Raw genomic sequence first — 390,811 nt, 5'->3', positions numbered from 1 at the left:
TCTTGATATCGTTTCATTGGAATGCTCCTATCTTGTTTTATTAATTATGGCACAACTGTTCAGAAATTTATGTACCAAATACTAGGATAGGAGCATTTCCTGGTACAGTACCAAGCCAAGTAGGAAGAAAGTAATCAATAAAATATAAAACACCCAATACTAAAAAACACAAAATAGGTCCAGTTAATGCACTCATTTTTTTTCCTCCTGATAATTTTCAATGATTTTTTTGGCCAAATGAAGTGAAAGCTCATCGTTAATGACCATCTCCATTATTTTAGTTTCGAACGAGCTTTCTTTTTGTTGTTCTATCAAACTTATACGTTGAATAATTTTATCTAAACGTACACGTACAGTTGGATAGCTAACTTTATATATTTTTGCTAATTCTTTAAGTGAACCAGAAGACTTAACTAATTGTTTAATGAATTCTTGATCTTCACGTTCTAACTCCAAAAACCAATCCATAACCGCTCCTTAATATAAATAATGTTTAATTAATATTAACATTATTAAAACATATATGCAAATATATTTAACATTATGTGTTTAAAAACATAAGCGGGAAATGTTTTATGACTTGACATTAACAAAACTTTTATTTAGGAACACTGTGCTGTTAGAGAAATTTACTTTAAAATGTTTTGCAATTTTCTAATTACAATATTTGATACTTTCTCTGATTACTGTTTAAGCGTTGATCTTGATAAAGCTGTTTCTTCTGAAACCAGTAACGCCAGTAATGTAATAAGGCATATTTAAGCGTCGTTTCAAAAGGTAAATCATCAATTTTCAAGACTTTATCGAGCTTATAAACGGTAAATAGTGAGATGACCAGTAAAGCAAAACCAAAGGTTAGTCGGCCATTTTGAATCTGATACAGTTGAAAAATAAAAATAATAGCGACATCAATCACAGTAGTGATTGTTAGTAGCCCAGCTACCCGCGAATCAATAAAGACTGGCAATTTTAAATCACCATAAATCGTTCGAAATTTAGCGGAGTTGGTATAGACCCGTCGGTAATTGTACATTTTCTATCCCCCTAACCCTTGAATGAAGTTTAATACTGAATTCATTAAGCCTGAGAAAGCATTTAATGTATTGGCTGGTCCATTAACGAAGAAGTAAATTAAACCACCAATTAAAATGGTGACCCACATATCTTTGTTTTCGTTTTTACCATAGTGTTGAATTGATCGACCACCGGCAATAATGACAACTAAACCTAATAATACTGGTTTTAAAGCGTTATAAATATCCATTTGATTCTCCTTTCTATGCTTGCACAAACTTAGTGACGAAATAAGTTGATGCTTGTTGCTTCAAATAAAGACGGATTGTTTGTACTTGAGTTATATCTGTATCATGAACTTTGACAGTTATGGTAGCCGTCACAATCGGACGTTTCGACGTGCCAGATATTTTGATGGTACTCTCATCAAGAGAGACAAAGTCAACTGCGCCATCTAGTCCAACTGGATTGGCCATCAGAAACGACATATCTTTAGTAGATGATGATACATACTTTTGAGCAAATTGTTGCGTAAATTTGGTAACTTTAGCTGTGGTTTGTTCACTGTTAAGCGTTTTACCAGTGCTGGCTAACCTCGCATGTCTCACATGACTGACACTATTAATCGGATTCGCGACATAAGGTAAACCAATCACGGTTAGCTTTTCATTAGCTTGTGCATACGGAATATTCACGGTGAGATGACTGTGTTTCTTATTGGCTTCAACTACTAAATTGTATTGTGCTGTTTTAACCCCATCAATGGTAAAAATACCCGTTAAGGTTGAGGAACTTAATTTTAAATTCGTCTTTTTATCACTTTCTGGTAATGTTAAATTACTGGCTAAATACTGACTTAGTTGTTGCGTACGCTTATCAGAATCACTACTAGAGGATGAATAGTATAAGTTTAAGAAATTGGTTAGATATTCACCAACTAATGGATTATAACTAGTTGTCCCAGCCCTTTCTTGATTCATTTTGATACTTAAATTTGTGACAGTATTTTGTAACACTTTATTTTTGTGAGCCGTTGCATTGGCAAGGACTAAGACATAACTAAAGTAAATAAAAAGCCCTATTAAGATTAATAGGACAATTGAACGAACCCGACCTAAGTTCAAGGTATGCGCTTTAGGAATTTTGATCGGTTTTTCTTTTTTCTTTTTTTCGTACTCAAAATTAATTTTGAGTTTTGGAATTCTGAGCATCCATACTCCTTTCTAACATTTAAAAATCACTTATCTTTATTTACTGCTAATAATTTTGAAAATTGGTCTTTATCTAACATGACTTTTATTTCATCATCGTTTCCAAGGTAATTTAAAACTGTAAAATGGGTTTCATCAACATCATATTCTGAAATATATGTTTTGTTAAAGAAAATATTAGAATATGTTATCTTGAAATGTCGGTTTTCTTTTATAATTAATTCGTCATTTGCTCCACTAATACCTATTAGTGTTTGAATTTCTTGACCAGGTGCGATCGGAAGATCCTTAATAGAAGAAAAACTATTTGGATCAAAATCTGATAAACTAATATTGCCATTATTATGAAATAACGGTTGGATGCTTATTTCTTTAACTTGTGCGGTGGTTTTCCCATAATTTTTCAGAACTAAAACTTCTCGAAAAAAATCATTTTTTCTAAAACGCTTATAAGTTATAAAAACGTTAGGTCTTAGCTCTTCGTTCCTTTTTTTAGCATCAGAATAAGATTTAACGATAAAAGTTAACATACCGCCAATAATAGGAAGTGAAATACCAACGAGGCTAATCCAATTATCAATAGACAAATTATTCATTCAAAACTCCTATAAAGTACATTTTTTATATTGTAATAATACTACATCAAAAGTTTCAAATAAATTATTTTTGACTTAAAATGTTTATTCAATATATGTTATCTATTTTCAATGTTACTCTCATTTCTACCTGATTTTTTTGCATGGAATAATTTGTTAAATGTGTTAACATAATTCTTCTCTTAAAAAAATACATCTGATTAAAATGTATTTTTTAGTGTTTTTTAATTTATTTTTTGTTTTCTAAAAAATGATAGGTATATTAAATGATCTGTTGTGGTGAAAATACGAAGTATGATAAATTTTGAAACCAGTAACGCGGAAGTAAATTAGTTGATTGACTACAAATCTTCCACAACACTTTTATAAGTTCTTTTCCATTTTGTTGAATTCTCAGAGTGATAATTATTTTTCCATTCTATTAAGTAATCAATTCTAGGAAATAGCCAATCATCCAAATATTCAATTAATGTTTTTCTAATTTCTTCCCCTTGATCCCATATCTTTGATATTGTTACAGTTGGACGCATATCATGACTAAACTCATCTCCCAATTTAGAGCTTAAAACAGAAAATAGCTCTTTGGAATCAAGTTGCGATTTTTCAGAATCATCAATATCTTGTTGGAAGTCAATATTCAAGAGTCTGAATAACATTATATGACAGTGTAGAAAAGTTCCTCCGATTATTGATAGATGAAATCTTATAGTAACTAAGTCAGTATCTGTTTCTTTAGCAAAGATAAATTCTGAAAAAATGTATTTTATAAATTCTTCTTTCGAAACTTCATTTTGTGCTTGAATTACATTATCAAAAATTGGGATTATCAGATTATGAATAGTTCTGTCCTTTTGAAGATGAAATAGCGTATTGACAAAGTTTTTATTAAAAGCTAATATAGAACTTTCACTTTGCGACCAACTAAGTAACAATTTTTTCTGAATAGTGTCGGGTAATTTAGTCACATAAAACGCAGCAAAAAATTCTTGAAATGATCTGTGAGAAAACTTAATTTTTGTTCCATCTTGGATGAATAAACAAACAGAATGTATAGCGTCATGTATAAAATTTGTTCCACTTACAGTCAATGAATGATCATTTGAATACTTGTTTACAAACGAAATGATTTCTTCTTCAGAAAATTCAATATTTTGAGTAAAGAAAGTTTTCATTCCGACGTAACCCAAAATATTTTTAAATTCTTCAACTGATATTTTCGACTTAAGTTGCCGTTTGTATCCAGATTTGGACGCATCATGACGCTGATATAAAGTATAGAATGCTTGGTTGTAGAATTCTGTTAAGTTATTCGGAATAATACCATTAGATTCATAAGTAAGTAGCATCATTGTCAATAAGAGAGGTATAGAAGCAAAAGATTCGTTGTCTTCGTAAAGACTGTTTTTTAGTTCGCGTAAAAATCTAGTAGTAACATTTTTATCAAAATCAATTTTTTTCACCAACGAGACAGCTTGTTGTTTTGATAATGGATCTATGTTAAATTGGGTAAATGTTTCCCATCCAATAAATTGGTCACTTGGTCGTGAAGATATTACTACGTTATTTAAATGATATTTATCTGTAAATCTTTTAATTAATATAGTTGCATGTTGAACAATCTCTGTATTTATTTCATCAAATCCATCTAAAATGACAGTGTATCTACCTTTTTCAAGTGTATAGATAAATTGCTCCAAAGAAAATTTTAAGCCTTGACTATATACCTCATCTAATAATACTTCTTCAAATTTTTCGCCAGTATTCTCTAAATCGTTTAATTGCTTTAATTCAAAAAAAATGGGTATTGATGAATTAGTGTAACACTGATTAATGAGTATATGTTTCATCATCATTGATTTTCCAATACCACCAGTTCCTGAAATAATAATATGCTTGGATTGAGTGAATATTTCGTTCGAATCTCTTGTCGGTATATGTTTCACCGTGTTATTTGAAATGTCTAAGTTTTCATAAAAGTCATATAAGAATTTAGGTTCGGACTTATATAATAAGGTTTTAATAGTACTATGTTTTTTAAATGTCCTATTTAAATAATCAAAATAAAGCAGTTGCAAATCCTCATATGTTCTAAATTGATATTTTTTTAAACTTTTACCAGCAAAGCTTAAAATAGTTTGAGCTTCCTTTAGCCCGAACTTTTTGAATGCCTCTGCAAATAAAGGATCTATCATAGCGATTCCTCACTTTTTTTCTTAGCTAACAATTAGTATACATTTTATTGTATACCTTATTCTTGATTATGACAGGAATTATATAGAATTTTTTTGCAACTAAACTTATATTTTTGCTTCAACGTAGTTTGTCGTAAAAAATGTTAATTGGCTTTCTCATCCTTTTTGATTTGACTAGCATTTTGTTTAATTTTATTAGTATTATCCCCTAATACCAAGGTATCAGCATACACTGTCCAATCAGTGGCATTATTCCCAACAAAGGCAAACTTCAGTCCTTGTGGCGCCAATTTTGCCCCAGGTTTTAAATCTACCTGCAACCTCTCACTTTCGGTTGGATCAATTAGGATACGAATAAAAGTGTCATCATCGTTAACCTCTCCTGACTTACTTTGTTGCATGAAATTGAATTGATAATTTGAAATGATTGGTTCTTCATTATCATCACGAACTGGATTATTTTGATTGTCGGTTTGATAGTTTGGTGAGACACTAAATAAAATCAAATCGTGGCTATCAAAAGCATCAGCGGAACGCACTCGTCCAACTGGTGTTTTGTCTTTTCCAGAAACAAATACAGCATCATATTCTGATTCTGGTATATCATCAGTCTGTGAATCAGACATCGACAATAATGTACCAGACTTTGTGGCAACTCGTGCGCCGCCACGTCGATTACTTCGAGCTTCACCTCCGGTTATTGAAGCATTGATTAATTTCAATTCAGTACCAAAAGATTTAGCAAAATCAAATCCTGCCTGTGGTGTAATGTTTTCAGTATTTAGGGTGTCGTTAATGTTGAGTACAGCGACCGAAATATCCCCGTTGGTTCCAACTTTGTTACGACCTACATAGGTCAGTTTTCCCAAACTTTTCCCTTGTAGTGATAATTTATTAAATTTGTTAACCATTTTTATATTCTCCTTATATTTACTTTAAATAATTAATATGTTCATTAAAAAAACAGCTACTAGGCTGTTCTTTTTGTTACTTATTAAGTTAATTATTCCGATTTTGACATTTTTTCAATTATTTGTTGAAATTTTCCTTCTAAAATAAATTGTAAGTTTTCTTGCTTTTTATTACTCATTTTACTCATTAGGTCAAATACATCTAGTAGTGTAAATGTATCTTTTATTACTTCGGAAGATTTTATCTCCTCTTTCAAACGATCAGTGAATCCACGTTCAATCTTTAAGTGTCCAACAATTGTAGTTAATTTTAACACTTGGTCATCAGATTTAGTTAGTTTTTTATCCCATTCAATTGTTTTCAGAACCGCTATAATATCTTTTCTGTAGTCAGTGAAATTATTCAAATGAGAAAGACTGGTATTTATTTTTTCGACATTAGCATTATGAACTATCTTTGTTAATTCTTGCGCAAGTACACGAATACTCTTACCTTGCTTATTATGGATAGTATAAAACATTTTAAATATCGCAGCTCCATCACCAAGCTCACTGTTTGAAACCTTAATTCCAGTACTTATACTAATATTTTTTGAAATATTAACCGTGCCAACTTCAGAAAAAAACAAATTGATTTTAGAATCTGTTACAATCATGTTTGAGATACGAAAAGAAGATTTTACTTGTTTAGCAAATTCATTAATTTTAACTAATGCAATATAAAATACAATCGCATTATCATAATTTTTGTACCCTTCAGAACCTACTAGTCCACGTAAATACGTTTTATTTTCTTTGTCATCATCTATAAATCGAAATTTAACTTCTTTATTGGCAACAGATGGCCTTTGCCTTAATGTTGAAATATCGCTAAGAATTAACTCTTTAGAATCATGATGCAAAGCAAAGTCACCATACTTTGCCATTGAAAAATATAAATCTAGGAATTTTTTCTTTGAATCATAATACGATAAAGCGCTCGGTATTAATATTTTTTTCGTTTCCTCATCTATAACATTAAACTGCAGTAAATATGACTCGTCAGAGTTATAAGAAGACTCTCTTATAAAATCAATACTATCAATATTATTTAAGGATAAAATATAATCATATTTTTTGTTAGATATATTTAAAAAGCACCTTATCGCTTCACGTGAACCAGTAATTTTCAATTCTGAATCAGATATTTTGAAAACTCTACAAATGTCTTGTTTAGAAACGAGATTGCCTTTCTCAGAATTGGTTACCTCTGTTATTTGATCAAGTAGAGATAAAACTTCATTATTTGAAGCAATATGACCATCACCATGTTCTACATATTTCTCTTCTTTTATAGGTTTCATTGAACTTCTCTCTTTTCAAACACATTATAACACCATATTTTCAAATAAAAAAGGTATTCGATTTACTTTCTAAAAAAGCTTCATAAATATTTATGAAGTTTTTAGGAGTCTGCTATGGATAAAATTATTCGATATAATATTTATTATTTGCTAAAGCAAAATTTTGGATAAAATTATTTTCTTTTAAGTATTTTAGTATGTGCTTGTTAGCTTCATTATTTGTAAATTTACTGGTCAAAGAGCGTTTGTCTTTTTTTAAAATATTTACAAACTTATAATTATCTTTATTAAATTGATTCACTGGGAAACTGGCTAGCAATTGTTTGATTTTGTCAGTGTAACCATTAAATAATGATAGATTTTTGGCTAAAATTAAAAATGTGTCTGCTGTTTTTTCTTGTATGAGTAATAACAATGTATCAACACTTATAACATTACTTTCAAAATCGTGTGAAATTAGTGCCTTAATCACTACCTGAGTCTCAAAGTAGTCTAGTACGTCTTTATTATTCTGAAGTAAAAATAAGAATACTTTTTCGTCTAAAACTACTAATTTAAAGCTTAATAACATGAAGAAATCTTTAGATTCAATTTTATCTAACCATGCTGATGTATAATACTGATAATTTGCAGAATCATACTGACTAAATATTTTTTCCTTGAGCTTATTATCCATAGTATTAGAGCACAAAACCGAATCAAATAACTTTTCTGGAATGATTTCATCACTTTGAGTCAATTCATCAATATTTTTCTTACAAAAATTGTTAATTGTTTCATTGAAAACAAAATATTCACCATCATGTTCTTGCTTTTTAAAATATTCTAGAATAGCGTCAATAGTTGGATAAACTTTGTTATTGTCGAAATAAACGTTTATTAAATCCTTATCAACCTTATCAATTATTTCTTCTACGTTGTATTTTTTTGGCAAGTTTTGAATTATTGCTTCTTTTAATGCAATATAAACATCTCCGCTAATAATTTGCTGACTGTATTTTTCAAATATATTATTTCTTTGAAGATATAGAACTATATATTCCATATTAATGTCATTACAATCATAAAAATTACCAAATATTATTTCTTTAAACACATTTTCTTGTGTGATTTTTGAAATATCAAAATGTAGTTTATTATTTAAAGAGACAATATTGTGAATGTCCTTTGGGTAATAAGTTAAATATTCTTCAAGAAAAAAATTTGGATACTTCTGAGCAGTATCTATCATTAATGATGCTTTTTCTTCATTATCTGATTTAATGTAAAAATTGAACAGAGTGAAGTTTAAAATCTGTTTTTTATGATGATCTGAATAATTTAAATCCTTCACTAGGTGAGACATATCTGTTAATTTCAATTGGAAATCAAAATTCTCTTGTTGTGAAATTAATGATTTTTTAAATTGGTGGTTATTAACATCACCATAATACTTATTTATAACATCTAAGTAGTGTTCGTCAACAAATCCGTTAACAATCAATGCAAACATTAAATCATCTATTTCGATACTTGATTCTTTTAAATCTGATCGTTCAATATCTTTTAGCTTTTTTTCATCAATATTTGTTATTTGGCTTTGTAAGTCATTTAGACGTTTATCAAAATATTCTGGACTAGTAGCTAATAGAACTCTTTCTTTAAAATATTTAGTTTCTGAATATTCTTCGTAAGTTTGATTTTTTGAATTACCCAATTCGTACGGTAAAAATTCATTGTTGTTATAGCCTCTTCCCGATTTATAGTTATTCAAATTATTAATAGAAGAACGTCGATCATTTCTCATAAAATCTAGAACTAAAATTTCATCTTCACTTTCGGCAATATTTTCTTTATGTTTTTTTATTAAATTTTGAACCTCGTTTTGTAGACTATTTTTTTTCTGATAGTTGATTGCTGAAAATTTATTTATTAATTCATTTAGTGACCCCTTTCCATTTTGAAGGTCATCAAATTTCTTAGGATATTTATTTTTATACCCAATCAAAGCAAGTAATTGATTCAGATCACTAGAATCTAAATGAGCCTTAAAAACTTGGTATTCGTTTCTTATATTAACTAATAATCTGTAGTCATCGATATAATTACTGAAGATATCTATTAGTCTCGGCTTTATTTTTTCATTCGAAAAAAGTTCGTTTAATTTTGAATATGAATTATTAGTAGTAATAAATGGAATTACTGGGATAATAATATCGAAAAACTTGACCCGACTTTCAGCATTATTAAAAATATCATCTTTAACCAAATAGATAAATTGCCACTTTGTCGGCATATTTGAACTACTATTTAACTTGACGTTTAACTCACGTAGTTTTTCAAATATATCTAATTCATCAAATCGATCAATATCCTCTAAAATCAATATTTTCTTTTCAGACTGTTTAAAAATATAAACAATCTCGTCAATATATTTTTCAAATAAATCATCATTTGGTAAATCAATTTCTGCACCCACTGATTTAAATGATATTTTAAATTGTTTTATCTGGAAGTGACTGAGAAAAGACCATATATTCCAACTAATAAATGGCAAAAGTATGGCTACCTTATACTGTATTAGCAATGTAAGCAACATATTAATTGACCAATACATGTAAGATTCAGAAGATAAAAATAATTCAGCAAGTCTTAAAAGCCCTTGTAAAAAATTAGTCAAAATATTAGGATTGCTAGGAAAGAAAATTATAATAAGAAAAATAATTTCTAAACTATATAATACCTTTTTTGTTTTTGACAGTGGTTGTTTTACTTTAAAATTTGTTAAAGGAATTTTAGACGGATCAATTTGATACAATATTTGATTGATAATACTTTGCTCAATTTTTCTACTACTATTATAATCACTATTGTTTTTATTTTTTATAATGAAAGTACGATTTGTTTTAGATTTGTTTTTATTATCCAGATTATTATCGCTATTTTTATTTTCACTTTGCTTGCTCTTATTTTTATCTTTAAATGAAGCAAAAGAAACTTTAAGAAAGTCCGCTTTTTTTCGATTTTCAAAGTAGGAATCCACAATCGAGCTTTTTCCGCTTCCATACTTACCTGTAATAGCAATATTTTGAATATCAGGATTTTTAATCACATTATTTAAATAACGTTCATATTGTTTGAATGATTTACCTTGTAAATTTTTTTTTGAATTTAGAGGTAATAATTCTGAACTTTTTATATTATCAGCCAATTGGTACTTCTCCCATAATTCTATTATTAATAGTATTATACAAAATAATAAACTCTATTATAGGAAAACTTAAAAAATAGCACGCTTCATAACTTTTTTCACGAAGCAAATCTCTTGCTAATTTTGCTTTTTCACATTAGTTATGTTGTGACATAATCCTTAGGCGCACTTATATGCCACGATACGTGCTCATCTCATCGGTCTTATGATTTTCTTCAACACAGTACCAGACATTTCTCTCTGTACCTGTAATTGAAAGTTTGTGAAATGCGCTTTTTTGTTCTCTTTCAATCTCTATACATTTTAGTATATAGTCTTCTTGAACGAACCTTCAGTTCTTATACTAACTACATCTCTATTTAATAATTTCGGTAGGATCCACTTATTCGGATTTTTAATATTTAGCACCAGAATGCCTATTATAATTAAAATAATGCATTGAATAACTGGAGGATAAACGGTGGCAGCACTAAAATGAATTATTTTATAATCTGTATCCATACCATTCAGTATGGTCACAAAGTAGTTATTGAAGAAGTGCAAGAACATAGCAATCAATAAACTACCAGTTCTGACATATAGGCAGCCAAATAAAAATCCCATACCAAATACTGCCACCATTTGAAGAATTGTTGCCTCCAAATTTTGACTGAGAATGTTACCCATATGGTATAAAGAAAATAATCCTGCCGAGATTACCAAACTCAATACAACACCTTTTTTATTTTTATTAAAAATGGTGAGTAAATATCCTAAACTGATCCCTCTAAATATATATTCCTCAGGAATAGATGCCACAACACCAATAAATAAGGCTTCCCAGAAATTAGAACTATTAAATACTGCCAGTAATATTGTGATTAATACCATAAGCGTCAACCAAATCACGGTTTTTCTACCAAAGATAATTTTGAAATATTTTGGAACTGGCAAAATATGGCTTAAAATGAATGCTAATATCAACTCAATCACTTTAAAAAAAGTATCATTTAAAATGACTTCAATCTTTGAACTATGAAGTGGAAATTTGGTGATGAATTCTCCAACCCAATCGCCAACAAAATATTCAATTATATTTAAGATTACGAAAAATGATATTAAACTTACAAAACGGTGTTTATGAAAGATAATCATTGTATTCTCCTATATGTCAATTTATAACAAAAATAATTATCTTTGGCTTTGCAATAGGCAGTTAATAGATTAATTTTAGACCAATATCACCAAATAAATTAGTTATATTCGTTAATAAACTTTATGCTTTGCTAAAATCCGGTTTCACTTAACTGTGCTAACTATTCTTAAATAATTTAAAACCACCTGTTACTCAGATCATTTAAGTGACACATTTAGGCTCTATCCGTCTTTTACGAAATACAATCTAGCACTATACATCTCCGCCATGTTGATTCCTTGATATTGGAGCAACAATTATGACTAACTCAATTGTTCTGGACGTTTCTTCCTCACTGTGTAAAGTACCCGAATTGAACACAGTCTAGCATTTAAGGTAATATTTTATGCTATCATTTAATAGATTTGCCCAATCGGTAACATCAAACTTATAAACATGCTTGAAAGCTGACTGAAAAATTGATTAACTAATTGATTTTGATCGGTAAACATCCATGGATTAAACCTTATAATTTTTGGTTTATTTATTTCATCTTTGCTTAACTCTAATAGGTATTATACTGTCATATTTAAAACAGAGGTTTTACCAGATCCCCATTTACCATAGAGATCAATGTTAAAATTATCACTCTGATCAAAGTCTATAATTGATCTAGCTAATTACTTAGCAAACTTATTTCTGCCTAGTAAATCATCACAGGACGATTGGATTGGAACATCAGGATTGAACATTTTTCCGCCACTTAATAATCAAATCGTTGTAACAATTATATCTTGAATTAACTACCAATATCATTGATAGTTGCCATAAAGCTTACTGGTTTCAAATCAATATTCCCCATTTGACCGCCACTTATTTTAAAGAACTTAACATCATTCATTTCTACTAGCTTACTGAAATTATATACTCTATATAGGAAGTAATTATCAGGATGATTTTCAGCAAAATTCACTTCGTTGTTACTCATATAAAATGGTGCATTTTTACCTTGGATAGTGGTCTTAACTTCAATAAAAATCTTATTACCTTGCTTATCAAAAGAAAGTATATCATACCCTAAGCCGTCCCCTTTAGTTTGAGAAACATGTTCAATTTGTTGTGCTAAATTGAGGTCATCACTTAATTTATCCTTTTCGTATTTCAAAACAATTCGTTCACCCAAAAATCCAATCATTGAGTTTTGCTTCTGAAGCGTATCGTAATCAATTTTACGACCTTTTTTATCTGATTCTTTTTCTACTGAATCAGTTTCCGTCAGTTCAATGTTTGGTAATTTTTTGGCTATTTTTTTAATGTTATTGTTGTTCAACAATGGGTTCAAATTTAAATCTAATGACAGTATATAGTCAATATTTTGCTGAAGATCTTTTTCATTAATTAAATCAGCTTTAATTTCATTTAAACAAAACAACATATCTTTTAAGTCAGTTAGTAGTTGATCGTTATTTGGTAGATTGTCACTATTATATTTAATACTAAAAATATTTCCTAATTCATAACCTGATACTAAGCTATTCTTATTTTGTAAAGAACTAGTTAGATCAATTGGTTTAGTGGTCATACGGTCTGTTCGATTAGCTAATGTATTTTGCCAATATGCTGAAACCTTGCCAATGTTGTTTTTTGCATTTCTACCGTAGATATCATTAAAAAATGTCCACCCCTGATTCAGTGATAAATAAACACTATTCATATCTGGTGAGAACAAGTAAACAATATAAAATCCTTTTGTTGCGGAATTAGATATAGCTGTATCAAATATGCCAATCCACGGAACTGTTGCCCAATTCCCTTTTCCTACTGATCCCTCTGTTGTGATATTTCCAGCTATAAAATCATCACTTACCGCCTTTTTTAATCCACTTCTCAAAAGTTTGGCAAATTCGTTGTTTTTTAAAGTTTTGTTTTTTTCTTGTAAATAGTTATTTAGAACTTTCTCTAATATGTCACGTATTGTCATCTATTTTCCCCATAATATATTTTATGAATATTGTAGAACAATATGCTCTGTAATAATAGAGGCATTCAAATAAATAGCACGTATCCTATCACTTTTTTTATTGGCTAAATCACTTTTTATTTTTTAGTTTTTCACTCTTTTATGATACTTCACGACATAAGCCTTAGGCGCAACTTATATGCCACTATAAGTGCTCATCTCATCGGTCTTATGATTTTCTTCAACACAGTGCCAGACTTTTCTCTCTGTACCTGCGCTTGCTTGATAGTTGATAATCATATAAAATTGAGTTATTGAAAATAACTTTAAATTTTGATTCTCATTAATAACGTTGTCGAAGGCATTATTTTATCAATCAAGAGTATATTTAGTTTTCAATGTACTGAAACACAGCTAATAAATCTAGTTGTGTTTTTTTGTGCTGATTTTAATGTTAATACTTTCTTAATGAATATTCGTATTTGACAAAAAGAATAAGCACAAGGAATGTTACAGAAACTTTTCAACTTCTGTTTCACACCTTATGCTTATAAGTTTATACTTTAAGTGCAAGTCATTTACCAGATGTTTAATCAATCGGTAAAATTCCGGAAATGTTTTTGTAATTTCACTGGTTGTTTTTTTATTTGTCAGACACTTCTTATTCTATTGTACCAATGTCATACATCAATGTTAAATCACTGTCCACGGTTTCTAAAGCTTATTTTAAGGTGTTTTAACACAATCAATCCGCAATTGCTTTTCAATGCAATGACACAAAAAAGATACTACAAATGAAGTCTATTATTGTAGTATCTTTTTTTGCTAAGTTTAGTTGGTATTAACGGTCAACCCAGTTGCTTGGTGGATTTGTTTAGCTAATTCTGGGAGCCGTGTACGGTATTGGTCGTCTAAGCGAGCGATTTGCTGAGAATGTGTGGCGTGGCCAATTCGATAATATTCAAAAAAGACGTTAACTTGTTTAGCATATGTTTGATTGACCAGTCTGACTTCATAGATTGTATTTGGCTTTTTGGTAAATAATTTATTGATCATTAAGATCATATCATCAATTTCTGTCATATGGTTACACCTAATTTTTATTTTTTGTTTGGTTATTTGTATGTGTCATCATGAGTGATCATTGACTATCACGGTTCTAATCGTTTCAAACGGGATCAATTCTTGATTAATGTACACACCTAAATCAGAAAAACCGTTAACTAATCCAGTGACATTCGGCACGAATTGTCGCTTGGTGTTGATAATATTTTGTTGTACAGTCACACTATCATAATTGACAAAGGCTTGTCTTAATTTATTTTGTGCGACATCCAGTGAGATGGCTGGTAATTTTTCTGTATTAGTATGACGTATCTGGTCATCTTTTTTTAGTGTCGCTGTATGATCAGACAGAAAAAAACCGTTCCATTTCATTTTGCCTCGTTCACGATAATCATTCTGAAAATAATGATTAATCAGCTGACTAAACTCACTATCATTCATAGCTATTACCCCCATTATGGCCACCGACAAGATTGGCTCGGCTAATTGCTGTGCCTCCTTCTGCTTGTGACATCGCGCGCATGACCGCAGTTGTTCCAAATTTTTGCCGGATTTGATCGATGACCTGATCAATTTGATTGGCTTTCAGGGTTTGCTCAGCTGGTTCAAAAAGATCAAGTTGCACACCAATATCATCTACTAAGCCACCGTAATCAATGCCTATGTTTCTAATGACCTCACCATGCCAATGTTTTTCAAACAGTGTCATCATAGTCGTCATCAATGTTCTCGTGTCATTAGTTGGGTCAATGCGCAGTTGCTTTCTAAACCCATGACTGCCTTGCTTGTGACTTTCAGAAAATGAAAAGCCAATAAAGAGACTCACTAAGCAAGTTTGCTTTTTGTGTGCACGTATTCGAGTCGCCACTTGATCAGCCATTTCTCGTATGACGACTTCAATGTCAGTTTTTTTACTGTAATCACGTGGCAAAACTTGGGAATTACTATAGGACTTGCTTTTTGGTTTAACCACTTCACTCATATCAGAACGATCAATGCCCCAAGACAAGGCAAATAGTTGTTCACCCATTAGCCCCATTTGAGATCGAAACATATACGGATCTTGATGGGCTAAATCACGCATTGAATGAATCCCCATTATTTCAAGTTTGTGTGCGGTCCGTGACCCAATACTCCAGATGTTATCCAGTTGCGTCACTGGCCATAGTTTAGTCGGCACATCTTCATAATGCCACACACCCGTTAAGTTGTTGGCATGTTTCGCTTCAAGATCTAAAGCTAACTTAGCTAGTACCGGCGTATCACCAATGCCTACGGTGAGATAAATGCCAGTTTCTTTACGGACACGTTTCTGAATTTGCCGTGCAACAGCTTCTGGAGAGTCACCAAAGAAAGACCAGGTCTCGGTGACATCTAATATTGATTCGTCAATTGAATACGGTAATAAATTTTGTTCTGTCGTATAGTCACGGTAAATCGTGTTAATACGTAAGTTTTCTTGAATATAAAGATTCATTCTGGGATTAGCAATAATGAGTTCGTTGCATATGGGTATATCACGTTGCCGAGTAACATTACTAATACCCAGCTTTTTCTTAGCCATTGGTGAAGCTGCTAAGACCAAACCACCATTTGTATTTTCCTGTTCCGACATCACAACAAGGAGTGCCTTTAAGGGATTAAAGCCACGTTCGATACTTTCAACGCTCGCATAAAAGCTTTTAGAGTCAATCATGAAGATGACCCGACGTTTTTCTTGCGTATAATCATATTCAGTTTTTTGTTGGTTGACCATATGCACGCTCCAAAACAAGGCTGTATAATTCATTATACGAACAAATGTTCTGTTTGGCAAGAGGCAAAACATTAAAATAAGTTAATTATGATTTAGTTGACTATTTTTATTAAATTGAGCTCGAATAAAAATACCTTCAACACTAATTGTTCAAAGGTATTTTTATGGTGTTTTGATTAAGTTGTTAAATAGTGAATAAATAACATCAGGTTGATCTATCATGATATTGTGACCAGCAGAAGAAAGTAATGTTATATCGGCATTTTCTTTTTGTACAAATAATGCAAGTTGCTGTTTATAGCCTACAACATGATCATATCTTCCCAATACGACTTGAATTTTTGTTTCACTACCAAAGTGATCTAATTCTTGTTCAAAAGATAACTCATAATTATTTTTTTGCAATTTTTCTATAAATACCTGATTAGCCTTTTGTAGTCCAGGTAAAATGAGTTCTTGATAGGCTAACCAACTTGTCTTATTGATCAAAACATTCATTGCTTCGAAATCAGGAAAAAAGGAAGCGTTAGTGGTCATTTTTATTTCACCGCTATATTCATTTTTGTGCTTTTCAGTTATTCTTGAATTGTCGTCAGCAATTACTACGGGACAAGTTAAAAACATTGCGCTGACCTGATTTTGATAGTGATGACTAATTGCTTGAGCCAAATAAGCACCATACGAGTGTCCATATATGATAAATGACTTTTCTCCGATGATATGATCGATGAATGCTACTAGTTTCTTAAATATAGCGTTAGAAGAATGATCTTCAATTTTCTCCGAGTTACCCATACCTGGAAGATCCAAATATATACGTTTGAAATTACTGAGTTGTGAGTCTTTTTCAAAAAATACTTGTGTAGAATTTTTATCTAAAAATAAACCATGCAGAAATAAGATTGGCTCCCCTGCACCTAAAGTATGGTATTGAATACCGTTGTATTGTTGAGTTATCATAAATTCTCCCTATCTATCATAGAAATAATAAGCTGTCCTTAATTTTATAGACCTTTTGATTAAAGTTCAACGGACTTAATTAGATATGAAAATAGTATAGGATTTCTTAACATATGCTAGTTCAAATGTTTATTATGATCGCTGTATTATTTCCCTAACTTTGATATTATGGCTATTGTTAATAGACGGTAATCAGTATTTATGACTTTCTTTGTTTTCTTTTTTCATAAGCCCTGCGGTATCTTTGCATCGTCTTATACTCTTTATCAAACAAATCAATTGGACTCTTACCATTTAAAGCAATTCGCATTGGCATCGCGTTCATCTTATCAGCGACTTCATCGAGCTGTTGTTGTCTTACTGGTTTAAAACTCGTTCCTTTAGGGAACCAATCACGGAGTTTACCGTTACGATTTTCATTAGATCCTCGTTGATGTGGTGATGACGGTGTACAGTAATAGAGTTTAATTTTCAGTTCTTTTTGAACATATTCTAAGAAGTCCCAAGAAATAAATTCAGAGCCATTATCGGCGGTAATCGTCCGGACAGCTTTGCCATAGCGTTCATAAAACAACTTGAATGCTTCAATCATATCTTTAGATTGCTTACTTTTGACTTTGACTAACGCATAAAATCGTGTTTTGCGTTCAACGACCGTCATAATAGCCGAGTGGTCTTGATATTGGCCATTATTGTGTTTCATCGGTAACACTAAATCAATCTCCCAATGTCCAAATTGTTTGCGCTTTGCCACTACTGGTGAACGATCATAGATAGAATGGCGGACTAACTCACCACTCTTTTGTAGATTGGAGCGTAGTCGGGCAATCTCTCGTTGGCGATCGCGCTGTGTTCTGGCTATTTCTCGTTCTTTTGGTGAACCATCTTGGCGGTGATACTTATGGGTACGAATGTCAATTAAGCCTCTTTTGGACCAATCTCTAATGGTTGAGGACGATACTGCCACATCTTGCACGTTACCGGCAATTTGTTCTGGTGTCCAATGTTCCACATTAATCCAGTGTTCAATCAGTTCTTTTAATTCTGGGGTCAGTAAAAGCCCTTGCCCCATTCGAAATCGTTTTTTAGTCGCAATGTACTGACCACGTTGAGCCGAATATTTAATGCGTGCGTGAATATTCATTCTTAACAGACTGTGACGGTCTAGATTAGAGAAGTCTAGTACATTACCACGGTCTAATTCACGACTAATCACTGATGGATCATAACCTAATTGTCGGCCAATATCGCTTTGTGAGAGTTGTTCATTATTCCACAAATGTTCAATTAAGTAACGTTGGTTTTCGTTTAATCGTGGTTGCCGTTTCCTTTTCTTTGGTTATTCTTCTACCATATTATTCTTTCTTTTCTTTTGCTCAATGATATACAATTTCAGCGTAACAAACGTTTATTATCTTAGTGTTATAAACGTTTTAAAAATTTATAGCCTTATATTACTTATCGTGAGGCTTCAGCAAGCTGTTTTTTCGCTTGTTTTAGTTGGGCTTCAATCAGATTGATGCCACTTTCACTATTCACATCATGACCATTTAGTAAGTTGGTTAAGTCACGGTATTCAAAGGTTAAGGCAATGCTTGTTTCAACGAGATTTTGTATTTGTTTATCCAACTCTTTACCAAAAATCAGGACATCACCAAAGGTCTGGGATTGTACAGTCCTGATGTCATGATGTAACTTCATTGACATCTGGAGTGTGTTTTGAAAGTTTGGTGCGCCAGGCTTGAACTTGAAATTTTGACGATCAGATGCTAAAACAGTTAATAATGATTGATAAGTGTTTCTGAAACCTTGTAGTTGAGAAATATAATTTTCTAGTTGGTCTGGATTTAACCATATTTTTTGTGTCATGATATTCTCCTTTTAAATTTCTTGATAACGTTTTTTAGGTTTCTCAAAATTAATATTTAAATGCTTACTTGCTTGTGTAATCGCATTCATCATGGTGGACTTAATCAATTTTTGTTGTTCAGCGGATAATTCAGCACTATTCATAGCCTCAATCACTTCTGCCCAATGACCAGTTTTCTTTAAGACTGTTAGACTAGGCACCACTGAATCTAAAACCCATTTTTCAATACGCTCTACACTCTGTTCTTTGGGTTGACGAATAAATTTCATTTTATGACCTAAAGCGGTTAGTAATGACCACGCAGGCATCGGTTCAACTGAATTTTCAATCGTATCACGGACTTTATCAGTTTTTAGTAGCTTTTCCTCAATAGGTTTATCAGTAAACCAAAGATGCGTATACAAAATATCAAAGGTGATCTCAGTTAATGTTTTATTGTTTTCCTGATCGAACCACCCATCAATCACATATTCTGCTTTATCTTGATGCAGTTCTAGTTCCACACGGTTTTGTACGTCCGTGTCAAAGCCTTTACTGGCTTGTTCCTTGTGTTTGTCGTAAGCACGGATAACAAACGGCGACTTACCAAAGTTAACTGTCCAGCCATCATCAACGTTGCCATGAACGGCATAAGACTTTGATTTACTCCAAAATCGTTTTTCTTGTACCGCCTTGACCAATTCATTCATATCCAGCAGACCCCACTTATCATTAATGGCAATATCTAAACGAGTGAGATGCCCTCGATATTGTCTCGCTTTTTCAAAAAAATCATGCCAGGTCATATTCTGTTCCAGTAGCGCCTTTTCAAATAATCGTGTCCCCTTACCAGTTAAATACAGCGTTGTGCCAAATTTCTGCTCAACTATTTGCGTTTCAGGGTTTTTAATTGGTGCAAAGTCTTGTATATAGATATTCTTTTCGCCAGCAAACGCCATTTCACGCGTATAAAAGTTTTGTGATGTTGGACGTTCTAAAAATAAATCAGGTTGAATGCTTAGTACATCATTGATAACTTGCTTTGACGTTAAATCTGGGAATGTCAAAGAAACCCAATCAAATTGCACCTCAATAGCTTCAGCTAGCCGTGGATAGACCGTGATTAGTTTGTTAATAAATTTGTCTGATATTTTCTGTTCACCTGTCTCAAAACGATTAACTGTTTTTCTGTTAATACCCATTGCAGTAGCTAATTCCTGTTGTGTGACCCCAAGTAGTTGGCGTAGCAATATTAAATTATTTTTTGATAATTCTGGTACATTTAATGCTTGTGTCATAGTATTTTGTCCTTTCAACAGTTGATATCGACCAACATTCTTTAAATCAATTAAACTTTCTAATTCAGTTGAAACAGTGTTTTGTAATTGTTTATCAGATTTTCTAATTTTTGCTTTAAAACCCGATAGCTCACTGCCAGTAATTTCATCAATTGCAATCTTGCTACCGATGTTAGGCAATTGTCCTAACGCAATAGCCGAAACGGTTACGTTATAAGTCCCAATCATTTCATCATTTAATTTCATACCGACCATGATAAGAATTTCCAACGATAATCGCAAGCTATGTTGGGTTGTTCCTAGAAAAATAGGGGTGTACGCTTTTGGTTCATGGTTAATCGTTATCATGTTAGGTTTTCTTTCTCAAAATGTCCCATTTGGTACTTTCAGAGGGACATTTTTGTTTTTTTATCTAAATCGCTTCATCTCGGTGTTTGTTCCCCATATTGGGTTGACGCTTTCAGCGTTTTTACTGGTTTAACCCCCCTGTTAGTAACTGGGGGTTAAAGACTTTTTTGTGGTTGCTTGAGCTGAGTGCGTGCCAGTCGCTGACACTCATGGTCATTCGTGTTTAACCGCGACCACGCACCCTGCCCTCTTACGCTTCGCTAAGGGCAGGGCGTGGCACTGGCTCTCCCGGTCGGTCGAACCACTCGGCTCAAGCCAGCACTATGTACAAAAAACAAGTTGACTATCTAGACATTAGACCATCAACTTGTTTGCGTTACCTATTTACTTGATCCGTGAGAGTTGATCCATAAGCGAATTTAACTCTTTATCACGATTAATCGCATGCGTGCGAATCGACTTATAGTTGCCCAATAAGAAGCCAATATTTTTCCGAATTTCTGTAATGTATGGTGGTAACATCGGACTAATTTCTTCTAAATTGCCATCAGCAAGCACTCGTTTTAATTCATCACTTAGTTGTGAGAGATGTTCCAAATCTCCTAGTTTTTCAATTGTCTTTAAATCAGCAATCGATTGTTCCGACAATGATTGTACTTTTTTAACGTCAAAAGCCATATTTTCCTCTTTTCTTTCTTAAACGACAAATACAAATTAATAAAAAAACCAAACACGGATACTAAGGCTTGGACTTCTTGCATGATACTTCATATTTTTGGTTCCTTTCTATTTTTAAAAATATGCTATACTTGGCAAATAAATAACTTACTAAGGAAATATGCAATGACAAAACTTATACCAATGGCATTTAATGAGTTTCAGAAATATATATCATTTGCAGTAAACGAATATGCAAAAGAAAAAATTGAAGATGGTACTTGGCAAAAAGGTAATGCTCTAGAAAACGCGGAACAGACATACAATCGTTTATTACCAAATGGTCTAGAAACATCTGGCAACTATTTTTATTCGATTTATGAGAACGCTAATATAATAGGTTATATTTGGTTCGGCACTGATAATGAAAATGAATTAAATGCCTTTATCTTTGATTTTGAAATTTATGATCAACACCAAAACAATGGTTTTGGATCAAAAGCTATTAAACTAGCTGAAAATGAAGCTAAAAAAATGGGATTTAGTACTATTGGCTTACATGTTTTTGGTAGCAACGAACGTGCCATTCATGTATATCAAAAAAGTGGTTACAATATTACAGATATAAAAATGCAAAAAGGACTTTAAATTTTAGAGTCCTTTTGTATTTATTTGAGCTAGACCAATCAAGGTTTACATAAGTTCTGATATAAAAAGTAGCGCTATATCAACGTTTATAAGCACTAAAAAATAGGTCATTTTCAAAACCTTTCACAAAGTCTTTAAAACGCCTATTTCATCACGTCACTTTTCAAATTTCACAAACAAATTATTTTTATATCAATTCTAAATTATTCTTATGGTATACTCATTTTATTACTATGAACTATTTAAATTATATTGATAAGATCTTTTTCACACTTTAACACTAGATAATATATTAAAAAATAGTTCAGAATTAATATTATTTTATTTAACTAATTTAGAGGAGACTTTTAATGGATATTTGGAAAAAACTGTATAATGAAGCTAAAGTACTTTACAATCCACATGAAGTTTCACCTTTTGTATACGCTGAACATGTTGTATGCGCCTTGGAAGCTGAAGACGGACAAGTATTTACAGGATATTGTTTTGAAGCGACATGCGGAGTTTTTCATCTTTGCGCTGAACGTGCTGCTGCGTTTAACATGTATCAGCAAAGTAAACAAACAAAAATTAAACGCATCATAGCTTTTCGGGACGAATCACCTTCTGATGTTGGTGGAATGCCATGTGGTGCTTGTCGAGAATTTTTGATGCAATTAAATGTTGAAAACGCTGACACAGAGATAATGGTTGATTACAACATGCGGAAAACTATTACTTTAAATGAATTAATGCCAAATTGGTGGGGAAAAGCAAGAATTTAAATTAAAAATATCAAAAGTCGTGATCAGTTACGACTTTTTATTTTTGAAAAAATATTAATTACTTTTTTCTCTACTTACTATATTTTCACGCATATATTCATGTAAGTTAAAGTCTTTTAGTACTTCTGGTGCAAAGAACGACCGTACTTGACTGTCCCTCATCTTAATAAAGCCCCACCCTTTCAAACTAGATGACAAAGGGCGCAACTGCTTCTCATTATCAGGGAACACCATTTTTTCAATTTTTGGTGTTGGCACACCCATGTTAACACGCATATTCAATTGGTTACGTACTGCCATTGGCAAAGAACCCGCATCAGGTCTCTGCTACCAATCAAGATAAACACCCAAGTTCACGTCCCAACATTGCAACCTCATTCACATTAGACATTGCCGTGTCATAACTCGCTTTAATTGGGTCATCGTAGGCTAACCTATCGTTCATTTCAAACCTGTAATTAATCGAACGATTTTGATTAATGCGGAACGTTCACTAGCATATCTGGGATATACCTTAATTTCTGCTTTCGGATTAGAAGGAGCCCACCTATTTGGTTTCCAAAAAAGTTTTGAAATTTTTAATCATCAGCAATCTTACTATTATTTATTACCAGCAATGGATTTACCAGAATTCGTAGAGACCGGTAAGCAATATAGTGTAATGGAAACAAATTTGAGCCAATTTTTTTCGCCTTCAAATCTCAACAATCAATTTGCATTTCAGTATGACTTCGGAGATAATTGGAAAATTTCTTTAAACGTTGAATCAATAGAAACAAAAGAAATATTATTGCATGACATTCCTACACTCATTGGAGGATCTGGCTATGGATTAATCGAAGATATCGGTGGCAATCCTGGATTACATTATTATATAGAGGCATTTGGCAGTGGTGATCTTGATCATTATTATCAAATTTTTGGTAATCAACTACCCACCTTCGTCTTTTCTCGTTGACAATTGCCAATGAGAAGTTGAAACCCGAAATCAGCATATTGAAGCGCCAATACGAAGATGATGAGTAGATGGAAAAAACCTAATTATTATTTTTCGTGAGGTTGTATAATATGATATAGTAATGTTTAATTTAGAGAATTTACTGGAGTGTGAGATGAAAAAAACGATAACTATTATTTCAGTGTTGGTATTGTTTGGTTTACTATTTTTAAATCCTACCCTAGCTTTCGTTGGATTGGTAATTTTTGGATTATTCATGAAATTCGTTAGCAAAAAATAATACATACAGTGAGTGTGACTATAATGAAGTTTAGGCGAAAAAGTAGCAGAATTAAAACATGGCTTATCCTGGTCTTGTTAGTAGTGATTTTAATTGTCGGTCTGATTGCTGGTTTTAAATTAAATAGTCTTTTCAATAATCAAGATGCCGGGATACAAACCAGTCAGTCAACTACAGCTACAATGGTTAAAAATCTTGAAAAAGTTGATGAACATGTTTTTTTGAATGTCGGTATACAAGATATCGAAACAAGACAAAATAATCTTAAAATACCATGGACTCACATAGGGGTACCACTAACAGAGAAAAAAGCGATAATTATTTTAAACTATGACGCTAAGTTAGGGATAAAAAAGCCTGTTAAGATTAAATATAATGATAAGAATCAAGTTGATATTACAGTACCTAAATTTGACGTTATTGGTGTTGAATTAGATAAGAATAATCCTTACCAAATGTATGATGACAGTGGCAATATTTTGAGTGCTTCAACAAAAACCGTAGATACGGGACAACTTGTTTCTCAAGCACTTTCAAGTAGTAAACAGAAGCATTACTTAAAAATATACAAAGACATGATTCAAGATTCAGCCAAGGACTATTACACCACACTTTTCAAGTCTACTGACAAAGAAACAAGTGTGAAAGTTAATTTTGAGTAATCTTATATTGCTTAATTATGGTTAATTTAAAAATTTTCATGGTTTGTATTCAATGCAAAAGAGCAACGATTTTCTGATCGGAATGTATTTAAATTGTAGTTAGTGAAATATTTATATTTTACGTAATGTACAGTAGGAGATCTGAATTTTGTTTTTTTAAGTTCAAAATTATTTTAGTCGATATCTTGTTTCGTAAGTATGCAGAAACTTTTCGGTAATTACAATAGCACTTTAATTTTGACCATCAAAAAAATGTTTGTTAATCAGTAGCTTCACGTAATTGTCGCTTTACTTGGTACAACTGTCTTTCAATTTTATGAATCAATAAAAAACCAGTCACGATGAAGACAATGACTGGTAATGTTTTAGTTATTATAATTTTTATAAGCAACCCAGATGGTTTATCTTGATATGTTGTTTCGCTCTAGCAACAGTGTTAATTGATTAGATTAACTTTTATAGCAAGAACACTGTATTTTTGTTCTTGTTTAATCGTCAGTTTCTTGATCTAAAACCTGACCACTTTTAGCATCAATCTTGATAGAGACATTACCATTGCTAGCTTTTAAGGCTATTTCCCATTGTGTAGTCCCATCTTCTTTATCTAGTGACCACCCCTCAACTGAACTGTCTCCTGCGGAGTTTTCAGCCTTAGATATGGCATCTTTTAATGAAATGATTTCATCAAAGTTAATTGCTTTTTGTTGTTTCTCAACGCCATTTGCTTCGTCAGTATCCAGTGTTTCTTTGTTATGACTAATCACTTTTCCCGTGTCAGCATTAATTTTCAAAGTGTATTCAGTATCGTCATCTACACCCGTTATTTCATAATACTTCGAAAATAAAGTCTTCTCATATTCAATTGATGTAATAGATGTACCATTGTATCTTTGATAAAAAATACTCTTAATTTTGTCCAAGCTGAGCAAATTACCGTCTGTCTCACTGCTACTTGAACTATTAGAAGAGGAAGTAGATTGAGCTAGTGAAGAGGAAGAGCTTGGGGCCGAGTTACTGTCGTTCTGCTGGCCACTATAAAGTAAATATGCAATTATAATCAGTAATAAGCTTATGGTAATTAGCAATGCTGCGGTTATCCATTTTTTTAACATATTAACTTCCTCACTTTTATTTCATAGTTAGAATGAAATTTCCCTTTATAGGATAAATTGTACCATGAATGCACAGTCTCACAACAAAAAAGGTCTTAGAAAAAATGATTTATTTATGAACTGATTGAACTATTACAAGAGCTACTGGCAAAAGTTATTGCTATGTTTTGCACGAGATTGACTAAGTTCACCATATTATGTTGGATACCCTTTCAAATGACTTCATAATTTCACAAAAGAATAGCTTGAATTATCAATATCTTTGTTCTTTAGTCGCAAATTTTCCAGTAACTAAACTTTCAGATACGAATCATAAATCAATCAATAATTTTATTATCACTAATAAGCATAAATCGGTAGCTACATTTTCAATTAATCCGACTATGCTTTTTTGATCTCATGGTTATGATTCAATTCATTACGCTGTATTTATAATGGCTCTTGCATCCAGATCTTGTAATCATTCATAGAGAAAAATATAGTTGACAAGAAAAGATAACGGTGTTATCTTTTGAATATGTTGTTTAAATAATTAATTGTAAGGGGGAACATATGAAAAATACTAAGTCTCTGATTTTGGATGCCACTACGCAGTGGATTCGCGAAAAAGATTATCGTGAAATATCTCTTAGAACCCTGACTAATTCAATCGGTATCACTACTGGTGCTTTTTATAAACATTTCAATAGTAAGGAGGACCTATATTATCAGGTTTCAATATTATTATCGCAAGAATTAACAGAACGACTAAACATTGATATTACTGCTGAACCAACTAGTGAATTATTAAAAGTAGCCGAGCAGATCTGTTTGTTGTTTAAAAATGAACCCTATTTAATGGAATTTATTATGTTGAACCAATCTAATAACCTTGATACGCAAAATTTTATGTTTTTAGATGCGATTAACAAGTTGATACAACAAGTTAATCCAACTGAAAATGAACAAAGCAACAAAGCATTATTTATTCAACTATGGTCTTTTATACAAGGATATGGTGCATTAATTAAAAATAAAATAACTAATTATGACCATGAACTAGTTAAAAATACACTATACAAATTTTTGGAGAAATAAAAACATGCACACACTTATTATATATTGCCACCCTTACCAGCATAGTTTTAACCATGCCATATTAAATGCAGTACAACAAAATCTTGAACAATCCAAATTGACATATCAGACTATTGATTTGCACACCGATAATTTTTCGCCAGTTTATTCTATTGAGGAACTAAAACTTTATCATAGCGGTCAGACAACTGACCCGTTGGTTGAAAAGTACCTAAAGCTATTAAAGACAGCACATACTATCATAATCATTTCCCCCGTTTGGTGGAATAGTGTACCAGGGATGCTAAAAGGATTTATTGACAAAGTGATGAAAGAAGGAGAAAATCTATCACATACGGTTACCAAATTAGGTGTCCAGGGTGAGCTACAGAATATAAAAAAATGTTATTTACTAACAACGTCCTCCTCGCCTACATTTTATATTCGCTTTTTCAATGGCAATGGCATTAAAAAAATATTTTTAAATCAAACATTGAAGCAATTAGGATTTCAAGGACGTTCTTGGACTAACTTTGGCATGATTTCGACTACAACTGCTGAGAAGCGAAGAAGGTACCTTAAAAGCATCCAATTAAAAAGATTTGACTAACCCAACTAGAATGTCAAACAAACTTGATATTTCTAAAAATTTTAGCATTTATTACAGATAATTCATTTTCATCATAAATACTTTTGAGATAACTCTTCGCAGTTTCATTACCCTCAAATGCTGATAATTCTTTTATTATTTTCGAAAATTAGTAGCCAAATTAATACTTTTTTGTAGGTTAGATCGTCAACAGGCAATTTTTCGTTGACGATCGCACTGTATTTTGGCTAATTCGCGTTCTTTTTGTGAACCATCTTGGTGGTGATAGTTATGGGTTCTAATCTTAATTAAGCCTCTGTTTGACCAGTCTCGAATGATTGAAGAAGATACTGCCACATCTTCCACGTTACCGGCAATCTGTTCTGGTTTTAACCCCATTTTTTGTGTCGTTGTTTTCTTATTGCATTTTCCAAATAAAAAACACTTATTAAGTGTAAATAAGTGTCTTAGTATGTTCTTTTATTTTTAATATTTTTTCTATCAAACATGATGCTAAAACCAATTGTGATTATTATTAGACATAATGTCACCCCCCAATTGATTTTAATACTGGTTTCTAGATTTCCCGGTAAAAGGTTGATTGTTGTGGAACCAATGGCTGTACCACTAGCAATTGCAATATTTTGTATCATTCTTTGTAGAGAGCCCATACTACCTTGGTTTCCTTTTTCACCCACTTGCATGATAGCCGCAATATTAGCTGGTTGAAATAGTCCCCCACCTATACCATAAACAAATAGAAAAAATGTCATGAATAATGCTGGCCACTGCTTATTGAATGCTAGTAAGCCGATTAAAGATATGCCAATAGTGGTTAATCCCCAAAAACTAAACTGTGAATTTCTATAACCATCATTGTGCTTACCTGATATTCTAGAAAAAATGACTAATCCAGCTGGTGCACCTAAAACTAATAAACCAGTTATACCTACATTGAGGTGCATTATTTTTTCAAATACAAAAGGCGGTAACAGGAAAATCATAGCAGATGCAAACCCAAATATCATTGTCTGTAATAAATAAAGCCAGCTTTTAGGATTTTTATTTAACATTTGAAAACTAATTAATGGTGCCTTGCTGTGCAGTTCGATAACATATAGCCTTCTAGCAACAAATACGCCAAATATAATTAGTAAAAAGCCAAGAATGAGATAATTGCGATCACTTAATAAGGAAAAACCAACTAATATAGATATCACAGTGAAAGCACAAAATAATGCACCTACAATATCAAATGATCCGGAATGTTTTTGTTCGTTAATGTCTTTCATCAAAATATAGTTGCAAATCAAGCCAACACCAGCAAAAGGAACATTTATCCAAAATATTAGTCGCCAAAGATTCATAGATAAAAATAATCCGCCAATAGAAGGTCCTAATACCGGCCCGAGGCCAATCATGATTCCCAAAATACCTAAAGCACTAGCCACATTTTTTTTATCTACTAGAGTCGTTATTAAAGCGGCTGATGTTGCTTGAAGTGCAGCGGCTCCGACACCCTGTATAATTCTAAAAATAATTAAAGATACAATACTATTAGCTAGTCCACAAAGAATGGAGCCTAATCCAAACAGTATTAACCCAAACAACGACATCTTTAATTTACCATAGCGATCGCTCAAATAACCGAAAGGTAAAATAAATATCGCCAAGCTCATGGTATACCCAATAACACTGAGAGCAGTTAAACTTGTGGACGTCTGAAATTCTTTTTCTAAAAAAGGTAAGGCAACATTAATAATACCCGTATCTAAAGTAGACAACAGCATACCCATACCTGAAATGGTAATAATCAGATTGTTTTTTAATTTGTTATTCATGTCAATTCCTTCTTCACACGTTTACTACTTTTAATGATAGAATATACTTGTTAGTTATTCAAACGATTTCAGAATTTTAGAATCATGAGGTGATTTTATGGCAGTTCATATTAAATTTGGTGATTATGCGCTTCAAAATAATGAGACGCTTATTCAGCGTGTTCAGTTTGTTTATTCTCCTTTAAATGAGCTTTTTCGGAGCTTACATGTTTTGTTAAACCCCCGTCACCATGGTATGAATATAGATTGGGCATTGACAGCGCAACGACATTTATCGAATAATTTTTTTAATGATTTACATTACTTTTCACTAATATATGAATTAGGCGTACCACCAGTTTTATTTAATAATTTTGAAAATTTAAATGCTAATTTAGATACAGAAGTTTCACAATTAAAAGAATATCTTATTCAAACTGATCCGCAAGTTATTTTGACCACTCTAAAAAAAGTTGCATCAGATCGTGAAAATCAATTTATTCCGACATTAGCTAAAAGTTTAGAGTGGCATGGATTCCAATTAGATGATCATCAAAATCTATTAACAGACTTGGCGGATAATCCAAAATCAGTGTATCAGCACTTATTTAGATTTATTGAAGCATATCGAAAACAGTTCTTTGATAAAACTTGGAAGGATAAATCACTGGAACATTTTTTACTAACTGAAATTAAAAAACAATCCAATTACTTAAGACAATATGGATTTGTAAGTTTAATCAACCATCTACAAGTTGATCGTATCTTTTGGCGGCAACAACAATTAATAATTGTCAAACCTTTTGAAGAACGCATTGATTTGTCAGACCAAGATACCGTTTTATTGTTACCTAGTTACTTTATTTGGCCGCATCTGTTTGTTGACCACTTTAAATATGGTATTGTATTGTGCTATGATGCCTTGAATAAACTGAAGGTTAAAATAAGCCCTGATCGTCTTGCTATAGTGTTTAATGCTCTAAGTGATACTGTTAGATTGAAAGTCATGAAATATATATCTGATCAAGCTTACACTACACAGGCTTTAGGACAAATTTTGATGATGAGTGATTCTACTATTTCACACCATCTTAAAATATTAAAAGATGCTGGATTAGTTGTAACTAAGAAAAAAGGTAAGTTTGTATTATACACACCTACAGAAGTTGTAAGTGATATTGTACCTGGCTTCTATAATTTTTTAGAAAGTAGTGAGATACAATAATATTAAGGAGGAAGTTACAGTGACGTTAGAAGATAGCTTGTTATCTATTTTAAGTTGTCAACGATTTTTAACTGTTCACGAGTTGTCCAGTCTGAGCCAACAAGAAGACTACCCTTGTCAACGTGAGTTAATGCAGCTCGAAAACCAAAATTTAATTTATAAACGATACTTTGCTGGCCGATATTACTTTAGAATTCGAAAAATATCAATATTAACAGATTTTGGAAAGAAAGCAAACACTTATTTAGATCACCGACCACAAGCACTTAAATTATGTCAAGCACGTACTTGTTATGACCATCTAGCTGGGAAAATTGGGATCAATCTTTTTCAAATATTATTAGACATGGACCTAGTCGAAGCTAAAAGTACGGATATCTATTATCTAACAGAACAAGGCCAGAAAACTTTAAGCAAACTACTAAGCTATTCAATTAATCAACAACAACAGTTAAAAACATGTATTGATTTTTCAGAAAGGATTCCTCATTTATCTGGTGAGTTGGGACGCTTATTCTTAGCAACACTCTTAAAAAAAAAGTTTTTGAAAACAACAGATAATAGAAGAATTATTGAGCTAAAACTAATCAAGAGTTTTTTTGCGAAGATTATTTGACCGACAAAAATATTTCATTAGTCCTACCCATTATACGGGTCATTAGGTTGTTTAAATAAGTTAGCACACTAAAATCAAATTTACAAAAACAGACGACACAAATTAATAAGTGTATCGTCTGTTTTTCATAATGTATGATAATTAAAATATAATCATCTTTATCCAAGTAAGGTAATAGTTTAGCAAATCTTAGTTTTCATAACTTTTAAGTAATTACTTAATTTACTATTATAATTTTACTTCATTGTACAGAAACAGCAGTACCACTTGCGGTAACAATGATCAACATAATGTCTGAATTTACGAATTGATTATAATCTACAACTGTGCCGACAATTGCATTAGCACCAATTTTTTCGGCTTCCTTTTGCAAATCGTTAATAGCTAGTTCCCGACCCTTAGCGTATTCTTCAGAATAACTGTTCGATTTGCCTCCAAAAATACCTTTTATACCACTAATTGCATCTTTAACAACATTAACTGAAAGCACCTGTTCACTAAAAATAGCTTCTTTAATTTCAGTAATGTTCCGATCACTAATTGTTTCAGTAGTTACAATTTTCATTTTAAATTCTCCCATGTCATAAAATACCATTTTTTGTTATTAATAATTTTGCCTGAAAGCATACTACTCTGCACTATCTGCGTACGAAAGTCATTTTTTTGATATAAATCAATCGCACTTGTGTTGTTTGCAGCGACATACAATGTCACTTTTTTTGTGGTTGCAATATCTTTACATTTTTGTATAAGTTGCGTTCCCACCCCTCTTCTTCTATGCTGATCTGAAACGACCAGAAATTCAACATATGTCTCATTTTTAACAGGTCGATGTTCCAGTACTAAAAAAAATAGAAACACTTTAATTTTCATAAAACCAGAATACTCTTTTTTAATCAGTTCATAAAGCGAATGATCTTGATCATCAGAGTAAAATAAACATCCACAAATTTCATCATCTTGACGAGCTATTATCAACTGTTCCTTTTTACTTGAACTTACATATTTTGCCAGTAAATAAGCAATATCCTTGGCAGTACTATCTTTAAAAAGTTTGGCAGTGAATTTATTCTTAAACCCATTAAATATCAATTCGCTTAACTGTTCTGGAACGTTACTTAAATATATCATCTGTTTGTCCCTCGTTGTAAGCTAAGGATTTAAAAATGTTTTCATAGCAAAACAACTCACTATTTCCAGATATCAATTTACTTTGTATAAAGTTGTCGTTTGAAAACATTTCAATTTGTCTATTAAGACTCTTTTCATCTTTAACTAAAACATCTTTGCAGGCGTAAGTACCTGATGACAACTTATAATCGTACTTGTCTGATTGACCAGCAATACACAATACATAGCTACTGTTTTTGTTAATAATGTAATAGATATTTTCAAGTTGAACCAACTCAGTTTTAGTTGCTTCCAATAAATTTACGTATCCCTTGTCCAATAAGTTTTCTGGTATTTTTGTCAGAAATCTGTCTTCTTTTTCACAAAAATAAATTTCATTAAGCTGAGTATTTGTTTGTGCTTGAATAATGTCTTGAATTGAGTGCTTGATTTGTATTAACTCATCAATTTGATCCTGAATTTTTTGCTCAGCAATCTTAAAAGTATTAGCATGATTATTTTGTATCAACAGTTCTTTTATAGACTTAATAGAGTAGCCAATTTTCCTAAATGAGATCACTTGATATAATTTGTAAAGATCTGTTTCAGAAAATATATAATAGCCACTGGCTTCGTCTTTCAGTGGCATTAATAATTGTTTATCCACATAATGTCTGATAGCGAATTTCGTGATTTTGAAAATTCTAGCCAACTCCGAAGCTGAATAAGTTTGCATTATTTTTCCTTTCAATATTGATTAATTCTATTCTATACTATGTGGCTACCACGCAGTCAAGCAATTTGATAAAGATATAAATTTCAATATTTTTCATTCCCATACTTTTTGAATTGAAATAAGCTGATTGACTTGTCTTATATTTATTCTTTTAATAATACTCAATGGCATTATACATCAGTCTAGATCCTCTTTTTGTGGTTATTATATGTTTTACGTTGATTATCAAAATGAACATTGTTGGATTTTAAAGTATTGTATCTCTTACGTGGTGTTTCATAATAAATTTATTTTTTAAAAATATTGAATGGATCTATTTCTTATGATAAAATTTACTTTTATGCATAAATATTTACAATGTCTTTCAAGCATTAGATGTAATCAGAACTAAAGGAATCAGAATTATGAAAATTAAGCAATTAACAATATCTGACGCACAAGAGCTACAAGAAATCAGTATTGAAACATTTACAAATACATATGGTAGCCAAAGTGCTATGAATGATTTAAATCAGTATTTAAAAGAAAGTTATTCAATTAAGAAGCTAAAGAAAGAGATTGAAAATACTAATTCTTCTTTTTATATTTTTTATGATGATAATAATGAAAAAATGGCTTACTTAAAGTTAAATATCGACAGTGCCCAGTCTGAGGATGATTTTGAGAATGCTCTAGAAATTGAACGCATATATATTCAAAAGCAACATCAAAAAAAAGGATTAGGTCGTCAAATGTTTAGTTTGGCTATCAAAAAGGCTTATGAACTAAATAAAAAACAAATTTGGCTCGGCGTATAGGAATATAATGAAAATGCTAAATTATTTTATAAACATCTAGGTTTCCATGCTGTTGGTGAACATACTTTTAATTTAGGTAATGATGCTCAAACTGATTTATTGATGTCTAAAAAAATCTGATATACCAATCAAGATTAATATAATGCATGTCTATACAAAGTAACGCTATACCAACACTTTTAAGGACAAAAAATAAGCTGCAGATCCTCTATGGTTAATTTTAGACAATTACCATTAAAGTATCTGCAGCCTTTTTGTGCAAGGTGTTCAGTTTAATTCATGCATTAAAAAGGTTTGTGTATTTGTTATCACCGGCATTATCATTGTCAAAAGCAGAACCACGCAAATCTCACCATTTTTATTTTCCTCTTTAATTATATAAACAAATTGAGAATGTTATTTATTTTTTGGATTGAAATTAACTTAGAAAGTCACTGATTTTATCGAAAGCAATTTGCTTATTACCAACTTGACAGTGCCTTTCGCCACCACTTGACTGGTCAAATAAATAAGTTGTGACAGATTTAGCATTTATCAATGAATTTGCTACTAAGTCGATCGTTTTAGTTGGCACATACATATCATGATCACCTGCTAGCAACAAGACCTCTTGGGTAATCTTGTCCTCGATGCCAGACATGGTAAATTTTGAAATGGATTTGATTAAGTTCGAGGGTTTGTCCGTTTTCATGACTTCATTTCCTTTACGAATTTTGAATGCCATATCAACGTTAGTTTTAGTTGTAGCTAAAATTTTACGATTAACAAGTGCTGCAATGACTGGATTATTGATTTTGTGAACCGTTGACGCAGCCTTCGCTGGCAACTTCATGGTCAATGAATCCATCATGCTGTAATACACATCAAACGCGATAACCTTTTCAATTCTAGGTTCAAATGCTGCTGCTCGCATTGACAAGTAACCACCCAACGACATCCCAATTAAATCAGCCTTCTCGATGTTATAATAATCAAGTATAGCCTTTACGGGGAGCTCCCACTGATAGGTCATTGGCAAGCCGGATTTCAGTGACATACCTTGTCCAGGTCCCTCAAACAATACAAAATTATAATCTTTCAAGACACCCACACAGTGTGTTAACACCAAACGAATTAATTCTTCCAAGTAAGAATCAAAACCACCATGAAAAACCAAAGTTTTTTTGGCACCGTCTTGTCGGATAATTGCCACCGGAATTTTACCATTTTCGTAATGAATTTGGTCAAATTCAATGCCAGAATCGTCAATTGATTTGTAATAATTTGACTTGAATAGTTGGTAAGTTTCTTCCTTCATTGGATGATCTTCACCAATGAAGAAATCTGCTAATTGATAGTAGGCGGATGAGAGCGCGTAATGATGAGCAAGAACAGCCTTTTTTCCTAAATCAATCCAAACCGAAATCCAACTTTCAACATCGTTAATACGCCTCGAAGCAGCATACACTTCTGCTTGAACTTCTTCATCTTGATAGAAAGGTTCAATAAACCTGTTGATTTGGAAGTTGAATTGTTCATCCATATGATATTTTTGATACATGTTGTATTCTCCTTTTCCTACATATTACGATAACGTATTATTTAGGTGGAAACGAGTTACAATCACGGCCAAAATGTTACATTATAATCAAATATTGCAAGGAAAATTATTTGTTATGACAGATAAATTTGAGATTACTAATCAAGAAATTCAACAAGCATTTTTAATGTTAATAGGATCTACTAAATTCTCTAAGCTAACTATCAATCAAATTTGTAGCGCAGCTAATATTAGTCGCATCACGTTTTATCGACATTACGCGGACAAATTTGATTTGCTGGAGACCATCAATAATGCCAAAATTGTGATTCTGAAAAACTACATTCAATGTCGGTTAGATGAACAAGATATCTCAAATACATTATTACGAATGACAAAATTTCTTAAACAAGATGCAGCTAACATAGAGTCATTGTTTAAAATTACAAAAATTGGAAATCAAGACAGTTTAGAACACAAAATCAAGGAGCTACTCTATGATGAATTCTCTAACTATATGTTTAAAGAACTTCAGGCCGATGTAATTAAAGGTATTCCAGTTAGTTATTTTGCAGAATTATATGCCGCTAATGCAACCATTTTTATCAAACATAGTCTTGAAAGTGGAACAAACCCACAACTTATCACATCCTTGAACAAAATTCAGAAATTTGTATTTGATTTTTTAAAGTCAAAATAAAAATCTTATTCAGCAATATACTCAATGATGTCGCTAGGTTAGAAATTTGAAAATCTTTTATAAGGTATCAAAGCGAATCTCTTAGCTTTGCCCTTCTTTAAAATAGATAAGTTAACTGGTATAATATTTATTTCTGCTGTTAATACTTTAGAAGACTTACTTTTCTGAAGTATTATTAACTCCAAGTGTTTTTTAATCATAGCCGCCTGCTTAAAATATTACACAAAACTATCAGAGTTTTTTTGTAACTATTAATTCAAGTCATTAAACATTGCCTTATATGATACAATTAGAATTTGTGAAATTTAAAAAAAGGTTGTTTTTTATGAATAAAAATACACGTAATATTAATCAATTTCAAGATGGTGTCAAAGATGCATTACCCACAGTATTCGGATTTTTGAGTATTGGTGCAGCATTTGGCATTATTGCGGCATCAGAAGGATTTACAATCTGGCAAATTTTTCTTTTATCTGCTGTATTGTATGCAGGTTCAGCACAATTCATTATTATCGGCATGTTGCTCGCTGACAGTTCTATTACCAGTATCGTATCAATGGTTTTTTTAGTGAATTTCAGAATGTTTTTACAATCTCTTGCAGTTGCCAATTTTTTTGATAAGCAATCATTAGTTTCAAAAATTTTGATGGGTAGTTTGGTGACAGACGAATCATTTGGTATTTTTTCATTAAATTCTGTTACAAAAAAAAGTATCAGTATTAACTGGATGCATGGATTAAATATTGCTTCATGGATAACGTGGTGGCTGTCTTCTATTGTTTTCGCCTTATTTGGTAAATCGATAGCTAACCCTCAAAATTTTGGATTGGATTTTGCATTAATTGCAATGTTTGCTGGATTATGGATTTTAACAACAATTTCCTTTATAAAAGATCCGCATGAAAATAATCGTAACGCTATACTGGCGATATTTATGACTGTTATTGTGTTATTAGTTTCTATGATGGTATTCAGTAAAGTAATCTCTGTTTTATTTGCTTCCATACTAGGAAGTCTGTTCATCTCTTTGTTAAAAAAGGAATCTTATAATGATAACTAGTCAACCATTTTATACTGTATTGATATTTGCTACTGGTGTAACTTTGCTTATTCGTATTTTGCCTTTTTTTCTGGTCAACATTATAAAATTTCCAAAATGGTTAGAGCTGTTTCTGCATTACTTACCTTTGACAATGATGACTGCATTGTTTTTTGATAATTTATTTGATAAAACAAGCGCTAGTATATTCCCTATATTAAATTTTGAGAATTTTTTTGCAATTGTACCAGCATTAATTATTGGATACTTAAAAAAATCGTTGATACTAGTTGTTTTAGTTGGTATTGTTTGTATGGCTGGTATTAGATTTTTTTGGTAAAAATCACGTTATTGAAGCTATGGAAATATGGGGAACTCACTACACGCAAATGATGAAGTGATCTTTTTAATCAGAACAATTAATGTGATTTTGGATAGTAGAAATAGAAAATTTTAAATGATAAAACGCACAGCTGTTGAAGCTATGCGTTTTTTTACATTTTATATAATATATTGCGTTTTATTTTAAAAGCTATACTTATTATCACTATTTTCTTTAATATATGTTGATGTTAAGCCCTCAGCTTCAAGAAATTCACGGAATGGCACTAATTCTTGTGCCTCGTATCTTTCTTTATAAGCATTAACAACGTCTTCACTGTACAAGCTTTGATCCAACTTCAGTGTTTCTACGGGTATTGGACGATCCTTAGTGATTTTTGCATCAATAACAACAACACGTCCTTGGTTGTAGTAATCGACTGCTTCCTTCATCACACGATCAATATCTTCAATACGGCTGACTGTCAAGCCAACAGCACCTTGTGCTTCGGCAATTTTAGCATAATCCACATCAGTAAAGTCAACGCCAAAGTTATACGTGTTTGTGTCTTCGTACTTATTCTTGATGAAACCATATTCAGTATTTGTGAAGACAACGTTGATCACAGGCAAGTCATACCGAACATTTGTGACAACATCTGGATACGTCATGGAAAAGGCGCCATCACCCATTAAATTCCAAACTTGACGATCTGGGTAAGTATTCTTAGCGCCAATACCTCCTGGCAACCCAATACCCATTGTTGCAAACAATGGTGATGTGCGCCACATATTTTTGGGTGTCATGTGCAAATGACGAATTGACATTTGTGTCACGTTACCAACATCAGTTGAGAAGATAGCATCTTCCGCTGCGTACTTATTAATAGCATTGTAAACTTGATAAGCTTGCAGATCTCCTTCGGTCTTTTGTTCGAGCTTGTTCATGTATTCACGCCAGTTTTGTACGTTTTTAACGTTAGCGTTCCACCATGCTGATTCCGTAGTTGGAGAAACTTTAGCAAGTATCTCAGTTATTGCTTCACCAGCATCACCCAGAATAGCAACATCATTTTGGTGACGCTTACCTAACATTGCTGGATTATTGTCAATTTGAATGAACTTATCAATGTTACGGAATGTACCTTCAACCTCTGAGAATGGGAAATTTGTGCCGACGAACAATACAGTGTCTGCTTCGAGAACAGCTTCATTCGCCGGTTTCCAACCGACTCGGAATGTCGATCCGGTGAAGGCTTCGAAATCCCATTCAAAAGTTTCAAAATTCTTACCAGTTGTGATGATCGGTGCCTTAATCTTGTGTGCCAGCTCTTGGACTACTGGACCGTGACCCATCGTGCCGACACCGGCATAAATGACTGGGCGCTTTGCTTGGTTCAACAACGCAACAGCTTCATCGATATCTGTTGCGTCAACAGGCGCTGACTTATATTCTTTATACTTCAAACCTGACGAATATAAGGGTGATGAATAAATTGAATCGGCATCAATTTCTGAAAATCCAAAATCAGCAGGTACTTCAAGAACAGCAACACCACGCTTTGCAATCGCTGTACGGATGGCATCATCAACCAAGTGAGGTAATTGTTCTGCGGTAGCCACACGACGATTATAAACAGCAATACTTTCATACATTGGGTTCTGGTTCAATTCTTGGAACGAATCCATATTCAACTCTCGAACTGGCTTTGATCCTAAAATAGCCAATACCGGTGTGTTATCCATTGCTGCATCATACAGACCATTAATCAAATGCGTGGCACCAGGTCCACCAGATCCAACGGCAACACCCAATTTACCGCCAAACTTCCATTGCATGACAGCAGCCATAGCAGCGACTTCTTCATGTTTCACTTGTAAGAACTTGATGTTATTTTCAGGATGTCCCATCGCATTCATCAAACCACTCAATGTTCCGGAAGGAATACCATATATTGTGTGGACACCCCATCCTTCCATGACTTTCAAAGCCGCTAAACCAGCTGATATTTTTTTATCTGACATCTGATATCTCCTCCTAAATGAGAAAGCGTTGTTATTGAAAGCGCTTTCATAACGGTAAGTAAAATTATATCTCAACCAATACAGAAAATCAAGTAACCCAACTCATTATTTTCATTTAATATGATTTAAGTTACATAAGACCCATTAATTTCGCAAATGTTGGCACAATGAGATCAACAATTAACCCAATAACCACCATTGAGATAGACGCCATAGCACCCTCTACTTCACCAATTTTTATCGCTTTTGCTGAACCAATAGCATGTCCAGCGGTACCAAATGCCAATCCTAATCCCATCGGATCTTTATCTAATCTAAACCATTTTACCAGTTGATTTCCTAAAGCATAGATTACAACGGCATTGATAATGACTGCCATCGCTGTAATTGATGAAGCAGTTGCACCTAATTGACCGCCTCCAGCAATGACAGAAGAAATTGGTAAAGCTATTGCTGTTGTTGCTGCCTGAGGTAGCATAGCAATTGTTGCGATTTTTGATAACCCAAACAAGTGAGAAATGGTAAAAATAATGAATAACGCCACGCTTAATCCAACAAATAAAGAAGTAAAGATTCGTAACCAATAACGTTTTACCAAATCACGACGTTTGTATAGTGGCACTGCAAAAGCCATAGTTGCTGGACTTAAAAACCAAAAAATCAAATCGCCACCAATTTTATACTGTTTATATACTGACACGATAGGTTGATGCAATAGACTTGATAAACCAATCAAGACTAAAATACCTAGTACCATACCAATGAGCAAAGGTTGAAATATAAAAATCGGAAATTTCTTGAACAGTTGTTGACCAATCCAATAAACGAAAATCGTTAAAAAGATGCCCCAAAACGGTGTGCTTAAAAAAGATAACATATTCTTACTCCTCTCCACCTATGATTTATGGTGTAATTTATCACTAATTTTAGCCACTAGTTGTGATGTGTAAGCAATTGACAACAAAAGGACAACAGTTGAGATAATAACAACCACAATGATTTTAATGCCCTCTTGTTTAAATAAATCCAGCGAACTAGCAAGTGAAATACCAGAAGGTACAAATAACAACCCAATTAAACCAATTAAATTGGTTGATAGGCTTTCTACTTGTTCTAATTTAACAAGTCCACTGACAAGCGCCATGAACAACAATATCAAACCAATTAATGGCGTAGGCACTGGAAATTCAGACCATATTAATGAAATTCCGGTTGATAAGATATTAGCTACTAATAAAATAGTGCTAAAAATCAGGAATTGCGTTAATATTGGCGCAGCTTTTTTTTCATGATTATTTTCCATAGCAAGAAACCCCTTTTTCATAATTGTAAGCGTTTACATTACACCTTAATTTTACACCATCCCTCATACATTGCAAACTAGTTTTTTTCATTAAAATAAATCTACTCTTGAAATTATCGCATAGATAAACTAAATCATTTATCGTTAACTATGCCAAAAAAGCCCAGTAGCTTGGACGGATTTTTTACGCTGTCCAAGCTACTGGGCTCTCTTCAGGATGGTCGTATGTTATTTCTTATAACGATAAAGTAATTTAATAAGTTTATCCTATTATAATTAACTACTTTACTGTCTTTAAATTCATTCTTTGAAAAAAGTACATCGTTATACCAAAAAGAATACCTTCAATAACGTACACTATCATTATGTGCCATGATGTCAACTCACTAAAACCTGGCGACGTGATGCCATTAAAAATAAAGGTCAATGTGCCAAAACATACACCTTGTCTAATGGATATATCCACTAAACGTTTCTTTTGGCTTTGAATATCTTTTGCTGCCACTTCATTTTCAATTAGATGTCTTCGCTTGGTTGTAATAATAATATATCCACTGATGCCGAACACGACAAATAATAGATTTGCCATAATATACCAGATAATTACGTCCTCTGAATGTTTATAGTTATCGAGACCAAGAATTAATAAAACAATACAATTACTCAATAACATATAGCAAAACATTGCTATAAACCCAGTATTACCAATCTTATAAAGTTCTTGCCGCCTATATTCGTCTAATACCCCTTGAACGCCATAAAAGCGTTTTATCATTTTTGTTGCAAATGTTTCCTTAGTTTTCATTATTTTCCTCCCAGAAAAGTGCATTCAAATCAGTATCAAGCACGTGAGCTAATTTTAAGCAAAGCGATAATGATGGATTATACTTATCATTTTCAATCAAGTTAATAGTCTGTCTAGCCACCCCAACTGCTTGTGACAATTCGTACTGTGACATCTTTTTTGCTTTGCGATACTCTTTAATATGATTCATACTGAACTCCAATGTCATTTATATATGACTAACACTAGTATAAAATAAACGTCCTTTTATGTCAAATATATATGACATATTGATTTTTTTGATCTGTGATCCTGTTTTCAACCTGTATTCTACGAATTATCGCCATAATTCGTTCCCTCTTGAACAAATTGAATGATCTAATCATCATTTGAATTCTAAAAAAAAGCCCAATATAATAATTTTTATGACTTTTATCAAGTACTTTCTCGTTCATCTATTTTAAATGGAATATACATATAATTAGAGACAGCATTTTCGTCAGCAAACAGCATGTTCAATGCTGTCTCTCCCATTGTGAAAAATGATTGTGTGACACTTGTCACACGTGGGCTCACGATATCAACTAAATAGGTTCCGTCAATACTAACAACCGCCAATTGATTGGGAACATTAATATTTAATTGCTTTGCTGCATTAATGATGCCTATGGCTACCAAATCACTTGCCCCAATCACTGCTGTAATATCGGTATTTTCTTTGTAATGTTGCATAGCAGAAAAGCCACTTTCATACGAATAATCCCCTTCAACAATCCAATCATTACTATGTGGCAGATGATAATCATTTAAAGCTGCCAAATACCCAGATACACGTTGCCTGCCAATAAAACTGTTCTTTTCTAAACTCGATAACCCTATTTTTTTATGTCCCTTTTCAATCAAAAATTTAGTCGCCTCGTACCCAATTTTAAAATCATCTGATGAGACAAACTGAGATTCTTTGTCGATTGCTGTTGAAACAAATACATGTGGAATATCACTGTTCTTCAACAGATTTACAGCATCACCAAATAATTCTACTGAAATAAGCAGGATACCATTAACTGGCCTTTCAATCACATTATTCAGCGCCTTGATCTGCATTTTTTCATCATTATCGCCAACAAATAGAATAATGACATTTAAGTTTTTCATGTCAGCACCCTTTTGAATGCTGTCAATAATTTTCATGGCAAAATTGGTCTTGGGTGTGGGTACCAAAACTGCAATAACATTACTATGCATCGTCACTAATTCTACGGCAGCGGTGTTTTTTTTATAACCTAATTCTCGAATAGCTTTTTTTACTTTTCTTTCAGTTGATGAAGAATAGGCTTCTTTTTTTCCTGCTAACACGCGAGAAACAGTTGCTATTGATACATTTGCATTTTTAGCAACATCTTTAATTGTTACCGACATAAGTAACCCCTTTTTTATTTAGTAACTCATTTAATTATATATCAACGCTCTTTATTCACAAAAATTAAATAAATTCTTAGATTTTTGTTACAATCACCGCCATTTTAAGTTTCTGTTTACGTAAACGTTTACTTTCTTTACTTGTAGGCATTGTAAACGTTTACGCAAAGTGTTATTCTGTACTCATAAATATAAAAGGAGAATTTGCTAATGACAAAGCAGTGGTTTAAGGACTCAGTAGTTTATCAAATATATCCTATGAGTTTTCAGGATAGTAATAATGATGGTATCGGTGATTTGAATGGTATTAAACAACGTTTACAATATATTCATAATTTAGGTGCAGATGTAATTTGGTTAAATCCCATTTATGTTTCACCAAATAAAGATAATGGTTATGACATTGCGGATTACAAAAACATTAATCCAAACTATGGTACGATGCAAGATTTTGAAGAATTATTGCAACAAGCTCACCAACTTAATCTTAAAATTATGATGGATTTAGTTGTCAATCATACATCTGATCAGCATGCATGGTTTAAAGAAAGCCGTACCAGTCAAGATAATCAATATGCAGATTACTATATTTGGAGAGATCCTGTTGACGGTCATGAACCAAACAATTGGCTAGCAGCATTCGGTGGCTCAGCCTGGACTTATGTTCCTGAACGAAAACAGTACTATTTGCACATTTTTGCCGAAAGCCAACCAGATCTTAATTGGGAAAATCCAGAAGTGCGCGAAGCCGTGTTTGATATTGAACGTTTCTGGTTAAACAAAGGTGTTGACGGCTTCCGTATGGATGTTATCAACTTAATCTCAAAGCCTGAAGGCTTACCAGATGTTCCTGCACCCGTAACATCTGGCACAACAATGGATTTTGTTGCCGATGGTCATCGCTTAAATGAATTCTTACGACAGATGAATGATGAAGTCTTATCTAAGTATGACACCATTACCGTTGGTGAGATGCCTGGTGCTACACCCGATGATGCGATTAAATATACTGGTTTGAATAGCCATGAATTAAATATGGTCTTCCAATTTGAACATGTCGCACTAAGTCCTAATCCGGATGTTCGCATGGGTAAATGGAATGATGAACCTGTTAAATTAGTTGAATTAAAACAGTCGTTAAATCGCTGGCAAACAAGTCTTGATGGTAAAGGTTGGAACAGTCTCTATTGGAATAATCATGACCAACCTCGTGCAGTATCCCGCTTTGGAAACGATTCAAATGAATTTAGAGATGTGTCAGCAAAAATGTTAGCTACTACCTTGCACATGATGCAAGGTACGCCTTATATTTATGAAGGTGAAGAATTAGGCATGACCAATGGCCATTTTACTAAGTTGGAGCAATATGAAGATATTGAATCAATTAATTTCTATGATGAGCTAGTCAATCAAAAACACATCGTCGATTCAGAGCTCATGCTAAAATATTTAACCATTATGTCGCGTGATAACGCTAGAACACCCATGCAATGGAATGAAGAAATCAACGCTGGTTTCTCAACAGCAACACCTTGGTACGCGCCAAATAATAATTACACCGAAATCAATGCTGAAAAATCTCTATCTGATAAAACTTCTGTATTTTATCACTATCAAAAGCTAATTCAGCTTCGTCATGATTCAGAAATAATTAGATACGGTACGTTTGAACCAATTGACTTTGATGATGACCAAGTTTATGCTTATCGCCGTCACTATGAAGGTCAAACAATACTTGTTTTAAGTAACTTTACCGATAAAACCATTACACGTGATTATCAACAATTAGACGCAGACGAATTATTGATTAGTAATTATACTGATGACCAAGGAAAAACTTTACGTCCATATGAAAGTAAAGTATATCTTTTTAAAAAATAAACAATAAAATCAATCATATTTGACAAAAATAAATAAAAAAAGAAGGTGTTATCATTGAGTGAAAAAAATCCCCACTCAAAAGTTTTTATCTTAGCTATCCTGTCAGTTTCTATTATGATAACAACAGGTACTGCAGTATCTTCCGCATTACCTGAAATGGCTAAAAGTTTCCCCAATATTTCTGTTGAACAAATTGATATGATTGCAACTATACAGCAATTCTCAGTTATGGTAACTTTGCTGCTATCAGGTATTATTTCTAAAAAAATAGGCATCAAAAAGACTATTACTATTGGTTTAATATTAACTGGTGTTGCAGGTGTATTTCCATTCTTTTCTCACAGTTTTGTTTTAATATTAATTTCCAGATTAATTGTCGGTTGCGGTATTGGTTTGTTCAATTCATTGGCAATCACAATTATTGATTTATTTTATGAGGATCCTACCCGTTCTCAAATGCTTGGATTCCGTTCCGCAACAGAACAAATTGGTGTTTCAATTCTTAACATAATCGTTGGTGCACTAGTTCTAATTAATTGGCATGCTTCATTTCTAATTTATCTTTTGGCCTTTCCACTATTGGCCTTTTTCTTAAAAGTCGTACCAGAACCATCAATTCCTGCAGGTAGGAGTGATAAAAAGCAAAAAATTAATTTTCCAGTTATTATTATGGCCATTTTGATGACACTAATGGTCGCATGCTCGACCTCGGTTATTATTCAAATTCCAAACATCATAGTGACCGACCTATCTAAATCAAGCGCTGTTGCCAGTTTAATCATTTCTGTCAATACATTGATGGGTATGGTTACAGGAATATTCTTCGGACGAATATATGGCTTTGCTAAAAAATTTGTCTTACCTTTAGGCATAATATTTATGGCGTTTGGCGCATTAGTTATTGTATCTTATCATAATGTCTTAGGTGTCACACTAGGTGCAATTATTTGTGGTATTTCTTATCCACTGATTGGTTCATATATTTTCTCGTTAGTCAGTGTGATTGCCCCGGAGGGTTCAGAAACCTTAGCTAACTCAACAATATTAATTGGTGCAAATTTGGGCTCCTTCGCCACACCTTTTTTCCTCAGTGGACTAGGTAAACTCAATTCATTATCAACAAAATCTGGACCATTTTTAAGTATGTTTTGGCTACTAATTGTTTTGACAATAATTGTATTCGTTTATCAAATATTTTTCCAAAGAAAAACAAGTAAAAAATGGTCAGCTAAGCATGATTACCAGCAGTAATATAACTAAATAGTTGAAAAATTGACATGTCATCAACTATTTATCTATAGTATCTTTACTGGCTATTAACCAAATAACAAAAAAATACAGATACTTCAAATTGACAGTTTGAGTATCTGCATTTTTATTGACTTAAATTTAGAATATGTCGTACTGTTTCTAAAGTAACTTTTTGATAAACATTTCAAATTGATCATCTATTTGTTTTTCTTTTAATTCACCTGTTAATGCCAAAATACTCATACCCTCAATAATAAACATAAAGTTATCAGCAATTATTTTTATATCATGAGAATCAATTTTACCCTGTTTAACACCAAGATCCAAAATTGATCTCACTGTTGCTTTAGTCGCATTCACCTGTTTTTGTTTCAAACTTCTGTCACGATCTGAATGATGTGTAAATGAATATTCGTACATTGCTCGCAGTAATGAACAACCGTTAGCCATATGATTTAGGAGACGATTTTTGTGTTCCAAAAGATAATCATTTAATATTTGTTCAAAGCTTGGTTGTTTTATCACAGCTTCACGAATTTTATCAAATTGATGAACTGAACGTTGTGTCATTGTTTCAAAAAAAATGTCATCAACAGAAGTAAAGTATAAATAAATACCACCGCGACTAATACCACAAGCTTCAATAATATCTTGCATCGTAACGGCTGAAAACCCTTTTTTAGAAAAAACTTTTCGAGCGTTGTTCAAAATTGCTAATTTTTTGATTTCACTTTTCTTAGTTAACGTTTTGTCACTCATAAAAGCCTCCTCCTCATGAAATTATAATATGACATTAATGTCATATTATAGTATAATTCACTTTATGAAATGACACAAGTGTCATTATTGGGAAAGGAGTTTAAAATTCATGAAATTAGACATACATAAGGTTACAGGCATTGCGGTTTTGATTGCAATTAACAATATTTTAGGTAAAGTCAGTATTGGTCCATCATTTGCTAGTGTCAACTTTGGGTTCATCGCATTAGTTATAGCAGGTTATCTATATGGTCCTAAATTAACGATGTTGGCAGCAATATTATCTAATATATTAGCATTTACGATAATGGGAAATGGTGCATTTTCATTTTGGTTTTTGATACCTTCTCTTTTAGCTGGGGCAACATATGGCTTATTAACTAGACCAACTTTATTTCGTATAATTATGGTCAATATTATTGTGGTTATTGGCATTAGCTTTTTATTTAATACAAGTCTAATTGCCTTTGTTTATAATCTGAACTATGAGTCATTATTGGCAACTAGAGTATTGAAAATGATCGCTAGCTTAACTGTTCAAATTATAATAACGCATATCCTTCTAACACACACAGCTATTAAGAATTTGAAGTACAAAATAATACCCATAAAACGCGGGGTTTAATAATATAAATTTTGTTTGGTTACTTCAATGACTTTTGATAGTGATTTTACCTTTAAGGCTATTTAGAGCAACACCATTCTGGCACGAACTTAATTATTAAATCTCAGAATCAGAGCTATTTATATGATTGTATCTTGGTATAAAAATGACCATGTTGTAATCTTATTTTCTTTCATAGTAAAAGTTTCTTTTTTTGTGATTGAAAATCCATTTTTTATATAAAATTTGGCATTAACATTTGAATTAGTAATCAATCTCAAATTAAACTGCTTTGATTTATTCTGAATCATCTTTTTAATTTGGGTGATTATTTGTGATCCAAAACCGCTTCCTTGTTTTTGTGGACTAATGACCAGCGTATCTAAATACCAGTACTTTGGCTTATATTCGTTTAAAATGCTATCTGCCTTAATAATATTTTTAAGTATTTTACTAGTGGTCAACATAATAATTTTAAATAACGACACAACGGCACCAGCTTTCAAGTAATCAAAAATGGTCACAGAACTATTTTGTAGATTTATCAAATTAAATGTTCCAATTAAATCACCATCTTCGAAGCACACATAACAACTTTTTTCATTAATATAGGCTATCGTATTCAATTTAAATATTTCTTGCAGCGCGTTTATTTTTGATGAATGATTACTTGGTATATTGAAAAGTTCATAATTTTTAAATGCCTTATAAACCAATTCAGAGATTTTATCACTGTCTTCCAATTCTGCTTTTCTAATATCCATTTTTTGTCTCCTCTCGTTTGTGTTCACTGCTAGTTTACAAGCAAACATCCATGTCCGAAAATACTACTAATCCATAAAAAGCAGTTAACCAATCATATCATTTCAAATAAATAAAAAACACTTCTTATACAGAAATGCTTTTTACTGACCGTTGGCTTTATCTAGTGCTGCTTGGGCTAGAATATTCAAATAGTTTAATGGTCGATCAAACCATGGTTGGAATAACATATCGACAAAAGCTAAATCGGTAATCGTCATGCGATTTTGAATAGCAATGGAAGCTGCATTTGCCGACTGTGCAATATCATACTTACTCTGCAGTTGCACGCCAAGAATACGTTGTGTTTTGCGATCCCATGTAATACTCATCAAAACTGGTTCAGTCGATGACATGAATTCGGGTCTAAAATTATCAGTCATTGTCAAGGAATCAACATCCATCCCAAGCTCACGCGCATGCGCAGCTGTCAAGCCAGAAGATGCCATAGTTAAGTCATATAATTTTAATCCAGACGTTGATTGTGTCCCCATATACTTAATTTTTGGTGCCATTAAATTATAACCAATGAGTGTTCCCTGCCGTACAGCATTTGTTGCTAAAGGTATATAAGTGTTTTCACCGGTTGGATTATAATGCACAGCTACTGAATCTCCTGCTGCAAAGATATCAGGATCACTAGTTTGCATATAGTCATTAACTATCAATGCGCCATTAGGCGTAGTCTTTAGTTTGCCACTAAAAAGACTCGTGCTTGGTCGGAAACCAACTGACATCACAACTAAATCTGCTGCAAAACTGCCATCATTTGTTTGTACAACAACTGCATCATCTTGACTTTCGAAGCGTTGAACAGTTTTGTCAGTTTCAACAGCAACCCCATGTGATAGAAAGAGTTCATGGACATTTTTCGTAAACGCTTCATCAAAATAGCGATTCAGAACAGTAGGCTGATTATCAATTAAAGTAACCTCTTTACCTTTAACATTGAAAGCTTCAACTAATTCTGTCCCAATATATCCGCCACCCACAATGATTACACGATTTATACGATCATCATTAGCATAGTTAATTAATTCTTGAGCGTGGGTATAGTTTTTAGACAATACAATTCGGTTATCTTCAATACCTGGAATACCTGGAATAATAGGCCAAGATCCTGTGGCTGCTACGAGTTTATCATAGTGTTGAACAGACGTCTTACCTGTCACTAGGTTAGTAACTGTAACTGTTTTTTTAACATTGTCAACAGCGGTTACCTCGTGATTCATGTGAATGTTAGCACCTAAATCTTTTAATATTTCAGGTGATGAATAAAACAGGTCTTTTATTTCTTTAACCTCACCTTGAACAGTCAAAGCAATACCACATGAAAGAAAAGATACGTTGTCATTTCTTTCATATACATCCACTTCAACTTCGCTGTGTTGTTTCAAAATAGACTTTATTGTAGCTGTCCCCGCATGCGTTGAACCAATAATAATTACCTTCATGATTAACCTCCAATATTTCATAGACTAAGTTTATATTTCTATTGTATAATTTAATCAGTAATTAAAAATTGACTTACGTCAAGAAAGAGTGAAATATGTCACATTCTGAATTTGCATGTGTGAAATCTGCTCCTATTTTTTCTGATTTAGCTGATGAAATAATTGCCCAATTAGTCACTATTTCAACTCACCAAAAAGAATATATGTCTGGCAGTTATATCTATCATCCGGATGATGATTTAGCGGGACTTTTTTTAGTTGACTCTGGCCAGGTTGATATTTTGAGTGTTAATGACAACGGTCAGGAAATATTACTATATTCTTTACATAGTCATCAAATGAATGTGGAAGCTTCTTTATTTACCGATGAAAAACATCATCATTTTGCGCGCGCAAAGACAGACGCAAAAATTTGCATGATTCGGAGAAAAAACTTTCAAGATCTATTACATCAACATCCAGAATTAGCTATCAAGATTTTAAATGCCTATGGTAAACGAATTACTGAATTAGAAAATTTGCAAATTAGTCTGTCGTTACAAAGTGCAGATGAACGTTTAATGCTATATTTAAACAAAATGTCCAATATCAACATGCAAAAAACATTTCGTCTGAATGGTACAAAAAAGGAATTAGCTGCATCACTGAATATCGCACCCGAAACACTCAGTCGCCTATTTAACAAACTGAGTCATGATGGGAAAATAAAACTAAATAAGCGAGATATTACAGTGTTATAGTCCACCACACTCAGAAGCCATACGATAATAAAGACATAGAAAGAGCCGTAGTTAGCGCTACGGCTCTTTCTATGCTATCGAATTATAATCATGAAAAACTAAATCCAGCCCTGACAACAATTTTACAGCAACAGGCTGAATATTCCCTGAATTCGAAAAAACCTTGGTTGTCTTGTCACTTATATTCTCAACATTTGTTACATTATAATTATTAATCATCATTTAAAACCATTATACATAATAAACGTACCATCAGACAAAATTGGTTGACTTGCATATGAACAATTTGAAAATATTACTACAATAGCCCCATGCTGTTTAAGATTAATATATTTTTATATCATCATTTAGAATAGTAATTACTTGTTTATTATCAATTGGAACCAAGTTTATCTGACACTTGTATACTTCAAATATTTCTTTAACAGGTTCAATGAATGGCTTTTCGATGTAATGTGGCAATGGAAAAAAATCTATGACATTAAGAGATGCATCATTTTCTAGATCAGGAGCCAAAGATTTATCGTCCATCGTCTCACAGTATCGAATATTTTTTGAAAGAATAATGCCACCTGCTGATTCACCAATATATAAGCAATCTTTCAAAATTTTATGACGTAGTAATGTTAATAAGCTTTTTTGTTTAATTGCTTGAAGTAAGTAGAATGTGTTTCCACCCGCTACACAAATTATTTTTGCTGTTTCTATTTTTTGATAACATGTCAATTCATTTTCTGCGGTAATATCTAGAAAATCTAACTTGTATCCTAGATTTTGCAACATTTTTATGCCATCAGCCATATATTTCGTATAGGATTCAACATTTGCAGCAGTTGTTATAAATAAAATTTGGTCTTGAACATTATCAGTCTTCGACATGAATTCTAATAGTTTTTGTTGCGTACCAGCCAAATAAGATGTAATAAAAATTTTTGCCATTTCATCCCTCTTAAATATTCTCAAAATTAAAGTGATAATTGATTATATCATAAGGGCATAGTGCTTCATAACTTGAGGAAAATTTGTCTTTTCAGGTAATTAAATGAAACAAGAGGTAGTTTGTTAGTTATTTAACTAGCAAGCTACCTCTTTTAAAAATTATTGTATTTTAATTTAATTGCTATTGTTTTAACACATCTGTTGTTGGTTCAACAAAATGGGCTGCCAACAGTCGACTTGCCATAAAAATAATTAGCCCAACAATAATGCTGGATACCGTGACGTCACTCAACCAATGGGCACCAATTCGGACACGGCTCATTGCTGTTAATATGCCCATAGCGATGCCAAATATTGTCATCTTTTTTTGCAAGCTAACATGACCACGTGGCACAAAAAATGTTAAATATAAGAATAACCAACCGGACATTGTGTGCCCAGATGGAAATGAGTTATGCCCGTTGATACCATTCAAGTGATACCAAGGCGTGAATTCACTCATAACTTGACCTGAAACAGTTGTCATTTCATAAGGGCGAAATCGTCCCCATAAGGATTTCATATCTCCAATTGTTGTTTGTGCTACAAAAACTACTACAATGCCGACTAATGCAGCCGTTACTAGATAGCTCACATTGGCTTCGCTCTTGCTCTGTATCCAATTGTAACATATGGTAGACAACAGAATTGTTAAGACAACTGCTAGCCCCCAACGTAATATTTCAGGATAATTCTTTTCAGCGGTTGTGTTATTTGCTACACCCATTGGTATCCCTTTGGACAAGTTATTGAACATTGAATAGGTATAACTCAGCATATCTTGTAAAATAGCTAGCATTTGATTCAATGCAAAGGCTAATGCACCAGCTGTTACTACGTAACGTAACACATTTTCTTGAACACGACGCCAAATAGTCCATGCAATAATTTCAAAGGCAACAAAGGATACAATGCCTGCCCCTTGATCCGCATAATTTTGAAAAACATTACCAAAAATCGAGTTTTGATCCATCACAGTGGTTGTTACATTTTTGTCAAAAAACGTTGCCACAGCGAGGCTCAATACACCAATACCTAGTAAAATTATCAATACATTTCTTTCACCAATCGTCGTTTGAAAGCCCTTTTTAGGCGTTTCAAGCGTTGTCATATTCACACCGTTACCTGTCAGTTGCATAGGTCCATCTCCTCATAGTTGATACCTTTAGTATAAAATACCTATGTATTAGCTCTGTAAGCTTTTTGTAAAATTTTGCTCTGAAGGTGTTTAGTCATCGATAATGGCTAATAAAAATACCCTGATAATAATCTACTGAATAATAGTTCAGATACTTAGTACCAACGTATTTTTAGAATATATTGGCATAAATGATTCCTCATATTGTTAACTCACCATATTAATTCAGGGTTACTGCCACAAAAATTTTCCCACTAGACGATTAACATTGTTATTTTCATGTAATTTACTATGTTGACCCATGACCCCATGAATTTCGATTTCGCGGTAACTATGGTATCTATCTTGTAAAATATATTTTAATGATCTAGAAGAAACATTTGAAACACGACCATCTGAATTCGTACCATCATCAAGATTACCGTAAATATTTAAGATATCTACTTGTTTTTTAGGATAATTATTGCGGTGTTGGTATAAATCACGAAAACTATCGTTTTGATAACGTGGCGCACCAGTCTTTAAAAAATAATTACGATTAACCTTATCATCAAGTCCAATTATACCGTCAAAATGTCCAGCAAGATTTACTTGTTTCTCAAGTTTTGGTAATTTATCATTACTGCCATGATTCATTTGATAATACATTGTTATTAAATTTCCCATCGAATGTGAAACAGTATTAAATTTCTTAACATGATAGGTACTTTGTAATTTGGTTAAAATATTTTTAAACCACTTTTGAGTTACATTATAATTACCATTTTTATTATCTTGTAGGACAATTTGAATGATTGGTCGATTGATTTTTTTAGTCCATTTACCCTGGAATTTGACATCACCTTTTTTTGATACGATTACTGTTAATACTTGATCAGCATTATAATTTTTCTCGGCATAATCAATCATACTGTTAGTAGAACGAGCGCCAGCACCCCATCCGTGAATATAAAGTGTTGGAATATATTGAGATTGATCAACATTGACCGCTTGGTCACTTTTACCAACACTATGCCTATACCATAAAATAGTTACAATAATCACGATTACTACAACTATCACAATTTTGAAATATCGTTTTTTTAACATTAATAGCTTTCCTGTTTAATTATTCAAAGCTGAAGTTTTTGTCGCTTAAATCGTTTGGATGTGTCATATTTAAAAAGCACCGCGATCTTTTATATTGTATTGATTGACAACATAGATTAATGGCCTCGATGTTTTGCTTTCTTCTTCTCTTGTTTTATCTCGAATTTTCGCTGCTTTAGAACTTCATTATGAGCAGTGTTCGAAGACTTCCTTTTCATTTTTCGTTCGTTTAATTGCTCTTTTAAAGCGACTTGAGCACCTGTACCAACTCCTTGATTAATTTGCTTTTTTGCTACACATTGTAATCGTTTTGGATTAATCTTGTTTTTCTCTATTTTATTTTCTAATTCTTTGGTAAAAAAATGAATTTTTGACCAATTTTCTAAAATAAAATTTTGAATTAAAGGCAGTTTAGGTTCGGATGTACCTAAATTTATTTCTGCTACTGCATATGATTTAGCCTTACTAACTTCAAAGATTCCTTTATAATAGGGCGGATCAAAAATAATTGTTAAAGAACTTGTTACCGTGCACATGTTGACACCTCCATAAAAGTAAAATAGTTCAGAAGATGGACAACCATGGAGGCCGGTTACTGCTAGATATAATCTACATCCGGACTACCTACCGGATTGTGTTTTTTCTTCTGTGAATAGAATAACATTAATATTTTTTGTTTTCAATAATATTCATTTGATGCTATTAAATTAAGCTCACCGATTAGTATGGCAATATATTTATCTGCTAAGTTGCTTTTGAATCAATCAACGCTACCGTTATATATCAAATTTTGGAAAACATTCTAAATAGTTTATTATTGTAATCCCATTAATTGTTATTGAAATGATTATTTTTATAGCAATAAAAAAATCCCTTTTCTTAATCACATTTTTAGTGACTAATGCCAGAGAATATCTTTGTTACATCACAATCATTACTCGTCATAATAAAATTTTATACGTAATTAATACCACCATCAACCAAAATTGATTGACCAGTAATATAATTTGATTTTTCATCAGCCAAGAATGACACTAAGTTTGCAACATCGGCTGGTTCTTCACCACGCCCTAAAGCGATGCCATCAATGTATTCTTGTTTTGTTTCACCCAATGGTCGATCATAGATTTTCGCCATTGCTGCATCAATTTGATCCCACATTGGTGTCAATACGATACCAGGGCAATACGCATTAACTGTAATTTTGTCTTTTGCTAATTCCTTCGCAGCTGCTTGGGTAATACCACGCACTGCAAACTTTGTAGCTGAATAAATTCCTAACAACTCAACTGCTTGGTGTCCAGCAATAGAACAAGCATTTATAATTTTGCCACCCTTACCTTGCTTTTTAAACTGTTGAGCAGCAGCTTGTACACCATATATCGTGCCGTTGACGTTAATATTAAAAATCTTGGTAATTTCTTCAGGCTTTGCATCTATAATGGCAGCAATTTGTGCAATTCCTGCATTATTAACAAAAACATCTAGTTTCCCAAAATCTTTGACAACATCATCAACTAGTTTGAACATGTCATCATGATTTGAAATATCAACATAATACCCTTTTGAACCGTTACCAACAGATTCAGCAACCTTAGTTGCATTATCTTTATTCAAATCCGCAACAGCAACACTAAAACCATCTGAAGCGAGTTGTTTGACAATACCCTCGCCAATACCTTGTCCGCCACCAGTAACAACAGCAACTTTAACCATGTGAATTTCCTCCTTTTTAATGACAACTATATTATAGTCTTGTAACCCCTTACATTCAAGTGTTGATTATTATTTGTGATTAAAACTTCTTTCATAATGTATGACATTAGTACTATCAATCTATATAGAAATCTATTCACCCGTATTCTTGCTGTGCAGGTTTCAAGTAAAAACACTATTGTCACGATATCTAATAATTTAATCTATGATGTCTACTGTTTATTCAAATAATGTTGGACATTTTTGTTTAAAGTGTCCATTTTAAAATACCTTTTCCTATTATTTCCATGTTAAAATGATAAACGTAAATGATACATATCTAGGAGAACTAATTTATGAAAAAAAAATTACTAATCGTTATGGGCATAATTCCTCTAATTTTCCCATCACTTACAATGCGTATTTCGATAGGTATCTTAAATGATAGCAGAGAATTTTTAGGTAGCATAAGATTCCCAATTTATGAGTTGCCATTTATTATAGTATACATTTTACTTATAAAGCTGGTTTGGCAATTTAATTTTGGATTCACAATCAAAAAATGGGCAATTCCTGTTGTTGCAACTACCTCAATGTTAGCAACAGTTGTTGGTAATATTGTTGCTTCAAAATCTTTAGATACCATTTTTCATCAACTACCTATTGGTCAAATATTTGTAGCTTTAATTGTTTCATTAGTGTCATCGCTTATTATCGGATTATTTGAAGAAACTATATTTCGTGGTGTAATATTCAACTATTTTTCTCACGTATTTAGAAAAAGTAATTATCAATTCTTATACTCTGCATTATTATCTAGTTTAATTTTTGGACTTATTCATTTAGGTAACACGTTATATGGTGGACAAAACTTAGCATATACTTTGTATCAAGTCATATACGCTGCTGCAATGGGATTTCTTTTTGCAGCTGTGTACGTCAAAACAAAATCGATCATTGTTCCAATAATACTACATGCGCTTATTGATTGGTCAGATCTTTTCTTTAATTTATCTGGGGAACCCGATATGTCAGGGGCTAATTGGCTCCCAATTTCTGTCACTCTGACACTAACAGTTTTGTATATTGCATCCGATATTATAATTTACCGAAGCGTTAAAAATGAAAAACTAGGCTCAATTGGATTTAAATAAACATTCTGTCATTAGATAAATAAGCCTATATTTTAATCAATAGCTTCGCTCAATTAAAATAAAAAGACAGTAATAAACATGAACTGAACCCGATAACTTGGACAAAATAAAATGTCCAGAAAGTTATCGGGTTTTAATATGGCTCAATATATAAATGAATTCAAATTAAAAGTTGTCAAAACATGTTTATCAGAGATTGCCAGTCAAAAATTACTAGATCAACAAATCATACCTTATCAAGAACGTAACATGTTAAAATTCAAACAAAAAAAAGTGCGTGTTTGAACAGCGCACCAATGGCAAGTTATTTAGTTTAGTGACACGTGAATTCAAATGGTGGATTGAGTTTGAATCAACTCTAATATTTAAGAAAAATTCCACAAATCATCTGTCACTAGTCAGCAATGTAAGAATTTGACGTAAATTAAAAAAAATACAGACTCATTAATCTAAAAAATGATCAAACATCCCACTTTTCTTCTTGATAAGCCATTTCCCAAAAGAGTACCTCATAGCGTAATGCATTTTTAAAAATAGTCGTTAAGTGCACGCGTTGGGTTGATGTCTGTTGCGCTGTTATGGTATCAAATTTTTGCATTAACCACTCAGTTAGACTACCAAAATCAGATGAGCTATACATTGCAATCCACTCACCATACAATGCATGTTTGGCACCCGGTGAATGGACTAAACTTTTCCCAATCGCCTCATATCCCCACATGCAAGGTAATAATGCAGCTAAAAGTTCTGCCTGCCCACCACTTTGGGCAACTGATAGCAAATAATTTGTGTATGCTAAAGTTGTTGGTGCCGGTTCTGCCGATGACAACGCCTCTTCACTAATGTTGAATCGCGCAGCATACTGACGATGCAATGCCATTTCTTCAGTTAAAGTTGCATGCAGGATTTTTGAAAACTGCGTTATGGTTGCCAAATCAGTACTTTTGAGAGCACCTAGGGCAAACATTTTAGCATAATCTTTAAGATACACATAATCTTGTATCATATAATATTTGAATTTTTTGACCGGCAAAGTACCAGCACCAATTTCTTGCACGAATGGATGGTTCAAATTAGCTTGCCAAATGTTGTCAATTTCTGTGATGATTTCATGACTAAATCCCATATCTACTCCTTTTTAGTATGTGTCCACGCGACAATAAACTGTGCCAAGGATTTACTATATTGCACCAAACGCGCAACTGAAATGCTTTCATCAACTGCGTGCGCATTGCGTAAATCGCCAGGTCCGTAAATAGCAGCAGGAATATGTGCATCACCAAACCAACCACCATCCGTTACACTTGTGGAAACAGAAAGTTTGGTTTTCTCACCAAAAGCACCTAGGTGGGCGTCTAACAATGTTTGAACTGCAGCATGCTTTTCATCTACTTCTAGGGATGGAAAAATTTCACCTCGATCTTCAATCATTGAACTGCCGCCCCACTCAAAAGTAGGTAAATGATCTCGTAACCATGGATCTGCTTGTGCTAAGCGCGTCACAAATGATTCGACTTCCGATGTGACAGATTGATAAGTTTCATTTGGATAAAAATGAACCGTTATCCATAAACGTGCTTCATCTGCAATAAATGCTGCATTTCTACCCCCCTCGACCACTGCTGGATTAATCGTGTTCGTCCCAGCAGGAAAACCCGGATAGGTTTTGTTAATCGCCCAATCACGTTCTAATTCTTGCAAACCAATGATTAACTTTGCCATTTTTTCAATAGCACTTGCCGCTCTTAAACCACCGCCAGCATGAATCATTTCACGACGTAAGCCATCATGGTAGGTTTGGTCACTTTTAATCGTCACCCACCCTGTAATAACACCCCCTTGCCCTCGAATTTCTAAATCACTTGAATCTATTACAAGCGCAAAGTCTGCTGTATAACCATGATCAATTGTTGATTTCGTACCGGCTTCGCCAACTTCTTCACCAATCACTGATTCAAAAAGAATTTTACCCGGTAAGACAATGTTTTGATCATGCAAAATTTTTAATGCAAATAACGCAGCCGCCAGGCCGCCTTTCATATCTGATACACCGCGCCCAATGACTCGGCCATCATGAATCACAGCCTCAAACGGTGAAAATGTCCATTTTTCATCAGGATTTAACGCTGCAACGTCCATATGTCCGTTAATAATCAAACTCTGACATGTCGGATCGCCAGCTTTGGTACCAACCACGATATCATCATTTTCATACAATGCCCATTGATCAATATCAAAACCTAAAGGCCGTAAAAAATCAGCAACAAAATTCTGAGCCTCTCGCGTATTTCGTGCTGGTGGTGCTGGTGTTTCGAATGCAACTAGACGCGCCACTAAATCTAATAACTCACCTTGTCGTGTCTCAATTTGTCGATTAACCTCTGTTAAATCCATGCTTTACCTCCACGAAAAAAGCACCCATGCCAGCGGACAAAAGTGCTCTAAAAATTGAGTTAAATATGCATTGCTAACAAGTTAATGTTGCATCACAAATCACTTTCCTCCGCTGGTATTATCCATCTCAGGTTCAAAGGGTACTTCTCAGCCAATTGGCGCCCCTAGTTTTAATGAGTATAGCCTATTTTAACGGCTTTGTCAAAGCAAACCGCCTTTTTCTGATTACTATTATGATGATAGTAATTATCTGTGTCCACATCGTCACATCGAGTCACTAAAAAAAGCAATCTCTACATTGATTGCTTTTTCTATATCTATAGCATTTTACTTATTGTGCCAAATAGCCGCCATCAACAACGAATTCAGCACCTGTTGCAAACTTTGATTCTTCACTAGCTAAATAGACTGCCATATATGCAATATCATTAGGTTCACCAATATGTCCCATAGGTGTTTGAGTTCTTTGTGATTGGGCTTCTTCTGCACCATCAATACCATCAACCAATGGTGTTTTGATATATCCTGGGTGAATCGTGTTGACACGTAAGTTATAGTCATTCAATGCTGCATGTAGTGCAGCTGACTTACTCAAAATGCGGACACCACCTTTTGAATGATTATAAGCAGCTAAGTTAGGATCACCAACAAATCCTTCAATAGATGACATATTAATAATTGAGGCACCACCAGCTTGGTTTTTCATATATTGCATACCGTACTTAGTTCCTAAGAAAACGCCATCAGAGTTGATTGATTGCAAAAATTTCCAGTCTTCATATGTTGTCTCTTCAATGTTTTTAGCAATTGCAACACCGGCATTATTGACAACCGTATCGACATGACCAAACCATTTAATCGTATTTTCAAATAAATCAATCCAGCCTTTTTCATCAGATGCATCATGTTGAACAAATCGTGCTACTGATTCATCACCAATTGTCTTTAGCGCTTCTGCACCAACATTAGCACGACGCCCAGTAATGACAACTTTAGCGCCTTCTTCTACAAACTTTTGAGCCATTGCTAAGCCAATACCAAGTGTACCACCAGTGATAATAGCAACTTTATTCTTTAACCGATCTGTCATAATTAAAACTCCTTTTCTCTTTACATGTTCATTATATCACATAAAAAGGTGATGAATCAAACATAAATAAGTAAAATGATTGATAATCGTTTATATATTAATGTTTTTTATTGTGATAAATGTTTTTTATTTTGTTATATAATTCATTATTTAAAAAAGTTATGATAATGATCCGTATAATCCTAATTTTTAAAGTTACTCACTAATATATTACAAAATAAAAAAAGGACCCATACTGGGCTCTTTTTGTTATTCCTGCTGTTTACTGCGTTTCGTCAAGAACTTTAGGCAATATTTGTTCATACACATTATGCGTCGATATATAATAATCTTAACTTTTTTGAATCGATTTGGTATTTGTTTCTTGATAATTTGTATATTAAACCGTCTTCTTCAAATTTTTTGTAAGTATAAAGGAGATGCCTGTAACTTACGCCAAGATATTCCATAACTAAACGATGTGGCTCACTATATCTATCTTCATATGAATCATCAAGAATAAATGTTGCCAAGCGATATTTGAAGGCATAAGATTTATGAACAATCATCCAGTTTGTTCTTTTGAGCACCTTATTGGCTAAATAGTGATTGATATTTTGCAAATACACAACATTATTTAATAAATATTTTTGCACAAGTGACTGTGGGATACCAATACATCGTGTTTTTCCTATTGAAATAACTTGTTTTGAATGTGTTGTTACGCCATTCAGTTCAAGCTCCCCTATCCAGTCTTTAGGATAAAAGAACTGTATTAAACTCATCGTACCCTCCTGTGATAGGAAGGTCACTTTAGCGTGACCTTCTACAAGATAATACAATGTTGCTGAATTTTTAATTTGTTCTGAAGTCATTATTATTTCTGTATTTTCAAAATAACATATATGACTACCGACAAGTACCTCTTGTGGGAGAAAAGATAATTTATATTTATCTATCATCAAATCGTCAATCATAACATCTCCAAGATATGTGATATAGCATATTATAATTTTACCATATCAATTATACTAGTTTAAGTAAAGTGCTTTTTAACTACAAAAATAGAGGAACAACTGATGATTAAAAATATTATATTTGATTTAGACGATACACTTTTAGACTTTAAACGTGGCGAATATGAAGGTGTGCGAGAAATATTAAAAAAGCAAGGTGCCATTGATTTAGATAGAGCTTTCACCAATTATAATGAAATTAATGATTCTATTTGGCAGAAAATTGAAAAAGGTTACGACAGGCAACCACTTTTAGATAATAGATTTTCGGATACATTGGCGTTAATGGGTATATCAACCGATGGCCGAGAATTAGAAAAAGAATATCGAAAGAAGTTAGATCAAAATTACTATGTGATACCCGGGGCAATTGCTTTATTAAAAGAACTGACAGAGCTTGGATTCACACTTTTTGTAGGTACTAATGGTGTTGCTAATACACAACATTCTCGCCTTTTAGGATCTGGAATCAATCAATATTTTGATATGATTTTCATTTCTGAAGAGATTGGATTCAGAAAACCAGATCCAAAATTTTTTTCATTTATAATTAACACAAATCCGGAAATTAATGTGGACAATACACTAATGATTGGTGACAGATTATCCGCAGATATCCAAGGTGCTTCATCTATTGCGATGAAGAATATTTGGTTTAATCCCAACAATGAACCAAGAAAAGAAGACATAAAGCCAACATATACTGCAGGTAGCTATGACGATATTCTACATTTTTTAAGAGGATTTAGTTAATAAACCCCAATCATTTATTTAGCGTCTCTCATGAACAAACAAATATAGAGATACCCTACTAAATCATACTAATTTTCTTTCTTAAATAGACGGCGAACAGTATTTTTTGATCGTAATAAAAATAAATATAATCGTCTTGATCGCTTAATTTTTCGATAACGTTGCGTATTTTTTTTATAAAAATTCTGATGAAAATTTTCCGCAGGCCAAAACACCGTTGCAGATTTAATTTCGACCACAATTGGTCGTGAAAAAAGTTCAGTATCAATAAGCGCTTGTTTTGATTGCTCAGCAATTTGACGTTGTTGGTCATTATTTACAAAAATAATTGGTCGATAATTCTCGCCCCTATCATCGATTTGGCCTAAATTATCTGTTGGGTCAATTAATTGCCAATAAACATCTACTAGCTGTTGATACGTTATGATACGACTATCAAATAGGATTTCTACAGCCTCCACATGACCAGTATTTTGACTGAACACCTGATCATAAGTTGGTTGTTGTAATGCACCACCTGTATAACCTGAAATAACTGCTTTAATGCCAGGTCGTGTATCAAACGGCTCTACCATACACCAGAAACAGCCACCTGCAAAAATAGCACGTTCCTGATATGGTGGGTCCTTTTCATCATGTAACTTGACTTGATCATATGAATCTGGTTGTGACTGGCCAGTTATTTTGAGATAAAAATCCATGACATCAGGCGTTAAATTATTTCGAATAGCTAATGGTTGCAAATCAGATTTTAATGTATCGATTTGCGAATTAAAAGTAACACTAGCACGCTTATCTTTGGCCTGCACCATTATCTCTCGTTCCCATTCCCTTGTTGCTGGATTCAAAATCAAATTATAAATATCTTGTTGCATTTCATCAGGATTTAAAGCCATACTGTCATTCTCCTAAGTTTTCTTAAAGTGCCTATGTGACACTTATCAGTAACTAATATGCCTTACGCTCACTTTAAAGAACTTGACATATCAAGCAACTTTTTTCTAATATTTTCAACAAAACTTAGCGTGTCATTATCAATGCCGTGTTCAAAAGTCCAATTTAGCGTGTCAAAAACTATACTAGCCCCAAATTTAGCTATTAATTCATTATGTCTACTGTTTGATTTGTTAATCAAATATTTTAACCAGTATTGATAAAGTATATGTTCAAATTTATTTTTTAAATTGTATCCAGGTTCATCAATTGAAAACAATGTTTGAATGATTAATTGCCTATCGGTCAGCTCATTATAAAACTGCACAATTGTCTCTTCAAAGTGTCCTGAAATTAATCCATCAAGTCGTTTTTTGACAATTTGTTCGAACACTAGAATTTGTGTATCAACTACTTGGGCTAATAAATCGTATTTATCTAAATAATGTAAATAAAATGTAGAACGGCTCGTTAACGCTTTTTTACAAATGTTTTCAACAGTAATTGCATGCAATTCTTTTTCATTTAGTAAGTTAATAAATGCGTTTTCAATATTTTGCTTTGTTTTAGTTGGTCTGATATCTGTCATACAGAACTATCCTTTTCTGTCCATAAATAGACATTTCAAAATATAATGTCCATTTATGGACATTATCAATAGCTTTGCTAATTGTTGTCCCTCACTCTTTTCATTATAATAAAATTATTAAATAAAGAAAGAGGTCTGAACATGTTTTACGAATATGTCAAAAATAATCAACAATGGAATTTACAAATCAATCGACAACTTGAAGAAATCAAGGAAAACCAGCAAGTTAAAGATGATTTACAAATAGCTATTCCAAAATTAACAAATGCGGATTCTTGGTACCAAACTTGGTTTACATTAGGAGAAACCAGAGAACAAAATGGTGATTTTACACTTGCTTGCGCCTATTTTGGACTGGCACAATTCTATTTAAGTCAGTATGATACTAATAAAAAAGAAGTTGTCCATCGTTATTTAGATAATTTCTATCGTTCTCATACGGAAATCAATTATGAAAATTATGAAGTGCCTTATGAAGGTAAGTATCTACCAGCAATAAAAGTCAATATTAAAGCTAACGCTAGCAAAACATTAATTATCATCAATGGTTTTGACAGTTTTATGGAAGAACTTTTAATTGCGATTAATTTCTTTCAAGGTTTAGACTATAATATTATTTTCTTTGATGGTCCTGGCCAAGGACGTGCATTAATTGATAATGATATTAAATTTATATCTAACTTTGAGAAGCCCGTAAGTGCCGTAATTGATTACTTTGCTTTAGATCAAGTCGATGTCATGGGTGTTTCATGGGGTGGCTATTTCGCTGTTCGAGCTGCAGCCTATGAAAAACGAATCAAAAATGTTATTTGTTTTGATTTTTTCTACGATGGATTAAACACTTTCCTAAAAGATTTTTCTCAAAATGATCAGACAACTATTCGCCAATTATTAAAAGAAAATAACAACGTCAAATTAAACCAATTAATTACGCCTTTAGTTGAAGTTAATTCTAACCTTAACTTCCTGTTCACAAAAGGATATGAAAATACCGGCACAAACACGCCCTACGCGCTATTACAAGAAATTGAAAAGCACACCATCAAAGGTATTGGACATTTAGTTAATCAAAACGTGTTATTACTTGCTGGAAAAGATGATCAATATGTACCATTTAAAGATTTAAAGTGCGAGCAGCAAGAATTAATAAATGCAAAATCACTCGAAACTAAAATCTTTACCAAAGAAACTGGTGGCGAACAACATTGTCAAGCTGGGCGATATGATTTAGCATTAAAAGCTATTCAAAAATTTTTATTGGCTCACACTGATTAAAGACTTAACCGCCATCTGAATCATCCTTTTAAAACAGTGATTGACACATCATTCTTTTTTTCGACATCGAGTGATACTTCACCACCTAATGGGAAGGTAAATATAGGTTGAGTATGTCCAAAATCAATATCATAAACAACAGGAATACTTTTCAGTATTGGAAACTTGTCTAATATAAATTTAATATCAGATGCAGACATTTTATTTTCAGTTGGAAATCTACCAATGATTAACCCCTTTATATCCGCATGTATTTGTAAAATCTGGGCAAGTTCTCTAGAAAATTCAAGTGCTTCGCCACCCTCAGATTGCTCTACGAAAATGATTGGATTTTTAATTTCAGGGAAGAATACTGTACCTGATTGCAGACAATATGTTTGTATATTCCCTCCAGTTGTCACGCCCCTTGTGTGTCCATGATTGTATATTTTCCACTTATTTGGCATAAGATGCCGTGGTAAATTGGGGTTAAACCACTTATCACTAGTCCATAAATGACTTGCACGTAATTCATAGTTTGATTCAGTCATTGCTCTTAACCATTCTTTGGTTTGAAAATCCTGTAACTCATCCATCTTAAATGATGAGTAGCTTGGACCATAGTAGGTAACTAGTCCTGTTTTAGCTCTAATAGCATTATGCAAACTAGTAGTATCAGAATAACCAACAAAAACTTTAGGATTATGTCGTATAATGTCCCAATCAATATATGGTAACAGCTCATTAGCATTTAAGCCACCGATTGTTGTCATTACTATGGCTACATTTTTATCACAAAACGCTTCATGTAAATCAGCAACTCGCGATTGGATGGAACTTGACTGAAATTGATCAGTTTCTAAAATATGCTTACCAAATGTCACTTTAAATCTCTGATTTTCCAACCGCTTTTTAGCCAATAAGTTCTCATCAAAACCACCAACCCGATCAATTGAAGAACTGGGTGAAATGATACGTATTTCATCACCACGTTTGATTTTTTTAGGAAAAATATAAGTCATCTTTTTACCTTTCACAGTCATTTTGTCAAAATTTTAACACAATTCATCAACTTAGTAAACATGATATTTTTATAATAAATCATTATATAGCCATTATTTAATCTGGATTCATTTATAATAACTTTATTACTTTTAATAATTGTTGTTTTTCTAATGTGGTATGATGATTATAAATTTCTACATTACTTTAGAGGCTAAAATGACATTTAGAGAATCACAATTATCAGATGAAACGATTTTCAATAACTGGATTAAATATTGGTGTCGCTATTGGATTGATTTATAGTGATAAATTTCGAATTATAACGTAAAGAATGCTTTAAAGTAACTTATCCGAACAAAAAAGCAACACACATCATAGGTGTGTTGCTTTTTAATAATTACAGGAATTCAAACTATTCTATTTAACGCTGTCGAGCGTAGGTACAGCGCCATTTAAGCCACCCATTTGATGTAATGCACCACCCACTTCAATATCAAGTGCTGATTCATCAACCGTGCCGACTAACTTTGGCGCAAAGCCAGCGTTAGTGATAAGTTCGCTGACCTTGTCGATAGCTTTTGACGTATCGGCAGCGAAATACAAAATAACTTGACTATCTTGGTAGTCCCCACCAGCTATAAGTGTCTTAGCATCTAAAGAACCAAATGCTTTTGCATATAAAGTATCTGCTAATAAAAGTTTTTTAATTTCAGAACCTGCCGAAACCCCATCGGGTAACGTACGACTCATTGTGCCAGTTGCATCAAACGAAATCGGATTTGATGGGTCGATCACTAACTTACCTGCAAGTTGTTGCTGGTATTTTTCAATCAATTGTTTTTCGTCAGCGAAGAAAATTGCCAATATGATGGTATCTGCTTGATCAATAGCTTCTTCGACCGTCACGACAGTAGCATTGTCGCCAATTTCATCAGCTAAATGCTTGGCTTTACTTACTGTACGATTTGCGAGTAAAAACTGCTGCCCATGTTTTGATAAATTGGTTGCAATCGCGCGACCAATATTTCCTGCACCAATAATTGCAATTGTCATTTTGTTCTCCTTTTACAATAGTCTCTTTTCTAAACTTCTAATTATACGATATCAAAACTATGTTACCACTTACATCTTAAACATAACACCAATAATATAAGCTGGCAAATAATTTGCTTTCAGCAATAATTAACATTAAACTTGGCATCTAACTATTGTCGCCTATCATTAGTATCTTTGATATCATACATTAACTGGAATAAGTCTAGATTGATAGCCTGTTAGTACCTTATGACTCATTTTTCTGAGTAACTTGCCGATAATATGTTTTGGAGGTTTGTAAATAAATGAAGTAATAAATAATAATTACTGCAATAACTGTTAAAACAGTTGTTGTGTAAACCACAGTCCCAATGGTTACTCCAAATAATTGCAAAATTTTATGAATCATAGGCATTGCAATTACATTGATGATAACTTACCATAAACACACTAAAAAAGAGTATTTTATCTAAAAATACTCTTTTGATTTATTATTACACCATAACAAAACATATAGTCATATTCTGGTGCCTATTGACAGTCATTAGTTCGTCATAAACAAGGTAATTAAAGCAATTAAAGCTGGTAGCCCTTGAACAAAAATAATTTTTCTGGCAGCTGTCAAACTGCCATACACCGCTGCAATTAGAATGAACAACATTTCCATCTGCAACATTAAAATTTGTTGTGGACCAGTCAACATTAACATTGTACTAATAATTAACACACCTAATAAACCGTTGTAAATGCCTTGGTTAGCTAATAACGTCTTCACTTCTGGCATTTCTACAAATGACTTATCTAATTCAAAAGATTTTGCTTGCATTGCCGATGAACCAAACATCTCAATGACCATGATTCCAATAGCCTCAACGGCTACCACAGTTGTAATAATATACGCAATCATTTATTTCCCCTCTTCTACTGTTTCTTGTTCTTGTAACATTTTTTTCAACACTGAATTTAGTGCTTTGTTTATTTCAAGTACATCTGCAATTGATCGACCGCTTTGACGTATTAATTCATCACGCATAATAGTCACTTCAGACAATATTTTTTCAAATAAAACTGTCTTGTTTTCAGCTATCTCAAGTACTTTGCTGCGCCGATCTGTAGTATTTTGTGTCTTGACAACCCATAACTTGTTAACAAGCTTATCAATCACCGGCGTTAAGGTGTTACTAGACAACTCCAGTTCAACACCAATGTCCATCAATTTGACTGACTGACGCTTATGAATAATAAGTAAACACATATATTGTAAATATGATAAGTCATATTTGTCTAAAACGTACTCATACAAATGGTGAAAATACCGATTGGTATTATATACTGATAAGCATAACTCATCATATAGATGTTCATCTTGAACCATATATGATTACCTCCTAAAATATTATATCGTGTACGACATATAATGTAAACCATATCACTATGACGTAAAAAATATGAATATGTTGAATCGTATCAATTATTTTTAAATCATACCCCCACAGCAATGACTCTTTCTTATGACACAAAGTGATTACTCAGATTACTAATCACCCAATTACAAGCCACTTCTCTACTTGATATCTTTAAAAAATTTCCGATATTGGTCAACTAGTTCATATATTAGCGTTATGCTGAGCTAATATATCGTCAACAATGGATTTTATAGTTATTTTTTTCATTTCATCATGCGCTGTTGTTTCAATATCACTATAAATGACATCTAATGTACTTTGAATATTCGCGCCGACAATACAGTCTGGATTTGTTTTGGGATCAATATGTAGTAAATTGTGATCCATCGTAATCGCCATATAAACATCATAAACGCTAATATCAGCAATATCTTGCGCTAATTGTGGTGAAGCAGTCCCTTGCCGGGTTATTATTAATGATGCTGTTCGTAAATCACTCATTAAATTACGTACAACACTAGCATTTGAACCAATACTATCAGCTATTCTTTGACTAGAAAGATCATCATTTTCATAGATGCTTAGGAACGCCAATATATGTATTGCATCACTCAACTTATAAGAAAACCGCATGTCTACCTCTTTTCTTGATTTGTTCACTTTATAATACTTGACAGTATATTATAACTTTTAGTTATACAAAAAGACATAACTTATAGCTATGTCTTTTACTTGCTTTCAAATAATCACATTAAATGATAAATTTATTTTTCTAAAATCTCTTGAATAGCATCAGGTAAACGCTTGAGATTATGTCCCAATACATCAACTAAATCTGTACTACTTGTTTCCAGTGAGCCATCATCAATAGGTTTTTGAAACGAAGTAAACAAGACGGCAGTATCATGATCTAATCCTGTTTTCTCTAACTGCGCGGTATAGTCGCTAGCTGGCATTTTAACAATTTTAACATTCTGATTAATAGCCACTTTCAATGCCTCGCCTAAATCATTAAAGTTTTTCGCCGGACCCGAAAATTCATATACTTCTTTATTTTCTATCTGCGTAAGCACTTTAATAGCACCTTCCGCATATTCACGTTCAAGCGCCCAACCAGCATGGTTATCCGCCCAATACGCTGCAATGTGATTAGCAACACCACTACTCAAGAAGCCAATTTCATTTTCAATATACCAATTATTTCTTAAAAATGCATGAGGGATACCTGCTGCCTTGATAGCATTTTCTGTTGCTTTATGATCGCTAGCTAAAAAGCTAGAAGATGTCTCAGCTTTTGGAAAACTTGTGTAGGCAACAAACTTCACATTGCTAGCAGATAAAGCTTTAACCATATTGAGATGTTGGTCAACGCGTTCAACTCTTCCGCCAGGTTGAGAGGAAATAAATAACACACGGTCAATCCCTTCCAAAGCAGTGATCATTTGATCCACATTATCATATGATGCTTCGCGTACTTCAACATTACCAAAAATTTTTTTTGCTTTATCTAAATCACGAGCAATTAGGACAATCTCCTCATGAGGTACTGTCTTAAGTAGATGAGTAACAGCAGCTTGACCAAATTTACCAGTGGCAGCAGTGATAGCATATTTCATAATTTAAAAATCCCTTTCTATAACTAACTTGTTGTTTTTAAATATACATGTATTATAACATATCCTCCTAGAAACATGTCAAACAGTTAGATTTAGTACAAGTCTTACAAGCTATGACGTTATTTCAACCACAAAAAAAGCGACTGACATATTAGACCACTTAATATATCAGTTGCTATTTCTATTAGAAATACTTAAATATGTTGTGCTAGTACTTGCGCTAACTCTTCAACTTCATTTTTATCAATTTCAGTAAAGCGATCTAACTCTGGTGAATCAATATCAATAACGCCATAAACTCGTTCATTCTTATATATTGGAATAACTAATTCAGCATTACTTTCTGCATCACAGACAATGTGTCCCGTAAACTCATGAACATTTGCAACCATCATACTTTTTTTATGAGCAAAAGCTGCCCCAACAACACCGGTTCCAGGTTGAATATGCATGCATGCTACTTTACCTTGGAAAGGACCCAAATCCAAGACTTGCGTTTCGGTATTATAAATATAAAACCCTGCCCAATTGATATTTTCATAATTTTGAAATATCAAGGCAGCTGCGTTAGATAGATTTGATACCGTGTTGTTTTCATTTTCCAGCAATGCTTCCAACTGTTGACTAACCAAACTTTGAATATCACTCATAACTTTATATCTCACTTTCCAAAATGACAATATACTTATTATTTATAAGTATATTAACATACATTGTATGTTAAGTAAATTAATCGTTAATTACCCATTTTCAAAAGTTAGTACTCTTTATCTTGCTATTCCAGGTAAATGCCTGTGATTAGTTCTAATTAGCTATACCTGGCTCAATTGACCTGTTTCTCTGAGATCGTGTTTTATTCTCACTATTTAATTGGTTCTGCATTTTTATCCATAATATTGAGTATCAAAACAACACCCAAAATAATCAGCACGATTAAAAAAACATTGTGCAAACCTGATAAAATGACACCATTCAACAAGCTAATATGTTCTGACTTATAACTACTGCTGATATAGCTATTTACCATTGAAATATTAATTACTTTTACATTGCTTAATTGATGATTAATCGTCAAATTGAAGGTCAGGCCAAAAATACCGGTAGCTAGGGTTTGCCCTAGCGTCCTTCCTAAAGTCAGCATAGCAGAAGCCGTTCCCAAAAGCGACTGATCTACGACGCGTTGTGAAATCAAAGTATTCATGGTAATAATAATACCCAGTGATGCACCTGTGATACCAGAAATTACGTAGAAAATTGATTGTGTCACTGTTGATTCTATAAATGTTAACGGTAGATAAAATAGAACCATTATTAAAATGAGAGCGATTGAAATATATTTAGGTGCCCATTTCTTCATTAAAACACCAACAAAAAAAGATGATATCAGCCAAAGAACTGGACTAGGCGTAACAGTTAATCCTGCAATGGCAGCACTAGCTTTATAAATAGCTTGTAGCCACATTGGAAAATAGGTCTGAAAGCCTATCTGAATAGCACTTAGTAATAACGCAGTCAAAATTTGTATCGTAAAAATATTATTTTTGAATAATGCTAAAGGAATGATTGGATCATTGGCGTATTTCTCTATTCTGACAAATAGTACAGCAAATCCGATGAGTAAAAATACCATTATCCATATAACCGACTTATTTAAATTAGTTTCGCCTAAGCCTTGAAACAGCAATAATGTCGTTATTAGTAATCCTGATAATGCTATAATCCCCTTGTAATCAATGGATTTTTTAACAAAAACTTGCTTATCTTCTTTGTAATTAAATAAAATAATGACAAAAACTAATATACCCAAAGGTATATTTATAAAAAATACCCAATGCCAACTCAATTGATCAACAATGTAACCACCAATTAATGGCCCTAATAAAGCAGAAATTCCCCACGCCGTATTATTTAATGCTAACATGGTAGTCCTTTTTTCGTAAGGAAACAAGTCAGCAATAATAGTAAAAGTGATGGGTATGATCGCTCCAGCACCAATACCTTGCAGCCCTCTAAAAAATATCAACATAATCATCTGATTAGATAACCCGGAAAAAAATGAACCCACGACAAATATGATGATACCAATTAGAAAAACACTTTTTCTACCTATCCGATCTGCTAATTTTCCATAAATAGGTGTTGACAATGCAGTGGTTAATAGATAAGTTGCAAAAACCCAACTTTGCATTGATAGGCCATCTAGCTGACTTACAATTCGTGGTAAAGCGGTTGTAATAATAGTCGTTTCGACAGATGTCATAAATGTAGCCATTAAGACCGCCACAATAATAAACATTATATTATTTTTTTCTTTCAAAATATCCCCCAATTATCATTCGATTGTTTCACAACAATCGAACTAAAACCTAAAAATAAAAGACTCATAAAGAGTCTAAAAACCCAGGTAAATATTTATTAAAATTTTGATAATTAAGAGATAGGTATTTACTCTGAGCCGACCTCCTTGTATGAGTCAACCCAACAGCACGCAACATTTTAAAATGATATGACACTGTTGATTTACTGATATCTAGTTGCTGACCTATCTCCCCACAGGTCATTTCACGATTAGCAATATACAAAGTTCTAATAATACTTAATCGATTAACATCTGAAAGCGTCTTAAAAATTTCTGCTCTTTTTAAATCTTCTTGTTCTATCATCATAGAACTAGCATAACTCTCAAAGTCACATTTTGTCAATAATTCATATTGTGTTAATTATTCCTAAATAAACAAAATATTAGTTTTTTGACTAAATTCAACCAATAATATATTTTAAAATGCTATCAATTGACACCACTTTATTTTAGAGAATATAGTACATTTATTTTTTCGGTTAGATCATCATCTTTAGCATCAACAAAATATTGACATTGCCATGCTTGTGTTTTCTGAGCACTTGAATTCAAATCTTTGATCCACGATGGATAGACTCGCATAGCCATTTTACCTACCTTATTGGTATCTGTCAAAACATGACGTTTGCGTAACTCATCCTTTGGTATGATAAATTGCCCTTTTTGTTGATCGTCATCAATGACTATAATTAATTTATCAGGGCTATTATTAAATAGAAAAGCGATATTTTGATTATTAGCGTCTTTTTCCCAGAAAGCAACAAAATATCCTTTCTTTTTTGGAGTCAATTTTGCTAATCGACTTCTAAACATTGTCTCACCAATCTGAAAAGTACAACCTTCATAATCTGCGTTCTGAAGTTCATAGTTAAGATTTTTGAGGGACTTTGTTCCCACCAATTGCGTTATCTGATCTAGCGACTTCATGTTATTTTAGTTCCTTTTTTCTTAAATTTAATAGCTTGCATGGTAAGAAATTTCATTAGTGAATATTGCTTATTTTTAATTATCAGTAAGCATCACATTAAGATATATTACCATGTAACTTAGTATCTCTCAACTTTTTGTGATAAAATAAAATTATAAAAATATCTGGGGTGCCTTGAGCTGAGATCATACCCATTGAACCTGATTGAGTTAGCACTCACGAAGGAAGATAGTTATAGAACAAATTTTAAAATAACAGTGTTCTTTTAAAATGGTGGTCCATTTCTACTTTTAGGTAAACCCAGCTCTAAATGAGCTGGGTTTTTAGATTATTTTTACAAAAAAAACGGAGAAAAAACTATGAAATTCAGTGAATTAGCGCATGAAAAAACAAAAACACTTTGGCAGTCCAGCAAAGAACATCCATTTATTAAAGGCATAGAAACTGGGGAATTACCATTATCTGCTTTCAAAGCCTATTTACTGCAAGATAATTTTTATGTTCAGAACTATCTTGCAATCTACAATAAAATATTGTCAACCACAAAAGATAATCAAATTATTGAGGAATTAAATTCAGGTATTTTGACAATTAACGATTACGATGTTGAGCAGCAACGTAATATTTACCAGTTACTTAGCATCACAAAGCAAGATATTCAAAAAACAACCATTTTGCCAACAACATATCACTATATCTGTCATATGCATCACGCCTTCAATGAATATAATGAAATCCATGCCTTATCCGCCCTCTTACCTTGCCCATGGTTATATTTAGAAATATTTGAAGACATGCTAGAAAGAAAAGACTATTTACAAGGGAAAGAGCAAATTTATATTGACTTTGTGGAGTCTTATGCGGATCCAGATTTTAAAAATTATGTTCACAAAATGATCGATTTATTGGATGATTTGGTTGAAAGACGACCTAAAGAAATAAAAATTGATGTTTTACTACAACAATTTTTATTTAGTAGTGCAGAAGAGCTACGTTTTTGGCAAATGACCCTTTTGCCAGAAGAGTGGGATAAATATGCAGTCGTACAATCAAAATTATCATAGCATGCCTTCATGTTTTAATATTTTATTTATGCAGTTCTACAAAGAAGCTATCACCTCTTTCTCAAATCAAGGATGCTTTTTGATCCAAATATTCTTTATTTGTGAAGGATGAATTAGTGTAAAATATTAAGTTTAATAGGAATTATAAGTATGCACGACATCTATTATTTTGGTACCACATCACAAATGCAAATAATATACTTGAACATAATGTACTTTTTTCCTCGAGCTTGACCGATACTTAAAATCTTTGTGCTTTTGACTACCAAAAATAAGGACTCTAATCCGAATTTTAACTACCCACTATCCACCCCTTTTTCATCAACTATTGATATCTTTTTTTCGATAGATTACTGTACCGTTAATAATTAAATTATTACTGTTAAAAACATTTTCTAATTAAATAGATACATTAAATAACAAAATACAATCCAACACTGAAAAAGCTACAAATACCTCAATACAGATTGTCAAAAACAATCATTAAGGATTTGCAGCTTTTATTTTAGTATCAAGTTAGTACTAATAGTACTAACTTGATGACATCCATACAAATATAGATGAAGGCTAATAAGTCCATATTGACTAAGCAATCAACCAAATTCCTCGTACTCTTTTGGATCTTGATCGTCAATACGACCGTCTACACGTTCTAAGTTAGTTATTTGACTTACTTCATCCTCAGTCAATGTGAAATCAAAAATATCTAAATTATTACGTTGGTGCTGGGGTGAAATTGTTCTAACTACAGGTAAAATATGTCGTTGTATGTGCCATTTTAAAATAATTTGACCAGTATCTTTACCATATTTTTCTGCTAAATTTACAATTACTGGTTCTGACAACTCACTACTACCTCTACCCAAGGGACTCCATGCCTCTGTCACAATACCATATTCTTGGTTCGTAGCAACCAAGGATTCTTGCGGCCAATAAGGATGGATCTCATTTTGGTTAACAGCGGGCGTAACACCTGTTATTGCAATTATTTTATCAAGATGTTCCTTTTCAAAATTAGATACACCAATAGAACGCACCAAGCCTCGTTTCTTAGCCTCAATTAATGCTTGCCAAGCTTCTACATAAGTATCACGTTTGGGTAACGGCCAGTGAATCAAATATAGATCCAGGTAGTCCAATCCTAACCGTAATAGTGATTCTTCAATGATTTGTAAAGCGTCATCGAAATGATGATATTGTCCAGGAAGTTTTGTTGTGACATAGAATTCAGATCTTGGCACACCTGAACGACGAATAGCCTCCCCTACGGCCCCCTCACTATCATAATTTGTAGATGTATCGAGTAGACGGTAACCACTTTGAATTGCACTCAAAATTTGGTCAACACCTTGATAACCACGAATTTGGTAGGTTCCCAAACCAATTTTAGGTAACAAGTGTCCATCATTTAACTCATACAATCTATCGAGATTCATTAAAAATTCCTCCTCATCCATTTTAAAACTATTGATAAAAGGTTTAACTTGTCTCTGGACAAACTAAACCTTTAATAAAGCATATACACTAGTTAAACATCAATCAGCTTTTTTATAATCAGCATTCTTTTCATTGTGGTCAAAGACATCTTCCTTATCAGTTGACTTGGGATCGTCTTTTTTATTTTGCTTTCTAACATCAATCTTTTCATTTTCTTTGTCTGTCATTGTATATTTCTCCTACGACTTCTATATAAAATGTTTGTCAGTGATGGTCATTTAGTAACTAGAAATGTACTCGACTCGTGGCTCGCTGCCTAATCCAACCTAGTGGTTCAGCACGACTTGTAACTGCACCAACGGCGGTACCCAGAATGGCACCTACAACTAATGTCCAAATCATAACATTCCCTCGCTTCCTTTTTTTACAAACTACTTCATCTAATTTGTTAACCACACTATAACACTAAACGAAAGCGGTTACTCAAATAATGCTCACTTATAAATTATGCACTTTCACTCCTCGTGATCATTTTTAAAACAAAATAATTTAAAAACACTCCATTAACTGGATCTAACGAATCCACATTAGCTCGTAATGGTACGGCATGGAAAAAATGGTCGCTTATAATATTTCCAATTTACTTATGTTAGATGATGATAGTGTAGTTGGCATTACTATTCACGATGTGCTGAAATAAATAGACTAACTACAGTGGCTATCATAAGCACAAAAAAACACCTTACCAGATGGTAAGGTATTTTTGTATTAAACCCTAAACAAACTAGGTCGTATATATTTCAAAAATTCAATAACAATCGTAGGCATTAAGGACAAAATAGCAATTATTGCCCAATGACCTAATGAAATCATAGTTAAGCCAAATAATGGCTGCGTCACTGGTAATAGTGTAATGACCAGCGTTATAATGGCTGCTAACAATGCCATATTAACTAATGACGGATTAGCACTATATTTAATACTAAATAATGTTTTTTCTGATCGAATATTGAGAACGTGAATGATAGAAGTTAATGACAAAACAGTAAATGCCATTGTTTGACCAATTTGTTCGTTAGGATTGAGCCCACCAATAACAGCATTTTGACCGACCCAAATTGCGACTAACGTTACAATCGCAAACAATCCAGCGTTCAAACCAATTTGACGTCCCAATCCCTGAGCAAATAACTTAACATGTTTTGCCATTGGCGGTTGATTCATGACGTTAGTCAACATAGGTTCACGGCTCAGCGCAAAACCTGGTAATCCATCTGATACCAAATTAATAAATAGCAAATGCACCGCCAATAATGGCGATCCCCATCCCAAAAGCATAGCAATAAATATAACCAATATTTCTGAGATATTAGCGCTTAATAAGAAATTAATGGTCTTTCTGACCTTAATATAAACACCACGTCCTTCAGAAATAGCGTTAATAATTGTTGCGAAGTTGTCATCTGTCAAAATAATATCTGAGGCTTCACGCGCAACATCAGTTCCGGTCTCACCCATTGAAATACCGACATCTGCTGCTTTTAAGGCTGGTGCATCATTGACACCATCACCGGTCATCGCAATTGTTGCATCTTGACGTTGCCATGATTTAATGATTCTGATTTTATCAGTAGGGGTCACACGTGCATATACAGTATAATCTTTGATATGTTTATCAAGCTCCTGATCCGATAATTTAGCTAATTCAGATCCGGTAATTGTTAGGTCTCCAGAACGTAAAATACCAATTTCACGTGCAATAGCACTAGCTGTTTCGACGTGATCACCCGTGATCATGATTGTCTTAACCCCTGCTAAACGTGCTTTTTCAACGGCTGGAGCCGACTCTGGACGTGGTGGATCAATGATACCAACTAGCCCAACCAAAGTCAGATCTTGTTCATAAAATTCCTGTGTAGGTGATTCCGGCATGACATCAAATGTTCGTTTAGCAATAGCTAGAACACGAAGCGCGCGTCTACCAAAAGACGTATTAACTTCTTCAGCGCGCTCAGAATTACCATGCTTGATCATTGGTAACAAAACATCAAATGCACCTTTAGTAATCGCAATATAACCGCCATCAGGCAGTTCGTGGACAGTTGTCATACGTTTTTTTGTTGAATTAAAAGGAATTTGTTCGACTAATGGATATTGTCTAAGTAATTCTTCGCGTGAAGTAATTGTCTCAATGGCGCGTACTAACGCTACCTCAGTTGGTAGACCTGCATAAGTCTTTTTTTCATCACTAATATTGACTTCTACATTAGTTGAAATAGCCGCCAAAGATAAAACATCTACAGCAGGTTCATCTAAATTTTCATCAACATCACTAAGATGATTCTGCTCATCATGCCATACTTGTCTGACTGTCATAACATTTTGAGTCAAGGTACCCGTTTTATCGGAAGCAATAACATTGGTGGTTCCTAATGTTTCTACAGCAGGCAATCTACGAATAATAGCATGCTTTTTCGCTATTGTTTGTACACTAAGTGCCAATGTCATAGTTACTATGACAGCCAATGTTTCTGGCACAACAGCAACAGCTAACGAAATAGCTATTAGGAAAATATGCTTCAAATCCATTCCCTGTATAACACCCAGACCCATAACAAATATGGCTGAGATAATGGCTACCCAAGAAATATTTTTCCCTAATTGGACTAAACGTCTTTGTAAGGGTGTTAGGGTATTCTGTGCTTCACTGTTAAGCAAGCCAGCTATCGTACCCATTTCTGTTTGCATACCAATAGCGGTAACAATTGCTCGAGCATGCCCATTTACAATGGTTGTGCCACGATACACCATTGTAATACGTTCTCCTAAGCTAACGTCATCATCAGATTCAAAAGTTGCTTTCTCATTTTTTTCAACTGGTAAGCTTTCACCTGTCAAAGCAGATTCTTCAGCTTGTAATTCGACCGCTTCAATCAACCGCCCATCGGCAGGGATTGCAGCCCCATTTTCAATGACGAGTAAATCACCAACAACCACATCATCAGCATCGATGAGTACTTTTTCCCCATCACGTAGTACTTTAGCTTGCATGCGATTCAGATTTTGTAAACTGGCTAATGAATCTTCTGCTCGACCTTCTTGAACAATTGATAGTATTGAGTTAATAATCACAATCCCAATAATGAGCAAACTTTCAAAATAGTGTCCAGTACCTTCTATGTACGTCGATACAAATGAAATCACTGCTGCAATTAATAATATGATTGTAGCAACATCCTGCAAACTAATCAGAATCTTGCGCCACAATGGTACCCTCTTGTCTGCCACAAAAACATTGCTACCAAATTCTTCACGGCTTTTAATCACCTGTTCCGAACTTAAGCCGGTTTCTATATTAACTTGATGCGCTTCTATTGTTTCTTCAATACCTTCTCGGTATACTGCCATGCAATTTCCTCCTTAGTTTTGTAAACGGTGCATCATTTTTTAAAATACGAGTTAACTAGCCCTCACTTAGGTGACTTGAAACGATGGATTGAATTAAACAATAAATTGAACTGCCCTTTAAAAGACATTGCTTGTTCAAATATATCTTCTCCATCGTTTAACATCTTTACAGTGACCCAACCCAGAGATTCAGTAATAGACACGGCCACAGAAGCATTAATAGCTGCGCCAGAAACTGTTCCAACAACAGGCACAAATTTAATAATGTTTCCCACTGCGCTGCGTCCAAGACTCACTACAACTAACTCTTTTGACAAGTTCTTACCTAAATTTTCTGACCATGATTGACCAAATAATTTATGTAAACGTGACATCATTGTCAGTTGAACAGGGACCAGTAAAAAAGCATCCGAAAATGGAATTGGTGAGCACCCAATAACTGCAGCACTTAACGCGGCAACATGAATAATACGATGACACTTCTTACGTGTTTCATCGTCAACACCCATCAAAAAAGTATCAGCCACCTGGTCGAATTTGCTCTGACTTTTAAGGCGGACTTTATCAGCTTGCCGTCTGGTTGTTTGATATGTACTTTTGATAATTTTAGCTGTTTTAACCGGTAATTTACTCAGTACTTCAGCAAAAAAAGAGTCAAATTCTTCATCCGACGTCGCATAATTTTCTTGGTGTTTTTTTCTCATAGCCATTCCCCCTTATCATTTTCATTTTAATCGTATCAGTAAATGATGCAAACATTATAACGTTCACTGGATCTAACACAAAAAGGACCTGCATTATACAAGTATTTATGTGATAAATCTAAACAATAACATTATATTTCAAGAATAACATATTTATCGTTGTTTCATCATAATAATGACTCGAACAGAACTAATTGAAAGTAGAACTATGAATATTTTTTGACCAACCTGACTTTTTTTGCAATAAACTAATTTGATTTAGCATTTCTTGTCTGAAATTTTCCAATCCGTGTGTCTGATTATCAGCTATTTCACCCGCAATGTTAAGATAACTAATTGCTATAGAGCTCGCCTCCCAAGCTGCTGCACCAGCACCTATCAAGGTTGCCATAATAGCACCAAGCATATCTCCTGTTCCTACAAACCGATCTAATGCTGCTACACCATTGCATAACAATGCGGAGCGTTCACCCTGTACGACAATATCACGCCTTCCCGTAGCTACAAACACTGTTTTAGGGTAGCGTTTACACAGTTCTTTGAGTGCATGATTAAGTTCTTGTAAGGCAAAATCACTTTGATCTGAGACGTCACCATCAATGCCTTTAGCAATTGTTGGCAAGCCCACCAATCTTCTCATTTCGGAAATATTACCTTTAACGATTGTAGGTTGATGATTGATAAGTTCGTCACCTAATTTTCGACGTTGCTCTGTCATACCATAGCCAACTAAATCAACGACAACTGGCTTATGACTAATAACCGCAAAATGGCTAGCCTCTCTTAAGCTAGCCTCATGATTGACAGTCAATCGTCCCATATTGAGCAATAAAGCATCAGTTGTTTTAAACAGATCAGCAAATTCACGAACATCACTACTCATAATCGGCTTGCCACCTAAATACAAAATTGTATTAGCTAATGTTTCTAAGGTAATATCATTAGTAATACAATGAATTAACGGCACATTGTTCAAAGGTATTATTTCTGCCAATTTTTTTGTCATTAGACGCTCGATTTCATAAATATTTGCTGCACATCCTGATAAATTTTGATTTTTGTTAGGTTAAGCAAAATAAAGTAGGCAATTACCGCACCAATTAACGTAGCACCAATAAAGCGTGGTGTATAAATCATCCAATATAACCCTTGATGCGTTCCAGTAAACCAAACCATGACTGGATATGATATTAAAGACCCAATAAGACCTGTCCCTACAAATTCACCAAACATCGCCCAATACATTGTACGTCCATACTTATAAAATAGACTTGACAACAAGGCCCCGAATACTGCACCAGTTAGCGCTAATGGTGGAATTCCCATGATGACTATTCTAATAATGCCAGTAATTAGCGCCATAACAACTGTGTAAAATGGACCAAGAGTCACCCCGGCAATAATGTTCATAACACTAGACATTGGTGCCATGCCTTCAATTCTAAAAATTGGTGACAACACAACGTCCAATGCAATCATAACCGTGACAATAGTAATTTTTTTGATTTTTATATTCATAGTATTCTCCATATCTTTTAGTAAGGATTCATCAAAAGTGTGCTCTTGTACAAATAAAAAGGCACTTTTATCATTAACACTTACTGTGTGATAACGCTATTGTTGGTTTTCAGTAACGCAATCAGCTTAAACCAGTCTTCAATATCGTCATAGTCGGTTACAACGTCTCTAATGATGCTTATTCATTTTTAAATTAATCCTTTCATACATTATTTGTTCAAACAAAAAGCGCTTTTCTCTAATTTGAGAAAAGCGCCATCTAAAAACAATCAGTATGGCACTTTCCTACGCTGGTGTTAACCAGATCAGGTTCAAAGGGTGCTTCTCAGCCACGCATAGTGGCGCCCCTAGTACAAAAGTATTATAGCATAAAAGTATCAAAAAGTCGTGAGAAATATTTGTAACAAGACATTCAGAAAATTGACAATATGTTAATTTAAAAAATTCATTAGTTACTGTGCCAAGTTTTCTGATATACAATAAATACAACAGACCAGCTCATAAACGTAAACAGTAGTATTGGGTAAAGAAACCAATCATGTTGGTAATAAACCACAAGTTGATTTGGCCCCTTCTTTTGTGTAATGATAGGCGTATTGATCGCACTAAATTGAGTCATATGTTTAGATATTGATGTGTGATTTAAAATCATCACAGTATTTTTATATTTAATAATTGGTAACTGAACCTTTTTCTGGTAATCACCATACCAGTTAAGGAATAATTTATGATCTTTAACTGATTTACGAAAGTTTTGTTGATTGTTTAAAATTAATGATTGGTATAGTTCATACTTACTTTTTTTGTTATTACTATCAATGGGCAAATAATCTGGTGTTGACTTTACAATGTACTGCAATGCCTTACTCTTATCTTTTTTAAAAAAAGATTGTTTTACTTGAGAATTATCGTCAGAATTGATACGGGTATGAACTTGTCCATTCAAATACTTTGTAGAACGGTGCCATACATTCAAAGTATTATTCGATGACATCATTGTTTGACATAACGACGCTGCCATCACAATAATGATCACACTATAAAACGACCAAGAAATGTATGCATTATTTTGTAACATTAAGCCAACCGCTAAAAGCAATAGTACCGTAAAAGGAATAAAAAATCTAAATGGAAATTGAATGAAGCTAAACACACTGTTACTAAATAAACGCCATGGAAAAATATTCGTCGATAATGTGAAACATATAAAAGCAGTTATCTCGGTTACTCGCAACAAAAGCGCTGATTTATGCCACATTTTAGTCATTTGCCAAACGAAAAATACAATAGCTAATATTAATACTGGCGGATAAACTAACCAATAACTACTACCAGTAAAAACTGTCATCCGCCACATATATTTATTAGTAAATGGCTGAGCAATATCGTTATAACCGTCAACAGCAATAAAACAATAAATGAGATTAGCAACTAAGGCAGTACAAACTAAAACTGACATACCGACTTGCTTAATTAGTTTTAATTTAATCATGCGACTTTGATTAAAAAAAATAGAAGAAAAAAAACAAATATATACAAAAACCAACAAAAAAGCTGATAGCATATGTACCTGAGCCATTGCTGCGACTGCCACTGCCGTTTTAATTGTGCTTAGTTTCTTATTCTCAACTAGATCTATCAGTGGTATAAAGCATACTGGCATTAATGCAGCACCCCAACTAGAGAAACCTTGCCGTATTGTCCAATATTGAATTGAATAACACGTCATATAAAAAATACTTAATGGCAAGCTATATTGATCACCGATTCTAGCTTTTTTTAATAGTAAATATAATGACAAACCTGCGCAAAAATATAATATGGCATTTGATAGCATCTGATATACAAACCAAGATGGACTCAAAAGAACCAGCAATCCTTGAGCATATGCCATTAAAGGGCCATACAAAGCGTTAACAATTCTACCAGACGATTGAAAACCATAAATTGAAATAAAATATTGAAAATCACAATGTTTTATTTGCATAGCGGTGTCATAAAAACGATTAAAATGGAAAATCGCATCTGAGCCAATAATCATGGCGTGATTAAATAAAAATGGTGTTATTAGTAATGTTGAGGCTAATAGCAAAATAAGTATACTAAAACTTTTTTTAATGTCATATGCCATTATTAACATTTTATCCCTTACGATAACAAAAAACAATTCACTAGCATAGTTAATTTTCTAGTTACAAAAAGCTTCAGATATCTTAGATAGATGTCTGAAGCCTAACACTGACGTGATTTTTGTAGTTCAACAGGTAGTACTTAACTCACTGCAAAGTAAAATATTAAATTAGGAGTACCCGGGAAGATAATTGACTACCACCAGTTGAACAAGTTAATTATATCACATTGTAAATCGTTTAACAAATACTAAACTAACTAAAGAAAAAATATTCGAATTTTATATAGTTAAGCATGTCACACTATAATTTTTATATTGTAGGTTCTAATTTTGATAATATCATCAAGTCATTGTTAACCCACCATCAACAAATAAACATTGTCCGGTGACATTACTGGAAAGTGCGGTTGCTAGATATACTGCTGTCCCCGCAACGTCTTCCGGTGTAGTTAACCGACCTGTTGGTGTTTGGTCAATAAGTTTTTCTCGCACGTCACGATGTGTCAATTGACTTGAGTCTGTTGGTACAGTTAGGCCTGGCGCAATCGCATTCACACGAATACCAAAAGCTCCTAATTCAATTGCCATGGTACGTGTTAATCCAAGAACAGCTGACTTACCGACAATATAGTCATGATACGGGATTGCTGGTGACTGAATTAAATTACTCGTGATATTAATAATGCTGCTCTCATTATTTTGCTTTAGTTTTGGTAAAACAAAATCAACTACATTCAAAACAGCCTTTAAACTACCATCTATTTGTGCTTGATAGTCAGACCATTGTAAATCACCTAATAATTTTCTATTTTTAGGGTCAAACTGATACTGACTCAGTGCATTATTAACAACAATATGAATTGTACCAAAATTATCCAAGATATTTTGCAGCATATTATGGACTTCCTGCTGATCTCGTATATCGCATTGCATCGCAACAGCTTGTCCACCTTGTGAAATGATACTTTGAACAATGGTCTGAGCATGTTGAGTATTATGCAAGTAATTAACAATAACTATTGCACCTTCTTTAGCATACATTTTTGCAATAGCTGCACCGATACCTCGACTAGCTCCAGTGACCAGTGCGACCTTATTTTTTAAAAGCATATTTTCTCCTCATTCAACATCAGCATCAAAATACTCACTTTCAACTTCTAGACTATTCTCAATATCTGTCACACGAACTAAATCCAGCAAATTGAAGTGACCATCATGATGCCACGCACTAGATACGTGATTCATTTGACCCACTGCACTCATTCGACTAACTCCCAACTTACCCAAAACATTTGCGAGAGTAAATAACCGCTTTGGTGCGATTGCAACGCCAGCTGTCTGTAAGTATGACTGATATGGTTTCAAGATTGGTTGTAGTTGCAGAAAATCATCTATAGAAAAGACATGAACAGATCGATTCAAAGGTGAGGCACTAAACCCCAAGTGATCATGAAAAGCAACTGTCCAGGATGTACTATCCTCACTAGCAAATAGTAATGTTCTGCTATTTTCAATAGATTCTATATCTGTTGCTTGCCTCATTTTTTCAATTGCCAATTTTTCAGATTCTTGTAAGATAGCGCGAGAATATTTAATTTGGTAATTATTTAATTCAGTAGCTAGTAATGCAGAAAATTCATCTGTAGTGATTGCACCACCACGCTCTACAAAAATTGATTGTGGGGCTAGACAACTTTGTTGATCATAAATACTAATATCCTCAGCTATCTTTTTAATTGTTTGGGGATAATATTCCGGTGTCAATGCCTCTCTACCAACAATAACAAATCCTATTTTATAGCCGTAACTCAATACTTTTTTATCCAAAGGCACTTGCGCTTTAATTTTTTTAACTGCTATTTCACCACCACACACAACCACGGTATCAGCAACTTCGATACCAGCTTTTTCCAGTTCTTGACCACTATGCCAAGGCAATATAGCAATTGAGTCAGCTAATCTTGAATCTATTTCAGCTAATGTTTGCACAAATAATGCTGGCATAATTGGTTCGGAAAAAGATAATTTCCCTAATGTTGGCGATTTGACGAGTAGCCCCATTATAAGGGTCCACAACTGTATCCCTGGTACATTACCAGAAAATATTTGAAAAATCAGATCAGGCCCAAAAAACTTTGAGAAACCACCGGCTAGATTCGGTTGAAAATCATCCAACATAGCGCCCGCATGCCCTATTTCAGAATTCACAAATCGCTTTAACTCCTTCTTTCGGAATAAGCGAATAAAACGCTTAAGCTCCAGTTTTACTTGGTCAGCATTATAACCCGTTGTAATAGGTATTACTGTCTCAGCTACTTGGCGTAAATAGTAGGTTGGATCCGTCCATTTTTCAGCAACTTGTGAAATAACATCAATAATTTGCGATGTAGTCAGTTGGTCTAAGTAATCGTGTTGATTCGTTTGAAGTACATTAGCTATATGCTTTATCTCAGTAACAGATATCTCAGGATAACGTAAAACCACAGTATGTGACTCATTCTCTATAATTGTTTCAGTTAGCGTATTCAACGTAATATTTGTTGGTATATGAAAAATATCAATTGTTGTTTGTTTACTAGTCATATGCTATTCCTCTTAACGCACTTTTAAAAGCTCATCAACAGCAATAGAACAGCCTTTAGCTTCTGATCCCTTCGCTCGTCCAATAATCGTAAAACCATGTTCATTTTGAATGGCAATATCTTCGGTTAAAATAGCCAAACATGTATCCCAATTGGCCAAATCATAATAAGCCAAAAGACCCCGTTTCCCCTGTTCAATAGGTTGTAACGTTTCCACATCTAAAATTTGAATTTTTACCCAAGCAGGTGGCATTTTATCAAAGTAAGTTGACTGATTTTGTGATAAATCTATTAGATTACGATCATAACATTGCGAACTAATTTCTGTCATACCGTACATATTAATAATCTGTTCACGGGATACATTAAATACTTGACCTAAATTTTTGTACAAAGTAGACATACTGACTTCTTGAGACTGACCTTTAAAACCACCCGTATCAAAAATAATACTGCCTTCTGCTAAATCAAATGTTTGTGGATGCTGATCGAAATAAGCTAATAAGTGCACATATGAAAAAGAAGCACCTAAAACTAATACCTGCTCATGATTAGCTTGTGCTTGTTTCAGAGCTGATATCAAATTAACATAATCTAACTGATTATGTTTAAAAAACACCTGACTATTTTCTGTCCCAAATACCTGCATAGCTGTTGTAATATAGCGAGATAGTGACGAATTAGGATGACTTGACATATCTGGAAATAGAGAAAATATCGTTATTTTTTCTTTGGTAGGGATAACATATTGCTTAAATCCCGCTATCATTGATTGCTCCCAAACCCTTAAGTCGGAAATATAATGTCGACTTTTTTGTTGTGCATTCGTTGTCCCACTTGAATAAAAAACATCTTCAGCTTGCGTAGTGTCTCGGGTAGATAATGTTAATTGTTTATAGGCTTCAATTGGTATCAAAGGCAAATCCTGCCAATTTTTGACAGTTAATGGATTTTTATGCTTTAATTGCGCAAATTTTTTGTAGGGTAAGTTATTTTGGAATTGATAATCAAATACACTCATGGCTAATTGATTAAAATCAACTTCATATTCACTTGATTTCCCCTCTTTATACTGTTGTATAAACTTTACAAGACGTGCTTGAATAACGTCAGATTCATCAGACATGTTATCTCCTTAATTTATTTATCATTTGTGGTAAATTCACAAGAACAAACTGTAATGTGATGGCAGATATTGCGCCTATTAAGATTGTATTAGACAAAAGTTGACCCACTGCACCATGCCACCCAGTAGCATAATTTGGTAGAGCAATAGCCAACACAATCGATAACCCAATAATCATATTATTTGCATTTGTTGATGGTGCCTTTTTCAGAATATTAAATCCTGTCATAATTAAAGTCGTTGCTGCTGGCAGAAAGATACCACCAATCACTGGGCTTGGGGTAATTGCTAAAAATGCCCCAATTTTTGGCACAAATCCCAATATCACAAACAAAACACCTGCAATAACTACAGGAATTCTTGAGACATTACCAGTTAATTTTAAAATACCAACATTTTGTGCAAAAGCAGTTGTTGGAAAACCACCAAATAGCGATGATAATATTGAACCAGCCGATTCACCAATCAAACCATTTTGAATACGGCGTGGTGAAATATCTTCTTTCATCACGTCACTAGCAGCTTCATACACGCCAACTGCTTCTACCACAGCAACAAGATAGGCAACAAAAAAAGTCAGAAACATCGTCCAATTAAAATTTAACGCACCATATGGTAATAAGTGAGGTAAGCCAAACCACGATTTAGCCGCTAATACACTGTAATCAACACGCCCCATTGCAACTGATAAAACATCGCCTACAACTAATGCAATCAAAAAGGAAAAACGTTTCCAAAAACCTTTACCAAATATTGAAAGTAAAATAACAATGGCTGATGTTGAAATTGATAATACAAGTGTCGTCGGTGAAGAGAAATGTTTATCTCCAGGATAACCACCTAAAAATTCAGATAATGTAAAACTGGATAAAGAAACGCCGACCAGAAAGATAAGTGTTCCAGTAATAGCCGGTGTTAGCAGGCGAACTAATTTATTAATTAATCCTGTTACAGATAGCAAAAAAATAATCAGTGCACTGGCTAAAATGGAGCCACTTGCTGAGGCCAACTGGCCAGCTCTACCAGCATTAATCATCAAGGCATCAAAGGCAGCAGATGGCCCTTGAATAATTGGTAGTCGTGCTAAACGTGTCACTTGAGTCAGTGTGACCAACCCTGAAACAATAAAAATAGTATTTACCAAATTAGTTGATAAATTTAACGATAACCCTGCTGCCGCTGCAACATAGATTGGATCTAGCCATACATTAGAAACAAAAACATGTTGTAAACCAGCTAAACCATGGTCTACTATGCGGTTATTATGTGTCGCCATAGTCAAAACAATTCCTTCCATCTCAAAAAGGGTCCTTATGTGACATACAAAAGGACCCTAGTGCGCGGTAACATCACAGGATGTTACACAATTTTGGTCACTTTCCTACGCTAGTATAAACTAGATCAGGTTCCAAGGGACCGATATATCATCTCAGTCATTACGACGCCCCTAGTGAGCTTTATTCATTTTTATATTGTTCCTTTCGTACCATATTCTGTGCAAATAAAAAATACCCTTCTCTAACATGAGAAAAGCACCATCTAAAATAATCAGTATGACACTTTCCTACGCTGGTATAATCCAGTTCAGGTTCAAAGGGTTCTTCTCAGCCACATAGTAGCGCCCCTAGCACAATGATTATTGTATCACATAATAGTTCAACTATTAAAATGATTTTCACGATATTCATTCATCAAACTAATCTGTTGGCAAACAACTGGTACCTCGTAAATATGATCTCGGTCAATAAAATGTTTACCATTTGGCATTAAAATAAATTGACATTTTAAATGACGTGCTAATGTTTCCGAATAATGATAAGGCACAATATCATCATCTAATGCAGAAATAACAACTGCCTGATCAATTTTAGGTATGATTGTTTGATAATTTAATGAGGTATCTGTAAATGAATGTAGTTGTGGTAATGTGTTAAGCACTTCATCAAAACCAGATACTAGTATCATTTTGATATTTTTAATTTTATGCTGTGACACAAAACGAAGTGCCTGTATGCAACCTAAACTGTGTCCAACGATTGTTAGTTCATGATTCGTGTCAATGAGACGATCACATAATTCATCCCATTCCAGTAGTTTCGGATTATCCGCATTTGGCATTTCTAAAATGGTAGTAGGTATATTCAATTGCTCTTCTACCTGTCTTTTTAACCATGGAAACCAATTGTCTGTTGGTGTAGCAGTGTACCCGTGTATCACATAAACATGTTTATCAGTCATAAATACGCCCTTATTTTTTCTAGAATAGATAGGCTCATTCAGACATAATAAAACCTGATAACCTTCTGCATAATTATTTTACCAAAGTTATCAGGTTTTTTCTAACAGCTAATGCTATGATTTTATCAAAAATTTATAAAATCACAGTTACATTATTTCACACGCTCGTCACTATCACTGGTTGCCTGTGAAACTGTATTTTTAACTGTATTCACACCATCAGACGTCTTATCCTTAATAGTATCTCCGGCATCAGACATGCGATCTTGTAAGGTCACTTGCGCATCATTAAACTCTCTTTGTGTTTGAATATCAATAACTTCAACATTCAATTCCACTAACTTTAAGCTCGTTGTCTCATCAATTTTTTTGGCAATAACTGTTGTGAGTGCTTTATAAATATCATGTGCATTATGACCAAATTCCATAATAATATTAAGATCAACAGCTACTTGTTCTTTCCCGACTTCAACTTCAATGCCTTCGACAGGATTGTCACTGTTGACGATCTTATTTTTAATGTTGGCAATGAACCCACCATCAACACCTAACAAACCTGAGACGTTTTCAATGGCATAACCAACAACTTTCTGAATCACTTTATCGTTGAACGTCAGTTCACCTTTTGGTGCTGTTTGTTCGGTAGTATTTACACTTGTATTTTCTCTAACCATGATCATATTCTCCATATTCTTTTATCGTTGATTTTCTCGCGTAACAAGCTCAGAAATACGTGAAAAGTCAATTTCATACTTCTCAGCTAAGTAACCTAAAACCGCAGCAATGAGTGTCACGATAGCTATAAAAATAGTATTCAGCAAACCAACTGTCACTATCAAGATGGCTAACACAAAACCCACACCACCGCCAATAAGCATATTCTTTGTCTTCTGTCTTTGCATCATTCATACTCCTGACTGTTAAATCACACGCGTGGTTTTTCGATTGCCCTTAGTTGCCTGATTAATTTGCATATCGACCTTAATCGGTGCTCGGTCAACACCAGCCAATAAATCTGTCAGTTTCATTGTTAAAGTATTGGTTATACGTGGCAACTCCTCTATTGTATAACTACGATAAACAGAATCAGCAACAATATAGAATTTCTTATGACGACGCGTATTTTTAACTGTCACTTTAATATTGGATAAACCTTCACCAGATAATTGTGTTCTTATAAAGTGACTGATTCCGGCATTACTTAATGCCAAGCGACCTTGTTTTGTTCGACTAATTGGAATATTGGTTCGCTGTCCTGGGGTGAATAGTATGACAAACAAGATAACAACAGTTAAGATTAACAAACCAATGCCATAATTACGTATAATAGTTTGGCTATCTGTCATGACATCAAGATTAAAACGTTCTAATATTGAAATCAGCAGGTCAACAATACGGGGCCAGAGTATCAGCAATAGACCGATCAAGTAACTAATTGTTACTAAACTTAACACAGCTTTCTGCCATTTTTTCATGTTATACCCTTCTTATTTCTTACATCAGTTTCTTGCCCGAATACCGAGTACTGCCGAAACAACCAAAACAAGAACAACTGCACCAATGATGGAAGGTATGATAGCCATGCCTGCTAAAGTTGGTCCCCAGTGACCCAGTACGGCCTGCCCAATAGCTGATCCAATAAGACCCGCTAAAATATTACTAATCCAACCCATTGACTCGCCGCGATTGGTAATCGCACCGGCAACGGCACCAATGATAGCACCTACTATTAATGACCAAATCATAATTTCTTCCTCCATTTCTTTCATTCATATTACCTAGTACCTAGTACCTAGTACCTACAGTCTAACATTTCTAGTAAACGCTTACAAATATAACGCTTCATATCACAGCCGATGCTTAACGATTAATCTTTGACAAAGTATTAGCTACAGCTTGCTGATAACCAATACCAAATTGCGATAAATGAAACATCAAATAATATAGTTCATAAAATAATACACGCTGTTCAAAACCAGCTACAACGGGATATGTTTCTTGATAGCCACGATAAAATTCAGCATTAAACCCACCGAAAACCTGTGTAATACCTAAATCAAACTCACGATCACCATAAAAGACAGCCGGATCAATCATTATTGGACGACCATCCAAATCAAACATAAAATTACCTGACCACAAATCCCCATGTAGTAAGACCGATTGGGGTTGATAATCACCCATGAGCATTTTAAAACGTATAATAGCTTTCTGATAAGCACGCTCTAGAGGCAATGACCAGACACCTTGCTGATGACACAATTCCTTAAGTGGTTCTAATCGCTGCTGAATAAAAAATTGACTCCAACTTGATTGCCAAGTATTATCCGCTGTAAAAGTCCCCATAGTAAAGGCTTCACCAAAACCGTAATGATGATTTGGGCTTGCCTTTTGATGTATATGCGCTAATGCCTGTCCTAATGCAAAATCATCCCCATGAGATTGATGTGCTAAATAAGACAATACGAGGTAGGCATCATTTTGCCAATGACCAACAGATAACACTTTTGGCACTTTTACAAACTGTTCGAGCAGCTTCAAACCATTAATTTCATGAGTGAAGAATGCTTTAGTATGATTGGGCTGAATCAATAAAAAAACGCGTCCCTGTGTTGTTTCTAATTGATAAGCCTGATTAATGTCACCTCCACTAACAGATTGAACCTGTCTAATGGGACCTAATTTCAAATGTGATATAAATTCTTGATTGAGCACGTATCGCCTTTCCATTGAGTATTGATTATAACCATTCAAAACAGCATCACTTTTCAAATCCAATGCACTGACTATTTCTCTTAACCATTTCAATTTCTCCTGTTGATTACTTTATGAAACTCACGCTCTCTTATTGCGTCAATTCTATACGTCGCCTCACTGTGTTGCAACGAATTCGCTTGTGCACAGATTCATTTAGCAATAAATGTTGATCAATCTCCGCATAACAATCATTGAAAAAGACCGAAATAATCATCGCGTTAAGACTGACACGCTCACAATAAAAAGCACACAGTAAATGATGACTGTGTGCTTTTTTAAGTACCTCTTTTAGCAATGACATACTTAAGACTATATGCCTTAAATACAGTCCGAATATTACAATTACAAATGATAATATCGACGCCGTGAAATGAAATGATTAACAATTTCTGTTAGGATTTGGACGATCATATTAGGAACCATATTAACTCAATTATTCAAATATCATCATTGGTATGAGGATTTTTTTCAAATGAAGCATGTTGGATCAACCGAGCTGGATTACCCACAGCAGTCGTATAAATTGGTACATTTTTGATGACAACTGCATTTGCGCCAATTTTACTATGGCGGCCAATCGTAATAGCACCTAGCAATTGCGCATGTGCCCCAATGAAACTATGAGGCTCAACATGGGGATGACGCAGACCATTTGTTTGCCCACGTGCGCCAAGGGTAACCCCGTGCAAAATGGTAACATCATCTTCAATGACAGCAGTTTCACCGATGACAACACCAACACCATGGTCAATAAAGACCCGACGGCCAATTTGCGCTCCAGGCGCAATGGTAATACCCGTTCTTTTTGTCGACCAGCGAGCAACGATTGCTGCAAACAAAGGATGATGTTGCAAATGCAACCAATGCGATAAACGATGATAGCCTAACGCATGCAAACCAGGATAAGTTAAAATAACCATCATTAAACTTTTTGCTGCAGGATCTCTTTTGAGTATAGATTTAGCGGTATCAAACACATGAACCACCATTATGATTTAAGTTGTTTAAAACTTTGATCCAAGTCCGCAATCAAATCATCTATATCTTCTACACCAACGGATAGTCGGATTAACTCATCTTGAATACCATTAGCTAAACGCGTATCACGGGGTATTGCCCCATGTGTCATTTTTGATGGGATTTCAATTAAACTTTCCAATGCACCTAAGCTTTCAGCCAAGGTAATCACATTCAAACGCGAAACAAATTTTTCTGGATTTAATCCGGCAACCAATTCAAATGAAATCATCGCACCAAAACCTGCCATTTGCTTACTAGCCAATGTGAAATCAGTATTTTGGGGATCTCCAGGGAAATAGATGCGTGCCACATCTGCCTGCGTACTAAGATAATCAAACACGACCTGTGCGTTATATAGATGTCGCTGCATTCTGAGTGATAATGTTTTCATACCACGCTGTAATAACCAGCTATCTTGTGGCGATAAAATAGCACCAATAGCATTTTGTAAATAACCAACTTTTTCACTCAACTCAGCATTTTTTGTTACCACTAAACCAGCAATCAAATCACTATGTCCACCTAAATATTTAGATGCACTGTGAATAACAATATCACTACCTAAGTCGATAGGTTTTTGAATATAGGGTGTTGCAAACGTATTATCTACAATACTCAATATATGATGCTGTTGGGCGATTTGCGCGATTCCTTTAATATCAGTAATTCGTAATAATGGATTTGTTGGTGTTTCCAAATAAATGGCTGTCGTATTATCTCGGACTGCTGCCTCAACAGCATCCAAATCACGTGTATCAACAATGGTAAAGGTCATCCCCATACGTTTTAAAACACTATCAATTAATCTAAATGTGCCACCATATATATCATTACCAACAATAATATGATCACCGCTTGAAAATAGTGCAAATATCGTACTAATTGCTGCTGACCCTGATGCAAAAGCGAAACCACTATGACCATTCTCTAAATCTGCTATTAATTTTTCAACCGCTTCACGGGTAGGATTGCCTGATCGCGAATATTCATATTGCGATTCTCCAATTGTCTTTTGCTTAAAAGTTGAAGCCATGTGAATTGGTATCGACATTGCACCACTTGTTTCATCAATGCTAACGCCACCATGGATAAGTTTTGTATTAAATTTCATTTTGTATCCCTCATTTCGAATAAATTTGATCACTCATATAACGTTCACTACTATCAGGGAAAATAGTCACAATATTACTATTTTCAGGTAATGATTCTGCTAATTTTAAACTAGCTGCCAATGCCGCACCACTGGAACTACCAATAAACAATCCCAAATTTTTAGCTGCCTGACGCACTTGATAAAATGCATCATTATCACTAATTGTCATAATTTGATCTATTGATATTGTGTCAAAAAATGGTGGTATAAATTCAACACCAATACCTTCAGTACGATGTGAATGCGCGGGTCCACCAGCCAAGATAGAACCTTCTGGTTCAACCACAATATTTTTAATACCAGCATCCTGCTCGTTCAAATATTTTGCCACACCTGCAAATGTACCGCCACTACCAGCCCCGGCGACAAAAGCTGTAATTTTTTGCTCACTTAAGTCTTGTATGATTTCCGGTGCAAGTGATTGATAATATGTTGCTGGATTAGCGGCGTTTGCAAATTGCATTGGTATGTAACTGTTATCAATTTCCTGAGCAATGGATTTTGCTTTTTCAATCGCACCTGTGATGCCCTCACTAGCTGGTGTGTTAATAATTGTTGCACCTAGCGCCTGCATTAATTGCTGTTTTTCATAACTGAATTTTTCTGGCACAACAAGTATCGTGCGTAGGTGATGTTGTTGCGCAGCCAATGCGAGACCAATACCTGTGTTACCCGCAGTTGGTTCAATAATAGTTGTATTCTGATTAATAACTTGCCGCTTTATACCATCAGCAATCAGAAACTGTCCTAGACGGTCTTTGATACTGCCACCGGGATTAAACATTTCTAGTTTTGCGAAAATGTGGCTGTGGTTGGGGATATTAACTTGCAAATCAATCAAGGGCGTTCGACCGATTAACTGCGATACATTAGTAATATACATGAGACATTCCTTTTCTTTATCTAACTCAAACAAAAAGCGCGTAAATTCTTATGAATTTACACGCCTTCAATAGTTAAACTACTCGCAGAACCATGGAGTGATCTGATTATAGTTCAGACCAAAAGTTCACACTTAACAAGCAGTACAACATCGAAAACGTGTCGTACTGCAGCAGTTAAATTGCATTGCTAAGTCTTTTGGTGCCATACTGAACTCCTAAAATTGAATTGATATTAGTTTACTATATATGAGTTAGTCTGTCAATTAGTTATCTATATTCTCATTATCACATAGATAACTGTTTTTTAATATTGTTCAATGTTAAGTTCTCAGTTTTGTCGAACCACAGTTCTGGGTTTGCTGTTTTTGCTGCCGGACCAATGCCTAAAGCAGTTTGACCAGCACCCTTAATTGCCTCAACACCAGCGCCGGCATCTTCTAATCCAATAATTTGACTAGGCTGCAAATTTAACAACTCCCCAGCTTTCACAAAAATTTCTGGATCTGGTTTGCCATGCGTTAACGTGGCTGGATCTACAATACCAACAAAATAAGATGTTAATTCCAATTTTTTAAGAATACTTGGCGCGTTTTTTGATGCACTTGCCACACTAGCAGTGTAACCTTTATCCAGCATATCATCCAAAAATGATTTAATGCCTGGTAAAATATCATCAGGGGTCACTGTGGCAATGAGAGTGCGATAATGGGCGTTTTTTTTATCAGCTAATTGTTGCTTTTCTTCTTGGCTGTACTGTTTACCTTGAGGATCTGTAGCTAAAATCATATCCAAGGACGCCATACGGCTAATCCCTTTTAAATGATTACCTATTTCAGCTGACCATTCAATACCCAAATCATCCGCTAAATCATGCCATGCAGCTTCATGAAACTTCGCTGTATCGGTAATCACGCCATCTAAATCAAATGTAAATCCTTTAATATCTGAAAATTCAACCATTGTACGCCACCTTTTTTTCCTGATTAGCTAGTAGGTTCACTTGTTTCCCACAAATTAACAACGTCATATCTTGATCACTTACTACGGTAATTGTATTTGCAGTTATTTCAATTGTTAATCTAGTCCCATGATATTGTTGCATGAATTTCAATTTAGTCCATTGTTGAGGCAACCGTGGATTAATCTGGAACTGACCATGTAATATGTCCACACCTGCGTAGTCATTTTGAATGACTGATAATGTTTGACCCATGACACCCATGTGAACACCCTCAGCAGTCGTGCCACCCTGAATATCATAATAATCAGAGCCGATGGCATCTGTCAAATAATCATAGGCTTTTGATTCAAAATCAGCATTTCCCTGACGTGCTAGTTCGACGTAAATACCAGCAAATACTGGACGAGAAGTAGTCGAACCATGAGTCGTTCGTTCCAAATAATAGGCCGTATTTTGGCTCAGCCAATCGTCAGCTAATTCATACCCCAATTGTACAATCAAATCATGAGTTTGTTGTGCACCTAAGTTGTATATGAGCATGAGGAAATCTGCTTGTTTAATCACTTGATACTCATCAGGTGTTTTACCTTCTGCTTTTAAAATACGGTCAATACGATGAATATCACCATACTTATCCTCATATGCTTGGAAGTCTAGTGGTTTTAATTGACTAAATCCTTGGTACTGTTCAACAATACCTGACGCACTAATTGATAACTTTAAATGATAACGTAATGCTTGTGCTTTTTGTTGCTCTTCATGTGTATAGCCTATTGATTCAGCTACACGATCAAAATCTAGTGGCTGTATTTGTTTTAAATGATGAATATAGTTCAATAACCAAACAACCATGACATTGGTATACGCATTGTTAGGTAACCCGCCCGTCACCGAACCTGGTACTTCTTCGTGGAATTCGTTTGGACCCATAACGCCTTTAATACTGTAGCGATCACCATCTTTTTGTGCCTTATTAATCCAAAAACGGGCAATTTGAATTAACATTTTAAGGCCGTTGTCGGCTAACACGTCCGTTTTCCCAGTCATTTGCTGGTAAACCCACATATCATAAGCTATGGCTAGAGATACATGTCTTTGTAAGCGGGAATTATCCGGAATCCACGTATTGTCTACCGTATTTAAGTGGATAAGCTGACTCTGCTCATCACCATACATGCCTGACTGCCAAGGATACATTGCCCCCACTTCATCTTCACTTATTGCATTTTTTTCAGCAGCCGATAAGCGATGAATACGATATTGTAGCAGCGCTTTTGCTGATGTTGGTTCATTTGCAGAATAATATGGTAATGCAAAGAGTTCATCCCAGAATATGTGACCACGATAACCCTCGCCAGTCAACCCACGAGAGCCAACCGATGCATCTAAATAAGGATTCGCATGCGGATTGGCCATCTGATTTAAGTGAAAAACATTCATACGTACCAATTTTTGCATCGCGTCATCACCAACAATTTCAATGTCTTTTGTACGCCATAATTCTTGCCAGTATTGGTAAGAATTTTTCTGAATCTTTTCAAAATTTGTTTGGGTCATCTCATTATGGACAAACTTATGAATGTCTCCAGATGTCTCCAAACTACTTGCGATAGCCATGACACGCTGAATAGTGACAGGTTGCCCAGCTTGACCATTAATTTCATAATGATCCTGGAGGCTTGTATCTGTTATCATGGTCTGTTTGGATACTGTGTTTTGCCCAGTTGAGTGAGTCGCAATCGCAACTACCACATCGCTACTCAATGTTTTAATGGTCATTTCTGAGTCAGTAATTGAAGTAATTTTAAATTCCTTTGATTCAAACTCTCGATAGCGTGCTACGTTATTATTTTCAATGAAACCATCGATGATAGCATCAACAGTCAGCGGTACATCATAGCTTGGGGTTATTTTAAATTCAAGTGCTAAACAATGCCACTGAATTGGATCAATTACTTTTATTGACTCAATATCAACAAAATGAGTCGTATCATCATCGATTTGCACACGATATGCATCCCTTAATTCACCCGTTTTAAAATTAAGTGTACGATGCAATGATTTTATCGTGTTTGGATTAACCACTAAAGGTTGTTCATTAACCGTCACTTTCATTAGCTGAACGTTAGGTAAGTTAACCAAATCTTCATTAATTACTTGCCGATCTGCCACGGCTGTTGATGTTTGATTAAACACACCTGCTGAGTAAAGCCCTGGATAAAAATCATCATCATAGCGATTAGTAACTAATGCGCCACGCCAACCTAGAAAGCCATTGCCTAAGCTAAGTAAACTCTCACGACCATAATTTTTAACACCACCGACAACATCATCATAGGTCAATAACCAATTTTTTTCCGTCATGTTAACTCCTTTTTTATAGCATAGTTTGTTACTTATTCACAGCGTCTTTAAAAGCATTTTTCTTTTCAACTGTTTTTACTTGTTCTGTGTCACTATCCTTAAATCCAAATAAGTAAACCATGACAAATGCAACAGCAATTGTTGCAATGGAAGCAATCCAGAAAATAAGCATATTGTTTGGGTCACCTGCTTGACCTTTTGGTACAGCAAACGATGGGAAACCAATTAATGAGCCAGTAAATCCATACATGTTCAAGTTGAACAAACCGGCAATCAAACCACCAACAGCACCACCAATATTTGCCATCCAGAATACACGACCATATTTCAAGTTGATACCATACATTGCTGGTTCAGTAATACCAGCCATTGCTGACAAGAATCCAGCACCGGCAAGCCCTTTAAGTGAAGGAATCTTTGTTTTAGCCCAAACAGCAAGTGCACCGGCACCTTGAGCAATCATGGTAAAGTTAACAATCGCATTTAATGTTGAATGACCAGTTTGTGCAATTTCATTGGCAATCAGCGGTACAACCATCCAATGCAAACCGAAAATAACCAAAACTTGATATAGACCACCAATTATCAAACCAGATAATGGATAGTTCAATTGCAACAACCAGTTAACAATGTTAGAAATACCTTGTGAAGCTAAGGTAATTGTTGGTCCGACAATAATTAACACGGCAGAACCAACGATTAACAGTGTGAGTAACGGTTGAAAAATGGAACGTAATACTAAAGGTAGATGTTTTTTTAGCCAATTGCCCACCGGGCGTGCTAACCATGCTGCAAAAATAATGGGAAAAATTGAGTAAGCATAGCTAGGAATATTAATTGGTAACCCGAAGAAGCTAGCATTCAAACTAACACCAAATAATGAGCCCAGTGCTTTAGTGGGTTGAATAATATTATTATCCATCACATGAGGATTGGTAATATTAATAAACTCGGGCTTGACTAAGAACGCCCCAATTGCAGCAACAACAAACGGATCACTCTTCAATTGTTGTGCGGCAGAGAACCCAACTAATATTGGTAAGAAATAAAATGGCGCCATTGCCATGGATTGTAATATCGTAAATGTATTTGATGCTGGATCAATAAAATAAATGGTTGAAAATGACGCCTTATTTGATACTAAACTTAAGAATCCATTTAACATACCACCTGCAGCTAGTAAACCAATGATTGGCATCATCGAACCAGTTATGGTTCCAATCACTGTTTGAAATGCATAAATTAGTGGGTTTTTAGAAGCATTATTCTTAGCTTGGTGTGCCTCATCTGGTATATCTGCCGTAACGCTTGAGCCAAGTTGTTCAACAACTTCATCATAAACATCTGCAACCGCAGGACCAATTACAACTTGGTATTGACCTAGAGAATCCGAATAGTTAACACCAGCCACACCATCTAACTGCTCAACCGCTTGGTCGTTAGCAACATTATGGTCTTTTAAATAGAATCGTAAACGTGTAATACAGTGAATAACGCTATCCACATTTTGTTGACCGCCAACACCTGCAATAATTTCTGAAGCTAACTGTGAATACTTACGGCCTGAATGATCAACAGCTTTTTGTTGAGGTACAGCAGATGATCTATTTTTAACGGTAGCACTAGCAACTACTTCACCAATAGTAGCCTTTTTGTAAGTTTGCATAGTTAAAGCTTCTAACAAATCATCACTATTGGTTATGACAACCATTGTTGTTGTTGACAGGTTAGCTGAAGATATGGCTGCCAAATCAACACTTCCCACATCATCTCCAGCTTTAACAACATCACCTGTTTTAATACGCCATGAAAATGGTTTGCCATTTAAACCATTGGTATCAATACCAATATGTATTAAAATTTCAAGCCCATCTGAACGACGCAAGCCAAAAGCGTGTCCCTGCATGGCAATAACATCACCAGAAACTGGTGCCACAATCCTATTTCCAGTAGGTTCTAAAGCGAAACCATCTCCCATGACCTTATCAGCAAAGATTGGATCATCTACATCCGCTAGTGGTATTAACTGACCGGCAAGCGGCGCTAATATATCTGTATTAACCATTATTTTTCTCCTCTATAACTGTTTTCCACTTTTTTAAAATCAAAGAAATCTTATTATTCAACTACTGTCGTCGTGCAAATTCAACACTTTTAAAACGGTCTCCTCGATGCCTAGATTCTGTAAAAGAGATAATACGACCATCATTTAAAAAAGTTTCAGATCTAATCACTACGATAGCCATCGGTTCAGTGAGTGACATCAATTGTCTATCAACGGCATTGGCATTTTCAATCGTGATTGTTTTCTTAGCATAACTTATAGTCATCCCTTGTTCTTTTTCAAATAAATCAAATAACGACAAGGATGGTGTTAATGCCGTCAGTTCTGGAATAATTGATTTTAAAACATAATCACGATCAATGATAACTGGCTCATTATCTAAATACCTGAGACGTACAACTTTCGATGAATGCACATCAATATCAGATCGATAATCAAAAACTAACGGTACATCCTCATCACTAATGGAAATGAGCTTTGTGCGCTCATCCAGTTTGAGACGCGCAGCTAATTCTCGGTAACTTTCAACATGTGAGATAGGAAAAGAGAAGCGATTTTGATTGATAACGTAAGTTCCTCTACCTCTGATACGAATCACATATCCTTCATCTACTAACATGGAAACAGCTTTTCGCGACGTCTCGCGAGCAACTTTATAGCGATTCATCAATGCAAAATCACTAGGTATCGCTGTGTTATCTGGATACTTGCCATCGGTAATCTCTTTCAATAATTCATCATGAATGTGTTGATATTTACTCATTTCCACTTCCCCTTTCCTTGACCTCAGATTAAATATACCATTAAATGTAAGCGTTTACAACATTGTCAAAACTGGTTTTTTAACTCTTGTATAGACAAGTTGGCGAATTATCAACATGCACCAGACTTTTAAATCTAGACAAGATTTTTTGAGTTATTATTAATAGATTGTACTAAAAAAACTAACAAACATTAGCTTGAAATGTTAGATTTTCTCTATGAGAGATATCTACTTCCAATACTTAATTTGTTAGTTTTATTATTTTAGACGAAACCACCGAATGCATCATTTAAGTCAATGGGTTCATGTTTTGTCACAATTGTTTGTTTGTTGACAAATGCATTAATGCCTAAGTCACCTAATTCACGACCATAACCTGAATTCTTAACACCACCGAAAGGCAATTCTGGCAATGTACCGCCAAAACTATTAACAAAAACAACACCAGTTTCAATTTTGCTAGCAACTTCAGATGCATGTTCAGCCGAACCACCAAAGAGCACACCACTCAAACCGTAATTTGAATCATTTGCTAACGCAATAGCTTCCGCTTCATCTTTCACCTTATAAACTTGTCCAACTGGACCAAAGAATTCTTGATAATATGCAGGATTATCTTTGGTAATATTAGTCAAGATAACCGGTTCAAATAAAGCAGCTGGTTGGTTTTGCTCAACACTACCAAAGGTTAATGTCGCTCCAGCTTCAACAGCATCTCGAACTTGTTTCGTCAAGTTTTTCTTAGCTTTTGAAGTACTTAATGGGGCTAGTGTCGTTTCAGGATCCATTGGATCACCTAACTTGGCACTAGCAAAAGCCGTTTTCAACATTTCAACGATTTTATCATAATTCTTTTCGGTAACGATAAAACGTTTAGATGACGTGCAGACTTGACCAGCATTATAAAGTCGCGCACCGCCAATAATTTTCTGAATTTCTGATAAATCAGCATCATCTAGAACAACAAATGGATCACTACCACCTAATTCTAATGAACTTTGCTTCATATTCTTACCAGCTTCAGCAGCAACCAGTTGACCGGTACGCTCAGATCCGGTTAGTGCCACCCCCTGAACACGCTTATCAGCTATAATATGATTCACTTGATCATAATTAATGAATAAATTAGTAAATACGCCATCTGGCAACCCAGCTTCTTGGACGATCTTTTCAAAAGCATCAGCTGCCATAGGTGTATTACTGGCATGCTTCAATAGCATGGGATTTCCAGCCATATAATTTGGTGCAAATACACGCATAATCTGATAATATGGGAAATTCCAAGGCTCAACCATCAGTAGCACACCAGTTGGACGAGAAATAATCTGAGCAGGACCAATTGAAGATTGGATATCACGTGGCTTCAAAAAGTCCGCCCCATTTTTTGCATAATAACGGGCAATTGATACACTCAAAGCAACTTCACCTTGTGCCTCAACGAATCGTTTCCCCATTTCTTTAGTTAGAATTTTGGCAAGTTCATCTGCTTTAGATGACATGACATCAGCGAGTTTATTGAGTGCATCAGCACGGCTGGCGATAGGATCGTTACGCCATTGCTTATACAATGCGTCCCCGTTTGCAATTGCTTCCTCAACATAGGCATCATCATGGTTGTCGTATGTCTTAATCACTTCATCCGTAAATGGATTAACGGTTTGATAGCTCATTCTTAATTCGACCTTTCTTTAAATACAAAATCACTATAATTAACAACAGCTTCATTATAGCACCAACATCTGAATGACGAAAAACAATCAACTTGTGATTTATTAAGCAATGATCCCCGTTTTTTACATATAAAAAGGCACCAAACAGCCATAGATGTTCAGTACCTCATATTACCTTAACTAGCTAAAAATCATAATTAGCCATGAATTTTATCTTCTAATTTATCACCTAAATTATCAACACCCTTAGCGGCAAAAATAGTACCGCCAACAATAACACCACTCACAATAAGTGTTGATGCCAACATGAATTTTAATACTGATTTTAACATAAAAACCTCCTAGTTTATCTCTTGTTAAATAATTACGTGAAAAGTAACTTATTTTTCTTGATGTCGCGAACGTGAATCCTTAATTTCATGATAGATACTAAAAAGTAATTGCACAGCAGCTAATAAAAGTGATAATTTACTCCAAAAACCAGTGCCAGACTTTATCTTCTTCATGTTAAATGCCTCTTTCTGTTCGTTCTCTATTGTTGCCTTCAGTATAGCTTTTCAACACAACCATTGCAAGAAATATGTTTATGACTACACACCTGACTTTTGAAACAGAATGACACCTTCTAGTGCTTCTGAATAGGTCGGTTGCCCCTTGATTTGTTGCAATTGACTACGGACTCGTTTTGGATAATCCGTAATAAAACCGCGTACCCCTAAGACATAACCACTAGCAACATCCTCAGGTCGATTCACTGTCCAAATGTATAGATCTTTATTTTGCTTATCAATTTCACGAACCATAGTGGTATTGACATTTGAATACTCAATACTGTAAAAGTCGTTATTTTTAGCACTATCAATTGTATTTTTAACGGGTGACAATAAACCAGTTCGGATCTTAATATATTTGCTAACGCGCTTTAAAGCATTTTGATTAAGTGACTGTATTTCAGCATGATTTTCTTTAAGTAGTGTCCCATATTTCGTTGTAAATGCTTTTAACTGCTGATTTGTAATGGTATCACTGATTTTTAGTTCCACCAATAATTTTTGATGATAGTGATTGGCTAGCTTTAAATACTCATCAAAAGTGCTCAAATTAAAGTCTTTTTTACCATCAACTAACGTTAATTGTTTAAGTACTGACCATTTCGTTTCTTTAATTGTAAAGCGCTTTCCCTCTTTGTCAGTAACTTTACTGTCATGACTTAAGACATAAACGCCATCAACTGTTCTTTGAATATCAATCTCGATATAATCAGGTTGCGCTTGACTGACTTTTTTTAAATTGCCAATCACATTCGGTGTCGCGTGTAAGTGACTAACGCCTTTATGAGCAATGACTAAATATTTTTGATTAGGTAAGCCCATCAGTTTGCCAGAGAATGTCACACTTGAAATACTAACAACCACTAGCACCACTAAACTGACCACATTAATTAATAATGGCTGATTAGCAGAGTCATTATTTAACGATTCTGGTGTCGCTGCTTGACAAAAAACCGCAATTAAGTATGCTGTTAGCCAATAGAAAATACCAGTCATAACAACAACTAATATATTAGCAGTCAATCGTCTGATTGTTACTGGTGCTATGACATCGCAAACCTTTTGCATATAAATAATGACCAATAAGCTCATAATAAGTATCCCAATTACCTCTAACAGAGCTAAGAAAAGACGTATTTTCAAATGGCCTCGCTGCCAACTGTTTTTAAAACTTGCCATAATATGGTCTCGTGATATGACGACTTGATAGATAAAATAGCGAGACTTCATCAGTAGTAAAATAATTAATAAATAAATAGCCCAACCTACCCATGGTACCCAGACATCAGCAAGTACCATATCCAAAAAAGTTTTAGGAATAGTCAAGTAGTAGGATAGTGGAAATTTAAAACCAAATTGGTTAAGCGGTAGTGTCATTAGTAAAATAACAACGCTGTATAGGTGTACCCTCCCCGTTTTTAAACCGCTTAACAGGTTAGTCCAAGAAAACTTATTCCAAAACCACAATAAGCTACTCAGCAAAAGTGCAACATAAAGACCCCATAAAAATAAATAACCAACACCAGTAATCGCATAATTTCCCCAATATGTCATAAGATAGGTCATTAAACGATTAAAATTATTTGTTGGAATCAGGTAAGTTGGTGGTTGATGGCTTTGCAAAAAATTGATACTATAGTCAGAAAAAATATTAAATAAAAATATGACCAAAATCACCATAACAACGCTTGAAAAACTTCTACGATTATTTATCTTAATCATAAATCATGCTTTCTTTATTCAAAATGAGTGTCAACAATTACTTTCCCAGTAACGCAATGATAACCAAATAGATAGACCATGACCATACAATATGTCCAAAAAATTCAGAAAAGTGTTCGGCAAATGGCTGTTTTACTGGTGAAGGCACAGTTTTTAGTAATGGTAGAATCACAATATGGAAAGCAAACCAAATCACAATACCGTATAAACTCCCCTCCCAAAGCGCAATAATAGGTAATATCTTATAAGTTAAGGCAAGTAACACTGCAAATGTAACAGAAAAACCAAAGTGCATTATTAGCGCCGTGTAATAAATTTTTTGATCCTTAGAATAATATACGTATGCATGTGTTACCCGACGTGGTACACCAAGCTGCTGTAATAGTTGCTGCGGTGGATTTGTCTCGTCTCGTGCTTGACTCCTTGGTGGTAAAATTGTTTCCCAGCCAATTTTAACCATACCAGAAATTAATCCAGCCATAATACCAACTACAATACTATTAATAAACATTAAGTTATCCTCTCAAATCTTTTCTTGCTAAATTATATCATAGCTGTTTTATTCAATACTCACAAGTCTTTAAACGAGATATATTATTTATTTTTAGTATAATATCAGTTAGAGGTCATTAATTTGTTTACATTCGATACATTTTTCATCAATCATTTAAACATTGCACTTGTTTTCCCAGAAACATCTCACGCGAAACCATTATTCGATGCTATTAATCAAGATCGAGATGACCTATCGCGCTGGATGCCTTGGGCAAAAGCAACACAGTCAATCGATGATGAAATCAAATTTATTAATTATGCACGTATTCAAAATGCTAAAAATACTTTATTTGAACTAGTTATTGTTGCCAATAATCAAGCTGTTGGCATGATAGATTTGCATCATATCAGTCCCACTAATAAAACAGCTGAGCTAGGTTATTGGTTGGCTAGTCATTATCAGGGAAAAGGTATCATCTCAGAATCGGTTAATCGTTTAGTAGCATTTGCCTTTGATCAATTAGACCTACATAAAATAATTTTACAAGCCGACAGTGAGAATGATAAAAGTATCGCTGTTGCACAGCGATTGGGCTTCAAACATGAGGGCTCACTAAAAGATCAAATAACATATCAAAATCAGTTTAAAACACTCGAGGTTTTTGCGAAATTTTCTCATTAATTTTAAAATATAAAACAAGCTCATAATAATCTAGTGCTACTCATATCATGATAAGAAAAAACTAGTAATCTCAATTTAATAGATTACTAGTTTTTTAAATTAATTATTTAACACCATGCTTTGTATCTGCCTGATACATATAAGCGCGTGTCATTGGTAGATCAGTTCCAGAAGGTCCCTTGGTCATCAAGTATTGTACCACATCAATATTTCCTGATTCAAATGATGCAGCACAAGACTGCAAGTAAAGATCCCACATCCGATAGAAACGTTCGCCATAACGTGAAATAACTTCCTCACTCACATTATGGAAATTCTCAGTCCAGATTTCCAATGTCTTTTGATAGTGGCGACGTAGTGGCTCAATATCATCAATTTGTAGTGATGCATGCATGATATGCTCAACATTCTCAGCAATATTTGGAACATATCCGCCTGGGAAAATATACTTGTTAATCCATGCATCAACGCCCGCACCATTGTGTTGCCCAGTAATACCATGAATCAAAGCTGTACCATTTTCAACTAACAGATGGTTAATTTGTTCAAAATAAGCTTCGAGATTTTCTTTACCAACGTGTTCAAACATACCAACAGAAGTCACGTGGTCATATTTATCCTTCAGTTCACGATAATCTTCCAAATAAATATGAACGCGGTCTTGTAATCCTTCTGCTTCAATTTTTTTGGTAACAAAATCATATTGTTGCTGACTTAGTGTGACACCAGTCGCCTCAAGATTATATTCCTTAGCTGCAGTGAAAATTAATGTTCCCCAACCACAACCAATGTCTAATAATTTCTCACCAGGTTTGGCATTTAATTTATTTAGGATATGACGCACTTTGTTCCACTGTGCATCTTCTAGTGAATCGTCTTCACTTGCAAAGTAAGCACATGAATAGGTCATTGTTGGATCAAGACATTTCTCGTAAAAATCATTACCAATATCATAATGGCTTTGCACATCCGCTTTACTCTTTTTTTCAGTATGTGAATGTTTTGGAACCAGTTTAGCAAACTTCGAGCTGTTCAGGAAACTGTCCTTAGAATTATAAACTGTGGTAACTAACTTTTGTAGATCACCTTGGATTTCGATCTTTCCATCCATATATGCCTCGCCAAACGTTAATGAGGCATGAGACATAATATCTTTAACGGGTATGACTTCATGCATGATAATCTTGGCAATGGGTTCACCATCACCGTAACTAACCTTTTCACCATCCCAAAATTCAACGTCGATTGGGGCGTTAAAACTAGCATTTAAAATCTGCTTATAAATCGTTTTATCTAACAATGTCTTTCCCCTTTTTTCTTATAACTGGTATTGTAAAAAAAAAAGGAGGAAATGTCAAATTTAATTTTATTTGAGTCATTAAGTGCCATAATAGCATATTCATCATTACGACTCGAAAGCTATCATTACCGAGCTATTTTTTCTAAACCAACGAAGACGTTTTTATCCGAAAAATGTCCTATATAAACATCTGGCATGTTCATATTTTGCCAATCAGAAAAAGTAAATTGACCATGTGTTAAGTGATAAAATAGTACACCCAAAGCCGTCCCATGCCCCGTAATAATAATATTCCCTTCTGTGTCATCATAGATTTGTTGGAAAGCTGGTACAATTCGTCGTTCGACATCAGCCAACGATTCCTCACCATCTGCTTTAAGCTCAAAATCCTGCCAAAGATTGGCAAGATGTTCTTGCCAATCAACTCGCCAAATTGCTTGTCTTTCCCGCAAATCAGCATGTGTGTCTATTATTAAATCTAATTTTTCTGCCGTCGGTAAAACTGTTTGAAACGCACGTGCGTAAGGTGATGAGTAAATGGCCGTAATAGATTTGTTGGTAAACAGACGTGTTAGTTCCTTAGCCAGTACATGACCTGCTTTCGTTAAAGGTGCCGAAGCATCATCTTGAACGGATAAGTCCTGAATGCTATGCCTGACAAAATAAATATCCCTCATGAATCTCACCCTTTCGCCATCTAATGATAATGGCATTGCTCGTTGATCAGTAATATTTTTTAACCCTCATACACTGACATTTTACCATCAATAATTTGATAGACTTTATCAGCTAATTCTTTTAAGCGCATGTCATGTGTTACAACTATAATCATTTTATCATGTTTATGTGCTAAATCTTTTAATAATGACATAACTGCCATAGAACGTTCGGTATCCAAAGCTGCTGTTGGTTCATCCGCAAGAATATATTCAGGGTCAGTAAACAAAGCGCGTGCTATTGCCACACGTTGCTTTTGCCCACCTGATAGTTCATTTGGATACTTATTGACTAGAGAACGAATATCAAGATCATCAAGTAATTGATACAATGATTGATCGGAAAGATTATTTTTCTTGACTTTAGTTACTAGCTCAAATTGTTCTTTCACAGTTAAAAATGGTACTAAATTGTATGATTGCAAAACAAAACCAATCTTATTCAAACGCAACTTTGTTTGTTCTTTCTTGGCGAGACTTGTCATATTATTACCACTGATCGTCACGTTACCAGAAGTTGGTGATTGCAAGCCTCCGGCAATTGTTAAAAAGGTCGTTTTCCCAGAACCAGATGGTCCAATAACGACAACAAGTTGCCCATTTTCTGCCTCAAAATTAACTTGATCAAGCGCAACATATTTGCTGGTGTCATGACCAAATATTTTAGTAACAGATGAAAACCTAAGATTTGACATAGTTAGCCCCCTATAATTTTGTAAGGATCGACTTGAGCGATTTGACGAATTGGAATAAGACTGCCTAACAAGGACATTATTATAATACCGACACTAGTTAACACGATATTCATAGTACTAATAACAATTGGCACTTCACTAGGTAAAAACCACGATGTGAGTAAGCCAAATACAATGGCCAAAAACACCCCAATAACCGACATAATAAATGACTGTGCTAAAGTATTCATCACAAGATATGTTGTTGGCACGCCTTGTGCCTTAAGTACACCAAAGTTAGGTAGTTTTTGTGTTGTAAGAATGTATAAAAAGATTGAAATCACTATGAAAATGATGATGTACAGAAAACCAATCATAAAATTAAAAGTTAATTTTTGTGCACTATAGCCAGGTAATTTATTAATAAATTGATTAATGCTTAAAACTAGCCCATTACTTGGTGCATCCTGAAACTGATGTTTTTCTGAAGTAACAACGGCATTAACTACCCCATTATTCAACGGTTTAATTGTTTCAAAAGATGTATAAATAACTGGTGCTACACTTAACGTCGCGCGTGGTGTAAAACCAACTATACGTAATTCAACATTGGAATTTGCTATTTTGATTTTACTACCAATCTTAAATCCGTCTTTTTTAAATTTATCAGCGACTAATGCCGTATTCTTAGAGGTGAATTTTTTTCCTGTCGTAGCTTTTAAATTACGATAAATAAATGACTGCTTGGATAGTGCAATAATCTGAGCATTTTCTTTTAAATCACCGGTTGATGTTACTAATGAGTTATATTGCGATATTTTTGACCCTTTTGTTGTTTGCAATGTCTGAGCTGATAAATAAGATTGTGCCAACCTACCCTGCGAATCTTTATCTAAAATAATTGTTTTAGCACCCCATTCATTGATAGCTGCTTTATTTAAATTAGCTAATCCAGTTGATAATCCTGTTAAAATAATTAACAAGTAACTCACCAACAGAATCAAGGCAACAATCAAGCCATAGCGCAATTTTTCATGCTTCATTTCCTTAATTGCTAAAAACATTCTCTCTCCTTATGCAAATTTTTTATAAGTTAATTTTAAACTTGTTGATGAATAAAAGCTAATGACATGATGTCATTAGCTTTTATCAATCAGTTTATTATTGGTATACCAATTTATAATTCACAAGTTATATTTGAGGCCGCTCTTCCTTATAGTGTTGGATCACTTTATTAAGATTTTGTTTACCACGACGGATGCCATAACCTATGAGAAAGATTAAGATAATATTAGCAACCAAAAGTACAATGCCAGCCACCAACAACCAAACACTATACCGACTAAAGAAATAAATAATTAAAATACTAAAACCTACCATCATCGAAAAGAAAGATTGCCAGTGGACAAGATTTTTAAGCATTTTTTCTTGAAATAGTATTTCATTTTGATACCCTTTTTCAACACTTTTGGTTGTTTGTACCATTTTACCCCACCTCGCTTTTGATTAATAGCTCAAACCTGGATTGAAGAATCCAACTAATACACCAACCAGTGCTACAACAACAAGAAGCAACATGACCTTAATAGGCGAAATATTCTTCTTAGCCATTAACCACCAACATGCAACAATAAAGGCAGCAGTCAATAGACCCGGATAAACAGAATCCAAATTATCTTGTAGTACTAAGTAAGGTTTTCCAGAGGCATTAGTTAGCTGAAATGAGGTTTTAACAGTAACCCATGTTGCAGCAACACCACCGACAACCATGCCACCGACAGTGGCAATCGCTTTACGGATGGCTTTACCTTGTTGCCCAATTAAGATACCAACCGCTTTATCCCCCAATTCATAGCCCTTAAAGAAAGCAAATCGCATGCCAAAGTAACCCAGTAAGTTCCAAACAATAATATAGAAAATTGCGCCCAATGGCGACCCACCATCAGACATACCTAAAGCAATTCCTAATATAACTGGAATTAATGTCCCAACAACTAGTGAATCACCAATACCAGCGATAGGTCCCATTAGTCCTGCACGTAATCCATTAATAGTTGCATCATCAACACCACCATGATTAGCACGTGCCTCTTCCAGACTGGCTGTGACACCAACAATGACAGACCCAAGTTGTGGTTCCGTATTGAAAAACGCAGTATACGTCTTCATGGCTTTTTCTTGGTCTTCTTTATTATCATATAATTCTTCAACAATTGGCAACATCGATGTTAAATAACCAAAAGTCTGCATATGTTCTTGAGAAAATACTGTCAAATGACCATAGAACCAATGATGAAATGACTTATTTAATGTTTTGCGAGAAATCTTTTTTATCTCTGTATTGTCCATTTTAAATGTCCTCCTCATCTTCGTCATCATCAGTTATATTACTTGGTGAACCAGAGGCTACTTGCTTATTTGTACTAATTGCCATATCCAATTTATATGATATCATTGCAAATATCAGTGAAATAACTGTGACTGAGACTAAGTTCAACTTTAATGAGGCAGCAAATGTGAATCCTACGAAGAATGGAATAAAGTCAATCGGACTATCAACAATCTGCTTAAGTAAAATAGCGATACCTACACAGGGTAGCAAAGCACCAACAGTAAACAGTGTTTTCATTGGGATGCCATCCATAGGTAATGCTGTCCTAAGTGCCGTAACAGCACTAGAACCAAAGTGAGTCATTAATAAAGTTGGTACAAAGGAGAAAAAGAAGTGAGAAATCCAAGGCAATCCCCAGTCAACAACATATAGCTTCTTGAAATCACCTTTTTCAACAGCACGCCAACCAATATGCTGCCAGGCTAAGTTCATAGTGGCTGTTCCATAAAATAACACTGTACCGACAGTTCCAACCAATGTTCCCATCGACTTAGCTAAGTCAGCTGCATTACCGCCAGTTGATGCTAAACCTTGAGAATGAATAGCAACCATGGCAAGTGGGATACCAATATAAGATACCGCTCTTAAATCAGCAGAAACCGTGCCACCAGGCGTTACCAATGCAATATACACTAACTGCATTGCGACACCAGCTGCAATACCCGTTTTTAAATCACCTAATATAATACCACACACCAAGCCACCAACCAGAGGTCGACCTAATGTATAATTACCAATTGTTGATCCAGCCATTCCTGGCATAGAAGATAGACTGGCAAAAATACCCAAAATAGCTGCTTGAACCCAACTAATTGTCATTGTCTAATCCTTTCTTATATCCAATTATAAATTGAACTTTCCTTTAAAGTCATTCCAATATCCTATCGAAACATCTGGTAATAATTGAAACTTTACTTGATATCCTTGAGCTTGAATAGCCTCAAAAGCCTGTGCTTCGTCTGGTGTAATTGATTGATTATTCCCCAATTTTACGGCTCCAGGTCGGTCATTTGCTGGTCCAACAACAATAGTTTTAATATTACCTGGCACAAAACTATAATCAGCTAAGATTGTTTTCATATCTTGGGGCGTTTTTGTGATTAAAAAGTATTGACGTTCCGAAGTGAGTACTTGTTGCGCTTTTTCCTTAAAATGTTCTAATGTCCAGACAAAAGTCTTTTTCCCAGAGGCGCTTTTGAAAGCATCTTTTAAGATAGGATTATTTGCTGCAGCATCATTAACAGCGATTAATCCGTCACAGGGATACTCCTTGGCCCAACGAGTAACTGTTTGGCCATGAATAATTCGGTCATCGATACGTACAAATGAAATGCTCATAATAGTTTTTCCTTTCAAATTTCCTCATCTTCATCATCTTCGTGATGAACTGTGAATTGCTTAACAGCAGAACTGGCCTCCAATAACGTAGCGCTGATTAAGTCTTGCGAACTCGAAGTATCTTTTAAGATAGCCGCATTCAACGCCATTGGAAAGTTCATACCACCAAGCACAACTGTTGTTGATAATCGGCCTGCCTGTTCTAAAATATTGCAAACAGTTGTCAGTGGACTACCTCCAATAATATCTCCTAACACGACTAGGTCAGCATCTGATCCTATATCTGACAGCAATGATTTGAACCGGTTCCCAAAACTTATCGTATCTTCCCCGGATTGCAACCCTATCGCCTTAACTGTATGAATTGAATCGCCAACAAACATACTTAGCGCATCTTTCAATCCCTCTGAAAAGCGACCATGACTCACCAAAATTAGATAACTCATCCTCTCACCTCTAGTTTTCATGGTAATGATATAACTTTTACACGCTCATATGTAAACGCTTTCATTCCTTGAATTTATTCTACTCGCTATTTTCATTGATTACAATACCTAATATCAAAATATGATATATTAATTTAATTATACGTTAAGTCATTATTTAGTTAGCGGACTGGACACTAAAAAAACAGCCTAGCAGATGCTAAACTGTTTTGGAAGATAATTATTTCATTTGGTTTCTTCACTGGTAGTTTCTTTATTCTTTTGATCACTACTTGGTGTCGTGCCATCAGCCAATGTTTTGTCAGTTGGCTTCTCCCAGCTGACAAAGTCACAGTCTGGATAGCGAGAACAACCATAGAATGTCCGTTGACGCTTAGTTTTACGTTCAACGATTTGACCTTTTTTACACTTTGGGCACAATAATCCAATTTCTTTAACAATTGTTTGCGTATTACGACAATCTGGAAAACGTGAACAAGCATAAAACTTACCGTAACGTCCCATCTTAATAACCATGGGCGCACCACAAATCTCACAATCCATACCAGCTAGCTCATCATGCATGATCACTTTTTCAAGTGTCGTTTCTGCCTTTTCGACCTCTTTTGAGAATGGTTTAAAGAAAGAATCCACTACTGGTACCCAGCGCTTGTCACCCACTTCCACTTCATCCAATTCACGTTCAACACTCGCAGTGAATTTCATATTAGTAATGTCAGGGAAACTTTCTTCAACAATTGTCTGGACAATTTCCCCAAGTTCAGTGGGTACAAATTTACGTGCATCAATACGAACATAATTGCGTCGTTGAATAGTGTCTAGGGTTGGTGCATAAGTTGATGGTCGACCGACACCGTTTTCTTCCAACGCCTTAATTAAAGCAGCTTCTGAATAACGTGCTGGTGGCAAAGTGAAATGTTGTTCTGGATTAGTATTAGCCAGTTTAACAACATCCCCTTCTGTTAAATCAGGTAAGGCATTATCTTTCTCTTTTGCTGAAGGATAAGCTTTTGTAAAACCTTGAAATTTTGTTTTTGAACCATTCGCACGGAACAACACCTCATTTTGCTCAATTGTTACCGCCATTGTGTCTAAAATCTCTGGCGTCATTTGACTGGCCACAAAACGTGACCAAATGAGTGAGTAAAGTTTAAATTGATCTGGTGACAATTTATCTTTGATGCTTTCAGGGGTAATTGTGACATCTGTTGGTCGAATCGCCTCGTGAGCATCTTGAGCGCCTTCAGGCATTTTACCTTGAATCGGCTTATGCTGTGAGTACGCCTCACCCCAAGTTTCATGAATATAGTGTGCAGCGGCATTTCGTGCCAAAGATGAGATTCGTGTTGAATCAGTTCGCATATAAGTTATCAAACCAATTTGGCCAACACCACGTCCAAGATTAATACCCTCATATAATTGTTGGGCTGCCATCATTGTTTTACGTGTTCGAAAGTTTAACTGCGTATTGGCAGTTTGCTGCATTGTTGATGTCGTAAAAGGCTGTTGTGGATTACGTTTACGTTCCTTAGCATCCACCTTCACGATATTAAAATCACCATTTTTGTCAATGCGTTTCAAAACAGACTGTACACTGTCGTTATCAGGCAAAGGTTGCTTTTTGCCATCAAAACCATAAAATGATGATTTGAACTTTTTACGTGCTTTTTTGAATTCTGAATCCAGCGTCCAATATTCTTCTGGTTCAAAAGCCTGTATTTCACGTTCGCGAGCAATAATTAAACCAAGTGCAACTGATTGCACACGGCCGGCTGATAAGCCACGCTTAACAGTCTTCCACAAAATTGGTGAAATAGAATAACCTACTAATCGGTCTAAAATACGCCGTGCCTGCTGTGCATCAACCAAATCTTGATTAATAATTCTTGGTGTTTTAAATGCATTTTTAATCGTATCTTTGGTTATTTCATTAAAAACAACACGATTAGGTTGTTCCGGATCTAAATCTAGAATATGCTGTAAATGCCAGGCAATTGCTTCACCTTCGCGATCCGGATCGCTAGCCAGATAAACTTTTTTGGCTGCTTTGGCCTCTTTGCGTAGGCCTTTGATAACATCCCCTTTTCCACGGATATTAATGTACTTCGGTTCATAATCATTTGCCACATCAACACCTAATGTTGATTTTGGTAAATCGCGAATATGACCTAAACTAGCAACAACTTTATATGTGCTACCGAGATATTTTTCAATTGTTTTCGCCTTCGAAGGACTTTCAACAATAACAAGATTTTTTTTAACCTTCTTAGACTTTCGTCTTGTTGATTTCTTGGCTACTGATTTTTTTTCTGTAGTTTTCTTTTTAACTTCTACCATAGTTAATAATATGCCTTACAATTTACTTATTAGTATCTAGCATATCAGATTGTGTCAAGTAATTGGATACTTTCTACAATATCTTGTGCTTTTGTCACTGTTTTTGCGCCTAAACTTAATAATTCATTCGTCCCTTGTGAATTTTCAGAAAAAATTGAACCTGGAATAGCAAGCACTTCACGATTATTTTGTAATGCCATATTAGCAGTAATGAGGCTACCCGACTTTATCTTAGCTTCAACAACTAACGTAGCAGAAGATAAACCAGCAATGATGCGATTGCGTGCCGGAAAATGCGACCGATGCGGCTGAGTGCCTTCTGGATACTCACTCAATACTAATCCTTGTTGCGTGATTTGCTTTTGTAAACTTTCATTTCTAGTTGGATACGCCACATCAATTCCAGTGCCAATAATTGCAATTGGTATACCTGATTTTGAAAAAGTAATTTGATGTGCCATGACGTCAATACCCTGTGCCAAACCGGATACAATAGCTACGTGTAGTCTAATGACTGGTGGTAATAACTGTCGCAAGGTTGATAAACCATAAGAAGTTGCAGTTCGTGTGCCCACAACCGATAAACTTGGTAACTTTAGTGCTTCTAAATGCCCCTTATAAAATAAAATTAATGGCGGTTCAAATATTTCTCGCAACCGTTGGGGATAAGCATCATCAAAATAAGTGATGTATTCAGCCAAAAAGAGACTAGCACGCTCCACTGCAACACTATAAGTTGCCCGTATTTTTGTATGATAGGCTGTATTAGTTACTTTTAAAATAAAGTCCAGCGACCACGGAAAAACTGTGGGTGCTTGATCTCGATTAATCATGTTAATTAATTGTGTTTCTGTTTTTACACCAATTCCAGTGGTTAAATGAATAGCTAACAGTTGTTGATTTAAGTTCATAATCGTTTCCCCTCAGGAAAATAATACGATATGATTAGCCACTTATCACAAAATATAAAATCAAATAAATATTAAAACTTCTAGAATTGGCATAGTTTACTGATGTGGACTAATTTCCAATATTACTCACTTTCAACAACTTCGCTGAGATATTCCCATCGGTTCATTTTTTCATCCAGCTTAGCTTCAATATCATCTTTTTCTTTTTGTAAGTCACCTAATTTAATATAATCCGTGCCATATTTGGTCATCTCATCAGGAATTTCATCCAATCGATTTTCAAGTTTGGCAATGTCGTCTTCAATCGTTTCCCATTCCTTCTTTTCGTTATAACTCAATTTCTTTTTTTCGGTTACAATAGGCTTTTTCTTTGCTACAAGTTCTTTATTGTCTATTATATTTTCTTTAACGTCAGTATGTGTCGCGAGGTACTGACTGAACAAACCGTCGTAACGTTCAATCACACCGTTACCTTGGAACATATAAAGTTGATTAGCAACTTTATCCAAGAAATAACGGTCATGCGAAACAGTAATAACTGCGCCTGCAAACCCCGATAAAAAATCTTCTAACACAGTCAGTGTCCCAATATCAAGATCGTTTGTTGGCTCATCGAGCAATAACACATTTGGCTGCTGCAAGAGCAGTTTCAACAAATATAAGCGCTTTTTTTCGCCACCTGATAATTGGCGAATTAACGTGCCATGCATGAATGGCGGAAACAAAAATTGTTCTAGCAATTCCGACACACTCACTAAATTGCCATTTTTATCAGTGACAGAACTTGCCACATCAGATAGATAAGCAATGACACGTTTATCATCTGGAATTTCTTCAGTAATTTGCGTGTAATAAGCTAATTTAACGGTTTCACCAATTTCAATCACACCACTGGTTAATGGCATTTTACCGGCAATAGCATTTAAAAATGTTGACTTTCCTGCGCCATTTTCACCAGTTATCCCAATCCGGTCTCCAGCTGATACGCGTAAGTCGAAGTGGTCTAAAATAGTTTTGTTATCAAATTTAATCGTAGCATTTTCAATAACAATGACTTTTTTCCCTAAACGTTGCTGACCAAGATTGACAGTCACATTATCATCTAATTGCAATGTTCCCATTTGTGATTCTAATTCGGCAAATGCATTTTCTCGTGCAGTTTGTTTTGTACTACGAGCACGTGCAGATTTACGCATCCAAGCTAGTTCCTGTTTATAAAGTTGCTGCTGCTTGTGTTCGGTTACCTTACCCTGTTCAACACGTTCAGCTTTACCTACCATATAGGCTTGATAATTGCCTTTGTACTCGAATAAATCACCAAACGACAGTTCAAATATTCTCGTTGTAACAGCATCCAAGAAATAGCGATCGTGTGTTACGGTCAAAACAGCGCCCTTATAACTAGATAGATACTTTTCAAGCCAGGCAATTGAATCAAAATCCAAATGGTTCGTTGGTTCATCTAAAATCAACAAATCAGGTGCTTCAATTAATACTTGTGCCAGACCAACACGTTTACGTTGGCCACCAGAGAGCTCACCAACTTTACGATACAAATCTGGCATATGCAACTGTGTTAAAATAGCTTTAACTTGCGCCTCTGTCGTCCAAGCTTCATCGCGATCCATGGCGTTTTGTGCATCCTCGAATTGCTGTGCAATTTTTTCATCAGTCGGATCGTCACTAAAACGCTTTAACGCATATGAATATTGTCGAATGGTTTGAAAAACTGGTTGGTTCCCTGAAAAAATGGCATCCATCACTAAAGCATCATCATCCAAAATAGGATTTTGCATTAAATAGCCAATAGTATAGTCATTAGGTTTCGTAATCGTACCAGAGTCAGCTGGATTTATGCCAGAAATCGCATTAAGTAATGATGTTTTACCAGAGCCATTAACACCAATTAATCCAATACGATCCCCTTCTGTAATCAAAAATGAGATGTTATTAAATAACACCTTCTCGCCATATGTACTTTTTAAGTTTTCTATTCTAAATTGTTTCATATTCTTATTATACTCAACATTCGTCCTTTTTATCCGGTTATTTTTTTGATATACTAAGATAAATCTTTTAGTAATATGATCTGAACCAATCGCACACCAATTAGTCATCATAGGAGACAAATTATGCAACTCACGGCTAACATACAAAATCACCACTTTGACCACATTCTACTAAACGCTGCTGGTGTCATGTGTCAAACAAATGAAGAGCTTAACACAGTGTTATCATCCTCATACACTGGTGCCGTAGTCACAAAATCAGCTACTGCTAATCATCGTCCAGGAAATCCAGCACCACGCTATTATGAACTGCCCAATCATCTTGGCACAATTAATTCCATGGGATTACCCAATGAAGGCTTTAACTACTATCTAGACTATGTGTCAACTAATCCTAGTCAAAAACCTATTTTTTTCTCAATAGCCGGTTTATCTAAACAAGAAAATTTAGATATGTTACATCAATTGCAAAATTCTGATTTTGATGGCTTAATTGAGTTGAATCTTTCTTGTCCTAATGTGCCAGGTAAACCACAAACTGCTTATGATTTTGAAGCGACTCAACAAATTTTAAGTGAAGCCTTTGCATTCTTTAAAAAACCGCTCGGCGTTAAGTTACCGCCATACTTCGATATTGTGCATTTTGATATGATCGCAGACATTCTAAATCAATTCCCTCTAGCATTTGTCAACACCATTAATTCTATTGGCAATGGCTTGGTAATTGATGAGAACTCAGATACGGTTGTCATCAAGCCCAAAGGCGGATTCGGCGGCATCGGTGGTACACTTGTTAAAGCAACTGCTCTCGCTAACGTACGGGCATTGAGACAACGTTTAAATGCTGATATTAAAATTATTGGTACAGGTGGTGTCACCACAGGTCGTGATGTTTATGATCATATTCTTTGCGGTGCTGATTTGGTAGAAGTTGGTTCGCAACTCGCTATTGAAGGTATTACTGTTTTTGATCGTTTAGAGCGTGAATTGACAGCTATTCTTGAAGAAAAAGGTTACCAATCACTTGAAGAAGTACGTGGTCAATTAAAGGTACTATAACAAAAAGGCTGAGTATATCAAACTCAGTCTTTTTGTTGTACATTTTTCCTAATGATTCTTAAGTGCGCTTGAATTTAATTGTCATCTCAAAATACTAATTAACAAAAAATGATTTAGCTTGGTGATTAATATTTTCCTTAGCTTGTTTATTTTGTTGCCAAAATGGCACAATTGCTTTCCCTAAAATATGAGATTTATCTATAAAGCCATACGATCGGCTATCATTAGATAGCATACGATTGTCTCCAAGTACAAAATATGTCCCTTTTGGAACACGTGTTTGATTTTGATCTTTCTCTTGCCAGCCATGCTTTTTTGATAAATTAGATAACTGCCAGTTCAGTCCGGTTCCTTCTGACTGCTGGTAAAAATCAATGTAAGATTGGTTGACTTCTTTACCATTAACAAATAACTTTGAATTTCGTTGTTCAACAGTATCCCCACCGATGCCGACCACTCTTTTGACATAATACTTTTTCCCAGCTGAAATAGCTGGATCTTCATCGCGCGCATCAAAAACAACCACATCCCCGCGCTTGATAGTGGATAATTTACTCTCAATAACTTTTTCGTTATTAGACAAATTAGGCATCATTGAAAGACCGTCAACAGTTGCTCCAATAACTATAAATTTTTGTATTAATACCGCTATGGTTATACCAATAGCGATTGGCATAATCCAATTTTTAAAACATAATTTAAGAAACTTCATTTGCCCTCCCCCAAGGATAGACTGTCATTAGCTAATAAAAAAAGTGTAGCACCACTGCTACACTTTATGCAATATGAATTCATGACAATCAGAATGATTTTTATTTCAATGCTTCAACATCTCTTGCTATCATCAATTCTTCATTTGTTGGAATTAGCAAACCTGCAACTGATGAGTCTACAGTTGTTATCACGGTTTCTTTACCACGTACATTATTTGCAGCTGAATCCACTTTAACCCCGGCAAAAGCTAAAGCCTCTAATACTTTAGCGCGTGTCACTGCATCATTTTCACCAATACCCGCAGTAAAGATAAGCGCATCCACTCGTCCCAGCTCAGCAAAATATTGTCCTGCATAACGAATAACACGATCATAGAACATATTTAAAGCTAAGTCTGCATGGAAATTAGTTTCTTGTACGCCTTCTAAATCACGCATATCACTAGAAATTGTAGATATACCTAATAAACCTGATTTCGTATTCAAGACTTGTAACATTTCAGCATTTGTCAAGCCTTCACGTTCTTGAATATAATAAATCAAAGATGGATCAACATCTCCAGAGCGAGTAGCCATTGTCAAGCCAGCCAACGGCGTGAATCCCATTGATGTATCATAAGATTTACCATTTTTAATCGCAGTCACAGAAGCACCTGCACCCAAGTGGAAAGAAATTGCATTAAACTTTTCGAGTGGAATATCCAATATTTTGGCAGCTCGTTCCGTCACATAACGATGCGACGTACCGTGTGCACCATATTTACGTGCACCATAGCGCGTATAATATTCATAGGGAATACTATAAAGATAGTTCTTTTCTGGCATTGTTTGATGATATGAAGTATCAAAAACTGCTACGGATAAGGCATCAGGTAACAGTTTCTGAAAAGCACGAATACCCATGGCATTTGCTGGGTTATGAAGTGGCGCATAGTCGGCCAAGCGATCAATTTTACTCAACACATCATCATCGACGACAACCGATTGATTAAACCACTCACCACCGGCCACAACACGGTGCCCAACACCTGAAATTTCACTAAAATCTTCAACAATTCCTAAATCTGTTAACTTTTGAAGTAAGAAATCAATCGCTTGATGATGATCCTTAATCATTGTTTCGTGCTCATACTTTTGGCCACCATTCTTTGTGAGTGAAACATGACCATCTTCAGTACCTATCAAACGCTTTGGTTCAATATCTGCGCCATACTTGATTGTAATCTCAGCGCTTTCTTGTCCAATACGTTCGATGATTCCTTGCATAAGTACTTTTTCTTCAGGCATTTCTAAAAGTTGAAATTTAAGTGAAGAACTACCGGCGTTTACTGCCATTGTTTTTGACATCGCGTCTACCTTTTAACCTTTAATTGTTTTCATAAATTATATTATACCCATATTGTAACATCTTTTGAAACTAAGAGAAATGCTTGTTTAAATTGAAATATGATACAATATTATCACACGGCAAAATTTGCTGAAGTAGGTAAAATTGATGATAAAGAAATGGCTTTTAAGCAATTTAATTGGTATTATAATAACAACCTTCGTTTTAACCATGACCTTTGGCTTAGTTTATTCTCTGGCCACTAAAAATAAAATAACAACACGCCCTGAAGGCGTTCAGTTCCGCAGTGGACCAGGTAGAAATTATCACGCACTTTCTGCTTTAAAGCGTGGCTCTAGTTTAATTATTATGAAAAGAGAGCATGGCTGGTATCAAGTGCGCCGCACTGATAATGAAAAAGTGGGTTGGGTTGCTAGTTGGGTTGCCGAGTCTCGTACCCTAAATAAAGTGACCCCATTAAGTGAGGCTACCATTGTTTTGGATCCAGGGCATGGTGGTGATCCTAATAAAAAATATCAAGGCTTTCCTGGTGATACTGGCTCGATATCAACTGATGGTAAACATTTTGAAAAGACTTATACATTACGTACCGCTCGGCATATGAGAAAAGCGTTGGAACATACAGGTGCGCGTGTGCTCATGACACGTGATTCTGATACATTGATTCCTTTACTACATATCCCACGACTAGCCGAAAAATACAAAGCAGATGCCCAAATTTCTATTCATTTTGATCATTCTAATAATGAAAACTCAGCAACAACTGCTACTGGCATATCACAGTATTATTATCATAAAAGTGGTCAAGCATTGACCAAATCGCTACACGATTCTTTAAACAGCTTACCTCTGAAAAATCGTGGTATGGATACTGCTCAATATGTTGTTTTAAACAACGTTACCAGACCAGCCACTTTACTTGAATTAGGCTATATCAATAATCATTCTGACTTCAAACACATCCGCACAGCACGTTATCAAAAAGAAATTGCCACCGCTATCGTTCGTGGTCTAACCACTTACACAAAAAATACGACAGAGATGAAATAATGACACTATTTAAAAAAACAAAAGCAGCCATAGAAAATAATATCGCTAATCAAACAAGCGAACGTGTTGATGAACATTTAGAGGGCATGATTGTCCAACCTTTTGCCTACAAAAAGTTACTCATCATTTATCGTGTTGAACAATATCCTAGTACGACTAATCGTATTGACAATCGTATTTTAGAATTTGACACAAAAGAAGCGCTATCCGAACGCCGGTATCATGAGATAATTGAACGACTCAAGCATGATGATAGCGACCGTATTTCAATTGTCAATATTTTGCCATTGGTTGACTAAAAAAGCCATTCACTTTCAAAAGTGAATGGCTTTTTTATTAAAATTAATTCAAAATCTGATTTTCTATTACTATTGATACACAACTTTAAATCGTTCCAATACTACTTTTATTTTCTCATTAAATGTCACATCATACATCGCTAACTCTGATTCCCAAAAATTTTGATGTACTGTGCGCCAATAATTTAATGAACGATCACCCTCACCTTCTAGATAAGCGTGTTCCGAGTTGACCTCGTCAAAACTAGCAATCGTTACATCTGTATTTTGGATAATGGCAACTGGTGATTTTTTGCTGTTTAACACAATAAAGTAACTATTTTTAACTGGGATTGGTTCATTATCAATTAAATAACCGTCATACCAGCTAGCAGTAGCCGTTTTTGTACCATTGGCAATTAATGTGGCTAATTCATCAGCCAATGTCTCATTTCCAAACATGTCAAAAACAGGTAACGGTGTGTCTAGTGATAATGATTCTTGTTTTAGATAGCCGCGCCAAAAATCCATTATGACTGCCATATTTGAATTTAAAATATATTCAACTTGCTCATCATGTGGTTCAATTGGCAAATCATCGACCAACTGAGGTTTCATAGCTAAAGCAATTGTTTTGCCATGAAAGTCACTCAAAAATCGATCAAAGTATCCTGCACCATAACCTAAACGATACCCAGTACGTGTAAATGCAAGACCTGGAATAATAGCTAAATCAATGGCTTGTTTATCAAATGGTACATCATTAACTGGTTCTAGAATTGACATCATACCTGACTTATAAGTTGAGTCTGGTGTAATAAGAACAAAAAACATCTGATTTGCCACAATTTTAGGAACAACTACTTGCTTTTTGTCCTGCCAAGCACGTTGAATAATGGGCGCAGTATTGAATTCAGCTGGCAAGCTAAGCGTTAATGCGACAACTTTAGCCATCTGCCACTGATTTGATTGGAATAGTAACTCCTGTAAATTTTTTTCTTCTTCCAGACGTTCTAGTCCTCTATAGTCAGCTAAACGTTGTTTTTGTTGCTGCCGTAATTTTACTTTATCGTCCATATTTTATGTTTTCGAATAAATTCATTGTACTAATTACTCAAACAAATGTGCCATTGCCAATTTTTCTGCAGCTTGTTTAACTTCATGCAAAACTTTGGCATCATTAACATTATGAATAGCTGTCACAATTAATTCGGCTACCTGTCGAGATTCAGTTTCGTTGAAGCCGCGTGTTGTTATTGCCGCTGTACCAATACGGATACCAGAAGTTACAAATGGACTCAACTTTTCATTTGGCAAAGCTTCTTTATTGGTTGTAATGGATACACTATCTAACAACTCTTGTGTTTGTTTACCGTTCAAGCTTGTTTGCGTCAAATCCAAATTAAATAGATGATTATCAGTACCGCCAGCAACAACACGAATATCCGAAGTTTCATTGAAAACATCAGTCATTGCTTGCGCATTTTTAATAATTTGAGCTGCATATGTTTTAAATTCTGGTTGGAGTGCTTCACCAAAAGAAATTGCCTTACCTGCAATCACATGTTCTAAAGGTCCGCCTTGTGAACCAGGGAAAATAGCTGAATTGATTTTTTTTGCGTATTTTTCTTGCGACAAAATAATACCACCACGTGGTCCACGCAGTGTTTTGTGCGTAGTCGACGTCACCACATCAGCTACGCCAACTGGATTAGGATGTAACCCTGCCGCAACTAAACCAGCAATATGAGCCATATCAACCATTAAATATGCGCCTACTTCATCTGCAATCGCGCGGAATTTAGTAAAATCAATCGTGCGTGAATAGGCTGATGCGCCCGCCACAATCATTTGTGGTTTAACTTCACGTGCTATTTGAGCAATTGCTTCATAATCTAATAGTTCAGTTTCTGGATCCAAACCATACGTATGTGATTCATAAACTTGACCAGAAAATGACACTTTGGCTCCATGTGTTAAATGACCACCAGCAGCTAAATCCATACCTAATATGCGATCGCCAGGTTTCAAAAATGCCATATATGCTGCAGCATTAGCTTGCGAACCTGAATGTGGTTGAACATTGGCATATTCAGCTCCAAATAACATCTTCAAACGGTCAATTGCCAATTGTTCAACAACGTCAACGTATTCCGTACCCCCATAATAACGTTTGTTAGGATACCCTTCTGCATACTTATTTGTTAAAACAGAGCCTTGAGCTGCACGAACACTTCGGGAAGCGAAGTTTTCAGATGCAATTAACTCAATAGTACGATTTTGACGAGCACTTTCCTGCTGAATTGCGCTCCAAACTTGCGGATCAAGTGTTTTAAATGACATATTTTTCTCCTAATAGATGGTAACTTAATTATAACGTATTTCAAGAGTTAATGGCGTCCAATAATTAAGATAAATACTAAATATCGAGAGAAATATCTTAATATTGTTCGTCTTTATAGCATTTCTTGACGCAATGTTCGAGATATTTGTTCTGGATCAATGATAGTCTTATGCAAAATTGGTTGAGCAAATAAATCCGCAACTTGAGCTGGTATGTCAGTCTGTGTGACATCAGACAATTGTTTCAACCCTGCTTTTCCAGTATCTGGGACTTGGTTAAGTGCCTCCAACACAGTTTGTGGAAATTTATAAGGACTTGCTGTTGCTGCCAATAAAGTTGTACCAGTTGGCTTTAGTTGATCATAAACATAACGCCCAACTGCTGTATGTGGATCAATAATGTAGTTTTCTTCCTGCGCCACACGTCTAATTGTCTCTAGCACTTGAGTCTGTGTCGCAAACCCAACGGTAAACTTATCTAAATTCGCTCTGGTTGCGGACGTCAAAGTATATTTACCATCATTTGCTAACGATGTCATATATTGGTTCACTTCTTCACTATTACGCCCACTAACAAAATACAACAAGCGCTCCAAATTACTTGAAACTAAAATATCCATTGCTGGTGCATTGGTTACTTTAAACGCACGGTCACGATCGTAAGTACCAGTTTCAAAAAAATCAGTTAGCACATTATTTTCATTGGAAGCCACAATAAATTCTTTGACTGGCAATCCAATTTGGCTAGCATAGTATGCAGCCAGTACATTTCCAAAATTCCCTGTTGGTACAGTAATATTAATCGCATCACCAGCTTGAATGGTGCCTTTTTTGATTAATTGCGCGTAAGCATACAAATAATAAACAATTTGTGGCACTAATCGCCCAATATTGATTGAATTAGCTGATGAAAAACGCTGATGATGTTGTTGTAATTCTTTTATCAATTTCTCATCTGATAATAATGATTTAACAGCTTTTTGAGCATCATCAAAATTACCAGTTATAGCAATCACATGCGCATTAGTAGCAGCTTCTGTTTGCATTTGCTGACGTTGTACATCACTGACACCAACTTCAGGATAGAAGACCACAATTTCCGTTTGGTCGACATTGCCAAAACCACTCATAGCAGCAGTTCCCGTATCACCAGAGGTAGCCGTTAAAATAACAATTTTTTCGTTTTGGGATTGCTTTTTAGCTGCTGTCGTCATTAAATGTGGCAATATCTGCAAAGCAACATCTTTAAAAGCCAACGTTGGTCCATGAAATAATTCAATATAAGTTAAATTTTCTTCATCATGCAATGATACGACATTCTCAGTCGCCCATTGTTTACCATATGCTTTCTGAATAACATAATCAATTTCAGAAACACTAAAATCATCAAAAAAGGCATCAAAAACTTGCGTTGCAATATCGCTATATGTTTGGTTTTGTAAAGCTGACCAATCTAAATCCAGTGTTGGCCATGATTCTGGTACATATAACCCACCATCTGGTGCGATACCTGCCAAAATTGCCTGGCTTGCTGTAACTCTTGGCGCTTGGCCACGTGTTGACACATAATTCATTGTATGCCACATCCTTTTATATTATTGAGTTAAATTATAACAAAAAACTTTAAATTTATGAAGTAAAATGATAGAATTGTAAGAATAACTGTTTAAAGGAAGAAAATATGGACATTGGAATTGGGCTTTTCGGCTTAGGTACGGTCGGCAGTGGTGTCGTCAAAATTTTACAAGAAAATATGGACCAAATAACCAAAAGGACAGGTTCCCGCTTAACTGTTAAGCACGCAGTGGTGCACAATCTTAATAAACCCCGTCATGGATTTACACAAGACTTTCCAATCACAGATAATGCATCAGATATTTTAGACAATGATGATATTCAGATTGTGGTTGAAGTGATGGGGACATTAGATCAGGCGTACGACATTATTAAACGCGCACTAAATGCTAAAAAACATGTTGTTACTGCCAATAAAGACTTAATTGCTAGTCACGGACAAGAGTTAGTTGCTATTGCAGAAGCAAACGGTGTCGATTTGTTCTTTGAGGCCGCAGTTGCTGGTGGTATTCCTATTTTACGCACATTAGCTTCAAGTTTTACAGCTGATGAAATATCACGTGTGGCTGGTATTATTAATGGTACGAGTAACTTTATTTTGACACAAATGGCAATCAATAACTTATCCTATGCTGAAGCTTTGAAATTGGCTCAGGATAAAGGGTTTGCCGAATCTGATCCAACTAACGATGTTGAAGGCTTCGATGCTGCCTTTAAATTAATTATTCTATCGAACTTTGCCTTTGGTATTCAGCCAGTCTTAGGTGACCTGACGATAAATGGCATTGCCAATCTAACTGACACAGACATTGCTGACGCTAATAGTTTCGGTTACGCTGTCAAGCTCCTGGGTGTTGCACAACGTGTTGGCGATACCAAAGAAGCCATCAGTATTGAAGTTGCTCCTCATCTAGTCCCCTTTACACATCCATTGGCAACTGTGAATAATGAAAATAACGCCGTATTGGTTAATGGCGAATCTGTCGGTGAGGTCATGTTGTACGGTCCTGGAGCTGGTGAGATGCCAACAGCTAATTCCGTCCTTAGCGACTTAACTAATGTGGCAACTGACCTTGCATTAAACACACCTGGACGACCATTTAATTCCTTTAACCAAGACCTGAATTTAGCAAAACCTTCACAACGGGTTGCGCGACGTTTTATTGTTGTTGAAGTTGACGATACACCTGGCGCAATGTATTCAGTAACCGGTATGTTCGCTGCAGCAAAAATTAGTTTCACTGACTTAAAACAAACACCTGCTGCAAATGGGACAGCTCGTCTTGTTGCATTAACTCACCCAGCAAGTGATGCACAATTAAATGTGATTCGTACAACGATTCGAAATGCTGATGGTATAAATTTAGCCGCGGAGTATAAAATATTTTCATGATTAAAATAACTGTTCCAGCTACTACAGCAAATATTGGTCCTGGATTTGACTCACTAGGTGTCGCCTTAAATCTCTATTTAACTTTAAATATTTATGAAGTAACAGACCAATGGTTGGTTGAACATGACTATCAAGAAGATATGCCACAAGATGAGACGAATTTTATTGTCAAAACTGCCTTATCATTGGTCCCAGATTTACCGCCTCATCGTATTCGTGTCAGCTCAGATATTCCTCTCGCACGCGGGCTTGGTTCATCTTCATCAGCACTATTAGCTGGTTTAGCGATGGCTAAAGCATTGGCACATTTAAATATAGACAACGAGGAGCTATTGGAGCATGCCACTGCATTAGAAGGTCATCCTGATAATGTTGCCCCGGCATTATTTGGTGGCGGTGTATCAGCTTATTATGATGGCTCTCGTGTCTATCATGCACCCTTACATTTACCCCAAAATGTTAATTTTGTCACATTTATTCCAAATTATAAGCTCATGACGTCCGATGCACGCAAAGCTTTACCAGCAAACTTACCATTCAAAACGAGTACTGCAGCTAGTGCAATTAGTAATACATTAATCGCAGCACTCAATGTCGATGATTTTAATACAGCTCGTGAACTGATAGAAAAAGATCTATTCCATGAGACAGCTCGCCAACATTTAGTCCCTGAATTATCTACTATTCGTGATATTGCACATCACCTAGATATAATTGGTACCTATCTATCGGGCGCTGGTCCTACAATTATCACTGTTACACCTAAAAAAGATACCCAGCAATTGATTGACGCACTATCAGCAGCAAATTTACCCGGTAAAATTTTGCAACTTGAACCTGATTTTCAAGGATTAAGTATTACTACAGAAAGAAGATCATAAACATGAAAGTATCAAAATTTGGTGGATCCTCACTCGCCGATGGCCATCAATTACAATGTGTATTTGACATTATTAAAGCAGATGATACAAGAAAAGTTATCGTTGTTTCTGCACCAGGAAAACGTTTTAAAGATGATACTAAAGTCACGGATTTACTGTTGACATATGCTAAAGCCACTATTGAAGACACCGATGCAACAGACATCATTGAAACGATTAAAGACCGTTATCATGCTATTGGTAATCATTTTGACTTACCTGCCTATGAATTAGCTGATATTGATGAACAAATTGATCATCTTGCGCGTAAACATTACCGTTCGTTTGACTATCTTTTTGCAGCGTTTGCAGCCCATGGTGAGTATCTTAATGCACAATTAATCGCTAAAGTTTTCACTCATTTAGGTGTACCTGCACGTTTTGTTGACCCCAAGGAAATTGGCTTACGTGTTGATGATAATGCCCGTTCCGCCACTTTTGATACAAAATCTTATAACACCATTGCTGAATTAGATTTAAGTACCAGCGAAAGATTAATTGTTCCGGGTTTCTTTGGCTACACTGAAAATGGCGACATAGCAACTTTTTCGCGTGGTGGATCAGATATTACTGGTGCAATTATGGCACGTGGACTAAGTGCCGATTTGTATGAAAACTTTACAGACGTTAGTGCGATATATGCTGTTAACCCAAGCATTATTGAAAATCCCGCGGCTATTAAACAAATGACTTATGATGAAATGCGTGAATTATCGTATGCTGGGTTTGCTGTATTTCATGATGAAGCAATCATACCTGCCATTCAAGGTGGTATTCGGATTAATATTAAAAATACAAATGACCCCGAAGCACCTGGTACTTTCATTGTGCCACCCACCGAAGTACAACAAACACGCCCAGTCACTGGTATTGCAAATTCAAATCGATTTTCGGCTTTGTATTTGCACCGCTACCTATTAAATAAAGAAGTAGGCTTCACATTACGTATTCTAGAAATTTTAAAGAAGCACAATATTTCTTATGAACATATGCCATCTGGAATTGATGATTTGACAATTATTTTTGACAAAACTTTGTTAACGCAAGAACAAGTTGATGGTATGTTAGAAGATATTGCAGCAACGATTAAACCTGATACTTTAAAATGGCTACCTAGTTATGGTATCATCATGGTCGTCGGTGAAGGTATGCGTAATCGAATTGGTGCATTAACAGATATTGTCACACCCCTAAAAGAACACGATATTAGCCTACAGATGGTTAACCAAGGTGCTAGTGAAATTTCTATTATGTTAGGTATCCAACCCGATTTAGCTGAACGTGCAGTTAAAGCAATTTATGATAATATTTTTAAAATGGTATAACATTGAAAAAGCTGAGATTGTCTAGGACAATCTCAGCTTTTTTATGATGAGTAATCATGAATTGCGTAAATATGTATGCAAGTCAACATGATTTAAATGATTTGATAAACCAATCATCAATTTCAAACGTGCTTTTGGTCCATTAATACTTGTCACAAAGATAGCACCAGCTTTTTCCAACTGAACCCCGCCGCCAAGATAATCATAAACCGGCTCAGCAACGCCATTAAAACTACGAGAAACAATTATAACTGGAATGTGTTGTGATAGGAGTAACGAGACACCATTTGCAGCCTCTTTAGATAAATTACCCGCCCCAAAAGCCTTGATAATGACACCATCAACATTTGCCGCGGCTAATAATTCTAAGAGCTGCCCATCCATTCCAGCATATGCTTCCAATACTGGAATATTTTGATCAACAGATGTTATTGGGAAAACTTGTCGTGGCGCTAACTGATAAAAAAAGATTATACGGCGTTTTGTCAGTAACCCCATCGTCCCACTGATTGGTGATCCAAAAGTAGCAACGTTTGTGGTATGCGTTTTAGTAACAAATCGTGCAGCATGAATTTCATCGTTCATGACAACCATCACACCACGGTGTCGCGAATTCTTATCCGCTGCAACACGTAAAGCTGATTGATAATTATAAAGTCCGTCAGATCCCAATTCATTAGATGATCGCATAGCGCCTGTAATCACAATAGGAAAGTCAACTGATAAGGTACTATCCAAAAAAAATGCCGTCTCTTCTAATGTATCCGTACCATGTGTAATCACAACACCATCAAAACTGTTTTTTGTTTTCAAAATACGTTGCTGTAATTGCAACATATGCCGTGGTCCAATATGTTCACTCGGCAAATTAAAAATACTTTCAACAGTTAATTCTGCATCAGGTAGTTGAACAGTAGCACCATTTAATGGATTTTCTGTGCCTGTTTCCACATCACCATCTTCATCTTCATGCATTGAAATTGTGCCACCAGTATGCAAAACCAATATTTTTTTAATTGTCATTCTTTGCGTTCCCCTTTTGTCTAAAATTAATGAGTGTATTTTGCCATGAATGCATCTGCTCAATAAAGGTTTTAGCACGTGGTTTTAATCCAACTTGATTATCATAAATATAATCAATCACACGTTGTAATCCTCGTTTTGTGGCTGCTGACACCTTTATTTCATGTACTTGTCTAAAATCAATCACACTAAATTGGCGTAAATAGAATATTGTTTTTTGGTCTAACATTAAACGATGATCATCCAAACTGTAATGATTCTCTGAAAGAATACCATTATACTTTTCGGAATAATCAAAGCTACCGTCTACTTGACCGCTTAATGGATCTGCTTTCCAATTAGGCGCAACGCCTAAAGGTACTAATAATTGAATTTCAAATATGTTAGCAATAATTTGTGGATCCAAGCCGTCATCTAATTTTTGAAGTGCTAACAAAAGCTGATTATACCAACGCGTAATTTGGTCACCTTCCTCAAAGGTGGCGTTAATCAGGCTGGCAATGAGAGCCGCATAGGCATTGGCTTCAATATCTTCAACTAAACGAGGATATATTGTTGCTCTTTGAACATCATTTATATATCCTAAGCCGCTTTCACGAGCTGGAAATGCCCCTTCGAACGTAATCAAATTATAAGGTTGCACACCTGCTGCAAGATGCGATTTTGGCTTTTTTGCACCACGCGCCAAAAAAGTCCACAACCCACGTGTTTCAGTAAGTATGCGAACCAACAAATCATTATCTTTATATTGTCGTGTATATAGTACAATTCCTGTAATTACTGTCATTAGTCACTCTAATAAATAATGCATAAACTGATACGAATTGCCTAAAAATTGGCGTCATAGTTGCACAATATCATTATCATCATAATTCGTTTTAAAAACCTGAATTAATTCAATATCAAGAATCGCCATTAATACCGTTGAATGGTTTGCAATTATAAACCGATTACCACAAGCAGCTATCTCATAAATCAAACGCACCAAGATGAACTGATTTCAGCAAAAACTCCTAGTCATTTGAATCACTCAAAAATTGCAAATCAGAATAATACATAAGAACTTTTAATAATATTGATTTACAAACACACTGGTGTTAACAACTGCAGTATTAATAGTCTTCTGAACGATAACCTAATGTTTGTAGTGCTTGTGGTCGATCACGCCAACGTGGTTCTACTTTAACCCATGTTTCGAGAAATACCTTATCACCCATTAAGCTTTCAATGTCTTTACGTGCACGTGTTCCAATTTCTTTTATCATTGTACCTTGTTTACCAATGATAATGTTTTTTTGTGTCGGACGTTCTACAATTATTGAAGCCTGTATATGAATTTTTTCTTCGTTTTCACGCGCAATTTTGTCAATTACCACAGCAACAGAATGCGGCACCTCTTGTCGTGTCAATTGTAATACTTTTTCACGAATTAATTCACCAATCACAAAACGCTCTGGATGATCTGTTAATTGATCAGCATCAAAATATTGTGGGCCTTCGTCTAAGCTATCGACAATATTATCTAATAGCTCAGGCACATTATCACCTTCACGTGCAGATATAGGAAAGACTTCCGTCCAATCAATTGCATCTTCTTGATAACTAGCAATAATTGTTAATAAATCTTGTGGTGACACTAAATCAACTTTATTGATTAACAAATAAATTGGTGTATTTTTAACATCTTTTAGTCGATCAATAATAAAATCATCGCCACGCCCACGTGGCATAGAAGCATCAGCGATAAACCAAATCGCATCTGCTTCATGTAAAGCAGAAAAAGCTGACTTCACCATAAAATCACCTAATGAATTCTGTGGCTTATGAACACCTGGCGTATCAATGAAAACAACCTGTGCATTATCAGTTGTATAAATACCTTGAATTTTATTTCGTGTTGTCTGAGCTTTGTCCGACATGATGGCGATTTTTTCACCAACAATTCGGTTCAATAGCGTAGATTTGCCAACATTGGGACGACCAATAATGGCAACGAATCCTGATTTAAATGGGGTTTCTGTCATAATATTTGCGGCGCCTAGGCCGACTTTCTCCTAATTCTAAAAATAATTTTCCACACTATCTCTGAAACTGATGTAATAAGTCCGAAAAATTAGTTACAATACCAAATTGTCGCCAAACATAGGGTTGAAAAATCAATAACAAAATCACAATTTCAACACCAACAGCCACTAATACTGCCCCAGCCGCAACATCTTTTGCCAATTTAGCTAGTGGATGATACTTTTTTTCGACAACTAAATCCACTACAGCTTCAATGATTGTATTCAAAAATTCACTGAAAATAACAATAAATACAGCCATCGTAACCCACAACCAATCTGCACGGTATATACCGTAATGCAAACCAGCAACCAGAATCAGAAATGCTAGTACAATGTGGATACGCATATTACGTTCGCGTACTAAAATCATCCAAATACCATTTAGCGAGTTACGCATAGCTTTTAAAAAATTGCTGTTACGAGTTGTTTGATGTTTTTCACTCGCTGGAACACCTTCTAATTTTGTTTTTTCATTATCTCGTGAGGCCATAATCATTTAAAATCTTCCGTTGTAAATCAAACATTTCTTTCTCTTCTTGGTCACCTAACATATGATCATAGCCATTTAGATGCAAAAAACCGTGTACAACTAAAAAACCAAGCTCACGTTCATAACTATGTTCAAGATACTCTGCTTGAGAGCTAATGACATCGACTGAAACGATAATATCACCAATATTTTTAGCAATTTCATCAGCCCAACTATTATCAGGAAGGTTAGCAAAATCATCCTCTCCTTCCTCAATAGCAAAACTAATCACATCTGTTACTTTATCTACACCACGATATTCTTGATTATAACGTTGAATTTCATCATTATTAACAAACGTCACGGACATTTCTGTATTTTCAGGTAAATCTAAGGCCGTTCCAGCAAAATTCAACACTGAATGAACTAAATCACGATGATATGGTGTTACACCTTTTTTTGTTTGATCAATGATTGCTAAATCCATTAACTATTTTGCTCCTTTTTTAGGGCTGCTAGTTTTTGTTCAGCAGCCTCGTAAGCATTGACGATGAGGCCAACAACCGGGTGCCGTACGACATCATCACTGCTAAAGTTAACAAACGAAATACGATTAACCTCTTTTAAAATACGCTGTGCAGCGATTAAGCCTGACTTAGCACCACGAGGCAAATCAATCTGTGATATATCACCGTTAACAATCATTTTTGAACTAAAACCTAAACGCGTTAAAAACATTTTCATCTGTTGATTTGTGGTATTTTGTGCTTCATCTAAAATAATGAAAGCGTCATCAAGTGTTCGACCACGCATATACGCTAATGGTGCAATTTCAATGACCCCACGATCCATTAATCGTTGTGTTTGTTCAGATCCAATAATAGCATTCATTGCGTCATAAATTGGCCGTAAATAAGGATCAACTTTTTCTTTTAAATCACCTGGTAAAAACCCTAAAGACTCTCCCGCTTCAACAGCTGGACGTGTAATGATGATACGTTCGACTTCCCCGCGTTTGAGTGATGAAATGGCCATAACAACAGCCAAATAAGTTTTACCTGTTCCAGCAGGACCGATACCGAAAGTAACATCACTTTTACGAATTGATTGCACATATTGCCGTTGACCAAAATTTTTGACACGAACTGCCCGGCCCTTGTTATCACGAATTAAAGTTTCAGAATATAAATCACTAAAATATTCTAATGTCCCACGTTGTGCCATCGTTACAGCACTGACAACATCTGTGGATGAAATATTAATTTGATGCTTAATTAACCCTGTTAGTTCACGTAAAACGGCGTTAGCAAGTTGAACATTGTTCTCATCACCAGCGATTGTCATTTGGTCACCACGTGCATGTAACTGTACGTTTAAACCTTCTTCAATTAAATTCAAAAAGCTGTCATTGGCACCAATCAGGTTTGTTTGCTGTTCTGAATTTTCAAATGTAAAAATTTGCTGTATTTGTGCTGACAAATTGCAAATCCCCTTTATTATTATTTCTTCTAATTTTAACACAAAAAAAGGGCATATGCCCGTCATTCAACTATTAAATCATGCATAATAGCATCATATCCCTTTTCCTCTTCTTCTTCAGTTAAACGTAAGGGTGCTGCAATCACTGCCGTAATCTTGGCTAATATCAGTGTCCCAATTGTTACGAATACAACTGTAAATAAAATGGCGACTAGTTGCTTGCCGAGTAATGATACATCACCGTTAACCAAACCCGCAACACCATCAACACTTTTATCAGCGAAAATACCTGTCAAAATTGCACCTACTGCACCACCGATACCATGGATACCAAAAGCATCTAGGGTATCATCATAACCAAAACTATTCTTGACAAAAGTAATACCAGCAAAACCAACTAATCCACCAATTAATCCCATTACTACAGCTGCCCAAGGCGCTACAAATCCGGCAGCAGGTGTGATAACGACTAACCCAGCGACACCCGCACTAGTGATACCACTTAGCGTCGCACGTCCACGCATTTTATACTCTACTACGCCCCATGTTAGGACGCTTGCTGATGATGCTAACCATGTGTTCACTAAAGCCAATACGGCTGTACCATTGGCCGCTAATGCAGACCCTGAGTTAAATCCAAACCAGCCAACCCACAATAATGCACCACCAATCAACACATATGAGGGACGAACTGGTATATGTTTGTCGTTATGTCTGTGTCCAATAAGCAAAGCTAGTACAAGACCAGTCACACCACTTGAAATGTGAACAACAGTACCACCAGCAAAATCAATTGCACCAAATTGTGCTAAGAAACCACCACCCCAAACCATATGTGCTAGCGGCGTATAAATAACGATCAACCATAAAATCATGAAAACAATCATAGCTTTAATACGAACACGTCCAATAATTGATCCCGTAATAATTGCTGCTGTAATGATCGGAAACATACCTTGGAACAGTGCAAAAGCACCATCTGGAATCGTTAACCCTTTTGTTGATTTTGTAAAGGATACATCCGTCAAAAATACATGGTTTAAATTACCAATAACAGTTCCTTCACCACCAAATGCCAAAGAATAACCCACAGCAAACCAAACTATTGAGGCAATACCAATAATCAAAACTGGTACAAACATTGTATGCAACAGATTACGTTTCTCACCTAATCCACCATAGAAAAGTGCCAATCCTGGCGTCATTAACCATACCAGTGCTGCTGAAATCAATACCCACGCTAAGTCTCCTGTATTCATAAACATCGCTCCTCTTTATTTCGTTGAGATAATCATATCAGGTATACCAATTTAAACAGCTGAATTATGATAGGTTTTATGACATCACTATTTAACCAACAAAAAAAGCGTTGATGTTGTCATCAGCGCCTTTTATTACTAAATTATTTAAAAATTATACTGTTTGTACAGTGATCATGTTTGTTGTACCAGATTGTGACATTGGCACACCAGCAGCGATTACGATTGCATCACCAGAGTTAACAAGACCTTGTTCTTTAACAGCTGACTTAGCCAAAGCAATCATTTCATCAATTGTTTCAGGTGCATCATAAACAACTGGCAAAACACCATAATTCAACGTCAAGCCACGTTGTACACGTTCTGAATAAGTAACTGCCAAAACGTTAACATCAGGGCGGTGCTTAGAAACCATACGTGCTGTGTAACCAGAATTTGTTGATACTACAACTGCCTTAGCGTTCACACTATTTGCAATACGCACAACAGCTGCAGCAACAGCTTCTGTTGAATCACTTTCATCAAATACGATATCTTGATGGCGACCATTTTCGCGCAATGATGTTTCAGCTTTTTCATTAATAGCAGCCATTGTTGCAACGGATTCGACTGGATAGTCACCATTAGCTGATTCACCTGACAACATTGTTGCATCAGTACCATCAAATACGGCATTGGCAACATCGGAAGCTTCGGCACGTGTAGGACGTGGGTTTTCTTCCATTGAGTCAAGCATTTGTGTTGCTGTAATAACTGGCAAACCAAATTTGTTCATCTTGCGAATCATGTCTTTTTGAACCAAAGGCACATTTTCAGCAGGAATTTCAACACCCATGTCACCACGTGGTACCATCAATGCATCTGAAACTTCAAGAATAGCATCAAGATTATCAATACCTTCTTGTGATTCAATCTTAGGAATGATTTGCACGTGTTCCATGTTCTTTTCCTTCAACAATGCACGAATTTCGAGCACATCTTCAGGCTTACGAACGAATGAAGCAGCAATATAATTGATTTCGTGGTCCAAACCAAAACGAATGTCATCAGCATCCTTTTCAGTGATACCAGGTAAGTTAATTGCCACACCAGGTGCGTTAACACCCTTACGTGAACCCAAGATACCGTCATTGTCAACATGAACAACAAGTTCGCGGTTAGCTGAATCTTTTTCAACAACAGTTGTACCAAGCAAACCATCATCGAACAAGACTTGTCCGCCTTCGTTAACATCATCGAACAAACCGGCATATGTTACAGCAATTTTGTCCTTTGTGCCTTCAAGATTTTCATCCATTGAGATACGTAATGTATCGCCAGTATGGAACTCAATCTTACCGTCAGCTTGCTTTGTGGTACGGATTTCAGCACCTTTGGTATCTAGCAAGATACCAACTGTTTTACCAGTGATCTTTTCGGCTTCATGAACTGCGTTCATACGACCCAAATGTTCTTCGTGATCACCGTGTGAGAAATTGAAGCGGAAAACATTGGCTCCAGCTTGAATCAATTTTACAATTGTTTCGACATCAGATGATGACGGACCAAGTGTTGAGACGATTTTCGTCTTTTTCATGGTTAAATAACTCCTTAGTTGTCTTGGTTGTTGCTTGTGCAACTTTACCCAAAGTCTATTTTATACATTCTTCGCCATTTATACAAGGCAAATTATCAATGACTTCTTCTAAAAATAACATTATCATAACCTAATAATGGCGCCAATTCAAGTATGATAGCGGTTTCATCACCCAACCAAAATGTTTCATCAAGTTGCTGAGTTTTTTCGGTATTTTGCCAATGAATCACCACTGGATTAGTTCCATGATATTTTTTTAAAACATCAATTACTTTTTGGCGGTTTTGGGGTGTATCGTGAGTTTGATCAAATTGTAAAAACCAAGTCCCAGGTGCTACTTGTGCTGGTTGTTGCACTGGATTAATTTGATTGGCAACTACTGATAAACGGTCATTATAACTATCGACCTTACCAGTAACTTGAACGATTGTTCCAATTTTTAAAATATCACTGACTTTTGTCAGTAACCGACTAAAAACTGTCACGTTAATGGTATCAGTCAAATCTGAGAATGAAACGAAAGCCATTAAATCACCTTTTTTTGTGCGTGTTTGCCGAATATTATCAATAATGCCAACAAACGTCGCTTTTTGATCTTTTTTTGTCAAATCAGCAATATGCTGCAGATGCTCACTAGCAATCATTGATTCATAAACATCTAATGGATGTCCTGATAAATTAACGCCAATAGCTTCTTTTTCAAAGGTTAATTTTTCAGTACTAGGCATATCTTCGACTTTTTTAATCTTCGTCTCATTAAGAATTAAATCACCAAAACTTGCTGCTTCAATTAAGTCGTCAAGGGCAGTCGATAACTCTTGACGGTTATAGCCAAACTGATCCAATGCGCCAGCATAAACTAATTGCGACAATACTTCCCTTTTTCGGAACTTTTCCGGCAAACGATAAATAAACGACTGAATTGATTTAAATGGCCCATTATTGCGACGTTCTTCTAATAAAGCTGTAACAAAATCACTTCGGACACCTTTAATATTATTCAATCCCATACACAAAGCTTGCATATTTTCAGACCAAAACCGGTGAGATTGGTTAATATGAGGTGCTTTTATTTCAATTTGTCGTGTTCTAGCTTCAGTAACATATAATCTGATTTTTTCAGATGACCCAATATTCGCATTTAGTAACGCATTATAGAATGCCAATGGATAATGGGCTTTCATGTATGCCAATTCAAAAGATAACTTCGTATAAGCAACAGCATGAGACCGATTAAATCCATAATTTGCAAATTCATCAATATAGTTAAATATCTGCTCAGCTTGTTGCGCATCATGGCCTAATTGGACGGCACCAGTTACAAACTGTTCATGCATTGCTGCCATCTTATCTAGCTTTTTTTTAGACATTGCCACCCGTAAATTGTCCGCTTCACCAAGGCTAAAGCCGGCATAGGCTTCAGCCACTAGCATAACCTGCTCTTGATAGATAATAATGCCAAATGTTGGTGCTAGAATTGTCTTCAAATTTGGATCTGGAATAGTCGCCGTTTCACGGCCATGACGCCGTTTCACAAATGTTTCAATATTTTGACTGGGACCTGGTCGATATAAGGCATTAACCGCAACAATATGTTCAAACGTCGATGGTTTTAATTGTCGCAATACATTTTTAATACCAGCAGACTCGAATTGAAAAATACCGTTGGTATCTCCTTTAGCATATAATTGCAACGTTTCTGAATCGTTGACTGAGATTTTACTAATATTAAAATGTTCTGGCAACATATCTCTAGCATAATACAGTGTTTGTGCCAAAATAGTTAAATTAGACAAACCCAAAACATCAATTTTCAACAACCCCAAGGCTTCAACTGGATCTTTTTCAAACTGTGTTAGTAAACGCTCATCCGTACCTGTTTGCACCGGTAACGTTTTAACTAGTGCATCTTGGCTTAATACGACTCCAGCAGCATGTGTCGAATAATTACGGGGTAATCCTTCGATTTGTTGCGCAACTTTCAATAACAGCTCACCATTGTCAATTTCAGCTAGTATATCTTGTAAGCGTGTTGATTGTTTTAAGGCATCTGCAATAAAAACTCGACGTCCTTGCTTCCCTTGTGGCACCGTATTACTAATGCGACTCATCATTTGTTGTGATAAACCAAATACACGCGCTGTATCACGTAATGCCTGTTTTGCAGCTAGCGTACCAAATGTAATAATTTGTGCAAAATTTCGTTGACCATATTTATCATGTAAATATACAAGTATATCTTCACGTTTATTATCTGGCCAATCAATATCAATATCTGGCATTTGCCCACGTTCTGGATTTAAAAAACGTTCAAACAACAAACCAAATTCTAATGGATCTACATCCGTTATTTTCAAAACATAGGCAACTAATGAACCAGCTGCAGACCCTCGACCTGCCCCCATTTGAATGTTATGCTGATGAGCAAAATTTACAATATCCCATACTATCAAAAAATAATCGTTAAAACCTAAATCATCAATGACTTCTAACTCATACTGTAAGCGATCGTCATAAATTTGATGATTTTTCGCCGTGCTTTGGTCATTTAAACGTTCTTGAAGACCTTTTTTTGCAAGTTCATATAAATATTCTCGTGATGAATGCGCATCATCGGGCAACTTGAAAGTTGGTAAAGCCGCAGTTTGCTGAAATGACATCGTGACTTCACTCTTACTAACTAATAACTCATTATTCAAGTAAGCTGCTTTTAACACATCAGATGCTAAATAAGCCGTTCTTACGGTGTCAAAATCATTTAAAACATGTGTGCCTAATTTTTGAGAAAGTGTTCTAATATCTTCTAATTTAACGTTAACATCAATTGCTTTTAAAACTTGTGTCGTAAAAGCATCTTCTGGGTTAAGATAGTTAATATTATCTAAGGCAATTAATTTTGCCTGATTATCTTCGCCAAATGCTGCCAAACGTGCTTTGATTTGAGGTGCTAAGGCAGGATTGATGCCTATATATAATGATTTTGAATTAATTTGTGACACTAATTCTTGCCAATAGGTTGATGTATCGTCATAAGCTGAGGCAATAAGTTGTGTTAATTCACTATCCTCAGGTAAAATGACGTTAATACCTGCTAAATGGTCGACAATCATAGCAAATGTCATATCTTCTGCTTTGGCCGTCATTTTAGCAGAAGATAACCACATCAAATTCTGATAACCTACTTGATTCTCTGCAATGAGCACAACTGGAAATAACGTTGCGGTGTTGACTAGTCCATAAATTTGTAATGTCAAACCAAATAAAGGCTTGATATCATACTTTTTGGCGATGCGATAAAACTCAACAGCACCATACATCACATTGATATCTGCCAAAGTAACAGCATGATAGCCTCGTGCTTTTACAGTTTGAATGATTTGTTCAATTGTGTTTGGATTTTTAAGTAAACTATAACTACTGAAAATTTGTAACGGTGCGTACATATTATCTCCACTGTTTTCACAATATAACGCGAAAATTTGTTCCCTTTTATTATACATGAAAAGCCTTAAAAGGGTTGCGATTTTTTTTGAAAAGCGTATGATAGTTTTGTAAAGAGGTGCAATTATGAAATATATTACTGTTGCTGTTTGGTCAGCAATCTTTGGTGAAATTTTGGGTTACATTGTATCACAGCTCACAAATGGTGGTTATTCTTATACCACAGTAGCTATTATTGCGATTGTTGTTGGTGAAATTGCTGTTTATGCAATTCCAGCACTTTCCGGTTCAGCATCACCTAAAGAAGTAACTGCCACAGAATCATAATAAAAAGGCGCGAAATATTCTGCGCCTTTTTTATTTTGTCCAAGTAGCTAGTAACTCACTAATTGTTACCTGACCTGGTGCACTAACCGGCAATCCATCTAAAGTAGCAAATGTCAGTTCTGAGCCAAATTTGTACCCTTCAACGCGTGAACGTTGTCCAATAGCACCCATACTCATTGTAATAAGTGGTTGCTGAATAGTGGCTGCCTGTGTAGCCTGAAGCAAGTCTGTTACATCTTGTTCCTTGTTTGGCATCACAGCTATTTTAACCACATCAGCAGGCATTTTTGATATATCTGCAATTAACGCGCTAACATCAGGTGTTTGATTAAAATCATGATACGATATGATGACTGGTATACCTAACTCGTGTGCGACATCAATCACTTTGTCACGTAACTCAGAGTCCAAGGTATATTCAACATCTACTGCTGTAAAATGAAACCCTGATCGTAATGCTGCTACAATAAAAGTCGCATATTCCACTGGCGTCATTTCCCCTTGACCACCTTGTGCTTGCGTACGATAGGTTAAAATAATTGGAAAACTACCAATTGTGTTAAAAACCGATGCCGTTAATTCTTTAATAATTTGCATATTCATGACTGGCCAATTCGCATCAAATTCTTGACGTGCGTTATCCATCTCGGATAGCATTTTAGCCTCTGTCATGGCTGAAACATCTTTTTGCGCCAATTCTGCTTGTGCCCCAGCCTTGACTTGTTGCCACATCACTGCTTGACTAAAGTCATCAGCAATATAATCAGCCCGCCACTCGACAATGTCTGGGTTTTGCTCTTGTAATTTTTTGGCAAAGGGGGTTAATTTGTCATTTGGTCCCAAAGTAAGCGGCACTGCAATTAGTGGCTTCTCATTAATACTTTTTGGTAATTTAAATAATTCACGTAATGTCATTTTATTTGATAAACGACCCATATCATTTGTGGCTTCAACTGTTGTTGTACCTGATATTTTGGATCTTTGCTTTCTGTAGTTTTTAAAAATTGATCTTCGGATATAATAGTAAACCGATTTTGATCGTGAATAAAGTCAGCCATGGCAACAGGCTTACTAGGCACAAAAATAACGGATGGTCCCCAAGCATTATCCAAGTCATTAGCGCGCAGGTAACGCTTCATTAGACCTTCTGTGGCTGCGTGTATCACTGCAATATTACGCTGATATGTCTCATTTTCTATCAAGATCAATGGCATCAATGGTAAGACAAAAGTTGTCACAATATCTAATTTAGCCCACTCTAAATAATTAATATCTGCCCAATTTAATTCAGGCGAAATATTAGATCTAAAAGCAACGGGCATCAAAACTTGGTCCCCGCGATAATCGTCTAAATGCGTCAATATTTCTTCAAAACTTTGATGTAAAATCAATTTTTGAGTTGACATGTAATGCTGAGCTGCTCGTTCTGAATCTGTGCCGACAGGCCCTAATGTATGTAGTTTCATCGTTTTAACTGTTTGTTCTCTTTATTAATTGCCGCATCTGTAAGTATTGCCATAATTTTATCAATCATGTCATCAGTAACGTCTTCAGAATTCTCAAAATCATATTTTAGCAATTCTCGCATTTTAGTCATGCGACCCTGTTGCACAGTTGGCATACCAAACTTCTCTTTATATTTTGCCACTGCTTCAACTGTTTGCATCCGGTTTTCAATGACACCAAAAATTTGACGATCAAAAGCATCAATTTCTGAACGTAATTGCAATAATGCTAACTCATCCTCGTTTGAACTAAACAATGCCACAATCTCAGCAGCAATACGTTCCGGTGTTTTACCAATCGTTTCAACCATAAAATTGGCCACCGATTGATACTTTGGATCGCGCTGTGCCCATAATCTAAAAAATTCCGCCGCGGATTTTTCTTCCAGCAAAGGCCGTTGGCCTTCAATAAGTAAACGACCAATCGTACTTTCTAAATTACCATGTAAATAGATAACAGTTGCGGGAGATTCGTGCAAAATGGCCATATTATCTTCACGTTCCACTACACCGCCACCAGTGGCCACAATACCATCAAAAGTTTGGACATTAGCTAACACTTTTGTTTCAAGATCACGAAAACCCGACTCACCATATTCTTGGAATATCGCTCGAATCGACATCCCTGCTTCACGCTCAATTTCTGAGTCTATGTCAATGAATTTTGAATGATGTTGCCGTGCAATTTCTTTACCTACTGTTGTTTTACCAGCTCCCATGAAGCCGACTAACATTAATGTATCAGGTTCTTTACTCATGCTGTTTCCTACTTAATAAATTTTGTCGTGCATCGTGTGCTGTTTGAATCATCTCTTGCAGTTTATTGGCATCATTATCAGCAATAGTTTGATTAATTTCTTGTAGCTCATCAATTAGAGCTTGATTATTTTCTAACACACTCTCACGATTGCTCAACAAAATATCAGTCCACAATTTAGCATCACTAGCCGCTATTCTCGTCGTATCTGTAAAACCTCCCGCAACATAACGGCCAAAATGATCAGAAGATCCTAATTGTTTAACTGCTGTATTCATTAAAGCAAACGCAGCGATATGTGGTACATCACTAATCATAGCCATTAAATGATCATGCGCTTCAACGTCAATTGTTGTAAAATCCGCGGCAAGTGGCTTTAAAATATTTTTCAACCGCTCAACATAGGCTTTGCCCTCTTGATTTGGTATTAAAAAATATGGTACTTGTTGGTATAAATTCTTATTGGCTTCCGCAACACCACTTTTATGCGTTCCAGCCATTGCATGCCCACCAATAAAAGCTGTGTTAACTAAGACTTTATTCGCAACCTGTAAAATTTCATTTTTGGTTGACCCAGCATCTGTAACAATCACCTGTGGCTTAAGCGTTATTCCTGATAGTTGCTTTAGGCTTTCCTTGATACCATTAATTGGTGTCGCCAAAATAATAACGTCTGCACGGTCAGCGACCATTATTAAATCACTCCCGCTTTCAGAAATAATCTGATGTTTTATAGCATAATCCAACGTATTTTGGTTGATATCAATACCAATAACATGATTATCTGCTACTTGATTCAAAATCAACGCTAACGAAGCACCCATCTCGCCTAATCCTTGAATAACGATGTTCATTGCATCACCTTTGCTAAATCTGATAAAAATTTAGGGTAAGAGACACGCATCGCCTCTTCACCCACTAACGTCACATCTCCTTTGGTAATTAAAGCTGCGACTGCATTCATCATAGCTATACGGTGGTCACCAAAAGATTCTAATACTGTTGAATCTTGGCTTGTAGCCAACGGTGTCTGACCGTGAATAATCATGCCATCGGGGCGAGCTTCAATACTAGCGCCAAGTTTTGACAATTCAGACACAACAGTTGCTATACGGTCAGTTTCTTTAACACGCAACTCTTCCGCACCAGTAATTATTGTATCACCTACAGCTTGTGTAGCAGCTAAAGCAATAATTGGTAATTCATCAACTGCACTAGGAATATCTGCTGCCGTGATATGAATACCATGCAGCGCTTGCGTACGAACTGTAATATCAGCAAGTGGCTCCCCACTAGTTGGTATCTTAGCAATCGCTATTTCGGCTCCCATACGTTTTAAGAGCTTTAATACACCGTCTCTCGTCGGATTAATACCAACTTTTTCAATCGTGATTTCTGAGTTGGGTGTGATTAATCCCGCAACGATGAAGAAAGCTGCACTTGAAATATCAGACGGCACCAAAACATGCTGCCCTTTTAGAACACCTTGTTTCGAAATAGTAATCATACCATTTTTAGTTGAAATTTTACCACCAAACTGTTGTAACATACGTTCTGTATGATCACGAGAAGGTAATTTTTCAATAATCGTTGTTTCACCTTCAGCCTGCATCCCCGCTAATAATATCGCGCTTTTCACTTGCGCTGATGCCACGGGCATTTCATATACCATACCGTTTAACTGATTATTTGCTTGAATAACCCCTGGCAAGGTCCCCTCAGTGGATAAATTAATTTTTGCGCCCATCTGTTCTAATGGTGTCAAAACGCGGCGCATTGGTCGCTTACTTAATGAACTATCACCAATAATAGACATATCAAATGGCTGACGACTTAGCAGACCCATAAGTAGACGCGTTGATGTTCCTGAGTTTCCCATATCAAGTGCTGTTTTAGGCGCTGTAAAGTTTGTAATACCTTTACCAACCACACGCACATGTGTACCTATTTGCTCGATAGATACACCAAGAGCTTGAAAAATAGCCATGGTGTGCAACACATCATCAGATGTTAAAAAATTCTCAATCTCTGTCACACCAGTCGCTATAGCACCAAACATCAACGCACGATGAGAAATAGATTTGTCGCCAGGTACACTAATTTTTCCATGCAAACCTTTTTTTGGTGCATGAGCTAATTTAATCATTTATGACTTCCTCATTTTTAAAAGGCTTTAACTTCAGCACGGTAAACAGCTACTTGTTCTTTCATACGTTCAATACTATCTGCATCAAACTTGTCTAAAACAGCTTTTGCTAATTCGATAGCAACCATGGCCTCTGCAATAACTGCTGCAGCAGTCACAGCGGTTGTGTCCGATCGTTCAATTGACGCTTTGTGATCTTCATGTGTGTCAATGTCTACAGATTGCATAGGTCGGTATAATGTCGGAATTGGCTTCACAACACCACGAACAACAATTGCTTCACCGGTTGTCATTCCACCTTCAAAGCCACCTAAATTATCTGATCCGCGATAAAATCCCTTATCTTTGTCCCAAAAAATTTCGTCCATGACTTGATCACCATATTTTTCAGCATTATCAAAGCCACCGCCGAACTGCACACCTTTAAACGCATTAATGCCTACAATTGCTCGAGCAATTTTACCATCTAATTTATCATCTGCAGAAACATAAGAACCTATTCCCACTGGCATTCCGGTTGCAATGACTTGTACTTGACCACCAACAGTATTAGCATCACGCTTCGTCTTATCAATTACTTCGCGAATTGCATCGTCAGCTTCTTGGTTCAAAGCACGTGTCTCAAATCCTTCAGTAACATTTCGTAATTCTTGTAAGGACTTATATTTCGTCAATTCATTTAAATTAGATTTTGCCGGGCCAACATTGACGACAAAACCATGCACATCAACGCCTATTTCTGCTAATAATTTTTTAGCTACCGCACCAACTGCTACACGCATGGTCGTTTCACGTGCAGATGATCTTTCCAACACATTACGTAGATCATCATGATGTCGGTATTTGATACCACCCACCAAATCAGCATGCCCAGGACGTGGACGTAACACTTTACGTAATGTATTTTCTGACGTTGCTGGTGCATTTGGTGCCATAATTTTAGACCAATTATTATGATCATCATTATGCACATTTAGCGTAATCGGTGAACCCAATGTTTCTTGATGACGAACACCAGTTAAAAATGTTACCGTATCCGTTTCAATTTTTTGGCGCTCACCTCGACCATAACCACGTTGACGACGCGCTAATTCAAAATCCACATCTTCTTGTGTAATATGTAATCCGGCAGGTATGCCCTCAATTACCGCAATTTCTTCTGGACCATGGCTCTCGCCTGCTGTTGTGTATTTCATTATTTATCATAAATCTGTCTATATGTATTAATGTTAGGCAGATTTTCCCTTTCAATTTTGTTCAATAAATGCTGGCATATCAGTAACATTTTTCTTAAAAATAATTGGCTTCCCCACTGCTGATAAAGCAACCAAATTCAATGTGCCACCGTGATTCTTCTTATCATTAATCAAGTGATTGAAAAACTCTGGTTGACCAATAAACTCAGAAGTAGTAGGTAATCCAACTGCTACTAATCGCGTTCTAATTGCCTCCGTTAAGCCTTTTGGTGACACACCATCACGTTCGAATTTTTCAGTGATAGCTATCATACCGATTGCTACTGCTTCACCATGCCGTAATCCACCATGCGCGAGCAATTCAATGGCATGCCCTAATGTATGCCCAAAATTCAAGAATTGGCGTTGCCCTGATTCTTTCTCATCAGCCATTACAATTTTTGCTTTATAAGCAATTGAACGCTGTGATAATTCTTGAGCATGTTGATAAATATCTGATACTGATTTAATTTGGCCAGTATAGGCAAAAAAATCTAGGCTATCTAAGGCTGATGTCTTGACTACTTCACCGTAACCTTCAACAAGATCACGCTTGCTTAATGTATCCAAATAAGTGCTATCGACTAGCACTAAATCTGGCTGATAGAAAGAACCTGCAATATTTTTAGTTTGACCTAAATTTACTGCTGTTTTACCGCCAACTGATGAATCAACTTGCGCAGTCAGTGAGGTGGCTATTTGGATGAATGCAATGCCTCGCATATATAAAGAAGCGACAACACCGCCTAAATCACCAACAACACCACCGCCTATAGCAATTAAACCATCACCTCGAGTAAACCCATGCGCAGCTAATTGGCCAATTAAATCACCGGCAACAACTAATGATTTGGACTGTTCACCAGCTGGGACAACTAATGGTAAAACTTCAAAACCAGCGTTTTCTAATTGAACCTGCGTGTCAGCAAGATATAACGGACCAACGTTACTATCTGTTAATATGGCAATTTTTCTTGGCGTCCAAACAGAGGCCACTTCTGAACCAATTTGCGTATGCAGATTATTATCAATTTTAACGTCATATGACTTGTCATTAAAAGCAACATGGACAACCGACATGATTGACTTCCTTTCTTAACTGAGCTAAGTGGTTTAAAAATTACCTATTATTGAATAGCTTCACGAACTTTACGTGCCTTATCTGCCAATTGTGAAAACTGGGCTGGGGTAAGTGCCTGTGCCCCATCAACAAAAGCATGGGCTGGATCATCATGGATTTCTGTCATCAAACCTTGTGCACCAGCAGCAATGGCAGCTAATGCAAGTGGTTCAACAAATTTAGACACACCAGCGGCGTGTGAAGCATCAGCGATTACTGGATAATGTGTCAAACTTCTTAATACTGGAATAGCTGATACATCTAACGTATTACGTGTATATTTATTATCATAAGTTCGAATACCACGTTCCATCAGAATAATTTGATCATTACCACCTGCGGCAATATATTCTGCGGCATTTAATAAATCATCAATTGTTGCTGACATACCACGTTTCAAGACAACTGGCTTACGCTTTTGACCCAATGCTTTTAATAACGCAAAGTTTTGCATATTACGTGTTCCAACTTGGAAAATGTCAGTATATTGATCAACCAAATCAACGTCACGTGTGTCTAATATTTCAGTTACCATATCCATGCCAAGTGCATCAGCAGCAGCACGGTGAGCTTTCAATCCTACTTCACCATTCCCCTGGAAAGAATATGGGGATGTTCTTGGTTTGAAAGCACCACCACGTAAAATAGTTGCACCAGCTAACTGCACATCGCGTCCCATCTCTAACACATGTTCAGGGCTTTCGATTGAATCAGGACCAGCCATAAATGTAAAATCATCTCCGCCAATGCTACTATGTTGTGTCTTAATAATTGTATCTTCTGGATGAAAATCACGTGAAGACTTAATAGCCGCATGATGTTTTTCAATAATTTGCACATCAGCAGCTTTTAAAGTACGCAGCTGTTCATCAGAAAGTTTTTTAACACCAGCTAGTGCAACTCGGTTGCCATGAACAAAAACTGGTTTAATTGGATTATCTGTGTCCATCTCTTGGGCAATCTTGCGTGCTGTTTCATTATCCTTGGTTACTAAAATCATAATTTATTTCCCTTCTACTACTTGTTGCATTAATTGTCGATCAGCGGATTGATTAAACCAATATTCAAAGCTTAATGCACCCTGAGCGACTAACATTGGTAACCCATTTTGTGTTAACAGTTGGTGCTTAGCACCAGATTTTAAAAGCGCAGTTTGTTTATTACGATAAATCATATCTACCACTAGCGTATGTTGTGGCAATAAGCCAACCTGATAATCCGTTAATAATGTACGTGCATCATTCATGCCTACAGTTGTGGCATTAATCAAGAAATCTGCCTGTTGCAAAGCATCAGATATAGCTTGATTATCTGCCAAGTCGGCTAATTGCCCAATGCCTTGGCTTAAGTATGCAATGGCTGTTTCACGCTGTGACCAATCAGCATGTGTCCGATTGAAAACCGTGATATCTTGAACACCGTACTGCTTTGCCGTTGCTATAACAGCTCTAGCAGCGCCACCACTACCTAAAATGACGACATGCTCATGTGGCTGATTTGGATTAATACTTTGCCAAAAACCATCACCATCCGTACTCGTGCCGATGAGCCGACCATTCACATTTTTTACGGTATTAACAGACTGTAACCGTTGAGCAAGTGGCGTTAATTCATCAAGATAAGTGATAACATCTGTTTTATAGGGCGTTGATACATTGAAACCACCAACATTTAATGCACGAAATCCCTGAATCGCTGCACCTAAATTATCAGGTTTCACATCAAATGCATGATAATGTGCATCAATTTGGCGAGCAGTAATCATGGCATTTTGCATAAAAGGCGATCTTGAGTGACCTGCAGGGTGTGCAATTAAACCATATAATGTCATATCAACTCTCCAATTGTTCTAAAATTTTTTCAGCAATGACGTCAGCTTGTAGACCGTAAAGCTCTAATACACGCTGTGGTGATGCACTGATTCCAAAGTCATCAGTTCCAAAAATCAGGCCATCTGATCCCGAAACTGCCTGCCATCCAAGCGTTGTTCCTGCTTCTATTATCACATTTTTTGCACCATTTTTGGGAATAATTTTTTCTCTTTCTTGCGTTGGTAAAGCTAAAAATCGTTGTAAATTAGGCATTGAAATGACATTAGCTGATTGAGATAGTTTTTCTTTCACTGCCAATGCAATTTGTACTTCTGATCCAGTCGCAATCAAATTAACTTTGGCATCTATCTCTCCAATCAACTGGGTAGCCCCAAATTGCATAGCTGCTTGCGCCTGTTGACTTGTCCCTTGTGTGCCAATACCACCACGACTTAATATAATTACTGTTGGACGATTAGTACTTTCCAATGCATCACGCCAAGCTTGGCTTATTTCATCAGCTGTTCCTGGTCGTAAAACATCAATACCTGGAATCATCCGTAATCCCATTAATTGTTCAATTGGCTGGTGCGTTGGCCCATCTTCTCCCACAGTGATACTGTCATGTGTGAAAACGTAAATTACCGGTTGCTTTTGTAAAGCACTGAGACGAATGGCAGCTTTCATGTAATCGGAAAAAGCTAAGAAAGTTGAGCCAAATATTTTTAACCCACCGTGAAGCGCAATGCCATTCATGACCGCCCCCATACCAAACTCTCTAACACCAAAAGCAATATTACGACCACTTCTATTAGCTTGATCAAAAACCGGAGACCCAACAATTTCTGTATTGGTTGAAGCCACTAAATCAGCAGATCCACCCCAAAGTTGAGGTATTTGTTGACTAAAATCCTGTAAAACATGCTTCGAAATTTTACGTCCAGCTTGGGCTTTAGTGTCATTATCTAAAACCGGTAAACTTGACACACTATGATGCGTAAATGTTTTAAATTCTGCTAACTCAGTTGGATCAGGTACTTCTTTTTCTGCTAAGCGAGACTGAATACGTGTTTTTATGTGATCACGTACATCTTCATCTAATTCAAAATTATCAATGTTAACATCTAATGCTTTGGCTAAATCAATTATTTGTTCATCATTTAGTGGTGTGCCATGCGCTTTATTGGTTCCCGCAAATGGACCATAGGCGCCAATGGTTGTTTTTACTGAAATGAATGTTGGCTGTTTTGATTGTTTAGCCTGTTGAATCGCCTCGTGAATAGCTAATGGCTCATTTCCATTACTTACTTGCAATACTTGCCAGCCATAACTAGCGAATCGTGCCATATTATCAGAAATATCAGAGCGATCCTTATTCCCATCAAGGCTAATGTTGTTATCATCATGTAACACAATCAATTGAGATAATACTTGTTGCCCGGCTAATGACGCCGCTTCATGACTGACCCCTTCCATTAAATCGCCATCACCAACCAATGCATAGGTATAATGATCAATCACTGTCGGGAAATCCAAATGTAACTTTGCCTCTGCCATCGCCATACCAACCGCCATACCTAGTCCTTGCCCAAGTGGGCCGGTGGTGGCTTCAACACCTGGTGTTACACCAACTTCTGGATGCCCTGGCGTTTTAGAATGCGGTGTTCTGAACTGAGCTAAGTCATTGGCTGTCAAATCAAATCCTGAAGCGTGTAAAGTAGCATATAATAGTGCTGCACCATGTCCTGCTGATAAAACAAACCGATCACGATTAACTAATTCTGGTTGTGTTGGATCAACTACCAATTGATTAGCATACAATTCGTACAATATCGGTGCCGCACCTAATGCAATTCCTGGGTGCCCTGACCCAGCTTTTGTAATCATTTTGTTAGCTAACAAACGTAAACTATTAATAGTTTTTGTTTCAATGGTCGTTGATACTAGTTTTTCACTCATGGCTTTCTCCTAAAAAAATTGTGCTAGTGATCAACACCTAGCACAATTTTTCAGAAAGTATATTACTATACAGACAAAAAGTCACTAAGTGTTGAGTTTCCACTTAGTGACTTCACCTCGAAAAGCTTCTGGTCGCTAAGTGCATCGGCGGAACCGACGCACTTAATATGCGACGGTTCTACATAAACCAGAAGTAATAATAATTGTTATTTTTCAAGATTGCGTTATTCATAATTTTCTCTTATTTCTATTTGATATATTTTACTATACACAAGAAAATGATAAATGTCAATATTTTATGATAAATAAATGTGATTTATAATATTTTAATTTCAGATATATCTTTTTTGAAGTATTTTCTCGATACATCACATTTTTTAATCAGCAACAGAAAATAAAAAATCAGAAGTTGACTAGAGAACATCGCTAACTTCTGATTTTTATCATAAAACATATTATTTTTCACACATAGACTGCTTTACTAGCGCGCATGATAAAGAATGGCTAATGCACCAACGCCTGTATGGGTTGATATAATTGGTCCAGTACTCATCACCACAATGTTAATATTCGGCCAAATATTGTTCAAACGTGTCGCCATTTTTTCAGCAACTTCTGGAATACCCGCATGCGAAATACCGATAGCCATCATCTCTGAATATTCTTGCATTTTAGCAATTACTTCATCATTAAATTTAGCAATAGCTTTCATGCCACGCCCTTTACTCACAACTTCAACTGAACCTTTTTCGTCAACAATAGCACCAACTTTTATATTAAGTAAATTACCAATCATACCAGACGTTTTGCTTAATCGACCACCAGCAACCATGTTATCAAGAGATGTGAAACTCAGAAAAGTGCGTGACTCAGAACGAACTTTTTCGATTGCAGCCATAATAGTAGCCATTGACTCACCAGCCTGTGCCATTCTAGCAGCAACCAATACAGGAAATGCTTGGGAACGATCAGCATTTAACGTATCAAATGTTGTAATTTTCGCAGACGTCAAAGCAGCAGCTTGTTCTGCTGCGTGGACAGTCCCTGATAAACCAGATGAAATATGTAAACTCAAAATTTCTGAATCTGGATTTTTTTTATGAATCTCGTCATAAACGACTTGAAACTTACCAATTGATGGTTGGGAAGTTTTTGGCAAACTATGACTGACCTTCATTTTTTCCAAAAATTCGTCACGTTGAATCGTCACGCCATCTTCGTAAACAGTTTCATCAATTTGAACTGTTAAGGGTACTACTGTGATATCATATTGTTCAATTTCTTCATGTGTTAATGCTACGGCTGAATCCGTAACAATTTTAATATTAGTCATTTTGCCTCAATTCTTACGCTTATATCGTTCAACAACAAATCCGTAATCATTTTTTTCATCTTTTTCATGTAACTGCTTGCTAACTAATTCGAATTCTGACAAATCAATTGGATCAACAAATGTATCGCCATTGATAATACCATCAATTCGCGTAACAACTAGTTCTGTCGCATAAGGCATAAAAGCTTGATAAATACTGGCACCACCAGCAATCGATATGTCTCTTTTTTCTGTCTGAATCAGTTTAAGCACCTCTTCTACAGAGTGAGCTATTAAAACATCATCGAATGCAGTTGACCAGTCTCTTTGCGTCGTCAATACCAAACTTGTGCGATTAGGCAACGGACGCCCAATGCTCAGCCAAGTTGTACGTCCCATAATCATTAGTGTATTTGTTGTTTCTTCACGAAATAACTTTAAATCGTCCGGCATATGCCATGGTGTTGAACCATCTTTGCCAATAGCATGCTTTTGATCTTCAGCCCAAACCATTTTAATTTTTGTCATGTGAGAATTGCTCCTTTGCAAAAGATGTTAATGCCTCTGGCGTATTACTTACCTCACCCAATACTACGGATTTCTCCATAGCTTTGAGTGCATGTCCCATTCCAGGTCCAGGTTGAACGATGCCTAATTTAATTAAATCACTACCATTAATCGCTAACTCTGAACTCTGTGTAATCGGTAACATCTTAAGTATACTGCGTACATGCTGAATTGTCTCGTCTGCTACGTCGGTAATTCTTAAAATCTCGAGGAGTACATCGGCATATGAGTAAACAGTGTATAGATCCAAAATGGTCACATTTTCAATCTGTCGAACGATCGGGACAACCGCGATAACGGTTTTCATGATGTCACGACTTAATTTCCACTGACGCATAAAATGAGTCATTTCTTGAATTTTCAATGGTGATCGTGTTAATAAATGACACCAAACAACGACTATGTGATTTGCTTGATATATTTCCAAATCTGAAATAATTAATGATAATTCCCACTGACCAATATGCCCTGGCAAATACAACATCACTTTATCTTGAACTGCTATTTTTAAACTATTGGCAGCAGAAGCGCCCATCAACATTTTTTCAAACTCTACACGAATACGTTCAACAGCAATTTTTTCAAGATTAGGTACCAATTCTATCAATGCTTTCTGTGTATCTGCTTCAATGATAAAACCTAACTGTGCACTAAAACGCAAGGCACGCATCATCCGCAGCGCGTCTTCTGTAAAACGCGTCTCAGCATCACCAACAGCACGAATAATGCCATTTTTAATATCGTCTAAACCGCCAAATAAATCAACAATTTCACCATCCAGAGTCATTGCTAAAGCGTTAATTGTAAAATCACGGCGTTTCAAATCCTCAGACAAACTCCGTACAAATGTCACTGAGTCTGGTCGTCGAAAATCGGTATAAGTTGATTCTGTTCTAAATGTTGTAATTTCATAACCTTCACCATGATCTAGAACCATTACTGTGCCATGCTGAATACCAGTATCAACTGTCTTTTCAAAGAGAAATTTAACTTCTTCAGGGAATGCAGAGCTAGCAATGTCAACGTCATGAATAACTTGACTTAACAGCATATCTCTTACTGAACCACCCACAAAATAAGCTTCAAAACCAGCACGTGTTAATATTTTTAAAATTGGTTGCGCCCCAATAAATTCTTGAGGCAACGTATTAATTTTCATATATTAGTCCTTCAATCAATTATACCAAAAATTGCTATGTTAAATAATTGCAAATTATGATTGACATCTATTTAAAATAACAGATCTTCCAACCTCATTTGCATATCAGCATCATCTGGTTCTAAAAACAAATACTGTTGCATCGTTTTAATTTCTAATTCTTGATTACCCTGTTCATGATACCAAGCAATAATATCAGATAAAAATTGTGTATTCTCTTGGAAATAAGGTTCAGCAGTTAACCAATTTTTTTCTGTTTCCTCTTCATTACCAATTGCTCCGTTAGCACGCGCCAAATCCCAGTAGAATTGTGGATCAATCACGTCGTTGGCTATATACTGAGTTAACAAATTGATGTCTTCTTCAAACTGACGCTCAGATAATAATAAGCTAGATAGCAAAATAATCGTCGTTACGTCTTCATCATCAACCACCAATGCTTGCTGATAATAAGCTTTAGCGGCATCGATATCTCCTATTTGTTCAGCTGCCGAACCAGCTAAACGATATAGACGTGTATTGGTTTCATCTTCAGATAAGCCAACTTGATATGTCCGATAAGCCGATTCAATATCTTGTTGACTTTCATAAGCTTGCCCAAGTAAAGGATAAATTGACGTATATTTGGGATCAATTTCTAATATATCATTAAATACCTTAATAGCATCCTCTTGGCGAGCATTTTCTTGATATAAAACGCCGAGTTGGAAACGTGTGTCTACCGACATTGTTTCTGGCTTAATTTGTTCCAAATAACCCACAGCATTTTCATAATTGCCAACCTGTGCATAAGCCACGCCGATTCTTGCCACAATATCGACACGACTAATTTCTCGTTGCCCACGTAGCAGCAATTCACGATACCTTGGAATTGCGTTTTGGTACGCTTGGTTGGCATAATAGAATTCTGCCAGTGCAAACTGAATAATGTCTTCATGCCCTGCTATTTTCTCGGCTTGTAATAAACTATGTTCAGCTGATTCATTAAGACCTTCAGATTGGTAAATATCTGCTTTTACTAGCAAAGATTGTAAGTATGAGGTTGAATCTGGCATGATTTGCGCTAAGTAATCTTGCGCCTCGTCAATATTACCATCTTCGATAGCAATATCTGCTAATGCTGTACGGATTTCATCTTCATCAGGGTATTTGTTCAGTAGCTTTTTGTAAGCGCGCCTTGATTGATTCAAAAATCCAAGTGCATATAGTTCTTCAGCTAAGCTATATACTAAATCATCACTATCTTTCCGTAACGATTTAACAAACAATTGCTGCGCCTTTTCTAATTGCCCAGCGGATAATGCATCCAACATTTGTTGTGCATAAGTTGTTGACATTAGTTACTCCCCTATTCGTATTTAATACTTTATTATCTTATCAAGAATTAAAATTGCCATCAAAGTCAATCATATATTTTTTAATAACAATTTATTCTAACATAAAAAGCAAGCCCAATATGGGCTTGCTTTTAAATCTTTAACAATAGAAGATCACAAAAATAATTTATTCATCAAAAGTATCTTTGAATCACTATATATCAGAGATTCTATTACTTAACAGCTTCTTTCAAAGCTTTACCAGGCTTAAATGCTGGTACTTTTGATGCAGGAATTTCGATTTCTGCACCAGTTTGTGGGTTACGTCCCTTGCGGGCTGCACGGTCACGAACTTCAAAGTTACCAAATCCGATTAGTTGAACTTTTTCACCATTCTTCAAAGATTCTTCGATTGACGCAAATACTGCATCAACTGATGCAGTTGCATCCTTTTTTGTCAAGCCTGTTGCCTTTGCAACTGAATCTACTAATTCTTGCTTATTAGCCATGTTTGTTCTCCCAAGAGTATTTATTAACCGCTGAGCGGTTTGTGAAATGTAGTAAACCCAATCACTACTTCATGTAAATAGAATAACACAAGAAAGGCTGAATGTGTAGTGTTTATGCGGGTTTCAGCCTTTCGTAATATTTATGTTACATAAATATTACATTTTTGCAAAGAAACTTGAATTTTGTCAAATTATTGCGCCAACTCTATTTACGTGCGCGAACAATTAACTTGACTGGTGTCCCAGTAAAATCAAAAGCTTCACGGATTTTATTTTCCAAAAAGCGTTCATATGAGAAATGCATTAATTCAACATCATTTACAAAAATAACAAATGTTGGTGGTTGCGTTGCCACCTGGGTTGCATAATAGACTCTCAGACGTCGGCCATTATCTGACGGCGTTGGATTAACAGCAATTGCATCCATAATCACATCATTTAATACAGATGATGAAATTCGTTTACGATGATTACTGTCAACATCTTTAACTAATTGTGGTAAACGTTCTAAGCGTTGCCCAGTTTTAGCTGAAACAAAAACAACAGGTGCATAATCCAAAAACTTAAATTCTACACGAATCATTTCTTCAAATTCTTTCATCGTGTGATCATCTTTTTCTATTGCATCCCACTTGTTCACAACAATAATCATTGCACGACCAGCATCATGAGCAAACCCAGCCACGTGTTTATCTTGTTCGCGAATACCAGCTTCAGCATCAATAACCATTAAAATAACACTACTATTATCAATTGCTTTTAAAGCACGCATGACTGAATACTTTTCAGTATTTTCATAAACTTTACCACGTTTACGTATACCAGCAGTATCTACCATGATAAACTCATCACCTTCAGGTGTCACAAAGCGTGTATCAATAGCATCACGTGTTGTTCCTTCAATATCTGAAACAATCACACGCTCCTCACCAAGCATAGCATTAACAATAGATGATTTTCCAACATTTGGTCGTCCAATAATACTAAACCGTGTTACACCATCATCTTCTTGTTCAGCTGCTTCATCTGGGAAGTGCTTGACTACTTCATCTAATAGATCCCCTAGACCCAAACCGTGTGAACCAGACACTGGAAACGGATCGCCCAAACCAAGAGCATAAAAATCATAAACATCTTGTCGCATTTCTGGATTATCAACTTTATTGATAGCTAATACGACAGGTTTCTTAGTCTTATACAGCATTTTAGCAACTACTTCATCAGCTGATGTCAGTCCTTCACGACCAGATGCAACCATAACGATAACATCGGCCTCATCAATCGCTAATTCCACTTGCGCACGTATTTCTGACAAAAATGGTTCATCTCCAAGTTCAATACCTCCGGTATCAATCATTCGAAATTCATAATTCAACCATTCTGCTGGTGCATATAACCGATCACGTGTCACACCTGGTTGGTCTTCAACAATCGCAATACGTTCACCTGCCATACGATTAAATATTGTTGACTTACCAACATTAGGTCGACCAACAATCGCAACTATTGGTGCTGCCATAAAGGCACCTCCTTTTATATCTGTGAGCAGTATTTCTCTCACTTTTCTTTTCAAAATAAAAGAACTGGCGAGCCAGCTCTTCTGTCTTAACTAATCTTACAACTTATCACCAAAGATGTCACCCAATGTAGCACCTGAATCGTCATCTTGCTTATAAGCAGCAATATCTGCACGTGAAGCTGATCCATCTTTACCACGACGTTCTTGATGTTCTGGCTTTTCTTCCAAAGCCTTCATTGACAATGAGATACGTTCTTCAGCTGGCTTGATGTCTAAGACTTTAACTTGAATCTTATCACCTGACTTCAAAACTTCTGAAGGATTTTCAATACGCTTATTTGAAATTTGTGAGACGTGAACAAGGCCTTCAATACCAGGCAAAACTTCTACGAATGCACCAAAATCCTTAACGCGCTTAACTGTTCCTTCAAGGACTGCACCAGCAGCAATTTCTTCAGCTGCCTTATCCCAAGGTCCAGGTTGTGTTGCTTTAATTGACAATGAAATGCGACCCTTTTCAGTATCTAATGCTAAAATCTTAACATTAACCTTTTCACCCTTTGACAAAACATCTGCAGGGTTCTTTACGCGATCATGTGAGATTTCTGATACGTGGACCAAACCATCAACACCACCTAAGTCAACGAATGCACCGAAGTCAGTCAAACGAGCAACTGTACCTTCAACCACATCACCAACAGTCAACTTGCTGAATACTTCAGCCAAATGTGCGCCGCGTTCTTGTGCTGCAACTGCCTTACGTGACAAAATCAAACGTGCATTAGCAGGATCGATTTCGATAACTTGTGCTTTAATGTCCTTATTCTTGAATTGATTCAAGTCAGATACAAAGCGTTCTGCAACCATTGATGCAGGAACAAATCCACGTACACCATTAACATCAACAATCAAACCACCACGAACGGCATTAATAACTTTAGCATCAACAGTGTCGCCTTCACCAAAGTTCAAGTTTTCCCATGCCTTGCGAGCATCTAAGCGCTTCTTTGACAACAAGTATGAAACACCTTCCTTGTCGCTTGTTACATTAGAAATCACAACAGCCTCAATGCTGTCACCAATTTTCAATTCGTCTGCCAGGTTGATGTTACGATCGTCTGAGTACTCACGTGCTGGCACAACTCCTTCTTCACCGGTAGGCAGACCAATTACTGCTTGGTTATCATTATCAATGGTCAAAAGCTCACCTGTAATAACATCCCCCACCTTGATTTGATCTGCTGCGCTTTCAAGAGCTGCTAAGAACTCGTTGTTTGTTTCACTCATGACGTCTAACGTCCTCCTACAATTTACACTATGGATATAGTTTACCAGAATAATTATCTTTTGTATAGTAAAAACAGCGTTTTCACGCTGTTAAATTAGTTATTTTGATTCTTTTTAATAATATTTGTGATTTTCGACACAACTTCTTCAATTGATAAACCCGTTGTATCTACCAATATTGCATCACTAGCTTGAGTTAACGGACTAATTTCGCGATGTGAATCTTTATAGTCACGATCTTCAATATCTTTTTTTAAGGTTTCAAAATCAGGCGTCATGCCCTTGGCTGTATTCTCTTTATAACGTCGTTCTGCACGCTCTTCAACACTTGCTACCAAAAAAATTTTGACTTGTGCATCTGGTAATACCGTTGTTCCAATATCACGTCCATCCATGATAACGTGATTATCAGTAGCAATTTGACGTTGATATTTTAATAAGTTCTCTCTTACTGAGGCATACGAAGCGACTAACGATACATTGTTGGTGACATCTGTCGACCGAATAGCCTCAGTTATCTCTTCATCATTTAAAAAAACACGTTGGACTGGTACCCCTGGTTCAAAACGAATCGAGATATTTGGTAGTAATTCGGCAATTTGCTCTTCATTTTCATATGAGATACCTGCTTTTTTAGCAGCTAATGTAATTGATCGGTACATCGCACCGGTATCAACATACACATATTTCAAATTTTTAGCTATTATCTTGGCAATGGTTGATTTACCCGCTGATGCCGGTCCATCAATGGCTACTTGAAAATATTTTGTCATGTTTTCCTCTGAATTATTGAATATTTAAATTCTGACCACTATATTGTGTATAGTTACTAACCGATAATCCTGGATTTAACGCAACTACCTGATCAGTTGTCATGCCATGCGTCATAGCAAAATTATACAATGTTTGATCAGAGCCTAGTACAGCCGTATTCGTCGCAGCACTGCTAGATGAACTTGGTTCAGTAGCTGAGCTACTAGTCTCAGCACTATCGGTTTCACTTGATTGTACTTCGGAGCTAGAAGATACCGACTCCTCGCTTGATTCTGAAGTCGTACTTGACGATTGAGATGAACTTTGATCAGATGACGACGACTTTTTTTGACTAGAATCTGTTGTTGTTTTACTGCTTGTTGTTGGTGTTGCTTGCTTTTCGGGGGTCTTGCGATTAGCCCATGCCCCATAAATAGGCACGCTTGATAGAATTGCGAAAGCTGCAACAATCAAAAAAATACGCAAGCCACTACCACCTTGTTTTTTGTGATCTGATTCACGAGAAAATTTAGGCTCGAATTTTTGTTTTTTTGAACGTGCTGAACGGCTCATTTTATTTGGGTCAAAATCGTTCATAATAGAAACGACCTCCATCATCATCTGTTTACTTAAAATTTTACCACATGGTGATTGTTTGTGTTTATAATCTTTTATTAAGAATTAAAACGCCTATGCAGTGGCTTAATCATCGTTAATACCATCATACTTACAGCACCCCAGATAACCCCTTGAATGAGGTTAAACGGCAAAACCATTGCAACTAAATAACGCCATAGCCCTATATACTTAGGAATATCAAAGTTTGCAAATTGCGAATAAAGTGGTACGGCAATAAACAGATTCATCATAATCCCAACAAATGCCAAAATGATTGTACTGACAACAATAGCAATAGCTTGTCGAACCATACTGGTTTCTTGAAAACGTGGCATCATTATAAATATGACAATAATGAACGATAACATCGCTACAATATTAACTGGTAAACCTAGATAAGTATTTACACCTTCATTGGCCAATACCAGCTTCAGTATTGTACGTATCACAATTGTTGATATAGCAGCTGATAACCCAAGCCAATATAATGCAATCATAACTGGTACAATTGAAAAATCCACTTTTAGAAAATCAGCTCCGGGTACAATTGGAAACTGCGGAAAAATCATTAAACTAAACGAAATTGCACTTAAAATAGCAATTAACGTCAGACGCTGTGTTCGTGTTGCTGTTGAAATAGACATATTTTTGCCTCAAAAAAAGCGTCTAATTGTCAGGGCACAACAAAAAGACAGCTTTAACTTTCTTTTTTAACTTCTTTATACCCGACTTTACGGTCGGCTCTGGATTCAAACCAGATCAGCTGCTATCGCAGGTCGCGGGCTTACCATATCAAGTATGTTTCACCGCCGGTTAGGATTTTCACCTGACCCTGAAGTATATTCAATTTTCATTATCTTAGCATATAAATTATCAAATTGCAATACTTAACTATTTTCTACGATACCCCTTGTAATCACCTGATTTTAAGCGTCTCACTTCTGCGCCAGTTAATTTACGATAATCACCAGACTGTAACCCAGTTAGATCTAAGAAAGCGTATTGCTCGCGTGTTAATTTAGAAACCGGTAATCCGACTTTTTGAAGCATATTTTTAACTTGGTGATTACGGCCTTCATGAATAACGAGACGAATCATGCTCGTTTTCTTTGCCTTATCAATACGTTCAATTGCAACACGCGCAGGCGCAGTCTTTCGGCCTTTAATGACAACCCCACGCTTCAATGGTGCCAATTTATCATCTGATGCAACACCTTCAACTTTAGCCACGTAAACTTTATCGACGCGCGATTTTGGATGCATAAGTTGGTTAGCCATTTCCCCGTCATTGGTTAAAAGCAACACACCAGTTGTATCATAATCTAACCGACCAACCGGATAGACACGTTGGTCCACTTCATCTAAAAGATCTAAAACCGTTTTGCGCCCCTTATCATCATCATTAGTTGTAACAACACCACGTGGTTTATTTAGTACGTAATAAACTAACTTTTCACGGCCTTCAATCGGCGCACCATCAACAGCAACTGTATCATTTTGTTGAACTTTAGTACCTAATGCCGTTACTGTCACACCATTAACTTGAACACGACCACTGCTGATTAGTTCTTCAGCGCCACGACGCGAGGCAAGGCCAGCTTGTGCAATAACTTTCTGTAATCGTTGTGCTTCTTCAAACATCTGTATTCTCTTCTTCCGTTTCTGCCACACGCGCTTCAAATGCGCTAGTAAACAATTCACTACCTTCATCATCAATATCTAAGGTATCAACTTCTGGTAAAGGTGGTAATTCTGATATTGTTTTTAAACCAAAGTAATCTAAAAACTCAGTAGTTGTTCCATACATAATCGGCCGACCAGGCTCATCTTTCCGACCTGTTGCCATAATTAATTGTCGTACCATTAATTTTTGCAATGTCCCTGACGATTGCACGCCACGTATCTGATCAATTTCAACACGTGTAATTGGTTGTTTATAAGCAACAATCACCAATGTTTCGAGTTGTGCTTGTGATAAAGTAGCATTCACTGGTGAATCAAAATAATCTTTTACCGTAGCACCTAATGCCGGTTTAGTTACTAAACGATATGCGTTATCTGCTTCACGAATTTCTAATGCACTCACCAAATCATTTTCATATCTTGCCGCCAATTCATCAATCAATGTGATGACTGCTGGTTTATCAAACTTTGTAATCGTACAAATGTCTTTGATACTAATACCTTCATCCCCAGCCACGAATAATAAGGCTTCCACTTGACTTAAATTATTCATTATTTCCTATTTTCTCAATCTCTAAAAATATTTCGGAATCTGTATCATCTTGATGTAATAAAATCTGATCAGATTTTGCCATTTCAAGTAATGCCAAAAAAGTCATTACCAGTGGCTCACGTTCATAAACACCATCAAATAATAACTCAAAATTGACCACATCACCAACTTGAAGCGCTGCAAAATGCTTTTTGATGTTATTCATTGCATCCGCCATTGTGTATTTTTCACTAACAACACGTCGACTTATTGGTTGTTGTCGCCTTCTTTTACTTAATAGGTGTGAAAAAGCCACTTGTAAATCAACCAAACCAAGTCCTGGCGATAAAAATGTTTCAGGACCCGCATCGCTTGGTATAGTCATTGGTAAACGACCAAAAGATTGTTGTTCAGGATGCTGACGCGTTTTCAGTGCCTCACTCGCAACTTGAAATTGCTTATAGGTTAGCAGCTGTAACATCAGCTCTTCACGTGGATCTACAAAGTCTTCGACAATCAGTTCATCTTCAAATTCTTCTTCTGGTAGTAAGTCTGTTGACTTAATTTGTACTAAAGTAGCTGCCATAACTAAATATTCACTTGCCACATCAAGCTGCATATCTTGCTGATGATGAATAAAAGCTAGATATTGTTCTGTAATCGTTGCGATTGGCAGATCAAAGATATCCATTTCGGATTTTTTAATGAGGTGTAGCAATAAATCTAACGGACCTTCAAATTCGCTTAATTTAATTGTTAAACTACTTACTGCGATGTTGCTTTTCTCCATTTATTAATTAACTTTTGATTATCTAGCGTCCCCATGATAAAAGCACTTAGATTTTGACTTTGAAATTCAGATAATATTGCAAAATAGTTTGGTACGGTTCGTGATTCAGGCGTTAAAGCAATATGCCGAATTAATACAATATCGTCTGACATGAATTCCACGCCCAAAACACCCTGTGCGCGTTTATCACTTTGCCACAGATACAAACATCTTGTGCTAGTAATATCATACCAAGCCATCTCTGCATTCAAATAAGGTAATTCACGCATACCAGGCAATAATGATAGAATGCCCATCACAGTTTTTTGATTGTCATTTCTGGCTTGTGTTAACATTTCTAAACCTCAATTCATGTTTCATTACTACGTCATCTGTCAAGTTTTTACCCTATTAAGCTCTTGGATGAGAATTATCATAAACTTCACTTAATCGCTTTTTAGAAATATGGGTATATATTTGTGTTGTGGAAATATCAGCATGTCCTAATAATTCCTGTACGATACGTAAATCAGCGCCGTTCTCTAATATATGAGTAGCAAATGAATGTCGCAAGGTATGCGGTGAAACATTTTTGGTGATACCGGCTTCCAAAACTAATTTTTTAATAATTTTCCAGACACCTTGCCGCGTTAATTGATTCCCACGATCATTTAAGAATACAAAATCCGACTCACGCTCTTTTAGCAAAGCCAAACGGCTACCAGAAAAATACTTTTCTAACCACTCTGAAGCCACATCCCCAATCGGAATAATACGCTCTTTATCACCTTTACCTATGGTTTGAATTAACCCCAGCTGCAAATGTAAGTCACTCATTTTTAAATTGACAAGTTCACTCACACGAAGCCCCGTAGCATACATGACTTCTAGGAGTGTACGATTACGTATACCTAGGGCCGTTTGCTCAATCGACACTTGTAATAGCGCATCAATCTCTGCCACTGTTAATACTGCAGGTAGATGAGATGATTTTTTTGGCGGTTTGACGTCAATCATTGGATTGTGTAAGATGAGTTGCTCTTGTGATAAATAGCCGAAAAACTTTCGTAAAGCAGTTACCATACGTATAACAGAATTATTTGATTTACCAAGAATTTGTAACTGATTTAACCACGCCAAAATCAAGAAGTGGTCAATATCATTTAATGACCATTTCTTTTGTGTCGCATAAGCATTAAATTGTTGTAAATCTTGCCGATAACTCTTGATCGTATTTTCTGATAAACCACGTTCAATCCGAATATAGTGCAAATAATCGACAATCGCATTATCCATCTCTTGTGTCATTATTTCTCAACTAACTTGATACCATCATCAACTTGTTCAATCAAGCGTTCTTTATAAAGATGGCCTAATGCACGTTTGAACTGGCTTTTACTAAATCCAAATTGACGCTTAATCGATTCTGGGTTACTTTTGTCATTAAATGGCATAAAGTGATCTGCACGACGCTGTAATTGCAACAATAAGAACTGAGCATCTTCACTCATTGTTTTGTAAGCCAATGGCTTAATTGACAAATTAAGTGCCCCATCATCGCGTACGCCAATAACACGTGCGTCAACAACTTGCCCCAATCTAGGTTCATCATCACGTTGTGATGGATGTATAAAGCCTAAATAATATTCGTCAGTAATCACCAGTGTCCCAGCAATTTTATTACGATACACAGTCGCTTTGACTGTTTTAGATTTCAATTCAGGCGTGGCACGGCGTGAAACAGCAGCAACGATATTTTGTTGTGCAATTTCTCCCCACAGACGACCTTTCTTATCTTCTTTAATAGAAAGTAGTAGTTTATCACCTTTTTGTGGCCATAGCGCTTGAATTGTAGGTAAATCATCGATCGACACCACTAGATCTTTGTTTGGCAAACCAATTGAAACAAACACACCTAAATCATGTCGGTTCGCTACGACAGTTCCCCAACCATATATATCTTTTTGAACTGTGGGCATCTGCTTAGTAATTTGCAAGCGATGATTCTCATTTTCATAAGCAAAGCCTGTCACAAAACCACCTAATTTAAGTGGCTTTTCAAGTTCAGTTTTATCAATTTCATAAGTAAAGCCGTCCACTTGGGCAAAGAAGTACTTATCATTTTCATCAGTAACGTTAGCTTTTATTACTGTACCAACTGTTGGATTCGTCATTATTTTTTCCTCTGACACGCAACTTCACGTGTTTTTCTTTAATACTTTAGTTTAACACGGATAAGTTAACATAAGCCACAAAAAAACGGCCGAAGCCGATGAGATTAAGCTAATGCTGATTTGACAAGAGTTGCTACTAACTTACCGTCAGCTTTTCCTTTGACTTGCGGTGTCACAATTCCCATCACTTTACCCATATCTTTAGGTGTCGAAGCGTTAGTTTTTGCAATAGCTGCGTCCACAATTGCTTGAACTTCAGCTTCTGAAAGTTGCTTAGGAAGATACTTTGACAAAATTTCAAGTTCTGACCGAATGCCTGCAGCTAGGTCTTCACGACCACCTTTTTCAAATTCTGACAAAGAATCGTGACGTTGCTTCACTTCGCGAGATAGCACTGTCAGTTCTTCTTCCTGAGTCAAATCATGTCCCAAACTAATTTGTTCATTCATGACAGTTGACTTAACCATGCGAATAACAGACAATGTTCCCTTATCTCTGTCCTTCATAGCTTGCTTGATATCTGCGTTGAGTGTTTCTAAAAGGCTCATTGTCATTCTTCTTTCTAGTTTTGTATATTTTTATTTTAACATAAAATGCAAAAGAAAAACGTCACCGAAGTGACGTTTAGAACCAATTAACGGCCCTTCTTCTTGTTACGCTTTTGTGCTGCTTCAGACTTCAATTTACGAGCAACTGAAGGCTTAACATAGAATTCGCGCTTACGGTATTCTTGGAGAGTACCGTCCTTTGAAACACCGCGCTTAAAGCGACGCAATGCATCATCCAAAGATTCGTTCTTACGTACGATGACCTTTGCCATGTGATAACCCTCCTTTCTCGCATTTTATTTCGTTTTAACGACATGCTGTAAATACTTATTAATTTTACCAAAAATAAGCATTGATGTCAATTGCCGTCTTTACAATAAGTCGACTTTTAATTGAGTCATATCAGTTAGTGTTTAGGTTATTAAAAAACATGTTTGAGAACAAATCCAATGACATTTTAATTATGAAATTGTCTGATATCTGAAACATACACATTAATCAAATCAGGTGTATATTTTTTAGCGCGTTTTGATTGCTTAACATGATGCCACAAAATTGAAGCAACTTTTAATTTCTGACTAAACTGTTGACTTTCTGGGCTTTGACAAAATGCCTTCACAAAATTATTCCATTGATAAGTCTGTTCTTCAGGTGTCCTCTGTATGATTTGATTATACTGTTTTAACTGAGCTAGCTTCTGACATTCTGATATCAGGTCGCCTACGGACATATTAGTATCTTGTGTTGCTTCTGCTTGGCGCTTAAGTGCTGCCATTTCTTTTGTAAAAGAAAATTGAGCAACATCAAAATAATGAGCAAAAAATTGTCTTGCTTCATCATTGAATGAAAAACCAGAACCAACCAGTTTTGTATTTAATGTTATCTCTTCTAACTTCAATTGACTTTTTGACTGGGCTACCCTGACTGGATGAATTGTATTAACTGGTTGCCCTCTTAAATATAACCGAATATAATTATTCAGTTCGGCCTTTGTTCCGTACGTAGGCAATCTATATCGTTGACATAATTGTACAAGTTCAGTTTTGTAAAAGTAAGTTTCATTGAATTGTTTTAAAGTTAATGGTTGCATTACACAATACACCTCAATTTTTTATAATTGATAAGCATCGGTATACAAGTCAGTCATGAAGTCTAACCAATATTGTGGATTAAGTATCTCACCTGTCACTTCTTCTAAAATCTTATTGGGATCAACTGCCCCACCATGCCGCCAAATATTTTCTTTACGCCAATTAAAGATTGGCGAATAGTCACCTGACCCAAAGATTGCTTTGAAATCTAAAGTTTTAATCATAGTTGCTCTAAATTGAGCCGCATATAGATGACCTAGCGCATAGCTTGGGAAATACCCAAATGACCCACCAGCCCAATGAATATCTTGCAAGATACCTGTTAAATCGTCAGGGACGTCCAACCCGAGATATTCTTTGTATTTAGATTGCCAAAGTGCTGGTAGTTCAGCCAAGTCAATATGATCATTGAAAATTGCTTTTTCAATTTCATAACGAATAATAATATGCAATGGATATGTCAAAGGATCAGCTTCAGTACGAATTAATGTGGGTTCAGTTTTTAACCAACCGCTATAAAAAGTATCAAAAGCAATATCATCTAAGACTGGTGAAACTTCTGCCTGTAACTTAGGATACTCAGCTATCCAGAATTCTTTTGAACGACCTATCATGACCTCATTGAATAATGACTGTGACTCATGAATACTCATGCTAATCGGTAACACAGCACGCGCATCATCATACTTGCTATCAACATTTTGTTCGAATAATCCGTGACCTGCTTCATGTAAAATACCAAGCACCGCCATTTGAAAATTATTTTCATCCCAGCGAGTAGTAATCCGTGCATCATCTCGATTTAGCGCTTCCATAAAAGGATGAATTGTGTCATCTAGTCGCCCTTTATCCAAACTGTAACCTAGACGTTGAGCTGCTGCTATCGAAAAATCACGCTGCTGTTGCTTCGTTACACGACGATGCAAAAAAGTGTCATCTGGTAAGCTACCAGATTCTGCCAATCGTTCGCGTAGAATAGTCACACCTTTTTTAACTTGTTCGAAAACTTGATCCAACTTAGCTACTGTCAACCCAGGTTCATATTGATTCAATAACACATCGTAGGGTGTTTTCTCATTTGTTTGCCAAAGTGGGATAAACTGTTTTAAATATCCAATAATTTTTTCCACATACGGTTTGAATATGTTATAGTCATTGGCTTCACGTGCTTGTGCCCAAAAATCCTGTGCTTGTGATAATATTTTTTGAAAAGCAATAAAATCCTCTTCTGGAATTTTACCTGTTAAATCAAAATCTTTGCGTGCTTTTTCAAGGACAAGCTGACCTAAGGCATCAAGCGATGATCCGTCTGCTTCTAAGTTCGTTAATAACTTTTCCCTTCCAGCACCTGTAGATAGCTGAAAGGTCTTTTCAGCTAGATAGGCATCTACCTCTGCCCGAAAATGGCCTGCATCTTTTGGCATACCTGTTAAGGCATCCCACCCTGATAGTGCTGATAGTTCAGATAACATTGTCTGTTCTTTAACCGAATCAAGTAAATCTTGTTGCGTTGTCATATTCCAACCTCGTTTTTAAACTAAATTATATAAAATCTTATCACTTATTCATCTAATTTAGAAGTTTTCTTAGTATCACTCATCCGCCAATAAACTAATAAACTAATAAAAATAACGACCGTTACATAGACAAAGAATAGGCTTTCATGATGGATTTTTCTTAAATATAATGCAAGATATTCAACAGTACCACCAAAAATTGCAACCGTTAAACCATAAGGTAAGCCAACACCCAACGCTCTGATTTCTGTGGGAAACATTTCGGCTTTTACAATGGCATTAATTGACGTATAACCGGTAACAATGACTAGTCCAGCTAACATCAGTAAAAACGCTTCCCAACTTGTCTTAACATGTGACAATGTCACAAAAATAGGAATAGTAAAAATTGTTCCTAAACCACCAAACCAAAACAATAAAGGTCGACGGCCAATTTTGTCAGAAATTGCACCAGCGATGGGTTGCAAAATCATAAAAATTAATAATGCTAAAAAGTTAATGGTGGTCACTTCTTGAGTTGGTAAACCAGCTGTGTTAATCATAAACTTTTGTAGATAGGTCGTATAAGTATAAAAAGCAATTGTACCACCGAGTGTTAAGCCAACAACTGTCAAAACAGCTTTTGGATAACGCATCAGTTCTCGTAAATGACCTTTTGGTTTGCCTGTTTGCGCTTTAAATTGATCTGATTCTTCCATACCTAATCGCAAAAATAAGACAGCTATTGCACCTAATGCACCAATAAAAAATGGTATACGCCATCCCCACTGCATTAATTGCGCTTCAGATAGCGTTAATTGTAGGATAATTTGAACACCTAAAGCAATTAATTGTCCACTAATCAAAGTCACATATTGAAACGATGCATAGAAACCACGATGATCACGACTAGCCATTTCAGATAAATATGTGGCAGAAGTGCCATACTCACCCCCCAATGATAAACCTTGAAACAGGCGTGCTAACACCAAAACAATTGGTGCAAAAATACCAATTGTCGCGTAACTAGGAATGATCGCAATAACAAATGACCCAGCAGCCATAATTAATACTGATAGCGTTAAAGCAGCACGACGACCATGTTGGTCGGCATACTTTCCCAACACTAAACTACCTAATGGTCGCATTAAAAAGCCAATCGCAAAGACACCTGCTGTACTTAATAATTCAGCTGTTTTATCATGGCTAGGGAAAAATGACGGCGCAAAATAGATTGCAAAAGAAGCATAGACATACCAATCAAACCACTCAATTAGATTTCCCAACGAACCTTTGAGAATATTACTAATGATTTTTCTTTCCGATCGCATTTGTGTTTGCATAATACAGCTCCTTATCTATCCTTTTTTTCTTACTCTAACACAATCAGCTACAATTTCCACAATTCATGTATAGCAAAAGTGACATAATATTTGTGGATAGTTGTGCAGTATGCCATAATAATAACCATACATTGGAGGTTGCTATGCAATTGAATAGTTTTTTAAAAGATCCTTTAGCGCCTAGTTTTGAGCTAATTGCTGGTCAAAATGGCCTTAATCGTGAAATAAATCATGTGGGCATCGTAGATACACCTAATTTCGAAGAATATCTTGTTCCTGATCAATTTATAGTGACGACTGGCTATTTATTTCAAAATCATAACGATCGCTTGCGACAGCTAATTATCTCATTAGATAAACACCATAGCTCTGGCATTGGTATTAAAGCTAATCGTCACATGAATACAATTGATCATGATATTCAAGAACTGGCCAATCAACATCATATATTAATGATTTGGTTACTAGATGATGAACCGATGTCTACAACATTTACCAAAATAAATCAAATCATCAACGCAACACATAATAACGAGTTACATGAAATTGTTACCATTAATCAACAACTATCTTTTATTAACCACCACAATACTTATCAACATCTTCTTGATTTGAGTGCTCAAATTCTCGATGCCCCATTAATGTTACTTGATTCCCATTTTTCAGCTTTATATGCTAGTAATGCTTTGTTGAAGGAACGTGAATTTTTCACTTCATTTTTACGCACACAGTCGAATATTGACTATCTTAATTTGCAAGAAAAGGTGATTGTAACATTTAATGGTAAACAGTTTGACATTCTACCTATATTCTCTGCACTTAATGAAAATAAAGCATTCGTAGCAATTCAGGCACCTTCTCAACCTTTATCCGATTTTCAATTACTTAAACGTACCCAGGTCATCAACGCAGTTGGATTAGCTAATTCACGCACAGACCTCATTAACGAAACAGAATTCAGAAATCTTTCCGGTTTCTTTTTAAATATTATGCAAGGCGATTTAGGTACTGAAGCAATTAACCATTATTTACGCAACATTAACATTGATGTACAAACACAGTATGCGATAGCTGTATTAGATTTTACAACTAGTAAATCAATTATTGAAATACGACAATTTGAAATTTTACAGACACTCACACGATGGTTTATTAATGAATCTGATTGGCCTGTTTTAATTTTTTCATATAAGCAACAATTAGTTTTACTAATTGCTGATGTCATTAATCCGCGTATTTTTTTACAGAATTTGTATAATTTTTTAAGAAAGCAATCTAAATTAGAGCACCGTTTCACTATTGGATTTTCACGTATAACCGAAACGATTCATAAGTTAAATGATTTATATGAACAGGCTAATAATGCTTTGAAACTGACATCTAAATCTCACCCAATCATGCGTTTTCGCCCAAAAAGTGCGCATGAGTTACTGAATTTATTGCCTCAACAAGAAAGTCGCGCTTTTGTCGAAAAAAATCTTGGCCCCATTTTAGACAATCCAGAACTTTTGCAAACTTTAGAAACTTACATGTTTTTGCATCAAAATGTGACTGCTGTTGCTAGTGCAATGTTTGTCCACCGTAATACAATTAATTATCGTCTAAAACACATTTCTGAATTACTTGATGTCAATTTAGATATGCCAGATGTTTTAGTTGATATTCAGCTCGCCATATTATTACTTAATTAGTCACTTTGCACAATTTTTTATTTTATTGTTGTGCAACAAAAAATGAAGATTTAATGATAATTATGATAAACTTGTCCTCAATCAAGGGAGGCAATGTTTACTATGATGAAATATACAGATACAACTATAAATCACGACGGTACAATTCGAGGCTTGAAAAAGAAACATGTTCAAATGATTGCCATTGGTGGCACAATCGGTACAGGACTATTTTTAGGCGCTGGTAATTCAATTGCCAAAACTGGTCCTTCAATTTTAATTGTTTATGCAGCATTAGGTTTCTTTTTCTTTCTCATGATGCGTGGTATTGGTGAAATGCTTTATGCAGACCCTTCCCAACATACATTTGTTTCTTTCATTAGTAAATATGTTGGCGCTGGGTCCGGTTACTTTGCCGGGTGGTCTTATTGGATTGGACTACTATTCGTGGCTATGGCTGAATTAACGGCAGTATCCACATATGTTAAATTCTGGTTTCCTAACTTACAAACTTGGTTAATCCAAATTGTCTTTTTGGCTATTCTGACTATGATAAACTTAGTTGCCGTTAGATTATTTGGTGAAACAGAATATTGGTTTGCCATGATTAAAATTATTGCTATTGTAGCCATGATAATTACTGGACTTTTCCTAATTTTCACAGGCTTCAAGTCACCCGCCAGTGGTGGTCATACGGTAGCATCGTTTGGTAATGTCTTCTCTAATTTTTCACTATTCCCTAATGGCGCTAGCATGTTCTTTGCTGCTTTCCCTATGGTTTTCTTCGCGTTTCAAGGCATGGAATTCGTTGGCATTACAACTGCGGAAACACAAAATCCAAGAGAAGTACTACCAAAAGCAATTAATACGATTATTCTAAGAATTCTTATTTTTTATCTTGGTGCCATGGTAATTATTATGTCTATTATCAATTGGCACGTTATTGCTAAAACACCTAATCAAAGTCCCTTTGTCATGGTCTTTCAGTTGGCTGGTTTCAAAGCTGCAGCCGTTGTCATTAATTTCGTTGTCTTAACTTCAGCAGCTTCTGCCTTAAACTCAGCTATATACTCAGCCGGTCGCCATTTTTATCAACTGGCTGAAGAGTCTGACTCACATTTTATGAAGCAATTCCAAGAAATTTCGACTCATGGTGTACCTGCCAAAGCCATTATATTGACTGCTATTTTAGTACTCTTATCACCTATTATTAATTCAATTCCTCAAATAACAAGTGCTTTTGGTTTCATCACAGCAATTTCTTCAAATATGTATATTATTGTTTATGGTATGACGATGTATGCGCATCGTAAGTTCCGAGAATCTACTGATTTTATGCCTAATGGCTTCGTCATGCCTGGTTATAATTGGACTAGCCCACTAACGCTTATCTTCTTTGCCGGTATTTATATTAGTTTGTTCTTCGAATCTGACTCGCGAATGCCAGCTATTGGTGCTATTGTATTTACACTTATATTCGGTTTCTTATCACATCGTAAGTTTGCATCTACTGCTGCGCCAACCGTTACTTTGTAAATAAAAAACGTCAACACATATGTGTTGACGTTTTTGTCTTGATAATCAAACATTATAACTCCGGTTCATAAAAACGACCGACAGTATGCTCAATCTTCCAAGTAGATGAAAAAGCTTGTGCGTCCACTTCTCGCATTGCCTCACGTAATTCGTAGCGCTCTTGTTGCGTGATCACTGTTAGCAAAACTGATCGCTCTTGACCTGTATAACCACCACGCGCATCATTAATAATCGTGACGCCTCGACGCATTTTTCGTTGAATACCATCAACCATTTCATCTGGTTTAGTTGTAATAATCATCACCTGCATCTGCTGCTGACGTGTATAAAAAGCATCAATCATACGTGAACTAATAATCACACCAACAATTGAATACAAAGCATATTTCCAACCATAAGTTAATCCTGCACCAACCATAATTAATGCATTAAAGCCAAGATTAATGGGTCCCATTTTGAAACCGAAATGCTTCTTAACTAGTAAACCAATAACATCTAAACCACCGGTACCAACGCCATAACGTAAGGCGGTTCCTACCGCCATACCATTAAGCGCCCCACCAAACATGGCATTGATCAATGGATCAGGTGTTAAAATACGCCTTGTATCAAATAATGGCATCAAACCCGAACTTAATAATACTGCCAACGTGGTAAAAGTAGCAAAACGCCAAGATAACTTCCACCAAGCAATTACTAACATTGGTAAGTTAACCAATGCTAGTGCTAAAGCGACAGGTATTCTATCCCCAGTCAATGTCGTAACTAGCTGCGCAAATCCAGTAAAACCTGACGAATAAATATGCCCTGGACGCCAGAAATAATTCATAGCAAATGCAACAATGACACCATAAAATACAGCGCCACCAACACGACTAGCGTATTGGTTTTTCATAAAATTGTGAATAAGTTTTTGCATAATTAACGCACTTTATAGTTCCTATTCCCTCTGGATTGATACTTTTATTTTTTGAACTTATCAGTAAAATACTTTCAAACTGTCAAGGTCAAATAATATTCTCTAACGATTAGCCCATCTAATCATAACATTAGCAATTATAAAATACGATACTAACATTTTATTTTCAAAAACCTATTCTATTAGTCACTTTCTGGCACAAATAACCCTAAATCATTTAATTGTTTGCCATCAACGCGTGTTGGTGCTTCTGTCATTGGTTCAGTGGCACGAGAATTCTTTGGGAAAGCAATCACTTCACGAATATTTTCTTGACCAGCTAGTAGCATGGCTAAGCGATCGAGTCCCAAAGCAATACCACCCATTGGTGGGAAACCATATGACATACCTTCTAGTAAGAATCCGAAAGCTTCATGTGCTTTTTCCGGTGTGAAGCCAAGTGCTTTTAACATTTTTTCTTGAATCGCCATACTGTGAATACGAATTGAACCAGAACCTAATTCATAACCATTTAACACAAGGTCATAACTTTGTGCATGTGCTTGATGAGGATCTTCCCCTTCATCTAAGTAGTGCAAATCTTCTTCGTTTGGCATTGTGAATGGATGATGGGCAGCAATCCAACGATCAAAATCTTCTGAATATTCAAATAGTGGCCAATCCACAATCCAAGCAAATGCCCATGGATTTGTTTGATCAACTAAATTAAGATCTTGCGCTGTTTGACGACGCAAATAATCTAATGTTGCCGAAACAACATCGTTACGTCCAGCACCAAAGAGCAACAAATCACCAACATGTGCACCAGCAGCCTTAACTAACTGACTTGCTTCAGGGAAAAACTTAGCAATTGGTCCAGTAACACCTTCTTCAGTAACCTTTAACCAAGCCAAACCTTTAGCACCAAAACGCTCAATATATTGGGCCAACTTGTCAATATCTTTACGTGAATAGTGCGCTGCACCGCCAGGAATGGCAATAGCTTTGACAACACCACCGTCTTGAACAGCCTTAGAAAAGACACCAAACTCGCTTTGTTTCATAAGATCAGATAAATCATGAATTTCATATGCAATACGTAGGTCAGGTTTATCTGTACCAAAACGGTCCATTGATTCCTGCCATGTTAATGTTGGAATTTTTTTCGTATCCAAATCAAACGCAACAACGTCTTTCATCATTGCCTTAACCCATTCATTAACTAGCGCACGAATTTCGTCTGCCGACATGAATGACATTTCCACATCCATTTGCGTAAATTCTGGCTGACGATCGCCACGTAAATCTTCATCACGAAAAGCACGTGCAATTTGGAAATAACGGTCAAATCCTGCGCCCATTAATAATTGCTTAAAAAGCTGTGGCGATTGTGGTAGTGCATAAAACGAACCTGGGAAAATACGTGAAGGTACCAAATAATCACGTGCTCCTTCTGGTGTTGATTTGGCTAAAATGGGTGTTTCAATATTAATGAAATCATTATTGTCCATAAAGTGACTAGCGCTAGACATAATTTTCGAACGAATTCTAAGATTTTTCTGCATTTCTGGGCGGCGCAAGTCTAAATAGCGATACTGTAATTTCAGCTCCTCATTGGCATTAACGTCATCTTCAATGTAAAATGGTGGCGTTTTTGACTGTGACAAGATTTTAGCACTGACAACATCAATCTCAACCGTACCTGATTTGATTTTATCATTAATCTGGCTTTCTTTACGTTTAACAACTTCCCCGGTAATTGACACCACATACTCATTACGCATTTCGTCTGCAACCTTAAGCGACTCAGCGTTTGTTGCGTTGAACGTTAATTGTACGATACCCTCACGATCACGTAAATCTATAAAAATCAAGTCGCCAAAATTACGACGTTTCTGGACCCATCCAGCCAATTTGACAGATTGTCCAAGATAACTTTCATCAATTAATCCTGCATAAGTTGTACGTTTCATTGTTCATCTCCTTCTGAATCAATAATGGTTGGCAAATCTGTATACAAATCTGCTAACTTTACCAGTTTCTGCTGACCAGTAGTCATATTTTTAATTTTAGCTGTATGGTTGGCTAATTCTTGCTCCCCAATTGTAACAACATATTTTGCATGCTGGCGATCAGCTGTCTTAAATTGTGCTTTAGCTGAACGTGCTAAATAATCGCGTTCGGCAATATAACCAAATGAACGAATACTTTGTACAATTTGAGTTGCAACAAGATCAGTTGCGATCCCAATATTGACAATATAGAAATCTAAATCATGATTAACTTTTGGCGCAACATCATGCGCATTCAATAAGTTGATTAAGCGTTCCACCCCAATACCAAAACCAAAACCAGCTGTTTCAGGTCCACCAAATTCTGACACTAAACCAGAATAGCGACCGCCACCAGCAATTGTAGCTGCGCCTTTTAAGTTTTCATCAACGGTCATGATTTCAAATATCGTATCATTGTAATAATCCAGGCCACGAACCATTGTTGTATCAATTTCAAAATCAATAGCCAACGCTTGTAATAAGGCCTTTACTTGCTGCCAATGTGTTGTTGCTTCATCTGATAAATAATCCAAAATAGATGGTGCATCTGCAACAAATACTTGATCTCGTGGGTCTTTTGAATCCAAAACACGTAACGGATTTTTATCTAATCGCTCTTGTGAGTCAACAGATAATTCAGCTTTATGCGGTGTTAAATAGTCAATTAAAGCCTGACGATACGCATCTCGTGACTCGCGGTCACCCAATGTATTAATTGCTACTTTTAAATTTTTCAAACCTAAAATTTTGAAAAAATCTACCGCCATTGCAATAATTTCAACATCAAGTGCTGGTGCATTGGACCCAAAAGCCTCGACACCAATTTGATGAAATTGACGAAAACGGCCAGCCTGTGGTCGTTCATAGCGAAACATTGGTCCCATATAAAAAACTTTGTATGGCTTATCAAATTCTGGCCCAAATAACTTATTTTCAACATAAGCACGCACAATGCCAGCAGTACCCTCAGGTCTAAGTGCAACATGACGATCACCTTTATCATGAAAATCATACATTTCTTTGGTCACAACATCAGACGTATCACCTGCTGAACGTGAAAAAACATCAAAATTTTCAAATATTGGTGTTCTAACTTCTTTAAAATTATAATCACCAAAAAGTAACCGTGCGACACTTTCAACATGTTGCCACTGGGCAGTTTGATCGGGTAATAAATCAGCGGTACCCTTTGGCCGTTGGAATATAGATTTTGACATAATTATTTTATTCTTGACGTATGAAAATATACATCAATTTTCTCCTTAATATTTTTAATTGAAAAACCGAAAAACGCCCTTAACGATTTCTCGTTAAGGGCGCAATTGCACGGTACCACCTTAAATATTGATACCCTAAGGTATCACTTCTGCTGCTTATCGCGCTACCACGCACTGCCTTAAACAACAGCGACCTCAAAGGTGTCTAAAATTATGTCTTTGTTTTGCTCGCATCATACGCAAAATTTCTGATTGACTAAACAATAATTTTTCCAATTTCATCGGCTTTAATATATGTTTTTATCATATCTTTAACAGCGATCAAAGTCAAGTCAATTTTAATATTCACACGATGCCACTATTACTTCTTAAAAAGATAAACTTTGGCTTCGTATGGTCGTAGTGTCTCACCTTGATCATCAGAATAATTACTAATAATCAATTTAGCATCACTTGGTACATGGTATTCTCGCGTTAATTTTTGATCTGTGAAATTATTAATTACTAGTAATTGGTCTTTTTCGCCGACACGTCGGTAAGCATATACTTCAGCATCTTGCGCATCTAGCAACTCATAAATACCAGTTGTTATAATTGGCATATCATGACGTAAACGGATTAATTTTTGATAATAATAGAAAATAGAATTTTTATCCGCCAACGCTTCTTGGACATTGATACTGTCATAATTACTATTCAACTTCAACCAAGGTGTACCTGTTGTAAACCCAGCATTCTCTGAATCATCCCACTGCATGGGTGTTCTTGCATTATCACGCCCTTTAGCATGAACGTAATTAAGCATAGTATTTTCATCAACTAACTTAGTTTTCTCCACAAGATATTTAAAAGCTTGCTTAATTTCTACATCATCAAAATCCTCACGTTTGAGGTTATAAGCGTTAGTCATACCAATTTCTTCACCTTGATAAACGTACGGTGTGCCTTGAAGAAAATGAAGCAATGTGGCAACCATTTTTGCTGAAACAACGCGATATTCTGGCCTATCATCTCCGTATCGAGAAACTGCTCGTGGCTGATCATGATTATCCCAGTAAAGTGAGTTCCAGGCTTTACCAGCCAATTCATTTTGCCATTTTGATAAGTTTTCCTTCAAATCAACCAATGATACTTTTTTGTCATACCACTTACTTAATGCGGGATTTGGGTTATTATCTAATCCCATATGTTCAAATTGAAATACCATATTCAATTCAGAACCATCTGTATTAGCATATCGGACAGCATTAGTAATATCAACACCCGATGCCTCACCAACAGTCATCATATCAGCACGGTTTAAAACTTTTTGGCGCATTTCTTGAAGATAGTCATGGACGTGGGGACCGTTGGCTACTGCTTTATCTGAATTACCATATTCACCATTATTTGGTACTTCACCATCTGGCAAACCATCTGGTTTTGAAATTAATGAAATAACATCCATACGGAAGCCATCAATACCTTTATCTACCCAGAAGTTCATCATATCAAACACTGCTTGTCTAACTTCTGGATTGGCCCAATTTAAATCAGGTTGTCCCTCAACAAATAAATGGAGATAATATTGACCAGTCGCTTCATCAAATTTCCAAGCAGGGCCAGAGAAGAATGATCCCCAATTATTTGGTTCATGACCATCAACCGGATCACGCCAAATATAAAAATCACGCTTGTCATTATCTTTAGACGAACGGCTCTCAATAAACCACTGATGTTGATCAGAAGTGTGATTGACCACCAAATCCATTAATATTTTTAGACCTTTATCATGCGCTTTTTCTAATAAATCATCAAAATCAGCCATGGTTCCAAATTTTTGGTTAATATCTTCATAATCAGAAATATCATAACCATTGTCTTTGTCGGGTGAAGCGTAAATTGGATTTAACCAAATCACATCCGCGCCTAATTTTTGAATATAATCAAGCCGCTGTTCAATCCCTTTCAAATCTCCTATGCCATCACCATTTGCATCTTGAAATGATCTTGGATAAACCTGATATACAACTGCCTTTTGCCACCATTTAATGTTATTTGTCATAATTTCTAACCCCTTTTCTAAATTCTATTTTTCTTCCTTAACAATAAAGATCAAGCAACCACCTATCATTAAGAAAACACCAGCAATTGCAAGCATATGTGCCATTGACTTTCCTACTGCTGGGAAAATAGCAAAACTAGCAATTGAAGCAACAATTTGTGGTATACAGATAAAGCAATTAAACAAACCTAAATATACACCGTCATGCATACCGTTTAACGCGTTGGTTAAAATGGTAAATGGAATTGATATAATGGCGATCCAACCAATACCAATCAATACAAAACCAATAAATGAAGTCAAGTGTGTGTGCCCATAAGCCACAACTAAGAATCCTAAACCACCAGCGATAAGACTCAAGAAGAAAGCGCCTTTTCGTGTACTATTATTCAATTTTTGGAAAAAGAGACCAACAATAATAGCAACAATTGAATAAACAGCCTGTAAAATACCAAACCAGTTACCAGCTGCTTGATATCCAGCAGAAGCTGGGTCTGACACACCCCATATATTTTCAGATAAAGCACCTGTTGAGTACGTCCACATATAAGGAATACCAAACCAAATAAAGAATTCTACAATACCTAATGTCCAAAAAACTTTTGGTGCATGCTTCAAAATATCAAGTAACGATTCGTGCTTCTTATCTGCATTTGCAAAGCCATGATAATATGCCAAAGTTTCTGGGTCATACTCTTTAACATTTTTTAATGTGAAAATTGTTGATAAAAGCAAGATACCAGCTGCAACATAGAATGATATTTTTACAGAATCTGGCACAACACCACGTGCGGCAGTATTAGGCACCCCAAATGTTGTCAAAATGAAAGGGAACATAAAGGCAATCACACCACCTAAACTACCCCATATATTTTGCAAACTCCATGCCTTATCAGTTTGAGACTGATTCACCATGTCTGGAATGATCATTTTAAATGGCTGCATGGACACATTGGCTGATAAATCCATGAACAAAACTGTAACGGCACCAAACCAGAGTGCAGTAAGTGAACCATAACCAAAACCAAATGAACCAGTATTTGGCAATAGCAACAAAACAATTAATGAAACAAGACATCCACCTATCAAGTATGGTATTCGTCTGCCTAATTTTGGAATCCATGTTTTATCTGAAAACATACCAACAAGCGGTTGTGTGATCATACCGGCTAAAGGCGGTAGAATAAAGAAGAAACCAAGTTTCGTCGGATCTGTTCCTAACGTCTGAAAAATTCTTCCCATATTTCCAGTTTGCACTGAAAAAGCAACTTGTACACCAGCGTACCCAACAGTCATTAAAAATAGCTGCATACTGGTTAGTATCGGTAATTCTCTTCTATTTTGTGTTTTTATATCCACCATTATATTCTCCTTGACTAGTGCAAGTCCTCTAGTCTATTTAATAATTTTAGTAAGCGCTTACATTTAAACGTTTAAACATTCTCTAAATATACTTTAGATTCATATGGTCTTAGTAAATCACCGGCATCGTCTGCATAATTACTGATGAGTAATTCAGCCTGCTGACCTAATTGATAATGACGCGTCTGCTCTGTACTAGAAAAATTACTGACAATTAATAACTGCGATTCGCCATCAACACGTTTGTAAGCATAAACATCGTTATCCTCTAAATCCAAAACTTCATATCGCCCAGTTGTGATAATAGGTAGCTGTTGTCGTAAGGCAATAATTTTTTTATAAAAATGAAAGATTGAATGTTCATCTTCAAGCGATTGATTGACATTAATATGCCGATAATTTGGATTGACAGTTAACCATGGTTGCCCTGTTGTAAAACCAGCATTAACTGTGTTATCCCACTGCATCGGTGTACGTGCATTATCTCGAGAAGAATGATGTATAAATTGCATCATTCTTTCTGGCGTTACTCGCTTTTGGTCGACTACTAAATCTTGGTAAGCATGACGTGTATCGATATCTTGATAGTGATTAATTGATGATAAGGCGATATTGGTCATCCCAATTTCTTCACCTTGATAAATATAAGGTGTCCCCTGCATAAAATGCAGTGTCACTGCCAACATTTTGGCAGACTTTTCACGATATTCATCCGAATCGTTACCAAAACGTGATACCACACGTGGTCGATCATGATTATTCCAGTATAGACTATTCCATGCTTTCCCATCTAGCGCCGATTGCCATTTTGATAAAATCCGCTTCAAATCCACCAACTTGAAACGTTCATCGCTCCATTTACCTAATCCTTCGGGACTATTATCAATTTCAACATGCTCAAACTGGAAGACCATTTGTAATTCATTTGAATCTAACCCTGCATATTTTATTGCATCAGCTGTCGTGACATTAGGCGCTTCGCCCACAGTGATAACATCGTAATGCGACAATACTTGCTGATTCATCTCTTTTAAATAGTGATGGACATGCTGCCCATTTGCTACAAAATTCATTGATGAGGTATGATTGACCGCATCTACATTTGGATCATCAGGGAAATCAGAGTCTTTTGAAATAAGATTAATCACATCCATTCGGAAGCCATCAACACCTTTATTTAGCCACCACGTCATGGTAGCATAAATCTCATTTCTCAACACCGGATTATCCCAATTTAAATCTGGCTGTTTTTTAGAAAAGATGTGCAGATAATACTGTTCGGTCTGTTGATCATAGGTCCATGCTGACCCACCAAAATCAGACAGCCAATTATTAGGTTCATGACCATCGACTGGATCACGCCAAATATAGTAATCACGATAAGGATTATTTTTTGTTTTACGGCTTGCCTTAAACCAGTTGTGTTCGTCTGACGTATGATTAACCACTAAGTCCATCATGATCTTCAATCCCAATTGATGTGCAACTTGAAGCATCTCTTCAACATCAGTCATCGTACCAAATTCTGGTAATATTTTTTGATAGTCACTAATATCGTACCCATTATCATCATTTGGTGATTGATAAATGGGACTTAACCAAATCACTTGAATACCCAATTTTTTTAAATAGGGTAAATGTTGAATAATGCCAGGAATATCGCCGATGCCATCACCATTACTATCTTGAAAACTCCGTGGATAGATTTGGTAGACAACGGCTTCTTGCCACCATTTTATTTCTGTCATAAATTTCCCTCACATATATAGATTTAAAACAATAATAATTGCGTAAACGCTTACGCAATTATTATTGTAACCGTTTACATTATAATTGTCAACGGTTTTTATGTATAATAGATATATTATGACTGTTACTATAAAAGACATCGCAAAAAAAGCAAACCTCTCGCCAGCATCAGTTTCTCGCATTCTCAACAATCGCGGGCGTTTTAATGACGATACCGCTAAAAAAGTTCGTACTATAGCACAATCATTAGGCTATTTTAAAAATCAATCAGCAGCTGATTTATCTCAAAAGCAAAGCCGCGTGATTGGTGTTTTAATTCCGACAGCACACACCAACTTTGCTGATGAAATTATTAAAGGCATGCAAAATAAGGCTTATGAAAACGGCTACGAACTACTGATTACTTTCCTTGGCAATGACCATCAGCAGCAAATGCAAACAGTTAAAGCACTCCTATCACGTCAATTATTAGCTATCTTTATGTTGGCAGTCGACATTACTTTGCCAATTCATCAATTAATCAAAACCTCCAATATTCAAGTATTAAGTATTTCAAACCAATTAAATGATGGAATCCCATCAATATCCTCAGACAATTATGACATGATGTCGCAAATTGTGAATTATCTTTATGACCATGGGCACCGTCAGATGGCACTTATTGGCTCCTCAATGATTGAACCAGTGGTTGCTACAGTCAGGCGTCAAGGGTTTATTGATGCCTTAGCCAAACATAATATTAAGTATAATCCTGACTTCATTTGGGGTAATAACATCAGTTATGAATTAGGTCTCCAAACAATTCCACACTATGGGACACCGCTACCATTTACCGCTGTAATCAGTTCTGCTGATATTATTAGTATTGGTATTTTGAATGGCGCTAAAGATGCTGGCTTACAGGTTCCAAACGACTTATCAATTATATCTATTGACGGTACTGAATTAACACAACTAACACGACCTATCCTCACTAACGCCAAACAGAACTTTCAACTGATGGGTGAGCTAGCCATTACTGCTCTAATTAACAACCAACTTAGCACTAATACAGCTATTTACACAGATATTGAAATCATCGCTGGTCAAACAATACGCACACTAAAAGACTCGTAAACGACAGTTACGAGCCTTTTTTATTAGACCAATTCATATCATATAGCAAGTCAACAAATGACTGGCTTATTTGATCAAAGTAATATCCTGACCCAATAAGTCAATTACCAACGGTTCACCTGAAATTAAGTCAACGTGAGAACCTTGCCCATCAACTGATACCTCAAGAACGTGATTGCGAAACACCAAACGAAAAGCGTACTTAGTCCAGTTCTTTGGTAAGAATGGTTTCAAATGTAATTTATCATCACGTACACGCATGCCAGCAAATCCCTGCACAATAGCTAACCATGAACCTGTCATCGCGGTAATATGCAATCCATCAGAGGTGTCATTATTATAGTTATCTAAATCCAAACGTGCGGCACGTTCATACATTTCAACTGCCTTCTCTTCCATTTGCAAATCAGATGCCAAAATTGAATGAACAGATGGTGATAATGATGATTCGTGCACTGTCAATGGTTCATAAAATTCAAAATTATGACGTTTCTCTGCTTCTGTGAAAGCATCTGGGAAATAGAACATCGCATGCAATGTGTCAGATTGCTTGATATACGGTGAACGTAAGATACGATCCCATGACCAGTTTTGGTTGATTGGTCGAATATCTTGTGGCATCTCGGCAATTGGCGTCAAATCTTTGTCTAAAAAGGTATCGTGCTGCACAAAAATGTGCTTTTTACCTGTTTTGGTTTCAACATCAGCTTCAGGTAAATACATCTTGTCGACAATCTCCTGCCACTTAGCCAACTCGTCCGTTGTTAAAGCCAACTTAACTTTTTCATTATCATTAATTTCGGCATAGTGCTCAAGTGAGTATTGCAAAACCCATTTAGCCATCCAGTTCGTATAGAAATTGTTATTCACATTGTTTTCATACTCATTTGGACCGGTAACCCCGTGAATCATGTACTTATCATTGCGTGCTGAATAGTGCACACGATCAGCCCAGAATCGGGCAATGTTGTACAAAACTTGTGCCCCATCACCAGCCAACCATGAATGATCACCAGTAATATTAGTATAGTTATAAATGGCATAGGCAATGGTTGAGTTACGGTGAATTTCTTCAAACGTAATTTCCCACTCATTGTGTGACTCAATACCATCAAAGGTCACCATGGGATACAAAGCACCCTTTAAGCCTTGTTCTTTGGCATTATGGAAAGCCCCATCCAATTGGTCAAATCGATATTGAAGTAATGAACGTGTGACTGACGGATCAGAAACACCAAGGTAAACTGGAATAGCAAAGGCCTCTGTATCCCAATAAGTTGCACCGCCATATTTTTCACCAGTGAAACCTTTTGGTCCAATGTTTAAGCGTGGATCATTACCATAATAGGTTGAAAATAATTGGAATAAATTGAAACGAATGCCCTGTTGTGCTGCATCGTCTCCTTCAATTTGAACATCAGCTTTTTCCCATCGATTAGCCCATTCTTGCGCGTGAGCATTGTAGATGTCAGCGTATGATTTTTTGGCAATATCTACTGTTAATTTTTTACCTGTATCAATCACCTTGGCGAGCGTATCATAATCACGTGAAGTTGTGACGATCACGCGCTTTTCAAAGTTAACTAACCCCTGCTTTGGAACTTCAATATCAAATGTATCTGTTACTTCTTTTTCAGAGCGTGTCATATGATGATTTTCACCACCGAAAAAACTTTGTCGAGCGACTACTGTAAATTGCGGTACGCCAAATGTATTTGCAATCGTTTGGGTGGCAATAAATGATGAATCGACTTCATTACCCACATCCAAAATTTGCCAGAACTTCTCGTCATAGTTTGAATCTTCATTGACAACATCGGCATCAATACTAGCATCAAAATGAATTTTGTGCTTTTGACCATCGGAAGATGAGAATTCATAATGAATGTCAGCCAATTCCTTAATCACTGTTGACACTAAGCGCGTAATTTTGAACGTCACCCCAAATACTGTAAAAGTACGCTTCAAAACACCCACTTTCATATCCAAAGATATTTCAAAATCAGTAACATCATTTTTAGCTAAATCAACTTGATTGCCATCCACATGAATATCTGCTTTGACATAATTCAAGGCGTTGATAGCTTTACCAAAATAAAGTGGATACCCATTTTTCCACCAGCCTACACGTGTTTTGTCAGGAAACCAGACACCACCAATGTATATTCCTTGGTGTGTGTCACCTGAGTACACTTCTTCAAACATGCCACGCATGCCCATGTACTCATTACCCAAACTTGTTATTGATTCTTGAAGGCGCTTGTCTTTAGGATTTAAATCACGTGATGTGACTGTCCAAGGATTAACTTCAAAAATTCGTTTCATGACATTAGTTACCTCTTTCAATGATTGTAAGCGTTTACACTAAACATTATAATATACTTAATGACTAATTAAAATCATTTTATTTAATTATTTTAACCTTAATTTATTAATGAACTTAACTCTCTATCCTGAATTGCCTCACTAAAATACCACGCCTTTTTATTTTTATGCTTAGAGTAGGGATACTTTATTTGTCGTTTTCTGATAGCATCGGGTAAAGTTTTTCTGTCTATATACAATTTATGTGAAAAAAACACCACTACTTGATATATTGTTTAAATAATTATGGTAATATGTTTATAAAATATACTAACTTTAAAAAAGGAGTATTCATAATGCTTGAATTTCCAGATCCCAATAAAATTTATCCTGATGACAACGTCAAAAGCATTGTATTTTTAAAAAATGTTGTTACTAACCCTAATATTGAGGTCGGAGAATATACTTATTTCTCAGATAAAGAACCAGAAAAATTCGAAGAACATGTTACACATCACTATGATTTTATAAACGATAAATTAATTATCGGTAAATTTTGCTCAATTGGTGAAAATGTAGAATTTGTAATGAACGGTGCAAACCATCTTATGAAAGGTATAACATCTTACCCTTTTTATATTATGGGAGATGAATGGTCTAAACATGTTCCTCAAATTACCGACTTACCTAACAAAGGAAATACAATTATAGAAAATGATGTTTGGATCGGGCAAAATGTCACAATTTTACCAGGAGTACATATAGAAAATGGCGCTATCATAGGCGCTAACAGCGTGGTAGCTACAGATGTTTCAGCTTACTCAATTGTTGCTGGAAACCCTGCAAAGCAAATTCGGAAAAGATTTTCAAATCATATCATTAAACATTTGCAATCACTGGCTTGGTGGAATAAAGATGTTGAATGGATTTCTAAGAATATTGATTATTTAATGACGGGTACAATATCAGAAGAAAAAATAGATGAATTGAATTGAATTAATTCACCTATTTTTTTAGCAAGTAAATCCTTATTTCATTTTTTTATTTTTTTTCTTAGGTTTTTCAAAATTGATATGTCATTCTCTATTTATGCCATACGCCACTCAAATGAGCAATTCCTAGTAAAAAATATAACCATAATCATATGTATTTGATCAAATTAATGGTATAATTGAATTTCTAGATAAGGAGTTTTTAAATGGGACGATATCAAATTGATTTTAAACAAAAACAAGCCGATGCAAAATACAAATCAAATCAGCAAACACAGTTATCAAAAGCTGAAAAAGTTGCTGCATTAAAAAATAAATTTACACAGGAAAAAAGCAAGTGATGATCAATCATCACTTGCTTTTTCTATTCTTATAAAAAATTACTTAACTAACTTAAAACGATCATCGTCAGTCATATACTCTTTAATTGATGCTGGTTCTTCAATTGATCCAATATTTAACTGAGCACGTAATCGCCAATGAGCTGGTATATCAAATGCCTTAGCCACTGGTTCATCAATTAATGGATTATAATGTTGAATGTTGGCACCCAACCCAGCTTCCGTTACTGCTAACCATGTGGCATACTCTGCAATACCATGTCCTTGTTCAGACCAATCATAAAAATTTTCTGAATATAATGGGATATTTTCTTCAAATGTCTTAACAACATCGGTATCTGAGTAAAATAACACTGTTGCAACGCCAGCCTTAAAGCTATTCAGTTTCTCTAACGTATTTTGATACGCAGCTTCAGTCGGCACTTCAGATTTTAAACGATCGGCTGTAATATCCCACAATTGATCTTTCTTTTCACCAAATAAAACTACGGTACGTACTGTTTGATTATTAAAAGCAGTTGGTGCATGCTTAACCGCAGATTTAACTAATTCAAATAATTCTTCTGGTGTTTGTGAAACATTATCACCTAATACGTATATTGAGCGCCGTTTCTCTTGTAAATCTGTAAATGACATCATCATATTTTAGCCTCACTCAATGATCTACCCAACAAAGTTTGAATAGCTCTTTTAGTAATGGCCTTTCCTCCTAGTGATTAATTCATAATCAGTTGCTATAATTATCTTAACAGCTTACTTATAATAAGTAAATAGTTAACATATCATCTCAAAACTAATTGATAAGCCCATCGGAGATTATTAATCGCCTGTTTTTCGTCAACATGTATAATCCCTTGTTTACTAAAACCATTGGATTTAATAACACGCCTCATTGAAATATTTTCAGGATGTGTATCGATACGGAAGTCGTTTATTTGTAAAGTATTGAAATAAGTTAAAATAGCAGTCATAAATCGTTGTGACAGTTTTTGACCGCGGTAGTTCTCTGATAGGGCAAACCGATGGATAGTGGCATATTCGATAGATGCATTTAGCCATGCCCCTTCTTCGATGAAACGATAGGCTGGATCCTCGCCTATAATAACAGCAGCATAACCCGCGACATGATGATCAACAATTAATACAAAACCTTCAGAATTATCTATGTCTTTTTTAATGATTTCTTCATCAGGATAACCTGACTGCCACTGATCGATACCTTGCTTTTTTAAATACTTACGCGCACCATCAATAATATGTTTAATTTCAGACAAATCACTATTCTGCGCTCGACGCATATAAACTGTACTCATTCTTTGACTAGTTATGCTAACACAACTTTCCCTTCTATGTAAATAATTTATTTTAACACGTCAATAAAATAAATCAATCATTGTTTTAAAAAAATAAGTATTTACTCATGTTCCTTCATTTTTTATGAATCACTAGATCAATTGCTTATCACGAACTAAGGTTGTGTAGCTAATTAATCTTTTGACTGCTTCTTCAAGCATGGTCATTGAAGCAGCATAACTAATACGAATGTATCCTTCTCCGCCTGGCCCAAATCCTGAACCCGCAACAATTGCTAATTGTTGTTTCTCAACTAAATCATTTGCAAAAGCAATATCATCTTGTATCAAATCTTGAGGGATTTTGGCAAAAATATAAAATGCGCCACTAGGTGTCCCAACTTCAAAACCCAATTGACTCAGGCTCGTCACTAGAAAATCACGTCGGCGCTGGTATTCTAACGTCATTTCAACTGTATCTTGGAAGCTCTGCTGATTACTGAAAGCCTCTGTTGCCGCTGCCATGGCTGGGTTCGATGGTGTCATAATAATAAAACTATGTAATTTATTAAATTCTGTCATAAGAGCAGCCGGACCAGCTAAAATGCCAATTCGATACCCAGTCATTGCATGAGACTTGGATACCCCGTTGACAACAATTGTCTGTTCAGGTAAGAATTTAGCCATTGACACATGCGCACGATCATAACTCAATTCAGCATAGATTTCATCTGAAATCACTAAAATATTAGTCTCACGCAAAACATCGGCAAGCGCCTCTAATTCATCGGCAGTATACGTCACCCCTGTTGGATTCGATGGATTTGTCAAAATGATAGCCTTAATGTTATCATTTGCAGCGATAACATCCCGAAGCCTTTTAGGCGACAAAATAAAGCTGTCTTGAGAAACGTCAACAAACAGCGGTTTCCCACCATTAATACGTGCCATTTCAGCGTAGACAGGATAAGCAGGTGTTGGAATCATAACTTGATCACCTTGATTTAAAATAGCTGCTAAAATTGTGAATATGCCTTCTGTTGCACCAACTGTCGTTAATATTTCTGTTTCAGGTTCATAATTTAATCCATAGCGTTTGTTTAAAAAGAAGCTGGCTGCTTTCCGTAGTGCAATAGTTCCAGCTGACACTGAATAGTGGGAGTCATCTGCATCAATTGCATGCACTGCCGCCTGTTTAATGTGATCTGGAATTGCAAAATCAGGCTCCCCAATCGTCAACTTCAAAATGTTAGGCACATTACTCACCCGCTCACTAAATGTGTGAATTGGACTCGGTAATACGGTGGCTAAATTATCAGAAAAAATATCCAACAAACTTGTTTTAGCTTCAATCATGCACAACCTCTTTTCTATGATCATAAAATATTATTACCAAATTATAACATTTGTATTGATCGTAAAAATGCTCAGCAATGCACAAATGAAAAAATAACTCTTATGCATTATGCATAAGAGTTATTTTTACTTTACACGGCGACCCCAGTATTGAAAATAATCAACTCGCAAAGCACCATTATATAGTTTACGGCGTTTCGTTGCTTTTTCACCATAAAATGTTTCAAAATCCAAATCACTTGCTAAAATATACTTACTCCAACTTGGCAATTGCTGATATACAGCCCCCATTTGTTGATACAATTCACGTGCTGCATCTAATTCACCTAATCGTTCACCATAAGGTGGGTTAGATACTAGTACGCCATTAACTTTATCAGTTTGCCAATCCTTGGCTGCTAACTGCTTAAATATAATATCCTGACCTAAGCCGGCATGTTTAGCATTTTCAACAGCAATGTCAATCATGCTCTGATCAATATCAAATGCTTCAATATCTAATGTTCGATCATAATCAGCCTGCGCTTCAGCTTCATCTCTCACACTATCTGATAGTGACTTATCAAACCAGTCCATTTTTTCAATATCAAAATCACGAATTAAGCCGGGCGCAATATTGCGACCAATCAAAGCTGCTTCAATAGCAATTGTACCAGAACCCGTTGTTGGATCAACAAATGGGCGATCGGGATGCCAATTAGTTAACAAAACTAATGCAGCAGCAAAGTTTTCTTTTAATGGTGCACTTCCTTTTTCAACACGATAGCCACGTTTGAATAATGAAGGGCCAGTTGTATCAAGTGTTACAATCACGTGATCGTTTTCAAGCATGACTTCTAACTGTGCAAAATAACCATTTTCAGGTAAACGTGTACGAATATGGTAGGCATCTTGCAAGCGATTAACAATCGCTTTTTTAGTAATGGCTTGCACATCTGGCACACTAAATAATTCAGATTTTTTTGAACGTCCTGCCACTGGAAATTCGGAATCATAATTTAAGTAAGACTCCCAAGGTAATGCTTTGACCCCCTCAAATAAGTCGTCAAAAGTTTTGGCATCAAATTCACCAACAATTATTTTCACTCGGTCAGCAGTACGCAACCAAATATTAGCATTCAAAATATCACGCGCTGATCCATCAAAGCGGACACGATAATTTTCTACTTGGTGTTCATAGCCCAGTCGTTCGAGTTCTTTACCAACAAGTGATTCTAGGCCTGCTGCTGCAGTTGCCATTAAATGATATTTTTCTTCCATGAAATTTCCTTCTTAATCGAATATTTTAAACTATTCGTTTTTCCTATATACTATAATTATGAAACTAAATAATTTCGAAGAACTCACACAATATATGTCACCAGATAGTCTGATATACTGGCAAAAAGAGACCGAAATCCTTGCTATTTCTCAAATCAACTATGCTCCTGATCATTCTAATATACTGCTCGTTCCAGGACATTATGCGATGAGCTTATCACAACTAACAACACGGTTACGCGAAATGTCAAACAATACGCAACTATTTTCAGAAACCTGTCAACCAATCTTTGGTTTTCATCTTGATTTGACACACGACAAGCCATACATTATTTTAAAATAAATTATCGTAAGTATAAGTTACACCACGACGTTTTTGTTTGGCAAGTTGTGCCTGTGCAGGTGTACGAACATTATCTCGCTTCCAATTCACCAAAATTGTTTCAATGTACCTCAAACTACGCGCATTATTAGCAACAGCCTCTTGTATAGCTAATAACATCAGTTCAGGCTCAAAATGGTCTTGATCAAACCAATGCCCTATGGTTTGCATTTCCATTGGTGTTAATGGTCTGCCAAACTCCACCTCTATGGTTTGAAAAATTTCCCGACGTACAGACTTACCATCTGAAATCATTGACTGAGCAGCTACTTGCTGACCTTGTAGTAATTTCTCAACTAGTGGTGTGAAATCATACGTTTCTACTTGTTTACTCGTGGCAGAAATAACCATCAGTTCCCGCGTAATCAAGCTCTTTAAGCGAGTAATAACAGTACTTTCTGTCACATGTAACAGACTTGCTAAAACCTGTGGTGTCGCTGTGTCCCCTTGATTTTGAATACGCATAACTTGCAAGTAAAGTGCAAGATCATCATTATCCATTCCTATTTCTTGGTAGTGCAATAATAAATCGTTACTAATACTCGTATGTCCAGATTGAATATATTGCTGTACCCGCTTGTCTAATGTCATCATTCCACCAAATGTATTCATCAACCCGTTTGAAAAACGTCCAAGTTGTTCTTGGACGTTTTTACTCTATTTAAGTTTACCACGTTTTCATATTGTTCGTAGCCTTAGCCTAATCATTACGGACGTAATCGGTTAATCATACGTGGGAACGGTATGGCCTCACGTATATGTTCTTCACCTGTTACAAACGTAACCATACGTTCTAAACCAAGACCAAATCCTGAATGAGGAACTGAGCCATAACGTCTCAAATCCAAATACCATTCATATTCGGCCATATCTAGCTTCTGTTCTTCAATACGTGCCTTCAATAAGTCATAATTATCTTCACGTTCAGAACCACCAATAATTTCACCATAACCTTCTGGTGCTAATAAATCAGCTGAAATGACGATGTCATCTCTTGTAGGGTGGCGCTTCATATAAAATGCTTTAATTGCCTTCGGGTAGTTAATAATAAATACAGGTTTAGCGAAGTGATTTGCCAAAAATGTTTCTTCTGGTGAACCAAAATCTACACCCCATTCAACGTCAAAGTCATTATCTTGTAATAATTTAATGGCATCATCATAGCTCACACGTGGATAAGGCAGTTGTGTATACGATCGCAATAAATCTTTATCACGTTCAAGAATATCTAATTCTTGATCATTTTTCTCCAAAACCTTTTCGATCAAGAACGCAATATAACGTTCTTGCACAACCAAGCTTTCTTCTTGGTGTGTGAAAGCCATTTCTGGTTCAATCATCCAAAACTCTGTCAGATGACGACGTGTTTTAGACTTTTCAGCACGGAAAGCAGGACCAAAAGTAAATACTTTACCAAACGCCATAGCACCTGCCTCGGCATATAATTGCCCAGTTTGTGCCAAAAATGCAGACTCACCAAAATAATCTGTTTCAAATAAGTCAGTGGTTCCCTCGGCAGCTGATCCTGTTAAGAATGGTGCATCTAATTTGGTAAACCCTTCTTGATTGAAGAATTCATATGAAGCCGCAACTAATGTATTACGGATTTTAAGCGTCGCAAACGGCTTTAAATGACGTAAATACAAATGGCGTTCATCAAACAAGAAATCCGTGCCATGTTCTTTTGGTGTAATTGGATAATCATGACTTTCACCAATAATTTCAATATCTGAAACAGCCATCTCAAAACCAAATGACGATCTCGTATCCTCGTGAATTTCACCAGTAACGTACATACTTGTTTCTTGCTTCAAACCCTTTGAGCGCTCAAAAAGTTGTTCCGAAACATCGGCTTTTACGACTACTGCCTGAAAAAAAGCCGTACCGTCACGCAGTTGCAAGAAAGAAATCTTCCCAGAACCACGCTTTTGACGTAGCCAAGCGCCTATTTTAACCGTTTGTCCAACATATTTGCTGGCATCAATAATTTGAATTGTAGGTATTTCTTGTGACATGTTTGTGTAGTGTGCAAAAACATACAATAACTGATCTGCTATTAATTATTCACAATCAGCTGTGAATTGCTATATGCTTTTAACGCCTTTCTCCTATTTTTAAATTAAATATATTGTTTGAAAAAAATTGTTAGTCTTTGGATTGCTTCATCTAAAACAGCTTGATCTTTTGCATAACCCATGCGTAAGTAACCAGGCATTCCAAAACCTTCACCTGCTGGCAAAGCAACATGTGCTTCTTGTAAAATTTTGAGTGATAATTCATACGTGCTTGAAACGCCGGCAGCTGACAATATATTATCTGACACTTTGGGGAATAGATAAAATGCACCTTGTGGTTTAACTGCAACATGAAGTCCTGGTACGTTATTTAATAGATCAAATGTTGTATTTAACCTCTGCTCATAAGCCAACCGCATACTTTCAATAGCATCTTGTGGTCCCGTTAATGCAGCAATAGCTGCATATTGGGCTACTGCTGTAGGGTTTGAAGTTAAATGTCCAACAAGTTTATTCATGGCAGCAATGATTTCTGAACTAGCCAATGTCCAACCAATACGCCAACCGGTCATAGCGTAAGATTTTGAAACACCATCGACAATAATCATATGACTATTCTCTAGTTCCTGTAACTGTAATCCCGACGTGAATTGTGTTCCATTATAAACTAATTGACCATAAATTTCGTCTAAAATAACATAAGTATCACGTGTTTTAGCCCAGTCCAAAATATCAGTAATCTCATCCCTTGTATAAACAGCACCTGTTGGATTGGTAGGTGAATTGACAATAACAACTTTAATGGGGTCAGACACCATCTCCAAATCAGCTCGTGTGAGTTTCAAAGCTATATTATTTGCCTGAATAGTTTTTAGTTGCCCACCCGCCAATTTAATTTGCTCAACATAACTCACCCATAATGGTGCTGCTGAAACGACAACATCATTAGGATTGATTAATACTTGCATTAATGCATATAATGATAATTTTGCACCTGTTGTTACAACGACATTATTGCGTGCAATCACTGCATCATAGCGTCGCTTGACATCATCAACAATCGCTTGCTTTAATTCATCAAGACCACCTGCTGGTGTGTAAAAGCTGGTCTTATCAGCTTGAATAGCTGCAATAGCTGCAGTTGTAATGTTTTCAGGTGTCTGAAAATCAGATTCGCCAACACCAAGATTAATCACATCTATACCATCAGTTTGCATATCTTTAGCTAATTTACTCATTGCGAGTGTCGCAGCCGGGCTAATTCCTTGGGCTCTTTTTGAAATCATCTTTTCTCCTTATAATAGACTAAAGTCCCTTAATAACACGATAAGGCTTACCAGTTTTAAAATCTAAAGTCACATAGTTTAAGGTTTCGTTCTCACCTTTATAACTAACTTCCCAAACCAAAGCACGTTTATACTCACTAATGTTAACTGAATATATTTTTCTAGGCTTATAATTTTTGACAATAAGTCGTCGTATTTGGTCATTGCTCATACCATTACTGCGATTATGCATTGTGATACTATTATTTTTTGCATGAACAATGGCTACTTTTTCTTTGCCAGAACTTGTAGTCCCTATGACTGCATAAGTTGTTTGTTGACGATAATTGACATTAACTTTCTGCACAGTAGCAATGTCCGTTTTTTCTTTGACCAATCGCTGTAAACGATTTTCTTCATGACGCATTGGTGAAAGGGATAGGTAAGAATATCCTAGGCTAAGCGCCGCCAAAATGATACCGATGCCAACTAAAATAAACCAAATACGTGCCCAATGGACACGATCACGTTTCTTAGGTTGTCGTATTCGAATATCATCTTTAAATTGCATCATTATGTTGTACCTCCTACGACGTCCTATGTTATTATATCAAAAATTTTTAAAAATTTGGCTATAAGACTGGTTCATGTTCTGCTTTTCATTAAAATTGGGCATAATATTAATTTGCGATTTGAAACGATGACGCTGCATCGCATTTAATTGCGTAATTAACATAGCTGATTCATGCCGCTGCATTTGTGTTAATACTAAGGCTAACCTTGACACAGGTTGCCATACTGATTTTTCGGGTACAATAACAATTGCTGGTAATTCCTGATCACGTAACCACATCGTCATAAATATCTTAGGCGTCACAATCATAATATTGGCTTGCTCTGCATGACTTTGTCGCTGGATTTTTTCCAGATTACCTGTCACACCTTCAGCAATCACATTATAATTCGTGGTGACTGTGTGACGCAACTTTTGGTACCAATGATTCACTCTTGACTCGTCTGGTACAATCATTAATATCTCACCCTGACTATATTGCGTTATCGCTTGTAAGTGTATAATTGGTGAAGCTTTTTGCATTTGGATAACTTGCACAGGTTTTGTTTCATTATGAATAAACTCACGTTCAACCGTTATCTCTTTTGGCACATCGCGTAAAAACTCACTCACATCACTGTCTAAATATTCACTGACAATTAATAGTTTATGGATATGTTTGATGAATTTATCTTGATATATTTGATGATCTAAAATATCAAATGATATCGTGAATTCAATTTGATCAGCCAGTTGTTCTTTATTCACAGTATAAATCACGTCTTTTTGTTGTTGCAGCCGTTTAATTTTGACAAGTTGAACTTCCGCATCATGCCACGCTGTTGGTATAGAGACAAAACCAATTTTAATAATGTCACTTAAATGCATTAAAACAATCAAAAGACGTTCCGTACGCTTGAGATTCGCTACAGTGTTATTTGATTGGTGAATTTGCTTAATTATTTTCAAAGCCTCACTCACACCTTGTTTAATAAATAATCGCTGTTTGTGAGTTAGTCCAACTATTTCTCGATGAATCAGTTCTTTTAATGTTTGTTGAATTTCTGTTAACGGCAAGCCAACATGGAAATAATCTTTTAAATTTGACACAAACTGACTTGGTGTTTCCATCACGACAATCGGCCAATATTTTAACTGTCGATTCTGACGTAATTGTGTTGCTTGATTAAAATAGGTTTCAAAATTCATGATAAGTACATCAGCTTGTTTTGACTTAGCTTGTGCTCTTTTGAAATAAGTACTTTCTTCATCTCCACAAATCAATGGTACCATATCAATATTATTAGCACCTACTTGTATTTCATGAAGCAGTCCGGTGTTTGTCTGCGTCAACCACACCAATACACGTGCTTTAAAAATTTGTGTTTGATTCACGCCCTCATCGTTCACTAATAAGGTTGCAAAACGATTAATATCAATATATTTCTTGGCATCGTACAAAATAGCACTATTACATTTGATATCGAGTATTTTGGTTATTTTTTCTACCAGCGATAGTTGCTGAATTTGTAAACTTTCATCGTTGGTTAACAGTACAATCGGTCGTGATGCACGATTTAAAATTAGCGGTACAAGATATCCCAGTGTCTTTCCAATTTTAGGAGCTGTTAAAACAGTTAAAATGCCATCTGAACGTTTAGAAATAAATTGATTCACTCGATTCATCAGTTCATTTTGAGCCTCATTAGGCGTTAACCAGCGGCCAAAAAGCTGAAATTTTTGATGTACCGATGTCGGATACTGTGGTAATTTTTGATTTTCAACATTTGCAACTAGTATCTTCTTTTTGATGAACATACCATCAACGATTTCAAGATCAGAACGCTTATTCTTTGTTTTAATCAACCGTAAAAAATCTTGTGTCTGACGTAAAAGTGGCCAATTGCCTTGTTGTAATTGCTGTAGAACACTGTGTGGTAATTGCTCAGCATTATGCCATAACTTTAAAAATAATAATGCCGTTGCGTGTGCATCAGCATTCGCACGATGAGCATTGTTCAATGTAATGTGCAGATAAGTTGTTAAATCTAGTAGACGGTATCCTGGTGCAGTTGGTAATAAAATCTGAGCCAACTGCACGGTATCTATAGCCGATACCGTTAATAACGGAAATCCAGAACGTTCAAATTCGTCATTTAAGTACGGATAATCAAAATTAACATTATGGGCAATAATCACAGTATCTTTCAATAAATTTTGTAACAAGGGTGCTAACTCTTCAAAATACGGTGCATTTTGTACATCTTTTTGTGAAATATGCGTTAATTGTTGAATGTTACGATCAATTAAACGACCAGGATTAATAAAAGAATCAAAATGGTCAACAATCTTGCGATTCTTAATAAATGTCATACCTATTTGAATAATGCGTCCGCCCTTGGACACACTTTGCCCTGTTGTCTCCAAATCAACAACGACGAAGGTTTCATTGGCATTCATAAAAAAACACCTTTCCATAAGTTTTTTAAATTGTGATGTTAACTTTGCTGGCAATAATCAAATTTCAAGCAAAGTTAACATCACAATTCTCTTATTATTTTACACTATTTATTACTTTGCGGTACAATAGTATAGGATATTTGGAGAAAAAACATGATTAGTCAAACGATTGGTGTGGGTAAAGCCCATGCTAAAGTAATTTTAATCGGCGAACACGCCGTCGTCTATGGGCAACCTGCCATAGCTATCCCCTTAACTAACCTTACCGTAACTGCAACATTACGCCCCGCTTTTCGCGGACAAACCATTGAAAGTAGTAACTTTCATGGTGATCTAAGTGAACTAGGCGCAAATGTTGAAGGTTTACGACAGTTAATACTACGATTGCTAAATAAATTTCATCTTCAAGTCACGCCATTTACACTAACTATTGATACTAATATCCCACAAGAACGTGGATTTGGTGCTTCTGCAGCTTTTGCCACTGCAATAATTAAAGCTTTTTTTAATTATATGGATGAGTCATTGACAGCTGATGAGTTACGCTATTTCACCGACATTGAAGAAGGCATTTCTCACGGCTCAGCTTCTGGATTAGATGCTGCTACAGTTAGCTCCAATGATCCAATTTGGTTTGTTAAAAATGAGGAAATGACACCCTTTAGCATGTTACTAACCGGTACTTTAGTCATTGCTGATACTGGTATTCATGGTCAAACAATGCATGCCATTAGCATTGTAAAAAATCAGCTTGAAACAGACTATAATCGTACTTGGAATAAAATTGAACATCTAGGTCATATTGCTGAAAAAGTTCGGACTGATTTATCACAAAACAATCCAAAACACGCCGGTATGTTATTCACTGCAGCACATCATGAATTACAGTCATTAGGCGTTTCTCATCCTAAACTTGACAATCTCGTTAATGCTGCCATGCATGCCGGTGCCCTCGGTGCTAAATTAACTGGTGCCGGTATTGGTGGCGCGATGTTTGCTTTAGCTCAAAATAATAATGATGCAGTTACCATTGCCAATGCACTAACTAAATCTGGCGCTCAAAATACTTGGATTCAACCCCTATAAAAAACACGCACTTTTAAAACAGTGCGTGTTTTTTATAGGGTTGAATATATGACTATTTCGTACCACCAGCATCGCCATTAACGCCTTCTTCAATGCCTGGATTCCACCAATTAACACGGGCATTAGTAGAACGAATTTTTAAATTAAATTCACTGATATCACTTTTAGGTGCTTCTTGCCATGCATACGATTTAACCAGATGTGCATGTGTAATAATGCGATATTGAGTTGATGGGAAAAGGCAACTAATAATTGTTAATTCGGGTTGTACTGTTGGATTTAAAATGGCTACTTGTGAGGATTCAACGGTTTCTTGACCCGTAACCATATATCGATAAATGCCGTGCTCATTGGCCATGAGTACAGTGGTATCGTTCATCCAAGATGAACCTTTTAACTTACCATTAACTAAATAGGGATTATCATGATTAATCGACTGTTGTAAAGCACTAAAACCAGTACGTCCATCGTTAAAATTATGAGCAGCTAACCCATAATTACCCTTTCCCATAACAGGTTCGTCTTCACCAGTTGGGTCGGTTTCTGAATGATTAGCATAATTAGCACCAGCATTTAAACCTTTATCTGAGTAAGCATCATTATAAATTGGCAATAAAATATTTTGGCTTGGAATAGCTACAAATCCCTGTTTTTTTAACCCTTTAACAGCATTCCTCATGACCATTTTTTTAATCGTAGTTACTTCAGTTTTATCAACACGACTTTTTTTATTCGCAAGTGACCGTTCACGTTGATTGATTGGTTGAAGTATGGCATCTTTTACACCACCAATATTATTTTCATAACAAAATGTACCACCTATTACCACAAGCAGACCTAAACAGCCAGTAATTAATGCGTTGTAAATGACATTACGCTTGTTAATTACCCTTTTCTGTATGCCTTTAATGAACAGTTGATATAATACACCGATAAAAAATATTACTATGAAAAAAAGCATATAGAAAAGCAACTGCCCACCTAAATGAGATGGCAATTCTTTAACATCAATTGTCGCGGACAACATAATTGATAATACCATATTCACGACCCAATTTTATCAAACATCATCACTTTACTAGCATCCCCACGATTCATAAAAATATAACTTATGTACGATACAAACCGCACTGGCTTGTATATTGTTTCTACTGTTTTAATACTTTTTCAATTTGTACTAACTCATCATCACTAAATGACATATTATCGCTAAATGCCAGATTATCAAGCAAATGTTCAACTTTACTTGCCCCAATAACCACACTAGCCACACGCTGATCTTTTAACAACCAAGCAAGTGCCATTTGTGACAATTTTTGACCACGAGCCATCGCAATTTGATTTAAAGCATTTAATTTTGAAACTAATTTTTCTTTGCCATCTTCAAACAAGAAAGCATTTGTACGGTGAATTGGATAATCTTCTGGGATAGCATCCAAATAACGATCAGTCAACAAACCTTCTGCTAATGGCCCATATGCAATTAATCCAGCATGATTATTATCTAACACAGATAATAAATCATCTTTCTCCACGCCACGATTCAACATATTATATGATACCTGATTACCAATAAAAGGCGTACCAAGTCGATCAAATATTTTAGCAATTGCTGCCGTTTGTTCTGCAGTGTAGTTTGAAACCCCGACGTACAACGCCTTCCCCTGCTTAACAATTAAATCAAGTGCCTGTGCCGTTTCTTCTAAACGTGTGTTTGGATCCCAACGATGCGCATAAAAGATATCAACATAGTCTAATCCCATGCGCTGCAAGCTCATATCAAGTGCGGCAACTAGTGTTTTTTTACCAGAAAATTCTCCCAATGGTCCTGGCCACATATGGTACCCGGCCTTTGTGGTAATAACTAACTCATCACGATAAGGTTTTAAATCATGACGATATACCTGACCAAATGTTTCCTCTGCAGTACCATTACTTGGTCCATAATTCGATGCATTGTCAAAACTAAACACACCTTGGTCAAAAGCTTTTAAAATAACCTTTTTTGAATTTTCAAGTGGCATCTGATCTCCCAGATTCCGCCACAAACCAAATGAAACAGCTGGTAAAATCAAACCAGAATCGCTCACTCGGCGATAAGGCAATTTCTCATAACGATTGTCATCTGCTGCATAAACCATGATTATAATCCTTTCAAAATTAGTTCTGCGATCCGCTGGTGATCAGCCATCAGCGGATGAACGCGTTCGTTATCAATTTGCCAATGTGATGTATCCAGAATAACAAAATTATCAAAACGTTTGATTTCCCGTTGATAGATTGTCTCGAAAGCACCACTAAATGGTATTAACAAAACCATTTTAGCAGAATGAAAGCGTTTTATCAATTCAAGTAGATAAATTCGCAAACCAAAGGCGAAAGCTTCTTGGGTGGCACCATAATTAAAATCATTCGTGCCATAATTAATAATAACCAAATCAGTTACCACACGTGGCCGAATAACATTATCAGCGACATGCCAAAGTGCTTCAACCGCTGTTGGTTGCTGAAAAGGCGCACTAGCTGTTAATCCTGTTCCGCCATATGCAATACGATTTAAGGGCTTTTTTAAGGCCTCAGCGACTAAAAAAGGGTAACTTAATTCTGGATGGTGTCCATTGACATCCATACTTTCACCAGCTGTAATTGAATCTCCCACAAACGTTATATAAGGGAGGTTCGAATTGACTGGCGTAACAATACCCTGATCCACTAATAATGTTGTTAGAGTGACAGGATGTTGCCAGAAATTCAAACTATCAGTAAGCCATGTGCGTAATATAATACAAATATCTGCTTCATGTTCTCGTATATCAATAGTCAGTTTTTTATCAATAACGACATATTCTGTCCATACACTATGATTAATTTGTACTTCAAAAGTCAAGCCATCATACTCAGCGTCAAAAACTAACTGTATTTTACTCACATCAACAGTATGACATATGACACTAGCGCCAAATTGTGTTGTGATAAAGTGATTCTCAACTATTCCCCATTCCGGAGATAATAACGCTGTTAACTCAATTTCTTTCATAATATGACATCCAAATTATCAGGACTTTTCATGATACTTTCAATACTTTCAAACGCATTAACGCGGCGTATTGCTTCGGCAAACATCGGTGCGACTGAAACTTGTTTAAGGCGACTGAATTTCTTGTTTTCAGGGACTTCAATCGTGTTAGTAACCAAAATATATTCAATTACCGATGATTCTAACCGCTTAACAGCATTATCTGATAATACCGCGTGTGGCGCAACAGCATAAATAGTTGATACGCCTGCCACCGCTAATGCTTCAGCCGCAAGGACCATACTCGATCCAGTATCAATAATATCATCAACCAAAATTGCTCTTTTCCCGGTAACATCACCAGTAATAGCATACGGAGCATGTGGTGATACATTGTCTGTGCGACGATCAACAACCGCCCACTCAGCATGCAATAATTTAGCAAACTTACGTGCACGGCCAACACTTGAATGATCTGGTGCCACGACAACTAAATCATCACCTAACAAGTTATTTTCATAGAAATGATGACCCAACGTTGGCATAGATATTAAATGATCAACTGGAATATCAAAAAAACCTTGCACCTGTTCGGCATGCAGATCCATTGTAATCACACGTTTAACACCCTGTGATTCTAAAATATTGGCAATTAACCGAGCTGATATTGGTTCACGTGACCGCGCTTTGCGATCCGAACGTGCATACCCAAAATAGGGTAGTACAACATTGATCGTATTAGCAGATGCTCGGCGAGCTGCATCAATAAAAATCATTAGTTTCATAAAATTATCATTTACAGGATCAGAAATACCTTGAACAACGTAAACATCACGACCACGTACAGTATGTTCAATACGTTCGTAAATTTCGTTATCTGCAAATTGTCTCACATCTATAGGTGCTAGATTTGTATCTAAAATGCTAGCAATCTCAGTTGCTAAACCTGGATTACTCCCCAGGCTGAATAGTTGGTAATCAGGGCTTGTCATGATTTTCACTCCGTTTGTCTTCTTAATTCATTATAACAGGCTATTTGATATTTGGCATGAAATCATAAGGTGTCAGCCCATCTAGCCCAATTAATGGGTCAATAGCGCCAGTCATCACCATCTCTGTCGTTAACTGATGATCAATAATCGCTTTATTGTTATTTTTTTTAGGTACTGTGTCTATTTCTTGACGCGGCCCATCAATCTGCAAACGTTCTTTTAAAAATGTTAGGCGTGCTGGGACAGCAGTTTGTGCCGCTCGGCTAAAGGCTGCATATTCTCCTACTAAGATGAGCGCTTCTTTGGCACGAGTAATCCCAGTGTAAAGTAAATTACGATTCAGCATTAATCCAAAATGTGTGGTTAATGCCATAATCACCAACTTAAATTCATTGCCTTGCGCTTTGTGAACAGTTGTCGCATAAGCTAAAGTTAATTGATTAAGATTTTTCTTTGGATAAGGTAATTCTTTCCCATCAAAATCAACAACTAAACGATCTTCATGATCACTATTACCCTTATCATTTTTATATTCCACAGCAACAATTTTACCCATGTCACCATTAAAAACATCACGCTCACTATCATTTTCAAGTTGCAATACTTTATCCCCTTGGCGAAAAATAGTTGTGCCAAACTGCAAAGATTTTTGTGTTGGACGACTTGGATTAAAAAGTGCTTGCGCCATAGTATTTAAGGCATTCACTCCAACTGGTGTTTTATACATTGGCGTTAGAATTTGCAGGTCATCTTGTGTATAACCTTTTTTAACAGCTGCCTGTATAACTTGCTTTATGGCAGCATCCGCTTGTTCTGGGGCTACCATAAATGCTGAGCGATCTAACTGATTATTTAAGAAATCTGACGGCAATTCGCCTTGCTTGATATGTTGTGCAAGCGCGGTAATACTACTACCTCGACCTTGACGATAGATGATTTCTAATTCAGCATGCGCTATGACACCACTATTCACTAAGTCAGCTAAAACGTTGCCTGGTCCCACTGATGGTAACTGGTCCGAATCACCAACGATGATTAACTTCATACCATTAGGCACTGCTGCTAACAGTTTCGCAGTTAACTCAATATCTAACATTGATGCTTCATCAATAATCATCAAGCCCCCAGCCAGTGGATTATCAATATTAAATTCAGGCTCATCTAAATCAGCGATGCCTAGTAAACGATGAATTGTTGTCGCTTCATAGCCGGTCACCTCTGTCATTCGCTTAGCTGCACGTCCTGTGGGAGAAGCCATTTTAACAGCATAGGTTTTCAAGAACGCCTTAGCATCGTCTGCAAATTTAACACGATCCTTCAATAATTGGTGCCATGTTGCAACAATAGAACGCACAATGGTAGTTTTACCAGTACCCGGACCACCAGTCAATACAAACACCTGCGCACTTAACCCTAATTGAATTGCTTGTCGTTGCATGTCATCCAAAGTCATATTCCCTGGTGTAACAAACGCATCACAAATATCATTTTCAGTTAAATCAAGTGGATTCTTAGCTTGTAATAAACGTTTTAAATCATGAGCCACCGATTTTTCCGCCGCATACAAACTTGCTGTATATAAGCGATCGTCATCAGCTACAAGTGTCTCGTTGTCAAGCAATGTATCAATTGCTAATTCAACTTCATTTGACATACTATTATCACGAAGCATGTGGATACTTGTTTGTTGCAACTGTTGGCGCGTTAAATAAGTATGACCATGTTGAAAACTAACGTTCATAATTGTTGCATACACTGCTGCTTGTAAGCGTCGTTTATCATCACGATTAATTCCAATTTTATGGCCAATTTGATCAGCAGTTTTAAAAGAAATACCATCAAACTCAAAAACCAAACGAAAAGGATCTTGCGTTAGAATATCTTGTGCCTCATTCCCATATTGATCAAACAACCGTCCTGCAATATCAGCACCAATTCCAAACTGATTCCCAACCTGAAACAAACGTTCTAATCCTAGATTTAACTGTAATGTCCGCGCTAGCTTCTTAGCTTGTGCTTCTTTAACAATACCATCCAAAATACTAGTGTCATCCAAGATTAGATTGACTGCGTTTAATCCTAAATGATCGACAATTTTTTCTGCAGTTTTTTGACCAATACCAGAAAATTGTCCGCTAGCAAAATACTTAATCAAACCATTTTCATCTGGTGGTAATTCATTTTCATAACGTTCTACTTTAAGCTGTTTCCCATATTTAGGGTGACGCACAACATTACCATAAAAAACATAAACACTACCTTCTTGTACGTCGGCAAAAGTACCTGTTGCAATAATTTCTGGTTCGTCCCAATCTTCTAATGTTGAATCATCAATTTGAATAGATAATATTTTAAAATACGAATCACTGGACGCAAAAATGACGTTTTGCAACGTCCCAGTAATTTTTTCTAATTGTTGTTCCTGATATGCCATATATTAAAGTGCCAGTAATCAGCAAGACACCATTAAATGGTTGTCGAGTCATCCTGTTTTTTATTGAGGTACGTCGTATTATTCCAATCATCAATTTTAAAATGTTGACCATCTTGAGTTGATAAGATAGTTGTTGATGTATTACTCAAGCCACCACGTTCACGAATACTCATTCGTGGCTGTTGCAACAAATCATTGATCCCAAATGATAATTCCATGCCGTGTGACACGACTAAGATATTGTCATCCGGATAATGCTGAGCAATATTTTTAATAAAACGCGTAAAACGTTGGGCAGCTTTCGTGTAGCCTTCACCACCAAAATCCTGACCTTCAAAGGCATCCAAATTTTCACGATAATTATGAAATGCTTCTTTATATTTCAACTTGACATTGGCTACTAATTCACCCTCCCAATCTCCTAAATTGACTTCGACAATATTCGAACGTAGGGATAAAGGACCTTCATAATCTAGAGAACGTATAATATTTGTTGCAGTAATTTCAGCTCGGCGCAAAGGCGACGAAAACACACGTGCAAATGTTACATGCTTCAAATATTGCCCCACCTTTTGCATATCACTATAACTAGATGGCAAAAGATTTGAATCACCACTGCCACCTTGAAACCGACGTTCAAGGTTCCATTCAGTTTGTCCATGACGGACGAAATAAAATTTAGTCATTGTTAACCCTCTCTAGTACACCACGTGTCATCAATTCATCTATAAAAAAACGGTATAATGTAACAATTTCATCAGCATTCTTATTTTTAAAAATATCCACACGAACCACATCACCAGCGGATACTGTGCTGATCTTGAACCCTGTCAATTCACGATTAATTGATATTTTTAGCTGAATTGCATTATTAAGTGCTTTTTCTGGTTCCAATGCACGGTGTAAAACATGCACGCCTGCAGGATTCGTCACAAATCCTAAATCGCCCAGGGTGTATTTTTTAATGTTTTCACTTAATTTATATGTACCATCACTAGGGATTGTAACCTGTTTATCAAATGCCATATTATTTGCTTATTTAATCATTAACAATATATTATGCTAACCGTCCAAACAAGCTTCCTCCTAAAATGTACTTCATTTTAATTATACCAAAAAAGCACCACGACAGTGGCGCTCTCATTTAAAATATTAGAAGTTTTGGTTAAATGCAGAACCCTTAGGATGATTAGGCACTTTGATTGTGCCATCTATAATCGCTTTTTCCGCCTGCTTCACAACATTCATTTGTGATGCACTTAATTCTGACTCAGTTAAATAAACACCTTTTTCTTTTAAACCATAAGCAATTGTTTTCCCACCAGGGAAACTCTTGTCTTTGTTGTAAGTATCAGCAATATTTTTAACACCATCACCAACCGAAGTGATTGATGAAGCTAATGTTGATGTGACCTTTTTCCCATCTTTTGATGTATAGTTGCCATCAGATTTTTGGTCACGGTCAACACCAATGATATATAACCGATCCTTTGAATCGGCGGTTAACTTACTATTCTCAGCTTTAGCTTCAGCAAATGCACCGTTACCAACGAAACCAGCTGCAGCAAAAATTGTACGCGTACCTGAAGCATACATTGTTGCTGCTATTGTCTTCCCTTTGGCTGAATCAGTAAATGAATTGGCATATTGTTTTTTAATTTGTAACGATGGTTCTGTTGCCTTTACACCTGCTTCAAAGCCTGCATCAAAAGCATCGATGATATTACCATGAATGCCTCCGATAAAGCCAACTGATTTTTCGCCATTTTCTTTTGCTTTTGTAGCAGCAGCTACACCCGCCAAATATGATGATTGCTCTGATCGAAACATCACTGAGGTCACATTTTTATGATTTGATACAATATCATCAACTAGCACAAATTTCTGTTTAGGGTTTAACTTAGCAGATTTTTGGATGGATTGGTTTAATGAATAACCGATGCCATAAACAATTGTATATGCATCTTTTTTTGTTGCTAAATTAAAATTTTGATCCAAATCCGTACGATCTGTGGCACTAAAATAGGTTACTGGTGCATTTTGCCCAGCTTTTATTTTATTAGCTGTTGCATAGCTTTTAGCACCTTCCCAGGCTGATTGGTTAAATGAATGATCATCAACACCACCAACGTCCAAAACAAGACCTAGCTTTGCCACGTTTGTTTTATCAGCTGAATTTTTAGTATTTTTATTCACACTAGCATAAACACCGCCACCAATAACTAATACAGCAGCAATACTTGCTGCAATTTTAACAGATTTTTTCATTCTTATCTCCCTTATAATTATAACTTGAAATACCATATCACTATCATTATTAGATAACAGCCAGCTACAGCACAAGATATAATTATACGGTGTTTAAGATTATCGACAAGCCCTTTTTATGGGATTGACAAACTAACAATATTTAATAATTGTCATTTGATAGTGTGTTATCGTTTGGCTTAACAACAAAACGTAGCCCTTTTGGAAAGAAATTTTTTATCTGACCATCTACATAACGACCCCAGCCAACACCATTACCATTGGCTATCAACAGTATCCAACCTTTTTCGAACCTACTATCCGGACGAATCACATCCCCATGGACAAATTTTGCCCAATCATCATGAGATAGTTCATAATATTGCTTAAATTGTTTTGGATGTAATGCTAACGCTAAAGCATGTGCCGGCTCAAAACGTTTCTTTTTAAAGGTCCCCATCTCTAATCCAAGGCGAAGTATTTTCATTTTGGATATGTCTGGTGTATCATTCGGCGCCAAGTAAAGACGCTCACCAAATAACATCCACTGACGCCCCGAAACTGAAAAATCACGCATTGTTTCTTCAATAAATGCATTTAAAATTTCTTGACGATCTCGATCAAGCACTTGCGGCTTGAGATCTTGAATCGTTTGAGGCGTTGGTATCGCATGTTCTGATAGTTTAAGTTTTGCCACAAAATGGCCTTCACCGTTCAGCTTTTGTGGCCATAAACGTGCTGTCTTTTTTAATTCAATCTGTGTAGCCGTGCGACTTTCTGTTGTTACACCATCTGTGTATTGCTTATCTGCCCACTCTGGGTGACCATCACTAATATGACTACCACTTGTTTTAGCAATAGTTTCTACAGTAAAATCTGGATATTCTTGCAACAACCAAGCAATCATTTGTTCATCTTCTTCGGGTGAAAAAGTACAAGTTGAATAGACAAGTTCACCACCAGGACGCAACATTTTAACTGCTTCACGTAAAATTTCTTGTTGTAAGTCAGCCAGTTCTTGTGGAAAATCATGATGCCATTGTGTGACTGCTATTGCATTTTTGCGAAACATTCCCTCACCGGAACATGGTGCATCTAACAAAATTTTATCAAAAAAATGTGGTAATTGTTGACTTAATTCAGCTGGTGTTTGTGATGACACTATGGCATTTTGTACACCAATACGCTCAATATTTTCACTTAATATTTTTGCGCGGCTCATAAATATTTCATTCGACCACAACAACCCATCTTGTTGCATAAAAGCAGCCAAATGCGTTGATTTGCCACCTGGTGCAGCTGCCAAGTCTAAGACGCGTTCCCCGGGATTTGGATGCAATACCTCGGCTACAAACTGAGCGGAGGGCTCTTGCGAGTACACAACACCCGTCACATGATCAATTGAATGGCCAAATACTGGTCCAAAATGCCCCCATTTACCATAAGGCACCTGCCCCTCATCTATTGTGTCACTCAAATTGGCATTACTTTTTAATGGATTGATCCGATAACCTTTTTGAATAGGTTGCTCAAAAGCTTGAAAAAATGCGTGACTTTCTTTACCTAATAAGCGTTCATATTTTATTTTAAAATCCTCAGGTAATTTAACCATCAATAACTATCAACCTCAATACGTGTTGGAATAGAAGGGATCGCTCCCTGCCTTGTGACAGCTATTGCACTTGCAGTACTTGCGCGATGTACAGCTTCATCAAGGTTACTAAAATCAGGTGCCAAAACACTGGCCAATGTGCCAATAAAAGTATCACCCGCAGCAGTTGTATCTTCTGCAGTCACTTTAATTGGCTTTTGCCACCAACGATGACTCCCATCAGCAATAAAAGATCCTGCATCTCCTAATGTGATAATACTACGTGGTACGCCCTTTTCTAATAATGCATCACTGACTTGATTAAGGATCTCTTCCGTATTCTCAACTGTCAATCCTGTTAATAATTGTGCCTCAGTTTCATTGGGTAAAATGATATCAGTCACAGCTGTTAATTCCGGTGTTAATTCGTAAACAGCAGGTGCTGGATTGAGTATTGTCTGGACATTATTATTTTTAGCAATCTTAAAAGCCACCGTAATGATATCTAGTGGCACTTCAAATTGTGCAATCAGTGTATCTGCACTAGCAATTAATTCCTCGTTTAAATCAGAAATTGTCAATGCTTGATTTGAACCACCATGAATTAAAATGGTATTGGCCCCATTATCTTGTAACATGATATAAGCTGAACCAGTTGGTACATCACCATTTGTCATGACAGAATCGACATTTATCCCATTGGCAAGTAATGTTGTGCGCATAAATTGTCCGTTGGTATCATTCCCAACAGCCCCAATAAATGATACATCTGCCCCTTGACGTGCTGCAGCAACAGCTTGGTTTGCACCTTTACCACCAGGAGCAGTACTAACATCGGTTAAAGCCATTGTTTCCCCAACTAATGGCATACGCGGCATTTTCATAATATTATCAACATTCAAACTACCAAGTACAACAATTTTTTTTGACATAATTTTTTAAGCGCTATTAACGTCTCTTGAAACTAACAGCGCATTTCCTCCATAAAATTTATTGAAACAGATGAATCATATCAACAAACACAATCTATCGTGTTTTTAAGACTGAATTACACTATATTGACTCATCAATATCGTTGTTTTCCTTATTAAGTTGCTTTGTTTTTGCACTAAGAAATCTATAAGTTGTTAACGCAATAACTAAGATTAAAATAGCAGTCGACAACAAAACTGTTTTATTAGTTTGATCATGATATACCAAAATAGCACGAATCAATGCTGTTATGCCAATATACAAAAAACTTTCCATACTAATATGTGCGTCTTTAACAAAGTATTCTCTTACCAAACTCACAAACTCAAAAAACAAGAAAACAGCCAATGTTGATTCTGTGATCTCAGTAAAATGGTCACGCACATCATTAACGGTGAGCAATAGATGAGCCAAATTATAAACTTCTCTCAACAAAAAACCAAAAAGAACAATACCAATTAGAATAATTAATATATTCAAAATGTATTCAAAGTAGTTAGCTACCTTTTGATGCCACTCATGTTTCATAATTCATTTCCTTTTTTTGTCGTAAATTTATCATACATTTTCGTTAGACTGGTAACAAGTATAACGCTTGCCTTATCATTTTTCACGTGATAAGAACTGGGGAATAATCTACTTAAAAATCAAACAAGCTCAGTTGGTTTTCATCTGGCATACCATCTAAAACTGAATTTCGCGTTAAATAATCAACGATAGTTTGTGAAACTTTACCACGTTTTTTAAGATCTTCTTTACTCAAAAACTTTTTTTCTTGTCTCGCAACAATTATTTGTTTAGCGACGTTATCACCAAGACTTGGCACAGCAGAAAATGGCGGAATCAATGTATCATCTTCAATAACCCATTCATTAGCTTCAGATTTATAGAGATCAACCATAGAAAATTTAATACCACGTTCAAGTGCTTCATTCGCCATTTCAAGTACTGTCATCAAATTTTTATCACCAACCGTTGCATCATTTCCCAGCGATCGTAACTTTTTCAATGCTTCCTTAGTAGCATTCTTTCCACGACTCATTGCAACAATGTCAAATTGATCAGCACGTACTGAAAAATAAGTGGCGTAATAAATTGAAGGGAAATAAAGTTTAAAATAGGCTATTCTTAAGGCCATCAACACATATGCTGCCGCGTGCGCGCGTGGAAACATATATTTAATTTTCAGCATAGATTGAATATACCACTCTGGAATTTTAACCTCGCGTAATTGCGCTTGATACTCATCGGTGATACCTTTACCTTTACGTACCTTTTCCATGATATTGAAAGCATCTGATGCTGGCATGCCCCAGTTAATTAAATCGGTCATAATTTTATCACGAGTTCCAATAACTGTACCAATAGTTGCCGTCCCGTTTTCAATTAATTCGTTGGCATTGCCTAACCAAACGTCCGTACCATGCGACAATCCAGATATTTGTAGTAATTCTGAATAGTTATGTGGCTGTGTTTCTTCTAACATGCCACGCACAAATCCCGTTCCAAATTCCGGCAATCCCAGTGTCCCAGTTTTCGAAAAGATTTGTTCCTCAGTCACATTCAGTGCGTCAGGCGAAGTAAATAAACTTAACACACCGGGATCGTTAGCTGGAATTGATTGTGGATCAATGCCAGACATATCCTTTAATGTACGAACCATCGTTGGATCATCATGCCCTAAAATATCCATTTTTAATAAATTATCATGAATTGAATGATAATCCATGTGTGTTGTTTGCCATAATGATTTTTGATCATCAGCCGGATATTGCACTGGTGTAAAATCATAAACTTCATATTCACGTGGCACAATCAAAATACCACCAGGATGTTGCCCTGTTGTTCTTTTGACACCCGTAATACCTTGCGCTAAGCGCTCAACTTCCGCACCGCGATAATGTTTATCATGATCACGTTCATAACCTTTGACATAACCGAAAGCCGTTTTTTCTGCTATAGTCGCAATTGTGCCAGCACGATACACATTGTGTTCTCCAAAAAGCACTTTCATATAATTGTGCGCAATAGGTTGATAGTCTCCCGAAAAATTAAGATCAATATCTGGTACTTTATCCCCTTTAAATCCCATAAATGTTTCAAAAGGAATATTTTGACCGTCACCTATTAACATATCTCCTGGATGATTAGGATCTGGCTTATCGGGTAAATCATAACCAGATTCATAGACATTGGGATCGGCCAATTCAAAATAATCACCATGTGCACTACGATAATGAGGTGCAAATGGGTTAACTTCGGTAATTCCAGACATTGTAGCAACAAATGATGAACCAACAGAACCACGGGAACCAACCAGATAACCATCTTTATTAGATTTTTCCACTAACCGCTGTGATATCATATAATGTGGCGCGAATCCATTGCCAATAATAGCCTTTAGTTCTTGATCAATTCGTGCTTGAATGACATCTGGAATGGGATTACCATACCATTTTCTTGCCGTTTCTAGTGTACGTTGCGTTAATTCTTCACTAGCACTAGGAATATTTGGTGGGTAAGAACCACTTTTTAAGGGTGTAACAGTCTCTAGCATATCAGCAACAACATATGTATTGTCAATGATTAGCTTTTTAGCTAAGTCTTCCCCCATGAATGCATAGTCATCTAGTAATTCTTGTGTCGTTCGAAAGTATATTTCTGGTAAAGCTGTGCGATTTTGAGGGTTACCGGGTTGTGTCCCAATCAAAATATCTCGGTAAATTTTATCTTCTGGGTTCGTGTATTTAACATCACCAGTCACAACAACTGGTTTCTCTAATTCATCGCCAATAGTTACCATCTCGTTTAAGATGTCGTGCAACTTATCTTCATTACTAATTAATCCAGATTCTAGCATCGGTGCATAATTGGCAGTTGGCTGTATTTCAATATAATCGTAGTATCTAGCTTTCGATAAAGCGGCATCGTGACCTTTCTCAATTAGCGTCACAATAACCTCACCGCCTGTATCACCTGTCCCAATAATCAAGCCTTCACGATACTGATTTAAAATTGAGCGGGGGATCCGTGGCACACGTGCAAAAAATTCAATATTCGATAATGACACGAGTTTGTATAAGTTTTTTAACCCAACCGCATTTTTTACCAACACTGTCGCATGTACAGGACGCCCATGTTTCCAAGCATTACCTTCAGTCATATGATCATTTAATTGGCTATGTTCGGTCAAATCAAAGCGTTCTTTAGCCTCTTTAATCAAACGCCAGGCGATATGTCCAGTAGTTTCAGAATCAAAGATGGCACGATGCGCCTGCTCTAAATTAATATTGAATCTTTTGGCGATGGTCCCCAATCGATATGATTTATAATCTGGATATAGCCAACGCGTAAACGGTAATGTATCGATTACTGGCGTGGTTATTGCTTTTTGTTGATAACGCGCATAAGCAGCATTCATAAAACCAACATCAAATGTGACATTGTGCCCAACTAGTATTGAATCTCCAACCCAATCACGAAAACGCGTAATAATATTTTCTTCTGTATCTGAATTGGCTACCATAGCATCAGTAATAGATGTTAATTCTGTAGTAAAGTCTGATAAAGGAAATCCTGGATTAATATATTCTGAAAACTTATCAATGACATTGCCTAACTGCATTTTAACAGCTGATAATTCTATGATTTTATCTGAAACAGCTGATAATCCAGTTGTCTCCAAATCAAAGGCAACATAAACCGTATCTTTAGCTAATAAACTAATTGGCGCAAGATTAAATGCTATTGGTTCCCCATCTTCCACTAAGTTAGCTTCCATACCGTAGATCATTTTTAAATCATTTTTTTGACCCGTAGCCACAGCCTCGGGGAAGCCTTGTACATTGGCATTATCTACAACAGCTAATGCTTCTTGTCCCCAATCTTTAGCTAATTTTCCGACTTGCGAGTAGTGAGTAACAGCGTCCATTGATGACATAGCCGTATGCACATGTAATTCAATTCGTTTCCGATCACCTTGATAAGTTTCTTGTCTTTGTTTGTGATCAACAACCTGTAAATCATAAATATTAAGTACTAACTCGCGCGCATAGGTGTCTTCTTGAACATTACCAGACATGCGTACCCACATACCTGCTTTCAGTCCATCAAAAACAGCTTCATCAGTTTCATTATTTGAAAACTTTTTAGCAGCAATAGAGCTCGAGTAATCAGTGATTTTTATTGTCATTAATTTCCGACCAGAACGTAGCTCACGAACTTCATTAGCAAAAATATAACCTTCTACAACAACACGATTTTCTTCACCTTCAATAGACTCGAGTCGTGTAATATCTGCATCTGCGGCAATTTTTCGACCTAAAGCTAACGTTACCCCTTCAGACGTTGCCTTTGTCTTGGCCTGCTCATTCGCATGAATTGTCTTTTGTAAATCTTCGCGTGCCTTGGCATGTCGTTGTGCAACACTATCTTCAATTTGCTGTGCCAATGTTTCATCTTGCTGCGGTGTGAACACCAGCTTTGGAAAACCAAAATTTTGATAGGCTGCTACAATTGAATGCAACACTGGATCTCGTAAGACATTAAATAGCAATTGTGCACCAACCATAATACTATAGTGGTTAGTTTCAAGTGACTTTAACTCGGTATTACTTTCCAATTGCTGAATCATTGCATGGTTTAATTCAGAGTCATCTAAAGCAAAATGCCAATATTGTTGAACTAAATCATCATTAATTTGTTGGTCAACCGTTTGAATGATCAGTTTTGGCATAGCAATATTAATAAAAGCAGCACGTAGGTTCTGTTGTAATTGTATATATACATTTGCTGGTAAAATATGGTCTAGTTCAACATAAAATATCCAAGTCTTGTCGGACGTTGAAACCGCCACTTGTTTTAATGCACCTGATTTAAAAAAACCACGAATATCATCTGATATTTCAATTTGGTTTAATAAGTGTTGTAATTGTTCTTGCTGGGTTAATGCCATGTTTTCCCCTAAAAATTGAGTAAAAAAGCCGAACTGATCGGCTTTTTTGTAACGTTATTTATCACCGTCTAGTAATACTGAGACTGAATCAACTACTTCACTGACTCGCATTTCAATATTTGTATTACTTGCGCGAACCTTCACTTCGACAATATCTTCGCTCGCCTTTTTACCAACGGTAATACGAATAGGTAAACCAATTAAATCTGCATCTGCAAACTTAACACCAGCTCGCTCCTTACGATCATCAACAAGAACTTCTAGTCCTTGTGCTGTTAACAAACTCTCTAGTTGACCTGCTATGCGAGACTGATCCTCGTCTTTTGTATTAATCGGTACAATATGCACGTCAAATGGCGCTACACTAGCTGGCCATACTAACCCAGCTTCATCTGCGCTCTGTTCAGCTATTGCACTTAATAAGCGCGATACACCAATACCATATGATCCCATAATCATATCAGTTTGACGTCCATTTTTATCCAAAACTTGTGCGCCCATTGCTTTAGAATAGCGGGTACCTAACTTAAAAATATGCCCAATTTCAATTCCCTTAGTAAAGATCAATTTACCTTTGCCATCTATAGCCAAATCACCTTCACGAGCAGTACGGAAATCACTAATATTTGCTTCCTCAAGTGTCACATCACGATCCCAGTTAATATTGATGTAATGATGATCATCACTATTGGCACCAGCCGCAAAGTTCACCAAATCAGCAGCACGTTCATCAACTAATAAACGTACATCTTCTGGTAAATTAACAGGTCCCAATGAACCAAATCCAGCACCAAATTGGCGACGTACTTCTGACTCTTCCGCTAATTCTAAGGTATCAGCATGTAAGAAATTTTGCACTTTAACAGGGTTCACTTCAAAATCCCCAGTTGTAACAACAGCAATAAATGTTTCATCTGCCACAAAAATAATTGTTTTAGCTAAATGTGCCGCTGGTACATCCAAAAAAGCAGATAATTCATCAATCGTCTTTTCGTTTGGTGTATCAATTTTAGTCAATTCTTTGAGCTCTTCATGTGACTTTTGGGGCACATAAAAATCTTTAGCCATTTCTAAATTGGCAGCATAGTCAGTCGCGTCTGAATAAGCTATAGTGTCCTCTCCAGCTGCTGCGGGTGCAGAAAATTCTTTTGAATCAGAGCCCCCCATTGCACCAGCATCACCAACAATCGCACGGTATGACAAACCAACTCGGTTAAATATTTTCACATACGCTGACTCCATATCATGAAATGATTTATCTAGGCCTTCCTCATCAGCACTAAATGAATAAGCATCTTTCATAATAAATTCACGGGTACGTAACAAACCAAATCTTGGTCGGTTTTCATCTCGAAATTTAGCTTGAATCTGATAAACAACAAGTGGCAACTTCTTATAAGACTTAATATCATCTGCCATCAATTGCGTAAACGTTTCTTCGTGTGTTGGTCCTAAAATAAAATCACGATTTTGACGATTTTTAAATTTATATAAATCAGGTCCATAAGTTGAATACCGTCCTGATTTTTGCCAAAGTTCAGCTGGCAAAATTTCAGGTACCAGCATTTCATTGGCATCAATTTCCGCCATTTCTTCGCGTACAATCGTCTCAATTTTGTTAATGACACGTTTAGCTAATGGTAGATATGAAAACATACCGGCAGCAACAGGTCGAATGAACCCTGCCTTAAGTAATAGTTGATGGCTCTTAACTTCAGCATCTGCAGGTACATCACGCAATGTTGGCATTAATAACTTTGATTGTTTCATGAATTCTCCTCGTTTGTTTGTGAATTATGTACGGGTATCACACAGTTTAATGCATGTACCTGTAGTTTATAAAAATATCATCTCAATAAATCATTAATTGTAACAGCAATCATCAGCACAATCAAAAATACTGCGCCAACAATGGTTACTGTATTTTCAATAATTGAAGGTAATGGGCGACGTAAAATACCTTCAATGATATTTAAGATTAACTTCCCACCATCTAGTGCCGGTATAGGTATCAAGTTCATTATACCTAGATTAATTGATAGCATAGCCATAAAAGCTAAAATACTTAAGAATCCAATCCGTGCGACACTAGATGTTTCTCTGGCAATTGAAACCGGACCACCTAACTTATCCAAGCTAAAGCCACCGGTAAATAAATGTGTTAAGGCATGCCATACTTGTTGGATAGTCATCCCAGTGGTAACAAACCCATATTGAATGCGCGCAGTGATATTCGTATGCGTTTTAGCTGTTATACCAATCAACGTCGAATTAACACCATCTATTTTAACAGTTTTAGGTGTGACGTCAACTCGTTTCTGTTGGCCTTGACGTGAAATCACAAATGTTAGTTGTTTCCCATTGGCAGCACTAATACGTTCTGTGACATCTTGCCATGATTTTGTGTCTTGACCATCAATAGATCTAATTTTATCATCTGCTTGTAATCCAGCTTGTTTAGCAGGCATATTATTTTGCACACCACCAACTACCGCTTCATTTAATGTCACGCTAGGTGCAGCAAAACCAAGTCCGGAAAATACGATAAAGGCCAAAATAAAATTCATTAATGGCCCGGCAATGTTAATCATCGCACGTTTGAATAGTGGCGCACTTTGAAACCAAGTATCACGTGGTGCTATTTGTACTTCAATACCATTTTGTTCAATTATTGTTGCATCATGATCCACCACTATTGTGGTTAATTCTTCAGCGTTATTTAAATAACCTGTTAATGTTAAAGCATCACTCAAATCAAATGAGTCTACTTGAAAAGGTACGCCATCATGTGCTTCTTCAACACGTGTATCTAATGTCGTAACATGTTGTTGTGCATTAAATTCAAGCATTAATCTTTGACCAGCATCTAAGTCCGCTGTTTCATCCATGCCAGCCATACGTACATAGCCGCCAACTGGTAAAATACGAATCGTGTATGCTGTATGGTTACGATTCCAACTTAATAGTTTTGGCCCCATCCCTATCGCAAATTCACGCACCAAAACACCCGACCGTTTGGCAATGAAAAAATGACCAAACTCGTGAACTGTGACCAAGACACCAAAAACAAATATAAACGAAATAATTGCAGTTAAATTCATATACTTTTTATCCTAACATGCCTAAAATCGCCATCAATGGCATCACAACTAGCATCGAGTCAAATCGATCCAAAATACCACCATGACCTGGCAAAATATTACCAGAATCTTTGACACCAAAATGCCGTTTAAATCCTGACTCAATCAAATCACCCAGTTGACCGGCTATTGATAATACAAGGGCCAGTCCAAACATATCAATCAAACTATAAGTTGGCAACCAATGGCATAACGTATAAATTACAGGCACAATGATCACTGCAATCAAACTACCACCAATTGAGCCTTCCCAAGTCTTATTAGGGCTTATTTTTGGTGCTAATTTATTCTTCCCGATTGCACGTCCGACCATGTAAGCACCTGAATCCGTGATCCAAACAATCAGCATACCAAACATCACAGTTGAAAGCCCTTTACTGTCCGCTTGAAAAAAATAATGAAACCCTGTACCAACATAAAGTATAGCTAAAGTTAATGTGCCCGCATCATCAAAGTTAAAATGATTACGACTAAATACCGTCTGCAATAGTAAAAAGAAGGCTAGAATATAAAAAATTATGTGTGCACTATTTACCCAAGGAATATCTTGCCAGAAATTATTGGGTAAAATGATAACAACAACTCCGATAAAACTAATCATAGCCTCAGCAGAAACGAAAAAACGATGTTTCATACGTAAAATTTCACTGATACCGATAATACCCAATACCAGTGTTAAAATAAGTAAAGGTGTATGCCCAATAACTAGAAGCGGTACAAAAATGATTAAAGCCACAATGGCTGTCAAAACACGTGTTTTCATCTATTAAGACTCACTTTCAGAATTTTGCGTTAAGCCGCCAAAGCGACGATCACGTAAGGTATAAGCAGAAATTGCCTGGTTTAGATCCTCGGCAGTGTAATCCGGCCAAAGCACATCAGTAAAGTAGAGTTCTGAATAAGCAGCCTGATAAGGCATAAAGTTACTTAAACGTAATTCTCCCGAAGTACGAATCATTAGATCAGGCGCCGCTAAATCACCTAAATCACTAGTATTTAGTACGTTAGCAAACATATCTGCGTTAATTTCATCTGGTGATAGTAAGCCATCCGCTACACGTTGTGCCAAAATCTTAGTTGCTTCAATAATTTCTAATTGACCACCATAATTCAAAGCAAAGTTTAAAACCATACCTGTATTATCTGATGTTTGTCTAATCGCTCGTTCAACCGCCTTTTGTGTCCCAGCCGGTAATCTATTAATATCGCCCATGACTTTAACTCGAATATTATTTTTAACTAAATCTGGGACAAATTCATTAAAAAAATCGATTGGTAACTGCATCAAAAAGCTAACTTCATCATTAGGACGCGTCCAATTTTCAGTTGAAAAAGCATACAATGTTAGTACTTTAACACCTAAATCACTGGCTGTTTTAGTCACACGCTTAACTGTATTCATCCCAGCCTTATGGCCAGCAGCACGTGGCATGAAACGTTTTTTTGCCCAACGTCCATTGCCATCCATAATGATTGCAATATGATTAGGAATCTTTAAATTTGTCATCTCTGAGTTGAGACTATTTTTAGTTTTAAACAACGCCAAGGCAACTCTCCTTCATGCACATTTGTGTGCAACAGTATCAAGTATTATTCTACCAGATGTCAGGTCATGGTACAAAAAAACGTGATAAATTTCCCTATCACGCTCAGAATTTTATTGAACTGTTACAGACTTTGCTAAGTTACGTGGACGATCAACATCCAAGCCACGATCTAATGTCGCATAATAAGCAATCAACTGTGTTGGAATAACTGCTAATAAAGGCATTAATAATTCATTAACATCTGGTAATAAATAAGCGTCTCCTGGTTTAGCAAGTGATTGGCTAGCTATCACAATTGTATTCGCACCACGTGCTGCAACCTGAGAAATTTCACCACGTACTAATCCTGCAGTTTTAGATTGCGTAAGCAAGGCAAATACCGGTGTACCATCTTCAATCAATGAAATGGTGCCGTGCTTCAATTCGCCAGCTGCAAAGCCCTCTGTTTGAACATATGAAATTTCTTTCAGTTTCAAAGCTGATTCCACGGCTACTGCGGCATCCAACCCACGACCAATATAAAAAGCTGAATGGCGATCATGCAACGCATCTTCGGCAATATCTTTAAACTGATCCTTCTGATCAGTAATGACCTGCATTTCAACAGCTACTTTAGCTAATTCATGTTTCAAATCTAGACCACTGTCACCAATTGCATGTGCCAAAATAGCTTCAACAATAACTTGTGCTGTATAGGCCTTAGTAGATGCCACGGCGATTTCCGGTCCAGCAAGTAACGGCAAAGCAAAATCAGCCTCACGTGTTAACGTTGAGTTCAATACGTTAGCCATTGTCAATGACGGATACCCTTGTTTAACAACATTATCTAACACTTCACGAGAATCAGCCGTTTCACCAGATTGACTCAAGAAAATAAAGAAAGGTTTTTTACTCAACAAGGGCTGATCATAGGCAAACTCAGAAGAAATGTGTACTTCAGTTGGTTTACCCGTCCATTGTTCAAAGTAACGCTTGCCGACTAGGCCAGCATGATATGAGGTCCCGGCTGCTACAATATAAAGACGGTCAGCTTGCTTGATACGATCAATAATTGACTGATCAATATTGATAACTTGACCATTATCATCAAAATAGTACTGTGATAATGTACGTGCAACAATTGCTTGTTCATCGACTTCTTTGAGCATGTAGTAAGGATAGACACCTTTATCTGTCTCAGAAGCGTCAATGTCCAAATAAAATGGTTCACGAGAAACAGAATCTCCTGTCTCATTATATAAAGCCACATTAGTTTTGCTGATAACAGCAACTTCGCCATCCATTAACTCAATAAAATATTGAGTAACATCAAGCATTGCAGAAGCATCTGATGTCACAACATTGCCATCGTCAGAAATACCAATCAACAATGGTGATTTCTTCTTAGCGGTATACAACAAGTCCGGTGTTTGGCGATCCATAAGTAAAAATCCATAAGCTGAATTGTTGTCCAGCAGTGAAATCATCTTACGAAATGCATCGAGTGTTGATAACTCATCTTCTTTGGCAAATTTGTCAATTAATTGTACTGCAATTTCTGTATCAGTTTCTGAATGTAAAGTGACACCTTGTAAATAAGTGTCTCGTAATTCATCATAGTTTTCAATAACACCATTGTGCACTAAATAGAAGCGTCCATCTTCTGAGCAATGTGGGTGCGCATTTTCAACAGAAACACCACCATGTGTCGCCCAGCGTGTATGTGCAATACCAGCTGTTCCTGTAATACCTTTACCCTTGGTTGCCTCTTCAAGCAACGCCACACGGCCTTGTTGACGCACTAGAAAATCTCCTGCGTCGCCACCGTTAACATAAACACCAGCTGAATCATAGCCTCGATACTCTAGTTTTTCCAAACCCTTCAATAGAGTTGGTAACGCTTCATGATTACCTGTGCATCCAACAATTCCACACATAGAAATAATCCTCTTTTCAAAATTGGTTTATTTTATTTATTTAACTAACTCCCACTATTTTAAAGCACACAGCGACCCTTGTCAAACTAATTAAATAATTGGTATAGTCCATTTCAAGAATAAATAAAGAACACTTAGTTTGACTTTTTATCTAAACTAATCCTTAAAATATGTTAAACTATAAAAAATTGAAAGTGAGATTTATTGTGACAAAAACTGTGACATGGCATATTACTAATGCCAAAATTTTAGATGTATTTAATCTTAAATTTGATCAGACTGATCTCTGGATTGATGGTAAGCAAATAATTTATCGTGGTAAAGACCCTGATTTAAGAGCAATCAACACTTATGATGCACAAGGAAAATATATTGTCCCTGGCTTAATTGATGCCCATGTACATATTGAAAGCTCACTACTAGCACCAAGTGAATTTGGCAAATTAGTCATGCCTCATGGCATTACTCGCGTATTTGCAGACCCTCATGAAATTGCTAGTGTGGCTGGTATTTCAGGTATTCAATATATGCTAGAAGACGCGCGACAATCACCACTTCACATCCACTATATGCTGCCTTCATCTGTCCCAGCTACACCTTTTGAACATGCCGGTGCGACACTGCATGCCGACGCACTGAAACCTTTTTATAGTGTCCCTGAAATAAATGGATTAGCTGAAGTTATGGATTTCCCAGCGGTCTTTAATGAAGATCAAGATATGCATCAAAAAATTCAGGATGCACAAGCTGCCGGAAAACATGTTGATGGCCATGCATCTGGATTATCACGTGAGCAATTAGCGATCTACCGTAAATATAGCATTGATACAGATCATGAATGTGAAAATGCGCAACAAGCGCTTGAGCGTCTCAATGCCGGCTTTTCCATCTTTGTACGCGAAGGCACAGTTGAGCGTGATGAGTTAGCCATTTTGCCAGCCATTAATATGATTAATCAAGCTCATTTTTCTTTTGCAACTGATGATAAAACAGCCAACGATATCCATAGTGAAGGCTCTATTGATTATAGTGTCAAATTGGCTATCAAAAATGGGTTATCCCCCGCTGTCGCCTTCACTATGGCAAGCTATAACGCTGCTCAAGCACAAAAAGTACAAAACGTCGGTGCTTTAACTGACGGATTTATTGCCGACTTAGTTGTACTTGATCGGTTAGAGGATTTTTCAGTTGAAAAGGTTATGCTTGATGGTCAGTGGTATGAAGATACTACTTCTACCGTGACGCCTATTGCCAACCAATTATTAAATTTCACATTACAGCAATCAGATATAGCACTGCCAATTGATGATTCAAAACCAGCTCATGTAATTGAAATTATGCCACATCACATTACAACCAAACATGTCACTGAAGCAGTCCCCACCCAAGATGGTTATTTTTCTGCAAATGATACTTATGCTAAAATTGTAGTCGCTGAACGTTATCATAATCTTGGCCATGGTGTAGGTATTATTAAAGGATTTCACCTAACCAACGGCGCAATTGCCTCAACAATTGCTCATGACTCACATAACGTTATTATTGCTGGCACTAACGACGATGACATGATCTTAGCAGCTAACACATTACGTGAAATTGGTGGCGGTGAAGTCGTTGTCAACAATGGTCAAGTAACAACTCTACCTTTGGCAATCGGTGGCCTCATGTCGGACCATTCTTATCAGCATGTTATCAAAACGAATAACACACTCCGTGCAGCTTTCTCTAAAATTAGTGATATTAAATTTGATCCATTCCTCACGCTGTCTTTCATGGCGTTACCGGTAATTCCTAGCCTTAAAATAACCGATCAAGGATTATTTGATTTTAACCAATTTGCATTTATCAATATTCAGGATTAACTATGAAAACTTTCAGTATCTCACCAGAAAAATTACTTACCATTTTACTCGGTCAGCCTGTTGATTTAAACTTTGATTATACGGGTTTACTTCTACTAGCGGCCGAAAAAAATACTAAATATCATCTGCCATCAGAAATGGCTGGTAGTATAATTTACATTGAAAACCACCACAATACTTTCGTATCGTTAGTCCACCCTTTCAATGTGCCCACGCAAAATCAATTATTTGATGTCGATGATAACCTTATCCACCGTGAACCATATAATTGGTTTGGCCCACAATCAGTAGTCATTGAGAAGAAAATGCAAGATTTCGCTGCACAATACGATGGCCCTACCACTGAAAGTGGTGCTATACCAAGACACTTCATACCTGATAATATTGCCGAACCCGTAATCTTATCAGATAATTATTGGCAAGATTACACTAAATTTGTTAATGATACTGATGGTCGTTTTGCATCAGAATTAAAACCAATGTTTAATATATAATCAAAAAAAGATGCATATAACTATGCATCTTTTTTTATCGTTTTATCAACTATGTTCTGTGCCAGAACTCCCATCACTGATATTAACACGACGTGGGCGCGAACCATCTGATGGCCCTATATAACCACCTGATTCTAAATCATCAATTAATCTGGCAGCACGATTATATCCAATTCGAAAACGTCGTTGCAGTAATGATGTTGATGCTTTTTGTTGTTCTATGACAAATTGTAACGCTTCCTGAAATAATTCATCTTCACTATTCCCTTGACTAGCACCATCACCACCGTCTTGTGCAATTTCATCATCAGTCACAGTCATCGCTTCAGAATATTGCGCCTCCTGTTGCTCTTTAACAAAAGAAACAACATTTGTCACATCCGTATTACTAATAAATGCGCCTTGAACACGTTGTGTTGGCTTTCCAGGTGGCGCAAAAATCATATCCCCTTTACCTAACAATTTTTCAGCACCATTCGTATCCAAAATTGTGCGTGAGTCAATGCCCGATGCCGTTCTAAATGCAATTCGCCCAGGAATATTACTTTTAATTGTACCATTAATAACTTTTACATCTGGTCGCTGCGTAGCCAAAATCATGTGAATCCCGGCTGCTCGAGCTTTAGCCCCCAAGCGTGCGATAGACACTTCAATTTCTGAACCAACAGTACTCATTAAGTCAGCAAATTCATCGACAATGGCCACAATATAAGGCATTTTCTGCATGATACTCGTGCCACTCTCTTTCGATTCGGCATTTTGCTTATCAACTGCAGCATTATATTCACCAATATTACGCTTGCCAAACTGTGCAAGTAATTTATAACGATTTTCCATTTCATCAACAACTTTTTGTAATGATTTCGCAGCCTTTCTAGGATCTGAAACAACCGGTGTTAATAAATGTGGGATCCCATTATAAATGGATAATTCAACAACTTTCGGATCTACCATCATTAATTTAACTTCACTTGGTTTGGCTTTTAACAAAATTGAAATAATAATACTATTTAAACCGACTGATTTTCCTGAACCTGTTGATCCAGCAATCAATAAATGTGGCATATCAGCTAAATTCGCCATGATGATATTGCCTGTCACATCACGCCCCAACGGTACACGTAATAAATGTTCATCATCTTTCGGCGCATGCTCAATCATATCTCGAAAACCAACGGCTGCCTGCGTATCATTTGGCACTTCAATACCAACATAAGGTTTGCCAGGAATAGGTGCCTCAATACGAATAGACTTAGCTGCTAGAGCTAAAGCCAAATCATCCGCCAAATTCGCAATACGATTAACTTTAACGCCCTGTCCTGGTTTTAGCTCATATTGTGTCACGGTTGGCCCTAACGAAACGCTGGTAACTTCCGCTTCAACACCAAAACTTAGCAACGTATCATGAACCAAACGTGATTTTTCCGTAAGACTTTTGAATTCTTTCGTTTGATCAGTTGCAGCCACTTGTGTCAACAGCTCAACAGAGGGTAGTTTATAATCTGGATTGTTATTTTCTGGCACACTAGTAGCCAATTCAACATCCCCATCATCCGACGCATTTGGCGCCTCTTTTTCAGGTAGCTTCGCTGAACGACTAGTTGATGGCACTTCTGGTTGACTCTCTACTGGACCCTGCCATTTAATCTCTGGTTCGACAAATTCTGATGGTGTCGTATCTGGATCACCTTCTGAAGGTAACATATCATTATTTGGTGTGGCTACTTTTTCAGCACCTTGGTGCAATCCTAGTGGGTCATCCCCATAATCTGTCACATTTTTTTTATGACGTTTAAATAAGGCACGATGTTCTGGCATATTAACGCGTCGTTCTTGTACATAAGCCACACCAGCTTGAGCTTTTTTAATCCCTTTATCCGTTAAATCACGGGCAGGAATTCGGAAGAAAATAATGATACCACTCATTAATAGAATGATTGACACAATCCACGTACCAATATTTGACATCAATGTAAATAATAGATGATACAAAGCCGCGCCGATAACGCCACCACCTACAGGCGTATTGGCTGATTGATTCACAAAATCTTGACCTATCAGACGTACAACTTCATTGATATAACCGGTTCCATTGGGTAATGTATACGTAAAGAAAAGCAGTGATGTGATTATCAATAGTGCCACAAAAGTCATGATAGTACCAAGGATAAAATGTCCTGCTATTTTTGGCATTTTCTTAAAAATAAAGTAGTAAATGATACCAAAAGTTACCGGAATGATAGCGACTAAATACAAGCTGCCAAAGAAAAATCTGAAAATATCCGCAATATATACACCAATTAATCCAAGCTTAAAAATACCCAGAATACCTAAAAGTGCCCCTAACAGTATGGCTATATTTTTCCCGATAATAGCACTTGGTTCTGCTTTTTTTCGTGTCGTACTACGCCGTCTTTTTTGTGGTGCTTTACGTGTTGCCAATTTTTATCACCTTTTACAATTTAATTAATAACTTAACACTCTATTCTATCACGAAATGCAAGCAAACAGTTGTTCGCTCATGATTTTAAAAATGACTTATGACATATAAAAAGCCACAACCGAAGTTGTGACTTGATATAGCTCGTGAGAGAATCGAACTCTCGATTCCGCCGTGAAAGGGCAGCGTCTTAGCCACTTGACCAACGAGCCATGGTCAGTGATGCTTGATATCTCTATCAGACAACTATAATAGAATACCAAGAATTTTATGCCCTGTCAACACTTTATTTCAATTTATCTTGTTCGTAAGTATGAATTGTATCTAAACTTTGGAAGTTTTGCTGACGGAGTGCTTCATAGAGCACAATTGCCACTGTATTTGATAAATTTAATGAACGAATATGTGTGTCATCTTGTGGGATTCGAATGGCTTTTTCTGGATTTTGTCGCATGAATACTTCAGGTAATCCCGTTGTCTCCTTACCAAATAAGAAATAATGATCACCATTTTTTTCACCATAATCTGGTTGTGTGTAATCCATATTTGCAAATTTAGATACCAAATATAGGTGATCTTCAGCCTTCAAAGTTGCCAAAAAATCGGGTAAACTATCATGACGCACTAATTGAACGTAATCCCAATAATCTAAGCCCGCACGTTTAACGTGCTTGTCATCAAGTTCAAAACCAAGCGGTTCAATCAAATGCAGTACTGCATCGGTCCCAGCAGTTGTTCGTGCAATATTACCAGTATTAGCTGGCATTAACGGTTCAAATAATACAATGTGATTTGTCATTTAACTAAATTTTCTCTTCCTTTACATCTACATCATCTTCAAATAAATCAGAATTATATCGCCACCATTCATAGATATGTGTCACTAATACCTTAACAACGGCATAAGTTGGTACAGCTAAAATGACCCCCAATACACCGAAAATGTGTCCACCACTCAATAAGACAACAATTACAGTGACTGGGTGAATGGCCAATGCACTACCCAGAATTCTAGGTGCAATAACATGTGCTTCAATCGGTTGTTCAATAATCAATACAACAATCGCCAATAACAATAATTTAGGTCCGCCAGCAATTAAAGCAACTGTCCACACAGGGACTTGAGCCAGAATCGATCCAACGTAAGGAATCATGTTGAAAAATCCAGCCATTAGTGCCAAAAGAATACCATAAGGCAAACCAATTATCGTAAAACCGACACCAAACATAATCATAACGGCAAAAGCCACACCGAGTTGACCTCGAATATAATGTGCAATTTGTTCACTAATTTCTGTTAATAATTGACGCAAAGAGCTTCGCACCCTACGCGGGAATTTTTCAGCGACAAATCCTGAAAAACGGTGACCATCAAGTAACATATAATAGAGAATAAATGGCGTTGATACAACAGTTATCCCAATAGTAGTCAGTATAGAAGCAAATGAACCGATGCCAGCCACGCCAGTTGTTACATATTTCCGACTCCAATCAACAACATTTTGATTAATATCAGCATTAGTATTATTTAAAAAATCACGTACTGTTTTAAACTCATTAGATTTAAATGTTTCGTTAATAAAATTTTGACTAGTTGTCCAATAATTTGGCCAATGGTCAATAAATGATATGACTTGGTCACGCAAAACAATGACAACAATGCTAATAATACCCGCAATAATACCCAATAATAGAACTAAAAGAATACCCACAGATAAATTGCGAGGTATTTTTGTATGCTTACTAAACCAAGCCACCGCTGGACTCAATAAATAATACAACACCCCAGCGATTAAAATAGGTGCACCTACTGCTGTAAATAAAGCCCGAACAGGTTCAAAAATAAAACGCACCTGCCAACCCAGAAAAATAATCAATAAAACTAATAAAACCACTAGTAATCCGTTCAATAAGTTATTTCCCGAAAACCACCGTCGGTACCAGGTATGTTGCTCTGCTTGTTTAGCCATCGAGAACCTCCACTATATATTTTAATTTTACCACATATCTATAACATTTCATGCACACAAGCACCAAATGAGCCGTTTGATAATTCTGTTTTTATCATAAAGGTATCTGCCTAATCAACTAAAGTATGATAATATTGAAGTAACTTAATTTTTTAGGAAGAATAGTTTATGACTTCAACAGCCACAGCCCACACCAACATTGCATTAATTAAATATTGGGGTAAAAAAGATGCCATACTAAACCTACCCACAACGAGTTCGCTATCATTGACACTTGATAAGTTTTATACAACAACAACTGTCTCAAAAAATGATAGCATTGACACATTAATTTTGAATGGTCAAAATGTTGATGCTAGAAAAATTCAAAACTTTTTAAATATCTTGCGTGATGAATTAGGCACATTTGATCAATTAACAATTACCTCAGAAAACCATGTGCCCACAAGCGCCGGATTGGCTTCTTCAGCCTCTGCTTTTGCTGCGTTAACTGCAGCAGTTACAAGGGAGTTAGCACTTGATTTACCAAACGAAACCCTTTCACGTCTTGCTCGACGCGGTTCGGGTTCTGCATCTCGCTCATTTTACGGGCATTTCGCTGTTTGGCATGAAGGTATTGATGATAAGTCATCATTTGCTGAAAGTATAGCAGCTCCTGATATGCCAATTGCACTTGTAGTTGCAGAAGTATCGTCTGAGGCCAAAAAAGTTAGCTCGACCGAAGGTATGCAACGTGCCATGACTTCTCCAGACTATTCATCTTGGATTCAGAACAGTGCCAAACAATTTTTAGATATTCAAAATGCGATTATCACTTCAGACATCGAAAAAATTGGTTATATTGCTGAAAAGAATGCTTTAGATATGCACGCATTAAATCTAACTGCGCGGCAACAACCTTTCACTTATTTTACCCGGGAAACCCAACAAATTTTAGCGATTGTTTCTGATTTACGGCACAAAGGTATTTTAGCCTTTTCAACAATGGATGCTGGTCCTAATGTCAAAATTATCACAACCCTAAATGAAGCCCCAACTATCGTAAATCATCTCAAAAAGGAAATGCCGCATCTTAAGGTTCAAACAGCGGCTAGCGGACCTGGTGTCACTTATGACTAAAATATCTGTTCCTGGCAAACTGTTTTTGGCTGGCGAATATGCCATTACAAATCCTGGTAATACAGCAATAGTTGCAGCTATAACTACTGGTTTGTCAGTGGAAATTACTCCTGCAACAGAAAATTCCACTATTCAATCTAATACTATCAAACAACTTTTGCTATTCCAATTAGATCAACTTAATAAGCCATGGCCTGACGATTGGCGATATGTTTGGGCAGCTATAAAAATCATATATGATTATAATCAACTGAGCGACGCTATCAAATCAATGGATCCAATTCATATAAGCATCAATAGTCATCTCAACACATCAGCTGGCAAAATTGGACTTGGTTCATCAGCTGCCGTTACCGTGGGAATTATTGCAGCATTTGATGATTATTTTCAGCTTAATTTGCCAATATTAGTACGTTTTAAATTAGCCGGTCTGGCACACTTACACGTGCAAAAAAATGGCTCACTTGGTGATATTGCCGCTATTACTTACGGGGGGGTCATCAGCTATCAAAGTCCTGACCTATCTCAGTATAGCCAACCAAATCAAAATTGGTTAGACGCTTCTCTTGCTAACCAATTTTGGCCAAATCTCAACATTCAAACACTAACTTGGCCACAAAATTGGCAACTATTACTTGGTATGACACATGAATCGGCTGATACAAAAGCAGCTATTAATCATGTTGTTTTGTCAGAACAATTTTTAACTGCTAGTCAACAAATTGTTAACGACATTATTCAGGCAATTCAAGACGTTAATTATACAGAACTTTCAATAACACTTACTGACAATCAGCAGCTATTAACGGCTAACTTACCAACAAATTATATCACCCCTAAATTAGCACACTTATTATCTGACTTAGACGGTATTGCTGGCAAAATTAGCGGAGCTGGGTTTGGTGATAATGGTTTTGCTGTAACCAATTATGATGACCAGAAATTAACTGTTAAATGGCAATCACATCATATTGACTCACAACACATTACTATTGCCCCCAGACAAAGAGGTTAATTATGAACGAATCGCGACAATCTCATCGTAAAGATGAACATCTATCCCTTGGTATCAATCTTTGGCGTCAAAATCAACGTCTCCAAGTTGGTGCAACATATGATGACGTACGTTGGTTACCAAATACATTTCCAGAAATGACCGTATCTGAAGCAAATGTTGGTACAACAATACTTAATCAGTCTTTCAACTGGCCATTTTATATCGAAGCAATGACTGGCGGCTCTAATATGACTGGCCGTATTAATGGTCAACTCGCTGCAGTGGCTAAACAAACAGACTTAGCAATGGCTGTTGGGTCACAATCAATTGCACTTAAAGAACCAGATAAAGCTGAAACATTTTCCGTTGCTCGTAAAAATAATTCTGATGGTTTTTTAATCGCAAATCTCGGGGCTAACCATCCGATTGCAGATGTGCGTGAAGCTATTGATATGATTGATGCCAATGCAATCGCAATGCATGTCAACGTTGCTCAAGAGCTTGTTATGTCAGAAGGCGATCGTGACTTTTATTGGTTGGACAATCTTGCTACTATCATTGCAAAATCACCAGTTCCTGTCATCATTAAGGAAGTCGGTTTTGGCATGAGTCCCCATGCTTTTAAACAACTTAAACAATTGGAACCAGCCGCTATTAACGTTGGTGGTGCCAACGGTACTAATTTTGCTATGATTGAGCGGCGACGTAATCGCAACAATACTTCTTTCAACTTAGATAGTTATGGTTTATCAACAGTTGAAAGTTTATTGTCAGCAACATTTACGAAAAATACACACCCACTCATTGCAACTGGTGGTATTAGTTCAGCAAATGACATTGTCACAAGCCTCATGTTAGGTGCTAATATGACGTCTAGTGCAGGTTTCCTATTAGAAACATTAATGACTGGAGGCCAAAGCGCACTGATTGAATTAATTCATCAGTGGCAGTCAGATCTACCACGCCTATTTACTCTCTTGGGCGCAAAAAACATTACTGATTTACAACATAAAGAAAGACTCTACTCTAATGAGTTACAAAATTTCATATCACAACAACAAAAAAACGCGAATCTTTAGCATTCGCGTTTTTTGTATTTAAGTGAGCTCAATATCAGCTACTTGCTGAACATTACGTAACTTATATAAAATCAAACCAATAACAAAACCAATAATTGTTGTTGCAATCCACTCTAAACCAACATCTGCCAATGGAATACTAGTTGCATACCATGTCAAAAATGGTTTCAAAAATGTGATGCTAAATGGTAAATGTTGAATACCATCAAAAAATGCAGGAATCAATGTTAAAATCATTGTTGGTAAATAAACAATACGTGCATTGTTAAACATAGGCGAAGCAATACCAAGAATGATGAGTGTAATCGCAATGGGATATAAGAACATTAACAAAGGCAAAGCCCAGCTAATGATCGTGTCTAATCCAAAATTTGATGCAACAAACGATAGTACAATTGTGATTATTAACCATTGACGATAAGAAATTTTAGGAAAAATACGGTGAAAGTCTTGCGCAAATGATGCTGTCAAACCAATGGCTGTTGTCAACACTGCTAGTGTTCCCATTACAGCTAAAAATGCGCCCCCAAAACTTCCTAAATAATAAGTTATAATTTGCGTTAATGCAATCGTCCCATTTTCTGAAAATTTAAATTGGGCTAATGACGATGTCCCAAGTAAAATTAAGCCAACATAGACAATAGCAATACCTAAAATAGCAATGAACCCTGTTTTTGCCGTGATTTTTGAAATCGTAGCAGTATCCTCAAAGCCCATCATTTGAATTGCACGCACAATTGTAATACCAAAAGCCAGAGCAGCTAAAGCATCCAGTGTGTTATAACCTTCCAAAAAAGCTGATGAAAATGCCTGTGTTTGATAAGCGATGTTTGGCGTGTGTGACAACTGACCCATGGGATTAAAAATAGCAAGCAAGAATATCACAGCCAGTAAGAAAATAAAAATTGGGTTTAAATATTTACCGATGTATTTAGTAATATTGTGTTCGTGGGAACCTAGCCAATAAACAATCCCGAAGAAAATAGCTGAAAATAAAAATAAGCCAATTGTTTGTAAATTGTTTGGTAACCAGTTAGCAAAGCTTAAAGAATACGCCACAGTTGCTGTTCGCGGTGTTGCGATCATTGGTCCCAAAGAAACATGTGTTGCAATAAGAAAGAATATAGCAAAACCACTGCCAACAGGCTTGGCTATATCATAAATACCAGCTGAACGTGTTTGAGATAAGGCAATCAACGCTAACCATGGGATAATAATAGCACTCAATAGGAAAGCAATTGTTGCCAACCCCCAATGTTGTCCCGCAAGTTGTCCCAAGTGTACCGGAAAAATCAAGTTTCCTGCACCAAAGAACATACCAAATATCAATGATGATAGTAATAAAGTTTTCTTAAAATCTATTTTTTCTGTCATATTATATCTCTTTTTTAATGTTATATCGTTAAATAATAATAACGAACTGCTCAGAATTTCCTATGCATTAACATTTTGACTCGATACAATCCACCAACTGATTGCCCCATATAATACTTCCTCCTTTAAAATATGATATTAGCCAATACCACACTACTAGTTCTATCAATAACAGAAATCTAATGAAATAAAAAAGTTGCATGCCATAAAGACACACAACGGGCGAATTCTCGCGGTACCACCGTTCATTTACAAGTTCAATACTTGAAATCTCTTCTTGATTGCGAGAAATATAAAAATATCTCTGACAATCATACGATATAACGGTCGTGACCGATTAATATGAGACATCAAATACGCTCACACTAACTTTCTCCAGAATTACCTTCAAACACATCCCTGACACCTTCTCACTTTATGGTGCTCTCTATTAACAGGACAACATGTCTTACTCTTTCCTTCATCAAAAATGTTAACATATTTATATTCTTGCATTATTTTATCATATTGTCAATTATTATTTTTCATAATTCTAATATTATATAATAATTATCAAAGTAATAACATTAACTTAATTAATTTGATCTAATTTATCAAAATCCACAATCGCAATAACCGGTAAATTACGGAAAAAATTATTATAATCCATACCATAACCCACTAAAAATTCGTCAGGTACTTCTAACCCAAAATAATCTACTTCAAAATCAACAACACGTGCATCCTTCTTATCTGCTAAAGCAACTGTTGTGACACTGGCTGCACCTTTTAATTCAAAATAATTGTTTAACCATTGCATTGTGCGCCCAGAGTCAATAATTTCATCCACAATGACAACATCACGGCCTGTTAAGTCCATACTCACATCATGCACTACCTTAACTTGTCCAGTCGATTGATCACCGGCGTAACTCTTGACATCAATAAAATCGAAATCAACATCTAATGGCATTTTTCGCAGTAAATCTGTCGCAAAAATAACCCCACCTTTTAACACAGCAATAAAAATAGGTCGTTGCTGATTATCAGCAAATTTATCTGTTAACTCATTGGCTACACGTTGTACTTGTGCTTGAATATCGGTTTCTGTAGCTAACACCCCTTTGATAGCAGGGTGATTAATTAAAGATTTCATATTTCATATTCTTTCTTAATATATAATTCATTATGATCAGTAATTATTGACCGGCAAAAAATAAACATGTCTCTGATAATTAATTGTCCATTTGCACACAGCAGCTTTTATAACAAACCTACGCGTTTGAATAGTTCATCAACATGCCGCAAATGATAATGATAATCAAATGCGTCATCAATTTGTTCTTTAGTTAATTTAGTAGTAATCATTGTATCATTGTCCACCAAATCTCGGAACATTAATTGTTCATCCCATGATCGTGCGGTCAGCGGTTGTACTGTATCATAGGCTTGTTCTCGAGACAAACCGGCATCAATCAAACTGAGTAATAGCCGTTGTGAGTAAATCAAACCATATGTGCGGTCCATATTTTTACGCATGGTTTCAGGAAATACACCTAGATGATTTAAAATATTCGTATGACGGTGCAACATATAATCAATAATCGCTGTCGCATCTGCTAAAATAACACGTTCAGCTGATGAATGAGAAATATCTCGTTCGTGCCATAAAACAACATCTTCCAAAGCTGTTACCGCATAGCCACGTAAAACACGAGCTAAACCAGTAATATTTTCATCACCAATTGGATTACGTTTGTGTGGCATTGCTGAAGAGCCCTTTTGTCCTTTAGCAAATCCTTCCTCAACTTCGTGAATTTCTGACCGTTGAAGTGATCGAATTTCTGTTGCTAATTCTTCCATTTGTGTACCAATCAAAGCAATTGTTTGAATATAGTCAGCATGCAAATCACGTGGTAAAACTTGTGATCCAATTGACTGCGGTGCTAATCCCAACTCTTTCATGGCAACAGACTCAACGCGCGGTGGTACGTTAGCAAAAGTACCGACCGCCCCAGATAATTTACCTGTTTCCACTGTACTTGCCACGCGATCAAATCGTTCAATGGCACGTGTAGCTGATGCGTAAAAACGGGCCATTTTCAAGCCAAAAGTCGTAGGCTCAGCGTGCACGCCATGTGTACGTCCCATCATCACTGTATCTTTGTATTTCAATGCTAACTGCTTAATTGATTCACGCCAAGCTAGTAAATCATTTTTTATAATAACATTGGCTTGTCGTAATCGTAATGCTTGTGCAGTATCAACGACATCTGTAGAAGTTAAACCATAATGAATCCATTTACGCTCATCGCCTAAAGATTCTGAAACGTTTCGCGTAAACGCCACCACATCATGACGCGTTGATAATTCAATTTCAGCAATCCGATTAACATCAAATGTTGCCTTAGCACGAATCTTTTCCAAATCAGATTCTGGAATATGACCTTCAGCTACCCAACCAGCATCGACAGCAATTTCAACATCCAACCAAGTTTGATATTGATTTTGAATAGACCAAATGTCACGAAGTTCTTGACGAGAATAACGTTCTAGCATGTTTACAATCCTTTATTGTTTTGTCTTTATAGTTCATTGTATCAGGAATAACACATTTTGCGTTCGTTATTTTATTAATTTTATCTCACAAACATTAAATTATTACGCTAAACACGAACACTAATCATCTTAAAAACTTATAAAGCGAACGTTTCGTTTGTAAGCGGTTTATTTAATTAACATTTGTGTTGGTTTCACAACCCATCTTGCGATGCAGAAAGCTATCAAGTATAACACAGCAATAGCAATAAACACTGTTTGATATGGCATATTTAGAACATGAACCACAAAACTTGCTAGTTGATTACCCGATAACCCGGCTGCTGCCCAAGCTGTTAAAGCAATACCATGCACTTTTGAAATAGCCTTCATACCAAACCGATCAGATAGTAATGGTGGTAAAGCTGAAAAACCACCACCATATCCGGCATTAATCAAAAAGAAACTGGCTACTAAAATAATCGGCATAATCATACTGGTGTTCGGTAAGAAATATGCCAATAGTGACATGAAAAGTGATAAACCAAAAATGATTTGATAAATCGCGTTACGATCTTTTAATCTATCTGACCAAGTAGCAAAACCAATCCGACCAGCTGCATTGAAGAAAGCATCAATACTCACAATAAGCGTAATCGATGCAACAGAGAATACTGCAACCCCTCTGGCATCAATTAGTCCAGTTAAAATATCTTTTTCTTGAGAAATAATAGCCAAACCAGCGGTAATGTTGAGATAAAACATTAGCCATATCCCAATGAAATTGGGATTCTTCACAAGCAACATCGGATTAAATTTATTTGCTAATGCTCGTTCATGCCAATCTAGTGGTTTTCGAATTAACAAAGTACCAATTAACATCATCACTGCAAAAATGCCACTTAAAATAATAAACATTTGTGATAAACCAACTTTTATTTGGAGACTAATCATCACTGGTGAAAAAATCATTTTTGCCAAACCGAATCCAGCAACTGCTAACCCAGTCCCCAACCCTTTATTATCTTTAAACCATAACATTAAGTTTTTCACTGGTGTTAGGTAACCAATTCCTAGTCCAATACCCATTATAACGCCGTAAAAGATGTAGATACCAATAAGTGATTTTTGTTGAATACTAATCCCAGTCCCTATCATACCAACAACAAAAAATGCTGTAGATAACAAGGCTGATTTTTTAATATCTTGTTCGACAAAATGTCCTAAAACAGCAGCCGACAAGCCAAGAAATAAAATTGCCAACGAAAATGCCCACTCAACACTTGGAACAGAAGCCCCAATTTCATTAGCTATTGCCTGCTTAAATACGCTCCACGCGTATACAGTTCCAATACTACCATGAATCAATAACGCTGGCAGTGCAGCCCTTAGCCATTTATTTTCCATTAATCCTCTACTCCTAAATAGATGTCTTTTTTAGTTAATATCAGCAATGTTGATGCGATTAATTTGAAAAATTATGATAATCTTTTTTCTGGTTGATAATCAATCGGCAACCATTCAAGTACACGTTCAATTTTTTTGTCCCAATAATACCACTCATGTTCACCAGGATCAGTTTCAAAAGTAACATCATATCCAAGTGTTTTAAAGTGAGCAATGGCTTGTTCATTATTGTCGTATAAAAAATCTTGTTCACCAATCCAAGCATAAAGCTGTGGTAATTGTTGCTGACTATCAGCTTGTTTTGTGGCCAAGGTTAACACATCATTTTCTGATCCCATCAACTTGTCTAAATTACCAAATATACCTTGCCAATAGGCTGAATTTTGCCAAGTATCTCGCTCTGGAAAATTTGGATCTCCCAATAAAGCACCCGATAATGAAGCTGCATAACTGAATTTTTGACCACTAAAAGCCATTTTAAAAGCACCGTAACCACCCATTGATAGACCTGCTACAAAGTTTTTTTCACGTTTGGTCGAAATTTGTGGCAATAATTCAGCCACTTTTTGAGGTAGTTCTTCAAATAAAGCATCGAAATAATGCATACCATATTGTGTATTGGTGTACCAAGCGAGGTCAGTTGACGGCATAATAATTGCAACTGGTGTTTGTCGTACTAAGCGCTCAATATTTGTCCGTCGTTGCCAAACTGCCTGATCACCAGACATGCCATGTAATAAATAAAGCACAGGTATATCTTGCAATACTGTATTTGTCCATTGTGGATTGTGCTCAGATAATTCTGGTAAAATCACGTTCATGACACGATCCATACCTAAAACATTTGAATAATAATTTATCTGTAAAAATGCCAATACATACTCCTTTAATACTTGCTACTATTAATTGAACACGCAACTATCTTTGGTCTGTCCCCTAAAACAGTCCGGTAATCACACCATTTTCATCAATATCAATGTCAAATGCTGCCGGATGTTTTGGCAATCCCGGCATAGTTAAAACAGATCCCGTCATCGCTACTAAGAAGCCTGCGCCAAGTTTTGGTACAAACTCTCGGACATGAATAATAAAGTCCTTTGGTGCGCCCAACTGCTTAGCATCATCAGACAATGAGTATTGTGTTTTTGCCATGATAATAGGTAATTTGTCCCAACCATGTTGTTTAAATTCTGCCAATTGTTTGCTAGCTTTAGCAGATAACTCAATTTTAGCAGCACCGTAAATTGTTTGCGCAATATTATTAAGCTTATCGACCGCTTCATCATTGGGTTCATAAAGTGGCGTAAAATCAGATTCTTGATCCGCTTTTTCAATCACTGCAGCTGCCAGTTCTTCAGCACCAGCACCACCTTTAGCCCACACTTCAGTCGTATAGGCTTCAAAACCAAATAGATGAACATAGTTTTGAATTTCTTGTAATTCAGCTTCAGTATCTGCAGTAAAGCGATTAATAGCTACCACTACTGGCACACCGTAGCGTCCCATAGCGGTTAGATGTTGACCCAAATTCTCTAAACCAGTTTTCAAGGCAGCAATATTTTCATGATTCAACTCAGACAATGGCACACCACCATGATGTTTCAAAGCACGAATAGTCGCGACAATAACAATTGTGTCTGGTGTTTTACCTAATATAGGTACCTTAACATCCAAAAACTTTTCACCACCCAAATCAGCACCAAATCCTGCTTCAGTCACCGTGTAATCAGCTAATTGCAAAGCCGTTTTTGTGGCCAAGACTGAGTTAGTCCCTTGAGCAATGTTAGCAAATGGCCCACCATGAATGATGGCCGGTGTATGTGCCAGGGTTTGTACTAGGTTTGGTTTGATGGCATCTTTCAACAAAACTGTAATTGCTCCAGCCACACCAAGATCTTCAACTGTTACTGGCGCTTTGTCATATGTATAACCGACAACAATACGTTCGACGCGTGCTTTTAAGTCCATTAAATCAGTTGATAACGTCAAAATCGCCATTAATTCAGATGCTACTGTGATATCAAAGCCATCTTCTCTAGGAACGCCCGATGTTGGCCCACCAAGGCCAACCGTCACATGACGTAACGCCCGATCATTAATATCTAAGACTCGTTTCCACAAAATACGTCTTGGATCAATATTTAGCGGATTACCCTGATGTAAACTATTATCTAATATCGCTGCCAATGTATCATGAGCTGAAGTTAGCGCATGAAAATCACCTGTGAAATGTAAATTAATATCGGCCATCGGTACTACTTGCGCGTACCCACCACCCGTAGCACCACCTTTCATACCCATTACTGGTCCGAGTGATGGCTCACGTAAGGCAATCATTGTTTTTTTACCAGCTAATGATAAAGCATCTGCCAAACCAACTGTCACTGTTGATTTTCCTTCACCAGCTGGCGTTGGATTGATAGAAGTAACTAAAATTAATTTTCCTAAATCTGATTTCCGTGTTACTGTCGGATCCAGTTTAATCTTTGCTTTATCATAACCGTAAGGTTCGATTTCATGTGCTTGTAAACCAGCATTTTCAGCAATTTTCATTATTGGTTCAATGTCAGAAGCTTGTGCGATTTCAATATCTGTCTGCATGTCGGTATCCCCTTAAATTCTTTTATTTTCTGATTGAACTGCCTGATAAGCAATATCATGTCGATACTGTAACTCTGTTTTTAACATATCTATTTTATTATAAACTTTTTGTTGCGCTAATGTTGCGCTGCTCCCATGAGTTACAATCGTTGCTACACGACCACCATTAGCTTTACCAGCCTTCACACCAGCATAATTAATGATCAATGGCGACACATCATCAACACTAGGCACGGCTGCGCCTTTAACTGGTGACTGGGGATATCCACTTGCTGCTAAAACAACGCCAACATAAACATCTTTAGTTTGCCAACGGGGCTGAGGTTGCCGACCACCAATTAACTCATCAATAACTTGATAAAAATCACCTTGAAACTGTGGTAACACAACTTGTGCTTCTGGATCACCAAATCGCACATTAAATTCAACAACTTTTGGTCCTTCATCAGTTAACATGACACCTGTATATAAGACCCCCACAAATGGCATGCCTTCTTGAGCCATAGCATTTACTGTTGGTACTACAAGTGTCTTAATTGCTTGTTGATAGACCTCATCCCCTAACCAACGCACTGGGCTATATGCGCCCATTCCCCCGGTATTGGGTCCTTTATCACCATCATATCGCCGTTTATGATCTTGTGCCAATGGTGCATGAACCATCACGCCATTTTCACCAACAAGTGAAAATATAGAAAACTCCACACCAGCCATATAAGATTCAATAACTAATTTATCTTCTGGATTATGTGTGTACAAATCCTGTAAGTATGCTGCTACTTCTTCTTGAGTTGTTGCAATAGTGACCCCTTTACCCAGCGCCAAGCCATCATATTTCAAAACAACTGGTATACCAAATGTACCTACTTGTTGCTGAGCCTCGCGTAACGAACTTACTGTTACTGATCTAGCAGTTGGAATATTATATTGCTGTAAAATATTTTTAGTAAAGGACTTAGATCCTTCTAATTGTGCAGCTAATTTTGATGGTCCAAAAATACGTAATCCGGCTTGCTGGAATAAATCAACAATTCCTAGTGTTAATGGTTCCTCATTCCCAACAAAAGTTAAATCCACTTTTTCTCGCAACGCCAAGTCAACTAAACCTGACAAATCAGTCGCTGACGTAGCAATACATTGTATACCGATATCTTGCATGCCATCATTTCCAGGCGCTACCAGAACCGTTTCCACTTGTTCACTTCTACAAAATGTTTGTGCTAAGGCATGCTCGCGCGCACCAGATCCGATAATCAATACTTTTTTCATGCTATCCTCTATACAATTCTCTGTTACGATATCAGTTCGTCAGATTGATATCGCTTTATATCTACTATTTATCAGTATTTTTATAAAAAAATAAAAAAGGTTCGCTCACACGAATACTTTTTTACTTTTGAGTTTTAAACAGGCACCGCATATATGTTAAAGCCAGTCTAAAGTCCATTGTCCATCTTGTTTGTCACTTAGCGCTAATTCATTAACTTCTGGTTGATCGAAGACTGGTAACATCTCCATAAATGTACGTGGCGTCACCATATTTTTTAACTTATCACGCGTCGTCCAAAAAATGTCACCTTCTCGCCCAGAATGAACGGTACCGTGATATTGCGTTGCTTTAAAGAGCATCACAATATAGCGTGCGCCATCGGCTATTGGCCATTCTTTCAGACCAACCAATTTTGGTTTTTCTATAATCAACCCTGTTTCTTCTTGTACCTCGCGGATAGCACTAGCCACAACTGTTTCACCCGCTTCAATATGTCCACCAGGAAATGTAACGCCAGGCCATGCTGGATCTTTACGATCTTCAACCAAAATTTCATGCGTTACTGGATTTTCAATCATAATCATATTGGTAAATTCGATTGGTGTTGTTCGTGCCATCATTTTTCCTCTGTAAAAAATTATAGCATAGGTAAAAAACACATCAAATCATTAATGTTTAAAGTGACGTGTCCCAGAAAATACCAACACAACACCTAATTCATCGGCTTTCGCAATGGAATCTTTATCCTTAATTGAACCACCAGGTTCAACAATTGCTTTAATACCATGTTCAGCAGCATATTGAACAGAATCAGACATTGGGAAAAATGCATCCGATGCCAATACTGCTTCATCAAAACCTGCTTTTTTCTCAGCCTTTTGAATTGAATAAACGACAGAATCAATACGATTAGGCTGACCAGCACCCACACCAAGTGTTTGTCCGTCTCGTGCGACGACAATCGCATTAGATTTCACATGCTTGACAGCTTTTTGAGCAAAAATCATGGCATGTAACTGTTCAGTGGTTGGTTGTGCTTTTGATACAACTTCAAAGTTAGCTTCCGATTCACCCACTAAGTCACGTTCTTGCACAACCACACCGCCGAGAATTGATGTCACTTCTAATTTCTGTGGCACAATTGTTGTAAACGGTAAAGTTAGCAAACGAAGATTCTTTTTAGCCGCTAAAATATCATAGGCTTCTTGTGTAAAACTTGGTGCAATAATAATTTCTAAGAAAATGGCATGCATCTTTTTCGCAGTTGCAGCATCAACTTCACGATTAAGCGCTACAATACCACCAAAAATTGAAATGTCATCAGCCGAAAATGCATTATCCCATGCTGATTCAAGTGTTATTCCTTGACCAATTCCAGCCGGGTTCATATGTTTAACTGTAACAACTGTTGTATCGTCGAATTCTGAAATAATACGTAGCGCTGCATCAACATCACGAATATTATTGTATGATAATTGCTTACCGTGTAAAATATTAGCATTCAAAACAGAATACGTTTCAGGTAGCGCTGTTTTGTAAGCAGCAGCTTGCTGATGCGGATTTTCCCCATAACGCATGTCGTCAAATTTATCATAAGGTAATGTTAATTGAGCTGGAAATTCAGATGCCGTTAAATACTGAGCGATAAGGGCATCATAAGCTGCTGTATGTTGAAAAACTTTAGCAGCTAATTGTTTACGATAAGTTGATGAGATGTTATTTTCTACTAACCTAGCAATAATATCATCATAATCAGCTGGATCAACCACTGGCAAAACTGAAGCAAAATTTTTGGCAGCAGATCGCAGCATTGAAGGTCCACCAATATCGATATTTTCAATTGCTTCCGACTCAGTCACGCCCTCTTTTTGAATGGTAGATTTAAAAGGATATAAATTAACAACAACAATGTCAATTGGTTTAATATTAAATTTTTCAAGCGTTGCCATATGTTCTGGTAAATCACGTCGCGCTAATAAACCTGCATGAACACGGGGATGTAATGTCTTCACACGACCATCCAGCATTTCTGGAAAATCAGTCACTGCTTCAATTTCTAAGACATCCAACCCAGCATCGGCTAATACGTGATGTGTCCCACCTGTAGATACAAGTTCATAACCAAGTTCAATTAATTTTTGAGCAAAAGGCACTAAGCCACGCTTATCTGAAACACTAATTAATGCACGAGTCATTTTGAAAATACTCCTTCTTTCAGTAAATGTTCTAAAGTATCAGGATATAAAACATGTTCAACTTTATGAATGCGCGCTTCTAAGTCTGCCAACGTATCCTGTGATAAACGTGGTACAGATTGCTGAGCAATCACTTGACCTGTATCAATGCCATCATCAACAAAGTGAACAGTCACACCTGTTTCAGTGACACCAGCTTCATAAGCATCTAAAATACTCTGTCGGCCAGGAAATTTTGGTAACATGGCTGGATGTAAATTAACAATGCGCCCTGGAAAAGCAGCTGTCAGAGTTGGTGTTAAAATACGCATATAACCTGCTAACAAAATACCATCAACTTCATCTTCATGAAGTTGTTTTATAATAGCTAATTCTGCCAGCGATTTGGAATCATAATCAGCATATCGGATTACCATCGCAGGTACACCAAATAATTTTGCCAGATGCAATGCCCCAGCATCCGCTTTATCAACAACCAATCTTACAATTTCAGCAGGTAATTGCCGTTGTAAAACCGCATCGTGTAATGCTTGAAAATTAGTTCCTGTACCAGAGGCGAATATCGCCAATTTCACTTGCCCTACCATGGTGCCTCACCTTTAAAAATCACTGGTTCTGATTGCTTTGAGGTCACCTTGCCAATAACATGCGCGTCATCAACTTGTTTTAAAGCTGCCGTGACATTTTTTTCAGGAACAACAAGAATCATCCCTAAACCATTATTAAACGTCAGCAACATATCTTCAAGTGATAAATTACCAGCAGCTTGAAGTGCATTAAATATTGGCAAAATTGGCCATGTTCCCCAGCTAATCTCAGCTGAAAGATGGCTTGGCAATGCCCGTGGTAAGTTTTCAATTAGACCACCACCAGTGATATGAGCTATTGTCGTCACTAAATGTTTTTCTATTAATGGCCAAACACTGTGAGCATATAGTTTGGTGGGTGTGAGTAGATTCTTTTGCAAATCTGGATCCAAATCAGCAAACGCCTCAGATGATTGAATACCAAAAACTTGACGAACTAATGAATAGCCATTGGAATGAATACCAGATGATGGTATGCCAATCAATACATCCCCTTCTTTCACATTATCTGGATTTAATAGCTGATCACGTTCAGCCACACCAACAGCAAATGCAGCTAAATCATAATGCTTTTTGGCATATAAACCAGGTAACTCAGCACTCTCACCACCAATCAATGCCACACCAGATGCCTTAGCAGCTGCAGCTATCCCTGTCACAATCTCTGCTACTACTGCAGGTCTCATTTTATCAACAGCTAAATAATCTAACATGAAAGCTGGTTTTGCACCTTGTGATAAAATATCATTGGTCACCATTCCCACAAGATCTTGGCCGATTGTATCATGTTTGTCAGCTGCAATTGCAAGTAATAATTTAGTGCCTACACCATCAGCACCGGATATTAACACTGGATCTTTTAAATCTGTACCTAATGCATAAGTGGCACCAAATCCACCTAAATGACTTAATACATTTGGGGTATAAGTTGACGCAACAGCATCTTGCATTAGTTCTACTGCTTGCTCTCCAGCCTTAATATCAACGCCTGCGGATTGATAGGCATTTTTTTTGGTCATATTTCTACTCCCTGATTAGTTTTTGTATCAAAATGAATAGTACCATCATCTGCAATAGCTTGCTGACGAAGCGTTGCTACTTGTCGTGGATGATAAGTTGTTGTTGGCTCAGGTTCAAAATCGACTTGACCACTTTTGATTAATTCCGACAAACTCGACTCGTAATCGTAAACTGGACTTGGATAATGACCATCAAAATATGCTGTCGTCAAGCCAGTTCCTGCCCCATCATAAGGCAAATCTATCGCTTTAACTAGCGCATCAACTGACAAGAATCCCAGCGAATCAGCCTCAATTTTCTCACGCATTTCAGGAATTGTGTGTTGTGCGCCTAGAAGTTCTTTTGTTGTTTGCATGTCAATACCATAAAAGGATGGTAATTTAAAGACCGGGCTGGCAATACGGACATGTACAGACTTAGCACCTGCTTCTTTTAACATGCGGACAATGTACATTGATGTTGTACCACGCACAATTGAATCATCAACTAATACCACATTCTTACCACAAATGACTTCCTTCACAGCGCTTAATTTCATACGAACTGCGCGCTCACGCTTATCTTGTGTTGGTTCAATAAACGTTCGCGCAATATATTGATTTTTAATCAATCCCATTTCATTTGGTAAACCCGTTGCTTGAGCAAAACCAGCAGCAGCGGACAGACTTGAGTTTGGTACACCGACAATAATATCTGCATGAGGTACAGGTTGTTCTTTTGCTAACGCCGCACCCATCCTTTTACGTGCCTGATGTACATTCACACCATAAATGGTAGAATCCGGCCTTGCAAAATAAATATATTCCATCGCATCAATATTTAAAGTTGTCTGTGTCGTATAATGATCAATCGTCATACCAGTATCATCAATACTAATGAGTTCACCAGGCTGAACATCGCGTAAAAATTTTGCGCCGACAACGTCTAGAGCTGCCGTTTCTGATGTCACTACATATTGACCATCAGGCATTTGACCAACTACAAATGGGCGAAAGGCGTGCGGATCTAATGCTGCAAACATCCCATATGGTGTTAACAATAGATAAGCAAAACCACCACGAACACGATTCAGAGCTTCTTTTAATTGATCGACAAAGCGAGTAGCTTTTGAATGACGAATTAAATGCAATAAAATCTCAGAATCTGATGAACTTTGGAAAATTGCACCTGTGTCTTCTAATTCCTGACGTAACGATGATGCATTGGTCAGATTGCCATTATGTGCTAAAGCCATTTGCATATCTTGGAAATTAGCCATCATTGGTTGAATATTTTCAATACCATGTGAACCTGCCGTTGCGTAGCGGACATGCCCAATGGCACTGTGCCCGCTTAGTGGTTCAATACGAGCAGGATTACGGAAAACATCGCTTAACAAGCCTAAACCACGTTCTTGCCATAAGTGTCCATCTTGATTAGATACAATACCGGCACCTTCTTGACCACGATGTTGTAAAGCGTGGAGACCATAATATGTCGATTGTGCCGCATCGGATCGTCCCCAAACACCAAAAATGCCACATTCCTCATTCAAGCTACGCACATTAACACGCATTTTTTCCATTAATTGATTGGATGCCTGTCCAGAATCTAAGCCTTTAGCTGCCATGAAATACTCTCCTGATAAATTTTCTTGGTCTCTGCTCTTGAACCTGCCAATGTTTCTGTCGCCGTAGTAATTTGCCAATCATCATCTGAAGTCACTAATCCTAATTTAGTCACATATTGGCCACCTAATTCCTCAAAATAGCTCATTTTATCAGCTGGTACACTGACTAAAAAACGACTGGGTGTTTCTGAGAATAGATAGTGGGACAACCAATTTGTTGTCACTTGGAAACTTAAATTACCAGCAAAACTACTCTCTAACAAGCTGACAATTAGGCCACCTTCGGATAAATCATGCACACTAGCAAATAATTTTTGGTCAATACCCTCAAGCACTAAACGTTGTGATTTTAATTCAGCTGTTGGATCAATGTCAAACAACTGGCCACCAATACTTCCAGTTTGCATTTTCTGGATTTCAGACCCATTGAAGCTTGCTTCGGTTTCACCAATCAGGTAAATTACATCTCCAGCATTTTTAAAATCAATAGTTGTTGCTTTGGTGACATCTTCTAACAAACCAACCATGCCAATCATCGGTGTTGGATAAATAGCTCGCCCATCGGTTTCATTGTAAAGAGAAACGTTACCTGAAATGATTGGCGTATTCAATTGTTTTGCCATAATATTAATTCCTGAAACAGCTTGATCTAGTTCGTAATAAACTTCAGGATTATCTGGTGAGCCAAAATTCAAACCATCTGTAATGCCAATGGGTAATGCCCCAGTTGCTACAATATTGCGTGCTGCTTCAGCAACCGCCATTTGCGCACCCTTTAATGGATCTAAATACAAATATCGTGCATTGACATCTGTTGTCATGGCTAAGGCTTTTTGTGTACCGCGCACCCGAATTAATGCGGCATCACCACCGGGTTTGATGACTGTATCAGCACGCACCATGCTATCAAAATGCCTAAATAATGCAGCTTTGGAAGCAATAGTTGGTTGAGCTATTAATGATAGCACAGTCTTTTTAAGATCGGACATGTCAGGTAAATATTGTTTTGAGGATAACTCTTTTATACGTGCTGGTACCGCCATTGGTAAATCTTGTTTAGGTGCATGTGTCAAAAAATCAATGGGCACATCTGCCACAATTTCACCATCAAATTCTAAAATAAATTGTTCATTATCAGTCACTTCACCAATAATGACTGCATCCAAATCATTTGTCTCAAACAAATCAATGATAGCTTGTTCTTCGCCTCTTTTAACTACAAATAACATACGCTCTTGCGATTCTGACAACATGAGTTCATAAGGTGTCATATTCGTTTCACGTTGTGGCACCAAATCTAAATTCAAGGTCATACCTTGTCCCGCTTTAGATGCCATTTCCGAACTAGATGAAAGTAGTCCAGCAGCGCCCATATCTTGAATACCAACAATAATGTCAGCGTACTCACGCACTGCTTGTAATGTCGTATCCATCACTAACTTTTCCAAAAAGGGATCACCAACTTGTACAGCTGACCTATCAGATTCATGTGTCGAGGAAAACTCTGCTGAAGCAAATGATGCACCATTAATACCATCGCGACCAGTTTTGGCACCCACATAGATCACTGAGTTACCAACACCTTTAGCCTGTCCAACCTGCATCGCAGTCTTTTCCATCAATCCAACTGCCATAACATTAACTAGTGGGTTACCAGCATAAACATCATCAAAGGCGATTTCACCGCCAACAGTGGGGATACCAATGGCATTCCCATAACCAGCAATGCCGGCAATGATACCATCTACCAGATGTCTTGTTCGCGGATTATTTAATTCACCAAAGCGTAGTGAGTCGAGAGCTGCAATTGGTTGTGCGCCCATTGAGAAAATATCTCGTAAAATACCACCAATACCAGTAGCCGCACCCTCATAAGGTTCAACAAAACTTGGATGGTTATGGCTCTCAGCTTTAAAAACAACCGCCTGCCCATCACCAATATCTAGAATACCTGCCCCTTCTCCGGGGCCTTGTAAGACACGTTCATTTTGTGACCAAAATTTTTTTAAAATTGGTTTTGATTTTTTATAAGATACATGCTCAGACCACATGCCAGAAAAGATACCAGTCTCTGTGAAATTAGGTAAGCGATCGAGTGTTGCAACAATTAACTCATATTCTTCTTGTGTTAGACTCCAATCTAAATAGATTTTTGAATCACGCACTTGTTCTGGTGACATTTCCTTACTTACTTTTGTCATTGTTAATGCCTTTCATAAAGGGATTTCATCTCGAGTATGCGTTATCTAAATGAGATAATTACGCGGTAACTTTTGTTAGAATAGCCGATAAAATACTCTTAAAAAATCCTTGCCCATCGATGTTACCTGTGATTGGGTCGACTGCTCGTTCTGGATGTGGCATCATGCCAAATACATTTCCTTGCTCGTTCATAATACCAGCAATATCACGAGCAGAACCATTAGGATTATCTGCATAGCGAAACACAACTTGATGATTGTTTTCTAGTTGATCTAGCGTCGCTTCATCAGCATAGTAATTGCCCTCACCATGAGCGATGGGTATCAAAATTTTTTCGTTAGCGTTGTACGTATTAGTGTATGCCGTGTCTGGATTAGCAATCGTTAGCAGCACCTCGTCACAAATAAATCCAGGATTTTTATTCATTAACAGTTGTCCAGGTAACAAGCCTGCTTCTGTTAATATTTGAAACCCATTGCAAATGCCAACAATAATCTTGCCCTCATTTGCTGCCTGGGTAACTGCACTCATGATTGGTGAAAAGCGTGCAATAGCACCTGTTCGAAGATAATCACCATAAGAAAAACCACCGGGTAAAAATATTGCATCAAAATTTGTCAAATCATTAGTTTTTGCGGAAATAATTTGAGCATCAACACCAAAATCCTGTAATGCATATAGCATATCAAAGTCACAATTTGATCCTGGAAAACTAATAACAGCCGCTCTCATACATCCACCTCATCTGCAACCAAACTCAAGTCAAAGCGATAAGTTTCTGTGTTTTGATTAATAAGCAGTGATTCGGTGAAACTTTGGGTTTCAGCTGTTGCACTGTCAACATCAGTTGCTTGTAATTTGACTTCAAAATATTTTCCTTGAGTCACTGTTTGTACCCCAGCGTAATCCATTCGGTGTAATGCTGATTTGATAACCTCACCTTGTGGGTCCAAAATAGAGGGCTTATACGTCACATAAATTTTTGCTAAATACATCATCTTCTCCTTATTTAACATGTGATAATCTGTCTAATACTTCATGATAGCCGACTGTCATATCACCCTTGTGTTCTCTAAATATATCCTTATCTAATGAATCACCAGTTGTTAAATCAACCAATCTCATATTATCTGGTGACAATTCATCAGCTAGTATAATACTGCCAGATGCTGTACGACCAAATTCAAGTTTGAAATCAATCAATTGAATGTTAATCGTTGAAAATAAGTGACTTAACAATTGATTAATTTGTTGCGCTTCTTGTCTTAAGTAAATCAACTCATCAGAAACCGCATACCCTAATGCTAAGATTTGTGAGTCATTAATGAATGGGTCATCCAAAGCGTCAGATTTATAATAAAATTCTTGCACAATAGGCGTTAATTTTTTCATGGGCGTCACTTGAAATTTACTGACAAAGTGGCCAGAAGCATAATTTCGCGTGACAACTTCTATTGGTAAAATCTCTAGTGCTTGTACTAATTCATCAGTTTTAGAAATTGATAATAAATAATGATTTTTGATGTTTTGTTGTGTTAAATAATCAAATAACAAATGACTAATGGCACTATTTAACTGACCTTTTCCATCAATTTGTTCCTTTTCCTTACCATTTTTGGCAGTGGCTTGATCAAGATAATGTATCCATAAAATATCAGGATCATTTGTCGTATAAACTTCTTTAGCTTTACCAGTATATTTTAATTCACCCTGTTCAATCGTACGATTCTTATACGTCACGCTGTTCATGTGTTTGACTCCAATTCTGTAGTTTTTGAATGTTTTCTTGACCTAGTACCGTGATGTGTCCCATTTTACGATCGTGTTTAATTGCCGATTTGCCGTAATCGTGAAAATGCCATTCGGGATGTTCAGCAAAATCATGACGTGCTTGCTCTAGCTCATCCCCTAGCAAGTTAACCATCAAAGCTGGTTGGTACAAACTAATTGCAGGCAATGGTAGCCCAGTTATGCTTCGAATATGGCCTTCAAATTGTGATACATTGGTCGCTTCAATACTATAGTGTCCGGAATTATGCGGACGTGGTGCCAGTTCATTCACCCAGATGTCTTCACCATTGACAAATAACTCAATACCTAAGACACCTCGTAACGATAATGCAGTCGCTATATTAGTCGCAATGACGCCTATTTTTTCGCTAACTGTGTCAGTGACATTAGCTGGTACTAAACTTGTTTTCAATATGTGGTTAACATGTACATTCTCAGAAACAGGCCACTTTGTGATTTTTCCTTGGGCATCACGTGTCACCATGATACTAACTTCTTGATTAAACTGCACACGCTGTTCTAAAATTAAAGGTTGCGTTGGAAAATCAGTTAAAATATTATCAATATCAGCCAATTGATTCACTTCCCATTGCCCATGACCGTCATAACCACCATTAACTGTTTTCAAAATTGCTGGTAATGTTATCTTTTTCACTGCTATTCTAAAATCTTCTGGTGAATTGACTGCCATAAATTCGGCAACTGGCACTGCCGCCCTATCACGAATAAATGTTTTTTCGATCAAACGATTACTAGTAATACGTAACAAGTCTGTTCCTTGTGGCAAAATTGTTTTGTGTTGTGCCAGAGCTGTCATATCAACATTTTCAAATTCATAAGTTAAAATATCACTGCGCTGAGATAATGATTCTAATGCATTGACATCGTCATAATGCGCGACAATTTGAAAATCTGAAACTTGCCCTGCCGGCGACTGTGGTGTTGGGTCTAAAACGCCAACCTTATATCCCATCGCCTTGGCTGACAAGGCCATCATTTGTCCTAATTGGCCACCACCAATAATACCGATGGTTGCTGGTGGTAAAACTATATTTGTCATATTAAGTCAGCCTCACTGTCAATTGATGCTTGTCTTTGTTGCTGACGGAAATCAGTTAGTTTTGTTGTAATAGCTTCATCTTGAAGACTTACAATTTGAGCTGCTAAGATAGCTGCATTTTTAGCACCAGCTTCTCCGATAGCAACTGTAGCAACTGGAATCCCCGCAGGCATTTGTACAATTGATAGTAAAGAATCTAAACCATTTAATGCCCGCGTTTGAATGGGTACACCAATAACTGGTATCAACGTATTAGCTGCCAACATTCCTGGTAAATGCGCTGCACCGCCTGCGCCAGCAATAATCACTTGTAATCCACTGTTCTTAGCATTTTGACCAAAACGTTCTAATTCAGCTGGCATACGGTGTGCTGAAATAACATGTTTTTCATAAGTAATTCCAAATGTTTCTAACAGCGTGGTTGTTTTTTTCATGATTGGCCAATCACTAATTGACCCCATAACAACTGCAACTTGTGGCATGACTTCCTCCATTTTTTGACTAGTTATCCATTTCATTCGTTTACAATTTAAATTTAACAGAAAATCGACAAAAATACTTCGTTTTAAAATAATAATTTTCACAAAAAAAGCTATATAGTTCGTATAATACGAACTATATAGCTTTTTTTAAGATGATTTACGAACGTTTGGTTTGTAAGTGTTTTCATATTTTGAAAATCGAAACGTTCGCTTTTAATTTCAAACTATAAAATTAACGACTTGTGCGTGCCATTCGCTTTTCAGCGTATCCTAATGCACGACTAATACCAAATGTTAATATAAAATAAATGAGTGAAGTCATTAGTAGTGGAAAGAACGGTTTAAAGCTTGCTCCTTGGACCACACCGGTCTGAAACATTAATTCACCAACACCAATAACGGATACAACAGATCCTTCTTTAATTACCGTAACGAACTCGTTACCCAGTGCAGGTAAAATATTCTTAACAGCTTGTGGTAATACAATGTAACGCATTGCCTTGTTCTTAGATAGCCCAAGTGAACGAGCAGCCTCTGTTTGACCATAATTGACGGAATTAATTCCTGACCGGATAATTTCAGCAATATAGGCAGCAGAGTTTAATCCCATTGCCAAAGAACCAGCAGCAAAGGCAGATAGATTTAGACCAATAACTTGAGTCCCGAAGAACACCATAAACGCTTGCACAAGCAAAGGTGTACCACGAACATACTCAACATAAATGTTTCCGATAGCCTTTAATATGAAGTTCGGTGACAATTTAAACAAAGCAACTATCGTGCCCAAAATAATTCCGATAATAACCGCAATAGCCGCTAAGGCTAAGGTAATCAGAGTTCCTTTAATAAATAAATTACCATATTTTGACCAAAATGACTGATCATTGAACATTAACGCATTAGCTTTCTTTTGGAAAGTTTTCAACTGGCCTGATTCAACGATTTGGTCAATCGACTCGTTGATCTTTGATTTTAATACTGGTGAGTTTTTAGGCATGGCAACGGAAATTGCACCCTCAGACTCGTTTGGCTTAGGAAAAATCACCTTGAACGCTTTGTTTTGTTGTGCGTACGCCGAAGATATTGGATCATTTAATACAACACCTGCAATCTTACCTGCTGATAATTGCGAAACAAGATCAGGCACTTTTTGCAAACTAACCAATGTAGCAGAAGACATATTGTTTTGAACAAAAGTTTCCTGCGTTGTTTGTCGTTGAGCCCCTATTTTTTTACCTGAAAATGAATTAACATCTGTGGTAAATTGTGCTTCATTTTTCTTCAAAACCATAATGGTCTGCTTTGGTGCAAGATAGGATTTAGAAAAATCAATAACTTTCTCACGTTCAGGCGTTGCATTAATACCAGAAATAATAACATCAATTTTCCCAGTTTGTACAGCACCAATTAAACCATCAAAACCCATTTCTTTGATTTGAAGTTTAACACCTAAATCCTTTGCAATTTCTTTCGCCATATCAACTTCGAAACCAACAATTTTATCTTTACCATCAACTGTTGTATGGAACTCAAATGGGGCATAATCTGCGGAAAGGCCAACAACCAGTACACCACGTTCCTTTATTTTTGAATAAGCTGGGTCTGATTCCGCTGCTTTTGTTTCTGGCACAACAGCGATCATAAGTGGCAAGAGCAATATTAAACTCATCGCAACAGTCATTATATTTTTAATTATTTTAGATTTCATATCTCAATTCTCCTGTATACCTGATTGACGTAAATAATCATAACCCAAAATGAATTTTTATGCAACATAACTCAGGATATATTCACAATTGAGTTGAATATAATACTAAATAATGCATAAAATAAAAAACGCCACAAAGTGACGTTACCTGTTGTAAGTATCTGTAGGCCATGTTTTGTTCCAGTGATACGCAGGTACATACCACCTTCAGTAATCATCTATCTAAGTTTGTTGCCAAACCATACCAATCATTGCTTCAATTCGCTAGATTAGCCGCCCCTACCAAAAGTTTGGGTTGCCCGCTTGCGGGGTTTACCTCGTCTCAAACGCTAACTTTCATTAACGCGTACGTTTCTATGGCACTTTCAGATCTATTAAGACATAGCAAAGCCTTAGCCTGTTCGACCGCCGTAGCGTATTACCGCCCCTGGGTTTATTTTTTATCCCAGCACAAACCTTACAGTCATCTCAGACTGTGCGAGCATGGACCTTCCTCACGTTAGAAATATAACGCGCAATTACTCGATACTTACAAATATAGTAATTAAGCTTAAATATTACTCAGTTACGTACTTACAGTAAATTAAAGTTATTCCCCAGCGTCTCGACCAAATACTGCACGCTCTAAATTAGCGACACGCTTAATTAAATCTAAGTTCGTCACATTATTTGTTGGCTTTGGCTCTTCAACAATAGGTGATGCTGTTTGGGCTGCTGATGGTGTGTTGACTTGTTGTTGCTTAACAGTGACTAACTGATCTTGAGAAGCTTTTAGAGCAGTTTGTAAGCGAGTAACCTCACCTTGAAGCTGCTCAACACGTCCCGCAAAGGCACCATAATCCTTGATGATATCATCAAGGAAACTATCAACATCTGCCGGATCATAGCCAACACCCATACGCTTTTGCTTGAAAACGCGTTCTAAAATATCTTTTTGCGTGTATTTTACTTGTTCCACAAGTCACACCTCATTTACTTTTTTACTTAATCTATATTACCAATTATTTCTTAGAATTACAAGGAAAACGCCTTATTTATTCAGAAAAACCATGTTTTTCTGAATTCAATTCTTCATACTCTGTTGCGTAATCTTGTAGGTTGAGCATATCAACTAGCGTTAATGGATAAGGCGCCTGTTCTTGTTTATTTTTGATGATATTATAATCAAAAGTTGTTTTAGCCTCAAATTCAGTATCATAAATTAACAATGCTGCATCCGTATGTTCCAACATGAATTTTTGATAATTCTGTAACTGCCTTGGCCCCTCGTAAGGTATATTGGATACACTGTCCACAAAATCACTTTTAGCTCTAAGCAGTTTTAATTTTTCTTGATTGTTATCAGCCCACTGATTACCAAAATCTTTAAATGGCAACATCATCGCTATTTTGAGATTAGGAAATTCTGATTTTAATTCGTCTACAACTGCCACAGTCCATTGTTCAACGCCCAATTGACCTCCGGTAATCACCCATTCCAGCCCCCGTTCAATCTCATCTTTTAATGCGCACTTTATTGCATACTTTATGACTTCGATTTTCGGATCTTTATCACCAAATGTACCAATTTCATAACTGCGATACCCAGTAACCCATAATCTTGACATGATTGATACCCTCCAAAACAAAAGCCCTGCTTACGCAAGACTTTTTGGTGACTACTTAATTATTACCTGTAGTTGATCCAACTGCTGCTGAGCCGGAAATATTTGCTTCAGCTGGTGTTTCTCCAGATTGTGGAATTGAATTCACTAGTGGTAATCCACCATTACTCCACTTTTCATCCTTAACTTCATACTCAACAATATTACCACGTACCTTGGGTGTTACCGTATCTGGTTTTTCCCAATCCGTATTTGGTTTGTTTTGCATGGCATAAGACATTACCTTCTGGTAAAACTGTGAAGGTAAATCTTGGGATGTCCAAGGAATATATTTCCCAGGCTCATTCGGCTGATCATAGCCTGTCCAAACAGAAAGTACATAGGACTTAGTATATCCTGTAAACCAAGAATCCATGATTGCACGGTCTGGTTGACCAGCACTTGGATCATAACCAACTAAACCAGATTTTCCAGCTTGATGTAACCCAGGAATTACAGCCTCCGCAGCTGTAGCATTTGGCTTAATGACACCCTTCATCATATCCGTTAACATAAACGCGGTACTACTCTTAATCACACGTTTTCCTGTAGCCGAATAATTATGAGTCGTCCCATCTGGTGTCACAACTTTTGTGATATAGGTTGGCTTATAATAAGTACCACCATTAGAAATTGCACCATAAGCACCAGCTTCTTGTTCTGTTGAGACATCAATACCAATGGCTGCTGTGCCACCTGGTACTTCAGATGTTGGTATACCTAAACTATTCACGAATTTGGCAGCGTTTGTACCACCAACTTCTTCTAATGTACGCAATGCCGGTGTATTTCGTGATTGCGTTAACGCTGAACGCATTGTAATGTTGTTCATATATTTACCATCCCAGTTAGAAATAGTACTATTCATTCCTGGTAAGGTATATTTTTTATCCTCAACTGTACGATAGGTCGGCCAATTCAAATATTCGATTGCCGGACCGTAGTCAAGTAAAGGTTTAACTGAGGAACCGCCTGATCGATTAGATAATTTAGCATGATTGGTTCCCTGTAAAATATTTAAGTTACGGCCACCTAATTGAGCAACCACACGACCTGTTTTTGGATCAGCCATAGTAGCCCCAATTTGGGTGTCTTCTGCAGGGAAATTAACTGTATTACCATTAGCATTATCATAAAGTGATTGTTGCAGGTTCGAATCCATGCTGGTATATATTTTCAACCCAGATTTGGTGACATCATAACCCAGAGAATTAGCTTCTGAGAGTACTGACTGAACATAACCATCAACAACTTTGCGATTATTATTCGCAAGCTGTGTTTTAGCTGTTAAGTCTTGCAAACCATCACTTACTGGTACTTTTATCGCTTGATTTGCTTGGTTTTCCGTAATAGCACCATATTTCACCATGGATTGTAAAACAGTATCACGTCGCTTTTTAGCGGCTGAGTTATCTTTCAAATACGGATCATAATCCGTTGGTGATTGTGGCATACCTGCTAATAATGCGAGTTGGGGCAAGGATAATTCTTTTAGTGGCTTACCATAAAAATATGTGGCAGCTGTCTTCATGCCAGATACACCGTGTCCCATGTATACCTTATTCATATAAAATGTTAATATTTCATCTTTAGTAAAGTTTTTCTCAACACGCATTGCTAACCAAGCTTCTTGGGCTTTACGCTCAATTGTCTGATCAGCAGTAGATGTGCTAAACACTGATAACTTCACTAATTGTTGCGTTAATGTTGATCCACCTTGCATACCTAAGGATGACCCGCGGAAGTTGGCAACCGCTGCGCCCATAATACGGATAGGATCAACACCATTATGTTTGTAAAAACGACGATCTTCCGTTGCTACAACTGATTGTTTCAACATTTTTGGTATTTCATTAGTAGTAGCATAATCACGTTCTACAGTTGATAAACTCCAAATATTTTTCCCTTGATCATCAAGAATAGCACTAGAATTTTCAGATGCTAACTTGGATTCCGTAATATTTGGTGCATCATTAGCGTATGTCATGAATAACGCTACCCCAGACATTACGGCAATGATACCTAATACTAATAACCATAAGAAAATCATTAAAAACCAATGACGCTTTTTCTTTGGTTTTCTTGGACCGCCTGACCCATTACCGTTTTTTTTAGGTGGTCGTGGTGTTTTGGGTGGTTCCGTGGCTGGATAACTGTCATATGTATTACTATTGCGATTCACACGAGACCATTGATTCTCATTTGCCATAATTGATGGTGCACTCCTACTTGTTAGTTTAGATGTTCAAAGTATTGGTCAACAGCTTTTAAGTAATCTAAACTAGGGCTTAAACTTGCAGGTACAGAGTACCCTCGCCCTACAATTTCATCATACGAAATTGACTGTTTGCCATTCAACTTTTGCCACTGCGCAATTAATTCTTTTGCAGGATAGACATATGTCTCATTTAAACTGGTAAATTTAATAATAACAAAACCAATGCCCCCTTGCGCTAAAATATTAGCCAAATGCACAATTTGGTGTGCATGGAGATTTTTCAAAGGAAAAGAGGTTTTATTCTTTGTTTCTTTCGCGTCAAAATCAATATAACGTCCTTGATAGACACCGTTATAATCAGTCGTTGAAGCTTGCTTAAAATATGCTTCCGTAATTTTTGCAGCAGAACGTGCGGGATAATCAACTTTTACAATTGTTACTGGTGTTGGTTTTTTGTGAATTACTGCCATATGGTTAACCAAGTAGTAATCATTGGCAAGATTAATTTCCTCTTCTAAGCCCATACCACGCTTACCAAACATCAATGCTTTTTTAGTTGTTTTACCTGTGCGCATCGTATTTTCAACATGCGAAACACGCCGACTGCCCGTAGGATAGTTAATTGACATTATCACCCTCAAAACAAATTTAAAATATACAATACTATCTTACCATAAAAGATAGAAAACAAGTTAAACTTAATGCTGTGTGCTTTAAAACAACAGATAGGCTCATCTATGAACCACTTTTTAATTTCCTTAATTATCGCATATCGATGTGATTCGCTCTCATCAAGAGCTAGTTTGAGCGACTAAATATACTCCCTCTATAAAGTCTAAGGATTCAACAGTTAAGCTCAATTTTTGATAATATTATACTGGTAATCGATAAATAATGGATGTACGGACTAATCCCACTAGAAAGTGGCGAATAGCATAATAGACAAACATGGAATTATATTGTAACATAGACCAACCTATTAAGCGTGCAATTAAATGTTAGGTGTCGATCTAATAAAAATGATACGTGCCAAGTGTCCGAGTTAAAAAACATAAGAATTAGGCGCTATTTATGAAAAAGGCAAACCTTTTTTCTCTCAGGACTCGCCGTAACTGTTATATTGATTTCACTACTAGGTCCTCATGTTACCGCCATAACAATACTAAAAACACATCTTTAACAATGGTTATACCAAGTCAAGATGTGTTTTTTATTTGATTGCTACGTAACAAGGTACTATGGTACAACGAGAACGCTAATATTATGAATAGCCTGCTAAATCAACTGAATCATAAAAAATTTAAATTGGTTAGTCAATTTAAATCAATTTTTCCATATTAAACCATTGCTCATCAGCATGGTTCGACTTTGAAATTCCCATGTTTTTATAACCATTCTTTTCATAAAACGGAATTCTATCTATTAAGCAAGTTAGAGACATCGCAATTCTCTCATCGCTTTTTGCATGATTCTCTAATTCTAACAATAGCAAACTTCCTATCCCCAGTCCTCTAGCATCGGGAGAGACCGCGATGGTTTGTACTGTTTGATAACCGCCACGTGAGACACTTTTTGGATTTTTTTCATACATCCAATCTTCTATAAATTGTTCCTTAACTGCGGGTCCACAAATAAATCCTATAATTTGATCGTCATCATTTACAGCGACAAAGAAACTTTCCCGAAAATTTTTAATTCGGTCTTCATATTGTTCTTTTGTTCCTGCTTCCAGCTCATTGAAGCCTTTGTTTTCTATTTCTATAATTGCCGTTAAATCATCTCTATTCACATTCCTAATTTTCATGAATAAACCTCTTTAATTTAATATTTTCATTATATCAAAGGCAACAGTATTTTGTTATCACAGTAATAATAGATAGCAGTTAAAGTGCTTCATTCTTTGTTTTTTACTTATCCATAATAACTTCATCAGATACGTTGTGTCACTCTAACGTAACCATAACAATCAATGTTGACACATATTTGCTCAAAGAAAAAGAACAAGCACAAGATGTGCTCATTCTCGCTATATATACTATTCCCACTCAACAGTAGCTGGTGGCTTCGCTGTAATGTCATAGACGACACGATTAATGTGTCCAACTTCGTTAACAATACGCGCTGAAATTTTTTGTAGTAATTCCCATGGTAAGTGAGCAAAATCAGCTGTCATGCCATCTACCGAAGTAATAGCACGAATAGCAATCGTATAGTCGTAGGTACGATAGTCTCCCATAACGCCTACTGAACGAACGCCAGTCAAGACTGTAAAGTACTGCCAAACATCACCCTCTAGTCCAGCTTTAGCAATTTCGTCACGTAGGATCCAATCTGAATCTCTAACAATTTCTAGCTTGTCTTCTGTGATGTCACCCAAGATACGAATGCCAAGACCAGGTCCAGGGAATGGTTGACGCCAGACCATTTCATGTGGCATATCCAAGGTCTCACCTAGTTCACGAACTTCATCTTTAAAGAGTGTATTCAGTGGTTCAATTAACTTAAACTGCATATCTTCAGGTAGCCCACCGACATTATGGTGTGATTTAATTGTTTGCGCAGTATCTGTACCTGACTCAATCACATCAGTATATAATGTACCTTGCGCCAGAAAATCAATACCATCAAGCTTTGTGGCTTCATCATTGAAGACTTGAATAAATTCATTACCAATAATCTTGCGCTTTTTTTCTGGGTCAGTCACCCCAGCTAATTGAGACAAAAAGCGTTCTTGTGCATCAACTTTGATAATGTTTAATCCAAATTGACCGCCCATCATTTCCATCACTTGCTGCGCTTCGTTTTTACGTAACAATCCATGGTCAACAAAAATTGACGTTAATTGATCACCAATAGCTTTATGCAATAAAACACCAACAACTGATGAATCAACACCACCAGAAAGTCCCAATAATACTTTCTTGTCACCAACAATATTCCTGATATGAGCAATTTGTTGATCAACGAAGCCGCTCATATCCCAATTAGCCTCAGCTTGCGCAATGTCAAACACAAAATTATGCAAAATCTGTTTACCGTGTTCAGATAATGTTGTTTCTGCATGAAACTGCACACCATATAAACGACGTTCTTCATTAGCAATAGCAGCAATTGGTGTCTTATCTGAGCCACCGGCCACTTCAAATCCTTCAGGTAACTTTACAACATTATCCGAATGGCTCATTAGAACAGTTTGTTCAACTGGTGTATCAGCAAACAACCGGCCAGCGTGATCAGTTTGTTTTAGAATTGTTTGACCAAATTCACCATTCCCAGGATTGGCTTCAACGCTACCACCTAGTTGTTGTGCCATCAATTGCATGCCATAACAAACACCAAGCACAGGAACGCCTAAATTAAACAGTTCTTGATCGATGCTAAAGGCATCTTCTTCATAAACAGATTTTGGACCACCTGATAAAATAATTGCTTTTGGATGATAGGCTTTTATTTCAGAAATAGTCATATTACGTGACTTCAACTCAGAAAAAACGCCCATTTCACGGATACGGCGGGTAATTAATTGATTATATTGGCTACCATAGTCCAATACAAGAACTTTATCGGCATTAATTTCAGCCATGCTTTACTCTCCCTTTAGTACATGTTTAAACTTAACAATGAGAATAAAACGATAGATCATTTTTATTCTTAAAATCAACTTTATCATATATCACTTTGCGTAATTAGGTGCAATTTTTGTAATTTCAACATCATGTGGATGTGATTCACGCAAACCATTATCTGTAATTTGAACAAACTTTGCTGACAATTTCAAATCTGAAATTGTTGATGAGCCTGTATATCCCATCCCTGCACGTAAGCCACCATCAGTTTGGAAAATAGCATCATCAATTGACATATCACCACCAGCAAAGGTACCATCCGCGGACAAAACCTCACCTTTGAGTAAATCAGTTACTAAAATTGCAGATGCTCCAGCTGAGATAGCTTTAACAACATCTCCAGAGTAGTGAGCACCACCAGAAGCAATCACTGCTTTATCAAAATCAGCTGCCACTTCTGCAATTGCCATTGTTGTTGTTAAAAATGGATATAACACATTATTAGGTAGTTCTGAGTTCACTGCACGCCCTGCAATGACGGCGTCAACACCATCTTGGTACAATGCCCCAGCAATTCCTTGATCTTCAATAACCCCAACAGCTAAGAATGTTGTTGGAAATGCTTTACGTACAGCTTTGACAATTTCATTTGTTTCATGAGTGAGTGCATCTTTAAGATAGAAAAAGATTGCATCAGCGCCGGCTGTAACTAACTTTTTAACTCGGTCTTGTGCACCAGTAGATAACCAAACTTCAGCAGCGACGCGAAGATGATTCTGAGCATCTACGAAAGCATTGGGATATTTTTCAAAATCAACAACTGTTTGTTTAGCAGTGGCAATTGTTGCTGACTGTGCATCAATATCTTCCTGCTCCGCCACTACGCCTAATCCACCATTTAATGCTGTTGGTACAACTCTAACATCAGTAGCAACACCATTGGCTTCAGAAATCAAAGGAATATTTAAGATGAAATTGTTAGCTAATTGTGTTGATAACGATACTGTATGTGGTAAAACATTTGAAGCACCAGGTACAAGCAACACTTGATCATACCCTAAACCTTGGTTTTTATTATTTTCAGACATATTATTTCTCCATTACTGACTGCTTAGAATGTTGGTATCGTATACTTTGACTCAGTTTTTGACAGCGCCTCTTCATAATCAATACCGGTGATATCACGTGCAATATGACGATTTTTTGATAAATCTGTAATTGCACTTTCACCCATTTCAGACATTTCTTGGCGAATACTATTCATAACAGGGGTCAAGATGTCTGCCAATGCCCCTTTATACTCAACACGTGCCTCAATACCTTCGGGTACCATCTTTTTAGCTTCGTTAACTTCACCTTGAAAATAACGATCTTTTGAACCGGCTTCCATAGCGGCAATTGATCCCATACCTCTATAAGTTTTATATTTCTTACCGTTATCTTCAAAAATTTCGCCCGGTGTTTCTTTTGTACCAGAAAACATTGAACCCAACATCACAGCATTACCACCTGCAGCCATTGCCTTGACAATATCCTCAGCTGTTTTTGCACCACCATCAGCAATAATTGCTTTACCGCGACGAACACCTTCATCAGCAGCATCACGAACTGCTGATATTTGTGGTACGCCAATGCCAGCAACAACACGCGTTGTGCAAATAGACCCGGGACCAATACCAACTTTAACAACATCAGCACCAGCATCATACAAAGCTGCTGCCCCCTCTGAGGTTGCAATATTACCCGCAATAATATTTAAGTCTGGGAAAGCATTACGTACTTCAGTTACTTTGCGTAAAACACCTTCCGAATGACCGTGTGCAGAATCTAAAACAATTGCATCAACACCAGCATTAACCATTGCTTCAACACGTTTAACTGTATCTGAGGTCACACCTACTGCACCAGCAACCAATAACTGCTCTTTTGCGTCCACAGCAGCATGATCATATTGTTTAGGATCGAAAGTGGCTGTTTTTACTTGTTTAACTTCATCAGCTTGTTCAGCAATAGTCATATTTTTATGAATAACACCTAACCCACCCAACTTTGCCAATTCTATAGCAAAATTAGCCTCAGTAACAGTATCCATTGCAGCAGAAATCAACGGAATATTTAGTTGTAACGTCGGTGTTAAACTAGTTGAAACATTGACATTATTAGCTTGAACGGTCGTATTTTTGTCGTTCATTAACTTGACATCTTCAAACGTTAAGCCCATCTTAGCAAACTTATTACGTGAACTAAATTTAGGCTTTTCATCGTCTAAAAAGAATTTTTGCATGAGATCCTCCGATTTAAATACATTAAACACCCCGCAATGATGTTTAACACGCGTTAATTAGGCCTTTTTGCTAATACAATTATTAGCTGATCCGCCGATTTAAATTGTAACAAATTGTATTATTATACCAAAAAAGCACCTGGGATATATAGATCCACAAATGCTTAGACTTCGCCATTAAGGTCGTGTTGCATTTGCGAATAGTCACGACTTTAGGGGCGTGGTAGAAACTGCTAGCCATTTTCTAGCAATATATCTGCAAACCAATATTTATTAATAGCTTTACTTTAACGGTTTTTATTAGAAAAAGCAAGACCTATTCGACGTGACCTGCAAAACTCGGTTCAAAGTTAGCTGAAATCGTTTCAATGCGCACATTTTCGCCAGAATCGGGTGCCGAAACATACTGATTACCACCGATGTAAATTGCAACATGATAGCTTGCTCCAGGTGTTCCCCAGAACAACAAATCACCTGGTTGTGCTTGCGTAACGGCTTTCTGTTGGACATACGACTCTTGCACAACTGAAGAATGAGGTAATGAAATACCAGCAGCATTTTGAAATACATAACTCACAAATCCAGAACAATCAAATCCTTGCGTGTTAGTTCCACCCCATTCATAAGGAATATCCTGTGTGACCAAATTTTTAGCTAATGACACAATACCATTTATATTAGTGTCTGTTTTAGGTTGTGTTTTATTAACTGGCTGTACATTTGATGCACTTTCTGACTGTGAAATCGATGATTTGTCTGATCCTGCAGCCACTGAATGAGCTGTTGTTTCTGGATCAGTCGCCGCCGTGACTGATTCCACTGTATTTTGTCCTTGATCAGCAATGTCACTTTTCTGACTAGCAGTTTGAACTACTGATGATGCGGTCGTATCATTTGTATTTTTAGATGTTGCCATATCAGGTAAAGTTTCACTAACCTGATTTGATGTGGTTTGTGTTAAAGACATATCCACTTGCGAAGAAACGCTACTTACTGAAGGCGCCGATGACTGACTTACAACTGGTACATCACTACTTGTAATATTCTCACTCGCTGATGAAGCATCAGTGGGTGCTTGCACCACTGATGCTTCGTTACCTACTTGTGAGTTTAAACTGTCATCAACGCTGACATCAGTTTTAGGCTCTAATGCTGTTTCCGCTGCAGTTGATTTTTCCGTATCAACAGTCACAGGTGACGAATCCGTTTTTTCTGATTCAACACTTGTAGTAGGCGTTTGACTTGGCAAAGTAATTTTTTGACCGACAGAAATTAAATCAGAACCATTATTCGCCAAAACCAGTTCTTCAACATTTACGTTATGATGATTGGCAATAGACCATAGCGAATCACCACTTTTAACCGCATAAGTTTTTGAGTTCACTGCTGACTTAATAATCTGCTCTCTCTTAGAGTCAGACACTTGAGTAACTTTATTTTTAGCAATTTTCAAGGGTGATTTTGATAGTGCCGTTTTTTGTGTCGATAAATTAGAAGGCTCGGTGACTGATTCCACAGCTTTATCGACAACCTGTTGCGCTACATCTGCATGAGCTATCCCCGTCCCAATGGCAGCTATTCCCAACAAACTAAAACCTGATACAATAATTTTCTTATCAATTCTTTCCATATGTTAATCCTCTACTCGTTCGCATAAACTTTAACAATTCTTAACTACTTTAGTTTATCGTAAACTTCATTAATAAAATTTAATATATAAAATTATTAATCAATCTAAAATAATTATGAAATATGATTGTAATATAGTTGTGATTATCACCGCAAAAAAACGATGAACGTAATTGTTCATCGTTTTTTACATTTTTTGTAGCCGCGCAATTCGTTCCTCAATAGGTGGATGCGTATCAAACAAGTGTTTCTTTTGTTTAAGCGGATTACTAATATATAAAGATGCTGAAGATGGATCGACATTTTCCATTGGTTTGGCAGACCCTAGTTTACTTAGCGCAGAAATTAATTCTTCAGGATTACGAGTTAATTCAACACTTCCTGCATCTGCTAAATATTCACGATTTCGTGAAATAGCTAATTGTACCACTGTTGCAACAAGTGGTGCTAATACCATAATAATAATGGAAAAAATCAGAAGGAAAATTTGAGCACCATTACTCCCGCTTTCTCGGTTATCACGACGATTTGTCCCACTACCCCAAAACCACCAGTTACTCCCAAGATTGACAAGTAATGAAATAGCCGCTGTTAGAGCGAGGGCAATCGTAGAAATACGGATATCATAATTACGAATATGACTGATTTCATGCCCTATGACACCTTCCAATTCATGGCGGTTCATGATTTTTAATAAACCGGTTGTCGCGGCAACAGCAGAATTTTTAGGACTATTACCTGTCGCAAATGCATTAGGACTATCATCTTGAATAATAAAAACACGGGGCATTGGTACTTGTGCTACCATCGACATATCTTCAACTGTATGCCATAGTTCTGGTTCTTCATCAGCATTTTTTATCTCTGTACCATGGTTCATTGCCATAACCACACTAGTTGAGTTACTAATCATAATCAACGTATAGATCACACCAATGACAATAGCCGCAATAATGCCGAGTTCAAGAGAACCAAGTAATAGGTATCCAACCGCAGCGCCAACAATAGCTACCAAAATGAAAAAGCCAACCAATAGCACAATGGTACGGCGCTTATTTGATTGTATTTGCTCGTATAACATTAAAATTTAACCGTTGGTACTTCTTTTTCATTTTCTGGCACAACAATAAATTCACTAGGTTCAAAATGATGAATACCTGCAATAATATTACTTGGGAAAGATTGTAACTTCGTGTTGTAACTTGCAGTTGTTGTGTTAAATAATTGACGTGAATAAGCAATTTTGTTTTCTGTATTCGTTAACTCTTCCTGTAACTTATTAAAACTTGTACTTGCTTTTAAGTCAGGATATGCTTCTGCCACAGCAAACAAATGTGATAAAGCACCAGTTAATTGATCAGAAGCTGCCATTGTTGCAGCAGGTCCCTGCGCATTATTGACACTTGCTCGTGCATCTGTAACGGCTTGTAAAGTTGATTTTTCAAAATCAGCGTAACCCTTAACAGTATTGACAAGGTTAGGAATCAAATCATTTCGGCGCTTAAGTTGCACATCAATTTGACTCCACGCTTCTTGCGTAAGCATGCGTGACTTCACCAAGCCGTTATAAACAGCAACCCAAATGATAGCAATCACTGCGACAACAGCAATAATAATAATAATTGCCATAATTTACCTCTTCTTTTCTAAGTGTGAAAATAATACAATATATAAAACTTTATAACTCAATTGTCTCATATACCAACCTAATCCACAAATACTTCACGCTTATCTTTTAAAGCAACTATATTGAGATTACCCATGTACCACCGATAAAAGAATGGTAATTGCTGCAATAACGTATAAATCGTCACCTTTTGATGATCATCTACTATGTCATAATGCCATTGTGCATGTCCACCGTCAACACGTTGTTGTAGTAACTTGATGATAACATCGCCAACCGCTATTTCAGCGCCAGTTTGCTCATTTTGTATTCTTTTTAAAATGAATTGTTGCTTAGCAGCCGAAACGAAAAGAGCATCCAAAATATCTGCTGATAAGTCTTTTTGTGTCATAACTAAATTCCCCTGATTTGCAGTATCACTACCTGGTAACACAATATCATAATCTGCCTCAGCAAGTTGTTCAGCAATGGCAGTTAAACGCTTTTGGAAAGTTGCTAATGCTTCCACTCCAGCAATTTGAAGTGCTTCTGTTTGTACTAAGGTCGCAAATTGCTGCGCATCAAGATAAAAACGTCTACGTACAACATCCCAATAAAGTACTCGTAAATTTTGAGCAGTCTCTTCCAAATAGTAACCGCCTGCAGCTAACGGCGCTTTGGTAAATCGAAATGAGGCATTTGGCCACTCTTCAAAATGAAGTTCAACCACTTTTTGTGCCTGAGGTAATGTCACCACAGTTGTTGATAAGGAAGCTGACATAGCAAATTTTGCAAACGCCAATGTGACCCAATGTGTATCAGGAAACCAAAAAGGGTTATCAATACGCACCATTTTTGATTGATGACTATCGAAATCTAAAATTTTTTGTAATACATCCAATATTTCTATTAAATTTTCAGTTGTTCCTAGCGTATCGATAAGTAGGTGTAAACGATCAAAAAGACGCAAATCCTTGCCTAATTGTTCACTATAATTTTTTATTTTAAAGTTATCCATAGTCTAATTTTTCTGCTGTAATGCGTGGATGTATGAGACGTAAATTTGCTCTAGCGCTCCAATAAATGATGTTAAATCGGTAAATGTAGTAAAAATAGCTTGTAACTCCAGTTGCCGCAACACATCTAGTTTTTCTAATTTTAATAGTTCTTTTTGTTGTTCATCAAGTTTATTTTGAACTTCTGGTACACGTTTTTGTGTCGCCAATAATAATTCTCGTTTCTTTTCAAGTGACTGCTTGGTCAACTTATCTCCTCTACCAAATAAACCAGCCTTATTGCTAATTAATTCTGCTAGTTGATCCTCAATCACTCGCAATTCTAATGATCGTTTAGTGTTGTCAGACAAGAAACCTTCTAATCCATCAATAATCTTATTAATTTCTTGTATTTTAATATCGTCAAGTGTTCCACCATCTGGTAATTTAGCTGTTGCTGTTAGTTCCGAAATCAAATGATTATCTAATGTTAATGACGCGGATAATATATCTAAAACACCTAATTGGCGATGATTCCACCAGTCACCAATATAAACATCATACAGTGTTGGCTCATCTTGTACTGGGTTAAAAGTTAAAAAGTCGAATTGACTAGTCAAATAACCAATCAATTCTGGGGCCAAAAATGAAGCGATATCATTTTGAAGATCTGAAACAAGCACAGATAGGTGTGCGTTACTATCGGCGTGTTCACGTTGTCTAATTTGTTCATTAAATTTTTGCGAGTCTAGTAATTCATAAACTTTGGAAACTTGGTTATTATTAATAGCCAACTCCAATTGATTTAAATATTGTATCTTACTGTCCAACCGATTAATTAAAACTGGTTGAAGTACAGTTTGTGTGTCTCGATTTGTCATATTTACGCCTCCATATAGCACAAAACTTAATTTTAGCATACACCAATTTATCACTTAAAAATAGCTTGTTAATGATTTTTTATCTTATTTTACAATAAAAAAACAGCAACACATGTCACTGTTTAGGTCGTAAAATACGTGGTATATAACGCATTTTATTTCCCAGTAATTCACTAACAAACCCCATACGTAAGTATAACGTAATAACAATGATACCACCAATTCCAGCTGATAATAAGGCTGTTATGGTCACTGATAATTTATTATCTTCGGGTAATATAAACTGACTAAAGCCAAAGACAATTAGGTAAACAATTACGGCCATAATGGCTGCACCAACAAACATTTGCCATAGCTCACGGCTGACTGTTGACAGCGAAACACCATAAACTGTATTCAGATAATCCAACATATAAGCAACTGCAACTGCCATACCAAGCACACTTGCCATTAATGCCCCCATCCCCTCAAAATAACGCACTAACGGTATTTGGAAAGCAAGTTTGATAACCAAGCCAATAACAAATGATTTAATAACAATAGATACTTCTGATAATGCTTGCAAGATGAATGACAAAAGCATAAATAAACTAAAGGCAATCGCTAGTATTGTTGAATATTCCAGCAAATAAATGCCCTCTTGATTTGTCACATCAATTGGATAAAACATTTTATACAGTGGCCCTGCGATTGCAAACATGCCTAGAGTACTAGGTAGCATAACCAAAGCAAATAATTTAATCACTTGCTCTAATTGGGCTTGAATCTTTTCATGAGTTAATGTGGCTTTACTACCTGACAGCATAGGCAACGCCGTTGCTGCAATACTTGTTGAAAACGGTACAATAATCATAATCAGCTTATTGGGGTTAGCACTAAATAGAGCAAATTTAACTTCCAACTGCTCACTAGATAGTGTGAAAAAGTGATTCATAATATTAAAATACGTGTACTGATCAACAAGTTGAAAGAGTGTAATTGCTGAGCCAATAATAATAAACGGCCACGATTCCTTCAAAATATTAACTATCATACTAAACGTACGCGTTTTTTCTAGAGGTGCACTTGGATGCCATGAGCGCACAACAATGCTATGATACTTGATCCATCCCCAGCCAAGCACAATCATACTGAAAATAGCACCAATAAACGCCGCAAATGTAGATTGAACAACCACAGCGGTCCAATTATTTGGATTAATACTTAAAATAGTTATGGTAGTGACTAACATATATGCGGTACGCGCAATTTGCTCAATAACCTGAGACAGCGCGGAAACACTCATTAGCTGATGCCCTTGAAAAATCCCACGGATCATGGACATCAAAGGAAATATAGCTACAGCAGGCGCTAGTGACCGTAATACGGGAATAAAGTTATCATGCCCATTAGATAACATTGGGGCCATAACATAAATTGCAATACCAAAGACAATACCCAGAACAACACCTAACATTAATGATTGTCTCGTGAGTTGTCGAGAACGATAAACATCATTACGTGAATCAAACTCTGCAACTAACTTTGAAATTGCGGCTGGTATACCAAACGTTGCAATAGCCAAGAACATACCATAAATGTTATATCCTTGCCCAAATAAAGCGTTAGCTCGGTTCGAATTAGTCCCTAATAAAGCCATCCAAGGTACAATATAAACAGCACCAAGTACACGTGACACAATATTTCCTGCCGATAACCATGCGGATCCTTTAACTAAGGTCGCGCGATCATTATCTGATGCAGTATTTGGCGATGACGTGCTAACTTGACGATTATCTTTGGCAGATGTCTTTGGTTCTTGATTTTTCAAGCTAGGTTTTTTGCTAACAATGTTTGTCCGCGCACGATTATTTTTTGCTTTAATAGCATTAATCTCTTCCTGTGTAGGCTGAGAACTGACTTCTGTTTTTGGTTTTTTATGCCCATCAAAATGACCATCATAAGGACGCTGTTGGTGTTTTTGTTTTAAACGTTGACGGGCTTTTTCAAGTATTTCGTCGGCACTCAGTACCTTACCATCAACATTAACTTTATCTACATGTTGTCCGAGTTCATTCGGCGCACTTGGACGCTTTTTATCCGCCATTGAGTGTACTCCTTTGGAATTATGTACGTCAGTTACATTACATAACTGACTTTCGGAGTTAACTTAATTTCTCCATTTTATAAATTAACATAACTATATTAGTTTATCCAACTACAATATTGATGAATTTACCTGGGATAGCAATGATCTTTCGTATTTCTTTACCATCGATAAAGTTTTGAACATTTTCATCCGCTTTAGCTAAATCAATCATACTGTTCTTATCAATGTCCCGTGTAACTTTTGCCTTACCACGTACTTTACCATTGACTTGGAAAATAATTTCTACTGTATCATCAACTATTTGTGTTTCATCATACTCTGGCCATGTTACGTAGGTTATTGATGACTCATGTCCCAAACGCAACCATAATTCTTCAGCCATATGTGGGGCAAATGGTGCTAATAACTGCGTAAATCCATTCATATAATCAATTGGCAACGCCTCTGATTTGTATGCTTCGTTAACAAATACCATCATCTGTGAAATGGCTGTATTAAATCGCATATTTTCTACATCATCAGTTACTTTTTTAACTGTCTGATTATAAACTTTATCCAAATCACCTTGATTAACTGTTGTCACATGATCACGTAGTTGTCCGGCATCATCAACTAGCAAACGCCAAACACGATCAAGCCAACGACGTGAACCAGTAATACCTTCCTCAGACCAAGGTTTACTCTGCGTCAAAGGTCCCATGAACATTTCATAGACGCGTAATGTATCGGCACCAAATTGTGCCACGATGTCATCTGGGTTAACAACATTACCCTTTGATTTAGACATTTTTTCATGATTGCCGCCCAAAATCATCCCTTGGTTAACCAACTTTTGGAATGGCTCTTTTGTTGGCACAACACCTAAATCATATAAGAATTTATGCCAAAAACGCGCGTACAATAAGTGTAACACAGCATGTTCTGCACCACCAACATACAAATCGACATTCATCCAATACTTTAGCTTATCAGGGTCTGCTAGTTTTTCTTGGTTATGCGGATCAACAAAGCGTAAGAAGTACCAAGATGAGCCAGCCCATTGTGGCATTGTATTTGTCTCTCGACGTCCTTTAACACCATCCTCACGTGTTACTTCTAACCAGTCAGTCAGATTGGCTAGTGGTGACTCACCATTCCCAGAAGGACGTAATTCAGTCGCACGTGGCAGTAACAATGGCAATTCGTTTTCCGGCACTAAACTCTTTGTCCCATCTTCCCAATGAATAACTGGAATAGGTTCCCCCCAATAGCGTTGGCGTGAAAATATCCAATCACGCAAACGGAAATTAGTCTGCGAATGACCTGCACCATGTTCTTCAAGCCAGCTAATAATGTTATCGATAGCAGTTACTTTGTCGAAACCATTCAAAAAGTCAGAATTAATATGCACGCCATCACCGATATAAGGCGCTTGAGTGATATCACCACCTTCAATGACTGGTTTGATTGTTAAATTAAATTTGTTGGCAAATTCAAAATCACGTTCATCATGAGCAGGCACCGCCATAATTGCGCCAGTCCCATAGCTAGCCAAAACATAGTCAGCAATCCAAATAGGCAACTTTTCCCCATTTACAGGGTTAATACCATATGCTCCTGTAAATACACCAGTTTTATCTTTATTTAAGTCGGTCCGTTCCAAGTCAGATTTAGCAGATATCATCGCGCGGTAGTCACTAACTGCTTGACTTTGCTCGTCTGTCACAATCTCATTAACTAGCTGATGCTCGGGTGCTAATACCATGTAAGAGGCACCAAAAAGCGTATCAGGTCGTGTAGTATAGACCTCAATTTGTTTATCAGAATGATCAATGTTGAAAAATACGGCAGCACCTTTAGAACGGCCAATCCAGTGACGTTGTTGTTCTTTAATGGCTTCTGGCCAATCTAACTCTTCTAAATCATCCACTAACCGGTCTGCGTAAGCAGTAATTTTCAAAACCCATTGACGCAAAGCCTTGCGCTCAACTCGATTACCTGAGCGTTCTGACTTACCATCAATAACCTCTTCATTAGCTAAAACAACGCGGTCAATGGGATCCCAATTAACCATCATTTTAGATTCATATGCCAAACCTTTTTCGTACAATTTCTCAAAAATCCATTGTGTCCATTTATAATACTCTGGGTCCGTTGTATTAATTTCACGATCCCAATCGTATGATAAACCTAGTGATTGGATTTGTTCACGAAAGTGAGCAACATTTTGACTTGTGAAATCTGCCGGATTGTGTCCTGTTTTCATCGCATATTGTTCTGCTGGTAGACCAAAAGCATCCCAACCCATAGGATGTAGTACATTAAAGCCCTTAGCTCGCTTGAACCGGCTCATAATATCTGTTGCTGTATAGCCCTCAGGATGACCAACATGTAGGCCTTGTCCTGACGGATATGGAAACATGTCTAAGGCATAGTACTTGGGCTTACTTGTATCATCAGTAGTCTTAAAAGTATGATTGTCTGACCAAAACTTTTGCCATTTTTGTTCTATTTTTTGATGTTCGTATGTCATATTTCTAGCGTGTATCATTAATTCAACCAATCTCAGTGGCTTTATCTAAAAAATTAATGTCGATTAACACGTTTCCTCCTAAATTTGTTTTCTAAACAATAAAAAAATCCCCCTGTGTGACACTAAAAAATGTCACATAGGGCGAATCATCGCGGTACCACCTATGTTCACGTATTGCTACGTCTCAAATGCCCTAACGCGACAACACGTTGAAAACTACTATAAGTTCATTTTCAAAAAAATTCAACCGAGTTCTACATCTTGCTTGGTAAACTTGCATTCCCGTTTACTTTCTGATGCCACGCCATGTATAGTAATGTTGAACATAATGGTTTCATTATATCACGTTTCACATAAATCAGGTATACTATATGTTATGAATATAAAACACAAGCTACAATATTTATCTGTCGTTCTGGCACTATTATTATTTTTATGCTTAACAGTTGGTGTCATGTCAAATGCCACCTGGATTGATAGTTTAAATCGATTGGTTAGAAACATCATTCAACAACGGTCTCCACTAGCTGACAGTTTCTTTTTCAACGTCACACAGTTAGGCGGTGTAACTTTCACAATATTATTAACAATAATTTTATCAGCTATTTTAGGCTATTATCATCATTACCGACAACTTGGATTTTTAATAGTTAACGTTTTATTTTTTGCTGGCTTCATCACACAACTAGTGAAACGTTTTGTGCAAAATCCACGGCCCTTACCGCAATTAATACCAGAATCTGGTTTTAGCTTTCCTTCTGGACACACTATGATGGCCGTTCTATTATATGGCACGCTAATTATTTTAGCGCACATAAACATCAAACAACAGCATATTCGAAACATCATACTTGGTCTACTGGCTATACTGATGGTTCTTATCCCAATCAGTCGAATATATATTAATGTCCACCACCCCACCGACATTTTCGCTGGCGTGACTTTGGGCTATAGTTTACTTGTTTTATCAACAAAAATATTTCATATTGGAGGCACTTATGATTCCAAATAGTCAAGCATTCTCTCACGAATTAATTGAAGAAACTGTAAAAGTCGGTGATATAGTCATTGATGGTACAACTTCTAATGGGTCGAATACTAGATTTTTAGCTACTCGAATAGGAAAATCTGGTCAAGTAATAAGTTATACCACTACTAAAGATAACGCTAATGCCACAGCTGCCTCATTATTTATGAGCGGTCTATTAGAACGCGTCACATTACTAAGTAAAAACATTGATGAGCAATTCATCACGGAACTTGGATCAAATAACCAAGTCAGCTTGGTTATCTTTGATTATTCTGAAGATGTACAAAACGAAAATAACCTACCATTAGACTACCTCAATCAAGTTAATCATGTTTTGCCTCGCCTGACACACGGTGGTTTACTCATAATTAAATTTAATCATCAACCAAACAGTTGGCATAATTTTAGCGACAGCCTATTATCAGCAGATTATAAACAAGCCTGCTACTTAACTGAAAATATCACGACTTACTTGATAGAACGTATTTAAAAGAAAGATTTTCTAAAATGACTAAAAAAAATCAATACATACTACTTGCGGCAATATCAACGTTACTTGTCATCATTATTGTCTCAGTCATCGTCATGATGTCAAACCAAACATCTAGTGATAATACCAAAAGCGATCCCGCTTTGAACAACGTTGCCTTACCTCAACTTAATCAAACTGTAACTGATAAAGAAAGTGAAGTTAAACTTGAAACCACTTATGGTGATGTCATAATTAAATTATTTAATCAATACGCACCACTGGCAGTTGAAAATTTCTTAACACATGCGAAAGCTGGCTACTACGATCATACAATCTTTCACCGTGTGATGGCTGACTTCATGATTCAAGGCGGCGACCCCAAAGGAAATGGTTCTGGCGGCGAGTCGATTTGGCATGATAAAGATAAACAAATAGATAGTGGCAAAGGATTTAAAAATGAAATTAGCACATCACTATATAATATTCGTGGTGCTTTATCAATGGCAAATGCTGGTGAAAACACTAACGGTTCTCAATTCTTTATTAACCAAAACTCAAATAATCAAGCTCAAAAAATTGATAAAAATAACTATCCAAATAAAATTGCGACAGCCTATAAAAAAGGTGGTAACCCACAATTAGATGGTAGCTACACCGTATTTGGACAAGTCATGAGTGGGATGAATGTTGTTGATAAAATTGCGAATGCAAAAGTGAAAACTACTGGTGAAGGTTCTGAACCAATAGCGCCAGTTAAAATTAATCATATTACAATTCTAAAAGAAGTGAAATAAAAAGCTACGAAAAATTATTTTTCGTAGCTTTTTCATTACTTTCAAATAATTATCGCATAACCAATACATCCATGTCAGCTACCTGGATTACGAAAGCGGGCACTGTACCTGCCATAACACGCTGTAACGGACTTAATCCTGTCTTACCCACAACAATCAAATCACTATTATGATCTTTTGGAAATTCACGTGCAATCACTTGCTTTGGTGAGCCAAAGCGAACGTGAATATCTGTATTGTCGTGACCCAAAGACTTAGCATATTCATAAGCTTTATTAATCACTTTTTCAGCATCTTGTTCCATTTGATAAATGATATCATCATTCATGACAACAGTACCAAAGTATCCGCCACTACGTGTATCAACAACTGTCAAAATATCTAAATGTGCTTGTGGTGCAAACTCAACCGCTTTTTTAATCAACACATTGGATACATCTGAGCCATCAATTGCTACTAAAATATTCTTATATGCCATAATCATTTATTCTGCTACGCTATCCAGCGTGACAAGCTCCTTATTTATTTATTACATCTTTATTATACTGCTTTGTTTCATAAAATGTAAGCGCTTTTATTAAAATTTCTGAAAACCACCACGTTTAATTTTTTCTATACCATGACTTGTTCCAATAATAATTTCATCTACGGTGTCCAAAAAAAGTCCATGTTCCACGATACCCACACGCCGATCTAAATAATTCCCCAGCTCATGCGGTTGATCAATAGTTTCCAAATGTAAATCAACAATAAAATGTCCCATATCTGTGATAATCGGTTTATCGTCTTTTTCACGTAAAATTGGATACAAATGTTGCGTTGCAAATTCAGCTATTAATTTCCCGCTACCAAATGGCACAATTTCTACAGGTAATGGAAATTGACCTAATTTTTCATGTACTTTTTGACTATCAACAATCCAAATGATTTTTTTAGAATTTTTGGCAACAATTTTTTCCATTAAAAAGGCTGCACCACCACCTTTAATGCCATTCATATGCTGATCAACTTCATCTGCGCCATCGATAGTTATATCAATCATTGGTGCATCATCAATATCTAAAACTTTTATGCCCAACTGTTGTGCTCTTGCCGCCGTTTTAAAAGACGTGGTGACACCAACAATACTCAAATGCTCAAGCTCTAGACGTTCTGCCAATGCTTTCAAAAAGAAATCAACAGTTGAACCTGTTCCCAAGCCAACAACCATCCCATCATCTATCAGTTCTGAAGCTGCAACACCAGCATGCTTCTTTTCTAAATTAATATTTGTCATAACTTTATCATAACAAAAAAACTCAACCTTTTTTGGCCAAGTCTCAATTATTATAATACTTTTTTCAAAAAGTCTTGCGCTCGAGCAGTTTTTGGCTGTTCAAAAAATGCTTCTGGCTCTGCAATCTCTTGTATTGCCCCATCAGCCATAAACCAAATTGTATCAGCAACTTCGCGAGCAAAACCCATTTCATGAGTCACTACTAACATAGTCATCCCACTTTCTGCCAAATCCTTCATGGTGTTTAATACTTCGCCAACCATTTCAGGGTCTAAGGCACTCGTTGGTTCATCAAAGAGTAAGACATCCGGTGACATCGCCAATGCACGAGCAATGGCCACACGCTGCTGCTGTCCACCTGATAAACTAGCTGGATAAACATCTGCCTTATCTGATAAACCAACCTGCTTCAACAAATCTTTAGCTAATTGTGTTGCCGAACTATTAGAAATATTTTTTACCTTCATAGGTGCTAATTTAATATTTTCTATAACCGATAAGTTAGGAAATAAGTTAAAACTTTGAAATACCATTCCCATTTTCTCACGTAATCTATCTAATTGTTTTTCACTCAAATTTGTTAATTCATTGTCTTCAAAAATGACTTGCCCACTAGTTGGTGCATCTAATAAATTGATTGCTCGTAAGAATGTTGATTTTCCAGCACCTGACGGTCCAAGAATAGCAATAACTTCGCCTTGCTTCACAGTTGTATTGACATTATCAAAAATGACTTTGTCACTATATTGCTTTTTTAAATTTTTTATTGTTAGTAAGTTAACCATCATAAAATTTCCTTTGATTTATTATGTTAAGTATACAACAATATATATAATATACACTTATTATTCATTTATTTTTTGAATAATTGTATATAATTGCATATAAAATGAGTTATACTAGCAGGAACGGAGGACATTATGGCAAAAATTGTTAATCGCGAAGAGCAACTAAAAAATTCACTAGACGATTTAATTTCTTTTCCAACAGATCATGATGATGATAATGAACGTCAGAATGCATTAGGTCGTGATTTGGAGTCTAAGGACAGAAAGTAAAAGTTTAAATTATAAATCAAACGCATAAAAGGTGCCCCATGAGATAGGTAATAAATCTCATGGGGCACCTTTTATAATATCTATACGTAATTTATTTAGTAAAAGAAAAGCGTCTCTAACTTTGGATAAATTAATAACCAAAGTTAGAGACGCACAACATAAAATTTAATTTTATATTGTAAATAAATATTTATTAATCTTCAATTTCAGTAACTGTTCCGGCACCAACAGTGTGGCCACCTTCACGAACAGTAAACTTCAATCCTTGTTCAATAGCAACTGGTGAAATCAATTCAATTTCAAATGTTACTTGGTCACCAGGCATAACCATTTCTACGCCAGCTGGTAATTCAACAACACCTGTAACATCAGTTGTGTGGAAGTAGAATTGTGGACGGTAGTTAGTGAAGAATGGTGTATGACGACCACCTTCTTCCTTAGAAAGGACATAAACTTCTGCCTTGAACTTCTTGTGTGTCTTAATTGAACCTGGTTGAGCCAAAACTTGACCACGTTCAATTTCGTTACGATCAACACCACGCAACAAAGCACCAATATTGTCACCCGCTTGAGCTTCATCTAAAGTCTTACGGAACATTTCGATACCAGTAACAGTAGTCTTCTTGACTTCATCCTTCATACCGATAATTTCAATTTCAGTACCAGTAGTCAATACACCACGGTCAACACGACCAGATGCAACAGTACCACGACCAGTAATTGTAAATACATCTTCAACTGGCATCAAGAAAGGCTTATCATTTTCACGCTTTGGTTCTGGAATATATGAATCAACAGTATCCATCAATTCTTCGATAACCTTAACTTGTTCAGGATCACCTTCAAGAGCCTTCAAAGCTGAACCCTTTAATACAGGAATATCATCGCCTGGGAAATCGTATTCTGATAATAGTTCACGAACTTCCATTTCAACTAAGTCGACTAATTCTTCATCATCAACCAAGTCTGTCTTGTTCAAGAAGACAACTAAGTAGTCAACACCAACTTGACGTGCCAACAAAATATGTTCACGTGTTTGTGGCATAGGACCATCAGTTGCAGCAACAACCAAGATAGCACCATCCATTTGAGCGGCACCAGTGATCATGTTTTTAACATAATCAGCGTGTCCTGGGGCATCAATATGAGCATAGTGACGTGCTTCTGTTTCATATTCGATATGAGAAGTGTTGATCGTGATTCCACGTTCCTTCTCTTCAGGAGCATTATCAATTTCAGCAAAATCAGTAGCTGTACGGCCCTGCTTTTCAGCCAATACCTTTGAGATTGCGGCTGTCAAAGTCGTCTTTCCGTGATCGACGTGTCCAATAGTACCAATGTTAACGTGGGGCTTAGTGCGAACGTAAGTTTCCTTAGCCAATGTAGTTTCCTCCAAAATTCATTTTTCAATAATTTGAAAAATGTTTATAATTATATTTTACAACGCAAGCCATCAAAAGACAACAGTTAATTGCGTTTTTCCGGCTTTTGAAGCCAGAAATTATTATACCTAGTTATTAAAAAAATGTAAAGAGTTTTGTCTATTATTTTTCAAAAAAATCTTCTGTCAAATTTCTTACTTTATCATGCCATTGTTTTTGTGATGATAATTCTAAGTTGTTTTGGCGACCATAGTAATGATCAATTGTTGCATTAACCCAGTTTTCTATATCGACCACAATTTCTTCTATCCTAGGATAAATTAAAGTTAATTCAAATCTGGCTTGTTGTGCTAACATATCTAATGCTATTGGGTCATCTTGACTTAATTTTTCATCTAATAAATCAGCGATTTGTTCAAAAACTTTAGAATTAGTTAACAAAGGTATTTGACTAAAATTAGCAGTATATAATTCATCATCTAACCAGCGATACTGAATATCTTCGTCTAATTTTAGTTTTTGCAAATCTTCAAGTAATGTTGCACGAATAATGGGTGTCGCATAAGGGTCAACTAGTATATACTTAGCGCCAATAATAAATTGATCTACAGGTAAATGCCTGCCCGACTCATAGCGATCACGCTGCTCAATAATATCAGTATCACTTAAATGATAGAATTGGCGAGCAATGGTTTTAAACGTCGCTGCCATTGTTATTTCAGCATTTTTTTCAGCATCTCTAATTTCTTGAATGACAGCTTCTCGTGTATCCACACCATCCCACAAAACAGCTAATTGTTGTGCATAAACAAAATTTTGATTTTGTATGGCTAACGCTACAACCATTCGAAAATTAGCTTCATCATCTAAATAATTCAACAAGAAATCATCAGCATATGATGATGCTAATTGATATTGCTCATCCATGAATAACGCAGTAACTAATCGATAATTCACTTCAAAAGTGGATAATTTTTCATACAATTCAGCCAGTGTTTCGGCTGCGTCATGCCAATTTTCCTGAGTCATTTCAGTATGTGCACGATCAATAAGACTTTGTGTTTCTGGTGGTAAATGATTTTCTAAAGTCATATATTTATCAATGTATCAGCTGACTTTATTCAACCAATATCTCTCCTTCCCTAGTCATTTTTACAGGCAGAACCAAAAGGTAGTTAAGATTTCTCTGTTACTTTAGTTACTGACTTATTTTTAGCATGATTTTGTGGCCGTTTATTCGCCACTTGCTTTTCGGATACTTCTTTTTTGTTCTTTTTTACGACTTGGTTTTTATTTGGTTGTGTCCCCGACTGTGCTACTTTATGCGCTGTTGGTCGGCGATTTTGATTCACTTCCATCACAACTGGCATAACCATCGGACGTCGACGCGTTTGTTCAAATAAATAACGTGATAAGACTTCACGTACGCCATTCTTGAGTTCAGTCCAATCAAAACTTTTTGTGTTAGTCAAATAGTCTTCAATCTGTTTCACAGTTAATTCTGAAGCTTCCTTCATCAAGTCACGATTGGCTTTCACATAAACAAAGCCACGTGACGTTAGTTTGGGTTTTGAAACGACTTGACGTTTCTTACGATCAATTGTGACAACTGACACAAAAATACCATCTTCTGACAAAATACGACGATCTCTCAAAACGACATTTCCAATGTCACCAATACCAGAACCATCAATCAACGTTTCTCCTATGGTAAATGAATCTTGCAATTCAAAATGATCTTCTAACCACTTGAATTGATCTCCTTTCATAGCCATGAGAATATGATCTTCAGAAATATTAACCTCTTCAGCAGCTTTTTTAGCTGTTGTCATCACGCGATATTCACCTTGAATGGGCATGAAATATTCAGGTTGTATGACATTAATCATCATTTGTAAATCATTACGTGATGCATGACCGCTTGAACGTAAATCAGTGCTAATTTGTTTAACGTCCGCTCCTTGCTTAAACAACATATCACGTGTTTTAGCAACAATACCTTCCATCGCAGTGGATGGTGTCGTAGTAATAAAGACCAAATCATCTTTACCAATACGAATGTAAGGATCTTCGCCATTCGCCATTCGATTTAAATGTTTAACAGGTTCGCCCATTCGGCCGGTTTCAAGAATAACAGTTTCTTCTGGTGCTAATTTTTTTGCATTTTTCAAATTAACGAAAAGTTTGCTCTCTGGTACCGGTAAATTTAATTTACGTAAACGAATTGCTGTACGCACAACATTCTCAATATCATTACCTGACAAAACTAATTGTCTTTTGGTGGCAACAGTTGCATCAATGACTTGCTGAATACGTTGCACGTTCGATGCCACAGCAGCAACAATAATTCGTTTCTTTTTATTATCACGGAAAGTTTCTAAAATGTAATCACTAATTTTAGATTCGTTGACTGAATTAGCATTATCACCCGTACCAGCTGCGTCAGCTAACAAGGCCAAGACTTTCCCTTTTCCAACCTCTACTAAACGAGAGATATCCGTTTTATAGTAACTTTTTGCTGTTTGATCAAACTTAAAATCACCTGTGTAAACAACTTGACCATAAGGTGTTCCCAATACAATACCCAATGATTCAGGTATTGAGTGCGTTGTATTGAAGAAGGATACGGTAACATCTCCAAATACAATTTCAGTTTTTTCATTGACAATGTGATAGTCATCATATGTGTTCAACGCTTCTTGATCTTTAATCGCTAGTTTAGCTAGCTCAATTGTCATCTGCGAACCAAAAATTGGTGCCTGTACTTGTTGTAAAAAGTATGGCAATGCACCGATAGCATCCGCATGACCGTGAGTCAAAAAAACACCAGCAATTTTATCTGAATTCTTTATAAGATATTCAAAATCTGGTACAACAACGTCCACACCTAATTGATCCGTTTCTGGATACTTTAGACCAGCATCTAGAATAAAAATCTCATCATTTACCGTTACGGCATACATGTTTTTACCGTTTTCGCGAACGCCGCCAAACGGAATAATACTTAAATCTGTCATGATTATTTCCTTTATAAATAGACTTATAGTAATAAGTCGAAATTTTTCGTAAATATAACAATTAGATGTTTTGGTTTCTAAAACACGGAAACATCCTATTTCTTGTCTCGATACGTAATTATATCTATTTTAACATACTTTTAAATTTTTCTGTTATCATTGTTACAGAAAGGAAATGCAGTAGGGATTCCATCTGCACAAAATGACTATGCAACGTAAACCATTTAAAAAATCACATAAAGTACGTAATATTATCATCTTTTCTCTGAGCATCATTATTATATTAGGTATTACTTTCACATTTTTAGGACAAAATCACTCGAATAAAACCGAGCAAACAAGTAGCTCTTCTAGTACTCCTAAAAAGCAAAAATCTAAAGCGGCGCCGACCACTCAATCCAGTTCATCAGAGGATTTAGCCAGTGAGTCAACCTCTGTACCAGAAGCACCTGCTGGTCCAGCAGTTTCATCAGCCATTAGTACTGTAACCGATGATGCCACACAAGCTCCCATAGAAGACAACACATCTAATAGCCCATCATCATCATCTTCTTCAGTTGCAAGTAGCAGTGACACATCTTCAGATTCTTCACAGGCCACATCAAGTTCACAACCAGCAGCATCTTTTGGTAACTGGTCGGCAACTACCTATGAGCAAATTGCTATTGGTTCCGCTACATATGATGACGTACGTAGCGCTTATGGTAACCCAACCTATTTAACAGCTAGTGATCGCGTCTATGCTACATGGCAAAGTAAAACTGGTATAAAAGTATCTATTGTATTTACCCCAACTGGTAATGATGACAATCTAAAATTAATCGCTAGTAGCAAATCTCAATCTGGACTCCAATAACCAATTATAGGACTTTCTAAATTAATTCAAATAAAAAACGCGCAAATGCGCGTTTTTTATTTGAATTAATAATCTTAACGATCAACCTTAACAGTTGTTTCCAATGTTGCAGCAATACGTTCTTGTACCAAAACATTGTCTGATGCCAAAGCTGACTTTGCTTGATCTGCTAAGTTTGAAAAAGTATCAAAATCAGAAACAGCAATTTCAGCCAACATCTTACGGTTTAATTCAACACCAGCTAATGTCAAACCATGCATTAGTTTTGAATATGACAAACCATTCATGCGTGCTGCTGCGTTGATACGTGCAATCCATAACTTACGGAAATTACGCTTTGTGTTCTTACGATCACGGTATGCATACAAATATGACTTCCATACTTGTTGCTTTGCAACCTTAAAATTAATACGACGTTGACCACGGTAACCCTTAGCCAACTTAACCATCTTTTTACGACGTGCGCGTGAAACTGTACCACCCTTAACTCGCATGGGTAATTCCTCCTAGAATTCTAAAAAATAAATTGCTGGATCTACGATCCAAAATGTAGATAGATGAACCATCGCAAGGCGAATTAGATGTTTGACAACATCTTAGCGTATGTCTTAACAGTCGTTGAATCCATCATGCGTGTACCACGTAATTGACGACGTTGCTTCTTTGTCTTACCATGGAAACGGTGTGATGTGTAAGCTGAAGCTGACTTCAACCCACCATTGGCTGTCTTCTTAAAGCGCTTTGCTGATGCGCGGTGTGTCTTCATCTTTGGCATGTGACTAATTCTCCTACTTTATAATTTTGTTTAAACTTGTAAACAAGCAATTAAACCCTTAATTACTTGGCATCCCTGGGAGCCAAGATCAAAAACATTTGGCGGCCATCCATTTTGGCACGTTGCTCAACCTTAGCAATATCATCCAGTTCTACAGCCATACGGTCTAATACTTGACGTCCAATATCTTGGTGCGTAATCATACGACCGCGGAAACGTAGATTAAGCTTAACCTTATTTCCTTGACTAAGAAACTTAATAGCTGCTTTTTTACGTGTCTCAAAGTCACCTGAATCAATAACTGGTGACATACGGACTTCTTTAACTTGCACAATTTTTTGGTTTTTGCGTTGTTCTTTTTGCTTCTTTTGAGCTTCGAACTTAGCCTTCCCCCAATCCATGATTTTAGCTACTGGTGGTTCAGCGTTAGCTTGTACCAGCACCAAATCTTGGTCTAAATCGTTAGCAATTTGTTGTGCGTCTCGAGTTGACATTTCTGTCTGCTTACCTTCATGGATAAGCAATACGCGAGGAACGCGAATATTTTCGTTGATTAAATCAACTTGTCTTGGTTGACGTGCTATTGTCAGGTACCTCCAAATTTATTTTGTGAATCAAGAAGAAAAGTGGATAAAGAAATTAATCTTCACCCACTCCGAATACTTGTAGTCCATAAGGACAACTGTATCTGCCAAGCAACATCATCACTTGGCGAGAAGCGGGCGCTTCTACTTGTTCAACAAATACCATTCTACGCTGTTATATCAATTCTGTCAAGCATCTATTCTTGATGTCTGAATTAAGCGTATGCCGTAATGAAAAATGACTAATACAGCAAACTGTGCACCGGCAAACAAAATCACAAAAGTAACCATATGATAACTCATAGACAATACAATATTTCTCATGACGCCAGCAATATCAGTGAATACATCCCATGAATTCAATCGTAAATACCGGCCCAAATAAATTCCGATCGCCGATAATACGGACACAATAGCAGTAACACTCCAATATACCAAATGCATATGCTGTTGGAAGACCGAACTGGTAATAATCTCTAAACTTAAAATACCCAAGCCAACACCAATAAAAATGCCAGTGGCTAAAACTGCATAATTAAAATACTGTGTTGCTTGATCTAAGCTTGTCCCAATCGCATACAAATGAATGAAATCTGTCATCATATACATCGTATTTGGGAAAAACAACAACCAAAAGCTAGCAAAAAGTATCTTAACTGATCGTGATTTTGTATAGGATACTATCAATGCAAAATCAAATGGCAGTAGTGACAAAAACACATTCCAATTTAAAAATGTGAATCGTGTTGGTGTTAAATGAACAAACAAGAAAAATAGGATGATTATAATGTGGACAATACTAATATTTAAAAACCTAGTGTTCATCAATTGCCCTCCTTTTTACAAAGTATTAAATGTATCATATCACAGAAAAATTATGCTATCTTAAATTACGGGTAAAATAGTTTTTCTATTTATTTTGTCAATGTTTTGGGCTGACGCATGGCAACTAATCCAAAGACTACTAACCAAATGGTTGCTCCAATTGCCGGCACACGTGATTCAGGATTAAAAAAGAGTGTAATAAAAACAAAAACAAAGAATGCAATTGCAGCAGGAACTAACGTTTTAGGGGCAATAACCAAAAAGCCATCAGCCATGTAACTATCAGATTTCCGATATTTGAGATAAGCAATTAAAATCAAAACATAAATCATCAAAAATAGATCTGTTGATGCACTCGTAACAAAACTGAACGCATTAGTAACGGCAGGAATAACCGAAATAATAGCTGAGAATCCGACCATAAGTGCAGTAAATAGCACAGCGTTAACGGGTAACTTTGTTCTCGACATTTTTCTAAACGGTTGTAAAAATTTTGCTTTCGATTGAAAAGCTAATGCATAAAAATTTCGACTCGCACTAAAAAGTACTGAATTCAGAGCTGAAGCTGCACTAGTTAATACAACAAAATTAATCAATGCAGCAGCCCATTTAACACCTGCTAATTGAAACACCATGACAAATGGGCTTTGATCAGCGGGTATTTTTTGCCAAGGATAGATCGTCATAATAATAAATAATGCACCCAAGTAGAAAAATAAGATTCGCCATGGTATTTGGTTAATTGCTTTTGGTAAAACCGCACGAGGATTATCAGTCTCAGCAGTTGTCATACCAATAAATTCCATACCAACAAAAGCAAACATGACCATTTGAAAGGCATTAATGAAATTACCAACACCATTTGGAAATAAAGTAAAATGGTCAAAAACATTCCCAAAAGATACATCGCCTACTGGTGTTTTAAAACCGGTTAACGCCATAATAATACCAGTCATAATTAAAGCAAGAATCGCCACGATTTTAATCATAGCAAACCAAAATTCGGTTTCACCATATAACGCAACTGCAACCAAGTTTATACTGGTTAATATAATTAACATCAAAATTTGAATAAGCCATCCCGGAACGTTAGGAAGCCAATATTGTATATATTTGGCTACCGCAGTTAACTCTGCCATACCCATGAAGACAATCGTCAACCAGTAAGACCAACGCGCAAAAAAACCAGCACGATTACCAATATATCTTGTTATAAATGTTATAAATGTGTGTTGTGATGGGTCGGCATATAATAATTCACCAATTGCTCGCATCATGACAAACATAAATAAACCAATAATTAAATAAACAAATAAAATTGAGGGTCCAGCAAAATTTATCGAATGACCAGCTCCCATGAACAAGCCGGTACCAATGGTACCGCCAATTGCAATTAACTGAACATGCCTATTTTGTAACCCACGTTTTGGTGGTTGCTTTGTACTTTCTGTTGCTTCTGTCATTAGTAAAAAAATCCTCCAGCGTTACTCAGCTTGTATATGATATACCGTATAAAGCACCCGACGAACAGTCGCCAGGTGCTTTATACTAATTGTTCGGCATTTGACGTGAATAGTTTGACACGTCTTCTAAAATCAAATTTTGGAATGCTGAATACGACATTGTTTCAGTTTTATCTTGACCATAACGACGTACTGTTACAGTATTATTATCGACTTCAGAATCCCCCAATACCAACGTATATGGTATTTTGTTAGTTTGAGCTTCACGAATCAAGTAGCCCATTTTGGCATCTTTTGTCTCAACATTTGCACGTAAACCAGCATCCTGTAAGTGCTTTTGCACACTAGTTGCATAATCGCCATGTGCACCCAAGTTAACAGGAATAATCTGAACTTGTAATGGTGATAACCATGTTGGAAAAGCACCCTTGTACATTTCAATCAAGTATGCAGTGAAACGTTCCATTGTGCCAACAATACCACGATGCAACATAACAGGGCGATGATTATCTTGACCATCAGCACCAATATAAGTCAGATTGAAACGCTCGGGCAACAAGAAATCCAACTGAATGGTTGACATTGTTTCTTCACCACCCAAAGCGGTTTTCGTTTGTACGTCCAGTTTAGGACCATAAAAAGCTGCTTCACCTTCTGCTTCAAAGTAATCAAGCTTAAGATCATCCATCGCACGCTTTAACTGAGCCTGTGATTTTTCCCACATATCATCGTCATCAAAATATTTTTCTGTATTTTTAGGATCACGATAAGACAAGCGGAATCGATAATCTGTAATATCAAAATCACGATAAACACCCATCATCATTGTCAAAATTGATTTGAATTCTTCTTCCAATTTTTCAGGTTCAACGAATGTGTGCCCATCATTCAATGTCATTTCACGGACTCGTGACAGACCAGTCAAAGCCCCAGACTTCTCGTAACGATGCATCATACCCAGTTCAGCAATCCGCATTGGTAACTCACGATATGAACGTGGCTTATGCTTGAATACCGTGATATGAGATGGACAGTTCATTGGTCGTAATTCTAAGAATTCACCATCTCCCATGTCCATTGGTGGGAACATATCTTCACGATAATGATCCCAGTGCCCCGACGTTTTGTACAAATTCAAGTTTGATAATACTGGCGTATATACGTGTTGGTAGCCATTGGCCAATTCTTTATCGGTAATATACCGTTCTACTTGACGACGAATCGTTGCTCCATTAGGCAACCAAACGGGTAAACCAGATCCCACTTCTTGGCTCGTAAAGAATAAGTCCAAATCACGACCAATCGTTCGATGGTCACGTTCTTTCGCTTCTTCACGACGTTGTACTTCAGCATCAACATCAGCTTGTTTCCACTCAGCAATACCGTAAATACGCTGCATCATTGGGTTCGAAGACTTACCACGCCAATAGGCACCAGCCACTGATGTTAATTTAAAATGCTTAATCCAACCAGTGGATGGTACAAGACCACCTTTATCTAATTCAACATGATCACCTTGAACTGCAATAGTAATTTTTTCATCCACAGGTAAATCAGAAATTAATTCAACCTTATATGGATCTTCTGAAAATGTTTTCAAAGCTTCGTCACGTGTCAATTCTCGTGAAACAATCGGTAGATCTTCTGCAACGATTTTATGCATCATGGCTTCAATTTCAGAAAAATCTTCAACGGAAACTTGATTCCCTGCGCCATTATCTGTATCGTAATAAAAACCATTATCAATAAATGGACCAACCCCAAAATGCATGTTAGCAAATTTAGGTATGCGCTTAAGGGCCTGTGCTAATAAATGAGATGCTGAGTGACGTAACAGTGACACCGCTTCATCATCAGAAGTTGTAATTAATTGAAAATCCCCTGATGCTGGAATAATATCATTCATACCAACATACTCACCATTTAATTTAGCAGAAACCGACTTTTTCGCTAATGATTTTGAAATACTCGCTGCAACTGCAAGAGGTGTGGTTGTTTCATCAAAGCGCTTTACTGCGCCATCTGGAAATGTAAGACTAATTTCTGACATGTGTAATATCCTCTTCAAATTTAAAATTAATTTTGAATCACAGTTCATATTATAAACTAGAAGATACCAAAACAAAAAGCGTCCCTTTGTGCCAATATAGACACAAAGGGACGCTTTACCGTGGTACCACCCAAGTTTAACACGCTGAACGTGTGACTCAAATGACAATTAACGGTGTCACCCGGATACTTTTCGTTACCTACTCACCTATCACTCAAAGGTAGTCTGTCAAGTACAAATGACTCATTTTCACCAACCATGAGTTCTCTAAACATTTGCTACAATCGAGTTGTCCTTATCAACGTTCTTGAAACCCAGTTTAGCACGCTTTTTATGATTGTGCAATACTTATTTTGTCTTGATTTGAGATAAAACAGTTGCTAACGCGTCCTTAGCAACATCATCGTGATCTAGAATACCATTATCAAATGCTACTTTTAAAGCATCATATTGTTGTTGTGTTATCATCATTTGCCTTTTCCTTCAGAAATTTAATACTCTTAATTATAAACAAAATTAATATCTTTTCAAATCTACAAACACAGTTACTATAATCCAAGGTAATATTGCGCAAACAGTGCAGCAAAGATGGCCCCTACAAAGGGCGCAATACCAGGAATTAATAAACCATATTGAAAGTCTGCATTCGCACGATTTTTCCACGGCAAAATAGTATAGGCAATCCGCGGTCCTAAATCACGTGCTAAATTCATAGCAAAACCGGTTGTACCACCCAGACCCATCCCAACAGCCCAGACTAGGAAACCAACACTTAAAGGCACCATCCCTGGTACATCCCCTACACGTTCAGAAATTGCCATGATGCTTGTTAAGAAAATAAAAGTTGCAAACGCTTCAACAAAAAAATTCCGGGGTAAATTTCGGATAGCTGGTGCCGTTGAAAAAATATTTCTGACAATAATTGGATCAATGTCTTTTTCAGATAATTTAAATTGATCCGCATACATCACATAGACAATCAATGAGCCAATAACTGCGCCGAGTACTTCAACCAGACTCACAATTAAAAAATACGGCAAACTAATATTACCTAAAATGAGTTGCGCCAATGCCATTGCTGGATTAATGAACACATCACCAAAGATAAGTAAGACAATTGAAATACCGAAACCCCAAGTAGTAATTGAAAAAATATGTCCTGAACCATGGTATTTCGTACGGTTCAGTACTTCGTCGGCATGTACGCCAACACCAAAAATAATCATTAAAGCAGTTCCCATGAACTCAGCCAACAACTGGTGTAACATTTGTAATCTCCTAAGCGGTTGCAAATTAAAAAAAGTCGCAGTTTTTTTATGTGATTTACCATTCCTTATATTAAGGCTTCAACTCACTACTGTAAAGCATTTTGCTGATTTGTCTTGAAACTGTCACATTCAAAAAGAAATACCTGAAAAGTAATCTATACAATATTTTGGTAGTTAGTTATAATTAAAGAAAAACGTCGGAGGGAAAGTGATTGATACATTTATTTAAAATCGTATCAAGCACAACTAATTAATATGAATGCTCAAGTTGTTTATGCAACAATCACCGGAAATAATGAAGAAGTCGCTGATGTCATTGTCGAAGCACTAGAAAGCGCTGAAGTCAGTGTGACAAAAACTGAAATATCACAAACAGAAGTTGACGAACTCGAAAGTACAGATATTGCCATTATCGTTCCTTACACATATGATCAAGGCTCATTACCAGATGAAGGATTAGATTTCTTCGAAGACCTTGCTGAGGCTGACCTAAGCGGTGTGGTATATGGTGTAGCCGGTTCGGGAGATACTTATTACCTGTCAGATTTTTGTTTAGCTGTACCAAAATTTGAAACACAACTCGCACAAACGAATGCGATCAAAGGTGCTGAAGGTATTAAAATTAATTTGCGTCCGGACGAAAAAGATACAATTGTCCTACAAGCCTTTACGCAAAAGTTAATTCAAGTCGCAAAAAATCAATGAGAATAAAAAGAAGTATTTTGAAGGTTTCCTTCAAAATACTTCTTTTTTACTTACCACATTTATTCATCAGCTGTTGTATAAACTGCCAAGACATCCTCATTTTCTTCTAGTTCGTCAACAAGCTTATCTAACTTTTCACGATCCTCATCAGAAATCACCATTGGATTTTGAGCAATCATTGTTACTTCGGCATCTTCAAAAATGTAACCTGCTTCAGTTAATGAAGCCTCTACAGTTTGGAAATCTCCTGATTCTGTATAAATTTCAAATACTTCATCTTGCGTTTGAACATCTTCAGCACCAGCTTCCAAAGCAGCTTCTAGTACCGTGTCTTCATCCAAATCTGGAAAGGCTTCCCGATCAATTGCTAAATACCCTTTTCGATCAAATTGAAAAGCCACTGAACCAGATGTTCCTAAAGCACCGCCATAATGTTTAAAAGAATTACGAATACTTGAAACAGTACGATTAATATTATCCGTTGACGTTTCAACCAAAACAGCTACACCTGCAGTACCATAACCTTCATAAGTTACTTCTTCAAACTTTTGTCCACCAGCGCCGGAAGCCTTATCTAGCGCACGCTGAATGTTATCTTTTGGCATGTTTGCCGCTTTAGCTTTATCCACAACTAAACGCAATGAAGCGTTCAAATCCGGATCAGCACCCCCTGCTTTTGCAGCAACGTATAAATCATGTGCCAATTTTTGAAAAATTTTACCACGCTTAGCATCTTGGGCATTTTTACGGCCCTGGATGTTATGCCACTTACTGTGTCCTGACATTATAACATCTCCTTGAATTTATCAATATCATCCTATTTTATCAAAAAAATACCCTTGTGACTAGCTTTGCAAGCTTTATAAATAAAGATTAATACTTATTTCCACCCAGTAACTCTAAATAAGTCATCGCTGAACTTGCAATCAAGGCAGCTAATATATCATCTAAGTAAACATTGATACTATCAGTTTTATCATTAATTACGCCAATTAACCCTGGTTTCAAGTCATCAAGCAACCCATAATGTACTGTTGCAGCGGCTGAAAATTGCTGTGTAATAGCGATTGCTAGAATTTCATCAACGTTGTGTCCATTAGCATCACGTTGCAAACGCGCCTTCAGCGGTTGGCTATCCGGCATGCTCTCTGCTTGTTCATCTAAATAAAGTGCCGTTAAAATAATATCAGCAACCTCATCTTTATGCAAAACACGAGTGATACTTTGAGTTAATACCTCTTCTTCAATGGCATCTTTATATTTTCCAGTTAAAAAGGTGCGTGTGCCATCTGTAATATCTCCTAAGCTGACACCACGTTGTGCTAATTTATTAATGGCTGCTTCTTGTAATTCTTTCATGAATTATATCTCCCTTTTAAAAATTATCATTCACATAGCGACGCGTTAAGATGACATGTGGAATACTATCTAATGCAACTTTCACATATTCTTGTTGATCAATTGTAAAATCATTGATAGCTACCAATGTGTAAGCATAATCACCAACAGCACGATTACTCAACTGTTCAATGTTAATATTCTTGTCACCAAAAAATGTCGATATTTGTCCAATCATATTTGGTACATTATCATGAATAATGCCCACACGGTATTTTGTAGTAAATGGTTCATCTATATCCGGATAATTAACTGAATTAACAATATTACCAGTAGTTAAATAATTATCAAGTTGGCGAGCGGCCATTAAGGCACTCATATCTTCTGCCTCAACAGTGGAACCACCAATATGTGGTGTAATAATAACTTTTGGATGATCAAATAATGCTTCATCAGCAAAATCTGTAATATAAACACGCAATTGATCTTGATCTAACGCTGATTTCGCTGCCAAATCATCCACTATCCCACCACGTGAAAAGTTTAATAAAGCTGCATCTGGTTTCATCAATTTAATACTTTCCCCACCAATAAAATATTTATTCTTATCAGTAAGTGGGATATGAACAGTAACATAATCAGATTGTCGTAAAACCTCTTCAACAGTTTTGGCATGCTTGATATGGCGATCAATGCGCCAAGCGGTATTAGCATTAAGTCCTGGATCATAACCAATGACATCCATGTCTAATGCTAACGCTGTGTTAGCTACTTTTGATCCCACATTTCCCAAACCAATAACGCCCAAAGTTTTCCCGGCTAATTCCGTACCACGGTAACCACCTTTATTTACCTCAGTACGTAATGATACATCACCACCACGAGTTTCGTTAGCAAACCCAATCGCCCCGACAACGGGACGAGCAGCTAATATTAAAGCTGCAATAGTTAATTCTTTTACAGCATTAGCATTTCCACCAGGTGTATTAAAAACAGCAACACCGCGCTTTGACAAGGTGTCAACAGGGATATTGTTAAACCCTGCACCTGCACGAACAACTGCACGAACACTACTAGGAATAGCCTCATTGTGCAAATTCTGTGAACGCAAGAGGATACCCTTTGGCTCCTCTTGACCATTAATATCATAATGATGTGCATTTAAGTAAGCCAAACCTTTTTGGCTAATGGCGTTATATGTTTTAATATTTGTCATACTTATTTTTCTACTTTCTGTAAAAATGAAATCAGTGCATCCACTGCTTCTATAGGTTGCGCGTTATAAAGTGATGCCCTAAAGCCACCAACGGAACGATGCCCTGCTAAGTTAAATAAACCTTCTTGTGTTGCTTGCTTCGCAATGGCTTTGTCATTCTGAAGATCACCTGTTGTAAAAATAATATTCGTTAATGACCGCTCTTCAGTGGCTACCGGTGCTGAAAAATAATCAGATTGATCAATAAAATCATAAAGTCGTTGGGATTTCATCAAATTCCGACGATGCATCTCTGCCACCCCACCTTGTTGCGCAACCCAATTCAAAACTAAATCCATCACATATATTGAGAAAACGGGTGATGTATTGAACATCGACTGTTTATCGATATGATTTTGGTAACGCATCATCGGACCCACACCAGTAATATCTTGTTGATCTAACCATTCTTTGCGAACAATGGCCAGTGTCACACCTGCCGGTCCAAGATTCTTTTGCCCACCAGCAAACACAGCATCAAAAGTGTTAATATCATATGGTTCTGCTAAAATATTTGAACTCATATCTGCGACTAAACGACCAGAAGTCACTGGTAGATTATTTTGATGGAAAGTTGCACCTTCAATAGTGTTATTTGTAACAATATGCAAATAATCATAAGCATCAGCATTAAAATCCGAAGGTAAACTCGGTAATTGTTGATAATGCTGTTGTTTAGTACTGTCAATAACCGTTAACTTTTTACCAAGTGCTTCAATAGCTTCACCAGCTTTAGCTGCAAAATTACCAGAATCCAGTAGCGCAACATTTTGCTGATGTGTTGCAAAATTTAAGGGTAACATTTCAAATTGCAGTGAACCACCCCCTTGTAAAAAGACTACTGCGTATTCATCTGGAATGGCCATTAATTCACGTAATTTTTGTTCAGCATCAAAAATAATATTTTGAAAAGTCTCTGAACGATGCGATATTTCCATAATACTAAGCTGCGTGTGTTCATTCTTTTCAAATTCATTCTTAACTTGTGTAACTACTTCTTCAGGAATCACACCAGGACCAGCAGAAAAATTATATGTTGTCATTGTCATTATATGCGCCCCTACGCAAAGCCCTATTTTGGGTATAAAAAAACCACACCGCGTCAAAATGACCGTGTGGCTATGTTTAACATCGCTGTATGTACGCGAAGAAAACTCGTCACACTTATGGACGAGTGGCGGATAAATTTTCGGTTAACATACTTAATCTTAGCATCATTATCTCTTTTCAATATTACACTATAATCTTACTATATTTGCATTGAAAGTCAATCTTTTATTTTGTTAATAAAACGCGTATAATATTAATAGTAATGCCGCTGTGGCGGAACTGGCAGACGCGTACCGTTCAGGTCGGTATGAGAGTAATCTCGTGCAGGTTCGATTCCTGTCAGCGGCATAAAAAAGCACTCTTAGAGTGCTTTTTTTGTAAGGTTTTTTAAAAAAGTATATAATTTTCTAAATATGAGTTTATTGTCATCATTTTGTCACATATTAACGTTATATTTACAGTTAAAATGGTAGAAAGATGGGAGAGGACTATGCAACACTATCGAACACAATCTCACACCAAATTTTGGCGCATAGCCTGCTGGTTATATCTAATCAGCTTACTTATCTATGGCTTTTATGTTATTGTTATTTCTCTGTAAAATTAAATAAGCAATTTCAAATTAGATGAACTTTACCCTTTTTAGGTATTGCCTATTTTAAACATCACTTGATGTTTCTACCTGACAATTAATAAAAGCGCTTAATACTCGATTGAGTATTAAGCGCTTTTATTAATTGTTTATGCTATACCAATGCTTGTGCAGCAGTAATAATAGCTACTTTATATACATCTTCTTCATTAGCGCCACGCGATAAGTCAGATACAGGTTTTGCCAACCCTTGAAGAATGGGCCCAATTGCTTCATAGCCACCTAAGCGCTGTGCAATCTTATAACCGATATTCCCTGCCTCTAAACTCGGAAAAACAAATGTATTTGCTTGTCCAGCTACAGATGAGTTGGGTGCTTTAGCTTCACCAACTGAAGGGACAAAGGCCGCATCAAACTGTAATTCACCATCAATTTGATCTGCTAACTCGGGTGCCATCTCTTTAGCCAATTTGGTTGCTTCAGCTACTTTATCAACCAAAGCCGATTTTGCTGACCCCTTAGTTGAAAATGATAACATAGCGATTTTTGGTTCAATATCAAAAACTTGAGCTGTTTTTGCTGATTGTATAGCAATTTCAGCCATTGTAGGTGCATCAATATCAATATTGATTGCAGCATCAGCAAATACATAACGTTCATCGCCTTTTTGCATGATAAATGCACCCGAAATACGTGATGAGCCTGGGGCAGTTTTGATTAATTGTAATGCTGGACGAACTGTGTCCCCTGTTGGATGTGTTGCACCAGAAACCATGCCATCTGCCTTACCAGTATAGACAAGCATTGTACCAAAGTAGTTTTCATCTTTTAACCACTTGGTAGCAGTGTCTACATCTGTTTTACCCTTACGACGTGCCACTAAGGCGGCATTTAGTTCTGCTAATAGAGAAGGATCATACTGTTTTGGATCAATAATTTCAATACCAGATAAATCAAATTGATGCCCAGCTGCAGTATGTTCAATAACCTTCTTATCGCCTAACAAAATTGGCTCAATCAATCCTTCACTTGCTAGTCTAACAGCAGCTCCTTGGATACGCACATCTGTGCCTTCTGGAAAAACAATACGCTTATTTTGTCCGTTAATTTTATGTTTTAATTGTTCAAATAATTCAACCATAATACTTCCTCCAGTATACTTTATCACTGTTCATTCTTTACATTTTCATTGTAACAGAAGCATTGGTATTTGTCTTTGATTTTCAGTATATTTGTGATTTTTTTCACTCAATCTAACCAATCAATTGCCTGTCGACCATTTTTGCTCAAAAAATCATTGGCTTTTGAGAACGGTTGGCTACCAAAAAAACCGCGATATGCTGATAAAGGGCTTGGATGCGCTGACACAATTACAAGATGTCTGGACTCGTCAATAAATTTACGTTTAGATTGTGCATATTTTCCCCATAGAATAAAGACTTTTGGATTTTCATCCTCCGAAGCAATTTGAATAACCGCATCGGTGAGCGGTTCCCACACACCACCGGCATGCGCATTAGCGTGTCCTTCAGGTACGGTCAAAACTGCGTTTAGTAACAATACACCTTGGGTTGCCCAGGATGTGAGATCATGTGATGCTCGTTTCCCAATATCAGTAGTTAACTCAGTCAAAATATTACGTAATGATGGCGGTGCTGATGTCGTATCTGGTACTGAAAAACTCAGTCCTTGTGCTTGCCCAAACTCATGATAGGGATCTTGTCCCATGATCACTACTTTTGTATTTTTTAATTGGGTGGCGAACAGTGCCGCAAAAACTCTATCTCGTGGTGGGAAAATAGTTTGGCCTTGGTAAATATTATCTAGAAAGACTTTTATTTCTGCCAACTGTTCTGATGATAACTTATGCTTAATATAAGGTGCCCAAGATGTATTTGTTAATAACATATTTAATCTGCTTTCGTGTTAGAATTATGGTAAAGAGGAATAACCATGACGCAATACTACTTAAGACAACGGCATAGCATTAGCGATGGCGTTAACATTGTATTTGATGAAAATTTCCAAGCAAGTTACCTAGTCTCTGGTCGTAGTGGTAAAAAACATGATGAATTACATGTGCAAGATATGTCCGGTACTGTTCTTGTCCGTATTAAACAAACCTCATTTGGTATTATACCAAGATTTATCTTAAAATACCGTGGTCATGTCGTTGGTTCCATCAGTTTGACTTTCGGTCATTTTGGCGATATTGTTTACGTACGCCACTTGAGTTGGTTGATTTCTGGTAATTTCATTGCTAATCGATACTTCATTACCCACAATACCAAAAAATTACTCAGTGTCAAGCCCGATACCCGCCCAGATGGTATTTATAATAAATTAACAGTAACATTTGATTCCCAGGCACCTGTTCATATCGCCATTGCTGCACTACTTGATATCTGGGGTACAAAATCAAATCCACTAACTCATCTCAAGTGGTTACCAGGTAATAACTTAAATTATCGTCAAACCTATATGAAATAAATAGTGCATTTAATAATCATAAAAAAACTCAGAAAAAATCTGAGTTTTTTTAATATATTATTTCAAAGGCAAATTAATTCACTAACTGAATAGTATCAAGCCTCAACTTCGAGCTCAGTTAACACCGTATTTCTAGCTTTTTCTAAGTTTGCTAAAGCTGATAACGTTTGTTCTTCATTGCGTGTTTTCAAACCACAATCTGGATTTACCCAGAACTGCTTATCGTCAATTACTTTTAGACCACGACGAATATTATCAGCAATTTCTTCAACAGTTGGAATACGTGGTGAATGGATATCATAGACACCCAAACCAATTTGCTTGTCATAATCAACCGCTTCAAAAGCTGAAATAATTTCACCGTGTGAACGCGATGTTTCAATTGAAATTACGTCCGCATCCAAGTCTGAAATGGTACTAATAATATCTTCAAAATCTGAATAACACATATGCGTATGAATTTGTGTTTCATCACGCACACCAGTCGTTGTAATTTTGAAAGAGTAAACTGCTTCGTCCAAATAGTTTTGCCAATTGCGTTTTTTCAATGGTAACCCTTCGCGCAACGCAGGTTCATCAACTTGAATAATATTAATTCCCGCTTTTTCCAAATTAATGACTTCTTGACGTAAGGCCAAAGCAATTTGATTTTGCACATCAGCGCGTTTGATATCGTTACGGACAAATGACCAGTTGATTATCGTCAAAGGTGCTGTCAACATCCCCTTCACAGGCTTCTCTGTTTGTGATTGGGCGTAAGTTGATGCTGCTACTGTAATTGGTTCTATGTAATCAACGTCTCCAAAAATAACTGGTGGGCGAACACCACGAGAACCATAAGATTGTACCCAACCATTTTGTGTTGCATAAAAGCCATCAAGTTTCTGACCAAAATACTCAACCATATCTGTTCGTTCAAATTCACCATGAACCAAAACATCCAAACCTAAATCTTCTTGTAATTTAATCCAACGTGTCGTTTCTAATTTAATGAATGCATCATATTGATCATCTGTGAGATGACCCTTACGCCACGCTGCACGTTTTGCGCGCACTTCTGTAGATTGAGGAAAGGATCCAATTGTAGTTGTTGGTAACTTTGGCAAATGCAACTGTGCCTGTTGTAGCTTTGAACGCTCAGCATAAGTACTATGACGTTCAACATGTGACTGATCCAAATTTTTGATAGCTGTTTGAACTGTCACATTATTACGTGCTTTTGATTCGTTCAACGCTTTCAATGCTGCAGCATTTTCAGTAAAACTAACGCGCGTATCATCACCGTTTAATGTTTGCGTTAATGTCACAATTTCTGGCAGCTTTTCATCTGCAAAGGCTAAGCCACCCAGTAACTCTGGACCTGCTGCTGTTTCGTATTTCGTGGTAATTGGTACATGCAACAATGTGTTTGATGGTTGAATCCATAATTCTGAAGAAATACCTTGCAATTCAGTAACTAATTGCAATTTTTTTGACAAATCAGCGGTCCAAACATTATGTCCATCAATCACACCAGCTGCCAAAATTTTTTCTTTTGGAAAACCAAATTCACGGATATGTCTCAAGTTCTCACCATTGCCATTAACAAAATCAAGACCCACAGCCTGAACAGGTAAATTAACGACTGATTGATATGGGTCAATGGCATCAAAATAAGTTTGTAATTCGATATTGAGCTTTGGTGCCGCTGCTCTAAGCGCCTCAATTGCGCGGCGATATGGTTTTACCTCTTCTTCATGTGCCACTTTAACCAAGCTTGGTTCATCAAGTTGCACCCAGTCCACACCCGCATCCTGTAATTCTTTAAACACTTGTTGATACAATGGTAAAATACTATCAAGTAAGATATCAATATCTTTTTCAGTTGAAACATAGTCGCCATGTAACTTACCCAATTTAATCAGTGTTACCGGTCCGACAATAACCGGCTTCCCATTAATTCCTAATTCATTTTTAGCTTCTTGCCAATACTTTAACCATCGATTTTCTAGCAAACGTGGTTGTGTATTATCAAATTCTGGCACAGTATAGTGGTAATTAATATTGAACCATTTCGTCATATCGGCAGCGACGTTGTCTTTATTCCCACGAGCAATATCATAGTATTGATCTAAGGTCAATTTTTCCGTGTAAGAGCCAAAACGTGTGGGTACAATATTGAAAGCTACTGAAGTATCTAGTACATGATCATAATTTGAATTATCAGCAACAGGAACAATATCAATGCCTGCATCAATTTGCTTTTTTAAATTCGTTAAGCGAATTTCTTTTGACGTAACATGAAATTCTTTTTCTGTCACGTCACCTTTCCAGTAAGATTCTAATAATTTTTTCCATTCACGATGTTCACCCAAACGTGGATAACCAAGGTTTGATGATTTTACTGTTGTCATATTTTTCTCCTAATTAGCTCAAGTTAAAAGTGATAGTCTTCGTAAACATGAATGTCACTTTTAACACGGTATGATATCTATTAACTGACAGCATCACATGACATAATCCATCGCACCACTACCTGTCAAAAATATTGCAGTCACAATTTTATCAGCATGTAAATAATAAATTTTTTGACAATAACTGGTCATCGCCGACCCCTTTCTAATAAGTTGTATAGCCAATTTTTTCGTTTCTTAAAACTCAACAAACAAAAATCCCGCAGACTAAAAATTAGTCTGCGGGACGAAATCTCGTGTTACCACCCGGTTTTTATGTATCTGCAAAAAAAAACAATACACCTCTCTATTGATCGCAAGGGTATGATTCGAAAATATCTGTACATACCCCTTAAGGAATCAATGACGCTGTAACGGGCTCACCCGAGCATGACTTATATCGTATCGGCTAATGAGCCGGCGTGTACTCGCCACACAGTAACTCCAAGACCATTTTCCTGATTATCAGCTGTTTACTCTCACCAAACGCAAACTCTCTTTTAGCGCTAAATCAATACTTATCTCTTCACTGTTATGAATATATTATCAAAATCTCATTTTATTGTCAATAAAATTTCATGGAAAATCCAAAGATTTTGATTGAATATCCTGATTAATTACTGGTAACATGCTTTTCAGCACACTTGGACGATTCATTGCGTATAAATGTATCCCATCAACACCATGGTTTAATAGATCATGAATTTGTTCAAGTGCGTACTCAATGCCAGCTTGCTTCAAACTATCTGGCTGGTTTTCATATTTATGAATAATTTTAACTAAACGTGATGGTAGGGATGACCCAATCATGTACGTCATACGTTCTACCTGTGCTTTATTAATAATAGGCATCACACCTGCAGAAACAGGCACTTTAATGTAATTGCTCTTTAAGGCATCTTGCATATTGTAATACACATCATTTTCAAAGAAAAATTGGGAAATCAAGAAATCAGTGCCACTGACAACCTTTTCTTTGACACCCGCCACACTAATACCAGTCACAGGATTGTCAACATGTCCTTCAGGATAGATTGCTGCACCAATATTAAATTGATTAAATTGCTTGATATCATGTATTAAATCTTTGGCATAAGGATAATATGTGTTCACATAATCTGCATCTGGTAAATCACCACGTAATGCTAGAATGTTTTCAATACCGGCTTGTTTGATATCGGCTAACTGATCCTGCAAAACTTCCGGTGTTTGATTGATACCTGTTAAATGATGAAGCGCTGTCACTCCAAAATGTTCTTGAATGTATTGTGCCAAATCACGTGTTTTGATATTATTACCAGAACCACCCGCACCATATGTCACACTAATGTAGTCCACGCCTAAAGCAAGTGGATCAACGTCGTTCAAAGTTTGATACAGTGATTCAATATCACCTTCTTTTTTTGGTGGGAAAATTTCAAATGATAATACTGGCGCTGGTTTTGTGTGATATATTTCAGATATTTTAGTCATAGTTCTTATCCTTTATAATTAATTGTGTTATCAATTCTATTCAGAACATGACTGCATCTACTGCTCCACACCCTTTCAAAAAAACATTCGTAGTTATCTTCTCACCGTGCAAATAATATATTTTAAAAGCTGTTACCATTGTCGTCTCTCTTCATTCGTTATTATCCAACCACATAAATTTATTCAGTTGCCGTCCCAATTAGTTTTTGTGCATGATAATAGAAAGCCCCGCCGTATGAATCGTATAAGCCGATGATAAAAATAATCCTGTGCCAATACCACTAGCCAAACCAATCATTTGTATTTGTCTTGAACTCATTGCACGCTTTAATTATTTTGCCATATTGCCCTTCTATTTTCTATCCAATTATTCATTTCATCATATTATAATGCAACAAAAAATCCCACAGTTTGAACCTAATCAAACTGTGGGACGAATTATCGCGTTACCACCCAGCATTTATATGTTTAAAAAACATACCTCACACAATCACTTTTATTTTGCTTTGAAAATATCTGAACAAAATAATAGGAATTATGGTAGCTATAACGGGCTCTCCCGGACATTGCTCACACCGTATCAACATATGAGTTGGCGTATGCTCACAATGACATTTCTCCAAGACCATTTTCATATAATTACGTCATCTACTTGCACCAAACGTAGACTCTCTTAGAACGCTTATCACATTACTTATCTTTTCATCGTTGAACATATGTTATCAAGTATAACTTCATGTGTCAAGCTTTAATTTGTAATTGATTACTAACCTTAACCGCCAAGATAAGCTTGACGAACATCGGCTGATGCTAATAATTCTTCTCCGGTGCCTGTTGCAGTAATTTTACCACCTTCAATTACATAGCCCCGATCAGCTATTTTTAACGCCTGATTAGCATTTTGCTCAATCACTAGCACCGTCACACCAGTATCTCGGATATTTTGAATAATATCAAATATTTTTTGAATGTAAAGTGGCGCAAGTCCCATTGAAGGCTCGTCTAATAAAATGATTTTTGGCTTTGCCATTAAGGCACGGCCAATAGCGAGCATTTGTTGTTCCCCACCTGACAACGTTGCCGCATCCTGATTTCGACGATCTTTTAAAATTGGAAAATGCTCATATACAGCTTCATAAGCCGCATTATTTTGAGATTTACCAGAAATTGTAAAAGCGCCAAGTTGTAGGTTTTCTTGAACACTCATACCCGGAAACACACGACGTCCCTCCGGTACGTGAACAATACCACTGCGAACACGCCTTTCAGATGGCATACGATTTAAAATTTGGTGTTCAAAAGAAATAATACCGTCAGCGACTTTCTCTAATCCAGAAATTGTACGTAAAATTGTACTTTTCCCTGCACCATTAGCCCCGATTAATGTGACGATTTCACCACTATTAACAGAAAAACTCACACCACGAACGGCCTTAATCGCACCGTAATTCACACTTAAATTATCCACTTTCAACAATTCTTCAGCCATTATCAACCTTCTTCCCCCAGGTAAGCTTTAATTACTGCTGGATTATTTTGAATTTCAATTGGTGTTCCCGTTGCCAAAACTTTCCCATATTCTAATACATAAAGTCTTTCACTGACAGCCATGACCAAGTTCATATCATGCTCTATCAAAATAATAGTCATTTTAAACTGCACTTGAATTTGCTTGATTAAATCTGTCAATTCTTTCGTTTCTTGAGGATTCATACCAGCGGCAGGCTCATCTAAAAATAGAATTGCCGGTTTAGTCGCCAATGCACGAACAATTTCCAACCGTCGTTGTTGACCATAAGATAAATTATCTGCTAACTCATCTGCTACATTTGTCATACCAAAAATGTCGAGCAATGCCATCGCCTGTTGTTGACGTTTTTCTTCATTTTTATAGAAACTTGGTGTACGTAATATTGCCTGCAAAGAATATGACTTATTTTTAGCAGTCATAGCAATCAATACATTTTCTAGCACTGTTCTACTTTTAAATAAGCGAATATTTTGAAAAGTACGGGCAATACCTAATTGTGAACGTTTATATGGTGACAATTGATTAATATTGATCAGTTTATCATTACTAAAAATTGATACTTCACCATTAGTTGGTTTATAAACACCTGTTAGTAAATTAAATAATGTTGTTTTTCCAGCACCGTTTGGTCCAATAAGTCCAACAAGCTCATTTTCACGTGCTTCTATTGATACTTGATCAACAGCTGTCACACCACCAAATCTCACACTCAGATCACGCGTTTTTAGAATGGTCCTTGTCATTATCGCCTCCTGAACTAAATAGCATTGTCTTTAAAGAAAATTCGAACGTACCAAGCAAACCTTGTGGTCTAAATAGCATCACAATAATTAAGATTAAAGCATAAATAACCATACGTAATGAACCAAAGCTTTGTAATACAACATCCAAAATTCCCAACGCAACAGCTGTTATTACAGTACCGCTAATTGACCCAATACCACCTAAAACAACAATAATCAAAATTGTAATACTTTGCATAAAGGAATAATCTTGTGGTGAAACCGATTGGATAAAGCTAGCACGTAAGCCACCTGCAAGTGCTGCTAACATCGCTCCAATAACAAACGCAATAACTTTATATTTTGTCGTGTTAATACCTAAAGATTCAGCTGCAATTTCATTATCACGAACTGCAATAATTGCACGTCCTGTTGTACTACGAACTAAATTCACAACAACAATAATCGTTAATACACTTAATCCAAACACTACTTGCCAATTCACAAAAGATGGAATAGCAAAAATACCGGCCGGACCGCGAGTGATTTTTAAATTCATAATTAAAATACGAATAATTTCTGCAACACCAAGTGTTGCAATGGCTAAATAATCTCCACGTAAACGTAATGTTGGTATACCCACAATTAAAGCAACAATACCACTTAACGTGGCGCCAATCAATAAGCTAATAACAAAACCAAATACTGTTGGAATAGCTGTAGCAATTAATGCGGTAGCATAAGCGCCAATGGCCATAAATCCAGCATGTCCAAGTGAGAATTGACCAGACATTCCAATTACCAAATTTAGACCAACCGCTGCAATTAAATTAATCCCAATCAATACAATAGTTGTCATGCCATATGGACCAATAATATTGAAAATGGTCATAACAAAAATTAAAATAAATATCATCAAAGCCAATGTAGCCCAGCTCAACGTATACTTTATATGCGTTTTATCCATGAACTTACACCTTTTCCCGCTTATTTTTACCTAAAATACCAGTAGGCTTTAACAACAAAATAATAATTAATATTGCATAAACAATAGCATCTTTGTAGTTCGATAAACCAACCGCTTGCGCCATTGTTTCTAATATGCCAATTAACCAACCACCCAGCGCTGCGCCAGGAATAATCCCAATACCACCTAACACGGCCGCAACAAAGGCTTTAATTCCTGGTGTCATGCCCATCAATGGATCAATATTATTGTAATAAAGGCCAATTAATACACCACCCGCAGCTGCTAAGGCAGACCCGATCGCAAAGGTAAATGAAATCGTACGACTAACGTTAATACCCATTAAAATGGCTGCTTCTTCATCAGCAGAGACAGCGCGCATGGCACGTCCCATTTTTGTCCTTTTAACAATTAGATGCAATAATATCATCAAAGCAACTGCTGTTGTCACAATAATAATTTGAATATTGGAAATTTGTAAAGCACCAAAATGATATTGTGTTGTTTCAATTGCCTGTGGAAACGCTCTTTTATCGGAACCATAAAGGTAACTCATCCCATTTTGCAAAAAAAACGAGACCCCTAAAGCAGAAATTAACACAGCAATTCTTGGTGAGTGACGCAGTGGTCGATAAGCTATAAATTCAATCAACATACCCAAAACCGAACAGATAGCCATTGATAAAATTAAAGCAATAAAGAAATTCAAATGCATGACTCTAATAAAAAAATAACCAAAATATGCACCCAGCATGTAAACATCACCATGCGCAAAATTAATTAGTTTAATAATACCGTAAACCATCGTGTATCCTAAAGCTAATAATGCATAGACACTTCCAAGAATGACACCGTTGATTAATTGTTGAATTATACTCGACACAACATCCACCTTTTATTTAACAACCGTTGCGGTTGTATCTTTTCCATCTTTTACGCCAACCATAACAATGGGTTTCTGAGGATTATGGAATTCATCCATTGTCATTTCACCAGTTGCACCTTCAAAATTCTTAATATTAGCTAAACCAGTTGTAATTTTAGCCTTATCTATTGATTTTTCATCTTCAATGGCTTGCTTAATCATATAAACAGCATCATATGTTAATGCAGTAAATTGTGAAGGTTCTTGCTTATATTCTTTACGATATGCAGTCACAAAGCTTTTAGCAGCATCAGTCGATAAAGCTTGTGTTGAAAAATGTGCGGCATAATAAACATCACTTGTATTTTTATTACCAGCAATTTCAGCCAACTTTGGATCACCCAATCCATCTGGGCCAATAACTGGTACATCAATACCCATATCACGTGCTTGCTTCAAAATTGCACCGGCTTCAGTATAGTAACCGTTAATTACGATTGCATCAAATTTTTTATTCTTAATCTTTGTCAAAATTGCTTGGAAATCAGTATCACCTGCTTGATATGAATCAGTTTCAACAATATTTCCTGTATAAGCTTTTTTGAAAGCTGCTGTGATACCTGTCCCATAGTCAGAAGAATTATCTTGGAAAACAATGACATTCTTAGCTTTAATGTTATCTGTTGCAAACTTGGCCATCTTAGTACCTAAATATGAATTTTTGAATTGTGCACGGAAAACATAAGGCTGTACTTTACCATTTTTTTGAACTGAAATATTATCAGCCCCAGCAGTTGGAGAAATCATGGGTGTTTTACCTTTGGTAGCAGCTGGAATCGCTGCTTGAACAGCTGAAGTAACAACTGGTCCCACAATGGCATTTACTTGATTATTGTTTATCAAGTTTGTGGTTACAGAGGCTGCCTCAGTATTATCTGATTTACTGTCCTTGTTAACCATTTTGAATTTGTAGTTTTTACCATCGACTTTAACGCCGCCGTCATCATTAATACGTTTAACAGCAAAGTTAGCACCCTTTTGCTCGGCTTGCCCATATGCCGAAATATTACCAGATGTATCAAATACACCTCCAATTTTGATCGTATTACTTGACTTAGTGTCAGATTTTTTTGCAACACCAATCCCAATAACTGCGCCGACAATCACGACAAATGCTGATATAATGATAATAATTTTTTTCATCTTATTTATTTCTCCCAAGAGTTTTTTGAATTCAGTGTATTAAATCATTTCTAAATGTAATTGTTCTGGTTTCGCCCAGCCCATTTTACGCATGATACGATATCCGACAAACGATACAACCACCGGCACCCCAACACCAACGCCCATATATGCAGCAAACGCTACTGGGTTCGATCCGGCCAAAGCCAATGGTACAATAAATGAATTGAAGCCAATACCAGCCATAGCAAATGGTGCGGTCACATGAAATACCATTGTCGCAATAGGTGCTGCGATAGCGGCACCTATCATTGGTGGTATGATCAAAGCTGGATTTTTAGTTAAATTAGGAAATTGAATTTTCGGTGTAACAATACCTTGTGCGATTGTAGCGCCAATTTTGTTTTCGTGAAATGACATTGCAGGAAAACCGACAAATACGGCTGTTGTACCAATCAAGATTGCACCTGCTGCTTCAGGTGAAGTCACACCTGTTGCACCAATGGCAACTGCCAATGCTGCAGCAGAAGCTGGTGTCATTGTCATAGCACCAAATGCCATTGCTACAATGGCCGTACCAATCACTGGATTTATTGCAACACTTGAAGCAATAAATTGTCCAACTGCCACCAAAGCCGGTGTTGTCACTGCAGCCAAGTAATAACCACTTACTGTACCAACAATCGTTGTGGCTGCCGGTACAATTACCATATCTAATGGTGTTTTACCACTTAACCATTTTCCAAACAAAACTGCAATAATAGCAGCAATGACAGCTGATATAGGCTGACCCGTTGTAATAATAGTTGAACCTGCTGCTTGCATTCCGGCATAACCTGTAGCAGTAACACCTTGAACAGCTGAATCACTGAAGAATACCGCATTAGCACCTACTGTTGAAGCAGCCATGGCACTAAACATAACCATTGTATTCGTCTTCATTTGTGAAGCAACTGCAGCACCAAATGCAGCTGGCAACAATATTTTTGTGATTGCACCCATCTGAACCATTGGTTCCCATTGGATAAAACCTGCAATGGTCTGCAATAATAATCCCATACCCAATGTTACCAAAATAGCATTGGAAACGGCAGCCGAGGTATTATATACAATATCACGTACAGATTCTTTGGCCTCACCAACTTTTTCTTGAATCACTTCTTTGTCAACTTGACTATCCTTCATCATTGCATTTTGTGCCATAACTCTAATCTCCCTTTAATCTACACTCCAATTAAGCAGTGTAGTCATTAGGACAAAATAAAACGTCCTAACGACTACTGGTTAGGACGTTTTCACGTATATTTCCTAACCAACCACTAAGCCTGTACAAGTTTAGTGGTTGGTTCTGCTCAAATAACAACCAACTAAACTCAGATGAGAAGGAGGTTGAGGAGGAGTGTGTTATTAATTTGGTTAGTAGATACTTTGATCATAATGACTCTCCTTGTTTGAGCAATTACTTGCTTGTTTCTTGATGTTTATTACTATACATAGATTAATTTAAAATGTCAATACTTTTGATTAACTTCGTCAAAATAATTAAATTATCATTTGATTACAAGACAATATTCACTTACATTGTACCAAATAGTCTGTCGCCTGCATCACCTAAACCAGGAACAATATAACCATGTTCATTAAGCTTTTCGTCTAATGAGCCAGTATAAATATCAACATCTGGGTGTGCTTGTTGCACTGCCTCAACACCTTCAGGTGCTGAAACAAGCGTAATCAATTTGATATGTTTTGCGCCACGCTTCTTTAGTGCCAAAATAGCATCCTTCGCTGAACCTCCAGTCGCAAGCATTGGGTCAACTAATAAAACATCACGCTGATCAATATCTTCTGGCAATTTAATAAAATATTCGACCGGTTCTAGTGTTTGTTCATCACGATACATGCCTATATGCCCAATTTTTGCAGCCGGAATAAGTTGCACAATACCATCAACCATTCCCAATCCAGCACGTAAAATAGGTACAACAGCTAATTTTTTACCAGCTAATTGTTTTTTAGTTGTTGTTGCAACAGGTGTCTCAACAACAACGTCTTCCAATTGCAGATCGCGACTAGCTTCATAAGTCATTAGCATAGCAATTTCATCTACTAAAGCCCGAAAGTCTTTGGTACCGACGTTCTTATTACGAATCATCGTCAGCTTATGCTGGATTAAGGGGTGATCCATTTCAACAAATTTTCCCATGGTATTAAAGATTATATTTAACAAGACCCTCCCACCAAGCTAACTGGTATGGTCTGCCAAATATATTTCCTTTCAATTTAGTTCCAATCCTATTATAACAAAAAAGCCCCCATAACGGGGACTTTCTCATTATCTATCAGAAACTGTACCCACTGATAAACTTGTTTGCTGCTTCTGGGTTGTCGCCGCAAAAGCATATAAGACAAAGCCTACCATTGTACCGAGCAATCCGGGAACTAACCAACCAAATCCCAAAGCTGAAAACGGTATATATTGATGGTATGCTGAGACAAGGCCTTGAACAACAGTATTACTCATAAACGGTGAATTAGCCAAAGCATCTAATACGGCAGGTAACGCGACACCTATTACAACACTACGATAAACCAAGCTCGAGCGGTTAAAGTAATTAGAAAAGAGCGATAATAATATCAGAACCAAAGCAAAAGGATATAATAACATTAATACTGGAACTGACCATGCCACAATGTTGGTCAATCCGGCATTTGCAGTAACGAATGAACCAAAGGCAATAAGACGTAAAAACCAAAGATAACTTACTTTAGGAAAAGCTAAATGTAAATCTTGTGCAAATGAGACGAATAATCCCATAGCTGTCGTAAAGACAGCTAAAGTGACCAAAACACCAGTTAGCGCTGTACCAAAATTACCAGCAAAATGTGCAATGATTTGTGCAAAAGCATCACCACCATTAGCAGCGGCTTTAAATTTACCTAAGCTAGAAACACCTAGCAAAACTAAACTAGTGTAGATGACTGCTTCAAAAATAATACTCAATAAACCTGCTTTAGCTAATACTTTTGATATTTGATGGTCTCTAAATCCAAGACCTTTAACAGCATAAACAACTGATACAGCTAGCGCTAGTAATGCCAAACCGTCCATCGTGTTATAACCATCAAGTACACCTTGTAATCCAGCATTATTTTGATACGCTGTATTCACAACTTGATGTGTACCGCCCATTGGCATAAATAATGCGACCAATAAAACAACAATTAACAAACCAATAAACAATGGATTTAAATATTTACCAATATGCTTGGTGAGCTGTGACTGCTTAATTGTTAGAAAATATGCTAGTCCAAAAAACAAAGCAGAAAAAACTAACATCCCTAATTGCTGATCACGTGGGGCTAAAAATGGTGCCACTCCCATTGAAAATGCTGTTGCAGCTGTACGTGGTGTGCCAAAAAAAGGGCCAATAGTTAGATGAATAGTAACTAAAAATAATACACCAAACAAGTGTCCAACAGGTTGTGCGACATCGTAAACACTACGACTGCGCGTTACACTGACAGCTAACATGGCTAAAAATGGTACAACTGTGCCAGTTACTAAAAATCCTAAGGTAGCAGGAATCCAATTTGACCCAGATAGTTGTCCAAGTTGTACCGGAAAAATTAAATTTCCAGCACCAAAGAACATGCCAAAAATTAATGATGCGATGAGTAATAGTTGACGCCATGTTAACTTTTTTTCTACCATTATTTCTCTCCCTCAACCTTGAGTACAACTTCACCAAATCCACCAGTAAAATCAACACGCCATTCGCCAACAGTTAAATTTGGTGGTAGCAAGAATGTACCTGTTGAAGCATGTGTTCCTGCTGGAAAAGTTTTCCCCTGTGCTGCTAACTTTGCCACCAACCACTTTAATGATTCAACTGGATTTCCTAAGACTTCGCTGCCTTTCCCGTAACCTTTCTTGTTACCATCATGGGTTAAAGTGGCACTAACTTCTGCCAGTTCGTCAACAGTAAGTGTTGCGCCATCCCTCGCTTTACCTGATACGACAGCACCACCAACAGCTGTGTCACTTAAAACAAGATATTTATCTAATTTTGGAAACCAATTTTTAAAACGGGCATCTGGCACTTCTAACGCAGGTGCCACAGTTGTATTTTGTAATAATTCTTCTTTGGTCATTTTAGGTGTCAAATCAACTTTAGCTGTAAATTGAAACTCCACTTCAACTAATGGTTCATTATAATCTGCTAAATTTAAGACGTAGGGCGCTTGCACAAAACGCTGCGCTACTTGTGCACCATACAATGGTGAATCTGATGAAAACATTGCCTGTGTCTCAGGCGAAGTCAGTGAGACTTTGTATCCAGCAGTGGGTTCTTTTTTTAATGCCATCACAGCTTCTTGGACTGCGTAAGCTGTATCAAAATTATTTACTACCCCAACATATTCATCTCGATCTAGAGGTGTATTCGTCTTAAATGCCTCAAACAATTTTTGTGCGAGTGCCTGTTGTTCTAATGTTAATGTCATAATATTCTCCTTTAAAATAAAACAAAAAAGGACAAGCTACTTACGAAAGCAGCTTGTCCTTTTCGACTATCATCAGCTGCCTATCAATAGAATTGATAGGCACTGCAAAGTATCAGCACCTATCACTAAATAATGATAATGCTGATAATAATTTGTGCAGTTGTTGTAACTGATGTTATCATTTGTTTATCTCTTCTTTTATTTAATATAATAATTAAAACATATTAATTTTAAACTGTCAACCTCTAATTATTATCACACTATTATTTAGCCTTTGATACCTGTGATATTTTGTTTTTTAATCGCTTTAAGGTATAATAATATAGTTCGCACTAATAGTTTAACAGGATAAAACGGGGACCTCCTAAGTCTTTGATCCCAGTTCGAGTCTGGGTTAGTGCATAAAAAAACTGTGAATATAATATTCACAGTTTTTTTAACCTTTTATTTCTGAACGTTCAGCTATTGGTAATAAAATGTTACCAATGACACTCACTAGAATAAAACCAACGATCATTTCAAATATTGCATTAAATGAGACAATGCTTATCAGCCAACCAAGTAAGTTATGCTGCGGTATACCAGTAAAATTTGTTTGCATAATGGTGAAACCAAGCGTTGTTAACAAAACAACACCTATGGTGTTGATTAACGCAGCCAGCACCCCTAATCCACCCAAACCAAGTAGTTTAATACGATTTGGTTGTTGACGAAGTAAGCGGTTAAACAACCAGCCCACAAGATACCCTACTAAAATACGTGGTAATAATGCCGTCAATGGATTTTGGAACATTAACGAACCAATCGTTCCAGGATGAGTTATTGCGTTGATAAAAGAAAATAAACCCCAAAACATACCCACTACTGCCCCGTACTTTGGACCTAATATGACACCGGCAATAGCAACAGTGAAAGGAATGATTGTAGCACTAGCGCCAATAACAAATGCCCCTAGTGGTAATAATCCTAGCCAAGGTACGAAAAATTGTAACATGACTATCGCCACAAAAAGTGTCGTCACCACATAATATTTTATTTTATGATTTGTCATAATTAGTTTCACAATAGCTAGTATTTGATCAATAAATCACTAGCTTCTTTCCGATTAATATTTATATTATAAACTATCTTATGATATAAATATACTAAGGATTCACTCATTAAACAATAACGTATTTAATTTGACCATCTCTATGCATTAAAAAAATCCTGAAAGTATTACTATCAGGATTTTTTATTCAGATAACTTTTATTTTATTCAAATCCTTCAACTAAAGCCTCTGGATAAAACTCACGAACGATTTCTGCTTCATGTTTTGATAATTCTGGGAAATCAGCATCAGCACCAAGATCTTCGTGGTACAAACGGTCACGTGGTGAAACACCGCCAACAGCGTGTGACACAGCCACCTTTACGCCATCATAATCCTTCACATCAGCGCCGTTTTCAACGGTATCAACGTGTAATTGTGATACCATCAAAATTAAGCGGACATTGATATCTAAATCATCTACCAATTGCTTTTGATCTTTTGTCAAATATAATGTTAGAGCTGCTTCAGCATTTTTACCAATAAGATCTGTTGCACGTGCCTCTTCCAATGCTTTATTGACAGAATCACGTAGATTCATAAACTGCTTCCAGTTAGCCAATAATTCATTCGTTTCACCATAATCTTGGACTTCCGGCATGTCAGTTAAGTAAGCAAATTCTGCTGTTTCATTTGGCAAATATTCCCATACCTCTTCTGCAGTGTGTGGCAAAATTGGCAATAGTAACTTCGTTAATGCCGTTAATGTCTCATAAAACACTGTCTGCATAGAACGACGTACCAGACTAGTAGGTGCTTCAACATAAACGACGTCTTTGGCAATATCTAAGTAGAATGCTGATAAATCAACGTTAACAAAATTAATCAGACGCTTAAAGATGTCATTAAATTGATAATTATCATAATAATTTCGAACATCTTTAACAAAATCATTCAATAATACTGAGAAGTAACGATCATGACCAGCACGCTGGGCAAATGGCACCGCATCTTGTTCATAATTAAAGTCTGATGTATTAGCCATAAGGAAACGCAATGTATTACGCACTTTACGATAGTTTTCAGAAACCTGTTTCAAAATTTCATGAGATACAGGCATATCTTGTGAAGTATCAACAGAAATTGTCCATAAACGCAAGATTTCAATTCCCATTTTATCTGCAACTTCAAGTGGTGAAATAGTGTTCCCCAAAGACTTAGACATCTTATTGCCATTACCGTCTAAAGTAAATCCTTGTGACAAAACATTTTTGTAAGGTGCATGTCCCGTAACAGCAACAGACGTAATTAATGATGAATTAAACCAACCACGATACTGATCGGAACCTTCTAAGTATAGGTCAGCTGGATAATCTAAGTAATCGCGCGTAGCCATAACACCAGACCAAGATGACCCAGAATCAAACCAAACGTCCATGATGTCTTCTTCTTTTTTAAATACACCATTTGGTGAGTGCTCATTCGTATAGCCTTCTGGTAATAAGTCTTTAGCATCATGTTCAAACCAATAATTTGAACCATGTTCAGCAAACAAATCAGCTACGTGATTAATAATCTTTTGATCCAAAATTGGTGTTTGATCTTCAGCATAAAAAATTGGTAGCGGAACACCCCAAACACGTTGCCGTGAAATAACCCAATCGCCACGATCGCGAATCATATTATATAGTCGCTTCTTTCCCCATTCAGGGTAGAACTTGACATTATCAATTTCATTCAAAATTTGCTGACGGAACTTTTCTACAGAAGCAAACCATTGTGGTACAGCTCGCCAAATAATTGGTTTCTTTGTACGCCAATCAAATGGGTATGAATGCGTAATCTTTTCCTTCGCTAAAAACAAATTTGCTTCAGTCAGCTTATTAATTACAGTATCAGCTACATCATCGTAAAACTGTCCTTCAAAATCAGGACCAGCATTTTTTGTCATATAACCTTTTTCATCAACAGTAACCTTGATTTCCAAGTCATATTTTTGTCCAACATTAAAATCGTCTTCACCAAATCCAGGAGCTGTATGAACTAAGCCAGTACCAGAATCCAGTGTGACATGATCTGCATTCATCACTAATTCTTCTGCATCAGTATCCCATGGATGATAGGCTGTAATGCGATCTAATTCTTGACCTTTGTATGTAGCTAATGTTGTATAAGATTCCCAACCAAATTTTGAGGTAATGGCTTCTAGGCGTCCAGTGGCAACTACAAATTTACGTGTCTCACCGACGGGCTGAATTACTGAATATTCGAAGTCAGGGCCTAATGTAATACCACGCGATGCCGTTACTGTAAACGGCGTCGTTGTCCATACAACAAAGTAAGTATCGTCATCAAGAATTCCCTTCCCATCTTTTACTTTGTTTGCATAATACAATGATGTTGAGTCAATATCGTGATACTCAATTTCAGCTTCAGCCAAGGCTGATTCAGATGACCAAGACCAATAAACAGGTTTTTGGCCTTTGAAAATATAACCTTTTCCTGCCATTTCACCAAAGACGCGTATCTGTGCTGCTTCAAATTCAGGCAGTAATGTAATGTATGGTCGTTGCCAATCAGCCATAACACCTAAACGCTTGAAATCATTACGTTGTTTATCTACCTGTTCTAGTGCAAAGTCTTTAGCCAGGTCACGCCATTTTGATTTTGGCATTGATTTGCGATCATAGCCAGCTTTAGTCAACTGTTGTTCAATTGGCAAACCATGAGTATCCCATCCAGGAACATAAGGCGCGTAAAAACCAGCCATATTCTTATAACGCAAAATAATATCTTTTGAAATCTTGTTCATCGCATGACCCAAATGAATGTTACCATTAGCATATGGTGGTCCATCGTGCAAATTAAAATGAGGCTTTTGCTCATTTTGAATCAAGCGCTTTTCATATAATTCGCCATCATCCCATTTCTTTTGACGGACAGGTTCTGTCTTTGGTAATGAACCACGCATTGGAAAACCTGTTTTCCCTAAATTCAATGTATCTTTATATTTCATATGCTCTTCTCCTCATAATATCGTTCGCATGTTTGACAATGTGAAGTAATACCAATGATTCACCTTAGATTGATAATAAGATGAATCAAATGACAGTATCAAATAAAAAAAGTCCCTATGTCTTACGACATAGGGACGCTAAAGCGTGGTACCACCCAATATTTGATCACACTAACATATGATCCTCAATTCAGTAATAACGACCTGCGCCGATTGAACTTACGTGAAATTTCAGTTCAACAAACTAGTAACTGATCTGAAGGACTACAGGGACGATCATCTCTAACCACCATGACTCGCTGCGCGTATGTATGCCCATCTTGCTGTGTTACGCTTTTTATTATTTATTATTCGTTTTGTCTTCTGCCTCTGGCAGCACAACTACTGGGCCATCTTGTTCAGAAATACTTTCAGGCGCCGTTATAGTTTCAGAAACTTCCGAATCATCTTTACTCATTTCAGAAGTTTCTAATTGGTTTTCTTGCTGTGCCACACGTTGCGCGGTTACTTCACCCATTGGCAAATGATGCACTGCTTCTGCTAGTTCATCATTTTCTAATAGTTTACTCTGAAGTGACAATAGTTTCAAGAAGGAATTTTTAAAATTTTCAACTTCAGTCCGCAACTCATTCTGTTCGTTAACTAACCCAGCGTTTTCCTGTGCTAAATGAATGGCTTCTGACTCCGCTTTTGCACGTGCATCACTAATAATTTTCGTTGCTGCTTCTTGTGCGTGCGTTAATTGTTTCTTAACTTCACTATCTGCCTCTTTTTTGAGACGATCAGCTGCTTCTTGTGCTACGAAAATAGACTGGTTTACTTGTTCACGTTTGGCTTCTAGTTCATCAACAGTACTTTTCAATTTAGCATTTTCAGCAACTAGTTGTTCACGATCAGCAATAACTGATTGATAATCAGTATTTACTTGGTCCAAAAATACATCAACTTCAGATGCTACATATGCTCGTGAGCCTTTTTTAGTAAAATCATGATCTAAAATTTCGTCAGGTGTTAATACCATTATGATCTCCTTTAGTTTGACCTATATTTATTTGTTTCAACGACGAATAATATTTACAACTGTCTTAATTTTATCTTTTTTGCTAAATCCGTCAAGTAGAGTCAATTGTAAGCGACCATATTTCCGAACAGACACTATATCACCGACACTAATCATAAAATCAGGTTTATCAATAACCGTCCAATTAATTCGAACACGACGCTGATCTACTAGTGATTTTGCCAAACTACGGGAGATAGCAAATGCAGCTGCAATAACTGTATCCACACGTAATGAAGATGATAATAAAAATATTTCTTCCCAGTCATCATGCTTTTGAATCACATGACTGAAATCAGCAACACTTAACGTTATTTTAACATGACCTACTTTCTCAATAGTCTGTTGTAAATAAGGCACCATTTTTGCATCGACAATAATTTGCCATTGCTGACTATCATCAAATAAAATGTCACCGATGACATCTCGTGTAATACCAGCGTTCATCAATGATCCTAGCAAAGTGGAATGATGCAATTCAACAAATTTTACAGGGTATTTCACTTCTAGTAGTGCCAATTCAAAATCAGATAAATTAAATTGATAAAAATCAGGTGCAATGATGGCGCGTTGATTTTCAGCACCAATAGTACCACCATTATACGTCACAGTTAAATCTTCAACACGATTAACCAGTGTCTGTAAAATGTATTGTTCGCGCGGATTTAAAAATTTCGTTAAAATACCACGATACTCATCTTCACTTTGGCGAATCCATTCACTAACTTGTTGGATGAATTCAGATTCTTCAGGTCTAAAATGCTGTTCAATTGTCGATAATTTGTCTGTCATTTTAGAACAAAAGCAGTATCAGATGTGACAGTCCACTCACAGCAAAATTCAAAACTAAAATAGCAATGATTGGAGAAATATCAATCATCCCACCAATTGGTGGGATGACACGAAATAAATTCAAATATGGTAATACAATTCGTCCTAGCCATTGCCCTAACTTTGATTGCTGAGCACCTGGTAACCAAGACATTAAAACATAAATAACAATTGCATATTCATAATAACGTGCAATACGAAGAATCCAACTTAATATTTCAATCATATATTAATACCGTGTGTTGGGTTCTAAATTATCTGTTAACGTTCCTGAAATTTCAAATGTGTCAGGTGTTACCAGGAAAATAGATTGCCCAATACGCTCAATTTCACCATTAACTGCATATACTGCGCCACCCAAAAAATCCAATATGCGCTTAGCTTGTGCTTCGTCAATTTGCGTAAAGTTAACAATAACAGCTTCACCACCTAAAATTTGAGAAGCAATTGCACGTGAATCTGAATATACTTTCGGCTCAAATAACGCAATTTTACTGTTTTCATTATTTGAATCCATCATAGCTTGTGATGATGGCGTCGTTTGACGACCAAAACGTGTTGGCTGTTGTGATGTTACTGCTTGCTGTGGTTGCTCTTGATAATCATTGTTATCATAACCATCTTCATAATAATCGTCATCATCATTGCTGAAAAGACGCTTCAATGTTTCACCAAATGCCATGTAATCTCCTTAACCCTGTCTATTAGAATATAAAGTTACGCTACCTGATAGACATTCTCTTATTAACGTTTCTTGAAAAATGGTGGTTGATCGTTGTCATCATCATTACTTGAGAAATCAACTGTTTCAGAATTTGATGTTGGTGTGTTAAATACATCAAACGATTGTTTTTGTACACCATCAAATCGGTCTTCTTCAGCAAAGGCATCTTTTGAACTACCACTAATATTCCAATCAGCAAATGGGTCATTTTGCTTTTGTGCTGAATTTGATTTAACAGCCTCTGTATTAATCTTATCAAACATTGCGTTATTATTTGATGGTTGTGCTGGCATCTTATCATTGGTTGGTATACCAAATACCTTAGCAGCATTAGCTTTAGGTGTAGCCGCCTTGTTTGCCGCATTATCACCACCAATGTTTTGTAGACCAGTTGCAATAACTGTAACGCGAATTGAATCACCTAAATCTTCATCAATTGATGTACCAAAAATAACGTTAACTTCACGACCAGCTTCTTGTGCAATAACCTCAGAAGCAGTTTGTGCTTCAAATAATGACATATCTAAGCCACCAGTAATATTTAACAACACATCCTCAGCACCAGACATATCAACTTCGAGCAAAGGTGATGAAATTGCTTGTTTTGTAGCATCTGCAGCACGTGTTTCACCACTAGCTTGTCCGACACCCATTAATGCTGGTCCAGCATCTTGCATCACTGTCTTCACATCAGCAAAATCCAAGTTAATAAATCCAGGATTGGTAATCAATTCTGAAATACCACGAACACCTTGTGCCACAACTTCATCGACAACTTTGAAAGCTTCTGACAAAGGCGTACGTAAATCAATACGATCTTTTAAGCGTTCGTTTGTAATGACGATTAATGAATCGACAGATTCTGATAATGCTTGTAACCCTTCAGCAGCAAATCGGCCGCGTTTTGGCCCTTCCCATTTAAATGGACGGGTTACAACCGCAACGGTTAGCGCACCCTGTTCTTTTGCGATACGAGCAACAACAGGGGCAGCACCGTTACCGGTACCTCCACCCATACCAGCAGTAATCACAACCATATCAGCACCAGAAATTGCTGATGCAATGTCTTCAGATGATTCTTCGGCAGCTTTTGTACCACGTTCTGGATTAGATCCGGCACCTAGACCACCTGTCAGTTTAGGGCCAATTTGAATCTTAATATCCGCTTTTGACTTATCTAAGGCTTGTACATCAGTGTTGGCAACGATAAATTCAACACCGCTAACACCTTCTTCAATCATATGGTTAACAGCGTTTGAACCACCACCACCAACACCAATAACTTTAATGATTGCTCCAGACTCCTGAGCGTCATCTATTGAAAAATCCATGAGTTATCTCCTTAACTATTGTTAATCTTCAGTAAATAAATTCTTGACTGCTTGTACTAAACGACTGAAAAACCCTCTTCGAGGTGTAACATCAACATCTGCACTATAATTATAGTTATCAAACTGTTCAGTTGTCGATTCTGGTACTTCTACATACTCGCGAACTTCACCGCCAACCGGTTGTATATCTATATCATCCCGTCGAGTCATAATTGCTTGCTTGATGATTTGTTGCGTCATACTTTCACGTGACACAAAAATAGCATAAGACAAAGCTCGTGTATACGATGGATGACGTAAGCCAATTTGATCTGGGACAAACAGCCGTACATTTTCGCCAAGAATTGTCTTAGCAAAATCGACCATCCGCGGCAAAGCAGCATTACCTCCAGTTAGAACAAAACCACCCGGCATATTTAATGCATTTACTGCAGCTAAATGTTCAAATGAACGGTTGTATATTTGTTCTAAACGAACCGATATAATTTCCGACAAATAATGTTCATCAACAGTTTTTGGTGCACTATCTCCAACTACTTCGACTAAAAATTCATTATCAGCATTTGCTTGTGTTGGATCAGCATATCCGTAGTCCCGCTTAATTTTTTCAGCATGTGAATAAGATGTACTCAAAACAGTTGAAATATCTTTGGTTATACTATCTCCACCTTCAAGATCAACATAATTAAACTTTAATTTACGATCATGCATTACTGACGTTGTAGTTTGTCCACCACCTAAATCAATTAAGACTGTACCAAAGTCTTGCTCACCATCATTTAAAATATTAGTCCCCATAGCTAGTGGTGACAAAACGAATTCACGCAAGGACAGACCTGCTTTTTGGATAGCCATTCGTGTATTATCAAGTATTTTACTAGGAACGGTATACGCTGTTCCCTGCATTTCAAGACGCACACCAATCATTTCATGTGGATCTTTAATACCATCAAAGCCATCAACGCTAAACTCTTCTGCGATTAAATCGACCACATCCCGATCAGAAGGTAAATTATGAGACAATGCTTGTTTAGCAACATTTTTCACATCATCATAAGTAATACGTTTATTTTGATTAGCAATTGACACTAATCCTTCGACACGGACCATTTCAATTTTATTAGCCGGAATACCTGCAACCACTTCGTGAATTTGAAAATTGGCTTTTTCTTGTGCCTGGTCTATTGCTGCTCGAATTGCACTGGCAGTGGCATCAATATCAACAATAACACCTTGACGCAAACCACGAGATGGTGCGTTTCCTGCGCCAATGACATTGAACTGATTACTAGCTGTTTGCGCAATGACAACTTTGATAGATGTTGTGCCGATATCTAATCCTACCGTCACGCCTGAATTATTCATGCGTCGTGCCCCTTTATAAATTTATTTTTAATAAAACATACCCAATAATAATAATATCATAAATGAGGGCTGTTTCGCCACCAATTATAGCTACTGCTTCACTTGCTTTTTTTACTCTTTGATGTTGATGTGTTATTTTGCGAACCATATGCATAAGAATACGCGCCAAATTGTAAATCTATAACACCTTTTTTAGGCATTTGAGCCACGATACCTGGATAAAAACTGATCTTTTTACCAAATGTATCTAACGTAGCATAAACCATATTACCATCGTTCATAACCACTTCTAAGCGTTTATGATTATCTTTATTCGGTGAAAAAATAATTTGACTAATATTTTGGCGTAGTGTTAATTCTAACACAACAAACTGCTGACTGACTATTTGAATATCTTTTTCAGATTTAAATCCTGAATATGTGGGTGCATCACCATTTGGCTTAACCACTTTATTTAGTTTACCTTGCCTATTAATAACGAACCACTGCCCTTTTTTTTGGACATAGCCGGCTTTTATTTTTTCAACAACATCAATGATAACTTGATCATTATGGAGTGTTACTGTTGCCGCATCAATACGTTTATCCTGTTGAACAATATGATGTGCAATAAATGCCGTCTGCCCAGCAACACGCCAATATGGCGTATGCTTTTCCACATTAGCATATTTTTTCACTTGTTGTTCAGATAATTGCAGCGTATTAACTTGAACCTCGTTGATTTTACGCCATGGTTGTAAGAACAATAAAATAATGATAATGAAGACGATAAAAGCCGCTAGACTTATCCAAAGTTTTAGCGGGTGCTTTTTTGATTTTTGATTATTAGTCGCCACACCCAATATCTTTTAAACCTTCTTTTCTGCAATAGCATCTAAAATGATACTGTATAATCGATCACCAGCATCTGGCATGCCAATCTTCGTTGTTTGTGCTGCCATCTTTTCACTAACCGATTCATCTAACAACAATATATCAGCCGCTGCAATTAAACTTTGTCCAGTTAATTCTGGTTCACTAATAACCAAGGCTGCTCCAGCATCCACTAAACTTTGAGCGTTCTTTGTTTGATGATCACCTGTCACATAAGGACTTGGTATTAAAATAGAAGGAATGCCCAAAGCAGTAATTTCTGCAATAGATGTAGCACCAGCACGTGAAACAATGGCTGCAGTTTGAACCAAAACTTCCGGCATGTTATCAATGTACGGCACAATACGAACATTATCTGCTGCTGCAATATTTTTTTCTTTTAGCTTATTTAGTACATTATCATATCGCTTTGGTCCAGTCACAATAACAACTTGATAAGATCGCTCATTAAATTGATCAATGGCAGCAATCACAGCTAAATTAATTGCCGGTGCCCCTTGTGAACCACCAAAAATTAATAAAGTTGGCTTATCATCACGTAATCCAAGCGTTTGCCATGAAAAGTCAGACTTAATATGTGCAACCTGTTGTGCACGTGGATTGCCGACAAGCACTGCTTTACCTGCGGGAAACTGTGATTTAGCTACGTCGAAAGCCACACCAATCTTACTAGCACCTCGTGCTAAAAATTTATTAGTCATTCCTGCAACAGAATTTTGTTCGTGAATAACTGTTGGAATGTGCATCCTTTGTGCAGCGTAAACGACCGCCCCAGCAACGTAACCACCGGTACCAACCACAACATCTGGTTTGAAATCTTTGATAATTTGTTTAGACACCTTAACAGCTTTTAAAAACAAATTAACTGTTTTAATGTTATCCAATGATAATGACCGCTTAAAGCCCTGAACAGTAAGTTTTTTGAATGGCATGCCCGTTGCCGGTACAATACTTGATTCGACACCACGTTCTGATCCAACGTACAAAAATTCAACATCAGAATCATGCTGTTTAATGACTTCAGCTAATGCCAAAGCAGGATAAATGTGTCCACCAGTTCCACCACCTGATAAAATTACTCGCATATTATAGCCTCAATACTTTCTTCAACTCGGCAACATATTTGTCACCACGTTCTTCAAAACTTTGATACTGATCCCAACTAGCAGCCGCTGGTGATAATAAGACAACGTCACCAGATTCAGCTAATTGCAATGCGACTGGCACAGCATGTTCAGCGTCTAAAACTGTGATAACCGGCTTATGGGCTTCACGTGCTAATGCTACAATCTTTTGTTGTGTTTCACCAAAAGCGATCACTACCTTGACGTGTTTTAAATTAGGCAACAATCGCATTAGATCATCACCACGGTCCAAGCCACCGCCAAGCCAAATCGTAGGTTGTTCAAAACTATTCAATGCTGTTTGTGTTGCTTCAATATCTGTAGCTTTTGAATCATTATAAAATTGAATACCATTATTGGTAAATAAATATTGCAGACGATGTGGCACACCACCAAATATTTTTAGCACCTGTTTAATTGCTTGATCACCTACACCAGCTAATTTTGCCACAGTAGTTGCTGCTAGGATATTTTCCAAATTATGAGGTCCTACCAGTTTGATTGCCGTTAATGCCATCAAATGGTTATCATCAATAATCAGATCTTGACCATCAGTACTGCTGATAGATCCAATTGTCTTACGAGAAAATGTCATGACTTGTGCACGTGTTTTAGCTGCAAACGAACTTGTATCTTGACCATCAGCATTTAAAACCAACATCTGATTTGATGACTGATTCTTGGTGATTTGAAATTTAGCCGCCACATAGTTTTCTCGCGTACCATGATAATCTAGGTGATTAGCAAAAATGTTAGTAATTAAGGCAATATCGGGTTGGATATCGGGCAACCCCATCAATTGGAAACTCGATAGCTCAAGCAACAGTGTATCATTTGCACTCAAATCATCAACAACTTCACTTACTGGTGTACCAATATTACCAGCTGTTATTACCGACTGACCATCAGCAATCAGCATATCTCTAATCAACGATATTGTCGTTGTCTTACCATTAGACCCTGTCACTGTTATCAAACGCCCATGAAATGAGCTCAGTGCGACTTCAACCTCACTCAAAACAGGAATATCTAATGATTGCGCTTTCTCTACTAATGCTGTATCATAACGGATTCCTGGATTTTTAATCAAGTAAGCAAATGAAGCATCCAATGATTCTGGGCTATCATGTGCAATAAAAATCACGCCTTCAGCCAATAATTGACGGTATAAACTATCCTCTTGAAAATCACCGCCATTAACAACTGTGACTTTGGACCCCAAAGCAACAAGACGTTTTGCCGCCGCTTTTCCAGAGCGTGCCCAACCAAATACCATCACTTTTTTATTGTTAAAATCTTGTGTCTTCATAATATCCTTATTTCTAAAATTTTATGTACACGGCAAAGCCGTTTAATTAATTCATATAGAAAATGCCAGCTACTGCCAAAATTGCTGATAAAATCCAAAATAGTGTATCAATTTGCCATTCACTCCACCCAAATTTTTCAAATGAGTGATGGATAGGCGCCATAGGGAAAATGCGTTTGTGCCAAAAATGATACCCGACAGTTTGTATAATAACAGATAAAGTTTCTATCACGAAGATTAATCCAAACCAAACCAATGAAAATGGGATACCAAGTAGAATAGATTCAATAGCTAAACCCGCACCTAATGCTAAGGATCCTGTATCACCCATGAAAATTTTAGCTTTTGGTTTATTGAAAATCAAGAATCCAACCAAAGACCCAATAACAGCGAAATTAAATATTACAATTGCTTGATTATGCATATTCATCGCCAATATAGTATAAGCTGAATAAACAATTATGCTATTACCAGTCAACAAACCATCTAATCCATCTGTTAAATTTGTGGCATTAGACCAACCAACTAACCAGAACCAAAGGAAGATGAAATAAAAAATGCCCAAGTGGTAAGTGCCTAACATCGGAATGTACAATGTAAATGGAAAATGTGATAACCACATAATTAGCATAATGGCTAGCGCACTTAATGTTTGAGCGACTAGCTTTGGCTTAAAAGCAAAACCATCATCTGCATGGCGAATGAGTTTCAAAGCATCATCAATACCACCAATTGCAGCATAAGCCAGAAAAGCTAACACTGGTGTTAACATTAGCAAAAATTGGTGAGCTACCAAACTTCCGATTAGTGCACTTAATGCAGCGGCAAAAACAAACAATACGCCACCCATGCTTGGTGTACCAGCCTTTGCTTGATGGTCTGGGCCAAGCTTTCTGATAACTGCTTGCTCCTTAGACTGTTTTAAAAATTTGATGACCGCCGGCATAAAAATTACCGTGACAACAAATGCGCGAGCAAACGCCCATAAATTTTCAGACATATTCTTTCCTTACTTTATTTTTTCTCTTTTAATGTGATGCCCACCTGGCTATTTTTAACCACGAGTTGATCTTTAGCTATACTCTGAGCTGTTACGAATCCTGATCCTGACCAGGTTAATTGAAAACCAACCTGATGAGCAAAGGCTTGTGCTTCTGATAAACTCCAGCCAGCCATATCTGGCAAATGTGTATTACCTTTAGCATTCAAAATAACAAGTTGGTTAGTCAAAGATTTTTGGTCCGGTCGTAATGACTGCGCTGTCACTTTCCCTGATGAGCCAACTAGAGCTGTTCGAAATCCTGCTTTATTTAAGGTATCAGTTGCGTCCTTAATCGATTGTCCCGTAACATCTGGCACAGTCTGTTTTGTTGTCTTTGATTTTACCGCACTATCACTATTATTCAAAGCCTGAAGCATTAAAGGTTGAAAAACCTTGTTCATTGTCGTTTGAATGGTAGGGTCTGGGAAAATTTGTGGTTGTTTAACAGCAAGATAAAAGATATATTTAGGATTTTTTTCAGGTGCTAAAACCATCACAGAATGTATTGCATTGTTTAAGCCTTGCAAATATTGACCATTCTCAGATACCTGTGCTGTTCCCGTCTTAGCCGCAATTTGTATACCTGATTGACGTAAATCAAATTCTTTTGCAGTACCATCATCTTTATTTACAACATCAATCATATAACGCCGCACTTGTTTAGCTGTACTTGCTTTAATTGGATTAGCAACGTTAGTTGTTTTCCCTTGTTCAACCACGGCACCAGTGGCCGGATTAACGACCTTATCAACAAAATAAGGTTTGACCTCTTGACCATCATTGGCAATAGCTGAGTAAGCTTGCATCATCTGCAAGGTAGTTGTACTGATACCCTGGCCATACGCCGTGTTGGCTTGGTCAATAGGATATGTAAATGATTTAATACCAGTATCTTCATTATTCAAACCAGATTCAGTCGATTGCAAAAATCGAAAACGTTCAAGATATTTAAGCCAATTTGTTGCCCCCATTTTCTGCTCTGTTTTTGCAAAAGCAACGTTGGATGAACGCCAAAATCCTTCACGATACGTCAACATACCTTGATCTTGTCCAAAAGCATCGACTACCTTCTTACCATCAATTAACAATGTACCAGATTGATAGGTATCATTAGGTCGCCACTGACCTTGATCTATGGCGGCCGCTAAAGTGATGCCTTTCATTGTCGAACCTGGTTCAAAAGTACCTTGACTCAGTAAATTTGTCCATAATTTTGGGGAAATAGGTTTGCTATTCGGATTAAAGTTTGGTCGCTGTGTTGCAGCAACAACTCGCCCCGTTTTCGCTTCCATAATTGCAGCTACGGCAAACTTAGGTTTCGTTGTTTTGGATAATTCGTCCATTCGTGTCTCAAGCGTATTTTGTAATGATTCGTCTAAAGTTAGATAAACATCGTCACCATTTTTTACAGTCTTACTCTCTTGAACATTCTCTGTTTGACCATCATATTTTTTAACCCCGTTTTGACCGGCAAGTACAGAATTTTTTGCCGCCTCAATCCCCATAAAGCCAACTTGTGCGGATTCACTAGGATCGTTCCCTTCATTTGTTCTCATTGCACCGATGAGATGAGAAGCTGTTGCACCTTCAGGATACGTCCGTGCTTGTCGTGGAATAAAGTTAATGCCGGGCAAATCAAGTGCTTTAATCTTTTTATATTGTTCAATACTTAAATTTTTACTTGCTTGACCCTTAGTGGATATAAATTCAACTTGATAAGCATCCTTATTAAGACGCTTCAATATTTCCTTACGACTCATATTAATAACTTTACTTAATTTATCAGCCGTTAAGTCTTTATCAATCACATGCCCTGAGCCATTAACATATTTACCAGTTTTACTATCCTTAACGCGCGCAACTTTTTTACTTAAAACAGCGTACATATCGTAAACAGTTGTATTTTCTGCTAAAACCTGTCCATTGCTATCATAGATTTTACCACGAGTAGCTGCGACAGTTTGCTTAGCCATGAAAGCTTGTCGTGTAGCTGCATTTAAATTATGACCATCTACTGAGCCACTAGCTATGACAAAAAGACGCACGCCAAGGCCTAAAATTGCAAGTAATGTTGCACCTAACAACACACCGCCAAAAATCCTGGCGTTCTTTGCAACTTTTTTATTTGGTATCCGTCTAATTTTATTTTTCATAATTATCGATTAATATTTCTTACACTATCATCAGATAGTGTCATATTATATTTTTTAGCAACTTTATCCAAATTTTGTTTACTTGTCTGATCCTGGATATCACTACGTAAAACGTCATTTGATTCTTTAGTGTCATCAATTTTTGATTGTAATGTATTGATACTAGTATGCGTTGCACTAATTTGGACACTAGAAAATACGACACCAACCATTAATACCATAATGACTGCTGACACAAAAGCTACCATCATCCGCTCTTTTCTTGTCCAACGTGCGGCTTGGTACCTAACACGTGTTGCTGTTTTTGGATTTGTTTGTCTTATCGGTAACGCTTCAGCAGATGTTGAATATTGGTATGCATTTTGTGCCATGACTATAACTCCTATTATTTATTTTCTTTCAATGCCTCGTAACTTAGCAGATTCCGATCTGCGATTAAGGCTCATTTCTTTATCACTCGGTACAATTGGTTTCCGAGTTAATAATGTATAGTCTGGTTCAAATTGTCCAGGTAATACAGGTAATCCAGGTGGCAAATCAGGTGCCGATGCTTTTTCACGAAACATTTGTTTCACTAAACGATCTTCTAGCGACTGAAACGTAATAACACTAATGCGCCCATGCTGTGCCAATAAATCAATAGCCTGTGTCAGTGAATTTTCTAATGCACCTAATTCGTCGTTGACAGCCACACGCAATGCTTGAAATGTTCGTTTTGCGGGATGCCCACCTTTACGACGAGCTGGTGCCGGTATTGCCTCTTTAATAATATCGACTAATTCAAATGTTGTATCAATTGGTCCTTTTTCTCGATGTTGTTCAATTTTACGTGCAATTTGTTTTGGAAAACGATCTTCTCCATAACGACTCAAGACCCGCATTAACTCATGAAATGACCAATCATTGACAATTGTTTTCGCTGTCAAACTTTGACGTTGATCCATACGCATATCGAGTTCTGCGTCGTAATTGTAACTAAATCCACGTTGCCCATCATCAAATTGTACTGAGCTGACACCCAAATCGTAAACAATACCATCCACCGCGGACACATCGAATTCAGCTAGCGCTGATGTTAATGTTCTGAAATTTTGATGAATCAGTACCAGCTTGCCTTGCGCGATTTCATCAGCATACTGTTCTTGATTATATTGAATAGCTGTATCATCTTGGTCAAAACTATACAGTGTTCCTGTAGTTAAATGACTTAAAATCAATCCAGTGTGACCACCACCACCAAGTGTCGCATCAACATAGATACCATTTGGTTTAATGTCAAGCAAAGCAATAGCTTCATGCAGCAGCACTGTGATGTGTTCAAATTCTACCATTAATATATATCTCCTTCGATTAGAACTCGAAATCAACTAGTCCCTCTGCAATATCATCAAAATTATTTGCGGTTTCTGATGTATACTCGTCCCAATTATCATCACTCCAAATTTCGAAGGCGTCACCCGCTCCTGTGACTGTAACAGCTTTATTCAAACCAGCATACTCTTTTAAGTTCACTGGAATCACAATTCGTCCCTGCTTATCTGTTTCAGCTTCAATGGCACCAGCCATTACAAAACGTTTAAATTGACGTGCTTCTTTTTTACCTAATGGTAATTGATTTAATTGTGCTTCTAATTTTTCCCAAACAGGCATTGGCATGGCGCGTAAAGCGTGCTCCATCCAACGCGTAACAATAAACTTGTCGCCTAATTGACTACGAAATTTAGCTGGAATAATAAGTCGCCCTTTTGTATCAAGCGTATGTGAATATTCACCCATGAACATCAGGACTACCTCCAGTAGAATTCTATATTACTAATTTACCACATTTCCCCACTTCTCTCCACCTAATTCTCATTTTGTCACACTTTAGTAAATTTTTATACATAAAAAGCGTTGTTATTGGTTTAATAACAACGCTTTTTTTGTGGGGTTTAGTGGTAGAAAAACCCAATAATTGTGATAATCAGCAATAAAATGGCACCAACTAGCCCGGTCCATTCCCAATACTTATGCCAAAAGGTAGTCCATTGCCATTTTCTACGCAGTAACACCCATGTAATAATTTCGCCAAACACGAACCAAATCAACATAAACCATAATATCCAACTGGTTCCAAAACGATATCCCATAGTAAAATGTAATGCAACCCACATGGGTATTGGTATAATATCTAATATTTTTATTTTAAAACGTTTCAGAGACGTCCATCTGTTCAATGCTAACCATATTAAACAGATGATTATCGTTCCCAACGGCCAAAACCACCATTGCATTATAAACACCCCATCATCTTATTATTATCTCTAATAACCATACCTAACCATACTCAAAAAGGCAAGTATTCTTTTCTGGTTGCTTATGTCTTTTTGATCATTGCATAAGATGCATTTATTATGATAAAATATTTTTGAATACTATTGAGGTGAAACATGACAAATGACAGTAATCCAAGACCTGTTAATACTAAACTACAGGCAGAAATTGATGCAAAATTAAATCAACGCAAAGTCCAAAAGATTGAACCTAAACGTCGTACGCGAATTGAAAAAATGACACTCATTATGTCATGGTTCATGGTCATTCTAATGGTAGGTGGCATGTTTTATGCCGCAGTTAATGCATTAGGTTGGATGTAAAAAAGGTACTATTCGATTTTTCGAATAGTACCTTTTTTTATTCCACAGATATCAAAAATGGATATAATGGTTGTTTACCATTATGTATTTCCACTTCTAAGTCGCTATCAATAGTCAGAATAGCTTCTTCAAGTTTTTTTGCATCTTTTTCTTTGGCATCTTCACCATAAATAATAGTAACAATTTCAGAATCTTCATCTAACATCTTTTCAACAGATTCTATTGCAGTTGTTTGTAACTTGTCAGTCACTACTGCTATATTCCCATCAATAATTCCCATCCAGTCATCGTGCTTAATCTCTCGACCATCTAAGTTTGTATCGCGGACAGCTTTAGTCACTTGTGCAGACTTAACTTCTGTCATCATGGCTGACATGTCCTTAGAGTTGATTGAAACATCCGCTTCAGGATTATAGCCCATCATGGCTGTCAAACCTTGCTGAATCGTTTTTGTTTTAACCACCTTGACAGATACATCAGCTAATTCAACTGCTTGATCAGCCGCCATGAAGATATTTGAATTATTTGGTAGAATAACCACTTGTTTGGCACCACTAGCATTAATAGCTTCGACAATGTCAGCAGTCGACGGATTCATTGTTTGACCACCAGAAATAACAGTATGCACACCCAAACTCTTAAATAGTTCAGCTACACCCTCTCCCGCTGCGATCGTAATCACTGCTGTATTAACTACTGTTGTGACGTTAGGTATTACCTTGGTGGCTTGAACGGCTTCGGTACGTTGTTCATCAATCACGGCTTGCTGTTGATCACGCATATTATCAACTTTAACTTTAACCAATGAACCAAAATGAGTTCCCCAAGATAACACTTCACCAGGATTTTCTGTATGAACATGCACTTTAACAATCTCATCATCGTTAATAACCAGTAGTGAATCACCTAAACCAGCTAAATGTTGATAAAAATGATCATAATCAAACTTTTGATCATAAGTTGTCCCTTGACCAATTTGCACCATAATTTCTGTACAATAGCCATACTCAATATCATTTGGATCTAGATTACTGTTTGCTTGGGCACCAGCATGAAGCTCTTTCACCATTTGATCTAGCTCAGCATTATCTGGTGCTTTAATATCTTCTTCACTGAAGTCGCCACTTAAAACTTGGTAGAATGCCTGTAGCACAAAAACTAATCCTTGCCCACCAGAGTCAACCACGCCAACTTCTTTTAATACAGGTAATAGATCTGGGGTTAATGCCAACGCACTGTGTGCTGCATCATTAATTTCACGCATAAGTTCGACTAAATCATCGGTTTCGTCAGCCACTTGATTCGCTTTAGCAGCAGCTTCACGAATAACGGTCAAAATTGTGCCCTCTGTTGGCTTCATAACAGACTTATAAGCAACCTGCGCCCCAGACATTAATGCATCAGCTAAATCTCGGGCATTAAGTGTTTCCTTATCTTCTACTGCATTAGAAAATCCACGAAAGATTTGAGACAAAATAACACCTGAATTACCACGCGCACCCATTAAAAGTCCCTTTGATGTTGCTTTTGCAAGTGCACCAATATGTATATCTAGTGCATCACGTTCATATTGCGCACCGCTTGCCATCGATAAACTCATATTGGTACCTGTATCACCATCAGGTACAGGAAAAACATTCAATTTATTTATTTTATCTGCATTAGCTGCTAATGATGCAGCTGCAGCATTAATCATTTTACCAAACTCAACATTGGTAATAGTCGTCATTTTATCCATGATACTCCTAGTCCATAACGCGAACGCCTTGGACAATCACGTTAACTTCTGCTGCGTGAATACCTAGTAATGCGTCGAGATTATATTTCACTTTTCTTTGAACTGATTTTGAAATTTCGGATAGTTTAGTTCCGTACTGAACAACTAAGTAAACATCTACACCAACACCACTATCTTCTTGATGGACAACGACACCTTTAGCGTAATTTTCACGATTCAAAATCTGATTCATGCCATCACGGAATGTCGCTTTAGAAGCCATACCTACCACACCAGGATTTTCAATGGCAGAGCCACCAACAATCGTTGCGATCACATCATTTTCAATTGTAATATCGCCACTCTTTGTTTTAATTATAATTGCCATAGTACTAGACACAAGCTTAATCGAACACAAGCCTGCATATTTCCTCCTTAAAAAGGTTTGCTTTACCTATTTTAACATATTTCAGTAATGAACACGTTTAGTTCATGCTAAAATAAAAAACCACCAAAAAAGGTGGTCGTTTTATATTTATCATACTTCACTAACCAAATAAATACGATTAGAAACGTATTTAAAGATTAAACGCGTTCAATAGAACCGTTCTTTAATCCGGCCTTTAACGTACGTGCTGTCAAATAAACTTTCTTTGCAGTAGCACCGTTAATCTTAACAGTCACTTTTTGCAAGTTTGGTTTCCAGCTACGACGACTTGAATTCAACGCGTGTGAACGTTGGTTACCAAAACGTGTACGTGCGCCTGTAATAACATCTTTTGCCATGTTCGACCCTCCTTTTCGAGCCATTTGTTTTTAAGGACTCTTTCTACAACATTAGTAAATTTTACCAGAATTTAAATACTTTGGCAAGTTATTTCGCATATTTTGCTAAAATATCTGCCAATTGTGCTTTATTATGAAATCCAGTCAAACGCTCAACCACTTCTCCATCTTTTTGGATAAGTAATGTTGGAATAGCACGAATGCCAAACTCTGATGGCGTTTCTTGATTTTCATCAACATCCATCTTAACAAATTTAACATGATCAATTTCATCTGATAGCGCTTCTAAAACTGGTGATTGCATACGGCATGGGCCACACCAAGTTGCCCAAAAATCAGTAATGCTGACCCCTTGCGCTGTTTCTTGCTTAAACGTTGCATCTTCTATTGTCTTTACTGTCATGATTTTATCTCCTCAGATTTATCATTAGCTCGATCTATTTATGCATTATCTTTTGTTTGTGTAACCATGATGATGCCAGTATCAAAACTAATATGCACTACTGGTCCAATAAATTCGTTTGATGACCACATTTTGCTGACATTTTTTGTCAGCTGTAATGGGTATTTCCCATCGATGATTTTAAAATTTTCAACATTATTAAGCGGCATGAATCCCAAGTACTTTGTATCTTTAATTTTAGTAATAGTCTTTTGACCGGGCTGAACATAACTCACAATATTCTTACTATCAACAAATTGTATGCGTTCTACAATATGGTTAAAAGTTTCATCAGCCATCAACCATAGATTGCTAAGCAAATGATCTATTCGCCCACCCGTAGCACCAAAAACCTTAATAATGTCAGGATCTTGTTCTTGAGCATATAACAAGGCAAGCTCCGTATCTGTCTCATCTTTCTCAGCTTTAACATGCACAATTTGATTTGATTTCAAATGTGTTTCTAAAATTTTTAGTTCGTCATCTTCTAAAGAATCAAAGTCCCCAACTGCCATTAACATAGGAATATGATGTTGATATAAGCGCCAAGCACCTCGATCTGCACCAATCCATATACCTGGTTCTTCAAATAATTTTTGCGGCCATAATTCTGTTGGGCCGCCTGCTAAAATATTAATCTGCATTATTTTGTCAAGTCTTTCAATGCTGCTATTTTACTTGCTGGGTCGACTTTGTCGTACACATATGAGCCTGCCACGAAAACGTTTGCTCCAGCTTCATATGCAGATGCAATAGTATCACCGTTAATACCACCGTCAACCTCAATATCAAAATGATAGCCCAATTCTTCACGGAGTGCCTTTAATTGCACAATTTTATTCAGTGTAGAAGGCAAGAACTTTTGGCCACCAAAACCAGGATTAACTGTCATAACCAAAACTTGATCAACCATGTCCAAAACAGATTCAATAGCCAAAATCGGTGTTCCTGGATTAATAACTACTTCAGCTTTAACGCCTTTATTCTTGATCATCTGTAGTGCACGATGTATATGTGGTGTAGCTTCAACATGCACACCAATAATGTCAGCTCCTGCATCAGCAAAATCATTAACAATTTTTTCTGGATTTTGTACCATCAAATGCACATCTAAAATCATATTAGTTTCTGGGCGTAATTGCTTGACCCAATTGGGTCCATATGAAATTGATGGCACAAAAGTACCATCCATAACATCGATATGCAAATATTTTGCGCCTGCTGCCTCAACTAACTTAACATCTCGTTCTAAATTTGTGTAATCCGCACTTAAAATTGATGGTGCAATAATTCCTGACATGATACTCTTCTTTCTTAATTAAAAATTCCGGTTATCGGTACTATACTTTGGCTTTTGCGACTTAATTAATTCGTAGAATGCCTTATAGCTATTATACCGTGATTGCGCAATATCGCCAACCGTTACGCTTTCTTTGACAGCACATCCAGGTTCATTAAGATGCAAGCACCCCCGAAAACGGCACTGATTACGAATATCTGCCAACTCAGGAAAATAATCATCTAAATCTTCTACAGGAAAATCGAACACTTCATAAGAGGAAAAACCCGGTGTATCAGCAATCAGTGCTCCCTCAACATCAATTAAAGTAACCTGGCGTGTCGTATGTTTCCCACGACTCAGCGCTTTGGATACAATGCCTGTCTCGAGACCTAATGCTGGAGATAAGTGGTTTAGCAGTGTGGACTTTCCAGCACCAGTTTGTCCCATAAACACTGATACCTGATCTTTAAGATAAACTTTTAAATCTGTCCAAGATACCTCTGGCGATTCTGGATTAAATAGCATGACTCGATAGCCAATCTTTTCATATTGTTCTGCTACTTTTTTTGCCTGTTCTAATTCAATAGAATCTAGTAAGTCAACCTTAGTGAAATAGATTAATGGTGTCACATGAGCTGCTTCAAGCGCTACTAACTGACGATCGAGTAAGTTCGGTGCAAAGTTTGGTTCTTTAAGTGCTGTAACAATTACTGCAACATCAATATTTGCTATCGGTGGTCGCACTAAAGCATTCACGCGGTCGTGTATTTTCCAAATCAATCCTTCGTCATTTTCACTTTCAAAATCAACAAAATCACCAACTAATGGTTTTTGTCCTGATTTTCGAAATTCACCACGTGCACGTGCACGTTGAATATCGCTGTTTTCAATTTGTATATCATAATAACCGCTTAGCGATCGAATAATGCGTCCTGTTTTCATATTTTAATTGTAACAAAAAAATAATCTGTTTAATAGATTAACCTGAAGCATGACTATCAATATCTTTTTATAATAAAAAAGCTAGGTTACCGAAGTACCTAGCTTTAATAAAAAATTATTTACGATCCACTGTCACTGTCTTCATCACTTGAATCATTATTTGAAGATGAATTTGACTCACTACTTGAATCATTGCTCGATTTACTACTACTTGATGATGACTCGCTGGACGAATCTGAATCATCACTGTCCGAACTTTTTGATGATTCTTGAGGGCCTTGCGAGATGGTGATCAATAATACGATATCTTTAGTAATACTTGATCCACCGCGAATAGACTGACTAATCACTCGTCCTTTTTTGGTTTTACTATCATATTGAGTATTAAAATTAACCACAATATCATATTGATTAGCCCAATTTTGCACTTGTTCTTGTGTAGATTTATCAGTGAAATCAGGAACTACAATCTTCACGGCACCAGTTGATACGGTAAAACTGACATTTGTTGATGTGGGGTCTACTTTATCATTGGCATCAATTGATTGTTCAATAATCTTGCCTTCTGCTACACTATCCGAAGCACTTTCTTGTTTAGTGATGCTATAGCCTTGTGCACGTAGCTGAGCAGCAATAACAGCATAATCAGATCCCACATAATCACCAAATCGAACCTTGGCATGCCCAGAAGACACGATAAGATTAACCGCGTCTCCCTTTTTAGCCTCTAGCCCATTTTTTGGTGTTGAGCGCACAACATTTCCTTTAGCAATTGTTTTTGAAGTTGTTGAACTCACGCTTCCCACAGTCAACCCAACTTTTTTAATTCTATTTTCGGCATTATTTTGAGTTAGATTTCTAACATCCGGTACACTCACTCGGCTTGACTGATAATTCAAGAAAATCATAACAGCTGCACCAATAATTAACAAAAATAATAATGCCCATCGCCATTTTGAACGATCACGAAATTTAATGCCATTGTCACGTAGCACATGACGAACATAATTCGGTGTACGATCGACCATATTGGCAATGTCTTTAATGGCATAACCTTTTTTACCATATTCAACAATAATGTCTTGAACGGATGGCTCAGAAGATGCTTCATCTGGTAAATTTTTATCAGATGAAACACCTGTTTTTAATTGATCTTGAATCTGAGCCATTGGGATGATTCGTGTATCATCGTTTGTTTCAGACATCGGTGTAAAGCGTTCTTCATTAGAACGTCGTGGTGATAGTGCTGTTTTTAAATCGTCGGACATCGATGTCGCACTAATATAACGATCTTGAGGTCGCTTAGATGTTGCTTTTAAAATCACATTTTCCAGCGCTTGTGGAATTCTAGGATCGAAGTCTCTTGCTGATGGCATTTCCGCAGTCGCGTGCTTTAAAGCTACTGCTACTGCTGTATCGCCTTCGAATGGCACCTGCTTGGTCAACATTTCATACAGCATGACACCCAGAGCATAAATATCAGATTTAGGTGAGGCAACACCACCACGTGTCTGCTCTGGTGACAAGTAATGTACTGAACCAATCACAGTATGCGTTTGTGTGATATTTTTACTATCTTTTGCAACAGCAATACCAAAATCTGTAATTTTAACCTGTGTTTGATCATTAATCAAAATATTTTGCGGTTTTAGATCACGATGAATAATGTTAGCATTGTGTGCTGCTTGAACAGCGCTAAGAATTTGGAGCATAATATCAACAACCTGTTGATATGGAATTGGAAAATGGTCGGCAATAAAAGATTTTAAATCTGTTCCCTCAACATACTCCATGACAAGATATTGTGAACCTTCATACTCACCTGTATCATAAATTTGAACGATGTTGTCATGGACTAATTCTGTGGCAGCAACAGCTTCGTGATGAAAACGTTTAACGACATCAGCATCATCTTTCATATCTAGACGCATCATCTTAAAAGTTACCTGACGCTTTAGAAATTGGTCAAATGCCAAATAAACATTGGCCATGCCGCCTCCGCCAAGTGATTTAATAATTTTATAACGATTATCTATCAATGTATCCGGTAACATATTTACTTTGTTTCCTTTTTATTATCGCGACTTACTAATAATGCTGTCACATTATCAGGGGCACCATTGGCATTAGCAACTTGAATAAGCTTACAAGCACGGTCATCTAACGATGTCTGTTCACGCATAACTTCCTTCACTTTGGTTGCCTCAACGACTTTAGGAATACCATCCGAAGTCAAAAATAGCATATCATCTGCTACAAAGTCACGCTGACTAATCTCAATATCAGCGCGACGATCGAAACCTAAAAAGCGTGTTAGACTTTTAGCATTTTCACTATTTTGAGATTTTTGATCAAAAACCTTACCCGTGCGCCACATCTCATTTTCGAGATTATGATCAAAAGATAGCTGCGCTAACTGGTCATCATGTAATAAAAAAGCCTTGGAGTCACCTAAGTTACCAATAACGACTTGATCATCAAATAAAACAGCCAAAACAAATGTTGTTGCCATCTTTTTTAGGTCGTCAAACCGTTCTCCAGCTTGTAAAATGGCGTCATTTTCCAACGACGTCATTTTTCTTAACCAATCATTGATTGGTGCAATTGTTTCAATTGTTGTTTTTGTCCAAGCATTACCAAAATGCTCTACAGCCATGGCGCTAGCAACATCACCACCTTCAGTTGATGTCACACCATCTGCTACCATGACCATAACACGTCCTACTTGGTTAGTAAAAGCCCCAACGTAGTCTTGATTTTCGCTACGTCGCGCGCCTGGATCAGTATAAAAAGCTACTTGCATATAATTATTTTTAACCATTACATTTATTTTTTAATAATAAACACGATCTAACAGAAAATATTTATTTTTTTCGGAGTGTAGCCACGAAAAAACCGTCCGTATGGTAATCATTTGGATACACATGCAACACGTCTTCTGATCGATCTGCTTTTAAATTGTAAACTGTCTGTGTTGGCACAAGTTCAAATTCTGGATGTGTGTTTACAAACTTTGTCACAACATCGTCATTTTCTTGACGTAGAATTGTACATGTACTGTAAACTATCATACCATTATCGGCTATGCTTTTGCTAACTGAGTCTAGTATCTCTAATTGCAAACGTGATAAATTTTGTACATCTTCTAATGTTTTATCATACCTAATCTCAGGCTTGCGACGTAATAAACCAAAACCAGAACATGGTGCATCTACCAAAATACGATCAAATTTTGTCTCTATTTTTTCATGCACTTGTCGTGCATCCAAAACACGTGCATCAATTTTACCATCAACATGTAGCCTTTTAGCATTGTTTTCAATTAATTTTATTTTATGTGCGTGAACATCAAGTGCTGTAATTTTGGCATCATCCGCAATATATTGTGCTATTTGAGTTGCTTTTCCCCCTGGTGCTGCAGCGGCATCTAAAACTTGTTTAACATCTGCCGTCAGTTGCATACTTTCTACAGGAAGCATAGCACTTTCATCTTGAATAGTTAATAAACCATCATGGTAAGCCTTTGAACTGGCGACATGCCCACCAGATACGACATAAGCATGTGCTGCTACAACTGATTTAATAGCTGTAAACCCTTCTGTTTCTAAACTCGTCACCACATCTTCATCAGTCGCTAATAACGTATTAACTCTTATTGATTGGCTCGGTGCGTCGTTAATAGATTCAATCATCTCACGTGTAGCTATCTCACCATTTTGTTTAATTAATTCTTGAATAAGCCACGTGGGTAAACTTGCTTCTATAGATAAACGGTTAATTGGATCCTCTATCTGCGCTATATCACGTAATCCTTGACGTTGAATGTTATGTAGAATTGCTGTAACAAATTTACCAGTGCCCACGTGTCCTAAAACTTTTGCAGCTTCAATCGATTCGTTAAAAACCGCATGCTGTGGTACTTTATCCAGATATTCCATCTGAAAAAGCGCTGTATAAAGTAATTCACGAACCCATGGATTAATCTTCTTTCCACCAATAAATGGTTCTAACCAATATTCAAAAGTCAATCGATGTTGGATAACACCATAAACTAATGTAGTCAGCAATCGTTTATCGGCCTCATTTAATTTATGTTGATTAATCACTTGATTAAGTTGTAAGTTGGAATAAGCGCCATTTTTAATCTTAGCTAACGTTTGTACTGCAAGTACACGTGGATTATCACTATAAACACGTTTATCACTCATTAATTGGCTCCTCTGCCCATATATCACCATTTTGCAACTGCCCACCAATACCATTCAGATAAGCATTAATCGCCATCTCAGATTTACCAGCTGGCTGTATCCTATCAATACGAAGTACTGTCTGATTAGCTGCTGCAATTTTTAGATTTTTTTTAGATTTTTCAACCACACGACCAGGTTCAAGCATTGTTACTTCATCAAGTGGTGTCACTTGAATGAGTTTAATACGTTGTCCGCCAACACGAACATATGCTGGATGTGTTGGATACAGACCGCGCACATGCCAATCTAGTTGCTGGGCTGTTTCTGCATTAAAGTTCAAATTTTGTAATTGATGCGGAATATTTGGAGAAAATGTTACTTTGTCTTCATCCTGTTGAACAGGTGAAATATCACCTGATGCAATTTTAGGTAGCTGTGTCAATACCAAATCCCGACCAATAAGACTTAGCTTTTCAAACATTGTGCCAACATTATCTATTGATGTAATTGGTACTTTAGCAACAGCAATCACATCCCCAGCATCCATCTTTTTAACCATATACATCAAAGAAACACCTGTTTCTTGATCACCATTCATAATTGCGTAATGTACAGGCGCACCACCACGATATTTTGGTAACAATGAGGCGTGTGTGTTTACGGCAGCTATTTTAGCTGCATTTAATAATTTTGTTGGTAAAAACTGGCCAAAAGCAGCAGTCACAATAAAATCAGGTGCCATATCGATCACTTGTTGCATTTCATCAGATCCACTAATTTTTTCAGGCTGTAAGACTTTTAAACCATGCGCCAAAGCCGCTACTTTCACTGGACTTGGTGTCATCAGATGTTTGCGACCTTGTGGTCGATCCGGCTGTGTCACCACAGCCTTAAGATCATACCTGTCATCAGCCATTAACCCTTCCAAGATTGGCACGGCAAATTGTGGGGTGCCCATTAATACAATTGAAAATGTCATGGTCTTTCCTCTTTCTACTTAGCAACTAACACATCATTATGTTGTCCAACATTAATAAAATATGATATCACTAAAAAATACTCGTTCAACCGAGTATTTAACTCTATTTATTATAACATAGAATATTGTCATGGATTTGTCACATAAAGGAGACTGGTTCACGATCAATACTTAACTTGAAGCCATCTTTAGCTTTTTGTGACCGATCTTGTAATTCTTGTAAGTGTTCATCCATTGCATCACGTTGTTTGAACTTTAAAATAATTTGAAAATAATAACGATTTCGCATTTTTGCAATTGGTTTAGGAGAAGGTCCTAGAATAATGATGTCACTGCCGGCTTGCTTTTTTAACCAACGAGCAATTTGTAACATCTGTTTGGCTGCTTCATTTTCATCAGCGTGGCTCGCTTGAATTTGAACTGTGTAATAGTATGGTGCATAATTACCTGCATGACGTACTGCCATTTCTTGGCGATAGAACCCTTCATAATCGTGATGCTTGGCATAGGCAATTGCATAATGCTCTGGATTAAAAGTTTGCACAAGGACTTCACCAGCTTTTTGTGCCCGACCAGCACGACCACTAACCTGGGTAATGAGCTGAAAAGTTCGTTCACTAGCATGAAAATCAGGTAGACCGAGTGCTGTATCTGCATTCAAAACGCCAACCAAGGTAACATCAGGAAAATCTAATCCTTTGGCAATCATCTGTGTACCTAACAAAATATCTGCTTGATGATCACCAAATTTTTGCAACAATTTGTCCATACTGCCCTTTTTACGAGTAGTATCTTGATCCATGCGTAAAACACGTGCCTCAGGTAACCACTCTGCTAATTCTTGTTCCACTTTTTCAGTACCCGTCCCATAATAACGAATCCTTTTGGACCCACAATTCGCACATATTGTCGGTATCGGTTCTTCATGACCACAATAGTGACATTTCAAAGTATGTGAATCCATATGTAGTGTCATGGCTAAATTACAATTTGGATCTCTAGGCACAAATCCACAATCACGACACATGACAAAACTTGAAAATCCACGTCGATTTAACATGAGTACAGATTGCTCGCCTTTATGAAGCCGATCTAAAAGTTTCTTTTTTAGTTGATCAGAAAAAATTGTTTCTGGACCGTTAACCAAAGTTTCTTTCATATCAATAATCTCAACAGCAGGTAATTGTGCTTTTCCTGCACGTTGAGTTAATCTTAGTAATGTATAAATACCACGTTGCGCACGCGCACGGCTTTCCAGAGACGGCGTTGCAGATCCTAAAATAACTGGGATTTGATAGTATTCACCACGCCAAAGCGCAACATCACGCGCATTATACCGAGGATTGTCTGTCTGCTTATAAGTTACTTCATGTTCTTCATCGACGATAATTAAGCCAATATTATCCAATGGTGCAAAAACAGCCGATCGTGCACCAACGACAATTTTAACGTCACCGCGTTCTATCCGTCGCCACTCATCATATCTTTCGCCATCTGATAAGCCAGAATGTAATACTGCTGTTTGCGCACCAAAACGAGATTTTACACGTCGCACCATTTGCGGTGTTAAAGCAATTTCAGGTACCAAAAATAAAACTGTTCGCCCTTGTTTGAAAACATGATGAGCAGCTTGTAAATAGACTTCGGTTTTTCCAGAACCCGTGATACCTTCAAGTAAAAAGGGCTGAAACCGACCACTATCAAACGTGCCAGTGATCTGCTCATAAGCATTTCTCTGCTCATCATTTAAAGGTAATGGCTCAGTAGGTGAAATATCGGTAGTCGCAAAGGGATCCCGCAACAACTCGACTTGAGTTATGTAGCACCACTTTTTTTCGACAGCTTGGCGTATCACGGCATCACTGACATCAAGTACTTCTTGCAGTTCTTTTTTGACCCAAGTTTCACCAAAATGCCCCAGAATAAAAGTCAGTAACTTGTGTTGCTGTTTGGCTGACTGCCTCAAGTTTTGCAATTCATTTTCCAAAAATTCAATATCTTCACCAAATTGATAAGCACGTTGCGTTTTAATTTTGGCACGATTAGCCACAGTCACAGCAACATCAATTTTATGTTCCCGCCGTAATTTAGATAATAGGGCGATATCCTGTTCACCAAAATCTGACGCATTGTAAGTCATTTGCTCAAGACCTTTAAATAAACGATTGGCTACATCATCATCAACTTCATCTATAATTGATAATACACGTTCGTAATTGGCTTTCAAGGCATTTGGTAACATAGTTTGTAAAATTGAAATACGAAAAGCAAACGTCTCCTGCGCTAAATAATCAGATAAATTAAGTAATTCTGTGTTTAATACAGGGGTCAAATCAAGTACTTTTGTAATGAGACGTAACTGGCTTATTGGTATGTCTGTTGTTGCTCGTAATCCCACAACAAACCCCATAACGTGACGATGACCAAAAGGCACATCAACACGCATACCTGGTTGTAAAGTATTAGTCATACTTTCAGGCACAAGATAAGTGTACGGTTTGTTTGTTTGCATCGTTGGTACGTCAACGATGATTTGTGCATAGTAAAGTTCCTTCATATTATTATTATACCAAACCTGTCTAGCCCTTGAATTTATCTTACCTCAACAGATGCCACTATTAATTAAATCCACAAAAAAATCGATCAATCGACCGATTTTTTGTTTACATATGCGCCTCAATCCATTCCCATACTTGATCTTTACCATATTTTGTTTCAGATGAAAAGAATTGAAAATCACTATCTTCATCATCAAAACCTAATATGCGCTTGATATTAGCTTCATATTTATTAAATTTACTTTTTGATATTTTATCTGACTTTGTTGCCACAATCAAAATTGGAATATTATAATAATGTAACCATTCATACATTGATACATCATCTTCACTTGGATCGTGACGCGCATCAACTAAGCTCACAACGCCACGTAACTGCTTACGTGAAGTAATATACTCCTCAATCATACGACCAAATTCTTCTCGTTGTTTCTTAGAAACTTTGGCATAGCCATAACCTGGAACATCGACAAAATACAATTGATCTTCTACATTGTAAAAATTCAATGTTTGTGTTTTGCCGGGTTGTGATGAGGTACGAGCAAAATTTTTACGTTGAATTAGTGTGTTAGTCAATGAAGACTTGCCAACATTAGACCGACCTACTAGGGCAATCTCTGGCTTGCCATCCGTTGGGTATTGTGCTGCCGAAACTGCACTCATCACCATATCAACATTGTGTACATCCATTATTGAGCCGCCTTTTTCAAATGTAATTCTGGTTGCGCCTGATCAGTCACACTAGCCTTGGTAATGATAACTTTAGCTACATCGTCACGACTTGGAATATCAAACATGACGTTCTTCATCACATTTTCGATAATTGAGCGCAGTCCACGCGCACCAGTGTGACGCTTAATTGCCAGTTCAGCCATTGCTTCCAATGCATCTGGTTGAAATGATAATTCGACATCATCAAGCCCTAATAACGCTGTATATTGCTTAATCAAAGCGTTTTTAGGTTCAGTAAGTATACGTGTTAAATCTTCTACCGTTAACTCATCAAGTACCGTGACAATAGGCAATCGACCAATAAATTCTGGAATTAAGCCAAACTTGGTCATATCTTCTGGTTGCACGTGCTCTAAAATATTTTCAGAATTCAAAGCAACAGCATTTTCATTTGCATCAGAACCGAAGCCAATTACACGTTCGCCCAAGCGTTCTTTGATAATCGTATCAATACCAGCAAAGGCACCACCAACAATGAACAAAATATTCGTTGTATCAACTGCAATTAATTCTTGTTGTGGATGCTTACGTCCACCTTGTGGTGGTACACTAGCAGTTGTGCCTTCCAACATTTTCAATAACGCTTGTTGGACACCTTCACCTGAAACGTCACGAGTGATTGACACATTTTCAGATTTTTTGGCAATTTTATCAATTTCATCAACGTAAATAATACCACGTTCCGCTGATTCAACATTAAAATCAGCAGCCTGCAATAACTTTAAAATAATGTTTTCTACATCTTCACCAACATATCCGGCTTCCGTCAAGGTAGTTGCATCAGCAATTGCAAACGGCACGTTCAAAATACGCGCTAAACTCTGAGCCAAATAAGTTTTACCGGATCCAGTGGGTCCAATTAAAGCAATGTTTGATTTTTGTAATTCGACATCTGTTGTTGGTGCAAAATTTTCATTAATTCGCTTATAGTGATTATAAACTGCTACAGCCAATGTTTTTTTGGCATCTTCTTGACCAATAACATAATCGTTTAACTCGTCAACAATTTGATGAGGTGTAGGTAAAGATAATACTGTAGCTGCTTGATCAGCCGTCAATTCTTCGTCAATAATATTTTGGGCCAATGTCACACATTCATTACAAATATAAACGCCATTTGGACCAGCCACAATCTTTTTTACTTCACTAGCAGACTTGCCACAAAAGCTGCAATATATTTCTTCTTCTAAACCTGGTTTTTGTGCCATTTTTTGCTTCCTTCTAATTTTTTAGTCTATCAAAGACTGTTGAAATTACATACCCTCTTATTTTAACAGATAATTAGCTCGCTACCTACTCCTAACTTTAAATACCAATCAATTATTCACTACAGTACTATTTTGCTTTTAAAGGTAAATAAAAAAAGCCTAATGGCTTATTCTATTTACTTCAATTATTAAACTGCTTTTGCTGAATCAGTAACTTTATTAACTGCTTCACGCATCGCAATATCATGCTTCAACAATGACTCAGATAATGTCGCACGTACTTGAGCTTCATCCATGTTGTATTGTGTAGCCAAATTCTTAATTTCTTCAGTTACTTGTGCTTCAGTTGGTTCAATACCTTCAGCATTAACGATTGCTTCAATTACCAAGTTTGTCTTAACACGTGTTGCTGCACCTTCTTCGAATTGCTTGTGCAAATCATCTTCAGTTTGACCTGAAATTTGGAAGAACATCTCACGTGAAATACCTTGTTGTTGCAATTGTGCCAAGTATTGATCCATTTGACGATGAACATCTTCATCAATCATAGTTTCAGGAATATTGTCACCGTCAACAGATGCATTTTCAACTGCCTTAGCGATAACAGCATCTTCAAAAGCTTCTTTAGCAGCTGAAGCTTTGTCATCTGCCAACTTCTTAGATGTCTTTTCCTTCAATTCTGCTAATGTTTCAACTTCTTCATCAACATCCTTAGCAAATTCATCATCTAATTCAGGCAATTCCTTACGCTTCAATTCATGAATTTTAACTTCAAACAAAGCTTCTTTACCTGCTAAATCAGCCGCTTGATAGTCTGCAGGGAATGTTACCTTAACATCAACATCTTCACCTGCTGAATGACCAACCAATTGTTCTTCAAAGCCAGGAATGAATTGTCCTGAACCTAATTCTAATGAGAAGTCATTAGATTGACCGCCATCAAAATGGTCGCCATCAACCGAACCGTCAAAATCAATAACAACTGTATCGCCATTTTCAGCTTTAACTTCAGATTCTTGCAAAACTAATTCAGCTTGACCGTCTTGCAAACGCTTAATTTCTGCATCAACATCGCTATCTGAAACTTCTGTATCTTCAGCTGGTACTTCAAGATTCAAGTATTCACCAAGCTTGATTTCAGGTGCTGTTGTAATTTCAGCCTTCATTGTCCAATCTTCACCTTTGTTCATTGACACAGGTTCGATATTAGGACGTCCAACCGGTGTTACACCAGCTTCTTCCACAGCGGCTTCATATGCTGCTGGCAAAACGATATCCATTGTTTGTTGGTATAATGCTTCTTCTCCAAATTTTGAGAAAAATAATGCCTTAGTTACTTTACCCTTACGGAATCCAGGGATAGAAACTTCGTTCTTATTCTGTTGAAAAGCTTTTTCTAAACCTGCTTCAACTTGTGCGCGTGAAATTTCAAATTCTAATGTGCCTTGGTTCTTTTGATCCGCAGCTGGTGTCCAGTTAGACATTGTAAGTCCTCCAAATGTTTTAAATACCTTTTAATTTTATCTTAAAAACCACTAAATCACAACATTTTTATCTTATTTGTTACAAGTAATTAATATATGAGCATAAAACGTTCAAATATCAGACTCATAGATTAATTTGGATTTAGACACCTAGAAAAATATTATTACCTTGCTTAAGTCAGATTTTTCCAGCTCAGCAAAGATACTTTATTATTGCGCTAAGCGGTAAACGTAATAATAGGGATAGTTATTTTTAGCAGCGTATTGATTATACAAGACTTCCTGCACAGCTGTTCCTTTTTGCCCTTGAGTTATGTAGCATGTTGAGATGAACAGTGGGTTTCCCAAGTTATTCGTTATGATACCAATATGACCCGCTCCGCCATTACTATGACCTTGTTGACCCCAGATAACAATATCTCCACGTTTTGACATCCAACCATTGCGATCATTGTTATCAATGAGTTGATAAACGTTCTCTTTCAAGTAATCATGGATCGCCTCGGTATTATACAACCATGTATATGGTGTTCCACCAGCGTCACGAATAGCTTGTACAACCGAACCAGAACAATCAGCTGTTCCGTCTGCCCCATTACGAGAACCATACATTGAATAAGTTAGTTTGCCTTTACGACTTTCGAACCAGTTGATTAATTTGTTCGTGTCAACTTTTAAGTTAACCTTGTTACTCTGTAAATCTTGTTCGAGTACATTTTTAATTACCACACCATTATTAAGTTTAATCGTGTACTTCCAATTTGAGTGTGAATGTTGTTCGGATGCGGCATCAATTATTTTGACATTTTGCCCAACATATTTTTTCAAGTCATGATGACCATTAACTGATTGATCAGCATTACTAACAATATATGCGTTAGCACCTTTTGCGTATTTAGCAGTGCCAAGATTTTTAGATTTAATTGAATCTGAATCACCATCTTTGTTGAAATGATAAATTTTATCACCAATAGTCACTGATTGATTACGTACTTGTTTAAAGTCAGAACCATAATATTCAATACCTGTCTGACTATAGTGACGCAGACCTTTAAAAGCATCGCCATTGGCTTTCATATAATAATATGTGTTACCAGTACGGACATAACTATCTCGAATTTGCTTATGATTCGTGGCATAATACTCCATATTTGAACCATAATGGCGAACACCAGTCATGGCATAACCATTGTGGTCAAAGAACATTAGTGCCCCATTTATCCAAGCGTAATTATTACGCACTTGCTTATAGCCAGTATTGTAATATTCAAGCTTACCTTTGACTGTACGTGTGCCTTTAATTGCATCGCCGTTATGACTGAAATAGTATCTTGACGCGTTGGCAGTCGCGTAATTATTTCGAACCTGTTTGAAATCAGAACCATAATATTCCAAACCTGTTTTACTATACTGACGTAGTCCCTTGAAAGCATCACCATTAGCCTTCATATAATAATATGTATTACCAGTACGGATATAATTATTTCGAACTTGTTTATGGTTAACATCATAATATTCCATATTTGAACCATAATGGCGAACACCAGTCATGGCATAACCGTTACCATCAAAATACATTAATGATTGATTTATCCAAGCGTAATTGTTACGCACTTGAACATGATTGGTACCGTAAAATTCTAAGTGACCATTGGTTTTTCGTGACCCTTTAAACGCATCACCATTCCCAGTTAGATAATATTTTGAACCACCCACAGTTGCGTAGTTATTTCGTATTTGTTTGAAATCAGGACTATATACTTCAACGCCGCCGTTATAATGCCTCACACCCGTTAAAGCATGACCATCTGCTTTATCGAAAAACATTAATGATCCGTTAATCCAAACATAACCGTATTTCATTTGACCAGACTTGACGTCATAAAATACCGTCTTATGTGCAAGTTTCGTCAGGCCTTTCGACTGCGCACCATTACTGGTAAAATTATACCAGTGACCGCCAATCTTTTTTTCACCAACGACATGCTTACCATTAACATAATACTTGGTTGCGCCATCTTCCTTTGACCAACCATCCTTATGTACTGGTTTATTGGTGTAACGTTGTAAATCTTGTTCTAAAACCTTGTCTATCACAACGCCGTTGTCTAAAGTGAGTTGATAATAAAAACTTGATGATGACTGATGAAATCGTGTTATTTTGGTTACTTTGCCACCAATACCTTGATATATCGTAATATTTTTAGCGTCACCATTATACTTAGCATTTTTCTTAATCTCAACGCGATTATTGATACCAAACACATTTGTTTTAATAAAAGCACTGACACCTTGTTCTAATACGTTAGACACAACAACACCGTTATCTAATTTAATATTGTACACATAATTTGAATTACCATGTTTTTGAGCTGTCGCTTTAGTCACTACACCTGATTGGTTAGCATAACTACTTAATCGTACACCATTTGATGTTTTCGTAGCAGCGGTCAACGTCACTACAGAACCGGTTTTAAATTTAGACTGCGGTATTTGAACAGATCGTGTGGATACTGTTGCGCTAGAATGTGTACTTTGTTTCGTAGTATCTCTCGAAACTGAATGTTGCTGTTCTACAATTGAACTTAACGATTTTGTGCGCGATACCTGTGAATCATCACTCGAACTTGATGTCTTGGTGCTTGATACCTGTGAAGTATGACTCGAACTTGACGATGACATCACACTCGAAGTTTGTGTTTTTGATGAACGCACTTTATTTTCATCAGCGTTAACAGTAGACAGGCTACCTAAAATGCCACCGATGATTACTGTTGAAACGAGCAGTTCTTTCACTCGTAATTTCTTATTTATCAAAACAAGAAAATCTCCATTTTTCCATCTCACGTCTGACGTGATTTCTTATAACATACATATTTTACCATAACTGTCATTCGTTTAAACTTTTATTATAGAAATATCTGCCATATATAAAAAAGGCGTATAACCGCCTTTTTTATTGATAGGATGTGCTTCTACCAACTTCATAATTTTAACCTTTTAAATATTTTACTTAGTTTGAACCTTATTGATCTGACACACACATCTGAAGTATGTATATCACCATATATTTGACTTAATATTAAACTTACAAATGCTTAATATTAAATCCTGTCTTCTCTTGAATGGCATCAAGCGCTTGTAAATACCTGGCATAATAACCATACGGATCTTCACTATCACCTTTAGCATCAAGTAAAACAACTTTGTCCATAAAGCCATATTGCGCAATAACTCGTAACAATTTGTTATGAAACTCCCAACGTGAATCATGATCAGCAGTCCCCATATTTCGAAAACCATCATCGACGTATGGTGTAACTGGTGGAATAACTAAAATCAAATCAATTAATTCTTCATCAATTGTATTATCAAATAATGGTTGTAATTGTGCGTTATCTGCTTCGTTTAACCACATATCTGCATAAACTTTTGTAACCATTGCATCAGTATCAAAAATAGTTAATCCATTATTAGCTGGTGAATTAATTTCTTGAGAGTTCGCATCATATTGCCCTTGGATTAGCCGAATATAGTCCTTAACCACCAATTCATCATCACTGACATTAGATCGTTCTTGATATTCACGAGCATATTCTTCAGAAAATGGTGAGTTACTCGTTCTTGCCAAACGTCGTACCAAAGTTGATTTACCTGTTGATGCCGAACCCATGACAGTTACTTTTTTAGTAAAGTGACGACGAAACACACGATTAATATAATCCCAGTTTGCTATGGGGCTTTTTCGGATTGCCGTTGCAGAAATTTTTAAGACAGTTCTATCCATCAAACTGACAGTGAACTGACCAGTTTGTGGCAGCCTTTTCTCCAATTCGTGCTTATAATTTTCTTCCCCAGTATAAAAAGTAATCTTAGCATCTGGATTCACAATATTGCGCTGAACGGTTGTCACCAAAATACGTGTCCACTCATCCCAACCATCAGGCATCTGCGGGATAGCATCTTCATTAATATAATCCACTTTAATAGCAGTTTCGTCACTAAATGCTTCACGCAAGTATCTAAAACGCTTTTCAACAGGTAATCCAATTTGGTACCCTCGGTCACCAGTATACCCAGAAGCAATCACAACGACACCATCATTTAACGCTGCCGCTTTATAAATTTCTGCTTGATGCCCAACGTGCATTGGTGCTAACGTACCAAAAAACACACCAATTTTGTCACCAACTAAGTCATCTTTGTATAAATTCCCTGCAAATGTTCTCATGTTAATAGCTACACATAGTACTGCGCCATCACGCAGTACTATACCTCACGCTTTCTTTGTTAGTTTTCGCCACTGAATAATACCATATATTGCGTTAACTGTCAGGGCTAAATTCATCCCCAACATTGCAAATGCACTCGGATCAGCATGTCCTGTCCAAGCACGCCCCCACAAAACAAGTTCCACAAGGTCAAACAGTAACCAAGCATACCAAGATTCTGCAAATTTAGCGGTCTGCAGAATTTGAGCACCCATTGAAATCGTTGTTGTCAAGCCGTCCATATAAGGTTGTCGTGAACCAGCTTGTTCTAAAATTAAGCCAACAATTGCCAGAATCACAATAAATACTGGTACGACAAACAACCACTGTTTGCGTGACATATATTTCGTTGTCACCACATCTTGGTTATCTTTTGCCACGTCTTTGTCTCGCTTCATATAGCCTAGCCAAGCCGCGACACCAACGAACTGCATGACGACCCAGAAAGCACTTAAGGCAACCTCACCAAATAATTGAGATTGAAAAGCTAAAGGCATATACATTGCCGAATAGACTAATCCCCAAAAATAGTTAGTAATGCGTCCCTTTGCCACTAATACAACCGTAATAATATTCATTAATCCAGTTGCTAAACCAAACCAATCATAATTATGATTGTGTGCTACACCTAATCCCCAAACTGTACTTTGTAAAGTAATTAAGACCAAAAAGAGAATCATCTCCGGTAACGTCCAACCAAATAATAACTCTTTGACAATATTTATAGGATTAAAATACCGCCAAAATTGGTTAATGCGCACATTCTTTTTCATTTTCATCGCTCCATATTGTATTTCATATAATTATAGCAATAATATCAATAAAATACTTTCAAAAACAGACTTTAAATCAAATAATCATTTGCACCATAGCACATACTAGGCAAATAATTCTAGATATTGGCTATATCCTTCTTTTTCAAGATCTTTTTTCGGCACAAAACGAAGACTCGCTGAATTAATACAGTAACGTAACCCACCTTTATCCACAGGACCGTCAGTAAACAAATGACCCAAATGAGAGCCTGCTTCGCTTGATGTGACTTCTGTCCTTGTCATACCTAGGGAGTGATCAACGTGCCGATTAATATTGTCATCATCAATACCCTTGGTAAAAGAAGGCCAGCCACAGCCAGAATCATATTTATCAATAGAACTAAATAGCGGTTCTCCACTGACAATATCCACAAAAATACCATCATCCCACCATTGATCATACTTACCTGTAAATGGTCGTTCCGTGGCAGCGTGTTGGGTCACTTCATATTCTTCTGATGTTAAGCGCTGCTTTAATTCGTCATCAGTATATTTTTTCATTTGTAGAGCCTCTCTTTCAGTTCGTTATCCGTATTGAAATTTGTCTTATTTGCAAAAAAAGCCGAACTTTCGTTCTGACTTCTTTAAATATTAATCTAAATTTGTAATCTCAGCGATTGCTTGTGCATAAATTGCTGTTGAACGGTACAAATCATTCAACAAAGCAAATTCGTTCACTTGATGCATGGTATCAGGTGAATCTGGGAACAACGCACCAAACGCAACCCCACGTTTCATCAAGCGACCATAAGTGCCACCACCAATAACTTGATCGTGTGCTGGCAGACCTGTTTGTTCATGATAAACACGCAACAATGTTTCAACAATTGGATCAGTTGGTGCCACATAATGTGGTTCTTGTGAATGACCACCAATGGTTGGTACCACTTGCCATCCATCCAAATGCGCTGATAACCCAGCAACAATTGTTTCTGGTGTTATACCCTTTGGATAGCGGAAATTAAAGTTGATAAATGTCTTTTCACCGACAACAAACTTTTGAATGCCTACGTTCATTGATAACGGTCCCATCACATCATCAGTATAATTAACACCAAATTTTTGACCGATTGTATCTTGATGAGCTGGTGTACCAAGATAAGTTAAGAATGATTTTGCCGTACCACCAAAATCAACATTTTGTAAGAAATTAGCCAAATATGTCCCAGCATTTTCGCCAGTCTCAGGCATAGCGCCATGAACCTGTTTGCCATTAACAAGGAAGTTAATCTGATCCCCATCAACATCACTTGTGCCAGAAATTTGTTCATTCTCATCTAAGAAAGTCGCAAAAGCACTTGTGAGCTCTGAAACTTGACTTGACCTGACAGTAGCACGTGCTCTACCAGGAACCATATTCGTCCTTGATCCCGCTTCAAAACTCAGCAAATCAACTGTGCCACCGTTTGTCGCGTCATCGTTAATTTCAACTTGTACATTTCCCTTTTCACCATTAATAATTGGATATTCTGCATCTGGTGAAAATCCAAATACTGGCGCTTCTTCGACTTCAAAATAGCGGGTCATGCATTTCCAGTCATTTTCCTCATCAGTACCGATGATTAAACGTACACGCCGTTTTAAAGGCACCTTTAAATCAGACAAAATTTTAAAGGCGTAATAAGCTGACATGCCTGGTCCTTTATCATCTGAAGCACCGCGGGCAATGATTTTGTCATTTCTTACTACCGGTGTAAACGGTTCTGTTTCCCAACCTTCACCAGCTGGCATTACATCAACATGAGACAAAATCGCAACATATTCGTCAGCATCTTTGGGACCAATTTCAATGTATCCTACAATATTATCAATATTTTTTGTTGTGAACCCATCACGTTCAGCAATAGCTAAGAATTTGTCCAAAGCAGCTTTAGGTCCTGGACCCAAAGGGGCGTCGGGTGTTGCCTTGGCATCATCACGAATTGATTCAACAGCCAACAGTGACTTTAAGTCTTCAATATAAGCAGCTTGACGCGAAGCTGTTTCTTTCTTCCAATCGATCGTCATATTTTTAGAAAACCCTTCCATTTATTAATATAACTCTCATTATACTGTTTGTTTCAATTATAGCAAGTATTCAGAGTTGATCATCACAAGCATCATTTATTGTCAAAAAAAGCCACCTTCGTAAAGGTGACAACTCATCATTTAAAATCTGAAATTAATTTACTTCTTGAGATTATCAACGCCGTCTTTAACAGCTTCAACAGCATCTTCTGCCTTGTCTTTCACAGTATCAGCAGCATCTGAAATCTTGTCTTTTGCTTTACCAAAAAATCCTTGTGCTTTACCTTCTGCTTCACGAGCCTTATCACCGGTAACTTTGCCTTCTACTTCTTTTGCCTTACCAGCAACCTTGTCCTTAGCATTATCAAACTTTTCATCAACTGACATAAACATGTTCTCCTTGAATTTTATTTGATGTTACACATATATTATATCATATTCTAATTGTTTTTGTGAATGCCCCATTTTAATCTCTGAATGCTTAATCTGCTGTCGTATAAATTTATCATCCTTTTAGATTCATTTGTAAAACGATATTTTGTGCTATAAAATGTAACTATATGAGAGAATATTATCATTTACCACGTGATATTATTTTTGTAATATTCAATTAATTCTATCCCGGCTTGATAAACAAGGAGTATAACAAATATGAAAAAGTTAACAGAAAATATTCTTTATCAGGTTATTAAAAAACGTCCCGAACAATCGTACAAAGGTACCTATGGTCGCGTATTAATTATTGGTGGTACCAAACAATTTGGTGGTGCAGCCATCATGAATGCTTTAGCTAGCGTCCATTCTGGCGCTGGTTTAGTAACAGTTGCAACTGATCCATCCAATTTTACAGCGCTACATAGCCACTTGCCTGAAGCAATGGTAATTAATTTTAACGACGACCTGATCCCGTATATTCAATCACACGACGTTATTCTTATTGGCTCTGGTCTTGGAGACCGTTTAGATTTAGTAAAAACGACTTTTGCAGCCGTTAGTGCCAAACAAATAATGATTGTTGATGGTTCTGCTTTAACATTGGTCGCAGCAAATCATCTGGTTTGGCCGATATCTCGATTAATTATTACCCCACATCAGATGGAATGGCAACGTGTTAGTGACGTGCCAATCAGTCAACAAACTTTTGAAGCTTTAAATTCTTCGGCACGAGCTCATTTTAACGTTAAACCAATCGTGGTGTTAAAACAATTTCACACGCAAATTTATACGGATAGTGGTAGCTTTGAACTCACAATTGGTGGCCCGTACCAAGCTACTGGTGGGATGGGTGACACCTTAGCAGGTATTATTGCCGGTTTTGTTGCACAATTTTCCAACACATCGCTAGCCGATAATGTTTTAGCTGCTGTTTACATTCATTCTGCAATTGCTGATGAATTAGCGCAACAATCATTTGTGACGCTACCGACACAAATCAGTGCTAAACTACCATATTTTATGAAAAAATACGCAAATTAAGCTGAACTGCAAGCATGTCAGTGCAATGATTTCTCCATACGTTCTATTTCTCAAATATGATAAACTATTCTTATCGACAATAAAAGGAAGAATATATGCAATTTATATCATGGAATATCGACTCAATTAACGCTGCTGTGGAACACAAATCTGCGCGCGGTGAAATGACATGGGAAACATTAACACATATTGCCTCACGTCAACCAGACGTCTTTGCCATCCAAGAAACTAAATTAAAAAATACTGGCATGACTAAAAAACAAGCTGAGGCAATTGCTAATCTATTTCCTGACTACGAACTCTACTGGCGTTCAAGCACGGCAAGGTCTGGTTATTCTGGTACGATGATATTATCGCGTCTAAAACCCATTAGTGTAGATTATCCCAGCATAGGTGCCCCAGGTGATATGGACCAAGAAGGCCGTATTATTACCCTAGAGTTTGAAAATTACTTTGTTTCAACAGTTTACACCCCAAACTCTGGCTCGTCACTCGTAAGACTCGATGATCGTGGGATGTGGGATGATGCTTATCGTGCCTACATACAATCTTTAGATGATCAAAAGCCCGTTATTTTCAGTGGCGATATGAATGTAGCTCACGAAGAGATTGATTTGAAAAATCCAAAAACAAACCGTCACTCAGCTGGATTTACAGATCAAGAACGTGAAAAATTCAGTCAATTACTCAAAGCTGGATTTACGGATACTTTGCGTTTTCAAAATCCAGAAATACCAAGCATTTATACTTGGTGGGCACAAATTAGTAAAACAAGTAAAATCAATAATTCAGGTTGGCGAATTGATTATTACCTCGTCAGTAATCGTATCGCTAATCAAATAGCAAATACTGGTGTGATAGATACTGGTGCACGCCAAGATCACGCCCCCATTCTACTCGAAATGGATTTTTAATTGATCATCATTTACCAAAAAATAAACTGTCATAATGACAGTTTATTTATTTTTCACAAAAGTTTTCAACTGATCTTCTCCGAAATGATGTGCCTCGTAAATTAAAATATTAGCTGCTGCCACCGCATCGTCTAATGCATTATGGTGATGAGCTAAAACAATACCCAAATTGCTAGTCACTGTATTGAGCTTGTGGTTTTCAAAATTTGGAAACAAGCGCCGGCTACTACGTACTGTATCTAATAACATGTAATGAGGTTCTTCTATGCCATAATAAGCCAATGTTCCCTTTAGCACACTATTATCAAATGTAGCATTATGTGCGACAATCAACTTGTCCTCGGTAAATAGCGGCGAAATTTTGTCCCATACTTCTGGAAATTTAGGTGCATTAGCAACGTCTTGTTCGTGTATGCCATTGATTGCAACATTACGTGAGCTAAAATAAGTCTCTGGTTTAATCAAACTATAAAATTTATCAACAATTTGACTATCACGAACAACTGCAATAGCAACTGAAACTGCCGAATGCTTTTCATGATTTGCCGTTTCAAAATCCATGGCAACAAAATTCATTTTATCCACTCCTTTGGCAACTTAAAGCCTCATTGATCCTGTTTCTATACTAACTGATTTACAGTTATTTATAGTACTTTTAACATGCGTTGTAATTCTGTTTTCCTACCATTTGGTAACTCGATGGCCGTCAGCTCACCGACATTTTTAAAGTCATATTTTTGGTACAGATGAATCGCAACCTGATTGTCAGTTTGTACATCAAGCCATAAACTTTCTAGTGACATTTGCTGCGCCCAATCAATTAGGGTATCCATAGACGCTTGCCCTAAACCTGCCCCTTGAAATTGTTGCAAAATTGCAATACCTAATTCACCATCAGTAATGGATGATATACCAACTGGTTGAGACATTTCATCTTGTTCTGCAATAAGAAGTAATGTAATCGCTGGCTGATGGGATATTTCAGGTTCATCTTGTCCTTGACGGACACTCCCAATCATAAAAGTATCCGTTTCTTGCATCAACAACTCAATTAGTGCTTGCCATGCTACAACACGTTGCATGCCAGCTTCCTCGAAGCTAAACGTTATCGGTTGTGTCATATCAAAAGGCATAGCTTTTCCTCAATATTTTCTGCCGATCCAATACCATGAACTTGAATAAAACGCACATCATCTTGTGCCCCTCTTGTAAAATTAAGCTCCAAACGATCTTTTGGTAGTAAATCTTTCATGTACTGTGGCCATTCAATCAATGTCACACCATCAGTACCAACATAGTCTTCAAAACCTTGATCTTGTGCACCAGTTTCTTCTAAACGGTAGGCATCAAAATGATAAATTGGGAAATCATTTGCTACATATGTATTCATTATGTTAAATGTTGGGCTTTTGACACGTGCATTCACACCTAATGCACGAGCAAATCCCTGAGTAAATGTTGTTTTCCCAGCGCCTAGATCCCCCGCCAAAGCGATTACCAAGCCTGGTTTGGCAAAACTAGCTACCTGCTGGGCGAAAGTTTGTGTTTCACTTGTATTGTTTGTCAAAATTTCTTTCATAAATTAATTATAGCACGGCTTTTATATTCTATTTTTGCTATAATGAATTTAATAATCTCAAAGGACATCAGCATGATTTATCCAGACGATTCACTCACACTACACACAGATTTATACCAAATCAATATGATTTACACGTACTGGCAGACAGGAATTGATCAAAAACCAGTTGTTTTTGAGGCCTATTTTCGACAAGAACCTTTTGGTAACGGTTTCGTTGTATTTGCTGGTTTGACACATGTCATTAGTTTTCTGGAAAAACTAAAGTTCAGTCAAACAGATTTGGCATATTTAAAAAGTTTAAACTTATATAGTGACGAATTTTTAAATTATCTTAAAAATTGGCGACTAACAGCAACATTGCGCGCGCCACATGAAGGTGAAATCATGTTTGCCCATGAGCCCCTGTTACAAATTGAAGGGCCACTCGTTGATGCACAATTACTCGAAACAGCTTTGCTTAATATGGTTAACTTTCAAACTTTGATTGCAACCAAGGCTGCGCGTGTTGTCACTGCTGCTCAAGGTGATCCACTCATGGAATTTGGTACACGACGAGCTCAAGAACTTGATGCTGCTCTCTGGGGTACACGTGCAGCTTATATCGGTGGCTTTGGCGCAACATCAAATGTACGCGCGGGTAAACTATTTAATATTCCCGTATCTGGGACACATGCACATGCTTTAGTACAAGCCTATCAAAATGACTATGCAGCATTTAAAGCCTATGCACAAACGCACAACGATGTCGTCTTCCTAGTTGATACGTTTGATACATTAAAGTCTGGTGTTCCTGCCGCTATTAAAGTCGCCAAAGAGCTGGGCGATAAAATTAATTTTCAAGGTATTCGTATTGACTCTGGTGACATGGTACTGCTATCAAATCGTGTTCGTGATATGCTCGATGCAGCTGGCTTTCCGCAAGCTAAGATTTATGCTTCGAATGATCTTGACGAATATACCATCACTGACTTAAAGCAACGCGGTGCCAAAATTGACGTTTGGGGTGTGGGTACAAAATTAATTACCGCTTTTGATCAACCAGCTCTTGGCGCGGTTTACAAAATGGTTAGCATTGATGGTAAAAACACAATTAAACTATCCAATGATATTGAAAAAATTTCAATTCCTGGAAAAAAGCAAATTTGGCGTCAACAAGATGCTGATATACTAACGTTTGCTAACGAAAATAATACTGGTCGCCCGATTCTACATGATATTTTTGTTAATGGTAAAAAACATTATGACATACCAGCGATTCAACAGATACAAGTCTATGCGAAACAATCCCTTGCAGCATTGCCGAATCGCTTTAAACAACTCATAAACCCAGCTATTTATCCAGTTACCTTGTCCGAAGAATTATCAGCTGCTAAATCATTAGCCATCACCAACATCCAACAAACAATGGAGGAAAACTAATATGCATGCATTACAGGCTCAAATCATTGCTGACCTTCATGTTCAACCTATAATTGATCCGAAATCAGAAGTACGACGTAGTATCAATTTTTTAAAAATTTATTTACAAAAAAATCCACAATATAAAAGTTACGTCATTGCCGTTAGTGGTGGACAAGATTCGACCTTAGCTGGTAAACTCGCTGCGCTAGCCGTAGATGAATTAAACAAAGAATCATCACTAAATGATGATTATCAGATTGTTGCTGTTCGTCAACCTTATGGTGAACAGTTAGATGAAGCTGATGCACTAGCAGCATTGAATTTTATTTCACCTGATGTGACCGTGACTACTAATATCAAAACAGCCACAGATGCGATGACTTTGGCTTTACGTGATAGTGGCTTGTCTGTAGACGATATGAGTCGTGGCTCAATCAAACCAAAAATGCGCATGATCGCACAATATGCAGTTGCTCGTGAACATAATGGTGTAGTTATTGGTACTGATCACGCTGCTGAAGCCTTCGCTGGTTTTTTTACAAAGTATGGTGATGGTGGTACAGATATCAATCCACTATGGCGTTTAAACAAGCGCCAAGGACGCCAAATGCTCGCTTATCTAGATGCGCCCGCCGAGTTATATGAAAAAATACCAACAGCAGACTTAGAAGACCAACGCCCTCAGCTACCTGATGAAGTCGCTCTTGGCGTAAGTTATGACCTCATTGATAATTATTTAGAAGGTAAGCAGATATCAACTGCAGCTGCCAATAAAATTGAGCAACTCTATCTCACTAGTGCACATAAGCGACATGAACCCATTACAATTTATGATACTTGGTTCTATTAACCCCTTTTCAGAAAATATTTGATCTTCACACTCCAATTTTAGAGGTTAACACATGACAAATGAAGCACCCGTTTGGGTTTATTATAAAAATATAGCAACGCAAGAAACCCTCCTAGAGCCTCATCGCCTGGATGGTAATATCGGTGAATCTTACATAATTAATACACCAGATCTGACAAATTATAAATATGTGGATAATTCTGGTGAATTATCTGGTGTTTTTGGTAACATGCCACAATCGCTTCAAATTTTTTATCAACCAGCATCTTGGCAGGCTGTTCACCGTGTGACTATGTATATTCACATGAAAAACGTTGTCGTAAGCTATGCGGCACCTGATGACTATAATCATGTCACAGCTAATCTAACCAATGATAGCTATTGGGCAACACCACTACGCGTGATCACTGGTAATGGTCAGTTCTGGTATCAAATTGGTGATCATAATTGGGTCCCTTACGACATCACATTGATGACATTATCTGATACAGCACCAAATATTGAAAATATTAATTATATTAAAGATGCAGAACTAGAGAATGATCAGCCAAATGCGATAGTTAATTTCTTGCCCGAACAATCAACAGAGGTTTTTGAATCTCCCTATGGTCTACCCATTGGTAGCGTCTTAGATGGTGATTTCGTTGCTATTACTACAGAACAGCATGATAAGAATCATTTAGTTTGGTATAAACTGGCGCACCATGGTTGGATTAACAGTATCTACATTGATAAAATATAAATAAAAATATGGCCTACTATATGTAGTGTAATGTGAACCCTTTTCATCTCTGATTGGATGCAATGCCCCACGCTCACTTAAAATCTTTTATACATTTCATATTTTTCTACTTATTTGTAAATAGATAACAAAAGCCGCCCTATAAATTAATATAGGACGGTTTTATTCATGGAAATAATTAGCATGCCTTATCGCGGTACAGATTCTATTTTGTATTGTGCAACTCGAGACGGCATCGGATTAGTTTACAACAACCACTAACTTTCTTTAACACCCCCACCTACCTTTGTAGCAACTAATTATGTTTTCGTTATAACAGATAATATCAATTAAAGGTGGTTTCTCCAATTTTTATCAAAATGAAATATCACATGACTTTTCAATCTGTCAGAGGCATCAATTCAACATAACTACCATGCTCTACGCCAGAAAAAGTAATGCTTAGTAAGCGATGATTTTCAAGTAAGATAATAGGACTTGAGCGATTTAATGTTGATGATATAATGCCACCCTGACCATCACCACTGCCATTACCATTTAGAAACTTACTATCAACTGTAATTGTCGCTGGCCGAAATTTATCGCGTTGTATTGTTTGACGTTTGATATCATGAATCTTAATTTGATAACGTCCTTCGGGAATTTGTCGATTAACTACATAATTTCCTGGTGTTGAAATCGTATAAACATTATTTCGTTTCATCAAAGGTTTAAACTCAGCGGGTTCAAATTTTACTGCCTCACCCTGACCAACATTAAATGTTGCTGTTCGATCAAGTGTTAAACCAAGATAACGATCACCACGCTGACCGTCAGATAACACAGGTGTATTCACTAAATGATCGGATTTTATCGTGATATCATAGATACCAGTGGTTAAACCAAGTTGCGTAATACCTTTTACACCACCTACGTTTTCGATGACACTTGATATTGCAGTATTTTTACTTTGACCCAATAACTGTCGTGGTCCTTCTGGCATAACGTGATTTTTAATAATCGGCACTAACTGCCACAAAAAAACACCAAAACCACAAGCAATAATAGATGTGATAATCCATTTTTTATACATCTGACACAATCTCCCCATCGGACAAATCAATAATTTTATCAGCTAATAGCGTTAAGTCTTCTAAATTATGACTGGCTAATATAATCGTTGCCCCACGTTGCGCTTCTTCTGCCAAAAGTTCACGTATTTGTATCACACCTTTTTGATCGATTGCATTGGTAGGCTCATCCAATAAAATTAAACTAGGTTTTTCAAATAAAGCCTGTGCTATAGCACCACGTTGCTTCATACCTAAGGAAAACTTTGCAACTTTACGTGAATCATTTGTTGCCAAACCAACACGTGCAATCGTCTGTTCAATATCATCATCAGTAGCAACTTTTTTTATTTGTGATAATAGTTTTAAATTTTTGGTTAATGAGAATTCAGGAGCCAAATTATTATTTTCAATCAGCAAGCCAAGGCTTGGTGGAAAATCAATATTTTCACCTAACACCTCACCATCAACCACAATACGCCCAGAACTCACTCGTATTAAACCAGCCAGTGCCCGTAGAAACATCGTTTTTCCAGCACCGTTTCGGCCACGCAAACCATATATTTTACCAGCTTCAAAAATATATGACACATCTTTTAAAATTGTTTCTTTTTTTATCTTAACCGTTATATTTTTTACTTCTATCATTTAGATTACCTGTTTTTTTCTGTATATATAGCCTAGACCCGCATATAACCCTGTAATAATCATTAGCATTATGATAGTTTTACATGTATTCAACTCTGAAAATCGGCCAAATAAAAATAATAGGGGCTGCAGTATCGGTGTTTTGACAAACAATCCAAATCCTATCATGCCAACCATCATAGCCAAACTACTAACACTACTGAAATAAGATTCAACTATACGTTGTAATAGATGCCACATCACATAAAAACATATGACACCAGTCCATCTATAATCAATGCCTGTTTGTTTTGTCAAAAAAATCTGACTAAGAATAATGGTAAAGGTAGTAACAATAACAATAATTGTAGAATGTAAATAGCTTTTGATCATCACTTGTAAGCGATTCTTATGTCTCACAAAATAATTTAGTCCCTGACCTGTTTGCATACGCTCCTCCCAACCAATAATCATTATAAATGGCATTAGTTGAGATACTAGTAAAGTAATCTGTTGTACATAAGTGATAGTCGATTGATTCATCAAATATATTGGCGTTTCATACGTCAATTGTTGCTCAACAACAAAAAGAGCACTCAAAATAAAACATATCACTATTTGATATTTCGTTATTTGTACCATTGCAACCACTTTGCTTTCGATTCACCAATAAGGTAAATACCAATAATTACAAATATCCAAATCCCCATCATAAAGTAGGGAATAACTATCGTCACATCTGGCCATTCTCCAATCATGCTCACAATCGCATAATATTGCCAAGGTAATGACACTGTCAGCCTTGTCGTCGCCATTACCACAATAGAAATAAATGTTGCGACAATTAATGCCAACCACCGTTTATTCGTGCCATTATAAATCACCATCATCAAAATATGCATCATGGTTAACGACAAAAAAGCAGTAACTAATTGGAGCGACCATAGCAATAAAAAAATATTGAATTGATTGGTAGTCATTGTAATAACTGGTACTCGTATCATGCCCATAACACCAATAATTATCACAAAAATGATCGCATCTCGTATACCTTGTCGCACGTTTTTCCTAAAAATAGCGACGCGATTTTTTTGTCGCATTAATTTCTGCAAGTCTATTGTTATATTTTTAATTGTTATGGCCAAGAAAAGTGGTACAAAAAGTGTCCACCACACCAGTGCATCTAAATAACGACTGGCTTCATAACGCGACCAGTCTCCAAAATCATACACCATCCCAAATTTATACCAAGTAAAGAAAAATATACAAAAAATAATGGCAGTCACACCTAACCAACTTATAATTTTTTTACTCATGATATGTGCCACCTAACAAAATAACGGTAAACTAAACTATTAAACACGATAGCCCCAATTGTTAAGACCACATAACCTAGAATAATGTGATTTAAATAAGCTGGTATCAATGGTTGCATTAACTTATTGATACTCAGACTACCACCAGCCCAGAAAGGTAAGTATATGGCCAATGTTAGTAACACAAGTTGATATAATTTTGTAACGATTAACCCTAGTGAAACCAAAATCGTCCCAAATATAATGAACAACCAAGTATTCCCCAAGCTATACAATATATCAGTCATTAAGAGATGTTGCCAGCTCCAGACACCCCAATGCCAGATTAGATCTGATTTTAATGGCATGATCACCTCTGGACCTATGGGATCAGCATAACTTTTTGTAATCACCAGCCTACTACCAAGAACAATAAGATGATTAAGTAATAATGGACCGATAAATAATAGACCACTTGTCATAGCTGAACCAATATATAATTGTTGCAAATATTTTTTATATCCTAGTCTTGCCATAACAGCAACATCAAATCCTGATTTTTGATCGCTGATCTGATTGTTGGTCACACCACCTAATATAAAAAGTGGCAAAACACTATACATTGCTGTGCTCAAAAAACTAAATGCACTTTCGCCATTGCCTACAAGAACAAAGGTCATACGTAATATCGTATGACCTTTGTATAATCCATAATTAAACGGATGTATGCCTAAAAAAGTTAACACCATAATAGATGTTGTTATTATTAGCAATACTTTATAGGAAAGACTAGCAATAATTCGCTTGAAGAAAAAATTACTAATCATACTGTTATCTCCTTAATTCGGACGTCGTGAATCTGACGTCGCAATATATCCAGTAGCCTCATCCCACCACCCAGAAATTTATTGTGAATATGAAGATCGTTCAGTGTTTGCCACTTTTAATCTTGTACTTTTCTTTTCTGCCGACCCGTCACTTGGAGAGTACGCATAATCTAAATAAGGACCAGCTGTAACGACTCTAGAAGCATCACCCCAACCGAACAACTTATTTGCTTGAAGTCTAAACGAATAGTAGGTCTTATACCCCTCGGTAGAAGTACCAACACCAACCTTGAAATTATTACGCCTATCACTCGTATTACGATAGCGTGCTCCAGTATAATTTGCTTGGCTATTTTGGCATCACTGTTAAATTAAATGGCATGTAATATAACTTAGCATCGGCTTTTGATATCATTCCAAATGCCAATGCTTATCCGATTATTAGTGAACCTGTCATTGCTTTGTTCATAATTTAACTCTTCTGTTAATTCATACTGAACAATAAAAATAAGTATAACATTTACGATGCATCTCTTATGCTCATTATTCTATGTCGACAAATCCATAATTATATGTTAAACGTTAGTCTTTTTGTGATATAATAATTTCTATCGCTGTAATGAAATTTTGATTGAGGAAATATTTATGAAATTCAATACCATTCAACACATTTTACAAAATATTCGCACACGACATAACCTCACACAGGTTGAATTTGCAGAGCAAATATTCGTTTCACGTCAAACCGTTTCTAATTGGGAACGTGGTATTAGCATACCACCTGTGGCAGCACTGACCATTATTGCCAAAACATTCAACATGCCACTACCAGAAATTGTGTCTGCCCTAGAAGGACAACAAACTGACAAGACCCACACTGCTGAACGCCAACTACTTGTTGATGCTTTTTTGTCTTTGCTATATCGTCACAATGGTGTGTACTGTGACATTGATCTTATTATCCAAGAGGCAGGCATTGCACATCACCATGCAATCAAATTATTTAATTCACCATCAGCCATACTTCAATATATTGCCAAACAACTTGATGCTCAAGTCATTGCCGCTTTATCAACCAGTACAACAACAGATCCTTTTGAGATGATCGCTGATTATGTCTTACCCGTATTATATGATAATAACCATACTTTAAAAATCCTTTACACGGGTCACTATGCCAATGGCGAGTGGCTATATTTCCTAAAAAAAGTATACATTAAGTGGGCAACCCCGTTCTTTGAAAATTATAATCTTGGCACAGCACCAGTTAGTCGTGATTTTGCTATTGATCTCACAGTTAAAACCACACTGGCCATTATATCTACTTGGCTCACACAACCAATACCCACTAAGCCCGATGATTTCCGTCAGACATTTCTCCATCTGATACATACCCCCATTTCACAAATTGTTTCACCATAAACAACCTAGTATCTCATAACAATAGAGCCTATTTTAATTTAGATTTACTTCATGCCAATTTAATCTCCAATCAACTAGCCCCTAATCTACTCTTGACAAGCCACTTAATAATTTAGATATTAATTTTGCGGAAGAAACTGTAGTCATGAAATCTAACAAAATATTGGCTCATAAACAAACAAATGGTATCATTCATGAAGATATTTTAAATCTACTATATGAATTATCTGTTCATATAAAATATGGGTGCTAAGAACATCTGTCCTTATTTCTAGAGCAAATGCCTGATTCCTGTTAACTAATTAAAAGAAACGAAAATGAGACGTCTAAGCACCACAAACATCAAAAGCATTACCTAAAAATAAAAGTTACTGGTTCAAAAATATCTGTTTCCGCCCTGGTCATGTTGTTGTATTTGATAACAGTCCGCTTAATATTATTGCAGCGTTAGGTGAAAATACATCAGTAACTGCTGCTACCCAAAAATCTGCCACCTTACTTGAGTCAGTTTTAAAAAATCGAATGTACTAACATGTTAGGTAGCATCATTATCTCTGGTCGTAAAAAAATTTAAGGATGGCTTAAAAAAATAGAATCCATTTTAGATCTAGCAACAGATAGTACAAATCAACAAAAGCAATTAGCGGTGTTAGCTCAGAAACTACCATTGTATATAATGCGCTAGTCCTGGTCTCTGGTTCTTAAGCGCTGACGGACTTCAATCTACTCAACTTATTATTGTTAATGTTGAAAAAATATTTTCAAAATAAATAACACCTAGTAAAAAATTGCATTTTTTACTAGGTGTTATTTAATATTTTTTACTAAGCTAATAAGATATTTCAAATGCATTTGTCTTCATAAGTTCACTCAGTAGTTACTTAACTACTAATTTTTTAGGGTCACTTCAAGCAGGTCGTATTTTTATTTATATTATTGAACTTTGTCAGTTGTCTTGATGATACGACCCGTTTCAAGATAGTTAATTGCATCTTGGAACGTCACAACAGGTACAACTTTAATATTTGGCGCGTGTTTCTTAGCTGTATCTCGTGCTAATTGATAATTTGTCTGGTGCTTTTCTTCATATTTTAATATATTTTTGTTTGGTGGTAAGTATGGTGCAAAAAAGACTGTTGATCCCGCTGCCTTGGCGGCTATGACTTTTTTATCAATACCACCAATTTCACCTACATAACCGTTGGCATTCATCGTTCCGGTACCAGAAATATTACGTGCTTTTGATAATTTATTGCCAGTTAGTTGATCATAAATTTGTAATGTAAACATTAAACCACCTGATGGACCGCCAATTTCGCCCGGATCGACTGCCACCTTTGGTTTTGTTGTTACTGCTACATTATCCGTCAACACAATACCAATTCCAGATCTACCTTTTGGATATTCCGGCGACTTACTACCAGCCAATTTGATTGTCGTTCCAGTAGCTTTACCTTTTTTACCATTACGTAAATAATCTATTGTAACACTAACATCTTTTCCTTTGTTAGCTAAATACTTAATAAATCCATCAGAATTTTCATAGTGATGACCATCAACTGCAGTTATTGTATCACCTACGCGAATCGATTTCTTAAAATGTGACTGCTTACTTACACTCAAAACATAAATTCCGCGGTATTGTGTAGTAATTGGCTTGTTCGCTTTTTTAAAAGCAACTTGCTCTGCATTAGCAATTGCACTCTGCATATAGAAGCTTTGTACTTGAGCAAATACATCTGAACTTTGACCACCTGTCACGTCCTCACTTTGTGAATAATCTAAGAATGGACTGATTTTAGTTCGTAAATAACCAAAACCGTTGGCTTTAGAAAGATAGACCGATGTAATGTTATAACGACCTTTTGACGTATCTTTTTCGCCACCAATAGTCACAAACCGAGCCAAATCATCAGCTTCACCGGGACTTTCAATATAACCATCCAATGGCCAGACAAGTCCTATGATACCGATAAGTGCAACTAAAGAGACTATGGCAGCAATAATTTTACTTTTTTTTCTCATTAAGGCAACCGATCTTTCAGAGCTTTGACCACAACTGGTGGTACGAATTTTGCCATATTATCAGCTGCAACACTACCAATTTCTTTAACCATTGAACTAGAAATATTTTGGTTTTCTGGTTTAGCGAGCAATAACACAGTTTCTACGTCCGCTAATGTACTATTTACCCCAGCAATATCACGTTCGTACTCAAAATCTTTACTATTTCGCAAACCACGTACAATAAATTTAGCATTGATTTCTGCCATGAATTGCACAGTTAAGCCATTGATAATAGATACCTCAACATTAGGTAAATCCGCTACGATTTGAGAAATTAAAATTTTCTTCTCTTCTGGTGTAAATAAAGCTTTTTTCCCTGCATTGTTCCCAATGCCAACAACAACCTTATCAAACATCTTACTTGCACGACGGATAATATCTAAATGTCCATTTGTGAGTGGATCAAAACTACCTGGAAATAGTGCAATACTCATAAAGTTTCCCCTTCAAACTGATAAATTGTTACAACCGTAATGCCATACTGCTTTTGTTGAATAATTTTAAACCTATCGCCTTCATCTGGCAAATTAGCAGCATCGTTACTTTCAGCTAAAACGATAGCCCCATCATTCAATAGATGATTTTCTGACATAAAACGCATATCATCATCAATCGTTTCCTTAGCATATGGTGGATCCAAAAAGACAAGATCAAAAGCAACATCTTCCAAAGCAAATCTTTGTAATGCTTGCTGTGCTGTGGACTTTAAAATAGTGAACACTTGACTATCATGCGTTTTTTCAACATTTTGTTGAATCACTTTTACAGCTTGAAATTGCCGATCCACTAGTGTAGCCTGTGTCATACCACGCGATACTGCCTCAATACCTAAACCACCGGTTCCAGCATACAAATCAAGCACATGACCACCATCTAAGTATGGCATCAACATGCTAAACATTGCTTCTTTTACTTTATCCGTTGTTGGGCGTGTCTTATCCCCCATCACGGTGTCTAATCTTGTTCCGCGAAAACGACCTGATACTACTCGCATTTCACTCCTATGTCAGCTGACAACATTGCCGTATATCAACTCACTTTCCTTTCTTTAATAAGCATACGATAGATTTAAAATCATAATATTAAATCATAACTACTCATTATTTTTTTCTTCATCGTAACTTTCAAAGAAAATGTCATCATGTAGGTCACCTAGATCAGGATCAATATCTGGACGTGGTGATGGTAACACCTCTCCTACAAACTTATACTGTTTAATTTTACTAATTTTTTGATCAATATCAACATCATCTACATAAATCGTTGCAAATCCCATTTTCCGTGAGATATAAGTGAGATGACCAAATTTTTTTAATTGTGTCGCGTGGCGATTATTTTTTAAATAGACATATAATGCACGCCGCGGCTGTATTTCAAATGTCATTGATAATCCTTTCTAGCAATCACATCCCCTGGATGAATATCAACTGTTTTTTTCTGAGTTGCTGCAATATTAAGTGCTAATCCGATGGCTGCACTAAAAACGATATACGATGATCCACCACCAGAAATAAATGGAAAAACAACACCAGTGATTGGTAACACACCAAGCACACCACCAAAGTTAACAAATGTTTGTAAAAATAGGAGTGTTGCAATACCGAATAAGACTAATCGATAGTATTGATTTTTCTGGCGAATACCAAGAATCACCATACGCCCAACTAATATTAACACCAAAAGAAGCACGATAGTAGTTACCACTACACCGAGTTCTTCCGCCATGACAGCCATGATGAAATCAGTATTAGATTCCGGTAAGTAAGGCTTAATTAAAGAATTCCCAAGACCAACACCAAACCAACCACCATGAGCAATGGCATAATAACCGTACAATAGTTGCCGGCTAGCATCAGCAGCATTTGGATCCCAAGGATTAACAAAACTAGTTAATCGTGAAAATACGTAGTGATCATTACTTGTTAAATTAAACGTGTGGTTCAATAATCGAATAAGCGGTTGTAAAAAGCCAAATCCCAATCCAGTAGCGGCTGCCGCGATAGCAATTGCTCGTTTTGACATACCTGAAGCTAACAATAATGCAAAACAGATAACTAAAGTAATCAAACCATTACCATTATCCGGCATGATAAAAACAAGGCCTAAAGCGACTATCGGCGGCCACAAGATATGGTTTCTAACAACTGATTGTAAGGCCCATCGCGTATTGCTCTTCCATGGATAACGAGAAAAGAAATAAGCAAAGTACAAGATCATTGCTAACTTTAGAAATTCAGCTGGTTGTAGGGTAATCACCCCCAAATTAATCCAGCCGTGTGCCCCATTGACTGCTGGCATAATCACCTTAGCAATAATGAGGGCCGCAATAATGATGTACATTGCTGATTTAAGCCATCGCACATTTTGTAAATGTTTTAAATTAAAATGGTATAAAAATAGTGCACCACTCAGCCCAATCATGACAAAGATCGCCTGTTTGATAAAATTACCCAACGCAGCTGAACCTTGCGTTGCCGAAAAAACCATAACAACACCCAACATACTGAGTATTGTAAACGGTACGGCTATCCAATAGTCTAGTTTTCGCAGTTTTTTGAACATAAAACACTAATCGCCCATAATTGTCTTTAAGTTTGTGGTATCTAAATTTTTTGCAATTGCCACGACAAACGCCTTGGCTGCTTCAAAATCAGCAATTGACCACACCGTTTGATGTGTATGAATATAACGCGAAGCGACACCTAAAGCAACTGATGGTATCCCAGTTAATTCACTTTGTGCAGCAGCTGCATCAGTGCCACCTTTCGATACAAAATATTGATAAGGTATATGATTATCTTCAGCTGTTGATAACAAGAATTCTTTCAATCGTACTGGCATCACCACAGTTGGATCAAATACACGCAATAATGTGCCCTGATCTAATACCCCTTGATGTTGTGCCGCACCGGATACATCATCAGCGGCACTAGAGTCAATCGCAAAGAAAATATTAGGCTTTAATAGGTTGACCGCACCGTGTGCACCACGCAGTCCTACTTCTTCTTGTACATCCGCACCCATAATCAAAGTGTTGGGTGTTTGTTCGGCCTTAAGCGCTTCAAGTGCTTCTAAAATAGTCACGACACCAAAACGATTATCCCATGCTTTAGACATCACGCGTTTTTTATTTGCAGTTAAGACTGTTTCTACCTTTGGTACAATGAAATCACCTGGCCGAACACCATAAGCACTTGCCTCATTACCGTCGACAAAACCTGCATCAAATAAAATATCGTCAACGGTTGGTAATTGTGGTCCTTTTGTCCCACCACGAAGTAAATGAGGTGATACCGAGCTCGATACTACAGGATACTCACCTTGTGATGTAAATAATGTAAAACGTTGAGAAGAAATAACTGTAGCATTCCAACCACCGATTGCAGCTACACGTAAGGCTCCGCTGGCTAAGATATCTGTGACAATGAAGCCAACTTCATCCAAGTGCGCAGCAAACATGACGCGTGGCGCGTGGCTATTTAAATGTTGCTTAACACCAAAGATACCACCCAAGCCTTCATATTTAACTTCATCTACTAGCGGTGCCAGTTCATCACGAAATTGTTGACGCACAATGTGCTCTTGACCTGATGTGCCTTGTAGTTCAGTGTACTTTTTGATACGCGCCCAAGTTTTATCATTCATCAGTAGTTACTCCTTTACTGTAACATGAGCGGTGTCATTATAAATAATGACGCTGGCTTATGTTAAATTCATCATCAAAAGTATAATAAATCGGTTCCCCATTACCAATTTCTAGCCCATCAATATCCTCATCACTAATATGTTCTAAATACTTAACCAGTGCACGTAAACTGCTACCATGAGCAACAATCAGCTGATTTTTTCCAGCCTTAAGTGCTGGTTCAATCACTTGAGTCCAATAAGGTAACAAGCGATCACTAGCCATTTTAAGACTTTCTCCATACGGCTCTAATCCGTTAGGATACCGACGATCTGGTGTCACCTTTGTTAATAGTGGCGGTACCGCTGTATAACTTCTTCGCCATAAGGCTACCGCTTCAAAACCATATTCTTTTCTAGCAAGATCTTTATTAAGCCCTCGCAAAGCACCATAATGACGCTCATTAAGACGCCAAGTTTTAGTCATTGGTAACCAAGATTGATTCATTTCAAATAAAATAATATTGGCGGTAATAATTGCACGTTGCAAATAAGAAGTATGTACTTGATTAAAAAGAATTTGGCGCTCAGCTAACTTCTGCCCAACTTGTTTAGCCTGCTGGCGACCTTTAGGTGTCAAAGGAACATCCGTCCACCCCGTAAATTCATTATTACGATTAGCTGTTGATTCCCCATGGCGAACCAAGACAAGTTGCGCGACCATAAGTTAACTCCCTCGTTTTTTGTGTTACTTTTATTATAGCATTAAAAATCAAACAAATTACTAGTCAACATGGCAAAATTCAGTTAGAATATCCTGTATGCTTTATTTTATTTAGTCAGATGATATTGGAGATATTTATGCGCAACTTAACCGAAGGCAAGCCTGCCAAGCAAATCCTGTTTTTTACAATACCTCTAGTTATTGGTAACTTATTTCAACAGCTTTATAATTTTTCCGACACGCTAATTGTTGGCCAAACATTAGGCGTTAAAGCATTAGCTGCTGTTGGTGCGACCGGATCCATTATGTTTTTAATCATTGGTTTTGTGCAAGGATTTACTGCTGGCCTATCAATCATTACAGCTCAACGCTATGGTGCTCGTGATATTGCTGGTGTCCGAAAAAGTATGGCCTCAACAATTATTGTTTCTACCTTCATGACTATTATTGTGACCATAATCAGCTTACTACTCATTCATCCTTTGTTAAAGCTGATGCAAACACCTGATGATATTTTTAATGACTCCCTTATTTTTATAGCTATTATTCTTGGTGGTATTTTTGCCACTATGGGCTACAATGTCACAGCTAATGCTTTGCGTGCAATTGGGGACGCACGCTCACCACTTAATTATCTAATTGTTGGTATGTTTGCTAATGTTATACTTGAACTTTGGTTCATTCTCGGCTTACATTGGGGTGTTGCGGGTGCCGCTATCGCTACTGTTTTAGCACAACTCATTTCAGCATTACTGAGTTTTTGGCATATTTATCGATTCACCCCTATGTTACAAATACAACGTACAGATCTTAGATGGGATATTAAAGACATGCGCATTCACTTACGCGCCGGACTACCAATGGGTTTCCAAAGCGCAATCATTGCTATTGGGGCGCTTGTTTTACAAGGTGCATTAAATACCTTAGGTACAAATGCTGTTGCAGCAACAACTGCCGCACAACGTATTGACCAAGTAGCTACCTTGCCATTGATGTCATTTGGCATTACGATGGCAACTTTTGCGGCACAAAATTATGGTGCTGGACAATATCAACGTATTATAGTTGGTGTCAAACATGCTTTGTACATGAGTATGGGGTTTGGGCTAGTTATGGGCATTCTTGAAATTGCTTTTGGTCGCTATGCCGTCATGTTGTTTGTGGGTGCCGATCAACACGACGTCTTGAAATTATCACAACAATATTTTTGGGCAAATGGTGCCTTTTATTACATTTTATCAATCCTATTTATTATTCGCTATGTCTTACAGGGACTTAATGATTCAAAAACACCGACGTATGCTGGTATTGCTGAATTATTGATGCGTACTGTTGCTGCAATTGTTCTCGTCGGTCCCTTTGGATTCTTTGGTGCAAGTTTAGCGAATGTGCTAGCGTGGACTGGATCGGTCATTGTTATGATCCCTTCATATATTAAAATGGTTAAAAAACTAAAAAAAGCTAGTACATCAGTGATAAACGAACAATTATGAAATTGAGTTCGCTTTTTAAGCGCTTTCATTTTTAAAAACCGGATAAAACACTCTTTTTATATTATTTTTTAGGTCCCTTTATGTTTTAATTCGTGATTAATGTTGTTATGATTAAGTAGAACGTTTATCGTTACAATATATTTGGGAGGCAATCATGTCTGCGATTGCAAATTATTTCAAACTCAGCGAATTGAATACTTCAGTTCGAACAGAGTTCATTGCTGGTCTGACGACGTTCGCGTCAATGGCCTATATTCTATTCGTCAACCCTTCGGTTCTGGGTGATGCAGGAATGGACAAAGGGGCTGTTTTCACCGCCACAGCCATCGCATCAGCTGTAGCAACATTGTTTATGGGTATCGTTGCTCTATATCCTATTGCTATTGCACCCGGTCTTGGTGTCAATGCCTTCTTTGCTTATTCAGTTGTTATCGGCATGGGTGTTAAATGGCAGACAGCTATGGCTGGTGTCTTCGTTGCTGCTTTAATTTTCTTGGTACTAACCTTCTTTAAAATTCGAGAAAAAATAATTAACACTATTCCACAGAATTTAAAGCTTGCTATTGCTGCAGGTATTGGGTTGTTTATCGCATTTATAGGATTACATGACGCTGGTTTAATTGTAGCCAATAAAAGTACTATGGTATCATTAGGACATTTAACAACGCCAACATCTTTGTTGTCAATATTTGGTATTATTGTTACCTTTATCTTATTAGCGCGTAAGACGCCTGCGGCTATTTTCATTGGTATGGTTATTACCTCAATTACTGGTATACTATTTGGTTTAATCAATTTACCAACAGCCTTTGTTTCATCTGCACCATCGTTAGCGCCTACATTTGGTGTTGCTGTGATGCATATCGGTGATATTAATTCTTTGCAGATGGTCACAGTTGTTGTTACCTTCTTACTTGTTACTTTCTTCGATACTGCTGGTACAATGATTGGTTTAGCAACACAAGCTGGTTTCATGAAAAATAATGAAATGCCCCGCGCTGGTCGTGCATTAATGGCTGATGCTGTGGGAATGACTGTCGGTGCAGTTATTGGTACTTCTCCAACTTCAGCTTATGTTGAGTCGTCATCAGGTATTGCAGTTGGTGGTCGATCTGGTTTAACAAGTGTCTTTACTGGCCTATTTTTCTTACTGGCCCTGTTCTTTTCACCACTCTTGACAGTCGTAACATCACAAGTTACTGCACCTGCTTTAGTTGTTGTCGGTGTGTTAATGGCTAGCAGCCTTCGCCAAATTGAATGGGATGATTTTGCTATTGCTGCGCCTGCTTTCCTAATTGTCATTGGTATGCCACTGACTTATTCAATTTCAGATGGTATCGCTCTTGGATTTATCTTATACCCCATTACTATGATTGCAACTGGACGCGGAAAAAAAGTACATCCCTTAATGTACGCGTTAGCTGTTCTGTTCATTTTGTTCTTGGTGGTTGTCGCACATTAAACGCGATCTAAAAAATTAACACATAAAAACGATTGAGCCAATAACTCAATCGTTTTTATGTGTTAATTTATATCAGTTGCCTGAAGACGTAAATCTCTGGCATTAGCAAGTGCAGTATCAGTAATTTTATCTCCTGATAACATCATTGCAATCGCACGTTCCCGTCCATTTTCATCAAGATGCTGTACTTTAGTGATGGTACGATCATTTTCAGTTGCTTTTGAAATTAAAAAATGGTGTGTGGCGGCCGCGGCAACCTGTGGTAGATGAGTAATCGCTAATACTTGTGAATCAGTAGCAATTGTCATCATTTTTTTTGCAATTGCCTGAGCAACACGACCTGATACACCTGTGTCTGCCTCATCAAAAATAATTGAAATAATATGTTGTTGCTTAGCAAATGTTGTTTTTAACGCTAACATTAATCGCGCAGCTTCACCACCAGATGCAATTTTAACTAACGGCGCCATACCTTCACCAATATTTGTTTGAACGTAAAATTCAATTTTATCTGTTCCTGATGACACAAAACCTTCAATTGGTTCAAAATGTACTTCAAATTCAGCACCAGGCATCAACAAGTCACTCAATTGTTGGTTCACATTTTGTTCTAAATCTCGGGCAACTTGTTGCCTGACTTCTCGTAATTTAATAGCTTGTTTACGTAAAACTTGTCTTAATTCATTTTTCTTTATCTGAAGTTGTTCTATATCGTATTCATCATGATCAATAGCTGATAATTCCTGATCAACTTTTGATTGGAAAGCTAGAACATCAGCGACCGTTGTTCCATATTTTCTTTCCAAAGAATGAATCAACTGTAACCGTTCTTCAATACGCAATAACTCTGTTTCATCATATGTTAGTTGACCCATCTGCTCATCAACATCACGTCCAACTTCTTGAGCGACGTAATAACTATCTGCAATTGTGGTTGCTAATTCGGCATAATTATCATCGTATTCTGAAATTTCTTGCAACACATGCATCGCTTCTGCTAACAAATCAACAGCCCCAACTTGATCGCCATTAAGCGCAGTTTGCGCACTCTGCAAACGATCAGCAATTTTTTTGAAATTGATCAGTTTACCGCGTGAATCTAGTAAGTGTTCTTCTTCATGCGCTTCTAATGCGGCATCATTTAGTTCTTGTTGCTGAAATTGCAATAGATCTAGTCGTTGCGTTATTTCTTGCTGTGATGTTTGAATTTTTCTAATGTGTTGCGTGATTGAACGAAAATCATTAAATAACTTGGCGTATTGCCGCTTAACGATTGCAAGATTTTCACCACCAAATGCATCCAGCAAGGGCAAATGTTCTTCACTATTTAATAGCTGTTGTGTATCATTTTGTCCTTGAATATCCACCAAATGTTGCCCAATAGCAGATAATGTTTTCAAATTAACTAAAACACTATTTATTCGAATAGTACTACGTCCATTTTGGTTTAATTCACGATAAATGATTAACTCACCATCTTCGATAGTAATACCATTATGATCAAGATCATTGAGCAAATCTGTATTATTGGGTACACTAAAAACCGCTTGTAAAACTGCCTTATGACTACCGTGGCGCACCATCTCAGAATTCGCACGGCCACCAGTTAGCATCGACAAAGCATCAATGATAATTGATTTTCCTGCACCTGTTTCACCAGTTAAGACGCTCATTCCACCGTCAAATTCTAAATTCACCTTTTCAATAATCGCAAAATTTTCAATAATAAGATTTTCTAACATACTGTTCCAATCATCAAATTAACCCGTCTATGTCTCGTTTATTTTTCAAGTAGTTTCTGTATAATATTTGTCATCTGAGCGGGTAATACACCATCTTTTAATAATACGAGAACAGAACCATCATCACTTAAAGTACCAAATACTTCTGGAAACTGTACTTGTTCAAACAAATTGGCAATAAGTTGCCCATTTCCTGGCTGTACTTTTATCATAATTTGACCCCGCTGTGCGCGTTGACTTAAAAAGCTTTGTTGTAAAGCGCGCTTTAAGCGTTGTAAACGCGGCCGATCATCTTGCTTTGGCAAATGATAGTGAAAACCACCATGAGAATTTGGTACTTTAATCAGACTCAATTCATTGATATCACGAGAAATTGTCGCTTGGGTAACTGTTTCACCTAGTGTTTCAAAATAGGCAACAATATCTTCTTGGCGCCCAATTTGTTGATTCTGAATTAATGTCAACAATTCTTTTTGTCGCACTTTTTTATTCATTGTCATTATTTCCTGTTTGATTCAATTGCATATAAGTTTGTTCTAATAATTGATCAACATCAATATCAGATTTAATTACAGGTACCTCATCACGTCTTATAATGGCCAAAAATTCAATATTTCCTTGCCCACCTTTTATTGGTGAATAAGTTAATGCGTCAATTGAAAAGCCATCCGAAACCATCATCTGCACGACACTTTGCAGTACTTGTTTGTGAACTGATGGGTCCCTAATAATTCCATTTTTACCGACATTTTCTCGTCCAGCTTCAAATTGTGGCTTGATTAAAGCAACAACTTGTCCACCCATTGTGATGATGTTTGATAAAGGTGGCAAAATTAAGCCAAGAGATATAAATGAAACATCAATCGTGGCAAAATTTGGTTGTCCAAATTCAAAATCAGCTAGTTTTGAATAACGAAAATTTGTATTTTCCATCACTTTAACACGTTCATCAGAACGTAATCGCCAAGCAAGTTGATTGGTACCAACATCTAATGCATAGACTAGTTTAGCACCATTTTGTAGTGATGCATCGGTAAAGCCACCAGTGGACGAGCCAATATCTAGCACTGTTTTATCTTTAACTGATACATCAAAATTTTCTAATATTTTCTCTAATTTCAGGCCACCACGTGAAACATATTTTAGTTTTTCACCTTTAAAATGCAATTCCGTGGTCACTGGGATTTTTTGGCCTGCCTTATCCAACCGTTCTTCATTTTCACCAAGAATTTCACCAGCCATTACTGCACGTTTGGCTTGTTCTCTGGACTCAAACAACCCTTGCTGCACTAACAAAATGTCAACGCGCTCTTTATCCACAGCACTCATATTTTATCTCCAATCAAGTTCAAAAAATCATCTAATAATGTACGATCGAATGATGTTTCACGTTTTGATACCTCAGTTAATAACTGTCCTGCTTTTGCCAAATATTGATCACGCTGTTGTCTTGCTGCTGCTACACCGATTAGATGTGGCAGAGAACCCACATCTTCCTGGTCATCTTGATCAAAATCATCTAAATCATCTTGAATTTGGAAAGCAATTCCAAAATGACGCCCAATGTTAAATAAGTCTTGATTTGTCTGAGTATGTTCAACAGTTTCGGAAAAATAGGCTAATCGGCCACCTGATAACGCCGCGTATTGTAGAAGTGCAGCAGTCTTTGGTACATAAACATCATTTATTAACCAATCTTTATCCGATGCCCCCTGAGCATTATGATTTTGCATGTCATGCACTTGTCCAAGAACCATACCCGAACCACCTGCTTGATGCGATAAGTTCTGCACCATGGCCAGTAACTCGTCAGATCCAATAGCTTCATTTTCATTCGCATTATCATTAGCCGTCACCACAACATCAAAAGCACCTGTTAGTAAAGCATCACCCACTAAAATTGCTTCTGCCTCGCCAAAACGCGCATGCACACTCGGCTGACCGCGACGTATCAAATCATTATCCATTGCAGGCAAATCATCATGCACTAACGAATAGGAATGCACCCATTCAACTGCAGTAGCTGCTTTTAAAATGCTAGGTGTTATTTTTTGATCAAAACTATCTACAATCGCAAGCGTCAATAATGGTCGTAGACGCTTACCACCATTCAGCACAGCATATTTTAACATGGCTACAACATGATCATCACTTGATACTTTTTCCAAATCTAAATTTAATTGGTTATCAATTTTTGGTAACCAGTCATTTTGAAAGTTTGTTAATCTAGTCATTTGTCAATTCCAAATCTGTTAGATTATCATTATCATCCATCACTTTTGCTAACGTATCTTCGGCATTTTTTAATGTGGTCTGTAAATCTTTTACTAAACTTACGCCATTCTGAAAATCAACTAACGCACGTTCTAACGGACGTTCCCCTTTTTCTAGTTGGCTCACAATACTTTCTAGTTGCTGTAATTTTTCTTCAAAAGTTGGTTCTTCATTCATTTTTTAAAGCTCTCTTTTCTACTATTTTAGCAGTTGCCATACCATCTGAAAAACGGACACTAATATCGTCATCAACATTGATGTCAGAAATTTTTCTGACGACATCACCTTGATTTTCAACAATAGCATAACCTCTTGTTAATATTTTTAATGGGCTCACTAAATCTAATTTTGCTGTTAACAGATTAACAGTATCACGTGGCTGCTGTAATAAATGTGCCCGTAATTGTAGTTGGCGCTGTATCAGTGTCATAAATTGATGTTGCGTATTTTGAATACGTTGCTGCATTGTTTGCAATAACATATATGATAATTGGTCCAATCTCTGAGTATATCCCGAATATAAGCGATCTGGTTGCTGAAAAATAATATGTTCGGCTATACGCTCAACACGTTGGCGTCTCACATCAATCAGTTGTTTCATGCGCATATTTAATCGTAATTGCAATTCATTAAAACGCGTGACGAGTTGTTCTAATGTCACTGGTGTCGCTAATTCAGCCGCTGCTGTCGGTGTCGCCGCACGATGGTCAGAGACAAAATCTACCAAAGTATTGTCAGTCTCGTGACCAACAGAACTGATAACAGGTATTGTAGCTGACGCAATTGTACGTGCCAACACTTCATCGTTAAAAGCCCACAAATCTTCAATTGAACCGCCGCCACGACCAACAATTAATGTGTCATAATCACTCGAAGCATCAATCCGTTTAATCTGTTTGATAATTGTCGGCGCAGCTTTTTCACCTTGAACGACAGCTGGAAATAACACCACTTGCGCACTAGGAAATCGGCGTTGTGCTGTACGGGCAATATCTTCTATCACCGCACCAGTAGGTGAAGTTACCACAGCAATTTTTTTAGGAAATAGTGGTAAGCGTTTCTTTGGTAAATCAAATAATCCTTCAGCTTGTAACTTACGTTTTAATTGTTCATAGGCCAGAAATAATTCACCAATACCATCTGGCGTCATCTGTTCTAAAATAATGGCATACGAGCCATTAGGCTCATAAATTTGTATACGTCCAATTGCATTAATTTTCATCCCCTCTTCAGGCTGAAATTTAATACGATTGGCATACGAAAACATAGTAGCCGAAATAACTGCATTGCCATTTGGATCCTTAATTGAAAAATATAAATGCCGTCCTCGACGACGACCAATGTTAGAAACTTCACCGGTAATGTAAACTTTCTCTAGATAAGGATCGGCATCAAACTTACGCTTTAAATAAGCAGTTAATGCACTAATTGTGAGGTATTTTTGTGATTCAGACATAGTTAAATTATACCATTTTTATGCATATATACAAAAAAAGCATAGCGAACTATGCTTAATCAAGAATCGTTGTAGTAAATGTTTTATCATTAACATTACGTATTAAAATTGCCTGCGTTTCGTTAGCTGTTTGAACAACAATACGAATTGGCACATTATTTGGCAAATACTTTAATGCAGCTTGCCCCACATACGTAGTAAAACTATCAATTTCTGTTTGACTATAAAATTGAGTGGTCACAGTAACATTCATACCGGATAGCGTACCATTCTTAAAATTGGCCACAGCTGTTGATCCAGCAATATTAGGGAAGAAATTAGCAATATCATTTTTAAAATTAGAAAAACCACTATTCTCATCACTACCAAGCTTTGAAGTATCAGTTGACTCTTTTGGCAGAACGATTGATTTATTATCAATATCCGACCATGTTTCTAAGCTACTACCCTCGTTACTAGTAGCTTCTGCATAAAAGCTACCGGGTGCTAATGAATCAGAAGAAGCATTAGCGTACATCGCAATCACAATAGGCGTTTTTTCTGAGACACCAGATTGCTTACGAACTTGCTGAATAATACGAGGCGCGATTTTTTTACCATAGGCTATGCGATCGGCCTCGGAAATATCTTGCGTGTATGTAGCCCCGTACTTTTCTTTTTGATATTCATCCTGCGTATTCATCGCAACACCAATAACCATACCTGCTAATTTTAACCCATTACCATCTTTGGTCATAAAATCTTGCTCAGTCAGTGTTTGAACATAAATTGGGTTACGTGAATCACCAGTTTTACCATTATTTTCTGGATTTAAGCCATCAGCATTACTTGAGCTTTTCCGATCCAATAAATTTGTTACCTTATCTGAAGATAAATATTGACCTTCTTGGAAAATATACTGGCTTGTTTTAAAATGTGTTTTTGCTAAACCGAGTAAGTTTGATTCAAAGTGCTTAACATCTAGATTATTCGGCTCAGCTGTAGCAGTAATACCCCTTGCTGCACTCACCAAATAACGGCCATTTTTAATCACTGTTTGGTATTGTCCAGAAGCACTCTGAGTGATTTGTACACCACTTGTTTTTTTCGTAGCCGTAGGTGCCACACGATTAATATTAAAAAAATACAATATACCAACAGCGATGATTGCAATAATCACCGCAATTATCATGTATCCTCGAAAACCTATACGTCTCATCTGTTACTATCCTCTTTTGATTGTGTATCAACAAACTCTTGCTCTGTCCATACCATTACACCAAGTTCGTTAGCCTTTGTCAACTTACTACCTGCGGCTTCTCCAGCAATCAATAAGTCTGTTTTGGCAGATACTGAACCTGTCACACTTGCGCCATGATCCTGTAACCATTTAGTTGCGACTGGACGACTATTTTGCTCTAGTTTACCAGTCAAAACAACTCTTTTACCATAAAAGAACGAATTTTCATCAATCGATACATCTGACAAGTACGTTTGATTCACACCTGCTTCATTTAATTCAGCTATTAATTGTTGAGATTGTGGTGTTTCAAAATATTGCACCAACGAACCCGCAATTGCTGATCCAATACCGTCAATAGCAGAAATATCTTCGACTGTTGCTTCTGAAATAGCTGATAAATGCTGAAATTTTTCTGCTATTAACCGCGCAGCTTTAGCACCAACCATTCGAATACCAAGACCAAACAACAAACGTTCCAAAGAATTTTCTTTAGATTGCTCAATAGCGGCCAATAGATTTGTAGCTGATTTTTCTTTAAATTTTTCTAGTGACAATAATTGGTCTTTATTTAATTGATAAATAGAGGCTACATCCTTAATATAACTGGCTGTTAATAACTGTCCAATAACACGGGGGCCCATACCATCAATATTCATTGCATTTCGTGAAGCAAAATGTGTTAAGCTTTCTTGTATTTGGGCAGCACATGCTGGATTAATACAGCGCAATGCCACTTCACCTTCCAAGTGAACTAATTCTGATCCACAGGCAGGGCATATAGTTGGTATATCATACATTTTACTATCATTGGGCCGTTTATCTAAAATAACTTGTCCAATTTCTGGAATAATATCACCTGCTTTATGCAATGTAACAGTATCCCCAATACGGATACCTTTTGCATTAAGATAATCAGGATTGTGTAAACTAGCCCGTTGCACTGTTGTGCCAGCTAATTGGACAGGATTCATAACAGCAGTTGGCGTCACTGCACCTGTTCGCCCAACAGTCCATTCGATATCATGCACAACTGTTAATGCCTCTTCTGGAGGGAATTTGTAGGCAATCGCCCAGCGTGGAATTTTAACAGTATTTCCTAAATCCAACTGATTATCTAACTGATTAACTTTAACAACTACACCATCAATACCATAAGATAAATCATCACGTTGGGTTGTATACTGATCAATATAATTTTCTGCATCAAGCATACTTGTAACCACCTGATTATGGGTATCAGTCGGTAATCCTAGTTCTGCAAAACGTTTTAGAGCCCCACTTTGTGTTGTTACACCCAAAACTTCTGGTTCTGCTGTGTAATAAACAAAAGCTGATAGATCACGCTTTTTAGTAATTCTAGCATCAAGTTGACGTAATGATCCGGCCGCAGCATTACGCGGATTAGCAAATGGTTCCAATCCATCAACTTCACGTTGTAAATTTAGTGCCGCAAAACTGGCCTTTGACATATAAATTTCACCACGCACTTCAATCGTTAGCTGCTCCTGCAGTACTTGTGGAATAGTTTGAATGGTTTTAACATTTGTCGTCACATCTTCGCCAATCATACCATTGCCTCTTGTCGATGCTTGAATTAATCGGCCCTTAACATACGTTAAAGCAACTGCTAACCCATCAATCTTTAATTCTAAATTATAAGCAGACTGAAAACCTAAAGACTTAGTTGTTCGTTCATCCCATTCATCTAACTCCGCCAAACTAAATACATCCCCTAAAGATAACATTGGTGCTGGATGTATGACTTTTGGTAAATTTGATTTATTAGCACCACCAACATTTTGTGTTGGTGAATCTGGTGTTACAAATTGTGGAAATTTTGATTCTAAGTCAACTAATCGTGCATAAATAGCGTCATAAATATAATCCTCCACAAGTGGTGCATCTTTTTCGTAATATGCCACGCCATATTGTGTCAATTCATCTTGCCATTTAGCTATTTCTTGTTGTGCCTCTTGCGTTGTTAATTGTCCAATTGGGTTAAATTCTGGTAACATTATTCTCCTACCCTTGTCACTGCCATTCATCCTAACAATAACCATTTTAATAGCACTTAAAATTCCAGACAAACAGCATCTTAATTAATCCACTCTGCTGATTGGTGCGAAGGCTGCCAACAATTGTTTAACCCCTTCGGAAGGAAATGCAACTTTCAATTCTTGATCATTAGCATCTCCTGTAACCGATACAACAGTACCGATACCCCATTTTTTATGTGAAACTTTATCACCAGATGACCATGTTGTTTTATTGCCATCCGTCGTACCATTAGTAACTTTTGTAACTGGCGTTGCCTTATATACTGTACTTGTTGCCATTTGTGTTTTACGATCAAAAGGTAATACACGTGAACCCGTAGCGCTGGCATATTGTGTGTCCAGTAGTTCTGGCGAAATTTCTTCAATAAATCGTGAGGCCTCATTGGCTTGTGTACGACCGTAAAGCAGCCGCGAGAAAGCATTTGTTAAGAATAGTTTTCTTTTAGCACGCGTGATACCAACATAGGCCAATCGACGCTCTTCTTCCAATAAGTCATCATCCATTACAGCACGTGACAAAGGAAAAATCCCTTCTTCCAACCCCACTAAAAATACTACTGGAAATTCAAGCCCTTTGGCAGCGTGGAGTGTCATTAAAGTCACAGCCCCGTCACCTTCTTCAAAGTTATCCAAATCACTCATCAAGGCTGTTGAACCCAAGAAATCTGTCATAGGGTCAACAGATTCAGGATCATCCGGGTTGTATTTATCATCAAACTCTTTTGTCACTGACAAAAATTCTTCCAAGTTTTCTAAACGCGCTTGACTATCTGGATCGCTTTTCTCAGCTAACATTTGACGGTAACCCGACCGCGTCATTGCCATTTCAGCAAGCTCTGTCACATTTAAAAATTCAGATTGTTGGCGTAAATCATGCATCATGTCAGCAAATGCCAAAAATTTAGAAGTAGCTTTTGTTGAAATATCCGGTGCCAGTTCAATGCTATCAATCGCCGTCATATAAGAGACATTCAGACGTGTAGCTAACTGACGCAAACGAGTTAACGATGTAGCACCTAACCCACGTTTGGGCTCATTGACAACACGCTCAAAGGCAGCATTATCATTAGGATTGGTAATCAAGTTCATGTAAGACATAATATCTAAAATTTCTTTTCGCTCATAGAACTTGTGCCCACCAACCATCGTATATGGCATGTTAGCTTTTACTAAAGCTTCCTCAATGTTACGAGATTGTGCATTAGTACGGTATAGAACAGCAAAATCACTATACCCCATTTTTTCATCATCACGTAATTTTTGAATATTTGACAAAATGAAGTTAGCCTCATCACGCTCGGTCTGCGCACGGTAATAGGTAATCTTGTCACCTTTACCATTTTGGGTCCACAAATTTTTTGGCACACGTTCATTATTATTATTAATCACAGCATTAGCTGCGTCTAAAATATTTTGTGTTGATCGATAATTTTGTTCCAACATCACGCTATGTGCTTCAGGATAATCTTTTTCGAAATTTAATATATTATCCATATTAGCGCCACGCCAACCATAAATTGATTGGTCAGCATCTCCAACGACCGCCAAATTTTGTGAGCGCTTTGCCAACATATTAACAATCGTATATTGCGCATCATTAGTATCCTGATACTCATCAACGTGTAAATATTCAAATTGCTTTTGATAGCGTTCCAAAACTTCAGGCGCTGTTTGAAATAAGTCAATCGTTAACATAATTAAATCATCAAAATCAACACTTTGAGAACGCTTCAGTTCGTTTTGATAAGCAATGTAAACTTCAGCAACGGTTTCTTGATAGCCATTGTCCGCTTGCTTTGCATAATCTCTTGGTCGTAACATGTCATTTTTAGCATTGGAAATCATACCTAGAATTGCACGTGGATCATATTGATTAGTGTCCAAATTCAAATCATTAATAACGCGCTTCATTAATGTTCGTTGGGCACTCGTATCGATAATTGTAAAATTGCGAGATAACCCAATACTTTCTCCATCACGTCGCAAAATGCGTACCGCTAAAGCGTGAAAAGTTGATACCCAAATATCACGAGCAACATCTTCAGATAACAAGTTACCAATACGTTCTCGCATTTCTTTTGCTGCTTTGTTTGTAAATGTAATCGCTAAAATACGCCATGGAAACACATTTAAATCTTGTACTAAATGTGCAATACGATGTGTTAAAACGCGTGTCTTTCCTGATCCTGCCCCTGCCATAATTAACAAAGGCCCTTCGGTTGTTTGTACGGCTTCAGCCTGTTTATCATTCATTCCATTGATAAGTTGTTCTACTGACATAGTTACTCCTAAAGTGTAAATTCGCTTCTCTCATTATACCAGATTTCTATACGGAACATTAGTTCGTATACATAACAATAAAAAAGACATGACACCTAGTTATTTTTGTGGCACGTCAAATCTGGATAGATGCCATTCTTGAATAACATCAATTAGCTTTTTAGCATATGTTGGATCAGTCGCATAACCATCTTGCGTTAAAGCAACAGCAGCAGCTTTATAATCTTTAGCCGCTAAAACATGTTGATATTGTGCTGAATTCCAACTCGTGCCATGATATAGTAATTTCGCATGCGCTTTCATACTATCTTGCCACGAATCATAAGCAGCAAATCGTCCTTGAATAGTTACCCATTGCCCATTTTCAAATTCTTGTGTCGGTAAAACGACACTTTTTTGTCCAGCATCTGCTTTGATACCGTATAAATTATTGTATTTAGATGCTAAAGTTGACGTATTCCAATCAGACTCTAAAATTGCTTGTGCAATACTAATTGAAGCAATTACACCATATTTCTCTTGCAGTTGCCTTGCGTAAGGCGCTAATTGGTTAATCCATGCAATTTTATTTTCGCGTGTCATATCACCCTTTTTGACTGTTTGTTGCCTTTCGTAAATCACAGTTTGTGATACAAAAGTAGCTAAGATTGCTAATATAATAATGCTACTGACTAATATCCAGAAATTTAATTTTTTCAACTTTTTCAACTGCTTTTTTGAACGTTTGCGTCTTTTTTTTGCCATCATTAAAAAGTATCCTTTCTATATATTTTTACATCATGAGTTATATTAGATATTAAATAGTTGTAGTTGATTTTTATTAACTCATTCATATTATCACATAATCAGTTAAATATGTTCTAGTACAATTACTAATAACATATTGATTTTATCAGTTAAAAAAGCCTTATCTCATCGAAGATAAGGCTTTTTATTAAAAACTCATGTTAATAGAGAACACAACGTGACATATCTTCTTAAACCAATTAGGTACTAATAATCATCCATTGCTAATAATTGTTGGAAGCGTGGTGATGTTTTTTTGAGCTTTTCGGGTGTGTCCGCTAATGTAAAGTTACCAGACTCTAGAAAATACACATGATCAACATGATCAATGCCCGTTAAATGATGTGTCACCCATATAATCGTTCTATCATGTAACACCGTGAAAATTTGTGTTAAAACATCAGATTCCGTTTTAGGATCTAAGCTGACAGTTGGTTCATCTAAAATAACGATTGGTGCATCTTGTAATAAGATACGTGCTAATGCAAAACGCTGCTGTTCTCCACCAGAAAAACGTGCGCCAGCTTCTTGCATTTGTGTTTCATATTGGTCTGGCAAACTCTCAATCAATGCTTGTAAGCCAGCTTGTTTAATCGCTGCCTTAACTTGTTCATCAGTCGCATCAACATTACCCATCCGCACATTATTTAAAATGGTGGTATTAAATAAGTAACCCTGTTGATCTAACACAGCAACAATATGTGATAATTGTTGCTGCAAATTAATAGTTGGTTGGTCATCAATGGTCACCGTCCCATTATTTGGTTCAATATCACCAGAAAGCAACTTCAATAATGTTGTCTTACCTGCACCAGAACGACCTAATAAGGCAATTTTTTCACCCGAATGAATGGTTAAATTCAGTTGATCAATTATCAATTGTTCATCATACTTAAATGTAACATTTTTAAAATTGATGGTAGCATTGTGAATATGGGAAACGCTGTCTGACATGACCGTTGGTAATGGTAAATCATTCAAACGTTCAATACTATCTTCATAAAATGATGCTTCACTAACACCTTGATTAACCCCAATAAAACTATCTACAAGTGGAAAAATAGCTAGTGTAAAGGCTGCAATATAGTTAACCATCACGTGGTTGTCAGAAAATTGATTACCAGCCCAAAGTAAGGTAGTAATGACTAATATCAACACCAATGCTTGAATGGTAAAATCTCGCCACCAGCCAAAGCGCATTTCTTTGTTTTTAGTATCTGCCAACTCTGACATCACTTGACCCTGATAGGCTACCAAATCATTCTGCCGACCAGATAAAACCCAGTCTTGTAATCCTAAAACTGCATCCGTTGCATCTGTATACAATTTATTTTGCAACTTTTTCTGATGATGTACTCTCGGCCGATTAATTACAAAACTGATAGCAGGTATTACAATTAAAATGATTGCTAATACCAAAAACCACCAAATCATAAACAACCAATTAACAATACCAAAAGCCAAACTCACAAATATATATAACAATATTCCTGCGCCTAACGGAAACAAAGTTCGCAAATACAAATTTTGTAGTCGATCTAAATCGTCAGCCAGTAAACTGAGTACTTCACCTGTTTGCATGCGACCGCGAATACTGCTCGCTTGGCTAGCCATGCTACTATATAGCCGTTTGCGTGCTTGTGAAACCACACGTAATACCCAGTTATGTGATACTAAACGTTGCGTATAACGGAATACCGGCCGTGCAATCCCAAAACCACGCGTCAGAACAATTGGTACATAAATTAACAAGATATTATCTGGTCGTTGCGCTGCTCGAGAAATCAAATAGCCAGAAACAAACATCAATGCACCGGCAGCCAAAGTTGTTAGCAGACTCAAAAAAATCGACCAAAACAAACCTGCTTTTTGAAATTTTAAAAATGGCACAATCCAATGATCATCAGATAGTAATTGTTTGAGCTTATTCATTGTCTACCTCCTAACTCATGACGTAATATATTCAGTTGGCTATCTGGCTTGTCTAATAAATTCTGTGGCAACCCTTGTTCCACAATTTCTCCATTACGCAATACAATCACATAATCCATTTGATCAAGCCAATGCAACCGATGTGTAGCAAAAAAGACCAAATGTGAATCTAGTATAGGTGCCATTGTTTGTTTTAAATCATATTCTGTTTCAATATCTAGGTGAGCCGTTGGTTCATCAAATAGTAATACTTGACGCTGATCATCAAGCAACATACGTGCGAGTGACACACGCTGTGCTTGCCCACCTGATAGTTGCCGGCCACCTTCACCAATAATTGTATCTAACCCATTCGGTAGCTCAGAAACTAATTGTGTAAGACCTGCCTGAACGACTGCTAATTGTATACCTTTATCGGTTGCATGTTGCGCATAAAATTTAATATTGCCACGTAATGTGTCATGAAAGATATATGGTTGTTGTGGCATGTAGAAAAACTGCTTTTGCCAATCTGATTGCATTAAATGTGGTAAATCTTGCCCGTTAAGTTTGATTTCTCCAGTATTGGGTTGTAAAAAACCACCTAAAATATTTAATAATGTTGACTTACCAGAACCGCTTTCACCTACGATAGCAATTTTTTGATACCCTTTGATGTGTATATCAATATTTTTGAGGACTAACTTATCCTCATAGCCATAACTAACCTGAGCTAATTCGAGCTCACTATCAGCTCGCCATTGGTCTAGCAACAATTTATGCCGATTCTTTACACTTGGTTTACCAAGAATATCCATTACATCAGTCAAAGCATTTTTACCATTCAAAGTCGCGTGGTAATCATCAGAAAAATTACGTAATGGCAAAAAATACTCTGGTGCTAGAATCAAAATTGATAACGCTGGTAATAGTGCCATTTTCCCATCTAATAAATCAAATCCTAAAAAGACAGCCACGACTGCTATGGAAAGTGTTGTAAAGAAATCTAGCGCAAAAGTTGATGTAATTGCAACGCGTAATGTGCGCATGGTTGTTTTACGATAATCTTCAGAAATATTGTAAATCTCGTCACTATAAGAATCTGCCAAGCCTAACTGCTTAAGTGTTGGTAACCCACGGAGTGCATCAACAAATCGATTGTTCAGATTTTTAAAATTAGCAAATTCAGCATCTGCCTTACTTTGTGCTGCTAAACCTAGAATAATAAAAAAGATAATGACAACTGGGAAAATGAGTAATAAGAATAAACCTTGCTCCCACTTCAGGTAAAAAATATAAATTAAAATTAACCAAGGAATAATGCTCAGATCAAATACTTTTATTAATAAAAGTTGAAAGTAGTTTTTAACATTGTCTAAGCCAGCACCAAGCGTGGTTACTGCCGTTCCTGTTCCTGTCTTGGCAATAACACTTGGACCAATTTCAATATATTTTGATAACAATTGGACACGATACGTTTCAACAGCACGATCAGCAAAGTGTGACATATATTGATTTTTTAATACGATTAATAATTGACGCATTAAAAATGCCACAGCAAAAGAAATTATGTCT

364 protein-coding genes, 3 tRNA genes, 1 other RNA gene, 4 pseudogenes, 7 riboswitches and 3 other annotated features (1 of these 382 running past the window's edge) are annotated in these 390,811 nt (G+C 36.5%); of the genes and pseudogenes, 59 read left to right on the top strand and 313 right to left on the bottom strand.

Annotated features, from left to right (window positions below; all coding sequences use genetic code 11):
* Window positions 1–67: 67 nt before the first annotated feature.
* From HNQ98_RS09230 to HNQ98_RS01995, 21 genes and pseudogenes are all read right to left on the bottom strand, one after another.
* On the bottom strand, window positions 68–196 hold the full coding sequence (locus HNQ98_RS09230) for a hypothetical protein (RefSeq protein WP_259655118.1): 129 nt from the start codon (window positions 194–196) through the stop codon (window positions 68–70).
* Entirely contained in the window at window positions 193–468 is a 276-nt protein-coding gene (locus HNQ98_RS02090; RefSeq protein WP_184284906.1) for a DUF2089 family protein, read from the bottom strand. The genes HNQ98_RS09230 and HNQ98_RS02090 overlap by 4 nt, the downstream gene beginning before the upstream one ends.
* Before the next feature lie 190 nt (window positions 469–658).
* Window positions 659–1,033: an MFS transporter permease gene (locus HNQ98_RS02085; RefSeq protein ID WP_184284905.1), complete on the bottom strand. Its 375-nt coding sequence runs from the start codon at window positions 1,031–1,033 to the stop codon at window positions 659–661.
* A 3-nt stretch (window positions 1,034–1,036) separates the two neighbouring features.
* Complete coding sequence (locus HNQ98_RS02080; RefSeq protein WP_184284904.1) at window positions 1,037–1,264, bottom strand: TcpD family membrane protein; 228 nt, start codon at window positions 1,262–1,264, stop codon at window positions 1,037–1,039.
* Window positions 1,265–1,277: 13 nt separating this feature from the next.
* Window positions 1,278–2,225, bottom strand: a complete 948-nt coding sequence (locus HNQ98_RS02075; RefSeq protein WP_184284903.1) for a conjugal transfer protein — start codon at window positions 2,223–2,225, stop codon at window positions 1,278–1,280.
* A gap of 26 nt (window positions 2,226–2,251) precedes the next feature.
* On the bottom strand, window positions 2,252–2,821 hold the full coding sequence (locus tag HNQ98_RS02070) for a DUF8453 domain-containing protein (RefSeq protein ID WP_184284902.1): 570 nt from the start codon (window positions 2,819–2,821) through the stop codon (window positions 2,252–2,254).
* A gap of 341 nt (window positions 2,822–3,162) precedes the next feature.
* Window positions 3,163–5,013, bottom strand: a complete 1,851-nt coding sequence (locus tag HNQ98_RS02065) for an NACHT domain-containing protein (RefSeq protein ID WP_184284901.1) — start codon at window positions 5,011–5,013, stop codon at window positions 3,163–3,165.
* Between the two features lie 143 nt (window positions 5,014–5,156).
* Entirely contained in the window at window positions 5,157–5,924 is a 768-nt protein-coding gene (locus tag HNQ98_RS02060; RefSeq protein ID WP_259655117.1) for a hypothetical protein, read from the bottom strand.
* 92 nt (window positions 5,925–6,016) lie between these two features.
* Window positions 6,017–7,267 carry a hypothetical protein gene (locus HNQ98_RS02055; RefSeq protein WP_184284900.1) on the bottom strand — a complete coding sequence of 417 codons (1,251 nt, stop codon included), beginning with the start codon at window positions 7,265–7,267 and terminating at the stop codon, window positions 6,017–6,019.
* A 124-nt stretch (window positions 7,268–7,391) separates the two neighbouring features.
* A complete protein-coding gene (locus HNQ98_RS02050) occupies window positions 7,392–10,457 on the bottom strand; it encodes a YobI family P-loop NTPase (RefSeq protein WP_184284899.1) in 3,066 nt (1,021 codons plus the stop codon).
* 303 nt (window positions 10,458–10,760) lie between these two features.
* A complete protein-coding gene (locus tag HNQ98_RS02045) occupies window positions 10,761–11,591 on the bottom strand; it encodes a CPBP family intramembrane glutamic endopeptidase (protein ID WP_184284898.1) in 831 nt (276 codons plus the stop codon).
* A gap of 396 nt (window positions 11,592–11,987) precedes the next feature.
* Window positions 11,988–12,239: pseudogene (locus HNQ98_RS09390) on the bottom strand (P-loop NTPase fold protein).
* Between the two features lie 131 nt (window positions 12,240–12,370).
* Window positions 12,371–13,552, bottom strand: coding sequence for an MrcB family domain-containing protein (locus HNQ98_RS02035; protein ID WP_184284897.1), 1,182 nt, complete (start codon window positions 13,550–13,552; stop codon window positions 12,371–12,373).
* An 810-nt stretch (window positions 13,553–14,362) separates the two neighbouring features.
* The gene (locus HNQ98_RS02030; RefSeq protein ID WP_019040578.1) at window positions 14,363–14,614 is read right to left on the bottom strand and encodes a hypothetical protein; all 252 of its coding nucleotides are present in this window, start codon (window positions 14,612–14,614) and stop codon (window positions 14,363–14,365) included.
* Between the two features lie 48 nt (window positions 14,615–14,662).
* Entirely contained in the window at window positions 14,663–15,037 is a 375-nt protein-coding gene (locus tag HNQ98_RS02025; protein ID WP_150260683.1) for a hypothetical protein, read from the bottom strand.
* Entirely contained in the window at window positions 15,030–16,352 is a 1,323-nt protein-coding gene (locus tag HNQ98_RS02020; RefSeq protein ID WP_150260685.1) for a Y-family DNA polymerase, read from the bottom strand. Before HNQ98_RS02020 ends, HNQ98_RS02025 begins: the two co-directional genes overlap by 8 nt.
* Window positions 16,353–16,514: 162 nt before the next feature.
* Window positions 16,515–17,312, bottom strand: a complete 798-nt coding sequence (locus tag HNQ98_RS02015) for an alpha/beta fold hydrolase (protein ID WP_150260687.1) — start codon at window positions 17,310–17,312, stop codon at window positions 16,515–16,517.
* A gap of 199 nt (window positions 17,313–17,511) precedes the next feature.
* Window positions 17,512–18,651: pseudogene (locus HNQ98_RS02010) on the bottom strand (IS30 family transposase); the annotation flags it as partial.
* Between the two features lie 119 nt (window positions 18,652–18,770).
* Window positions 18,771–19,181 carry a hypothetical protein gene (locus HNQ98_RS02005; RefSeq protein ID WP_150260692.1) on the bottom strand — a complete coding sequence of 137 codons (411 nt, stop codon included), beginning with the start codon at window positions 19,179–19,181 and terminating at the stop codon, window positions 18,771–18,773.
* Window positions 19,182–19,193: 12 nt separating this feature from the next.
* Window positions 19,194–20,807: a replication initiation factor domain-containing protein gene (locus HNQ98_RS02000; RefSeq protein WP_150259472.1), complete on the bottom strand. Its 1,614-nt coding sequence runs from the start codon at window positions 20,805–20,807 to the stop codon at window positions 19,194–19,196.
* Between the two features lie 384 nt (window positions 20,808–21,191).
* Window positions 21,192–21,485: a hypothetical protein gene (locus HNQ98_RS01995; protein WP_150259474.1), complete on the bottom strand. Its 294-nt coding sequence runs from the start codon at window positions 21,483–21,485 to the stop codon at window positions 21,192–21,194.
* A 165-nt stretch (window positions 21,486–21,650) separates the two neighbouring features.
* On the opposite strand from HNQ98_RS01995, the gene HNQ98_RS01990 reads away from it, so the two are divergent.
* Together HNQ98_RS01990 and HNQ98_RS01985 are read left to right on the top strand one after the other, a co-directional pair.
* Window positions 21,651–22,112, top strand: a complete 462-nt coding sequence (locus HNQ98_RS01990; RefSeq protein ID WP_150259476.1) for a GNAT family N-acetyltransferase — start codon at window positions 21,651–21,653, stop codon at window positions 22,110–22,112.
* Between the two features lie 350 nt (window positions 22,113–22,462).
* A complete protein-coding gene (locus HNQ98_RS01985; RefSeq protein ID WP_150259478.1) occupies window positions 22,463–22,876 on the top strand; it encodes a cytidine deaminase family protein in 414 nt (137 codons plus the stop codon).
* A 54-nt stretch (window positions 22,877–22,930) separates the two neighbouring features.
* Here the strand turns inward: HNQ98_RS01985 and HNQ98_RS01980 are convergent.
* Window positions 22,931–23,324, bottom strand: a pseudogene (locus tag HNQ98_RS01980) (cell division protein FtsK); the annotation flags it as partial.
* Window positions 23,325–23,348: 24 nt separating this feature from the next.
* On the opposite strand from HNQ98_RS01980, the gene HNQ98_RS01975 reads away from it, so the two are divergent.
* Complete coding sequence (locus HNQ98_RS01975) at window positions 23,349–23,834, top strand: IS1096 element passenger TnpR family protein (protein WP_259655116.1); 486 nt, start codon at window positions 23,349–23,351, stop codon at window positions 23,832–23,834.
* Window positions 23,835–24,137: 303 nt separating this feature from the next.
* Window positions 24,138–24,776, top strand: a complete 639-nt coding sequence (locus HNQ98_RS01970) for a DUF4230 domain-containing protein (RefSeq protein ID WP_150259480.1) — start codon at window positions 24,138–24,140, stop codon at window positions 24,774–24,776.
* Between the two features lie 488 nt (window positions 24,777–25,264).
* Here HNQ98_RS01970 and HNQ98_RS01965 read toward each other — a convergent pair whose 3' ends face one another.
* A complete protein-coding gene (locus HNQ98_RS01965; RefSeq protein WP_150259482.1) occupies window positions 25,265–25,888 on the bottom strand; it encodes a PepSY domain-containing protein in 624 nt (207 codons plus the stop codon).
* Window positions 25,889–26,440: 552 nt separating this feature from the next.
* On the opposite strand from HNQ98_RS01965, the gene HNQ98_RS01960 reads away from it, so the two are divergent.
* A complete protein-coding gene (locus HNQ98_RS01960; protein ID WP_150259484.1) occupies window positions 26,441–26,965 on the top strand; it encodes a TetR/AcrR family transcriptional regulator in 525 nt (174 codons plus the stop codon).
* A gap of 4 nt (window positions 26,966–26,969) precedes the next feature.
* Complete coding sequence (locus HNQ98_RS01955; protein WP_150259486.1) at window positions 26,970–27,554, top strand: NAD(P)H-dependent oxidoreductase; 585 nt, start codon at window positions 26,970–26,972, stop codon at window positions 27,552–27,554.
* 189 nt (window positions 27,555–27,743) lie between these two features.
* Here the strand turns inward: HNQ98_RS01955 and HNQ98_RS09385 are convergent.
* Both HNQ98_RS09385 and HNQ98_RS01945 read right to left on the bottom strand, forming a co-directional pair.
* A pseudogene (locus HNQ98_RS09385) lies at window positions 27,744–27,920 on the bottom strand (IS30 family transposase); the annotation flags it as partial.
* An 80-nt stretch (window positions 27,921–28,000) separates the two neighbouring features.
* Window positions 28,001–29,374, bottom strand: a complete 1,374-nt coding sequence (locus tag HNQ98_RS01945) for an MFS transporter (RefSeq protein WP_150259489.1) — start codon at window positions 29,372–29,374, stop codon at window positions 28,001–28,003.
* Window positions 29,375–29,471: 97 nt separating this feature from the next.
* On the opposite strand from HNQ98_RS01945, the gene HNQ98_RS01940 reads away from it, so the two are divergent.
* On the top strand, window positions 29,472–30,578 hold the full coding sequence (locus HNQ98_RS01940) for an ArsR/SmtB family transcription factor (RefSeq protein WP_135198131.1): 1,107 nt from the start codon (window positions 29,472–29,474) through the stop codon (window positions 30,576–30,578).
* Window positions 30,579–30,597: 19 nt separating this feature from the next.
* The gene (locus HNQ98_RS01935; protein ID WP_135198132.1) at window positions 30,598–31,194 is read left to right on the top strand and encodes a transcriptional regulator; all 597 of its coding nucleotides are present in this window, start codon (window positions 30,598–30,600) and stop codon (window positions 31,192–31,194) included.
* 241 nt (window positions 31,195–31,435) lie between these two features.
* Here HNQ98_RS01935 and HNQ98_RS01930 read toward each other — a convergent pair whose 3' ends face one another.
* From HNQ98_RS01930 to HNQ98_RS01920, 3 genes are read right to left on the bottom strand one after another with little or no spacing between them, the layout of a single operon-like run.
* A complete protein-coding gene (locus HNQ98_RS01930; RefSeq protein ID WP_014974319.1) occupies window positions 31,436–31,759 on the bottom strand; it encodes a YbjQ family protein in 324 nt (107 codons plus the stop codon).
* Window positions 31,756–32,325, bottom strand: a complete 570-nt coding sequence (locus HNQ98_RS01925; RefSeq protein ID WP_135198133.1) for a GNAT family N-acetyltransferase — start codon at window positions 32,323–32,325, stop codon at window positions 31,756–31,758. Before HNQ98_RS01925 ends, HNQ98_RS01930 begins: the two co-directional genes overlap by 4 nt.
* Window positions 32,309–33,040 carry a MerR family transcriptional regulator gene (locus HNQ98_RS01920; protein WP_135198134.1) on the bottom strand — a complete coding sequence of 244 codons (732 nt, stop codon included), beginning with the start codon at window positions 33,038–33,040 and terminating at the stop codon, window positions 32,309–32,311. The genes HNQ98_RS01925 and HNQ98_RS01920 overlap by 17 nt, the downstream gene beginning before the upstream one ends.
* Window positions 33,041–33,444: 404 nt before the next feature.
* Here HNQ98_RS01920 and HNQ98_RS01915 point away from each other — a divergent pair, with 404 nt between their 5' ends.
* The gene (locus HNQ98_RS01915; RefSeq protein ID WP_223823405.1) at window positions 33,445–33,837 is read left to right on the top strand and encodes a GNAT family N-acetyltransferase; all 393 of its coding nucleotides are present in this window, start codon (window positions 33,445–33,447) and stop codon (window positions 33,835–33,837) included.
* Window positions 33,838–34,255: 418 nt separating this feature from the next.
* On the opposite strand, the gene HNQ98_RS01910 is transcribed toward HNQ98_RS01915, so the two are convergent.
* Window positions 34,256–35,377 (bottom strand): alpha/beta fold hydrolase, encoded by a 1,122-nt coding sequence (locus HNQ98_RS01910; protein ID WP_135198135.1) that lies wholly within the window; start codon window positions 35,375–35,377, stop codon window positions 34,256–34,258.
* A gap of 115 nt (window positions 35,378–35,492) precedes the next feature.
* Between HNQ98_RS01910 and HNQ98_RS01905 the strand changes: the two genes are divergently transcribed.
* The 3 genes from HNQ98_RS01905 (at window position 35,493) to HNQ98_RS01895 (ending at window position 37,435) form a co-directional block, all read left to right on the top strand.
* Entirely contained in the window at window positions 35,493–36,056 is a 564-nt protein-coding gene (locus tag HNQ98_RS01905; RefSeq protein ID WP_223823406.1) for a TetR/AcrR family transcriptional regulator, read from the top strand.
* A 325-nt stretch (window positions 36,057–36,381) separates the two neighbouring features.
* A complete protein-coding gene (locus tag HNQ98_RS01900; protein WP_184284896.1) occupies window positions 36,382–37,116 on the top strand; it encodes an AzlC family ABC transporter permease in 735 nt (244 codons plus the stop codon).
* The gene (locus HNQ98_RS01895) at window positions 37,106–37,435 is read left to right on the top strand and encodes a branched-chain amino acid transport AzlD family protein (RefSeq protein WP_019040175.1); all 330 of its coding nucleotides are present in this window, start codon (window positions 37,106–37,108) and stop codon (window positions 37,433–37,435) included. Before HNQ98_RS01900 ends, HNQ98_RS01895 begins: the two co-directional genes overlap by 11 nt.
* Window positions 37,436–37,620: 185 nt before the next feature.
* Here HNQ98_RS01895 and spxB read toward each other — a convergent pair whose 3' ends face one another.
* From spxB to HNQ98_RS01865, 6 genes are all read right to left on the bottom strand, one after another.
* Complete coding sequence (gene spxB, locus HNQ98_RS01890) at window positions 37,621–39,441, bottom strand: pyruvate oxidase (RefSeq protein WP_135198138.1); 1,821 nt, start codon at window positions 39,439–39,441, stop codon at window positions 37,621–37,623.
* Window positions 39,442–39,571: 130 nt separating this feature from the next.
* Entirely contained in the window at window positions 39,572–40,318 is a 747-nt protein-coding gene (locus HNQ98_RS01885; RefSeq protein WP_014974329.1) for an LrgB family protein, read from the bottom strand.
* 18 nt (window positions 40,319–40,336) lie between these two features.
* Window positions 40,337–40,744: a CidA/LrgA family protein gene (locus HNQ98_RS01880; protein WP_014974330.1), complete on the bottom strand. Its 408-nt coding sequence runs from the start codon at window positions 40,742–40,744 to the stop codon at window positions 40,337–40,339.
* A gap of 280 nt (window positions 40,745–41,024) precedes the next feature.
* Window positions 41,025–41,549, bottom strand: a complete 525-nt coding sequence (locus HNQ98_RS01875; RefSeq protein WP_019040054.1) for a DUF3278 domain-containing protein — start codon at window positions 41,547–41,549, stop codon at window positions 41,025–41,027.
* Window positions 41,539–41,739 (bottom strand): helix-turn-helix transcriptional regulator, encoded by a 201-nt coding sequence (locus HNQ98_RS01870; protein ID WP_019040053.1) that lies wholly within the window; start codon window positions 41,737–41,739, stop codon window positions 41,539–41,541. Before HNQ98_RS01870 ends, HNQ98_RS01875 begins: the two co-directional genes overlap by 11 nt.
* Window positions 41,740–41,963: 224 nt before the next feature.
* The gene (locus HNQ98_RS01865; RefSeq protein WP_135198139.1) at window positions 41,964–42,947 is read right to left on the bottom strand and encodes a LacI family DNA-binding transcriptional regulator; all 984 of its coding nucleotides are present in this window, start codon (window positions 42,945–42,947) and stop codon (window positions 41,964–41,966) included.
* Window positions 42,948–43,157: 210 nt separating this feature from the next.
* On the opposite strand from HNQ98_RS01865, the gene HNQ98_RS01860 reads away from it, so the two are divergent.
* Together HNQ98_RS01860 and HNQ98_RS01855 are read left to right on the top strand one after the other, a co-directional pair.
* Window positions 43,158–44,828, top strand: a complete 1,671-nt coding sequence (locus HNQ98_RS01860; RefSeq protein WP_135198140.1) for a glycoside hydrolase family 13 protein — start codon at window positions 43,158–43,160, stop codon at window positions 44,826–44,828.
* Window positions 44,829–44,882: 54 nt separating this feature from the next.
* Window positions 44,883–46,079 (top strand): MFS transporter, encoded by a 1,197-nt coding sequence (locus HNQ98_RS01855; RefSeq protein ID WP_014974335.1) that lies wholly within the window; start codon window positions 44,883–44,885, stop codon window positions 46,077–46,079.
* A gap of 159 nt (window positions 46,080–46,238) precedes the next feature.
* Here the strand turns inward: HNQ98_RS01855 and HNQ98_RS01850 are convergent, their stop codons facing one another.
* On the bottom strand, window positions 46,239–46,838 hold the full coding sequence (locus HNQ98_RS01850; protein WP_135198141.1) for a TetR/AcrR family transcriptional regulator: 600 nt from the start codon (window positions 46,836–46,838) through the stop codon (window positions 46,239–46,241).
* 109 nt (window positions 46,839–46,947) lie between these two features.
* Between HNQ98_RS01850 and HNQ98_RS01845 the strand changes: the two genes are divergently transcribed.
* The gene (locus HNQ98_RS01845; RefSeq protein ID WP_019040140.1) at window positions 46,948–47,463 is read left to right on the top strand and encodes an ECF transporter S component; all 516 of its coding nucleotides are present in this window, start codon (window positions 46,948–46,950) and stop codon (window positions 47,461–47,463) included.
* A 119-nt stretch (window positions 47,464–47,582) separates the two neighbouring features.
* On the opposite strand, the gene HNQ98_RS01840 is transcribed toward HNQ98_RS01845, so the two are convergent.
* Window positions 47,583–48,206 (bottom strand): GNAT family N-acetyltransferase, encoded by a 624-nt coding sequence (locus tag HNQ98_RS01840; RefSeq protein ID WP_184284895.1) that lies wholly within the window; start codon window positions 48,204–48,206, stop codon window positions 47,583–47,585.
* Between the two features lie 141 nt (window positions 48,207–48,347).
* Entirely contained in the window at window positions 48,348–49,697 is a 1,350-nt protein-coding gene (locus HNQ98_RS01835) for an FAD-dependent oxidoreductase (protein ID WP_135198143.1), read from the bottom strand.
* A gap of 95 nt (window positions 49,698–49,792) precedes the next feature.
* On the opposite strand from HNQ98_RS01835, the gene HNQ98_RS01830 reads away from it, so the two are divergent.
* Window positions 49,793–50,437 (top strand): Crp/Fnr family transcriptional regulator, encoded by a 645-nt coding sequence (locus tag HNQ98_RS01830; RefSeq protein WP_019040004.1) that lies wholly within the window; start codon window positions 49,793–49,795, stop codon window positions 50,435–50,437.
* A gap of 324 nt (window positions 50,438–50,761) precedes the next feature.
* On the opposite strand, the gene HNQ98_RS01825 is transcribed toward HNQ98_RS01830, so the two are convergent.
* The 5 genes from HNQ98_RS01825 to HNQ98_RS01805 all read right to left on the bottom strand — a co-directional run bounded on the left by HNQ98_RS01825 (window position 50,762) and on the right by HNQ98_RS01805 (window position 55,358).
* Window positions 50,762–51,376: a Type 1 glutamine amidotransferase-like domain-containing protein gene (locus HNQ98_RS01825; protein ID WP_135197412.1), complete on the bottom strand. Its 615-nt coding sequence runs from the start codon at window positions 51,374–51,376 to the stop codon at window positions 50,762–50,764.
* 181 nt (window positions 51,377–51,557) lie between these two features.
* Window positions 51,558–52,553 (bottom strand): phosphatase PAP2 family protein, encoded by a 996-nt coding sequence (locus tag HNQ98_RS01820; protein ID WP_135197413.1) that lies wholly within the window; start codon window positions 52,551–52,553, stop codon window positions 51,558–51,560.
* 231 nt (window positions 52,554–52,784) lie between these two features.
* Entirely contained in the window at window positions 52,785–53,642 is an 858-nt protein-coding gene (locus HNQ98_RS01815) for an alpha/beta hydrolase (RefSeq protein WP_135197414.1), read from the bottom strand.
* Window positions 53,643–53,758: 116 nt separating this feature from the next.
* Window positions 53,759–54,178: a YjdF family protein gene (locus tag HNQ98_RS01810; protein WP_135197415.1), complete on the bottom strand. Its 420-nt coding sequence runs from the start codon at window positions 54,176–54,178 to the stop codon at window positions 53,759–53,761.
* 418 nt (window positions 54,179–54,596) lie between these two features.
* Window positions 54,597–55,358: an acetoin reductase gene (locus HNQ98_RS01805; RefSeq protein ID WP_135197416.1), complete on the bottom strand. Its 762-nt coding sequence runs from the start codon at window positions 55,356–55,358 to the stop codon at window positions 54,597–54,599.
* 335 nt (window positions 55,359–55,693) lie between these two features.
* Between HNQ98_RS01805 and HNQ98_RS01800 the strand changes: the two genes are divergently transcribed.
* Together HNQ98_RS01800 and HNQ98_RS01795 are read left to right on the top strand one after the other, a co-directional pair.
* Complete coding sequence (locus HNQ98_RS01800; RefSeq protein ID WP_135197417.1) at window positions 55,694–56,491, top strand: CPBP family intramembrane glutamic endopeptidase; 798 nt, start codon at window positions 55,694–55,696, stop codon at window positions 56,489–56,491.
* Window positions 56,492–56,629: 138 nt separating this feature from the next.
* On the top strand, window positions 56,630–56,776 hold the full coding sequence (locus HNQ98_RS01795; RefSeq protein ID WP_172600973.1) for a hypothetical protein: 147 nt from the start codon (window positions 56,630–56,632) through the stop codon (window positions 56,774–56,776).
* 175 nt (window positions 56,777–56,951) lie between these two features.
* On the opposite strand, the gene tenA is transcribed toward HNQ98_RS01795, so the two are convergent.
* The 4 genes from tenA to HNQ98_RS01775 form a co-directional block, all read right to left on the bottom strand.
* Window positions 56,952–57,617 carry a thiaminase II gene (gene tenA, locus HNQ98_RS01790; RefSeq protein WP_135197418.1) on the bottom strand — a complete coding sequence of 222 codons (666 nt, stop codon included), beginning with the start codon at window positions 57,615–57,617 and terminating at the stop codon, window positions 56,952–56,954.
* 2 nt (window positions 57,618–57,619) lie between these two features.
* Complete coding sequence (locus HNQ98_RS01785) at window positions 57,620–58,885, bottom strand: acetylornithine deacetylase (RefSeq protein WP_135197419.1); 1,266 nt, start codon at window positions 58,883–58,885, stop codon at window positions 57,620–57,622.
* A gap of 87 nt (window positions 58,886–58,972) precedes the next feature.
* Window positions 58,973–59,061, bottom strand: a riboswitch (TPP riboswitch).
* A 155-nt stretch (window positions 59,062–59,216) separates the two neighbouring features.
* Window positions 59,217–59,975 (bottom strand): NADP-dependent (R)-specific alcohol dehydrogenase, encoded by a 759-nt coding sequence (locus tag HNQ98_RS01780; protein WP_135197420.1) that lies wholly within the window; start codon window positions 59,973–59,975, stop codon window positions 59,217–59,219.
* A gap of 308 nt (window positions 59,976–60,283) precedes the next feature.
* Window positions 60,284–60,931 carry a cyclic nucleotide-binding domain-containing protein gene (locus tag HNQ98_RS01775; protein WP_135197421.1) on the bottom strand — a complete coding sequence of 216 codons (648 nt, stop codon included), beginning with the start codon at window positions 60,929–60,931 and terminating at the stop codon, window positions 60,284–60,286.
* A 102-nt stretch (window positions 60,932–61,033) separates the two neighbouring features.
* On the opposite strand from HNQ98_RS01775, the gene HNQ98_RS01770 reads away from it, so the two are divergent.
* Entirely contained in the window at window positions 61,034–61,723 is a 690-nt protein-coding gene (locus HNQ98_RS01770) for a YjjG family noncanonical pyrimidine nucleotidase (protein WP_135197422.1), read from the top strand.
* A gap of 68 nt (window positions 61,724–61,791) precedes the next feature.
* Here HNQ98_RS01770 and msrA read toward each other — a convergent pair whose 3' ends face one another.
* Both msrA and HNQ98_RS01760 read right to left on the bottom strand, forming a co-directional pair.
* Entirely contained in the window at window positions 61,792–62,619 is an 828-nt protein-coding gene (msrA, locus tag HNQ98_RS01765; RefSeq protein ID WP_135197423.1) for a peptide-methionine (S)-S-oxide reductase MsrA, read from the bottom strand.
* Window positions 62,620–62,687: 68 nt separating this feature from the next.
* On the bottom strand, window positions 62,688–63,245 hold the full coding sequence (locus HNQ98_RS01760) for a TetR/AcrR family transcriptional regulator (protein ID WP_135197424.1): 558 nt from the start codon (window positions 63,243–63,245) through the stop codon (window positions 62,688–62,690).
* A 141-nt stretch (window positions 63,246–63,386) separates the two neighbouring features.
* On the opposite strand from HNQ98_RS01760, the gene HNQ98_RS01755 reads away from it, so the two are divergent.
* Entirely contained in the window at window positions 63,387–64,520 is a 1,134-nt protein-coding gene (locus tag HNQ98_RS01755; protein WP_135198144.1) for an alpha/beta fold hydrolase, read from the top strand.
* Window positions 64,521–64,540: 20 nt separating this feature from the next.
* Here HNQ98_RS01755 and HNQ98_RS01750 read toward each other — a convergent pair whose 3' ends face one another.
* The 10 genes from HNQ98_RS01750 to HNQ98_RS01705 all read right to left on the bottom strand — a co-directional run bounded on the left by HNQ98_RS01750 (window position 64,541) and on the right by HNQ98_RS01705 (window position 72,847).
* Complete coding sequence (locus HNQ98_RS01750) at window positions 64,541–65,521, bottom strand: S66 family peptidase (RefSeq protein WP_223822766.1); 981 nt, start codon at window positions 65,519–65,521, stop codon at window positions 64,541–64,543.
* 400 nt (window positions 65,522–65,921) lie between these two features.
* Window positions 65,922–66,557 carry an NADPH-dependent F420 reductase gene (locus HNQ98_RS01745; protein ID WP_135197427.1) on the bottom strand — a complete coding sequence of 212 codons (636 nt, stop codon included), beginning with the start codon at window positions 66,555–66,557 and terminating at the stop codon, window positions 65,922–65,924.
* Window positions 66,558–67,083: 526 nt separating this feature from the next.
* Entirely contained in the window at window positions 67,084–67,446 is a 363-nt protein-coding gene (locus HNQ98_RS01740; RefSeq protein ID WP_135197428.1) for a DUF1304 domain-containing protein, read from the bottom strand.
* Window positions 67,447–67,914 carry a MarR family transcriptional regulator gene (locus tag HNQ98_RS01735; RefSeq protein ID WP_135197429.1) on the bottom strand — a complete coding sequence of 156 codons (468 nt, stop codon included), beginning with the start codon at window positions 67,912–67,914 and terminating at the stop codon, window positions 67,447–67,449.
* Window positions 67,915–68,146: 232 nt separating this feature from the next.
* Window positions 68,147–68,578: an Rrf2 family transcriptional regulator gene (locus HNQ98_RS01730; RefSeq protein WP_135197430.1), complete on the bottom strand. Its 432-nt coding sequence runs from the start codon at window positions 68,576–68,578 to the stop codon at window positions 68,147–68,149.
* A 131-nt stretch (window positions 68,579–68,709) separates the two neighbouring features.
* On the bottom strand, window positions 68,710–69,561 hold the full coding sequence (locus HNQ98_RS01725) for an NAD(P)H-binding protein (RefSeq protein WP_150259491.1): 852 nt from the start codon (window positions 69,559–69,561) through the stop codon (window positions 68,710–68,712).
* 194 nt (window positions 69,562–69,755) lie between these two features.
* A complete protein-coding gene (gene msrC / locus HNQ98_RS01720) occupies window positions 69,756–70,211 on the bottom strand; it encodes a free L-methionine (R)-S-oxide reductase MsrC (RefSeq protein ID WP_135197432.1) in 456 nt (151 codons plus the stop codon).
* 212 nt (window positions 70,212–70,423) lie between these two features.
* Window positions 70,424–71,878 (bottom strand): MFS transporter, encoded by a 1,455-nt coding sequence (locus HNQ98_RS01715; protein WP_223822767.1) that lies wholly within the window; start codon window positions 71,876–71,878, stop codon window positions 70,424–70,426.
* Window positions 71,879–71,942: 64 nt separating this feature from the next.
* On the bottom strand, window positions 71,943–72,227 hold the full coding sequence (locus HNQ98_RS01710) for an ArsR/SmtB family transcription factor (RefSeq protein WP_135197433.1): 285 nt from the start codon (window positions 72,225–72,227) through the stop codon (window positions 71,943–71,945).
* 137 nt (window positions 72,228–72,364) lie between these two features.
* A complete protein-coding gene (locus tag HNQ98_RS01705) occupies window positions 72,365–72,847 on the bottom strand; it encodes a MepB family protein (RefSeq protein ID WP_135197434.1) in 483 nt (160 codons plus the stop codon).
* 156 nt (window positions 72,848–73,003) lie between these two features.
* A riboswitch (TPP riboswitch) is annotated at window positions 73,004–73,092 on the top strand.
* A 115-nt stretch (window positions 73,093–73,207) separates the two neighbouring features.
* On the opposite strand from HNQ98_RS01705, the gene HNQ98_RS01700 reads away from it, so the two are divergent.
* Window positions 73,208–73,912, top strand: a complete 705-nt coding sequence (locus HNQ98_RS01700) for a TenA family protein (RefSeq protein WP_135197435.1) — start codon at window positions 73,208–73,210, stop codon at window positions 73,910–73,912.
* Between the two features lie 593 nt (window positions 73,913–74,505).
* On the opposite strand, the gene HNQ98_RS01695 is transcribed toward HNQ98_RS01700, so the two are convergent.
* The 29 genes from HNQ98_RS01695 to HNQ98_RS01570 all read right to left on the bottom strand — a co-directional run bounded on the left by HNQ98_RS01695 (window position 74,506) and on the right by HNQ98_RS01570 (window position 105,477).
* Window positions 74,506–75,348, bottom strand: coding sequence for an aldo/keto reductase (locus HNQ98_RS01695; RefSeq protein ID WP_135197436.1), 843 nt, complete (start codon window positions 75,346–75,348; stop codon window positions 74,506–74,508).
* A gap of 99 nt (window positions 75,349–75,447) precedes the next feature.
* Window positions 75,448–75,576 (bottom strand): hypothetical protein, encoded by a 129-nt coding sequence (locus HNQ98_RS09220; RefSeq protein WP_019040312.1) that lies wholly within the window; start codon window positions 75,574–75,576, stop codon window positions 75,448–75,450.
* 541 nt (window positions 75,577–76,117) lie between these two features.
* On the bottom strand, window positions 76,118–78,757 hold the full coding sequence (locus HNQ98_RS01690; protein WP_135197437.1) for a cation-translocating P-type ATPase: 2,640 nt from the start codon (window positions 78,755–78,757) through the stop codon (window positions 76,118–76,120).
* A gap of 62 nt (window positions 78,758–78,819) precedes the next feature.
* Window positions 78,820–79,467 (bottom strand): YcjF family protein, encoded by a 648-nt coding sequence (locus tag HNQ98_RS01685; RefSeq protein ID WP_135197438.1) that lies wholly within the window; start codon window positions 79,465–79,467, stop codon window positions 78,820–78,822.
* A 184-nt stretch (window positions 79,468–79,651) separates the two neighbouring features.
* Window positions 79,652–80,467 (bottom strand): hydroxyethylthiazole kinase, encoded by an 816-nt coding sequence (gene thiM / locus HNQ98_RS01680; RefSeq protein WP_135197439.1) that lies wholly within the window; start codon window positions 80,465–80,467, stop codon window positions 79,652–79,654.
* Window positions 80,467–80,979 carry an energy coupling factor transporter S component ThiW gene (gene thiW, locus HNQ98_RS01675; RefSeq protein ID WP_014974371.1) on the bottom strand — a complete coding sequence of 171 codons (513 nt, stop codon included), beginning with the start codon at window positions 80,977–80,979 and terminating at the stop codon, window positions 80,467–80,469. Before thiW ends, thiM begins: the two co-directional genes overlap by 1 nt.
* A 265-nt stretch (window positions 80,980–81,244) precedes the next feature.
* Window positions 81,245–81,338, bottom strand: a riboswitch (TPP riboswitch).
* 89 nt (window positions 81,339–81,427) lie between these two features.
* The gene (locus HNQ98_RS01670; RefSeq protein ID WP_135198145.1) at window positions 81,428–83,110 is read right to left on the bottom strand and encodes a putative glycosyltransferase family protein; all 1,683 of its coding nucleotides are present in this window, start codon (window positions 83,108–83,110) and stop codon (window positions 81,428–81,430) included.
* Between the two features lie 342 nt (window positions 83,111–83,452).
* Window positions 83,453–84,220, bottom strand: a complete 768-nt coding sequence (locus tag HNQ98_RS01665; protein ID WP_135197441.1) for an SDR family oxidoreductase — start codon at window positions 84,218–84,220, stop codon at window positions 83,453–83,455.
* A gap of 9 nt (window positions 84,221–84,229) precedes the next feature.
* The gene (locus tag HNQ98_RS01660) at window positions 84,230–85,693 is read right to left on the bottom strand and encodes an acyl-CoA reductase (protein ID WP_135197442.1); all 1,464 of its coding nucleotides are present in this window, start codon (window positions 85,691–85,693) and stop codon (window positions 84,230–84,232) included.
* Between the two features lie 12 nt (window positions 85,694–85,705).
* Window positions 85,706–86,818: a LuxE/PaaK family acyltransferase gene (locus HNQ98_RS01655; RefSeq protein ID WP_135197443.1), complete on the bottom strand. Its 1,113-nt coding sequence runs from the start codon at window positions 86,816–86,818 to the stop codon at window positions 85,706–85,708.
* 1 nt (window position 86,819) lies between these two features.
* Window positions 86,820–88,115: a solute carrier family 23 protein gene (locus HNQ98_RS01650; RefSeq protein ID WP_172600974.1), complete on the bottom strand. Its 1,296-nt coding sequence runs from the start codon at window positions 88,113–88,115 to the stop codon at window positions 86,820–86,822.
* A 64-nt stretch (window positions 88,116–88,179) separates the two neighbouring features.
* Window positions 88,180–88,277, bottom strand: a riboswitch (TPP riboswitch).
* Window positions 88,278–88,362: 85 nt separating this feature from the next.
* A riboswitch (TPP riboswitch) is annotated at window positions 88,363–88,454 on the bottom strand.
* 20 nt (window positions 88,455–88,474) lie between these two features.
* Entirely contained in the window at window positions 88,475–89,056 is a 582-nt protein-coding gene (locus tag HNQ98_RS01645; protein WP_135197444.1) for an RBBP9/YdeN family alpha/beta hydrolase, read from the bottom strand.
* Window positions 89,057–89,208: 152 nt separating this feature from the next.
* A complete protein-coding gene (locus HNQ98_RS01640) occupies window positions 89,209–89,730 on the bottom strand; it encodes an Asp23/Gls24 family envelope stress response protein (RefSeq protein ID WP_014974378.1) in 522 nt (173 codons plus the stop codon).
* Between the two features lie 21 nt (window positions 89,731–89,751).
* Window positions 89,752–89,961: a DUF2273 domain-containing protein gene (locus HNQ98_RS01635; protein ID WP_259655111.1), complete on the bottom strand. Its 210-nt coding sequence runs from the start codon at window positions 89,959–89,961 to the stop codon at window positions 89,752–89,754.
* 15 nt (window positions 89,962–89,976) lie between these two features.
* Complete coding sequence (gene amaP, locus HNQ98_RS01630; protein WP_014974380.1) at window positions 89,977–90,531, bottom strand: alkaline shock response membrane anchor protein AmaP; 555 nt, start codon at window positions 90,529–90,531, stop codon at window positions 89,977–89,979.
* Window positions 90,532–90,555: 24 nt separating this feature from the next.
* Window positions 90,556–90,801, bottom strand: coding sequence for a GlsB/YeaQ/YmgE family stress response membrane protein (locus HNQ98_RS01625; protein WP_014974381.1), 246 nt, complete (start codon window positions 90,799–90,801; stop codon window positions 90,556–90,558).
* A gap of 115 nt (window positions 90,802–90,916) precedes the next feature.
* Entirely contained in the window at window positions 90,917–91,786 is an 870-nt protein-coding gene (locus HNQ98_RS01620; protein WP_373306180.1) for a fructosamine kinase family protein, read from the bottom strand.
* A gap of 464 nt (window positions 91,787–92,250) precedes the next feature.
* Window positions 92,251–92,790, bottom strand: a complete 540-nt coding sequence (epsC, locus tag HNQ98_RS01615; RefSeq protein ID WP_135197677.1) for a serine O-acetyltransferase EpsC — start codon at window positions 92,788–92,790, stop codon at window positions 92,251–92,253.
* Between the two features lie 11 nt (window positions 92,791–92,801).
* A complete protein-coding gene (locus HNQ98_RS01610; RefSeq protein WP_135197450.1) occupies window positions 92,802–93,944 on the bottom strand; it encodes a trans-sulfuration enzyme family protein in 1,143 nt (380 codons plus the stop codon).
* A gap of 10 nt (window positions 93,945–93,954) precedes the next feature.
* A complete protein-coding gene (locus HNQ98_RS01605) occupies window positions 93,955–94,869 on the bottom strand; it encodes a PLP-dependent cysteine synthase family protein (RefSeq protein ID WP_135197451.1) in 915 nt (304 codons plus the stop codon).
* Window positions 94,870–95,155: 286 nt separating this feature from the next.
* Window positions 95,156–95,830: a beta-phosphoglucomutase gene (pgmB, locus tag HNQ98_RS01600; protein ID WP_184284894.1), complete on the bottom strand. Its 675-nt coding sequence runs from the start codon at window positions 95,828–95,830 to the stop codon at window positions 95,156–95,158.
* Window positions 95,823–98,195, bottom strand: coding sequence for a glycoside hydrolase family 65 protein (locus HNQ98_RS01595; RefSeq protein WP_135198146.1), 2,373 nt, complete (start codon window positions 98,193–98,195; stop codon window positions 95,823–95,825). Before HNQ98_RS01595 ends, pgmB begins: the two co-directional genes overlap by 8 nt.
* Window positions 98,196–98,223: 28 nt before the next feature.
* The gene (locus HNQ98_RS01590; RefSeq protein ID WP_135197454.1) at window positions 98,224–100,260 is read right to left on the bottom strand and encodes a PTS sugar transporter subunit IIABC; all 2,037 of its coding nucleotides are present in this window, start codon (window positions 100,258–100,260) and stop codon (window positions 98,224–98,226) included.
* 61 nt (window positions 100,261–100,321) lie between these two features.
* Window positions 100,322–101,023: a trehalose operon repressor gene (gene treR / locus HNQ98_RS01585; RefSeq protein WP_135197455.1), complete on the bottom strand. Its 702-nt coding sequence runs from the start codon at window positions 101,021–101,023 to the stop codon at window positions 100,322–100,324.
* A gap of 263 nt (window positions 101,024–101,286) precedes the next feature.
* A complete protein-coding gene (locus tag HNQ98_RS01580; protein ID WP_184284893.1) occupies window positions 101,287–102,693 on the bottom strand; it encodes an NAD-dependent succinate-semialdehyde dehydrogenase in 1,407 nt (468 codons plus the stop codon).
* Between the two features lie 197 nt (window positions 102,694–102,890).
* Window positions 102,891–103,025: a hypothetical protein gene (locus tag HNQ98_RS09215; RefSeq protein ID WP_014974391.1), complete on the bottom strand. Its 135-nt coding sequence runs from the start codon at window positions 103,023–103,025 to the stop codon at window positions 102,891–102,893.
* A gap of 48 nt (window positions 103,026–103,073) precedes the next feature.
* Window positions 103,074–103,199 (bottom strand): hypothetical protein, encoded by a 126-nt coding sequence (locus HNQ98_RS09210; RefSeq protein WP_014974392.1) that lies wholly within the window; start codon window positions 103,197–103,199, stop codon window positions 103,074–103,076.
* Between the two features lie 84 nt (window positions 103,200–103,283).
* Entirely contained in the window at window positions 103,284–104,966 is a 1,683-nt protein-coding gene (locus HNQ98_RS01575) for a glycerophosphodiester phosphodiesterase family protein (protein WP_135198147.1), read from the bottom strand.
* Between the two features lie 37 nt (window positions 104,967–105,003).
* On the bottom strand, window positions 105,004–105,477 hold the full coding sequence (locus HNQ98_RS01570; RefSeq protein WP_135197458.1) for a YagU family protein: 474 nt from the start codon (window positions 105,475–105,477) through the stop codon (window positions 105,004–105,006).
* A 123-nt stretch (window positions 105,478–105,600) separates the two neighbouring features.
* Here HNQ98_RS01570 and HNQ98_RS01565 point away from each other — a divergent pair, with 123 nt between their 5' ends.
* Entirely contained in the window at window positions 105,601–106,143 is a 543-nt protein-coding gene (locus HNQ98_RS01565) for a GNAT family N-acetyltransferase (protein ID WP_135197459.1), read from the top strand.
* A gap of 103 nt (window positions 106,144–106,246) precedes the next feature.
* Here HNQ98_RS01565 and HNQ98_RS01560 read toward each other — a convergent pair whose 3' ends face one another.
* From HNQ98_RS01560 to HNQ98_RS01505, 12 genes are all read right to left on the bottom strand, one after another.
* Window positions 106,247–107,443: an SAM-dependent methyltransferase gene (locus tag HNQ98_RS01560; RefSeq protein WP_184284892.1), complete on the bottom strand. Its 1,197-nt coding sequence runs from the start codon at window positions 107,441–107,443 to the stop codon at window positions 106,247–106,249.
* A gap of 125 nt (window positions 107,444–107,568) precedes the next feature.
* Entirely contained in the window at window positions 107,569–108,120 is a 552-nt protein-coding gene (locus tag HNQ98_RS01555; protein ID WP_135197461.1) for a histidine phosphatase family protein, read from the bottom strand.
* A 59-nt stretch (window positions 108,121–108,179) separates the two neighbouring features.
* On the bottom strand, window positions 108,180–108,854 hold the full coding sequence (locus HNQ98_RS01550; RefSeq protein WP_135197462.1) for an ABC transporter ATP-binding protein: 675 nt from the start codon (window positions 108,852–108,854) through the stop codon (window positions 108,180–108,182).
* 2 nt (window positions 108,855–108,856) lie between these two features.
* A complete protein-coding gene (locus HNQ98_RS01545; protein WP_135197463.1) occupies window positions 108,857–109,897 on the bottom strand; it encodes an ABC transporter permease in 1,041 nt (346 codons plus the stop codon).
* A gap of 127 nt (window positions 109,898–110,024) precedes the next feature.
* A complete protein-coding gene (locus HNQ98_RS01540) occupies window positions 110,025–110,318 on the bottom strand; it encodes a hypothetical protein (RefSeq protein ID WP_014974400.1) in 294 nt (97 codons plus the stop codon).
* Between the two features lie 21 nt (window positions 110,319–110,339).
* Window positions 110,340–111,182: a PTS system mannose/fructose/sorbose family transporter subunit IID gene (locus HNQ98_RS01535; protein WP_014974401.1), complete on the bottom strand. Its 843-nt coding sequence runs from the start codon at window positions 111,180–111,182 to the stop codon at window positions 110,340–110,342.
* Window position 111,183: 1 nt separating this feature from the next.
* Window positions 111,184–112,044 (bottom strand): PTS mannose/fructose/sorbose/N-acetylgalactosamine transporter subunit IIC, encoded by an 861-nt coding sequence (locus tag HNQ98_RS01530; RefSeq protein ID WP_014974402.1) that lies wholly within the window; start codon window positions 112,042–112,044, stop codon window positions 111,184–111,186.
* 24 nt (window positions 112,045–112,068) lie between these two features.
* Window positions 112,069–112,563: a PTS sugar transporter subunit IIB gene (locus tag HNQ98_RS01525; protein ID WP_135197464.1), complete on the bottom strand. Its 495-nt coding sequence runs from the start codon at window positions 112,561–112,563 to the stop codon at window positions 112,069–112,071.
* Window positions 112,564–112,577: 14 nt separating this feature from the next.
* A complete protein-coding gene (locus HNQ98_RS01520) occupies window positions 112,578–113,009 on the bottom strand; it encodes a PTS sugar transporter subunit IIA (protein WP_014974404.1) in 432 nt (143 codons plus the stop codon).
* A 225-nt stretch (window positions 113,010–113,234) separates the two neighbouring features.
* Complete coding sequence (topA, locus tag HNQ98_RS01515) at window positions 113,235–115,346, bottom strand: type I DNA topoisomerase (RefSeq protein ID WP_135197465.1); 2,112 nt, start codon at window positions 115,344–115,346, stop codon at window positions 113,235–113,237.
* A 44-nt stretch (window positions 115,347–115,390) separates the two neighbouring features.
* Window positions 115,391–116,257 carry a DNA-processing protein DprA gene (dprA, locus tag HNQ98_RS01510; RefSeq protein WP_135197466.1) on the bottom strand — a complete coding sequence of 289 codons (867 nt, stop codon included), beginning with the start codon at window positions 116,255–116,257 and terminating at the stop codon, window positions 115,391–115,393.
* Between the two features lie 122 nt (window positions 116,258–116,379).
* Window positions 116,380–118,266 (bottom strand): ABC-F family ATP-binding cassette domain-containing protein, encoded by a 1,887-nt coding sequence (locus tag HNQ98_RS01505; RefSeq protein WP_135197467.1) that lies wholly within the window; start codon window positions 118,264–118,266, stop codon window positions 116,380–116,382.
* Between the two features lie 123 nt (window positions 118,267–118,389).
* Here HNQ98_RS01505 and HNQ98_RS01500 point away from each other — a divergent pair, with 123 nt between their 5' ends.
* Window positions 118,390–119,325: a dihydroorotate oxidase gene (locus HNQ98_RS01500; RefSeq protein WP_135197468.1), complete on the top strand. Its 936-nt coding sequence runs from the start codon at window positions 118,390–118,392 to the stop codon at window positions 119,323–119,325.
* Between the two features lie 94 nt (window positions 119,326–119,419).
* Here HNQ98_RS01500 and lepB read toward each other — a convergent pair whose 3' ends face one another.
* Both lepB and HNQ98_RS01490 read right to left on the bottom strand, forming a co-directional pair.
* Entirely contained in the window at window positions 119,420–120,037 is a 618-nt protein-coding gene (lepB, locus tag HNQ98_RS01495; protein ID WP_019039947.1) for a signal peptidase I, read from the bottom strand.
* Window positions 120,038–120,137: 100 nt separating this feature from the next.
* The gene (locus tag HNQ98_RS01490; RefSeq protein ID WP_014974410.1) at window positions 120,138–121,385 is read right to left on the bottom strand and encodes an acetate/propionate family kinase; all 1,248 of its coding nucleotides are present in this window, start codon (window positions 121,383–121,385) and stop codon (window positions 120,138–120,140) included.
* 148 nt (window positions 121,386–121,533) lie between these two features.
* On the opposite strand from HNQ98_RS01490, the gene HNQ98_RS01485 reads away from it, so the two are divergent.
* The gene (locus HNQ98_RS01485; RefSeq protein WP_135197470.1) at window positions 121,534–122,436 is read left to right on the top strand and encodes an N-acetylmuramoyl-L-alanine amidase family protein; all 903 of its coding nucleotides are present in this window, start codon (window positions 121,534–121,536) and stop codon (window positions 122,434–122,436) included.
* On the top strand, window positions 122,436–122,735 hold the full coding sequence (locus HNQ98_RS01480) for a hypothetical protein (protein WP_014974412.1): 300 nt from the start codon (window positions 122,436–122,438) through the stop codon (window positions 122,733–122,735). Before HNQ98_RS01485 ends, HNQ98_RS01480 begins: the two co-directional genes overlap by 1 nt.
* A gap of 69 nt (window positions 122,736–122,804) precedes the next feature.
* Here HNQ98_RS01480 and HNQ98_RS01475 read toward each other — a convergent pair whose 3' ends face one another.
* The 3 genes from HNQ98_RS01475 to thrC form a co-directional block, all read right to left on the bottom strand.
* Window positions 122,805–123,791 (bottom strand): 5-formyltetrahydrofolate cyclo-ligase, encoded by a 987-nt coding sequence (locus HNQ98_RS01475; RefSeq protein ID WP_135197471.1) that lies wholly within the window; start codon window positions 123,789–123,791, stop codon window positions 122,805–122,807.
* 33 nt (window positions 123,792–123,824) lie between these two features.
* Window positions 123,825–125,057 (bottom strand): serine hydroxymethyltransferase, encoded by a 1,233-nt coding sequence (glyA, locus tag HNQ98_RS01470; RefSeq protein ID WP_014974414.1) that lies wholly within the window; start codon window positions 125,055–125,057, stop codon window positions 123,825–123,827.
* A 113-nt stretch (window positions 125,058–125,170) separates the two neighbouring features.
* Entirely contained in the window at window positions 125,171–126,631 is a 1,461-nt protein-coding gene (gene thrC, locus HNQ98_RS01465; protein WP_135197472.1) for a threonine synthase, read from the bottom strand.
* Between the two features lie 107 nt (window positions 126,632–126,738).
* Here thrC and HNQ98_RS01460 point away from each other — a divergent pair, with 107 nt between their 5' ends.
* The 3 genes from HNQ98_RS01460 to HNQ98_RS01450 are packed head-to-tail and all read left to right on the top strand — an operon-like array spanning window position 126,739 to window position 130,270.
* Window positions 126,739–128,025, top strand: coding sequence for a homoserine dehydrogenase (locus HNQ98_RS01460; RefSeq protein WP_014974416.1), 1,287 nt, complete (start codon window positions 126,739–126,741; stop codon window positions 128,023–128,025).
* Complete coding sequence (thrB, locus tag HNQ98_RS01455) at window positions 128,022–128,906, top strand: homoserine kinase (RefSeq protein WP_135197473.1); 885 nt, start codon at window positions 128,022–128,024, stop codon at window positions 128,904–128,906. The genes HNQ98_RS01460 and thrB overlap by 4 nt, the downstream gene beginning before the upstream one ends.
* A 2-nt stretch (window positions 128,907–128,908) precedes the next feature.
* Window positions 128,909–130,270: an aspartate kinase gene (locus HNQ98_RS01450; RefSeq protein WP_135197474.1), complete on the top strand. Its 1,362-nt coding sequence runs from the start codon at window positions 128,909–128,911 to the stop codon at window positions 130,268–130,270.
* Window positions 130,271–130,324: 54 nt separating this feature from the next.
* Here the strand turns inward: HNQ98_RS01450 and HNQ98_RS01445 are convergent, their stop codons facing one another.
* The 9 genes from HNQ98_RS01445 to HNQ98_RS01405 form a co-directional block, all read right to left on the bottom strand.
* Entirely contained in the window at window positions 130,325–131,293 is a 969-nt protein-coding gene (locus tag HNQ98_RS01445) for an asparaginase (RefSeq protein ID WP_221429571.1), read from the bottom strand.
* Window positions 131,283–132,080 (bottom strand): DNA repair protein RecO, encoded by a 798-nt coding sequence (gene recO, locus HNQ98_RS01440; protein WP_135197475.1) that lies wholly within the window; start codon window positions 132,078–132,080, stop codon window positions 131,283–131,285. Before recO ends, HNQ98_RS01445 begins: the two co-directional genes overlap by 11 nt.
* A gap of 325 nt (window positions 132,081–132,405) precedes the next feature.
* Window positions 132,406–133,317: a GTPase Era gene (gene era, locus HNQ98_RS01435; protein WP_135198148.1), complete on the bottom strand. Its 912-nt coding sequence runs from the start codon at window positions 133,315–133,317 to the stop codon at window positions 132,406–132,408.
* A 55-nt stretch (window positions 133,318–133,372) separates the two neighbouring features.
* Window positions 133,373–133,849: a diacylglycerol kinase family protein gene (locus HNQ98_RS01430; protein WP_041773218.1), complete on the bottom strand. Its 477-nt coding sequence runs from the start codon at window positions 133,847–133,849 to the stop codon at window positions 133,373–133,375.
* A complete protein-coding gene (gene ybeY, locus HNQ98_RS01425; RefSeq protein ID WP_135197478.1) occupies window positions 133,833–134,315 on the bottom strand; it encodes an rRNA maturation RNase YbeY in 483 nt (160 codons plus the stop codon). The genes HNQ98_RS01430 and ybeY overlap by 17 nt, the downstream gene beginning before the upstream one ends.
* A complete protein-coding gene (locus tag HNQ98_RS01420) occupies window positions 134,315–135,307 on the bottom strand; it encodes a PhoH family protein (protein ID WP_014974425.1) in 993 nt (330 codons plus the stop codon). The genes ybeY and HNQ98_RS01420 overlap by 1 nt, the downstream gene beginning before the upstream one ends.
* Window positions 135,308–135,369: 62 nt before the next feature.
* The gene (locus HNQ98_RS01415; protein ID WP_184284891.1) at window positions 135,370–136,566 is read right to left on the bottom strand and encodes an ammonium transporter; all 1,197 of its coding nucleotides are present in this window, start codon (window positions 136,564–136,566) and stop codon (window positions 135,370–135,372) included.
* Between the two features lie 154 nt (window positions 136,567–136,720).
* Entirely contained in the window at window positions 136,721–138,142 is a 1,422-nt protein-coding gene (pyk, locus tag HNQ98_RS01410) for a pyruvate kinase (protein ID WP_135197480.1), read from the bottom strand.
* A gap of 95 nt (window positions 138,143–138,237) precedes the next feature.
* Window positions 138,238–141,585, bottom strand: a complete 3,348-nt coding sequence (locus tag HNQ98_RS01405) for a DNA polymerase III subunit alpha (RefSeq protein ID WP_135197481.1) — start codon at window positions 141,583–141,585, stop codon at window positions 138,238–138,240.
* A 124-nt stretch (window positions 141,586–141,709) separates the two neighbouring features.
* On the opposite strand from HNQ98_RS01405, the gene HNQ98_RS01400 reads away from it, so the two are divergent.
* Window positions 141,710–141,910 carry a YjzD family protein gene (locus HNQ98_RS01400; RefSeq protein ID WP_135197482.1) on the top strand — a complete coding sequence of 67 codons (201 nt, stop codon included), beginning with the start codon at window positions 141,710–141,712 and terminating at the stop codon, window positions 141,908–141,910.
* 30 nt (window positions 141,911–141,940) lie between these two features.
* Here HNQ98_RS01400 and aroD read toward each other — a convergent pair whose 3' ends face one another.
* From aroD to HNQ98_RS01245, 31 genes are all read right to left on the bottom strand, one after another.
* Window positions 141,941–142,825: a type I 3-dehydroquinate dehydratase gene (gene aroD, locus HNQ98_RS01395; RefSeq protein WP_135197679.1), complete on the bottom strand. Its 885-nt coding sequence runs from the start codon at window positions 142,823–142,825 to the stop codon at window positions 141,941–141,943.
* Window positions 142,822–143,376 (bottom strand): hypothetical protein, encoded by a 555-nt coding sequence (locus tag HNQ98_RS01390; protein ID WP_135197483.1) that lies wholly within the window; start codon window positions 143,374–143,376, stop codon window positions 142,822–142,824. The genes aroD and HNQ98_RS01390 overlap by 4 nt, the downstream gene beginning before the upstream one ends.
* Window positions 143,373–144,173 carry a shikimate kinase gene (locus HNQ98_RS01385; protein WP_135197484.1) on the bottom strand — a complete coding sequence of 267 codons (801 nt, stop codon included), beginning with the start codon at window positions 144,171–144,173 and terminating at the stop codon, window positions 143,373–143,375. Before HNQ98_RS01385 ends, HNQ98_RS01390 begins: the two co-directional genes overlap by 4 nt.
* Window positions 144,166–145,026, bottom strand: a complete 861-nt coding sequence (locus HNQ98_RS01380; protein WP_135197485.1) for a prephenate dehydrogenase — start codon at window positions 145,024–145,026, stop codon at window positions 144,166–144,168. Before HNQ98_RS01380 ends, HNQ98_RS01385 begins: the two co-directional genes overlap by 8 nt.
* Complete coding sequence (aroA, locus tag HNQ98_RS01375; RefSeq protein WP_135197486.1) at window positions 145,023–146,318, bottom strand: 3-phosphoshikimate 1-carboxyvinyltransferase; 1,296 nt, start codon at window positions 146,316–146,318, stop codon at window positions 145,023–145,025. The genes HNQ98_RS01380 and aroA overlap by 4 nt, the downstream gene beginning before the upstream one ends.
* 17 nt (window positions 146,319–146,335) lie before the next feature.
* The gene (gene aroC / locus HNQ98_RS01370; RefSeq protein ID WP_014974435.1) at window positions 146,336–147,514 is read right to left on the bottom strand and encodes a chorismate synthase; all 1,179 of its coding nucleotides are present in this window, start codon (window positions 147,512–147,514) and stop codon (window positions 146,336–146,338) included.
* Between the two features lie 51 nt (window positions 147,515–147,565).
* Entirely contained in the window at window positions 147,566–148,633 is a 1,068-nt protein-coding gene (gene aroB, locus HNQ98_RS01365) for a 3-dehydroquinate synthase (RefSeq protein WP_135197487.1), read from the bottom strand.
* A gap of 47 nt (window positions 148,634–148,680) precedes the next feature.
* A complete protein-coding gene (gene aroF / locus HNQ98_RS01360; protein WP_135197488.1) occupies window positions 148,681–149,673 on the bottom strand; it encodes a 3-deoxy-7-phosphoheptulonate synthase in 993 nt (330 codons plus the stop codon).
* Window positions 149,674–149,676: 3 nt separating this feature from the next.
* Window positions 149,677–150,504: a shikimate dehydrogenase gene (aroE, locus tag HNQ98_RS01355; protein WP_135197489.1), complete on the bottom strand. Its 828-nt coding sequence runs from the start codon at window positions 150,502–150,504 to the stop codon at window positions 149,677–149,679.
* A 1-nt stretch (window position 150,505) separates the two neighbouring features.
* Window positions 150,506–152,443 carry a transketolase family protein gene (locus HNQ98_RS01350; protein ID WP_135197490.1) on the bottom strand — a complete coding sequence of 646 codons (1,938 nt, stop codon included), beginning with the start codon at window positions 152,441–152,443 and terminating at the stop codon, window positions 150,506–150,508.
* 481 nt (window positions 152,444–152,924) lie between these two features.
* Window positions 152,925–153,776 (bottom strand): fatty acid kinase binding subunit FakB, encoded by an 852-nt coding sequence (gene fakB / locus HNQ98_RS01345; RefSeq protein ID WP_135197491.1) that lies wholly within the window; start codon window positions 153,774–153,776, stop codon window positions 152,925–152,927.
* A 6-nt stretch (window positions 153,777–153,782) separates the two neighbouring features.
* Complete coding sequence (locus HNQ98_RS01340; protein ID WP_135197492.1) at window positions 153,783–154,283, bottom strand: dihydrofolate reductase; 501 nt, start codon at window positions 154,281–154,283, stop codon at window positions 153,783–153,785.
* Window positions 154,270–155,481 carry a CCA tRNA nucleotidyltransferase gene (locus HNQ98_RS01335; protein ID WP_135197493.1) on the bottom strand — a complete coding sequence of 404 codons (1,212 nt, stop codon included), beginning with the start codon at window positions 155,479–155,481 and terminating at the stop codon, window positions 154,270–154,272. Before HNQ98_RS01335 ends, HNQ98_RS01340 begins: the two co-directional genes overlap by 14 nt.
* Window positions 155,482–155,552: 71 nt before the next feature.
* Window positions 155,553–156,818 carry a tetratricopeptide repeat protein gene (locus tag HNQ98_RS01330; protein WP_135197494.1) on the bottom strand — a complete coding sequence of 422 codons (1,266 nt, stop codon included), beginning with the start codon at window positions 156,816–156,818 and terminating at the stop codon, window positions 155,553–155,555.
* Between the two features lie 212 nt (window positions 156,819–157,030).
* Entirely contained in the window at window positions 157,031–157,330 is a 300-nt protein-coding gene (hbs, locus tag HNQ98_RS01325; RefSeq protein WP_407139346.1) for a non-specific DNA-binding protein Hbs, read from the bottom strand.
* Window positions 157,331–157,511: 181 nt separating this feature from the next.
* Complete coding sequence (gene der / locus HNQ98_RS01320) at window positions 157,512–158,825, bottom strand: ribosome biogenesis GTPase Der (RefSeq protein WP_135197495.1); 1,314 nt, start codon at window positions 158,823–158,825, stop codon at window positions 157,512–157,514.
* Window positions 158,826–158,921: 96 nt separating this feature from the next.
* Window positions 158,922–160,112 carry a 30S ribosomal protein S1 gene (gene rpsA / locus HNQ98_RS01315; protein ID WP_184284890.1) on the bottom strand — a complete coding sequence of 397 codons (1,191 nt, stop codon included), beginning with the start codon at window positions 160,110–160,112 and terminating at the stop codon, window positions 158,922–158,924.
* 95 nt (window positions 160,113–160,207) lie between these two features.
* Window positions 160,208–160,885 (bottom strand): (d)CMP kinase, encoded by a 678-nt coding sequence (gene cmk / locus HNQ98_RS01310; protein ID WP_014974447.1) that lies wholly within the window; start codon window positions 160,883–160,885, stop codon window positions 160,208–160,210.
* Between the two features lie 13 nt (window positions 160,886–160,898).
* Window positions 160,899–161,462 (bottom strand): peptidoglycan-binding protein LysM, encoded by a 564-nt coding sequence (locus tag HNQ98_RS01305; protein WP_135197497.1) that lies wholly within the window; start codon window positions 161,460–161,462, stop codon window positions 160,899–160,901.
* A 77-nt stretch (window positions 161,463–161,539) separates the two neighbouring features.
* Window positions 161,540–162,127, bottom strand: coding sequence for an ECF transporter S component (locus tag HNQ98_RS01300; protein ID WP_135197498.1), 588 nt, complete (start codon window positions 162,125–162,127; stop codon window positions 161,540–161,542).
* A gap of 64 nt (window positions 162,128–162,191) precedes the next feature.
* Window positions 162,192–162,327: riboswitch (FMN riboswitch) on the bottom strand.
* Between the two features lie 47 nt (window positions 162,328–162,374).
* Window positions 162,375–163,124, bottom strand: coding sequence for a pseudouridine synthase (locus HNQ98_RS01295; protein ID WP_135197499.1), 750 nt, complete (start codon window positions 163,122–163,124; stop codon window positions 162,375–162,377).
* The gene (gene scpB, locus HNQ98_RS01290) at window positions 163,117–163,719 is read right to left on the bottom strand and encodes an SMC-Scp complex subunit ScpB (RefSeq protein WP_135197500.1); all 603 of its coding nucleotides are present in this window, start codon (window positions 163,717–163,719) and stop codon (window positions 163,117–163,119) included. The genes HNQ98_RS01295 and scpB overlap by 8 nt, the downstream gene beginning before the upstream one ends.
* A complete protein-coding gene (locus HNQ98_RS01285; RefSeq protein ID WP_135197501.1) occupies window positions 163,712–164,488 on the bottom strand; it encodes a segregation/condensation protein A in 777 nt (258 codons plus the stop codon). The genes scpB and HNQ98_RS01285 overlap by 8 nt, the downstream gene beginning before the upstream one ends.
* Window positions 164,464–164,823, bottom strand: coding sequence for a riboflavin biosynthesis protein RibT (locus tag HNQ98_RS01280; protein ID WP_135198149.1), 360 nt, complete (start codon window positions 164,821–164,823; stop codon window positions 164,464–164,466). Before HNQ98_RS01280 ends, HNQ98_RS01285 begins: the two co-directional genes overlap by 25 nt.
* A 55-nt stretch (window positions 164,824–164,878) precedes the next feature.
* Window positions 164,879–165,775, bottom strand: a complete 897-nt coding sequence (gene xerD, locus HNQ98_RS01275; protein WP_184284889.1) for a site-specific tyrosine recombinase XerD — start codon at window positions 165,773–165,775, stop codon at window positions 164,879–164,881.
* Window positions 165,775–166,641 carry a CvfB family protein gene (locus HNQ98_RS01270; protein ID WP_014974455.1) on the bottom strand — a complete coding sequence of 289 codons (867 nt, stop codon included), beginning with the start codon at window positions 166,639–166,641 and terminating at the stop codon, window positions 165,775–165,777. Before HNQ98_RS01270 ends, xerD begins: the two co-directional genes overlap by 1 nt.
* A 104-nt stretch (window positions 166,642–166,745) precedes the next feature.
* A complete protein-coding gene (locus tag HNQ98_RS01265) occupies window positions 166,746–167,189 on the bottom strand; it encodes a GatB/YqeY domain-containing protein (protein ID WP_014974456.1) in 444 nt (147 codons plus the stop codon).
* 86 nt (window positions 167,190–167,275) lie between these two features.
* Window positions 167,276–167,461 (bottom strand): 30S ribosomal protein S21, encoded by a 186-nt coding sequence (rpsU, locus tag HNQ98_RS01260; RefSeq protein WP_004899901.1) that lies wholly within the window; start codon window positions 167,459–167,461, stop codon window positions 167,276–167,278.
* 185 nt (window positions 167,462–167,646) lie between these two features.
* Window positions 167,647–168,279: an SAP domain-containing protein gene (locus HNQ98_RS01255; protein ID WP_019040311.1), complete on the bottom strand. Its 633-nt coding sequence runs from the start codon at window positions 168,277–168,279 to the stop codon at window positions 167,647–167,649.
* A gap of 21 nt (window positions 168,280–168,300) precedes the next feature.
* Window positions 168,301–169,797: a carboxypeptidase M32 gene (locus HNQ98_RS01250; protein ID WP_135198150.1), complete on the bottom strand. Its 1,497-nt coding sequence runs from the start codon at window positions 169,795–169,797 to the stop codon at window positions 168,301–168,303.
* A gap of 44 nt (window positions 169,798–169,841) precedes the next feature.
* Window positions 169,842–171,107, bottom strand: coding sequence for an MFS transporter (locus HNQ98_RS01245; protein WP_135197680.1), 1,266 nt, complete (start codon window positions 171,105–171,107; stop codon window positions 169,842–169,844).
* Window positions 171,108–171,262: 155 nt separating this feature from the next.
* On the opposite strand from HNQ98_RS01245, the gene HNQ98_RS01240 reads away from it, so the two are divergent.
* Both HNQ98_RS01240 and HNQ98_RS01235 read left to right on the top strand, forming a co-directional pair.
* Window positions 171,263–172,810 (top strand): PucR family transcriptional regulator, encoded by a 1,548-nt coding sequence (locus HNQ98_RS01240; RefSeq protein ID WP_135197504.1) that lies wholly within the window; start codon window positions 171,263–171,265, stop codon window positions 172,808–172,810.
* Between the two features lie 102 nt (window positions 172,811–172,912).
* Complete coding sequence (locus tag HNQ98_RS01235; protein WP_135197505.1) at window positions 172,913–174,325, top strand: amino acid permease; 1,413 nt, start codon at window positions 172,913–172,915, stop codon at window positions 174,323–174,325.
* A 52-nt stretch (window positions 174,326–174,377) separates the two neighbouring features.
* Here the strand turns inward: HNQ98_RS01235 and HNQ98_RS01230 are convergent, their stop codons facing one another.
* The 6 genes from HNQ98_RS01230 to HNQ98_RS01205 form a co-directional block, all read right to left on the bottom strand.
* Window positions 174,378–175,244, bottom strand: a complete 867-nt coding sequence (locus HNQ98_RS01230; RefSeq protein WP_135197506.1) for a YitT family protein — start codon at window positions 175,242–175,244, stop codon at window positions 174,378–174,380.
* A gap of 182 nt (window positions 175,245–175,426) precedes the next feature.
* Window positions 175,427–177,196, bottom strand: coding sequence for an aspartate--tRNA ligase (aspS, locus tag HNQ98_RS01225; RefSeq protein ID WP_135197507.1), 1,770 nt, complete (start codon window positions 177,194–177,196; stop codon window positions 175,427–175,429).
* The gene (hisS, locus tag HNQ98_RS01220) at window positions 177,193–178,494 is read right to left on the bottom strand and encodes a histidine--tRNA ligase (protein ID WP_135197508.1); all 1,302 of its coding nucleotides are present in this window, start codon (window positions 178,492–178,494) and stop codon (window positions 177,193–177,195) included. The genes aspS and hisS overlap by 4 nt, the downstream gene beginning before the upstream one ends.
* Window positions 178,495–178,855: 361 nt before the next feature.
* Window positions 178,856–180,538: a glycoside hydrolase family 13 protein gene (locus tag HNQ98_RS01215; RefSeq protein WP_135197509.1), complete on the bottom strand. Its 1,683-nt coding sequence runs from the start codon at window positions 180,536–180,538 to the stop codon at window positions 178,856–178,858.
* A 24-nt stretch (window positions 180,539–180,562) separates the two neighbouring features.
* Entirely contained in the window at window positions 180,563–181,900 is a 1,338-nt protein-coding gene (locus HNQ98_RS01210; protein WP_135197510.1) for an MFS transporter, read from the bottom strand.
* Window positions 181,901–181,971: 71 nt separating this feature from the next.
* Window positions 181,972–183,648 (bottom strand): glycoside hydrolase family 13 protein, encoded by a 1,677-nt coding sequence (locus HNQ98_RS01205; protein WP_184284888.1) that lies wholly within the window; start codon window positions 183,646–183,648, stop codon window positions 181,972–181,974.
* Between the two features lie 118 nt (window positions 183,649–183,766).
* Between HNQ98_RS01205 and HNQ98_RS01200 the strand changes: the two genes are divergently transcribed.
* Window positions 183,767–184,765: a LacI family DNA-binding transcriptional regulator gene (locus tag HNQ98_RS01200; protein WP_135197512.1), complete on the top strand. Its 999-nt coding sequence runs from the start codon at window positions 183,767–183,769 to the stop codon at window positions 184,763–184,765.
* Window positions 184,766–184,831: 66 nt separating this feature from the next.
* Here HNQ98_RS01200 and HNQ98_RS01195 read toward each other — a convergent pair whose 3' ends face one another.
* Window positions 184,832–187,090, bottom strand: a complete 2,259-nt coding sequence (locus tag HNQ98_RS01195) for a glycoside hydrolase family 65 protein (protein ID WP_135197513.1) — start codon at window positions 187,088–187,090, stop codon at window positions 184,832–184,834.
* A gap of 335 nt (window positions 187,091–187,425) precedes the next feature.
* Here HNQ98_RS01195 and HNQ98_RS01190 point away from each other — a divergent pair, with 335 nt between their 5' ends.
* Both HNQ98_RS01190 and HNQ98_RS09205 read left to right on the top strand, forming a co-directional pair.
* Window positions 187,426–188,064 carry a Vat family streptogramin A O-acetyltransferase gene (locus HNQ98_RS01190; RefSeq protein ID WP_135197514.1) on the top strand — a complete coding sequence of 213 codons (639 nt, stop codon included), beginning with the start codon at window positions 187,426–187,428 and terminating at the stop codon, window positions 188,062–188,064.
* A 203-nt stretch (window positions 188,065–188,267) separates the two neighbouring features.
* Window positions 188,268–188,402 (top strand): hypothetical protein, encoded by a 135-nt coding sequence (locus HNQ98_RS09205; protein ID WP_014974471.1) that lies wholly within the window; start codon window positions 188,268–188,270, stop codon window positions 188,400–188,402.
* A 39-nt stretch (window positions 188,403–188,441) separates the two neighbouring features.
* Here the strand turns inward: HNQ98_RS09205 and HNQ98_RS01185 are convergent, their stop codons facing one another.
* The 4 genes from HNQ98_RS01185 to HNQ98_RS01170 form a co-directional block, all read right to left on the bottom strand.
* Window positions 188,442–189,044 (bottom strand): nitroreductase family protein, encoded by a 603-nt coding sequence (locus tag HNQ98_RS01185; protein ID WP_019040217.1) that lies wholly within the window; start codon window positions 189,042–189,044, stop codon window positions 188,442–188,444.
* 140 nt (window positions 189,045–189,184) lie between these two features.
* On the bottom strand, window positions 189,185–189,700 hold the full coding sequence (locus HNQ98_RS01180) for a GNAT family N-acetyltransferase (protein ID WP_135197682.1): 516 nt from the start codon (window positions 189,698–189,700) through the stop codon (window positions 189,185–189,187).
* A gap of 147 nt (window positions 189,701–189,847) precedes the next feature.
* Entirely contained in the window at window positions 189,848–191,050 is a 1,203-nt protein-coding gene (locus HNQ98_RS01175) for an aminotransferase class I/II-fold pyridoxal phosphate-dependent enzyme (protein ID WP_135198151.1), read from the bottom strand.
* Between the two features lie 126 nt (window positions 191,051–191,176).
* Window positions 191,177–192,310 carry a THUMP domain-containing class I SAM-dependent RNA methyltransferase gene (locus tag HNQ98_RS01170; RefSeq protein ID WP_135197516.1) on the bottom strand — a complete coding sequence of 378 codons (1,134 nt, stop codon included), beginning with the start codon at window positions 192,308–192,310 and terminating at the stop codon, window positions 191,177–191,179.
* Between the two features lie 58 nt (window positions 192,311–192,368).
* On the opposite strand from HNQ98_RS01170, the gene HNQ98_RS01165 reads away from it, so the two are divergent.
* Entirely contained in the window at window positions 192,369–192,653 is a 285-nt protein-coding gene (locus tag HNQ98_RS01165; protein WP_041773155.1) for a hypothetical protein, read from the top strand.
* On the opposite strand, the gene HNQ98_RS01160 is transcribed toward HNQ98_RS01165, so the two are convergent.
* From HNQ98_RS01160 to HNQ98_RS01140, 5 genes are all read right to left on the bottom strand, one after another.
* Complete coding sequence (locus HNQ98_RS01160; protein WP_135197683.1) at window positions 192,645–193,283, bottom strand: DnaD domain-containing protein; 639 nt, start codon at window positions 193,281–193,283, stop codon at window positions 192,645–192,647. The genes HNQ98_RS01165 and HNQ98_RS01160 overlap by 9 nt on opposite strands.
* 116 nt (window positions 193,284–193,399) lie before the next feature.
* Complete coding sequence (asnS, locus tag HNQ98_RS01155; protein WP_135197517.1) at window positions 193,400–194,707, bottom strand: asparagine--tRNA ligase; 1,308 nt, start codon at window positions 194,705–194,707, stop codon at window positions 193,400–193,402.
* 104 nt (window positions 194,708–194,811) lie between these two features.
* Entirely contained in the window at window positions 194,812–195,993 is a 1,182-nt protein-coding gene (locus HNQ98_RS01150) for a pyridoxal phosphate-dependent aminotransferase (RefSeq protein ID WP_135197518.1), read from the bottom strand.
* A 19-nt stretch (window positions 195,994–196,012) separates the two neighbouring features.
* A complete protein-coding gene (locus HNQ98_RS01145) occupies window positions 196,013–196,546 on the bottom strand; it encodes a cell wall elongation regulator TseB-like domain-containing protein (RefSeq protein ID WP_135197519.1) in 534 nt (177 codons plus the stop codon).
* A gap of 36 nt (window positions 196,547–196,582) precedes the next feature.
* Window positions 196,583–198,985 carry an exonuclease domain-containing protein gene (locus tag HNQ98_RS01140; protein ID WP_135197520.1) on the bottom strand — a complete coding sequence of 801 codons (2,403 nt, stop codon included), beginning with the start codon at window positions 198,983–198,985 and terminating at the stop codon, window positions 196,583–196,585.
* A gap of 153 nt (window positions 198,986–199,138) precedes the next feature.
* Between HNQ98_RS01140 and mvk the strand changes: the two genes are divergently transcribed.
* On the top strand, window positions 199,139–200,071 hold the full coding sequence (mvk, locus tag HNQ98_RS01135) for a mevalonate kinase (RefSeq protein ID WP_135197521.1): 933 nt from the start codon (window positions 199,139–199,141) through the stop codon (window positions 200,069–200,071).
* Between the two features lie 52 nt (window positions 200,072–200,123).
* Here mvk and HNQ98_RS01130 read toward each other — a convergent pair whose 3' ends face one another.
* The 17 genes from HNQ98_RS01130 to glmS all read right to left on the bottom strand — a co-directional run bounded on the left by HNQ98_RS01130 (window position 200,124) and on the right by glmS (window position 222,880).
* Complete coding sequence (locus HNQ98_RS01130) at window positions 200,124–201,113, bottom strand: class A sortase (RefSeq protein WP_135197522.1); 990 nt, start codon at window positions 201,111–201,113, stop codon at window positions 200,124–200,126.
* A gap of 106 nt (window positions 201,114–201,219) precedes the next feature.
* Complete coding sequence (locus HNQ98_RS01125) at window positions 201,220–202,212, bottom strand: aldo/keto reductase (RefSeq protein ID WP_014974484.1); 993 nt, start codon at window positions 202,210–202,212, stop codon at window positions 201,220–201,222.
* Window positions 202,213–202,214: 2 nt separating this feature from the next.
* Window positions 202,215–203,108, bottom strand: coding sequence for a GDSL-type esterase/lipase family protein (locus tag HNQ98_RS01120; protein ID WP_135197523.1), 894 nt, complete (start codon window positions 203,106–203,108; stop codon window positions 202,215–202,217).
* Entirely contained in the window at window positions 203,105–204,079 is a 975-nt protein-coding gene (locus tag HNQ98_RS01115) for a ribose-phosphate diphosphokinase (protein WP_135197524.1), read from the bottom strand. Before HNQ98_RS01115 ends, HNQ98_RS01120 begins: the two co-directional genes overlap by 4 nt.
* A gap of 40 nt (window positions 204,080–204,119) precedes the next feature.
* Window positions 204,120–206,513, bottom strand: coding sequence for an SF1B family DNA helicase RecD2 (gene recD2, locus HNQ98_RS01110; RefSeq protein WP_135197525.1), 2,394 nt, complete (start codon window positions 206,511–206,513; stop codon window positions 204,120–204,122).
* Between the two features lie 32 nt (window positions 206,514–206,545).
* Entirely contained in the window at window positions 206,546–207,199 is a 654-nt protein-coding gene (locus tag HNQ98_RS01105) for a histidine phosphatase family protein (protein WP_014974488.1), read from the bottom strand.
* Entirely contained in the window at window positions 207,192–207,539 is a 348-nt protein-coding gene (locus HNQ98_RS01100) for a cysteine desulfurase (protein ID WP_135197526.1), read from the bottom strand. Before HNQ98_RS01100 ends, HNQ98_RS01105 begins: the two co-directional genes overlap by 8 nt.
* A 126-nt stretch (window positions 207,540–207,665) precedes the next feature.
* Entirely contained in the window at window positions 207,666–208,781 is a 1,116-nt protein-coding gene (locus tag HNQ98_RS01095; RefSeq protein WP_135197527.1) for a BMP family lipoprotein, read from the bottom strand.
* Between the two features lie 142 nt (window positions 208,782–208,923).
* Window positions 208,924–210,372, bottom strand: a complete 1,449-nt coding sequence (locus HNQ98_RS01090) for an RsmF rRNA methyltransferase first C-terminal domain-containing protein (protein WP_135197528.1) — start codon at window positions 210,370–210,372, stop codon at window positions 208,924–208,926.
* Complete coding sequence (gene rbsK, locus HNQ98_RS01085) at window positions 210,372–211,283, bottom strand: ribokinase (protein WP_135197529.1); 912 nt, start codon at window positions 211,281–211,283, stop codon at window positions 210,372–210,374. The genes HNQ98_RS01090 and rbsK overlap by 1 nt, the downstream gene beginning before the upstream one ends.
* Window positions 211,284–211,404: 121 nt before the next feature.
* Window positions 211,405–211,851 carry a phosphate-starvation-inducible protein PsiE gene (locus tag HNQ98_RS01080; protein WP_014974493.1) on the bottom strand — a complete coding sequence of 149 codons (447 nt, stop codon included), beginning with the start codon at window positions 211,849–211,851 and terminating at the stop codon, window positions 211,405–211,407.
* A gap of 112 nt (window positions 211,852–211,963) precedes the next feature.
* On the bottom strand, window positions 211,964–216,277 hold the full coding sequence (locus tag HNQ98_RS01075) for a PolC-type DNA polymerase III (protein WP_135197530.1): 4,314 nt from the start codon (window positions 216,275–216,277) through the stop codon (window positions 211,964–211,966).
* Between the two features lie 54 nt (window positions 216,278–216,331).
* Window positions 216,332–218,047 carry a proline--tRNA ligase gene (locus HNQ98_RS01070; RefSeq protein ID WP_135197531.1) on the bottom strand — a complete coding sequence of 572 codons (1,716 nt, stop codon included), beginning with the start codon at window positions 218,045–218,047 and terminating at the stop codon, window positions 216,332–216,334.
* Window positions 218,048–218,124: 77 nt separating this feature from the next.
* Window positions 218,125–219,378, bottom strand: coding sequence for an RIP metalloprotease RseP (gene rseP / locus HNQ98_RS01065; RefSeq protein ID WP_135197532.1), 1,254 nt, complete (start codon window positions 219,376–219,378; stop codon window positions 218,125–218,127).
* 7 nt (window positions 219,379–219,385) lie between these two features.
* On the bottom strand, window positions 219,386–220,180 hold the full coding sequence (locus HNQ98_RS01060; RefSeq protein WP_014974497.1) for a phosphatidate cytidylyltransferase: 795 nt from the start codon (window positions 220,178–220,180) through the stop codon (window positions 219,386–219,388).
* A 3-nt stretch (window positions 220,181–220,183) separates the two neighbouring features.
* Entirely contained in the window at window positions 220,184–220,963 is a 780-nt protein-coding gene (gene uppS, locus HNQ98_RS01055; protein WP_014974498.1) for an undecaprenyl pyrophosphate synthase, read from the bottom strand.
* A gap of 111 nt (window positions 220,964–221,074) precedes the next feature.
* Window positions 221,075–222,880: a glutamine--fructose-6-phosphate transaminase (isomerizing) gene (glmS, locus tag HNQ98_RS01050; RefSeq protein ID WP_135197533.1), complete on the bottom strand. Its 1,806-nt coding sequence runs from the start codon at window positions 222,878–222,880 to the stop codon at window positions 221,075–221,077.
* Window positions 222,881–223,086: 206 nt separating this feature from the next.
* Between glmS and ade the strand changes: the two genes are divergently transcribed.
* Complete coding sequence (ade, locus tag HNQ98_RS01045; protein ID WP_135198154.1) at window positions 223,087–224,742, top strand: adenine deaminase; 1,656 nt, start codon at window positions 223,087–223,089, stop codon at window positions 224,740–224,742.
* A 2-nt stretch (window positions 224,743–224,744) separates the two neighbouring features.
* Window positions 224,745–225,236 (top strand): hypothetical protein, encoded by a 492-nt coding sequence (locus tag HNQ98_RS01040; protein ID WP_135197534.1) that lies wholly within the window; start codon window positions 224,745–224,747, stop codon window positions 225,234–225,236.
* A gap of 45 nt (window positions 225,237–225,281) precedes the next feature.
* On the opposite strand, the gene HNQ98_RS01035 is transcribed toward HNQ98_RS01040, so the two are convergent.
* The 4 genes from HNQ98_RS01035 to HNQ98_RS01020 form a co-directional block, all read right to left on the bottom strand.
* Window positions 225,282–227,678 (bottom strand): FtsK/SpoIIIE family DNA translocase, encoded by a 2,397-nt coding sequence (locus HNQ98_RS01035; RefSeq protein WP_135197535.1) that lies wholly within the window; start codon window positions 227,676–227,678, stop codon window positions 225,282–225,284.
* A 138-nt stretch (window positions 227,679–227,816) separates the two neighbouring features.
* Window positions 227,817–227,888, bottom strand: a tRNA-Glu gene (locus tag HNQ98_RS01030).
* Window positions 227,889–227,962: 74 nt separating this feature from the next.
* Window positions 227,963–228,475, bottom strand: a complete 513-nt coding sequence (locus HNQ98_RS01025; protein WP_014974503.1) for a tRNA (cytidine(34)-2'-O)-methyltransferase — start codon at window positions 228,473–228,475, stop codon at window positions 227,963–227,965.
* Window positions 228,476–228,479: 4 nt separating this feature from the next.
* Complete coding sequence (locus HNQ98_RS01020) at window positions 228,480–229,646, bottom strand: AI-2E family transporter (protein ID WP_135198155.1); 1,167 nt, start codon at window positions 229,644–229,646, stop codon at window positions 228,480–228,482.
* 168 nt (window positions 229,647–229,814) lie between these two features.
* On the opposite strand from HNQ98_RS01020, the gene mvaD reads away from it, so the two are divergent.
* Genes mvaD through fni form a run of 3 tightly spaced genes read left to right on the top strand, consistent with a single transcriptional unit; the run spans window position 229,815 to window position 232,841 of the window.
* Complete coding sequence (gene mvaD / locus HNQ98_RS01015; RefSeq protein ID WP_135197537.1) at window positions 229,815–230,765, top strand: diphosphomevalonate decarboxylase; 951 nt, start codon at window positions 229,815–229,817, stop codon at window positions 230,763–230,765.
* Window positions 230,758–231,780, top strand: a complete 1,023-nt coding sequence (locus HNQ98_RS01010; protein WP_135197538.1) for a phosphomevalonate kinase — start codon at window positions 230,758–230,760, stop codon at window positions 231,778–231,780. The genes mvaD and HNQ98_RS01010 overlap by 8 nt, the downstream gene beginning before the upstream one ends.
* 2 nt (window positions 231,781–231,782) lie before the next feature.
* The gene (gene fni, locus HNQ98_RS01005; RefSeq protein WP_135197539.1) at window positions 231,783–232,841 is read left to right on the top strand and encodes a type 2 isopentenyl-diphosphate Delta-isomerase; all 1,059 of its coding nucleotides are present in this window, start codon (window positions 231,783–231,785) and stop codon (window positions 232,839–232,841) included.
* An 18-nt stretch (window positions 232,842–232,859) separates the two neighbouring features.
* Here fni and brnQ (HNQ98_RS01000) read toward each other — a convergent pair whose 3' ends face one another.
* From brnQ (HNQ98_RS01000) to leuS, 35 genes are all read right to left on the bottom strand, one after another.
* Window positions 232,860–234,215: a branched-chain amino acid transport system II carrier protein gene (brnQ, locus tag HNQ98_RS01000; protein ID WP_135197540.1), complete on the bottom strand. Its 1,356-nt coding sequence runs from the start codon at window positions 234,213–234,215 to the stop codon at window positions 232,860–232,862.
* Window positions 234,216–234,786: 571 nt separating this feature from the next.
* Entirely contained in the window at window positions 234,787–235,350 is a 564-nt protein-coding gene (gene hpt / locus HNQ98_RS00995; RefSeq protein ID WP_014974509.1) for a hypoxanthine phosphoribosyltransferase, read from the bottom strand.
* 107 nt (window positions 235,351–235,457) lie between these two features.
* Entirely contained in the window at window positions 235,458–236,753 is a 1,296-nt protein-coding gene (gene purB / locus HNQ98_RS00990) for an adenylosuccinate lyase (protein WP_135197541.1), read from the bottom strand.
* A gap of 168 nt (window positions 236,754–236,921) precedes the next feature.
* Window positions 236,922–238,139: an OFA family MFS transporter gene (locus HNQ98_RS00985; RefSeq protein WP_135197542.1), complete on the bottom strand. Its 1,218-nt coding sequence runs from the start codon at window positions 238,137–238,139 to the stop codon at window positions 236,922–236,924.
* A gap of 71 nt (window positions 238,140–238,210) precedes the next feature.
* Window positions 238,211–239,014, bottom strand: coding sequence for an alpha/beta hydrolase (locus tag HNQ98_RS00980; protein ID WP_135197543.1), 804 nt, complete (start codon window positions 239,012–239,014; stop codon window positions 238,211–238,213).
* A 61-nt stretch (window positions 239,015–239,075) separates the two neighbouring features.
* Window positions 239,076–240,740, bottom strand: a complete 1,665-nt coding sequence (locus HNQ98_RS00975) for a formate--tetrahydrofolate ligase (protein ID WP_135197544.1) — start codon at window positions 240,738–240,740, stop codon at window positions 239,076–239,078.
* 12 nt (window positions 240,741–240,752) lie between these two features.
* A complete protein-coding gene (gene purD / locus HNQ98_RS00970; RefSeq protein WP_135197545.1) occupies window positions 240,753–242,009 on the bottom strand; it encodes a phosphoribosylamine--glycine ligase in 1,257 nt (418 codons plus the stop codon).
* Window positions 242,010–242,165: 156 nt separating this feature from the next.
* The gene (locus HNQ98_RS00965) at window positions 242,166–242,627 is read right to left on the bottom strand and encodes an 8-oxo-dGTP diphosphatase (RefSeq protein ID WP_184284908.1); all 462 of its coding nucleotides are present in this window, start codon (window positions 242,625–242,627) and stop codon (window positions 242,166–242,168) included.
* A 51-nt stretch (window positions 242,628–242,678) separates the two neighbouring features.
* Window positions 242,679–244,205, bottom strand: coding sequence for a bifunctional phosphoribosylaminoimidazolecarboxamide formyltransferase/IMP cyclohydrolase (purH, locus tag HNQ98_RS00960; protein WP_184284887.1), 1,527 nt, complete (start codon window positions 244,203–244,205; stop codon window positions 242,679–242,681).
* The gene (gene purN, locus HNQ98_RS00955) at window positions 244,202–244,792 is read right to left on the bottom strand and encodes a phosphoribosylglycinamide formyltransferase (protein WP_135197547.1); all 591 of its coding nucleotides are present in this window, start codon (window positions 244,790–244,792) and stop codon (window positions 244,202–244,204) included. The genes purH and purN overlap by 4 nt, the downstream gene beginning before the upstream one ends.
* On the bottom strand, window positions 244,786–245,811 hold the full coding sequence (purM, locus tag HNQ98_RS00950) for a phosphoribosylformylglycinamidine cyclo-ligase (protein ID WP_135197548.1): 1,026 nt from the start codon (window positions 245,809–245,811) through the stop codon (window positions 244,786–244,788). Before purM ends, purN begins: the two co-directional genes overlap by 7 nt.
* A complete protein-coding gene (purF, locus tag HNQ98_RS00945; RefSeq protein WP_184284886.1) occupies window positions 245,808–247,421 on the bottom strand; it encodes an amidophosphoribosyltransferase in 1,614 nt (537 codons plus the stop codon). Before purF ends, purM begins: the two co-directional genes overlap by 4 nt.
* Window positions 247,403–249,622, bottom strand: a complete 2,220-nt coding sequence (gene purL / locus HNQ98_RS00940) for a phosphoribosylformylglycinamidine synthase subunit PurL (RefSeq protein ID WP_135198156.1) — start codon at window positions 249,620–249,622, stop codon at window positions 247,403–247,405. Before purL ends, purF begins: the two co-directional genes overlap by 19 nt.
* Before the next feature lie 58 nt (window positions 249,623–249,680).
* Window positions 249,681–250,355, bottom strand: a complete 675-nt coding sequence (gene purQ, locus HNQ98_RS00935; RefSeq protein WP_135197551.1) for a phosphoribosylformylglycinamidine synthase subunit PurQ — start codon at window positions 250,353–250,355, stop codon at window positions 249,681–249,683.
* The gene (gene purS, locus HNQ98_RS00930; RefSeq protein ID WP_014974522.1) at window positions 250,352–250,618 is read right to left on the bottom strand and encodes a phosphoribosylformylglycinamidine synthase subunit PurS; all 267 of its coding nucleotides are present in this window, start codon (window positions 250,616–250,618) and stop codon (window positions 250,352–250,354) included. The genes purQ and purS overlap by 4 nt, the downstream gene beginning before the upstream one ends.
* A 10-nt stretch (window positions 250,619–250,628) precedes the next feature.
* Window positions 250,629–251,372: a phosphoribosylaminoimidazolesuccinocarboxamide synthase gene (locus HNQ98_RS00925; RefSeq protein WP_135197552.1), complete on the bottom strand. Its 744-nt coding sequence runs from the start codon at window positions 251,370–251,372 to the stop codon at window positions 250,629–250,631.
* Entirely contained in the window at window positions 251,353–252,474 is a 1,122-nt protein-coding gene (gene purK, locus HNQ98_RS00920; RefSeq protein WP_135197553.1) for a 5-(carboxyamino)imidazole ribonucleotide synthase, read from the bottom strand. The genes HNQ98_RS00925 and purK overlap by 20 nt, the downstream gene beginning before the upstream one ends.
* Window positions 252,471–252,956 (bottom strand): 5-(carboxyamino)imidazole ribonucleotide mutase, encoded by a 486-nt coding sequence (gene purE / locus HNQ98_RS00915; protein ID WP_135197554.1) that lies wholly within the window; start codon window positions 252,954–252,956, stop codon window positions 252,471–252,473. The genes purK and purE overlap by 4 nt, the downstream gene beginning before the upstream one ends.
* Before the next feature lie 232 nt (window positions 252,957–253,188).
* The gene (locus tag HNQ98_RS00910) at window positions 253,189–254,664 is read right to left on the bottom strand and encodes an ABC transporter substrate-binding protein/permease (RefSeq protein WP_135197555.1); all 1,476 of its coding nucleotides are present in this window, start codon (window positions 254,662–254,664) and stop codon (window positions 253,189–253,191) included.
* A 159-nt stretch (window positions 254,665–254,823) separates the two neighbouring features.
* Window positions 254,824–255,194: RNase P RNA component class B (gene rnpB, locus HNQ98_RS00905), an RNA gene on the bottom strand.
* 59 nt (window positions 255,195–255,253) lie between these two features.
* Window positions 255,254–255,622 (bottom strand): cell division regulator GpsB, encoded by a 369-nt coding sequence (gene gpsB, locus HNQ98_RS00900; protein ID WP_135197556.1) that lies wholly within the window; start codon window positions 255,620–255,622, stop codon window positions 255,254–255,256.
* Window positions 255,623–255,698: 76 nt separating this feature from the next.
* On the bottom strand, window positions 255,699–256,271 hold the full coding sequence (locus HNQ98_RS00895) for an SLOG family protein (RefSeq protein WP_135198158.1): 573 nt from the start codon (window positions 256,269–256,271) through the stop codon (window positions 255,699–255,701).
* Window positions 256,272–256,326: 55 nt separating this feature from the next.
* On the bottom strand, window positions 256,327–258,516 hold the full coding sequence (locus HNQ98_RS00890; protein WP_184284885.1) for a transglycosylase domain-containing protein: 2,190 nt from the start codon (window positions 258,514–258,516) through the stop codon (window positions 256,327–256,329).
* Window positions 258,517–258,539: 23 nt separating this feature from the next.
* Complete coding sequence (gene recU, locus HNQ98_RS00885; protein WP_135197559.1) at window positions 258,540–259,154, bottom strand: Holliday junction resolvase RecU; 615 nt, start codon at window positions 259,152–259,154, stop codon at window positions 258,540–258,542.
* Between the two features lie 689 nt (window positions 259,155–259,843).
* Entirely contained in the window at window positions 259,844–260,329 is a 486-nt protein-coding gene (locus HNQ98_RS00880) for a GNAT family N-acetyltransferase (RefSeq protein WP_135197560.1), read from the bottom strand.
* Window positions 260,330–260,560: 231 nt separating this feature from the next.
* Window positions 260,561–262,108, bottom strand: coding sequence for a glutamine-hydrolyzing GMP synthase (gene guaA / locus HNQ98_RS00875; RefSeq protein ID WP_135197561.1), 1,548 nt, complete (start codon window positions 262,106–262,108; stop codon window positions 260,561–260,563).
* 90 nt (window positions 262,109–262,198) lie between these two features.
* On the bottom strand, window positions 262,199–263,179 hold the full coding sequence (locus HNQ98_RS00870) for an IMP dehydrogenase (RefSeq protein WP_135197562.1): 981 nt from the start codon (window positions 263,177–263,179) through the stop codon (window positions 262,199–262,201).
* Window positions 263,180–263,202: 23 nt separating this feature from the next.
* Window positions 263,203–264,375, bottom strand: coding sequence for an IMP dehydrogenase (gene guaB, locus HNQ98_RS00865; protein ID WP_135197563.1), 1,173 nt, complete (start codon window positions 264,373–264,375; stop codon window positions 263,203–263,205).
* Window positions 264,376–264,556: 181 nt separating this feature from the next.
* Window positions 264,557–264,653: riboswitch (purine riboswitch) on the bottom strand.
* 38 nt (window positions 264,654–264,691) lie between these two features.
* Window positions 264,692–266,005, bottom strand: a complete 1,314-nt coding sequence (locus HNQ98_RS00860; protein ID WP_135198160.1) for a C40 family peptidase — start codon at window positions 266,003–266,005, stop codon at window positions 264,692–264,694.
* Between the two features lie 186 nt (window positions 266,006–266,191).
* A complete protein-coding gene (gene htpX, locus HNQ98_RS00855) occupies window positions 266,192–267,085 on the bottom strand; it encodes a zinc metalloprotease HtpX (protein WP_014974536.1) in 894 nt (297 codons plus the stop codon).
* Window positions 267,085–267,633: a LemA family protein gene (locus HNQ98_RS00850; protein ID WP_014974537.1), complete on the bottom strand. Its 549-nt coding sequence runs from the start codon at window positions 267,631–267,633 to the stop codon at window positions 267,085–267,087. The genes htpX and HNQ98_RS00850 overlap by 1 nt, the downstream gene beginning before the upstream one ends.
* 77 nt (window positions 267,634–267,710) lie before the next feature.
* Window positions 267,711–268,628 (bottom strand): hypothetical protein, encoded by a 918-nt coding sequence (locus HNQ98_RS00845; protein WP_135197565.1) that lies wholly within the window; start codon window positions 268,626–268,628, stop codon window positions 267,711–267,713.
* A 3-nt stretch (window positions 268,629–268,631) separates the two neighbouring features.
* Window positions 268,632–269,486: a hydrolase gene (locus HNQ98_RS00840; protein WP_135197566.1), complete on the bottom strand. Its 855-nt coding sequence runs from the start codon at window positions 269,484–269,486 to the stop codon at window positions 268,632–268,634.
* 115 nt (window positions 269,487–269,601) lie between these two features.
* Window positions 269,602–271,572, bottom strand: a complete 1,971-nt coding sequence (locus tag HNQ98_RS00835) for a putative polysaccharide biosynthesis protein (protein ID WP_184284884.1) — start codon at window positions 271,570–271,572, stop codon at window positions 269,602–269,604.
* Window positions 271,573–271,675: 103 nt separating this feature from the next.
* Window positions 271,676–274,087 (bottom strand): leucine--tRNA ligase, encoded by a 2,412-nt coding sequence (gene leuS, locus HNQ98_RS00830; RefSeq protein ID WP_135198161.1) that lies wholly within the window; start codon window positions 274,085–274,087, stop codon window positions 271,676–271,678.
* 376 nt (window positions 274,088–274,463) lie between these two features.
* Here leuS and HNQ98_RS00825 point away from each other — a divergent pair, with 376 nt between their 5' ends.
* From HNQ98_RS00825 to HNQ98_RS00815, 3 genes are read left to right on the top strand one after another with little or no spacing between them, the layout of a single operon-like run.
* Window positions 274,464–275,099: a phosphatase PAP2 family protein gene (locus tag HNQ98_RS00825; RefSeq protein ID WP_135197569.1), complete on the top strand. Its 636-nt coding sequence runs from the start codon at window positions 274,464–274,466 to the stop codon at window positions 275,097–275,099.
* Window positions 275,086–275,607, top strand: a complete 522-nt coding sequence (locus tag HNQ98_RS00820) for a hypothetical protein (protein WP_019039958.1) — start codon at window positions 275,086–275,088, stop codon at window positions 275,605–275,607. Before HNQ98_RS00825 ends, HNQ98_RS00820 begins: the two co-directional genes overlap by 14 nt.
* Before the next feature lie 17 nt (window positions 275,608–275,624).
* Complete coding sequence (locus HNQ98_RS00815; RefSeq protein WP_135197570.1) at window positions 275,625–276,383, top strand: peptidylprolyl isomerase; 759 nt, start codon at window positions 275,625–275,627, stop codon at window positions 276,381–276,383.
* Window positions 276,384–276,432: 49 nt separating this feature from the next.
* Here HNQ98_RS00815 and HNQ98_RS00810 read toward each other — a convergent pair whose 3' ends face one another.
* The 3 genes from HNQ98_RS00810 to HNQ98_RS00800 all read right to left on the bottom strand — a co-directional run bounded on the left by HNQ98_RS00810 (window position 276,433) and on the right by HNQ98_RS00800 (window position 278,444).
* Window positions 276,433–276,861 (bottom strand): universal stress protein, encoded by a 429-nt coding sequence (locus HNQ98_RS00810; protein ID WP_135197571.1) that lies wholly within the window; start codon window positions 276,859–276,861, stop codon window positions 276,433–276,435.
* Between the two features lie 99 nt (window positions 276,862–276,960).
* On the bottom strand, window positions 276,961–277,659 hold the full coding sequence (gene rpiA, locus HNQ98_RS00805) for a ribose-5-phosphate isomerase RpiA (RefSeq protein WP_135197572.1): 699 nt from the start codon (window positions 277,657–277,659) through the stop codon (window positions 276,961–276,963).
* A 50-nt stretch (window positions 277,660–277,709) separates the two neighbouring features.
* Window positions 277,710–278,444: an amino acid ABC transporter ATP-binding protein gene (locus HNQ98_RS00800; protein ID WP_184284907.1), complete on the bottom strand. Its 735-nt coding sequence runs from the start codon at window positions 278,442–278,444 to the stop codon at window positions 277,710–277,712.
* A 135-nt stretch (window positions 278,445–278,579) separates the two neighbouring features.
* Between HNQ98_RS00800 and HNQ98_RS00795 the strand changes: the two genes are divergently transcribed.
* Window positions 278,580–278,717 (top strand): hypothetical protein, encoded by a 138-nt coding sequence (locus tag HNQ98_RS00795; protein ID WP_172600975.1) that lies wholly within the window; start codon window positions 278,580–278,582, stop codon window positions 278,715–278,717.
* A 193-nt stretch (window positions 278,718–278,910) separates the two neighbouring features.
* On the opposite strand, the gene tuf is transcribed toward HNQ98_RS00795, so the two are convergent.
* The 3 genes from tuf to HNQ98_RS00780 all read right to left on the bottom strand — a co-directional run bounded on the left by tuf (window position 278,911) and on the right by HNQ98_RS00780 (window position 283,116).
* Entirely contained in the window at window positions 278,911–280,098 is a 1,188-nt protein-coding gene (tuf, locus tag HNQ98_RS00790) for an elongation factor Tu (RefSeq protein WP_014974550.1), read from the bottom strand.
* Between the two features lie 163 nt (window positions 280,099–280,261).
* A complete protein-coding gene (locus HNQ98_RS00785; RefSeq protein ID WP_135197573.1) occupies window positions 280,262–281,191 on the bottom strand; it encodes a type I restriction endonuclease subunit R in 930 nt (309 codons plus the stop codon).
* Window positions 281,192–281,274: 83 nt separating this feature from the next.
* Window positions 281,275–283,116, bottom strand: coding sequence for a ribonuclease J (locus HNQ98_RS00780; RefSeq protein WP_135197574.1), 1,842 nt, complete (start codon window positions 283,114–283,116; stop codon window positions 281,275–281,277).
* Between the two features lie 208 nt (window positions 283,117–283,324).
* On the opposite strand from HNQ98_RS00780, the gene HNQ98_RS00775 reads away from it, so the two are divergent.
* On the top strand, window positions 283,325–283,972 hold the full coding sequence (locus tag HNQ98_RS00775) for a hypothetical protein (RefSeq protein ID WP_135197575.1): 648 nt from the start codon (window positions 283,325–283,327) through the stop codon (window positions 283,970–283,972).
* 74 nt (window positions 283,973–284,046) lie between these two features.
* Here the strand turns inward: HNQ98_RS00775 and rplT are convergent, their stop codons facing one another.
* The 8 genes from rplT to larD form a co-directional block, all read right to left on the bottom strand.
* Window positions 284,047–284,466 carry a 50S ribosomal protein L20 gene (rplT, locus tag HNQ98_RS00770; protein ID WP_014974554.1) on the bottom strand — a complete coding sequence of 140 codons (420 nt, stop codon included), beginning with the start codon at window positions 284,464–284,466 and terminating at the stop codon, window positions 284,047–284,049.
* 83 nt (window positions 284,467–284,549) lie between these two features.
* On the bottom strand, window positions 284,550–284,747 hold the full coding sequence (gene rpmI, locus HNQ98_RS00765; protein WP_004900365.1) for a 50S ribosomal protein L35: 198 nt from the start codon (window positions 284,745–284,747) through the stop codon (window positions 284,550–284,552).
* 62 nt (window positions 284,748–284,809) lie between these two features.
* Window positions 284,810–285,349 (bottom strand): translation initiation factor IF-3, encoded by a 540-nt coding sequence (gene infC, locus HNQ98_RS00760; RefSeq protein ID WP_373306179.1) that lies wholly within the window; start codon window positions 285,347–285,349, stop codon window positions 284,810–284,812.
* Between the two features lie 171 nt (window positions 285,350–285,520).
* The gene (locus HNQ98_RS00755; protein WP_014974556.1) at window positions 285,521–286,156 is read right to left on the bottom strand and encodes a DUF1361 domain-containing protein; all 636 of its coding nucleotides are present in this window, start codon (window positions 286,154–286,156) and stop codon (window positions 285,521–285,523) included.
* 89 nt (window positions 286,157–286,245) lie between these two features.
* Window positions 286,246–287,619 carry an amino acid permease gene (locus tag HNQ98_RS00750; RefSeq protein ID WP_014974557.1) on the bottom strand — a complete coding sequence of 458 codons (1,374 nt, stop codon included), beginning with the start codon at window positions 287,617–287,619 and terminating at the stop codon, window positions 286,246–286,248.
* 85 nt (window positions 287,620–287,704) lie between these two features.
* Window positions 287,705–289,669 carry a threonine--tRNA ligase gene (gene thrS, locus HNQ98_RS00745; protein ID WP_135197577.1) on the bottom strand — a complete coding sequence of 655 codons (1,965 nt, stop codon included), beginning with the start codon at window positions 289,667–289,669 and terminating at the stop codon, window positions 287,705–287,707.
* Window positions 289,670–289,772: 103 nt separating this feature from the next.
* Window positions 289,773–289,980 (bottom strand) — a binding site (T-box leader).
* A gap of 37 nt (window positions 289,981–290,017) precedes the next feature.
* Window positions 290,018–290,140 (bottom strand): hypothetical protein, encoded by a 123-nt coding sequence (locus HNQ98_RS09200; RefSeq protein WP_259655110.1) that lies wholly within the window; start codon window positions 290,138–290,140, stop codon window positions 290,018–290,020.
* A 77-nt stretch (window positions 290,141–290,217) separates the two neighbouring features.
* Window positions 290,218–290,937: a D/L-lactic acid transporter LarD gene (gene larD, locus HNQ98_RS00740; RefSeq protein WP_135197578.1), complete on the bottom strand. Its 720-nt coding sequence runs from the start codon at window positions 290,935–290,937 to the stop codon at window positions 290,218–290,220.
* 255 nt (window positions 290,938–291,192) lie between these two features.
* Between larD and HNQ98_RS00735 the strand changes: the two genes are divergently transcribed.
* The gene (locus tag HNQ98_RS00735; RefSeq protein ID WP_135197579.1) at window positions 291,193–291,642 is read left to right on the top strand and encodes a flavodoxin; all 450 of its coding nucleotides are present in this window, start codon (window positions 291,193–291,195) and stop codon (window positions 291,640–291,642) included.
* Window positions 291,643–291,701: 59 nt separating this feature from the next.
* Here the strand turns inward: HNQ98_RS00735 and HNQ98_RS00730 are convergent, their stop codons facing one another.
* The 4 genes from HNQ98_RS00730 to serC form a co-directional block, all read right to left on the bottom strand.
* Window positions 291,702–292,427 (bottom strand): YebC/PmpR family DNA-binding transcriptional regulator, encoded by a 726-nt coding sequence (locus tag HNQ98_RS00730; protein WP_014974562.1) that lies wholly within the window; start codon window positions 292,425–292,427, stop codon window positions 291,702–291,704.
* A gap of 88 nt (window positions 292,428–292,515) precedes the next feature.
* Window positions 292,516–293,001 (bottom strand): phosphatidylglycerophosphatase A family protein, encoded by a 486-nt coding sequence (locus tag HNQ98_RS00725; protein ID WP_135197580.1) that lies wholly within the window; start codon window positions 292,999–293,001, stop codon window positions 292,516–292,518.
* 16 nt (window positions 293,002–293,017) lie between these two features.
* Window positions 293,018–294,196, bottom strand: coding sequence for a 3-phosphoglycerate dehydrogenase family protein (locus HNQ98_RS00720; RefSeq protein ID WP_135197581.1), 1,179 nt, complete (start codon window positions 294,194–294,196; stop codon window positions 293,018–293,020).
* 2 nt (window positions 294,197–294,198) lie between these two features.
* Window positions 294,199–295,278 carry a 3-phosphoserine/phosphohydroxythreonine transaminase gene (serC, locus tag HNQ98_RS00715; protein WP_135197685.1) on the bottom strand — a complete coding sequence of 360 codons (1,080 nt, stop codon included), beginning with the start codon at window positions 295,276–295,278 and terminating at the stop codon, window positions 294,199–294,201.
* Between the two features lie 271 nt (window positions 295,279–295,549).
* On the opposite strand from serC, the gene HNQ98_RS00710 reads away from it, so the two are divergent.
* Window positions 295,550–295,633: transfer RNA gene (locus tag HNQ98_RS00710), tRNA-Leu, on the top strand.
* Between the two features lie 398 nt (window positions 295,634–296,031).
* Here the strand turns inward: HNQ98_RS00710 and pta are convergent.
* Window positions 296,032–297,018: a phosphate acetyltransferase gene (gene pta, locus HNQ98_RS00705; protein WP_014974566.1), complete on the bottom strand. Its 987-nt coding sequence runs from the start codon at window positions 297,016–297,018 to the stop codon at window positions 296,032–296,034.
* A gap of 107 nt (window positions 297,019–297,125) precedes the next feature.
* Complete coding sequence (locus HNQ98_RS00700) at window positions 297,126–297,785, bottom strand: uracil-DNA glycosylase (RefSeq protein WP_135197582.1); 660 nt, start codon at window positions 297,783–297,785, stop codon at window positions 297,126–297,128.
* 45 nt (window positions 297,786–297,830) lie between these two features.
* Between HNQ98_RS00700 and HNQ98_RS00695 the strand changes: the two genes are divergently transcribed.
* On the top strand, window positions 297,831–298,367 hold the full coding sequence (locus HNQ98_RS00695; protein ID WP_014974568.1) for an LURP-one-related/scramblase family protein: 537 nt from the start codon (window positions 297,831–297,833) through the stop codon (window positions 298,365–298,367).
* Window positions 298,368–298,462: 95 nt separating this feature from the next.
* Here the strand turns inward: HNQ98_RS00695 and metE are convergent, their stop codons facing one another.
* The 11 genes from metE to HNQ98_RS00640 form a co-directional block, all read right to left on the bottom strand.
* Window positions 298,463–300,760: a 5-methyltetrahydropteroyltriglutamate--homocysteine S-methyltransferase gene (gene metE / locus HNQ98_RS00690; protein WP_150259504.1), complete on the bottom strand. Its 2,298-nt coding sequence runs from the start codon at window positions 300,758–300,760 to the stop codon at window positions 298,463–298,465.
* A gap of 279 nt (window positions 300,761–301,039) precedes the next feature.
* Window positions 301,040–301,338, bottom strand: a binding site (T-box leader).
* A gap of 37 nt (window positions 301,339–301,375) precedes the next feature.
* A complete protein-coding gene (locus HNQ98_RS00685; RefSeq protein ID WP_135197584.1) occupies window positions 301,376–302,272 on the bottom strand; it encodes a methylenetetrahydrofolate reductase in 897 nt (298 codons plus the stop codon).
* A gap of 426 nt (window positions 302,273–302,698) precedes the next feature.
* Window positions 302,699–302,987: a binding site (T-box leader), on the bottom strand.
* Between the two features lie 57 nt (window positions 302,988–303,044).
* Complete coding sequence (locus HNQ98_RS00680) at window positions 303,045–303,761, bottom strand: ABC transporter ATP-binding protein (RefSeq protein WP_041773159.1); 717 nt, start codon at window positions 303,759–303,761, stop codon at window positions 303,045–303,047.
* Between the two features lie 2 nt (window positions 303,762–303,763).
* Window positions 303,764–304,546 (bottom strand): ABC transporter ATP-binding protein, encoded by a 783-nt coding sequence (locus HNQ98_RS00675; RefSeq protein ID WP_014974573.1) that lies wholly within the window; start codon window positions 304,544–304,546, stop codon window positions 303,764–303,766.
* Complete coding sequence (locus HNQ98_RS00670; RefSeq protein ID WP_014974574.1) at window positions 304,518–305,492, bottom strand: branched-chain amino acid ABC transporter permease; 975 nt, start codon at window positions 305,490–305,492, stop codon at window positions 304,518–304,520. The genes HNQ98_RS00675 and HNQ98_RS00670 overlap by 29 nt, the downstream gene beginning before the upstream one ends.
* 4 nt (window positions 305,493–305,496) lie before the next feature.
* Window positions 305,497–306,375: a branched-chain amino acid ABC transporter permease gene (locus HNQ98_RS00665; RefSeq protein WP_014974575.1), complete on the bottom strand. Its 879-nt coding sequence runs from the start codon at window positions 306,373–306,375 to the stop codon at window positions 305,497–305,499.
* Between the two features lie 12 nt (window positions 306,376–306,387).
* On the bottom strand, window positions 306,388–307,560 hold the full coding sequence (locus tag HNQ98_RS00660; protein WP_135197586.1) for an ABC transporter substrate-binding protein: 1,173 nt from the start codon (window positions 307,558–307,560) through the stop codon (window positions 306,388–306,390).
* Between the two features lie 39 nt (window positions 307,561–307,599).
* Window positions 307,600–308,742, bottom strand: a complete 1,143-nt coding sequence (locus HNQ98_RS00655; protein WP_135197587.1) for a PTS sugar transporter subunit IIC — start codon at window positions 308,740–308,742, stop codon at window positions 307,600–307,602.
* Window positions 308,743–309,115: 373 nt separating this feature from the next.
* On the bottom strand, window positions 309,116–309,745 hold the full coding sequence (gene upp / locus HNQ98_RS00650; protein WP_014974578.1) for a uracil phosphoribosyltransferase: 630 nt from the start codon (window positions 309,743–309,745) through the stop codon (window positions 309,116–309,118).
* 129 nt (window positions 309,746–309,874) lie between these two features.
* Window positions 309,875–311,254, bottom strand: coding sequence for a branched-chain amino acid transport system II carrier protein (brnQ, locus tag HNQ98_RS00645; RefSeq protein ID WP_135197588.1), 1,380 nt, complete (start codon window positions 311,252–311,254; stop codon window positions 309,875–309,877).
* Window positions 311,254–312,045 carry a 2-keto-4-pentenoate hydratase gene (locus tag HNQ98_RS00640; RefSeq protein WP_135198164.1) on the bottom strand — a complete coding sequence of 264 codons (792 nt, stop codon included), beginning with the start codon at window positions 312,043–312,045 and terminating at the stop codon, window positions 311,254–311,256. Before HNQ98_RS00640 ends, brnQ (HNQ98_RS00645) begins: the two co-directional genes overlap by 1 nt.
* 329 nt (window positions 312,046–312,374) lie before the next feature.
* Here HNQ98_RS00640 and HNQ98_RS00635 point away from each other — a divergent pair.
* Window positions 312,375–312,447 (top strand) — tRNA-Arg (locus HNQ98_RS00635).
* Between the two features lie 34 nt (window positions 312,448–312,481).
* Here the strand turns inward: HNQ98_RS00635 and HNQ98_RS00630 are convergent.
* The 17 genes from HNQ98_RS00630 to HNQ98_RS00550 all read right to left on the bottom strand — a co-directional run bounded on the left by HNQ98_RS00630 (window position 312,482) and on the right by HNQ98_RS00550 (window position 330,177).
* Entirely contained in the window at window positions 312,482–313,096 is a 615-nt protein-coding gene (locus HNQ98_RS00630; RefSeq protein ID WP_014974580.1) for an ECF transporter S component, read from the bottom strand.
* Window positions 313,097–313,299: 203 nt separating this feature from the next.
* Complete coding sequence (gene ileS, locus HNQ98_RS00625) at window positions 313,300–316,092, bottom strand: isoleucine--tRNA ligase (RefSeq protein ID WP_135197590.1); 2,793 nt, start codon at window positions 316,090–316,092, stop codon at window positions 313,300–313,302.
* A 340-nt stretch (window positions 316,093–316,432) separates the two neighbouring features.
* Window positions 316,433–317,113 carry a DivIVA domain-containing protein gene (locus tag HNQ98_RS00620; protein ID WP_135197591.1) on the bottom strand — a complete coding sequence of 227 codons (681 nt, stop codon included), beginning with the start codon at window positions 317,111–317,113 and terminating at the stop codon, window positions 316,433–316,435.
* A 36-nt stretch (window positions 317,114–317,149) separates the two neighbouring features.
* Entirely contained in the window at window positions 317,150–317,944 is a 795-nt protein-coding gene (locus tag HNQ98_RS00615) for a YlmH family RNA-binding protein (RefSeq protein ID WP_135197592.1), read from the bottom strand.
* 1 nt (window position 317,945) lies between these two features.
* Window positions 317,946–318,209: a YggT family protein gene (locus HNQ98_RS00610; protein ID WP_014974584.1), complete on the bottom strand. Its 264-nt coding sequence runs from the start codon at window positions 318,207–318,209 to the stop codon at window positions 317,946–317,948.
* 3 nt (window positions 318,210–318,212) lie between these two features.
* A complete protein-coding gene (locus HNQ98_RS00605; protein WP_014974585.1) occupies window positions 318,213–318,665 on the bottom strand; it encodes a cell division protein SepF in 453 nt (150 codons plus the stop codon).
* 62 nt (window positions 318,666–318,727) lie between these two features.
* Window positions 318,728–320,038: a cell division protein FtsZ gene (gene ftsZ, locus HNQ98_RS00600; protein ID WP_014974586.1), complete on the bottom strand. Its 1,311-nt coding sequence runs from the start codon at window positions 320,036–320,038 to the stop codon at window positions 318,728–318,730.
* Window positions 320,039–320,059: 21 nt separating this feature from the next.
* Window positions 320,060–321,403, bottom strand: coding sequence for a cell division protein FtsA (gene ftsA, locus HNQ98_RS00595; RefSeq protein ID WP_184284883.1), 1,344 nt, complete (start codon window positions 321,401–321,403; stop codon window positions 320,060–320,062).
* Window positions 321,404–321,501: 98 nt separating this feature from the next.
* Complete coding sequence (locus HNQ98_RS00590; RefSeq protein WP_135197594.1) at window positions 321,502–322,245, bottom strand: cell division protein FtsQ/DivIB; 744 nt, start codon at window positions 322,243–322,245, stop codon at window positions 321,502–321,504.
* A gap of 6 nt (window positions 322,246–322,251) precedes the next feature.
* Window positions 322,252–323,361, bottom strand: coding sequence for an undecaprenyldiphospho-muramoylpentapeptide beta-N-acetylglucosaminyltransferase (gene murG / locus HNQ98_RS00585; RefSeq protein WP_135197595.1), 1,110 nt, complete (start codon window positions 323,359–323,361; stop codon window positions 322,252–322,254).
* Window position 323,362: 1 nt separating this feature from the next.
* Window positions 323,363–324,709 carry a UDP-N-acetylmuramoyl-L-alanine--D-glutamate ligase gene (gene murD / locus HNQ98_RS00580; protein ID WP_135197596.1) on the bottom strand — a complete coding sequence of 449 codons (1,347 nt, stop codon included), beginning with the start codon at window positions 324,707–324,709 and terminating at the stop codon, window positions 323,363–323,365.
* A 46-nt stretch (window positions 324,710–324,755) separates the two neighbouring features.
* A complete protein-coding gene (gene mraY / locus HNQ98_RS00575; protein ID WP_135197597.1) occupies window positions 324,756–325,709 on the bottom strand; it encodes a phospho-N-acetylmuramoyl-pentapeptide-transferase in 954 nt (317 codons plus the stop codon).
* Window positions 325,710–325,723: 14 nt separating this feature from the next.
* Complete coding sequence (locus HNQ98_RS00570) at window positions 325,724–327,904, bottom strand: PASTA domain-containing penicillin-binding protein (protein ID WP_184284882.1); 2,181 nt, start codon at window positions 327,902–327,904, stop codon at window positions 325,724–325,726.
* A gap of 2 nt (window positions 327,905–327,906) precedes the next feature.
* Window positions 327,907–328,275 (bottom strand): septum formation initiator family protein, encoded by a 369-nt coding sequence (locus HNQ98_RS00565; RefSeq protein ID WP_135197599.1) that lies wholly within the window; start codon window positions 328,273–328,275, stop codon window positions 327,907–327,909.
* A gap of 18 nt (window positions 328,276–328,293) precedes the next feature.
* Window positions 328,294–329,235 (bottom strand): 16S rRNA (cytosine(1402)-N(4))-methyltransferase RsmH, encoded by a 942-nt coding sequence (rsmH, locus tag HNQ98_RS00560; RefSeq protein WP_135197600.1) that lies wholly within the window; start codon window positions 329,233–329,235, stop codon window positions 328,294–328,296.
* Between the two features lie 19 nt (window positions 329,236–329,254).
* Window positions 329,255–329,686: a division/cell wall cluster transcriptional repressor MraZ gene (gene mraZ, locus HNQ98_RS00555; protein WP_014974595.1), complete on the bottom strand. Its 432-nt coding sequence runs from the start codon at window positions 329,684–329,686 to the stop codon at window positions 329,255–329,257.
* 149 nt (window positions 329,687–329,835) lie between these two features.
* A complete protein-coding gene (locus tag HNQ98_RS00550) occupies window positions 329,836–330,177 on the bottom strand; it encodes a DUF3397 domain-containing protein (protein ID WP_135197601.1) in 342 nt (113 codons plus the stop codon).
* Between the two features lie 156 nt (window positions 330,178–330,333).
* On the opposite strand from HNQ98_RS00550, the gene HNQ98_RS00545 reads away from it, so the two are divergent.
* Window positions 330,334–330,540, top strand: a complete 207-nt coding sequence (locus HNQ98_RS00545) for a DUF4044 domain-containing protein (protein ID WP_014974597.1) — start codon at window positions 330,334–330,336, stop codon at window positions 330,538–330,540.
* Window positions 330,541–330,577: 37 nt separating this feature from the next.
* On the opposite strand, the gene fakA is transcribed toward HNQ98_RS00545, so the two are convergent.
* From fakA to HNQ98_RS00440, 21 genes are all read right to left on the bottom strand, one after another.
* Window positions 330,578–332,278 (bottom strand): fatty acid kinase ATP-binding subunit FakA, encoded by a 1,701-nt coding sequence (gene fakA, locus HNQ98_RS00540; RefSeq protein ID WP_135198165.1) that lies wholly within the window; start codon window positions 332,276–332,278, stop codon window positions 330,578–330,580.
* A gap of 7 nt (window positions 332,279–332,285) precedes the next feature.
* On the bottom strand, window positions 332,286–332,645 hold the full coding sequence (locus HNQ98_RS00535; RefSeq protein ID WP_014974599.1) for an Asp23/Gls24 family envelope stress response protein: 360 nt from the start codon (window positions 332,643–332,645) through the stop codon (window positions 332,286–332,288).
* Window positions 332,646–332,842: 197 nt separating this feature from the next.
* A complete protein-coding gene (gene rpmB / locus HNQ98_RS00530) occupies window positions 332,843–333,043 on the bottom strand; it encodes a 50S ribosomal protein L28 (protein WP_014974600.1) in 201 nt (66 codons plus the stop codon).
* Window positions 333,044–333,131: 88 nt separating this feature from the next.
* Window positions 333,132–333,446 carry a thioredoxin gene (gene trxA, locus HNQ98_RS00525; RefSeq protein ID WP_135197603.1) on the bottom strand — a complete coding sequence of 105 codons (315 nt, stop codon included), beginning with the start codon at window positions 333,444–333,446 and terminating at the stop codon, window positions 333,132–333,134.
* A 38-nt stretch (window positions 333,447–333,484) separates the two neighbouring features.
* Entirely contained in the window at window positions 333,485–334,129 is a 645-nt protein-coding gene (locus HNQ98_RS00520; RefSeq protein ID WP_135197604.1) for a thiamine diphosphokinase, read from the bottom strand.
* A complete protein-coding gene (rpe, locus tag HNQ98_RS00515) occupies window positions 334,129–334,785 on the bottom strand; it encodes a ribulose-phosphate 3-epimerase (protein WP_135197605.1) in 657 nt (218 codons plus the stop codon). The genes HNQ98_RS00520 and rpe overlap by 1 nt, the downstream gene beginning before the upstream one ends.
* An 18-nt stretch (window positions 334,786–334,803) precedes the next feature.
* On the bottom strand, window positions 334,804–335,709 hold the full coding sequence (gene rsgA, locus HNQ98_RS00510; RefSeq protein ID WP_014974604.1) for a ribosome small subunit-dependent GTPase A: 906 nt from the start codon (window positions 335,707–335,709) through the stop codon (window positions 334,804–334,806).
* Window positions 335,710–335,828: 119 nt separating this feature from the next.
* On the bottom strand, window positions 335,829–337,763 hold the full coding sequence (pknB, locus tag HNQ98_RS00505; RefSeq protein ID WP_019040244.1) for a Stk1 family PASTA domain-containing Ser/Thr kinase: 1,935 nt from the start codon (window positions 337,761–337,763) through the stop codon (window positions 335,829–335,831).
* A gap of 2 nt (window positions 337,764–337,765) precedes the next feature.
* Entirely contained in the window at window positions 337,766–338,512 is a 747-nt protein-coding gene (locus tag HNQ98_RS00500; protein ID WP_135197686.1) for a PP2C family protein-serine/threonine phosphatase, read from the bottom strand.
* A gap of 61 nt (window positions 338,513–338,573) precedes the next feature.
* Window positions 338,574–339,917, bottom strand: coding sequence for a 16S rRNA (cytosine(967)-C(5))-methyltransferase RsmB (rsmB, locus tag HNQ98_RS00495; RefSeq protein WP_135197607.1), 1,344 nt, complete (start codon window positions 339,915–339,917; stop codon window positions 338,574–338,576).
* On the bottom strand, window positions 339,910–340,878 hold the full coding sequence (gene fmt / locus HNQ98_RS00490; protein ID WP_135197608.1) for a methionyl-tRNA formyltransferase: 969 nt from the start codon (window positions 340,876–340,878) through the stop codon (window positions 339,910–339,912). Before fmt ends, rsmB begins: the two co-directional genes overlap by 8 nt.
* A 139-nt stretch (window positions 340,879–341,017) precedes the next feature.
* Complete coding sequence (gene priA / locus HNQ98_RS00485) at window positions 341,018–343,435, bottom strand: primosomal protein N' (RefSeq protein ID WP_135197609.1); 2,418 nt, start codon at window positions 343,433–343,435, stop codon at window positions 341,018–341,020.
* 106 nt (window positions 343,436–343,541) lie between these two features.
* Entirely contained in the window at window positions 343,542–344,126 is a 585-nt protein-coding gene (gene yihA / locus HNQ98_RS00480) for a ribosome biogenesis GTP-binding protein YihA/YsxC (RefSeq protein ID WP_014974610.1), read from the bottom strand.
* Window positions 344,126–345,376 (bottom strand): ATP-dependent Clp protease ATP-binding subunit ClpX, encoded by a 1,251-nt coding sequence (gene clpX, locus HNQ98_RS00475; protein ID WP_014974611.1) that lies wholly within the window; start codon window positions 345,374–345,376, stop codon window positions 344,126–344,128. The genes yihA and clpX overlap by 1 nt, the downstream gene beginning before the upstream one ends.
* Before the next feature lie 188 nt (window positions 345,377–345,564).
* On the bottom strand, window positions 345,565–346,860 hold the full coding sequence (gene tig / locus HNQ98_RS00470; protein ID WP_135197610.1) for a trigger factor: 1,296 nt from the start codon (window positions 346,858–346,860) through the stop codon (window positions 345,565–345,567).
* 210 nt (window positions 346,861–347,070) lie between these two features.
* Window positions 347,071–349,677 (bottom strand): peptidoglycan amidohydrolase family protein, encoded by a 2,607-nt coding sequence (locus HNQ98_RS00465; RefSeq protein ID WP_135197611.1) that lies wholly within the window; start codon window positions 349,675–349,677, stop codon window positions 347,071–347,073.
* A 271-nt stretch (window positions 349,678–349,948) separates the two neighbouring features.
* Window positions 349,949–351,091 carry a nicotinamide-nucleotide adenylyltransferase gene (locus HNQ98_RS00460; protein WP_135197612.1) on the bottom strand — a complete coding sequence of 381 codons (1,143 nt, stop codon included), beginning with the start codon at window positions 351,089–351,091 and terminating at the stop codon, window positions 349,949–349,951.
* A 45-nt stretch (window positions 351,092–351,136) separates the two neighbouring features.
* A complete protein-coding gene (pnuC, locus tag HNQ98_RS00455; protein ID WP_014974615.1) occupies window positions 351,137–351,904 on the bottom strand; it encodes a nicotinamide riboside transporter PnuC in 768 nt (255 codons plus the stop codon).
* Window positions 351,905–352,009: 105 nt separating this feature from the next.
* Window positions 352,010–352,447 (bottom strand): peptide-methionine (R)-S-oxide reductase MsrB, encoded by a 438-nt coding sequence (gene msrB, locus HNQ98_RS00450; protein WP_135197614.1) that lies wholly within the window; start codon window positions 352,445–352,447, stop codon window positions 352,010–352,012.
* A 90-nt stretch (window positions 352,448–352,537) separates the two neighbouring features.
* Window positions 352,538–353,953: a dipeptidase PepV gene (gene pepV, locus HNQ98_RS00445; protein WP_135197615.1), complete on the bottom strand. Its 1,416-nt coding sequence runs from the start codon at window positions 353,951–353,953 to the stop codon at window positions 352,538–352,540.
* A 159-nt stretch (window positions 353,954–354,112) separates the two neighbouring features.
* On the bottom strand, window positions 354,113–354,340 hold the full coding sequence (locus HNQ98_RS00440) for a CsbD family protein (protein WP_014974618.1): 228 nt from the start codon (window positions 354,338–354,340) through the stop codon (window positions 354,113–354,115).
* 264 nt (window positions 354,341–354,604) lie between these two features.
* Here HNQ98_RS00440 and HNQ98_RS00435 point away from each other — a divergent pair, with 264 nt between their 5' ends.
* Both HNQ98_RS00435 and HNQ98_RS00430 read left to right on the top strand, forming a co-directional pair.
* The gene (locus tag HNQ98_RS00435) at window positions 354,605–355,429 is read left to right on the top strand and encodes an NAD(P)H-hydrate dehydratase (RefSeq protein WP_135197616.1); all 825 of its coding nucleotides are present in this window, start codon (window positions 354,605–354,607) and stop codon (window positions 355,427–355,429) included.
* Window positions 355,430–355,524: 95 nt separating this feature from the next.
* Window positions 355,525–356,343, top strand: a complete 819-nt coding sequence (locus HNQ98_RS00430) for an exodeoxyribonuclease III (RefSeq protein WP_135197617.1) — start codon at window positions 355,525–355,527, stop codon at window positions 356,341–356,343.
* A 42-nt stretch (window positions 356,344–356,385) separates the two neighbouring features.
* On the opposite strand, the gene HNQ98_RS00425 is transcribed toward HNQ98_RS00430, so the two are convergent.
* From HNQ98_RS00425 to tsaE, 3 genes are all read right to left on the bottom strand, one after another.
* Window positions 356,386–356,919: a 3'-5' exonuclease gene (locus HNQ98_RS00425; protein WP_135197618.1), complete on the bottom strand. Its 534-nt coding sequence runs from the start codon at window positions 356,917–356,919 to the stop codon at window positions 356,386–356,388.
* Between the two features lie 68 nt (window positions 356,920–356,987).
* Window positions 356,988–357,476 carry a GNAT family N-acetyltransferase gene (locus HNQ98_RS00420; RefSeq protein ID WP_135197619.1) on the bottom strand — a complete coding sequence of 163 codons (489 nt, stop codon included), beginning with the start codon at window positions 357,474–357,476 and terminating at the stop codon, window positions 356,988–356,990.
* Window positions 357,461–357,922 carry a tRNA (adenosine(37)-N6)-threonylcarbamoyltransferase complex ATPase subunit type 1 TsaE gene (gene tsaE, locus HNQ98_RS00415; protein WP_135197620.1) on the bottom strand — a complete coding sequence of 154 codons (462 nt, stop codon included), beginning with the start codon at window positions 357,920–357,922 and terminating at the stop codon, window positions 357,461–357,463. The genes HNQ98_RS00420 and tsaE overlap by 16 nt, the downstream gene beginning before the upstream one ends.
* A gap of 72 nt (window positions 357,923–357,994) precedes the next feature.
* On the opposite strand from tsaE, the gene pncB reads away from it, so the two are divergent.
* Genes pncB through HNQ98_RS00400 form a run of 3 tightly spaced genes read left to right on the top strand, consistent with a single transcriptional unit; the run spans window position 357,995 to window position 360,918 of the window.
* Window positions 357,995–359,344 (top strand): nicotinate phosphoribosyltransferase, encoded by a 1,350-nt coding sequence (pncB, locus tag HNQ98_RS00410; protein ID WP_135197621.1) that lies wholly within the window; start codon window positions 357,995–357,997, stop codon window positions 359,342–359,344.
* Window position 359,345: 1 nt separating this feature from the next.
* On the top strand, window positions 359,346–360,176 hold the full coding sequence (gene nadE, locus HNQ98_RS00405; RefSeq protein ID WP_135197622.1) for an NAD(+) synthase: 831 nt from the start codon (window positions 359,346–359,348) through the stop codon (window positions 360,174–360,176).
* Window positions 360,177–360,228: 52 nt separating this feature from the next.
* Window positions 360,229–360,918 carry a MucBP domain-containing protein gene (locus tag HNQ98_RS00400; protein WP_135197623.1) on the top strand — a complete coding sequence of 230 codons (690 nt, stop codon included), beginning with the start codon at window positions 360,229–360,231 and terminating at the stop codon, window positions 360,916–360,918.
* Between the two features lie 379 nt (window positions 360,919–361,297).
* Here the strand turns inward: HNQ98_RS00400 and HNQ98_RS00395 are convergent, their stop codons facing one another.
* Genes HNQ98_RS00395 through HNQ98_RS00375 form a run of 5 tightly spaced genes read right to left on the bottom strand, consistent with a single transcriptional unit; the run spans window position 361,298 to window position 364,716 of the window.
* Window positions 361,298–361,990, bottom strand: coding sequence for a hypothetical protein (locus HNQ98_RS00395; protein WP_135197624.1), 693 nt, complete (start codon window positions 361,988–361,990; stop codon window positions 361,298–361,300).
* Window positions 361,983–362,615: an ABC transporter ATP-binding protein gene (locus HNQ98_RS00390; RefSeq protein WP_135197625.1), complete on the bottom strand. Its 633-nt coding sequence runs from the start codon at window positions 362,613–362,615 to the stop codon at window positions 361,983–361,985. The genes HNQ98_RS00395 and HNQ98_RS00390 overlap by 8 nt, the downstream gene beginning before the upstream one ends.
* A complete protein-coding gene (locus HNQ98_RS00385) occupies window positions 362,616–363,236 on the bottom strand; it encodes a hypothetical protein (protein ID WP_135197626.1) in 621 nt (206 codons plus the stop codon).
* Window positions 363,224–363,910 (bottom strand): hypothetical protein, encoded by a 687-nt coding sequence (locus HNQ98_RS00380; protein ID WP_135197627.1) that lies wholly within the window; start codon window positions 363,908–363,910, stop codon window positions 363,224–363,226. Before HNQ98_RS00380 ends, HNQ98_RS00385 begins: the two co-directional genes overlap by 13 nt.
* Window positions 363,907–364,716: a hypothetical protein gene (locus HNQ98_RS00375; RefSeq protein WP_135197628.1), complete on the bottom strand. Its 810-nt coding sequence runs from the start codon at window positions 364,714–364,716 to the stop codon at window positions 363,907–363,909. The genes HNQ98_RS00380 and HNQ98_RS00375 overlap by 4 nt, the downstream gene beginning before the upstream one ends.
* A 645-nt stretch (window positions 364,717–365,361) precedes the next feature.
* Here HNQ98_RS00375 and HNQ98_RS00365 point away from each other — a divergent pair.
* Window positions 365,362–366,138 (top strand): helix-turn-helix transcriptional regulator, encoded by a 777-nt coding sequence (locus HNQ98_RS00365; RefSeq protein ID WP_135197629.1) that lies wholly within the window; start codon window positions 365,362–365,364, stop codon window positions 366,136–366,138.
* Between the two features lie 933 nt (window positions 366,139–367,071).
* Here HNQ98_RS00365 and HNQ98_RS00360 read toward each other — a convergent pair.
* The 7 genes from HNQ98_RS00360 to HNQ98_RS00330 all read right to left on the bottom strand — a co-directional run bounded on the left by HNQ98_RS00360 (window position 367,072) and on the right by HNQ98_RS00330 (window position 372,553).
* Window positions 367,072–368,163, bottom strand: coding sequence for a SepM family pheromone-processing serine protease (locus tag HNQ98_RS00360; RefSeq protein ID WP_184284881.1), 1,092 nt, complete (start codon window positions 368,161–368,163; stop codon window positions 367,072–367,074).
* The gene (coaD, locus tag HNQ98_RS00355; RefSeq protein ID WP_135197630.1) at window positions 368,163–368,639 is read right to left on the bottom strand and encodes a pantetheine-phosphate adenylyltransferase; all 477 of its coding nucleotides are present in this window, start codon (window positions 368,637–368,639) and stop codon (window positions 368,163–368,165) included. The genes HNQ98_RS00360 and coaD overlap by 1 nt, the downstream gene beginning before the upstream one ends.
* Window positions 368,636–369,199, bottom strand: a complete 564-nt coding sequence (rsmD, locus tag HNQ98_RS00350; protein WP_135197631.1) for a 16S rRNA (guanine(966)-N(2))-methyltransferase RsmD — start codon at window positions 369,197–369,199, stop codon at window positions 368,636–368,638. The genes coaD and rsmD overlap by 4 nt, the downstream gene beginning before the upstream one ends.
* A gap of 99 nt (window positions 369,200–369,298) precedes the next feature.
* A complete protein-coding gene (locus HNQ98_RS00345; protein WP_014974637.1) occupies window positions 369,299–369,589 on the bottom strand; it encodes a YlbG family protein in 291 nt (96 codons plus the stop codon).
* On the bottom strand, window positions 369,586–370,767 hold the full coding sequence (locus HNQ98_RS00340) for an FtsW/RodA/SpoVE family cell cycle protein (protein ID WP_135197632.1): 1,182 nt from the start codon (window positions 370,765–370,767) through the stop codon (window positions 369,586–369,588). The genes HNQ98_RS00345 and HNQ98_RS00340 overlap by 4 nt, the downstream gene beginning before the upstream one ends.
* A gap of 6 nt (window positions 370,768–370,773) precedes the next feature.
* Window positions 370,774–371,850, bottom strand: coding sequence for a glutamyl aminopeptidase (pepA, locus tag HNQ98_RS00335; RefSeq protein WP_135197633.1), 1,077 nt, complete (start codon window positions 371,848–371,850; stop codon window positions 370,774–370,776).
* Between the two features lie 37 nt (window positions 371,851–371,887).
* On the bottom strand, window positions 371,888–372,553 hold the full coding sequence (locus tag HNQ98_RS00330) for a 2,3-bisphosphoglycerate-dependent phosphoglycerate mutase (protein WP_135197634.1): 666 nt from the start codon (window positions 372,551–372,553) through the stop codon (window positions 371,888–371,890).
* A gap of 137 nt (window positions 372,554–372,690) precedes the next feature.
* On the opposite strand from HNQ98_RS00330, the gene HNQ98_RS00325 reads away from it, so the two are divergent.
* Together HNQ98_RS00325 and HNQ98_RS00320 are read left to right on the top strand one after the other, a co-directional pair.
* Window positions 372,691–374,046 carry an MATE family efflux transporter gene (locus HNQ98_RS00325; RefSeq protein WP_135197635.1) on the top strand — a complete coding sequence of 452 codons (1,356 nt, stop codon included), beginning with the start codon at window positions 372,691–372,693 and terminating at the stop codon, window positions 374,044–374,046.
* 154 nt (window positions 374,047–374,200) lie between these two features.
* A complete protein-coding gene (locus HNQ98_RS00320; protein WP_014974642.1) occupies window positions 374,201–375,508 on the top strand; it encodes an NCS2 family permease in 1,308 nt (435 codons plus the stop codon).
* A gap of 62 nt (window positions 375,509–375,570) precedes the next feature.
* On the opposite strand, the gene recN is transcribed toward HNQ98_RS00320, so the two are convergent.
* From recN to cydD, 12 genes are all read right to left on the bottom strand, one after another.
* Window positions 375,571–377,250 (bottom strand): DNA repair protein RecN, encoded by a 1,680-nt coding sequence (recN, locus tag HNQ98_RS00315; protein WP_135197636.1) that lies wholly within the window; start codon window positions 377,248–377,250, stop codon window positions 375,571–375,573.
* 38 nt (window positions 377,251–377,288) lie between these two features.
* On the bottom strand, window positions 377,289–377,744 hold the full coding sequence (locus tag HNQ98_RS00310; protein ID WP_014974644.1) for an arginine repressor: 456 nt from the start codon (window positions 377,742–377,744) through the stop codon (window positions 377,289–377,291).
* A complete protein-coding gene (locus tag HNQ98_RS00305; RefSeq protein ID WP_014974645.1) occupies window positions 377,737–378,579 on the bottom strand; it encodes a TlyA family RNA methyltransferase in 843 nt (280 codons plus the stop codon). The genes HNQ98_RS00310 and HNQ98_RS00305 overlap by 8 nt, the downstream gene beginning before the upstream one ends.
* On the bottom strand, window positions 378,576–379,484 hold the full coding sequence (locus tag HNQ98_RS00300; RefSeq protein ID WP_135197638.1) for a polyprenyl synthetase family protein: 909 nt from the start codon (window positions 379,482–379,484) through the stop codon (window positions 378,576–378,578). The genes HNQ98_RS00305 and HNQ98_RS00300 overlap by 4 nt, the downstream gene beginning before the upstream one ends.
* Entirely contained in the window at window positions 379,477–379,701 is a 225-nt protein-coding gene (locus HNQ98_RS00295) for an exodeoxyribonuclease VII small subunit (protein ID WP_014974647.1), read from the bottom strand. The genes HNQ98_RS00300 and HNQ98_RS00295 overlap by 8 nt, the downstream gene beginning before the upstream one ends.
* Window positions 379,694–380,980, bottom strand: a complete 1,287-nt coding sequence (xseA, locus tag HNQ98_RS00290; protein ID WP_135197639.1) for an exodeoxyribonuclease VII large subunit — start codon at window positions 380,978–380,980, stop codon at window positions 379,694–379,696. Before xseA ends, HNQ98_RS00295 begins: the two co-directional genes overlap by 8 nt.
* Window positions 380,981–381,035: 55 nt before the next feature.
* Window positions 381,036–382,178 (bottom strand): CamS family sex pheromone protein, encoded by a 1,143-nt coding sequence (locus HNQ98_RS00285; RefSeq protein ID WP_135198168.1) that lies wholly within the window; start codon window positions 382,176–382,178, stop codon window positions 381,036–381,038.
* Complete coding sequence (gene ligA / locus HNQ98_RS00280) at window positions 382,175–384,217, bottom strand: NAD-dependent DNA ligase LigA (RefSeq protein WP_135197641.1); 2,043 nt, start codon at window positions 384,215–384,217, stop codon at window positions 382,175–382,177. The genes HNQ98_RS00285 and ligA overlap by 4 nt, the downstream gene beginning before the upstream one ends.
* A gap of 84 nt (window positions 384,218–384,301) precedes the next feature.
* The gene (gene pcrA, locus HNQ98_RS00275; protein ID WP_135197642.1) at window positions 384,302–386,539 is read right to left on the bottom strand and encodes a DNA helicase PcrA; all 2,238 of its coding nucleotides are present in this window, start codon (window positions 386,537–386,539) and stop codon (window positions 384,302–384,304) included.
* Window positions 386,540–386,638: 99 nt separating this feature from the next.
* Window positions 386,639–387,283: a glycoside hydrolase family 73 protein gene (locus tag HNQ98_RS00270; protein WP_041773224.1), complete on the bottom strand. Its 645-nt coding sequence runs from the start codon at window positions 387,281–387,283 to the stop codon at window positions 386,639–386,641.
* 249 nt (window positions 387,284–387,532) lie between these two features.
* Window positions 387,533–389,257, bottom strand: coding sequence for a thiol reductant ABC exporter subunit CydC (cydC, locus tag HNQ98_RS00265; protein ID WP_135197643.1), 1,725 nt, complete (start codon window positions 389,255–389,257; stop codon window positions 387,533–387,535).
* Window positions 389,254–390,811, bottom strand: the 3' portion of a protein-coding gene (cydD, locus tag HNQ98_RS00260) for a thiol reductant ABC exporter subunit CydD (protein WP_135197644.1). Its footprint extends 164 nt past the window's final position; only the last 1,558 of its 1,722 coding nucleotides appear in the window; its start codon lies beyond the right edge, outside the window — the gene reads right to left on this strand; it ends in the stop codon at window positions 389,254–389,256. Before cydD ends, cydC begins: the two co-directional genes overlap by 4 nt.

Origin of the sequence: Leuconostoc carnosum, from assembly GCF_014207505.1 — a bacterium.
GTDB classification, from domain to species: Bacteria; Bacillota; Bacilli; order Lactobacillales; family Lactobacillaceae; genus Leuconostoc; species Leuconostoc carnosum.
Note: the sequence above shows the minus strand (reverse complement) of the source record. Positions and strands in the feature narration are given on the sequence as shown.

Bases quoted from the DNA above. Each gene is read 5' to 3' on its own strand.
- HNQ98_RS01385 (WP_135197484.1), bottom strand. From the start codon at position 144,173: ATGAGTAAAGAACCTGATACATTAATGTTAGTCGGCTTCATGGGAGCT.
- HNQ98_RS00925 (WP_135197552.1), bottom strand. From the start codon at position 251,372: ATGAACAGCGTGACGTATAAGAATCGTACGATTGAACAGGGTGAATTA.
- rbsK (WP_135197529.1), bottom strand. From the start codon at position 211,283: ATGTCAAAAAAAATTGTTGTACTTGGTAGTTTGAATGTTGATAATATT.
- HNQ98_RS01130 (WP_135197522.1), bottom strand. From the start codon at position 201,113: ATGGTATTATCAATTATGTTGTCCGCGACAATTGATGTTAAAGAATTG.
- HNQ98_RS01295 (WP_135197499.1), bottom strand. From the start codon at position 163,124: ATGTTTGAAGAAGCACAACGATTACAGAAAGTTATTGCACAAGCTGGC.
- HNQ98_RS01785 (WP_135197419.1), bottom strand. From the start codon at position 58,885: ATGGATTTAACAGAGGTTAATCGACAAATTGAGACACGACAAGGTGAG.
- HNQ98_RS01955 (WP_150259486.1), top strand. From the start codon at position 26,970: ATGCACACACTTATTATATATTGCCACCCTTACCAGCATAGTTTTAAC.
- hpt (WP_014974509.1), bottom strand. From the start codon at position 235,350: ATGAAATCTTTAATTAATCACCCTGCTATCAAAGGGGTGTTAGCTACA.
- trxA (WP_135197603.1), bottom strand. From the start codon at position 333,446: ATGACAGTAAAGACAATAGAAGATGCAACGTTTAAGCAAGAAACAGCG.
- larD (WP_135197578.1), bottom strand. From the start codon at position 290,937: ATGTTACACCAGTTGTTGGCTGAGTTCATGGGAACTGCTTTAATGATT.
- HNQ98_RS01710 (WP_135197433.1), bottom strand. From the start codon at position 72,227: ATGATGATAGAACAAGAAGATTTAAAAAGAGCAGAAATTTTTAAGACG.
- rpiA (WP_135197572.1), bottom strand. From the start codon at position 277,659: ATGACAAATATTAATTTAGAAAAGAAGCATGCTGGTGTTGCAGCTTCA.
- der (WP_135197495.1), bottom strand. From the start codon at position 158,825: ATGGCAGCACCAATAGTTGCGATTGTTGGTCGACCTAATGTTGGTAAG.
- msrA (WP_135197423.1), bottom strand. From the start codon at position 62,619: ATGGCTTTAAATCCTGATGAAATGCAACAAGATATTTATAATTTGATT.
- HNQ98_RS00295 (WP_014974647.1), bottom strand. From the start codon at position 379,701: ATGAATGAAGAACCAACTTTTGAAGAAAAATTACAGCAACTAGAAAGT.
- HNQ98_RS00430 (WP_135197617.1), top strand. From the start codon at position 355,525: ATGCAATTTATATCATGGAATATCGACTCAATTAACGCTGCTGTGGAA.
- HNQ98_RS01305 (WP_135197497.1), bottom strand. From the start codon at position 161,462: ATGAACGATTTTGACCCAAATAAAATGAGCCGTTCAGCACGTTCAAAA.
- HNQ98_RS01970 (WP_150259480.1), top strand. From the start codon at position 24,138: ATGAAGTTTAGGCGAAAAAGTAGCAGAATTAAAACATGGCTTATCCTG.
- HNQ98_RS01245 (WP_135197680.1), bottom strand. From the start codon at position 171,107: ATGCGATCGGAAAGAAAAATCATTAGTAATATTCTCAAAGGTTCGTTG.
- aspS (WP_135197507.1), bottom strand. From the start codon at position 177,196: ATGAAACGTACAACTTATGCAGGATTAATTGATGAAAGTTATCTTGGA.
- HNQ98_RS00810 (WP_135197571.1), bottom strand. From the start codon at position 276,861: ATGGCATATAAGAATATTTTAGTAGCAATTGATGGCTCAGATGTATCC.
- HNQ98_RS01930 (WP_014974319.1), bottom strand. From the start codon at position 31,759: ATGAAAATTGTAACTACTGAAACAATTAGTGATCGGAACATTACTGAA.
- HNQ98_RS01650 (WP_172600974.1), bottom strand. From the start codon at position 88,115: ATGGAAGGAATTGTTTTGACTATGGCGACACATAATAACCGCATAGTA.
- HNQ98_RS01280 (WP_135198149.1), bottom strand. From the start codon at position 164,823: ATGTTAACACAAGCCAGAAATGACAATCAAAAAACTGTGATGGGCATT.
- HNQ98_RS09215 (WP_014974391.1), bottom strand. From the start codon at position 103,025: ATGTTAAAATCAGTATTAAAATTCATGTTGGCATCAACACTTATTGTG.
- HNQ98_RS01610 (WP_135197450.1), bottom strand. From the start codon at position 93,944: ATGAAATTTAATACAAAACTTATCCATGGTGGCGTTAGCATTGATGAA.
- HNQ98_RS02030 (WP_019040578.1), bottom strand. From the start codon at position 14,614: ATGACAGAAATTGATGATATGATCTTAATGATCAATAAATTATTTACC.
- HNQ98_RS02060 (WP_259655117.1), bottom strand. From the start codon at position 5,924: ATGGTTAACAAATTTAATAAATTATCACTACAAGGGAAAAGTTTGGGA.
- HNQ98_RS01075 (WP_135197530.1), bottom strand. From the start codon at position 216,277: ATGGCATTAACCCAGCAAGAACAATTACAACACTTATTAAACCAAATT.
- HNQ98_RS01775 (WP_135197421.1), bottom strand. From the start codon at position 60,931: ATGATTGACGATTTGATGATAGATAAATATAAATTATCTTTTCTCCCA.
- fakB (WP_135197491.1), bottom strand. From the start codon at position 153,776: ATGACTAATATTAAAATTGTTACGGATTCAGCCGTAGCATTAACACAT.
- aroE (WP_135197489.1), bottom strand. From the start codon at position 150,504: ATGACATTATATGGTTTAATTGCACACCCTGCAGGTCACTCAAGATCG.
- thrS (WP_135197577.1), bottom strand. From the start codon at position 289,669: ATGTCAGAAATTAGTCTTACATTTCCAGATGGCGCAGTAAAGCGCTTT.
- HNQ98_RS00895 (WP_135198158.1), bottom strand. From the start codon at position 256,271: ATGTCAAGATTATGGGTTACTGGGTATCGCAGTTATGAAATTGGTACA.
- HNQ98_RS01645 (WP_135197444.1), bottom strand. From the start codon at position 89,056: ATGACTGATAAACATGTTTATGTGATACACGGGTACACTGCTACACCA.
- HNQ98_RS01120 (WP_135197523.1), bottom strand. From the start codon at position 203,108: ATGAAAGAAATTGAGTTAACAGCGTTATTATCTCCGGAATGGGGAATA.
- rpsU (WP_004899901.1), bottom strand. From the start codon at position 167,461: ATGGCAAAGGTCATCGTACGTAAGAACGAATCTTTGGATGATGCATTG.
- HNQ98_RS01880 (WP_014974330.1), bottom strand. From the start codon at position 40,744: ATGGAAAATAATCATGAAAAAAAAGCTGCGCCAATATTAACGCAATTC.
- HNQ98_RS01180 (WP_135197682.1), bottom strand. From the start codon at position 189,700: ATGCGTCGAGCGCAGAATAGTGATTTGTCTGAAATTAAACATATTATT.
- spxB (WP_135198138.1), bottom strand. From the start codon at position 39,441: ATGTCAGATAAAAAAATATCAGCTGGTTTAGCGGCTTTGAAAGTCATG.
- HNQ98_RS01940 (WP_135198131.1), top strand. From the start codon at position 29,472: ATGGCAGTTCATATTAAATTTGGTGATTATGCGCTTCAAAATAATGAG.
- HNQ98_RS00385 (WP_135197626.1), bottom strand. From the start codon at position 363,236: ATGGTACAAATAACGAAATATCAAATAGTGATATGTTTTATTTTGAGT.
- glyA (WP_014974414.1), bottom strand. From the start codon at position 125,057: ATGTCATTTAAAACACTTGATCCGCAAGTTTGGAGCGCAATTCAGCAG.
- HNQ98_RS01925 (WP_135198133.1), bottom strand. From the start codon at position 32,325: ATGATATATTTAAGTAACGTTCCAGAACAGTTAAGCGAATTGATATTT.
- HNQ98_RS00270 (WP_041773224.1), bottom strand. From the start codon at position 387,283: ATGGCAAAAAAAAGACGCAAACGTTCAAAAAAGCAGTTGAAAAAGTTG.
- ftsZ (WP_014974586.1), bottom strand. From the start codon at position 320,038: ATGGATTTTTCAATAGATGACGCTCAGGAGTCTGGAGCAATCATTAAA.
- HNQ98_RS01780 (WP_135197420.1), bottom strand. From the start codon at position 59,975: ATGACAGATCGGTTAAAGAATAAAGTTGCTATTATCACTGGTGGTACA.
- HNQ98_RS01945 (WP_150259489.1), bottom strand. From the start codon at position 29,374: ATGAATAACAAATTAAAAAACAATCTGATTATTACCATTTCAGGTATG.
- HNQ98_RS00720 (WP_135197581.1), bottom strand. From the start codon at position 294,196: ATGACAAATATTAAAACATATAACGCCATTAGCCAAAAAGGTTTGGCT.
- HNQ98_RS00675 (WP_014974573.1), bottom strand. From the start codon at position 304,546: ATGACAAGGACCATTCTAAAAACGCGTGATCTGAGTGTGAGATTTGGT.
- lepB (WP_019039947.1), bottom strand. From the start codon at position 120,037: ATGAAGTTTCTTAAATTATGTTTTAAAAATTGGATTATGCCAATCGCT.
- HNQ98_RS00620 (WP_135197591.1), bottom strand. From the start codon at position 317,113: ATGGTATTAACACCTGACGAAATTTTAGATCATGATTTTACTAAAAAA.
- HNQ98_RS01210 (WP_135197510.1), bottom strand. From the start codon at position 181,900: ATGGTGGATATAAAAACACAAAATAGAAGAGAATTACCGATACTAACC.
- HNQ98_RS01450 (WP_135197474.1), top strand. From the start codon at position 128,909: ATGAAAGTATCAAAATTTGGTGGATCCTCACTCGCCGATGGCCATCAA.
- HNQ98_RS00345 (WP_014974637.1), bottom strand. From the start codon at position 369,589: ATGACATTTGAAATACAGCCGCGGCGTGCATTATATGTCTATTTAAAA.
- HNQ98_RS01725 (WP_150259491.1), bottom strand. From the start codon at position 69,561: ATGAAATATGCTATCACTGCTGCCACTGGTAAATTTGGTCAAGCTGCT.
- aroF (WP_135197488.1), bottom strand. From the start codon at position 149,673: ATGATTTTAGTAACCAAGGATAATGAAACAGCACGCAAGATTGCCCAA.
- HNQ98_RS01870 (WP_019040053.1), bottom strand. From the start codon at position 41,739: ATGAATCATATTAAAGAGTATCGCAAAGCAAAAAAGATGTCACAGTAC.
- HNQ98_RS00340 (WP_135197632.1), bottom strand. From the start codon at position 370,767: ATGTTCAAAAAACTGCGAAAACTAGACTATTGGATAGCCGTACCGTTT.
- pncB (WP_135197621.1), top strand. From the start codon at position 357,995: ATGATTTATCCAGACGATTCACTCACACTACACACAGATTTATACCAA.
- HNQ98_RS00550 (WP_135197601.1), bottom strand. From the start codon at position 330,177: ATGCAATGGTGGTTTTGGCCGTTGGGAACGATAATCATCTGTTTAATA.
- HNQ98_RS01820 (WP_135197413.1), bottom strand. From the start codon at position 52,553: ATGCAACTGACAGGTAACGGTGTGAATATGACAACGCTTGAAACGCCT.
- coaD (WP_135197630.1), bottom strand. From the start codon at position 368,639: ATGAGTATTGCACTATTTCCAGGTAGTTTTGATCCACTCACAAATGGA.
- HNQ98_RS01635 (WP_259655111.1), bottom strand. From the start codon at position 89,961: ATGATGCAAAGACAGAAGACAAAGAATATGCTTATTGGCGGTGGTGTG.
- msrB (WP_135197614.1), bottom strand. From the start codon at position 352,447: ATGAAAAAATATACTGATGACGAATTAAAGCAGCGCTTAACATCAGAA.
- HNQ98_RS00870 (WP_135197562.1), bottom strand. From the start codon at position 263,179: ATGTCTGAAAATAATAAAAACCAAGGTTTAGGGTATGATCAAGTGTTG.
- HNQ98_RS01760 (WP_135197424.1), bottom strand. From the start codon at position 63,245: ATGACAGATATCAGACCAACTAAAACAAAGCAAAATATTGAAAACGCA.
- HNQ98_RS01915 (WP_223823405.1), top strand. From the start codon at position 33,445: ATGAAAATTAAGCAATTAACAATATCTGACGCACAAGAGCTACAAGAA.
- HNQ98_RS01995 (WP_150259474.1), bottom strand. From the start codon at position 21,485: ATGGCTTTTGACGTTAAAAAAGTACAATCATTGTCGGAACAATCGATT.
- tenA (WP_135197418.1), bottom strand. From the start codon at position 57,617: ATGGGATTTAGTCATGAAATCATCACAGAAATTGACAACATTTGGCAA.
- HNQ98_RS02035 (WP_184284897.1), bottom strand. From the start codon at position 13,552: ATGACAATACGTGACATATTAGAGAAAGTTCTAAATAACTATTTACAA.
- HNQ98_RS01170 (WP_135197516.1), bottom strand. From the start codon at position 192,310: ATGGAAGAAAAATATCATTTAATGGCAACTGCAGCAGCAGGCCTAGAA.
- HNQ98_RS00535 (WP_014974599.1), bottom strand. From the start codon at position 332,645: ATGGCAATTATAATTAAAACAAAGAGTGGCGATATTACAATTGAAAAT.
- HNQ98_RS00820 (WP_019039958.1), top strand. From the start codon at position 275,086: ATGATTCCAAATAGTCAAGCATTCTCTCACGAATTAATTGAAGAAACT.
- mvaD (WP_135197537.1), top strand. From the start codon at position 229,815: ATGACTTCAACAGCCACAGCCCACACCAACATTGCATTAATTAAATAT.
- murD (WP_135197596.1), bottom strand. From the start codon at position 324,709: ATGAAGACACAAGATTTTAACAATAAAAAAGTGATGGTATTTGGTTGG.
- rsmH (WP_135197600.1), bottom strand. From the start codon at position 329,235: ATGGTAGAATTTGAACACATCACAGTGCTGCTGCATGAAGCTATTGCT.
- purQ (WP_135197551.1), bottom strand. From the start codon at position 250,355: ATGAGAGCGGCTGTTATTAGTTTTCCAGGATCAAATTGTGACTTTGAT.
- HNQ98_RS01010 (WP_135197538.1), top strand. From the start codon at position 230,758: ATGACTAAAATATCTGTTCCTGGCAAACTGTTTTTGGCTGGCGAATAT.
- HNQ98_RS01825 (WP_135197412.1), bottom strand. From the start codon at position 51,376: ATGGCAAAAATTTTTATTACATCTTATTTGGCTGGTACGCAACAAAAA.
- guaB (WP_135197563.1), bottom strand. From the start codon at position 264,375: ATGCAAAAATTCTTTTTAGACGATGAAAAGCCTAAATTTAGTTCACGT.
- HNQ98_RS01665 (WP_135197441.1), bottom strand. From the start codon at position 84,220: ATGCTTTTAAAAAATAAGGTCGCACTGGTCACTGGAGCTAGTCGAGGT.
- ligA (WP_135197641.1), bottom strand. From the start codon at position 384,217: ATGTTACCAGAATTTAACCCAATTGGACAATTAACAACGCAAGAGGCA.
- HNQ98_RS01300 (WP_135197498.1), bottom strand. From the start codon at position 162,127: ATGTCTATTTCAACAGCAACACGAACACAGCGTCTGACGTTAATTGCT.
- HNQ98_RS00800 (WP_184284907.1), bottom strand. From the start codon at position 278,444: ATGGTTAACTTACTAACAATAAAAAATTTAAAAAAGCAATATAGTGAC.
- dprA (WP_135197466.1), bottom strand. From the start codon at position 116,257: ATGAACTTAAATCAACAACTGTTAGCTATTCATTTAACCACTGGAATT.
- ybeY (WP_135197478.1), bottom strand. From the start codon at position 134,315: ATGGATTTAGCAATCATTGATCAAACAAAAAAAGGTGTAACACCATAT.
- rplT (WP_014974554.1), bottom strand. From the start codon at position 284,466: ATGCGAGTTAAGGGTGGTACAGTTTCACGCGCACGTCGTAAAAAGATG.
- HNQ98_RS02055 (WP_184284900.1), bottom strand. From the start codon at position 7,267: ATGAAACCTATAAAAGAAGAGAAATATGTAGAACATGGTGATGGTCAT.
- HNQ98_RS01735 (WP_135197429.1), bottom strand. From the start codon at position 67,914: ATGGTTCAAGATGAACATCTATATGATGAGTTATGCTTATCAGTATAT.
- HNQ98_RS01530 (WP_014974402.1), bottom strand. From the start codon at position 112,044: ATGACAATTAGTTGGGTTCAAGCAGCTATTTTGGGTATTTTTGCCAGT.
- HNQ98_RS01405 (WP_135197481.1), bottom strand. From the start codon at position 141,585: ATGTACGCACCGTTACAAATTTTCAGTAGTTATAGTTTACTTAAAAAT.
- HNQ98_RS01255 (WP_019040311.1), bottom strand. From the start codon at position 168,279: ATGCAACCATTAACTTTAAAACAATTCAATGAAACTTACTTTTACAAA.
- HNQ98_RS01740 (WP_135197428.1), bottom strand. From the start codon at position 67,446: ATGATTGCGTATATTATTACAACTGTGGTAGCCGTTGAGGCTATTGGA.
- HNQ98_RS01545 (WP_135197463.1), bottom strand. From the start codon at position 109,897: ATGTTTTTAGCAATTAAGGAAATGAAGCATGAAAAATTGCGCTATGGC.
- purN (WP_135197547.1), bottom strand. From the start codon at position 244,792: ATGGTAGGGCAAGTGAAATTGGCGATATTCGCCTCTGGTACAGGAACT.
- HNQ98_RS01960 (WP_150259484.1), top strand. From the start codon at position 26,441: ATGAAAAATACTAAGTCTCTGATTTTGGATGCCACTACGCAGTGGATT.
- HNQ98_RS00365 (WP_135197629.1), top strand. From the start codon at position 365,362: ATGAAATTCAATACCATTCAACACATTTTACAAAATATTCGCACACGA.
- HNQ98_RS01850 (WP_135198141.1), bottom strand. From the start codon at position 46,838: ATGAGTGACAAAACGTTAACTAAGAAAAGTGAAATCAAAAAATTAGCA.
- rpmB (WP_014974600.1), bottom strand. From the start codon at position 333,043: ATGGCAAAAGATGTTATTACAGGCGCACGTACACGTTTTGGTAACCAA.
- brnQ (WP_135197588.1), bottom strand. From the start codon at position 311,254: ATGGTAGAAAAAAAGTTAACATGGCGTCAACTATTACTCATCGCATCA.
- aroB (WP_135197487.1), bottom strand. From the start codon at position 148,633: ATGTCGGTTGTCCATGTTGCTTTTAATGACAAGTCATATGACGTTAAA.
- HNQ98_RS02090 (WP_184284906.1), bottom strand. From the start codon at position 468: ATGGATTGGTTTTTGGAGTTAGAACGTGAAGATCAAGAATTCATTAAA.
- murG (WP_135197595.1), bottom strand. From the start codon at position 323,361: ATGCGAGTAATTTTATCAGGTGGTGGAACTGGTGGACACATTTATCCT.
- HNQ98_RS01580 (WP_184284893.1), bottom strand. From the start codon at position 102,693: ATGAGCTATCAAACCGTTAATCCATTTACGGATGAAGTGATTAAGACA.
- msrC (WP_135197432.1), bottom strand. From the start codon at position 70,211: ATGAGTGATATTCAAAGTTTGGTTAGTCAACAGTTGGAAGCATTGCTG.
- HNQ98_RS00630 (WP_014974580.1), bottom strand. From the start codon at position 313,096: ATGACAAATCATAAAATAAAATATTATGTGGTGACGACACTTTTTGTG.
- HNQ98_RS01125 (WP_014974484.1), bottom strand. From the start codon at position 202,212: ATGGTTTATGCAGCAGATGACAATCGTTATGAGAAATTGCCTTATCGC.
- thrC (WP_135197472.1), bottom strand. From the start codon at position 126,631: ATGAATTATGTGTCAACACGTGGCCAAGCGCCAAGAGTTACAGCAAGC.
- HNQ98_RS01570 (WP_135197458.1), bottom strand. From the start codon at position 105,477: ATGTTTATTAATAGTATTGTAGTTGGTATTATGGCTGGATTAATTTCT.
- amaP (WP_014974380.1), bottom strand. From the start codon at position 90,531: ATGAAAAAATGGCAGAAAGCTGTGTTAAGTTTAGTAACAATTAGTTAC.
- recU (WP_135197559.1), bottom strand. From the start codon at position 259,154: ATGTCAATTAACTATCCTACGGGCAGTCGGCGTGTTTCGCATGTTGAA.
- mraY (WP_135197597.1), bottom strand. From the start codon at position 325,709: ATGTCTGAAAATTTATGGGCGTTTGCTCGCGCATTTGTTGTCACGGTA.
- HNQ98_RS01555 (WP_135197461.1), bottom strand. From the start codon at position 108,120: ATGAGGGATATTTATTTTGTCAGGCATAGCATTCAGGACTTATCCGTT.
- HNQ98_RS00695 (WP_014974568.1), top strand. From the start codon at position 297,831: ATGACGCAATACTACTTAAGACAACGGCATAGCATTAGCGATGGCGTT.
- HNQ98_RS01550 (WP_135197462.1), bottom strand. From the start codon at position 108,854: ATGTCAAATCTTAGGTTTTCATCTGTTACTAAAATATTTGGTCATGAC.
- HNQ98_RS01625 (WP_014974381.1), bottom strand. From the start codon at position 90,801: ATGATTTGGTCATTAATAGTAGGTGCTATCATTGGTGCCGTTGCCGGT.
- HNQ98_RS01175 (WP_135198151.1), bottom strand. From the start codon at position 191,050: ATGATTGAAGCTAAAACAAGTTTGTTGGATATTTTTTCTGATAATTTA.
- pcrA (WP_135197642.1), bottom strand. From the start codon at position 386,539: ATGTCAGTAGAACAACTTATCAATGGAATGAATGATAAACAGGCTGAA.
- HNQ98_RS09230 (WP_259655118.1), bottom strand. From the start codon at position 196: ATGAGTGCATTAACTGGACCTATTTTGTGTTTTTTAGTATTGGGTGTT.
- HNQ98_RS01265 (WP_014974456.1), bottom strand. From the start codon at position 167,189: ATGAGCCTTTTAGAAACACTCAACGCAGATATCAAGCAAGCTATGAAG.
- HNQ98_RS01330 (WP_135197494.1), bottom strand. From the start codon at position 156,818: ATGTCAACAACTTATGCACAACAAATGTTGGATGCATTATCCGCTGGG.
- thiW (WP_014974371.1), bottom strand. From the start codon at position 80,979: ATGAATATAAAAATCAAAAAAATTACTATTGTCACGGTTATGATTGCA.
- HNQ98_RS02045 (WP_184284898.1), bottom strand. From the start codon at position 11,591: ATGATTATCTTTCATAAACACCGTTTTGTAAGTTTAATATCATTTTTC.
- recD2 (WP_135197525.1), bottom strand. From the start codon at position 206,513: ATGGCATATCAGGAACAACAATTAGAAAAAATTACTGGGACGTTGCAA.
- HNQ98_RS00780 (WP_135197574.1), bottom strand. From the start codon at position 283,116: ATGACAGATTTAAGTATTATTCCGTTTGGCGGCGTTCGCGAAAACGGT.
- HNQ98_RS01745 (WP_135197427.1), bottom strand. From the start codon at position 66,557: ATGACAATTGCAATTATTGGTGCAGGAAATATTGGTCGCGCGATTGCA.
- purB (WP_135197541.1), bottom strand. From the start codon at position 236,753: ATGCTAGAACGTTATTCTCGTCAAGAACTTCGTGACATTTGGTCTATT.
- HNQ98_RS01415 (WP_184284891.1), bottom strand. From the start codon at position 136,566: ATGAATACAGGAGACTTAGCGTGGGTATTGATTTCAGCAGCACTGGTA.
- HNQ98_RS00615 (WP_135197592.1), bottom strand. From the start codon at position 317,944: ATGACAGACAAATTATCGACAATTGAACAGCATTTTAGACCTGAAGAA.
- HNQ98_RS01340 (WP_135197492.1), bottom strand. From the start codon at position 154,283: ATGACAAAAATTAAAATGGTTTGGGCTGAAGATCAAAAGCATGCTATT.
- leuS (WP_135198161.1), bottom strand. From the start codon at position 274,087: ATGACATACGAACATCAAAAAATAGAACAAAAATGGCAAAAGTTTTGG.
- HNQ98_RS01965 (WP_150259482.1), bottom strand. From the start codon at position 25,888: ATGTTAAAAAAATGGATAACCGCAGCATTGCTAATTACCATAAGCTTA.
- HNQ98_RS01730 (WP_135197430.1), bottom strand. From the start codon at position 68,578: ATGCGGTTTTCTTATAAGTTGAGTGATGCAATACATATATTGGCGTTC.
- HNQ98_RS01190 (WP_135197514.1), top strand. From the start codon at position 187,426: ATGCTTGAATTTCCAGATCCCAATAAAATTTATCCTGATGACAACGTC.
- HNQ98_RS00520 (WP_135197604.1), bottom strand. From the start codon at position 334,129: ATGCAGATTAATATTTTAGCAGGCGGCCCAACAGAATTATGGCCGCAA.
- fakA (WP_135198165.1), bottom strand. From the start codon at position 332,278: ATGGATAAAATGACGACTATTACCAATGTTGAGTTTGGTAAAATGATT.
- HNQ98_RS01240 (WP_135197504.1), top strand. From the start codon at position 171,263: ATGCAATTGAATAGTTTTTTAAAAGATCCTTTAGCGCCTAGTTTTGAG.
- HNQ98_RS00880 (WP_135197560.1), bottom strand. From the start codon at position 260,329: ATGAAAATTAGGAATGTGAATAGAGATGATTTAACGGCAATTATAGAA.
- purE (WP_135197554.1), bottom strand. From the start codon at position 252,956: ATGCCACAAGTTGCAGTTGTTATGGGGTCAATTAGTGATTGGCCAATC.
- rseP (WP_135197532.1), bottom strand. From the start codon at position 219,378: ATGAATTTAACTGCAATTATTTCGTTTATATTTGTTTTTGGTGTCTTG.
- HNQ98_RS00305 (WP_014974645.1), bottom strand. From the start codon at position 378,579: ATGAGTGCTGTGGATAAAGAGCGCGTTGACATTTTGTTAGTGCAGCAA.
- HNQ98_RS02025 (WP_150260683.1), bottom strand. From the start codon at position 15,037: ATGAATGATAGTGAGTTTAGTCAGCTGATTAATCATTATTTTCAGAAT.
- ftsA (WP_184284883.1), bottom strand. From the start codon at position 321,403: ATGAATAATTCAGGCGTGACGGTAGGATTAGATATCGGCACAACATCT.
- aroC (WP_014974435.1), bottom strand. From the start codon at position 147,514: ATGAAATACACAACAGCAGGCGAGAGCCATGGTCCAGAAGAAATTGCG.
- HNQ98_RS00965 (WP_184284908.1), bottom strand. From the start codon at position 242,627: ATGGCACGAACAACACCAATCGAATTTACCAATATGATTATGATTGAA.
- HNQ98_RS01640 (WP_014974378.1), bottom strand. From the start codon at position 89,730: ATGGTTAGAGAAAATACAAGTGTAAATACTACCGAACAAACAGCACCA.
- HNQ98_RS01080 (WP_014974493.1), bottom strand. From the start codon at position 211,851: ATGAAACATGAGTGGCATCAAAAGGTAGCTAACTACTTTGAATACATT.
- HNQ98_RS00815 (WP_135197570.1), top strand. From the start codon at position 275,625: ATGACTAAAAAAAATCAATACATACTACTTGCGGCAATATCAACGTTA.
- HNQ98_RS01655 (WP_135197443.1), bottom strand. From the start codon at position 86,818: ATGTCTGATGAATCTGACGTTATTCAAGCACGTCTTGTAAAGTTTATA.
- tsaE (WP_135197620.1), bottom strand. From the start codon at position 357,922: ATGAAAGAAATTTTGACAAACAATACAAGTGAAACACAAACTTTCGCC.
- purM (WP_135197548.1), bottom strand. From the start codon at position 245,811: ATGACCAAAAAAAATGCCTATCAATCCGCAGGCGTTGATATTAAGGCT.
- era (WP_135198148.1), bottom strand. From the start codon at position 133,317: ATGACAGAAACCCCATTTAAATCAGGATTCGTTGCCATTATTGGTCGT.
- HNQ98_RS01150 (WP_135197518.1), bottom strand. From the start codon at position 195,993: ATGATTTCAAAAAGAGCCCAAGGAATTAGCCCGGCTGCGACACTCGCA.
- HNQ98_RS00730 (WP_014974562.1), bottom strand. From the start codon at position 292,427: ATGTCAGGACACAGTAAGTGGCATAACATCCAGGGCCGTAAAAATGCC.
- HNQ98_RS01195 (WP_135197513.1), bottom strand. From the start codon at position 187,090: ATGAAACGAATTTTTGAAGTTAATCCTTGGACAGTCACATCACGTGAT.
- HNQ98_RS00330 (WP_135197634.1), bottom strand. From the start codon at position 372,553: ATGGTCGCGCAACTTGTCTTGGTTCGCCATGGGGAATCAACAGCTAAT.
- clpX (WP_014974611.1), bottom strand. From the start codon at position 345,376: ATGGCACAAAAACCAGGTTTAGAAGAAGAAATATATTGCAGCTTTTGT.
- HNQ98_RS01400 (WP_135197482.1), top strand. From the start codon at position 141,710: ATGAAATATATTACTGTTGCTGTTTGGTCAGCAATCTTTGGTGAAATT.
- fmt (WP_135197608.1), bottom strand. From the start codon at position 340,878: ATGACATTTTCAATTGTATTAATGGGCACCCCACAATTTGCCGTGCCA.
- HNQ98_RS00565 (WP_135197599.1), bottom strand. From the start codon at position 328,275: ATGGCACAAAATGCATACCAATATTCAACATCTGCTGAAGCGTTACCG.
- topA (WP_135197465.1), bottom strand. From the start codon at position 115,346: ATGGTAGAAGTTAAAAAGAAAACTACAGAAAAAAAATCAGTAGCCAAG.
- HNQ98_RS01200 (WP_135197512.1), top strand. From the start codon at position 183,767: ATGACTGTTACTATAAAAGACATCGCAAAAAAAGCAAACCTCTCGCCA.
- HNQ98_RS01165 (WP_041773155.1), top strand. From the start codon at position 192,369: ATGAAACTAAATAATTTCGAAGAACTCACACAATATATGTCACCAGAT.
- HNQ98_RS00310 (WP_014974644.1), bottom strand. From the start codon at position 377,744: ATGAATAAAAAAGTGCGACAAAAAGAATTGTTGACATTAATTCAGAAT.
- HNQ98_RS01070 (WP_135197531.1), bottom strand. From the start codon at position 218,047: ATGAAACAATCAAAGTTATTAATGCCAACATTGCGTGATGTACCTGCA.
- HNQ98_RS01705 (WP_135197434.1), bottom strand. From the start codon at position 72,847: ATGAAGTCGCTAGATCAGATAACGCAATTGGTGGGAACAAAGTCCCTC.
- HNQ98_RS00985 (WP_135197542.1), bottom strand. From the start codon at position 238,139: ATGGAAAATAAATGGCTAAGGGCTGCACTGCCAGCGTTATTGATTCAT.
- HNQ98_RS00425 (WP_135197618.1), bottom strand. From the start codon at position 356,919: ATGAATTTTGTTGCCATGGATTTTGAAACGGCAAATCATGAAAAGCAT.
- HNQ98_RS01230 (WP_135197506.1), bottom strand. From the start codon at position 175,244: ATGCAAAAACTTATTCACAATTTTATGAAAAACCAATACGCTAGTCGT.
- rsgA (WP_014974604.1), bottom strand. From the start codon at position 335,709: ATGAAAACAGGACGCATTATTCGATCGCTAAGCGGTTATTATGATATA.
- HNQ98_RS01805 (WP_135197416.1), bottom strand. From the start codon at position 55,358: ATGGTTAAAGTTGCTGTTGTTACTGGTGGCGGACAAGGTATTGGCGAG.
- HNQ98_RS00700 (WP_135197582.1), bottom strand. From the start codon at position 297,785: ATGTTATTAACAAATACATCTTGGGCACCTTATATTAAGCATAAGTTA.
- HNQ98_RS09200 (WP_259655110.1), bottom strand. From the start codon at position 290,140: ATGATGATAACACAACAACAATATGATGCTTTAAAAGTAGCATTTGAT.
- rpe (WP_135197605.1), bottom strand. From the start codon at position 334,785: ATGTCAGGAATTATTGCACCATCAATTTTAAGTGCGGATTACACAAAT.
- HNQ98_RS01575 (WP_135198147.1), bottom strand. From the start codon at position 104,966: ATGATTAAGATAAATAATCGTAGAAGTTTTTCAAGCGTTGTTATGGTG.
- purF (WP_184284886.1), bottom strand. From the start codon at position 247,421: ATGGCAGCTAAAGGCTTAGATTCTGGACAGGCATCCAATCAATTAATG.
- HNQ98_RS00735 (WP_135197579.1), top strand. From the start codon at position 291,193: ATGAATGCTCAAGTTGTTTATGCAACAATCACCGGAAATAATGAAGAA.
- HNQ98_RS09220 (WP_019040312.1), bottom strand. From the start codon at position 75,576: ATGACAGACAAAGAAAATGAAAAGATTGATGTTAGAAAGCAAAATAAA.
- HNQ98_RS00500 (WP_135197686.1), bottom strand. From the start codon at position 338,512: ATGCAAGTAGCTTTTTATACTGATCCAGGCGCGCGACGTAGCGAAAAT.
- HNQ98_RS01990 (WP_150259476.1), top strand. From the start codon at position 21,651: ATGACAAAACTTATACCAATGGCATTTAATGAGTTTCAGAAATATATA.
- HNQ98_RS01485 (WP_135197470.1), top strand. From the start codon at position 121,534: ATGATAAAGAAATGGCTTTTAAGCAATTTAATTGGTATTATAATAACA.
- HNQ98_RS00660 (WP_135197586.1), bottom strand. From the start codon at position 307,560: ATGAAAAAAATTATTATCATTATATCAGCATTTGTCGTGATTGTCGGC.
- HNQ98_RS01215 (WP_135197509.1), bottom strand. From the start codon at position 180,538: ATGACAAATAACATTAAATGGTGGCAAAAGGCAGTTGTATATCAGGTT.
- HNQ98_RS01235 (WP_135197505.1), top strand. From the start codon at position 172,913: ATGATGAAATATACAGATACAACTATAAATCACGACGGTACAATTCGA.
- HNQ98_RS00655 (WP_135197587.1), bottom strand. From the start codon at position 308,742: ATGGCACAAAATGCAATGATGAAGGATAGTCAAGTTGACAAAGAAGTG.
- HNQ98_RS01020 (WP_135198155.1), bottom strand. From the start codon at position 229,646: ATGGCTAAACAAGCAGAGCAACATACCTGGTACCGACGGTGGTTTTCG.
- HNQ98_RS01695 (WP_135197436.1), bottom strand. From the start codon at position 75,348: ATGAATCTCGATAGATTGTATGAGTTAAATGATGGACACTTGTTACCT.
- HNQ98_RS01595 (WP_135198146.1), bottom strand. From the start codon at position 98,195: ATGACGGAAAAAAATTGGTTATTGACCTATGATGATGTTGTCGGTGGT.
- HNQ98_RS01140 (WP_135197520.1), bottom strand. From the start codon at position 198,985: ATGAATGCCAATGAAACCTTCGTCGTTGTTGATTTGGAGACAACAGGG.
- HNQ98_RS00545 (WP_014974597.1), top strand. From the start codon at position 330,334: ATGACAAATGACAGTAATCCAAGACCTGTTAATACTAAACTACAGGCA.
- mraZ (WP_014974595.1), bottom strand. From the start codon at position 329,686: ATGTTCATGGGTGAATATTCACATACGCTTGATACAAAAGGGCGACTT.
- HNQ98_RS01475 (WP_135197471.1), bottom strand. From the start codon at position 123,791: ATGGACGATAAAGTAAAATTACGGCAGCAACAAAAACAACGTTTAGCT.
- HNQ98_RS00755 (WP_014974556.1), bottom strand. From the start codon at position 286,156: ATGAACACTAGGTTTTTAAATATTAGTATTGTCCACATTATAATCATC.
- HNQ98_RS00300 (WP_135197638.1), bottom strand. From the start codon at position 379,484: ATGACTAGATTAACAAACTTTCAAAATGACTGGTTACCAAAAATTGAT.
- HNQ98_RS00380 (WP_135197627.1), bottom strand. From the start codon at position 363,910: ATGAGTAAAAAAATTATAAGTTGGTTAGGTGTGACTGCCATTATTTTT.
- HNQ98_RS01060 (WP_014974497.1), bottom strand. From the start codon at position 220,180: ATGAAAACACGTGTTTTGACAGCCATTGTGGCTTTAATCATTTTTGTA.
- HNQ98_RS01900 (WP_184284896.1), top strand. From the start codon at position 36,382: ATGAATAAAAATACACGTAATATTAATCAATTTCAAGATGGTGTCAAA.
- upp (WP_014974578.1), bottom strand. From the start codon at position 309,745: ATGGGAAAATTTGTTGAAATGGATCACCCCTTAATCCAGCATAAGCTG.
- xseA (WP_135197639.1), bottom strand. From the start codon at position 380,980: ATGTCTGAATCACAAAAATACCTCACAATTAGTGCATTAACTGCTTAT.
- HNQ98_RS00395 (WP_135197624.1), bottom strand. From the start codon at position 361,990: ATGTATAAAAAATGGATTATCACATCTATTATTGCTTGTGGTTTTGGT.
- HNQ98_RS00435 (WP_135197616.1), top strand. From the start codon at position 354,605: ATGAAAAAGTTAACAGAAAATATTCTTTATCAGGTTATTAAAAAACGT.
- HNQ98_RS01815 (WP_135197414.1), bottom strand. From the start codon at position 53,642: ATGTTAAAAAAACGATATTTCAAAATTGTGATAGTTGTAGTAATCGTG.
- cydC (WP_135197643.1), bottom strand. From the start codon at position 389,257: ATGAATAAGCTCAAACAATTACTATCTGATGATCATTGGATTGTGCCA.
- HNQ98_RS00725 (WP_135197580.1), bottom strand. From the start codon at position 293,001: ATGAAAGAATTACAAGAAGCAGCCATTAATAAATTAGCACAACGTGGT.
- thrB (WP_135197473.1), top strand. From the start codon at position 128,022: ATGATTAAAATAACTGTTCCAGCTACTACAGCAAATATTGGTCCTGGA.
- HNQ98_RS01700 (WP_135197435.1), top strand. From the start codon at position 73,208: ATGAAATTCAGTGAATTAGCGCATGAAAAAACAAAAACACTTTGGCAG.
- HNQ98_RS02020 (WP_150260685.1), bottom strand. From the start codon at position 16,352: ATGGTCAACCAACAAAAAACTGAATATGATTATACGCAAGAAAAACGT.
- HNQ98_RS00375 (WP_135197628.1), bottom strand. From the start codon at position 364,716: ATGATTAGTAATTTTTTCTTCAAGCGAATTATTGCTAGTCTTTCCTAT.
- HNQ98_RS01540 (WP_014974400.1), bottom strand. From the start codon at position 110,318: ATGGTACAAACAACCAAAAGTGTTGAAAAAGGGTATCAAAATGAAATA.
- HNQ98_RS00285 (WP_135198168.1), bottom strand. From the start codon at position 382,178: ATGAGACGTATAGGTTTTCGAGGATACATGATAATTGCGGTGATTATT.
- HNQ98_RS01875 (WP_019040054.1), bottom strand. From the start codon at position 41,549: ATGAAAACTAAGGAAACATTTGCAACAAAAATGATAAAACGCTTTTAT.
- HNQ98_RS01430 (WP_041773218.1), bottom strand. From the start codon at position 133,849: ATGGCCTCACGAGATAATGAAAAAACAAAATTAGAAGGTGTTCCAGCG.
- HNQ98_RS01040 (WP_135197534.1), top strand. From the start codon at position 224,745: ATGAAAACTTTCAGTATCTCACCAGAAAAATTACTTACCATTTTACTC.
- pknB (WP_019040244.1), bottom strand. From the start codon at position 337,763: ATGTTACCGGATACATTGATAGATAATCGTTATAAAATTATTAAATCA.
- nadE (WP_135197622.1), top strand. From the start codon at position 359,346: ATGCATGCATTACAGGCTCAAATCATTGCTGACCTTCATGTTCAACCT.
- HNQ98_RS00785 (WP_135197573.1), bottom strand. From the start codon at position 281,191: ATGACTTTAGAAAATCATTTACCACCAGAAACACAAAGTCTTATTGAT.
- HNQ98_RS00640 (WP_135198164.1), bottom strand. From the start codon at position 312,045: ATGACATTAACATTAGAACAACAGGCACTCGCACAAAAATTGTTTGAG.
- HNQ98_RS00605 (WP_014974585.1), bottom strand. From the start codon at position 318,665: ATGGCATTTGGTGAAACATTGAAGCGTCTTTTCAGCAATGATGATGAC.
- HNQ98_RS01920 (WP_135198134.1), bottom strand. From the start codon at position 33,040: ATGCAAACTTATTCAGCTTCGGAGTTGGCTAGAATTTTCAAAATCACG.
- HNQ98_RS01750 (WP_223822766.1), bottom strand. From the start codon at position 65,521: ATGACTTATATTTTTCCTAAAAAAATCAAACGTGGTGATGAAATACGT.
- HNQ98_RS00400 (WP_135197623.1), top strand. From the start codon at position 360,229: ATGACAAATGAAGCACCCGTTTGGGTTTATTATAAAAATATAGCAACG.
- HNQ98_RS00610 (WP_014974584.1), bottom strand. From the start codon at position 318,209: ATGATTGAAATATTAAGTTGGATTCTTCGTATTGCACGTTATTATGAA.
- HNQ98_RS01505 (WP_135197467.1), bottom strand. From the start codon at position 118,266: ATGAAACAATTTAGAATAGAAAACTTAAAAAGTACATATGGCGAGAAG.
- yihA (WP_014974610.1), bottom strand. From the start codon at position 344,126: ATGGATGTACACAATGTTGATATGGTGATGAGTGCAGTTTCGGCAGCA.
- purH (WP_184284887.1), bottom strand. From the start codon at position 244,205: ATGACTCGTGCATTAATTAGTGTTTCAGATAAGCGTGGCTTAGTGCCT.
- pgmB (WP_184284894.1), bottom strand. From the start codon at position 95,830: ATGGTTGAATTTTCAGATATTAAAGGATTTACATTTGATTTAGATGGC.
- HNQ98_RS01270 (WP_014974455.1), bottom strand. From the start codon at position 166,641: ATGACGAATCCAACAGTTGGTACAGTAATAAAAGCTAACGTTACTGAT.
- HNQ98_RS01145 (WP_135197519.1), bottom strand. From the start codon at position 196,546: ATGATGCAATTTAAAGATGATATTCGAATACGACAACCTAAGAAACGT.
- rpmI (WP_004900365.1), bottom strand. From the start codon at position 284,747: ATGCCAAAGATGAAGACACACCGCGCATCAGCAAAGCGCTTTAAGAAG.
- HNQ98_RS01390 (WP_135197483.1), bottom strand. From the start codon at position 143,376: ATGAAACTACATACATTAGGGCCTGTCGGCACAGATTCAGAACGAGCA.
- HNQ98_RS00390 (WP_135197625.1), bottom strand. From the start codon at position 362,615: ATGATAGAAGTAAAAAATATAACGGTTAAGATAAAAAAAGAAACAATT.
- HNQ98_RS01095 (WP_135197527.1), bottom strand. From the start codon at position 208,781: ATGAAAAAATCTGTTAAAATTGCAGCAAGTATTGCTGCTGTATTAGTT.
- HNQ98_RS01520 (WP_014974404.1), bottom strand. From the start codon at position 113,009: ATGAGTTATCTAATTTTGGTGAGTCATGGTCGCTTTTCAGAGGGATTG.
- pyk (WP_135197480.1), bottom strand. From the start codon at position 138,142: ATGAAAAAGACGAAAATCGTCTCAACACTTGGTCCGTCATCATCTGAT.
- HNQ98_RS09205 (WP_014974471.1), top strand. From the start codon at position 188,268: ATGGGACGATATCAAATTGATTTTAAACAAAAACAAGCCGATGCAAAA.
- recN (WP_135197636.1), bottom strand. From the start codon at position 377,250: ATGTTAGAAAATCTTATTATTGAAAATTTTGCGATTATTGAAAAGGTG.
- HNQ98_RS01660 (WP_135197442.1), bottom strand. From the start codon at position 85,693: ATGACTAGTAAACAAACAACAATTGATATTTTTCATATACCAACAAAT.
- HNQ98_RS01460 (WP_014974416.1), top strand. From the start codon at position 126,739: ATGGACATTGGAATTGGGCTTTTCGGCTTAGGTACGGTCGGCAGTGGT.
- HNQ98_RS01480 (WP_014974412.1), top strand. From the start codon at position 122,436: ATGACACTATTTAAAAAAACAAAAGCAGCCATAGAAAATAATATCGCT.
- aroA (WP_135197486.1), bottom strand. From the start codon at position 146,318: ATGATTAAATTAGCTCATGCACCAAAAAAAGGTTTGCATGGAAAAATT.
- purL (WP_135198156.1), bottom strand. From the start codon at position 249,622: ATGACAAAAGTAAGTAAGGAAATGTCACCAGAACAAGTGCGTGATTCA.
- HNQ98_RS00910 (WP_135197555.1), bottom strand. From the start codon at position 254,664: ATGAAATCTAAAATAATTAAAAATATAATGACTGTTGCGATGAGTTTA.
- xerD (WP_184284889.1), bottom strand. From the start codon at position 165,775: ATGACACAAGAGATGGATAATGCGATTGTCGATTATTTGCACTATATT.
- HNQ98_RS01335 (WP_135197493.1), bottom strand. From the start codon at position 155,481: ATGAAAATTAATACGTTGCCTCAAGAATTTATTGGGGCGCAACCAATT.
- HNQ98_RS02070 (WP_184284902.1), bottom strand. From the start codon at position 2,821: ATGAATAATTTGTCTATTGATAATTGGATTAGCCTCGTTGGTATTTCA.
- rsmD (WP_135197631.1), bottom strand. From the start codon at position 369,199: ATGCGAGTAGTATCAGGTCGTTTTCGCGGAACAAGATTAGACACCGTG.
- HNQ98_RS00440 (WP_014974618.1), bottom strand. From the start codon at position 354,340: ATGTCAGTTGATGAAAAGTTTGATAATGCTAAGGACAAGGTTGCTGGT.
- HNQ98_RS01690 (WP_135197437.1), bottom strand. From the start codon at position 78,757: ATGGCAGTATACCGAGAAGGTATTGAAGAAACAATAGAAGCGCATCAA.
- HNQ98_RS01830 (WP_019040004.1), top strand. From the start codon at position 49,793: ATGTCACATTCTGAATTTGCATGTGTGAAATCTGCTCCTATTTTTTCT.
- HNQ98_RS00670 (WP_014974574.1), bottom strand. From the start codon at position 305,492: ATGGATAAAACGCATATAAAGTATACGTTGAGCTGGGCTACATTGGCT.
- HNQ98_RS00775 (WP_135197575.1), top strand. From the start codon at position 283,325: ATGCAACGTAAACCATTTAAAAAATCACATAAAGTACGTAATATTATC.
- HNQ98_RS01500 (WP_135197468.1), top strand. From the start codon at position 118,390: ATGCAACTCACGGCTAACATACAAAATCACCACTTTGACCACATTCTA.
- HNQ98_RS01895 (WP_019040175.1), top strand. From the start codon at position 37,106: ATGATAACTAGTCAACCATTTTATACTGTATTGATATTTGCTACTGGT.
- purS (WP_014974522.1), bottom strand. From the start codon at position 250,618: ATGTATTTAGCAAAAATTTATGTGACGTATAAGCCCTCTATTTTGGAC.
- HNQ98_RS01845 (WP_019040140.1), top strand. From the start codon at position 46,948: ATGAAATTAGACATACATAAGGTTACAGGCATTGCGGTTTTGATTGCA.
- pnuC (WP_014974615.1), bottom strand. From the start codon at position 351,904: ATGAAAAAGAATGTGCGCATTAACCAATTTTGGCGGTATTTTAATCCT.
- HNQ98_RS00320 (WP_014974642.1), top strand. From the start codon at position 374,201: ATGTCTGCGATTGCAAATTATTTCAAACTCAGCGAATTGAATACTTCA.
- recO (WP_135197475.1), bottom strand. From the start codon at position 132,080: ATGACAGTAATTACAGGAATTGTACTATATACACGACAATATAAAGAT.
- HNQ98_RS01025 (WP_014974503.1), bottom strand. From the start codon at position 228,475: ATGACAAATCACATTGTATTATTTGAACCGTTAATGCCAGCTAATACT.
- HNQ98_RS00850 (WP_014974537.1), bottom strand. From the start codon at position 267,633: ATGGCAATTATTATTATTATTGCTGTTGTCGCAGTGATTGCTATCATT.
- guaA (WP_135197561.1), bottom strand. From the start codon at position 262,108: ATGGCTGAAATTAATGCCGATAAAGTTCTTGTATTGGACTATGGTAGC.
- HNQ98_RS01795 (WP_172600973.1), top strand. From the start codon at position 56,630: ATGGCTCAATATATAAATGAATTCAAATTAAAAGTTGTCAAAACATGT.
- brnQ (WP_135197540.1), bottom strand. From the start codon at position 234,215: ATGACAGAAAAAATAGATTTTAAGAAAACTTTATTACTATCATCATTG.
- HNQ98_RS01445 (WP_221429571.1), bottom strand. From the start codon at position 131,293: ATGACAATTAAAAAAATATTGGTTTTGCATACTGGTGGCACAATTTCA.
- HNQ98_RS00975 (WP_135197544.1), bottom strand. From the start codon at position 240,740: ATGCAGACAGATATTGAAATCGCACAAGCTTCTGACATTGAACCAATA.
- HNQ98_RS01100 (WP_135197526.1), bottom strand. From the start codon at position 207,539: ATGGCATTTGATAAACAGGTTACAATCCCTAGTGATGGTACATATAAA.
- HNQ98_RS01885 (WP_014974329.1), bottom strand. From the start codon at position 40,318: ATGTTATCTTTTTTAAGCACACCGTTTTGGGGCATCTTTTTAACGATT.
- hisS (WP_135197508.1), bottom strand. From the start codon at position 178,494: ATGTCAAAATCTATATTCCAACGGCCAAAGGGTACCGCTGATTTATTA.
- HNQ98_RS00840 (WP_135197566.1), bottom strand. From the start codon at position 269,486: ATGACAAATCGAGACACACAAACTGTACTTCAACCAGTTTTAATTAAT.
- HNQ98_RS01800 (WP_135197417.1), top strand. From the start codon at position 55,694: ATGAAAAAAAAATTACTAATCGTTATGGGCATAATTCCTCTAATTTTC.
- HNQ98_RS02015 (WP_150260687.1), bottom strand. From the start codon at position 17,312: ATGATAACTCAACAATACAACGGTATTCAATACCATACTTTAGGTGCA.
- HNQ98_RS01535 (WP_014974401.1), bottom strand. From the start codon at position 111,182: ATGGACAATACAGAGATAAAAAAGATTTCTCGCAAAACATTAAATAAG.
- tig (WP_135197610.1), bottom strand. From the start codon at position 346,860: ATGTCTAACTGGACACCAGCTGCGGATCAAAAGAACCAAGGCACATTA.
- HNQ98_RS01985 (WP_150259478.1), top strand. From the start codon at position 22,463: ATGGATATTTGGAAAAAACTGTATAATGAAGCTAAAGTACTTTACAAT.
- serC (WP_135197685.1), bottom strand. From the start codon at position 295,278: ATGACAACATATAATTTTTCTGCTGGTCCTGGTGTGATTCCTGAAGAA.
- HNQ98_RS00325 (WP_135197635.1), top strand. From the start codon at position 372,691: ATGCGCAACTTAACCGAAGGCAAGCCTGCCAAGCAAATCCTGTTTTTT.
- HNQ98_RS01755 (WP_135198144.1), top strand. From the start codon at position 63,387: ATGTTTTACGAATATGTCAAAAATAATCAACAATGGAATTTACAAATC.
- pepA (WP_135197633.1), bottom strand. From the start codon at position 371,850: ATGAATGATAAAACTTGGGCGCGTATCAAAAAGTACACTGAACTACAA.
- HNQ98_RS01185 (WP_019040217.1), bottom strand. From the start codon at position 189,044: ATGATGATGTCATTTACAGATTTACAAGAGAAACGGCGCTCAATATAC.
- HNQ98_RS09210 (WP_014974392.1), bottom strand. From the start codon at position 103,199: ATGAAGAAGATAAAGTCTGGCACTGGTTTTTGGAGTAAATTATCACTT.
- HNQ98_RS01810 (WP_135197415.1), bottom strand. From the start codon at position 54,178: ATGTGCACGGTAACAAGTTCTTTAACAATTATTTTTGATCCGCCCTAT.
- HNQ98_RS01525 (WP_135197464.1), bottom strand. From the start codon at position 112,563: ATGAGCATTTCATTTGTACGTATCGATGACCGAATTATTCATGGCCAA.
- HNQ98_RS01685 (WP_135197438.1), bottom strand. From the start codon at position 79,467: ATGGCTATGAGAAAAAAACACCAAGAAAATTATGCGACGTCGGATGAA.
- HNQ98_RS01115 (WP_135197524.1), bottom strand. From the start codon at position 204,079: ATGACAAGCCCTGATTACCAACTATTCAGCCTGGGGAGTAATCCAGGT.
- glmS (WP_135197533.1), bottom strand. From the start codon at position 222,880: ATGTGTGGAATTGTTGGATGCACAGGTAATCATGAAGCGTTACCAACT.
- HNQ98_RS01350 (WP_135197490.1), bottom strand. From the start codon at position 152,443: ATGAGTGAAAAACTAGTATCAACGACCATTGAAACAAAAACTATTAAT.
- HNQ98_RS01590 (WP_135197454.1), bottom strand. From the start codon at position 100,260: ATGGTTAATACAGATATATTAGCGCCGCTTGCCGGTCAGTTAATACCA.
- HNQ98_RS00570 (WP_184284882.1), bottom strand. From the start codon at position 327,904: ATGAAAAATAAAATTAGACGGATACCAAATAAAAAAGTTGCAAAGAAC.
- HNQ98_RS00845 (WP_135197565.1), bottom strand. From the start codon at position 268,628: ATGGATAACTTTAAAATAAAAAATTATAGTGAACAATTAGGCAAGGAT.
- HNQ98_RS00825 (WP_135197569.1), top strand. From the start codon at position 274,464: ATGAATATAAAACACAAGCTACAATATTTATCTGTCGTTCTGGCACTA.
- HNQ98_RS01620 (WP_373306180.1), bottom strand. From the start codon at position 91,786: ATGGAAAGGCGATACGTGCTCAATCAAGAATTTATATCACATTTGAAA.
- HNQ98_RS00890 (WP_184284885.1), bottom strand. From the start codon at position 258,516: ATGGCAAATGAGAATCAATGGTCTCGTGTGAATCGCAATAGTAATACA.
- pta (WP_014974566.1), bottom strand. From the start codon at position 297,018: ATGGTTGAATTATTTGAACAATTAAAACATAAAATTAACGGACAAAAT.
- treR (WP_135197455.1), bottom strand. From the start codon at position 101,023: ATGAGTAAATATCAACACATTCATGATGAATTATTGAAAGAGATTACC.
- mvk (WP_135197521.1), top strand. From the start codon at position 199,139: ATGATTAGTCAAACGATTGGTGTGGGTAAAGCCCATGCTAAAGTAATT.
- metE (WP_150259504.1), bottom strand. From the start codon at position 300,760: ATGACAACAGTAAAATCATCAAACCTTGGTTATCCACGTTTGGGTGAA.
- HNQ98_RS01605 (WP_135197451.1), bottom strand. From the start codon at position 94,869: ATGTATATTACTAATGTATCGCAGTTAATCGGTCGAACGCCCTTGATT.
- HNQ98_RS00750 (WP_014974557.1), bottom strand. From the start codon at position 287,619: ATGACAGAAGCAACAGAAAGTACAAAGCAACCACCAAAACGTGGGTTA.
- thiM (WP_135197439.1), bottom strand. From the start codon at position 80,467: ATGACAAAAAAATTGGCAGAAATAATACCTTTGAACAATGTGCCGTTA.
- ileS (WP_135197590.1), bottom strand. From the start codon at position 316,092: ATGAAATATAAAGATACATTGAATTTAGGGAAAACAGGTTTTCCAATG.
- HNQ98_RS00685 (WP_135197584.1), bottom strand. From the start codon at position 302,272: ATGACTAAAATATCTGAAATATATCACACAAAACCAGCGCCAGTATTA.
- HNQ98_RS01905 (WP_223823406.1), top strand. From the start codon at position 35,493: ATGACAGATAAATTTGAGATTACTAATCAAGAAATTCAACAAGCATTT.
- purD (WP_135197545.1), bottom strand. From the start codon at position 242,009: ATGAAAAAAGTATTGATTATCGGATCTGGTGCGCGCGAGCATGCCTTA.
- HNQ98_RS02000 (WP_150259472.1), bottom strand. From the start codon at position 20,807: ATGATAACGATTAACCATGAACCAAAAGCGTACACCCCTATTTTTCTA.
- HNQ98_RS00835 (WP_184284884.1), bottom strand. From the start codon at position 271,572: ATGGCGGATAAAAAGCGTCCAAGTGCGCCGAATGAACTCGGACAACAT.
- HNQ98_RS01840 (WP_184284895.1), bottom strand. From the start codon at position 48,206: ATGGATATTAGAAAAGCAGAATTGGAAGACAGTGATAAAATCTCTGAA.
- HNQ98_RS00680 (WP_041773159.1), bottom strand. From the start codon at position 303,761: ATGGCTGAAGAATTGTTGAAAGTGGATAATTTAAGTGTGAATTACGGT.
- HNQ98_RS00795 (WP_172600975.1), top strand. From the start codon at position 278,580: ATGGCAAAAATTGTTAATCGCGAAGAGCAACTAAAAAATTCACTAGAC.
- scpB (WP_135197500.1), bottom strand. From the start codon at position 163,719: ATGAATAATTTAAGTCAAGTGGAAGCCTTATTATTCGTGGCTGGGGAT.
- aroD (WP_135197679.1), bottom strand. From the start codon at position 142,825: ATGACATTACGTGAATTATTTAAATTACCAAAAAGTATTAATGAGAAG.
- HNQ98_RS01865 (WP_135198139.1), bottom strand. From the start codon at position 42,947: ATGTCGGTAACAATTAAAGATGTTGCTAAAAATGCAAATGTATCAATA.
- priA (WP_135197609.1), bottom strand. From the start codon at position 343,435: ATGAAGGAACTTTACTATGCACAAATCATCGTTGACGTACCAACGATG.
- HNQ98_RS01285 (WP_135197501.1), bottom strand. From the start codon at position 164,488: ATGGAGAAAAGCAACATCGCAGTAAGTAGTTTAACAATTAAATTAAGC.
- HNQ98_RS00860 (WP_135198160.1), bottom strand. From the start codon at position 266,005: ATGGAAAGAATTGATAAGAAAATTATTGTATCAGGTTTTAGTTTGTTG.
- HNQ98_RS01380 (WP_135197485.1), bottom strand. From the start codon at position 145,026: ATGAACATCGTTATTCAAGGATTAGGCGAGATGGGTGCTTCGTTAGCG.
- HNQ98_RS01770 (WP_135197422.1), top strand. From the start codon at position 61,034: ATGATTAAAAATATTATATTTGATTTAGACGATACACTTTTAGACTTT.
- pepV (WP_135197615.1), bottom strand. From the start codon at position 353,953: ATGACGATCGATTGGAAGAAAGAAACAGCTTCGCGTCAAGCTGCTTAT.
- HNQ98_RS01090 (WP_135197528.1), bottom strand. From the start codon at position 210,372: ATGGTTAAATTACCTGAGGATTTTAAAATAAAATATGAACGCTTATTA.
- HNQ98_RS00460 (WP_135197612.1), bottom strand. From the start codon at position 351,091: ATGAGAACATTTGCAGGGAATTTATACAAAGATGACTTAGTTGGTGAC.
- rsmB (WP_135197607.1), bottom strand. From the start codon at position 339,917: ATGAGTGATAAACGTGTTTATAGTGATAATCCACGTGTACTTGCAGTA.
- HNQ98_RS01670 (WP_135198145.1), bottom strand. From the start codon at position 83,110: ATGGCATATGACATTAAAAAAAGTTTTAGTATACTTATTTTGCTATTA.
- cmk (WP_014974447.1), bottom strand. From the start codon at position 160,885: ATGACAAAATATTTTCAAGTAGCCATTGATGGACCGGCATCAGCGGGT.
- fni (WP_135197539.1), top strand. From the start codon at position 231,783: ATGAACGAATCGCGACAATCTCATCGTAAAGATGAACATCTATCCCTT.
- asnS (WP_135197517.1), bottom strand. From the start codon at position 194,707: ATGTCACAAGAAATACCTACAATTCAAATTATTGATGCCAGCAAATAT.
- HNQ98_RS02080 (WP_184284904.1), bottom strand. From the start codon at position 1,264: ATGGATATTTATAACGCTTTAAAACCAGTATTATTAGGTTTAGTTGTC.
- purK (WP_135197553.1), bottom strand. From the start codon at position 252,474: ATGACAAATATAGTTTTACCACCAGCAACCATCGGTATTATTGGTGGT.
- HNQ98_RS01860 (WP_135198140.1), top strand. From the start codon at position 43,158: ATGACAAAGCAGTGGTTTAAGGACTCAGTAGTTTATCAAATATATCCT.
- HNQ98_RS01910 (WP_135198135.1), bottom strand. From the start codon at position 35,377: ATGTATCAAAAATATCATATGGATGAACAATTCAACTTCCAAATCAAC.
- HNQ98_RS00360 (WP_184284881.1), bottom strand. From the start codon at position 368,163: ATGAGAAAAAAAAGTAAAATTATTGCTGCCATAGTCTCTTTAGTTGCA.
- rpsA (WP_184284890.1), bottom strand. From the start codon at position 160,112: ATGAGTGAAACAAACAACGAGTTCTTAGCAGCTCTTGAAAGCGCAGCA.
- HNQ98_RS01250 (WP_135198150.1), bottom strand. From the start codon at position 169,797: ATGACAACGCAACAAGATTTACTTGATTCGGTTAAAGAACAGACAATG.
- HNQ98_RS02085 (WP_184284905.1), bottom strand. From the start codon at position 1,033: ATGTACAATTACCGACGGGTCTATACCAACTCCGCTAAATTTCGAACG.
- HNQ98_RS01835 (WP_135198143.1), bottom strand. From the start codon at position 49,697: ATGAAGGTAATTATTATTGGTTCAACGCATGCGGGGACAGCTACAATA.
- HNQ98_RS01160 (WP_135197683.1), bottom strand. From the start codon at position 193,283: ATGACATTAGACAAGCGGGTACAGCAATATATTCAATCTGGACATACG.
- HNQ98_RS00420 (WP_135197619.1), bottom strand. From the start codon at position 357,476: ATGCCTTTTGATATGACACAACCGATAACGTTTAGCTTCGAGGAAGCT.
- HNQ98_RS01105 (WP_014974488.1), bottom strand. From the start codon at position 207,199: ATGACTAAATTTTATTTCGTCCGTCATGGACAAACTGAATGGAACCTT.
- HNQ98_RS02075 (WP_184284903.1), bottom strand. From the start codon at position 2,225: ATGCTCAGAATTCCAAAACTCAAAATTAATTTTGAGTACGAAAAAAAG.
- htpX (WP_014974536.1), bottom strand. From the start codon at position 267,085: ATGTTATACGAGCAAATACAATCAAATAAGCGCCGTACCATTGTGCTA.
- HNQ98_RS02065 (WP_184284901.1), bottom strand. From the start codon at position 5,013: ATGATAGATCCTTTATTTGCAGAGGCATTCAAAAAGTTCGGGCTAAAG.
- HNQ98_RS02005 (WP_150260692.1), bottom strand. From the start codon at position 19,181: ATGACACAAAAAATATGGTTAAATCCAGACCAACTAGAAAATTATATT.
- HNQ98_RS01205 (WP_184284888.1), bottom strand. From the start codon at position 183,648: ATGACAGAAATAAAATGGTGGCAAGAAGCCGTTGTCTACCAAATCTAT.
- HNQ98_RS01490 (WP_014974410.1), bottom strand. From the start codon at position 121,385: ATGTCAAAAACAATGGCAGTAAACGCCGGTAGTTCTTCACTTAAATTT.